The organism is Shinella sp. Sh6, from assembly GCF_055392685.1.
In genome coordinates this window covers 1-375,000 of the sequence record NZ_AP044005.1, presented here as the reverse complement: position 1 = coordinate 375,000, position 375,000 = coordinate 1, and the positions used below count along the sequence as shown (strand labels likewise).

353 protein-coding genes, 7 tRNA genes, 1 other RNA gene and 1 riboswitch are annotated in these 375,000 nt (G+C 66.3%); of the genes, 131 read left to right on the top strand and 230 right to left on the bottom strand.

What is annotated here, in order from left to right; genetic code table 11:
* Nucleotides 1-230 precede the first annotated feature (230 nt).
* From ACZ5TO_RS01805 to ACZ5TO_RS01795, 3 genes are all read right to left on the bottom strand, one after another.
* A complete protein-coding gene (locus ACZ5TO_RS01805) occupies nt 231-395 on the bottom strand; it encodes a DUF1328 domain-containing protein (protein WP_184145096.1) in 165 nt (54 codons plus the stop codon).
* Between the two features lie 149 nt (nt 396-544).
* Entirely contained in the window at nt 545-742 is a 198-nt protein-coding gene (locus tag ACZ5TO_RS01800; protein WP_184145097.1) for a CsbD family protein, read from the bottom strand.
* 78 nt (nt 743-820) lie between these two features.
* Nucleotides 821-1,156: a hypothetical protein gene (locus ACZ5TO_RS01795; protein WP_464799314.1), complete on the bottom strand. Its 336-nt coding sequence runs from the start codon at nt 1,154-1,156 to the stop codon at nt 821-823.
* A 166-nt stretch (nt 1,157-1,322) separates the two neighbouring features.
* Between ACZ5TO_RS01795 and ACZ5TO_RS01790 the strand changes: the two genes are divergently transcribed.
* Nucleotides 1,323-1,478 carry a DUF3309 family protein gene (locus ACZ5TO_RS01790; RefSeq protein WP_184145099.1) on the top strand — a complete coding sequence of 52 codons (156 nt, stop codon included), beginning with the start codon at nt 1,323-1,325 and terminating at the stop codon, nt 1,476-1,478.
* A 29-nt stretch (nt 1,479-1,507) separates the two neighbouring features.
* Nucleotides 1,508-1,771, top strand: coding sequence for a YMGG-like glycine zipper-containing protein (locus tag ACZ5TO_RS01785; RefSeq protein ID WP_464799313.1), 264 nt, complete (start codon nt 1,508-1,510; stop codon nt 1,769-1,771).
* A gap of 78 nt (nt 1,772-1,849) precedes the next feature.
* On the opposite strand, the gene ACZ5TO_RS01780 is transcribed toward ACZ5TO_RS01785, so the two are convergent.
* Nucleotides 1,850-2,044, bottom strand: a complete 195-nt coding sequence (locus tag ACZ5TO_RS01780; protein ID WP_184145101.1) for a NepR family anti-sigma factor — start codon at nt 2,042-2,044, stop codon at nt 1,850-1,852.
* A 149-nt stretch (nt 2,045-2,193) separates the two neighbouring features.
* On the opposite strand from ACZ5TO_RS01780, the gene ACZ5TO_RS01775 reads away from it, so the two are divergent.
* Nucleotides 2,194-2,994, top strand: coding sequence for a response regulator (locus tag ACZ5TO_RS01775; RefSeq protein WP_464799312.1), 801 nt, complete (start codon nt 2,194-2,196; stop codon nt 2,992-2,994).
* A 41-nt stretch (nt 2,995-3,035) separates the two neighbouring features.
* Here ACZ5TO_RS01775 and ACZ5TO_RS01770 read toward each other — a convergent pair whose 3' ends face one another.
* The 6 genes from ACZ5TO_RS01770 to ACZ5TO_RS01745 all read right to left on the bottom strand — a co-directional run bounded on the left by ACZ5TO_RS01770 (nt 3,036) and on the right by ACZ5TO_RS01745 (nt 8,935).
* The gene (locus ACZ5TO_RS01770) at nt 3,036-3,866 is read right to left on the bottom strand and encodes a dipeptide ABC transporter ATP-binding protein (protein WP_184145103.1); all 831 of its coding nucleotides are present in this window, start codon (nt 3,864-3,866) and stop codon (nt 3,036-3,038) included.
* On the bottom strand, nt 3,863-4,717 hold the full coding sequence (locus ACZ5TO_RS01765; RefSeq protein ID WP_464799311.1) for an ABC transporter ATP-binding protein: 855 nt from the start codon (nt 4,715-4,717) through the stop codon (nt 3,863-3,865). Before ACZ5TO_RS01765 ends, ACZ5TO_RS01770 begins: the two co-directional genes overlap by 4 nt.
* Nucleotides 4,717-5,625, bottom strand: coding sequence for an ABC transporter permease subunit (locus ACZ5TO_RS01760; protein WP_464799310.1), 909 nt, complete (start codon nt 5,623-5,625; stop codon nt 4,717-4,719). The genes ACZ5TO_RS01765 and ACZ5TO_RS01760 overlap by 1 nt, the downstream gene beginning before the upstream one ends.
* A gap of 11 nt (nt 5,626-5,636) precedes the next feature.
* Nucleotides 5,637-6,641 carry an ABC transporter permease subunit gene (locus ACZ5TO_RS01755; protein WP_184145106.1) on the bottom strand — a complete coding sequence of 335 codons (1,005 nt, stop codon included), beginning with the start codon at nt 6,639-6,641 and terminating at the stop codon, nt 5,637-5,639.
* Nucleotides 6,642-6,740: 99 nt separating this feature from the next.
* The gene (locus ACZ5TO_RS01750) at nt 6,741-8,336 is read right to left on the bottom strand and encodes an ABC transporter substrate-binding protein (protein ID WP_184145107.1); all 1,596 of its coding nucleotides are present in this window, start codon (nt 8,334-8,336) and stop codon (nt 6,741-6,743) included.
* Between the two features lie 284 nt (nt 8,337-8,620).
* A complete protein-coding gene (locus ACZ5TO_RS01745) occupies nt 8,621-8,935 on the bottom strand; it encodes a hypothetical protein (protein ID WP_464799309.1) in 315 nt (104 codons plus the stop codon).
* Between ACZ5TO_RS01745 and ACZ5TO_RS01740 the strand changes: the two genes are divergently transcribed.
* Nucleotides 8,909-9,532 carry a helix-turn-helix transcriptional regulator gene (locus ACZ5TO_RS01740; RefSeq protein ID WP_184145109.1) on the top strand — a complete coding sequence of 208 codons (624 nt, stop codon included), beginning with the start codon at nt 8,909-8,911 and terminating at the stop codon, nt 9,530-9,532. The genes ACZ5TO_RS01745 and ACZ5TO_RS01740 overlap by 27 nt on opposite strands.
* A 133-nt stretch (nt 9,533-9,665) precedes the next feature.
* Nucleotides 9,666-10,073: a response regulator gene (locus ACZ5TO_RS01735; protein ID WP_184145110.1), complete on the top strand. Its 408-nt coding sequence runs from the start codon at nt 9,666-9,668 to the stop codon at nt 10,071-10,073.
* A gap of 27 nt (nt 10,074-10,100) precedes the next feature.
* Here the strand turns inward: ACZ5TO_RS01735 and rirA are convergent, their stop codons facing one another.
* Both rirA and ACZ5TO_RS01725 read right to left on the bottom strand, forming a co-directional pair.
* On the bottom strand, nt 10,101-10,565 hold the full coding sequence (rirA, locus tag ACZ5TO_RS01730) for an iron-responsive transcriptional regulator RirA (RefSeq protein WP_184145111.1): 465 nt from the start codon (nt 10,563-10,565) through the stop codon (nt 10,101-10,103).
* Between the two features lie 220 nt (nt 10,566-10,785).
* Entirely contained in the window at nt 10,786-12,282 is a 1,497-nt protein-coding gene (locus ACZ5TO_RS01725) for a CoA-acylating methylmalonate-semialdehyde dehydrogenase (RefSeq protein ID WP_464799308.1), read from the bottom strand.
* A gap of 104 nt (nt 12,283-12,386) precedes the next feature.
* On the opposite strand from ACZ5TO_RS01725, the gene ACZ5TO_RS01720 reads away from it, so the two are divergent.
* Nucleotides 12,387-13,268, top strand: a complete 882-nt coding sequence (locus ACZ5TO_RS01720) for a LysR family transcriptional regulator (protein WP_184145113.1) — start codon at nt 12,387-12,389, stop codon at nt 13,266-13,268.
* Here ACZ5TO_RS01720 and ACZ5TO_RS01715 read toward each other — a convergent pair.
* The 4 genes from ACZ5TO_RS01715 to ACZ5TO_RS01700 form a co-directional block, all read right to left on the bottom strand.
* A complete protein-coding gene (locus ACZ5TO_RS01715) occupies nt 13,265-14,197 on the bottom strand; it encodes a DMT family transporter (protein ID WP_464799307.1) in 933 nt (310 codons plus the stop codon). The genes ACZ5TO_RS01720 and ACZ5TO_RS01715 overlap by 4 nt on opposite strands.
* On the bottom strand, nt 14,194-14,769 hold the full coding sequence (locus tag ACZ5TO_RS01710) for a TetR/AcrR family transcriptional regulator (protein ID WP_464799306.1): 576 nt from the start codon (nt 14,767-14,769) through the stop codon (nt 14,194-14,196). The genes ACZ5TO_RS01715 and ACZ5TO_RS01710 overlap by 4 nt, the downstream gene beginning before the upstream one ends.
* 115 nt (nt 14,770-14,884) lie before the next feature.
* A tRNA-His gene (locus ACZ5TO_RS01705) sits at nt 14,885-14,961 on the bottom strand.
* 147 nt (nt 14,962-15,108) lie between these two features.
* Nucleotides 15,109-15,558 (bottom strand): phasin, encoded by a 450-nt coding sequence (locus ACZ5TO_RS01700; protein ID WP_184145116.1) that lies wholly within the window; start codon nt 15,556-15,558, stop codon nt 15,109-15,111.
* Between the two features lie 255 nt (nt 15,559-15,813).
* Here ACZ5TO_RS01700 and ACZ5TO_RS01695 point away from each other — a divergent pair, with 255 nt between their 5' ends.
* Nucleotides 15,814-19,191, top strand: a complete 3,378-nt coding sequence (locus tag ACZ5TO_RS01695) for an ATP-binding protein (protein ID WP_464799305.1) — start codon at nt 15,814-15,816, stop codon at nt 19,189-19,191.
* 257 nt (nt 19,192-19,448) lie between these two features.
* Here ACZ5TO_RS01695 and ACZ5TO_RS01690 read toward each other — a convergent pair whose 3' ends face one another.
* A complete protein-coding gene (locus tag ACZ5TO_RS01690; protein ID WP_464799304.1) occupies nt 19,449-21,401 on the bottom strand; it encodes an acetoacetate--CoA ligase in 1,953 nt (650 codons plus the stop codon).
* Between the two features lie 179 nt (nt 21,402-21,580).
* Between ACZ5TO_RS01690 and ACZ5TO_RS01685 the strand changes: the two genes are divergently transcribed.
* The gene (locus ACZ5TO_RS01685; protein ID WP_464799303.1) at nt 21,581-23,419 is read left to right on the top strand and encodes an AsmA family protein; all 1,839 of its coding nucleotides are present in this window, start codon (nt 21,581-21,583) and stop codon (nt 23,417-23,419) included.
* Here ACZ5TO_RS01685 and ACZ5TO_RS01680 read toward each other — a convergent pair whose 3' ends face one another.
* The 5 genes from ACZ5TO_RS01680 to ACZ5TO_RS01660 all read right to left on the bottom strand — a co-directional run bounded on the left by ACZ5TO_RS01680 (nt 23,420) and on the right by ACZ5TO_RS01660 (nt 29,080).
* Entirely contained in the window at nt 23,420-24,238 is an 819-nt protein-coding gene (locus ACZ5TO_RS01680; protein ID WP_464799302.1) for an ABC transporter permease, read from the bottom strand. It lies immediately after the preceding gene.
* A 4-nt stretch (nt 24,239-24,242) separates the two neighbouring features.
* Nucleotides 24,243-25,154, bottom strand: a complete 912-nt coding sequence (locus ACZ5TO_RS01675; RefSeq protein WP_464799301.1) for an ABC transporter permease subunit — start codon at nt 25,152-25,154, stop codon at nt 24,243-24,245.
* A gap of 4 nt (nt 25,155-25,158) precedes the next feature.
* Nucleotides 25,159-26,301, bottom strand: coding sequence for an ABC transporter ATP-binding protein (locus ACZ5TO_RS01670; protein WP_464799300.1), 1,143 nt, complete (start codon nt 26,299-26,301; stop codon nt 25,159-25,161).
* 86 nt (nt 26,302-26,387) lie between these two features.
* Nucleotides 26,388-27,482, bottom strand: coding sequence for a polyamine ABC transporter substrate-binding protein (locus ACZ5TO_RS01665; RefSeq protein ID WP_184145123.1), 1,095 nt, complete (start codon nt 27,480-27,482; stop codon nt 26,388-26,390).
* 182 nt (nt 27,483-27,664) lie between these two features.
* Entirely contained in the window at nt 27,665-29,080 is a 1,416-nt protein-coding gene (locus tag ACZ5TO_RS01660) for a helix-turn-helix domain-containing protein (protein ID WP_464799299.1), read from the bottom strand.
* Between the two features lie 219 nt (nt 29,081-29,299).
* Here ACZ5TO_RS01660 and aceA point away from each other — a divergent pair, with 219 nt between their 5' ends.
* A complete protein-coding gene (aceA, locus tag ACZ5TO_RS01655; RefSeq protein ID WP_464799298.1) occupies nt 29,300-30,589 on the top strand; it encodes an isocitrate lyase in 1,290 nt (429 codons plus the stop codon).
* A gap of 48 nt (nt 30,590-30,637) precedes the next feature.
* Nucleotides 30,638-30,877, top strand: a complete 240-nt coding sequence (locus tag ACZ5TO_RS01650; protein ID WP_023516665.1) for an SMc00767 family acetate metabolism repressor — start codon at nt 30,638-30,640, stop codon at nt 30,875-30,877.
* Nucleotides 30,878-30,931: 54 nt separating this feature from the next.
* On the opposite strand, the gene ACZ5TO_RS01645 is transcribed toward ACZ5TO_RS01650, so the two are convergent.
* On the bottom strand, nt 30,932-31,804 hold the full coding sequence (locus ACZ5TO_RS01645) for a LysR family transcriptional regulator (RefSeq protein ID WP_464799297.1): 873 nt from the start codon (nt 31,802-31,804) through the stop codon (nt 30,932-30,934).
* 145 nt (nt 31,805-31,949) lie between these two features.
* Here ACZ5TO_RS01645 and ACZ5TO_RS01640 point away from each other — a divergent pair, with 145 nt between their 5' ends.
* Nucleotides 31,950-32,099 (top strand): hypothetical protein, encoded by a 150-nt coding sequence (locus ACZ5TO_RS01640; RefSeq protein ID WP_184145127.1) that lies wholly within the window; start codon nt 31,950-31,952, stop codon nt 32,097-32,099.
* A 48-nt stretch (nt 32,100-32,147) separates the two neighbouring features.
* Here the strand turns inward: ACZ5TO_RS01640 and ACZ5TO_RS01635 are convergent, their stop codons facing one another.
* From ACZ5TO_RS01635 to ACZ5TO_RS01625, 3 genes are all read right to left on the bottom strand, one after another.
* Nucleotides 32,148-34,670, bottom strand: a complete 2,523-nt coding sequence (locus ACZ5TO_RS01635; RefSeq protein WP_184145128.1) for a methyl-accepting chemotaxis protein — start codon at nt 34,668-34,670, stop codon at nt 32,148-32,150.
* A gap of 238 nt (nt 34,671-34,908) precedes the next feature.
* Entirely contained in the window at nt 34,909-35,043 is a 135-nt protein-coding gene (locus ACZ5TO_RS01630) for a hypothetical protein (RefSeq protein WP_464799296.1), read from the bottom strand.
* Between the two features lie 149 nt (nt 35,044-35,192).
* Complete coding sequence (locus tag ACZ5TO_RS01625; RefSeq protein ID WP_464799295.1) at nt 35,193-36,374, bottom strand: BaiN/RdsA family NAD(P)/FAD-dependent oxidoreductase; 1,182 nt, start codon at nt 36,372-36,374, stop codon at nt 35,193-35,195.
* A 167-nt stretch (nt 36,375-36,541) separates the two neighbouring features.
* Between ACZ5TO_RS01625 and ACZ5TO_RS01620 the strand changes: the two genes are divergently transcribed.
* From ACZ5TO_RS01620 to edd, 5 genes are all read left to right on the top strand, one after another.
* On the top strand, nt 36,542-37,981 hold the full coding sequence (locus tag ACZ5TO_RS01620) for a glutamine synthetase family protein (protein WP_464799294.1): 1,440 nt from the start codon (nt 36,542-36,544) through the stop codon (nt 37,979-37,981).
* A 97-nt stretch (nt 37,982-38,078) separates the two neighbouring features.
* Nucleotides 38,079-39,362, top strand: a complete 1,284-nt coding sequence (locus tag ACZ5TO_RS01615) for an NAD(P)/FAD-dependent oxidoreductase (protein ID WP_464799293.1) — start codon at nt 38,079-38,081, stop codon at nt 39,360-39,362.
* 96 nt (nt 39,363-39,458) lie between these two features.
* The gene (zwf, locus tag ACZ5TO_RS01610; RefSeq protein ID WP_184145133.1) at nt 39,459-40,931 is read left to right on the top strand and encodes a glucose-6-phosphate dehydrogenase; all 1,473 of its coding nucleotides are present in this window, start codon (nt 39,459-39,461) and stop codon (nt 40,929-40,931) included.
* A 9-nt stretch (nt 40,932-40,940) separates the two neighbouring features.
* Entirely contained in the window at nt 40,941-41,639 is a 699-nt protein-coding gene (pgl, locus tag ACZ5TO_RS01605) for a 6-phosphogluconolactonase (RefSeq protein ID WP_464799292.1), read from the top strand.
* A 119-nt stretch (nt 41,640-41,758) separates the two neighbouring features.
* Entirely contained in the window at nt 41,759-43,579 is a 1,821-nt protein-coding gene (edd, locus tag ACZ5TO_RS01600; RefSeq protein ID WP_464799291.1) for a phosphogluconate dehydratase, read from the top strand.
* A gap of 226 nt (nt 43,580-43,805) precedes the next feature.
* Here the strand turns inward: edd and ACZ5TO_RS01595 are convergent, their stop codons facing one another.
* From ACZ5TO_RS01595 to ACZ5TO_RS01570, 6 genes are all read right to left on the bottom strand, one after another.
* Complete coding sequence (locus ACZ5TO_RS01595) at nt 43,806-44,219, bottom strand: hypothetical protein (RefSeq protein WP_184145136.1); 414 nt, start codon at nt 44,217-44,219, stop codon at nt 43,806-43,808.
* 98 nt (nt 44,220-44,317) lie between these two features.
* Nucleotides 44,318-45,409, bottom strand: a complete 1,092-nt coding sequence (locus tag ACZ5TO_RS01590) for an ABC transporter ATP-binding protein (RefSeq protein WP_464799290.1) — start codon at nt 45,407-45,409, stop codon at nt 44,318-44,320.
* 27 nt (nt 45,410-45,436) lie between these two features.
* A complete protein-coding gene (gene bglA / locus ACZ5TO_RS01585) occupies nt 45,437-47,089 on the bottom strand; it encodes a beta-galactosidase BglA (RefSeq protein WP_464799289.1) in 1,653 nt (550 codons plus the stop codon).
* A gap of 28 nt (nt 47,090-47,117) precedes the next feature.
* The gene (locus ACZ5TO_RS01580; protein WP_184145139.1) at nt 47,118-48,263 is read right to left on the bottom strand and encodes a carbohydrate ABC transporter permease; all 1,146 of its coding nucleotides are present in this window, start codon (nt 48,261-48,263) and stop codon (nt 47,118-47,120) included.
* Nucleotide 48,264: 1 nt separating this feature from the next.
* Nucleotides 48,265-49,272, bottom strand: coding sequence for a carbohydrate ABC transporter permease (locus tag ACZ5TO_RS01575; protein ID WP_464799288.1), 1,008 nt, complete (start codon nt 49,270-49,272; stop codon nt 48,265-48,267).
* Between the two features lie 143 nt (nt 49,273-49,415).
* Nucleotides 49,416-50,789, bottom strand: coding sequence for an ABC transporter substrate-binding protein (locus ACZ5TO_RS01570; RefSeq protein ID WP_464799287.1), 1,374 nt, complete (start codon nt 50,787-50,789; stop codon nt 49,416-49,418).
* A 292-nt stretch (nt 50,790-51,081) separates the two neighbouring features.
* Between ACZ5TO_RS01570 and ACZ5TO_RS01565 the strand changes: the two genes are divergently transcribed.
* Nucleotides 51,082-52,110 (top strand): substrate-binding domain-containing protein, encoded by a 1,029-nt coding sequence (locus ACZ5TO_RS01565; protein WP_184145142.1) that lies wholly within the window; start codon nt 51,082-51,084, stop codon nt 52,108-52,110.
* A gap of 312 nt (nt 52,111-52,422) precedes the next feature.
* Here the strand turns inward: ACZ5TO_RS01565 and folD are convergent, their stop codons facing one another.
* Nucleotides 52,423-53,322 carry a bifunctional methylenetetrahydrofolate dehydrogenase/methenyltetrahydrofolate cyclohydrolase FolD gene (gene folD, locus ACZ5TO_RS01560; RefSeq protein ID WP_184145143.1) on the bottom strand — a complete coding sequence of 300 codons (900 nt, stop codon included), beginning with the start codon at nt 53,320-53,322 and terminating at the stop codon, nt 52,423-52,425.
* Nucleotides 53,323-53,664: 342 nt separating this feature from the next.
* On the opposite strand from folD, the gene ACZ5TO_RS01555 reads away from it, so the two are divergent.
* Nucleotides 53,665-54,531, top strand: coding sequence for a WecB/TagA/CpsF family glycosyltransferase (locus ACZ5TO_RS01555; RefSeq protein WP_464799286.1), 867 nt, complete (start codon nt 53,665-53,667; stop codon nt 54,529-54,531).
* A 38-nt stretch (nt 54,532-54,569) separates the two neighbouring features.
* Here the strand turns inward: ACZ5TO_RS01555 and ACZ5TO_RS01550 are convergent, their stop codons facing one another.
* The 23 genes from ACZ5TO_RS01550 to ACZ5TO_RS01440 all read right to left on the bottom strand — a co-directional run bounded on the left by ACZ5TO_RS01550 (nt 54,570) and on the right by ACZ5TO_RS01440 (nt 79,425).
* Nucleotides 54,570-55,100 carry a hypothetical protein gene (locus ACZ5TO_RS01550; protein ID WP_184145145.1) on the bottom strand — a complete coding sequence of 177 codons (531 nt, stop codon included), beginning with the start codon at nt 55,098-55,100 and terminating at the stop codon, nt 54,570-54,572.
* Nucleotides 55,097-55,465, bottom strand: a complete 369-nt coding sequence (locus tag ACZ5TO_RS01545; RefSeq protein ID WP_184145146.1) for a hypothetical protein — start codon at nt 55,463-55,465, stop codon at nt 55,097-55,099. The genes ACZ5TO_RS01550 and ACZ5TO_RS01545 overlap by 4 nt, the downstream gene beginning before the upstream one ends.
* A 15-nt stretch (nt 55,466-55,480) precedes the next feature.
* Entirely contained in the window at nt 55,481-56,041 is a 561-nt protein-coding gene (locus tag ACZ5TO_RS01540; protein ID WP_464799285.1) for a rod-binding protein, read from the bottom strand.
* 213 nt (nt 56,042-56,254) lie between these two features.
* The gene (locus ACZ5TO_RS01535; protein ID WP_184145148.1) at nt 56,255-56,653 is read right to left on the bottom strand and encodes a hypothetical protein; all 399 of its coding nucleotides are present in this window, start codon (nt 56,651-56,653) and stop codon (nt 56,255-56,257) included.
* Nucleotide 56,654: 1 nt separating this feature from the next.
* Nucleotides 56,655-57,407 (bottom strand): flagellar biosynthetic protein FliR, encoded by a 753-nt coding sequence (fliR, locus tag ACZ5TO_RS01530; RefSeq protein ID WP_184145149.1) that lies wholly within the window; start codon nt 57,405-57,407, stop codon nt 56,655-56,657.
* Nucleotides 57,404-59,491 (bottom strand): flagellar biosynthesis protein FlhA, encoded by a 2,088-nt coding sequence (gene flhA / locus ACZ5TO_RS01525; RefSeq protein WP_184145150.1) that lies wholly within the window; start codon nt 59,489-59,491, stop codon nt 57,404-57,406. The genes fliR and flhA overlap by 4 nt, the downstream gene beginning before the upstream one ends.
* Nucleotides 59,492-59,589: 98 nt before the next feature.
* On the bottom strand, nt 59,590-59,856 hold the full coding sequence (gene fliQ / locus ACZ5TO_RS01520; RefSeq protein WP_184145151.1) for a flagellar biosynthesis protein FliQ: 267 nt from the start codon (nt 59,854-59,856) through the stop codon (nt 59,590-59,592).
* A gap of 9 nt (nt 59,857-59,865) precedes the next feature.
* A complete protein-coding gene (gene flgD / locus ACZ5TO_RS01515; RefSeq protein WP_184145152.1) occupies nt 59,866-60,282 on the bottom strand; it encodes a flagellar hook assembly protein FlgD in 417 nt (138 codons plus the stop codon).
* Nucleotides 60,276-60,722 (bottom strand): flagellar biosynthesis repressor FlbT, encoded by a 447-nt coding sequence (flbT, locus tag ACZ5TO_RS01510; RefSeq protein ID WP_184145153.1) that lies wholly within the window; start codon nt 60,720-60,722, stop codon nt 60,276-60,278. Before flbT ends, flgD begins: the two co-directional genes overlap by 7 nt.
* Nucleotides 60,719-61,063, bottom strand: coding sequence for a flagellar biosynthesis regulator FlaF (gene flaF / locus ACZ5TO_RS01505; RefSeq protein ID WP_184145154.1), 345 nt, complete (start codon nt 61,061-61,063; stop codon nt 60,719-60,721). The genes flbT and flaF overlap by 4 nt, the downstream gene beginning before the upstream one ends.
* A gap of 38 nt (nt 61,064-61,101) precedes the next feature.
* Nucleotides 61,102-62,157, bottom strand: a complete 1,056-nt coding sequence (locus ACZ5TO_RS01500; RefSeq protein ID WP_464799284.1) for a flagellar hook-associated family protein — start codon at nt 62,155-62,157, stop codon at nt 61,102-61,104.
* A 3-nt stretch (nt 62,158-62,160) separates the two neighbouring features.
* On the bottom strand, nt 62,161-63,594 hold the full coding sequence (gene flgK, locus ACZ5TO_RS01495; protein WP_184145156.1) for a flagellar hook-associated protein FlgK: 1,434 nt from the start codon (nt 63,592-63,594) through the stop codon (nt 62,161-62,163).
* 44 nt (nt 63,595-63,638) lie between these two features.
* Nucleotides 63,639-64,904: a flagellar hook protein FlgE gene (locus ACZ5TO_RS01490; RefSeq protein WP_184145157.1), complete on the bottom strand. Its 1,266-nt coding sequence runs from the start codon at nt 64,902-64,904 to the stop codon at nt 63,639-63,641.
* A 96-nt stretch (nt 64,905-65,000) separates the two neighbouring features.
* Complete coding sequence (gene rem / locus ACZ5TO_RS01485) at nt 65,001-65,675, bottom strand: transcriptional activator Rem (RefSeq protein ID WP_184145158.1); 675 nt, start codon at nt 65,673-65,675, stop codon at nt 65,001-65,003.
* 281 nt (nt 65,676-65,956) lie between these two features.
* The gene (locus tag ACZ5TO_RS01480) at nt 65,957-66,535 is read right to left on the bottom strand and encodes a transglycosylase SLT domain-containing protein (protein WP_184145159.1); all 579 of its coding nucleotides are present in this window, start codon (nt 66,533-66,535) and stop codon (nt 65,957-65,959) included.
* Nucleotides 66,459-67,808 carry a flagellar hook-length control protein FliK gene (gene fliK, locus ACZ5TO_RS01475; protein ID WP_464799283.1) on the bottom strand — a complete coding sequence of 450 codons (1,350 nt, stop codon included), beginning with the start codon at nt 67,806-67,808 and terminating at the stop codon, nt 66,459-66,461. The genes ACZ5TO_RS01480 and fliK overlap by 77 nt, the downstream gene beginning before the upstream one ends.
* On the bottom strand, nt 67,805-69,145 hold the full coding sequence (motC, locus tag ACZ5TO_RS01470) for a chemotaxis protein MotC (RefSeq protein WP_464799282.1): 1,341 nt from the start codon (nt 69,143-69,145) through the stop codon (nt 67,805-67,807). Before motC ends, fliK begins: the two co-directional genes overlap by 4 nt.
* A 4-nt stretch (nt 69,146-69,149) precedes the next feature.
* Nucleotides 69,150-70,412 (bottom strand): MotB family protein, encoded by a 1,263-nt coding sequence (locus ACZ5TO_RS01465; RefSeq protein ID WP_464799281.1) that lies wholly within the window; start codon nt 70,410-70,412, stop codon nt 69,150-69,152.
* The gene (locus ACZ5TO_RS01460; RefSeq protein ID WP_464799280.1) at nt 70,409-71,068 is read right to left on the bottom strand and encodes a hypothetical protein; all 660 of its coding nucleotides are present in this window, start codon (nt 71,066-71,068) and stop codon (nt 70,409-70,411) included. The genes ACZ5TO_RS01465 and ACZ5TO_RS01460 overlap by 4 nt, the downstream gene beginning before the upstream one ends.
* Nucleotides 71,069-71,378: 310 nt before the next feature.
* A complete protein-coding gene (locus ACZ5TO_RS01455; RefSeq protein ID WP_184145164.1) occupies nt 71,379-72,563 on the bottom strand; it encodes a flagellin N-terminal helical domain-containing protein in 1,185 nt (394 codons plus the stop codon).
* A gap of 228 nt (nt 72,564-72,791) precedes the next feature.
* A complete protein-coding gene (locus ACZ5TO_RS01450) occupies nt 72,792-74,828 on the bottom strand; it encodes an O-linked N-acetylglucosamine transferase, SPINDLY family protein (RefSeq protein ID WP_464799279.1) in 2,037 nt (678 codons plus the stop codon).
* A 198-nt stretch (nt 74,829-75,026) separates the two neighbouring features.
* Nucleotides 75,027-76,418 (bottom strand): hypothetical protein, encoded by a 1,392-nt coding sequence (locus ACZ5TO_RS01445; RefSeq protein ID WP_184145166.1) that lies wholly within the window; start codon nt 76,416-76,418, stop codon nt 75,027-75,029.
* 586 nt (nt 76,419-77,004) lie between these two features.
* Nucleotides 77,005-79,425, bottom strand: coding sequence for a hypothetical protein (locus ACZ5TO_RS01440; protein WP_464799278.1), 2,421 nt, complete (start codon nt 79,423-79,425; stop codon nt 77,005-77,007).
* A gap of 467 nt (nt 79,426-79,892) precedes the next feature.
* On the opposite strand from ACZ5TO_RS01440, the gene glf reads away from it, so the two are divergent.
* Complete coding sequence (glf, locus tag ACZ5TO_RS01435) at nt 79,893-81,050, top strand: UDP-galactopyranose mutase (protein WP_464799277.1); 1,158 nt, start codon at nt 79,893-79,895, stop codon at nt 81,048-81,050.
* A 67-nt stretch (nt 81,051-81,117) separates the two neighbouring features.
* Here the strand turns inward: glf and ACZ5TO_RS01430 are convergent, their stop codons facing one another.
* The 17 genes from ACZ5TO_RS01430 to ACZ5TO_RS01350 all read right to left on the bottom strand — a co-directional run bounded on the left by ACZ5TO_RS01430 (nt 81,118) and on the right by ACZ5TO_RS01350 (nt 95,160).
* Nucleotides 81,118-82,287 carry a flagellin N-terminal helical domain-containing protein gene (locus tag ACZ5TO_RS01430; RefSeq protein WP_464799276.1) on the bottom strand — a complete coding sequence of 390 codons (1,170 nt, stop codon included), beginning with the start codon at nt 82,285-82,287 and terminating at the stop codon, nt 81,118-81,120.
* A gap of 270 nt (nt 82,288-82,557) precedes the next feature.
* Entirely contained in the window at nt 82,558-83,727 is a 1,170-nt protein-coding gene (locus tag ACZ5TO_RS01425) for a flagellin N-terminal helical domain-containing protein (RefSeq protein ID WP_464799275.1), read from the bottom strand.
* Between the two features lie 257 nt (nt 83,728-83,984).
* A complete protein-coding gene (locus tag ACZ5TO_RS01420) occupies nt 83,985-85,166 on the bottom strand; it encodes a flagellin N-terminal helical domain-containing protein (protein ID WP_464799274.1) in 1,182 nt (393 codons plus the stop codon).
* Between the two features lie 236 nt (nt 85,167-85,402).
* A complete protein-coding gene (gene fliP / locus ACZ5TO_RS01415) occupies nt 85,403-86,149 on the bottom strand; it encodes a flagellar type III secretion system pore protein FliP (protein WP_184145172.1) in 747 nt (248 codons plus the stop codon).
* Nucleotides 86,146-86,655, bottom strand: coding sequence for a flagellar basal body-associated FliL family protein (locus ACZ5TO_RS01410; protein ID WP_184145173.1), 510 nt, complete (start codon nt 86,653-86,655; stop codon nt 86,146-86,148). Before ACZ5TO_RS01410 ends, fliP begins: the two co-directional genes overlap by 4 nt.
* 20 nt (nt 86,656-86,675) lie before the next feature.
* The gene (gene flgH / locus ACZ5TO_RS01405; protein WP_464799273.1) at nt 86,676-87,386 is read right to left on the bottom strand and encodes a flagellar basal body L-ring protein FlgH; all 711 of its coding nucleotides are present in this window, start codon (nt 87,384-87,386) and stop codon (nt 86,676-86,678) included.
* Complete coding sequence (locus tag ACZ5TO_RS01400) at nt 87,383-87,916, bottom strand: MotE family protein (protein WP_184145175.1); 534 nt, start codon at nt 87,914-87,916, stop codon at nt 87,383-87,385. Before ACZ5TO_RS01400 ends, flgH begins: the two co-directional genes overlap by 4 nt.
* A complete protein-coding gene (locus ACZ5TO_RS01395; RefSeq protein WP_464800317.1) occupies nt 87,913-88,980 on the bottom strand; it encodes a flagellar basal body P-ring protein FlgI in 1,068 nt (355 codons plus the stop codon). Before ACZ5TO_RS01395 ends, ACZ5TO_RS01400 begins: the two co-directional genes overlap by 4 nt.
* Before the next feature lie 44 nt (nt 88,981-89,024).
* Nucleotides 89,025-89,534 (bottom strand): flagellar basal body P-ring formation chaperone FlgA, encoded by a 510-nt coding sequence (gene flgA / locus ACZ5TO_RS01390; RefSeq protein WP_464799272.1) that lies wholly within the window; start codon nt 89,532-89,534, stop codon nt 89,025-89,027.
* Nucleotides 89,535-89,554: 20 nt separating this feature from the next.
* On the bottom strand, nt 89,555-90,337 hold the full coding sequence (gene flgG / locus ACZ5TO_RS01385) for a flagellar basal-body rod protein FlgG (protein ID WP_184145177.1): 783 nt from the start codon (nt 90,335-90,337) through the stop codon (nt 89,555-89,557).
* 9 nt (nt 90,338-90,346) lie between these two features.
* Nucleotides 90,347-90,676 (bottom strand): flagellar hook-basal body complex protein FliE, encoded by a 330-nt coding sequence (locus ACZ5TO_RS01380; protein WP_184145178.1) that lies wholly within the window; start codon nt 90,674-90,676, stop codon nt 90,347-90,349.
* Nucleotides 90,673-91,092: a flagellar basal body rod protein FlgC gene (gene flgC / locus ACZ5TO_RS01375; protein WP_184145179.1), complete on the bottom strand. Its 420-nt coding sequence runs from the start codon at nt 91,090-91,092 to the stop codon at nt 90,673-90,675. The genes ACZ5TO_RS01380 and flgC overlap by 4 nt, the downstream gene beginning before the upstream one ends.
* Before the next feature lie 3 nt (nt 91,093-91,095).
* The gene (gene flgB / locus ACZ5TO_RS01370) at nt 91,096-91,476 is read right to left on the bottom strand and encodes a flagellar basal body rod protein FlgB (RefSeq protein WP_184145234.1); all 381 of its coding nucleotides are present in this window, start codon (nt 91,474-91,476) and stop codon (nt 91,096-91,098) included.
* 198 nt (nt 91,477-91,674) lie between these two features.
* Nucleotides 91,675-92,238 (bottom strand): flagellar protein, encoded by a 564-nt coding sequence (locus tag ACZ5TO_RS01365; protein WP_184145180.1) that lies wholly within the window; start codon nt 92,236-92,238, stop codon nt 91,675-91,677.
* On the bottom strand, nt 92,235-93,590 hold the full coding sequence (fliI, locus tag ACZ5TO_RS01360) for a flagellar protein export ATPase FliI (protein WP_184145235.1): 1,356 nt from the start codon (nt 93,588-93,590) through the stop codon (nt 92,235-92,237). Before fliI ends, ACZ5TO_RS01365 begins: the two co-directional genes overlap by 4 nt.
* A 63-nt stretch (nt 93,591-93,653) precedes the next feature.
* Nucleotides 93,654-94,379, bottom strand: a complete 726-nt coding sequence (flgF, locus tag ACZ5TO_RS01355) for a flagellar basal-body rod protein FlgF (RefSeq protein ID WP_184145181.1) — start codon at nt 94,377-94,379, stop codon at nt 93,654-93,656.
* Between the two features lies 1 nt (nt 94,380).
* Nucleotides 94,381-95,160, bottom strand: coding sequence for a DUF1217 domain-containing protein (locus ACZ5TO_RS01350; protein ID WP_464799271.1), 780 nt, complete (start codon nt 95,158-95,160; stop codon nt 94,381-94,383).
* A 171-nt stretch (nt 95,161-95,331) separates the two neighbouring features.
* Between ACZ5TO_RS01350 and motA the strand changes: the two genes are divergently transcribed.
* The 6 genes from motA to ACZ5TO_RS01320 all read left to right on the top strand — a co-directional run bounded on the left by motA (nt 95,332) and on the right by ACZ5TO_RS01320 (nt 100,532).
* Entirely contained in the window at nt 95,332-96,210 is an 879-nt protein-coding gene (motA, locus tag ACZ5TO_RS01345) for a flagellar motor stator protein MotA (protein WP_184145183.1), read from the top strand.
* 3 nt (nt 96,211-96,213) lie between these two features.
* Nucleotides 96,214-97,158: a FliM/FliN family flagellar motor switch protein gene (locus ACZ5TO_RS01340; RefSeq protein ID WP_184145184.1), complete on the top strand. Its 945-nt coding sequence runs from the start codon at nt 96,214-96,216 to the stop codon at nt 97,156-97,158.
* A gap of 62 nt (nt 97,159-97,220) precedes the next feature.
* Entirely contained in the window at nt 97,221-97,826 is a 606-nt protein-coding gene (gene fliN / locus ACZ5TO_RS01335; protein WP_184145185.1) for a flagellar motor switch protein FliN, read from the top strand.
* Between the two features lie 30 nt (nt 97,827-97,856).
* On the top strand, nt 97,857-98,894 hold the full coding sequence (gene fliG, locus ACZ5TO_RS01330; RefSeq protein ID WP_184145186.1) for a flagellar motor switch protein FliG: 1,038 nt from the start codon (nt 97,857-97,859) through the stop codon (nt 98,892-98,894).
* 112 nt (nt 98,895-99,006) lie between these two features.
* Complete coding sequence (flhB, locus tag ACZ5TO_RS01325; RefSeq protein ID WP_184145187.1) at nt 99,007-100,098, top strand: flagellar biosynthesis protein FlhB; 1,092 nt, start codon at nt 99,007-99,009, stop codon at nt 100,096-100,098.
* Nucleotides 100,095-100,532, top strand: a complete 438-nt coding sequence (locus ACZ5TO_RS01320) for a hypothetical protein (protein ID WP_184145188.1) — start codon at nt 100,095-100,097, stop codon at nt 100,530-100,532. Before flhB ends, ACZ5TO_RS01320 begins: the two co-directional genes overlap by 4 nt.
* Nucleotides 100,533-100,626: 94 nt before the next feature.
* On the opposite strand, the gene visR is transcribed toward ACZ5TO_RS01320, so the two are convergent.
* The 13 genes from visR to ACZ5TO_RS01255 all read right to left on the bottom strand — a co-directional run bounded on the left by visR (nt 100,627) and on the right by ACZ5TO_RS01255 (nt 113,190).
* Nucleotides 100,627-101,370 (bottom strand): transcriptional regulator VisR, encoded by a 744-nt coding sequence (visR, locus tag ACZ5TO_RS01315; protein WP_380779929.1) that lies wholly within the window; start codon nt 101,368-101,370, stop codon nt 100,627-100,629.
* Nucleotides 101,371-101,381: 11 nt separating this feature from the next.
* Nucleotides 101,382-102,125, bottom strand: coding sequence for a transcriptional regulator VisN (gene visN / locus ACZ5TO_RS01310; RefSeq protein WP_464799270.1), 744 nt, complete (start codon nt 102,123-102,125; stop codon nt 101,382-101,384).
* Nucleotides 102,126-102,695: 570 nt separating this feature from the next.
* Entirely contained in the window at nt 102,696-104,390 is a 1,695-nt protein-coding gene (fliF, locus tag ACZ5TO_RS01305; RefSeq protein WP_184145190.1) for a flagellar basal-body MS-ring/collar protein FliF, read from the bottom strand.
* A gap of 267 nt (nt 104,391-104,657) precedes the next feature.
* The gene (cheT, locus tag ACZ5TO_RS01300; protein ID WP_184145191.1) at nt 104,658-105,047 is read right to left on the bottom strand and encodes a chemotaxis protein CheT; all 390 of its coding nucleotides are present in this window, start codon (nt 105,045-105,047) and stop codon (nt 104,658-104,660) included.
* A 96-nt stretch (nt 105,048-105,143) separates the two neighbouring features.
* On the bottom strand, nt 105,144-105,698 hold the full coding sequence (cheD, locus tag ACZ5TO_RS01295; protein ID WP_464799269.1) for a chemoreceptor glutamine deamidase CheD: 555 nt from the start codon (nt 105,696-105,698) through the stop codon (nt 105,144-105,146).
* Entirely contained in the window at nt 105,695-106,084 is a 390-nt protein-coding gene (locus tag ACZ5TO_RS01290) for a response regulator (protein WP_119257659.1), read from the bottom strand. Before ACZ5TO_RS01290 ends, cheD begins: the two co-directional genes overlap by 4 nt.
* The gene (gene cheB / locus ACZ5TO_RS01285; protein ID WP_464799268.1) at nt 106,084-107,139 is read right to left on the bottom strand and encodes a protein-glutamate O-methylesterase CheB; all 1,056 of its coding nucleotides are present in this window, start codon (nt 107,137-107,139) and stop codon (nt 106,084-106,086) included. Before cheB ends, ACZ5TO_RS01290 begins: the two co-directional genes overlap by 1 nt.
* Nucleotides 107,136-108,041, bottom strand: a complete 906-nt coding sequence (cheR, locus tag ACZ5TO_RS01280) for a protein-glutamate O-methyltransferase CheR (protein WP_464799267.1) — start codon at nt 108,039-108,041, stop codon at nt 107,136-107,138. The genes cheB and cheR overlap by 4 nt, the downstream gene beginning before the upstream one ends.
* Nucleotides 108,038-108,502, bottom strand: a complete 465-nt coding sequence (locus ACZ5TO_RS01275; protein ID WP_184145195.1) for a chemotaxis protein CheW — start codon at nt 108,500-108,502, stop codon at nt 108,038-108,040. Before ACZ5TO_RS01275 ends, cheR begins: the two co-directional genes overlap by 4 nt.
* 6 nt (nt 108,503-108,508) lie before the next feature.
* Nucleotides 108,509-110,764 carry a chemotaxis protein CheA gene (locus ACZ5TO_RS01270; RefSeq protein ID WP_464799266.1) on the bottom strand — a complete coding sequence of 752 codons (2,256 nt, stop codon included), beginning with the start codon at nt 110,762-110,764 and terminating at the stop codon, nt 108,509-108,511.
* Between the two features lie 24 nt (nt 110,765-110,788).
* A complete protein-coding gene (cheY1, locus tag ACZ5TO_RS01265; RefSeq protein WP_024270516.1) occupies nt 110,789-111,154 on the bottom strand; it encodes a chemotaxis response regulator CheY1 in 366 nt (121 codons plus the stop codon).
* Nucleotides 111,151-111,453: an STAS domain-containing protein gene (locus ACZ5TO_RS01260; RefSeq protein ID WP_184145197.1), complete on the bottom strand. Its 303-nt coding sequence runs from the start codon at nt 111,451-111,453 to the stop codon at nt 111,151-111,153. Before ACZ5TO_RS01260 ends, cheY1 begins: the two co-directional genes overlap by 4 nt.
* Nucleotides 111,454-111,582: 129 nt before the next feature.
* Nucleotides 111,583-113,190, bottom strand: a complete 1,608-nt coding sequence (locus tag ACZ5TO_RS01255; RefSeq protein WP_464799265.1) for a globin-coupled sensor protein — start codon at nt 113,188-113,190, stop codon at nt 111,583-111,585.
* 583 nt (nt 113,191-113,773) lie between these two features.
* On the opposite strand from ACZ5TO_RS01255, the gene ACZ5TO_RS01250 reads away from it, so the two are divergent.
* Nucleotides 113,774-114,028 (top strand): GlsB/YeaQ/YmgE family stress response membrane protein, encoded by a 255-nt coding sequence (locus ACZ5TO_RS01250; RefSeq protein ID WP_184145198.1) that lies wholly within the window; start codon nt 113,774-113,776, stop codon nt 114,026-114,028.
* 57 nt (nt 114,029-114,085) lie between these two features.
* On the opposite strand, the gene ACZ5TO_RS01245 is transcribed toward ACZ5TO_RS01250, so the two are convergent.
* Entirely contained in the window at nt 114,086-114,349 is a 264-nt protein-coding gene (locus ACZ5TO_RS01245) for a hypothetical protein (protein ID WP_464799264.1), read from the bottom strand.
* Between the two features lie 121 nt (nt 114,350-114,470).
* On the opposite strand from ACZ5TO_RS01245, the gene ACZ5TO_RS01240 reads away from it, so the two are divergent.
* Together ACZ5TO_RS01240 and ACZ5TO_RS01235 are read left to right on the top strand one after the other, a co-directional pair.
* The gene (locus ACZ5TO_RS01240) at nt 114,471-115,097 is read left to right on the top strand and encodes a ribonuclease D (RefSeq protein WP_464799263.1); all 627 of its coding nucleotides are present in this window, start codon (nt 114,471-114,473) and stop codon (nt 115,095-115,097) included.
* 86 nt (nt 115,098-115,183) lie between these two features.
* Complete coding sequence (locus tag ACZ5TO_RS01235; protein WP_464799262.1) at nt 115,184-116,437, top strand: hypothetical protein; 1,254 nt, start codon at nt 115,184-115,186, stop codon at nt 116,435-116,437.
* Here the strand turns inward: ACZ5TO_RS01235 and ACZ5TO_RS01230 are convergent.
* The 3 genes from ACZ5TO_RS01230 to ACZ5TO_RS01220 all read right to left on the bottom strand — a co-directional run bounded on the left by ACZ5TO_RS01230 (nt 116,422) and on the right by ACZ5TO_RS01220 (nt 118,573).
* Nucleotides 116,422-116,775 (bottom strand): DUF6665 family protein, encoded by a 354-nt coding sequence (locus ACZ5TO_RS01230; RefSeq protein WP_464799261.1) that lies wholly within the window; start codon nt 116,773-116,775, stop codon nt 116,422-116,424. The two genes, ACZ5TO_RS01235 and ACZ5TO_RS01230, sit on opposite strands and share 16 nt — an antisense overlap.
* A 126-nt stretch (nt 116,776-116,901) precedes the next feature.
* A complete protein-coding gene (locus ACZ5TO_RS01225) occupies nt 116,902-117,087 on the bottom strand; it encodes a KGG domain-containing protein (RefSeq protein WP_184145203.1) in 186 nt (61 codons plus the stop codon).
* Nucleotides 117,088-117,190: 103 nt separating this feature from the next.
* Nucleotides 117,191-118,573, bottom strand: coding sequence for a nicotinate phosphoribosyltransferase (locus ACZ5TO_RS01220; RefSeq protein WP_464799260.1), 1,383 nt, complete (start codon nt 118,571-118,573; stop codon nt 117,191-117,193).
* A 382-nt stretch (nt 118,574-118,955) separates the two neighbouring features.
* Here ACZ5TO_RS01220 and ACZ5TO_RS01215 point away from each other — a divergent pair, with 382 nt between their 5' ends.
* Nucleotides 118,956-120,491 (top strand): hypothetical protein, encoded by a 1,536-nt coding sequence (locus tag ACZ5TO_RS01215; RefSeq protein WP_464799259.1) that lies wholly within the window; start codon nt 118,956-118,958, stop codon nt 120,489-120,491.
* Between the two features lie 69 nt (nt 120,492-120,560).
* On the opposite strand, the gene rpsA is transcribed toward ACZ5TO_RS01215, so the two are convergent.
* The 3 genes from rpsA to aroA all read right to left on the bottom strand — a co-directional run bounded on the left by rpsA (nt 120,561) and on the right by aroA (nt 124,377).
* Nucleotides 120,561-122,267 carry a 30S ribosomal protein S1 gene (gene rpsA, locus ACZ5TO_RS01210; RefSeq protein ID WP_184145206.1) on the bottom strand — a complete coding sequence of 569 codons (1,707 nt, stop codon included), beginning with the start codon at nt 122,265-122,267 and terminating at the stop codon, nt 120,561-120,563.
* A 113-nt stretch (nt 122,268-122,380) separates the two neighbouring features.
* Entirely contained in the window at nt 122,381-123,013 is a 633-nt protein-coding gene (gene cmk / locus ACZ5TO_RS01205) for a (d)CMP kinase (protein WP_464799258.1), read from the bottom strand.
* Nucleotides 123,010-124,377 carry a 3-phosphoshikimate 1-carboxyvinyltransferase gene (aroA, locus tag ACZ5TO_RS01200; RefSeq protein WP_464799257.1) on the bottom strand — a complete coding sequence of 456 codons (1,368 nt, stop codon included), beginning with the start codon at nt 124,375-124,377 and terminating at the stop codon, nt 123,010-123,012. The genes cmk and aroA overlap by 4 nt, the downstream gene beginning before the upstream one ends.
* Nucleotides 124,378-124,630: 253 nt before the next feature.
* On the opposite strand from aroA, the gene ACZ5TO_RS01195 reads away from it, so the two are divergent.
* From ACZ5TO_RS01195 to ACZ5TO_RS01180, 4 genes are all read left to right on the top strand, one after another.
* Nucleotides 124,631-125,020: a TIGR02300 family protein gene (locus ACZ5TO_RS01195; protein ID WP_184145209.1), complete on the top strand. Its 390-nt coding sequence runs from the start codon at nt 124,631-124,633 to the stop codon at nt 125,018-125,020.
* Nucleotides 125,021-125,165: 145 nt separating this feature from the next.
* A tRNA-Ala gene (locus ACZ5TO_RS01190) sits at nt 125,166-125,241 on the top strand.
* A 152-nt stretch (nt 125,242-125,393) separates the two neighbouring features.
* Complete coding sequence (locus tag ACZ5TO_RS01185; protein WP_464799256.1) at nt 125,394-125,717, top strand: type II toxin-antitoxin system RelE/ParE family toxin; 324 nt, start codon at nt 125,394-125,396, stop codon at nt 125,715-125,717.
* Complete coding sequence (locus tag ACZ5TO_RS01180) at nt 125,714-126,001, top strand: helix-turn-helix domain-containing protein (protein WP_464799255.1); 288 nt, start codon at nt 125,714-125,716, stop codon at nt 125,999-126,001. Before ACZ5TO_RS01185 ends, ACZ5TO_RS01180 begins: the two co-directional genes overlap by 4 nt.
* Here ACZ5TO_RS01180 and ACZ5TO_RS01175 read toward each other — a convergent pair.
* On the bottom strand, nt 125,998-126,537 hold the full coding sequence (locus ACZ5TO_RS01175) for an acyloxyacyl hydrolase (RefSeq protein WP_464799254.1): 540 nt from the start codon (nt 126,535-126,537) through the stop codon (nt 125,998-126,000). The two genes, ACZ5TO_RS01180 and ACZ5TO_RS01175, sit on opposite strands and share 4 nt — an antisense overlap.
* Nucleotides 126,538-126,649: 112 nt before the next feature.
* The gene (locus tag ACZ5TO_RS01170; RefSeq protein WP_464800316.1) at nt 126,650-126,961 is read right to left on the bottom strand and encodes a DUF2934 domain-containing protein; all 312 of its coding nucleotides are present in this window, start codon (nt 126,959-126,961) and stop codon (nt 126,650-126,652) included.
* Nucleotides 126,962-127,083: 122 nt separating this feature from the next.
* On the opposite strand from ACZ5TO_RS01170, the gene ACZ5TO_RS01165 reads away from it, so the two are divergent.
* Nucleotides 127,084-128,253, top strand: coding sequence for a TMEM43 family protein (locus ACZ5TO_RS01165; RefSeq protein WP_464799253.1), 1,170 nt, complete (start codon nt 127,084-127,086; stop codon nt 128,251-128,253).
* 27 nt (nt 128,254-128,280) lie between these two features.
* Nucleotides 128,281-129,072 carry a YdcF family protein gene (locus ACZ5TO_RS01160; protein WP_464799252.1) on the top strand — a complete coding sequence of 264 codons (792 nt, stop codon included), beginning with the start codon at nt 128,281-128,283 and terminating at the stop codon, nt 129,070-129,072.
* A gap of 5 nt (nt 129,073-129,077) precedes the next feature.
* Here ACZ5TO_RS01160 and ACZ5TO_RS01155 read toward each other — a convergent pair whose 3' ends face one another.
* Nucleotides 129,078-129,539, bottom strand: coding sequence for a hypothetical protein (locus ACZ5TO_RS01155; RefSeq protein ID WP_464799251.1), 462 nt, complete (start codon nt 129,537-129,539; stop codon nt 129,078-129,080).
* Nucleotides 129,540-129,682: 143 nt separating this feature from the next.
* Between ACZ5TO_RS01155 and ACZ5TO_RS01150 the strand changes: the two genes are divergently transcribed.
* Nucleotides 129,683-130,318: a TRIC cation channel family protein gene (locus tag ACZ5TO_RS01150; protein WP_184145216.1), complete on the top strand. Its 636-nt coding sequence runs from the start codon at nt 129,683-129,685 to the stop codon at nt 130,316-130,318.
* A 9-nt stretch (nt 130,319-130,327) separates the two neighbouring features.
* Here the strand turns inward: ACZ5TO_RS01150 and irrA are convergent, their stop codons facing one another.
* A complete protein-coding gene (gene irrA, locus ACZ5TO_RS01145) occupies nt 130,328-130,747 on the bottom strand; it encodes an iron response transcriptional regulator IrrA (protein ID WP_184145217.1) in 420 nt (139 codons plus the stop codon).
* A gap of 315 nt (nt 130,748-131,062) precedes the next feature.
* Here irrA and fabA point away from each other — a divergent pair, with 315 nt between their 5' ends.
* The 3 genes from fabA (at nt 131,063) to fabI (ending at nt 133,688) form a co-directional block, all read left to right on the top strand.
* On the top strand, nt 131,063-131,575 hold the full coding sequence (gene fabA, locus ACZ5TO_RS01140) for a 3-hydroxyacyl-[acyl-carrier-protein] dehydratase FabA (protein WP_184145218.1): 513 nt from the start codon (nt 131,063-131,065) through the stop codon (nt 131,573-131,575).
* Nucleotides 131,576-131,652: 77 nt separating this feature from the next.
* A complete protein-coding gene (gene fabB, locus ACZ5TO_RS01135) occupies nt 131,653-132,876 on the top strand; it encodes a beta-ketoacyl-ACP synthase I (protein ID WP_184145219.1) in 1,224 nt (407 codons plus the stop codon).
* A 5-nt stretch (nt 132,877-132,881) separates the two neighbouring features.
* Complete coding sequence (gene fabI / locus ACZ5TO_RS01130; RefSeq protein ID WP_464799250.1) at nt 132,882-133,688, top strand: enoyl-ACP reductase FabI; 807 nt, start codon at nt 132,882-132,884, stop codon at nt 133,686-133,688.
* Nucleotides 133,689-133,748: 60 nt separating this feature from the next.
* Here fabI and ACZ5TO_RS01125 read toward each other — a convergent pair whose 3' ends face one another.
* The 11 genes from ACZ5TO_RS01125 to rimP all read right to left on the bottom strand — a co-directional run bounded on the left by ACZ5TO_RS01125 (nt 133,749) and on the right by rimP (nt 147,159).
* The gene (locus ACZ5TO_RS01125; protein ID WP_464799249.1) at nt 133,749-134,765 is read right to left on the bottom strand and encodes a class I SAM-dependent methyltransferase; all 1,017 of its coding nucleotides are present in this window, start codon (nt 134,763-134,765) and stop codon (nt 133,749-133,751) included.
* Between the two features lie 75 nt (nt 134,766-134,840).
* Entirely contained in the window at nt 134,841-136,982 is a 2,142-nt protein-coding gene (gene pnp / locus ACZ5TO_RS01120) for a polyribonucleotide nucleotidyltransferase (protein WP_464799248.1), read from the bottom strand.
* Between the two features lie 261 nt (nt 136,983-137,243).
* Entirely contained in the window at nt 137,244-137,513 is a 270-nt protein-coding gene (rpsO, locus tag ACZ5TO_RS01115; protein ID WP_184145223.1) for a 30S ribosomal protein S15, read from the bottom strand.
* 137 nt (nt 137,514-137,650) lie between these two features.
* Complete coding sequence (locus tag ACZ5TO_RS01110) at nt 137,651-137,836, bottom strand: SH3 domain-containing protein (protein WP_464799247.1); 186 nt, start codon at nt 137,834-137,836, stop codon at nt 137,651-137,653.
* Between the two features lie 180 nt (nt 137,837-138,016).
* Nucleotides 138,017-139,669 (bottom strand): sensor histidine kinase, encoded by a 1,653-nt coding sequence (locus tag ACZ5TO_RS01105; protein WP_464799246.1) that lies wholly within the window; start codon nt 139,667-139,669, stop codon nt 138,017-138,019.
* A 246-nt stretch (nt 139,670-139,915) separates the two neighbouring features.
* Complete coding sequence (gene truB / locus ACZ5TO_RS01100) at nt 139,916-140,848, bottom strand: tRNA pseudouridine(55) synthase TruB (RefSeq protein WP_464799245.1); 933 nt, start codon at nt 140,846-140,848, stop codon at nt 139,916-139,918.
* A gap of 17 nt (nt 140,849-140,865) precedes the next feature.
* Nucleotides 140,866-141,273: a 30S ribosome-binding factor RbfA gene (gene rbfA / locus ACZ5TO_RS01095; RefSeq protein ID WP_184145227.1), complete on the bottom strand. Its 408-nt coding sequence runs from the start codon at nt 141,271-141,273 to the stop codon at nt 140,866-140,868.
* 72 nt (nt 141,274-141,345) lie between these two features.
* Nucleotides 141,346-144,000 carry a translation initiation factor IF-2 gene (gene infB, locus ACZ5TO_RS01090; protein ID WP_464799244.1) on the bottom strand — a complete coding sequence of 885 codons (2,655 nt, stop codon included), beginning with the start codon at nt 143,998-144,000 and terminating at the stop codon, nt 141,346-141,348.
* A gap of 99 nt (nt 144,001-144,099) precedes the next feature.
* Complete coding sequence (locus ACZ5TO_RS01085) at nt 144,100-144,753, bottom strand: RNA-binding protein (protein WP_184145229.1); 654 nt, start codon at nt 144,751-144,753, stop codon at nt 144,100-144,102.
* A 70-nt stretch (nt 144,754-144,823) separates the two neighbouring features.
* Complete coding sequence (gene nusA, locus ACZ5TO_RS01080; protein WP_184145230.1) at nt 144,824-146,425, bottom strand: transcription termination factor NusA; 1,602 nt, start codon at nt 146,423-146,425, stop codon at nt 144,824-144,826.
* A gap of 113 nt (nt 146,426-146,538) precedes the next feature.
* Nucleotides 146,539-147,159 carry a ribosome maturation factor RimP gene (rimP, locus tag ACZ5TO_RS01075; RefSeq protein WP_464799243.1) on the bottom strand — a complete coding sequence of 207 codons (621 nt, stop codon included), beginning with the start codon at nt 147,157-147,159 and terminating at the stop codon, nt 146,539-146,541.
* 251 nt (nt 147,160-147,410) lie between these two features.
* On the opposite strand from rimP, the gene ACZ5TO_RS01070 reads away from it, so the two are divergent.
* Nucleotides 147,411-149,039 carry an MFS transporter gene (locus ACZ5TO_RS01070; RefSeq protein ID WP_380779894.1) on the top strand — a complete coding sequence of 543 codons (1,629 nt, stop codon included), beginning with the start codon at nt 147,411-147,413 and terminating at the stop codon, nt 149,037-149,039.
* A gap of 63 nt (nt 149,040-149,102) precedes the next feature.
* Here ACZ5TO_RS01070 and ACZ5TO_RS01065 read toward each other — a convergent pair whose 3' ends face one another.
* Nucleotides 149,103-150,317 carry a lytic murein transglycosylase gene (locus ACZ5TO_RS01065; protein WP_464800315.1) on the bottom strand — a complete coding sequence of 405 codons (1,215 nt, stop codon included), beginning with the start codon at nt 150,315-150,317 and terminating at the stop codon, nt 149,103-149,105.
* Nucleotides 150,318-150,493: 176 nt separating this feature from the next.
* Nucleotides 150,494-151,099: a recombination mediator RecR gene (recR, locus tag ACZ5TO_RS01060; protein WP_464799242.1), complete on the bottom strand. Its 606-nt coding sequence runs from the start codon at nt 151,097-151,099 to the stop codon at nt 150,494-150,496.
* Nucleotides 151,100-151,159: 60 nt separating this feature from the next.
* Here recR and ACZ5TO_RS01055 point away from each other — a divergent pair, with 60 nt between their 5' ends.
* On the top strand, nt 151,160-151,771 hold the full coding sequence (locus tag ACZ5TO_RS01055; RefSeq protein ID WP_464800314.1) for an MOSC domain-containing protein: 612 nt from the start codon (nt 151,160-151,162) through the stop codon (nt 151,769-151,771).
* Here the strand turns inward: ACZ5TO_RS01055 and ACZ5TO_RS01050 are convergent, their stop codons facing one another.
* The 4 genes from ACZ5TO_RS01050 to ffs all read right to left on the bottom strand — a co-directional run bounded on the left by ACZ5TO_RS01050 (nt 151,772) and on the right by ffs (nt 154,780).
* The gene (locus ACZ5TO_RS01050; RefSeq protein ID WP_184145479.1) at nt 151,772-152,383 is read right to left on the bottom strand and encodes a LysE family translocator; all 612 of its coding nucleotides are present in this window, start codon (nt 152,381-152,383) and stop codon (nt 151,772-151,774) included.
* Between the two features lie 36 nt (nt 152,384-152,419).
* Nucleotides 152,420-152,743 carry a YbaB/EbfC family nucleoid-associated protein gene (locus ACZ5TO_RS01045; RefSeq protein WP_184145480.1) on the bottom strand — a complete coding sequence of 108 codons (324 nt, stop codon included), beginning with the start codon at nt 152,741-152,743 and terminating at the stop codon, nt 152,420-152,422.
* A gap of 15 nt (nt 152,744-152,758) precedes the next feature.
* Nucleotides 152,759-154,636, bottom strand: a complete 1,878-nt coding sequence (locus tag ACZ5TO_RS01040) for a DNA polymerase III subunit gamma/tau (RefSeq protein WP_464799241.1) — start codon at nt 154,634-154,636, stop codon at nt 152,759-152,761.
* 46 nt (nt 154,637-154,682) lie between these two features.
* Nucleotides 154,683-154,780: signal recognition particle sRNA small type (gene ffs / locus ACZ5TO_RS01035), an RNA gene on the bottom strand.
* A gap of 114 nt (nt 154,781-154,894) precedes the next feature.
* Here ffs and ACZ5TO_RS01030 point away from each other — a divergent pair.
* Both ACZ5TO_RS01030 and nudC read left to right on the top strand, forming a co-directional pair.
* Nucleotides 154,895-155,305: an HIT domain-containing protein gene (locus tag ACZ5TO_RS01030; RefSeq protein ID WP_464799240.1), complete on the top strand. Its 411-nt coding sequence runs from the start codon at nt 154,895-154,897 to the stop codon at nt 155,303-155,305.
* Complete coding sequence (gene nudC, locus ACZ5TO_RS01025; RefSeq protein ID WP_464799239.1) at nt 155,302-156,276, top strand: NAD(+) diphosphatase; 975 nt, start codon at nt 155,302-155,304, stop codon at nt 156,274-156,276. The genes ACZ5TO_RS01030 and nudC overlap by 4 nt, the downstream gene beginning before the upstream one ends.
* Here the strand turns inward: nudC and ACZ5TO_RS01020 are convergent, their stop codons facing one another.
* The 3 genes from ACZ5TO_RS01020 to ACZ5TO_RS01010 form a co-directional block, all read right to left on the bottom strand.
* Entirely contained in the window at nt 156,277-156,513 is a 237-nt protein-coding gene (locus ACZ5TO_RS01020; protein ID WP_464799238.1) for a hypothetical protein, read from the bottom strand. It abuts the gene before it with no gap.
* 83 nt (nt 156,514-156,596) lie between these two features.
* On the bottom strand, nt 156,597-157,448 hold the full coding sequence (locus ACZ5TO_RS01015; protein WP_184145484.1) for a prephenate dehydratase: 852 nt from the start codon (nt 157,446-157,448) through the stop codon (nt 156,597-156,599).
* Between the two features lie 15 nt (nt 157,449-157,463).
* On the bottom strand, nt 157,464-158,219 hold the full coding sequence (locus tag ACZ5TO_RS01010; protein ID WP_464799237.1) for a 3-deoxy-manno-octulosonate cytidylyltransferase: 756 nt from the start codon (nt 158,217-158,219) through the stop codon (nt 157,464-157,466).
* 151 nt (nt 158,220-158,370) lie between these two features.
* Here ACZ5TO_RS01010 and ACZ5TO_RS01005 point away from each other — a divergent pair, with 151 nt between their 5' ends.
* A complete protein-coding gene (locus ACZ5TO_RS01005) occupies nt 158,371-159,084 on the top strand; it encodes a c-type cytochrome (RefSeq protein WP_464799236.1) in 714 nt (237 codons plus the stop codon).
* Between the two features lie 76 nt (nt 159,085-159,160).
* Here the strand turns inward: ACZ5TO_RS01005 and ACZ5TO_RS01000 are convergent, their stop codons facing one another.
* Nucleotides 159,161-160,105, bottom strand: coding sequence for an AEC family transporter (locus ACZ5TO_RS01000; RefSeq protein WP_184145487.1), 945 nt, complete (start codon nt 160,103-160,105; stop codon nt 159,161-159,163).
* A 476-nt stretch (nt 160,106-160,581) separates the two neighbouring features.
* On the opposite strand from ACZ5TO_RS01000, the gene ACZ5TO_RS00995 reads away from it, so the two are divergent.
* Together ACZ5TO_RS00995 and pbpC are read left to right on the top strand one after the other, a co-directional pair.
* On the top strand, nt 160,582-166,038 hold the full coding sequence (locus ACZ5TO_RS00995; protein WP_464799235.1) for an alpha-2-macroglobulin family protein: 5,457 nt from the start codon (nt 160,582-160,584) through the stop codon (nt 166,036-166,038).
* Between the two features lie 10 nt (nt 166,039-166,048).
* Entirely contained in the window at nt 166,049-168,133 is a 2,085-nt protein-coding gene (gene pbpC / locus ACZ5TO_RS00990) for a penicillin-binding protein 1C (RefSeq protein WP_464799234.1), read from the top strand.
* Between the two features lie 152 nt (nt 168,134-168,285).
* Here the strand turns inward: pbpC and ACZ5TO_RS00985 are convergent, their stop codons facing one another.
* The 9 genes from ACZ5TO_RS00985 to ACZ5TO_RS00945 form a co-directional block, all read right to left on the bottom strand.
* Nucleotides 168,286-169,086, bottom strand: coding sequence for a crotonase/enoyl-CoA hydratase family protein (locus tag ACZ5TO_RS00985; RefSeq protein WP_464799233.1), 801 nt, complete (start codon nt 169,084-169,086; stop codon nt 168,286-168,288).
* 24 nt (nt 169,087-169,110) lie between these two features.
* Complete coding sequence (locus tag ACZ5TO_RS00980) at nt 169,111-169,986, bottom strand: hydroxymethylglutaryl-CoA lyase (protein ID WP_464799232.1); 876 nt, start codon at nt 169,984-169,986, stop codon at nt 169,111-169,113.
* Nucleotides 169,983-171,965, bottom strand: a complete 1,983-nt coding sequence (locus ACZ5TO_RS00975) for an acetyl/propionyl/methylcrotonyl-CoA carboxylase subunit alpha (protein WP_464799231.1) — start codon at nt 171,963-171,965, stop codon at nt 169,983-169,985. Before ACZ5TO_RS00975 ends, ACZ5TO_RS00980 begins: the two co-directional genes overlap by 4 nt.
* Before the next feature lie 8 nt (nt 171,966-171,973).
* Nucleotides 171,974-173,581, bottom strand: coding sequence for a carboxyl transferase domain-containing protein (locus ACZ5TO_RS00970; protein WP_464799230.1), 1,608 nt, complete (start codon nt 173,579-173,581; stop codon nt 171,974-171,976).
* Nucleotides 173,581-174,729 carry an isovaleryl-CoA dehydrogenase gene (locus ACZ5TO_RS00965; RefSeq protein ID WP_464800435.1) on the bottom strand — a complete coding sequence of 383 codons (1,149 nt, stop codon included), beginning with the start codon at nt 174,727-174,729 and terminating at the stop codon, nt 173,581-173,583. Before ACZ5TO_RS00965 ends, ACZ5TO_RS00970 begins: the two co-directional genes overlap by 1 nt.
* 36 nt (nt 174,730-174,765) lie before the next feature.
* The gene (locus ACZ5TO_RS00960; RefSeq protein ID WP_464799229.1) at nt 174,766-178,227 is read right to left on the bottom strand and encodes an indolepyruvate ferredoxin oxidoreductase family protein; all 3,462 of its coding nucleotides are present in this window, start codon (nt 178,225-178,227) and stop codon (nt 174,766-174,768) included.
* 162 nt (nt 178,228-178,389) lie between these two features.
* A complete protein-coding gene (locus ACZ5TO_RS00955) occupies nt 178,390-178,857 on the bottom strand; it encodes an Lrp/AsnC family transcriptional regulator (protein WP_184145495.1) in 468 nt (155 codons plus the stop codon).
* Nucleotide 178,858: 1 nt separating this feature from the next.
* A complete protein-coding gene (locus ACZ5TO_RS00950; RefSeq protein ID WP_464800434.1) occupies nt 178,859-180,010 on the bottom strand; it encodes a fumarylacetoacetate hydrolase family protein in 1,152 nt (383 codons plus the stop codon).
* A gap of 119 nt (nt 180,011-180,129) precedes the next feature.
* Nucleotides 180,130-181,320, bottom strand: coding sequence for an MFS transporter (locus ACZ5TO_RS00945; protein ID WP_464799228.1), 1,191 nt, complete (start codon nt 181,318-181,320; stop codon nt 180,130-180,132).
* Between the two features lie 139 nt (nt 181,321-181,459).
* Here ACZ5TO_RS00945 and ACZ5TO_RS00940 point away from each other — a divergent pair, with 139 nt between their 5' ends.
* Nucleotides 181,460-182,422 (top strand): AraC family transcriptional regulator, encoded by a 963-nt coding sequence (locus tag ACZ5TO_RS00940; RefSeq protein WP_464799227.1) that lies wholly within the window; start codon nt 181,460-181,462, stop codon nt 182,420-182,422.
* On the opposite strand, the gene ACZ5TO_RS00935 is transcribed toward ACZ5TO_RS00940, so the two are convergent.
* Nucleotides 182,401-182,475 (bottom strand) — tRNA-Thr (locus ACZ5TO_RS00935). The two genes, ACZ5TO_RS00940 and ACZ5TO_RS00935, sit on opposite strands and share 22 nt — an antisense overlap.
* 138 nt (nt 182,476-182,613) lie before the next feature.
* On the opposite strand from ACZ5TO_RS00935, the gene ACZ5TO_RS00930 reads away from it, so the two are divergent.
* The 10 genes from ACZ5TO_RS00930 to ACZ5TO_RS00885 all read left to right on the top strand — a co-directional run bounded on the left by ACZ5TO_RS00930 (nt 182,614) and on the right by ACZ5TO_RS00885 (nt 188,620).
* Nucleotides 182,614-182,802 carry a hypothetical protein gene (locus ACZ5TO_RS00930; RefSeq protein ID WP_464799226.1) on the top strand — a complete coding sequence of 63 codons (189 nt, stop codon included), beginning with the start codon at nt 182,614-182,616 and terminating at the stop codon, nt 182,800-182,802.
* A gap of 172 nt (nt 182,803-182,974) precedes the next feature.
* Nucleotides 182,975-184,267 (top strand): UDP-N-acetylglucosamine 1-carboxyvinyltransferase, encoded by a 1,293-nt coding sequence (gene murA, locus ACZ5TO_RS00925; protein WP_464799225.1) that lies wholly within the window; start codon nt 182,975-182,977, stop codon nt 184,265-184,267.
* A 102-nt stretch (nt 184,268-184,369) separates the two neighbouring features.
* On the top strand, nt 184,370-184,807 hold the full coding sequence (locus tag ACZ5TO_RS00920) for a DUF2948 family protein (RefSeq protein ID WP_464799224.1): 438 nt from the start codon (nt 184,370-184,372) through the stop codon (nt 184,805-184,807).
* 45 nt (nt 184,808-184,852) lie between these two features.
* Nucleotides 184,853-186,151 (top strand): histidinol dehydrogenase, encoded by a 1,299-nt coding sequence (gene hisD, locus ACZ5TO_RS00915; protein WP_464799223.1) that lies wholly within the window; start codon nt 184,853-184,855, stop codon nt 186,149-186,151.
* 3 nt (nt 186,152-186,154) lie between these two features.
* Nucleotides 186,155-186,631: a UPF0262 family protein gene (locus ACZ5TO_RS00910; RefSeq protein WP_184145502.1), complete on the top strand. Its 477-nt coding sequence runs from the start codon at nt 186,155-186,157 to the stop codon at nt 186,629-186,631.
* 4 nt (nt 186,632-186,635) lie between these two features.
* A complete protein-coding gene (locus ACZ5TO_RS00905; protein WP_184145503.1) occupies nt 186,636-187,097 on the top strand; it encodes an arsenate-mycothiol transferase ArsC in 462 nt (153 codons plus the stop codon).
* A gap of 145 nt (nt 187,098-187,242) precedes the next feature.
* Nucleotides 187,243-187,461, top strand: coding sequence for a translation initiation factor IF-1 (gene infA / locus ACZ5TO_RS00900; protein WP_004435948.1), 219 nt, complete (start codon nt 187,243-187,245; stop codon nt 187,459-187,461).
* Nucleotides 187,462-187,540: 79 nt separating this feature from the next.
* Nucleotides 187,541-188,161 (top strand): Maf-like protein, encoded by a 621-nt coding sequence (locus ACZ5TO_RS00895; protein WP_464799222.1) that lies wholly within the window; start codon nt 187,541-187,543, stop codon nt 188,159-188,161.
* A gap of 1 nt (nt 188,162) precedes the next feature.
* Entirely contained in the window at nt 188,163-188,372 is a 210-nt protein-coding gene (yacG, locus tag ACZ5TO_RS00890) for a DNA gyrase inhibitor YacG (protein ID WP_464799221.1), read from the top strand.
* A 172-nt stretch (nt 188,373-188,544) separates the two neighbouring features.
* A tRNA-Phe gene (locus ACZ5TO_RS00885) sits at nt 188,545-188,620 on the top strand.
* A gap of 213 nt (nt 188,621-188,833) precedes the next feature.
* On the opposite strand, the gene ACZ5TO_RS00880 is transcribed toward ACZ5TO_RS00885, so the two are convergent.
* The 9 genes from ACZ5TO_RS00880 to ACZ5TO_RS00840 all read right to left on the bottom strand — a co-directional run bounded on the left by ACZ5TO_RS00880 (nt 188,834) and on the right by ACZ5TO_RS00840 (nt 197,077).
* Nucleotides 188,834-190,009: an ABC transporter substrate-binding protein gene (locus ACZ5TO_RS00880; RefSeq protein ID WP_464799220.1), complete on the bottom strand. Its 1,176-nt coding sequence runs from the start codon at nt 190,007-190,009 to the stop codon at nt 188,834-188,836.
* A 43-nt stretch (nt 190,010-190,052) separates the two neighbouring features.
* Nucleotides 190,053-190,763: an ABC transporter ATP-binding protein gene (locus tag ACZ5TO_RS00875; RefSeq protein WP_464799219.1), complete on the bottom strand. Its 711-nt coding sequence runs from the start codon at nt 190,761-190,763 to the stop codon at nt 190,053-190,055.
* Complete coding sequence (locus tag ACZ5TO_RS00870; RefSeq protein ID WP_464799218.1) at nt 190,756-191,508, bottom strand: ABC transporter ATP-binding protein; 753 nt, start codon at nt 191,506-191,508, stop codon at nt 190,756-190,758. The genes ACZ5TO_RS00875 and ACZ5TO_RS00870 overlap by 8 nt, the downstream gene beginning before the upstream one ends.
* On the bottom strand, nt 191,505-192,545 hold the full coding sequence (locus ACZ5TO_RS00865; RefSeq protein WP_464799217.1) for a branched-chain amino acid ABC transporter permease: 1,041 nt from the start codon (nt 192,543-192,545) through the stop codon (nt 191,505-191,507). Before ACZ5TO_RS00865 ends, ACZ5TO_RS00870 begins: the two co-directional genes overlap by 4 nt.
* On the bottom strand, nt 192,545-193,399 hold the full coding sequence (locus ACZ5TO_RS00860; RefSeq protein ID WP_464799216.1) for a branched-chain amino acid ABC transporter permease: 855 nt from the start codon (nt 193,397-193,399) through the stop codon (nt 192,545-192,547). The genes ACZ5TO_RS00865 and ACZ5TO_RS00860 overlap by 1 nt, the downstream gene beginning before the upstream one ends.
* Nucleotides 193,400-193,640: 241 nt before the next feature.
* Nucleotides 193,641-194,696, bottom strand: coding sequence for a 4-oxalomesaconate tautomerase (locus tag ACZ5TO_RS00855; RefSeq protein ID WP_464799215.1), 1,056 nt, complete (start codon nt 194,694-194,696; stop codon nt 193,641-193,643).
* On the bottom strand, nt 194,689-195,360 hold the full coding sequence (locus tag ACZ5TO_RS00850) for a 4-carboxy-4-hydroxy-2-oxoadipate aldolase/oxaloacetate decarboxylase (RefSeq protein ID WP_464799214.1): 672 nt from the start codon (nt 195,358-195,360) through the stop codon (nt 194,689-194,691). The genes ACZ5TO_RS00855 and ACZ5TO_RS00850 overlap by 8 nt, the downstream gene beginning before the upstream one ends.
* A 1-nt stretch (nt 195,361) precedes the next feature.
* The gene (locus ACZ5TO_RS00845) at nt 195,362-196,318 is read right to left on the bottom strand and encodes a VOC family protein (protein ID WP_464800433.1); all 957 of its coding nucleotides are present in this window, start codon (nt 196,316-196,318) and stop codon (nt 195,362-195,364) included.
* 24 nt (nt 196,319-196,342) lie between these two features.
* Nucleotides 196,343-197,077, bottom strand: a complete 735-nt coding sequence (locus ACZ5TO_RS00840; protein ID WP_464799213.1) for a PIG-L deacetylase family protein — start codon at nt 197,075-197,077, stop codon at nt 196,343-196,345.
* A gap of 166 nt (nt 197,078-197,243) precedes the next feature.
* Here ACZ5TO_RS00840 and ACZ5TO_RS00835 point away from each other — a divergent pair, with 166 nt between their 5' ends.
* From ACZ5TO_RS00835 to ACZ5TO_RS00820, 4 genes are all read left to right on the top strand, one after another.
* Nucleotides 197,244-198,131 (top strand): NAD(P)-dependent oxidoreductase, encoded by an 888-nt coding sequence (locus ACZ5TO_RS00835; RefSeq protein WP_464799212.1) that lies wholly within the window; start codon nt 197,244-197,246, stop codon nt 198,129-198,131.
* A 20-nt stretch (nt 198,132-198,151) separates the two neighbouring features.
* Nucleotides 198,152-199,324, top strand: coding sequence for a LysR family transcriptional regulator (locus ACZ5TO_RS00830; protein ID WP_464799211.1), 1,173 nt, complete (start codon nt 198,152-198,154; stop codon nt 199,322-199,324).
* 85 nt (nt 199,325-199,409) lie between these two features.
* On the top strand, nt 199,410-200,114 hold the full coding sequence (locus ACZ5TO_RS00825; RefSeq protein ID WP_464799210.1) for a hypothetical protein: 705 nt from the start codon (nt 199,410-199,412) through the stop codon (nt 200,112-200,114).
* A 139-nt stretch (nt 200,115-200,253) separates the two neighbouring features.
* On the top strand, nt 200,254-201,420 hold the full coding sequence (locus ACZ5TO_RS00820; protein WP_464799209.1) for a pyridoxal phosphate-dependent aminotransferase: 1,167 nt from the start codon (nt 200,254-200,256) through the stop codon (nt 201,418-201,420).
* Between the two features lie 6 nt (nt 201,421-201,426).
* On the opposite strand, the gene ACZ5TO_RS00815 is transcribed toward ACZ5TO_RS00820, so the two are convergent.
* On the bottom strand, nt 201,427-201,954 hold the full coding sequence (locus ACZ5TO_RS00815; protein ID WP_464799208.1) for an AAA family ATPase: 528 nt from the start codon (nt 201,952-201,954) through the stop codon (nt 201,427-201,429).
* A 106-nt stretch (nt 201,955-202,060) separates the two neighbouring features.
* On the opposite strand from ACZ5TO_RS00815, the gene galE reads away from it, so the two are divergent.
* Complete coding sequence (galE, locus tag ACZ5TO_RS00810; protein WP_464799207.1) at nt 202,061-203,053, top strand: UDP-glucose 4-epimerase GalE; 993 nt, start codon at nt 202,061-202,063, stop codon at nt 203,051-203,053.
* Here the strand turns inward: galE and ACZ5TO_RS00805 are convergent.
* The 10 genes from ACZ5TO_RS00805 to ACZ5TO_RS00760 all read right to left on the bottom strand — a co-directional run bounded on the left by ACZ5TO_RS00805 (nt 203,050) and on the right by ACZ5TO_RS00760 (nt 209,964).
* Nucleotides 203,050-203,349: a chorismate mutase family protein gene (locus ACZ5TO_RS00805; RefSeq protein ID WP_464799206.1), complete on the bottom strand. Its 300-nt coding sequence runs from the start codon at nt 203,347-203,349 to the stop codon at nt 203,050-203,052. The genes galE and ACZ5TO_RS00805 overlap by 4 nt on opposite strands.
* 325 nt (nt 203,350-203,674) lie before the next feature.
* Entirely contained in the window at nt 203,675-203,923 is a 249-nt protein-coding gene (locus tag ACZ5TO_RS00800; protein WP_464799205.1) for a hypothetical protein, read from the bottom strand.
* Nucleotides 203,924-203,969: 46 nt separating this feature from the next.
* A complete protein-coding gene (locus tag ACZ5TO_RS00795) occupies nt 203,970-204,218 on the bottom strand; it encodes a hypothetical protein (protein ID WP_464799204.1) in 249 nt (82 codons plus the stop codon).
* Nucleotides 204,219-204,284: 66 nt separating this feature from the next.
* On the bottom strand, nt 204,285-204,533 hold the full coding sequence (locus ACZ5TO_RS00790; RefSeq protein ID WP_464799204.1) for a hypothetical protein: 249 nt from the start codon (nt 204,531-204,533) through the stop codon (nt 204,285-204,287).
* Nucleotides 204,534-204,599: 66 nt separating this feature from the next.
* Nucleotides 204,600-204,854, bottom strand: coding sequence for a hypothetical protein (locus ACZ5TO_RS00785; RefSeq protein WP_464799203.1), 255 nt, complete (start codon nt 204,852-204,854; stop codon nt 204,600-204,602).
* Between the two features lie 603 nt (nt 204,855-205,457).
* Nucleotides 205,458-206,627: a M20 aminoacylase family protein gene (locus tag ACZ5TO_RS00780; RefSeq protein ID WP_464799202.1), complete on the bottom strand. Its 1,170-nt coding sequence runs from the start codon at nt 206,625-206,627 to the stop codon at nt 205,458-205,460.
* A gap of 1 nt (nt 206,628) precedes the next feature.
* Nucleotides 206,629-207,447 (bottom strand): ABC transporter permease, encoded by an 819-nt coding sequence (locus ACZ5TO_RS00775; protein WP_464799201.1) that lies wholly within the window; start codon nt 207,445-207,447, stop codon nt 206,629-206,631.
* On the bottom strand, nt 207,447-208,175 hold the full coding sequence (locus tag ACZ5TO_RS00770; RefSeq protein WP_464799200.1) for an ABC transporter permease: 729 nt from the start codon (nt 208,173-208,175) through the stop codon (nt 207,447-207,449). Before ACZ5TO_RS00770 ends, ACZ5TO_RS00775 begins: the two co-directional genes overlap by 1 nt.
* A gap of 206 nt (nt 208,176-208,381) precedes the next feature.
* Nucleotides 208,382-209,164: a transporter substrate-binding domain-containing protein gene (locus ACZ5TO_RS00765; RefSeq protein WP_184145523.1), complete on the bottom strand. Its 783-nt coding sequence runs from the start codon at nt 209,162-209,164 to the stop codon at nt 208,382-208,384.
* Nucleotides 209,165-209,190: 26 nt separating this feature from the next.
* Nucleotides 209,191-209,964, bottom strand: coding sequence for an ABC transporter ATP-binding protein (locus tag ACZ5TO_RS00760; RefSeq protein ID WP_184145524.1), 774 nt, complete (start codon nt 209,962-209,964; stop codon nt 209,191-209,193).
* 212 nt (nt 209,965-210,176) lie between these two features.
* On the opposite strand from ACZ5TO_RS00760, the gene ACZ5TO_RS00755 reads away from it, so the two are divergent.
* From ACZ5TO_RS00755 to ACZ5TO_RS00740, 4 genes are read left to right on the top strand one after another with little or no spacing between them, the layout of a single operon-like run.
* Nucleotides 210,177-211,055 carry a dimethylarginine dimethylaminohydrolase family protein gene (locus tag ACZ5TO_RS00755; RefSeq protein ID WP_464799199.1) on the top strand — a complete coding sequence of 293 codons (879 nt, stop codon included), beginning with the start codon at nt 210,177-210,179 and terminating at the stop codon, nt 211,053-211,055.
* Nucleotides 211,056-211,067: 12 nt separating this feature from the next.
* Nucleotides 211,068-211,697: a TetR family transcriptional regulator C-terminal domain-containing protein gene (locus ACZ5TO_RS00750; RefSeq protein ID WP_464799198.1), complete on the top strand. Its 630-nt coding sequence runs from the start codon at nt 211,068-211,070 to the stop codon at nt 211,695-211,697.
* Nucleotides 211,698-211,725: 28 nt separating this feature from the next.
* On the top strand, nt 211,726-212,916 hold the full coding sequence (locus tag ACZ5TO_RS00745; RefSeq protein ID WP_464799197.1) for a pyridoxal phosphate-dependent aminotransferase: 1,191 nt from the start codon (nt 211,726-211,728) through the stop codon (nt 212,914-212,916).
* Nucleotides 212,913-214,520, top strand: coding sequence for a 5-guanidino-2-oxopentanoate decarboxylase (locus ACZ5TO_RS00740; protein WP_464799196.1), 1,608 nt, complete (start codon nt 212,913-212,915; stop codon nt 214,518-214,520). The genes ACZ5TO_RS00745 and ACZ5TO_RS00740 overlap by 4 nt, the downstream gene beginning before the upstream one ends.
* A 228-nt stretch (nt 214,521-214,748) precedes the next feature.
* On the opposite strand, the gene mscL is transcribed toward ACZ5TO_RS00740, so the two are convergent.
* Nucleotides 214,749-215,189, bottom strand: a complete 441-nt coding sequence (gene mscL / locus ACZ5TO_RS00735; RefSeq protein ID WP_184145529.1) for a large conductance mechanosensitive channel protein MscL — start codon at nt 215,187-215,189, stop codon at nt 214,749-214,751.
* Nucleotides 215,190-215,374: 185 nt separating this feature from the next.
* On the opposite strand from mscL, the gene ACZ5TO_RS00730 reads away from it, so the two are divergent.
* Nucleotides 215,375-218,875, top strand: a complete 3,501-nt coding sequence (locus ACZ5TO_RS00730) for a hybrid sensor histidine kinase/response regulator (RefSeq protein WP_464799195.1) — start codon at nt 215,375-215,377, stop codon at nt 218,873-218,875.
* Between the two features lie 199 nt (nt 218,876-219,074).
* Here the strand turns inward: ACZ5TO_RS00730 and ACZ5TO_RS00725 are convergent, their stop codons facing one another.
* Nucleotides 219,075-219,728, bottom strand: a complete 654-nt coding sequence (locus ACZ5TO_RS00725; protein WP_184145531.1) for a response regulator transcription factor — start codon at nt 219,726-219,728, stop codon at nt 219,075-219,077.
* Nucleotides 219,729-219,809: 81 nt separating this feature from the next.
* Complete coding sequence (locus ACZ5TO_RS00720) at nt 219,810-220,238, bottom strand: hypothetical protein (protein WP_184145532.1); 429 nt, start codon at nt 220,236-220,238, stop codon at nt 219,810-219,812.
* Nucleotides 220,239-220,346: 108 nt separating this feature from the next.
* Between ACZ5TO_RS00720 and ACZ5TO_RS00715 the strand changes: the two genes are divergently transcribed.
* From ACZ5TO_RS00715 to ACZ5TO_RS00705, 3 genes are all read left to right on the top strand, one after another.
* A complete protein-coding gene (locus tag ACZ5TO_RS00715) occupies nt 220,347-220,694 on the top strand; it encodes a DUF952 domain-containing protein (protein ID WP_464799194.1) in 348 nt (115 codons plus the stop codon).
* Nucleotides 220,694-221,779, top strand: a complete 1,086-nt coding sequence (locus tag ACZ5TO_RS00710; RefSeq protein WP_464799193.1) for a quinone-dependent dihydroorotate dehydrogenase — start codon at nt 220,694-220,696, stop codon at nt 221,777-221,779. The genes ACZ5TO_RS00715 and ACZ5TO_RS00710 overlap by 1 nt, the downstream gene beginning before the upstream one ends.
* A gap of 137 nt (nt 221,780-221,916) precedes the next feature.
* Nucleotides 221,917-222,216, top strand: coding sequence for a DUF2934 domain-containing protein (locus ACZ5TO_RS00705; protein WP_184145535.1), 300 nt, complete (start codon nt 221,917-221,919; stop codon nt 222,214-222,216).
* Between the two features lie 17 nt (nt 222,217-222,233).
* Here ACZ5TO_RS00705 and ACZ5TO_RS00700 read toward each other — a convergent pair whose 3' ends face one another.
* Genes ACZ5TO_RS00700 through ACZ5TO_RS00690 form a run of 3 tightly spaced genes read right to left on the bottom strand, consistent with a single transcriptional unit; the run spans nt 222,234 to nt 224,392 of the window.
* Nucleotides 222,234-223,595, bottom strand: a complete 1,362-nt coding sequence (locus ACZ5TO_RS00700; RefSeq protein WP_464799192.1) for an MATE family efflux transporter — start codon at nt 223,593-223,595, stop codon at nt 222,234-222,236.
* Between the two features lie 39 nt (nt 223,596-223,634).
* A complete protein-coding gene (locus ACZ5TO_RS00695; protein WP_464799191.1) occupies nt 223,635-224,123 on the bottom strand; it encodes a CAP domain-containing protein in 489 nt (162 codons plus the stop codon).
* 2 nt (nt 224,124-224,125) lie between these two features.
* A complete protein-coding gene (locus ACZ5TO_RS00690) occupies nt 224,126-224,392 on the bottom strand; it encodes a DUF6460 domain-containing protein (RefSeq protein ID WP_184145538.1) in 267 nt (88 codons plus the stop codon).
* Nucleotides 224,393-224,539: 147 nt separating this feature from the next.
* On the opposite strand from ACZ5TO_RS00690, the gene ACZ5TO_RS00685 reads away from it, so the two are divergent.
* From ACZ5TO_RS00685 to ACZ5TO_RS00665, 5 genes are read left to right on the top strand one after another with little or no spacing between them, the layout of a single operon-like run.
* The gene (locus tag ACZ5TO_RS00685) at nt 224,540-225,481 is read left to right on the top strand and encodes a class I SAM-dependent DNA methyltransferase (RefSeq protein WP_464799190.1); all 942 of its coding nucleotides are present in this window, start codon (nt 224,540-224,542) and stop codon (nt 225,479-225,481) included.
* A 56-nt stretch (nt 225,482-225,537) separates the two neighbouring features.
* Entirely contained in the window at nt 225,538-226,173 is a 636-nt protein-coding gene (locus tag ACZ5TO_RS00680) for a DUF6198 family protein (RefSeq protein WP_464799189.1), read from the top strand.
* A 51-nt stretch (nt 226,174-226,224) separates the two neighbouring features.
* Nucleotides 226,225-228,750 carry a ligase-associated DNA damage response DEXH box helicase gene (locus tag ACZ5TO_RS00675; protein WP_464799188.1) on the top strand — a complete coding sequence of 842 codons (2,526 nt, stop codon included), beginning with the start codon at nt 226,225-226,227 and terminating at the stop codon, nt 228,748-228,750.
* 17 nt (nt 228,751-228,767) lie between these two features.
* Nucleotides 228,768-229,493, top strand: a complete 726-nt coding sequence (gene pdeM / locus ACZ5TO_RS00670) for a ligase-associated DNA damage response endonuclease PdeM (protein ID WP_464799187.1) — start codon at nt 228,768-228,770, stop codon at nt 229,491-229,493.
* A 48-nt stretch (nt 229,494-229,541) separates the two neighbouring features.
* Nucleotides 229,542-230,048, top strand: a complete 507-nt coding sequence (locus tag ACZ5TO_RS00665; protein ID WP_464799186.1) for a winged helix-turn-helix transcriptional regulator — start codon at nt 229,542-229,544, stop codon at nt 230,046-230,048.
* On the opposite strand, the gene ACZ5TO_RS00660 is transcribed toward ACZ5TO_RS00665, so the two are convergent.
* The 3 genes from ACZ5TO_RS00660 to ACZ5TO_RS00650 all read right to left on the bottom strand — a co-directional run bounded on the left by ACZ5TO_RS00660 (nt 230,049) and on the right by ACZ5TO_RS00650 (nt 235,949).
* Entirely contained in the window at nt 230,049-230,843 is a 795-nt protein-coding gene (locus tag ACZ5TO_RS00660; RefSeq protein WP_464799185.1) for a TIGR02186 family protein, read from the bottom strand. It lies immediately after the preceding gene.
* On the bottom strand, nt 230,840-231,766 hold the full coding sequence (locus ACZ5TO_RS00655; protein WP_184145545.1) for a TSUP family transporter: 927 nt from the start codon (nt 231,764-231,766) through the stop codon (nt 230,840-230,842). Before ACZ5TO_RS00655 ends, ACZ5TO_RS00660 begins: the two co-directional genes overlap by 4 nt.
* Nucleotides 231,767-232,121: 355 nt before the next feature.
* Nucleotides 232,122-235,949, bottom strand: a complete 3,828-nt coding sequence (locus ACZ5TO_RS00650) for a peptidoglycan-binding protein (RefSeq protein WP_464799184.1) — start codon at nt 235,947-235,949, stop codon at nt 232,122-232,124.
* 440 nt (nt 235,950-236,389) lie between these two features.
* Between ACZ5TO_RS00650 and ACZ5TO_RS00645 the strand changes: the two genes are divergently transcribed.
* The 5 genes from ACZ5TO_RS00645 (at nt 236,390) to ACZ5TO_RS00625 (ending at nt 242,370) form a co-directional block, all read left to right on the top strand.
* A complete protein-coding gene (locus tag ACZ5TO_RS00645; protein ID WP_464799183.1) occupies nt 236,390-238,186 on the top strand; it encodes an acyl-CoA dehydrogenase C-terminal domain-containing protein in 1,797 nt (598 codons plus the stop codon).
* 177 nt (nt 238,187-238,363) lie between these two features.
* The gene (locus ACZ5TO_RS00640; protein ID WP_464799182.1) at nt 238,364-239,572 is read left to right on the top strand and encodes an acetyl-CoA C-acetyltransferase; all 1,209 of its coding nucleotides are present in this window, start codon (nt 238,364-238,366) and stop codon (nt 239,570-239,572) included.
* A gap of 91 nt (nt 239,573-239,663) precedes the next feature.
* On the top strand, nt 239,664-239,801 hold the full coding sequence (locus ACZ5TO_RS00635; RefSeq protein ID WP_464799181.1) for a hypothetical protein: 138 nt from the start codon (nt 239,664-239,666) through the stop codon (nt 239,799-239,801).
* Between the two features lie 30 nt (nt 239,802-239,831).
* A complete protein-coding gene (locus tag ACZ5TO_RS00630; protein ID WP_464799180.1) occupies nt 239,832-242,042 on the top strand; it encodes an FAD-dependent oxidoreductase in 2,211 nt (736 codons plus the stop codon).
* A gap of 151 nt (nt 242,043-242,193) precedes the next feature.
* Nucleotides 242,194-242,370 carry a hypothetical protein gene (locus ACZ5TO_RS00625; protein WP_464799179.1) on the top strand — a complete coding sequence of 59 codons (177 nt, stop codon included), beginning with the start codon at nt 242,194-242,196 and terminating at the stop codon, nt 242,368-242,370.
* An 80-nt stretch (nt 242,371-242,450) separates the two neighbouring features.
* On the opposite strand, the gene ACZ5TO_RS00620 is transcribed toward ACZ5TO_RS00625, so the two are convergent.
* The 4 genes from ACZ5TO_RS00620 to ACZ5TO_RS00605 all read right to left on the bottom strand — a co-directional run bounded on the left by ACZ5TO_RS00620 (nt 242,451) and on the right by ACZ5TO_RS00605 (nt 246,448).
* The gene (locus tag ACZ5TO_RS00620; protein ID WP_464799178.1) at nt 242,451-243,506 is read right to left on the bottom strand and encodes a sensor histidine kinase; all 1,056 of its coding nucleotides are present in this window, start codon (nt 243,504-243,506) and stop codon (nt 242,451-242,453) included.
* A complete protein-coding gene (locus ACZ5TO_RS00615) occupies nt 243,507-243,953 on the bottom strand; it encodes a response regulator (protein WP_184145551.1) in 447 nt (148 codons plus the stop codon). It lies immediately after the preceding gene.
* Nucleotides 243,950-245,407, bottom strand: coding sequence for a sensor histidine kinase (locus ACZ5TO_RS00610; RefSeq protein WP_343059547.1), 1,458 nt, complete (start codon nt 245,405-245,407; stop codon nt 243,950-243,952). Before ACZ5TO_RS00610 ends, ACZ5TO_RS00615 begins: the two co-directional genes overlap by 4 nt.
* A gap of 159 nt (nt 245,408-245,566) precedes the next feature.
* Nucleotides 245,567-246,448, bottom strand: a complete 882-nt coding sequence (locus tag ACZ5TO_RS00605; protein ID WP_184145553.1) for an EamA family transporter — start codon at nt 246,446-246,448, stop codon at nt 245,567-245,569.
* A 199-nt stretch (nt 246,449-246,647) separates the two neighbouring features.
* Here ACZ5TO_RS00605 and ACZ5TO_RS00600 point away from each other — a divergent pair, with 199 nt between their 5' ends.
* The gene (locus tag ACZ5TO_RS00600) at nt 246,648-247,553 is read left to right on the top strand and encodes a DMT family transporter (protein ID WP_464799177.1); all 906 of its coding nucleotides are present in this window, start codon (nt 246,648-246,650) and stop codon (nt 247,551-247,553) included.
* 94 nt (nt 247,554-247,647) lie between these two features.
* Nucleotides 247,648-248,310, top strand: a complete 663-nt coding sequence (locus ACZ5TO_RS00595; protein ID WP_184145555.1) for a S24 family peptidase — start codon at nt 247,648-247,650, stop codon at nt 248,308-248,310.
* A gap of 17 nt (nt 248,311-248,327) precedes the next feature.
* Here ACZ5TO_RS00595 and ACZ5TO_RS00590 read toward each other — a convergent pair whose 3' ends face one another.
* On the bottom strand, nt 248,328-249,209 hold the full coding sequence (locus ACZ5TO_RS00590) for a transporter substrate-binding domain-containing protein (protein WP_464799176.1): 882 nt from the start codon (nt 249,207-249,209) through the stop codon (nt 248,328-248,330).
* 35 nt (nt 249,210-249,244) lie between these two features.
* On the opposite strand from ACZ5TO_RS00590, the gene ACZ5TO_RS00585 reads away from it, so the two are divergent.
* The gene (locus ACZ5TO_RS00585; RefSeq protein ID WP_464799175.1) at nt 249,245-251,209 is read left to right on the top strand and encodes a glycosyltransferase family 2 protein; all 1,965 of its coding nucleotides are present in this window, start codon (nt 249,245-249,247) and stop codon (nt 251,207-251,209) included.
* A 7-nt stretch (nt 251,210-251,216) separates the two neighbouring features.
* On the opposite strand, the gene ACZ5TO_RS00580 is transcribed toward ACZ5TO_RS00585, so the two are convergent.
* The 8 genes from ACZ5TO_RS00580 to ACZ5TO_RS00545 all read right to left on the bottom strand — a co-directional run bounded on the left by ACZ5TO_RS00580 (nt 251,217) and on the right by ACZ5TO_RS00545 (nt 262,025).
* Nucleotides 251,217-253,238 (bottom strand): beta-galactosidase, encoded by a 2,022-nt coding sequence (locus tag ACZ5TO_RS00580; RefSeq protein WP_464799174.1) that lies wholly within the window; start codon nt 253,236-253,238, stop codon nt 251,217-251,219.
* Nucleotides 253,239-253,291: 53 nt separating this feature from the next.
* Complete coding sequence (locus tag ACZ5TO_RS00575) at nt 253,292-256,318, bottom strand: aminotransferase class III-fold pyridoxal phosphate-dependent enzyme (RefSeq protein ID WP_464799173.1); 3,027 nt, start codon at nt 256,316-256,318, stop codon at nt 253,292-253,294.
* Nucleotides 256,319-256,329: 11 nt separating this feature from the next.
* Nucleotides 256,330-256,971, bottom strand: coding sequence for an SDR family oxidoreductase (locus ACZ5TO_RS00570; protein WP_464800432.1), 642 nt, complete (start codon nt 256,969-256,971; stop codon nt 256,330-256,332).
* Nucleotides 256,972-256,987: 16 nt separating this feature from the next.
* Nucleotides 256,988-258,643 carry an amino acid ABC transporter permease gene (locus ACZ5TO_RS00565; RefSeq protein WP_464799172.1) on the bottom strand — a complete coding sequence of 552 codons (1,656 nt, stop codon included), beginning with the start codon at nt 258,641-258,643 and terminating at the stop codon, nt 256,988-256,990.
* A gap of 69 nt (nt 258,644-258,712) precedes the next feature.
* Nucleotides 258,713-259,459, bottom strand: coding sequence for a transporter substrate-binding domain-containing protein (locus tag ACZ5TO_RS00560; protein ID WP_464799171.1), 747 nt, complete (start codon nt 259,457-259,459; stop codon nt 258,713-258,715).
* A 221-nt stretch (nt 259,460-259,680) separates the two neighbouring features.
* Nucleotides 259,681-259,754, bottom strand: a tRNA-Gly gene (locus tag ACZ5TO_RS00555).
* A gap of 45 nt (nt 259,755-259,799) precedes the next feature.
* Entirely contained in the window at nt 259,800-260,825 is a 1,026-nt protein-coding gene (locus tag ACZ5TO_RS00550) for a LacI family DNA-binding transcriptional regulator (RefSeq protein ID WP_464799170.1), read from the bottom strand.
* Between the two features lie 93 nt (nt 260,826-260,918).
* On the bottom strand, nt 260,919-262,025 hold the full coding sequence (locus ACZ5TO_RS00545; RefSeq protein WP_184145562.1) for a 2'-deoxycytidine 5'-triphosphate deaminase: 1,107 nt from the start codon (nt 262,023-262,025) through the stop codon (nt 260,919-260,921).
* A gap of 83 nt (nt 262,026-262,108) precedes the next feature.
* A riboswitch (SAM riboswitch) is annotated at nt 262,109-262,187 on the top strand.
* Between the two features lie 43 nt (nt 262,188-262,230).
* Here ACZ5TO_RS00545 and ACZ5TO_RS00540 point away from each other — a divergent pair.
* Nucleotides 262,231-263,415 (top strand): O-succinylhomoserine sulfhydrylase, encoded by a 1,185-nt coding sequence (locus tag ACZ5TO_RS00540; RefSeq protein WP_464799169.1) that lies wholly within the window; start codon nt 262,231-262,233, stop codon nt 263,413-263,415.
* Nucleotides 263,416-263,538: 123 nt separating this feature from the next.
* On the top strand, nt 263,539-263,931 hold the full coding sequence (apaG, locus tag ACZ5TO_RS00535; protein WP_184145564.1) for a Co2+/Mg2+ efflux protein ApaG: 393 nt from the start codon (nt 263,539-263,541) through the stop codon (nt 263,929-263,931).
* A gap of 183 nt (nt 263,932-264,114) precedes the next feature.
* On the opposite strand, the gene ACZ5TO_RS00530 is transcribed toward apaG, so the two are convergent.
* The 3 genes from ACZ5TO_RS00530 to ACZ5TO_RS00520 all read right to left on the bottom strand — a co-directional run bounded on the left by ACZ5TO_RS00530 (nt 264,115) and on the right by ACZ5TO_RS00520 (nt 267,433).
* Complete coding sequence (locus ACZ5TO_RS00530) at nt 264,115-265,107, bottom strand: Hsp33 family molecular chaperone (protein WP_464799168.1); 993 nt, start codon at nt 265,105-265,107, stop codon at nt 264,115-264,117.
* A gap of 195 nt (nt 265,108-265,302) precedes the next feature.
* Nucleotides 265,303-266,214 (bottom strand): ornithine carbamoyltransferase, encoded by a 912-nt coding sequence (argF, locus tag ACZ5TO_RS00525; protein ID WP_464799167.1) that lies wholly within the window; start codon nt 266,212-266,214, stop codon nt 265,303-265,305.
* Nucleotides 266,215-266,242: 28 nt separating this feature from the next.
* Nucleotides 266,243-267,433: an acetylornithine transaminase gene (locus ACZ5TO_RS00520; protein ID WP_464799166.1), complete on the bottom strand. Its 1,191-nt coding sequence runs from the start codon at nt 267,431-267,433 to the stop codon at nt 266,243-266,245.
* A 423-nt stretch (nt 267,434-267,856) separates the two neighbouring features.
* Between ACZ5TO_RS00520 and ACZ5TO_RS00515 the strand changes: the two genes are divergently transcribed.
* The gene (locus tag ACZ5TO_RS00515) at nt 267,857-268,396 is read left to right on the top strand and encodes a GcrA family cell cycle regulator (protein ID WP_184145568.1); all 540 of its coding nucleotides are present in this window, start codon (nt 267,857-267,859) and stop codon (nt 268,394-268,396) included.
* Between the two features lie 372 nt (nt 268,397-268,768).
* On the opposite strand, the gene phoB is transcribed toward ACZ5TO_RS00515, so the two are convergent.
* The 7 genes from phoB to phoR all read right to left on the bottom strand — a co-directional run bounded on the left by phoB (nt 268,769) and on the right by phoR (nt 276,454).
* Nucleotides 268,769-269,452 carry a phosphate regulon transcriptional regulator PhoB gene (gene phoB, locus ACZ5TO_RS00510; protein WP_184145680.1) on the bottom strand — a complete coding sequence of 228 codons (684 nt, stop codon included), beginning with the start codon at nt 269,450-269,452 and terminating at the stop codon, nt 268,769-268,771.
* A gap of 11 nt (nt 269,453-269,463) precedes the next feature.
* Complete coding sequence (gene phoU, locus ACZ5TO_RS00505; RefSeq protein WP_464799165.1) at nt 269,464-270,192, bottom strand: phosphate signaling complex protein PhoU; 729 nt, start codon at nt 270,190-270,192, stop codon at nt 269,464-269,466.
* Between the two features lie 42 nt (nt 270,193-270,234).
* Nucleotides 270,235-271,050, bottom strand: a complete 816-nt coding sequence (pstB, locus tag ACZ5TO_RS00500) for a phosphate ABC transporter ATP-binding protein PstB (protein ID WP_184145682.1) — start codon at nt 271,048-271,050, stop codon at nt 270,235-270,237.
* Nucleotides 271,051-271,063: 13 nt separating this feature from the next.
* The gene (pstA, locus tag ACZ5TO_RS00495; RefSeq protein ID WP_464800431.1) at nt 271,064-272,374 is read right to left on the bottom strand and encodes a phosphate ABC transporter permease PstA; all 1,311 of its coding nucleotides are present in this window, start codon (nt 272,372-272,374) and stop codon (nt 271,064-271,066) included.
* Nucleotides 272,375-272,388: 14 nt separating this feature from the next.
* Nucleotides 272,389-273,873: a phosphate ABC transporter permease subunit PstC gene (gene pstC, locus ACZ5TO_RS00490; RefSeq protein WP_464799164.1), complete on the bottom strand. Its 1,485-nt coding sequence runs from the start codon at nt 273,871-273,873 to the stop codon at nt 272,389-272,391.
* Between the two features lie 70 nt (nt 273,874-273,943).
* Complete coding sequence (locus ACZ5TO_RS00485; RefSeq protein WP_464799163.1) at nt 273,944-274,978, bottom strand: PstS family phosphate ABC transporter substrate-binding protein; 1,035 nt, start codon at nt 274,976-274,978, stop codon at nt 273,944-273,946.
* 189 nt (nt 274,979-275,167) lie between these two features.
* On the bottom strand, nt 275,168-276,454 hold the full coding sequence (phoR, locus tag ACZ5TO_RS00480) for a phosphate regulon sensor histidine kinase PhoR (RefSeq protein ID WP_464799162.1): 1,287 nt from the start codon (nt 276,452-276,454) through the stop codon (nt 275,168-275,170).
* A gap of 145 nt (nt 276,455-276,599) precedes the next feature.
* Here phoR and ppk2 point away from each other — a divergent pair, with 145 nt between their 5' ends.
* Nucleotides 276,600-277,481, top strand: coding sequence for a polyphosphate kinase 2 (gene ppk2 / locus ACZ5TO_RS00475; protein ID WP_184145686.1), 882 nt, complete (start codon nt 276,600-276,602; stop codon nt 277,479-277,481).
* A gap of 12 nt (nt 277,482-277,493) precedes the next feature.
* Here the strand turns inward: ppk2 and ACZ5TO_RS00470 are convergent, their stop codons facing one another.
* Nucleotides 277,494-278,633 (bottom strand): biotin transporter BioY, encoded by a 1,140-nt coding sequence (locus ACZ5TO_RS00470; protein WP_464799161.1) that lies wholly within the window; start codon nt 278,631-278,633, stop codon nt 277,494-277,496.
* Between the two features lie 383 nt (nt 278,634-279,016).
* Here ACZ5TO_RS00470 and ACZ5TO_RS00465 point away from each other — a divergent pair, with 383 nt between their 5' ends.
* From ACZ5TO_RS00465 to ACZ5TO_RS00455, 3 genes are all read left to right on the top strand, one after another.
* Nucleotides 279,017-279,979: an NAD(P)H-dependent flavin oxidoreductase gene (locus ACZ5TO_RS00465; RefSeq protein ID WP_464799160.1), complete on the top strand. Its 963-nt coding sequence runs from the start codon at nt 279,017-279,019 to the stop codon at nt 279,977-279,979.
* Between the two features lie 124 nt (nt 279,980-280,103).
* Nucleotides 280,104-280,179, top strand: a tRNA-Thr gene (locus tag ACZ5TO_RS00460).
* A gap of 49 nt (nt 280,180-280,228) precedes the next feature.
* Nucleotides 280,229-280,756: an NADPH-dependent FMN reductase gene (locus tag ACZ5TO_RS00455; RefSeq protein WP_464799159.1), complete on the top strand. Its 528-nt coding sequence runs from the start codon at nt 280,229-280,231 to the stop codon at nt 280,754-280,756.
* Nucleotides 280,757-280,761: 5 nt separating this feature from the next.
* Here the strand turns inward: ACZ5TO_RS00455 and ACZ5TO_RS00450 are convergent, their stop codons facing one another.
* A complete protein-coding gene (locus tag ACZ5TO_RS00450; protein ID WP_380780461.1) occupies nt 280,762-281,910 on the bottom strand; it encodes an AI-2E family transporter in 1,149 nt (382 codons plus the stop codon).
* 320 nt (nt 281,911-282,230) lie between these two features.
* Here ACZ5TO_RS00450 and ACZ5TO_RS00445 point away from each other — a divergent pair, with 320 nt between their 5' ends.
* Nucleotides 282,231-283,931: a long-chain-fatty-acid--CoA ligase gene (locus tag ACZ5TO_RS00445; protein WP_464799158.1), complete on the top strand. Its 1,701-nt coding sequence runs from the start codon at nt 282,231-282,233 to the stop codon at nt 283,929-283,931.
* Nucleotides 283,932-284,047: 116 nt separating this feature from the next.
* Nucleotides 284,048-285,673 carry a glucose-6-phosphate isomerase gene (gene pgi / locus ACZ5TO_RS00440; RefSeq protein WP_464799157.1) on the top strand — a complete coding sequence of 542 codons (1,626 nt, stop codon included), beginning with the start codon at nt 284,048-284,050 and terminating at the stop codon, nt 285,671-285,673.
* A 3-nt stretch (nt 285,674-285,676) separates the two neighbouring features.
* On the opposite strand, the gene ACZ5TO_RS00435 is transcribed toward pgi, so the two are convergent.
* The 4 genes from ACZ5TO_RS00435 to ACZ5TO_RS00420 all read right to left on the bottom strand — a co-directional run bounded on the left by ACZ5TO_RS00435 (nt 285,677) and on the right by ACZ5TO_RS00420 (nt 289,056).
* Nucleotides 285,677-286,762, bottom strand: coding sequence for a glycosyltransferase family 4 protein (locus ACZ5TO_RS00435; protein ID WP_464799156.1), 1,086 nt, complete (start codon nt 286,760-286,762; stop codon nt 285,677-285,679).
* Between the two features lie 45 nt (nt 286,763-286,807).
* The gene (locus ACZ5TO_RS00430; RefSeq protein WP_464800430.1) at nt 286,808-287,737 is read right to left on the bottom strand and encodes a carbohydrate kinase family protein; all 930 of its coding nucleotides are present in this window, start codon (nt 287,735-287,737) and stop codon (nt 286,808-286,810) included.
* 62 nt (nt 287,738-287,799) lie between these two features.
* A complete protein-coding gene (locus ACZ5TO_RS00425; RefSeq protein ID WP_184145694.1) occupies nt 287,800-288,498 on the bottom strand; it encodes an orotate phosphoribosyltransferase in 699 nt (232 codons plus the stop codon).
* Between the two features lie 132 nt (nt 288,499-288,630).
* Nucleotides 288,631-289,056 (bottom strand): DoxX family protein, encoded by a 426-nt coding sequence (locus tag ACZ5TO_RS00420; protein ID WP_464799155.1) that lies wholly within the window; start codon nt 289,054-289,056, stop codon nt 288,631-288,633.
* Between the two features lie 197 nt (nt 289,057-289,253).
* Between ACZ5TO_RS00420 and ACZ5TO_RS00415 the strand changes: the two genes are divergently transcribed.
* Together ACZ5TO_RS00415 and ACZ5TO_RS00410 are read left to right on the top strand one after the other, a co-directional pair.
* A complete protein-coding gene (locus ACZ5TO_RS00415) occupies nt 289,254-289,958 on the top strand; it encodes a Crp/Fnr family transcriptional regulator (RefSeq protein ID WP_464799154.1) in 705 nt (234 codons plus the stop codon).
* Nucleotides 289,959-289,972: 14 nt separating this feature from the next.
* On the top strand, nt 289,973-291,814 hold the full coding sequence (locus tag ACZ5TO_RS00410; protein WP_464800429.1) for a CHASE2 domain-containing protein: 1,842 nt from the start codon (nt 289,973-289,975) through the stop codon (nt 291,812-291,814).
* Here the strand turns inward: ACZ5TO_RS00410 and ACZ5TO_RS00405 are convergent.
* Together ACZ5TO_RS00405 and ACZ5TO_RS00400 are read right to left on the bottom strand one after the other, a co-directional pair.
* Nucleotides 291,811-292,449: a FecR family protein gene (locus tag ACZ5TO_RS00405; RefSeq protein ID WP_464799153.1), complete on the bottom strand. Its 639-nt coding sequence runs from the start codon at nt 292,447-292,449 to the stop codon at nt 291,811-291,813. The two genes, ACZ5TO_RS00410 and ACZ5TO_RS00405, sit on opposite strands and share 4 nt — an antisense overlap.
* Nucleotides 292,450-292,579: 130 nt before the next feature.
* Nucleotides 292,580-293,614, bottom strand: coding sequence for a proline racemase family protein (locus ACZ5TO_RS00400; RefSeq protein WP_464799152.1), 1,035 nt, complete (start codon nt 293,612-293,614; stop codon nt 292,580-292,582).
* 153 nt (nt 293,615-293,767) lie between these two features.
* Between ACZ5TO_RS00400 and spdA the strand changes: the two genes are divergently transcribed.
* Complete coding sequence (spdA, locus tag ACZ5TO_RS00395; RefSeq protein WP_464799151.1) at nt 293,768-294,574, top strand: 2', 3'cyclic nucleotide phosphodiesterase SpdA; 807 nt, start codon at nt 293,768-293,770, stop codon at nt 294,572-294,574.
* Between the two features lie 121 nt (nt 294,575-294,695).
* Nucleotides 294,696-295,331 (top strand): DUF1236 domain-containing protein, encoded by a 636-nt coding sequence (locus tag ACZ5TO_RS00390; protein ID WP_184145700.1) that lies wholly within the window; start codon nt 294,696-294,698, stop codon nt 295,329-295,331.
* Between the two features lie 50 nt (nt 295,332-295,381).
* On the opposite strand, the gene ACZ5TO_RS00385 is transcribed toward ACZ5TO_RS00390, so the two are convergent.
* From ACZ5TO_RS00385 to ytfQ, 6 genes are all read right to left on the bottom strand, one after another.
* Nucleotides 295,382-296,629, bottom strand: a complete 1,248-nt coding sequence (locus tag ACZ5TO_RS00385; protein WP_464799150.1) for an alpha/beta hydrolase — start codon at nt 296,627-296,629, stop codon at nt 295,382-295,384.
* A gap of 100 nt (nt 296,630-296,729) precedes the next feature.
* A complete protein-coding gene (locus tag ACZ5TO_RS00380; RefSeq protein ID WP_184145775.1) occupies nt 296,730-297,437 on the bottom strand; it encodes a FadR/GntR family transcriptional regulator in 708 nt (235 codons plus the stop codon).
* A 55-nt stretch (nt 297,438-297,492) separates the two neighbouring features.
* Nucleotides 297,493-298,461 carry a galactofuranose ABC transporter, permease protein YjfF gene (gene yjfF / locus ACZ5TO_RS00375; RefSeq protein ID WP_184145702.1) on the bottom strand — a complete coding sequence of 323 codons (969 nt, stop codon included), beginning with the start codon at nt 298,459-298,461 and terminating at the stop codon, nt 297,493-297,495.
* The gene (locus ACZ5TO_RS00370; protein ID WP_184145703.1) at nt 298,458-299,486 is read right to left on the bottom strand and encodes an ABC transporter permease; all 1,029 of its coding nucleotides are present in this window, start codon (nt 299,484-299,486) and stop codon (nt 298,458-298,460) included. Before ACZ5TO_RS00370 ends, yjfF begins: the two co-directional genes overlap by 4 nt.
* Nucleotides 299,483-301,009, bottom strand: coding sequence for a galactofuranose ABC transporter, ATP-binding protein YtfR (gene ytfR, locus ACZ5TO_RS00365; protein WP_464799149.1), 1,527 nt, complete (start codon nt 301,007-301,009; stop codon nt 299,483-299,485). The genes ACZ5TO_RS00370 and ytfR overlap by 4 nt, the downstream gene beginning before the upstream one ends.
* Nucleotides 301,010-301,118: 109 nt before the next feature.
* Nucleotides 301,119-302,081, bottom strand: coding sequence for a galactofuranose ABC transporter, galactofuranose-binding protein YtfQ (gene ytfQ, locus ACZ5TO_RS00360; RefSeq protein WP_184145705.1), 963 nt, complete (start codon nt 302,079-302,081; stop codon nt 301,119-301,121).
* Between the two features lie 223 nt (nt 302,082-302,304).
* Here ytfQ and ACZ5TO_RS00355 point away from each other — a divergent pair, with 223 nt between their 5' ends.
* Nucleotides 302,305-303,747, top strand: coding sequence for a serine hydrolase domain-containing protein (locus ACZ5TO_RS00355; RefSeq protein ID WP_464799148.1), 1,443 nt, complete (start codon nt 302,305-302,307; stop codon nt 303,745-303,747).
* A 71-nt stretch (nt 303,748-303,818) separates the two neighbouring features.
* Here ACZ5TO_RS00355 and ACZ5TO_RS00350 read toward each other — a convergent pair.
* The 3 genes from ACZ5TO_RS00350 to ACZ5TO_RS00340 all read right to left on the bottom strand — a co-directional run bounded on the left by ACZ5TO_RS00350 (nt 303,819) and on the right by ACZ5TO_RS00340 (nt 307,665).
* A tRNA-Arg gene (locus ACZ5TO_RS00350) sits at nt 303,819-303,895 on the bottom strand.
* A gap of 124 nt (nt 303,896-304,019) precedes the next feature.
* Complete coding sequence (locus tag ACZ5TO_RS00345) at nt 304,020-305,489, bottom strand: ATP-binding protein (RefSeq protein WP_464799147.1); 1,470 nt, start codon at nt 305,487-305,489, stop codon at nt 304,020-304,022.
* Nucleotides 305,490-305,667: 178 nt separating this feature from the next.
* Nucleotides 305,668-307,665, bottom strand: a complete 1,998-nt coding sequence (locus ACZ5TO_RS00340) for a methyl-accepting chemotaxis protein (RefSeq protein ID WP_464799146.1) — start codon at nt 307,663-307,665, stop codon at nt 305,668-305,670.
* Nucleotides 307,666-308,090: 425 nt separating this feature from the next.
* On the opposite strand from ACZ5TO_RS00340, the gene rpmH reads away from it, so the two are divergent.
* The 5 genes from rpmH (at nt 308,091) to yihA (ending at nt 312,211) form a co-directional block, all read left to right on the top strand.
* Nucleotides 308,091-308,228 (top strand): 50S ribosomal protein L34, encoded by a 138-nt coding sequence (gene rpmH, locus ACZ5TO_RS00335; RefSeq protein WP_184145709.1) that lies wholly within the window; start codon nt 308,091-308,093, stop codon nt 308,226-308,228.
* 32 nt (nt 308,229-308,260) lie between these two features.
* On the top strand, nt 308,261-308,653 hold the full coding sequence (gene rnpA / locus ACZ5TO_RS00330; protein WP_184145710.1) for a ribonuclease P protein component: 393 nt from the start codon (nt 308,261-308,263) through the stop codon (nt 308,651-308,653).
* A complete protein-coding gene (gene yidC, locus ACZ5TO_RS00325; RefSeq protein WP_464799145.1) occupies nt 308,650-310,461 on the top strand; it encodes a membrane protein insertase YidC in 1,812 nt (603 codons plus the stop codon). The genes rnpA and yidC overlap by 4 nt, the downstream gene beginning before the upstream one ends.
* 134 nt (nt 310,462-310,595) lie before the next feature.
* The gene (locus ACZ5TO_RS00320) at nt 310,596-311,507 is read left to right on the top strand and encodes a DMT family transporter (RefSeq protein ID WP_184145712.1); all 912 of its coding nucleotides are present in this window, start codon (nt 310,596-310,598) and stop codon (nt 311,505-311,507) included.
* A 53-nt stretch (nt 311,508-311,560) separates the two neighbouring features.
* On the top strand, nt 311,561-312,211 hold the full coding sequence (yihA, locus tag ACZ5TO_RS00315; RefSeq protein WP_184145713.1) for a ribosome biogenesis GTP-binding protein YihA/YsxC: 651 nt from the start codon (nt 311,561-311,563) through the stop codon (nt 312,209-312,211).
* On the opposite strand, the gene ACZ5TO_RS00310 is transcribed toward yihA, so the two are convergent.
* Complete coding sequence (locus ACZ5TO_RS00310) at nt 312,192-312,920, bottom strand: anti-sigma factor (RefSeq protein WP_464799144.1); 729 nt, start codon at nt 312,918-312,920, stop codon at nt 312,192-312,194. The two genes, yihA and ACZ5TO_RS00310, sit on opposite strands and share 20 nt — an antisense overlap.
* 257 nt (nt 312,921-313,177) lie before the next feature.
* Here ACZ5TO_RS00310 and argB point away from each other — a divergent pair, with 257 nt between their 5' ends.
* On the top strand, nt 313,178-314,065 hold the full coding sequence (argB, locus tag ACZ5TO_RS00305) for an acetylglutamate kinase (RefSeq protein WP_184145715.1): 888 nt from the start codon (nt 313,178-313,180) through the stop codon (nt 314,063-314,065).
* Between the two features lie 6 nt (nt 314,066-314,071).
* Here argB and ACZ5TO_RS00300 read toward each other — a convergent pair whose 3' ends face one another.
* Complete coding sequence (locus ACZ5TO_RS00300) at nt 314,072-314,989, bottom strand: EamA family transporter (RefSeq protein ID WP_464799143.1); 918 nt, start codon at nt 314,987-314,989, stop codon at nt 314,072-314,074.
* A gap of 101 nt (nt 314,990-315,090) precedes the next feature.
* Between ACZ5TO_RS00300 and ACZ5TO_RS00295 the strand changes: the two genes are divergently transcribed.
* Together ACZ5TO_RS00295 and ACZ5TO_RS00290 are read left to right on the top strand one after the other, a co-directional pair.
* Complete coding sequence (locus tag ACZ5TO_RS00295; RefSeq protein WP_184145717.1) at nt 315,091-315,786, top strand: pyrimidine 5'-nucleotidase; 696 nt, start codon at nt 315,091-315,093, stop codon at nt 315,784-315,786.
* 127 nt (nt 315,787-315,913) lie between these two features.
* The gene (locus ACZ5TO_RS00290; RefSeq protein ID WP_464799142.1) at nt 315,914-316,861 is read left to right on the top strand and encodes an EF-hand domain-containing protein; all 948 of its coding nucleotides are present in this window, start codon (nt 315,914-315,916) and stop codon (nt 316,859-316,861) included.
* Nucleotides 316,862-316,908: 47 nt separating this feature from the next.
* Here ACZ5TO_RS00290 and ACZ5TO_RS00285 read toward each other — a convergent pair whose 3' ends face one another.
* Nucleotides 316,909-317,805: an LOG family protein gene (locus ACZ5TO_RS00285; protein WP_464799141.1), complete on the bottom strand. Its 897-nt coding sequence runs from the start codon at nt 317,803-317,805 to the stop codon at nt 316,909-316,911.
* A 186-nt stretch (nt 317,806-317,991) separates the two neighbouring features.
* Between ACZ5TO_RS00285 and dapD the strand changes: the two genes are divergently transcribed.
* From dapD to ACZ5TO_RS00265, 4 genes are all read left to right on the top strand, one after another.
* On the top strand, nt 317,992-318,849 hold the full coding sequence (dapD, locus tag ACZ5TO_RS00280) for a 2,3,4,5-tetrahydropyridine-2,6-dicarboxylate N-succinyltransferase (protein ID WP_464799140.1): 858 nt from the start codon (nt 317,992-317,994) through the stop codon (nt 318,847-318,849).
* Between the two features lies 1 nt (nt 318,850).
* Nucleotides 318,851-319,240 carry a DUF805 domain-containing protein gene (locus ACZ5TO_RS00275; RefSeq protein WP_464799139.1) on the top strand — a complete coding sequence of 130 codons (390 nt, stop codon included), beginning with the start codon at nt 318,851-318,853 and terminating at the stop codon, nt 319,238-319,240.
* A gap of 85 nt (nt 319,241-319,325) precedes the next feature.
* Complete coding sequence (gene dapE, locus ACZ5TO_RS00270; protein WP_464799138.1) at nt 319,326-320,519, top strand: succinyl-diaminopimelate desuccinylase; 1,194 nt, start codon at nt 319,326-319,328, stop codon at nt 320,517-320,519.
* On the top strand, nt 320,506-321,102 hold the full coding sequence (locus ACZ5TO_RS00265; protein ID WP_184145723.1) for a hypothetical protein: 597 nt from the start codon (nt 320,506-320,508) through the stop codon (nt 321,100-321,102). Before dapE ends, ACZ5TO_RS00265 begins: the two co-directional genes overlap by 14 nt.
* A gap of 7 nt (nt 321,103-321,109) precedes the next feature.
* Here ACZ5TO_RS00265 and truA read toward each other — a convergent pair whose 3' ends face one another.
* Genes truA through def form a run of 3 tightly spaced genes read right to left on the bottom strand, consistent with a single transcriptional unit; the run spans nt 321,110 to nt 323,351 of the window.
* Entirely contained in the window at nt 321,110-321,853 is a 744-nt protein-coding gene (gene truA, locus ACZ5TO_RS00260) for a tRNA pseudouridine(38-40) synthase TruA (RefSeq protein WP_464799137.1), read from the bottom strand.
* Nucleotides 321,853-322,788, bottom strand: a complete 936-nt coding sequence (gene fmt / locus ACZ5TO_RS00255) for a methionyl-tRNA formyltransferase (RefSeq protein WP_464799136.1) — start codon at nt 322,786-322,788, stop codon at nt 321,853-321,855. The genes truA and fmt overlap by 1 nt, the downstream gene beginning before the upstream one ends.
* A 38-nt stretch (nt 322,789-322,826) precedes the next feature.
* Nucleotides 322,827-323,351, bottom strand: a complete 525-nt coding sequence (def, locus tag ACZ5TO_RS00250; protein ID WP_464799135.1) for a peptide deformylase — start codon at nt 323,349-323,351, stop codon at nt 322,827-322,829.
* 114 nt (nt 323,352-323,465) lie between these two features.
* On the opposite strand from def, the gene ACZ5TO_RS00245 reads away from it, so the two are divergent.
* The 7 genes from ACZ5TO_RS00245 (at nt 323,466) to trmB (ending at nt 333,014) form a co-directional block, all read left to right on the top strand.
* Nucleotides 323,466-324,656: a DNA recombination protein RmuC gene (locus ACZ5TO_RS00245; RefSeq protein ID WP_464800428.1), complete on the top strand. Its 1,191-nt coding sequence runs from the start codon at nt 323,466-323,468 to the stop codon at nt 324,654-324,656.
* Between the two features lie 42 nt (nt 324,657-324,698).
* Entirely contained in the window at nt 324,699-325,598 is a 900-nt protein-coding gene (locus ACZ5TO_RS00240) for a ribokinase (protein ID WP_464799134.1), read from the top strand.
* A 296-nt stretch (nt 325,599-325,894) separates the two neighbouring features.
* The gene (locus ACZ5TO_RS00235) at nt 325,895-328,234 is read left to right on the top strand and encodes a methyl-accepting chemotaxis protein (RefSeq protein ID WP_464799133.1); all 2,340 of its coding nucleotides are present in this window, start codon (nt 325,895-325,897) and stop codon (nt 328,232-328,234) included.
* A gap of 482 nt (nt 328,235-328,716) precedes the next feature.
* Complete coding sequence (gene lnt, locus ACZ5TO_RS00230) at nt 328,717-330,300, top strand: apolipoprotein N-acyltransferase (RefSeq protein ID WP_464799132.1); 1,584 nt, start codon at nt 328,717-328,719, stop codon at nt 330,298-330,300.
* Nucleotides 330,301-330,445: 145 nt separating this feature from the next.
* A complete protein-coding gene (locus ACZ5TO_RS00225; protein WP_464799131.1) occupies nt 330,446-330,865 on the top strand; it encodes a helix-turn-helix domain-containing protein in 420 nt (139 codons plus the stop codon).
* Nucleotides 330,866-331,066: 201 nt separating this feature from the next.
* Nucleotides 331,067-332,305 (top strand): methionine adenosyltransferase, encoded by a 1,239-nt coding sequence (metK, locus tag ACZ5TO_RS00220; RefSeq protein WP_184145735.1) that lies wholly within the window; start codon nt 331,067-331,069, stop codon nt 332,303-332,305.
* A 7-nt stretch (nt 332,306-332,312) separates the two neighbouring features.
* On the top strand, nt 332,313-333,014 hold the full coding sequence (gene trmB / locus ACZ5TO_RS00215; protein WP_464799130.1) for a tRNA (guanosine(46)-N7)-methyltransferase TrmB: 702 nt from the start codon (nt 332,313-332,315) through the stop codon (nt 333,012-333,014).
* Nucleotides 333,015-333,032: 18 nt separating this feature from the next.
* Here the strand turns inward: trmB and ACZ5TO_RS00210 are convergent, their stop codons facing one another.
* Together ACZ5TO_RS00210 and ACZ5TO_RS00205 are read right to left on the bottom strand one after the other, a co-directional pair.
* Nucleotides 333,033-333,290: a BQ00720 family protein gene (locus ACZ5TO_RS00210; RefSeq protein WP_184145733.1), complete on the bottom strand. Its 258-nt coding sequence runs from the start codon at nt 333,288-333,290 to the stop codon at nt 333,033-333,035.
* 131 nt (nt 333,291-333,421) lie between these two features.
* Nucleotides 333,422-333,853: an Hsp20 family protein gene (locus ACZ5TO_RS00205; protein WP_184145732.1), complete on the bottom strand. Its 432-nt coding sequence runs from the start codon at nt 333,851-333,853 to the stop codon at nt 333,422-333,424.
* Nucleotides 333,854-334,033: 180 nt separating this feature from the next.
* Between ACZ5TO_RS00205 and ACZ5TO_RS00200 the strand changes: the two genes are divergently transcribed.
* Together ACZ5TO_RS00200 and ACZ5TO_RS00195 are read left to right on the top strand one after the other, a co-directional pair.
* Nucleotides 334,034-334,975: a nucleoside hydrolase gene (locus ACZ5TO_RS00200; protein WP_464799129.1), complete on the top strand. Its 942-nt coding sequence runs from the start codon at nt 334,034-334,036 to the stop codon at nt 334,973-334,975.
* On the top strand, nt 334,975-335,334 hold the full coding sequence (locus tag ACZ5TO_RS00195; RefSeq protein WP_464799128.1) for a hypothetical protein: 360 nt from the start codon (nt 334,975-334,977) through the stop codon (nt 335,332-335,334). The genes ACZ5TO_RS00200 and ACZ5TO_RS00195 overlap by 1 nt, the downstream gene beginning before the upstream one ends.
* Nucleotides 335,335-335,467: 133 nt before the next feature.
* Here the strand turns inward: ACZ5TO_RS00195 and ACZ5TO_RS00190 are convergent, their stop codons facing one another.
* The 11 genes from ACZ5TO_RS00190 to trpS all read right to left on the bottom strand — a co-directional run bounded on the left by ACZ5TO_RS00190 (nt 335,468) and on the right by trpS (nt 344,564).
* Nucleotides 335,468-336,616, bottom strand: a complete 1,149-nt coding sequence (locus ACZ5TO_RS00190) for a hemolysin family protein (protein WP_464799127.1) — start codon at nt 336,614-336,616, stop codon at nt 335,468-335,470.
* A gap of 9 nt (nt 336,617-336,625) precedes the next feature.
* Complete coding sequence (gene ybeY / locus ACZ5TO_RS00185; protein WP_464799126.1) at nt 336,626-337,135, bottom strand: rRNA maturation RNase YbeY; 510 nt, start codon at nt 337,133-337,135, stop codon at nt 336,626-336,628.
* 15 nt (nt 337,136-337,150) lie between these two features.
* Entirely contained in the window at nt 337,151-338,203 is a 1,053-nt protein-coding gene (locus ACZ5TO_RS00180) for a PhoH family protein (RefSeq protein WP_464799125.1), read from the bottom strand.
* A gap of 27 nt (nt 338,204-338,230) precedes the next feature.
* Nucleotides 338,231-339,613 carry a tRNA (N6-isopentenyl adenosine(37)-C2)-methylthiotransferase MiaB gene (gene miaB, locus ACZ5TO_RS00175; RefSeq protein WP_464799124.1) on the bottom strand — a complete coding sequence of 461 codons (1,383 nt, stop codon included), beginning with the start codon at nt 339,611-339,613 and terminating at the stop codon, nt 338,231-338,233.
* A 27-nt stretch (nt 339,614-339,640) separates the two neighbouring features.
* On the bottom strand, nt 339,641-340,429 hold the full coding sequence (olsA, locus tag ACZ5TO_RS00170; RefSeq protein WP_464799123.1) for a lyso-ornithine lipid O-acyltransferase: 789 nt from the start codon (nt 340,427-340,429) through the stop codon (nt 339,641-339,643).
* A gap of 238 nt (nt 340,430-340,667) precedes the next feature.
* On the bottom strand, nt 340,668-341,093 hold the full coding sequence (locus tag ACZ5TO_RS00165) for a Fur family transcriptional regulator (RefSeq protein WP_464799122.1): 426 nt from the start codon (nt 341,091-341,093) through the stop codon (nt 340,668-340,670).
* Between the two features lie 36 nt (nt 341,094-341,129).
* Nucleotides 341,130-341,624, bottom strand: a complete 495-nt coding sequence (locus ACZ5TO_RS00160; RefSeq protein WP_184145744.1) for a GNAT family N-acetyltransferase — start codon at nt 341,622-341,624, stop codon at nt 341,130-341,132.
* Nucleotides 341,625-342,272 carry a tRNA (adenosine(37)-N6)-threonylcarbamoyltransferase complex dimerization subunit type 1 TsaB gene (tsaB, locus tag ACZ5TO_RS00155; RefSeq protein WP_184145745.1) on the bottom strand — a complete coding sequence of 216 codons (648 nt, stop codon included), beginning with the start codon at nt 342,270-342,272 and terminating at the stop codon, nt 341,625-341,627.
* Between the two features lie 30 nt (nt 342,273-342,302).
* A complete protein-coding gene (locus tag ACZ5TO_RS00150) occupies nt 342,303-342,869 on the bottom strand; it encodes a NifU family protein (protein WP_184145746.1) in 567 nt (188 codons plus the stop codon).
* Nucleotides 342,870-342,969: 100 nt separating this feature from the next.
* Entirely contained in the window at nt 342,970-343,461 is a 492-nt protein-coding gene (locus ACZ5TO_RS00145) for a universal stress protein (protein WP_184145747.1), read from the bottom strand.
* Between the two features lie 35 nt (nt 343,462-343,496).
* Nucleotides 343,497-344,564 carry a tryptophan--tRNA ligase gene (gene trpS / locus ACZ5TO_RS00140; RefSeq protein WP_464799121.1) on the bottom strand — a complete coding sequence of 356 codons (1,068 nt, stop codon included), beginning with the start codon at nt 344,562-344,564 and terminating at the stop codon, nt 343,497-343,499.
* 278 nt (nt 344,565-344,842) lie between these two features.
* On the opposite strand from trpS, the gene ACZ5TO_RS00135 reads away from it, so the two are divergent.
* Nucleotides 344,843-345,313 carry a YcbK family protein gene (locus ACZ5TO_RS00135; RefSeq protein ID WP_464799120.1) on the top strand — a complete coding sequence of 157 codons (471 nt, stop codon included), beginning with the start codon at nt 344,843-344,845 and terminating at the stop codon, nt 345,311-345,313.
* Between the two features lie 9 nt (nt 345,314-345,322).
* On the opposite strand, the gene murJ is transcribed toward ACZ5TO_RS00135, so the two are convergent.
* The 3 genes from murJ to mutS form a co-directional block, all read right to left on the bottom strand.
* Nucleotides 345,323-346,921 (bottom strand): murein biosynthesis integral membrane protein MurJ, encoded by a 1,599-nt coding sequence (gene murJ / locus ACZ5TO_RS00130; RefSeq protein WP_464799119.1) that lies wholly within the window; start codon nt 346,919-346,921, stop codon nt 345,323-345,325.
* Nucleotides 346,918-349,761 (bottom strand): [protein-PII] uridylyltransferase, encoded by a 2,844-nt coding sequence (locus ACZ5TO_RS00125; RefSeq protein ID WP_464800427.1) that lies wholly within the window; start codon nt 349,759-349,761, stop codon nt 346,918-346,920. The genes murJ and ACZ5TO_RS00125 overlap by 4 nt, the downstream gene beginning before the upstream one ends.
* Before the next feature lie 93 nt (nt 349,762-349,854).
* A complete protein-coding gene (mutS, locus tag ACZ5TO_RS00120) occupies nt 349,855-352,593 on the bottom strand; it encodes a DNA mismatch repair protein MutS (RefSeq protein WP_464799118.1) in 2,739 nt (912 codons plus the stop codon).
* A 138-nt stretch (nt 352,594-352,731) separates the two neighbouring features.
* On the opposite strand from mutS, the gene ACZ5TO_RS00115 reads away from it, so the two are divergent.
* Nucleotides 352,732-355,017, top strand: coding sequence for an NADP-dependent malic enzyme (locus ACZ5TO_RS00115; protein WP_464799117.1), 2,286 nt, complete (start codon nt 352,732-352,734; stop codon nt 355,015-355,017).
* A gap of 68 nt (nt 355,018-355,085) precedes the next feature.
* Here ACZ5TO_RS00115 and olsB read toward each other — a convergent pair whose 3' ends face one another.
* The 5 genes from olsB to ACZ5TO_RS00090 all read right to left on the bottom strand — a co-directional run bounded on the left by olsB (nt 355,086) and on the right by ACZ5TO_RS00090 (nt 360,782).
* Nucleotides 355,086-355,964 carry a l-ornithine N(alpha)-acyltransferase gene (olsB, locus tag ACZ5TO_RS00110; protein WP_184145753.1) on the bottom strand — a complete coding sequence of 293 codons (879 nt, stop codon included), beginning with the start codon at nt 355,962-355,964 and terminating at the stop codon, nt 355,086-355,088.
* 94 nt (nt 355,965-356,058) lie between these two features.
* Nucleotides 356,059-358,311, bottom strand: a complete 2,253-nt coding sequence (locus ACZ5TO_RS00105) for a hybrid sensor histidine kinase/response regulator (protein WP_464799116.1) — start codon at nt 358,309-358,311, stop codon at nt 356,059-356,061.
* A 55-nt stretch (nt 358,312-358,366) separates the two neighbouring features.
* The gene (gene lspA, locus ACZ5TO_RS00100) at nt 358,367-358,858 is read right to left on the bottom strand and encodes a signal peptidase II (protein ID WP_464799115.1); all 492 of its coding nucleotides are present in this window, start codon (nt 358,856-358,858) and stop codon (nt 358,367-358,369) included.
* Nucleotides 358,855-359,709, bottom strand: coding sequence for a TrmH family RNA methyltransferase (locus tag ACZ5TO_RS00095; protein ID WP_464799114.1), 855 nt, complete (start codon nt 359,707-359,709; stop codon nt 358,855-358,857). The genes lspA and ACZ5TO_RS00095 overlap by 4 nt, the downstream gene beginning before the upstream one ends.
* Nucleotides 359,706-360,782 (bottom strand): class I SAM-dependent methyltransferase, encoded by a 1,077-nt coding sequence (locus tag ACZ5TO_RS00090; protein ID WP_464799113.1) that lies wholly within the window; start codon nt 360,780-360,782, stop codon nt 359,706-359,708. The genes ACZ5TO_RS00095 and ACZ5TO_RS00090 overlap by 4 nt, the downstream gene beginning before the upstream one ends.
* A gap of 131 nt (nt 360,783-360,913) precedes the next feature.
* Here ACZ5TO_RS00090 and ACZ5TO_RS00085 point away from each other — a divergent pair, with 131 nt between their 5' ends.
* On the top strand, nt 360,914-361,363 hold the full coding sequence (locus tag ACZ5TO_RS00085) for an SRPBCC family protein (RefSeq protein ID WP_184145757.1): 450 nt from the start codon (nt 360,914-360,916) through the stop codon (nt 361,361-361,363).
* A gap of 1 nt (nt 361,364) precedes the next feature.
* On the opposite strand, the gene ACZ5TO_RS00080 is transcribed toward ACZ5TO_RS00085, so the two are convergent.
* Genes ACZ5TO_RS00080 through sppA form a run of 3 tightly spaced genes read right to left on the bottom strand, consistent with a single transcriptional unit; the run spans nt 361,365 to nt 363,012 of the window.
* Entirely contained in the window at nt 361,365-361,709 is a 345-nt protein-coding gene (locus tag ACZ5TO_RS00080; protein ID WP_184145758.1) for a LapA family protein, read from the bottom strand.
* A gap of 26 nt (nt 361,710-361,735) precedes the next feature.
* A complete protein-coding gene (locus tag ACZ5TO_RS00075; RefSeq protein ID WP_117367685.1) occupies nt 361,736-362,035 on the bottom strand; it encodes an integration host factor subunit beta in 300 nt (99 codons plus the stop codon).
* A 26-nt stretch (nt 362,036-362,061) separates the two neighbouring features.
* On the bottom strand, nt 362,062-363,012 hold the full coding sequence (gene sppA / locus ACZ5TO_RS00070) for a signal peptide peptidase SppA (RefSeq protein ID WP_184145759.1): 951 nt from the start codon (nt 363,010-363,012) through the stop codon (nt 362,062-362,064).
* 214 nt (nt 363,013-363,226) lie between these two features.
* Here sppA and lptC point away from each other — a divergent pair, with 214 nt between their 5' ends.
* The 6 genes from lptC (at nt 363,227) to ptsN (ending at nt 368,316) form a co-directional block, all read left to right on the top strand.
* Nucleotides 363,227-363,895, top strand: a complete 669-nt coding sequence (gene lptC / locus ACZ5TO_RS00065; protein ID WP_184145760.1) for an LPS export ABC transporter periplasmic protein LptC — start codon at nt 363,227-363,229, stop codon at nt 363,893-363,895.
* Between the two features lie 7 nt (nt 363,896-363,902).
* The gene (locus ACZ5TO_RS00060; protein WP_464799112.1) at nt 363,903-364,460 is read left to right on the top strand and encodes an LptA/OstA family protein; all 558 of its coding nucleotides are present in this window, start codon (nt 363,903-363,905) and stop codon (nt 364,458-364,460) included.
* Between the two features lie 38 nt (nt 364,461-364,498).
* A complete protein-coding gene (gene lptB / locus ACZ5TO_RS00055; protein ID WP_464800426.1) occupies nt 364,499-365,284 on the top strand; it encodes an LPS export ABC transporter ATP-binding protein in 786 nt (261 codons plus the stop codon).
* A 134-nt stretch (nt 365,285-365,418) separates the two neighbouring features.
* Nucleotides 365,419-366,951: an RNA polymerase factor sigma-54 gene (rpoN, locus tag ACZ5TO_RS00050; protein ID WP_184145762.1), complete on the top strand. Its 1,533-nt coding sequence runs from the start codon at nt 365,419-365,421 to the stop codon at nt 366,949-366,951.
* A 252-nt stretch (nt 366,952-367,203) separates the two neighbouring features.
* A complete protein-coding gene (gene hpf / locus ACZ5TO_RS00045; RefSeq protein ID WP_184145763.1) occupies nt 367,204-367,779 on the top strand; it encodes a ribosome hibernation-promoting factor, HPF/YfiA family in 576 nt (191 codons plus the stop codon).
* Between the two features lie 72 nt (nt 367,780-367,851).
* Nucleotides 367,852-368,316: a PTS IIA-like nitrogen regulatory protein PtsN gene (gene ptsN, locus ACZ5TO_RS00040; RefSeq protein ID WP_184145764.1), complete on the top strand. Its 465-nt coding sequence runs from the start codon at nt 367,852-367,854 to the stop codon at nt 368,314-368,316.
* A gap of 74 nt (nt 368,317-368,390) precedes the next feature.
* Here ptsN and grpE read toward each other — a convergent pair whose 3' ends face one another.
* Together grpE and hrcA are read right to left on the bottom strand one after the other, a co-directional pair.
* On the bottom strand, nt 368,391-369,011 hold the full coding sequence (gene grpE / locus ACZ5TO_RS00035; protein WP_464799111.1) for a nucleotide exchange factor GrpE: 621 nt from the start codon (nt 369,009-369,011) through the stop codon (nt 368,391-368,393).
* A 90-nt stretch (nt 369,012-369,101) separates the two neighbouring features.
* Complete coding sequence (gene hrcA / locus ACZ5TO_RS00030) at nt 369,102-370,178, bottom strand: heat-inducible transcriptional repressor HrcA (RefSeq protein WP_246434352.1); 1,077 nt, start codon at nt 370,176-370,178, stop codon at nt 369,102-369,104.
* A 158-nt stretch (nt 370,179-370,336) separates the two neighbouring features.
* Here hrcA and rph point away from each other — a divergent pair, with 158 nt between their 5' ends.
* The 4 genes from rph to hemW are packed head-to-tail and all read left to right on the top strand — an operon-like array spanning nt 370,337 to nt 373,337.
* On the top strand, nt 370,337-371,053 hold the full coding sequence (gene rph, locus ACZ5TO_RS00025; RefSeq protein ID WP_184145767.1) for a ribonuclease PH: 717 nt from the start codon (nt 370,337-370,339) through the stop codon (nt 371,051-371,053).
* A gap of 14 nt (nt 371,054-371,067) precedes the next feature.
* Entirely contained in the window at nt 371,068-371,484 is a 417-nt protein-coding gene (locus tag ACZ5TO_RS00020; RefSeq protein WP_184145768.1) for a VOC family protein, read from the top strand.
* An 8-nt stretch (nt 371,485-371,492) separates the two neighbouring features.
* Nucleotides 371,493-372,137, top strand: coding sequence for an RdgB/HAM1 family non-canonical purine NTP pyrophosphatase (gene rdgB, locus ACZ5TO_RS00015; RefSeq protein ID WP_464799110.1), 645 nt, complete (start codon nt 371,493-371,495; stop codon nt 372,135-372,137).
* Between the two features lie 6 nt (nt 372,138-372,143).
* Complete coding sequence (gene hemW, locus ACZ5TO_RS00010; RefSeq protein ID WP_464799109.1) at nt 372,144-373,337, top strand: radical SAM family heme chaperone HemW; 1,194 nt, start codon at nt 372,144-372,146, stop codon at nt 373,335-373,337.
* A 217-nt stretch (nt 373,338-373,554) separates the two neighbouring features.
* Here hemW and dnaA read toward each other — a convergent pair whose 3' ends face one another.
* The gene (dnaA, locus tag ACZ5TO_RS00005; RefSeq protein ID WP_184145770.1) at nt 373,555-375,000 is read right to left on the bottom strand and encodes a chromosomal replication initiator protein DnaA; all 1,446 of its coding nucleotides are present in this window, start codon (nt 374,998-375,000) and stop codon (nt 373,555-373,557) included.

The window sequence follows — 375,000 nt, the reverse complement described above, 5'->3', positions numbered from 1 at the left end:
GCGGCGTTATAAGCCCACCCCCAGCGATACGTCAACAGGGGGAGGAAAGAAAAATCAGAAAAAATTCCAGTTTCCGAATTGTTAAGCATAATCAACGGATTGGCGGTGCATAGACTGAATGTCGGGGATAAGGACCGGCCCGGCGCTTGACTCTTGCCCAATTCGGGAAGTCACCGACACGCAAAAGGGGCGGCATCCGCGGACGCCGCCCCTTCCGTCATATTTCGTCCTCATGCCCTGCGGAACAGGCCCGCGATCAGGGACAGGACCAGAAGGGCGAGGAAGACGAAGAACAGGATTTGCGCGATACCGGCCGACGCGCCGGCAATGCCGCCGAAGCCGAGCAGGCCGGCGACAAGGGCGATGACGAGAAACACGAGAGCGTAATACAGCATTTTCGAACTCCTTCGTTGTATCGCAGGAGAAACGGAGGCGGATTGAAAAGGTTCCGGAATTCCGCCTTCTCCCCTCCCCTTCCCCCCAAAAGAAACCGCCGCACCCTTGCGGGATGCGGCGGCGCATGGGAAGCCGGCAGGCGGAGAGCCTAGTGGCGGCGCGTCCAGTCGTCGATCTGCCGCTCGGCCTCATCCTTCGCAATGCCGTAGCGCTGCTGGATCTTGCCCGAAAGCTCGACGCGACGGCCCTGGATCACGTCGAGGTCGTCATCGGTGAGCTTGCCCCACTGGGCCTGGGCCTTGCCCTTGTATTCGTTCCACTTGCCTTCGATGATGTCCCAGTTCATGTCGCTGTCCTTTCTGTTGCGTTGAGCGGATGGCGTTGACGCGAAAGACAATCTTTCCGGCCGCGAAAAGTTCCGGGCTCAGGGAAGCCGGGCCTCTCCTTTAACGAGCTGCGCCGTCGCGACGATGACATCGCCGGAGGGCGGCGCGACGAGGCGGACATCGACGACCAGGCCGCTTTCCTTCGTCATGCGCCAACTGATCTCGACGTCCTCCTCGGTCCAGGCCGGATCGATGGCGGCGCAGCGGCCGTGCACGATCCTCGCGCCGTCGCCGGCGCTGCCGATGGCGAGCGGCAGGGCGCCGACGCAGTCTTCCATGGTCTCGTAGGCGACCTGCGGCGCGGCCAGTTCCCCGCAGGAGAGGCCGCCCTTGCTGCAGCCGACCAGAAGCATGATTGCGGCGATGTGCTCCATCTCGCTCTTCCTTCCTGTGCGTTCCTGCGGCAGGCAACGGAGCGGAGGCCGGAAGGTTCCCGGGACGGCGCGGTCACGCCGATGTCACTTTTACGGGAACAAAATCCGTTGTTGCCCGTTTTCGGCCCAACGCTGGACAGCGAACAGGACGCGAAAGGAAGCGCAGATGCTCGGTACCATTCTTCTCATCATCCTCATCCTCCTCCTGATCGGCGCCCTGCCGAACTGGGGTTACAGCCGGAGCTGGGGTTACGGCCCGTCCGGCGGGCTCGGCCTCATCGTCGTCATCCTTCTCATCCTCGTCCTCATGGGACGCATCTGACCCCGTCAACCCAACCTGGAGCAGGAACCATGAAGAATACAATCATCGCGATTTGCCTTGCCGCGTCCTCCCTGACCCTGGCCGCCTGCAGCGAGACCGAACGCGGGACCGCGATCGGGGCGGCTTCGGGCGCCATCATCGGCGGTGCGGTGACCGGACGAGCGGGCGGCGCGCTGGTGGGGGCCGCCGTCGGCGGCACCGCAGGCTATCTCATCGCCCGCTCCGACCGGCGCGGCTATTGCCTCTATCGCGACCGCCACGGCCATCGCTACGAAGCCCGTTGCCGCCGCTAACCGGCACAGGCCAGCAAAAAAGGGAAACGGGCCTTGCGGCCCGTTTCCTCATGTCCAGATGCGGGAAGTTGGATGATCCTAAGGACAACTCTTCGCTCGACGTTCAGCTTCGTCGAGCTTTTCCAGAAGATCGAGCAGGCGGTCGGGCACGGGCTCGGTCTCGATCACGTCATAAAAGGATTTCAGCTTGCGGCCGATCGCACCGTTCGGGTCGAAAGCCTTCGCGGGAGCGGCGGCACCGCCCCGTTTTTTGTCTTTGCCGGACTCGATCATGGTCTTGTTTCCATCGCCTGCCGACCGCTATCTTCCTTTTGCCCAATATTCTCAATAGCAAGTCAGACTCAGCATGCTACCAATAGGTTTCCGCATCATGAACTCTAGCGGAAACGGTTCCGATGCGGAACACATTCAGGGAGAACGAAATGTCACTTTCCACCCGTATCGCACCGCATCTCGCCTATCTGAGGCGGTTTTCCCGTGCCGTCACGGGTTCGCAGACCTCCGGTGACGCCTATGTCGCGGCGATGCTGGAAGCGCTCGTGGCCGATATCGGCCTCTTTCCGGAGGGCCGCAGCGACCGGATCGCCCTCTACCGGCTCTATTGCACGCTGTTCGACAACCTCGACGTGACGTTGCCGGACAATTCCTCGCCCTTCGGCTGGGAGCGGCAGGCCGCCGCCAACCTCGCCAACCTGCCGCCGGCCGAGCGAAAGGCCTTCCTGCTCGTCGCCGTCGAGGGCTTCGACATCGCCGAGGGCGCCGACATCATGGACGTTTCGGAAGAGCGCTTCGGCGAACTGCTCGACGAGGCCTCGCGCGACATCTCCCGGCAGGTGGCGACCGAGATCATGATCATCGAGGACGAGCCGCTGATCGCCATGGACATCGAGGACATGGTGCGGGGGCTCGGCCATACCGTGACCGGCATTGCCCGCACCCATTCCGAGGCGGTGGAGCTCTATCACCGCACCTCGCCGCGCATGGTGCTCGCCGACATCCAGCTCGCCGACGGCAGCTCGGGCATCGACGCGGTGAACGACATCCTGAAGAACAGCACGATCCCGGTGATCTTCATCACCGCCTTCCCGGAGCGGCTTCTGACCGGCGAGAAGCCTGAACCGGCCTTCCTCGTCACCAAGCCGTTCAACCCGGACATGGTGAAGGCGCTGATCAGCCAGGCGCTGTTCTTCGACGAACAGGCGCGGCTCGCCAAATCCGCCTGAATGCGAAAGGCCCGGGAAACCGGGCCTTTTCTTTTTTGCCGTCAGGCGACGCGCTTGCGCCGTTCGACGCGGGCGCGGATGGCGTCGATGTCGACGCGGGGCGTCGCGGCGAAGAGAGTCTTCGTGTAGCTGTGCTGCGGATCGTCGAAGACCTGGTCGCGGCTGCCGTACTCCACCGCCTCGCCGAAATACATCACCATCACGTCGTCCGCGATGTGGCGCACGACCGAGAGGTCGTGGCTGATGAAGACGTAGGTGAGACGGAACTCGTCCTGCAGGTCGGCGAGGAGGTTCAGCACCTGCGCCTGCACCGAAAGGTCGAGCGCGGAGACCGGCTCGTCGAGCACCAGGAGGCGCGGATTGAGCATCAGCGCGCGGGCGATCGCCACGCGCTGGCGCTGGCCGCCGGAGAACATGTGCGGGTAGCGCCCGTAATGCTTCTCCTCCAGGCCCACCTTCTTCAGCATGGCCATGGCGCGATCGCGCCGCTCGCCCGCCGGCACCTTCGTGTTGATGACCAGCGGTTCCGTCAGGATGTCGCCGATCTTCTTGCGCGGGTTCAGCGAACCGTAGGGGTTCTGGAAGACGATCTGCACCTTGCTGCGCATCTCGGAGGTCAGCGGCTCGCTGGCGATGTCGACCTTGCGGCCGTCGATCAGCATCTCGCCCTCGGTGATCGGGTCGATCATCGTGACCATGCGGGCAAGGGTGGACTTGCCGCAGCCGCTTTCGCCGACGATCGCGAGCGTCTTGCCCTCCTCGACCGTAAAGCTCACGCCCTTGACGGCGTGAACGGTCTTGGCCGGCTTCATCAGGCTGCCGGGAATGTGGTAGTCGCGCTTGAGGTTCTTGGCTTCGAGCACTGGGGTCATCGCACGGCTCCCGCGAAAATCTCGGCGTCGGTCAGCTTTTCCGTGATCGTCGGCAGGCGGCCGCCCGTGGCGTTCTCCGGCAGGGCCGAAAGAAGGGCCTTGGTGTAGACGCTTTTCGGGGCCGAGAAGAGCGAGAGCACGTCGGCCTGCTCGATCTGCCGCCCCTTGTACTGCACGATGACGCGGTCGGCGGTTTCGGCGACGACGCCCATGTCGTGGGTGATGATGATGAGGCCCATGCCGTGCTCGGCCTGCAGCTTCATCAGAAGGTCGAGGATCTGCTTCTGGATCGTCACGTCGAGCGCGGTGGTCGGCTCGTCGGCGATCAGGAGCTTCGGATTGCAGGCAAGGGCCGTTGCGATCATCACGCGCTGGCACTGGCCGCCCGACATCTGGTGCGGATAGTGGCCGAGGCGCTCTTCCGGGCTCGGGATGCCGACGGACTGGAAGAGTTCGATCGCCCGGTCGCGGCGCGCCTTGCGGGAAAGATCCGTGTGGATGCGCAGCACCTCCTCGATCTGGTAGCCCACCGTGAAGCACGGATTGAGGCTGGCGATCGGCTCCTGGAAGATCATGGCGATCTCCCGGCCGATGATCTTGCGGCGCTCGGCGTCCGACATCGACTGCATGTCGCGGCCGTTGAAGGTCAGCACGTCCGCCGTCACCTTCGCCGTCCAGGGCAGGAGCCCCATGGCGGCGAGCATGGAGACGGACTTGCCCGAGCCGGATTCGCCGACGATGGCGAGCACTTCGCCTTCGTCGACCTTGAGGGAGACACCGTCCACCGCCCGGAAGGGGCCGGAGGCCGTCTGGAATTCGACGGTGAGGTTTTTGATTTCGAGAAGCGACATCACGACCTCTTCAGCTTGGGATCGAGGGCGTCGCGCAGGCCGTCACCCATGAGGTTGATGGCAAGCACGGTGATGAGGATGGCAAGGCCGGGGAAGGTGACAACCCACCAGGCGCGCTGGATGAATTCGCGCGCTTCGGCGAGCATCGTGCCCCATTCCGGCGTCGGCGGCTGGGCGCCCATGCCGAGGAAGCCGAGCGCCGCCGCATCGAGGATCGCCGAGGAGAAGGCGAGCGTCGCCTGCACGATGAGCGGGGCGAGGCAGTTCGGCAGGATCGTCAGGAACATGAGGCGGAGCGTGCCGGCGCCGGCGACCTTGGAGCCGACGACATAATCCTTCGATTTCTCCGCCATCACCGCCGCGCGCGTCAGGCGCACGAAATGCGGCTGGTTGACGAGCGAGATGGCGATCATGGCATTCAGGAGGCCCGGCCCCAGAACCGCCACCAGCACGAGGGCAAGCAGCAGCGAGGGGAACGCCAGGATGATGTCCATGATGCGCATGATGAAGGTATCGACCTTGCCGCGGAAATAGCCGGCGACGAGACCGATCAGCACGCCAGAGACCACCGACAGCGTCACGACGACGAGACCGATGAAGAGCGAGAAGCGCGCGCCGTAGATGAGGCGCGAGAGGATATCGCGGCCGACCGCATCGGTGCCGAGGATGTGGCCCCAGGTGCCGCCCTCCTGGAAGAGCGGCGGCAGGAGCAGCAGTTCGCGGTTCTGGACGCTCGGATTGTGCGGCGCGACGAAGGGCGCGAAGACCGCGACGACCAGGATCACCAGGAAGATGAAGAGGCCGATGACGGCGCCCTTGTTGCGCGAGAAGTAGAACCAGAATTCCGGGAGGCCCGAGGGCGGCGTTCCGCCCGTCTTGGCCTCGGTGGTGTTGGAAACAGCACTCATGGAATTGCCTCCTAGTGCCGGATGCGCGGGTTGACCCAGCCGTAAAGCAGGTCGACCACGAGATTGACGATCATGATGACGGCGGCGATCAGCATCAGCCCGCCCTGCACCACGGCATAGTCGCGCTTGAAGACGCTGTCGACCATCCACTTGCCGATGCCCGGCCAGGAGAAGATCGTCTCCGTGAGGATCGCGCCCGCCAGGAGAACGCCGACCTGCAGACCGATCGTGGTGATGACGGGGATCATCGCGTTGCGCAGCGCATGGATGCCGATGACGCGGAAGGGCGAGAGGCCCTTGGCGCGGGCGGTGCGCACGAAGTCCTCGCCGAGCACTTCGAGCATGGCCGAGCGGGTCTGGCGGGCGATGACCGCGAGCGGGATCGTCGCGAGCACGACCGTCGGCAGGATCAGGTAGGTCAGCGCCGACTTGAACGCCCCCGCCTGCCCCGACAGAAGGCTGTCGATCAGCATGAAGCCGGTGACCTGCGGGAAGAAGTACATCAGCGAGATGCGTCCCGAGACCGGCGTCCAGCCGAGATAGCCGGAGAAGAAGATGATGAGCAGCAGCCCCCACCAGAAGATCGGCATCGAATAGCCGACGAGCGCGACGCCCATGATCGACTGGTCGAGCCAGGTCCCCCGTTTCACCGCCGCGAGCACGCCCGCCGGGATGCCGAGGGCGACGGCGATGATGATGGCGCAGAGCGACAGTTCCAGCGTTGCCGGGAAGAGATTGATGAAATCGTCGAGAACCGGACGCTTGGTGACGATCGACGAGCCGAAGTCGCCCGAGAGCAGGCCCGTGAGATAGTCGAAATACTGGGCGTACATGGGCCGGTCGAGGCCGAGCTGGTGCATGAGCTCGGTATGCCGTTCCGGCGACATGACGCGTTCGCCCGACATCAGCATGACAGGGTCGCCCGGCAGCAGTCGAATGAAGGAGAACGCGATGAGCGATACCCCGAGGAACGTGGGTATCAGGACGGCGAGCCGTCCGAAGATGAAGCGCAACATGGGAGCCAATCCCTTCTTTTTTGAAAAACCGGCGGCCCGAATGTCTTCGGACCGCCGGCCATTGCACGCTCTTTGCGGCGTGCCTTTCTTCTGCCGATCTTACTCGGCGATGTCTACACCGTCAAAGCGGTGAATGCCCAGCGGGTCCATCTTGAAGCCCGAGACCTTCTTGCTCATCGGCACGACGACCAGCGAATGGTCGAGGGTGTTCCAGGGCGCTTCGCGCTTGAAGATGACCTGGGCTTCCTCGTAGAGCTTCGTGCGCTCTGCGACGTCGGCGGTTTCCTTCGCCTTCGTCATCAGGTCGTCGAACTCCTTGTTGCACCACTGGGCGCGGTTGTTGCCGCCGACGGCATCGCAGCCGAGCAGCGTGTCGAGGAAGTTGTCCGGGTCGCCGTTGTCGCCCGTCCAGCCGAGGATGGCCGCGCCGTCACGGTCCTTGGCGGAGGAGAGCTTCAGGTACTCGGCCCATTCGTAGGAGACGATCTCGGCGGTGACGCCGATCTTGGCAAGGTCCGCCTGCATCAGTTCCGCCGCGCGGCGGGCGTTCAGCATGTACGGACGGGCGACGGGCATCGCCCAGATCTTCATCTTGAGATCCTTGACGCCGGCCTCTTCGAGCATCTTCTTGGCCGCTTCCGGATCGTACTTGTCGTCTTCGACGGCGTTGTTGTACGACCACATGGTCGGCGGGATCGGGTTCTTGGCGACGGTCGCCGCACCCTGGAAGACGGCATCGACGATGGCCTGCTTGTTGACGGCCATGTTGAGGGCCTTGCGGACCTCGACCTTGTCGAACGGCGGAACCAGCGTGTTGTAGGCGAGGTAGGCGACGTTCAGGCCTTCCTGCTCGAGAACCTGCAGGTTCGGGTCGGTCTTGAGCTCGGCGACGTCGGCGGCGTTCGGATAGGCCATGATGTGGCACTCGCCGGCCTTCAGCTTCTGCGCGCGCACGGCGGCATCCGTCGTGATGGCGAAGACGAGGTCGTCGATCGGCTGCTTGCCGTTCCAGTAGTCGGGGTTGGCCTTGTAGCGGATCGCCGCATCCGTCTGGTAGGCGACGAAGGTGAAGGGACCCGTGCCGAGCGGCTGCTGGTTCAGCAGCTCCATCTTGCCGTCAGCCTGCAGCTTGTCGGCATATTCCTTGGACATGATGGAGGCGAAGTCCATGCCGAGGTTGGCGAGGAATGGTGCTTCCGGGCGCTTCAGCACGAACTTGACCGTCAGGTCGTCGACCTTCTCGATATGGTCGATGAGATCGGGGAAGCCCATGCCGGCAAAATATTCCCAGGAGGCGCCGGCCACGTACTTGTTCCACGGATTGTCCGTCTTGTACTGGCGCTCGAAGGAGAAGATGACGTCGTCGGCGTTCAGCTCGCGGGTCGGGGTGAAGTAGTCCGTCGTCTGGAACTTCACGCCCTTGCGCAGCTTGAAGGTGTATTCCTTGCCGTCAGCCGATACTTCCCAGCTCTCGGCCAGGCCCGGTTCCAGTTCCGTGCTGCCGTGCTTGAACTCGACGAGGCGGTTGTAGGCGGTGCGCGAAGTAGCATCGAAGGTCTGGCCGCCCGTGTAGAGGCCGGGGTCGAAGCCTTCCGGCGAGGCTTCCGAGCAATAGACCAGCGTCTTCGACCAGGCAGCAGTCGCCATCAGCGAGGCAAGCGCCGTCGCTGCGAGGAGAGTAGTCAGCTTTTTCATATTGAGCTTCCCAGGTTTGCTTTTTTGTTCTCTTGTGCGGGCTCGGGTGCGTTTCCAGCCCCGACCGTGCGCGGATGGAACGACATTTGCCGCAGGATTGCAATAAGTCCGCGGACAAATTTGTCCAAATGGAAAACCTCGCAGAATATTCTTCTCCACAGCATTGGAAGACGGCCGCGAATCAGGCCCGCCGCCCCCGTCAATCCCCACCAGGACGGATGGCGGGGCCGCCGCGGCCGTGCCATATGGGCACAACGAGGCGAAAGGGGCTGCCCTTTGCCGTTTCATTCCGTGGCGGCGGAGCGAGACGACAAGGCGAAGGGCGCCCCGGCTTCGTTTTTCCCCTTTCTTATCAGATAGTTGAGTTGCGGACGGCAAGAAAATGCCGTGCGTGTGCGAAATTGTCCGGTAAAACCCTTTGCTGCCGGAGATTGCGGCGCTAGATTGATCGCGTGGAACCCGGGGGTGGAGGCCACGTGCCCGTACTGGACAGACACTTCAGGCGATACGATTTCGAAGGCGATCTGGAGAAAGCTCTCAATCGCGTCGATTTCTTTCGCATCTTTCATACGATGGCCCTGCGCTACGGCTTCGAGCATTTCGGCGTGCTCCAGCTCGCCAACGAGCACGAGACCAGCCTTCTCGCCAGCCGCCTGCTGCTGCACGACCTGCCCGCGGGGCTGGCCGAGACCTACGACAAGCGCTACCGCTTCAATGATTCCGCCTTCTTCAAGAGCTTCTACAAATCGACGATCCCGACCGTCTGGCGCGCCTCGGACCGCCCGGAAAACGGGCTGCGCGAGGGTTCGGACTTCCTCGACCAGATCGGCTTCGACATGGCGCTGTCCATTCCGGTGCATTCGGTCGCCGGCACGCGCTATGTCGTGCTCTTCCTCGGCGACGGCGAGGATATCGAGCGCGACGCGCATTTCGAGATCTGCTACGAGGCCAATTGCGCCTTCGACTACTATTACCGCCAGGTGCTCGCCAACAAGGCCGGCATGGGCCTCACCCCGCGCGAGACGGAGATCCTGCGCTGGATCTCCTACGGCAAGACGGCGAGCGAGATCGCGCTCATCGTCTCGGTTTCCGAGCATACGGTGAACTCGCACACCGCGACGATCCTGAAGAAGCTCGACGTCGTGAACCGCACGCAGATGGTCGCCAAGGCGATCCGCGAGCAGATCATCCAGTAGCGTCCCGAAACAGGTCAGCAATGTTACGGATAACAGGAGTGAGGGACTTGTTAATATTCGCCGCCTGAACGACAGTAGCCGCGGTTTTCCGGGGCCTGCCGCCCTTTTGACGCAACCAGGTTCATCTACCGCCATGACTGCACAAGTGCATATCCTGCTCGTCGACGACGACCCTGCGGAGAACGTCATCCTCAGCGCGCTGATGCGCAAGGTGGCGAGCTACGCGATCAGCCTGCACTATGTCGAGACGGTGGATGGCGCGCTCGACTTCATCCGCGCGGCGGGCGTTCCCCTCGACATGATCCTGATGGACAACCGGCTCCAGCCGCAGGCGGATTTCCGCGAGACCGTGCCGGAGCTGCGCCGGGCCGGCTATATCGGCCCGGTGGGCGTTATCTCGTCGTCGATCAGCGATGCCTATTTCCAGAAGATCGACGACTACGGCGTCGACTTCCGCATCGACAAGGCCGAGCTGGACCCGACGGCCATCGAATTCATCCTGCAGGAATATGTGAAGCGCGACGCCGGCGCCGGGATCTGATCGCCCGTCCGCGACCGCCGGGCGGCGTCAGGCCGCCGGCTGGCGGGCGGCCTGCGCGTGGTCGAGGCCGAGCAGCATGCCGATCTGCGGGCGCGCCTTGACGAGGTCGTCGATCGTGTACTGCTGGAGCACTTCGAAGAAGGCGTTCAGCGCCTTGCGCAGCGCGGCGTTGAGGCCGCAGCTATCGACGAGCGGGCATTCGATCTCGCCGGCCTCGAAGCATTCGGCCATGGCGAAGGAATCCTCCGTCACGCGCACCACGTCGAACAGCGTGATCTCGGTGGCGGACCTGGGCAGGCGGACCCCGCCGTTGCGGCCGCGCACGGTCTCGATGATGCCGGCGCGCGTGAGCGGCTGGAGGATCTTGAACAGGAACAGCTCGGAAACGCCGTAGGCACGTGCGATTTCGGGAATGCGGCTGAGCTTGTCGCCGTTCGCTGCGCAGTACATCAACATGCGCACGGCATAGTTCGTTTGCTTCGTCAGACGCATGGGAAACTCCGAATCCGGCCTTTGATGCACCACATATAGGACAGAAGCACGTTTAGAACAATTCCAAAAAGCGGAAAAACACATTCATGTTTATATGGGCGCATCATTGCCCGTCCGAGCCCGGTTTGCCGGCGTCGTTCCGGCGATGGAGGATGCCCGAAATCGCGCAATGCAAAAGGGCTCCCGGTCGGGAGCCCTTTCGGCAGTCGGATCGCGAGGATCACTTCATCGTCGGCATGGAGAACTCGGCGCCGTCCTTGATGCCCGACGGCCAGCGGCTGGTGATCGTCTTGGTGTGTGTCCAGAACTTGATCGAGTCCGAGCCGTACTGGTTGAGGTCGCCGAAGGCGGAGGACTTCCAGCCGCCGAAGGAGTGGTAGGCGAGCGGAACCGGGATCGGAACGTTGACGCCGACCATGCCGATGTTGATGCGGCTGGCGAAGTCGCGGGCGGCATCGCCGTCGCGGGTGTAGATGGCGACGCCGTTGCCGTATTCGTGTTTCATCGGCAGGTCGAGGGCTTCCTCGTAGTTCTTGGCGCGCACGACCGACAGGACCGGGCCGAAGATCTCGGTCTTGTAGATTTCCATGTCCGGCGTGACGTTGTCGAAGAGGCAGCCGCCGACGAAATAGCCGTCCTCGTAGCCCTGCAGCTTGAAGCCGCGGCCGTCGACGACGAGCTTGGCGCCTTCCTCCACGCCCCTGTCGATGAGGCCGAGGACGCGGGCCTTGGCTTCCTTGGTGACGAGCGGGCCCATGTCGGCCTTCTCGTCGGTATAGGGGCCGATGCGCAGGCTCTCGATCATCGGCGTCAGCTTCTCGACGAGGCGGTTGGCGGTTTCCTCGCCGACCGGGACGGCGACGGAGATCGCCATGCAGCGCTCGCCGGCCGAGCCGTAGCCGGCGCCCATCAGGGCGTTCGCGGCCTGGTCGAGATCGGCATCGGGCATGATGACCATGTGGTTCTTCGCGCCGCCGAAGCACTGGGCGCGCTTGCCGTTGGAGGCGGCTGCGCCATAGACGTAGCGGGCGATCGGCGTGGAGCCGACGAAGGAGACGGCCGCGATGTCCGGATGGGTGAGGATCGCGTCGACCGCGCCCTTGTCGCCGTTGACGACATTGAGGATGCCGGCGGGCAGGCCCGCTTCCATCATCAGTTCGGCAAGGCGGATCGGCAGGGACGGATCGCGCTCGGAGGGCTTCAGGATGAAGGCGTTGCCGCAGGCGATGGCCGGGGCGAACATCCACATCGGGATCATGCCCGGGAAGTTGAACGGCGTGATGCCGGCGCCGATGCCGAGCGGCTGGCGGATCGAATACATGTCGATGCCCGGGCCGGCGCCCTCGGTGAACTCGCCCTTGGAAAGATGCGGGATGCCGATGACGAATTCGCACACTTCCAGGCCGCGGATGACGTCGCCCTTGGAATCTTCCACCGTCTTGCCGTGCTCCCTGGAGATCAGGACGGCCAGCTCTTCCATGTTCTGGTTGAGGAGCTCGACGAACTTCATGAAGACGCGGGCGCGGCGCTGCGGGTTGGTGGCGGCCCATTTCGGCTGCGCGGCCTTGGCGGCGTCGACGGCGGCCTGGAGCTCGGCGGGGCTCGCCAGCGCGACCTTCGCCTGAACCTCGCCCGTCGCGGGGTTGTAGACGTCCGCGGTGCGGCCGCTCGTGCCGGCAACCGGCTTGCCGTTGATGAAGTGTCCGATCTCACGCATGGGGAGTCCTCCTTTGTTGTGGGCGGATCATCGCACTACAATTTGCACAACTCAATCGCCTCGTCTAAGGAACCGTTGTGCAGAAATTATAGCCGGAGGCGCCCATGAACTGGGATGACGTGCGCATGTTCCTCGCCGTTGCCCGCACGGGGCAGCTGCTCGCCGCCTCCCGCCGGCTCGGCGTCAACCACGCGACCCTCAGCCGCCGCGTCAGCGCGCTGGAGGCGGCGCTGAAGACGCGCCTTCTCATCCGCCGCACGAACGGCTGCGACCTCACCGCGGAAGGCGAGGCCTTCCTCGCCGCGGCCGAGCGCATGGAGACGGAGATGCTGGCGGCGCAGGCGCGCATCGGCCGCATCGACGCGGCGGTCGCCGGCACCGTGCGGGTCGGCGCGCCGGACGGTTTCGGCGTCTCCTTCCTCGCGCCCCGCCTCGGCCGGCTGACGGCGCGCCATCCCGAGCTGAAGATCCAGCTCGTGCCGGTGCCGCGTTCCTTCTCGCTCTCGCAGCGCGAGGCGGATATCGCCATCACGCTGGAGCGGCCCGAGCAGGGCCGCCTCGTCTCCTCCAAGCTCACGGACTACACGCTCGGCCTCTACGCCTCGCGCGGCTACCTTGCTGAGAACGGCACGCCGGAAACCGTGGAGGACCTCAAGGCGCACCGGCGGATCGGCTATGTGGAGGACCTGATCTTCACCGCCTCGCTCAACTTCACCGGAGAGATCATGCGAAGCTGGGATGCCGGCTTCGAGATTTCCAGCGCGACGGGCCAGACGGAGGCCGTGCGCTCCGGCGCGGGCATCGGCATCCTGCACGACTATATCGCCCGGCAATATGGCGAGCTCGTCCGCCTGCTGCCGGCCACCTCCATCCGCCGCGCCTACTGGACGACCTGGCACGAGAGCGCGCGCGACCTCGTGCGCGTGCGCACCGTCGCCGAATTCGTGCAGGAACTCGTGCAGCAGGAGCACGGCATCTTTCTCTAGGCGGCATGCACCGGCATGCGCGCCCTTGCCACGATGACGATGCCGGCAAGCGAGACGAGAAGGCCCATCGCCATCGCCCAGGACAGCGGCTCGCCGAACATCAGCCAGGCCCAGATCATCGTCACCGGCGGGCTGAGATAAAGCACCGCCGTCACCCGCGCCGGCGAGGACTTGCGCAGCGCGAGGTAATAGAGGCTCCAGGCGCCGAAGGTGGCGACGAAGACCAGCCAGAGGATGCCGCCGGCAAAGCGCGCCTCCATGACCGGCAGCACGCCGCCCTCGTGCCAGGCAAGGCCCGCGAAGATTGCGGACGCCGAAAGGCACTGGATGCAGAGGCTCTGGTAGACCGGCATGGCGTTCACGGCGCTGCGCTTCTGCAGGAGGGTCGCAAGCGCCAGCGAGAGCGTGCCGAGGACGGGAAGCCCGTAGGCCCAGAGCGGCACGTCCGCGACCTTCAGCGACCAGCCGGAGGCGATGAACACGCCGGCAAGCCCGATGAAGGAGCCGATCCACTGGCGCCCCGTCAGCGCCTGCCCGAGGATCGGCCAGGAGAGCAGCGCGACGGCGAGCGGCAGCATGTCGGTGATGAGCGCGGTAAGGCCGGTCGGCACGCCCATGCCGATGGCGAGCGCGAAGCCGGAAAGATAGCCGGCCATGGCAAGCGCCCCGAGCAGCATCTGGAAGGCGACGTCCACTATACGCAGGCGCGGCCCCATCGCCAGCGCGAAGGGCAGCAGGACGAGCCCCGAGACGAGGCTGCGCCAGAGGAGGATCAGGAAGATCGGCGCATGGTCACTGGCAAAGCGCACGCCGATGAAACCGGCGCTCCAGCACACCACCAGCGCGGCCTCGACGAGGACGATAAGGACAAGGCCCCGCAAACGGCCGGATAGACGGGGCGGCGGCGAAGCAAGACCGGCGGCGCTCACAGGCTGTCCACGATGGAAACGGCGATCCTGCGCGCCGCCTTCAGCCGGCCGTCGTGCCCGTCGAGGCCGGCCCGCGCCATCGCGCCTTCCAGCACGAAGGAAAGATGCTCGGCCGTCTCCTCGATCCTTGCTCCGGCGCCCGGCTTCATCTCGCGCAGGTAGCCCCGGAAAAGCTCTTCCACCTCTTCCTTCTGGAAGGCCACGGTCGCCCTGCCGGCATCGCCGACGGGCAGTTCCGCCGCGGCGTTGAGAAGGCCGCAGCCGCGAAAGCCCCAGCCATAGGCGAGTTCCGCATGGTCGACATAGGAATCGAAGACGGCGAGCAGCTTGTCGCGCGGCGTTTCGGCCTTCGCCAGCCGCATCTCGAAAAGCCCGTGCCATTCCTCCAGCCGCGCATCGAGATAGGCTTTCACGAGGTCCGCCTTGGAAGCGAAATTGTTGTAGAGGCTCATCTTGGCGACGCCCGCATGGGCGGTGATCGTATCGATCCCCGTCGCCCCCACCCCGTCACGGTAGAACAGTTCCGCCGCCGCCTTCAGCAGCCGCTCGCGCACCGGCACCCGCTCGCCCATTCCGCCCTCCAGATATTATGTAGACCGATCTACCTAATTTGTCGGCGCTGTCAAGGCGCACAGGCGCAACGGGTCCAGGCGCTGAATGGTATAGAGAGAATGGATGGGAGAAGAATGGTACGGTTGGTGGGAATCGAACCTACGACCTCAGGTGCCACAAACCTGCGCTCTAACCAACTGAGCTACAACCGCACAAGGCGCGCATCCGGCGCGCTTGGTGCGTCACATACGGGCAGCCGCACCTTTTATCAAGCCTTTTTTGCGAGGCTTCAAACGAAAATGGCCGGGCGATCGGCCCGGCCATTGTCTCATGCGGCCCTTGCCGGCGCGATGCGCGGCTCAGACGGTCTTGAAGGACTTCATGGCCTTTTCGGCAGCGGACTTGCCGGGGGCGGAGACCTTCTCGGCGACCTTCTTGGAGGTTTCCTGGAGGCCCTTGGCCTGCTCGACGACGACTTCGGCCTGCTTGCGCAGGAAGGCGGTCTGCAGCTCGAAGAGTTCGGCAACGGACTTCACGCCGAGCAGGGCTTCCATGTGCGAAAGCGAGTTCTCGGCATTGGTGCGAAGGGCTTCGATGGCCTTGAGGCCGAGTTCGACGGAGCCGGCCTGCGCGCTTTCGAGCGTCGCTTCAACGGTCTTCGTGGCGTCTTCGGCGGCTTCCTTCATCTTGGCATAGGCTTCCTTGGTCTGCGCGGCGCCCTTTTCGGCGAAGTCGCGGAAGCTCTCGGAGAACTTGGCCGGGTCGATGGATGCGATGGAAAATACGTCGTCGGTCTTCTTGGTAGCCATGTCATGCGCTCCTTTGTTTGGCCCTCTCAGAGGCGCCGGGTTCGGGGATGGCGTCTATATAGGCTCTTTTCTTTCGCATTGCAACAATTTTGTGCGCTGCACAATAATCCTCTCGGGAACCGATGATGCCGTTAACCCTTTCGCCTGAAAGCCCGGGGCTTTGCGGCCCCGCCGCTGGACCCCTCCCCCGGGGGCCGCTATTAATAAAGCGTTAATCGAAGACCGGGACGCCGGAAGCCAGATACAGGCCTGAACATGTCCGCAAAGCAGTATCCCTTTATCGACGTCGCCGTCCACGAGCGGGTGCGCCTGCCCTTCGCAAGGGGCGACGCCGTCGTGCTGTTTTCAAGGGACATGGCGCGCGTGCTCTGGTCGAACGGGCGCGGCGCGGCGCTCTTCGGCGAAGAGAACATCTACGACTTCCTCGATGCCGGCCCGGACCGCACCGACGTCGCCTTCCGCCAGCTTGCCGCCACCGCCGGCCAGGTACGGACGCCCGGCGAGCGGCGGGCCTTCGTCATGCGCATCGGCAACGGCTTCCGCAGCGTGCCGGTGAACGCCGCCGTCGAGGCGGTGACCCTTCGTCCCGGCGAGGACGCGATCCTCTTCAGCGCGCCCGTCGCAGGCGGCGGGGCGGAGGAAGCGGCCGCTGCCATGCTCGCCGGCTTCGACGATCCCGACACGCACATGGCCGTGCTCGACGGCGAGGGCGCCGTCGTGGCCGCCTCGGAGGGTTTCGCGGCGCTTGCCATCAGCCCGGAGACGCGCCGCGCCCTGGCGGAGGCGGCCGGCCGCAGCGCCGAGCGCCTCGTCAAGCGCCCCATCGCCACCGGCCTCGGCCACCTGCCCGCCGCCATCGGCCGCATTTCCGACGATCCGGCGCTGCACCTGCTCTTCGCCGTCGAAACCATTCTCGGCCATCTCGATCCCGACGAGGACGAGGTGCACGCCGAGCCCGAGCCTGTCGTCCCGGCGGAGGCATCGCCGGAAGAAGCGGCCGAGCCGGCTTCCGCCTCCGAGGTCGCCGCCCACGGCGACGAGACGGCGCGCGCCTACGCGCTTGCCGAGGAGGACGAACTGGAGGCCGCAGAGTTCTCCGCCGCAGAAACGGAAGATGTGCCGGACGCGGTCGACGCGGCTCCCGTCTCCGTCGATAAGAGTGTCTCCGAAGACCACAGCCCTGCCGACGAGGCGGACGAAACAGCAGGCCGCTTCACCTTCAATCCGCAGGGCCGGCCGATCCGCTTCGTCTGGAAGATCGACGCCGAAGGCCGCTTCAGCGAGGTTTCCGACGAGTTTTCCGCTGCCGTCGGCCCGCATGCCGCGGCCATTGCCGGCGAGCGTTTCACCGACGTCGCCGCCCGCTTCGACCTCGATCCCGAAGGCAAGATCGGCGACCTGCTGCGCCGGCGCGACACCTGGTCAGGCAAGACGATCCTCTGGCCGGTGGAAGGCACGCGCCTCGTCGTGCCGGTCGACCTCGCCGCCCTGCCGACCTATTCGCGCAACCGCGAATTCGACGGCTTCCGCGGCTTCGGCATCGTGCGCATCGCCGATGCGACCGAGGACGCCCATGCCCGCGGCCTGACGCTCGGTGCGGCCGAGGCCGAGGACGCAGCCCCGGCGGAAGAAGCAGCCACAGAAGAGGAAACGCCGGTCGTGGACGATGCGGCCGGCGACGCCCCGGCGATGGAAACGCAAGAGCAGCCCGCAACGCCGCCCGCCGACGAAGAGGATGCCTTCCGCGGCGAGCGCCCTGCCCTTCGCCTCGTCGAGAACCCGAGCCGCCGGCAGTCGGACAAGGTCGTGCAGCTCGAAACGCGGCGCAACCGCGGCGGCCTCTTCGACGGCCTTTCCACCGGCGAGCAGGCAGCCTTCCGCGAGATCGCCCGCCAGCTCGGCGAGACCTTCGGCAAGCGCAAGCCGGAAGACCGTCCGCCGGGCGACCCGATGGGCGCTGCCGGAGAGACGGAAGAGAAGGCCCCTGAAGAACACGGCGCCACCGAGGAGCCGGCGGAGGAAATGCCCGGCCTCGAAGTCGGCCCCCATGCCGACGACATGCTGGCCGAAGATCACGGCGGCGACCGCGCGGCCATCGCGCCGCCGCGCCGGCAGATGGACTACGGCCTCACGGCCGCCGTCGTCGACGCGCTGCCCGTCGCGCTGCTCGTCCATGTCGGCGACCGGCTGATCCACGCCAATCCGGAATTCTTTCGCCTGACCGGCTACGGCAGCATCGGGGACCTCGAAGCCTCCGGCGGGCTCGACATCCTGCTGGCCGGCCCCGACGAGGACACGGAAGACGGCAGCGGCACGATGAACCTGCGCCATGCGGACGGGGAGATGACGAGCGCGGTGCGCGCCCGCCTCCAGTCGATCCGCTGGGAAGACGGCACGGCCCTCCTCCTGGCGCTGACGCCGGCGCATGAAAAGCCGGTGCTCTCGCTGGTCGAGACCGCGCCCGCCCCGGCGGATGCAGACGAGCGCACGGGCGAGCAGGCGGCCATCTCGGCGCTGCGCATCGAGGTCAGCGAGCTGCGCTCGATCCTGGAGACGGCGACGGACGGCGTCGTGGTGGTGGGCCAGGACGGCGACATTCGCTCGATGAACCGCTCGGCGAGCGCCCTCTTCAACTACGACGAGGACGAGACGCGCGGCCGGCCCTTCGCCATGCTCTTCGCCCATGAGAGCCAGAAGGCTGTGCTCGATTATCTCGCGGGTCTCTCCGGCCACGGCGTTGCGAGCGTCCTCAACGACGGGCGCGAGGTGATCGGCCGGGAAGCGGCCGGCGGCTTCATCCCCCTCTTCATGACGATGGGGCGCCTCTCTTCGTCTTCCGGCTACTGCGCCGTCATCCGCGACATCACGCAGTGGAAACGCACCGAGGAGGAGCTGCGCAACGCCAAGCGCGCCGCCGAGACGGCGAACGCCCACAAGAGCGATTTCCTCGCCCGCGTCAGCCACGAGATCCGCACGCCCCTCAACGCCATCATCGGCTTTTCCGACATGATGGCGACGGAGCGCTTCGGGCCGATCGGCCATCCGCGCTATATCGAATATGCCAACGATATCGGCCGCTCCGGCCGGCACGTCCTCGACATCGTCAACGACCTCCTCGACATTTCCAAGATCGAGGCGGGCGAGATGGAGCTGGAATTCACCGCGGTCGGGCTCAACGAGACGATCTCGGAGGCCGTATCGCTGGTGCAGCCGCAGGCGAACGCCCAGCGGGTCATCATCCGCACCTCGCTGTCTGCCAATGTGCCGCAGATCGTCGCCGACCTGCGCTCGATCAAGCAGATCGCGCTCAACATCCTGTCGAACGCCATCCGCTTCACGCCGGCCGGCGGGCAGATCGTCGTGTCCACCGCCTACGAGGCGAACGGCAGCGTGGTGCTGCGCATCCGCGACACCGGTGTCGGCATGACGCGCAGCGAGCTGGAACAGGCGATGAAGCCTTTCCGGCAGGTGACGACGGGCGCGCGCAAGCGCGGCGACGGTACCGGCCTCGGCCTGCCGCTGACCAAGGCGATGGTCGATGCCAACCGGGCGAGCTTCGCCATCAGCTCCACACCCAACGAGGGCACGCTGGTGGAGGTGGTCTTCCCCTCCCCGCGGGTGCTGGCGGACTGAGGCGGCAGGATCGCGGACAAAAAAGAGGGCGGCATGCGCCGCCCCGATAGTTTGAATGCTGTCCAACAAAAGCGTGGGTGAACGGCTTCATGCCATCGGGGCCGGGAGGACCGGAACGCCCATCATCGGGCGCGCTCAAGTTGGCACGACCTTGCGCCGTCCCGGCTTAACGAATCCTTACCTGGCCCGTTCCGGCACAGCGCCCGCGTTCACAACTTCGCAAACTTGGTTAACGCGGCGTGGCCATCCGTTAACGTTCACGTCCTCAGGACGGCGAGATCGGCAAAGAGCGCCAGCGCCTCGGGATTGGCGAGCGCTTCCTTGTTCTTCACCGGCCGGCCGTGCACGACCTCGCGCACCGCAAGCTCGACGATCTTGCCGGACTTGGTGCGCGGAATGTCGGCGACCGCGACGATCTTCGCCGGCACATGGCGCGGCGAGGCGCCGGTGCGGATCTTCGTCCTGATCTTCTTTTCCAGCGCCTCGTCCAGCGTGACGCCGGGGGCAAGGCGCACGAAGAGCACGACGCGCACGTCGTCGTCGAAGTCCTGGCCGATGCAGAGGGCCTCGGCGACCTCTTCCATCTGCTCGACCTGGTTGTAGATCTCCGCCGTGCCGATGCGCACGCCGCCGGGATTGAGCGTGGCGTCGGAGCGGCCGTGGATGACGATGCCGCCATGGCTCGTCCACTCGGCGAAATCGCCGTGGCACCAGACATTGTCGAAGCGCTCGAAATAGGCGCCGCGATACTTGGCGCCGTCCGGATCGTTCCAGAACATGACCGGCATCGAAGGGAAGGCCTTGGTGCAGACGAGCTCGCCCTTTTCGCCGCGCACCGGCCGGCCGTCCTCGTCCCACACGTCCATGGCAAGGCCGAGGCCGGGGCCCTGGATCTCGCCGCGCCAGACGGGTTTCAGCGGAATGCCGAGCACGAAGCAGGAGACGATGTCCGTGCCGCCGGAGATCGAGGCGAGCTGCACGTCCGGCTTGATGCCCTCGTAGACGAAGGAGAAGCCTTCCGGCGAGAGCGGCGAGCCGGTGGAGGTGAGGAGCCGCAGGCTGGAAAGATCGTGCGTCGTACGCGGCGTGAAACCGCCCTTGCGCACGGCGTCGATATATTTGGCGGAAGTGCCGAAGACGGCGAACTTCTCCGCCTCCGCATAATCGAACAGCACGTTGCCGTCCGGATGGAAGGGCGAGCCGTCGAAGAGGCAGAGCGTCGCGCCCACGGCAAGGCCGGAGACCAGCCAGTTCCACATCATCCAGCCGCAGGTGGTGAAGTAGAAGAGACGGTCGCCTTCGGTGAGGCTGCAATGCAGGTTGTGTTCCTTGAGGTGCTGCAGCAGCGTGCCGCCCGCCGAATGCACGATGCATTTCGGCACCCCCGTCGTGCCGGAGGAAAAGAGGATATAGAGCGGGTGGCGGAAGGGGAGCTGCGCGAAGGTCAGCGGCCTGGCGTCATAGGGCGCCGTCAGCGCTTCCAGCGTGCGCCCGTCCGGCAGGGCGGCGGCAAGCGCTTCGGCATCGCCCGCATAGTGCACGACGAGGACCGGCACGCCGAGCTTGCCGGCAACGGCCTTCACCTTGGCCGAGACGTCCTGGAGCTTGCCGGCATACCAGTAGGCGTCGCAGGCGATGAAGAGCTTCGGCTCGATCTGGCCGAAACGGTCGAGCACGCCCTGCTCGCCGAAATCGGGCGAACAGGAGGACCAGATGGCGCCGAGCGAGGCGGCGGCGAGCATCAGGGCGATGGTCTCCGGCATGTTCGGCATCATGGCCGCCACACGGTCGCCCTCGCCGATGCCCATGGCGGCAAAGGCCTGCTGGAGTTTCGAGACGCGCGCGCGCAGATCGTCCCAGGACCAGCGGTAGGAGACCTTGTCCTCGCCGCGGAAGACGATGGCATCGCCGGGGCCGGCCTTCTTCAGGAGGTTTTCCGCGAAGTTCAGCCGACCCTCGGGGAAGAACCGCGCCTCCAGCATGCGCTCGCCGTTTTCGAGCGCGATGCCGCCCTTCTCGCCCACGGCGCCGCACTCGTCCCAGACGGCGGTCCAGAACGCGGCCCGGTCTTCCACCGACCAGGCGTGCAGGTCGTCATAGGTCCTGAAATCGCGCCCGGCCTTCGCGCCGGCGGCCTTCATGAAGAGCGCCATCGGGCTCTTTGCCAGGATGTCTGCCGAAGGTTCCCACAAGGGCATTTCTGACGTCATGCTGTCCTCCACTCCATGGCCTGATATAGCATGTTGCGCCGCGGTATAAAGCGCCGAACGCCGGATCGCGCCGTCGCCGCGCGCAATTCCGCCACGGCGGCATTTGATTTCTTTCGCCCGAGCGCCTATCCCCGTTCGACCTGAGACATGAATGCGCCCGGCAGAGGAACTGCGCCTGAATGAGCCTTTCCCGTTTCCTACGATCGAAGCGCCTGTGGCGGACGGCCCTTGCCGTGCTTCTCGTTGTCGCCGGCCTGCGCATCGCCTTTCCCTTCCTCGTGCAGACGGAGGCCGTGCAGCGCGGCATCGAGCAGGCGCTGGAGGACTGGACGGGCGCGAACGTACATGTCGGCGAGCCAGCGGAATTCTCCTTCTGGCCCTATCCGCGCGTGACGCTCGGCCGCGTCAGCTTCGTGACCGAAGAGGGCGAGGAGCTGGCGAAGGTCGAGGCCGTTTCGGCGGACTTCGATCTCCTCGGTGCCGTGCGCGGCCAGCCGGCCTTCAGCGATTTCGAGCTGGCGCGGCCGGTGGTGCATATCGGCTGGAAGGCGGACGGCACCCTCAACTGGCGCCACAGCGGCTGGCTGATCGAGGCGATCGACGCCACCGCCAAGACGGCCGAGGGTCAGCCCGCCGTCGCCCTGCCCGACCAGCGCATCGGCACGATCGACCTGCGCGACGGGATCGTCGACATCACGCGCGCAGACGGCAGCCGGCACCGCGTCACCGACATCGACGGCAGCATCACATGGCCGACCCTCGGCCGGCGGCTCGCACTTTCGCTTTCCGGCGTTGTCAACGGCGAGCTGACGCGCGTGACCTTCGCCTGCGACAAACCCCTCCTCCTGCTTGCCGGGCGGAACGCGGACGTGCATGCCGGCCTCACCGCCGATCCCGCGACGATGAATTTCGAGGGGGTCGCCAATCTTTCCGACAACGCCTTCGTTTCCGGCGCGCTGCAGCTTGCGACGCCCTCGCTCGCCCGGCTCCTCGTCTGGCAGGGCAAGGATATTCCCGCGGTCGGCACTGTGGGGCAGGTCGCGCTGGAAGCGAAGGTCGCGACGTCGGGCTATTCCGCCAAGCTGGAGGACGTCCAGCTCACGCTCGACAATGCGCAGGCGACCGGCGTCCTCGACATCGCCATGCCGCCGGAGGGCGTGCCGCAGCTCGGCGGAACGCTCGCCTTCGACCGGATCGACCTGCGCGCCTTCCTGACGGCCTTCTCGCCGCTTCCCGGCACCGATCCGAACGCGCCGACGATCGATACGGCCTTCATCCACCAGTTCGGCATGGATCTCCGGCTTTCCGCCAAGACGGCCGACTTTTCGCCCTTCTCTCTCCAGGACCTTGCCGCCGGCATGCGCATCGAGAAGGGCCGCGCCTCCTTCGACATCGGCGACAGCACCTTTCTTGAGGGGCGCATGACGGGGCGCATCACGCTGGCCGAGCAGGGTTTCCGCGGCGGCGGCCAGTTGCAGATGTCGCTCGGCAATGTGGATATCGGCGCTATCGTCAGCACACTCGGCCTGCCCGGGCCGCTTCCCACCGGCATCGGCTCGGCGGATTTCGAGCTTTCCACCGACCGGCCGCTCTGGGCGACGACGGCCTCCGACATGTCGGGCCGCTTCCAGCTCCATATGGGCCAGGGCACGCTCACCCATTTCAACCGCAAGGCCTTCGAGGAGCGGGCAGCGAAGAACACATTCTTCAATATCTCCGAGGCCGCCGACGGCTCCTTCGACTTCACGCGGGCGGAGGTGGACGCGCGGCTGAACCGCGGGCTTGCCGAACTGGTCAAGGCGGAAATCGAAGGAAGCGGCAGGCTGCTCGCCCTTTCGGGCATGATCCCTTATCGCACGGGCAGCGTGGCGCTGGCCGGCCGCCTTGCCGAACGGACGGCGGACGGGACGACGCCCGCCAATCCTCCCATCAGCTTCTTCGTCGGCGGCTCCTGGCCGGACCCGGTGATCTCGCCGATCTCCATCCTCACCGGCGAGGACCCCCGCCGGCAGGATTGATCATCGTCCGGCGAACGCCGCCTGTTCGTCGCGCTGGCGCTGGAGCTCGCGCCGCTTCGTCATGACCGAGGCGATGACGACGCCGATGGCGACGAGGCCGATGAGGATAGTGCAGGCCGCGTTGATCTCCGGCGTCACGCCGAGGCGCACCTGGCTGTAGATCTTCATCGGCAGCGTGGTGGCGCCGGGGCCGGAGGTGAAGCTGGCGATCACAAGGTCGTCGAGCGAGAGCGTCAGCGCCAGCATCCAGCCGGAAAGCACGGCCGGCGCGATGACCGGCAGCGTCACCTCGAAGAAGGTCCTCACCGGCGTCGCCCCGAGATCCAGCGCGGCCTCCTCGATGGAGCGGTCGAAGGAGAGCAGGCGCGACTGCACCACCACCGTCACGAAGCACATCGAGAAGGTGATATGCGCCAGCGTCACCGTCCAGAAGCCGCGGTCGAAGCCGATGGCGACGAAGAGCAGGAGCAGCGAGAGGCCGGTGATGACCTCCGGCATGACGAGCGGCGCATAGACCATGCCGGAAAAGAGCAGCCGGCCGCGGAAACGCGTGTAGCGCGTCAGCGCGAGCGCCGCCATCGTGCCGAGGACGGTGGCGATGCTCGCGGCGAGCAACCCCACGCGGACCGTCACCCAGGCGGCATCCATCAGGCCCTGGTTATGGAAGAGCGAGACGTACCATTTGAACGAGAAGCCCGCCCAGACCGTGACGAGCTTGGACTCGTTGAAGGAGAAGATCACCAGAAGGACGATCGGCAGGTAGAGGAAGGTGAAGCCGAGGACGACCGAGACGATGTTGAAACGCGACCAGCTGTTCATCGGCTTACCTCCCCTGCTCTTCGGCCTTGGCCTGCGCATTCTGGAAGAACACGATGGGCACGACCAGGATGAGGAGCAGGATGGTGGCGACGGCGGCGGAGACCGGCCAGTCGCGGTTGGCGTTGAATTCAGTCCACAGCGTCTTGCCGATCATCAGCGTCTGCGACCCGCCGAGAAGGTCGGGGATGACGAATTCGCCGACGGCCGGGATGAAGACGAGCATGCAGCCCGCGACGATGCCGGGAATGGAAAGCGGGAACGTCACCTTCCAGAAGGCGGTGATCTGCGGGCAGCCGAGGTCCTGCGCCGCCTCGATCAGCGTGTTGTCCATCTTCTCCAGCGCCGAATAGAGCGGCAGCACCATGAAGGGCAGGTACGAATAGACGATGCCGATATAGATCGCCCAGTTGGTGTTCATGATGATCAGCGGGTCGTGGATGACACCGATGCCGATGAGGAACTGGTTGAGCAGCCCCTCGGGTTTCAGGATGGCGATCCAGGCATAGACGCGGATGAGGAAGCTCGTCCAGAACGGCAGGATGACGAGCATCAGCAGCGTCGGGCGCAGCGAGCGCGGCGCCTGTGCCATGCCGTAGGCGATCGGATAGCCGATCAGGAGCGTGATGAACGTCGAGAGCGCGGCGATCCACACGCTCGATATATAGGCGTTGAAATAGAGCGCATCCTCGGTCAGCCAGACGAAATTGTCGAAATGGAACTGCCCGATCTTCGCCCACAGGCCGGAAAGGCCGTCCGACAGCGCGAAGACCGGCGTATAGGGCGGCTGGGCGATGGCGGTCGTCGAGAGCGAGATGCGGAAGACGATGAAGAAGGGGATGAGGAAGAAGAACAGCAGCCAGGCATAGGGAATGATGATGACAAGGCGGCTGAAGATGGCGGAGCCGAGCTTGTTCATGTGCTCAATCCTTCAACACGACGCCGGCGGTCTCGCCGAAGGAGACCCAGACCCTTTCGTCATAGGCCACCGGATCCTCCACCTCGCGCTGGGCGTTGAGCATGGAGGCCTTGACCACCTTGCCGCTGTCGAGCTTGACGTGGAAGACGGTCATGTCGCCGAGATAGCCGATGTCCCAGATCTCGCCCTGTGCCGCGTTGACGGAGGCGTCCGCCGGGGCGGCGCGCGTCACCTTCAGCTTTTCGGGGCGGATGGCGAAGCCCGCGGCGCTGCCCGTCGCGGGCGCGTTGGCAGCGGCGGTGCGGACGGTGAAGCCCTCGTTCGTGGCAAGCTCGATGCGGCCGTTGCCGCTTGCCGAGACCTTGCCGTCGAGGATGTTGACGTCGCCGATGAAGTCCGCGACGAAGCGGGAATTAGGCGCCTCGTAGATTTCCGCAGGGGTTGCCACCTGGATGACCTTGCCGTGGCTCATGACCGCGATGCGGTCGGCCATCGTCATGGCCTCCTCCTGGTCGTGGGTGACGACGACGAAGGTGAGGCCGAGTTCCTGCTGCAGGTCCATCAGCTCGAACTGGGTCTCCTCGCGCAGCTTCTTGTCGAGCGCGCCGAGGGGTTCGTCGAGCAGTAGCACCTTGGGGCGCTTGGCGAGCGAGCGGGCGAGCGCCACGCGCTGGCGCTGGCCGCCGGAAAGCTGGTGCGGCTTGCGCTTGGCGAACTGCTCCAGCTTGACGAGCTTGAGCATCTGGGCGACGCGTGCGGCGATCTCGCCCTTCGGCATGCCGTCCTGGCGAAGGCCGAAGCCGATATTGCTCTCGACGCTCATATGCGGGAAGAGCGCGTAGGACTGGAACATCATGTTGACCGGCCGCTTGTAGGGCGGGATGCCGGCGATGTCCTGGCCGTCGAGGATGATCTCGCCGGCGGTCGGCCGCTCGAAGCCGGCCAGCATGCGCAGGAGCGTGGACTTGCCGCAGCCCGATGCGCCGAGCAGGGCGAAGAATTCGCGGTGGTAGATGTCGAGGGTGAGGTCGTCGACGGCAGTGAAATCGCCGAACTTCTTGGTGACGTTGCGGAAGCTGATGAACGGTTTGGCATCCGGATCCGTCCACGGCGCAAAGGAACGACGGATATTGCCGAGAGATTTCATGGCCTGTCCCCAAACTTTATGATCTTGGCAGTCGGTCGAAACGAAATTGCCCGGAAATATCTTTCCGGGCAATTCCTCCTGACCGATTACTGGCCGGTCACGACCCTGGTCCAGGTCCGGGTGAACAGACGCTGCGTCTTGGCATCCAGCGTCGTGTTGGTGAAGAGCTTCTTCAGCGTCGCCTCGTCCGGATAGATCGTCGGATCGTTGATGATATCCGGCGGCAGGAGGGCCTGCGAAGCCTTGTTGCCGTTGGCGTAGTGGACGTATTCCGTCGACTTGGCGATGACTTCCGGGCGCATGATGTAGTTGAGGAAGGCATGGGCCTCCTCGACATGCGGCGCATCGGCCGGGATCGCCATCTGGTCGAACCACATCTGCGTGCCTTCCTTGGGGATGGAATAGCCGAGCTCGACGCCGTTATTGGCTTCCTCGGCACGGTCGCGCGCCTGGAAGATATCGCCAGACCAGCCGATGGCGATGCAGATATCGCCGTTGGCAAGGCCGTTGATGAATTCGGACGAGTGGAACTTGCGCACGAAGGGCCGCACCTTCAGGAGCGCTTCCTCGGCCTTGGCGATGTCGTCCGGCTCATGGCTGTCGGGGTTGAGGCCGAGATAGGCGAGCACGACCGGAATGATGTCGGTCGGCGAATCCAGCATGTTGATGCCGCAATCCTTCAGCTTTTCGGCATTGGCCGGATCGAGCAGCACGCTCCAGCTATCGATCTGGTCCGTGCCGAGGGCTTCCTTGACCTTGGCCTTGTTGAAGCCGATGCCGATCGTGCCCCACATGTAGTTGATCGAATATTCGTTGCCCGGGTCGAACGGCTGCATGCGCTCGGCCACCATGTCCCACATGTTCTTGATGTTCGGCAGCTTGGACTTGTCGAGCTTCTGGTAGACGCCCGCGGCGATCTGGCGCTGGAGGAAGGTGTTGGTCGGCACGACGACGTCGTAGCCCGTGCCGCCGGCGAGCAGCTTCGTTTCCAGGATCTCGTTGGAATCGTAGACGTCGTAGACGACCTTGATCCCGGTCTCCTTGGTGAAATCGTCGATGATCGAGCTATCGATATAGTCCGACCAGTTGTAGACGTTCACGACCTTGTCTTCGGCAAAGGCCGCGCCGGCACCCAGAAATGCACAAAAGGCGGCAGTCGCCAAAAGAGTACGTCTTATCATTGATTTATCTCCCAGTTTTTTCGCGGGCCTATACGTTGGCTTGAAGAACAGTCGCCGATTATGGAGTTTTTTCAAGAGGCGACAAGCGGCATTCGACGCAACGTAAGGTGAATTTTGATATCACATTGTTCCCATTCCTATCATATTTGAAACCCTATCCTCGGCGGAAAGCAAGCGGAAATTCACTGGAAGTCGAAAAGGCTGAGGCCGGCGACCATTTCGTCGAGCCCGAGGGGCCGCGTGACGGGCGGCTCGGCCCTTGCAAGACAGCCCTGCCGCTCGCAGAGCCGGCAGGCCGCTCCCACCGCCACGGCCCCTTCGCGGCGCACCGCCTCGCCATAGACCGTCTCCTCGGCATGGGCCGCATCGCAGCCGACGAGCAGCGCCGTGCGGCGCACCCGCTCGGCAAAGGCGCCCTGCGGGCCTTCCAGCGTGCGCGAGACCGTGAGGAAGGCGGCCCCGTCCGGCATCTCCACGCGGTCGACGAGGATCTGGCCGGGCTGGGAGAAGGCAGCATGGACGCCGAGCTTGGGACAGCCGCCGCCGAAACGCGCCTGCGGAAACCCTTGTGCGCCCGCCCGGCGGAAGCGGTTGCCGGCATTGTCCGTCTCCAGCATGAAGAAGGGCACGCCCGCCCTGCCCGGCCGCTGGAGCATGGTGAGCCGGTTCGCCGCCTGCTCGTAAGAGACGCCGAAACGCGCGCGCAGCACGTCGATATCGTAGCGCGCCCGCTGCGCCGCCGCATGGAACGCCTCGTAGGGCATCATCAGCGCATGGGCGGCATAGCGCGCCAGCTCGAAGCGGGCGATGCGCCTGGCCTCCGCCGTCGAGAAGGCGAGGCGGTCGAGCTCGGTGAAAATCTCCTCCTGGAGGGCAAGCTGCACCGTCTCCATGGCGATCTCGCGCAACTGGTCGAAGGGCGACAGCCGCTCCGACAGGAAGAGGCGCATGGAGTGCCGGTCGAAGCGGCGCCGCAGGGTCGGCATCGTGTGGACCGGCAGCAGACGCACGACGACGCCGTGCTCGTTGCGCAGCCACCCCTTCAGGGCGCCGGCAAGCTCGTCGCCGGGCGAGAGCGCGGCGTAAAAACGCTCCGCCGCCTCGTCGATGGCCGCGAAATAGTTGGGGCGGCTTTCCAGCTTGTCGCGCACCTCGTCCATCGGCAGCAGCGTACCCGACAGCGTCGTGGCATGGCCCTCGCGGGCGAGGAGATCGGCAAGGTCGGTGAGGCGCGCGGCCTGCTCGCGATAGGCGCGGTAGAGCTTGACGATGCCGCTCGCGACGTTCGGCGCGGCGTCGGCTATCTCCACCAGTTCGTGATCGCCCGGCAGCTCGCCGGCAAGCAGCGGATCGGCGAAGACCTCGCGGAGCTGGCGCGCATGGCCTGCGCTCTCGCCCTGCAGGTCGTCGAGATCGACCTTGTAGACGGAGGCAAGGCGCAGCAGGAGCTGCACGGTCAGCGGGCGCTGGTTGCGCTCGATGAGGTTGAGATAGGACGGCGAGATCGATAGGCCCTCCGCCATCGCCGTCTGAGTAAGGCCGAGCGTATTGCGGATGCGCCGGACCTTCGGGCCGGCAAAGATCTTGTTCTCCGCCATCTGTCAAATCCTTTACGGCACCGGCAGGGCTGTCAATTTTACAATATTTACTTTTTTACAGAGCCGATCTGTCAAAGGCAAGACATCGTTACCCGATTGTCGCGCTGGTTTTCCGGTTTCCCGTCGCATTATTGTGCGCTGCGATGTAAATACTGTCACATGAAATCGGGCAGCCAAACGAGCCTGTTCCGATCCCAAGACATCGCAGCGGAGGATATCATGACCGATTTTTACAACCTCGTTCCCAGCGCACCGAAAGGCCGTTTCGACGGCATCGAGCGCCCCTACACGGCCGAGACCGTCGAGAAGCTGCGCGGCTCGGTGCAGATCCGCCACACGCTGGCGGAGAACGGCGCGAACCGGCTGTGGAAGCTCATCCACGAGGAGGATTTCGTCAACGCGCTAGGCGCGCTCTCGGGCAACCAGGCCATGCAGATGGTCCGTGCCGGCCTGAAGGCGATCTATCTCTCGGGCTGGCAGGTCGCCGCCGACGCCAACACGGCCTCGGCCATGTATCCCGACCAGTCGCTCTATCCGGCGAACGCCGCGCCGGAGCTTGCCAAGCGCATCAACCGCACGCTCCAGCGCGCCGACCAGATCGAGACGGCGGAAGGCAACGGCCTTTCGGTCGACACCTGGTTCGCGCCGATCGTCGCCGACGCGGAAGCCGGCTTCGGCGGCCCGCTCAACGCCTTCGAGATCATGAAGGCCTTCATCGAGGCGGGTGCGGCCGGCGTCCATTTCGAGGACCAGCTCGCGTCGGAAAAGAAGTGCGGCCATCTCGGCGGCAAGGTCCTCATCCCGACGGCCGCGCATATCCGCAACCTCGACGCCGCGCGCCTTGCCGCCGACGTCATGGGCGTTCCGACGCTGATCGTCGCCCGCACGGATGCCGAGGCCGCAAAGCTCCTCACCTCCGACATCGACGAGCGCGACCAGCCTTTCGTCGACAAGGACAGGGGCCGCACGGTCGAGGGCTTCTATCGGGTCCGGAACGGCATCGAGCCCTGCATTGCCCGCGCCATCTCCTATGCGCCGCACTGCGACCTTATCTGGATGGAGACCGGCAAGCCGGACCTCGAACAGGCGCGCAAATTCGCGGAAGCCGTGCACAAGGCCCATCCCGGCAAGCTGCTCGCCTACAATTGCTCGCCCTCGTTCAACTGGAAGAAGAACCTCGACGACGCGACGATCGCAAAGTTCCAGCGGGAGCTGGGCGCGATGGGCTACAAGTTCCAGTTCATCACGCTCGCCGGCTTCCACCAGTTGAACTACGGCATGTTCGAGCTCGCCCGCGGCTACAAGGACCGCCAGATGGCCGCCTATTCCGAGTTGCAGGAAGCCGAATTCGCCGCCGAGATCAACGGCTACACCGCGACGAAGCACCAGCGCGAGGTCGGCACCGGCTATTTCGACGCCGTCTCCATGGCCATCACCGGCGGCCAGTCCTCGACCACCGCCATGCACGAATCGACCGAGCACGAGCAGTTCCGCCCGGCCGCAGAATAACCCGACCCATCAACGTTCAAGAACCCCGCTCAAAAGAGGAGAAATGCCATGACAGTCCAGACCCGCGTCAAGGAACGGGCGGAGGAACAGGCCTCCGCCATGACCCCCGACCAGCAGGCCATGATCCGCATGGTCGCCAACGACCTGCACCGCCTCAACCAGTCCGTCATGAAGGCGGTGGAGGCCGGCGTCTCGGTCGAGCTCGTCCGCTCCGCCCGCCACCACGGCGGAGAGGGCAACTGGGGCGACCTGCTGATCCCCGTGATCGTGACGCAGGGCCGCGGCTGACGGCGCAATCTCCAGTCAAGTCAGAATCCCCGGCGTCCCCTGCGCCGGGGATTTTCACGTCCGGCTCGGCCGCCTGCCGGCAAAGAGATCGGCATGGCTTTTCAGCAGCCGGAACAGCCTGTCGGAAACCGTACGGATGTCGCGCCGGTGCCGGTCCTCGCCGTTGGCGACGATCCATTGATGGTGGCGCAGGCCGCGGATCTCCTCGCCCGCCCGCTCCAGTCCCGGATCGAGATCGCCGACGAAGCAGGGCAGCACGGCCTGCCCCGCCCCGGCGCGCGCAAGATCGAGCAGCGAGCGCGGGCGGGTGACCGTGACGGCGATCGCACCCGCCGCCTGCTCATGCGGCCAGCGCAGATAGGCCGAGACCGCATCTTCCGACGATACCGCGAGCCATCGGCCGGCAAGCACCTCGCCGGTATTGCGGCGCCGATACGCCGCATAGGCCACCTCGCCGGCATGGCGGCTGATGAGGCCCGGTTCCGTCGGCTCGACGGCGCGCACGCCGATATCCACTTCGCGGTGGGCAAGCGTCGCCCGGCGCTCGGAGACGGAGAGATCGAGCCGGAACGGATCGCGCTCCGTGCAGACGGCCGCGATGTTCTCGCAGACGAGCCAGGTGACCCAGGTGCCGGCCATCAGCCGAACGGTGGTCGTCCCCTGCCCCTCCTGCCGCCAGCTTTCGACGCCGCGCGCGACGGCCTCCATGCCGAGCAGCCGGTCGAACAGCGCCTGCCCCTCCGCCGTCAGCCGGTAGCCCGTCTGGCTGCGCAGGAAGAGCGGCCGGCCAATCGCCTCCTCAAGATGCAGCACGCGCCGCCCGACGGTCGCCGGGCTGAGGCCCGTGGCCTCGGCGGCGCCGGTGAGCCCGCCATGACGGGCGACTTCCAGGAAGATGCGGTAGCTTTCCCAAGACATGTCTTTCATCAATGAAAAACATAGTCCGGATTTTGCCGTTCGTGAACCCGGATTTGAACGATAGCCTTCTCCTGCAAACCCAAACGACCGATGCCGGCTCCAGCCTTTGCGCCATACCGCGCCACGGCTTGCCGCGTCCTTGAAGGAGACAGACATGCAGGACATGTTCGCCCTTGCCATGCTCTTCGAGCTTTCGCAGAAGAACCGCCAACGCCGCCCGCGGGAATTCGACCATCTCTCCCGCAAGCCGTCGCTCGCCGCCCGGCTCCGCCGCCTGTTCGGCGCCTTGCGCGCGCAGAAATGAAAAGGCCCGGCATCGCTGCCGGGCCTCTCTTCGGTTCGAAGACGTCTGTCAGGCCGCGCGGTGCATCGACTGTTCGTCGGCGTCCAGTCGGAACTGCTCGACCAGCATCATCAGCGTATCGGCGTCACCGGCGAGCTTGCGGCTCGCGGCCGTCGTCAGGTCGACCATCGAGGCGTTCTGCTGGGTCATCTGGTCCATCTGGTTGACGGAGCCGTTGACTTCCTGGAGCGCTGCCGCCTGGTCGCGGCTTGCCGTCGCCATCATGTCCACATGCTGGCTGACGGTGACGATCTGCTGGCTGATGGAGGCAAGCACCGCGCCCGTCTCCTGCACCAGATGCGCGCCGGCACTGACCTCGCTCGTCGATTTCTCGATGAGGCCCTTGATCTCGCGGGCGGCGCTTGCCGAACGCTGGGCAAGCTCGCGCACTTCCTGCGCGACGACGGCAAAGCCCTTGCCCGCCTCGCCCGCACGGGCTGCCTCGATGCCGGCATTGAGCGCAAGCAGGTTGGTCTGGAAGGCGATATCGTCGATCACCTCGATGATCTGCTCGATCTGGCGCGAGGCACCCTCGATGCGGCCCATGGCGGCGATCGCGTTGTTGACGACGTCGGCGGAGCTGTCGGCGCTGCGCTTGGTCGTGCCGACGACGAGGTTTGCCTCATGCGCCCGCTCGGCGGAGGAACGGACGGTCGCGGTGATCTCCTCGACCGCGGCAGCCGTCTCCTCGAGCGAGGAGGCCTGCGATTCGGTGCGCTTGGAAAGCGCATCGGCCGATTGCAGCATATCCGCGCCGCTGCGCTGGATCGACAGCGCATTGGTGCGGATCTGGCCCATCGTGTCCTGAAGGCGCACGAGCGAGACGTTGAAGTCCTGGCGGAGCTGTTCGAGGCGGCCGGTGAAGGGAGTCTCGATCTGGCGCGACAGGTCGCCCTGCGCAAGGCGGCCGAGGCCGGCGGCAAGCGCATTGACGGCGAAGTCGATCTGCTGGTCGAGGCTCTGCTTCTCCGCGTCGTTGCGGGCGCGTTCGGCTTCGGCGGCGGCGCGCTGCTGCTCGCTTTCCGCCTCGATGCGGATCTTCGACAGGGCGTTCTCCTTGAAGACGCCGAGCGCCCTTGCCATGTCGCCGATCTCGTCGGCGCGGCCTTCGCCGGAAATGCCGGTGTCGAGGAAGCCGTCGGCCAGGCGGCGCATGGCGCCGGTGATCTGGCCGATCGGGCCCTTCAGCGTCAGCACCAGCGCGATGCCGGCGAGGACGGCGATGGCGGCACCGGCGACGGTGGCGAAGACGGAGACCTGGTTGGCCTTTTCGCGCTCGGTGCCGGCGCTCGTCTTCTGCTCTTCGGCGAACTGGCTGAGAAGGTTCCAGATCGTGTCGATCGACTGGCCGGCGGCCTCGAAATCGGCGGCGCGCTGCGTGCTGATCTCGACCAGCGAGGCGCTGTCGGCGTCGATCCGCTCGAGCATCGGCTTCAGCGTCTCGTCCAGCTTGTCGAAGAACGGCAGGCCGCTGGCGCTGCCGCGCAGGCCGTTCATGTCGATGCCGAGCATGGAGACGTAGCCGAGCAGCTTGGTGCGGTTCTCCGCCGATGTCTGGCCGAGGAAGCGCGCGGCGGCGACCTTGATCTCGTCGATGGAGGACACCAGCTTGCGCGTGGAGCCGAGGATCGCCTCGGACTTGATGATCGGCGCGTCGAGCTCGCTGAAGATGCGGGTGGCGTCGCGCATCTTCTGGGCGGCCGCGCTCTGGAGCTGGATGGCGACCTGGCGGAAGCGGTTCACCCGGCGGGCGATTTCAGGCACGGTGACGGAAGCCGGATCGGTGGAGGACAGGAAGCCGCCCATCTCGTCGATCGTGTTGCGGATGGTAATCGAGATGACCTTCTGGCTCTTCGGCAGGATCGACGAGATGGAGCGCTCGGTCTTCGAGATGAGCGGATAGCGTTCCTTGGCGACCTTGAGCTGGTCGTCCGGCGTCGCGCCGCGGCTGAAATCGGTCAGCAGCTCGGAGAAGAACTTGCTGGCATTGGTCAGGCGTTCGGCCTCGCGCAGCATGCTCTTTGCGGAATTCTCGTTCTGCCGCACCTCGCGCTGGAGCTTGGTCGCCTCATCGAGGACCTTGACCTGCTCGGCGCCGAGGGCCGTCAGGGTCTTGCCCATCGCCGCGTGCAGGCTGGCTTCGTTGACATAGAGCGACCAGAGCCCGTCCATGCGCGCCTCGATGCCCTTGGTCTGGGTCTGGGCGTCCATCAGCTTGGACTTGTCTGCGTCGGGGGCGAGGCCGTCCATGGTGGACTGGAGGACGGCGACCTGCGCCTTCAACTGGCCGTGCACGGCGTCGCGGCTTTCCTCGCTGGTGTTCTGCAGGAAGCGGTTCATGCCCGCATAGACGTCCTTGAAGCCGTTGAGCGACTGGAGGACGCTGTTGGAAATCTCCATTCGGCCCTGCAGAAGGCCGGAGGCATAAAGCCCGGTGAAGCCCACGGCACAGATGCTGAGCACGAAGGGCAGGATGAACACCAGAACCTTGGTCTGGATCTTGAAGCGCGCGAGAATCCTGTCGATGAACATGATGGACTATCCGTTGTCGGCGCTCTCCACCCCTGCCCGTTGCGGGCCTCCCCAGGATGCGGACGCCGGATTACCGACATCATGCGGCCGCAATGCCGCGTATCCGGGGGAGCAATCATTGCCTGCCGCGTCGTCAACCCTCATGGGGACGCGGCATCCGGAACCCTATCGGCGGATCATCGGCGGCAATCTTTAAAATTCCCTCACCGTTTAAACCGATTTATGACAATGGAACGCCTCAGAGCGCCAGAACGGCGAGCAGCGCGAGGAGGCTCGCGGCAAGCGTGCAATTGGCGGCAAGGGCGATAAGGCGGCGGCGGTTTTCCGCGGCGGCAATGGCGATGGCGCGGGCGGGACGACGGCTTGCAGGCATGCGGCGATACTCCTTACACGATCGGGGCAACCCGGTGATCCGGTCAGCCGGCCTACATCATGTTGTCTCCGCCCCGCGGCGGAAATGCCGACATGAGGGGAGCATCCGCCCCGAGGTCTTAAAGGACGGTAAAGAGCGGACCCACGCTTTCAGGCGTCCTCGCCGGCCGCATGGCCGGAGGCCCAGGCCCATTGGAAATTGTAGCCGCCGAGCCAGCCCGTCACATCCACCGCCTCGCCGATGAAATAAAGGCCCGGCACCGCCTTTGCCGCCATGCTGCGGGAATCGAGCGCGGCCGTATCGACGCCGCCGAGCGTGACTTCCGCCGTGCGATAGCCTTCCGAACCCGGCGGGCGGAAGCGCCAGTCGCGCAGCTTCTGCACCAGCGCCTCGATGCGCCGGCCCGGCTGTTCGGCAAGCGGCCCGTCGATGCCGAGCTCGGTGACGAGAAGCTGCGCCAGCTTCTTGGGCATGTGGTCGGCCAGCACCGTCTGCATGGCCTGCCGGCCGTTTTCCTTGCGGGCCGCGGCGATGACGGCGGCGAAGTCGACGTCCGGGCGGATATGCAGCGCGATCTCCTCGCCCTCGCGCCAATAGGAGGAGATCTGCAGAATGGCGGGGCCGCTGAGGCCGCGATGGGTGAAGAGCGCCGCCTCGCGGAATTCCGTCCTGCCGTGCCGGGCGACGACGTCCACCGAAACGCCCGGCAGGCCCTCATGGGCCGCGAGCGTCGCCGGGTCGAGCGTCAGCGGCACGAGGCCGGCACGGGTTTCCGTCACCGGCAGGGCGAACTGCTCGGCGATGCGATAGGCAAAGCCGGTCGCGCCCATCTTCGGGATCGACTTGCCGCCGGTGGCGATGACCAGCGACGCGGCCTCCACCGCGCCATGCTCCGTGACGACGCGGAAGGCGTGGCCGTCGTGCTCGAGGGAGGCGACGGGCGTCGAAAGGCGCAATTCCGCACCTGCCGCCTTCATCTCGGCGAGCAGCATGGCGATGATGTCCTTCGCCGAATTGTCGCAGAAGAGCTGGCCCAGCGTCTTCTCGTGCCAGGGAATGCGGTGGCGCTCGACGAGGTCGAGGAAATCGCGCGGGGTATAGCGGGCGAGCGCGGACTTGGCGAAATGCGGATTGGCCGAGAGGAAGTTCTTCGGCCCGGCATGGATGTTGGTGAAGTTGCAGCGCCCGCCGCCGGAAATGCGGATCTTCTCGCCGGGCGCGCGGGCGTGGTCGAGGACGAGCACGCGGCGCCCGCGCCGGCCCGCCGCGATCGCGCACATCATGCCCGCCGCGCCTGCCCCGATGATGACGACGTCCCGCCGTTCCGCCACGTATCCGATCCCCGTTTGCCGCCTTCCTTTCGGCCATCGGAAAGGAAAGTCAACCGGCGCCCGGCGCACAAATTCCTGAAAAATCGCGTTTTCTACCCCCGGGGGGGAGCTAGCCAAGGGCTCAACTCCGTCTATGATGGTTCATCTTCAACCAAACCCGGTGTGTCATGCCGTCCAAAAAGAAAGTCGTTGCCCCCACCATAGAGAAAGCCGCACGCTCCGCCAAAATCCCTCCCGCCATCAGCGTGCCGCGCGGGGTAAAGACCTGGAAGGACGCCGCAGACTGGCTTCGCGCCCGCGGCATCGAGGATATCGAATGCATCACGCCCGACCTTGCCGGCGTGCCGCGCGGCAAGATGATGCCGTCGTCGAAGTTCACCTCGAACACCTCGCTCGCCCTGCCGTCCGCCCTCTACCGCCACACGATTTCCGGCGACTATCCGGAGGAGACCGGCAATTTCCGCTATGAGCCGCGCGACAGCGACCTGAAGCTCCTGCCGGACCTTTCCACGCTCTCCGTCGTGCCGTGGGAGACCGACCCGACCGCGCAGGTCATCTGCGACATCGTCGGCTCGACCGGCGAGAGCGTGCCCTATACGCCGCGCAACGTTCTCAAGAACGTCGTGCAGCTCTACCGCGACCGCGGCTGGAAGCCGGTCGTGGCGCCCGAGATCGAATTCTACCTCGTCGCCGTGAACGACGACCCGGACTACCCCCTGCATCCGCCGAAGGGCCGCTCCGGCCGCGCCATCCAGGGCGGACAGGGCTATTCCATCGCCGGCATCAACGAGTTCGACGAGCTGATCGACGACATCTACCACTTCTCCGAAAAGCAGGGGCTCGAGATCGACACCCTGATCCACGAGGAGGGACCGGCGCAGCTCGAGATCAACCTTCGCCACGGCGACCCGATCGAGCTGGCCGACCAGGTGTTCCTGTTCAAGCGCACGATCCGCGAGGCGGCGCTGAAGCACGGCATCTACGCCACCTTCATGGCCAAGCCCATGCAGGGACAGGCAGGCTCGGCCATGCACATCCACCAGTCGGTGGTGGAGATCGAGACGGGCAAGAACGTCTTCTCCAATCCGGACGGCTCGGCCTCGAAGGAATTCTTCCATTTCATCGGCGGCATGCAGGCCTATGTGCCGAAGACGCTGGTGATGATGGCGCCTTACGTGAATTCCTACCGGCGCCTGACGCCGGACATGTCGGCGCCCGTGAACAATGCCTGGGGCTACGACAACCGCACGACGGCCTTCCGCGTGCCGGTGTCGGACGCCGCCGCGCGGCGCATCGAGAACCGCCTGCCGGGCTCGGACGCCAATCCGTATCTCGCGCTCGCCGCCTCGCTCGGCTGCGGCCTCCTCGGCATCATGAACGGGATCGAGCCGACGGCGCCGACGGAGGACACCGCCAACGAGGGATCGATCGAGCTGCCGCGCGGCCTTCTGGAAGCCGTGTCGCTGCTCGAATCCGATCCCGCGCTGGCCGAGGTGCTGAGCGCGGAGTTCATCGGCCTTTATGCCGGCGTCAAGCGCGGCGAGTTCGAGACCTTCATGCAGGTGATCAGCCCCTGGGAACGCGAGTTCCTGCTGCTCAACGTTTGAGCGGGCCGGCGGTCCGGGCCGCCCGTCGGGATCGGACCTGAAAGCGGCCGGCGCCCCGGCGCGCCGCCGCATCCTCTCTTGAAGAAGAGTATGTTGAATGGCCTGGCAAAGCCCGATTTCCCCCGGCATCTCCTGGTATGAGGCAAGCGTCGGGGAACGTCCCGAATATGCCCCGCTCGACGGATCCGTCGATGCCGACGTCGCCGTTGTCGGCGGCGGCTTCACCGGCCTGCAGGCCGCCCATAACCTTGCGAAGAAGGGCGTAAACGTCGTCCTCATCGACGCGCATCGCTTCGGCGACGGCGCTTCGGGGCGCAACGGCGGCCAGCTTGGCACCGGCCAGCGCGCCGAGGCAGAAAGCCTCGAGGCCGAGCTCGGCTTCGAGCGCGCCAGGGCGCTGTTCGACCTTGCCGAAAATGCCAAGCGCCATATCCACGACTTCGCGGCGGCGCAGGACCTCGACATCGAATACATGCCGGGCCAGCTCAATGTCAGCCACAAGGCGAGCTACGAGAAGGAATTCCGCGACCACGTCGAGATCGCCGCCACCCGCTTCGGCTATCCGCACATGCACTACATGGACCGGGCGGAGACGGAGGAGCGCGTCGGCTCGAAGCGCTTCTTCTTCGGCATCCGCGACACCGGCACCGGCCATATCCACCCGATGAAGCTCATCGTCGGCATCGCCCGGGCCGCGCAGGCGGCGGGCGCGCACCTGCATGAACAGACCCCGGCGCTCAGGATCGAGCGGGCGGGCGGCAAGGCGGTGATCACCACGGCAAGGGGCACGGTCCGCGCCGACAGGGCGCTGATCGCCTGCAACGCCTATATCGGCGACCTGGAGCCGAAGACGGCCGCCCATGTCATGCCGATCCGCTCCTTCATCGGCGCGACGGTGCCGCTCGACAAATTCCCTTCGATCATTCCCGGCAGCGAATCCATCGCCGACACGCGCTTCGTCGTGCGCTACTTCCGCAAGACGCGCGACGGACGGCTGCTCTTCGGCGGGCGGGAGGCCTATTCGGAAAACCTCGACGACATGACGCCGCCCATCCGCCGGCAGATCGAGGAGGTCTATCCGGAACTCAAGGGCATCGAGCTCACCCATGCCTGGGGCGGCTCCGTCGGCATCACCATGCCGCGCAAGCCCTATGTGCGCGAGGTCATGCCCGGCATCACCTCGATCGGCGGCTATTCCGGCCACGGCGTCATGCTGTCGAACTATTGCGGCAAGCTCTATGCCGAGGACGTGACGGGCGGCAGCGCAGAACTCGACCTGATGAAGGCCCTGAAAATCCCGGCCTTCCCCGGCGGTTCAAGGTTCCGCTCGCCGCTTCTGTTCCTCGCCATGACGTGGTACGCGCTACGCGACAAGCTCTGATCGAGTCGGAAACACCGATTTTGTTGCGTTGCACTCTGGCGTTTTTAAATCGATTAGATTATAACACCCGGCAACAGAACGAGATCGAGATATCCGATGAGCAGCCAGATCATTCCCGTTGAACCCTTCGACTATGTCGTCTTCGGCGGAACCGGCGACCTTGCGGAACGCAAGCTCCTTCCGGCCCTCTACCATCGCCAGCTCGCCGGCCAGCTGACGGACCCGACGCGCATCATCGGCGCCTCGCGCACCGCCTATACGGACGCGGAATACCGCAAGTTCGCCGTCGACGCGCTGAAGGAGCACCTCAAGCCCGGCGAATTCGACGAGGCCGAGGTCAAGACCTTCTGCGACCGGCTGTTCTATGTGGCGGTCGACGCCAAGTCCGAGCAGGGCTGGGACAAGCTGAAGGCCCTGCTCGACGAGGGCAAGGACCGCGTGCGCGCCTTCTACCTCGCCGTCGCGCCCGCCATCTTCGGCGACATCTCGGAAAAGATCCGCGACCACAAGCTGATCACCAAGCAGACCCGCATCGTCGTGGAAAAGCCGATCGGCCGGGACCTTGCCTCAGCCAACGAGCTGAACAACACGATCGGCAAGGTCTTCCACGAAGACCAGATCTTCCGCATCGACCACTATCTCGGCAAGGAGACGGTGCAGAACCTGATGGCGCTGCGCTTTGCCAACGCGCTCTACGAGCCGCTGTGGAACTCCGCCCATATCGACCATGTGCAGATCACGGTCGCCGAATCCGTCGGCCTCGAAAGCCGCGCCGGCTACTATGACAAGGCCGGCGCGCTACGCGACATGGTGCAGAACCACATCCTGCAGCTTCTCTGCCTCGTCGCCATGGAAGTGCCCTCCTCGATGGACGCCGAAGCCGTGCGCGACGAAAAGCTCAAGGTGCTGCGCGCGCTGAAGCCGGTCGACCAGTACAATGTCGAGCGCCTGACGGTGCGCGGCCAGTACCGCGCCGGCGCCTCGTCGGGCGGCCCGGTCAAGGGCTACCTCGAAGAGCTGGAAGGCGGCGTTTCCAACACCGAGACCTTCGTCGCCATCAAGGCCGAGATCGGCAACTGGCGCTGGGCGGGCGTTCCCTTCTACATCCGCACCGGCAAGCGCCTTGCCGCGCGCATGTCGGAGATCGTCATCACCTTCAAGCCGATCCCGCATTCGATCTTCGATCCCTCCGCCGGCCGCATCGAGCAGAACCAGCTCATCATCCGCCTCCAGCCGGACGAAGGCGTCAAGCAGTCGCTGATGATCAAGGATCCGGGCCCCGGCGGCATGCGCCTTCGCAACGTCTCGCTCGACATGAGCTTCGCCGAAGCCTTCGAGGCGCGCAATGCCGATGCCTACGAGCGCCTGCTGCTCGACGTCATCCGCAACAACCAGACGCTCTTCATGCGCCGCGACGAGGTCGAGGCCGCCTGGCGCTGGATCGACCCGATCCTCAAGGCCTGGGAGACCACCGGCCAGCAGGCGCAGGGCTACACCGCCGGCACCTGGGGCCCGAGCCAGGCCATCGCCCTCATCGAGCGCGACGGCCGCACCTGGCACGAAACGTAAGGAGCGGCGATGAGCGCGAGACTGCACGAATTTGCGGATGGGGCGGCGCTTGCCGAAGGGCTGGCGGACGCCGTTTCCGCAGCGCTTGCCGAGGGCGTCGCCGCGCGGGGGCACGCCACCATCGCCGTTTCCGGCGGCTCGACGCCGAAGGCCTTCTTCAAGGCGCTGTCCACCCGCGACATCGACTGGAGCAAGGTGACGATCACGCTCGTCGACGAACGCTTCGTGCCGGCCGACAATCCGCGCTCGAACCACCTGCTCGTTGCCGAGAACCTGCTTCGGGACAAGGCGAAGGCCGCGTCCTTCCTGCCGCTCTACCGCGCGGCGGAAAGCGCTGAGGCGGCCGCGAGGATCGCGACGGCGGATGCCGCCGCGCTCGGGGCTCCCTTCGACGTCGCCATCCTCGGCATGGGGACGGACGGCCATACGGCTTCGTTCTTCCCCGGCGGCAGCCGCCTTGCCGAGGCGATCTCGCCCGAAACGCCGCGCGGCGTCATCACCATGGAGGCGGAGGGCGCGGGCGAAACCCGCCTCACCTTCACCTTCGCCAGCCTCCAGGATGCACGCCTTCTGGTCCTGCATATCGAGGGACAGGGCAAGAAGGACGTCCTTGCCGCGGCCGAAAAGGACGGGCCGGAGACCGACATGCCGATCCGCGCCATGCTGCGGCGGGCGGCAACGCCGGTCGACATCTACTGGGCGCCCTGAGACGCCCGGCCGGCTTCGCCCGGCCCCATCCGGCGTATCACGCCACCACCAGCGGACGGCGCAGCTTTCCCGCGCGCTAGCCCGTGCGAAAATGCAATCGAGAAGTCAGGATCGCTCCCATGTCCGCCGACAAACGCATCGAAGCCATTACCGCCCGCATCGCCGAACGCTCCAGGCCGCTGCGCGAACCCTATCTCGACCGGGTGCGCGCCGCCGCCGCCAAGGGCGTGCACCGCTCGGTACTCTCCTGCGGCAACCTCGCGCACGGCTTCGCCGTCTGTTCTCCCGCCGAGAAGGATGCGCTCGCCGGCGACCGCGTCCCCAACCTCGGCATCATCACCGCCTATAACGACATGCTCTCTGCCCACCAGCCGTTCGAGACCTATCCGGCGCTGATCCGCGAGGCCGCGCGCGAGGCGGGCGGCGTGGCGCAGGTCGCCGGCGGCGTGCCGGCCATGTGCGACGGCGTCACGCAGGGCCAGCCGGGCATGGAACTGTCGCTCTTCTCGCGCGACCTCATCGCCATGGCGGCGGGCGTCGGCCTCTCGCACAACATGTTCGATTCGGTCGTCTACCTCGGCGTCTGCGACAAGATCGTTCCGGGCCTCGTCATCGCCGCGCTGACCTTCGGGCACCTGCCGGCCGTCTTCGTTCCCGCCGGGCCCATGACCTCGGGCCTGCCGAACGACGAGAAGGCCCGCGTGCGCCAGCTCTATGCCGAGGGCAAGGTCGGCCGCGCCGAGCTGCTGGAAGCGGAATCGAAGTCCTATCACGGCCCCGGCACCTGCACCTTCTACGGCACCGCCAATTCCAACCAGATGCTGATGGAGATCATGGGCTTCCACATGCCCGGCGCTTCCTTCATCAATCCCGGCACGCCGCTGCGCGACGCGCTGACGAAGGAAGCGGCAAGGCGCGCGCTCGCCATCACCGCCGAGGGCAACGAGTTCACGCCGGCCGGCGAGATGATCGACGAGCGCTCCATCGTCAACGGCGTCGTCGGCCTGCATGCCACGGGCGGGTCGACCAACCACACGCTGCACCTCGTCGCGATGGCGCGCGCCGCCGGCATCATGCTGACCTGGAAGGACATTTCCGACCTTTCGGACATCGTGCCGCTGCTGGCCCGCGTCTATCCGAACGGGCTTGCCGACGTGAACCATTTCCACGCGGCCGGCGGCATGGGCTTCCTCATCAAGGAACTCCTGCAGGGCGGCCTGCTGCACGACGACGTGCGCACGGTCTACGGCCAGGGCCTGCAAGCCTATACGATCGAGCCGAAGCTCGGGCCCCAGGGCGGCGTCGAGCGCGAGCCGGCGCCGAAATACAGCCACGACCCGAAGATCCTCGCCAATATCGAGGCTCCGTTCCAGGCGAGCGGGGGCCTCAAGATGCTGACGGGCAATATCGGCAAGGCCGTGATCAAGATCTCCGCCGTCAAGCCGGAGCGCCATGTCATCGAAGCCCCGGCAAAGGTCTTCCACGACCAGCTCGACCTCAACGCGGCCTTCAAGGCCGGCGAGCTGACGGGCGATTTCATCGCCGTCGTGCGCTTCCAGGGTCCGAAGGCCAACGGCATGCCGGAGCTGCACAAGCTGACCACCGTGCTCGGCATCCTTCAGGACCGCGGCCAGAAGGTGGCGCTGCTGACCGACGGGCGCATGTCCGGCGCCTCTGGCAAGGTCCCGGCCGCCATCCACGTCACGCCCGAGGCGGTCGACAACGGCCCCATCGGCCGCATCCGCGAGGGCGACATGATCCGCCTCGATGCGGTTGCCGGCACCATCGAGGTGCTGGTGGACGAAGCGGAATTCTCCGCCCGCCCGCAGGCCCCCGCCGATCTTTCCGGCAACGAATTCGGCATGGGCCGCGAGCTCTTCGCCCCCTTCCGCGCCATCGCGGGCCCGGCGGATCACGGGGCGAGCGTGCTGTTTGCGTGATGGAATAGGGGCCGGCCGCTTCTTCGCGCTGCCTCTTCACGGCGCGCCCGCCACACCCACTAGCGTCATCCTCGGGCTTGACCCGAGGATCCACGTCCCACGGCAGGGTATCGCTTGTGGCATGGATGCTCGGGTCAGGCCCGAGCATGACGGAGGAGAGGGACGGCCTTACCAGAGGCCACAGAGTGCGAGGCACCGCTAGTCAGGCGGCAGCCCCCCCCTTTCCTCAGCTATAGATATCCAGCGTCCGGCCCTGATGGTTGCGGTGCGTCGAGTAGACGAAGATGCGCTGCAGGTCCTTGTCGGAGAGCAGGCGCAGGAAGCGGGCTTCGACGACGTCGTTCGGATAGACGCGCTGCGTCAGGCAGCCGATCATCGGGATGCGGGCGCTGACGATGTCGAGGTAGAAATTGCGCGGGAGCTGGAATTTCGTCGTCATGGTGATGACGGCGCCGCTGCGCGAGAGCTTGGTGATGATGCCGCGCCGGGAGACGAGGTTGACGAGGCCGCCGCTCTCGGTGAACTCGATGCGGGCCTCGTTGCAGGTATCCTCCATCGGGAAGCTCTTCTCCCGATCGTACATGAAGGATTCTTCCTTGTTCAGGTAATTGCGGTTCGGCGCTTGATCCTGAAAACGCATCTGACTGGTGCCCCGGCATGTTCACTTCGGGAAAAATCCTAGGGGAACAACGCTTAACATCGGGTTGAGCGGCAGGACGAAATCCTGCCGCCCGGGCCTCAGGCGGCGCGATAGCTCTTTCCGGCGGGGTCGAAAAGATGGAGCTTGGCCCTGTCGGCCGTCAGCCGCACCTTGTCGCCGCGCTTGACCGGAAGGATGCCGGGAATCTTGGCGATGATCGGCTCGCCCGGCACGAGGCCGTCGATATAGAGCAGCGTCACCTCGCCCAGCGCCTCGACGATCGAGACGGTGCCCTCGAAGAGGAAGTCGTCGTCCGTGGTGATCGCAAGGTCCTCCGGGCGAACGCCGAAGCTCGCCGTCTTGCCGGCCTCGGACGCGGCCGTTGCGATCCCGACGTCGCAGACGCGCCCGCCGGTCAGCTCCAGCGCGGTCGTCTCGCCGGCCGCGGTGATCTTCGCCGGAATGACGTTCATGGCCGGCGAGCCGATGAAGCGGGCGACGAAGAGGTTCGCCGGACGTTCGTAGAGCTCCAGCGGTGCGCCGACCTGCTCGATATGGCCGGCCGAGAGCACGACGATGCGGTCGGCGAGCGTCATCGCCTCCACCTGGTCGTGCGTCACGTAGATCATCGTCGTGTCGGCCATCTGCTCGTTGAGCTTGGCGATCTCGATGCGGGTGGCGACGCGCAGCGCCGCGTCGAGGTTCGACAGCGGCTCGTCGAAGAGGAAGACCTTGGGATTGCGGCAGATGGCGCGGCCGATGGCGACGCGCTGGCGCTGGCCGCCCGAAAGCGCCTTGGGCAGGCGGTCAAGATACTGCGTGAGCTGGAGGATATCGGCGGCCGAGCGCACGCGACGGTCGATCTCCTCCTTGCTTTCGCCGGCGATCCGCATGCCAAAGGCCATGTTGTCGTAGACCGTCATGTGCGGATAGAGCGCGTAGGACTGGAACACCATGGCGATGCCGCGCTTGGACGGCGGCACGTCGTTGACGCGCTCGCCGTCGATCGTCATCTCGCCGCCGGTGATCTCCTCGAGGCCCGCGATCATGCGCAGGAGGGTCGACTTGCCGCAGCCGGACGGGCCGACGAAGACGACGAACTCGCCCTGCCTGATATCGAGATCGATGCCGTGGATGACGTCCACCGCGCCGTAGGACTTGCGGATATCCTTGAGCACCAGTCCTGCCATGTCTGTCTCCCCCTGTCGTTTGGCCGGTTACACGAAGCGGGCGAAGAACCCGCTCCAGGCTGGAAGTTCTATGGTCTCTTCATGCATCACGCTGTCGAAGCCGTGGCCTTCCAGCGCTTCCAGCGTGCCGGCCGGCAGGTCGGCAAGGCGCGCGACCGGGCTCATGTTGAAGGCGCAGAAGACTTTCTCGTTGCCGTGCGTGCGCACGAAGGAAAGGATCGCCCCTTCGGCCGAATGGAACTCGATCTCGCCCTTGGCGAGCGCCGCATGCTCCTTGCGGAAGGAAAGGAAGCGGCGGTAGTGGGCGAGCACCGAGGCCTGGTCCTTGTCCTGCACGCTGACGGCGCGCTCCAGATGGGCTTCGGGGACGGGAAGCCAGGGCCTGCCGGCGCTGAAGCCGCCGGATTGCTCGCCGGCATCCCAGACCATTGGCGTGCGGCAGCCGTCGCGGCCCTTGAAGTCCGGCCAGAACTGGATGCCGTAGGGATCCTGCAGGTCCTCATAGGCAAGCTCGGCCTCCGGCAGGGCCAGTTCCTCGCCCTGATAGATGCAGACGGAGCCGCGCAGCGACATCAGGAGGCTGGCGAGCAGCTTGGCATGGGCGTCGTGGTCGGTGACGCCGAAGCCCCAGCGGCTGACATGGCGCATCACGTCGTGGTTCGAGAAGGCCCAGCACACCCAGCCCTCGGGCGCGGCCTTTTCCAGCGCGCGCTGCGTCTCGGCGACGAAGGCCGGCGTCAGCGCATCGGGCGCCAGAAACTCGAAGGCATAGCACATGTGCATCTTGTCGCCGCCGGAGGTGTATTGCCCGGCGATCTCCAGACCGCGCTGGCTGTCGCCCACCTCGCCCACGGCGGCAATGGCCGGAAACTCCTCCATCAGCGCACGGAAGCGTTTCAGGAAGTCGAGGTTCTCCGGCTGGTTCTTGTCGTAGAGATGTTCCTGGTAATTGTAGGGGTTCACGGCGGGCGCCGTCTGCGCGTTGCGGCGCTCGGGCGGCAGCGACGGATTGTCGCGCAGTTCCTTGTCGTGGAAATAGAAGTTGATCGTGTCGAGGCGGAAGCCGTCGACGCCGCGCTCCAGCCAGAAGCGGGCGACCGAGAGCAGCGCGTCCTGGACCTCGGGATTGTGGAGGTTCAGGTCCGGCTGCGAGGTCAGGAAGTTGTGCATGTAATATTGCAGGCGCGTCGGGTCCCACTGCCAGGCCGAGCCGCCGAAGATCGACAGCCAGTTGTTCGGCGGCGTCCCGTCCGGCCTGGAATCGGCCCAGACGTACCAGTCGGCCTTGGGATTCGTGCGGCGCGAGCGGCTTTCGACGAACCAAGGATGCTTGTCGGAGGTATGCGAGAGCACGAGGTCGATCATCACGCGGATATCGAGACGGTGCGCCTCGGCGATCAGCGCGTCGAAATCGGCAAGCTCGCCGAAGATCGGGTCGACGTCGAGATAATCCGCGACGTCGTAGCCGAAGTCCTTCATCGGCGAGGTGAAGAAGGGCGAGACCCAGATCGCATCCGCCCCGAGGGAGGCGACGTGATGGAGGCGCTCGGTGATGCCGCGCAAATCGCCGATCCCGTCGCCGTTGGTGTCCTGGTAGGAGCGCGGATAGATCTGGTAGATCACCGCGCCGCGCCACCAGTCCTTGTCCGGCGTAAGAAGCGTTGAATCCGACGTCGTCATTCTCGTTTTTCCTGTCTGCTTGAAGTCTTCAGCCGCCCTTGACCGATCCCGCCAGCAGGCCGCGCACGAGATAGCGCTGCAGGCTGAAGAAGACGATGAGGGGGACGACGATGGTGATGAAGGCGGAGGCCGTGAGGATTTCCCAGTTGCCGCCGCGCGAGCCGAGGAGGTTCACGAGGCGCCCCGTCAGCACCAGCTCGTCGTTGCCGGTGCCGAGGAAGACCATGGCGACAAGCAGGTCGTTCCACGTCCACAGGAACTGGAAGATGGCGAAGGAGGCAAGCGCCGGGAAAGAGAGCGGCAGGATGATCTTCACGAAGATATCGAAATCGGAGGCACCGTCGACGCGGGCCGATTCCATGATCTCGCGCGGCAGGCCGGCCATGTAGTTGCGCAAAAGATAGATGGCGAGCGGCAGGCCGAAGCCCATATGGGCGAGCCAGATGCCGACATAGGTCTTGGCCGGCACGCCGAGGAAGGCGCCGACGCCGTTGTAGAGCCTGAGCAGCGGGATCAGCGACATCTGCAAGGGCACGACGAGCAGGCCGACGACGACGGCGATCAGGATCGCCCGGCCGGGAAACGGCATCCAGGCGAGCGCATAGGCGCAGAAGGCGGCGACGAGGATCGGGATGATCGTCGCGGGAACCGCCACGGTCAGCGAATTGATGAAGGACGAGCCGATGCCGGCAGCGCTCAGCACTTCACGATAATTATCGAGCGTGAAGCGCGGCGGCACGGTTGCCGTGTAGAAGATGCGCTGGCCGCGCGTGCCTTCCATCTTCGTCGGCGAGACGATCTCGTAATTGCCGTCCTCCGCGACGGTCAGCGTCTGGCCGTCGCCGATATCGGCGGCGGTGCCGGCCTTGAAGGCAGCCGGCTGCATGGGGCGGACGCCGAAGGCCGAGACCCTGGCATTGTCCCTTTCGAGGAGATTGCCGGAAATGACGAACTTGCCGTCGCGCTCGACCTGCGTTTCCGGCGAGGCGGCGCGGCCGGTCATGTTCTGCGCGGAGGTGGATAGCGCCGTCCACCAGCCGGAAACGGCAAGCTGGTCCTTGTCGCGCAGCGAGGAGATGAGAAGGCCCGCGGTCGGCAGCGTCCAGAGCGCGACGATGAGCAGGACCGAGAGATGGACGACGATGATGAGCGGCGAACGGGAGGTGGCGGTCATCTCAGCGCTCCATTTCCTTGGTGGCGTTGCGGATGTTCCAGATCATGATCGGCACGACGAGGATCATGATGACGACGGCGATGGACGCGCCGCGCCCGAAATCGCCGCCGCCGCGGAACATCCAGTCGAACATCAGGTTCGCCAGAACCTGCGTCTGCCACTGGCCGTTCGTCATGGCGAGCACGATGTCGAAGACTTTCAGGACGAGGATGGTGATCGTCGTCCAGACGACCGCGATCGTGCCCCAGATCTGCGGCACCATGATCTTGAAGAAGATCTGCACGCCGTTCGCCCCGTCGATGACCGCCGCCTCGATGGTCTCCTCCGGGATGCCGCGTAGCGCCGCCGAGAGGATCACCATGGCAAAGCCCGTCTGGATCCAGATCAGGATGACCATGAGGAAGAAGTTGTTCCAGAAGGGAATGGTCATCCAGGCTTCCGGCGCACCGCCGAAGGCGACGACGACGGCATTGAGGATGCCGATCTGCTCGGAGCCTTCCGAGCGGTAGTCGTAGACGAATTTCCAGATGACGGCGGCGCCGACGAAGGAGATCGCCATCGGCATGAAGATCAGCGTCTTGGCGATATTGCCCCACCAGATGCGGTCGGTCAGCGCGGCGATGACGAGGCCGAAGAAGGTGGAGAGCGCCGGCACCACGAGGAGCCAGAGGAAATTGTTGAAGATCGACTGGCGGAACTCGCCGTCGCCCAGCATCCAGACATAGTTGCTGAAGCCGACGAACTGGCGGCCGGAACGGTCGAGGAAGGAGAGGCGGACGGATTCGAAGACGGGGTAGACGAGGTAGATGGCGAGCGCGAAGAGAGCGGGCGCCATGAAGAGCCAGGGGCGGATGGCATTGGTAAGCCTGAGGTTACGCGATGCCTCCGCCCCGACCAGCCCCTTGGAGGGGAACAGCTTGTCGAGCAGCCAGTTCGTTCCGAAGAAATAGACGACGCAGGCAAGAACGCCCCCGATCATCGTGAAGATGGCGAATAACAATTGCTGCACGGCAGTCCCTCCCCCAGGAATGCGCCCCAGACGTTCTTGTCACGGCCACGCTTCGCGCTCACGCGGAGCGCCCGCATGGTCCGGCTGCACTTGGCATGCTTTGGGAAAACCGGCCGGCGGGTGCCGGCCGGTTCGCCGCAATGTTACTTGATGGCGTCCCAGGCCTTCTGGACGTCGGCCGCGACGTCGGCCGAGGACTTGCCGCCGACGAAGTCGACCATGCCGGTCCAGAACGCGCCCGCGCCGATCTTGCCCGGCATCAGGTCCGAGCCGTCGAAGCGGAAGGTCGTGGAGTTGAGCAGGATTTCGCCCTGCTTCTTCATCGGCCCGTTGGCATAGGCTTCCTTGTTGGCGCTCTTGAAGGGCGTCAGGAAGCTCGACTGGGCCATCCAGACCTCATGGGCGATCGGCGTCTTGAGGAACTCGATGAAGGCGCGCGCGGCCGGCGTGTCCTTGGTGATCATGGCGAGCGTGCCGGCACCGAGGACCGGATTGCCGAGCTCAGGCTTGCTGGCATAGGGCGGCATGTAGAAGAAGTCCGCATCCTCGCCGACCACCGTGCCTTCCGGGAAGAAGGACGGGATGAACGAGGCCTGGTGGTGCAGGTAGCACTTCGGCGGCGAGGTGAAGAGGCCCTTCGGGCTGTCGCGGAAGTCGGTGGAGGCCACCGCCGCCGCGCCGCCGTCGACGAACTTGTCGTTCTTGGCGAACCAGCCGAACTCGTCGATCGCGCCGATCACGGCCGGATCGGTGAAGGGGATATCGTTCTTGACCCACTTGTCGTAGGTATCGGGCGAGGCCGTGCGCAGCATCAGGTCCTCGACCCAGTCGGTCGCCGGCCAGCCGGTGGCGCCGCCCGAACCAAGACCGATGCACCAGGGCGTGCCGCCGTCGGCGACGATCTTCTCGGTCAGCGCCTTGAGGTCCTCCATGGTCTTCGGCACTTCGTAGCCGGCGTCCTCGAAGTTCTCCGGCACGTACCAGACGAGCGACTTCACGTCGATCTTGTAGGGGAAGGCATAGAGCTCGTCCTTGCCGTCCTTGCCCTTGTAGGTGGAAAGGTCCACCCAGGACTGGCCGGCGGCATAGTTGTCGAGCAGCCACTGCTTGGTCTCGTCGCCGAGCGGCGTCAGGTAGCCCTTGGAGGCGAGGTCGGCGATGAGGCCCGGCTGCGGCAGGATGGCGACGTCCGGCGGGCTGCCGGCCTGCGTGTCGATGACGATCTGCTGCTCGTAGTTCTCGGAAGAGGAGTATTTCAGGTCGACGCCCGTCGCCTCGACGAAATAGGCGTAGACGTTCTTGAAGAGCGCCTCGTCCTCGCCGCGCCAGGGGCCGAAGATGGTGAGCGACTGGCCCTTGAGGTCATGGCCCTTCTTGAAATCCTCGAAACTCTGCCAGTTGAATTTGGCGTCCTCGCCCGGCTTGAACTTCAGATCGGCGGCGGCAGCGCCGCCCACCATCAAAAGCGCGAGCGCGGCCGTCATCAGCAATGTCTTTTTCACCGGATTGCCTCCCATAGCAAACCCGCCTCTTCCGGGCGGGCATCCTCTAAAATAGCCAAAAATTCAAAGCGCTTTGGTTTTCCTTTCATCACACCTCACGCTCGGACTCGTCAAGTACCCCCAAATCATTTGGCCGCAAAAATGCCGCCTTTGACGCAATGCAGCGTAGTTTTGCGGCGCAAAACGGCCAAATCCGCTTTTCCTGCGGAATTCGCTGATGTTAGATGCCCGAAGCGCTTTGAAGGAAATGACGGGACAGGGAACGGAAGATTCAAAGCGCTTCGACTGTTCCTAGAAAGCTAAGCATGTGAATCTCAAGCAGTTATCGCAATTGCTGGGCCTCTCGCAGACGACCGTCAGCAGGGCGCTGAACGGCTATCCGGAGGTCAATGCCGAAACGCGCCAGCGCGTGCTCGAGGCGGTGCGCGAGACGGGATATCGCCCGAACCGCGCAGCGCAGCGCCTCGCGACCGGCCGGGCGGGCTCCATCGGCCTCGTCATGCCGACGGCCGACGGCATCGAATCCGACGTGCATTTCGGCGAGTTCCTTGCCGGGCTCGGCGACGAGGCGGTCAAGCACGACTTTCATTTCGTGATCAATCCGAGCCATCCGGACGAGGAGGTGGCGACCTGCCGGCGGCTGGTGGCGAGCGGCAATGTCGACGCGCTTTTCCTTGCCTACATGCGCGTGAAGGACCCGCGCATCGCCATGCTGAAATCGCTGAAGACGCCCTTCGTGGTGCACGGGCGCTCGATGGGCATGCCGACGGACTATCCCTATCTCGACATCGACAATACGGGCGCGTTCTACGATGCCGCGCGCCTGCTCGCGCAACTCGGCCACCGGCATTTCGCACTCATCAACGGGCCGGACCACCTCACCTTCGCCATCCGCCGCCGCAAGGGCACGGAGCGGGCGCTTGCCGAGCACGGCCTGACGCTGCGCGAGGAGTGCGTGGAGCATTCGCAGATGACGGACGAGCACGGCTACCGGGCGATGGAGCGCTTCCTGCAGCTCGAAACGCCGCCGACGGCCGTCCTCTGTTCCAGCACGGTGCTGGCGCTCGGCGCGGTGCGGGCGATCAGCCAGGCGGGGCTGACGCTCGGCACCGACATCTCCCTCATCGCCCATGACGACGTGCTGCCCATGCTGAAGCCGGAGAATTTCCGCGTGCCGCTGACGACGACCCGCTCGTCGCTGCGCGCCGCCGGCCAGCGCATCGCCCGCCGCCTCATCGCCGATATCCTGCGGCTCGAAGCGCTGCCGCAGCAGGAATTGTGGAAAGCCGACCTCATCGTACGCGCCTCGACCGGACCGGCGCCGGCGGGGAAGTGAGGCGCGTTCCGGAGTGTCTGTTGCGCCGAGCGTTGAGCGCTATTGGACGGGAAGCCCCGTCCTCCTCCTCTCCCTCCGTCATCCTCGGGCTTGACCCGAGGATCCACCGCGGCACCCGCGGCGTGGATGGTCCGGTCAAGCCCGACCATGACGACCGAGAGGTGTCAAGAGGGTGACGACGGAGGGATGGCAAGAGGGCGACGACGGAGAGGCGGCAGAGGCGCATCGCCAGGGAGGTGACAATGGGGGCCGGCGACGTTGGCAGCAGGAGGGCAGCACCGCGAGGCACGGCTGCCCCGCCCCCACAACCGATCAGAACTTCGGCGGCGTCCTGCCGGCCTTGCGATAGGCGGCGATCACCGTGTTGGCCATCAGCATGGCGATGGTCATGGGGCCGACGCCGCCGGGGACCGGTGTGATGACGCCGGCGACCCTGGCGCATTCGTCGAAGGCGACGTCGCCGACGAGACGGGACTTGCCCTCGCCCTTTTCCGGCGCGGGAACACGGTTTATGCCGACGTCGATGACGGTCGCGCCGGGCTTGACCCAGTCCGCCTTGACCATTTCCGGCCGGCCGACGGCGGCGACGAGGATATCGGCGTTGCGGCAGACGGCGGCGAGGTCCTTCGTGCGCGAATGGGCCGTCGTCACCGTCGCGTTGGCGGCGAGCAGCAGGGCCGACATCGGCTTGCCGAAGAGGTTGGAGCGGCCGATCACCACGGCGTTGAGGCCGGAAAGGTCCTCGCCGTGCGTGCGCCGCACGAAGACCATGGCGCCGGCCGGCGTGCAGGAGACGAGACCGCCGTCGAGATCGCCCGTCGCCACCTTGCCGGCATTGACGACATGCAGGCCGTCGACGTCCTTCTCGGGCCGGATCGACTGGATGATCGGCTCGGAATTCAGGTGCCTGGGCAGCGGGAGCTGGACGAGGATGCCGTGGATGGTCTCGTCGGCGTTCAGCGTCTCGACCAGACGGGCAAGCTCTTCCTGCGTCGTTTCCTCCGGCAGCGTGTGCTGGACGGAGTTGAAGCCGCATTCCTTGGCCATGCGGCTCTTGGAGGAGACATAGGCATGGCTTGCCGGATCGTTGCCGACGATGACGACGGCAAGGCCGGGCTTCACGCCGGCGTCCTTCTCCAGCGCGGCGGTGGCGGACTTCACGGCGTCAATCACGGAAGCGGCAACCTGCTTCCCATCGATAATGGTGGTCACGTTTGTCTCCCCGAATGAATTGCGGCCACTCTAGCGGCGGGCGGAATGGCGCAATGGCCTCCCAACGCCCTATGCTGTCCAAAACGGATAAATTCAAGCCTTGCGCGGCGGAAAGAACGCCGCATGCCTTTCCGGCCGGCCGGCGTCCTTTTCTGGAGCAGCCTGCAGATTCCTGCCGGCGCGAAAACCCGGCCAATTGGAAATATTCAAGCTAAATCAATCGATTGCTCCAAAGGTTAGCAAGGGATGAAAACCGGCGCCGGCATTTTCAGGGTTTCCTTAAACGGCCTTTCAAGCCGAGTTGCTACACCGCAGGCAACGCACCAGCTTCCTGGGAAAAGCATGAAGCCCGACCTGTTGTATCCTGCCGGCGTTCCGCGCCGCACCGTGAAGGCCCGCACCGTTCGGCGTGCGCGCAGCGCCCTGCCGAACCTCGTTTCGGGCAGCACGCTCGGCTCGCACCGCGATATCCTCGGACTTGCGGTCTGCGATCTCGGCTGGGCGGATCTCTTCGCCTTCGCCGCGGAAGCGGCCGAACGGCCGTTCGGCCAGAGCGTCATCGCCTTTCTCGATGCGGACAAGGCGAACCGGATGCGGCGCGACGCCGACTACAGGGCCGTGCTCGAACGCCAGATCGTGCTGCCGGACGGCAAGGGCGTCGATGCCGCCTCGCTGCTGCTTCACGGCCGGGGCTTTCCGGCAAAGCTCACCGCCGCGGATTTCGTCCCGGCGCTTCTCACCTATATCGAAAGGCCGATGCGCGTCGCGCTCATCGGCGGGCAGCAGGCCGCGTTGATGCGGGCGACGGAGCGGCTGCGCCGGCATGCGCCCTGGCACACCTTCCTGCCGGTCGCCGACGGCGCCTTCGATCCCGCACAATCCGACCTGGTCATGGACCGGGTGCGCGCGGCGGAGGCGGATATCCTGCTGGTGGCGATGGACGAGCCGGCGCAGGAGAAATGGATCGACCGGCATGTCGGCCCCGGCCATGCGCGGCTCGTGCTCAGCGCCGGCGGCCTGTTCGAGACCCTGCTGGAGGAAGCCGCCGATGCGCCGCACGGCCTCGAAAAGCCGAGTCACGGCCGGCTGCACCGCTTCATGAGCGATCCCGCGCGGCGGCTTCGCCGATACGGCGCCGACACGGTTCTCCTCTATCACGCCTTCTGCCGGAAGCTCTCCTCCAGAACGGCAAAGGCCGGCCTGCACTAGGCAGCCGGCCCATCCCTGTCATCGATGCCTGGCCGGCCTCAATGCCCGCCGCTCTTGCCCTCGGTCTTCTGTGCGGGAACCTCGCCCTTCAGCAGCGTGACGCCGCGCTTGGGGGCCGGGTCCTCCACGGAGGCGGTGGTCAGATAGTCGATCTGCTCGACATAGACCTCGTCGATGACATTCGCGCCGAAGCGGCGGTTCAGCCCCTCCTTGACGACGCCCCGGAAGGCTTCGAGGTCGAAGCTGCCGACATCGGCGATATCGATCATCTTCTTGCCGACGAGAAGCGTGTAGAGCTCGTCGGTGATCAGCTCCGGCAGCGGCACGACCTGCTTGGCCGCCAGTTCCTTGTTGGCCTTGTAGGCGAGCTTGGTGAGGAGGTAGCCGTTGACGCCCCCCTCCCCGATCACCGGCACGGTCGTCGTATAGCCGCTGACGAATTCCATCGCCGCCTCGCGCTCGGCCGCGGCGGTATCGACCTTGGGGGCCGAGGCCATCTTCAGCGAGAAATAGACGGAGGCGAGCGTGATCAGGAGAATCCAGACGCCGGTGCCGACGAGCTTGATCATGTGCCGTAACCCATGCGGAACTGCTCCTGCGAATAGGTGCCGTCCGCCTCAAGGTCCTGCACGGCGTTCTTGAGGATGGTGACGACCTCGCGCACGGCCTCCAGATGCGCCGAGACGCGCTGGGCGTTGGTGGCGAGCTTCTCGCGCACCCGGCCGAGCTGGACGGAGAAGGTCGGCGGCACCTCGTCGGGGCGCACGTCGCGCGTCAGCATGGCAAGCTCGTAGAGGCAGCGGCTCTTGTGGGCATTCGAGGTCGGCAGGTCGAACTGGGGGTCGCGACCGATATTGTCGTTCTCGTTGTCGATGATCGTTTCCAGCCGGCCGAGCACGGTGCGGATCCGCAGTTCGTTGTTCGCCTGTTCCATCTTATCGTTCTCCGCTTATGCTTTTTTCTTGTCGTCTTCCTTGACGGACGGGATGAGGTCCGCGAAGGCCTGCCGCTGCAGCGTCTCGACCATGCCGGCGGCGACGCGGTCGGTATCCCGGTCCCTCGGATTGGTGGTGATGCCGCTCTTGCCGGCGAGGCTTTCGGCGATGCCGATGCCGCCGCCCTTGGCAAGCGCCTCGCCGAGCTGGTCGGCCATCATGCCGCGCCACATCTCGCCGGCCGTGCCCTTGCCGTAGAGCTCCTCGCTCTCGGTCGGCATCATCGACTTCACGAAATTCTGCAGCACCATGGATTCGAATTTGCGCAGGTGCTCCGGAACGGCCTTCGCGCCGACGGCGGTGACGCTGCCGGAACTCGTCGCGGCATGGCTTGCCGCCGTATCGCGGTTGAGAATGCCGACGGCGGCCTGGAAGCCGGCGCCGGCCTCGGCGAGGCTGTTGGCCTCGAAGGCGGCGCGGTTCGATTTCAGCTTGGCTTGCGCTTCCTGAACCTGCGCCGGGTCGGCGGCGCGCACGACATCGAGCACCAGGTCGCTGGGGGGAGAAATTGCCACGTCTCAGAGCCTTTCGGGTGGTTCCGCAAATGCCGCGCCCGTCTTCATGACGGTCTGCCGGCCTCATGACCATTCCGGACCTCGGCTGCTTTCGGCAAACCTCGTCATCGTCCTGATGCGACTATCGCTGCTCAACCTTACGGGAGGCTGGTGGCCGATGACGAAGCCGTGATGGCGGGCCTTCAGCTTTCCATTCCGGCGCAAGCCTCGCGGTCAGTCGTCGTCCTGCTTGTAGGCGATGTGCTGGTCGATGAGATCGTAGATGGAATTGTCCGCGGCCTCGCGGTCCTCGGCGCTGCGGGCTTCCTTCCGGTGCTCTTCCATGCGGTCGCCCTTGGTGCGCTCGCGCACCACGCGCATCTCGTGCATCTGCTGGACGTTGGCCAGCATCTGGTCCTGCTGCTGCAGGCGGCTGTACTGGCCGGAATAGTGGCGCGAGAAGCTGCGGTGCACGGGCTCCAGCGAGGCGATGGCCTCGGCCACCACGTCCATCGTCTCGGCCACCTCCTGGCGCTGGCGCGTCGTGTTGGCAAGGTCGATCTCGGCCATCTTCTCCAGGTGCCGCTGCACGCTCACGAGGCGCTTCAGCTTCTCCGACCGGCTCTGCGCCATGCTATTCTCCCCGGAAGACCGGCAGGAAGCCGGCGGTGAAGATTTCCAGCAGCGAGGAGACGCCGAAATAGAGCAGGATCATGCCGCCGATGATGAGGAAGGGCAGCGAGATGAAGTAGATCGGGATCTGCGGCGCCAGCTTGTTGATGAGGCCGATCGTGACGTTGAAGACGAGGCCGTAGAGGATGAAGGGGCTCGCCAGCCGCAGCATGATCATGAAGGTCTGGCTCAGCGTGTCGGTGAGCGTGATCAGCGCGCTTTGCGGGTTGAAGCCGGCGCCGAGCGGCATGACGGAATAGGAATCGACCAGCGCCCGCATGACGACATGATGGAAATCGAGCAGGAACAGCACCATGAGGGCGCAGAAGGACAGGAGGTTCGTCAGCTGGTTTTCCGCCGTCTCCTCCAGCACGTCCGGCGTCGGCGGCGCGTTGAAGCCCATCATCATGGTCAGCACCGTGCCGGCGAACTGCAGGCCGAGCACGTAGTAGCGGGCGATGAGGCCGATCACCGCGCCGGTCAGCGTCTCGAAGGCGATCATGGAAAGGTAGCCGTCGAGCGAGCCGCTGGCGCGCGGATAGATCGTGTCCCACATGATCGGCAGGATCGCCATGGAAACCGCCACCGACACGAAGAGGCGGATCTGCATGGGAATGCGCGCGGAGGAGAACCCCGGCATCAGCATGAAGCATCCGCCGACACGGCAGAAGGCGGCAAACAGCGCCAGCACCGTGCCTTCGGGATCCGTGATCATGAGATGGAGCCGAGAATCTTGATCTCGATGCCCTTGGCAAGCTCGACATGCGAGAGAACCGGCAATGTGGCGAAGAGGCGCTCGATGATCATGCGCACATAAGAGCGGGATTCGGGCGAGGTGACCAGCACAAACGGCGTGCCGCGGTCGAGAAACTCACGGATAACCCGGGTCGCCTGCTCGGAGAACTCCTCGAGCTGGCGCGGGTCGATGTCGAACTCGACAATCTCGCCCTTGGAGTCGCGCTTGAGCGCCTGGTGGAAGACCATGTCCCACTTGTTGCCGAGGCGCAGAACCGGCAGCACGCCGTTCTCGGCAAGGTCGCCGCAGATCTGCTGCGACATGCGGATGCGCACATGCTCGACGATCTGCTCGGTCTTGCGCACATGCGGGGCGAGCTCGGCGACCGCTTCGAGGATGAGGTGCAGGTTGCGGATGGAGACACGCTCGGCAAGCAGCAGCTTGAGCACGGCCTGCAGGCCCGAATAGGACATGTGCGAGGAGCAGATCTCGTCGGCGAGCTTGCGGTATTCCGGGTCGAGCCGTTCGATCAGCACCTTCACGTCCTTGTAGGAGAGAAGCTGCGGCAGGTTGTTGCGGATGACTTCCGAAAGGTGCGTCAGCACGACCGAGACGTTGTCGATCGGGTGGAAGCCCTCGCGGCGCAGGTCGTCTGCGAAGGTTTCCAGGATCGAGACGGCCGGCATGCCGAAGGCGGGCTCGCGGATATCGTCGCCCGGCACGCTCGGCTTTCGGCCGCCGCCGGTGACGACGAGCACTTCGCCGACGCGCACGATGTTGGACGCGACCGTCGTGCCGTGGATGCGGATCTGGTAGGACTTGTCGGGAATGGAGATGTCGTCGGAGACCTTGATCTCCGGCACGACGAAACCGTACTGCCCGGCGAATTTCTTGCGCATCTTGCCGACGCGGAACGCCAGTTCCTGATGCGCGCCGAGAAGGCGCGTGGAGACCTGCTTGCCGAGCAGGAGCTCGATCTCCGCGGTCTTCAGCACGGATTTTACCGAATCCTTCTCCTGGTCGCGCGAGGCCTGGACCTCGCGGGCCTCCTGCTCGCGCTTGACGCGGCTTTCCTCGGCGATGCGGCGCGGAATGACCCAGCTGCCGAAGGCCATGACGCCGCCGAGCATGGCGAAGGGAATGAGCGGCAGGCCCGGCATGATGGCGAGCAGGAACATGAGGCCGGCGGCCACGAGTAGCGCGCGCGGATAGCCGGAAAGCTGGTTGACAACCGCCTGGTCGGTGGAGCCGGCCGTGCCGCCGCGCGAGACGATGAGGCCGGCGGCGAGCGAGACGATGAGGGCGGGGATCTGCGAGACGAGACCATCGCCGACCGAGAGCTTCACGAAGACGTCGGCGGCTTCCGAAAGCTCCATGCCGTGGCGGAAATAGCCGATGACGATGCCGCCGAAGACGTTGATGGCGGTGATGATGAGGCCGGCGATGGCATCGCCCCGCACGAATTTCGAGGCGCCGTCCATCGAGCCGAAGAACGAGCTTTCCTCTTCCAGCTCGCGGCGGCGCACCTGCGCCTGCTTCTCGTCGATGAGGCCGGCGGAAAGGTCGGCGTCGATCGACATCTGCTTGCCGGGGATGGCGTCGAGGGTGAAGCGGGCGCCCACTTCCGCGATACGCGTCGCGCCCTTGGTGATGACGATGAAGTTCACCACGATCAGGATCATGAAGACGATGAGACCGATGACGAAATCGCCGGACATGACGAGGCTGGCAAAGCCGGCGATGACGCCGCCGGCCGCGTTATGTCCCTCGTTGCCGTGCGACAGGATCACACGCGTCGTCGCGATGTTGAGCGACAGGCGCACCATGGTCGCAATCAGCAGGACCGTCGGAAAGGACGAGAAGTCGAGCGGCCGCTGGATCCACAGCGCGACCATGAGGATGAGCACGGAGAAGGCGATCGAGAAGGCAAGGCCGATATCGATCATGAAGGCCGGGATCGGCAGGAACAGGATCGACAGGATCGTCAGGATGCCTACGGCGAACGCGATATCGCGGAACTTGAGGCCGACCTTCGGAAGGTTGATTGCCGGTACTTGTGCCATCTGAATGCTTCCCGTCTCGTCATGAGAGGCGGCGGCGCGCCACGCATGCCGCCCATTTCACCCGATGACCTACAGGGCGAAGCTTGCGCGAGGGTGGGCTAGAACCCGCTTTGTATTCGCGAGAAGACGAGGTCGGTGAAGATGGAAATCTGGGCGCCGATGAAGGGGGCGGAGATCGCGATGGTGACGAAGATCGCGAGGATCTTCGGGACGAAGGTGAGGGTCATTTCCTGCACCTGCGTCAACGCCTGGATGAAGGCGATGGTGACGCCCACGAGCATGGCGGCGAGCACGGCCGGGCCGGAGGCCACGATGACCGTCCAGATGGCTGCCTGCGCTATATCGAGGGCGTCTGCCTCATTCACGGAATAGGATCACTTCACGGTTACGCCGGGTCCGACGACGATCTTCTCGCCCGAATCAAGCGTCGCAACGATACCGTCATTGTATAGCGCGACTTCCTTGACGACGCCAGAAACCTTGCCGTCGTCGCTGGTGACCGTGCGGCCGATGACGGAATTGGCTTCCTGCAGCGAGGTGCGCTGGAGAAGGCTTTCCAGGTTCTTGTTCGTCTTGATGGTCTGCTCGACCTGCGAGAAGGTCGCAAGCTGCGCCATCTGCTGGCTGGCGTCCATCGGCTCGGTGGGATCCTGGTTCTTCATCTGCGCCACGAGCAGCTTCAGGAAACTCTCGTAGTTCAGCGTCGCCTTGCTGGAATCGGTGCCGGCATCGGCGCCCGTCACGCTCGGGATATAGCCTGAAGAGGTGGTGGAACCGACAGCGTCTACCATGGTGCGATCTCCCTGCGGATCTGTTCGACCGTTGCCGGCGTCAATTCCTGGTTGTTGAGGATGCGATCTTCGATCGGGTAAAGGGCGCGGATGGCCTTCAGGGCCTCGAAGGCGCGGCCCTGCGTGACGAGCGCGTCGACGCGCTTCAGCTCGGCCAGCACCTCCTCGTTCTTGAAGCAGGTGAGCAGCATGATGACCGACTTGCGGAACATGGCGATCGACTGCTCGGCGCCTTCCGGGTTGATCAGCGACATCTGCGCGATGAAATAGAGCTGGCGGAGCGGCGTGGTGGCCTGTTCCGGCTGCAGGACGTGGTTTTCCAGAAGGAAGGTCACATCGTTCAGGAATTCGATCGCGACCTTGCGATCGACCCGAAGGACCGCGCCGTTGACGAAAATGCGCTCACCGGACTTCAGCGATATACGCAGCGTACTTTTCATTTGATGCCATCCTTGATGATGGTGGTGATGTCGATGATGCCCTGGAAATTCGTGGATTCGCGTTTGCGGATCTTTTCGATCTCCTTGAGAATCCAGATGGCAATCGAGATGAGATTGGCCCGAAGCTCGTCTTCGAGTTCGTTTTCGGGATCGCCGAGATCCTCGATGAACCGGATCCAGACCCGGCGGGTGAAATAGACGGCTTCCACCGTGGCCTTGCCGCCGTCGGACTCCATTGCCGCCTTCAGGAGCGCTATCGACCGCTCAAGGACCTGCCGTTCCCGATCCTTCGAGACGGCGACCCCTTCCTCCATGATCTCGGCATATGAAAACTGGTACATTCAGACATCCTTCATGTGTGTCCGTACCCTCTGGTTCATCAGAGGTAGTTCAGCAGGCTCAGGTTCTGGATCCTCGACGTCAGCGTGTAGGCGAGCGACAGCTGCGATTCGAGCGTGGTCACACGCGTGGCCGCCTCGTAGGTGTCGATGCCTTCCATGTCCGTGATGCTCGTGTTCAGGATGGTGACCTGGGCATCGAGCGAGGTATTGGCCTGGGTGACGCGCGATTCGGAGATGCCGAGCTTGGAACGCTCGCTGTCGACGCCGGCAATGGCCCGGCCCACATAGTCGATCGCCGCATCGCTGACCGTCTTGCGCGTCTGCTCGGAAATATCGAGCGCCAGCATCTCGTGGCCGATCACCAGGCCGAGCGCCGTATAGCGGATGCCGTCGGCATTGGTGTTGGTCGAGCTCTGCACGGTCTCGGCCGCGCTGATCCGGCTTTCCATGTTCTCGTTGGAGGCGTTCGACCAGTTCGTCTCCCAGTCGGGGCCCATGAAGCTCGTTTCGAGATCGCCTATGAAGGCCTGCATGTCGGCCGGCGTGATGTTGGCGACGTTGGGGTTCGACTGGTCGAAGCCGAAATGGGCGAGGAAGGCGGCATCGAAGGCAGCCTTGGCGTCCGAAGGCGGCGTTTCCTGCAGGTAGTCGTCGAGCGGCATCACGTCGGAATTGATGCCGGCAAAGAGATATTCGCCGCTGAAGGAGGTATTGGCGGCCGCCGTGAAGGTCGAAAGCGCGTTGCCGAGATTCGTCTTGGCAAGGTCGAGCTGGTCGGCCGAGGTCATGCCGGAAAGCGCGATCAGCACTTCCATTGCGTCGTTCGCCGCCGTCGACATCTGGCCGAGCGCTTCCTGCGAGGCGGCAAGGCGCTGCGTCGTCAGCGCGTTGGTGCTCTTCAGCGATTCCATGCGCTGGAGGTCGCGGTGGAGGTTCAGCGTGCGCGCGGTCTTGGCACCGAGCACGGCCCCGACATCCGCATGACGGCCGGTGACCGTCTCCTCCTGGAGCTGCGTCATCTCCTTCTGCGCCTTGGCCACGGTCAGGCGCATCGTATTCTGGAGAGACAGGTTGGAAACGAAAGAAGCCTTCATGACTTACCCCGCCGCCTGTAGAAGTGATGTGATCATCTCATCGACCGCCGAGACCAGCTTCGCGGAAGCCTTGTAGGACTGCTCCAGGTCGAGCAGCAGCGACAGTTCCTCGTCGAGGCTGACGGAGGTCACGTTCTGGAGCGCTTCCTGCGTGCGGCCGAGCAGCGCGTTCTTGTCGTCGCTCGCCGTCGTCGCCGCGCTGCGGTTCTGTTCCAGCCAGCCGACCGAGCCGGTCGAGAAGGCGAGGATCGTGCCCGTCGTGTCGATCGCCGCTTCCGGCGCGAAGGTCGTCGGGGTCTCGAACGCCGTCGTATAGTTGTTCAGCAGGTCGGAGAAGCTGGCGTCGCCGTTGACGTTGTAGGTGGTGTTGATGCCGTCGCGCAGCAGCATGGCGTTGCCGCCCTGGCTGGTGATGACATCCGGGTTCACCTTGATGACCGTCGAGAGGCCGGGGACGACCGCGGTGACGGTGAGGTCGTCGCCGACGGCAACGCCGTTGCGCACGAAGAGCCCGTCGTCACCGTTCTCGGAGAACATGTTGATGAGGCCGCGCGAGATCTCGTCGAGCTGGGCCTGGAAGGTGGGTGCGGTATGGTCGCGAAGCTGGAGCAGCGCGGGAAGGGAGCCGCGTGCGCTGGTATTGCCGCCCGTGCCCGCCTGTACCGGCACGCCGTCGATGAGGATCTGGTTGCCCTCGACCGTCGCCGTATAGGTGGTCGTCGGCTGGAAGCTGACCGCGCGCGGCACCGTCTCGAACAGCACTGTGCCGTCGCTGGTGTAGAGCGCCAGGTCGTTGTTCGTGCGGGTGACCGTCGTCACGCCGATGATCGAGGAGATGTCGGTCAGCAGCTTGTCGCGCTGGTCGAGCGCGTCGTTGACGTCAGTGCCGGCGGCCGTGCCCTGCCGGACCTTGTCGTTGTAGGTCTGGAATTCGGAGAGGAGACGGTTGAGCTCCGTCACCGAGGTATCGATATCCGCATCCGCTTCCGCGCGCGCCTTCTGGAGGGCGAGCGAGGTGCTGTTCAGCGAGTTCGCGACGTCGACGGCATCCGACACGACGGTCTCGGCCAGCGAGACCTCGTTCGGCTTGTCGGCGAAGGTCTGGAGGTTGTCGCGCAGCTTGGCGAGATAGGTCGACGGCGAGAGCTCGTAGTCCTCCCCGCCGAGCATCATCTTCATCTGCGTGAGGCCGGAGAGCAGCGTGTCCTGGCCGGAGGACTTGGAGATCGAGAGCAGGTTCTGCTTCAGCAGCGCCTCGTTCTGCGCGCGCTGCGTTTCCACCACCGTGGCGCCGGAAGACGCGGTGGCGAGGACCGCCGCGCGGCGGGCGTAGTTCGGGTTGCTCGCATTGGCAATGTTCTTCGACGCGACGGCCGATTGCAGGCCCACGTTGGAGAAGCTGGACTGAGCAGTCTTCATTGCTGCTGTAAGCGACATCGGATCTACCTAACTCTCGAATGCACGCGGTGGCTTCAGGCCGCCTATCTCTTGAGGTTGACGAGGACTTCCATGAGTTCGGAGCCGGTCTGGAAGACCTTGGAATTCGCAGTGTAGTTTCGCTGCGACTCGATCATGCTCGTCAGTTCCTCGGCGATATCCACGTTGGAATCCTCCAGCGCGCCGGACAGGATCGTGCCGTAGCCGCCGTTGCCGGCGTACCCCATGACGACCACGCCCGAATCCGGGCTCTGCGTATAGACGTTGCCGGGCAGCGGCTTGAGGTTGTCCGGGCTCTGCACGTTGGCCATGGCGATACGGTATTTCGGCGCCATGTCGCCGTTCTCGTACTTGAGGTAGACGATGCCGTCGTCGCTGATCTCGTAACCGGCCACGCCGCTCGGGCCGATGCCGTCGATGTCGCCCTTGGCCGCGAAGGCCGAGGCGAGCTGCGTCGAGCCGCCGGTGTCGCCGCCGATGGAGATGTTGAGCGCGTTGAGCTCGCCGCCGCCGATGGTCATGCCGAAGGTGCTGATGTCGGTCGGGTTGGTGAGCTTGCCGGACGTGTCGAAGCTGAGCGCCTCCTGCGTGGCCGCGGCCGGCGAGGCCACGATGGCCGTGTCGGGCGTCGGGCTCAGCATGTCGTGGATGGCGCCGGAATCGTCCGTATAGGTCACGCTCAGGTTCCATTCGCCGGGCGTTGCCGTCGTCGAATAGGTGAAGTCGAGCTTGCGGGTGTTGCCGAGGCTGTCATAGGCGACCAGCGAGGTCGCCTTCGAATAGGGATGCGCCTCGTTCGACGGCAGGTTGACGTGCAGGTAGCCGCTTTCGGACGCCTTCACGTTCAGTTCGCCGGAAGCGAGGTTGATCTTTTCCAGGCCGGCAAAGCCGTTGATGACGATCGTCGGGTCTTCCGTGGAGGAATAGGGATAGCCCATCAGCGTGAAGCCGGCGCTGTTGCGCAGCGTGCCGTCGTCCATCGGGGTGAAGGCGCCGGCGCGCGTCATGTATTCCTGGCCGTCCGCACCCTCGACGATAAAGAAGCCCTTGCCGTTAATGGCAAGGTCCGTCGTCGACGTCGTGTAGGTGAACGTGCCCTGCGAGGAAATGGAATAGCGGATGTCCGTCGTGACGCCGCCCGAATTGTAGGCGCCGCCGGTCGACGGCAGGATCAGCGAGGAGAACTGGGTCGAGGCCTTCTTGTAGCCCGTCGTATTCGCGTTGGCGATGTTGTCGGCAACCGTGCTCAGGCGGTTGGCCTGCGCATTCATGCCGGAAACACCCGTTCTCATCGTACCGTAGAGGCTCATGTCATTTCCCCGTTCGTCTCGTACCAGGACCCTATGGGACGGGCCTTGCGTGAAGCTGGCTGCCGGGTCCGCCTCCCGCCAGCCGGCAATCTTCTTTCAACCCTGCCAGTCGATGCAGTAGCCAAGGAAGCGCTTGGAATCGATCGGGTCGAAACCGAGCTTCTTGCGCAGCTTCTTGCGCAGCTTGGAGATGTGGCTTTCGACGACGTTCTCTTCGACGTCCTCGTCGAAGATGCCGTAGATTGCGTTGAAGATCTGGGTCTTGGAGAGCCGGCGGCCGCGGTTGGCGACCAAATATTCCAGGATGCGGCGCTCGCGGCGCGGCAGGGCGAAGACGTCGCCGGAGATTTCCGGGTCGCGGCCGTCCGAGAAGACGCGGATCGGGCCGATGTCGGTATGGTTGGCAAGCGCCTTGAGGCGGCGCCGGATGGCGGCCGCGCGGGCAAGGATCTCACGGGGATGGACCGGCTTCCTCACGACGTCGTCGACGCCGCTGTCGAAGAAGGCGAGCGTGGTTTCGAGGGAGGGCGTGTCGCTGACCGCGATCACCGGGGCCTGCGAGCGATCCCGGATCGCCCGCGGCAGATCCATGGAGAGCTGGCCCTGGCCGATCAGGAACGCCTCGACCGCGTCGATATCGGAATCGGCAGCGGTGTTCACCCACTCGCCGAATTCACGGGGATCGAACCCCGTCGAGGGCACGCCCTCGCGACCAAAAAGAGAAGTATAGCCGTCTTTAACGAGCTCGCGCTCATCAACCACTACGATCATTCGTCCGCCTCCGAATCAGTGTGGTGCCTCGTTCAGGCAGTGGTACGAATCGGGCGAATCACCGGCAACTAGAGGAAGTGACTGGGTGGAATTAACAGTTGATTAAGAATTGCGTGCCGATTTGATCTACATATAGTATGCTAAATTGGAAATAGCCACAATTTTACGGTGGAAAAGTTAACAAAGGTTAACGCCGTGCCTTGCCACTCCAAAATGAGGCGCATTCTTGCCACAATACGGCACAGGTCGTTTTCGGCGACAGATTTCAACTATCGGATGAATCAGCGGCAGAACTGTTTCGCGTTCGGCGTCCAGCTTCCATAGCCGGTCGCCACCAGGTTCGCGATCACGCGGCAGACATATTGCTTCTGCGCCGGGTCGTTGTTCGGGCCGGCATGATAGCGCGCGACGGCCATGGTCCAGGTCTCGTGGCGCGCATGCAGGCGCGCCAGGAACGAGGCCGCGTAGTCGACGTTCCGGCGCGGGTCGAACATCTCGGCGGGCGAGGCGAAATGCTCGCCGTGGAAGTAGTGGTTGATCTGCATGCAGCCGAGGTCGATCAGCTTCGCGCCGCGCGCGCGGGCCGCCTCGAAGGCCTGCAGCGCCTCCTCCCGGTTCCGGCCGAAATAGGCCTTGCCCTCGATGTTGAGCGCGAAAGGCTGCAGCGATCCCTTCCGGCCGGTCTCGGCGAGACCGACGGAGTAGAGGATGCCGGGCGGGATATCGTACTTGGCCGCCGCCGAGAGGATTTCCCGCTCGCAGGCGCCCGTGGACGCGCTGGCGTCAGAGATAGACGCCGCCAGAGCGCACAGGCTGCCCGCCAGAGCCGGCAGAAGCGTTTTCCGACGTATTGCCTTCATAGGACCTTCCCTCGCGTGCAGACGCACCCTCGCCGCCCTGGCGGCCGTTGCCGCCCTCCTGGGCCTGCGGCTGGCCGGAGAATTGCTGTTGCGGCTGGCCCTGGGCATTGGTCTGGGCGCTGCGATCCGTCGGGGCGAGCTGCACGCTCACCTGGTCGACGGCAAAGCCGTGGCCGCGCAGGGCCCGCACGATGGAATCCTGGTCGTCGCTGAGCTGGCGATAGGCATCGCCCGTCTCCACCTGCAGCGACACGACGAGCTGCTCGCCCTGCAGGTGCAGCGTCGCCGTCACGAGGCCGAGCTCGATGGGATGCATCTGGATCTTCAGCGTGTTGACGACCTTGCCGGTCGCCGCCGCATCCGTGTTTGCAAGGCCCCCGGTCGCGCTCAGCGAGGCCGCCCATTGCGGATCCTGCGTGATGGCCGCGGTCACCGCCGACGCGTTGCCGGTCTGCGCGAGGCCGATATAGCGACGCGCGTCGAGGACGGCCACCGCCTCGCCCTTCGGCCCGGTCGGATTGGCATCGCGTACCGAAGTCCGCTCGCCATTGCCGGAAATGTTCATGTCGAGGCTGCGGCCCTTGCCGTCCGCCCGCATGAGGCGGAACAGCCGGTCGGTGCCGGTTTTCGGAAGGTCCGCGCCCTCCGCCGCATCCTCGGCGCTGCCGGTCTCGGTTCCCGTGTCCGTTTCCGCGGCGACCTTGCCGGACGTCTTGCCGCCGGCCTCGGCCTTCACGTCGGAAACGCCGTGCACGGCAGCCTTGCCGCCGGCGCTGCCGACAGCATGCGGCAGGACGGCAGGCGCCGCGAGCATATCCAGCAGGTTGCCGACCTCGGTGCGCGCCGCGGGCTTGTCCCCCGCATCCCCGGCATCGTCGTCGGCAGCCTCCCCGGCCTTCTTCGCGGACTTGTGCTTTTCGGCGGTTTCCTTGTGGCCGACATGCTCGGCGGCCACCGCCTGCGCCGCTGCCGCCTCACCTTCCGGCTCTTCTCCCGCCTTGCGGAAAGCCTCGGCAAGCGCCGCCATGTCGGCGAGCGCGGATTTTCCGCGCGTGCCGCCCGCCTGCTCGGCCTTCTCGCCGTGGGCCGTCGCGGAAATCGAAATCCGCCCGCCCTTGCGGCCCTCGCCGCCTTCGCGCCCCTGGAGATTGGCGATGGTGGTGGCGAAATCGCCCTTTTCGGACATGCCCTCGCCCTTGCCCTGCCCGGCCTTGCCCTTCGCCGATGCATGCCCCTGGACGATGCCCAGAACCCCGCTGTCGATGGTGCTCAACTGCCTTCTCCTTTCAAGAGCGCGTCGATTTCGTCGAGCTTGGACCGGCCGCCCGATACGAATGTATCGAAGGCCGGGTCGATGCCCGCCGCCGCATTCTGTTCCTGCTTTTTCTTTTCCTTGTCCGGCGCCGCGTCGAGCGCGACGGGCGTATCCGCCGCCCCGGCCTGCGGGTCCATCGCGCGATCCGCCGCCTCCGCCTCGCTCAGCCCCTCGTAGGAGGCGTCCTCGGCCACGGCGGGCGCTACCTCTGCGCTCTTGCGGGCGGTCTCCGCCGGCTTCGCCTCCGCTGGCGCGCGCAGAACCTCTTCCGCGACCGCCTTGGCGGCCGCCTTCAGCGCCCGGTCCTTGGCCGACAGCTTCTCGTCCGGAATGGCGATGATCGATTCCATGGCCGAGGCGACGTCGTTGGACGGCACCGAGGCGAGGCCCGAATAGAGGTCGGCAAGGACCTTCGGCACGCTTTCGCCGTCGCCCGACAGGATCTGGGCGCGCTCGGCGGCAAGCGAGGCGAGCTTGTTCTTGCCCGATATCGCCGCAAGGCGCGCCATGCGCAAATAGACCTCGCGCTGGCGCGGTACATCCATGAAGGAGAGGATCTCGAGGATGTCCTCTTCCTTGATCTCGTCGAAATGGTCGACCGCGAGCTTCACGAAGAGGTCGGCGAACTGGCTGGCATAGGGCGAGCGCAGGTAGCGCCGCGCATAGCGGTTGGCATAGGCCATGCTCTTGTCGATCCAGCCGGCCTCGGTCGCGACATAGATGGAACGGCGCAGCGCCGCCTCCTCGACGATCGTGCCCGGCGCGACGAGCCGCGCCCAGTCGAAATAGTCGAGCGCCAGCTTCGGGTCCTTGCGGATCACCGAATTGGCCGAGACGAGCGCGAGGTATGGCCCGACGCGCGAGCGCTTGTATTCGGGGAAGATCTCCGCCAGCGACTTCACGCTCTGGTTGCCGCGCCCGCTCAAATAGCCGCGCAGCGCATCGGTGAGACGGGAATCGAAATGCCCCGCGACATCTTTGCGGATCAGATATTCCAGCGTCTGGGGATTGCCGCCGCTCATGGCATAGACGAGCGCCGCGTCGACATTGCGCGGGTCGTCGAAGATCGAAGGGTCCGCCGTGCGCAGCCGCTCGTCGATCGTGCCGAGCAGGAAGCGCTGCATCTCCATGGCCGAATGGTCGCCGAGCACCACCGTGTCCTGCACATATTGCAGCGAGCGGATCATCTTGTAGGGCGCAAGGTCGTCCGGCGCCTGGGCGCGTGCGGCCGCGCCGGCGCAGAGCACCGCGCCGAAAACCGTACCCGTCAGGAGGAGGCGACGCAGGAGGCCCATCGCATCAGCCGCCTTCGGCCTGGATGAGGATTTCGATGCGGCGGTTGGCATCGGCCATCGGATCGTCCGGAACCTTCAGGCGGCGGTCGGCGAAGCCCGAGACCTGGCTGACGCGCTTTTCCTCGAGGCCGCCGCGCACGAGCATGTAGTAGGCGCTCTGCGCGCGGTCCATCGAAAGGCGCCAGTTGTCGTTCTTGCCGCCGGCGAAGGGCCGTCCGTCCGTATGGCCGCGAATGGCGACCGCCCCGGGCCGGCCTTCGAGGATCTTGCCGATCTTCTCCATGGCCAGCACCATTTCCTTGCGCGGAACGGCCGAGCCGATGTTGAACATGGGCGTGTCGAGCTGGTCGGTGAGGCTTACCAGAAGCCCGCCCTCGGCGGGCGTGACGGTGAGGCCCTCGGCAAGCTTGCCGAGCGAGCCGATCTCCCTGGCGATCTGCTGCTTCAGGTCGTCGGCCTTCTTTTCTTCCTCGGCCTTGGCGTCTTCCGCCTTGTCCTTGGCGTCGGCGGCCGCGGCCTTGTCGGCTTCGGCCTTGGCTTCTTCGGCCTTCTTCGCCGCTTCCTCGCTGTCGGCCTCCTTCAGCGCGTCCTCGACCGTGCGGTCGGCGTCGACGGCGGCCATCTGCTGTTGCTGCTCGGCGGGCTTGCCGTCCTTCGCCGCCGCCTCGCTGCCGGCATCGGTCGCCTGCGAGATCTCGACCTGCTGCGTCCAGAAATCGGGGTCGAAGGGGTCGCGATAGGCTTCACCGCCATTGGCGCCGGTCGCCGGGCCGGAATTGGCCGCGCCCCCTTCGCCCTTGGCGCTGACATTGGCCTGCTGGCCGACTTCCTGCGCGATCTCGGAGAGGACCGAATAGGGGTTCTCGAAGAAATCGGCCTGCGAATACTGGGTTTCCTCGCCGGCCGTGGTGTTCTCGTCCTTGCCCTTTTCCGCGCCGTTGCCGCTTTCCTGCTGCTGGCCCTGTTCCTTGGACTTATCCTGGGTGGCTTCGCCCTCCGCGCTGTTGGCGGGCTTCTTCACGGATTTTTCCGCCGGCTTGTCGTCGGTGAGCTTGATCGGGTTGAAATAGGAGGCGACGGAGGCCTTGGTCTCCTCGTTGGCGGCGTTGACTAGCCACATCACGAGGAAGAACGCCATCATCGCCGTCATGAAGTCGGCATAGGCGATCTTCCAGGCGGCGGCATGGTGATCGCCGTCGTGGTCGCCGTGGCGCTTGACGATGATGATCTCGTTCTTGCCGTGGTGGTGATTTTCGCCTTCGCTCATCCAAGCACCTTGCGCACGGTGTCAGCCCAGGCCGCCATCCGCGTTACCAGGACGGTGTCGCCGAATTCCACCGTCAGATCGACATCCTGCATTTCGACATGGCGGAAGACCGGCGCGGCCTCTCCGAAATGCGACTTCAACTGCTCGAAGAGGTTTGCCGGCCCCTTCACCGTGATCGTCAGCCCCTCGCCTTCGGGAAGGCCTTCGGCGACCATGCGCGCAAGGTCGGCGACGGCGCCCTTGGTAAGGACCTCGTTCATGACCGGGGCGAGCACATGGGCGACCTGCGCGGCGACGAGCTCGCCGACCTCGAAGGAGAGCGCCGAAAAGCGCTCGGCGAGTGCTGCGGCATAATCCTGCTCGTAGCGCGCCCTCAGCGCCTCGGCCTCGGCGCGCTGCGCCTCCTTGAGGCTGGCGATCTCCGCCTCGTGCCGGGCGACGAGCTCGGCTTGGGCCTCGGCGCGCCCCGCGGCATGGGCTTCCGCGCGCTCGGCCTCGATATCGACGGGCGGCAGCGCGGCGGGCATGGCGAAGGGCTCGCCCATTCCGGCATCCGGCTCATCGAGGCCGAAGGCGGGTGAGGACTGGAAGGCCGGGGCCTTGGCGCGCGCAGGGGCGCCGAAATCCTTGAGGTAGCGGGCGAGTTGGGCGCTCATGCCGCGCCTCCCGGCCGAAACGCGTGCCGGACGAACGCAAACGAGGCCCGGCGGGAAACCCGCGGGCCGCTTCGACGTTCGCTCTTGGTAACACTGGAACCTGACAACACCGCTGACCTGTCTCCCCGGACACCGCGCCTTCATGAAGGAAAACGCGCGCGATCTTCCTGATCGTGCCGTCGAACCTAGGCGTTCAAACTTGTGCGAGGATGAAGATGGAGGGTGTTGGGCCGCGCCAGGGCAATCGCGCGGCCCAACCGCCCGCCCGGCCGTTGACCTTCGGCCGGGGGGATTCGTGAAGCGCCCGCCCTTACTGACGGAAGAGCTGGAGGATGTTCTCGGCGCTGGAATTGGCGATCGAGAGGGACTGGATGCCGAGCTGCTGCTGGGTCTGCAGGGCCTTGAGGCGCGTCGATTCCTCGTTCATGTCGGCATCGACGAGACGGCCGATGCCCTTGTCGATCACGTCGTTGAGCGTGGCGACGAAGCTTTCCTGCATGTCGATGCGGGTGGAGATCGCGCCGAGGTCGGCCGCGGTGCTGGTCATCGTCTCCAGCGCCGTATCCACCATCTTGAGGAGACCGTCGAGCTGTGCGGCCGTCGTGCTGTTGCTGATCGACAGCGACTCGACGGACGATGTCGTGGCCGACACGGTGTTGGTCGTGTCGACGGCCCACAGGTTGTTGCTCGAATCCTCGTAGGCGACTTCCTGGCTGGGAACGGTGGTCTGGTTGACGGCGAGGACCCAGGTGTCGTCGGCGACCTTGACGTAGTTGTTCGAGCCGTCGGTGGCATAGCTGCCGTCGAAGGTGGAGGCGCCGGCACCGGCGGCAATCACTTCGTCGGTCGTGAACGCGGCGACGGTGTGCTCGGTGAAGACGCCGCCCTCGTTGATGTTGAGCGTGACGGCGGGGCCCTCGATCACGGATGTCTTGTCGAGGATGCCGAGATTGCCGCCCTGGTCGAAGAGAACGGTCGAGCCGTCGAGCAGATAGTCCACCGTCTTGACGGAAACGGTGCCCGAGGCGTTGCGGACGAAGGAGGCGACGACGCTCTTCGTCACCGAGCCGCTGGCCGCCGTCAGGTCGGCCTGCAGCCAGTTCTCGCCGGAGAAGGAGGCGCCTTCGGCGATGCTGACGAGCTGCGACTGGAGCTGGGTGATCTCTTCCTGGATCTTCGCCTTGTCGACGCCCTCTTCGGTCGCGGCGACGAGCTTGGCGCGGATTTCCGTGACGACCTCGATGGCGGATTCCAGACCGGCATAGGCGGTGTCGATCTTGGCGGCGCCGAGGCCGAGGGCGTCCTGCACCGTGGAGATGGCGCGGTTGTCGGAGCGCATGGTGGTCGCGATCGACCAGTAGGCGGCGTTGTCGGCCGCGGTCTCGACGCGAAGGCCGGAGGAAACGCGTGCCTGGGTGGTCTCCAGGCCCTTGTCGATGGAACGAAGGGTCTGCAGCGCCGCCATGGCGGCGGAGTTGGTCAATATGCTGGTCATTGGCACTTGCCCTGGAAAGAAGTGTCGGGGACAGGCCGGAGTGAGGCGGGACCGGCAACGACAGGGGCTTCATGCATTCGGCGCGCATTTGCCCTGGCGCCGATCCATCGTTCTTAACAACTGGTTAACGACGAATGGTTAACAAATGGTTAACGCCGTTAACGCTTCATAAACGAAAATGAAGAAAGCGTAAATTTCGCATGGCCAGATCTGGCCATGCGTCGATCCTCAGGCCGGCCAGAGGCGGGTGTCGTGCGGCAGCGGCGAGAACGCGTCCCACTGCGCCAGCTTCTCGAGATAGCGGCGGCGATAGGCCTCCTCGCTCTCGAATGCGGGGTTCTCCTGAACGAGTTCCGCGCCGATCTCGTAATAGACGTCGAGGTTGCGCAGGTCCGGCACGGGCGTCTCGCCGCGCTCGGCTTCGCCCTGCATCTGCCAGAAGAGCTCCTCGAGCCGGCGGGCAAGCCCCGGCATGTCGCGCAGGACGCAGGTGTCGCGGTTCCGCGTGAGCGTCTTACGGACGGCGTCGAGGCGCTTGCGGTCTTTCGCGAGCGTAATGGCGCGCTCGACATACTCCTCCGGCGAGGCGCAGATCAGGTCCGCGATGCCGGCGGCGGCGACGATGCTGGCGCAGAAGCGCGCCGGGAAGGTCTTGCCGGGAACGGTCAGGACCGGCAGGCCCATGCCGATCGCGTCGGCGCCCGTCGAATGCGCGCCGTAGGGGAACGTGTCGAGGAACAGGTCGGCGAGCGCGATGCGGGCAAGGTGCCGCGGATTGGGGATCTTGGGCGCGAAGATGATGCGCTCGGGGGCGACGCCCGCCTGCTCCGCCTTCTGGCGCAGGTTCCGGCTGGCGGTATCGTTCTCGCCGAGCAGCCAGAGCACGCTGCCGGGCGTGGCCGCGAGGATGGCGAGCCAGCGCGTGAAGCACTCCTCGGTGATCTTCTGCATGCCGTTGAAGCAGGCATAGACGAAGGCGTCCTCCGGCAGGCCCGCCTCGGCCCGCGTTGGCCGCGCGGCGATCTCGCGCTTGCGGTCGACGGGCTGGCTGCAGGCGATGCGCAGGACCTTCTCGGTATAGTAGATCTCGTTTTCCGGCGGGATGATATAGCCGTCGGTGATCATGTACTGGTGGTAGGGGCTCGCCATGGAGCCCGGATAGCCGCAGAAATTGACGATGACCGGCGCCGGACGATAGGCGAAGATCGCCGTGCGCGCGTGCTTGGTATAGCCGTTGACGTCGACGAGGACGTCGATCTCGTCGTCGCTGATCAATCTGGCCGCTTCGACATCGCTGATCGCCGCGATGTCGCGCCAGCAATCCACGGCGGCCTTGATGCGCGCCTGCGTCTGATCGTTGGGAGCCGGGTCGCCGCAATAATAGGCGAAGACCTCGACGCTCTTCTTGTCGTGCAGTTCCAGGACCTCGCTGAGGGCGAAGCCGACCGCGTGCTGGCGCAGGTCCGAGGAGACGTAGCCGACGCGAAGGCGCTGGCCGCTGCCCGACTTGCTGCGGGCGGGCTTGCGCGGGACGACGCTGATGTCGGGCCGGCCGACCAGCGTCTTGTTGTAGCGGTAGGCCCTCGCGAGCTGGAAGATCGGATCGTCCGCATAGCAGCCGAGCGTCAGCGGCGACTGCGCGTCGACGAGCTGGCGCGCGGTGACATGGCTCGACGGCGTCATGATCGGCCACTTGCACTGGTGCTGGCGGATCGACAGCCAGTGCTGCGCCGCCTCGGGCTTCATGGGCTGCAGCTCGATCGCCTGCCACAGGATGGCTTCCGCCTCCTCCAGCCGGCCGGCATTCTCCAGCACACGCCCGGTATGCTGGAGGCTCATCAGGCGATGCCCGAGCCTTTCGGGCGTGATCTCCTTCGTCGCCTCGACGAAGGACAGCCACTGGCGCACGGCCTGGTCGATCTGGCCGCCATCCTCGAAGGCGCGGCCGAGATTGATATGGGCGGGGCCAAAGGTCGGATCCATCCTCAGGCAGGCCTGCAGCGCATGGATCGTGCCGACGACATCACCCGCCTGGCGAAGCGCCACGGCATAGTTGAACGCGGCCATGTGGACGAGCGGATTGCTTTCGTTGAAGGCGATCCAGGTCTTGTAGAGGTCGATCGCCTGCGCCAGCAGCCCCGCGCCCGTCAGGGCCTCGGCGGATTGCATGAGCTCGGCCAGGGACAGTTTCTGGCTGCGCGCGCGCTGGAACACATTGACGATGGGCGATGCCGGGTCCGCAGCCACAGTGGTCTTTACGTTCATGTCATCCTCCGACAAACGGCCGCGGAAACGCAATTGCAGGCGCAGTGAAACACCCTGCGCTTATTGCCCGTCTGGCTTGTGCGGGGCTGGCTGTCATGGACCCATGAACGAAAACGGGCGGCGCAAGAGCGCCGCCCGTTTCCCGTATCGCGGTGGAGGATGCGGCGCGGCCGAGGCCGTGCCGACCGTTTCCGTCAATTACTGTGCGTTGGTCGTTTCCGTGTAGGCGGCGATGATCCAGTTGGTCTGGTCCTGCGAGAAGAGCGATTCGCGGGCCGACGTCAGCTCGTCGAGCTGGGCATCGGTCATGTGCATCAGGTCGTCTTCCTCGAGGCCCTTGAGAGCGGCGTCGGAGATGGCAGCGAATTCGCCCGCGCTGAAGAGGGCGAGGTCACCATTGTCGAGAGCCGCGATCTGGGCCGAGGACATGGCGCCAACCTGCGCCGTGCCCATGGCGGTGACCTGGTCGCTCGTCAGGCCGGCGATCTTGTCGGTCGACAGTACCTTGACGAGGTCGGAGCTGAGGCCGCTGAAGACAGCCGCGTCGAGCTTGCCCATCTGGGTCGTGTCGAGAGCGGCGAAGGCCTTCGAGTTGAGGGCGTTGACCTGGGTTGCGTCGAGCGCGGCGACGTTGTCGGTGGACAGGCCTGCAACGCCGGTGGAGCTGATGGCGCCGAGCTGTGCGGTCGTCCAGGCGTCCAGGGCGCCGTCGTCGATGGCGGCGATCTGCGTCGAGTTGAGAGCGCTGATCTGGCCCGCGGTCAGGAAGCCCTGCTGCGTCGAGCTGAGGGCGGCGATGCTCAGGGACTGGATCTGCTTGGAGGCCAGGGCCGCAACCTGATCGGAGGTCCAGCTACCGACTTCGTCGCTGGTCAGCGCAGCAACCTGTGCGGAGCTGAGCGCCTTGATCTGGTCCGTCGTCAGCTTGGCGCCGCCGTCGGCGTCGAGTGCTGCGATATCGGTGCCGTCCAGGCCGGCGAGGGCCTTGGTGGAGAGCGCGGCGATCTTCGACGATGCACCGGCGAAGAGGGCGGTGATGTCAGCGGCTTCAAGGCCGGCGACGCCGTCCGAGCTCATGCCGGCGAGCTGGGTGGCGGTAAGGGCGGCAGCGGCCGCATCGTCGAGGGACGTGATCTGGGCGCCGCTCAGCTTGCCGACCTGTGCAGCGTCGAGGTTGACGATGGAGGTTGCGCTGAGCTGCGATGCGTTGAGCGCGGCGAGCTGCTTGGACGTCAGGGCCTTGACCTGGGACGCATCGAGCGCGTCGAGGTCGGCCGTTACGAGCTGGCTGACCAGGCCGGTCGAAAGGCCGGAGACCTGGGCATCGGTGAGGGAGGCCGTGGCAGACGTGTTGATCTGCTGGAACTGGCCGAGCGTCAGGCCGGCAAGAGCGGCGGTCGACAGGCTGCTCAGCTTCAGCGATTCGATTTCATCGTCGGCGATGACCGCAAGCTGGCTGGAGGAAAGTGCGGCAACGGCTTCGGACTTCAGCGCGCCGACGGCAGCGGTATCGAGTGCCGCGACGTTCGTGGTGGAGAGGCCCTTGACCTGCGTTGCAGACAGGCCGGAAACAAACGAAGTGAGAGACATGGATTTACCCCAAGATTGAAGTTGGCAGACGCAATCACCTGTCGCACGTCCGGTAATCCAGGAGGTTTCACGGCGAGGATGTCGAAATCCTTGCGCATGATACGAGGCCGCCGACGCTGCGCATGCCCTTATCGGCATCGGCAGGCCCGGCACCGCCCTTGGCCGGCGTTTGTGCTAGGTGAAACATGGCTCGCGCGAGCCAGCACAGCGGAATGGCATCATGCACCCAGAGCAACGAATGTCTCTGATCCCCACGCCCTCGAAAGCAATCGTCCCCCACCTGGAGCCGGCTTGCCGGCAGGGGCCCGAATGCATCTTCAGGCCCTGGATTCGCGAGGGAATTTCGCGTTCAACCGGAGATTATCCTCCAGCCTTTAATTTTGGGTTAACGGTGGCTCAAACGTCTGTCCCGAATTGTCCGGAATCAAGCCCGCAGGCCAGCATAGGCAGAAAACCTCAAGCACAGGCGCGCAGATAGACTACATGGGGCGAGTATTAATGATTAACGGGCGCCCGCCGGAGATGACGGACGCCCGTGAAAGGTTCGCATAGGGTTTTCGGCCGGGCCGCGCCCGCCCCTTTCGCGTCAAAGACCCTCGAATTCGGCGTAGGCGGCGACCACCGCGTTCACCTGCGCGACGGTCATCGCCTGCGCCTGCGCCGTCGTGAAGCTGTCGAGCTGTTCCGAGCTCAGGCCGGCGACCTGCTGCGTGGTCAACCCCCTGATGGCCCGGGTGCCGATCGCCGCGATCTCGTCCGTCTTGAAGGTCTGGATATCCTCCAGCAGCATCGCCGCGATCTGCCGGCTGCTCAGCGCGCCGATCTGCGCGGAGTTCAGGATATCGATCTGCTCGGAAGACAGGGCCGCGATCTGCTCGGAAGACAGCGACGCCACCTGGCCCGTCGTCAGGGCCCCGATCTGGCTGCTCGTCAATGCGGCAATGACGCTGGTGGACAGGCGGGCAATCGTCCGCGAACCGATCTGCGCGATCTCGCTCGTCGTGAACGTCTGGATATCCTCGGCCTCGAGGCCGGAGACGCCGGAGACCGAAAGGGCCGCCACCTGCCCGCTCGTCAGGGCAGCCGTCTGATCGGACGAAAGGGCGGCGATCTGGTCGCTCTTCAACGCGGCGATGAAGGCCGTGGAAAGTGCCGCAGTCTGGGCCGTCGACAGCGCGCTCAAATCGAGGCCCGACGCCTGGCGTGCATTCAGCGCGCCGATCTGCGTCGTCGTCAGCGCACCGAACTGGTCGGAGTTGAGGACGGCGAGCTGGGCGGGCTTGAGCACCGCGATCTGATCGGACGTCAGGGCGGCGACCTGCGCGGTGGAAAGCGCCGCGACGGCATCGGTCGCAAGCCAGACGATCGCCCGCGTGGCGATCCGGGCAACCTCGTCGGCCGTGAACGTCTCGATATCCGCGGCCGCAAGGCCCGTAACGCCGGCGGCCGAGAGCGCGGCGACCTGCCCCGTCCCGAGGGCGGAGGCCTGCTCGGTGGAGAATGCGGCAACCTGATCGCCCTTCAACGCGGCGATGAAGGTCGTCGACAGGGCCGCTGTCTGGGCGGTTGAAAGGGCCGTCACGTCGAGGCCCGCGGCCTGGCGTATGGCAAGCGCGCCGACCTGCGCAGTCGTCAGCGCACCGACCTGCTCGGAGGAAAGCGCGGCCAGCTGGCCGGTCGAGAGCGCCGCAACCTGCGCGGTCGTCAGCGCACGGACCTGTGCGGTGGAGAGTGCGGCAACGGCATCGGTGGCGAGCCGCGCGAAGACCTGCGTCTTGATTCCGGCGATCTCGTCGGTCGAGAACGTCTCGACATCCTCGGCTTCCAGGCCGGCAACCGCAACGGCCGAGAGCGCGCCGATCTGGGCGCTCGTAAGAGCCGCCGCCTGGTCGGAGGAAAGCGCCGCGACCTGATTGCTCTTCAACCCGCTGATGAAGGCCGTCGACAACGCGGCGGTCTGCGTGGTCGACAGCGCCGTCACGTCGAGGCCGGCGGCCTGGCGGGCGGTCAGCGCGCCCACCTGCCCCGAATTCAGCGCACCGACCTGTTCGGAGGTCAGGGCGGCCAACTGGGCGATGGAGAGCGCGGCGACCTGCGCCGTGGTCAGGGCGCCGACCTGCTCGGAGGTCAGGGCGGCGATGGCGTCGGTGGTGAGGCGCCCGAGCACCTGCGTCTTGATGCTGGCGATTTCGCCGGTCGAGAACGTTTCGATGTCCTCGGCCTCGAGCCCGACGATGGCCGTGGCCGAGAGCGCCGCGACCTGGCTGCTCGTCAGCGCCTCGGCCTGGTCGGAAGTCAGGGCGGCGACCTGCTGCGTCTTCAGCCCGGCGATAAAGGCGGTCGAGAGGGCGGCGGTCTGTTCGGTCGACAGCGCCGTCATGTCGAGGCCGGCGGCCTGGCGTATGGTCAGCGCCCCCAGCTGGACGGTGCTCAGCGATTCCACCTGCTCGGAGGTGAAGGCGGCCAGTTGCGCGACCGAGAGCGCCGCGACCTGCGCCGTCGTGAACGCGGCGACCTGCTCGGGCGAAAGCACGGCAATGGCATCCGTCGTAAGGCTCGGCAAGGCCTTGGCATTGATCGCCGCGATCTCGCCGGTCGTGAAGGTCGCGATGTCGTCGGACGTGAGGGCGTGGACTTCCTTCGCGGTAAAGGCGGCGATCTGCGTGCTGTCGAAGGCGGCGATCTGGTCGGCGTCGAGGGCGTCGATCTGCTGCGAATAGAACGCGCCGACCTGCGCCGTCGTAAGGGCCTGGATGTGCTGCGAAGACAGGTAGGCCAACTGGTCGACCGTCAGGCCGCTGATGGAGCGCGCCGACACGGCGCGGATCTGCTGCGTGGTGAGCGAGCCGACATAGCCTGCATCGATGCTAGCGACCTGGCGCGCGTTCAGCACGCCGATCTGCGCGGTGCTGAGGGCAGCCACATCCTCCGCAGTCCAAGCCTGGATCGCAGCCGTCGAGAGTGTCCGGATCTGGCTGGTGGAAAGCGTCGGGATGGTCGATGTCATGAGCTACCTTCCAAATATTGACGTCATTTTCGATTCGAGAACGCAACGCGCCGGGGCGGTCCGTTCTCTTCCGCGTGCCGCCTTGGTCGGCAATGCAACGACACACGTCGAAAAGGATTGAAAATACATGGCTCTGACGAGCCTCGCGCTGGAAGGACATCATGCATTCGAAGCCGGAAACAGCTTCGAAATCCTGCGCTGAGGGCGGGAAAATCCCGTATTGAAACCGGGCGTGCCAGCCACCTTTCGGCGAGTGCGATTTTCGGCAAGCTACCCCCAATAAGTAAAGAGTTAACTGTTGATCCTTAAATTTTTATTAACGAGGCCTGATAGCCGCGCCTATATATTTGAAAATCTATGATTTTTGCCAACACGCTCTTCATCTGCCTGCAAGCCCGACACAAGGCAGTTGCGCTAGCCAGAGCCAGGGCCCTCTTACTGCAACCTCTCCACCGGGACAAAAGGCCATGAAGGCAGGCGAACGCATTCTCATTGTCGGCGCGGGGCTTTCCGGCGCCGTCATCGGCCGCGAACTCGCCGAGGCCGGCCACCGGGTCGAGATCATCGACGCGCGCAGCCACATCGGCGGCAATTGCCATACCGAGCGCGACGGGACGACGGGCGTGATGGTGCATGTCTACGGCCCCCACATCTTCCATACGGACGACGAGGAAGTCTGGGGCTACGTGAACGGCTTCTCGGCCTTCATGCCCTACAAGAACCGGGTGAAGGCGACGAGCTGCGGTCAGGTCTACTCGCTGCCGATCAACCTGCACACGATCAACCAGTTCTTCGGCAAGTGCCTCCGGCCGGACGAGGCCCGCGCCTTCATCGAGGACCAGGCGGACAAGACCATCGCCGATCCGCAGACCTTCGAGGAACAGGCATTGCGCTTCGTCGGGCGCGATCTCTACGAGGCGTTCTTCAAGGGCTATACGCAGAAGCAATGGGGCTGCTCGCCGACCGAGCTGCCGGCGTCGATCCTGAAGCGCCTTCCGGTGCGCTTCAACTACGAGGACAACTACTTCTTCCACAAATACCAGGGCATGCCGGAAAACGGCTATACCGCGATGATCGAGCGCATCCTCGACCATCCGAACATGACGGTGACGCTGGAGAGGAATTTCAGGCGCGGCGAGGAGGCCGGCTTCGGCCATGTCTTCTATTCCGGCCCGCTCGACGGCTATTTCGACTACGAGCTCGGCCGGCTCGGCTACCGCACGCTCGATTTCGAGCGCTTCACCCATGACGGCGACTACCAGGGCTGCGCGGTGATGAACTACGGCGACGTCTCGGTGCCCCATACGCGGATCACCGAGCACAAGCATTTCTCGCCCTGGGAGGAGCATCGGGGCTCGGTCTGCTACCGCGAATTCTCGCGCGCCTGCGAGCCGGGCGACATTCCCTACTATCCCATCCGCCTCGTCGAGGAGAAGGCGCAGCTTGCCGACTATGTCGCCCGCGCCGAGCGGGAGGCGGGTGTCACCTTCGTCGGGCGTCTCGGCACCTACCGCTATCTCGACATGGACGTGACGATCCGCGAGGCGCTGGATACCGCACGGCTTTACCTTGCCCGCAAGGCCGAAAACGCGGCCATGCCGACCTTCCTGCATCCGCCGCTTTGAGCGGCACGGCGAAACGAAGAAAGCCCCGGCAGAACCGGGGCCTTCAGGTTCAAACGATGCCTTCCGATTAACGGAAGAGCGTCAGGATGTTCTGCGAAGCGGAGTTGGCGATCGACAGCGACTGGACAGCGAGCTGCTGCTGGGTCTGCAGGGCCTTGAGGCGGGTCGATTCCTCGTTCATGTCCGCATCGACGAGGCGGCCGACGCCCTTGTCGATCGAGTCGGTCAGCTTGGAGACGAACTCTTCCTGCAGGTCGATGCGCATGCCGATCGAGCCGAGGTCGGCGGCAGCGCTCGTCATCAGCGTCAGGGCGTCGTCGACCATGCTGATGAGCTTGTCGAGCTGGCCGCCCGTCGTCGAGTTGTCGATCGTCAGGTCGGAGACCGAAGCCGTGAGCGTGGCGCCGGGCGTGGCGGTCGTGTCGACTGCCCACATCGTGGAGCCGTCGTCGAAGGCGACCTGCTGCGTGGGAACGGAGCTCTGGTCGACGGCTTCGACCCAGACGTCGTCCGAAACCTTGACGTAGCTCTTCGCGCCGCCGGTAGCCGAATCGCCGGTGAAGACGGAGCCCGTGTCGGCGATGACGTCGTCGATCGAGTAGGCCTTGACGGTGACGGCGCTGACGACGCCGCCCGTGTTGATGTTCAGCGTGACGCTGTCGTCTTCGATCGCGGTCTGCGAATCGAGGATGCCGGTGTTGCCGACGGTGTCGAAGAGCACCGAGGAAGCGCTCAGGTCGTAGTCGACCTTCTTGACCGAGACGTTGCCGGAAGCATCACGGACGAAGGAGCCGACAACGCTCTTCGTGACGGTGCCGCTGGACAGGTCCGTCTGCAGCCAGTTCTCGCCGGAGAACGAAGCCGCGTCGGAAATGCTCGTGAGCTGATCCTGGAGCTGCGTGATTTCTTCCTGGATCTTGTCCTTGTCGACGCCGTCTTCGGTTGCGGCAACGAGCTTGGCCTTGATTTCCTTCACGACCTCAATGGCCGAGTCCATGCCGGCATAGGCGGTGTCGACCTTGGCGGCGCCGAGGCCGAGGGCGTCCTGAACGGCCGAAAGGGCCATGTTGTCGGAACGCATCGTGGTCGCGATGGACCAGTAGGCGGCGTTGTCGGAGGCTTCGCCGACGCGAAGGCCGGACGAAACGCGGGCCTGCGTATCTTCCATGCCGGTCTCGATGGACCGGAGGGTGGAGAGCGCAGCCATGGCTGCGACGTTGGTCAGAATACTCGTCATTACTAAGTGCCCCTTGAATGGCTGATTTGAGAAGGGACATTCCGGTCACCACCGGGAACGACAGGCAGCGTCATGCTTGCTAACCTATTAATTTTCAAGGTTAACCTGCCGTTTCTATAAGACCATCTAACCGCAAGATGGTTAATGAATGCCGAAGGGGTGAGCGGAAAAAGCAGGATGGAAAAGAAAAACCGCGCCGGGGCTCCGGCGCGGTTCGCATTCGGGAAGGTGCAGCGGCCGTCAGGGCCGCCGACCTGGCTTTTCTGCCTCTTAACGGAAGAGGGTGAGGATGCTTTCCGAAGCGGAGTTGGCGATCGACAGCGACTGGACAGCGAGCTGCTGCTGGGTCTGCAGGGCCTTGAGGCGGGTCGATTCCTCGTTCATGTCCGCATCGACGAGGCGGCCGATACCGGAGTCGATCGAGTCGGTCAGGGCATTGACGAAGTCTTCCTGCAGGTCGATGCGCATGCCGATCGAGCCGAGGTCGGCGGCGGCGCTGGTCATTGAGGAAAGGGCATCGTCGACCATGCTGATGAGCTTGTCGAGCTGGCCGCCCGTCGTCGAGTTGTCGATCGTCAGGTCCGAGACCGAAGCCGTGAGCGTGGTGCCGGGCGTGGCCGTCGTGTCGACTGCCCACATCGTGGAGCCGTCGTCGAAGGCGACTTCCTGCGTGGGAACCGAGCTCTGGTCGACGGCTTCGACCCAGACGTCGTCCGAAACCTTGACGTAGCTCTTCGAGCCGCCCGTGGCCGAGTTGCCGGTGAAGACGGAACCCGTGTCGGCGATGACGTCGTCGATCGAGTAGGCCTTGACGGTGGCGGCGCTGACGACGCCGCCCGTGTTGATGTTCAGCGTGAAGCTGTCGTCCTCGATACCGACCTGCGTGTCGAGGATGCCGGCGTTGCCGACGGTGTCGAAGAGCACCGTGGCGCTGCTCAGGTCGTAGTCGACCTTCTTGACCGAGACGTTGCCGGCGTCGTCACGGACGAAGGAACCGACGACGCTCTTCGTGACGGTGCCGCTGGACAGGTCCGTCTGCAACCAGTTCTCGCCGGAGAACGAAGCCGCGTCGGAGATGCTGGCAAGCTGGTCCTGAAGCTGGCTGATTTCTTCCTGGATCTTGTCCTTGTCGACGCCGTCTTCGGTTGCGGCAACGAGCTTGGCCTTGATCTCCTTCACGACCTCGATGGCCGAGTCCATGCCGGCATAGGCGGTGTCGACCTTGGCGGCGCCGAGGCCGAGGGCGTCCTGAACGGCGGAGAGGGCCATGTTATCCGAACGCATCGTGGTCGCGATCGACCAGTAGGCGGCGTTGTCGGAGGCTTCGCCGACGCGAAGGCCGGACGAAACGCGAGCCTGCGTATCTTCCATGCTGGAATCGATGGACCGGAGTGTCTGGAGAGCAGCCATGGCTGCGACGTTCGTCAGGATGCTTGTCATAATAAGTGCCCCATAGTTGGCTGACGGGAGAGGGACATTCCGGGTGGCGCCGGGAACGACGAGCAGCGTCATGCCTGCTAACGAGCTTCTTAAAGAGTGTTAACTCGCCGTTTCGTTGTGCCCATATAATCGTGGCATGGTTAACGAACTCTAAATTTGAATTAACGATATGCATCACAAAGCACGAATGCCGCGCCCGTTTCCGGGCGCGGCGTTCGAGAGGCGATGGAGGCTCAGCCAACCTCCATGCGCATCGATTAGCGGAACAGCGACAGCACGCTCTGCGAGTCGGAGTTGGCGATCGACAGAGCCTGGATGGCGAGCTGCTGCTGGGTCTGCAGGGCCTTGAGGCGGGTCGATTCTTCGTTCATGTCGGCATCGACGAGACGGCCGACGCCCTTGTCGATCGAATCGGTCAGCTTGGAGACGAACTCTTCCTGCAGGTCGATGCGCGAGGAGATCGAGCCGAGCGATGCAGCGGCGCTGGTCATCGAGCCGAGGGCATCGTCGACCAGGCTGATGAGCTTGCCGAGCTGCGTTGCCGTGGTGTTCGAATCGATCGTCAGGTTGGAGACCGAAGCGTTCGTCGTGGCGGCGGGTGCCTTGGTCGTGTCGACCGCCCAGGCCGTGGCGCCGTCGTCGAAGGCGACTTCCTGCGTGGGAACGGTGCTCTGGTCGACGGCTTCGACCCAGACCTCGCTCGAGACCTTGACGTAGTTCTTCGCGCCGTCGGTGGCATAGTTGCCATCGAAGGTGGACGTGCCTGCGCCGGCCGTGATGATGTCGTCGATCGAGTAGGACTTGACCGTGACGGGGCTGACGACGCCGCCCGTGTTGATGTTCAGCGTGATGCTGGCATCTTCGATCGAGGACGTCTTGTCGAGGATACCGGTGTCGCCGCCGGTGTCGAAGAGAACCGTCGTGCCGGTAAGCGCGTAGTCGACCTTCTTGACCGACACGTTGCCGGAGGCGTCACGGACGAAGGAACCGACAACGCTCTTGGTTTCAGAACCGCCGGCTGCCGTCAGGTTCGTCTGGAGCCAGTTCTCGCCCGAGAACGATGCGGCTTCGGCGATGCTTCCGAGCTGGTCCTGGAGCTGGGTGATTTCTTCCTGGATCTTGTCCTTGTCGACGCCGTCTTCGGTTGCGGCGACGAGCTTGTTCTTGATCTCCTTCACGACTTCGATGGCCGAGTCCATACCGGCATAGGCGGTATCAACCTTGGCGGCGCCGAGGCCGAGGGCGTCCTGAACGGCCGAAAGGGCAGCGTTGTCGGAGCGCATCGTGGTCGCAATCGACCAGTAGGCGGCGTTGTCGGAAGCCGAACCGACGCGCAGACCCGAAGAAATCCGGTTCTGGGTATCTTCCATGCTGCTGGAGATGGACCGCAGCGTGGAAAGCGCTGCCATTGCGTTGGTGTTGGTGAGAATGCTGGTCATTGCTTGTCCCTTTGAACGAAATACTGAGGGGGACATACCGGGTTGGATTACTTACCGGTCATGACGGTTCGGCCTCATGCCAACTCGGCTCCTCCGGCGTTCCGGAGGGATACCAAACCCGTCATCTGAGGCAAAATTCGCAGCCATTTCTTGCCAACAGCTTAACCGGCACCGGAGGGAGCGAGCCATCCCCGGCGTGTAGTGAACGAAACCTTAATCGGATTGGTTAACGCCGGTCAGTTGAACGAGCGCACGAGACTGCCGACGAGGAGGTTCCAGCCGTCGATGAGCACGAAGAACAGGACCTTGAAGGGCAGCGAGATCGAGGTCGGCGGCAGCATCATCATGCCCATGGCCATGGTGATGGTGGCGACGATCAGGTCGATGACGAGGAAGGGCAGCACGACGAGGAAGCCGATCTCGAAGCCGCGGCGGATCTCCGAGATCATGAAGGCGGGGATGACGACGCGCAGGTCCGCGACATTGCCCTCGACGACCTTCTGCCCGCGCTCCTCGGCGAGCGAGATGAAGAGATCGATGTCCTTGTCGCGGGTATTGGCCACCATGAAGGCGCGGAAGGGCTCGGCGATCCTCTTGGCCGCCTCCGTCTCGTCGATCTGGTTGGCGATGAGCGGCTCGACGCCGTTCTGCCAGGCGCGGTCGAAGGTCGGCGCCATGACGTAGAAGGTCATGAACAGGGCGAGCGAGACGAGGATCATGTTCGACGGCGTGGTGGAAAGCCCCATGCCGGATCTCAGGATCGAGAAGGCGATGACGAAGCGCGGGAAGCTCGTCACCATGATCAGGATGCCGGGCGCCACCGAAAGGACGGTCAGGAGCCCGAAGGTGCGGATGATCCAGGAAGCGACCGAGCCGTTGACCGGCGCATTGAGGAGGTCGCCCGGCAACTGCAATTGCTGCTGGGCGTAGGCCATGCCGGTCATCGCCATCATGGCGAGAAAGGTCAGAAGGACTCGAATCATTCGATCACGAAGGTGCGGAACATGACGTTGGTTACGCGCCCTTCGGACCTGAGGTCAACCCGCTCCTGCAGGTCCTCCCTGAGATATTGGAAACCGCGCGGTCCCTGCACCTGCTGGAGCGAGACCGTGCGCATGTAGGCCATGATGTCCTGGTGGATTTCCTCCGCCAGCTTGACGTCCGGCGCCCCCTTGAACATGAGGGCCACTTCGAGGCGGACCCGGTTGTCGGAAGGATAGGCGAGATTGCTGGTGATGGGGTCGAGCAGGACGATGCCGTTCTCCTGGGTGGAGATATGCGGGATCTCCGCGCCCTCGCCTTCCTTGCCTTCCTTGCCGCCTTCTGCCTTTGCCACTTCCGCGGCCGGCTTTTCGGCCGGCGGCGGGGCGAGCATGTTGCCGACGAACCAGCCGCCGCCGGCGGCAAGCAGCGTCAGCACCGCGACCGCCGCGATGGTGACGACCAGCGAGGGCTTCTTCTTTTCCGTGGCCTGTTCTTCGTCCGCCATAGGCTTCTTCCCGTGTTGCGTCAGAGCGGCGAGAACAGATCGACGGCCTGCTGGCCCCATGGCGGCTGCTGCACCTCGGTCAGGCGGCCGCGGCCGCCGTAGGAGATGCGCGCTTCGGCGATCTTCTCGTAGGAAATCTGGTTGTTGGCGTCGACATCCTGCGGGCGCACGATGCCGGCGACGTTGAGGATGCGCAGCTCGTGGTTCACGCGCACTTCCTGCGAGCCGCTGATCAAGAGGTTGCCGTTCTCGATGACGCCGGTGACGACGGCGGCGACGAGCAGGTTCAGCTTCTCCGAGCGCTCCGTCGTGCCATCGCCCTTGGTGCTGGTCGAGGAGCCGAAGGAAAGGTCGGCCTTGGTATCGACGTCGAAATTGTTGCCGGAACCGCCGAAGCCGATGTTCATGCCGCTCTTGTTGGTACGCGAGCGGTCGGTCTTGTTGTCGAAGCTCGCCTTGTCGTTGACGCGGATGTTGACGGTCAGGATGTCGCCGATCTTGAAGGCGCGCGAATCCTTGAAGAGCGCCGACTGCTGGTCGCGCCAGATGGAATAGCCCGAGACGGCCGTGCGCGGCTGCTTGGGATACATTGCCATCTGCGGCGTCTCGGCATAGTTCAGCCCGCTGCCAATGGGGCTCATCGACGGCGCCTTGCCGATCTCGTTCACGGCCTGGCTGGTGCAGCCCGACAAGGCCAGCGCGACGGCAAGTGCGGAGGCGGTCTTCTTCATGACGGGTCCTTTGACGTGTTCGGATCGCTCGCCGAGGCAATGATGCGGGTGAGCACGGCGGCCTTGTCGGCGGGCATTTCCCCGAGGATCGTGCTCGACTGGCGCGGCGCCAGCTTCATGACGATGGCCGATGCGATTTCCGGATCGAGCGCCGCAAGCTGGGCGGCGGCGGCATCCGGCTTCATCTTCTTGTAGATCTCGACGAGGCCGGCTTCCGCCGACTTCAGGAAATCGTTGCGGCGCTTCAGCCAGTCCTCGTATTCGGCGCGCCGGGCCTCGAGCGTCTTGATGCGTTCGTCGACGTCCTTCTGCAGGTTCTCCAGTTCCTGCTTCTGGAGCAGGTAGCGCTGGTCGCGCGCGGCGTCCGCGATATTGGTGCAGAACTCGCGGATCTCGTCGGCGCTCGCCTTGGTGGTCGTGATGACCGGCCGTTCCTCGGCGAAGGCGCCGGGGATGGCGAGCATCACGAAACCGGCAAGAGGAAGCGCCAGCTTGCGTGCGAGGGCGGGAAGCGTCATGCCTTTGTTCATTGCAGCACCAGTTCCGCCTGGAGAGCGCCGGCCGTCTTGATGCTTTGCAGGATGGAGATGATGCCATCCGGCTTGACGCCGATGCTGTTGAGACCCGAGACGAGCGAGCGCAGGCTGGACCCGTCGAGCATGGCGACGTTGCCGCCGTCCTGCTGGACGAGGATATCCGTGCGCGGCTGGACGGCCGTCACACCCTTGGAGAAGGGTTCGGGCTGCACCACTTCGGGCATTTCGTTGACCTGCACGGTGAGCGAGCCGTAGCTGACGGCGACCGGCGAGATGCGCACGTCCTGGCCGATGACGATGGTGCCGGTGCGCTCGTTGACGACAACGCGCGCGGGCGCGTCCGTCTCGATCACGAGGTTCTCGATATCGGCCATCAGGCGGGAAAGGTCCGCCATCTTCGGCTTTGCGACATAGACGGACTGCGAATCGCGCGATTCGGCGATCGGCGCGCCGTATTGCGCGGCCGCATAGCGGTTGATTGCGTCGGCCATGCCGACCGAGGTCGAGAAGTCGGGGTTGCGGAGCTGCAGCACGAGATCGGCGGCGTCCTTGAAGCGCGAGGGCAACTCGCGCTCGATGATCGCGCCGTTCGGCACGCGACCGGCGGTCGTCACGCCCTGCTGGACGGTCGCCGCATCGCCGTTGGCGCTGACGCCGGTGACGACGATGGAGCCCTGCGCGACGGCGTAGATCTGGCCGTCGGCGCCGGAAAGCGAGGTCATGACGAGTGTGCCGCCGCGCAGCGAGGTGGCGTCGCCAAGCGAGCCGACCGTCACGTCGATGCGGCTGCCGGGGCTTGCGAAGGGCGGCAGGTTGGCCGTGACGAGCACGGCCGCGATGTTCTTGGCGCGGGTCTGCGTGCCGACCATCGAGATGCCGAGGTTCTGCAGCATCGCGCGCATGGACTGTTCGGTGAAGGGCGAGGAGCGCATGCTGTCGCCGGTGCCCTGGAGGCCGACGACGAGGCCGTAGCCGATGAGCTGGTTGTCGCGGCCCGACTGGAGCGAGGCGACATCCTTGATGCGGGCGGCGGGAAGCGCCGGACCTGCTGCCAGCATGAGGCAGGCGATGGCGGCAAGGGCGCGGCGGAAGAAGGATTGAATCATTTCACCACCACATGCACGGTTCCGTCGTCCATGACCGTGCCGGAGACGATCACGCCCGAATCCTTGTTGCGGACCTTGATGAGATCGCCGACCGCGGCATCGGCCAGCGGCGTTCCGGCGGCGCGCAGGACGAGCGAGCCGTTGTCGAAGACGAGCTGGACGGTGGTGCCGCGGGAAACGGCGAAGGGCTCGCGCAGCGCCGAAGTGAGGATGACGCGGCCGGGCAGCAGCGTGCGCTTGGTCACGAGGCCGCTGACGTCGGCGATGGTCTCGGCATAGCCCTTGACGATGTTCGGGTTGGTCACCTCGACCTCTTCGAGCTGGCCGGCATCCAGCTCCTCGCCGGGATAGATGATGCGCTTCGGCACGACGGCGGTGTGCGCGTCGGCAAGCGCCGCCCCGGCCACGCAAAGACCGACGAGCGCGGCGGGCGCGACAAAGGCCGCGCGCCGCAGGGCCGGAAGGATTCTTCCCGTACGAAGAGCTGCTGTCAGGCGAAACATCATGTTCCCCGCGTGTCCGGTTGCTATCTCAGGTTCTTGCTGACCACCGCCGCCATTTCGTCGGCCGCCTGGATGATCTTGGAGTTCATCTCGTAGGCGCGCTGAGCCGAGATCAGGTCGGTGATTTCCTTGACCGGGTCGACGTTGGAGGCTTCGAGATAGTTCTGCTGGATATAGGCGAAGCCCGCCTCGTCCGGCGCGCCGACATTGGCGGGACCCGAGGCCGCCGTCTCGCGGTAGAGGTTCTCGCCGAGCGGCTCGAGGCCTGCCTCGTTGACGAAGTTGGCAAGCGTGATCTGGCCGAGTTCCTGCTGCTCGCCCGCCACGGTGGCGAAGACCTGGCCCGACTTGCTGACGGTCACTTCCGTCGCGTCCTCCGGCACGGTGATGCCGGGCACGACGGTATAGCCGTCGAGGGTGACGAGCTGGCCTTCGGCATTGGTGTTGAAGGCGCCGGCGCGGGTATAGAGCGTGGAGCCGTCCGCCGCCTCGATCTGGAACCAGCCGCGACCGATCAGCGCGAGGTCGAAGGAGTTGCCGGTGGAGACGAGCCCGCCCTGGAGATGCAGGTTGCGCACGGCCGCGGTCTTGACGCCGAGGCCGATGATCGCGCCTTCCGGCACGACAGCCTGGTTGGCGCGGTTGGGAACGCCGGCGGCCCGCTCCGTCTGGTAGAGAAGGTCGGAGAACTCCGCGCGGGCGCGCTTGAAGCCGGTGGTGTTGATGTTCGCGATGTTGTTCGCGATGACTTCAAGGTTGGTCTGCTGGGCGTTCATGCCGGTCGCGGCAATGGCAAGGGCTTTCATGTCCGGTCCTCAGATCTGCATTCTGGCGATTTCGAGATAGGCGGTGACGACCTTGTCGCGGATGGCGATGGCGGTCTGCAGCGTCTGCTCGGCATTCATGACGGCATCGACGACTTCGCGGGTCGACGCCTTGCCCTGGATGGCTTCGAAGGATTTGGTCTCGCCCGCCTTCAGCGTGCCGACCATCTCGCTGGCCATGTCGGTCATCACCTGGGCGAAGCTCGTCTGGGGCGCGCCCTGCGCGGCAGCGGCGGTGACGGAATTGGATACGCCGGTTTCGACGCCCGAAAGAGCGCTGCTCGGAAGAAGGCCGTTGAGGCCCTTTACACTCTCGATCATTGCGAGGCCCTCAGAAGGTCGATGGTCGCGCTGATGAGGTCGCGCGACTGCTTGATGCTCTGCAAGTTTGCTTCATAGGAGCGGTTGGCCTCGCGCATGTCGGCCATCTCGACCAGCATGTTGACGTTAGGGACCTTCACGAAGCCCTTCTCGTCCGCGGCGGGGTTGCCCGGATCGTATTCCGTCTGGAAGTCGGTCTCGTCGACGCCGAGCTTGGACACTTCGACGAGCGAAGCGTTGGTGGCGCGGTCGAGCTCGGCCGAGAAGGTCACGGTCTTGCGGCGGAAGGGGTCCGCGCCGGGCGTGTCGCCGGTGGAGCGGGCATTCGCCAGGTTTTCCGAAACGATGCGAATGCGGGTGGACTGCGCCTCAAGTCCCGAGGCCGCGACTTTCATTGAAGCTACAAGCGGATCCATTTTTTACCTTCTGACTGTCATCAGCATCATGCGATGAAAGGCCTTTACGAGGCCGGCATTCAACTCGAACTCACGCTTGACCTGGCCTTCCTTCATGAGCTCCTCGGCAAGGCCGACAGTATTGCCGGACTCCTGCACGCCGATCTCCTCGGTGGGCTTGGTCTCGATGACGCGGCTTGCCATTTCGGTTTCGGTGAAGTGGCCGGGCTGCGTCGCCGCCATGCGGATGCCCGTGGTTTCGAGCACCGACTGGAAGGGGGTCACGTCCTTCGCCTTGAACCCGGGGGTATTGGCGTTGGCGATGTTGCCTGCAACCACGCTCTGGCGGACTGAGAGCCATTCGGCCTGCTTCGATGCCAGTTCAAACAGTTGTATCGGTTGCATGACAAGCTCCATCCTTGTTCATGGCGAACCTACGGAGCCAATCTTGCGTCAGACTTGCTGTCCGGCCGTTTCCCGGCAACACGCTGAATTTGCGGGGGAATAAAGTGTGCGCCCCTGTGCGCGGCGCGCAAAGGCCCGCCAGTTCGCACATGGCGGGCGGCAGAATCGGCGCGGGGGGGGGGGGATCCCCGCCCGCCGTCAGTTGCGCTTGATGACGTCGCCGTTCGAGGTGACGATGACCCAGGCGCCGTCGCGCTGCTCGAGCGTCGCAAGGCGGCTGTTGTCGGGCAGGATGGAGCCGACGCGCACGATATACATGCCGCGGGCATCCTCGATCAGCGCCCGTCCGTTCGCCACATGCATCAGGCGGAAGCCGTCGCTGACCGGCAGCGGCTGGTCGAGGCCGGTTTCCAGCGGGGCGCCGAGCTTCGATTCCTTGCCGAGGCCGGGCGTGGTGGCGGTCGCGACGGGATCGACGCTTTCGAGCGGCGGGTCCTTGTCGTTGTCGATCATCGCCATCGGCGAAACGCTCATCACCTCGCGCGGCGCCGTCTCCGGCAGGTCGCGGGTCCTGCCCTGCCAGAGCGCGGGCACGGAGAACTTGCCCGGATTGAGGAAGACATACCAGGGGAAGAAGGCCGCGCCCGCGGCGAGCAGCACGCCGGCGCCCACGGTGACCTTGTCGCTGGTGCTGTAGCGCGTGCGCTCCGTCCGCCTGATCGGCTGGATCTTCTCGTCCGCGTCGAAATCCGTCACTGTCAACCCCTCCGGTTTGCCGGTGCGGCGCCCTGCCCGGCCGCATTCTTCAGCGCCATGGCGAGATCCGAGAAGGCGTCGCCTGCCGGGGGCTCGCCCGGCGTCTGCTTGAGGACCTCGTAGATGATCGGCACCTGCTTGATCGCCATGTCGAGGTCGGGATCGCCGCCGGGGCGATAGCCGCCGATGAGCCGCAGGTCCCGCGTTTCCTCGAAGCGGTGGATGAGCGCCTTCAGCCGCGCCACCAGCTTTTCCTGGTCCGGCGTCCAGGCCTTGCGGGCAAGACGCGAGATCGAGGCGAGCGGGTTGATCGGTGGATAGCGTCCCTCCTCGGCCAGCGAGCGCTCCATGACGATATGGCCGTCGAGGATGCCGCGCGTGGAGTCGGCGATCGGGTCGTTGTGGTTGTCGCCGTCGACGAGGATCGAGATGATCGCCGTGATCGTGCCGGTGCCTTCCGCACCCGGGCCGGCGCGCTCGAGAAGGCGCGGCAGCTCGGTGAAGACGGAGGCGGGATAGCCGCGCGCGATCGGCGGCTCGCCGGAGGCCGTCGCCACCTCGCGGATGGCGTGGGCAAAGCGCGTCACGCTGTCGATGATCAGAAGGACGTTGTCGCCCTGGTCGCGGTAATGCTCGGCGATGGTCACCGCCGTCAGCGGCGCCATCTTGCGCAGCATCGGGCTCTCGTCGCTGGTCGCCACGACCGCGACGGACTTGGCGAGGTTGTCGCCGAGCGTGTCCTCGATGAACTCGCGCACTTCACGGCCGCGTTCGCCGACCAGCGCGATCACCACCTTGTCGAAGGCATCCGCCCTTGCCAGCATCGACAGCAGCGTCGACTTGCCGACGCCGGAGCCGGCGAAGATGCCGAGGCGCTGGCCGAGGCACAGCGGGGCGAAGAGGTCGATGGCGCGGACGCCGGTGTTGAAGCCGGTCTCCACGCGCCGGCGCGTCATGGACGGCGGGGCGGAATTGGAGATGGAGCGGCGCACGTCCCCCTGCACGAGCGGGCCGAGCCCGTCGATGGGCTCGCCGAGCGCGTTGATCGTGCGGCCGCACCAGGAGGCGGCCGGCGCGACGCGGAAGGCGCCCTTGCGGATGACCGTGTCGTGGATGCCGATCGGCTCGCCCGGCTCGATGGGGCAGACGACGACCGAATCCGGCTCGACGCGGACGACCTCGCCGAGATGGATGCCCGTGGCGCTCTTGTGCGCGACGAACTCGCCGAGCCGCACATGGCGCGACAGGCCGCTCACCGTGTAGTTGCCCGCCGCGATGGTCTGGACGTGGCCGCCGTGGGCGACCGAGAATTCCGGCGAGGAATAGCGCCGCACCAGCCCGGCCAGCGCATTGAGCATGCGCCCGCCTTCGGGATTGCGCGCCGTGCCGGCCGTCGTGCGTTCTGCCCGCGTCATCGGCGCTTACCGGCTGCCGCCGAGGGTGTTCATGGCGTCCTTCATGGAATCCTCACTGTCGCGGATGAGGGAGGCGACGCTCTCGAAAGCGCGCGTGACCTGGATGAGCTGCGTCATCTCGCCGATGGCGTTGACGTTGGATTCCTCCACATAGCCCTGCACCACGCCGGCATCGACGCGGTCGACGATGGGTTCGGGCGGGATGGTCGTGATGATGCCGCTGTTGCCGGCGCGCACGAAGCCGCCGGAAAGGTCGGCCTGGAAGATGCCGAGCGAGGTCACCGGCCGGCCGGCTTGGTTGAGCTGCCCGTCGGCGCTGAGGGTGATGGGGCCTGCCGTCGCGTCGATCTGGATCGGCCCGCCGCCGGCATCGAGAACGGGATAGCCGTTCAGCGTCACCAGTTCGCCGGCGTCCGTCAGCGTGAAGCGGCCGTCGCGGGTGAGCGTCGGGCCGGAGGGCGTTTCGACCTGGAACCAGGCATCGCCCTTGATCGCGAAGTCGAGCGGGCCGCCCGTCTCGGTGATGCCGCCGCTGCGGCCCGACAGGAATTCCTTGCCCTCGGAGACGAAGGCGACGTCGGCCGTCTTCTGGTCGCTGACGACCTGGTTGAACTTGACCTCGGTGGCGCGGAAGCCGACCGTCGTGGAGTTGGCGACGTTGTCGGCGAGCGTGGCCATGCGGCGCTCGAGCGCAAGCTGGGACGAAAGCGATACGTAAAGCCCGGTCTGCATCTCAGCGGCCTCCAAGTTTCAGGTTGTTGATGGAAATGAGGAGGTCCGTCGAAATGCCGGTGAGGCTGGAAGACTGGAAGGCCGCCAGCGGATCGGTGCCGCCCTCGGGATTGTCGAGTTCCCACATCGCGGTGAAGCGCTCGAGGAACTTGCCGACCTTGGCGGGGTCCTTGAAGTCGTCGAGGTTCAGGACGTCCTCGTAATAGGCCGCCTGCCGGTCGATGTCGGTCGCCGCGAACTCGTCGGGAAGCTGGAAGGCAGTGCGCACGACCTGCGCCAGCGCATCGTCGGCGATGATGGAATAGCCCGAGGTGATGGAGGAAGCCATGCGCTCGAAATAAAGCGCGAGGCGGACGCCGGTATTGTCCTCGCCGGCGCTGACTTCCAGCGTCTGGCGGGTGTATTTGTCGACGATACCCTTCTGGGCCTTGTCGAAGGAGGTGGCCGCCGCGCCGTCGCGGGCGAAGTTCAGCGATTCGGCCAGCTCCTTGTAGCGCGTGTCGGTGAGCTGGTTGGCGAAGGCGTCCTTGTCGTCGACACCCTCGGTCAGCACCTTGCGCATGAAGGCCTTGGCATAGGCCATGTCCTCCAGCCCGTGCGCCTTCATCACATAGTTATAAAGCCGGCTGTCGGCGAAGAAGTCGTCGATCGATTTCACATTGCCGATGTTGGCGAGGTAATATTCCGTCTCGCGCTTGACGTCGGGCTGCTCCGAGACGCGCTTCAGCGACGTCTGCAGGTCGGAGGTAATCAGCTTGTAGCTCGTATAGGTGGTCGTCACGATGGTCCGCCGATCAGGATCGAATGGGCGCGAAGGCCCGTTTTGAACCATGATCTTCAAGGCTTTTGCTTGTGCGAACCTGATCGATAAACCCGCCGTTAGGTACAGCTTCACGCAAGGCTGGAACCGTATCTCCGGAAGGGTCAGAATTGTGTCGGGACACCTGCGCTCATGAACATCATTATCGGCCTCATCGTCACCATCGGCTGCGTCTTGGGCGGCTTCATGGCCATGGGCGGGCATGTCAGCCTGCTGGTCCAGCCATTCGAACTCATGATCATCGGCGGCGCCGGGGTCGGCGGCTATATCGTGGCGAACACGATGAAGGTGATCAAGGACACCGGCAAGGCGCTCGGCGAGGCCTTCAAGCATAAGGTGCCGAAGGAGCGCGACTATCTCGATACGCTCGGCGTGCTCTACAGCCTGATGCGGGACCTGCGCACCAAGTCGCGCAACGAGATCGAGGCGCATATCGACAATCCGGACGAGTCCCCGATCTTCCAGTCCGCCCCGACCGTTCTGGCCAACAAGGACCTCACCGCCTTCATCTGCGACTATGTCCGCCTCATCATCATCGGCAATGCCCGCTCCCACGAGATCGAGGCGCTGATGGACGAGGAGATCCAGACGATCACGCGCGACAAGATGAAGGTCTACCAGTCGATGACGACGATGGGCGACGCCTTCCCGGCCATCGGCATCATCGCGGCCGTCCTCGGCGTCATCAAGGCCATGAGCCATATCAACGATTCGCCGGAAGTGCTCGGCGGCCTCATCGGTTCGGCACTCGTCGGCACCATGCTCGGCATCTTCCTGTCCTATTCGGTGGTCGCGCCGATCACCAGCAACATCAAGATCGTCCGCGAGAAGCAGAACCGCCTCTACGTCATCGTCAAGCAGACGCTGCTGGCCTACATGAACGGCTCGGTGCCGCAGGTGGCGCTGGAATACGGCCGCAAGACCATCTCCTCCTACGAACGCCCGTCGATCGACGCGGTGGAGCAGGAGATGATGAATCCGGGCGGCGGCGGCGATTCGAAGGCGGCCTAAGAGATGAATGCAGCAAGCGTGACCTCCCTTCCCGCCATGGACCCCGAGATCCTCGCCCGCCTCACCGGCAAGCTCGGCGACCAGGCGACCATATCAAGGCTCTGCGCCAGCCTCGGCGAGGTCTTCTCCGAATTCCTGCCCGACATGCTGGAAAGCGAGCTCGGCTTCGAGGTCGCGGTTTCCTATGCCGGCTTCACCACGGGCCGCCACGGCGAACTGACCGAGGGCCTCGGCGGCGCCATGGCCTTCTGCGATGCGTCGCTGCGCGACTGGTGCGATCACTTCACGCTCATCTGCGACAGCCCGATGGTCATCACGCTCGTCGAGAACATGCTGGGCGCGGTCAGCGATTCCATCGAGGACCCCGAGCCGCGCCCGCTCTCCAAGATCGAGCTCGACGTCGCCGCCATGATGTTCGACCGCGTCTCGAGCGTGCTGACGACGGCGGTGGGCGGCGGAAACGGCTTCGAGCCGCTGCTCGGCCCGGCGCACAACGCCGAAACGCGCAAGCCCCCCGAGGATGGCATCGAGGATCCGTTCGCCGCCATGATCAACATGGCCGTCGGCATCGGGCCGGTGCTCTCGACCTTCCACGTCGTCATTCCGCAAGGGGTGCTCCTCAAATCGGCCATCACGGCGCCGAAGCCGGCGAACGCGCCGAAGACCCGCGCGGAATGGAGCGAACAGCTCGGCGAGCAGGTCCGCCGCTCGAAGGTGACGCTGGAAGCGCGCATCCGTCTCGAATCCCAGACGCTCGACACCGTCAGCCGCCTCCAGGCCGGCGACATCATCCCGTTCAACGAGGCCGCGGACGTGCGCGTGGAGGTCAACGCCAACGGGCGCAAGCTCTATGTCTGCGAATTCGGCCGGTCCGGCGCCCGCTACACGGTCCGCGTCAAGGACACCTACGGTTCGGAAGAAGAGCTTCTCCAGCACATCATCGGATAGTTTACGCATGACGCGTACGAGGCGGCGAGCCTCAGGCAAGTTTCGAATGGAATAGTGGTCTTATGGCACCGAAGAAAACACCCATCGCTGACGACATCATGTCTTCCATCAACGCGGGCGACCAGGAACTGGAGCAGGCGATCGACGACCTGCGCGGCGTTCTTCAGAAGGATGCCAGCGGCACGCTCGACGCCGGCGGAACGGAAGCGGCCGAAAACGACCCGCTTGCCGCGTTCGGCGGCGATTTCGGCGGTTCGGACTTCGGCGGAACGGATTTCGGCGGCGCGGCCGCCACCTCCGACTTCGGCGGCGACACCAGCTTCGGCGGCTCGGATTTCGGCGGCGGCGACTTCGGCGCCGGCAACGACTTCTCCGCCGAGCCCGGCGAAGCGCCGCGCCCGGGCAGCGCCATGGAATCCAACATGGACCTCATCATGGACATCCCGATCGATCTGCAGATCGTTCTGGGATCCTCGCAGATGCAGGTCTCCAGCCTTATGAACCTCAGCGAGGGCGCCACCATCGCGCTCGACCGCCGCATCGGCGAGCCGGTCGAGGTCATGGTCAACGGCCGGGTGATCGGCCGCGGCGAGATCACGGTTCTCGAAAACGACGACACCCGTTTCGGTGTCAAGCTCATCGAAGTGAAGAGTACACGCAAGGTCTGACACCCGGTCGAGGGTTCAGGAGGATGATCCATGATGGATTTCGAAAATTTCGGCACCTCGACGGCGGTCGGAACACCGCTTTCGCCGGTTGAGAAGGCAGCAGCCGTCCTTCTCGCCATGGGCAAGGGGGTCGCCGGCAAGCTGCTGAAGTATTTCACGCAGAGCGAGCTCCAGGCGATCATCGCCGCTGCGCAGAACCTGCGCGCCATTCCCCCGCACGAACTGATCGACCTCGTCAACGAGTTCGAGGACCTCTTCACCGAGGGCGCGGGCCTGATGGACAACGCCAAGATGATGGAAGGCATCCTCGAAGAGGGCCTGACGCCGGACGAGGTGGACGGCCTGCTCGGCCGCCGCGCCGCCTTCCAGGCCTTCGAGACGACGATCTGGGACCGCCTGCAGGACGCCGACCCGGTCTTCGTAGCGAAGTTCATGCTCAACGAGCATCCCCAGACCATCGCCTATATCCTGTCCATGATGCCCTCCTCCTTCGGCGCCAAGGTGCTGCTGGAGATTCCGGAGGACCACCGCGCCGACATCATCAACCGTACCGTCAACCTCAAGGATGCGAGCCCGAAGGCCACCGCCATCGTCGAGGCGCGCGTCATCGAGATGATCAACGCGCTGGATGCGGAGCGCAATTCGATGGGCTCCAACAAGGTCGCCGACCTCATGAACGAGCTGGAGAAGTCGCAGGTCGACGAGATGCTGGCCTCGCTCGAAACGGTCTCGACCGAATCGGTCAAGAAGGTCCGCCCGAAGATCTTCCTCTTCGAGGACGTGCTCTACATGCCGCAGAGAAGCCGCGTGTCGCTGTTCAACGACGTCTCCGGCGACATCATCACGGCGGCCCTGCGCGGCGCCTCGATGGAACTGCGCGAAGCGGTCCTCTCCTCGATCGGTGCGCGCCAGCGCCGCATGATCGAATCGGACCTTGCCGCCGGCGACCAGGTCAACCCGCGCGAGGTCGCGATCGCCCGCCGCTCGATCACGCAGGAAGCCATCCGCCTTGCCGCGGCCGGACAAATCCAGTTGAAGGAAAAGGACGAAGCCCAGCAGGCCGCCTGATCCGCCTTGACACGGTGAGGCCGCAGGCGGAGCGTATTTCCGGCCCGAATCTCCTCAAGGGGGTTCGGGCCGCTTGCTTTTGCGGCAGGCACAATTCCAGCCGGAGCGCACCGTGGCGGACGACGACGACAAGGAAAGCAAAACAGAGCTTCCGACCGAGAAGAAGATCCGCGAGGCGATGGAGAAGGGCAACACCCCCTTCTCGCGCGAAGTCACGATCTTCGCCTCGACGCTGGCGATCTACCTCTTCCTCGTCTTCTTCATGCCGGGCGGCATTGCGCGGATGAACGAGACGCTGCGCGATTTCTTCGAGCAGCCGGAGGCCTGGAACCTGAAGACCGGCACCGACGTCATCGCCATCTTCCGCCATCTCGGCTGGGAGGCCGGCGCCATGCTGCTGCCGATCCTCGCCATGATGATGGTCTTCGGCATCGCCTCCTCCGTCTTCCAGAACCTGCCGAGCCCGGTGATGGAGCGCGTGCGCCCGCAGGTCGGCCGGCTCAACCCGATCAAGGGCCTCGGGCGCCTCTTCGGCAAGCAGGGCCTCGTGGAATTCGGCAAGTCGCTGATCAAGATCCTCCTGGTATCGCTGGTCGTGGCGCTCGCCATGCGCGGCAACTACTTCGCCTCGCTCGACACCATGTTCTCCGAGCCTGCGACGCTCATCTACATGATGAGCTCGGACATCAACAAAGTCCTCATCATCATCCTCTTCGCCACCGCCCTCATCGCCGGCATCGACTTCGCCTGGACGCGCCATCACTGGTTCACCGAACTGATGATGACGAAGCAGGAGGTGAAGGAGGAAATGAAGCAGGCCCAGGGCGACCCGATCGTCAAGGCCCGCATGCGCTCCATCCAGCGCGACCGCATCCGCCGCCGCATGATGGCGGACGTGCCGCGCGCAACGCTCGTCATCGCCAACCCGACCCACTTCGCCGTCGCGCTGCGCTATGTGCGCGAGGAAGGCGATGCGCCGATGGTCGTCGCCAAGGGCCAGGACCTCATCGCGCTTCGAATCCGCGAGATCGCGGAGGAAAACGGAATCCCCGTCTTCGAGGATCCGCCGCTTGCCCGCTCAATGTTTGCGCAAGTCTCGGTGGATAGTGTCATTCCGCCGGTGTTCTACAAGGCCGTGGCGGAGCTGATTCACCGGGTTTACGCAGCATCGCCCCAGACCAGACGGGTAAACGAGATCCGATGAGAAAATGCACCTATTCCGCCGAGCGAGAGAAGATTGTCGCCGAAGCAATCTGCCCGGTCGCGACTGAGCTGAGACTGCTCGATGCCGCCGATCTCGTCTCGCTGTTGCGTTTCGAGTGCTACGGTAACCTGGCCGACCTCGTCTCATCGGCCGCCGAACTCTATTTCCTGCCCGGCACCGTCAATTTCGGTGCCGGCGGCGACTATCGCCTCGATTGGGACACGGAACCGGAAGTGACGCTCGACATGGAACTGCGCCCGCAGGGCGTGACGGTCTATGCGAAACTCCTCCTGCAGAAGGACAAGGCCGGCGTGGAAGTGACCCATGTGGCCTTCAGCGACCCGGCCGCCGACCCGGACGACAACACCGCCTTCCTGCGCAAGAGCCTTGCGGAAGCGCGCTACGTGAAGGGCGATCCGGCGTCGATGCATTGAGCGGTCCGTGCACACCCAAAGGTCATCCTCGGCTCAGGGCCGGGGATGACGAAGGAGACGTGAGCGGCCGCGGCTGGTAAGCCGGCCTATCCCGTCAGGTGATATATCCGAGCCGGATGGCCTTCGCGATGGCCTGGATGCGGTTGACCGCGTCGAGCTTGGTCGTCGCCGTGCCGAGATAGGCGTTCACCGTGTGGACGGAGAGCCCCATCTTCTCGGCGATCGCCTCGGAGATGCAGCCGTCGCCGGCCATCTGCAGGCAGGCGATCTCGCGCTCGCTGAGGGCTTCGGCCGGCGTCAGCTTCTTCTCCTCGCCCGCCAGCATGTCGATGAGGAGCTGGCAGCTCTTCATGTGCATGTCGACGATGAGGTCGCTGGACGGCGCGATGAAGGTGCCGAGGAAGACGACATAGCCGTTGCCGTGCGCGCCGAGGCGGACGGGAAAGGCCATGCCCGACCAGGGCAGGAGCCGCGCGGGCAGGCGCGCGGTGAAGGGTTCGGCGCCCGATTCGGCGAACTGGTTCTCGCCCGCCCCTTCCCAGAGGAGCGGCAGCATGGACGCTTCGAGATGGGCGAGCATCGCCGGGCCGTAGGCCTCCATCAGCGCGCGCGCGTTGACGTCGACCTCGTGGGCCCAGTTGTGCAGCGAGAGCGTGAGCTTGCGCGCCGAGGGCAGGCCGTGGCCGCTGAGGCGGAGCACGGCGAAGTGCTCGGCGCCGAGGATCGTCTGCATCACCTGGAGGCGCGAGACGAAATCGGAAGCGCGCGCCGCCTTCTGCGGGCGTGCGAGCCGGATTTCCGTCTCCATGGCACCGGGGGCGGAAAGCTGGATGTCCATGGCTGTCCTCCTCACACCAGGCTGTTGCGGACGGCCCAGGCGATCGCCTCGGACCGCGTCTTGGTCGCGGTCTTGCGCATCACGCTGGTGATGTAGTTGTTGATGGTGTTGCGCGAGATGCCGAGGATGACGGCGATCTCGTCGCTCGTCTTGCCTTCCGCGATCCAGTATAGGCACTCGACCTCGCGATCGGTCAGTTCCATCTCCCGGTCCTGCCGGAGGATGGCGCCCTGGCAGCAGACGCTGGCGAAATAGCCGGTCATGACGCCGACGTCGCGCAGCTTGCTCTGGGAGAGGATGAAATGCTCCGGGAAGAGGAGCAGCAGCGACATGCGGACCCGCCCGACATGGAAGGCGACGACGCAATATTCCCGGCTGATGCCCTTGGGCGCCGTGACCGTCTCGTCGAGATGGCTGAAGCAGGGCTTCAGGAGGGTCAGGCATTTTTCCAGTTCGCTGGTGCGCGACTGGCTGGCGAGAAGCGCGCCGGCAATGCCGCGCACCATGTCGAAGGGCCAGTCGGAGGCGACCACCGCCTCCAGGCCCGCTTCGGGCGCGGCGTCATGCCGCACGAGGAGATAATGGGAGGCGCTGACATAATCGGTCAGCGCCCTCAGACCTGAGGAGAGGCCGGCGTGATCCGCGCAGCGTCCGAGATGTTGAACCAGAAGCTCACGCGCACTCTTACGCTCAACCGCCTCGGCGGAGAATCCATAGGATTCCCAGGCCGCGGTATCCGACCGGATCGTTTCCATGATAGCCCCCTGTTCCGATTTCGAACGGCAATGCCCCGCCTCCCTTCCGACAGGCGTTCGGAACCGTCCGAATGCCCTTTCGGGTCAGGCCGCATCGGCGAGAATCACCAAGCGAATCAGTGACTAAAGTGTACATCGGCCATCGCTAAAAACCACCGCCATCTTCTCGGGATTTACTTTTGCCGGCTTCTGTGAGTCGAGCGAGTGCAAGTGATTTGCTTTGCGGCGTGCTGCCGAACGGGCAAAGAACTCGGCGTTTAAAATATTGTTAACCATACAATATTCGACGCCGCTCACAAAATCGGGCCTCGGCTCGCCGCCCTTTTTACACCTTGACGACAACCCGCCCGAACGACGGCAAGGGCGGCAGGAGGCGCAAACTTTTTTTCGAGAGGGGCGCGTGCATGCCGGTCCGGATTCCGGCCACGCGGAAAATGGCGCTTTGGAGGCACGTAAGCGTTGCCGAAAAGCGACAGCGCGAAATCAAAATGTCGCTTCGAGCACATTGCCGGAACGCGAAGGGCGCGGCCGTTCCCGGCCGCGCCCCTTTCATTTTCCCGTCGGGAGGCCTCAGGCGGCCTCCTGCTCGGCAGACCATTTGCGCAGGATCTTGGCGGCGCGCTCCTCGCTGATCTCGACCATGCGGCCGAGGCGCCGTTCCGGACCTTCCTTGACGCGGCGGTTGAAGTTGCCGTCGCCGTCGTCGCCGGCATTGAGCAGGTCGTCCGTGCTGTCGAAGCCGAAGTCCGCGCCGAAGCCGTCCATGAGCGTGGCGCCCGGGCCGCCGATGCCGCCGGCCGGAGAGAAGTCGGGCAGTTCGAGGCCGGCCGCATCGCTTTCCAGCGCATTGGCCGCAGCACCGGCGCCGGTGACCGAACGGACCGCCGGGCGAAGGCCGAACCAGACCACCAGGAAGGCGACGCCGAGGAAGGCGAGTGCGTTGATGATGCCGCCGAGGTTGCGCTTCAGCACTTCCATCACGCTCGGGCCGGGCACGGCTTCGTCGAGGAGCTGGTGGTCGAGGAATTCCATGGCGGTGATGGTGACCACGTCGCCGCGGTCGGTGTTGAGGCCGGCCGCAGCGGTGACGATCTTCTGCATGTTGGCGATGTAGGCGTCGATCTTCGCCTGGTCCGCCGGCTCGCCCACCATGGCGGCGATGCGGGCGCTGTTGACGACGACGGCGACGGAGAGCTTCTCCACCTCGTAGCCGTTGCGCACCGTCGCGACGGTCTTGCTGTTGATCTCGTAGTTGGTCTGCTCTTCCTTCTTGTCCGCCTCGTCGCTCGACTGCGGGCCGTTGCCGTCGCCCTTCGGGCCGCCCTGCGGGATGTTCTGCTCGACGGTGGTGGCCTTGTTCGTGGCCTGCTGGCTGGACTTCTGGGTTTCCTTCGTCACGCGGACCGAGCGCTCGACGCGCGATTCCGGATCGTAGACGGTTTCCTGGATCTGCTGGGAATCGGTGTTGAGCGCGGCGGTGACGCTGGCGCGGAAATTGTCCATGCCGAGGAAGGGTGCGAGCGCCTTCTCGATATTGTGCTCGATCTCGCCCTGGACCGTCTGGACGGTCGTCAGCGAGCGGTTGAGCGGGCCGTTCTCCGGATCGTCGCCGGAAGCGAGGAGCTGGCCGGCCGAATCGAGGATCGTCACGCCGTCCACTTCGAGGCCCGGGACGGAGGCGGCGACGAGGTGGCGGATGGCGGCGGCCGATTCGCGGCCGGCCTGCGCGCTCGCGCGGATCATGACGGAGGCGGTCGGTACCTGGTCGGCCTTGCGGAAATTGCCGCGCTCCGGCATCACGATATGGACGCGGGCGGCAGCGATGCCGTTGATCTGCTGGATGGTGCGGGCGATCTCGCCTTCGAGGGCCCGAACGCGCGTCACCTCCTGCATGAAGGAGGTGAGACCGAGGGAACCGACCTTGTCGAAGAGTTCGTAGCCGGCATTGGCGCTGCTCGGCAGGCCGCGCTCGGCGAGATAGAGCCGCGCCTTGCCGGTCTGGCCGACGGGAACCGCAAGGCTCGTTCCGTCCGTTCCGGTGTTGAAGTCGATATTGGCTTCGGCGAGCGCCAGGCTGATCTGGTTGAGGTCGGCCTTTTCCAGGCCGACATAGAGGGTCTCGTAGGCGGGCTTGTTCACCATGATCCCGGCAGCAAGCACAAGGCCGATCGAGACGATGGCGGCGCCCGCCAGCATCGCGAGTTTCGCCTGCCCCAGCGAAGCCAGGTTCTTGTAGACTTTCGTCAACTGTTCCAACAGATTCATTCTGTTCCCGCACGGACTAGTCGCCTGGACGACGGCCCAACATGCCGCCGCGATCAGACGCATTTTCAATCTCGTGAGACGGAGCCGGCACATTTCCGCACGCGCCGGCCAGCCCCATGGAATACGCGGATCTGACTGATCCGGCATGGAGACTAGATCGTGAAACTTGCGCGAGCATTTCGTTGCCGCGCGGGAGAAAGGCGCGGCCGAAACGAAAGACGGCGCCCGAAGGCGCCGCCGCAATCGCCTGCCTTGCAGGAAAATCCGTCAGAATTCCTCGAAGTCGCCGGCGGCCCGGGAGATCGGCTGGGAATGGCCGTGGCGCAGGCCGTTGCCGAGCGCCTTCTGCATGTCGGCAAGCTTCACCAGGTTCAACGCCGTGGTGACGTCGACGAGCCAGCTTTCGGGAATGCTGGCGGTGATGGTGTCGATGAACTCGGCAAGCCCCCGCGTCTTCTGGACGGCAAGGTCGATGCCCTGCAGCACCATCATGCGTTCCTGCTGGTCGAGGACGGCCTCGCCTTTGACGCCGGAAAGCTGCGGCTCGATGCGTTCGATAAGGTAGGCGACATCGTGCAGTTCGGACACGATTCGCATCAGGACATCCGGAAGGGCTTCCTCCATGGCGGTCGCTGCGCTCAGATACTCGGCTTGCATGGATTACCCTCTTTGCCCGTACGAGCCGGCCGACCCTCTGTCGCTTCCGGCAACGCAATACACTTCGTACTTCCGCTTCCTTGCGGGGCGAGCCGCTCAGAAGAATTCGATCGAGCTCTCGACCGGCTTGACGACGGGTGCCGGCCGCTGTTCCAGCGCCACCGTCTTCTGCGTCTCCACGCCCGTCAGCGCATATTGCCGGGCCCGGCCGCTCGACGGCCAGTATTCCAGCTTGCGCCCGTGCTCTCCGCCCGTGCTTTCGCCGACGATCTGGATGCCTTCGTCGAGCAGGAACCGGCGGGCGAACATTGCATTCTGCTCGCCGACATTGGAAAAGCGCGCGATCGTGCGGGCACCGCCGAAGATCTTCGCCTCCAGCCGGTCGCGCCGGGCGCCCTGCTTGAGCAGGCCGTTGATCAGGAGCTCCATCAGGTGCACGCCGTAGCGCGTGGCGTCGCCCCCCGAGGCCATGGCCTCCGCGGAGCCCGGCAGCAGGAAGTGGTTCATGCCACCGACGCCAATGACCGGGTCGCGCATGCAGGCGGCCACGCACGAACCGAGGATCGTGGTGAGCACCACGGTCGGGTCGTTGATGACCTTGTATTCGCCCTGAATGACATGGACGCGGCGCGCCCCGGCTTCTGATGTCATTTCAATGCCCCGAACACGGCTTCGATGGCCGCCTTCATCTTCTCGATGGTGAACGGCTTGGCCAGAACGTTGTTCGCGCCGAGCGCCGCGGCCTTCTGCACCAGGGCACGGTCGCCTTGGGCGGTCAGGATGATGAAGGCCGCCTTCTTGGTGTTGGGGTTCGACCGCACCGCCTGCAGGAATTCGATGCCGTCCATCTTCGGCATGTTGAAGTCCGAGATGACGAGGTGGTGCGGCTGCTGGGTCATGATGGCCATGCCCTGCGCGCCGTCGCCGGCCGCCGTGATCTGCTTGAAGCCGAGCTGCTGGAGGGCATCGCCCAGCAGCAGGCGGCTCGTCACCTGATCGTCGACGATAAGAACTTTGATTTTTTCAGCGATAGACATTATTCGCTCCCTTCTCTACGGGCCGCAGTGATCTTCAAGATTTCCTCCCCTATGGAGGAGAGCGGAAACTGGTGCTCGACGGCGCCCAGCTCGAAAGCCACTCTCGGCATTCCATATACGACGCAGGTTTTTTCGTTCTGACCGATGGTCCGCGCCCCTGCGTGACGCATTTTCAAAAGCCCGCTCGCCCCGTCCCGGCCCATGCCGGTGAGGATGACGCCGACGGCGTTGCGGCCGGCAAGCTCGGCCACCGAATCGAACAGCACGTCGACCGAGGGACGGTGGCCGTTGACCGGATCGCGCTCCACCAGGCGGCAGCACGGCGCATGCGGATTGGAGATCTGGAGGTGGCGTTCGCCGCCCGGCGCCAGATAGATCTTGCCGATCTCGAGCCGCGCACCGTCCGTCGCCTCCTGCACCACGGGCGCGCAGAGCCGGTTCAGGCGGTCGGCGAAGCTCTTGGTGAAGGTCGGCGGCATGTGCTGCGTGATGACCGTCGGCGGGCAGTTGATCGGAAACTTCTGCAGCACCGCGATCAGCGCCTCGACGCCGCCCGTGGACGCGCCGATGGCGACGACCTTGCGGCCGGCGCGATAGCTGTCCGCCGGGTTGACGTTCGCGGTCGCCGGCGCAAGCGGCGGCGGCTCGGCATGGAAGCGGCGCTGCGAGCGGGCGGCGGCCTTCACCTTCTCGGCAAGGTCGCCGAAGGGACGGGCATCGCCCGGCTGCGGCTTGCCCACGCAATCGAAGGCACCGATCTCCAGCGCCATCAGCGAGGCTTCCGCGCCGCGATGGGTGAGCGTGGAGACCATGATGACGGGCATCGGCCGCAGCTTCATGATCTTGTCGAGGAATTCGAGCCCGTTCATGTTCGGCATCTCGATATCCAGCGTCACGACGTCCGGATTGAGCTGCTTGATCGCGTTGCGGGCTTCCATGGCATCGCCCGCCTGGCCGATGACGTTCACCTCGGGATCGGCATTGAGCACGGCCGTGATCAGGCCGCGCATGGTCGGCGAATCGTCGACGACGAGTACGCGCGCTGGTGCCATCATGCGTCCCTCCTGTGCTTGCCCGTGTAGCGGTAGGTGGTGATGCCGATATTGTCGAACTGGTTCTTCGCCTCGCCCGAGACGCGCTCGGAATGGCCGATATAGAGGTGGCCGTTGTCGCCGAGCATGCCGGCGAAGCGCGACCAGATCTTCATCTGCGTCGGCTCGTCGAAATAGATGACGACGTTGCGGCAGAAGATGACGTCGAACGGGCCCTTGAACGGCCATTGGGCCATCAGGTTCAGTTCGTTGAAGGTGATGAGGCGCTTCACGCGGTCCTCGACCTGCCATTTCTGGCGGCCGGCGATCTCCGTCTCGCGGAAGAACTGCTTGCGCATGACGGGGTTGACGGTCTCCAGCGCGGTCGCGTCGTAGGCCCCGGCCCGGGCGATGGCGAGGATCTTCGGGTCGATGTCGGTCGCCAGGATGCGGAAGTCGTAATCCGCGACGTTCGGCATCAGCGACAGCACGGTGAGCGCGATGGAATAGGGCTCCTGCCCGTCCGAGCAGGCGGCCGACCAGATGCGAACGCGCCCGCCGCTGCGCGCACGGGCGAGCAGGTCCGGCAGCACCTCGGTGCGCAGATGGTCGAAATGGTGGTTCTCGCGGAAGAAGCGCGTGAAGTTCGTCGTCAGGTGCGACAGCATTTCCTTGCGCGCGGCGGCGCCGGCGGGGGAGGAAACGAGAGCGCAGTATTCGCGGAAGCCCTTGAGGCCGAGCGCACGGATGTGCTTCGACAGGCGCGAATAGACGAGCGAGGCCTTCGTCTCGTTGAGATAGATGCCGGCATCCGCATAGATCATGGCCGCAATCTCGGAGAGGTCGCGGCGCGTCAGCGGGTATTCGCCGCTCGCCAGGCACTCGTCCGGAGACTGTCTCGTATCGATGGCCGGGGAATAGGTCATGCGGCTTCGCTTTCCGTATGCGGGAAGAGGGAGTCGAGTTCGATGAGGCAGATCATGCGCCCCTCGATCGCCAGGATGCCGCGGGCATAGGCCTTCTCCGCCTCATTGGCGATGTCCGGCGTCGGCTGGATGTTCTCGTCGGTCACGGTCAGGATGTCGGAGACCGCATCGACGAGGAGGCCCACCACCTTCGGGCCGACCTGGGCGACGATGATGACGTGGCGCACGGTCGGCTCGGCGGCCTTCATGCCGAGGCGCAGCGACAGGTCGACGATCGGCAGGACCGCGCCGCGCAGGTTGATCACGCCGAGGACATAGGGCGGCGCGTGCGGCATCGCCGTCGCCGGCGTCCAGCCACGGATTTCCCGCACCGACATGATGTTCACGCAGAATTCCTGATCGCCAATCCTGAAGGCGATCAATTCGCGTCCCTGGGTCAGATTCTTCACTGCGTACGTCATTTGCGATCAACCAGTGGCAGCAAGCGAGATGTCTTGCCGGAGGGACTGGCCGCGCGAGGCGGCAACCACCGCATCGACGTCCAGGATGAGGGCCACGCGCCCGTCGCCGAGGATGGTGGCGGCGGCGATGCCCGGAACATGGGTGTAGTTGGCCTCCAGGCTCTTGATGACGACCTGGCGCTGGCCCTGGATCGCATCGACCATCAGGGCGCGCTGGCCGCCGCCTTCCGATTCGACGAGCAGCGCCACGCCGTCGACCGGATTGGCCTGCGTGCCGCGGAAGTTGAGGATCCGGCCGACGTCCACCAGCGGGCAGAAGGAGTTGCGGATCGAGATCAGCCGCTGCGAGGCGCCGAAGGAGTGGATAGCCGAGGCTTCCGGCTGCAGCGTCTCGACGATGGCCGTCAGCGGCACGACGAGCGTCTGGCCGGCGACCGTGACCACCATGCCGTCGAGGACGGCGAGCGTCAGCGGCAGGCTCATGGTGAAGACGGAGCCCTGCCCCGGCTTGGAGGAGATCGAGATGCGCCCGCCGAGCGCCTGGATGGAGCGCTTGACGACGTCCATGCCCACACCGCGGCCGGAAAGGTCGGAGACCTTGTCGGCGGTGGAGAAGCCGGCGTGGAAGATCAGGTTGTCGATTTCCTCGTCCGACAGGTTCGCGTCCGCCGCGATCAGGTCGTTGTCGATGGCCTTCTGGCGCACCTTCTCGCGGTTGATGCCGGCGCCGTCGTCGGCAAGCTCAATGATGATGCGGCCGGAACGGTGCTTTGCCGTCAGGCGCACCGTGCCTTCCGGGTTCTTGCCGAGGGCTTCGCGCTTCTCCGGCATTTCGAGGCCGTGGTCGACCGCATTGCGGATCATGTGCGTCAGCGGCTCGGCGAGCTTGTCGATGACGGTCTTGTCGACTTCGGTGTTCTCGCCTTCCGTGATGAGGCGGACCGACTTGCCGGTGATGTCGGCGATTTCGCGGACGGTGCGGGCCATGCGCTGGAAGACGGGCTTGACCGGCTGCGCGCGGATCGCCATCACCGAATCCTGGATCTCGCGGGTGAGCTGCTGCAGCTCCTCAAGGCCCATGTTGATCGAGGACGTGCCGTTGTTGTCGTTCTCCACGACGCTCTGCGAGAGCATCGCCTGGTTGATCACGAGCTCGCCGACGAGGTTGATCAGGCGGTCGACGCGGTCGAGATCGACGCGGATCGTCTGGCCTGCGGCAGCGGCCTGGCTCGCCTGCGCGGCGCTGGCGGCGGCAGCCTTGGCATTTTCGGCAGCGCGGCTTGCGACCTGCGCGACCTTGCTGGCCGTTTCGGCGGCGGCAACGGCGGCGGCGGCCGGGTTCTCGGCAGCCTGCTCCTCTCCGGCGGCGGAAGACGCACCTTCATCGAGCATGGAAAGGTCGAACGGCACCGGCTGCATCGGCGGCTCTTCCTCGTCCGCCGTCTCGCCGACCACGTCTTCCTCGATCGTGCGGATGTCGAGGTCGCAGTCCCATTCGGCGAATTCGAAGACGGAGCGCACGCCGTCCTCGCCCTTCTCGGTGGTGACGGAGAGCTTCCAGGAGAAATAGGCTTCCTCCGGGTTCATCTTGTCGAGCGGCGGCAGGGCGTCCATGTCGCAGTAGACGCTCATCTCGCCGAGGCGGGAGACGTCGCGCAGCAGGAGGACTGCTTCGTTCCCCTTGGCGTAGAGGTCCTTCTTCGGCTTGAAGTCGATCTGGACGGTCGGCACGTAGTGACCGGCCGGCTCATCGTCGAAATCGCCGAAGGAGAACGGGATGGGCTGGAAGCCCTCGTCGTTGACCGGCGGCTTCTCGACGACCGGCGCGGGCGCTGCAGCCACGGGCTTGGGTGCCGGCGCCTCGGCAGCGGCGGGAGCCTCGCCATGGGCAAGGGCCTCCAGCTCGCGGATGAGGGTGCGGCTGCGGGACTCGTCGACGCTTCCGCCGTCGCGCGCCGCATTGGTCAGGTCCGCCAAGACGTCGGCGGATTTCAGCATGACCTTCAGGACGTCCTGGGTCGGCTCCAGCTTGTTGGATCGAACGCAATCCAGTGTCGTCTCGAACACATGGGCGAAGGAGACGAGATCGTCGAGGCCGAATGCGCCGGCGCCGCCCTTGATCGAATGGACGGCACGGAACACGGCATTGACCGTTTCCGGGTCGCGATCCCCGTCGTTCAGCTTCAAGAGACCGGATTCCAGTTCGGCGAGCTGCTCCTCGCATTCCTGGAAGAAGATCTCTTTGATTTCGTTCATATCCATCGGGAGTGATCCTGGACTTGTGGATTAGGCTGTTACACGCTCGATTGCATCGATCAGCTTGGTCGGGTCGAAGGGCTTGACGATCCAGCCCGTGGCGCCGGCCTGGCGGGCACGGTTCTTCTTCTCCGCGTCGCTTTCCGTCGTCAGGACAAGGATCGGGATCGCGCGGTACTTCTCGTTGCGCCGCACGCCCTCGATGAAGCCGAAGCCGTCGAGGCGCGGCATGTTGATGTCGGTGACGATGACATCCGGGTTGGCGTTCTCCAGGACCTCGAGGCCTTCCACACCGTCTTCGGCCTGGATGGTTTCGAAGCCCGCATTGTTGAGGGTGACCAGCAGCATGTTCCGGATCGTCCTGGAATCATCCACGGTCAGCACTTTCTTCTTCATTGCCCAGCCTCCTGTGCCAGCAAGTGATCGATATTCACGCCGATAAGTTGCATTGTCTTCATGAAAGGGTCGGAAACCTTGCCGAAGGTGAAGGGCTGCCCCTGCTCCTCCCAGCTTTTGGCGCCGGCCATCAGGACCTGGGCACAGAGCGCACCGACCCGCTCGACCGCCGAGGCGTCGATGACGAGCGGATTGCCCTTGAGGCCCATGAGCTGCGTGTGCAGCGCCGAGGCCTCGTTGAGGTCGAGAACGGGGGCAAGGCTTAAACTTTTCTGAGCGGCTGCTTTCTTGCTCGCCATTAGCGCGTTCCTTGTCTGCGTCTGTGCAAAACCGTGATTGCGTCTTTCGGGGTGGCGAGCGGCTGGCCTGCATCCGCAAGCCGGCTGCGCGCCGTCGAAAACCAGTGCCGGGGCCGTGTCGCCGTCATCTCAGCCTCCAAAGCCGGCGGTGCGGGCCGCCAGGAAATCGAGGGAAGAGGACTGCGCCTGCGGCAGGTCGATCTCCGCGCGCGGCATGGCCGGCGCCGGACGGACGGCACGCCCGCCGGGCTGCGCGGAAACGTGGAACTCGCGGATGGTGCGGCCGAGCTCGAGGATGACGGTATGAAGGTCCCCCCCGAGCGTGCCGACGCGGCCGGCGTCCGCGGCATCGCTCTCCAGCGACCGCCCGGTCCGGCCGATCTCGGCCGTCACGCCGTCCAGCCCCTCGGCATCGGCGGCGCTGTCGCGCGCAATGCCGGTGATGGCCTCGTCGATGCCCTCGACCTGGCGCACGATATTGCCGATCGCGTCCTGCGTGCGGTGGACATGCTCCACGCCGGCCTCGACCTGACCCTTGGTGCTGGTGACGAGCTGCTTGATCTCGCGGGCCGCATCGGCCGAACGCTGGGCGAGCGCACGCACTTCCTGCGCGACGACCGCAAAGCCGCGGCCGCTGTCGCCGGCGCGGGCGGCCTCGATGCCGGCATTGAGCGCCAGGAGATTGGTCTGGAAGGCGATCTCGTCGATCACGCCGATGATCTGGCCGATCTTTTCCGCCGATGCCTCGATATCGGCCATGGCCGACATCGCCTCGCCGACGATGCCGCCGCTCAAGGCGACGGATTCGCGCGTGGATGCGGCGGCGGACTGGGCCTTGCGCGTTTCGCCGAGCGTCCGGCGCACGCGCTCGACGATGGCGCCGAGGGCGTTGGCGGTCTCTATGAGGCTTGCCGACTGCTCGGCCGAGCGGGCCGAAAGCGCATGGGCGCCGGAGGCGAGCGTGCCGACGAGGCCGTCGGTCTCGGCCGCGCGGTCGGCGGCGGAGGCAAGGCGCGACTGGATCTCGTCGAGCGCGCCGTTCAGCGTCTCGGCCATCTCGCGCCAGGCCTCCGGCATCTCGCCGGAAACGCGCGCCGAGAAATCGAGCTGCGAGAGGCTGCGGACGGTATCGCCGAAGACGCGGTCGAGCTCGGCGCGGTCCTCGCGCCGCTGGTCGGCGAGCGCGCGGGCATGGGTATGGCGCAATTCGTTGAAGCGCAGGGAGACGCCGATCTCGGCATCGACCATGGCAGTGCGCAGGAAGGCGGAGACGAGGTCCGTCAGCTCCTTGCGGCGGGCCTTGCCGGCGCCGGGCAGGATGGATTTCGGCCAGTATTCCTCGATGAGGCCGGCGACGACCGTCTCGACGACGACCGAATGGCCGGCGATGCGCCAGCGCGGGTCGAGACCCATCTGGCTTTCGCTATCGGAAAGGACCTTCACCCGCTCGGCATAGAGCCCGTCGAACCGCGCGTCGGTCAGCACGCTCCAATGGGAGCTCTGGAGGTCGTGCAGGCGGTCGATCTGGCGCTCGCTCTGGAAATGGCGGGCGGCATCGGGAAAGGTCTGGAAGCGCTGGAAGAGATCGCGAAGCGCCGTTTCGACATGCCGTTCGAGCGTCTGGCGGTGGCGGCGCAGGAGCTCGCCCTGGCTGCCTTCCACCCCGGCAAAGCGCAAACGGTCGCGCAGGCTGGCTGCCTGTCCCGTTCGAGCCTGTTCTGCCGGCATATCCTGCACCAATCTGCTCCCAAACCAATGATGCCCGGCTGCCCGATGGGGCAACCGACGGAATTCTCGCATGGAGGAGAGTGGCCGGTCCGGCCGTACTCACGAGACGGCACGCTGCCCGACGATCCATGATCAAATTCGGTGAAACTCGAATACCGGCTCGGTTCCGGTACGGCGGTTCGGCGTCATGCCTGGGTGAGAAATGGCGAATTTCCCATTCCGACGTGTAGAGCAATGTTTATGGTTAATTCCTTGCCTGAAGGTTAATAGTTCACGGCCTGCTTATGGCATTGCTAAAATTAGCGCGACCTGACGTTGCGTAAGCCACGCGCAAGCCCGCGCGCGTAGGAAAGCCCATGAACTGACGATGTTGTCAGGAGGACAGGCAATGATTGTTCTGGGACTGGGCGCCACCCTGCTTGCAAGCGCGACGCTGGCCGCCATCTACCTTCTTCTCGATATCGAGGCGGGGCGCACGCCGCAGCGCATGCGGGTTTTCTGAAAGCCCCGCGCGTTTCATCGCCTCTTGCTTTCCCCGCTACGGCTGCCACATTCACAATCGGCAGAATTGGACTGTCAAAGGGAGCATAACATGGGCATCGAAAGCATTCTGGTCTTCCTCATCGTCGGCGCCATCGCGGGCTGGCTCGCCGGCCTCATCGTCTCGGGCTTCGGCTTCGGCCTCGTCGGCAACATCGTCGTCGGCATCGTCGGCGCCTTCATCGCCGGCTACCTCTTCCCGGCGCTCGGCGTCAGCCTCGGCAGCGGCATCGTCGCCGCCATCATCCATGCCACCATCGGCGCGGTGATCCTGCTCGTGCTCATCAAGGTCATCAAGCGCGCCTGACGGAAGAAGCGGAAAACGAAAGGGCCGCGGCGCCTGCTCCGCGGCCCTTTTCGCATCCTACCAGTTGAGGCCGCGCATTGCGCGGTCGCGCGAGAGCGGCAGGCGCGTGCTGCGCGAGGTGATGCCGTTCTGCGTGCAGGTATAGACGGTGCGCGGCATCCAGTCGGAATCCGTGGGTTCCCGCTGTTCCAGCGAAGCCTCGCATTTCGGCTTGTCGCGATGCTCGTATTCCTCGGTCGGCACGACGCCCGGCAGGTCCTTGAAGACCTGCGCGCCTGCGCCGGAAGCGGCGAGCAGAGCGGCCATGAGAACGAGGGCCATGCGTGTTTTCATCGGTTTTCCCGGCGGGAGCCGGCCTTTCGCCTGTCATAAAGAGATACCGCCGGCCGGAAACTTGCGCTATAGGCCTGCGGACGATCTGACAGTTTAGATGGGGTTTTCCATGGCAAGTGCAATCCGGTATCACGAAGGCGACATTTCGGCGGCCGATGCGGCCCGCTACACCGGCGCCATCGCCATCGACACCGAGACGCTCGGCCTCATCCCCCGCCGCGACCGGCTCTGCGTCGTGCAGCTCTCACCGGGCGACGGCACCGCCGACGTCATCCGCATCGCCGCCGGCCAGAAGGATGCGCCCAACCTCGTCGCCATGCTGGCCGATCCGGCGCGCCAGAAGATCTTCCATTACGGCCGCTTCGACATCGCGGTCCTGTTCCACACGTTCGGCGTCACCACCACGCCGGTCTTCTGCACCAAGATCGCCTCGCGCCTGACGCGTACCTATACCGACCGGCACGGCCTCAAGGACAATCTCAAGGAGATGCTCGAGGTCGACATCTCCAAGCAGCAGCAGTCCTCCGACTGGGCGGCCGAGACGCTCTCGCCCGCGCAGCTCGAATATGCCGCCTCGGACGTGCTCCATCTCCATGCGCTGCGCGACAAGCTGACCGCCCGTCTCATCCGCGACGGCCGGCTGGAACATGCCGACGCCTGCTTCGCCTTCCTTCCGACCCGCGCGAAACTCGACCTCCTCGGCTGGGAAGAAACCGACATCTTCGCCCATAGCTGAGCGGCGCACGCCTCGAAATCCAGCGGGGGCAGGCTTAACGCCTGGTTAATGCCCTCGCTCTATCCTCCGGGAGACTGGAGGTTGCCATGTTGACACCGCTGCAAAGCGCGCAGTCCACTGCCGCCGTCTCGGCGATGCAGTCGATCGTCGAGACGCTCGAGGAGCGCCGCCGCGAGGACGCGGAGAAGGCGAGCGGGCGCAAGGACGACGACGTCCTCAAGCAACAGCAGGCGCATCTGCGCGCGGACAGTGCCGCGCAGCAGGCCAATGCACGCATCAACGAACACTTCTTCGGCAGCAATGCCCGCGGCGCCGACACGGTCGCCAAGCTGGTCTCGCGCTTCAGCGATCTGCTCGGCGTTTCGCAGCAGGACGGCGAGACGAGCCGGCAGTTCGCCCAGCGCCTTCTCGACCAGCTCACCCTCGTCGACGCCATCAGGCTGCCCGCGCAGGGCAGCGAGCTCAAAGTCACGGTCGCCTCGCTCGGCACGACGATGACCGCCGTCAAGGAGGCGATGAGCGGCCCGTCGGACGATGCCGCCGCCAACCTCGTCGCGCGCCTTGCCCTTGCCGCAGGCGTGACGCAGGGCGAGGAGGAGAGCGACGCCGACTTCGGCCAGCGCCTTTCCAACCTCCTGACGCGCCAGCGCAGCCAGTTGCCGGCGGATATCGACGCGCTGGAGGAAAAGAGCGGCCTTGCCGACCTCGGCCTCAAGGCGAGGGACCTCGTCGCCGCGATCGCCAATCCCTACGGCGAGGAAGCCCAGCGCGTGAAGGACGCGCTTGCCGACAAGGCGAAAGAGGAAAAGGCGCTGACGCCGGAGATGCGCAAGGTGATCGCGCGCCTCGAGGACACGGCGAAACCCAAATCCATCGAGGACCTGAAGCTTGAGCGCACGCAGCGCGACCCGACCCGCGTGGAGGATGCCGAGACCCGCAAGGAGCGCGAGGCGACGATCCAGGCGCTGGAAGCGGGCGAGAAGCTGGAGGACGTGCAGGACCTTCAGGACGCCGTCGGCACGGCCCATGAAAAGGCGGTGAAGGCCGAGGCGAAAGGCGAATCCGACGGAAAGACCGCCGACGCACTCGACACGATCCAGTTGCTCGCCTCCGGCGCGGAGGCGGCCCAACGCACCGGGAAGACCCCGGAAAAGACGAGCGAGAGCACGCTCGGGCACGTCGATGCCCCGGCGGAAACGACCGGCGAGGCGGTCCGCAATCTCGATGCGGCCAGCAGCGCGGCACAGGCCGAGCGGGAAGACGCCAAGAAGGAGATCTTCGCGCTGCGCGTCGACGACAACGGCATCTACGACCTCATCACGCGTCAGCTCGCCGGCTGAGCCTTCGGGCCCTTGCGCACGATGCCGAGCCGCGCGATCACTTCCGGCGGGATCGCGTAGCGGCGGATCGCATCCTTCTGGCTGCGCAGGCCGCACATCTCCCGCTGGATGAAAAAGGCCCAGACCTTGTCGGCCGCGTCGTCGAGGAGATTTTCACGCTCCTCCTGCAGACAGCCGGCGGCAAGACGTTCGGCAAGCAGGGCGAGCGCCTTTTCCACCTTCAGCCCGTGCCGGCCGAGCGCATCGGCCCGCTCCGACATCAGTTCGTATTCAAGGATATTGAGGCCCGTATCCTTCGTGAAGGCGGGGGCGAGCGCCTGCGGCGGGCGAACCGTCATCTGCTTTCTCCGGTCATGGAGCCAATGATGGCGCGGGCCGGCGTTCCGCACAAGGGCGGGACCAATTCCGCGCCCAGCAAAAAGCCCGCCCCTTTCGGGGCGGGCTTCGAGTTCGGCGGATTGGTGTCAGTGCTTGCCGCCCTTGTGGCCCGCTTCGGACGCGCGTTCACGGTCCTCGGCGAAGTTGCCCTTGCCGCCGCGATTCGTGTCGTTGTCCTTGTTGCCCGAAGCCTGGCGCGTGTTGTCGCCGTTCTTGTGGCTCTGCTGGCCCGCCTTGACGTGCTGTTCGTGGGTTCCACCCTGATTGGGCATATCGTTTCTCCTGTTTTTTGCGCAGGGCATTCAGTCGCCTTGCGCAGGGTCAACGGAGACGGCAGGGGGGCGTTCCTCCTGAAACATAACGTGATCGGAATGCTCAGACGGCGCGGCCGCGCACCTCCTCGAAGCTCCAGTCGACAAGCAGCCGGCCGTCGCGCCAGACGGGCTGCAGGAAATTGGCGCGGCCGGCGAGCTGGTCGGCGCGCACGGCCTCAAGGCCGATATAGCTCTCCACCACCGCCTGGCGGCCGGCCTTTGAGGCCTTGAGGTTCATCGTCGCCGGGCGCTTGAAGACGTCGTGCCAGGCGCCGGCCGTATCCTGGCGGGCATTGGCCTTCATGGCGAAGGAATAGGTGTCGCGGTTGACGCGCTGGAGAAGCCCCGCGCCCATGCCGAAAGCGATGTTCTCCGCCGAGAAGCCGAAGGCCTCCAGCCGGCCGAGGATGAGGCCGATATCGGCCGGCGAGATACCATCGCCCTGAATGACGCGCACGCTGTCGTCCAGCACCTTGTAGCCCTTGGCGTTGAGATGCGTGCCGAAGGCATAGGCGAGCTGGCGCACGACCTGCACCGGCGTTTCCACCGGATCGCCGCTGTCGGGCCTGACGACGAGCGTGCCGCCGGCCGCCTGCACGCGGTCCTTGAGCTGCTTGCCCCAGATTTCCGACACGGCGTTGCTGATGTCGTAGCTGTCCGACACCACCGCGTAGAGGCCCTTGCCGCCGAACCTCTCGATCATGTTGGCGTAGGCTTCCGCCTCGCGCTCCTGGCCCCAGGAGGTCATGGTCGAGTGCTCGGAGGCGGGGATGGAAAAGCCCGCCATCTCGGCACCGTAGTAGCGGCGGGCATAGAGCACGCCCGTCACCGTGTCCGTGCCCATGAAGTTGACGAGATGCGCCGCACCGCCGATGCCGGCCTGCTCGAGGCTGGTCGTGCCGCGGGAACCGAAATCATGCAGGCGGAAGGGCAGGACGGCAGCCGGATCGTCGCAGGTCTTTTCCAGGATCGGCTGGATGATCTGCTTCACTTTCCGCGAATTGGAGGCGACGGTGCTCGGATACCAGATCGCGCGCAGCAGCGCCGTCTCGATATAGGAGGTCAGCCAGAAGCAGGCGGGATCGGTGTTGACGACCTGCACGACGGGCACGCCGCGGCGCACCAGTGTTCCCTCCGGCAGCGCCTCGATGAGGAGCGGCAGGAAGCCGCCGTGCTTTTTGACGATATGCGTCCAGCCTTCGCGATTGAACGGCAGGCCGTGCGCCGTGACGATGGCCTCCGCCTCGTCGATATCCGCCATGGTCACCGGCTTCGACAGATATTCCTTCAGGAACATCTGGAGGCCGAAGAACACCACTTCCGCATGATCGGAATGGCCGCGCGCCTCGACATAGGAGGAGATGGCACACGTTTCCGGCGGATATTGCAGGTAGTGGCTGAACTTGTAGCTGTCTGTATTGAGGATGAGGTTCGTCAGGTTCATCGCTAGGTCTCCGCCGCAGCCGCGGCCGGAGACCCGCGGCCGAGAGTGCCGGCAAGATTTACGCGAGGTGAGCATAAGGGGCAAGGCCCGTCCGCCGGCAAATCGGCAGGCCGTTCACGCGGGCCCCCGTTAGCATTTCATTAACCATAAACTGGCATTTGTGAACGCAAGACGCCGCCCGGGAGCCTCATGGTCTCCCGTCCGGCATGGGTCGCGGTCCAGTGTTCGCCGGTCTTTCCGCCGCCGCCCGCATGATCGCCCGGTAAGCCGGGCCGAAAGCTCATGACCTCGCAGCGTCGCGCATGATGCGCCATCCGACAGACGATGGAACATTGGCAGGCCTTGCGACACGGGCATCGGCCGGGACGAACAGGAGGCAGTCATGCTGCCACGCGTGGCACCAACGACCGGGGTATCGGAGCCCTCCCCCGCCCTTGCGGCGGGCACGGCGGTCGATGCCGCCGCCCGGGCGCAGCCCACCGCCGCCGCGCTTGCCAACCTTCGCGCCGAAGTGCTGCTTCGCCTCCTCGAAACCATGCTCAAGCATATGCCGCCCATGGCCGAGGCCAATCCCGGCCGTGACCTCGTCGAGACGCTGCTGGCGATGCTGAAGACAATGCCGGGGCGCGAGGGCGAAGCCGGCCAGAAGCTCTCCGATCTCATCGCCAAGCTGCCGGCGGACCTTCGCCCCGGCGTCGAGAAGCTGGTCGGCACCGTGCTTTCCGCGATGCCGACGCGCAGCCTCGTCGAGATCGTGCGCAATCCCAACGGGCCGGAAGCGCAGAAACTCGCAACGCTGCTTTCCGCAAGCCTCGGCCTCGGCGAAAGCCCCGCGGGCAGCGCCGCAAACCAGGCGAAGCCGCTCGGCCTCACCGCCCAGCAGATCGCCGTCGTCGTCAGCCGCAACGGCCAGCAGCAGCCGGCACAGGCGCTCCCCGTCGTCACCGACGCACGCCTCCTGCAGGTCGCCCTGAAACGCCTCTTCGATACCGACGGCGGCGCAAGGCCGCGCCCCCTTTCCGGCCAGGCGAATGCCGTCACGGCGGATCACGAGACGCCGGCCGCGGCAACGCGGCTGCCTGCCGAAGCGGCGCGGGCCGAAGCCCGGATGCCGCTTCCCGCTGCCGCGACCGACGATCAGCCGGTGGAGGCCTCGGCCGCCGCCCTTCGCCACAACGGCAGCGCCGAGGAACTGGAAACACCCGCCGTAAAACGGGAGGGCATGCCCGGCCGGGCGGACACCGCCAATGGCACCGGGCAGGCACTGGCCCGCAGCGTCATGCAGGCCGTGACGCGCGACCTGCCGCCGGCCCTCCTGATGCAGGCGGTCGCCCATCTCGTCGAGAACCTCTCGCCGGAGGAAGCGACCTTCCTGCGCGCCCTGCTGGAGCGGCCCTTCGATGCGGCAACCGAGCAGGAGATCGCCGCGATCGTCCGCGAGCAGACGGAAGGCGCCGCCGATCCGGACGGCACGCCCGAAGCGGGCAAGGCGAGAGCAGGCCAAGCGCAGCCGGCGGTCGCACAGGCGCCTGCCGAGACGAACGAGCCCCTGCCCGCCGCGCAGGCCCGCGAGGCCGCACAGCCCGTTGCCGTGTCCGACGCCCTGCCCGACCGCATGGTTCCGGCCGCTGCGCTGCGCGAAGGCGTTCCGCTCGCCTTCGTACCCTACCTGCCGGCCGAAGAAGACCTCGAGTGGAAGGATGCGGCAAAGGCGTCTGAGGATGAGGAGGACGGCGAGGACGGCAACGCCGGAGAAAACGGCGAAGCCTCCGGCGAGGAAACGGATCAGGAGGCCGCCGCCGAGGCGGAACCGGAAAGCGCCGACATGGCGCGCCGGCGCGAGAAGACGGCGGAGATGGTCGGCGTCATCGAGCCCGGCCTCGCCTTCTACCAGAAGCTCGGCGACTACTGGACCTGATTTACACCACCAAAGAAAAAGCCCGCGGAGATCGCTCTCCGCGGGCTTCTTCATTTCATAAGCGAAGGCTTACTCGGCGTTGTTGCGGTTCTTCAGAGCCGCGCCGAGGATGTCGCCGAGCGAAGCGCCCGAGTCGGACGAACCGAACTGTGCGACGGCTTCCTTCTCTTCGGCGATTTCCAGCGCCTTGATCGAAAGCTGGATCTTGCGATCCTTCTTCGAGAAGTTCAGGACGCGGGCGTCGACGGTCTGGCCGACCGAGAAACGCTCCGGACGCTGCTCGTCACGGTCACGCGACAGGTCGCCGCGACGGATGAACGCGGTGATGTCCTCGTGGTTGACGAGCTTCACTTCGATGCCGCCATCGTTGACCGCGATGACTTCAGCCGAAACGACGGCGTTCTTGCGCAGGTCACCCGAAGCTGCAGCTTCGCCGACCGCGTCGCGGCCGAGCTGCTTGATGCCGAGCGAGATGCGCTCCTTGTCGACGTCCACATCGAGAACGACAGCCTTGACGACGTCGCCCTTGTTGTATTCCTCGATGACCTGCTCGCCCGGACGGTTCCAGTCGAGGTCGGAGAGGTGCACCATGCCGTCCACGTCGCCTTCGAGGCCGATGAACAGGCCGAACTCGGTCTTGTTCTTGACTTCGCCTTCGACTTCCGTGCCGGCCGGGTGGCTGTGCGCGAAGGCCTGCCACGGGTTCTCGAGGGTCTGCTTGAGACCGAGCGAGATGCGGCGCTTCGTCGGGTCGACTTCGAGAACGACGACGTCGACTTCCTGGCTCGTGGACAGGATCTTGCCGGGGTGTACGTTCTTCTTCGTCCAGGACATTTCGGAGATGTGGATCAGGCCTTCGATGCCCGGTTCCAGCTCGACGAACGCACCGTAGTCGGTGATGTTCGTGACGGTGCCGGAGATCTTCTTGCCGACCGGGTACTTCGTGCCGATGCCATCCCACGGATCCGACTCGAGCTGCTTCATGCCGAGCGAGATACGGTGGGTTTCCTGGTTGATGCGGATGATCTGGACCTTGACCTGCTGGCCGATGGACAGGATTTCCGACGGGTGGTTGACGCGGCGCCAGGCCATGTCGGTGACGTGCAGCAGGCCGTCGATGCCGCCGAGGTCGACGAACGCACCGTAATCGGTGATGTTCTTGACGACGCCGTCGACGACCTGGCCTTCTTCGAGGTTCTGGACGATTTCAGAACGCTGCTCGGCGCGCGATTCTTCGAGAACCGTGCGGCGCGAAACGACGATGTTGCCGCGGCGCTTGTCCATCTTGAGGATTTCGAAGGGCTGCGGGTTGTGCATGAGCGGCGTGACGTCGCGGATCGGACGGATGTCGACCTGCGAACGCGGCAGGAAGGCGACGGCGCCGTCGAGATCGACGGTGAAGCCACCCTTGACCTGGTTGAAGATGACGCCTTCGACGCGCTCGCCGGCTTCGAACTTGACTTCGAGCTTGGCCCAGCTTTCTTCGCGGCGAGCCTTTTCGCGCGACAGAACGGCTTCACCAAGCGCGTTTTCGATGCGCTCGACATAGACTTCGACTTCGTCGCCGACCTTCAGCGTGCCGTCCTTGGACTTGGCGCCGAATTCCTTCAGCGGAACGCGACCTTCAACCTTGAGGCCGACGTCGACGATGGCGACGTCCTTTTCGATCGCGGTAACGATGCCCTTGGCGACATAGCCTTCGGCGAGATCGTTAGCGGCGAAGGATTCCTGCAGAAGGGCTGCGAAATCTTCGCGCGTGGGGTTTGCTTGAGACATTGAAACTCCTGATGTGCCTACGGGCACGGGCGCCGGGGGTTAGCGTTGGTGATGAACGAGGCGATGTCCGCTGCCTCGTGGGCAGCAAATCCGGCGCGGGGACAGGCCTTGTTCTATTGTTTAAGGGCAGCGTCGATGAACGACTTTGCCGCGGAAAACGCCGCCTCTATACTCATTTCCGAGGTATCGAGCAAGTGCGCATCGTCCGCAGGCTTCAACGGACTGTCCGCCCGGCCCATGTCGCGCTCGTCGCGGCGGCGGATATCGTCGAGGATCGTATCGAAATCGGCCATACCGCCGCCGGCGATGATTTCGTCGTGGCGGCGCTTGGCGCGCACCTCGGCCGAGGCCGTGACGTAGAGCTTCACCGGCGCATCCGGGCAGACGACCGTGCCGATGTCGCGCCCATCCAGCACCGTGCCCGGCTCGCGCGCGGCAAAGCCGCGCTGCGCCTCCACCAGCGCCCGGCGCACCGAGGGCATGACCGCGATCTTCGAGGCCGCCTCGCCGATGCCGTGGGCCGACAGCACCGCGCGGTCGAGCCCGGCGAGATCGAGATTGCGGGCGACTTCCGCGGCGACCGCCTCGTCGTCGAGCGGCAGGCCGCGATCGAGAAGCGCCTTGGCCGTCGCCCGGTAGGTCAGGCCCGTATCGAGATGGTGAAAGCCATAGACTTCCGCGATGCGGCGCGAGAGCGTGCCCTTGCCGGCAGCCGCGGGCCCGTCGATGGCGATCGTGAAGGTCATCGGGCGCTTGCCTCATGCAGTTCGATCTTCGCGCCGAGCCCGGCCATGAGGTCCATGAATTCCGGGAAGCTGGTCGCGATCATCGTCGCGTCGTCCACCGTCACCGGGTTTTCCGAGACGAGGCCCATGACGAGGAAGCTCATGGCGATGCGGTGGTCGAGATGGGTGGCCACGGCCGCGCCCGACGCATTGCCAAGGCCCTTGCCGTCCGGGCGGCCGCGCACGACGAGCGAGGCTTCGCCCTCCTCGCAATCGACGCCGTTGAGCTTGAGGCCGGTGGCGACGGCCGCAAGGCGGTCGCTTTCCTTGACGCGCAGCTCCTCGAGGCCGTTCATCACCGTCGTGCCTTCCGCGAAGGCGGCGGCGACGGCGAGAACCGGATACTCGTCGATCATCGACGGTGCGCGGTCTTCCGGCACCGTGACGCCCTTGAGGGACGAGGAGCGCACGCGCAGATCCGCCACGTCCTCGCCGCCGGCAAGGCGCGGGTTCATGACCTCGATATCCGCGCCCATTTCCTGCAGCGTCAGGACAAGGCCGGTACGGGTGGGGTTCATCAGCACGTTGAGGATGGTGACGTCCGAGCCCGGAACGAGGAGCGCGGCGACCAGCGGGAAGGCCGTCGAGGACGGATCGCCCGGCACGTCGATCACCTGGCCGATGAGCTTGCCGCGGCCTTCGAGGCGGATCGTGCGCACGCCGTCCGCATCCGTCTCGACCGTCAGGTTCGCGCCGAAGCCCTGCAGCATCTTTTCGGTATGGTCGCGCGTCATCACCGGCTCGATGACCGTCGTGATGCCCGGCGTGTTGAGGCCGGCGAGGAGGACGGCGGACTTCACCTGCGCGGAGGCCATCGGCACGCGGTAGGTGATCGGCGTCGGGCTCTTCGGCCCGTGCAGCGTCACCGGCAGGCGGTCGCCGTCGGCGGACGTCACCTGCACGCCCATTTCACGCAAAGGATTGAGCACGCGGCCCATCGGGCGCTTGGTCAGCGAGGCATCGCCGATGAAGGTGGAATCGAAATCGTAGACGCCGACGAGGCCCATGGTGAGCCGGCAGCCGGTGCCGGCATTGCCGAAGTCGAGCGGGGCTTCGGGCGCAAGCAGCGCGCCGTTGCCGACGCCGTCGATGATCCAGGTGTCGCCGTCCTTGCGGATCTTCGCGCCCATGGCCTGCATGGCCTTGCCCGTGTTGATGACGTCCTCGCCCTCGAGCAGACCCGTAATCCGCGTCTCACCGCTCGCAAGGCCGCCGAACATGAAGGAGCGATGGGAGATCGACTTGTCGCCGGGAATGCGGACGGTCCCGGAAAGGCCGGAGGATTTGCGGGCGGTTGCGGGCCGGCTGCTTGCGCCGTGCGACATGGGCGTCTTCCTTATATGGCAGCTCTCCGCCGGGCGCTCCGGGGAGATCGCCGGCTTGCTATCACAAACGATTTAAACCGTCATCCTCCCGGCGAAAAACAATCGCCGCGAAGGGACCTGCCGTTGCCGCCTCAAGTTAGGCTTTGACAGGATTGCGCAAGACGATTAAGGGGACCGGCTAATCAATTTCCCCTTCAACGCGCCGGAACCCCCGGCCCCGCCGGAAGAAGACGGCACCTGAGAGGCTTTGACAGTGGCAAAACCGGAACTCGGAACCAAACGCATCGACCCGGAAACGGGCAAGAAGTTCTACGACCTGAACCGCGATCCGATCGTTTCCCCCTATACGGGCAAGTCCTATCCGCTCTCCTTCTTCGAGGAGACCTCCGCGGCGGCCGTTCTCGAGAAGGATGAGGACGAGGACGTCAACGAAGTCGATACGGAGAACACGGAAGTCGAGCTCGTCTCGCTGGAGGATGCCGACGAGGACGCATCCGGCGGCGACGACCTGCCGGACCTCGGCGACGACGATGTGGAGATCGACGGCGACGACGACGATACGTTCCTGGAACAGGACGAAGACGACGACAACGACGACATGAGCGACCTCATCGGCGTCACCGGCGACGAAGACGAAGCCTAAGACCTTGATAATCCGGCCGGTTTCAAAAAAATCGGCCGGATTTCATTTTTCGGCTTGCCATCTTCCAAGACGGCAAGTAATAAGCCGCCACACCGAACGGCAACGCCGCTTCGGTTCCCGGAAACCGGCCTTGCCGGACCCTTATGGGGCTATAGCTCAGCTGGGAGAGCGCTTGCATGGCATGCAAGAGGTCAGCGGTTCGATCCCGCTTAGCTCCACCAAATCTCTCCTGATAATACAGTAAGTTACCGGCCAGCGACTTTTGCTGCATTTTGCTTTCGGACTTCGGGGCACCCCGAGGACGCAAATCAGCGCTCCGCCTCATACCGCCATACCCATTGCATGACTATCGCATATTTGCTATATAGCCTTCATGCGATGGACGGTTGAAACCCTCGAAATTGTCGATTCAGAAATCGAGGCGTTGCCGCCCGGACTTCAGGCCCGGCTTATCCGCCTCATGGAAGCGGTCGAGAACGTTGGCCTGGAGCAATTGCGGGAGCCGCACGTCAAGCATCTGGAAGGCAAGCTTTGGGAACTGCGCGCCAAGGCTTCCGAAGGTATCGCACGCGGCATTTACGTGACCGTCACCGGACGGCGCGTGGTCATCCTGCATGTCTTCGTGAAGAAGTCGCAGAAGACCCCGAAAGCCGCCCTTGAGATTGCGAGAGCGCGGATGAAAGAGGTGAAGCCATGACGAAAATTGCAGACCTCAAGAAGAAGCTGATGGACAACCCGGAATTCCGGCAGGAATACGAGAAGGCCGACGCGGAATTCCGGCTTATCGAAACCCTCGTCCATGCCCGGACGAAGGCGAAGCTCTCCCAGGCCGAGCTTGCAAAGCGCATCGGCACGACGCAATCGGCCATTGCCCGGCTGGAAGGCGGCGGCGTTTCCCCTTCCCTCTCCACCCTGCGCCGATATGCCGAGGCCACCGGCGCCAGACTTGAAATCAATCTGGTAATGCCGGAGCGGGTCTAGAACCGCACGCCGACGGCGAGGCCTGCGTGGGTGATGCCGTCGTTGGGGCCGTTGCAGAGGTTGGCGTTGGAGGAGTGGTCGATCGTCGCCATGACGTTCACCGTTTCCGAGACGCGCACGCCGAGGGCGGCGTGCTCGCGGAAGAGGAAGCGGCAGCCGAGAAGCGGGCCCGTGCCGCTGTCGAGGTTGCCGTTGTGCACCGTGCCGCCGGCGCCGATCTCGGCAAAGAAGGCCTCGGTGATCGGCACATGCCAGTTGAGGCCGAGATAGGCCTGGTCCGTCGCGTCCGCGCCGCCGGACACGCCTACCTGGACGCGCGGCTCGAGAAGCGCCTTGGCAAGGCCGGTCTGCGAGGAATGGAAGGGCGCCAGATAGACCTCGGCGGAGCCGACGAGGCCCTTGTCATGGGACGAATCGCCATTGAGGCTGCCGCCGACGCCCACGCGGACCTCATCGACAAGATCGCCGGCCAGCGCGCAAGAAACAGGAAGGCCGGCAAGAACCGTCGCCAACGCGACCGCAAGACATGATTTCATGACATCCCCTCGAATCACGGCGAGGAGTGTCATCGGCGCCGCGCCGTTTGTACAGGCCAAAAAGCGGTGGGCACCAAAGTGTCCGGCAGCCTTTCGGGCAATCGGGCGGGCTTTACGGCTGCTCGCGCATTCCGGGCGTCGCCTCGCGTTCGTCGGCGTCCTCCAGGTCGGCCTTGACCATGAACACGTCGCTGTGTTCGCGGACCGCCTCGCGCAGGGCCGCAAGGTTCGGCTCGTCGTCGGGGCCGATCTCGCCCTCGCCCTTGTCGATCTCGTGCTCGCCGGCAAGGTCGATCTCGCGCTCCGCCTGAAGCCAGTGATCGTCGGGCTTGCCCTCGGGCGCCCCCTCCTGCTGCCAGAGTTCATAGGCACGCTTGCGGATGCGGTCTTCGCGGTCGTCTGTCATGATCGTACTCCCTTTGATCGATCGTGCGACCGAACGCGGGGGGCGTCAAGATGTTCCCCGCTTGCGCAGTTCAGCGACCGCGAATAAGCATGGCTTTCCGGGCGTCTCACCCGGGACGCCAGCCTTGTCGGGGGGACATCATGAGCTTCACGGAAACGACGACCACGTCCTGGTTTTCCAGGCTGAAGGGAGCGCTGGTCAGGATCCTGGCCGGCTTCATCCTGCTCATCGCCTGCGTCATCCTCCTCTTCTGGAACGAGGGGCGTTCCGTGAAGACCTATCGCGCGCTCGTCGAGGGCGCGGGGCTCGTCGTTTCCGTCGGGAACGACAGCGTCGATCCGGCCAACGAGGGCAAGCTCGTGCACATTTCCGGCCCCGTGAAGCCGGTCGGCGTGCCGCAGGACAACGCGCTCGGCATTTCGGCGGAGGGCGCCGCCGGCCTCGAGCGCATCGTCGAGATGTACCAGTGGGTCGAGACCTCCAGATCGGAGACGCGCAAGCAGCTCGGCGGCAGCGAGGAAACCGTCACCACCTATTCCTACCACAAGGAATGGAAGCGTGACGCGGTCTCTTCGGACAGCTTCCGCCAGCCGGGCCACGACAATCCGCAAAAGCCGGTCGCAGATGCCAGCTTCGCCGTTCCATCCGCGACGATCGGCGCCTTCAGCGTCGACGGGCGGACGGTCGCGCGGCTCGGCGAGGAACGTCCCGTGCCGCTCGCCGCCGCGGACGCAGGCCGGCTCGGCGAGGCGGCGACGCTCGGAAAGCCGGTCGCCATCGTCGGCGGCCAGGCCGTCTTCTCCCTCGATCCGCAGAACCCGCAGGTCGGCGATATCCGCATCCGCTTCGAGCGCTCCGACATTGCCGAGGCAAGCTTCGTCGGCGCGCAGCGCGGCACGGCGCTTGCGCCCTACAGGACGACGAACGGGCGCGACCTCTTCCTCAGCGAAGCGGGCATCGCCGATGCGAACGCCATGTTCGACGCGGCGCAGAGCGAGAACACGATCGTCACATGGCTCGTGCGCGTCGGCGGGCTCGTCGGCCTCTTCGTCGGCTTTGCCTTCATCCTGTCGTTCCTCGGCGTGATCGCCGATGTCGTGCCCTTCGTCGGCTCCATCGTGCGCTTCGGCACGACGGCGATCGCGCTCATCCTCACGCTGCTGCTCGGCCCGGCGGTCATCGCCGTCGCCTGGATCGCCTATCGCCCGCTCATCGCCATCGCCGTCCTTGCCGCCGGCATTGCGCTTGCGGCCGGCATCCTCTATCTGCGACGGGGCAAGGCCGCGGCGGCAGCGCCCGCCGGGGCATGACGGGTTGGCAAGCAGGACGGGCATGGCGTGACCTTCTACGTTTCGAAGATCTTCTGGGTTCTCGCCCAGCCGCTCTCGCTTTGCCTGCTGCTCGTCCTTGCCGGCCTCGCGGCGGGCCTTCTCAAGTGGAACCGGCTGCGTCTTGCGGCGCATCTTGCCGCCGCGCTCCTCCTCTTCGTGACGCTGTTCACCACCACGGGCGCCGTGCTGCTGCAGACGCTGGAGGCGCAGATCGCGCGCGCGACGCTTCCGGAAGGCAGGCCTTCCTGCATCATCACGCTCGGCGGGGCCTTCGAGCCGGACGTGACGACGGCCCGCGGCGGCTTCGAGCTGAACCAGGCCGGAGACCGCTTCGTGGAGACGCTGCGGCTGGCGCAGCAGTTCCCCGCCGCGCGCATCCTGATTTCCGGCGGCGACGGCTCGCTCAGTGGCGCCTATGAAGGGGATGCGGTGATCGGCACCCGGTTCTTCGCGGCCTTCGGCGTGCCGGCGAGCCGGCTGATCCGCGATCCGGATTCGCGCGATACCTACGAGAACGCCGGCAACACGAAGACGCTTCTTGCGCAGAACGGACTGGGGAACTGCCTGCTGGTGACCTCGGCCTTCCACATGCCGCGCTCGGTGGGCCTTTTCCGCAAGCTCGGCATCGACGTGCTGCCCTGGCCGACGGATTACCGCACGACCGGCACGGCAAGCCTCGGGCTGGACCTGACGCAGCCGTCGGTCAACACCCAGCTCCTGACGACGGCGGTGCGCGAGTGGATCGGCCTTGCCTTCTACTATATGGCGGGCCGCACCAGCGCCTTCCTGCCGCAATAGGCCGCCTACTTCTTCGAGATCGTCTCGAAGCGGGCGTTGCGCACGCGGATCGTCATCGTGCAGTATTCGCTGTCGCTGCGCCCGCAGCTTGCCGCGTTCGCCTTCAATTCCAGCACCATGTTGCCGAAGCGCTTCTTCATCGTATAGCCGTAGAGATCGGCGGTCGCGGCGAGGAAATAGCCGCCCTCGGCCACCCGGATGTAGAATTCGTGCGGGCAGCCGACATTGCCGCACAGGCCGCCCGGCACGCCGTCGCAATTGACCGCGCCGAGATTGAAGATCGCGTCGACGAGGCCGTCATTGTTGAAATCGATGCTGTCGGCGAAGTCCGCGCCATAGATGGCGCTCTTGCAGCGGCCGGCGACTTCCGCCTCCACGGCGGCCAGAGCATCGGGCACGATCTCGGCGGCGCGCACCGGCAGGGCGCTTGCGGCGAAGGCGGCGGAGAGAAGCGCGAGGGTTGTCATGCGGATGGCCATCTCTCAAACCTTTCCATGGCGGGCGATTCGGTCATTATGCGAGCCGGTGCCGGGTGATTCTGCGGCGGGCACTCTACTGCGGCAAAGCTGTCGCGAGGCTTGGCCGCAAAGGACCTGCAAGGAGGGAATGCGTGCCGATCCTGGAACTGCTCGATTATACCGGCGTCGCGGTCTTCGCCGCCACCGGCGCGCTGTCGGCCTCGCGCAAGCAGCTCGACATCATCGGCTTCGTGTTCCTGGCCGCCGCGACGGGCATCGGCGGCGGCACGTTCCGCGACGTCATCCTCGGCGCGACCCCGGTCTTCTGGGTGGTGAACCCGACTTATCTTCTCGTCTGCGTAGCGGTGGCGCTCATCGTCTTCGTGCTCTCCCACCGGATCGAATCGCGCTACCGGCTGCTGCTCTGGCTCGATGCGATGGGGCTTTCGGCCTATTGCGTGATGGGCGCGGCAAAGGGCCTCGCCGCAACCGGCTCGCCGACCGTGGCGATCACCACCGGCGTATTGACGGCAAGCTTCGGCGGCATCCTGCGCGATCTTCTCGCCAACGAGCCCTCCGTGCTGCTGCGGCCGGAGGTCTACGTCACCGCCGCGCTTGCGGGTGCCGCCGGCTTCACGGCCGCGATGGCGGCGGGCGCGCCGCTCTGGGCGGCCTCGGCCATCGGCATCGGCACGGCCTTCGTCGTGCGCGGCGGGGCTCTCCGCTTCGGCTGGCGCTTTCCGGTCTACAAGCCCCGGCCGGGGCGGCATCCGGACGATGTCATGTGAGGGGAAGGATCAGGCCTTGCGCGGGCGCAGGCGGATGATCACGTCGACATGCGCGATCTCCATGCCTTCCGGCGGCTCCGGCAGGTTGCCGATCTCGATATTGCTCACCGGAATGTCGAGGACGTGGTTCTCGCCCTCGACGAAGAAATGGTGATGGTCCGACACGTTGGTGTCGAAATAGGTCTTCGCGCTCTCGACGGCCAGCACCCGGATGAGGCCGGCCTCGGTGAACTGGTGCAGCGTGTTGTAGACGGTTGCAAGCGACACCGGAACGCCGGCGGTGACGGCTTCCTCGTGCAATTCCTCGACCGTGAGATGCCGGTCGCCCTTGGCGAAAAGCAGATCGGCGAGAGCGACGCGCTGGCGCGTCGGGCGCAGGCCGCAGTGGCGCAGGCGCTCGTCGATGGGCATCTCGTATGCATGCGTCATGGGCAAGGGATCCGCTCGTGTGGCCTTGAACAACAATCTTGAACTTTCGATATAACTTTAGCACGGCCGGGATTCAATAGGATCGCAGGGGCCAAACCGCGTGCAACCTGCGGAAAACCGGGGCCTTGGTGGCTTTCCGGCCACTTTGCGCTGGCTGTGGCCGCAAGCATCATGTATGCGAACTGCACAATTCATGTCTCGCCCGGACGGGGCGCGGCGATAAAAAGACAGGGAGCAGGGTGCTTCAAATCGTGCCTCGCCTCCTCTAAATCTAACGCTGACCAAGCGTGTTCAAGACCGGGGATGAGACATTCGATGACCAGGCAATCCAGCTACAACTACGAGGAAATTCTGGCCTGCGGCCGCGGCGAGCTGTTCGGCCCCGGCAATGCGCAGCTTCCTCTGCCGCCGATGCTGATGGTTCACCGCATCACCGACATCTCCGAGACGGGCGGTGCCTTCGACAAGGGCTACATCCGCGCCGAATACGACGTGAAGCCGGACGACTGGTATTTTCCCTGCCATTTCCAGGGCAACCCGATCATGCCGGGGTGCCTCGGCCTCGACGGCATGTGGCAGCTCACCGGCTTCTTTCTCGGCTGGCTGGGGGAACCCGGCCGCGGCATGGCGCTTTCCACCGGCGAGGTGAAGTTCAAGGGCATGGTGCGCCCGGAGACGAAGCTCCTCGAATACGGCATCGACTTCAAGCGCGTCATGCGCGGCCGCCTCGTGCTGGGCACCGCCGACGGCTGGCTAAAGGCCGATGGCGAGACCATCTACCAGGCGACCGACCTGCGCGTCGGCCTGTCGAAAGACAAGGAAGCCTGAGGCGGCGACGGCCGCCTTGAGCCCGAGGGCGGCGGCAAGCCGCCTTCGCAACGGACGTTCTAAAAAAGGTCAATATCATGAGACGGGTAGTTGTCACGGGTCTGGGGATCGTATCCTCCATCGGGAACAACGCGGACGAAGTGACGGCATCGCTGCGCGACGCGCGCTCGGGCATCAGTTTCAGCCAGGATTTCGCCGACCACGGCTTCCGCTGCCAGGTCTGGGGCTCGCCGGATATCGATACGACCGACCTCGTCGACCGCCGCGCGGCCCGCTTCCTCTCGCAGGGCGGGGCATGGAACCACGTCGCCATGAAGCAGGCGATCGCCGATTCCGGCCTGGAAGAGGCCGACTACGCGGCCAACCCGCGCACCGGCATCATCATGGGCTCGGGCGGCCCCTCCACCCGCACGCTGATCGAGGCGGCCGAGATCACCATCAAGAACAATTCGCCCAAGCGCATCGGCCCCTTCGCCGTGCCGAAGGCGATGTCGTCCACGGCCTCGGCGACGCTCGCCACCTGGTTCAAGATCCACGGCGTCAACTATTCGATCTCGTCCGCCTGCTCGACCTCGGCGCACTGCATCGGCAATGCCGCGGAGATGATCCAGTGGGGCAAGCAGGACATGATGTTCGCCGGCGGCCACGAGGACCTCGACTGGACCATGTCGAACCTCTTCGACGCCATGGGCGCCATGTCGTCCAAGTACAACGACACGCCCGCGACGGCTTCACGCGCCTATGACGTCAGCCGCGACGGCTTCGTCATCGCCGGCGGCGCCGGCGTCCTCGTGCTCGAGGAACTGGAGCACGCCAAGGCCCGCGGCGCGAAGATCTATGCCGAGATCACCGGCTACGGCGCGACCTCGGACGGCTACGACATGGTGGCTCCGTCGGGCGAAGGCGCGATCCGCTGCATGCGCCAGGCGCTTTCCACCGTGAAGGGCGAGGTCGACTACATCAACACGCACGGCACCTCCACGCCCGTCGGCGACTCCAAGGAGATCGGCGCGATCCGCGAGGTGTTCGGCGACAAGATCCCGCACATCCAGTCGACCAAGTCGCTGACCGGCCATTCGCTGGGCGCTGCCGGCGTGCAGGAATCGATCTACGGCCTCCTGATGATGCAGGCCGGCTTCATCGGCGAGAGCGCGCACATCACCGAGCTCGATCCGGAATTCGAGGGCGTTCCGATCGTGCGCAAGCGCATCGACAACGCCAAGATCGACACGGTTCTTTCCAATTCCTTCGGCTTCGGCGGCACGAACGCCACGCTGGTCTTCCAGCGCTACAACGGATGACACGCATGACGGGGATCATGAACGGCAAGCGCGGCCTGATCATGGGGGTCGCGAACAACCACTCCATCGCCTGGGGTATCGCACAGAAGCTCGCCGGTGCCGGCGCGGAACTCGCCTTCACCTACCAGGGCGAAGCGCTCGGCAAGCGCGTGAAGCCGCTTGCGGCCGAGCTCGGCTCCGACTTCGTGCTGCCCTGCGACGTCGAGGACATCGCCTCGGTGGATGCGACCGTCGCCGCGCTCAAGGAGAAGTGGGGCAAGCTCGACTTCGTCGTGCACGCCATCGGCTTTTCCGACAAGAACGAGCTGAAGGGCCTCTATGCCCACACCACGCGCGAGAACTTCTCCCGCACGATGGTCATCTCCTGCTTCTCCTTCACGGAGATCGCCAAGCGGGCGGCCGACCTCATGGAAGACGGCGGGGCGATGCTGACGCTGACCTATGGCGGCTCCGTCCGGCTAATGCCGAACTACAACGTCATGGGCGTCGCCAAGGCCGCGCTTGAAGCCTCCGTGCGTTATCTCGCGGGCGACTACGGCCCGCGCGGCATCCGCGTCAACGCCATCTCGGCCGGCCCGATCCGCACGCTGGCCGGCGCCGGCATTTCCGATGCCCGCGCCATGCTCTCCTGGCAACAGAAGAACGCGCCGCTGCGCCGCACGGTCACCATCGAGGATGTCGGCAATTCCGCGCTCTACCTGCTCTCGGACCTTTCGAGCGGCGTCACCGGCGAGATCCACTACGTGGACGCCGGCTACAACATCACCTCCATGCCGACGCTGGAGCACCTTCGAAGCGCGGACAGCGAATAACAAAAAAAACGGCGCGAAGTTTAAAACTTCGCGCCGTTTTTGCTTGATGGCGGCCGTCGATCAGCGCCGGCCCCAGAGCACCTTGAAACGGGCGTTGCGGCAGACTTCGCCGCTTTCCTTGAAGGCTTCCGCCAGAACCGGCTCATAGGGCAGGCCCCGGTTGGCGACCATCAGCAGGCGTCCGCCGGCCTTCAGCGACTTCGCGGCCATGCGGATCATGCCGGCGCCGAGCGCGTGATCGGCGGCATGCCCTTCGTGGAAGGGCGGGTTCATGACGATGAGGTCGTAGTGGTCGCGCGGCGTCTCGGCCGTCAGGTCGAACCAGTAGTAACGCGCCGGCACGTTCGGGCAGTTCTCCGCCATGTTCTCCCTGGCCGCCTCCAGCGCCTCGTAATGCGCCTCGAAGAGGTCGATGCCCTTGGCATTCGGCGCGCGGCCGCCGAGCATGACGGAAAGATAGCCCCAGCCCGCGCCGAAATCGGCGGCGTGGCCGCTGAAATCCTCCGGGATGCGGGTGGCGAGCAGTTCCGAGCCCTCGTCGATCCGGTCGTGCGAGAACATGCCCGGCGCGGCCGTGAAGCGGCCGACGATGCGCACCGGCTTCGCGGCCAGCTTGGCGATCGCCTCGGACGGGTCTTCCGGACGGGCGAACCAGATGGCAAGGCCATGGTATTTCGGCATGGAATCGCCCGAGAGCCCGAGCTGGTCGAGGCGCTTGCGCATGGACTGCACGCCGTCTTCCTTGCCGCCCGCGACGACGATGAGGCCGCCCGTGCGCACGCGGCGCAGCGCCTCTGCGATGCGGTTCTCGTTCTCGCCCTTGTGCTTGGTCATCAGGATGAGCGCGCCGTCGTAATCCTCGCCCTCGATGAGTGGCTTGACCGGCGCGCGCACGGCCTCCAGCCCGCGATAGAGCGAGCGCAGCGGCTGCACGGCCTCCAGCGAGGCGGCGAACCCTTCCGGCGGGCGCTGGCCGGCCTCGGCGCCGAGGAAGAGATAGCGCTCGCCTTCGCCGGGCATGGCGAGCGTGCCGGAGGCGAAGGGATGGAACAGGGTTTTCAGGGCGTCGCGGGTCATGACAGGGTTCCGGTGTTCAAAAGAAAGGGGCGCGGAACGTGCCGCTCCGCGCCCCTTCGATACGTAAGGGATGGCTTACTCGGCAGCTTCGCCGTCGCCCTTCTTGTCGGCGGCGATTTCCTTGCCGGTCGCCTGGTCGACGACCTTCATGGAGAGGCGAACCTTGCCGCGCTCGTCGAAGCCCATCAGCTTGACCCAGACCTTGTCGCCTTCCTTGACGACGTCGGACGTCTTGGCGACGCGCTCCTGGGCGAGCTGCGAGATGTGCACGAGGCCGTCGCGCGGGCCGAAGAAGTTGACGAAGGCGCCGAAGTCGGCGGTCTTGACGACCGTGCCTTCGTAGATCTGGCCGACTTCCGGTTCCGCGACGATGGAGTGGATCCACTTGCGGGCCGCCTCGATCTCCTTGCCGGAGGACGATGCGATCTTGATCGTGCCGTCGTCTTCGATGTTGATCTTGGCGCCGGTCTTCTCGACGATCTCGCGGATGACCTTGCCGCCCGTACCGATGACTTCACGGATCTTGTCAACCGGGATGGTCATGACCTCGATGCGCGGGGCGAATTCGCCGAGCTGGCTGCGGCCTTCGGAAATGGCCTTGGCCATTTCGCCGAGGATGTGCTTGCGGCCGCCCTGTGCCTGGCCGAGCGCGACCTTCATGATCTCCTCGGTGATGCCGGCGATCTTGATGTCCATCTGCAGCGAGGTGATGCCGTCGGACGTGCCGGCGACCTTGAAGTCCATGTCGCCGAGGTGGTCTTCGTCGCCGAGGATGTCGGAGAGAACCGCGAAACGGTCGCCTTCGAGGATCAGGCCCATGGCGATGCCGGCAACCGGCTTAGCCAGCGGAACGCCGGCGTCCATGAGGGCGAGCGAGGTGCCGCAGACCGTTGCCATCGAGGACGAACCGTTCGATTCGGTGATCTCGGAGACGACGCGCAGCGTGTAGGGGAACTGTTCCGCCGTCGGCAGCATCGGGCGGATGGCGCGCCAGGCGAGCTTGCCGTGGCCGATCTCGCGGCGGCCCGGGGAGCCCATGCGGCCCGTCTCACCGACCGAGTAGGGCGGGAAGTTGTAGTGCAGCAGGAAGCGTTCCTTGTACATGCCGGTCAGGCTGTCGACATACTGCTCGTCTTCGCCGGTGCCGAGCGTGGCGACGACGATCGCCTGCGTCTCGCCGCGGGTGAAGAGCGCCGAGCCGTGCGTGCGCGGCAGGATGCCGACTTCCGAGACGATCGGACGGACCGTTTCCAGGTCGCGGCCGTCGATGCGGCTCTTGGTGTCGAGGATGTTCCAGCGGACGATCTTGGCCTGCAGGTGCTTGAAGACGGCGCCGATGACTTCGGCGGTGTACTTCGGCTCGACACCTTCGGGGAAGAAGTGCGCCTTGACCTTGGCCTTGACGGCGTCGACGGCGGCGTAGCGGTCGGCCTTCTGGGTGATCTTGTAGGCGTCGCGCAGTTCGGCTTCGGCAAGGCCGAGCATTTCGGTTTCGAGCTCGGAATAGTCTTCCGGCTGGAAGTCGCGCGGTTCCTTGGCGGCGACTTCCGCAAGCTTGATGATCGCGTCGATCACCGGCTGGAAGCCCTTGTGGCCGAACATGACGGCGCCGAGCATGACGTCTTCGGCGAGTTCCTTGGCTTCCGACTCGACCATCAGGACGGCGTCCTGCGTGCCGGCGACGACGAGGTCGAGGCTCGATTCGTCCATCTCGTCGAGATGCGGGTTGAGGACGTATTCACCGTTGATGTAGCCGACGCGGGCGGCGCCGACCGGGCCCATGAAGGGAACGCCGGAAATTGTCAGGGCGGCGGAGGCGGCAACCATCGACAGGACGTCGGGATCGTTCTCGAGGTCATGCTGGACGACCGTGACGACGACCTGCGTGTCGTTCTTGTAGCCTTCCGGGAAGAGCGGGCGGATCGGACGGTCGATCAGGCGGGAAACCAGCGTTTCCTTTTCCGACGGACGGCCTTCACGCTTGAAGTAGCCGCCCGGGATCTTGCCGGCGGCGTAGGTCTTTTCCTGGTAGTTGACGGTGAGCGGGAAGAAGTCCTGGCCGGGCTTCGGCGCCTTGGCGGAAACCACGGTGGCGAGAACGACCGTCTCGCCGTAGGTGGCGAGCACGGCGCCGTCGGCCTGGCGGGCGATCTTGCCGGTTTCCAGCTTGAGCGGACGGCCCGCCCACTCGATTTCGACCGTATGGGTATCGAACATGTCTTGTCCTTCTTTGCAGATACGCGCACCGCCGCCCGGAAAAGGCGCAGGTGGTCTATCCGCGTTCGTGACGCATCATGGGCAAGACAACGGGAGGCTTCGTTTCCCCGGTCGGTCGCGATTCCCGGCGGAATCGCCCCGAAGAAGCATCCTGCAATCCTGCCCCATGACAGGCCATCGGTTGGTTCCGCAGGACCGGCCCATCCGGCCTGCTGGAAAGGCAGCGGGCGCTCCCCGTCAGGAAGCGCCCGCTGAAATGTCTTAGCGGCGAATGCCCAGCGAAGCGATCAGCTTCGTGTAACGGGATTCGTCCTTCTTCTTGAGGTAGTCAAGAAGCGAGCGGCGGCTGGAAACCAGCGTCAGAAGACCACGACGGGAGTGGTTGTCCTTCTTGTGGTCCTTGAAGTGGCCGGTCAGGTTGTTGATGCGCTCGGTCAGGATCGCGACCTGTACTTCCGGCGAACCGGTGTCGCCTTCCTTGGTGGCGTATTCCTTGATCAGCGCAGCCTTGCGCTCGGCAGTGATCGACATCGAGATGTCCTTTCATGAATGGGAACCAAAGTCGCCAAAAGCCGGGATGTCGTCCAGCGATGGCCGTGAAGGCAAGCGGGCGGGCCCGCATTGCTGGCGTGCCTATAAACCATTCGCCGCCGAAAGAAAAGGCCCGTTTAGCGCTGCTCCGCCGGCTGGCCGGGCGCAAGCGCGCGCACGTCGCCCGCCTTCGGGCAGACGACATAGGCGCCGAACACCCAGCCGAGCCGTTCGCCCTGCCGCGCCACGAAAAGCCAGGGCTTCGTGCCGATCTTCCTCTCCTCGATCACCTCCAGCCGCGTGCCGTTGCCAAGCGTCGTCACGATCGTTCCGTTGGGCGCCGAGCGCACGTTGAGCGGCGTGCCGGTCGGATCGTCGACGAGGCATTCGCCGGCGGCGACGGCGGGAACGCTGCGGCGCAGAGGATCGCCGCGGCGGCGGCACCCTTGAGGAGAAGGGTCATGGAACGCACCTTCGGGGTTTTTCGGAAGGAAACGGCGGCATCATTTGGCGCCGTTCCCGTCATGGGCGTGGTCCTCTCGCAGGCGGGCGAGCGGGATCGTCACCCGCCATTCGATGCCGTCGTCATGCACGATAAAATCCAGCTTGGCATCGAGCGCCATGCCGAGCATGCGTTCCAGCACGACGCTGCCGAAGCCCTTGCGGCTTTCGGCGATCGCCGCCTTGTCGATCGTCGCACGGCTTTCCCGCCAGATAAGGTTGAGGTCCTCGCCGGACGTCGCCCAGGTCAGCGAGACGTTGCCGGTCTCGTTGGCGAGCGCGCCGTATTTGGTGGCGTTGGTCGACAGTTCGTGCAGCGCCATGCCGAGCGTCTGGGAGGCCTGCGGGTCGAGCAGCACGGCGGGCCCGCTGATGCGCACCCGCGCCGCGTCGTCCGGCGTGAAGGGCTTCAACTGGTTCTTCGCCAGTTCCATCAGGTTCACGCCCTGCGTCGCGTTGGCGATCATCAGATCGGTCGAGCGCGCAAGGCCGGCGACGCGCTTGCGGAAGGTCTCGGCGAAGTCGAGGGCATTTTCCGCGCCCGCCGCCGACTGGTTCAGCATGGCCTGGATGACGGTGAGCTGGTTCTTGGAGCGGTGCGCCACCTCGCGCATCAGGAAGCGCACCTCGTTCTCCGACTTGACGCGCGCATCGGCCGCTTCGGACAGCGCCCGCGAGACGGTCTCGAGCTCGGAAATGACATAGCGGCGCATCGCGATCCGCTCGCCGTGGCCGAGCCGGCGCGCATCGGTGGCGAGCAGCCGCACGTCGCGGGAAAGGACGCGCGCGATGCCGAACGCGCTCACCGCGGCAAGCGCGGCGAAGACCGCCCCGCCGATCGTCAGCCACAGGAAGGAGGAGACGGCCGGGGCCTGCACGTCGGCGGACTTCGCCCAGGCGATCATGCGCCAGCCGGCGAGCGAGGAGAATTCGGTGACGACCTGGTAGTTGACGCCGTCCTCCCGCATCTTGCTGACGCCGAGGCGGAGCGAGGGAACGACCTTGAGGAAGATGGGCTTGCCCGTCTTCTGCGTCTCGTCCGTCGAGACGATGACGGTGCCCTGCGTGTCCAGCACCGCGGCGTTCCAGCCCGGCGACAATATATCGGGATTGACCGCGCGCCGCAGCGCCTCGGCGTTCTTCGTCAGCGTCAGCAGCACATGGCGGCCGTTGTGAAGGCGCATCGGCAGGTAGACGTTGAACACCCATTGCTGCGCGGTCTTGCCGAAGAAGAGATCGGAGACCATGCGCTCGCCGCGCGCCAGCGCCTGCCCTGCCGAAGAGGGCTCCGATGCCGCACCCAGCGGCGTGCCGTAGGGAACGCGCGTGTTGAGAAGCTGGCGCATCGTCTCGTCGATGACGAGGAAATAGATGTCCGTGCCTTCCAGCGCCTTCGACGCCTGCCGGTAGAGGCCCGCATAGTCGGGCTCGCGCAGGCTCTCGGAGGTCGACAGGAAGTTGAGCGTCGAGAACATGCCGGAGATCTCGCGCTCGACGGCCCGGTTCACGGCGCCCGTGGAGGTGCGCAGCAGCGATTCGAAGATGCGCTCCTGCGCTTCGTTGGTGCGCTTGAGCACCACGATGGAGAAGAGGAAGGCGGGAATAACGACGACGAGGATGAGGCAGACGAGATAGAAGGCGACCGGGTGATGCATGCGCCGGCGGGCCTGGACGGGGCTGTCGCCCCCTTCCGCCCGTCTGGCGGATGCCGTTCTGTCAGTCGGCGCAATCGTCAACGACCAGCCCTTTCACCCTTCGCCGGAGCGGCCACGGCGGCAATGCGCCGCCCCGGCCCGCCGTCAAGCGAACCTCGCCGGCCCATAAAGCCCTCAGCTTGTGGTGAAATCAAGTCGGGAGCCGTTGGTTCCAACCCCCGAATTCTTGCGTATGCGGCAAAGGCCTCAGCTCGTGAAAACGCGCTTCGGGCGGAATTCGCCGCCGCCGATCTCGCCGATGGCGACCAGCTTGCCGCGCGCGGTGGCATAGGCCTCGTCCGCCGACACCGGCGCATCGCGGCCGCGCACGATGATCGGATTGCCCATGCGCAGGCGGTGCGCCTGGTCGTCATTGACGACGATCTGCGGCAGGCTGGAGAGCGCTTCGCCGGTGTCGATCAGGAAGGCGTCGAGGGCCGCAAGCCGCTCGGCCTCGTCCTCGATCCCCTCCAGAGCCGTGAGATCGGCGAGCGGCACCATGTCATCCTCGCCGAAGGGCGCGACGAAGGTGCGGCGCAGCGCCGAGATATGGCCGTAGCAGCCGAGCTCGCGCCCGAAATCGCGGGCGAGCGCGCGCACATAGGTGCCCTTGCCGCACTCGACCTCGAAGCGGGCCGTGTTCTCATCCGAGCCGATCAGCGTCAGGCGGTGGATCTCCACCTCGCGCGAGGGGATCTCGACGGTCTCGCCGTCGCGGGCAAGGTCATAGGCGCGCTCGCCGTCGATCTTGATGGCGGAGAACTGCGGCGGGATCTGCTGGATGACGCCCGTATAGCCGCCGAGGATCGCCTTGATCGCGTCGGCGGTCGGGCGCGTGTGGGAGGTGCGCGTCACCTCGCCTTCCAGGTCGTCCGTCGAGCGCTCCTCGCCCCAGGTCACGGTGAATTCGTAGATTTTCCGGCCGTCCATGACGTAAGGAACGGTCTTGGTGGCGTCGCCCAGCGCAATCGGCAGCATGCCGGAGGCGAGCGGATCGAGCGTGCCGGCATGGCCGGCCTTCTGCGCCTTGAACAGCCACTTGATCTTGGAGACGGCCTCGGTCGAGCCGAAATCGAAAGGCTTGTCGAGGATCAGCCAGCCGGAGACCGGCCGGCCCTTGGGTTTGCGGGGCTTGGACATCGTTATCCTGGAATATCTTACTGTTCGTCGCCGTCTTCGGCGTCAAGATCGCGGGCGACTTCCGGCGAGCGCAGGAGATCGTCGATCTTCTTGTAATTGTCGAAGCTGGTATCGTCGCGGAAGCGCACGTCCGGCATGTATTTCATCTGGCGAAGCTGCGGGCCGAGACGGCCGCGAATGAACTTGGCATTGCGGTTCAGCGCCTCGATCACCGCCTCATGGTCCTTGACGCCGAGCGGCGTCACATAGGCGGTCGCGTGCTTGAGGTCCGGCGACATGCGCACTTCCGAAATGGAGATCACGGTCTTTTCGAGAAGCGGGTCGCGCACCTCGCCGCGCTGGAGGACCTGGGTGATGGCCGCGCGCACCTGCTCGCCCACGCGCAGCATGCGTTGCGACGGCGCCGAGGATGTTGCTCTGGTCATGATGGTCACCTTCAAAAAAATGCGAGCGCCGAAAAGGTCCGGCGCTCGCATGATACGCTTTTCGCGAGGCGCTTACAGCGTACGCGTGACATGCTCCACGCGGAAGCACTCGATCTGGTCGCCTGCACGGATGTCCTCGTAGTTCTCGAAGGCCATGCCGCATTCCTGGCCGACATTGACTTCCGAGACCTCGTCCTTGAAGCGCTTGAGCGTCTTGAGCTTGCCTTCGTGGATGACGACGTTGTCGCGCACGAGGCGGACGCCCGCGCCGCGCTCGACCTTGCCTTCGGTGACGCGGCAACCGGCGACCTTGCCGACCTTCGTGATGTTGAACACCTCGAGGATCTCGGCGTAGCCGAGGAAGGTTTCGCGGCGCTCCGGCGAGAGGAGGCCCGACATCGCCGCCTTCACGTCATCCACCAGGTCGTAGATGATGTTGTAGTAGCGGATCTCGATGCCCTGGCGCTCGGCGAGCGAGCGGGCCTGTGCGTTCGCACGGACGTTGAAGCCGATGATCGCGGCGTTGGACGCCTCGGCAAGCGAGATGTCCGATTCCGTGATGGCGCCGGCGCCCGAATGAACGATGCGCACGCGCACTTCGTCGGTGCCGAGCTTTTCCAGAGCGCCGGCAATGGCTTCGATCGAGCCCTGCACGTCGCCCTTGATGAGCAGCGGGAATTCCTTGAGGCCGGAATTCTGGAGCTGGTTCATCATCTGCTCGAGCGAGCCGCGCGAACCCGACTGGCGGGCCACCTGCTTTTCGCGGGCGAGGCGCTGGCGGTATTCCGAAATCTCGCGGGCACGGCTTTCGTTCTCGACCACGGCGAACTTGTCGCCGGCGGCCGGCGTGCCGGAAAGGCCGAGGACCTCGACCGGCATGGAGGGGCCGGCTTCCTTGACGTGATCGCCCTTGTCGTTGACGAGCGCGCGCACGCGGCCCCACTGGTCGCCGGCCACGATGATCTGGCCGGGCTTCAGCGTGCCCGTCTGCACGAGGACGGTGGCGACGGCGCCACGGCCGCGGTCGAGCTGGGCTTCGACGACGACACCTTCGGCGGTGCGGTTCGGGTTGGCCTTGAGATCGAGGATTTCGGCCTGCAGGAGGATCGCTTCGAGCAGCTTGTCGAGGTTCGTGCCGTTCTTGGCCGAGACTTCGACGTCCAGCGTCTCGCCGCCCATGGATTCGACGAAGACCTCGTGCTGGAGGAGTTCGGTGCGAACCTTCTGGGCATTGGCGGCCGGCTTGTCGATCTTGTTGATCGCCACGATGATCGGAACACCCGCCGCCTTGGCGTGGTTGATGGACTCGATCGTCTGCGGCATCACGCTGTCGTCGGCGGCGACCACGAGGATCGCGATGTCCGTCGCCTGCGCGCCGCGGGCACGCATGGCGGTGAACGCGGCGTGGCCGGGCGTGTCGATGAAGGTGATCTTGTTGCCGTTCTGCTCGACCTGGTAGGCGCCGATATGCTGCGTGATGCCACCGGCTTCGCCGGCGACCACGTTGGCATGGCGGATGGCGTCGAGCAGCGAGGTCTTGCCGTGGTCGACGTGGCCCATGATGGTCACGATCGGCGGACGCGATTCCAGATCGCCTTCCTCGTCGGCAACGTTGAAGATACCTTCCTCGACGTCGGATTCCGAAACGCGCTTGACGGTGTGGCCGAATTCGCCGGCGATGAGTTCGGCCAGGTCGGCGTCGATCAGATCGCCGGGCTTCATCATCTGGCCTTCCTTCATCAGGAACTTGATGACGTCGACGGCGCGTTCGGACATGCGCTGCGACAGTTCCTGGATGGTGATGGTCTCCGGCAGAACGACTTCGCGCATGACCTTCTCGCGCGTCTCCTGCATCATGGAGCGCTTGAACTTCTCCTGGCGGCGGCGCATGGCCGAGAGCGAGCGGCCGCGCTGCGTGCCGTCCTCGTCGGTCGAGGCGGTCGTCAGCGTCAGCTTGCCCTGGCGGCGGCCATCATCGGTCTTCGGGCGGGCCGGCGCCTTGGCCGGTTCCGGACGCTTGACGGCGCCGCGGTTGGCGGGCGCACCGCCACGCGGGCGCTTGTCGTCTTCCTCTTCGGCATCGCGGCGGCCACGGCCGGCGACGGCGGCCGGCGTGGAGACCGGGACGCGGCCCGGCTGCGGACGCGCATCGGCGGCGGTTTCCGCGACGGCGGGCCGTGCCGCCGGCTGCGCGGCAGCGACCTCTTCCACGGCAGGAGCCGGCGCTGCGGCCTCGGCGGCGCGGCGCTCTGCCTCTTCCTTCTCTCGGACGAGACGGGCTTCTTCCTCGGCCTTGCGGCGGGCTTCCTCTTCCACCTTGCGGCGGGCCTCGTCCTCGGCGCGCTGGCGCGCTTCGGCGGCGTCGCGGATCTGCGCTTCGGCAAGCGCGCGGCGACGGGCCTCGACCTCTTCGGCGGAAAGCTGGTTCAGCACGACGCCGACGCGCGGACGGCCCTGGTCGGCCTGCGGGGCCTGACGGGAGGGCTGCTGCGCGGGACGCGACTGCTGCGGCTCGGGCTGGCGCTGCTGCACCGGAGCAACGGGCGTCACGGGGCGCTCGTCTTCCGGGCGATTGATGCGGCGCTTGCGGGTTTCGACCACGACGGCCTTGGTGCGGCCACGACCCATGTCCTGGCGCACGGTCCCCTGCTGAACCCCGGAGGGCTTCAGCGTCAGGGTCTTCTTGCCTGCCACGCTGATCGTCTTGTCGTCTTTGTTGTCGGTCATTCCGTTCCGTTCCTAATCAGGGCCGGATGCGGATCGGACCCTGTCGTTCGATTGTGTTCGTCCAATGCGAATGCGGCCGGCGCCAAGCCGGTGACCGCGTCATTGGTTCGGCTGGCCAGCGCCGCCATGTGCTCCCACCCGGGCGCCGCCCCGGTATTTTTCGAGCATGATTGCGCGCTTCACTACACCCTCACCCGCCTGCCCTGCAAGCGCTGCGGCATGGATAAAAGCATTCTGGCCCAAAAGCTCCTCCAATTCGCCTTCCGAGAAGAGCCTGAAGGAGGGTATTTCCGTTTCGTCGTCGGTCAGGAAGCTCGCTGCCTTCCGCGCCTGGTCTATCTTTCTGACGCCGTCGGCAGCCGCGTCCGCCGCATGGAAGACGGCAAGGGCGGCCAGAGACCGCACCGCCTGATCCACCTTCGTCGAGCCGGTGACGAACTGGCCGGCCTTGCGCGCCATGTTCATCATGCCGCCGAGCTGGGCCGCCAGAAGCCGGTCCACCTCGGCCCCGAGCTCGGGGCCTGCCTTCGCATCGGCCCGAAGGGCGCGGGCGAAGAGCTTGCGGGCCACCGCCTTGTCGACGATCGCCCGTTCGGCCTTCACCCAGCAACCACGTCCGGGGAGTTGACGCTTGAGGTCCGCGACGACGCTGCCGTCGGGGCCGGCGACGAAGCGGATGAGATCATCCGCTTCCCCGCTTTCGCGCGTCACGATGCACATGCGCTCGTTCACGCCGTCGTCCTTCTTGCCCATATAGGTTCCCGTTCCTGCCGACGCAAACCGCAACGGGGCGGGCGGCATGTCAAACCCTCAAGGACGCCGGTCAGGCGTCCTGTTCGGCGCCTTCCACGACCGGCTCTTCCTCGGTGGCGAGATCCTCTTCCGTGATCCAGCCGGCCGCAAGGCGGGCCTGCACGATCATGGCCTCGGCCTCGGCGCGGGAGACCTCGAACTTCGAGAACAGACCCTCGAACTTCTTCGTCTCGCCGTCCTTGCGCTCGGTCCAGCCGACGAGGTCGTCGGCCGCGCAGCCGGCGAAGTCTTCCATCGTCTTGATGCCGTCCTCGCCGAGGGCGACGAGCATCTGGCCCGTCATGCCGTCGATCTGGCGCAGTTCGTCGGCAACGCCGAGCTCCTTGCGCTTGGCGTCCATCTCGGCCTCGATGCGGTCGAGATATTCGCGGGCGCGGGTCTGGATCTCCTGGGCCGTGTCCTCGTCGAAACCGTCGATGGACGAGATTTCGTCGAGGTCGACATAGGCGACTTCCTCGACGGCGGCAAAGCCCTCGGAGGCAAGGACCTGGCCGACCATCTCGTCGACGTCGAGGGCATCCATGAAGAGGTTGGTGCGCTCGTTGAATTCCTTCTGGCGGCGCTCGGATTCCTCGGCTTCCGTCAGGATGTCGATATCCCAGCCGGTGAGCTGCGAGGCGAGGCGCACGTTCTGGCCGCGGCGGCCGATGGCGAGCGAGAGCTGCTCGTCCGGCACGACGACCTCGATGCGCTCGGCGTCTTCATCCAGAACCACCTTGGCGACTTCCGCCGGCTGCAGGGCGTTGACGATGAAGGAGGCCGGATCCTGCGACCACGGGATGATGTCGATCTTCTCGCCCTGAAGCTCGCCGACGACGGCCTGCACGCGCGAGCCGCGCATACCGACGCAGGCGCCGACCGGATCGATGGAACTATCGTTCGAGATGACGGCGATCTTCGCACGCGAGCCCGGGTCGCGGGCCACCGACTTGATCTGGATGATGCCGTCGTAGATTTCCGGCACTTCCATGGTGAAGAGCTTCACCATGAACTGCGGATGGGTGCGCGACAGGAAGATCTGCGGCCCGCGCTGCTCGCGGCGCACGTCGTAGACATAGGCGCGCACGCGGTCGCCGTAGCGCATGTTCTCGCGCGGGATCATCTCGTCGCGGCGGATGATGCCTTCGCCTCGGCCGAGGTCGACGATGACGTTGCCGTATTCGACGCGCTTGACCGTGCCGTTGACGATCTCGCCGATGCGGTCCTTGTATTCGTCGTACTGACGGTCACGCTCGGCCTCGCGCACCTTCTGCACGATGACCTGCTTGGCCGACTGGGCGGCGATGCGGCCAAAGTCCATCGGCGGCAGCGGGTCGGCGATGAAGTCGCCGAGCTTGGCGTCCGGGTTGCGGTCGCGCGCCAGTTCCAGCGGGATCTGGGTGGAATAGTCCTCGGCGTGCTCGACGACTTCCAGCAGGCGCTGGAGGCGGATTTCGCCGGTCTTGGAATTGATGTCGGCGCGGATGTTGGATTCCGTGCCGTAACGCGAGCGGGCTGCCTTCTGGATGGCGTCGGCCATCGCGGCAAGCACGATCTCGCGGTCGATGACCTTTTCACGGGCCACGGCATCCGCGATCTGCAGAAGCTCAAGCCGGTTCGCACTGACTGCCATTGTCTCAGGTCTCCATGGTCGGGCCGGGGCCTAGCCGCCAGCCTGTCGGGAGCGGCGCGCCGCTCCGGTTCCGTCCTCTCCGCTCCGCCGCTTTCGGCGAAGCGCACTCACACTTATTCTTCGTCGTCGCCGTCTTCTTCGTCGTTCTGGTTCGCGGCCTGCGCGGCCTTCGCCTTCTTGTCGGCGGCCAGCGCGTCGCGGATCAGCTCGTCGGTCAGGATCAGCCGGCCTTCGGCAAGCGCCGTGAAGGGGATGACGACCACCGGCTCGTCGCCGGGGGCGGGCTGGTCCCGCTCCAGCGTGAAGCCGTTCTCGTCTGCGGCGACGATCTTGCCGCGGAAGCGCTTGCGCCCGTCGACCAGGATCGACGTCTCGCATTTCAAAAGATGGCCGAGCCAGCGCGTGAAGTCTGACTTGCGGACCATCGGCCGGTCGATGCCGGGCGATGAGACCTCCAGATGATACGCCTTGTCGATCGGATCCTCAACGTCGAGCACCGGCGAGATGGCCATCGAGACCTGCTCGCAGTCCTCCACGGTGATGGTGCCGTCCGGCCGCTCGCACATGATCTGCAGCGTCGCGCCGTTCTGCGCCGAAAGGCGCACGCGCACGAGTTGGTAGCCGATCTGCTCGATGGTCGGCTCGATGATGTCGGCGACGCGCCGGTCGAGGCCGGTCTCGACGATCAGCCGCGGCTCGACGGCGGTGTTTTCTGCCTGGGTCGTGTCGTTCATGACATGCCCTCCCGGGATGTTCGTTATCATGCGCTCGATCGGGGCAATAAAAAAGAGCGGGTCCTTGCGGGCCCACTCTTCATCTGACGATCAAGAATTTGCGGCTGATATAGACCCACTTCGCCGCGAATGCAAGATCGGCGGCAAATCCGCCTGTGGGCGGGCGCATCTACCTGCACGTGGCCGGGTTGCCGCAATTTCCCGATGGACTAGATTGCCCCTTGAAACCGCGTCGAGAAAGAGTGCCCGCCGTGCCGGATCGCAAGTCCCCCCTCGCCCCCTTTCGCAACGAGACCTATCGCCTGATCTGGGCCGCCAGCCTCATTTCCAATTTCGGCGGGCTCGTGCAGTCCGTCGGCGCGGCCTGGATGATGGCCTCGATCTCGCCTTCGGCCAACATGGTGGCGCTGGTGCAGGCCTCCACCTCGCTGCCGATCATGCTGTTCTCCGTCGCCGCCGGGGCGCTCGCCGACAATTTCGACCGGCGCAGGCTGATGCTGTCGGCCCAGTGTTTCATGCTGGTCGTCTCCATCGCCCTGACGCTCTGTGCCTGGCAGGGCCTCATCACGCCCTGGCTGCTGCTGACCTTCACCTTCCTCATCGGCTGCGGCACCGCGCTCAACAACCCGGCCTGGCAGGCCTCCGTCGGCGACATGGTGCCGCGCGAGGACCTGCCGGCGGCCGTCTCGCTCAACAGCATGGGCTTCAACATCACCCGCAGCGTCGGGCCGGCCATCGGTGGCGTCATCGTGGCGGCGGGCGGGGCGGCGGCGGCCTTCGCCGCCAATGCGCTCAGCTATTTCGCCCTCCTCTACGCGCTCTTCCGCTGGAAGCCGAACGTGCCGCGCAGCGCGCTGCCGCGCGAGGATTTCGGCCGCGCCATCTCGGCGGGCCTGCGCTATGTCTCCATGTCGCCGAACATCTGCAAGGTGCTTTTGCGCGGCTTCGCCTTCGGCCTTGCCACCAGCTCCATCCTCTCGCTGCTGCCGCTCATCGCCCGCGACATCGTCTCGGGCGGGCCGCTGACCTACGGCATCCTGCTCGGCTGTTTCGGGCTCGGCGCCATCGGCGGGGCGCTGCTGAACGCGAGCGTGCGCGAGCGCTTCTCCAGCGAGACCATCGCGCGCCTCGCCTTCACCGGCTTTGCCGTCAGCGCATGCGTTTCGGCCCTCAGCACCTCGGCGCTGCTGACCGGTGCGGTGCTGCCCATTGCCGGCGCCTCCTGGGTGCTGGCGCTCTCGCTCTTCAACACGACGGTGCAGCTTTCCACGCCGCGCTGGGTCGTCGCCCGCGCGCTTTCGCTCTACCAGACCACCACCTTCGGCGGCATCGCCGCCGGAAGCTGGATCTGGGGCGCGACGGCCGACACGCACGGCGCGCAGACCGCGCTCATCGCCTCGGCGGTGACGATGATCGCCGGCGCCGCCCTCGGCCTGCGCTTTTCGCTGCCGGAGCTCGAAAGCCTCAATGTCGATCCGCTGGGCCGCTTCAGCGAGCCGGACCTGCCGCTCGACCTCAAGCCGCGCAGCGGCCCCATCGTCATCCTCATCGATTACGAGATCGACGAGAAGGACATTCCCGAATTCCTTGAGACGATGACCGAGCGGCGGCGCATCCGCATCCGCGACGGCGCGGGCCAATGGGCGCTGATGCGGGACCTGGAAAACCCCACCGTCTGGACCGAGACCTACCATGTGCCGACCTGGGTGGAATATGTGCGCCACAATCAGCGCCGCACGCTCGCCGATGCCGCCAACGGCGAGAAGCTACGGCTCCTCCACCGCGGCGCGGACGCCCCGCGCGTCCACCGCATGATCGAGCGCCAGACGATCGTTCCGCATCAATACGAGCGGTTCAAGCAGCAGGTGGTGGTACACTGACCCATCTGTTTGTTTTGCGCATTTCCGGACGCAGAACCGCTGCACACTTTTGCTGGAAATGCCCTAGCGCAGCTTGGCCTTAAGCGAGGCGTCGGGAAAGCAGGTAGGGGCAAGGCCGTTCTTCGCCTGCCAGTCGCCGAGCGAGCGGCGCGTCTTGTAGCCCGGCAGGCCGTCGACCTTGCCGACGTCGTAGCCCTTGGCGACGAGCGCCTTCTGCATGGCAAGCACGTCCGAGCGCAGCATCCTGCCGACATCGCCCCAAGCGCCGCGGAACGGGCCGCTGCCATAGGCGATGCGGTCGGCGAGGTTGCCGAGGAAGAGGGCGTAGAGGTCGGAGTTGTTGTATTCCTTGAGCACGTAGAAATTCGGCGTGACGATGAATTCCGGACCGTGCGTGCCGGCCGGGACCAGCATCATGCCGGAGGCCTTCGCCTCGCCGGCCGGGAACGCCTTGCCGGAGATGCGCGTGATGCCGCTCGAGGCCCATGCCGAGATCGGCTTGGCGAGGTCCGGCCCTTCCTGCGCGCAGGAGACGCCGTCCGGGATCGAGACCTCGTAGCCCCAGCCACGGCCCGGCTGCCAGCCCTTCTTCACGAGGTAGTTGGCGATGGAGGCGAGCGTGTCGGGCACCGAATCCCAGATGTCGCGCACGCCGTCGCCGTCGAAATCGACGGCATATTGCAGGAAGCTCGTCGGCATGAACTGCGGCTGGCCGAGCGCGCCGGCCCAGGAGCCGCGAAGCTGCCCCACCGTGCGGTCGCCGCCGTCGACGATGTGGAGCGCGGCGATCAGCTCCTTGCGGAAGAGGTCCTTGCGCGTCGACATGAAGGCCTTGGTGGCCAGAACCTCGACGGCCGAATAGGGGATCTTCGCGCTGCCGAAACCGGATTCACGGCCCCAGACGGCAAGCACGATCTCGCCCGGCACGCCGAAGCGCTGCTCGACCTTGCGCAACGTCGAGGCATGGGCCCTGGCAAGGCTGCTTCCTCTTGCCGCAAGGCTTTGCAGGCGCTTTTCGGAGAAATAGGCGCCGGGCGCGGAGAACTCCGCCTGGCTCTGCGCCTGTTCCTTTTTCGGCTTTGAGCCGGGCGGCACGAGGTCGGGAAGGTCCCAGTTGAGCGTCACGCCGTCCATCGCCGCGCGGAAGGTCTTCTCGCTGACGCCGGTTTTCCTTGCCGCCGGCCAGAGGTCGTTGTCGATCCAGGCGCGGAACATCGCCTCCACCTCGGCCTTGGAGGCCGCGTGGGCGGGGAAGGAAACGAGCGCGAGCGCAATCATCAGCGCGAGGCGGGCGAGGATACCCCCCTCTGCCCTGCCGGGCATCTCCCCCACACGGGGGGAGATTGAATCGTGGCACCGCCTCGCCCCAAGCCGATCTCCCCCCTTGTGGGGGAGATGCCCGGCAGGGCAGAGGGGGGTGAACCGCAACAGCCATCGCAACATGAACACTCTCCTCAGATCGCCGTACGCGCCCGGAGCGCGGCCGTCAGCGTGCCTTCGTCGAGATAGTCGAGCTCGCCGCCGACGGGAACGCCGTGGGCGAGGCGCGTGATCTTCACGTCGAGGCCGGAAAGCTGGTCGGTGATGTAGTGGGCGGTCGTCTGGCCCTCGACGGTGGCGTTGACGGCGACGATCAATTCGCGCACGCCGCCCTTCGCCACCCGGTCGACGAGGCCGCGGATGTTAAGGTCGTCCGGGCCGATGCCGTCGAGCGGCGAGAGCGTGCCGCCGAGGACGTGGTAGGCGGCGTTCATCGCGCCGGCGCGCTCCAGCGCCCAGAGATCGGAAACGTCCTCGACGACGATGATGACCGACTGGTCGCGCTGCACGTCCGTGCAGACCGTGCAGGGGTCCATCGTATCGACGTTGCCGCAGCACGAGCAGATGCGCACCTTGCGGTGCGCCTCGCCCATCGCGTCGGCAAGGGGACCCAGAAGCTGGTCCTTCTTCTTGACGAGGTGCAGCGCCGCCCGGCGCGCCGAGCGCGGCCCGAGGCCCGGCACCTTCGCCAGAAGCTGGATGAGTTTTTCGATTTCAGGGCCGGTGACTCGTTTTGCCATTGCCGGTATCTAGCCCATATCAAGGGGAAACGGAATCCACCCCGCAGGGAGGCAGCGCTGATCAGGATAGTTGCGGTATGCACGGGCCTTGCCCGTCCGGTTCCCGGCAAAAGCTACAAGACCGGCATTTTCAAGACGCCGACCGATGCGGCCGTCGTCGTCGACCGCGAAGGGCTGCTCGGCGACGCCATCTGCAACCGCAAGCACCATGGCGGCCCGGAACAGGCGGTCTACGCGCTCGGCTCGGTCGATCTCGACTGGTGGACGAAGGAGTTCGGCAGGACCATCGAGCCGGGCACCTTCGGCGAGAACCTCGTCATTTCGGGCATCGACAGCCGCAGCGTCTCGGTCGGCGACCGCTTCGAGACGGAGAGCGTCCTCCTCGAAGTCACCTCGACGCGCATCCCCTGCGCCACGCTCTCGGCGCGCATGGGCGATCCGGGCTTTGCCAAGCGCTTCATGCAGGCGGGGCGGCCGGGCTTCTACTGTCGGGTCCTTCGGGACGGCGTGATCCAGGCGGGCGATACCGTCACCTATACGCCCTTCGACGGCGCGCCCGTCACCATGCCGGAACTCTTGCGCACCTACGGCAGGAATCTTTCCGAAGAGGACCGCAACCGCTATCTCGCCGCGCCCATCAACGACAAGCTGCGCGCGGCCCTGACCGGCTGATCAGCGCGTCGCGATGGCCGCCGCCGCCCCGGCCATGGTGCCGGCGCTGACGCGGTTGGCGATGCGCACGGCGCGCGGGCTCCTGAGGAACCGGCGGGCGCGCGAGGCGAGGAAGACCCAGGCAAGGTCGATCGCCACCAGCACGACGAACATGGTGACGACGAGCTCCGCCCAGCCGGTGAGCGTGACGGCGCCGAGATCGATGATCGCCGGCAGCAGCGCGACGTAAAACATCATGATCTTCGGATTGCCGAGCGTCACCGTCATGCCGGCGAAGAACAGCTTTGCGCCGGAGCGCGCCTCGGGCAGCGCGGCCTCGCCCGTGTCGACCGGCGCGAACCACATCTTCCAGGCGAGGTAGAGAAGGTAGAGGACACCGAGCCACTTGATGGCGACGAAGGCGGCGTAGAAGGTCTCGGCGATGGCCGCAAGGCCGAGCACGGCGCAGGTGAGCCAGATGCCCTCGCCGATCCACATGGCGGCGAGGAAGGGAAGCACGTCCCTCGCCCCGCGCGACAGGACACGCGCGACCAGCGCGGCGATACTCGGGCCGGGCGAGCCGGCCGCCATCATCAGCGCGCCGGCGAAGATTACGAGGGTCGTCAGGCTCATCGGAAATCCTCCTCAGGAGCCGTCGACCCTACAGTATCAGAACGGCAGTTTGAAGCCGGGCGGGATCGGCAGGCCGGCGGTCAGCGCCTTGGTCTTTTCGGCCGCCTGCGCCTCGGCCTTTTCCTTGGCGTCCTTGTGGGCGGCGACGATCAGGTCTTCCAGGATCTCGACGTCGTCTTCCTTGAAGAGCGAGGGATCGATCTTCAGGCCCTTGAGGTTGCCCTTGCCGTCGAGCGTGACGGAGACGAGGCCGCCGCCGGAGGCGCCGGAGACTTCGAGCGCGGCGATCTCCTCCTGCATCTTCTCCATCTTGGCCTGCATTTCCTTGACCTTGCCCATCATGCCCATGATGTCGCGCATCGGCCTCTCCTCTTTCTAGTGTTCGATATCGTCGCCGGGCAGGATGTCGCCCTCGGCGGATTCGGCGGCGGCAGGCGCCGCGACGGTCTCGATCTCGTCTTCCGCTTCCTGCACCTTGATGCGCACGTCGGTGATCTTGGCGCCGGGGAAGCGCTGCAGGATGGCGGCGACGTCCGGGTCCTGCCGGGCGTCGGCGACGCGCGCCTCCTGCGCCATCGTCTCGGCCTCGGACAGCGTCGGCCCGCCGGCCTCGCGCGAGAGGATGACCAGCCAGCGCATGCCGGTCCATTCCTGGAGGCGATTCTGAAGGTCGGTAATCAGCGATTTCGGCGCGTCCTGCGCAAGGCCGATCTCCAGCTTGCCGGCCTCCACGCGCACCGGCTTCACGAAGGCGCGCACGAGCGCGCGCAGGCGGATGTCGCGGTTCTTCGTGCAGAGGTCGGCGATGTCGGAGAGGGAATTGACCGGCACCTTCGGCGCAGCGGCCGGCTGCTCGGCCGGGGCGGTCTCGATGCGGCCGACCGGCTGGGGTGACGGCTCGGCCTGCGGCACGGCGCGCAGCATCGTCGCGCCGCCCGACTGGGCGCGCGCCGGTGCATCCGGCTGGCGGGAGACGGCGGAAACGGCGGCCTGCGCCGTCGGCTGGCCGCCACCGTTGCCGTCCGCTTGCGGCGCGCGGCCGCCACCAGCGCCGCCCTCGCCGCCCGAAAGCTCGGCAAGGCGGCGCGCGGCCTCTTCCGGCGAGGGAAGGTTCGCGGCATGGGCAAGGCGGATGATGACCATCTCCGCCGCGCCCGCCGGGCGGCTGGAGGCTTCCGCCTCAGGAATGCCCTTGAGGAGCATCTGCCACATGCGCGAGAGCGCTGTCACGGCGATGGAATTGGCGAACTCCACGCCGCGCACGCGCTCGATCTCGCTCAGCGACTGGTCGCCGGCCGCATCCGGCACGTATTTCATGCGGGTGACGAGGTGGGTGAAATCGGCAAGGTCCGTCAGGACGACGGAGGGGCTGGCGCCGGCCTCGTACTGTGCGGCGAACTCGGCGAGCGCAGCGGCCGCATCGCCCTTCACGATATGCTCGAAGAGATCGACGATGCGCGCCCGGTCGGCAAGGCCGAGCATGGAGCGCACGGCCTCGACCTCGACGCGGCCCGCCCCATGGGCGATCGCCTGGTCGAGCAGCGAGAGGCCGTCGCGGGCCGAGCCCTCGGCGGCGCGTGCGACCATGGCGAGCGCATCCGGCTCGAAATCGACGCCTTCCTTGCCGAGGATGGTGGAAAAGAGGCCGACAAGGTCGGAGGCGCCGATGCGGCGCAGGTCGAACCGCTGGCAGCGCGACAGGACGGTGATCGGGACCTTGCGGATCTCCGTCGTCGCGAAGATGAACTTCACATGCTCCGGCGGCTCTTCCAGCGTCTTCAACAGGCCGTTGAAGGCCTGCGTCGAGAGCATGTGCACTTCGTCGATGATATAGACCTTGTAGCGCGCCGAAACGGGGCGGTAGCGCACCTGCTCGATGATCTCGCGGATATCGTCGATGCCGGTATGGGAGGCGGCATCCATCTCGATGACGTCGACATGCCGGCCTTCCATGATGGCCTGGCAATGCTCGCCGGGCACGCGAAGGTCGATCGTCGGCCTGTCGATCTCGGGGGTCTTGTAGTTGAGCGCGCGGGCGAGGATGCGGGCGGTCGTCGTCTTGCCGACGCCGCGCACGCCCGTCAGCATGTAGGCCTGGGCGATGCGGCCGGTCTCGAACGCATTCGTCAGCGTGCGGACCATCGGCTCCTGCCCGACCATCAGGTCGGAGAAGTCCTTCGGGCGGTACTTGCGGGCAAGCACCCGGTAGGCGGCCGGTTTTTCGCTGGACGGATTTGTGGTTTCGTCGCTCATCGACCCTGCCGCAAATGAGGCGCTTTAGTCCCGACAGGACGGTAAGGTGGGAGGCTGGCACGATGACCCGTGCCGGGGCTCGTTAGGGCTGCTTCCTTCCGGACCTGACCCGGTTGGCGAGTGGCTCGTCCACCACCAACCTCCCGCCCTCCATATCGGCAATATTCCGGCCGAATGCAAGCCGAGGCGATAAAAAACTGTTGGAGGGAAATCGGCTGCGTGGCATGACTCTTCAAAACAGGCATGCGGAAGAACTTCATGAGCGACTTTCAACCCGACGAACGGCTGGCGCGCGACAGCGATCTCCTGACGAAGATCGGCCTGTGCGAACTGCGCCTGATGAAGGACAAGCGCTGGCCCTGGCTGGTGCTCCTGCCCCAGCGGGCGAATGTCAGCGAGATCTTCGAGCTGACCCCGCTCGACCAGACCATGCTGACCTTCGAGACGGTGCTGGTGGCCGAGGCGCTGAAGAAGGTGACGGGTGCGACGAAGATCAACACCGGCGCGCTCGGCAACATCGTCCGCCAATTGCACGTCCATGTCGTCGCGCGCAGCGAGGGCGATGCCAACTGGCCGGGCCCCGTCTGGGGCCACGGCACCGCCGAGCCGCGCACGGCCGAGGAAACCAAGGCCTTCGCGGCCAAGCTCCTGGATGCCCTGACCCCATGAAGCCTTCCCTTTTCGATTTCTACCGCCCGCATCCGGAACCCAGCACCATGGTGGCCTTTGCGGAAAACACGCTCGACCGCCGCTCGGAGCACCGCGCGCCCGATTGCCTGGAACAGGCCTTCAAGGCCGAGAACGTCCACGCCTTCGCGCTCGCCGGTGGCAAGCTCGTCGTCAAGCACGACGAGAAGATCATCGATCCGCTGTTCGCGCCCTACGAGCTTGCCGAGCTCGGCCCGGTGCCGGAGGATTCCATCCTCCTCGGCTACCTGAAGAACGGTGAGCCGCGGCTTGCCATCCCCGTCAAGGCCGATCCCGATACGCTGCACGAGCCGCTGAAGGCCGCCGACGGGCGCACGCTCTACCGCCAGCAGATGCTCGACGACGACCTGCTCGGCCAGTTCGCCCAGGCCTCCAGCATGATGACCTGGAACGCGAACAACCGCTTCTGCGGCAAGTGCGGCTCGCCGACCCGCTCGGAGATCGGCGGCTACCGGCGCATCTGCGAGGCCTGCGGCCACACGATCTTCCCGCGCACCGATCCCGTCGCGATCATGCTGGTCATCGACATCGAACGCGACCTCTGCCTGCTCGGCCGCTCGCCGCATTTCCCGGAGGGCATGTATTCCTGCCTTGCCGGCTTCCTGGAGCCGGGCGAGACCATCGAGCATACGGTGCGGCGCGAGACCTTCGAGGAATCCGGCATCAAGGTCGGCCGCGTGCGCTACCACGCCTCGCAGCCCTGGCCGATGCCGCATTCGCTGATGATCGGCTGCTACGGCGAGGCGATCTCCTTCGATATCCGCCGCGACGAGGCGGAGCTGGAGGATTGCCGCTGGTTCACCCGCGCCGAGACGGCGGCGATGATCGAGCGCAATGCCCTTTCCGGCCTCGCGCCGGGCGTCACGGCCCCGCCGCCGAAGGGCGCCATCGCGCACCGGCTGATGCGCGACTGGCTGGATTGGGAAGGCTGATCAGCGCAGGCCGAACCGCGGCTCGTCGCCCGGATGGCGGTGCAGCCGGAGGCTCGGCGCGATGAAACGCGCGATGACCGGGCTGACGAGGAAGGTGACGGCGATCCAGGCCGGCAGCAGGTACTTGGCGTGCGCGTTCAGCGCCGGCACGGCGAGGATGGCGATGGTTCCGGCACCGAAGACGACGGCGTTCACCATCATCGACACCAGGATCGTGATATAGGTGATCGTGCGCATGGGCATCTCCTTTCGCTTGGGAAATGCCGGTGCGGCGGCGCGGTTCCGGCCTACCTGACGATCGTCAAGTCCGGTGCGCGCCTTTAAAACGCGCTGCGCATCGGGTGTGCCCGGTAGGTGCCGAGGATGCGGACCTTCTCCGAGAAGAAGCGCAGTTCCTCCAGCGCCTGGCGCACATGCTGGTCGTCCGGATGGCCTTCGATATCGGCATAGAACTGGGTGGCGATGAACTTGCCGCCGATCTGGTAGCTTTCGAGCTTCGTCATGTTGATGCCGTTCGTCGCAAAGCCGCCGAGCGCCTTGTAGAGGGCGGCCGGAATGTTGCGCACGTTGAAGACGAAAGTGGTGACGACGATGCCCTCACCGTCACGCTCGGCCTTCTTCTCCTCCCGCGAGAGGACGACGAAGCGGGTGACGTTGCTTTCCGTATCCTCGACGTTCTCCGCGACGATCGACAGGCCGTAGAGATCGGCCGCAAGGCGCGGGGCGAGCGCAGCCATGGTGCGGTCGCCACTCTCCGAGACGAGCTTGGCAGCACCCGCCGTATCGCCGGCGATCACCGGCTTCCAGCCGTTGCGGCGCACGATCTTGCGGCACTGGCCGAGCGCGTGGATATGGCTGTGGACCGTGCGGATATCCTCGCGCGTCACGCCCGGCAGCACCATGAGCTGGAAGCGGATCGGCATGAAATATTCGCCGACGATGTGCAGGTTCGATTCCGGCAGCAGATTGTGGATGTCGGCGACGCGGCCGGCGATCGTGTTCTCGATGGGGATCATCGCAAGATCCGCATCGCCGTTCTCGACGGCCAGGAACGCATCCTCGAAGGTCTGGCACGGCAGCGGCTCCATGGTCGGGAACATGTCGCGGCTCGCCATGTCGGAATTCGCGCCGAACTCGCCCTGGAAGGCGATCTTGTTGGTCTTCATGATCATGGCCGGGTATCCGTATCAGATGGGGTGGGCCGCGAGCATCGCCCGGGCCTTTTCGAGGTCGGCGGGAGTATCGACACCGAGCGGAACGGTGTCAACGATCTCCGCGTCGATCCGCATGCCGGCCTCCAGCGCCCGGAGCTGCTCCAGCGACTCGCGCCTTTCCAGCGTCGAGGGGGCAAGCGAGACGAAGGCTTCGAGCGCCTTGCGGCGATAGGCATAGAGGCCGATGTGATGGTAGAGCGGCCCCTTGCCGTAGGGCGCCGTCGCGCGGGTGAAGTAGAGCGCGCGAAGGCGGCTCTCGCCGATCGGCGAGCCGACGACCTTCACCACGTTCGGATTGGTCTTCTCCTCCTCCTCGCGGATTTCCGTCGTCAGCGTGGCGATGTCGGTCGCGGCGTTCTCCAGCGGGCGGAGCGCGGCGCGGATCGTTTCCGGATCGATGGTCGGCAGGTCGCCCTGCACGTTGATGACGATCTCGGCGCGCCCTTCCGGGTCGCTCTTCGCCAAGGCCTCGTGGATGCGGTCGGAGCCGGACTGGTGGTCGACGCGCGTCATCACCGCCTCGAAGCCTGCCGCCGTGACCGCATCGAAGATGTCCTGATGGTCGACCGCGACGACGACCCGGCCGACGCCGGCGGCCGCCGCGCGCCGCGCAACCTGCACGATCATCGGCAGGCCTGCGATATCGGCGAGCGGCTTGCCCGGAAGGCGAGTCGAGGCCATGCGCGCCGGAATGAGCACGAGGGTCTTGTCAAAATTGGCGCGATTCATCTCAGGCCCTTCAAAACCCCCGGGAAAAGTGTCAAAAGGTCTCAGTGCGGGGGCTACAATCACTGTTGCAACGAAGCAGCAAAAGACATAGGTTCCGCGCGATTTCAAGACTGGCCGGCGTCTGTCCGCCGGTTGCTAGGGGAGCGTTTGGATGAACTCTTATGTGAACATGGGCGTTGGTGCCCTGCTTGGCACCGTCTTCGTACTGATGTCCGTGTCGATCGCTTCTGAAGGCATTTTCCATTCGGAAGCTCCCGAGAAGGAAGGCTTCACGATCGTCGCCGAGGAAACCGGCGGGGCGGAAGCTGCCGGCGGAGACGAAGCCGCAAAGGCCGTTCCGATCGCGACCCTGCTTGCCAGCGCCGATGCAACCGCCGGCGCAACCGTCTTCAAGAAGTGTGCGAGCTGTCATAACGCCGATAAGGGAGGCCCGAACAAGGTCGGGCCTAACCTTTGGGGAGTCGTGAACCGCCCCATCGCCTCGCATGAGGGCTTCAGCTACTCGGCCGGCATGACGACCTTCTCCGAAGACCACAAGCTCGTCTGGGACTTCGACCACCTGAACTTCTTCCTCGAAGCGCCGAAGAAGCATGTTCCGGGCACCGCCATGGGCTTTGCCGGCCTCAAGAAGGACGACGAGCGCGCCAACCTGATCGCCTACCTGCGCACGCTCTCCGACAACCCGGTTCCGCTGCCGACGGCCGACGCCGGTGCTGCGGCGACCGAAGGCGGCGCTGCCGCCACCGATGGCGCGGCTGCCACGGACGGCGCGGCTCCCGCCGAGGGCGGCGCTGCTGCAACGACCACCGAGGGCTCCACCCCGGCCGAAGGCGGCACGACGACCGAGCAGCCGGCCGCACAGTAAGAAGCGGCCCTACCGACGCAGACACCGAAACCCGGCCTTCGCGCCGGGTTTTTTGTTGCCCTGGGGGAAAAACAGTTCAGCCGAGCAGCCAGGCCCAGAACGACACGGTGAAGACGCCGAAGGCCGTCGTCATGGTGATGGTGGAGGAGGCGAGCGCGTGGCCGACGCCGAAATGGTTGGCGAGCAGCCAGGCATTGACGCCCGTTGGCACAGAGGAGGTCAGCACCATGGCGGCCGTCCACTGGGGGCTGAGGCCGAGCAGCCGGCAGGCGACATAGACGGAGCCCGGCAGGAGCACGAGCTTCAGGGCCGTCATGGCGAGCGCGATGCCGGCATTGCCGCCGACCTTGTACCTGTTGAGCGCCATGCCGATGGAGATGAGGGCCGCCGGCCCCGCCATGGCCGCGACCTGATCGACCATCACCTTCACCGGCCCCTTGAGCGGCACGCCGCCGACATGGAACAGCGCGCCGACGAAGAGGCCGATCACCAGCGGATTGCGCACGAGGTTGCGCACGATGCCGAGGAGGAGGGCCGCAAAGCTCTGCGGCGGGCGCGTGCCGTCCTTGCGCTCGGCACGCTCCATGAGCACCGTGCCGGCGATCATCATGACCGGCAGATGCACCGACAGCAGCACCGAGATCGCCACGAGCCCGTCTTCGCCGACGACGCGCGAGACGAGCGGCAGGCCGATGAAGACGGTGTTGGCGAAGGCGGCGGAGACGCCCGCGAGCACCCCCATCCTCCGGTCGCGCTTGAAGCCGAGCGTCGCCGTCAGATGCGCGACGGTCCAGGTGACGGCGACGCCGGCGAAATAGGCGACCCAGATGCGCAGCGGCGATTCGCCGGCAAAGTCCGCCTCCGCGATGGTGCGGAAGAGCAGCACCGGCACGGCCACCCGGAAGACGAAATCGCCGAGCCCCTCGCCCAGCTCCTCCCTGAGATAGCCGGTGCGCACCAGCGTCCAGCCGAGGAGGATCAAGGCGAAAACGGGCAAGACATTGAGGGCGACGTCCGACATGAAACCGTCCGAGTGAGAAAAAGACGGTCTTCGGTAGGGCAACTGGCCGGAAGCGTCCAGCGGCAAGCGCCGGGCGGGCATGAAAAAAGCGAGGGTCGCCCCCCGCTTCCTCATCCCGGCCTTGCCGGGCCAGTGTTTCGCGCAGTGCCAGTACATCCGTGGTCACCGCGTTGCCGAAACACGACTTTCGTGTCTGACGAAGGGTCTACCCGACCGCTGTTACAGCGGTATGACAGAAGCACATTCGTCGATAATGCCAAGTCTGCGCGCATATGGTTAACAAAAGGTTAACGCGGGCGACCGCGAAATTTTTCGCATTTCCGGCGATGGAACGGCGATCTCGAAACGTCTTCCCCCTGGTTCCATGCGCCGTCTCCCTTTAAGGCCTTCCGGCTCCCTTCCCTTGCGGTTGACAAGCCGGGCCCGGGCCGAAACAGTGACGGCGGCAACGGGACGGGCAGCGGTAGGAGGACATCATGTCTAGGCGCGCAATCTTCGGTTTCTCGGCACTTCTTCTTTCCGCCCTTGCCGCACCGCCCCTTCCCGCCCATGCCGGGGAGACGCGCTCCGTCGTGACGACGGAGAACAGCGACTATTTCGGTTTCGACCTGCGCACCGTTCAGGACGTGACGCTCGACCAGTGCAAGACGGATTGCATCGACGACCTTTCCTGCCGCGCCTTCACCTATAATCCCAAGGTGAAATGGTGCTTCCTGAAGAGCGACTTCAACCAGCTCAACCATTTCCAGGGCGCCGTCGCCGGCAAGATCGTCAAGGCGGACGATGCCGCCGATATCGGCGCGCCGCCGGCGCTCTCCTTCGTCGGCGATTACATGCTGGGCGAGGCCCGCAGCTTCCGCAGCGCCCTTGCGCTCGCGCCGGAGCACCAGGGCCAGGGCGCCGAAAGCCTTGCCTCGCTCGGCCGCATCGAGGCGGCGTCCGGCCATTTCGACCGGGCGCTGACGGCCTTCCGCGGCGCGCTGTCGCTCGCGCCGGAGGATTATTACCTCTGGATCGAGACGGCCGAGACCATGGGCCGGGTGAACGACAACAGCTACCTCGCCGGCCAGGGCGCACTTGCCGCCATCAACGCCTACCAGCTCTCGCGCACGACGGAGACGCGCGCCCGGGCGCTCGCCGTGCTCGGCGACACGCTCGACAAGTCCGCCAGCTACCGCGCCGGCATCAACGCCTACAAGGCGAGCCTTGCGCTGAAAGAGGACGTCGCGGTGCAGTCGGCCTATCTCGGCCTTCGCGCCCGGCAGGGCTTCCGCGTCGTCGGCCACACGATCGATTCGGACAGCGCAAGCCCGCGCGCCTGTGTGGAATTCTCCGAGCCGCTGGTGAAATCCGGCGCCGACTACGCCTCCTTCGTGACGCTCGACGGCGCCGCGCCCAAGGCGGTCGAGGCCAAGGACCGGCAGATCTGCGTCGAGGGCCTCACCCACGGCCAGCGCTACAAGATCGGCTTCCGCGCGGGCCTGCCCTCCTCCGTCGACGAGCCGCTGGCCTCGGCGGTCGACCTTGAAGTCTATGTGCAGGACCGCGCCGCAACGGTGCGGTTCACCGGCGACGGCTTCGTGCTGCCGGGGAGCGTGCGCCGCGGCATCCCGATCGTTTCCGTCAACACCGACAGCGCGGACCTCAAGCTCTACCGCGTCGGCGACCGCGCCATCGCCGCGCTGCTCGCCGACAGCCAGTTCCTGACCCAGCTCGACGGCTATTCCGCCGACCGTATCGAAAGCCAGAGCGGCGAGCTCGTCTGGCAGGGCAAGATCGACATCGCGCCCGACCTCAACAAGGACGTCGTGACCAGCTTCCCGGTCGACGAGGCGCTGCCGGAGCGCAAGCCCGGCGTCTACGTTCTCACCGCCGCCGCCTCCAACGGCCACAGCAACGAATGGGATTCCAAGGCGACGCAATGGTTCGTCGTCTCCGACGTCGGGCTCACCACCTATGCCGGCACGGACGGCCTTTCCGTCTTCGCCCGCTCGCTCGACACGGCCGGGCCGCTCGAAGGCGTCGAATTGCAGCTCATCGCCAGGAACAACGAGGTGCTGGGCACGGCGACGACGGACGCAGACGGTCGCGCGACCTTCACCGCCGGCCTCATCCGCGGCACAGCCGCCAACACGCCCGCCGTCATCCTGGCGAAGAAGGGCGAAGGCGACTTCGTCTTCCTCGACATGACGCGCGCCGGCTTCGACTTGTCCGATCGCGGCGTCACCGGCCGCCCGGCGCCCGGCGCCATCGACGTGCTCGCCTGGACCGAGCGCGGCATCTACCGCGCCGGCGAGACGGTGCATGCGACGGCGCTCGCCCGCGACATCGAGGCGAACGCCGTCGAGAAGCTGCCGCTCACCTTCGTCTTCACCCGCCCGGACGGCGTGGAGGACCGCCGCATGGTGGCGGACGGGGCGGCGCTCGGCGGCTATGCCGTCGATCTGCCCCTGCAGGACAACAGCATGCGCGGCTCCTGGACCATGCAGGTCTTCACCGACCCCAAGGGCACGGCCATCGCCGAGAAGCAGTTCCTCGTCGACGACTTCGTGCCGGACCGCATCGAATTCGACATGACGAGCGAGGCCAAGGCCATCGAGGCCGAGGTGCCGACGCCGGTCTCCGTCGAGGGCCGCTATCTCTACGGCGCGCCGGGCGCGGGGCTGGAGATCGAGGGCGACGTCGCGCTGAAGCCGACGCGGCAGGACCCCGCCTATCCCGGCTACGTCTTCGGCCTTGCCGACGAGGAGGCGATCGAGGAGAACCGCATCCCGCTCGAAGGCCTCGACGTGCTCGACGAGGAGGGCAAGGCGACCTTCGACGTCACCGTCGCCGACCTTCCCTCCACCACCCAGCGCCTCGAGGCGCTGGTGACGCTGCGCATGAACGAGGCGGGCGGACGCGCCGTCGAGCGCAGCCTGACTTTGCCCGTCAAGGCCGAAGGGCCGATGATCGGCGTGAAACCCGACTTTTCCGGCGACCTTTCGGAAAACAGCGTCGCGAATTTCCACGTCGTCGCGGTGAACCCGGACGGCGGGAAGGAGGCGATGCAGGGCATGCCGTGGAAGCTGCTCTCCGTCGAGCGCGACTATCAATGGTATCGCGACGGCAGCTCGTGGCGCTACGAGCCCGTCATGACGACCAAGCAGGTCGCCACCGGCACGCTGGACGTTAACGCCGACGGCGGGCGCATTTCCGTGCCCGTCACCTGGGGCCGCTACCGGCTCGAAGTGGAAAGCCCCGAGGCGGAAGGCCCGGCGACCAGCGTCGAGTTCGACGCCGGCTGGTATGTCGCCGCGACCTCGACGGAAACGCCGGACGCGCTGGAAATCTCGCTCGACAAGGAAAGCTACAAGGTGGGCGACACGGCACGGCTGAAGGTCTCGCCGCGCCATGCCGGCCAGCTTCTCGTCACCATCGGCGCGGAAAGCCTGATCGCGACGCAGACCGCGTCCATCCCCGCCGGGGGCGGCGAGGTGGACATCCTCGTCACCGCGGCATGGGGGCCCGGCTCCTATGTCACCGCCACGCTCTTCCGCCCCGGTGCGGACCAGGAGAGCCGCATGCCGATGCGCGCCATCGGCATTACCTGGCTGAAGGTCGATCCTGCCGAACGCAAGCTCGATGTCGCGCTCGACATGCCGGAGAAGACGCTGCCCCGCCAGCCGCTCGACATCTCGCTGAAGGTCGCAGGGGCCGGCGCGAACGAGGAGGCCTATATCACGGTCGCCGCCGTCGACGTCGGCATCCTCAACCTCACCCGCTACGAGGCGCCAGATCCGGCCGGCTGGTATTTCGGCCAGCGCCGGCTCGGAATGGAAATCCGCGACCTCTACGGCCGGCTGATCGACGGCTCGCTCGGCACGACCGGCCGGCTTCGCACCGGCGGCGACGGCGGCGAAGGCGCGCTCCAAGGCAATCCGCCGACCGAAAAGCTCGTCGCCTTCTTCGCCGGGCCCGTGAAGCTCGATGCGGAAGGCAACGCCAAGGTCAGCTTCGACATTCCGCAGTTCAACGGCACCGCGCGCGTGATGGCCGTCGCCTGGACGAAGACCGGCGTTGGCAGCACGTCGAAGGACGTCGTCATCCGCGACCCGGTCGTCGTGACGGCGAGCCTGCCGAAGTTCCTCGCCCCCGGGGACCGCGCGGACCTGAGGCTCGACATCGCCAATACCGATGCGCCGGCCGGCGACTACACGGTGGAGGTCACGCACAACAGCTCGGTCATGGTCGAGCAGAGCGGCGCCGGTGAGACCGTGACCCTCACGCCCGGCGGCAAGACCGCACTCACCCTGCCGCTGATCGGCGGCGAGGCGGGCGACGGGCTCGTCACGATAAAGCTCTCGAACGCCTCCGGCCTCTCGCTGGAACAGGTGCTCAACGTGCCGGTGCGCCCGGCCGCCATGCCCATCACCACGCGCCGGCCGATCGAGATCGCCGCGAACGGCAGCCTGACGATCGACGACCAGTTGCTCGCCGACAGCCAGCTCGCCGGCGCCTCCGTGAGCCTCAACGTCTCGCGCGCGGCGGCCTTCGACATTCCGGCGCTGCTGATGGCGCTCGACCGCTATCCCTACGGCTGCACCGAGCAGACGACGAGCCGCGCGCTGCCGCTGCTCTATCTCAGCGAGCTCTCGAAGCAGTCCGGCCTGCCGGAGGACACGGAAACGCAGAAGCGGGTGCAGGACGCGATCTACCGCGTGCTCGCCAACCAGTCCTCCTCCGGCAGCTTCGGCCTGTGGGGGCCGGATTCGGGCGACCTGTGGCTCGACGCCTTCGTCACCGACTTCCTGTCGCGGGCCCGCGAGCAGAAGTTCGAGGTGCCCGAGCAGGCGATGCTCCAGGCGCTCTCCAACCTGCAGAACGCCCTTTCCTATGACGTGAACGTCTCCACGCAGGGCAACGAGATCGCCTATGCGCTCTACGTGCTCGCCCGCAACCGCAAGGCCGCGATCAGCGACCTGCGCTACTATGCCGACACGAAGCTTTCGGAGTTCACCTCGCCGCTCGCCCGCGCGCAGATCGCCGGTGCGCTCGGCCTCTACGGCGATGCCCGGCGCTCGCTGGCGATCTTCTCCAACGCGCTCGGCATCGCGCGCGACAGCGTGATCAATGCCAGCCTCTCGCGCAACGACTACGGCTCGTCGCTGCGCGACGGCGCGGCGATCCTGGCGCTTGCTGCGGAAAGCCGGCCGGTTCCGGACGTCATTCCGCAACTGACGAAGCTCGTCGCCAACCAGTGGGAGAACAAGCGCTGGACGAGCACGCAGGAGCAGACCTGGATGCTGCTCGCCGCCCGCGCCGTGAAGGATGCCGACAAGGGCCTGAAGCTGGAGATCAACGGCGCGGAACGTTCCGGCGGCTATGCTGTGCAGATGACGGGCAAGTCGCTCCTCGAAAACCCGCTGACCGTCGCCAACCGCACGGGCGAGCCGGTCTCGGCCGTGGTGACGACGGTGGCCGCCCCCACCGATCCGCTGCCGGCCGGCGGCGACGGCTTTGCCATCGAGCGCAGCTACTACACGCTCGACGGCGAGGAGGCCAACATCACCGAGGCGCAGCAGAACGAGCGCTATGTCGTGGTGCTGAAGGTGACGGAGCAGAACGACTGGCCGTCGCGCATCATCATCACCGACCTCCTGCCCGCCGGCTTCGAGATCGACAATCCGAGCCTCGTCGACAGCGCGAAACTCGCCAATTTCGATTGGCTCGGCGAGACGGAGGCGGCACATACGGAGTTCCGCTACGACCGCTTCGTGGCGGCCTTCAACCGCAGCCAGGGCGACAACCGCGAGGTGACGCTGGCCTATGTCGTGCGCGCCGTCACCCCCGGCACCTACGACCTGCCGGCGGCCCAGGTGGAGGACATGTACCGGCCGCAATATTCCGCCCGCACAGCGACCGGCCGCATGCAGGTCGTCAAGGCGGAATAGGAGGGCTGCCATGGCGCTCCGGCGCAAGCTCCTCATCGGCTCCCTTTGCGGGGCGGCGTCCATCGCCGCCCTCGCCTTCGGGCTCGTCTCTGCGGACCGCGCCTTTCCGCCGCCCGTCCATGTCGCCGATACCGTCTCGAAGGAAGTGGTGGACCGCGACGGCCGGCTTCTGCGCGCCTTCGCGACACCGGACGGCTACTGGCGGCTGAAGACCACGGCCGCCGATGTCGACCCGCAGTTCATCCGCATGCTCGTCGCCTACGAGGACCGGCGCTTCCGCGAGCATTCCGGCATCGATCCGCTGGCGGTGCTGCGCGCGGCCGGCCAGTTCGTCGCAAGCGGCCATATCGTCTCGGGCGCCTCGACGCTCTCCATGCAGGTCGCCCGGCTGATCGAGCCGCGCGACAACCGCTCGATCCTTGCGAAGCTGCGCCAGATGGCGCGCGCCGTGCAACTGGAGCGGCGGCTTTCCAAGGACCAGATCCTCGACCTCTACCTGACGCTCGCCCCCTATGGCGGCAATCTGGAAGGCGTCCGGGCGGCAAGCCTCGCCTGGTTCGGCAAGGAGCCGAAGCGGCTCACCGTCGCCGAAGCCGCCCTCCTCGTCGCCCTGCCGCAGCTTCCCGAAAAGCGCCGGCCCGACCGGCACCGGGCCGCCGCCGAGGAGGCGCGCGGGCGCGTGCTGACCCGTCTGGCCGTTTCGCAAGTCATCGGCGAAGGGGAAGCCGAACGCGCTTCGGCGGAAGCCGTGCCGCAGCGCCGCCGGCAGTTGCCGGCCTATGCCGCGCATCTTTCGGAACTGGCGCTGCGCAAGGACCCCACGGCCGTGGAGCATCGCACGACACTCGACCGCTCGGTGCAGGACGGGCTCGAAGCCGTCGCCCGCGAAGCGGCGCAGCGCCTCGGCCCGAAGGTCTCCATCGCCATGGTGATGGCGGACGCGCGCACCGGCGCGATCCTCGGCGAGGTCGGCTCGGCGGATTATTTCGACGGCAGCCGCGCCGGCTGGATCGACATGACGCGCATCCGCCGCTCGCCGGGCTCGGCGCTGAAGCCCTTCATCTACGGGCTCGCCTTCGAGGAGGGGCTGGTCGCGCAGGAAACCATCGTCGAGGACCGGCCGGCCGATTTCTCCGGCTACCGCCCGCGCAATTTCGACATGACCTACCAGGGCGACGTCAGCGTGCGCAAGGCCTTGCAGATGTCGCTGAACGTGCCGGCCGTGCGCCTGCTCGATGCGGTCGGCCCGACGCGGCTGATGGTGCGCTTCCGCCGCGCCGAGGTGCGCCCCGTGCTGCCGCCGGGCGAAACGCCCGGCCTAGCCATCGGTCTCGGCGGCCTCGGCATCACGCTGCGCGACCTCACGCAGCTCTATGCGGCGCTCGCCAACCGGGGCATGCCCGTCAAGCTCGGCGACGGCATCGGCGAGGCGCCCTCGATCATCGACGGCGATCCGCTGCTCGATCCCGTCGCCGTCTGGCAGGTCTCGGACGTGCTCTCCGGCGTCATCCCGCCTACCGGCAGCCGCCGGCTCGGCATCGCCTACAAGACGGGCACCAGCTACGGCTACCGCGACGCCTGGTCGGTCGGCTACGACGGGCGGCATGTGCTCGGCGTCTGGGTCGGCCGGGCCGACAACGGCGCGGTGCCGGGCCTGACGGGCTACGGCTCGGCCGCGCCCATCCTCTTCGAGGCCTTCGCCCGCTCGGGCCTTGCCATCGTGGCGCTGCCCGGCGCGCCGAGGGGTGCCGTGCGGATCGCGCAATCCGAGCTTCCCGCGAGCCTGCGCCGCTTCTCGGCGACGGCCAACGGCCTCGTCTCCACCTTCGCCCGCGAATCCGCGCCACACATCGTCTATCCGCCGGAAGGCGCCCATGTGGAACTCGGCGCGACGACGGGCGAGGCGATCTCGCCGCTGGTGCTGAAGCTGCAAGGCGGCCGCGCGCCCTTCCGCTGGCTCGCCAACGGCAAGGTCCTGCCCGACGCCGCCCGCCGCCGTACGACGCAATGGCTGCCGGAGGGCGCGGGCTTTTCGACGCTGACGGTGATCGACGCCGCCGGGCGCGCGGCGAGCGTGCGGGTGTTCATCGAGTAGGGCGAGTTTGCCCCTCATCCCGCTGCCGCGACCTTCTCCCCGCAAGCGGGGCGAAGGGGTATGCGGCATCGGCCTCCCCAATCAATATATGTCCGTGGGGCAAGTCCCCTCTCCCCGTTTACGGGGAGAGGGTTAGGGTGAGGGGCAATCCCTTACTTCGCCGTACCCGCCAGCACCCACCCCGCCTTCCGCTTCTCCAGAAACGCCGCGATCCCTTCGGCAGCCTGTGGCGTCTCCCATGTGTCGGCGAGCCGCATTAAGGTCATCTCGATCAGTTTCTCGTCGATCGGCGGGGCGAGCGCGTGGGCGAGCGCCTTGGCGGCCGCGACGGCCTCGGGAGAGGCGGCGAAGTAGGGCCTGATTTCCGCTTCCACGGCCGCATCAATATCCTCGGCCGGCACGACGGCGCTCAAAAGCCCGATGGCGCGGGCGGCCTCGGCGTCTATGAGGCGGGCGGAGGTGGCAAGGCGCAGGAAGGCGGCGGGGCCGATGCGGGCGGCGACATAGGGGCTGATCGTCGCCGGGATGAGGCCGAGGCGGGTTTCCGTCAGCCCGAAGCGCGCGCCCTCGACGGCAATGGCCGCATCGCAGACGCTGATGAGGCCGACCCCGCCGCCATAGGCCTGCCCGTTGACGCGGGCGATCAGCGGCTTGGGCAGGTCGCGCAGCGCCTTCAGCATCATGGCGAGCCGGCGGGCTTCCGCGATGCGCTCCTCGCGCGTGGCGGCGATCTGCTCCTTCATCCAGTTGAGGTCGCCGCCGGCGCAAAAGCTCTCGCCCTCGCCCGCCAGCACGACGAGGCGCACCGCCGCGTCTTCGCCGAGAAGGCCGGCGACCGCCGTGAGCTCGCGGATCATCAGGCCGGAAAGCGCATTGTGCTGGGCGTGGCGGCGGAGCGTCAGCGCGGCGACGCCACGCCGGTCGACGGATACGGAGATCGTCTCGAAATGCATCTTTGAACCTCCCATCTTTTCGCCTCAGGCGCTCCGGCGCGCATCGTCCTTGCCGGCGATGCGCCGCGCGAAGGCGGCGGCAAGGGCCAGCTTGCGCCGGTCGAGCCCGGTTTCATAGCCCTCGGCCGCCAGCATGTCGGCAACGGCGAGCGTATCGACATTGCCGCGCGCGCCCGGCGCATAGGGGCAGCCGCCGAGCCCGCCGACAGAGGCGTCGAAGACGGAAAGCCCGCGATCGAGCGCCACGCGGATATTGTCGAGCGCCAGCCCGTTCGTATCGTGGAAATGGCCGGCGAGGTTTTCCGGGAAGGCGACGGCGAGTACCACGTCCAGCATGGCCGCGACCTCGGCGGGCCGCGCGCGGCCGATCGTGTCGCCAAGGCTCACCTCATGGCAGCCGAGCCGCAGGAGCTGGCCCGTCACCCGCGCAACGGCGCAGGGCTCGACCGGGCCGTCATAGGGGCATTGCACGACGCAGCTCACATAGCCGCGCAGCGGAATACGGTCCGCCTTTGCCGCCTCTGCCACCGGGCGCACGCGCTTGATGCTCTCGGCGATGGAGCAGTTGAGATTGGCCCGCGAAAAGCCCTCGGAAGCGGAGAGGAAGACGGCGACCTCATCGGCGCCGGCCGCCTTCGCCGCCTCGTAGCCCTTCATGTTGGGCACGAGCGCGGCGTAGGAAATACCGGGGCGGCGGCGGATGCCGGCCATGACCTCGGCGCCGTCGGCAAGCTGCGGCACCCATTTCGGGCTGACGAAGCTCGTCGCCTCGATGCGGGCAAAGCCGCAATCCGATAGCATATCGATCAGCGCGATCTTGTCGGCGGCGGGGATGATCGCCTTCTCGTTCTGCAGGCCGTCGCGGGCCGCCATCTCGACGATTTCGATGCGCCGGCTCATGCCGCTTCCTCCGGCTCCAGCGCGACGAGCAGCGTGCCTTCGGACACCTGGTCGCCCGCCGCCACCGGCACCGCGGCCACCACGCCGTCGCGCGGGGCGGCCAGCACCAGCTCCATCTTCATGGCCTCCATGGTGACGAGCGGATCGCCCTTTTCGACGCGCACGCCCGGCTCCGCCGAGACGATGCGCACGAGGCCCGGCATCGGCGCCGAGAGCCGGTCGCCGCCCGCCGTTTCGCCCTGATGGCCCTCCTCCTCGGCAATGACGAAGGCGTGGCGGTGGCCGGCGAAGAAGACGGCGATGGCGCGCCCCTCGCGATGCACGGTGGCCGGAAGCGTATGGCCGTCGAATTGCACGCGGATAGCGCGACCATCGGAAGACGCGATGCGAAGATCCGTAGCCACGCCCTCGTGCTCGACGCGGAAGCGGCCTTCGCCGCGCATCGTCACGCGCAGCGCGTGCTCCGCACCGCCGTGGTCGAGGAACACGGTCTGCACAGCCTCGCCCCACAGGCGGAAGCCGCGGAGATGCTGCCACGGGTCGTCCCCCGATGGCGCGGCGAGGAGGCCGAGCGCCGCGAGGGCGGCGAGGGCGAAGGCCTCTTCGGAGGCTTCGGGCTCCGCCAGCAGGCCCGCGCCGGACCGGCCGATGAGGCCGGTGTCGACATCGCCCGCCGCGAAGGCCGGCAGGCGGCAGAGGCGGGCGAGGAAACCGGCATTGGTCGTCACGCCCGCAACGCGGCACTCCGCGAGCGCGCCTTCCAGCCGGGCGAGCGCTTCGGCGCGGGTGCGGCCGTGGGTGACGACCTTGGCGATCATCGGGTCGTAATAGGGCGTGACGAGGTCGCCCGCGCGCACGCCGGAATCGACCCGCACGCCCTCCGGCAGGTCGAAGACCGAAAGACGGCCGGTCGCGGGCAGGAAGTCGCGCGCCGGGCTCTCCGCGTAAAGCCGCGCCTCGAAGGCCCAGCCGTCGATGGAAAGCTCGTCCTGCCGCTTCGGCAGGGGCTCGCCGGCGGCGACGCGCAGTTGCCACTCGACGAGGTCGAGGCCGGTGATCGCCTCCGTCACGGGATGCTCGACCTGGAGGCGCGTGTTCATCTCCATGAAATGGAAGCGGTCCTGCCGCAACCCTTCGGAAACGTCGGCGATGAACTCGACGGTGCCGGCGCCGCTGTAGCCGATGGCCGCTGCCGCACGCACGGCGGCCGCGCCCATCGCGGCGCGCATCTCCGCCGTCATGCCGGGGGCCGGGGCCTCCTCGATCACCTTCTGGTGCCGGCGCTGGAGCGAGCAGTCGCGCTCGAAGAGGTGCACGACATTGCCGTGGCCGTCGCCGAAGACCTGCACCTCGATATGGCGGGGCTTGGCCATGTATTTTTCGACCAGGACGCGGCCGTCGCCGAAGGCGCTTTCCGCCTCGCGCCGGGCGCTCTCCAGCGCGGCGACGAAGTCTTCCGGCCGCTCCACCTTGCGCATGCCCTTGCCGCCGCCGCCGGCCCGCGCCTTGATCAGCACGGGATAGCCGATGGCCTCCGCCTCGCCGGCGAGGAAGGAAGGCTCCTGCCGCTCGCCGTGATAGCCGGGGACGACGGGAACGCCGGCCTTCTCCATCAGGGCCTTGGCGGCGTCCTTCAGGCCCATGGCGCGGATGGCATTGGCCGAGGGGCCGATGAAGACGAGGCCGGCGGCCTCCACCGCCTCCACGAACTCGGGATTTTCCGAGAGGAAGCCGTAACCCGGATGCACCGCCTCCGCGCCGCTCGCCCTGGCGGCCTCGACGATGGCGGCAATGTTCAGGTAGCTTTTCGCCGCCTCCGCCGGGCCGATGCGGACGGCTTCATCCGCCATGGCGACGTGCAGCGCATCCCGGTCGGCATCGGAATGGACGGCAACGGTCGCAACGCCCATGCGGCGGGCGGTGCGGATGATGCGGCAGGCGATTTCGCCCCGGTTGGCGATGAGGATCTTGCGGAACATGCTGCCTCCTACATCCGGAAGACGCCGAAGCGGGTGGGCTCGACAGGCGCGTTGAGCGCCGCCGAGAGCGAGAGCGCCAGCACGTCACGCGTCCTGCGCGGATCGACGATGCCGTCGTCCCACAGACGCGCCGAGGCATAGAGCGGGTGGCTCTGGCGGGCGAACATGTCGATGGTCGGCTGTTTGAAATCGGCCTCCTCCGCCGCCGTCCATGTGCCGCCCGTCCGCTCGATGCCTTCACGCCGGACGGTGGCGAGAACGCCCGCTGCCTGCTCGCCGCCCATCACGGCGATGCGGCTGTTCGGCCAGGTCCACAGGAAGCGCGGCGAATAGGCCCGGCCGCACATGCCGTAATTGCCCGCACCGTAGGAGCCGCCGATCAGCATGGTGACCTTCGGCACCTTCGCGGTGGCAACAGCGGTGACGAGCTTGGCGCCGTGCTTGGCGATGCCGTCCGCCTCGTACTTCCGGCCGACCATGAAGCCGGTGATGTTCTGCAGGAAGAGAAGCGGAATGCCGCGCTGGGCGCAGAGCTCGATGAAATGCGCGCCCTTCAAGGCCGCTTCGGAGAAGAGCACGCCGTTGTTGGCGAGGATGCCGACGGGCAGGCCGTGCAGGGCCGCAAAGCCGCAGACGAGCGTGGCGCCGAAGCGGGCCTTGAACTCGTCGAAGCGCGAGCCGTCGACCACGCGGGCGATCACCTCGCGCACGTCATAGGGCGTGCGGGTATCGGCCGGCACGATGCCGAGCAGGTCTTCCGGATCGTAGAGCGGGGCTTCGCCCTCGCCGATTTTCGTAAGTTCTTGCTTACGCGTGTTGAGGTTGGCGGCGATCTGCCGGGCGATGGCGAGCGCGTGGCGGTCGTCGCGCGCCAGATGGTCGGCGACGCCGGAAAGGCGGGTGTGGACATCGCCGCCGCCGAGGTCTTCCGCGCTCACCACCTCGCCCGTCGCGGCCTTCACCAGCGGCGGGCCGGCGAGGAAGATCGTGCCCTGGTTCTCGACGATGACGGTCTCGTCGCTCATCGCCGGAACGTAGGCGCCGCCCGCCGTGCAGCTTCCCATGACGACGGCGACCTGCGGGATGCCGGCGGCGGACATCTGCGCCTGGTTGTAGAAGATGCGGCCGAAATGATCGCGGTCAGGGAAGACCTCGTCCTGGTTCGGCAGGTTCGCTCCGCCGGAATCGACGAGGTAGATGCAGGCCAGCCGGTTCTCCGCGGCGATCTCCTGCGCGCGCAGGTGCTTCTTCACGGTGATGGGGTAATAGGTGCCGCCCTTCACCGTCGCGTCGTTGCAGACGATCATGCATTCGCGGCCGGAGACACGGCCGATGCCGGCGATCATACCGCCGGACGGCGCGGCGCCGTCATAAAGGCCGTGGCCGGCGGTAAGGCCGATCTCCAGGAAGGGCGAGCCCGGATCGAGAAGCTGCGCGACGCGCTCGCGCGGCAGCAGCTTGCCTCGGGCGACATGGCGCTCACGCGCCTTCGGCCCGCCGCCGTCCATGGCGACGCTTGCCGCCTCCTCCACCAGCGCCAGCGCATCGAGCATGGCTTTGCGGTTCGCCTCGAAGGTTTCGCTGCGCGTGTTCACGGCCGAGGGGATGACCGGCATCACAGCGTCTCCTGGAATATCTCGCGGCCGATCAGCATGCGGCGGATCTCGGATGTGCCCGCGCCGATCTCGTAGAGCTTGGCATCGCGCAGCAGGCGGCCGGTCGGGTAATCGTTGATATAGCCGTTGCCGCCGAGCGCCTGGATGGCCTCCAGTGCCAGCTTCGTGGCGGTCTCGGCGGAATAGAGGATGCAGCCGGCGGCATCCTTGCGCGTCGTCTCGCCGCGGTCGCAGGCGCTCGCGACGGCATAGACATAGGCGCGCGCCGCATTGAAGGCGACATACATGTCGGCAACCTTGCCCTGCATGAGCTGGAATTCGCCGATCGGCTGGCCGAACTGTTTTCGCTCGTGGATATAGGGCACGACCACGTCGAGGCAGGCGGCCATGATGCCGAGCGGACCGCCGGAGAGCACGACGCGCTCATAGTCGAGGCCGGACATCAGCACGTTGACGCCGCGCCCCACCGTCCCCATCACGTTCTCCTCCGGCACCTCGCAATCGGTGAAGACAAGTTCGCAGGTGTTCGAGCCGCGCATGCCGAGCTTGTCGAGCTTCTGGGCGGTCGAAAAGCCCTTGAACCCCTTCTCGATGAAGAAGGCGGTAATGCCGCGCGCGCCGGCCTCCGGATCGGTCTTGGCGTAGACCACCAGCACGTCCGCATCCGGCCCGTTGGTGATCCACATCTTGTTGCCATTCAGCACATAACGGTCACCGCGCTTTTCCGCGCGCAGCCGCATGGAGACGACGTCGGAGCCTGCCCCCGGTTCGGACATGGCGAGCGCGCCGACATGCTCGCCGGATATCAGCTTCGGCAGGTATCTTTCCCGCTGCTCCTTGCTGGCGTTGCGCACGATCTGGTTGACGCAGAGATTGGAATGGGCGCCGTAGCTGAGGGCGACCGAGGCCGAGGCCCGGCTGATCTCCTCCATCGCCACGCAATGGGCGAGATAACCCATGCCCGATCCGCCGTAGCTTTCCGGCGCGGTGATGCCGAGGAGGCCGAGATCGCCAAGCTCGCGCCAGAGCGGCATCGGAAAAGCGTTCGTGCGGTCGATCTCGGCGGCCTGCGGCGCGATGCGCTCCGATGCGAAGCGCCGCACGCTCTCGCGCAGCGCCTCGATATCCTCCCCAAGCCCGAAGCTCATTCCGGCGTCATACATGTCCGTCCTCCCCATGCGGCCTTATGCGGCCGCCTTTTCCTGTCCTGCCGTGTCGAAGGCCTTGCACATGACGGCCTCGCGCGCCTTCACGCGCTTTGCCGCTTCCTCCTTGACGGGCCCGTAGCCGCGAATCTCGCCGTAAAGCGCAAGCAGCGCAACGGCGGCGTCGAGGTTCTCGCGGCGAAGGTTTTGCAGCACATGGCCCACAAGCGCCTCGTAGTCGGCGATGAGCCGGCGTTCCATGCAGCGCTCGGCGGAGTGGCCGAAGGGGTCGAAAGCCGTGCCGCGCAGGCCCTTCATGCGGGCCAGCACGCCGAAGACCGGCAGCATCCAGCGGCCGAAGTGGCGCTTGCGCGGCCGGCCGCTCGCATCCTCGCCCTTGAGAATGGGCGGCGCGAGGTTGAAGACGATACGGTACCTGCCCTCGAACTGCTCGGCGAGCCCCGCCTTGAAGGCCGGATCGGTAAAGAGCCGGGCGACTTCGTACTCGTCCTTGTAGGCGAGGAGCTGGGCGTAGACATGGGCCACCGTGCGGGTCAGCCTGTCGGCCGGGCCGAGCGCTGTTTCCCCCGTCAGCACCCGCTCCACCAGCGCCTTGTAGCGGTCGGCGAGCGCGGCGTTCTGGTAGGCGGTCAGGTGCTTCACGCGGTGGGCGATCAGCTCTTCCGTCGTCATGGTCTCCAGCGTCGGCACGGGCTTGCCGGGGTGCAGCAAGCGTTCGGCGCGGGCTGGATCGGCGGCAATCAGCCGGCCCCAGCCGAAGGCCGAGAGCGTGGCGTCGACCGCGACGCCGTTCAGCGCGATCGCCTGCTCGATGGACTGGCGGGTGAGCGGGATCAGGCCCTTCTGCCAGGCGTAGCCGGTCATCAGGATGTTCGTCGCCATGGCGTTGCCCGCGACCTTCTCGGCGATGGTCGTGAAGTCGAGGAGGTGGGACGGCTCGCGCAGGCCCTCGCGGACGGTGTTCTCCACGTCGCGGCGGCGGAAGTCGAAATCGCGCTTGCGCACGAAATCGGCAACGGGCGTCAGCCTCGTGTTGACGACGCCCGTGGTGCGGTGCCGGTCGCAGAGCGTGATGGCGTCCTTCGAGGCGCCCACCACATCGTCGGCGGCGATCAGGAGGTCGGCCCCGCCGGTGACGATGCGCGGCGAGGACACGTCTTCGTCGCGAAGGCCGATGCGCAGGTGGCTCATCACCGCGCCGCCCTTCTGCGCGAGGCCCGCCATGTCGAGGATCATCGGCGACCTGCCGTCGAGATGGGCGGCCATGCCGAGGATGGCGCTGATCGTCAGGATGCCCGTGCCGCCGATGCCGGCGATGGCGATGTTGTAGGCGCGCGCGCCGATCCGGACGATCTCCGGCTCGGGAAGGCCCGCCATGTCGGGGTTCGTGCGCGCCGCCTTGCGCAGCCGCCCGCCCTCCACCGTCACGAAGGAAGGGCAGAAGCCCTTGAGGCAGGAATAGTCCTTGTTGCAGGAGGACTGGTTGATCTTGCGCTTTCGGCCGAGCGCGGTGTCCAGCGGCTCGACGGAGACGCAGTTCGACTGGGTGGAACAGTCGCCGCAGCCCTCGCAGACGGCGGGATTGATCATCAGGCGGACCGGCGGATCCTCCATCAGGCCGCGCGAGCGGCGGCGGCGCTTTTCCGCCGCGCAGGTCTGCACGTAGACGATGGCCGAGGAGCCGGGCGCTTCCCGGATATCGCGCATCACCCGGTCCATCTCGTCGCGGTGGCGCACGACGGTGCCGGGCGCGAGCGTCGCGGGCGAATAGGCTTCCGGATGGTCCGAGACGAGGTAGATCGGCGCGACACCCTCGTCGTAGAGCTGGTGCGTGACCGCTTCTGGGCTCAGCGGCCCGTCGACGGGCTGGCCGCCGGTCATCGCCACGGCGTCGTTGTAGAGCAGCTTGTAGGTGATGTTGACGCCGGCGGCGACCGACTGGCGGATGGCGAGGATGCCGGAATGGTAATAGGTGCCGTCGCCGAGATTGACGAAGATGTGCTTCTCGTCGGTGAAGGGCGCGATGCCCGACCACGGCACGCCTTCCGCGCCCATATGGGTGAAGGTCGTGGTGGAGCGGTCCATCCACTGCACCATGTAGTGACAGCCGATGCCCGCCGTCGCGCGGCTTCCCTCCGGCACCTTGGTGGAAGTGTTGTGCGGACAGCCGGAGCAGAAATAGGGCACGCGCTCGACCGGCGCGGCATGGGCCTTGCGCAGCTTCTCGCGCTCCAGCAGGTAGGAGAGCTCGTCGGCGATCACTTTCTTCAGGCCCGCGTCGAACTCGAAATGCAGGAGCCGCGCGGCGATCGCGCGGGCGACCATGCCGACGGAGAGCGCCTGCGAGAGCGGCAGGAACGGATGGTCCTCATGGTCGAACTTGCCGATGATGCGCGGCCGCTCGCCGTGATGCCAGTTGAAGAGCTGCTGCTTGATCTGGTTCTCGATGATCTCGCGCCGCTCCTCGACGACCAGAACCTCTTCCAGCCCCTGCGAGAATTCGCGCACGCCCTCCGGCTCCAGCGGCCAGGGCATGCGGACCTTGTAGACGCGCATGCCGATCTCGGCCATCTCGGTAGGGCCGATGGACAGCTCCTTCAGGGCCTGAAGCACGTCTTCATAGGCCTTGCCCGAGGCGATGATGCCGAAGCGGGCGCGCGGGGCGTCGTGCGTGATCTCGTCCACCCGGTTGGCGCGGGCAAACGCGATGGCGGCATAGCCCTTGTAGGTCTGCAGCCGCTCGTCCTGCGGCAGCGGCGGATCGGGCCAGCGCAGGTTGAGCCCGCCCGGCAGGAGCTCGAAATCCTCCGGGACGACGAACTGCCGGCGCTCGCCGGCAAGGTCGACGGAGGCCGTCGTCTCGACCGTGTCGGCGATGAACTTCATGCCGACCCAGCAGCCGGAATAGCGCGACATCGCCGTGCCGAGCAGGCCGTATTCGACGAATTCGTGGATGGACGAGGGATAGAGCACCGGGATCAGCGCCGACATGAAGGCGTGGTCGGACTGGTGCGGGATGGAGGACGACTTTGCCGAATGGTCGTCACCGGCGAAACAGAGCACGCCGCCATGTTGCGAGGTGCCGGCGGCATTGGCATGCTTCAGCACATCGCCGCAGCGGTCGACGCCCGGCCCCTTGCCGTACCAGTAGCCGGCGACGCCGTCGTAGCGCGCGCCGGGCGAAAGGTGCAGTTGCTGCGTACCCCAGACGGCGGTGGCGGCCAGATCCTCGTTGACGCCCGGCTGGAACACGATGTCGTGCGCCGCCAGATGCCTGCCCGCCTTGGCGAGCTGCTGGTCGTAGCCGCCGAGCGGCGATCCGCGATAACCCGAGATGAATGCGGCGGTGTTCAGCCCCGCGGCACGGTCGCGCCGCATCTGCACGATCGGCAGGCGCACGAGGGCCTGGATGCCGGAAAGGAAGATCCTTCCTTCCTCCGCCGTATACTTGTCCTCGAGAGAAAAGCTCTGCTTCAGCATGACTTCCTCCTCGATGGCTCTCCTCCACGAAAGCCATCCTCCTAATGTAGGAGCTTAGTGAGGGATTGGGAGGAGCGGGTCCTTATTTTCGGCCCGGCACGGCGGGCCGCTAGGACGGCATCCGCAAGGCAGGCCGCTTGGCGCAAAGCCATCCTATTTTGCTCAAAGCGGCACGCGATGCGTGTTCTTCAATTCGTCGAGGGCGAAGCTGGAATTGACGAAGCCGACGCCCGGCAGCTTGAGCAGCGCCTTCTTCAATATCTCCTCGTATTGCCGCACGCTGCTCGTCAGCACCCGCAGCACATAGTCGTGGTCGCCGGTCATGGAATAGCACTGCACGACCTCGGGCATGTCCTTCACCGCCCGCTCGAACTCCAGCAGCGTCTCCTCGTCGTGCTGCTTGAGCCTGACGAAGCAGAAGACCGAGACCTCGAAGCCGACACGCTTGGGATCGACGGCGATGACGCGGCCGCGGATGATGCCCTGCTTCTCCATCTCCTTGATGCGCCGCCAGCAGGGCGTGTGGCTGAGGCCGACGCGCTCGCCGATCTCGGCGACGGTCAGGTCCGGCTCGCTTTGCAGCAACCGCAGGATTTTCCGGCTCGTCTCGTCGAGGACGCCCTCGGCCATGTCAGAGCAGCCCGCGGCTGGAAAGGTTGCGCATCAGCGTGGCGATGCCGAAGGTCCAGGGCGAGCATTCGGTGGAAAGGCGCACGGTGTTGACGAGCGCGCCGAGCTCCGGGTTCGAGATCGTCACCCGGTCGCCCGTCTTGTGGGTGAAGCCCTGTCCGGGCGCGTCGCGGTCTTCCACGGGCGCGAAGAGCGTGCCCATGAACAGCATGAAGCCGTCCGGATACTGGTGATGCCTGCCGACGGTCTGGGAGACGAGGTCGAGCGGGTCGCGGCTGATCTCGCGCATCGTGCTGCGGCCCTTGAGCACGAAGCCGTCCTCGCCCTCGATCAGGAGATCGAGGTCGGCCTTGCGCACGTCCTCGATGGAATAGGTCTCGTCGAAGAGGCGGATGAAGGGACCGATGGCGGAGGAGGCGTTGTTGTCCTTCGCCTTGCCGAGGAGCAGCGCCGAGCGGCCCTCGACGTCGCGCAGGTTCACGTCGTTGCCGAGGGTCGCGCCCTTCGCACGGCCGGCGCTGTCGACGGCGAGCACGATTTCCGGCTCGGGATTGTTCCACTTCGAGACCGGGTGCAGCCCTACCGAGGCGCCCCAGCCGACGGAGGAAAGCACCGGCGCCTTGGTGAAGACCTCCGCATCCGGGCCGATGCCGACCTCCAGATATTGAGACCACACGCCTTCCTCGATCAGCGCCGCCTTGACCCTCGCCGCCGCCTCGGAGCCGGCCTTGAGATCGCGCAGGCTGTCGCCGATGATGGCGGTGACGCGGCCGCGCACCTTTTCCGCCAGCGCCGGATTACCCGCCGCCTTCTCCTCGATCACCCGCTCGATCATCGAGCGGGCGAAGGTGACGCCGCAGGCCTTGACGGCCTGGAGATCGCAGGGGGCGAGGAGGTGAAGCGCGGAAAAATTGCCCGTGCCTTCCACGGAAGTCTCCAGCACGGCATCGAGCGCGCCGAGGTCCTCGCCGGACGCGGTGCGGGCGAAGGCGGCCGGGTCGTCCTTTTCCAGGAGGTCGCGCATCGTGGCGCAGTCGATGGAGGTGACGTCGACGAGCCGGCCGCCGCGCAGCACGACGATTGCCGGCCCCTGCACGTCAGGCCGCCAGACGCGCCCGACGAATGTTCCTTGCGAAAAATCTCCTGCCGTCATCGTCACCGTGCGCTCCTCCCGTCATCTTCGTCCAGCAGCGTTCTAGACCGAAACCGGCTGCGTCGAACAGGGCGAAGGTGGGGGCCGGCGGAATTTCCGCATCCGCCGGCCTGCCTCCATCATGCCGGACGGGTGCGCACCGCCGTCAGGATCGTCAGCGCGGCGAGGAAGAGCGCGACGCCGCTCGCGACGAAGACGCTGGAAACGCCGCTGAGGTCGAAGAGCGCCCCGCCGGCGGCCGCGCCGGTCGCGATGGCGAAGTTGATGGCGGCGACGAAGAGGCCGCCGGCGCTTTCGGCTTCATCCGGCACGGCGCGGGTGATCCAGGTCGACCAGGCGACCGGCACGGCGCCGAAGGCAAGCCCCCAGAGCGCGACCATGGCGGCATCGGCGACGAGGTGGCCGCCGAAGGCCGAGAGCGAGAGGGCCAGCACGCCCATGACCAGCGGCATCGTCGCCAGCGTGAAGCGCATGGACCGCTCCAGCAGCACCGCGCCGAGCGAATTGCCGAAGAAGGTGGCGATGCCGAAGCCGAGCAGGACGGCCGAAATGCCCTCGACGCCGATGCCCGTCACCGTCTCGAGGAAGGGGCGGATATAGGTGAAGAAGGAGAAGTGGCCGGTGAAGACGAGGAGGATCGCCAGCATGGCGAAGCCGACGCCCGGCCGCTTCAGCACCTCGACCAACGTGCCGAAGCGAGAATGGCCGCGCGGCGGCAGCGACGGCAGGGTCGCGACCTGCACGACGAAGGACAGTGCGCCGAGCACCGCCGCGCCGAGGAAGACGTTGCGCCAGCCGACCATGTCGCCGACATAGCTGCCGACCGGCGCGGCGAAGACCGTGGCCGCCGAGACGCCGAGGAACATCACCGAGAGGGCCTTGGCCACATGGGCCTCCGGCACCAGCCGCATCATCGTCGCCGCCGAAAGCGTCCAGAAGCCGCCGAGCGCCATGCCGAGCAGCACGCGCCCGCCGAGCAGCATGGGAAGGCTGTCGGAAAAGGCGACGAGCAGGTTCGACAGGATCAGCAGCACCGAAAGGCCGAGCAGGACGAGCCGCCGGTCGAGCCTGCGCGTCACCACCGTGACGAGAAGGCTGGTGAGGAGCGCGACGGCCGCCGTCGCTGTCACCGCCTGCCCCGCCATGCCTTCCGAAATGCCGAGATCGGCCGCCATCGGCGTGAGGAGGCTTGCGGGCAGGAATTCCGCGCCCACCAGCGCGAACACGCCGAGCGTCATCGACAGGACGCCGCCCCAGGCCGGGCGGGCATCCGCCTCGCTCTCCGGCGTCATGATTGTTGCATCCGTCATCTGCTATCCCTTTCCTGTTGCAGTGCGTGCCCGGAAAGGTGGGTTGAAAACCAAGACGCACAATGCCATTTTATCCGCAATGTTTGATCAATCGTCCGACCTCCCGAAAAATGCCCACGATCCCGTCAGCGAGTTGCTGATGGGCATGCGCCTGCGCGGGGCGAGCTACGGCCGGCTGCAGCTCACGCCGCCCTTCGGCATCCGCTTTCCGCCAGCACCCGAGGCCCGCTTCCACTTCATCGCGCGCGGCAAGGTGCTGCTGCGCGCGCCGGGCGAGAGCGGGCGCGAACTCGTCTGCGGCGATGCCGTGCTCCTGCCGCGCGGCGAGATGCACGAGATCGTCACCGGCCCGAACGTGCAGATGCGCGACTACGAGAGCTACGCGCGAAAGCCGCTCTGCCCGGAGGTGGCGGCAGTGGAGGCCTGCATAAAATCCGCGGACCGGGAGAACGACACGCTGATCTTCACCGGCCGCATGGAATTCGAGCTGGATACGCTCCATCCCCTCGTCGGCCTGATGCCGCAGGTCATGTCCGTCGGCGCGCTGATCGGCCGCCAGCCGGAGCTGATGCCGCTGCTGGGCGCGATGGAGCGGGAAATGTCCGAGGAGCGCGTCGGCTCGGCCGGCATCCTCGCCCGCCTTGCCGACGTTATCGCCGCCTCCATCGTGCGCGGCTGGGTGGAATGCGGCTGCGGCGATGCGACGGGCTGGATCGAGGCGTTGCGCGACCCGCGGCTCGGCCGCGTCATCGCCGCGCTCCACCGCGAGCCCGGCCGCAACTGGACGCTCGCCGACATGGCGCAGGAAATGGGCAGCTCCCGCTCGGTCTTCGCCAAACGCTTCGTCGAGGTGACGGGCATGACGCCGCAGCGCTACGTGCTTGCCTTGCGCATGCGCCTCGCAGAACAATGGTTCCGCCGCGACAAGCTCGCCATCGACACCGCCGCCCGCCGCCTCGGCTTCGGCTCGCAAGCCGCCTTCGCCCGCGCCTTCAAGCGCATCGTCGGCGAACCGCCCGGCAAGACACGCAGCAAGGCGGCATCGGGCACGATCGGAAACGGGCAGAACGGGAGGAGAAATGGTGCTGCTAGAGAGATTTGAACTCTCGGCCTCTCCCTTACCAAGGGAGTGCTCTACCCCTGAGCTATAGCAGCATCCGGCGAAACGATGCTGTTCCGCGTAAGCGAGGGCCTATTGCCACAGGTCATCCGGTAGTGCAAGCGGCCAATGTACGATTATCGCAACAAAACTGACGGGAGCCTCGCTTTGTGCGGGGAGATGGACGGGACGGCATGAGCGGCGAGGACGAGACGAAAAGCGGGAAGATCCGGACGGAGGCGGAGATCCGCGCGGAGCGGCTGGCCAGGACGCTGCGCGACAATCTCCAGCGCCGCAAGCAGCAGGCGCGCGCCCGGCGCGCCGGGGAAGCGGACGAGACGACGGGGCTTCCTGCCGCAAAAAAAGACGAATCGGACGGTTAGTCGAAAAATGTCTTCGAAAACGAAGGCGACGGGGACGGTTTCCGGGGACCGGGCGCGCAGAAAACCACGCGGCCGGCACGGTCTTCATTTTTCGATCGCGATGCTCTAAAGAGGCCGCAATCTCCGAAAGCCGATATTCTTTGAGAAAGGCGGGCCCGGCCCGTAGTCACACATGGATCGTATCCGAATTGTAGGCGGCAACGAGCTGAAGGGCATCATCCCCATCTCCGGCGCCAAGAACGCCGCGCTGCCGCTGATGATCGCCTCGCTTTTGACCGACGACACGCTGACGCTGGAAAACGTGCCGCACCTTGCCGACGTCGAGCAGCTCATCCGCATCCTCGGTAACCACGGCGCCGACATCTCCGTCAACGGCCGCCGCGAGCGCCAGGGCGAGGGCTATTCGCGCACGATCCACTTCACCTCGCGCAACATCGTCGACACGACCGCGCCCTATGAACTGGTCTCCAAGATGCGCGCCTCGTTCTGGGTGATCGGCCCGCTGCTCGCCCGCGAAGGCAAGGCGCGCGTCTCGCTGCCGGGCGGCTGCGCCATCGGCACGCGCCCGGTCGACCTCTTCATCGAGGCGCTCGCCGCGCTCGGCGCGAAGATCGAGATCGACGGCGGCTATGTCGAGGCGACGGCGCCGGAAGGCGGCCTGATCGGCGCGCGCTACACCTTCCCCAAGGTCTCCGTCGGCGCGACGCACGTCATGATGATGGCCGCGACCCTTGCCCGCGGCACGACGGTGATCGGCAATGCCGCCCGCGAGCCGGAAGTGCAGGACCTTGCCAAGTGCCTCAACGCCATGGGCGCGAAGATCTCCGGCGCCGGCACCTCCACCATCACCATCGAGGGCGTCACCCAGCTCTCCGGCGCCCGCCATCGCGTCCTGCCGGACCGCATCGAGACCGGCACCTATGCCATGGCCGTCGCCATGACGGGCGGCGACGTCGTGCTGGAAGGCACGGATGCGGCCCTGCTCGATACGGCCCTTGAAGCCATCCGCCGCTCCGGCGCCGAGATCACCTCCACGGAAAGCGGCATCCGCGTCGTGCGCAACGGCGGCGGCATCAAGCCGGTCGACGTCGTCACCGACCCCTTCCCCGGCTTTCCGACCGACCTCCAGGCGCAGTTCATGGGCCTGATGACCAAGTCGAACGGCATCTCGCACATCACCGAGACGATCTTCGAGAACCGCTTCATGCATGTGCAGGAGCTCGCCCGCCTCGGCGCGAAGATCTCGCTTTCCGGCCAGACGGCCAAGATCGAGGGCGTCGAGCGGTTGCGCGGCGCGCCCGTCATGGCGACGGACCTGCGCGCCTCCGTCTCGCTCGTCATCGCCGGCCTTGCCGCCGAGGGCGAGACCATGGTCTCGCGCGTCTACCATCTGGACCGCGGCTTCGAGCGGCTGGAGGAGAAGCTCACCCGCTGCGGCGCCGTCGTCGAACGCGTCAGCGACTGATCCTTGCCGCGCGGCGGTTGCAGTCCGCCGCGCGCCGTCCTATTTCGTCAGGACATATTCGGGATGGCGCATATCCGCGCCTCCCCGGGAAGGACACGAAACATGGACAGCCTGAAACTGCTCGCCCTCGACACGGAAGACCTTGCGGTGGTCTCCGCCCACCTGCAGGATGCGGTCTTCAAGACCGACGGCCTCTCCTACGACGCCCGGCACCACGTCTTTTCGGTCGTCGTCAACCGCTTCGTCTGGGAAAAGGCCGAGCGCGGCCGCAAGAGCTTCGAGCGCCGCCGCGCGGTCGTCGCCTTCAAGCGCGTTTCCGCCGTGCGCTCGCTCGGCATCGACCGCAAGGACAGGCAGGCCGTCTTCTCCCTGCTCGCCGTCGACTTCACGCCGAAGGGCGAAGGGCCGGACGGCACGCTCGAGCTCATCCTTTCCGGCAACGCCTCCATCGCCCTCGATGTGGAATGCGTCGAAGTTCAGCTTGCAGATACCGGCGGGGCATGGGAAACCAGCTTGAAACCCCGCCACCCGGCGGTTTGAGGCATATCCGGCGCCTGCCGCCGGGAGACGACAGGGACGAGCGACTTGGCGATCAGACTTGACTACCAGAGCAGCGATTTCGAAAGCCGGTTCGCTGCGTTCCTGACCACCAAGCGCGAGGTCTCCGAGGACGTCAATGCCATCGTGCGCACGATCATCGACGACGTGCGCGCCCGCGGCGACAAGGCGCTCGCCGACTATTCCAAGAAGTTCGACGGCCTCGATTTCTCCGTCACCTCCATGCGTGTCTCGCTGGAGGAGATCGACGTCGCTTATGACGCCGTGGACCCGAAGATCGTCGCCGCGCTGGAGCTTGCCGCCCAGCGCATCGAGAAGCACCACGCCCGCCAGAAGCCGAAGGATGACATCTACGAGGACGATATCGGCGTCGGCCTCGGCTCGCGCTGGACGGCGATCGACGCCGTCGGCCTCTATGTGCCGGGCGGCACCGCGAGCTATCCGAGTTCCGTGCTGATGAACGCCGTGCCGGCCAAGGTCGCCGGCGTGCCGCGCATCGTCATGGTCGTGCCGGCGAAGGACGGCGAGATCAACCCGGCGGTGCTTGCCGCCGCGCGCATCGCAGGCGTCGACGAAATCTACCGCATCGGCGGCGCGCAGGCGGTCGCAGCGCTTGCCTACGGCACCGGGACCATCGCCCCCGTCGCCAAGATCACCGGCCCCGGCAATGCTTTCGTCGCCGCAGCCAAGCGGCAGGTCTTCGGCACCGTCGGCATCGACATGATCGCCGGCCCCTCCGAAGTGCTCGTCATCGCCGACGGCGACAACGATCCCGACTGGCTGGCCGCCGACCTCCTCGCCCAGGCCGAACACGATGCCGGCGCCCAGTCGATCCTCGTCACGGACAGCCCCACCCTTGCCGACGCGGTCGAGGCCGCCGTCGAGCGGCAGTTGAAGACGCTGGCGCGTTCCGAGACCGCGAGCGCGAGCTGGCGCGACTTCGGCGCGGTCATCCTCGTGCCGGAGCTTGCGAAAGCCGTGCCGCTCGCCAACCGCATCGCCGCCGAGCACCTGGAGATCGCCACGGCCGATCCCGACGCGCTGCTGCCCAAGATCCGCAATGCGGGCGCCATCTTCGTCGGCCGCCATACGCCGGAGGTCATCGGCGACTATGTCGGCGGCTCGAACCACGTCCTGCCGACCGCCCGCTCCGCCCGCTTCTCCTCCGGCCTTTCGGTGCTCGACTACATGAAGCGCACCTCGATCCTGCGCCTCGGGCCGGACCAGCTCCGCGCGCTCGGCCCGGCCGCCGTCACGCTGGCCGAGGCCGAAGGGCTCGGCGCCCATGCCCGTTCCGTCGCGATCCGCCTCAACATGGGGACGTAAGGCATGGCGACGAAAGGCCGTTTCCGCCTCTGCGACGTGGTGCTGGACGATACGATCGGCCGCGCCACGCCGGATGTGGAGCACGAGCGCGCCGTCGCCATCTTCGACCTCATCGAGGAGAACAGCTTCGAGCCGCTCGGCCATGCCGGCGGCCCCTATCGCCTCAACCTCTCGCTGCTCGACTCCAAGCTCGTCTTCGCCATCCGCACCGAAGGCGGCGAGGATGTCGCCACCCACATCCTCTCGCTGACGCCCTTCCGCCGCATCGTGAAGGATTATTTCCTGATCTGCGAAAGCTACTACCAGGCGATCCGCTCGGCGACGCCCAGCCAGATCGAGGCGATCGACATGGGTCGCCGCGGCATCCACAACGAAGGCTCGCAGACGCTGATGGACCGGCTGTCGGGCAAGATCAAATTCGACTTCGACACGGCCCGGCGCCTGTTCACGCTCGTCTGCGTCCTCTACTGGCGCGGGTGAGCGGATGGAGGGCGTTTCCCCGGCACCCGAGAAAGCCCCGCAGCGAACGCCCCGTTCGGTCCTCTTCATGTGCCGCATGAATGCCGTGCGCTCGCCGATGGCCGAGACCATCGCCCGCAGCCTCTTGCCCGGCACCTATGTCGCCTCCGCCGGCGTGCGGCCCGGCGAGCGCGATCCCTTCGTCGATGCCGTGCTCGGCGAGGTCGGCCTTTCGCTCGGCCGCCACGCGCCCCATTCGCTCGACGAGCTGGAGGACGACTATTTCGACCTCATCGTGACGCTCGCCCCGGAAGCCCACCACGCCGCGCTCGAACTCACCCGCTCCATGGCCGTCGACGTCATGTACTGGCCGACGCCCGATCCGACGGTGGCGACGGGCACGCGCGACCAGATCATGAGCTCGTACCGCGAGGTCCGCGAGTTCCTGAAGATGCTGATCGAGAAGCGTTTGAAGGCGTCCGGCTGAGAAGGAAGCGGTTCTCTTTCCGGCAAATGCAGAAACCCGGCGCTTCGGTGTTCACAAAGCCCTGGCGATTGTGTAGTTTCCGGCAACTTTTTCGAGGCGGGCATCCGGCCTCCCCGAATTCACCCCACAGGAATATCACCGCAAGATGGCAAAAGAAGAAGTCCTCGAATTTCCCGGCGTCGTGACGGAACTGCTCCCGAACGCAACCTTCCGCGTCAAGCTCGAAAACGAGCACGAGATCATCGCCCACACCGCGGGCCGCATGCGCAAGAACCGCATCCGCGTTCTGGCCGGCGACAAGGTGCTGGTCGAGATGACCCCCTACGACCTCACCAAGGGCCGCATCACCTACCGTTTCAAGTAAGCCCAGGGACCGCGCCCTCGCCCCGGCTTCGAGCCGTGGCCTGAACGACGGCGCGTCCCGGACTTTTCCGGAAGACCCCATGGCGCAGACCGAAAAGCTCATCCTCGCCTCCGGCTCGCCGCGCCGCGTCGAACTGCTCGCCCAGGCGGGCATCGCGCCCACGCGCCTGATGCCGATGGATATCGACGAGACGCCGAAGCGCTCCGAGCATCCCCGCTCGCTCGCCCGGCGCCTTTCCACCGGCAAGGCGCAGGCCGCGCTTGCCGCCGTCAAGGGCGATCCCGCCTATGCTGGCAGCTATATCCTGGCGGCCGACACGGTCGTCTCCGTCGGCCGGCGCATCCTGCCGAAGACGGAGATGGTCGACGAGGCCTCCAGCGCGCTGCATCTCCTCTCCGGCCGCAGCCACCGCGTCTTCACCGGCGTCTGCCTCATCACGCCGGACCGTACGGTGCGCCAGAAGGTCATCGACACCAAGGTGCGCTTCAAGCGCCTGTCGAGCCAGGACATCGAGCAGTACCTTGCCTCCGGCCAATGGCGCGGCAAGGCGGGCGGTTATGCCATCCAGGGCATTGCCGGCAGCTTCGTCGTCAAGCTGGTCGGCTCCTATACCAACGTGGTCGGCCTTCCCCTCTACGAGACCCTCGCGCTGCTTTCCGGCGAAGGCTTCGACGTGCATGCGGGCTGGACGGATATCTGACATGGCCGGCGAGACCGAAAAGCCCTCCGCCACCGTGGCGCCGCTGCGCAAGGCCGTGCCCTGCCCGATCTGCAAGCGCCCCTCCGCGCGCGAACACTATCCCTTCTGCTCGCCCCGCTGCCGCGACGTCGACCTCAACCGCTGGCTCTCCGGCTCCTATGCCATCCCCGTCGCCGACGACGAGACGAAGGCGGACGACGACGATATGTGATGCCGCCCCGCACGGCGAAAGCGCAGTCTTTTCCACAGTTTGCAAACCCATCCAATTTTCCCGCAAAAAACCGCCGTTGGGGCTGGACACATTTTCGCAAGATGCTATAACCCCGCTCGCTTCCGGGGCGGAACCAAACGCCCCACGGATTTCAACGAAATCCAAGCCGGATGCCCGGATAGCTCAGTTGGTAGAGCAGCGGATTGAAAATCCGCGTGTCGGTGGTTCAAATCCGCCTCCGGGCACCACTCTTCGAGATTTTCAAAAACTCTTTGAGCTTATCTGCGCTGGAAATATGTGCGCGCACCTGCAAAATCGCTTCTTGCTTTCAGGGTTTCCCGCCGCGTTGAGCCGTGTCGCGGAGCTGACCGCGTAAGTTCGCGGCAAGGTATTCTCCCGCCAAAACGAAAGCGGCGGATGGTTGGGCCATCCGCCGCTCTCCGCTTGTTCTTTACGGTGGCTTACTTGGCCGCGTGGGCCGGGTCCTTGACGGCTTCGATGGTCTCGAATTCGGTGTTGTAGAGTTCGCCGTTCACGCGCTCGACCTTGCGCATGTAGATGTTCTGCACGATGTCGCGCGTCTCGGGGTCGATGGAGATCGGCCCGCGGGGGCTATCGAGCTTCATGCCCTTGGCGGCTTCGAGGAACGCGTCGCCCGTCGCGTCGCCGCCGGTCTTGTCGAGCGTCTTGTAGATGAGGTCCAGCGCATCATAGGCGGCAACGGCCACCATGTTCGGCCGCATGCCGTTGTTCTCCTTCTTGAAGGCTTCGACGAAGGCCTTGTTCTCCGGCGAATCGTGGCTGGCCGAATAGGGCCCGCCGGTGATGACGCCGATGGCCGGGTCGCCCATGTTGTTGACGAGGTCGTCGTCGGTGACGTCGGCAGCGGCGATCACCTTGATGCCCGACTTGTCGAGGCCGCGTTCGACGAACTGCTTCATGAAGGCCGCGCCCGCGCCGGTCGGCACGAAGACGAAGAGCGCTTCCGGCTTCTCGTCCGCCGCGCGCTGCAGGAAGGGCGCGAAGTCCGGGTTGGCGAGCGGCACCTTCAGCTGCACGGTGACCGTGCCGCCGTTCGCTTCCAGCGCCTTCTTGAACCAGACCTCGGCATCGGCGCCGGGGCCGTAGTCGGAGACGATCGAGACAAATTTCTTCGTGCCGTTCTTCGCCGCCCATTCGCCGATGATGTTCGCCATCTGCGGAATGGTCCAGGACGTGCGCAGCATGTAGGGCGAGGCGTCCATGATCGCCGACGTCGCCGCCACCATGACGACCTGCGGAACCCTGGCGCGCTTGGAAAGCTGGGCGACGGAGAGCGCCGTCGGCGTGTTGCCGAAGCCGGCCAGCACGGAGACATGGTCCTTCGTCACCAGTTCCTGCGCGAGGCGCAGCGCATTGTCGGGCGTCGAGGCATCGTCCTTGACGATGAACTCGACCTGCTTGCCGCCCGCCGTCTCGCCGTGGGTGGCGACGAACGTCTTCAGCGCGGCACTGATCTGCCGCCCGTTGGACTGGAAGCCGCCGGTCAGCGGAATGACGACGCCCACCTTGACCGCATCCGCCGCAAGGCCGGCGCCGGTTGCCGCGATGAGCGCGATGGCGGCGATGCCGCCTCTTGCAAAAGCCTTCAAACGCATTCTTCTCCTCCTGTGGTTTGAAATATCCGTCATGGCCGGTCCCTCAGTCCTCTCCTCCGATACCGAGGAAGCGGCCAAGCACGGCCGTGTCCGCCGCCAGCGTCCCGCTGGCGCCCGTATAGGCGACCGTGCCCCTGTCGAGGATCACGGCCCGGTCGGTGATGGCGAGGATCTGGCGGGCATGCTGCTCGACGACGATCGCCGCCATGCCCTCGTCGCGGACGATCCGGCGGATGGCCGCCAGCAGCTCCTCGACGATGATCGGCGCCAGCCCCTCGGTCGGCTCGTCCAGCAGCAGCACCTTCGGATTGAGCACGAGGGCGCGGGCGATCGCGAGCATCTGCTGCTCGCCGCCGGAAAGCTGGTTGCCGAAATTGCGCCGTCGCTCCTCAAGGCGCGGGAAGAGGCCGTAGACGGCCTCCAGCGTCCAGCGCCCCGGCCTTGCGACGGCGGTGATGTTCTCCTCCACCGTCAGCGAGCGGAAGATGCCGCGCTCCTGCGGCACCCAGCCGATGCCTGCCTCCACCCGGCGCTCCGGCGAAAGGCGCGCGATATCCTGCCCGCCGAGAAGGATGCGCCCGCCCTGCTGGCGCGTCAGCCCGATGACGGTGTTGAGCGTCGTCGTCTTGCCGACGCCGTTGCGGCCGAGCAGCGCCATGGCCTCGCCCTCGCAAAGGCCGAGGCTTAACTGTTGCAGCACCGTGGCGCGGCCGTAGCCCGCCGAGACCTGTTCCAGCACGAGAAGTTCAGCCATGCTGCCCGCCTCCGAGATAAACGTCCTTGACGCGGGGATCGTGCGCGATCTCCTCCACCGTGCCTTCGGCGAAGAGCCCGCCGGACACGAGGACCGAGATACGGTTCGCGAAGGTGAAGACGAGGTCCATGTCGTGCTCGATCAGCAGGATCGCGACGTCGGAAGGGAGCGCGGCAAGGCGCGACAGCACCTCCTGCCTGTCCGCCTCCGGCACGCCGGCCGCCGGCTCGTCGAGCAGCAGCACGCGCGGCTTCAGCGCGATGGCGAGCGCGATTTCGAGGAGGCGCTGCTTGCCGTAGGGCAGGTCCGAGCAGGTTTCCTCCGCCACGCTTTCCAGCCCGAAGTCGCGCAGGAGGTCGGCGATTTCCGCGTCGATCCCCCTCACCCGGCCGATCGGCCGGAAGGGGTTCCAGCCCTCGCCGCGCCGCTCGGCGATGACGAGCGCAAGGCTCTCGATGACCGTGAGCCCGCCGAAGAGCTGGTTGATCTGGAAGGTGCGCACGAGGCCGCGCTGGACGCGCGCTTCGCGCTTCATGCCGGTGATCGCCTTGCCGTCCAGCAGGATTTCGCCGGAAGTCGGCGAGAGAACGCCCGTCAGGAGGTTGATGAAGGTCGTCTTGCCGGCGCCGTTCGGGCCGATCAGGGCATGGCGGGCGCCGCGCTCCAGGCGGAAGCTCACGTCGGTCGTCGCCTGCAGGGCGCCGAACATGCGGTTGAGGCGGCGCGTTTCGAGAAGGGCGGTCATGGCTTTTCCTCCGCGACGCGGCGGCTTGCGGCCTTGCCGGCGAAAAGGCGGGCAAGGCGTGTGGAGACGGCCCGGACCAGCGCGCGCGGCCGCTCGCGTCCGATCAGCACGAAGGCGACGAGCAGGAGGCCGATCCAGAACTGCCAGTATTGCGGCGTGAGGTTCGACAGGACGTCCTGGATGAGCTTGTAGACCAGCGCGCCGACCACGCCGCCATAGAGATAGCCCGTGCCGCCGATGGTGAGGATCATCAGCCCGTCTGCCGATTTCTGGAACGACAGGGCGTCCAGCGAGACGAACATCTGCGTCTGCGTGAAAAGTGCGCCGGCGATGCCGGCATAGGCGCCGCCCAGCGTGTAGATGGCGATCAGCCGCGGGTTGACCGGGATGCCGACCGCCGAGGCGCGCAGCGGATTGTCGCGGATCGCCCTGAGCGAATAGCCGAAGGGCGAGGCCAGCACGATGCGGGCGACGACGATGAGCACGAAGAGAACGCCGAGGCTGTAGGCATAGGCGGTGCGGCCGAAGATATCGAATTCGAAGAGCCCGAAGAGCGGCGCGGTCTCCACGCCCTGCAGGCCGTCCGCCCCTCCGGTCAGCCAGTCCGCCTGGTTGGCGATCTCCATGAAGACGGCGGCGACGCCGAGCGTCACCATCAGCCGCGTCAGGTCCGCCCCGCGCAGCAGCAGGAAGCCGGTGAGGAAGGCGACGGCCGCGCCGGCAAGGCCGCCGACGAGGAGGCCGCTCAAGGGCTCGCCGGTGACGTGGGCCGAGAACAGGCCCGCCGCATAGGCTCCGACGCCGTACATGGCCGACTGGCCGAGCGAGACGATGCCCGCATAGCCGAGGATGAGATCGAGCGAGAGGGCGAGGATCGCGAAATTGACGATCTCGGCGAGGATGAGGTGCTGTTCCGGCAGGAAGAACCAGGCGGCGACGGCGAGGATCCAGAGGAGGATTTCAAGCACGCCCCAGCGGTTGGCGCGCCGGAGGGCGCCGGCCACGCGGGCGGGAGCGGAAGACATGCCGGAGACCATCAGTTCGCCCTCGCGAAAAGGCCCTGCGGCTTCAGGACGAGCACGGCGACCAGCACAATATAGATGACGAAGCCGCCGATGGAGGGCACGTAATACTTGCCGAGCACGTCGGCGAGGCCGAGCAGGATGGAGGCGGCAAGCGCGCCATACATGCTGGCCGTGCCGCCGACGGAAACGACGATGAGGAAATAGACCATGAACTTCAGCGGAAAGGTGGGATCGAGGCCGAGGATCTCCGCGCCGAGCGCGCCGCCGAGGCCGGCAAGCCCCGAGCCGACGGCGAAGGTGACGGCGAAAATCATGTTGACGCGGATGCCGACGCCGCGCGCGACCCGGCGATTGTCCACCGCAGCGCGAAGCTGGCTGCCAAAGCGGGTGCGGCTGTTGATGAGCTGGAGGACGATGGCGAGGATGCCGCAGACGACGATGAGGAAGGCGCGGTAGATGCCGATGCCGACCCCGGCGATCTCCACGCGCCCCTTCAGGAAATCGGGAAGCGCGAGGATCTGCTGCTGCGAGCCCATCAGGTAGTCGACGCCGGCGACCGCCATGAAGACGAGGCCGATGGAAAAGAGCACCTGATCGAGCGGGCTCCGGTCATACATCGGCTTGTAGAGCAGCCGTTCCAGCAGCGCGCCGACGAGCGCGGTGGCGATGAAGGCGATCGGCAGCGTTGCGAGGAACGGCACGCCGAACCTGTTCGTCAGGATGACGGTGACATAGCCGCCGGCCATGGCGAAGGCGCCGTGCGCAAGGTTGATGAAGTTCATCAGGCCGAGTGTCACCGCCAGCCCGCAGGACAGCACGAACAGCAGCATGCCGTAGGCCACTCCATCGAATAAAAGGGTCAGCATGCGTCCTCCCGGGGCGGGGCGTTTGCGGAACCGGCCGGTTTCCTCCCGGTCCGTGTGTGGAAGCACCTTGTTCCCAACAGGCCCCCATTTCCATTTAGAAGTCGCCCGTTCCCGATAAGAAATTGCTATAATTGACAGAACGAAAGAACGATGTACCGGCTGGAATAGACCAATAAAAACAATAAGCCGCCGGCGTTGCCAGCGGCTTATAAGGTAAAGAGGTTGTTGGGCGGCCTTCCGCTCAGCGGGGGAAGACGAGCCCGTCGAAGAGTTTTCGCGCGGTACGGATATTGCCCGCGCCGCGGATCGTTCCGTCTTCGGCGATATCGAGGAAGACCTCCATCTCGCCGGTCGGGTGCTCGATGCGGAAGCGGCCGTCCTCAGGCTGCACCGCGACGGCTGCGGCCGGGCCCGCAGCAAGCCGGCTCGCCGTCGCCACGGTGATCGCGGCGAAGACACCGACCGAGGCATGGACCCGGTGCGGAATGAAGCTGCGAGTGGAGAGCACCCCGCCGGCCCGCGGCGGCGAAACGAGCGTCATCTTCGGCACGGAGGCTTCCCTCACGTCGCCGAGATTCATCATCGGCCCGGCCTTGAGGCGGATCGCCTCGATCCGCGCCTTCAGCGCCGCATCCGCCTCCAGTTCCTCGCGTGTCTCCATTCCCGAAAGGCCGAAATCGGCGGCACCGAGGATGACGCAGGGCATGCCGTTGTCGATCAGCGTCGCCTCCGCGCCGTCGATGACGTCGACCGCATTGCCGGTCGGCAGCAGCGCGCCGCACATCGAGCCGGCAATGCCGGAAAAGAGCAGCGGAACGGCGGCATGGGTGCCGGGAACGCCGGCAATGCCGGTCGAGCCGCGATAGCTGACGCGCCCGCCGGGCGTTGCGATCTTCGCCGTCGCCACCTCTCCGGAATTGACCATGTGGATGCGCACCTGCGTCTCCTCGCCGGCCACCGGCACGAGGCCGCGCTCGATGGCGGCGGGCCCGACGGCGGCGAGGATGTTGCCGCAGCCCTGCGCGCCGCTCACCAGCGCCTGGTCGACGAAGACTTGGAGGAAGAGATAGTCGACATCCGCATCCGCCCGGCTCGGCGGCGAGAGGATCGCCACCTTCGAGGTCAAGGGATCGGCCCCGCCGATGCCGTCGATCTGCCGGGGATCGGGCGAGCCCATGATGCGCAGGAGGAGATCGTCGCGCGCGGTCGGATCGGCCGGAAGGTCCCCGGCTAGGAAATAGGCGCCCTTGGACGTGCCGCCGCGCATCCAAAGGCACCGGATGCCGTCCTCAGACATATTTCAGCCCCTTGGCGGCCAGCGTCTCGCGCATCTTGTAGATATCGAGGCCGAGCTCGCCAGCGGCAAGGCGCCTGCGCTTGGCCTCTTCGTTGGCAAGGCGCTCTTCGGCGGCGGCGAGCACCGTCGCCGCTTCCGCGCGGCGCACCACGACGACGCCGTCGTCATCCGCGACGACGATGTCGCCGGCCTCGACAGAGGCGCCCGCGCAGACGATGGGCACGTTCACCGAGCCGAGCGTTTCCTTGACGGTTCCCTGCGCGGACACGGCCTTCGACCAGACGGGAAAGCCCATCTCCGTCAGGTCGCGGATATCGCGCACGCCGGCCTCTATGACGAGGCCGCGGCAGCCGCGCGCCATGGCGGAGGTTGCGAGCAGGTCGCCGAAATAGCCGTTGTCGCAGGGGCTGGTCGGGGCGAGGACGAGGATATCGCCGTCTTTCAGCTGCTCGATGGCGACGTGGATCATCCAGTTGTCGCCGGGCGGCGCGGAGATCGTCACCGCCGAGCCCGCCACCTGCGCACCCGGATAGATCGGCCGCATGTGGCTTTGCAGCATGCCCCTGCGGCCCTGTGCCTCATGGACCGTCGCGACACCCGCGCGGGCGAGGCGGTCGACGATATCGGCATCGGCGCGCTCGATGTTCTGGACGACGACAGGCATGTCAGTGCTCCCCGGATTTGACAGGCGGCGTTCCGTGGGTGTGGAACGTCTCGATGGTCTTCAGCCCCCAGGCCTGCCCTTTCAGGCGCTCCTTCTGCGTCCAGACGACCGGCTCCCAGTCGGGCGCAAGGATGAGGCGCGCGCCGGAATTGGCGAGCTCCACCCGGTTGCCGGCCGGCTCCCAGACATAGAGGAAGAAGGTGCCCTGGACGGCGTGCTTGTGCGGCCCCGTCTCGATATGCACGCCGTTCTGAAGGAATATATCGGCCGCGCGCAGAATATCCTCGCGCTGGTCGGTGGCGTAGGTGACGTGATGCAGGCGGCCGTGGCCGCCGCCGTGCTCCTCGGTGCAGGCAAGGTCGTAGGTCTTGTTGTTGACGGTGAACCAGCACCCGCCGAGCCGGCCGTTGTCGAGGAGGATCATCTCCGTGACGCGCGAGCCGAGGCAGGTTTCCATGAAGCGGCGGAATGCGGCGACGTCGTCGCAGAGCAGGTTCAGGTGATCGATGCGCCGGGGCGCCGCCCCCGTAAAGGCGCTCGCCGTGTTCTTCAGCGCCGGCACGTCGTCGCCGGAGGGTGCGTGGCGGACCGTGTCGTAATAGATCTCGAAGACATGGCCGAACGGGTCCTCGAAGCGGAAGGCGCGGCCGTGGCCGGGATCGCCCTCCAACCAGCCGAGGACCTTGTAGCCGCTTTCCTCGATGGCCTTCACCCGCCGCTCCAGCGCCTGCGGCGAGGCCGCGCGGTAGGCGATATGACCGACGCCCGTCGTGTGGGCGCGGGTGAGCTTCAGCGAGTGGTGCTCGTAGTCGTCCCAGGCGCGCAGATAGGCCGAGGTCTCATCCTGCCCGGACAGTTTCAGCCCGTAGACGCGGGTGAAAAAATCGAGGCTTTCCTCGAAACGGTCGGTCAGCATCTCGACATGGGCGAGGTGGGCGATATCGAAGCAGGGTTCCATCATGTCCTCCCGGATGGGGCCTCCTCAAAGCTCGTCGACGGTGCGCGGGAAGACGGCCTGGAAACCTTCCGCATATTTCGCCTTGCGCCCGCCGGACTGGCCGCCGGAATTGCGCATGAAGTGGTTCGCGCGATTCTCGGCGACGTTCCTGTAATAGGCCCATAGATGTTCCTGGCCTTCCATGCACTGGATGGCCGTCCATTTCTTTTCCCAGACCGGCGTGATGTCGAGGAAGACGTCCGGCTTCCAGCCCATCTGCTCCGTCTGGTGCGGCTCGAAGAGATAGAGCTGCGGCGCGCCGAGCACCTTCTGGCCGGGATTGTGCCCCCAGGCCTGCGCGATCATGCGGGTCTCCAGCGCCACTTCGGTCGCGTACATGTGGTCGGTATTGTACGGGTCGTATTTCGAATGGCTGAGCATGAAGGCCGGCTGGACCTTGCGGATCACCTCGACCAGCCGGAACTTGTCCTCGTCCGTCAGGCGCAGCGGATAGTCGCCGAGGTCTAAGGAGACGAGATCGGCGACGCCGAGCGCTACCGCCGCCTTCTCCGCTTCCGCCCGGCGCGCCGCCTTGACGCGCTCCAGCGTCATGTCCTTCTCCTTCCAGAGCTTGGCGGATTCGCCCCGCTCGCCGAAGGAAAGGCAGACGACCGTGACGTCGTAGCCCTTTTCCGCATGGAGCGCGATCGCCCCGCCGCAGCGCCAGACGAAATCCGCCGCATGCGCGCTGATGACCAGCGCCGTTTTCCTGTCCGCCATGATCGTCTCCCTGGCCGCGTTCCTGCCCCCCCGTTCTGGCGGCAATCGCCCCGCCGGACAATTCGGAAGAGCCGCACGGCCGATAAGAAAAGGCTATAATCGCTGGCAAGTCCTGCAGCCGCACCCTTAGGATGCACGGTGAAACGGCAGGATGCGGAGGAGCGGCATGGATAGGGCAAATCACCGGAAAATCGCGCTGATCGGCTTCGGCGAAGCCGGGCAGGCCTTCGCCTCCGGCTGGGTGCGCGGCGACGGCGAGATCGTCTCCGCCTTCGATATCAAGCTAACCGATCCGTCCGGCGCCGCCGCGATCCGCGCCGCCTGCGCGGAGTTCGGCGTCGATGCCCGCGATACGCCCGCGGAAGCGCTTGCCGGCGCAGACCGCGTGTTCAGTCTCGTGACGGCGGACCGCGCGGCGGAAGCGACAGGTGAGGCTGCGGCGGCCATCGGCAAGGGCGCGCTCTTCTTCGACTGCAACTCCTGCTCGCCCGTCACCAAGATGGCGAATGCCGAAAGGATAGCGGCGGCAGGCGGGCGTTATGTCGACGTCGCCGTGATGGCGCCGGTCCATCCCCAACGCCACCTGACGCCGCTTCTCGTTTCGGGACCGCATGCCGAACCTGCGCTTGCCGCGCTGGCGGCGCTCGGCATGCGGGCCAGGCCGGCCGGAAGCCGCATCGGCGACGCCTCGGCGATCAAGATGCTGCGCTCGGTGATCGTCAAGGGGCTGGAGGCGCTGACGGCCGAGGCGATGCTGGCCGCCCGGCGGGCGGGCGTGGAAGAAGCGGTGCTCGCCTCGCTGCAAGCGTCCGATCCCGGCATCGACTGGACGCGGCGCACGTCCTACAACCTGGAGCGCATGATGCTGCACGGTGCGCGTCGCGCCGCCGAGATGCGGGAAGTGGCAAAGACCCTTAGCGACTACGGCCTTCCTAACCGGCTTGCGGCGGCCACGGCCGAATGGCAGGATGAGATCGTCGGCCTTCACCTTGCTGCCGGCGAAGACGACCTTTCCTCCCGCCTCGACCGGATCCTCGACAAGAAAGGCGCGTGAGCCAGCCCGCGGGAGCCTCCATGCGTTTCAACCTCCGGCACCTCCGGGTCTTCCTCGCCGTCGTCGAAACGCAATCGGTCACGCGCGCCGCAGAGCGGTGCCATGTCTCCCAGCCCGCCGTCACGCAGGCGCTTTCCAAGATCGAGGCGACGGTGGGCGAGCCCCTCTTCACCCGCCGCCCGCACGGGCTCTTCGTCAATCCGCTCGGCGAGGTGCTGGTGACGCGCGTTCGCCGCGCCTTCTCCTATCTCGACCCGGCGATGGACGAGGTCGCCCCGCGCCTCAAGGTGACGGCGACCCTTTCCCAGTTGGAAGCGATGATCGCCGTGCGCGAGCGGGAGAACTATACGCTCGCCGCGCACCGCATGGGCCTTTCCCAGCCGACGGTGCACCGCTCGGTGTCCCAGCTCGAGCGGGAGGCCGGCCGGCCGTTCTTCGAAAAGACCGCCTACGGCATCATGGCGACCCGCACGGCGCAGACGCTGGCGCAGGCCGCGCGCCTTGCCTTCGCCGAGCTGGCGCAGGCCGAGGCCGACCTTGCCGAGGCGCGTTCCACCCAGGCCGGCCGCCTCGTCATCGGCTCGATGCCGCTCTCGCGCTCCTCTATCCTGCCGGCGGCGATCGCGCGCTTCCGCACGAAACGCCCGCACCTGCCGATCCAGGTCTCGGAAGGGCCCTATCCGGAACTGCTTGCCGGCCTGCGGCGCGGCGAGATCGATTTCCTCATCGGGGCGCTGCGCGAGCCCGCCCCCATTGCGGACGTGGAGGAATCCATGCTGTTCCACGATACCGTCGTCATCGTCGCGGGAAAGAACCATCCCCTCGCCGGGCGGCACGACATCACCCGCGAGGAGCTTGCATCCTTTCCCTGGGTGGTTTCCCTCAAGGGCACGCCGATCCGCCAGCATTTCGACGCCCTGTTCGAGGGCTGCGCGGCCGGGCCTTCCAGCATCGTCGAATCCGCCTCGCTCATCCTCATGCGCGAGCTCGTCAGCCAGAGCGACCATCTCGGCTTCATCTCGGGCCGGCAGGCGCGGGCGGAAATCGACCGGGCGCTGGTCGTGGCGCTCGATTTCGATCTTTCCCACACCCGTCGCCCGATCGGGCTGACGAAACGGTCGGGCTGGCTTCCGACCGCCGCGCAGAAGGATTTCATCACCATCCTGCAGGCGCTCGCCTCGTCTTCCGAATGAGAGGCCTATCTTCACGGTTTCGTGATCGCCGTTCCGGCGCGCACTCGCGATAAGCTCGGCATCCTATTCCAGACAGGGGCACAACGTGCTGCGCAATCTCGATTTCAGCTCCTGGCACAGCATCCTCGTGACGGTGATCGGGCTTGCCCTCTTCACGCTGATCAGCATCGGCATCCGCCTCGTCATGATGTTCACGATCCAGCAGCGCCGGGAGCGGGCGAACCGGCAGATCAACGAGCGGCTGCGCACCCTCATCGCCGCCTACAAGACGCTGGGCGGCTCCTTCACCGGGAACCTCACCGTCGACCCGACGCACCTGCGCGACCTGCGCCAGCGGCCGGCATCGGGCGAGCCGGACAGCGCGGAAGCGCTCGAGGGCATCGTCGCCGGCTCCGAGCGCAGGCGCCGCATCCGCGATGACGTGGAGGCGACGCTTTCCGACATCATCCTGCTCGGGACGGAGGAGCAGGTGCGGCTGGCGGAGAAGGCGGCGAGAGACCTCGTCGCGGGCCGCCCGGTGCACACGCATGACCTCGTCGTCTCGCTTCGGGCCTTCATCCGCGAGGCGCTGGACCTTGCGCCCATTCCGGCCGACCTCACGATCCCCACGCAAGGCCCTGCCCGTCCTTCGGGCAGCAGCCGCGGCAAGGGCGAACGCGGCAAGGAAGGCGCACGCGGCGGCGGGGGCGGTGGAGGCGGCGGCATGGGGATGGGCGGCGGCATGGGCGGCGGCGGTGGTGGTATGGGCTCCGCCCTCGACGACGACCACCAGCAGACCGGCAGGAACTAGAGACGCGCGGCCTCTGTCCATCACCGAATTCGATGCATCTGTCAGCGAAACTCGCGTGAACCCTTCCGCAAAACCGGGTAGAGCTTTGGCGCTTCGCCGCGTCGGCGAGGCGGATTGCGGTTTGGTGGAGTGATTTTCCATGAGCATCGTCGAGAGCCTCAGCCCCCGCTCGCTCCGGGCGCCGGAGAGCGGGATCGTCGAAGTCGTGAACTATGCGCGCGGGCGCGAGGGGCTGATCCCGCTATGGGTCGGCGAAGGCGACCTGCCGACGCCGGAGTTCATCGCCCGCGCAGCCTCCGACGCCCTCCTGAAGGGCGAGACCTTCTACACCTGGCAGCGCGGCATCCCGGAGCTTCGGGCAGCGCTGTCGCGCTACTATGCGCGCCGCTTCGGCGCCGCCCTGCCGGCGGAGCATTTCTACGTGGTCGGCTCGGGCATGCAGGCGATCAAGCTTGCCGTCGAGGCGCTCGTCTCGCCGGGCGACGACATGGTGTACCTGACGCCGGCCTGGCCGAATTTCGCGGCGGCGGCCGAGCTTTCCGGCGCCAACCCCATCGCGGTGCAACTCGATTTTTCCGGCGGGCGCTGGCAGATCGACCTCGACCGCGTGGAGGCGGCGATCACGCCGAAGACGCGGGCACTCTTCATCAACACGCCGTCGAACCCGACGGGCTGGACGGCAACGCGCGAGGATCTTGCAAGCCTCCTCGCCATCGCCCGCCGGCATGACCTGTGGATCATGGCCGACGAGATCTACGCGCTCTACCACTATGCCGGCGGGCGGGCGCCCTCCTTCCTCGACGTGATGGAAGACGGCGACCGGGTGATCTTCGTCAACTCCTTCTCGAAGAACTGGTCGATGACCGGCTGGCGCGTCGGCTGGATCGTCGCGCCGCCGGAAATGGGCCAGGTGCTGGAGAACCTCATCCAGTATTCCACCTCCGGCGTGCCGCAGTTCCTGCAGCGCGGCGCGGTCGCGGCGCTCGACGAGGGCGATGCCTTCGTGCAGGCCAACATCGACAAGGCGGCGAAGAACCGCGACGTCTTCTGCGACGCGCTGATCGCCACCAACCGGGTGGAAACGCTGAAGCCCGACGGGGCGCTCTACGCCTTCCTGAAGATCGACGGCGTGACGGATTCGCGCAAGGCCGCGCTCGACATCGTCGACAGCACGGGCGTCGGCCTTGCGCCCGGCACGGCCTTCGGCCCCGGCGGCGAGCTCTTCATGCGCGCCTGCTTCCTGCGCGATCCGAAGGAGGTGGCGGAGGCCGCCGACCGGCTTTCCCGCTACATCGCGGCCCGCTGACGCCGCTCAAAGCTGCGCGATGAGGAAATCCGCCCGCGCGGCCACCGGCACCTTCGGCAGGAGGACCGGCTCGTAGCCCAGCATCGGGTAGACCCTCACAAGGCGCTCGTATTCGCCAAGCGCGGCAGCGAAATCGTGCCGGCGCCCGGCATCGGCCGCGTAGATTTCCGGCCAGGGCGGCGTGAGGAAGACGCGGCTGTTGTAGCGGTGCCCGGAGGCCAGTTCCGCAAGGTCCACCGCGCCGCCCGCCGCCTCCAGCGCCGCGGCGGCATCGATCAGCCCGCGGTCGAAGAAGACGTAGCCCGGATGGCCGCGCATCGCCTCGCGGTCGGCAAGCGCCATCGCGACGGCGCGGCGGGCGAAGGCGGCAAGATCGAGCCAGGGCAAGGCCGTGCCGCCCTTCGCCAATTCCTCCTCGACGATGCGGCGGCCGGGCTCCTCGACCGTTGCGTGGCCGCGCCGCCGCAGTTCTTCGAGGAGCGTCGACTTTCCGCCGCCCGAGCAGCCGGAAAGCAGGATGAAACGATCGGACATTGGAGCTATCCTTCGCGGAGGGAGGGGCAATCGAGGGCGGATTGCGGTTGCGTCTTGCCGGCGGGCAAGGTGATATGCCCGCAATTCGGACGATTCGGAGAGTGAAATGGCGGTTCTTGTCACGGGCGGCGCGGGCTATATCGGCAGCCACATGGTCTGGGCGCTGGTCGATGCCGGCGAGGACGTCGTGGTGCTCGACCGGCTTTCCACGGGCTTCCGCTGGGCGGTGGCGCCGGAAGCGCGTTTCTACGAGGGCGACATCGCCGATGCCGCGCTGCTTTCGACGATCTTCTCGGAAAACCGCATCGATGCGATCATCCATTTCGCCGGGTCGATCGTCGTGCCGGAATCGGTCACCGATCCGCTTTCCTATTACGAGAACAACACGGCGAAGTCACGCGCGCTGATCGCCGCGGCCGTCGCGGCGAAGGTGCCGCATTTCGTCTTCTCCTCCACCGCCGCCGTCTACGGCACGCCGGACGGCACCGAGCCCGTCGGGGAGAGCGCGGCGCTCCGGCCGGAATCGCCCTACGGCTCCTCCAAGCTGATGACGGAGATCATGCTGCGCGATACGGCCGCCGCGCATGACTTCACCTATACGGCGCTGCGCTATTTCAACGTCGCGGGCGCCGACCCGCGGGGCCGCACCGGCCAGTCCACCCGCGGCGCGACGCATCTCATCAAGGTGGCGAGCGAGGCCGCACTCGGCAAGCGCGACGGCATGGACGTCTACGGCACGGACTATCCGACACCGGACGGCACCTGCATCCGCGACTATATCCATGTCTCGGACCTTGCCGATGCGCACCTGAAGGCCCTGCAGCGCATGCGTGCGGGCGGCGGCTCCATCGTCGCCAATTGCGGCTATGGCCGCGGCTTTTCCGTGCTGGAGGTGCTGAAGGAGGTCAAGGCCGTCTCGGGCGCCGATTTTCCGGTGCGCTTCGCCGCCCGGCGACCGGGCGATGCGGTGCTCATCGTCGCCAATCCCGCCGTCGCGATGAGGGAGCTGGACTGGACGCCGAAGCACGACGACCTCGCCTTCATCGTGCGCACCGCGCTCGACTGGGAAGATCATCTCGGCAAGCGCAACCAGCGTTAGGATTCGCCGAGCTTGGCCTTCTCGTAGGCGATGGCGTGGCCGATGAGAGCGGCCCAGATATCCTCGTAGAATTTGCCGTCGAGGCCCTGTGCTTCGGCATTGCGGCGGGCGTTGTCGCGCACCTGCTTCACGCGCTCCGGCACGTCGGCGGGAATGCCGAGGCCCGCCTTGATCTCGGCGGCGCGGCGAATGAAGCTCCAGCGCTCGGAAAAAAGCGCCATCAGCGCCTCGTCCACCCGGTCGATGTTCTCCCGGATTTCCGCCATCGTCGTGCACTCGGCCGCAGTCTTGGTCATTCCGGTCTCCTCTACGGGGAACCGGATAGCAGAGGAACGGTGCGTGGGAAAGGCGTCGCCATGTCGCGGGACAAGGCCACATGCAGGCCCGGGGGTTAGGCTGAAGGAGGGTGCGGTCCTGTCTTCTGCCTGCGGGCCTGCATGCTGGCCGAGGCGGAACCTAGGCATGCAAGCTGGCGCGAGGCTGGATGCAGTGACGTAACGTGAAGCGGCCGCGGGGGAGCCTGTTTCGGCGGTGCGGAAAGACGGGCACGGGGCCGAAACGAGCGAAGCTCCCGGTGTCGCCACCGGGAGCTTCGGAGGGATGCCGGACCGGCGCCGGCGATCAGCGGGCGTGAGGGTCGACGCCCTGGTAATAGTCGCCCGAAGCCGGGCCGACATTCTCGGCAGTCGCGTTGGGGATGACGATGCGATTGTCGATGCTGTTGGTGCGGAACGTATCGATGTTCTGCTTCTGGGCCTGCTCGGACGAAATGCCCTGATAATAGTCACCGCTGGAAGCGAACGCTGCGGAACCGCCGAAAGCGGAAGCTGCGAGGAAGGCAGCGATGGCGGTGTTGATGGTCTTGCTCATTGTCTCAGTCCTTGAATTCACATGCGCGGTGGCGGTTCGCCACCGATTACTGCTGCTTGGAGACGCCCTGGTAGTAGTCGCCGGCGGCCGGGCCGACATCGGCGCTCGACGGGGCAGCCTTGGCGCCATCGAAGGTGGCGTTATGGATGCTCTGCGTGGTCGTGCGGTCGATCCGCTGGTTCTGGGCCGAGTCCGGCGAAACGCCCTGGTAATAGTCGCCACCGGCGAAGGCGGCAGAAGCGCCGAAGAGGGAGGCGGCTGCGAGGGCGGCGGTGAAGGTTGCCTTGATGGTCATGGTCGTAGTCCTTTGAAATATCTGGTCAGTCTTGGGAGGGGGTGGGCGTGGCCGTGGGGCCGCGCCTTACTGCTGCTTGGAGACGCCCTGGTAGTAGTCGCCAGCGGCCGGGCCGACATCGGCGCTCGACGGGGCAGCCTTGGCGCCATCGAAGGTGGCGTTATGGATGCTCTGCGTGGTCGTGCGGTCGATCCGCTGGTTCTGGGCCGAGTCCGGCGAGACGCCCTGGTAATAGTCGCCACCGGCGAAGGCGGCAGAAGCGCCGAAGAGGGAGGCGGCTGCGAGGGCGGCGGTGAAGGTTGCCTTGATGGTCATGGTCGTAGTCCTTTGAAATATCTGGTCAGTCTTGGGAGGGGGTGGGCGTGGCCGTGGGGCCGCGCCTTACTGCTGCTTGGAGACGCCCTGGTAGTAGTCGCCGGCGGCCGGGCCGACATCGGCGCTCGACGGGGCAGCCTTGGCGCCATCGAAGGTGGCGTTGTGGATGCTCTGCGTGGTCGTGCGGTCGATCCGCTGGTTCTGGGCCGAGTCCGGCGAAACGCCCTGGTAATAGTCGCCACCGGCGAAGGCGGCAGAAGCGCCGAAGAGGGAAGCGGCTGCGAGGGCGGCGGTGAAGGTTGCCTTGAAGGTCTTGGTCATGGTGGTCGTCCTTTCCTATATGTGGTGTTGGAAGCGGCGGTGCGGTCTTGCTCGATTGCCGGGGCGGGCCGTTTCGGGGGCGCTCACAGCTCTCTTTGCTTCAACAGTTCCGACATCGTCATTCCCTTGGTTGACTGGCGGAAGCGGGTTCGCCGCTTTCGTGAATTAAAGATGGTCCCTCAATTTGTGGGCCGCAAGGGTCTGCTTTTGGAAACAACTGTCAACGTTTCTTGAACAGTGGAAATCCCTGTTCCCGGCACCATCTTGCTTCGGAGAAATCCGGCAGAACCGTCTGAATGGACGGTTAGATGCGACGACGACGCACCAAATCAAAATATTGTTTTCACGTTAGAATTTCTATTTTCGGCCTTGGGAGGCTCTCGCGCGCACGCCGTCACTGCGCGGAAAATGAACCGCGTTTACAATTGTGGCGGTAAAATCCGGAACGACGATTTCAAGAGTTTCACGAATGTGTGACACGCGAAAATTTCGCCGTGAAACGGTCTGCTGCGCGTCTGGAAATATGTCAAAACCGTGTCAGGCGCGGCCGCCGAACGGCCCCGGCTTGTCCTCCATCGAGGCGATGATTCTTTTTCGTGCCCCTCAGCCGGCGCGCAGGTAGTGCTCGGCCAGCTCGGTCCAGAAGGCGGCGCCGATGGGCAGGAGGTCGTCGTTGAAATTGTAGCCCGGATGGTGGAGCGAGCGGTCGTTCTCGCCGCTTCGCCCGCCGAGGAAGAAATAGGTGCCCGGCCGTTCCTTCAGCATGTAGGCGAAATCCTCGCTGCCCATGAAGGGCCGTTCGAGGTCGACCACCTTGTCGGCGCCGGCAAAGCGGACGGCGAGGTCGCGCACGAGGTCGGTCTCGGCCTTGTGGTTGATGGTGGCGTCGTAGAAGCGCTGGTAGTCCACCGTCGCGCTCATGCCGTAGCTTTCGGCCTGCCGCTCGGCGATGAGGCGGATGCGGCGCTCCAGTTCGTCGCGGACAGTGGGATCGAAGGAGCGGATGCCGACGACGATCTCCGCCCGGCTCGGGATGATGTTGCTCGCCGAACCCGCATGGAACGAGCCGACCGTCACCACCGTGGGATCGAGCGGATGGATGTTGCGCGAGACGATCGTCTGGAGCGCCATGACGATGGAGGCGCCGCAGACGATGGGGTCCAGCGTCTCCTGCGGCTCGGCGCCGTGGCCGCCGACGCCGTTCACCGTGATACGCGCCTCGTCGACCGCCGCCATGATCGGGCCTTCCCGCAGCGCGAACTGGCCGAAGGGCAGGTTCGGCTCGTTGTGCAGCGCGAAGACGGCATCGCACGGGAATTTCTCGAACAGCCCCTCCTCCACCATGATCCTCGCCCCGCCGAAATTCTCCTCGGCCGGCTGGAAGATGAGATGCACCGTGCCGTCGAAATTGCGCCGTTCGGCGATCGCCTTCGCCGCGCCGAGCAGCATGGCGGTGTGCCCGTCATGGCCGCAGGCATGCATCTTGCCGGGCGTCTTGCTGGCATAGGCAAGGCCGGTCTCCTCGAAAATCGGCAGCGCGTCGAAATCGGCACGAATGCCGATCGACCGGCGGCCGGTGCCGTTGGAAAGGGTCGCGACGACGCCGGTCTTCGCAAGGCCGCGCGTGACCGTGTAGCCGTAGCTTTCCAGGTGACGGGCGACGACCTCGGACGTGCGCACCTCCTCCAGGCCGAGTTCGGGATGCTCGTGCAGGTCGCGGCGGATCGCCACCATTTCCGGCATGGAATTGAGAAGGGTGGAATGGATGGTCATGTCAGGCTCCCCGCGTCGGGATCTTGCTTTCGAAATAGCGGAAGCCCACCACCAGCACGGCGGTAAGGCAGAGATAGATGAGCGCCAGCAGCAGCAGCGGCTCGTAGGTGATGTAGGTCTCCTGCCGCACCTTGGAGACGACGGCGTAAACGTCGATCACCGTGATCGTCGCGACGAGCGGCGTCGATTTCAGTTGCAGCACGGTCTCGCCGTTCAGCGTCGGCAGCGCCCGATGCACGGCGCGCGGCAGCCAGATGCGGCGGAACAGGGTGAAGCGGCTCATGCCGTAGGCACGCGCCGCCTCCAGTTCGCCCGCCGGCACGCCGGCGAAGGCCCCACGCATCACCTCACCCTCGTAGGCGGCGAAGGAAATGGTGAGCGCGGCGACACCATAGGGCCAGGCCTCGCGCAGGTAGGGCCAGAGGAAGGAATTGCGGATTCCCGGGAACTGGGGAAACAGCGAGCCGAGGCCGTAATAGAGCAGCCAGAGTTGCAGCAGCAGCGGCGTGCCGCGCACAATGGTGCAGAAGCCGCGCGCGAGCGCCTTCAGCGGCCACGGCCCCGTCACCTGCACGAGGCCGATGGGCACGGCCAGAAGGAAGCCGATGATCGAGGTGCTGGCGAGCATAAGCAGCGTCACGCCGACACCCGAGACGAGACGGCCGGAATATTTCGGCACCCAGTCCCAGCGCATGAACCAGACGATGGAGAAGACGAGGAGCGCGGCGATCCCCATCAGCACGAGGCGGTGCGGCTTGAAGAAGCTCTCCTTGCGGGGAAGCTCGGTCAGCGCGATGGCGGAAACGGTTTCGTCGCTCATTATGCCGGCTCCGCCATGCCGCGCCGGTAACGGCGCTCGATGAGAGCGATCAGCACGTTGGAGACGAGCGTCAGCATCAGGTAGAGCACGCCCGCCGCGCAGAAGAAGAGGAGATAGGCCTTGGTGGCGCCGGCCGCCTGCCGCGTCACCAGCGTCAGTTCGCTGAAGCCGACGACGGCAAGCAGCGCGGTATCCTTGGTGGCGATGAGCCAGAGATTGGAAAGGCCCGGAATGGCGTGCGGCAGCATGGCCGGCAGCGTGATGCGGCGCAGGATCTGGCCGGGCGACATGCCGTAGGCGCGCGCCGCCTCGATCTGCCCGGCCGGCACCGCCTTGATCGCCCCCCGCAATACCTCGGTCGAATAGGCGCCTTGCACGACGCCGATGACGAAGATGCCCGCCGCAAGGCCGCTGACGTCGACCGGCCCCCAGCCGAGCGCGGCGGAGATCTGGTTCAGCACGTCCGTGCCGGCATAGTAGAGGATGAGGATCAGCACCAGTTCGGGCACGGCGCGCACGAGCGTCGTGTAGACCTCCAGGAGGTCCTTCGTGACCGGGCCGCCATAGAGCTTGCCCATGGCCCCGCCGGTGCCGAGGAGAAGTCCGAGCCCGTAGCCGCCGACGGCGATCTGGATGGAGTTCCATAGGCCGGCGAGCAGGACCCCGCCCCAGCCCGGCGGCTCGAGGGCAAGCAGGCCCCAGTTGATCATCGATCCGGCATCGGCCATGGGATTCCCATTCCTTCAGAACAGTCACGCGTCGCCCGACTGGCTCGCCCCTCATCCGGCCTGCCGGCCACCTTCTCCCCGCAAGCGGGGCGAAGGGGATTTGCCGCACCGGCTTCCGCAGGCCGCGACCTTCTTAAAGGGCAGGTCCCCTCTCCCCGCCTGCGGGGAGAGGGTTAGGGTGAGGGGCAAAGCCTCAGGCGAAACCCTCAACCGCCATAGATGTCGAAGTCGAAGTACTTCTTCGAGAATTCGTCATAGGTGCCGTTGGCGCGGATGGCCTTGATGGCGGCGTTGATCTTGTCCTTCAGCGCCGTGTCGCCCTTGCGCAGGCCGACGCCGACGCCGAGGCCGAGGATTTCCGGGTCGTCCTTCACGTTGCCCTTCATTTCGCAGCAGGCAGCGCCCTGCTCGGAATCGAGGAAGGCCTTCAGCGCGATGGAATCGGCCTGCACGGCATCGATGCGGCCGGCGGCAAGGTCGTTGTTCGCCTCGTCCTGCGTCTGGTATTCCTTCACCGTCGCGCCGTTCTCGCCGAAATACTTGTTGGCGTAGACCTGGTGGATGGTCGCGACCTGCACGCCGATGGTCTTGCCCTTCAGCCCCTCGGGCGTGGCGTCGAAATCGACGCCCTTCGGGCCCATCACGGCGGTGGGCGTGTTGTAATACTTGTCGGAGAAATCGATGGTCTGCAGGCGCTCCGGCGTGATCGACATGGAGCCGATGATCATGTCGATCTTGTTGGAGGTGAGCGCCGGAATGATGCCGTCCCAGGCGACGGGCGTGATGACGCAGTCGAGCTTGGCTTCGGCGCAGACCGCCTTCATGAAGTCCACTTCCCAGCCTTCCCAGTTGCCCGAGGCGTCCGGCGAGGTGAAGGGCGGATAGGGCTCGGCGGCGAAGCCGACGCGAACCTGCTCGGCCGCCGCGCCCGAGATGGCGGCAAGGCCGATGGCGGCGGCAAGGGCGATTGTCTTCAAGGCATTCTTCATGATCTTCCCTCTGTCGGTTATGGTTGTCAGTGGATGGAGCTGATGAACTTCTTCAGGCGTTCCGATCTAGGCGATCCGAAGATCTCCTCGGGCGGGCCCTGTTCCTCGATGACGCCCCCCGCAAGGAAGACGACGTGGCTGGCGACGTTGCGCGCGAACTTCATCTCGTGCGTGACGAGGATCATCGTGCGCTTCTCCCTGGCGAGATCGCCGATGACCGAAAGCACCTCGCCCACGAGTTCCGGGTCGAGCGCCGAGGTCGGCTCGTCGAAGAGCATGACATGGGGCTGGATGGCGAGCGCCCGGGCAATGGCCGCGCGCTGCTGCTGGCCGCCGGACAGGAAGGCGGGAAAGGCGTCGCGCTTCTCGTAGAGGCCGACACGGCGCAAGAGCGTTTCCGCCCGCTCCACCGCCTCGTCCTTCTTCACGCCCAGCACATGGACGGGCGCCTCGATGACGTTTTCGAGAATGGTCATGTGCTGCCAGAGATTGAAGCTCTGGAACACCATGCCGAGGCGGGAGCGCATGCGCTGGACCTGCCTGCGGTCGGAGGGCATCTGCCCGCCGTGGCCGTCCGTCTTCATGGCGATGGTCTCGCCGTGGATCGTCACCGAACCGGCGCTCGGCAGTTCCAGCATGTTGATGCAGCGCAGGAAGGTCGACTTGCCGGAACCCGATCCGCCGATGATGGCGATGACATCGCCCTCATGCGCCGTCAGCGATACGCCCTTGAGGACTTCGAGCGGCCCGAAGCGCTTGTGCAGGTCCTTGACCGCGATGGCCTCGGCGCGATCCGTCATCGCGCGCGGACCTGCGGCGCACGGAAAATCGATGCATGAAGCATGCCAAATTCCCCTGTTTTTTCAACGTTCCCGCGGGCATCTTCGGCCCGTCGTTTCTGCTTGTTGATGCCATCGTGGCACTTGTTAAGAAATTGTTCAAGCGTATAATAGCACCTGCGCCGACTTTTCCGCGGCACGCCCGAAGATACAATCCCCGCAAGGAGCATCGAATGACCGCCTACGGTTCGCAGGAAATGTCGGCCCCCCTGTTGCGCGTCCTCATGCGCCGCCCCGGCGCCAGCCTCAAGGCGGCCGATCCGGCGAAATGGCACTACGGCCCGACCTTCGACGGCACTCGCGCGGTCCACCAGTACAAGGCCTTCGCCGACCTCGTCGAGAAATCCGGCACGGAGATCGTCTGGCTTGAGGACGAGGGCGACGGGCTGGCCGACGCCATGTTCACGCACGATCCCTCCTTGATGAGCGACCGCGGCGCGATCATCCTTCGCATGGGCAAGCCGCTGCGCGCGGGCGAACCGGCGCTGCACGAGAAGGCCTATGCCGAGCGGCAGATCCCCATCCTCGGCCGCATCGAGGCGCCGGGCACGGTGGAGGGCGGCGACTGCATCTGGCTCGACGCGAAGACGCTCGTCGTCGGGCGCGGCGTGCGCACCAACCAGTCCGGTATCGACCAGCTCTCGGCGATCCTCGCCCCGCACGGCGTTTCGGTGCTTGCCTACGACCTGCCGCTCTGGCAGGGCGAGGAGGCGTGCCTGCACCTGATGAGCGTGATGAGCCCGCTGGCCGACGATCTCGCCCTCGTCTTCGCCCCGCTGCTGCCGGCCGCCTTCTACCAGCTCCTGAAAGCCCGCGGCATCCGCCTCATCGAGGCGCCGGCCGACGAATTCCACGCCAGCAACGGTCTTTCGCTCAACGTGCTGCCGACCCGCCCGCACGAGGTCATCATGGTGGAAGGCTTCCCGGCCACCAAGGCGGCGATGGAGGCGGCCGGCTGCAAGGTCGAAACCTTCGAGGCCGATGCGCTGTGCATCGCCTGCGAGGGTGGGCCGACCTGCCTGACGCGGCCCGTGCTGCGCCGCGCCGCCTGACGAGGAGGAACGATGGCCCGCCGCACCTTCCACCGCGCCCCCGAGGCCGAGCGCCGCCACGACCTGATCGAGGCGACGCTGGACTGCATCGCCGAATACGGCCTGCAAGGCGCGACGGTGCGGCAGATCGCCATCAAGGCGGGCGTGACGGCGGGCCTCATCCGGCACTATTTCCAGTCCAAGGAGCATATCCTCCAGGAGGCCTACCGCGTCGTCATCGCCCGGCTGACGGAGAAGGCCGAGCGCGTGACGGGCGATCCCGAGCAGCGGCTCGTCGACTTCATCGTCATCAACCTGACGGAGCCGGTCGCCAACAGCCGCAGCCTCTCGCTCTGGGCCTCGTTCATCAGCCGGGTCAGCGTCGATCCCGAGCTCGCCGTCATCCACCGCGAGGGGTATCTCAGCTTCCGCAACGCGCTGGAGGGGCTGCTTGCGGATTTCCTTTCGACGCGCGGCGCCGATGCCTCGCCGGAACGCTGCCGGCGGCTCGCCATCGCCATCAACGGGCTGCTCGACGGGCTGTGGCTCGAAGGCTGCCTTGCCGGCGAGCTCTTCGAGGAAAGCGAGCTCGTCGGGATCGCGCTGGCCTCCATCGAAACGCTTCTCGGCCTTTCCCTGAGGCAAGCCGGCACGGCCCGGTAAACGACACATAGACACGCGGAGAACGGCCATGCGCTACGCTTCCATCACAGACCGGCTCGCCAATCTCGGCTCGGAGAAATGGGCGGTCCATGCCGCCGCCCGCCGCATGGCGGCCGAGGGCCGGCCGATCATCGAGCTGACCATCGGCGAGCCGGACGTGCCGCCGGACGCGACGCTGCTCGCCGAGGCCGTGCGGTCCATGCATGCCGGCCGCTACCGCTACTCCAACGGCCGGGGCGAGCCTTCCGTCGTCGACGCGCTGGTGCGCAAATATGCCGGGCGCCGCGCCGGCGTGACGGCCGAAAACGTCCTGTGCTTTCCCGGCACGCAGACCGCTCTCTTCGCCGTCATGCTCGGCCTCGTGGAGGCGGGCGATGCCGTGCTCGTCGGCGATCCGCTCTACGCCACCTACGAGGGCGTCATCCGCGCTACGGGCGCCGAGCGCGTCGCCGTGCCGCTGCGCCCGGAAAACGGCTTCCATATGCAGGCCGCCGACCTCGAGGCCGCCATCACGCCCCAATGCCGCGTGCTGCTCCTCAACACCCCGCACAATCCGACCGGCGCGGTGCTGACGGCCGAGGAGATCGCCGCGCTCGGCGCCGTCTGCCGCAAGCACGACCTCTGGATCGTCTGCGACGAGGTCTATGAGCAGCTCGTCTTCGGCGGCCCCTTCGCCTCGCCCTTCGACGATCCGGCGCTCGCCGAGCGCACCGTCGTCGTCTCCTCCATCTCGAAATCCCATGCCGCGCCGGGCTTCCGCAGCGGCTGGGCGGTCGGGCCGGCCGAATTCTGCACGCGCCTGCTCTCGGTCTCCGAGACCATGCTGTTCGGCGGCCAGCCCTTCATCGCCGACATGACGGCGCTTGCGCTCGACACGCAGGTCGGCACCGCCGCCGCCATGCGCGCGAGTTACGGCGCGCGCGCCGCGCGCTTCGCCGCCGCTCTCGCGCGCGCGCCCGGCCTTGCGCCGCTGCCGCCGGAGGCCGGCATGTTCATCCTCGTCGACGTCTCGGGCACCGGCATGAGCGGGGAGGATTTCGCCTGGGCGCTTCTCAACGAGGAAGGCGTCGCGGTGATGCCCGGCTCCTCCTTCGGCAGGGAGGCGGAAGGCTTCATCCGCCTCAGCCTCACCGTGCCCGACGCCCATATCGACGAGGCCTGCCGGCGCATCGCCGCGCTCGCCGCAAGGTCCACGCTTCCGAAGGAGCGCCGCGCATGACGACGAAGACCGTAGGCGAAGTTCTCGTCGACCTTCTGGAGGCCAACGGCGTCGAGGTGGTGTTCGGCATTCCGGGCGTCCACACGGTCGAGCTCTACCGCGGCCTTGCCGCCTCGAAGATCCGTCATGTGACGCCGCGCCACGAGCAGGGCGCCGGCTTCATGGCGGACGGCTATGCGCGCGTTTCCGGCAAGCCGGGCGTGGCGCTCGTCATCACCGGACCGGGCCTCACCAACACCATCACGGCGATGGCGCAGGCGCGGCAGGATTCCGTGCCCATGCTCGTCATCTCCGGCGTCAACCGGCGCGATTCGCTCGGCCACGGCCGCGGCCTGCTGCACGAGCTGCCCGACCAGCAGGGCATGATGAAGACGCTCGCGCTCTATTCGCACACGCTGCTGAACCCGGCCGACCTGCCGCTCGTGGTCGAGCGCGCCTTCGCGGTGCTGCTCTCCGGTCGCCCGGGCCCCGTGCATATCGAAATCCCGACCGACGTGATGGCGAAACCCATCGAGACCGGCCGCTTCACGCCCGCCGTGGCGACCCGCCCGCGCGCCGACGCCGAAACGCTGCAGCGCGCCGCGATCCTCTGCACCCATGCCGCCCGTCCCGTCATCCTTGCCGGCGGCGGCGCGGTGACGGCGGAAGAGGAGATCCGGGCGCTCGCCGAGCGCATCGGCGCGCCGGTCGTCACCACCGTGAACGCCCGCGGCATGCTGGCCGGCCATCCGCTGCGCGTGCCGGCGAGCCCCACGTTGAAAGCCGTGCGGCGCCTGCTCGCCGATGCCGACCTCGTCGTCGCCTTCGGCACCGAGTTCGGCCCGACGGACTACGACATCAATGTCGACGGCGGCTTCCCGAAGCTGAAATCGCTGATCCGCGTGGATATCGACGCGGCGCAGCTCGCCCGCACGCCGCAGTCCGGTCTTTCGATCTTCTCCAGCGCCAAGACGGCGGCCGCCGGCATGCTCGGCTTCCTCGAAGGCCACAAGGCGACGGGCGACGGCGCCCGGCGCGCCGAGACCGCGCGCAAGAATGCATGGAACGAGCTGACGGCGAAGATGCAGGCGGAAGTCGGCGTGATCGATACGATCTGGCGCACGCTGCCGAAGGCGATCATCGTCGGCGATTCGACCCAGGCCGTCTATGCCGGCAACTATTATTGCGACGCGCCGCGCGCGCGGAGCTGGTTCAACGCGGCGACCGGCTACGGCGCGCTCGGCTTCGCCCCGCCCGCCGCCGTCGGCGCGGCCATCGCCGAGCCGGACGCGCCCGTCGTCTGCCTCGTCGGCGACGGCGGCCTGCAATTCTCGCTCTCGGAAATCGGCTCGGCGGCGGATGCGAATACCCGCGTGATCTTCCTCGTCTGGAACAACGACGGCTATCAGGAGATCGAGAATTACATGGTCGAGGCCGGCATCACGCCGGAAGGCGTAAAGCCCTCCGCCCCCGACTTCCTCGCCATCGGCACCGCCTACGGCCTCCCCTCCGAACGCCTCGCCGACGTACGGGACCTTCCGGCCGCACTGGAGCGAGCTGCCGGGCGCAGCGGCCCGAGCCTCATCGAGATCCACCAGACGAAGACGGCGGGCGCGACGGCATAGCCAGCGCCCGGCGGATGGATCCTCGGGTCAAGCCCGAGAATGACGAAAGAAGAGAGGGATGGCGGACACAGCAACAGCGCCGAATGCCGCAACGCTCAAGACGCGGTTCGCTTCTCCTTTCCATCGTCATCCTCGGGCTTGACCCGAGGATCCACGCCACACGGCACGCCCTTCCCCAACAAAAAAGGCCCGGCAGAAACCGGGCCTCTTCCACTCCAACCATATCCCTCAAACAGCCGGGCGGCTCTTGAGGAGGTCGCGGATTTCCGTCAGCAGCAGCACGTCTTCCGGCGGCGGGGCGGGCTCGGCGGCGCCCTCGGCCTTTTCCTTCTCCAGCGAGGTGCGCATGCGGTTCACGCCCTTGATCATCAGGAAGATGATCCAGGCGAGGATGAGGAAGTTGATGAGGACGGTGATGAAATTGCCGTAGGCGAAGACGGCGCCCTGCTCGCGGGCGGCGGCCAGCGTCGTCGCCGTCACGTTGCCCGACAGCGCGATGAAGTAATTGGAAAAGTCGAAACCGCCCCCGGTCAAGGCGCCGACGACCGGCATGACGAGGTCGTTGACGACCGATTCGACGATCTTGTTGAAGGCCGCACCGATGATGACACCCACGGCGAGGTCCATGACATTGCCGCGGGCGATGAACGCCTTGAACTCATTGAGCATGAGGGTCTCCTGTTGCTGCGAGGCCGAAGCAAACTAGTGCAGTTTTTCTCGTGAGGAAACTGCGCTCCGTCAAGTTTCAGGAATTTGTACACGGCGCATCTCCAACCCCGACCTTCGGCGCAATTTCCTTCCCGCACGCTTTGGCCTATTCTCCTTGCGAAAGCCGATGGACTGCGGGAGGAAGCATGCCGGGCTCGCTGATATTTGCCCTGGCGCTCGCCTATCTGCTGCTGCTCTTCGCGGTCGCAAGTTACGGCGACCGCAAGGCCAAGCATTCCGGACGCACATCGAAGGGCCGGCCGGTCGTCTACGCCCTCAGCCTTGCCATCTACTGCACCTCCTGGACCTATTTCGGCGGCGTCGGCCTTGCCACGACCAACGGGCTGGAATTCATCGGCATCTATATCGGCCCGATCCTGATGTTCACGCTCGGCATGCCGCTCATCCGCCGCATGGTGACGCTGGCGAAATCCGAGCGCCTCACCTCCAGCGCCGATTTCGTCGCCGCCCGCTACGGCAAGAACCCGGGCGTCGCCGCCATCGTGGCGCTCATCTCGCTGGTCGGCACCATTCCCTATATCGCCCTGCAGCTCAAAGCCGTGTCGAACTCGGTGGCGGCCATGGTCGACACGACCGGCTTCGGCATCGATGCCTCCGGCGGCCTCGTCGACCTGCCGCTCGTCGTGACGCTCTTCCTCGCGTGCTTTGCCACCGTCTTCGGAACGCGCCACACGGACGCGACGGAGCACCAGGACGGCCTCATCCTTGCCATCTCGATGGAATCGCTGGTCAAGCTCGTCGCCATCGCCTCGGTCGGCATCTATGTCGTCTACGTCATGTTCCAGGGGCCGGCGGACCTCTGGCAGCGCGCGGCGGAGAACGAGCGCGTCATGCAGGCGCTCACCTACGAGACGCCGATTGCGCGCTGGATCCTCCTCATCGTGCTGTCCGCCTTCGCCATCATCATGCTGCCGCGCCAGTTCCACGTCACGGTGGTGGAGAACCGCACGGCAGGCGAACTGCGCATGGCGGGCATCCTCTTCCCGCTCTACCTCGTCGCCATCAACCTCTTCGTGCTGCCCGTCGCCATCGGCGGCGTCATGACCTTCGGTGGGGCGGGCGATGCCGACCTCTACGTTCTGGCGCTGCCCTTCGCGCTCGACCAGCCGATACTGACGCTCGTCGCCTTCATCGGCGGCTTTTCCGCCGCCACCGCCATGGTCATCGTCGCCTCGGTGGCGCTTTCCATCATGGTCTCGAACGACATCGTCATCCCGGTGGTGCTGCGGCGCAACCTCATCGGTGGCGTCGAGCAGCAGGACGACCTCTCGCGCATGCTGCTGCGCATCCGCCGCCTTGCGATCTTCTTCGTGCTGCTGCTCGGCTATGCCTATTACCGCGCCGCCACCGGCAAGGCGGGCCTTGCCTCCATGGGCCTCCTCGCCTTCGCCGCGGTGGCGCAGGTCGCCCCGACGCTCATCGGCGGGCTCTTCTGGCGCAATGCGAACGCCCGCGGCGCCATGGCCGGCATGCTGTCCGGCCTCGTCGTCTGGGCCTATCTCCTCTTCCTGCCGAGCATCGGCGTCGCCGACAATGCCTACGTCGCGGAAACCGTGCTCGGCTTCCTCTTCCCCGGCGTCACCATCTTCACCGGCGCGACGGCCGATCCGCTCGTCAACGCGACGCTGCTTTCCATGATGGTCAATATCGGCGCCTACGTGATCGGCTCGCTGACGCGCAACCCGACCTCGCTGGAACGCCTGCAGGCCGGCACGTTCATCCGCCCCAAGCCCCGCCTCGAGCGCGCCTTTCGCGGCCGCCGCACCAAGGTGACCGTCAAGGACCTCAAGACCACCATCGCCAAGTATCTCGGCGAGGAGCGTATGCAGCGCTCGTTCCACACCTACGAGCGGCAGGTCGGCCGGTGGCTGGAGGACAATGTGCCGGCGGACGCGGCCATCGTGCATTTCTCCGAACAGCTCCTCGGCAGCGCCATCGGCTCCTCCTCCGCCCGCCTCGTACTCTCGCTCGTCCTCCAGCGCATCGACGACACGCCGACGGACACGGACTGGCTGCTCGACCAGGCAAGCGAGGCCCTGCAATACAATCAGGACATGCTGCAAACCGCGCTCGGCCAGATGGACCAGGGCATCGCCGTCTTCGACAGCGAAGGCACCCTCACCGTCTGGAACCGCCGCTTCCGCCAGTTGCTCGACCTGCCGGAATATGTCGGCCAGGTCGGCTTTCCGCTTTCCGACATCGTCGACATCCTCATCCAGCGCGGCGACATAAGGGAAGAAGAGCGGCAGGCGGCGCTTGCCCGCACCATGACCTTCGACGAGCCCTTCGCGCTGGTGCTTTCCGGCGGCGAGCGCATCGTGGAGGTGCGCACCAACGCCATGCCGGAAAAGGGGTTCGTGTCCACCTATACGGACATCACCGACCGGGTCGCCGCCGACCGGGCGCTGAAACAGGTCAACGAGACGCTGGAGCAGCGCGTCGCCGAGCGCACCGTCGAGCTCACCCGCGTCAACACCGAGCTTGCCGAAGCGCGCGCCGCCGCCGAGGAAGCGAACATCAGCAAGACGCGCTTCTTCGCCGCCGCCGGCCACGACATCCTCCAGCCCCTCAATGCCGCGCGGCTCTACTCCTCCTCCCTCGTCGAGCGCCTTGGCGAGACGGAGAACCGCGAGATGGTACGCAATATCGATTCCTCGCTGGAATCGGTGGAGGCGATCCTCGGCGCCGTTCTCGACATCTCCCGCCTCGACACGGGCGCGATGAAGGCGCGCGTGCAGACGGTGGCGCTGAAGGACCTGCTGAAGCGCATCGAGACGGATTTCGCGCCCATCGCGCTGGCGAAGAACCTCAAGTTCACGGTGCTCTCCTCCTCGCTCGCCATCCGCACCGATCCGAACCTCCTGCGCCGCGTGGTGCAGAACCTCGTGTCGAATGCCATCAAATACACCAATTCGGGCAAGGTCCTCGTCGGCGTCAGGCGCGCGGGCGACCATGCCTTCATCCAGGTGCTCGATTCCGGCATCGGCATTCCCGCCTCGAAATTCCGCACCGTCTTCAAGGAATTCGCCCGGCTCGACGAGGGCGCGCGCACGGCGCCCGGCCTCGGGCTCGGCCTTTCCATCGTCGACCGCATCTCGCGCGTGCTCTCCCACCCGGTCGAACTGCAATCGACGCCCGGCCACGGCACCAGCTTCAAGGTGCGCGTGCCGGTCGACGTCGCCGCGAGCCGCCATGTCGCGGACAAGCCCGCCGTGGTGCCGGCGAGCGACGAGCCGCTGCGCGGCCTGCGGGTGCTGTGCATCGACAACGAGCCGAAGATCCTCGACGGCATGCGGCTCCTGCTGTCCGGCTGGGGCTGCACGGTGACACTCGCCGAATCGGCGGCGGCCGTCGAGGCGCTGGTCGCTGCCGGCCCGCCGGCCCTCGACGCGGTCATTGCGGACTATCACCTCGACGACGGCACCGGCCTTGCCGCGATCGCCACGCTGCGCGCTGCCCTCGGCCGCGAGGTGCCCGCCCTCCTCGTCACCGCCGACCGCACGCCCGACGTGCGCGCCGAGGCCGAGCGCGGCAACATCGCCGTCCAGACCAAACCCGTCCGCCCCGCCTCCATGCGGGCATGGCTGACACAGTTTTCGGCGCTGGCGCGGGAGGCGGCGGAGTAGGCGAAGGTTACCCCCCTCTGCCCTGCCGGGCATCTCCCCCTCAAGGGGGGAGATCAGCAAGACGCAAGAGCCTTGCTTCACCTACAACGCTGATGATGGGCGGAACGGCGCTCCATCCAATCTCCCCCCTTGAGGGGGAGATGGCCGGCAGGCCAGAGGGGGGTATCACGCCCACTATGCTTGAAGGGCTAGCAAAACCTCAGGCCGCGGCCTGCGCGGCCCCGATCTTGCCGAGCTGGATGACCGCCTGGGTGCGGCTGTCGACGTTGAGCTTCAGAAGGATCGCCGAGACGTGCGCCTTGATGGTGGCCTCGGAGACACCGAGCTCGTAGGCGATCTGCTTGTTGAGCAGGCCTTCTGCGAGCATGGCGAGCACGCGCGACTGCTGCGGGGTGAGCGTGCGCAGCCGGGCGATGAGGTCGGCGACCTCGCTGTCCTGCTCGGCCCCGCGCACATAGCCGCCGGGCGTATAGACATTGCCCTCCAGCACCGAGCCGATCCCCTCGCGGATATCCTCGATGGAGGCCGACTTGGAGATGAAGCCCGAGGCGCCGAGGTCGAGCGCGCGGCGGATGGTGGCCGGATCGTCGCTCGCCGAGACGATGACGACAGGAAGGCTCTGGAACTCGGCGCGCAGCGAGATGAGGCCGGAAAGGCCGCTGACGCCGGGCATGGCGAGGTCGAGCAGCAGGAGGTCGGCATTGGGGTTGGCGGCGGCAGCCTTGCGCGCGGCCTCGAAATCCCCCGCCTCGACGATATCCGGATTGCCCGCCATGCCGGTCAGCGCCTGTTTCAGCGCGCCGCGGAACAGCGGATGGTCATCCGCGATGATGATCGTGAGTGCCGATGCCATTCACTCCCTCCCCGGAGTACGAAGACCTTCGTGGACCTCGTGACGGCCGCGGCGCGGGTCTGGCCGGCGCTGGCTGGTCCGTCAGGTCTTCTGCGGGATCGCGTCCTTCCCGGGGGCGGTTTCCTCCTTGCCGTCCTCCAGGTTCTTCACGATGCCCATGAACCTCTGCATCATTCTTTCCATGATGCTCATGGTCCGGTCAATCTCTTCGTCCGTCGGCAAGGCGGGTTTTGCCGCCGTTCCGCTCGCAACGCCGCCCTTTTCCAAGGCTTCGACGCGTTTCGTGAGCAGATCCAGCTCCTTTTCGAAGGCCGCGCGCTCGTCTGCGGCCATGCGGCAGACGATCTGCCCTTCCTGTTCCCGGCAAAGCGATATCTCGCCGGATACCGTGTCGAGCCGCACGAGGCCCGTATCGGTCTTTTCCATGCGGTAGCGGCCTTCGCCCTCGGCATGGGCCGAGCCTGCGAGCAGCGAGGCGACGAAGATCAGGGGCAGAGAGCGAATTCGCATGCAAAATCCTCCAGGAGCCGTTTTGCGAGCCTGTCGCCGGTGGACATTCGCCGTTCTTTACGGCAAGCGCTACCGTTGAAGACGGCAGGCAAGGGAGAAACGGGCGAGATGGCCAAGACAATCTACAAGATCGTTCCGGCAAGTCTGTGGCAAAATGCGAAGGACGCCGGGATTTTCGAGGGCGCGGCCATCGATCTTGCCGACGGCTATATCCATTTCTCCACCGGACCCCAGGCTAAAGAGACCGCCGCCCGCCACTTCGCCGGCCAGGAGGATCTCCTCCTCGTCGCCGTCGACGGCGATGCGCTCGGCGACAGGCTCGTCTACGAGCCCTCGCGCGGCGGCGATCTCTTCCCGCATCTTTATGCCGCCCTTCAGCTTTCCGCCGTCCTTTGGGAAAAGCCGCTGCCGCTTGGAGACGACGGCGCCCACCAGTTTCCGGAGATGCCCAACTGATGTCGCTCCTCTCGACCCTCGGCCGCAAGGGCCTCTTCCTCTTCGATCCCGAGACCGCGCACGGCCTTTCCATTGCCGCGCTGAAGACCGGCCTGGTGCCGGCCTGCCCGGCCAAGGCCGATCCGCGCCTTGCCCAGACCGTCGCGGGGCTTGCCTTTCCCAATCCGCTCGGCATGGCCGCCGGCTACGACAAAAATGCCGAGGTGCCGGAAGCGCTCCTTCGCCTCGGCTTCGGCTTCACGGAAATCGGCACCGTCACGCCGCGCCCGCAGGCCGGCAATCCGAAACCCCGCATCTTCCGCCTTGCCGCGGACGACGCCGTCATCAACCGCCTCGGCTTCAACAACGAGGGCCATGCCGCCGCGCTCGAACGGCTGAAGGCCTGCCGGCGCGATGCGCTGATCGGCGTCAACATCGGCGCCAACAAGGACAGCGAGGACCGCATCGCCGACTATGTGGCGGGCATCCGCACCTTCTACGACGTGGCGCGCTATTTCACCGCCAACATCTCCTCGCCCAACACGCCGGGCCTGCGCGACCTTCAGGCGAAGGAGAGCCTTCATGCGCTGCTTTCCGCCGTGCTTTCCGCCCGCGCCGGGGAGGAGACGCGCAGCGGGCGCAAGGTGCCCGTCTTCCTCAAGATCGCGCCGGACCTCACCGAAGAGGGCCTCGACGACATCGCCGAGGTCGTCCTTTCCCATCCGCTCGACGGGCTCATCGTCTCCAACACGACGCTGTCGCGCGCGGGGCTTTCCGATGCGCGCCTTGCGGGCGAGGCCGGCGGGCTTTCCGGCAAGCCGCTCTTCGAGAAATCGACGGCGGTGCTCGCCAGGATGCGCAAGCGCGTCGGCGAGAGCCTGCCGATCATCGGCGTCGGCGGTGTCTCCTCCGCCGAGACGGCGGCCGAGAAGATCCGCGCCGGGGCCGACCTCGTGCAGCTCTATTCCTGCATGGTCTATGCCGGCCCGAGCCTCCCCGGCGAGATCGTCGGCGGGCTCTCGCGCATTTGTGATCGCGAGCAGATCGCCTCGATTTCCGCGCTTCGCGGCACCCACACCGCCCATTGGGCGGACCGCCCGCTCTGATCGTCACGAGGGAACCACAGTCCGCTGCCAGCGTTTTCCTTCAAGCGGGTGGAGTGCCGGCAGAAGCCGGTTCGCATCGACGGTAGCCTGCACCGATCCCGCCGAAACGGCCGAAAAGGCCAGGAAGGGACGATACGATGGACGATCACGACGAACGGATCCGCCAAAGGGCCCATGAAATATGGGAGGAAGAAGGCCGTCCGGAAGGTCGCGAATATTCGCACTGGCTGCGCGCCCGGGCGGAAATCCAGGATACGGCCGGCGATGCGCCGGCTGAGGCCGGGCGCGCCAGCAAGGCCGACATTGCCCGCAACGCGCTTCCGCCGGGCACCGTGCCGGAAAATCCGACGGCCGAGAATCCCGACCGCATCGCGCGGTTGAAGCCCGCGCGCCCGAAAAAGCCGCTCGATGCGCGGGATATCGACGCCCAGCTCTGAACGGCCCGGGCCGGGGCCTAGCTCCGGCCCGCCACGGCGAATTGCCGCCCCGCCAGCGCCGGCAGGCGCAGGGCAAGGAAAATCCCCCGGAACGCCAGGAACAGGTTGAGCGCGAGCCAGAGCCCGTGATTGCCGAGGAGCGGCACGAAGAGGCCGATCGCCGCGATATAGCCGACGAAGGCTGCCAGCATCATGTTGCGCATGGCCGCCGACCAGGTCGCGCCGATGAACACCCCGTCCATCTGGAAGGCAAGCGCGCCGGTGATCGCCGTCAGCGCCGCCCAGGGCAGGTATTTCACCGCCTCCGCCCGCACGCTCTCCGTCGTCGTCAGGAAGCCGATGATATTTTCGCCGAAGAGGAGGAAGAGCAGCGTCGTCACGACGCCGAGGCCGAAGGACCAGAGCATGGTGAGCTTGACCGCCCGGTCGAAGGCGGGGCGGAAATTCGCCCCGAAAGCGCGGCCGACCAGCTGCTCGGCGGCATTGGCAATGCCGTCGAGATAATAGCCGGCGACGAGGAAGATGTTCATCAGCACGGCATTGGCCGCCAGCACCAGCGGCCCCATGGACGAGCCGATGCGCGTCATGATGGCGAAGGCGCCGATCAGCACGAAGGTGCGGATCATGATGTCCCGGTTGAGCGAGAACAGCGCCCGCATCCGCTCGCGCGCGAAGATCTCGGCGCGGGAGGGGCGTTCCCTCCGGTCGAAGCGCGAGACGACGAGGAGGAGGCCGGTGAGCATGCCGACCGTCTCGCCGGTGAAGGCGGCCCAGGCGATGCCGGCGACGCCCCAGCCGAGCCCGAGGCCGAGGACGATCGACAGCACGATGTTGACGCCGTTGATGACCGCCTGCAGGAAAAGCCCCGTCATGCCCTGCCCGCGCCCCAGCACGAAGCCGAGCAGCGCATAGTTGGCGAGCGACAGCGGGGCCGATAGGACGCGGATCGAGAAATAGATCGTCGTCACCTCCGCGACGCCGGGCGACGGCGCCATCAGGAAGAGGCCGGCGGCAAGCAGGAACGGCGAGAGCAGCGCGAGCGCGAGGCCCGAACAGAGCGCGATGGCGAGCGAGCGCCAGTAGACCGCCTGCTCCTCGCGCCGGTCGCCGCGGCCGAAGGCCTGCGCCACCAGCCCCGTCGTCGAGGCGCGCAGGAAGTTGAAGCTGCCGAGCAGGAGATCGAAGATCACCGCGCCGACGGCCATGCCGGCCAGCGCATCCGCCGAGCCGAGCCGGCCGGCGACCGCCGTGTCGGTCAGCCCGATCAGCGGCGTCGTCAGGAAGCCGAGCGTCATGGGAATGGCGATGGAAAGCACCAGCCGGTGCGTCACCTCGAAGGGGCCGGCGCCTTCATTTTCCTCTATCGTCGCTGCGCTCATGCTTCCGCCCCCTCGCTGCTTTTGCAGCCCCTCATCCGCTCAGCTCGAGAGCACCATCGACCAGTACGGCCGGTTGCCCGTGGCCGGGTTGCGCACCACCGCGACACCGAGCCCGCGATAACTCGACCCGAGCATGTTTTCCAGATGCTTCGGCGAACGATGCCAGGCCTCGAAGGCGTCCGCGGCGCTATCCTGCCCGGCCGCGATATTCTCGGCCGCCGGCAGTGCCACCTCCATGCCCTTCATGCGCTTCAGGAAATTCGCGCCGAAGCCGATATTGTGCTCCATCTTGCCGGCCGCGGCCATGCGGCTCGCCTGGTCCATCGCCGCCCGCTGCGCGGCCCTGTCGAGGACGAGCGCCGGCAGGCCGTGCTCGGCCCGCAGCCGGTTGATGGCGCCGAGCGTGGCGGCCGACTCGTCGCTGCCGGTGCCGGCGGACGGGGCGAGCACGCCCGTGGTGGAGCAGCCGGCGGCAAGCGCGGCGAGGGAGGCCGCCGAGGCGGCAAGCAGGTTTCGGCGGGACAGCATGGTCAGCGGCGATAGCTCAGGAGGCGGATGACGATGAAGACGGGAATGACGATGACGGCGCCGAGCAGGAGGTAGTCGCCGAGGCGGCCCAGCGTCTTGAAGCCCGTGTTCCACAGGTCGAGCACGAAATTGCGCACGGCGAAGAGAATGTCCTGCGGATAGAGCCCGAAGATCGACATCAGGAAGCCCACGGTCACCGACAGGATCAGGAGCTTGATGATCACGCGGATCGGCGTGTCGCCGAGGAACCCGTTCACGCCATTCGACATCGGCTGATTCTCCAAAAAGTCTCGTTTCTTCCAGATAAGCGGTCACCGCCCCCGCGGCAAGCGAACGGCGGCATACGAGAATTCGCTTGCGTTTTGCCGCGGCCCTGCCATGTAGCTCCGCCCAGTTTTCCCGTTTCAAAGCCGCCCATGACGAGCACGCACTTTTCCTCCGGCGATCTCATCGCCGACCGCCGCGCCGACTATGCCCGCATGTTCGCGCAATCGGGCGAGTTCGCCGAGGCGGCCGAGCTCATGGAGCAGGCGCTGGAACAGGTGCCCGGCTGGGCGGCTGGCTGGTTCCGGCTCGCCGAATATGCCGAGAAATCGGGCCGCAAGGAGGCGGCCGCCGCCGCGCTCGAAAGGGTCATGGCGCTCGATCCCACCGACATCTTCGGCGCCAGCCTGAAGCTCGCCGTGCTCGGCGCGGCCGAAGCCCCCGCCGCCCCGCCGACGCCCTATGTCGAACGGCTCTTCGACGACTATGCCGAGCGCTTCGACACCGCCCTCGTCGAGAAGCTGGACTATACCGTTCCGCAGACGCTCGCCCGCCTCGTGCTGAGCCATGCGGGCAAGGATGCGCATTTCGGCCTCGTCTCGGATATCGGCTGCGGCACCGGCCTCTTCGGCGTCGAGATCCGCGCCCATGCCGGGAGGCTCGAAGGCTTCGACCTTTCCGCCGGCATGCTGGCGAAAGCAGAGGAGAAGCAAGTCTACGACCACCTCGCGCAGGCCGATCTTTCGCTTGTCGCGGAGGCAAGCGGCCTCTTCGCCGGGGAAGCGGAGGCGCGTGCCGACCTCGTCAGCGCCGCCGACGTCCTCATGTATCTCGGCGACCTTGCCGAGGTCTTCCCGAGCGCCGCGCGCCTTGCAAGGCCGGGCGGGCTCTTCGCCTTTTCCGTCGAGGACGGCGGGGCGGGCGACGCACCGGTGCTGCGCCCCTCGCTGCGCTATGCCCATCCCGAGGCCTTCATCCGCCGGAAGATGAAGGAAAACGGCTTCGACCCCGTCGCCATGGAAAAGAGCGTCATCCGGCAGGATGCCGGCCAGCCGGTGCACGGCCTGCTTTTTCTGGCGCGCCGGCAGGGATAGCGCTTGCGCCCGATACGGCGCGCCTTACAACGACACAGGACCTTCGGAGATCAGGCATGGACGGCGAAAAGCGGCGTTTCGGCTTCTGGAACTCAATCCCCACCCGTCATACGCCGCTGGAGGACGTGCAGGGCATCTTCGCCAGCAGCATGATCGCCGCGCTCGGCCTCGCGCTGATGGGCAGCGCCGGGCTGGTGGCGAGCGGCACGGCGGGCGTCGCCTTCGTGCTGCATTACCTCACGGGCGTCAGCTTCGGCCTCTACTACACCGTCGTGAACATCCCGTTCTATATCCTCGCGCTGAAGCGGCTCGGCTGGGCCTTCACGCTGAAGACCATCCTCGCCGTCTCGCTGACCTCGCTCATCACCGAGTTCCAGCCGCATTTCGTGCGCATCGAGAGCATCGACCCGATGTGGACGGCGGTGCTGGCCGGCATCCTGCTCGGCTTCGGCCTGCTCGGCCTTTATCGCCATCGGGCGAGCCTCGGCGGCGTCGGCGTGCTGGCCGTCTACCTGCAGGATCGTTTCGGCATGCGCGCCGGCCTCGTGCAGCTCGCCTTCGACCTCGTGGTGCTGGTGGCGGCCTTTTCCGTCGCTGCGCCCTTCATCGTGCTCTGCTCGGTCATCGGCGCGCTGGTGCTGAACCTCTTCCTCACCATAAACCATCGCGCCGACCGCTATATCGCCATGTGAATTTTCGTGGGGGCCGCTTCACATTCGGCCGGCCGTCACTAGCTTAGGCGGGTGAGCACCATCGATTCCGCCGCCGCCCCCGCCCTCCTGCCCGCCCCCTTCGCCGACTGGTTCGAGAGCAAGGAGTGGCGGCCGCGCGCCCATCAGATGGAGCTGCTTTCCCGCGCAAGCGCCGGCGAAAGCCTGCTCCTCATCGCCCCCACCGGCGCCGGCAAGACGCTCGCCGGCTTCCTGCCGGCCCTCACGGACCTCACGCGGCGCGGAAAGATCCCGCCCGGCTCGGCCTTCACCGGCGTCCACACGCTCTACATCTCGCCGCTGAAGGCGCTTGCCGTCGACATCGAGCGCAACCTGACGAAGCCCGTCTCGGAGATGGGCCTGCCGATCACCATCGAGACGCGCACCGGCGACACGCCGCAGGCCAAGCGCCAGCGCCAGCGCCTCAACCCGCCGGACATCCTCCTGACGACGCCCGAGCAGGTCGCCCTCCTCATCGCCAACGGCGAGGCCGAGCGCTTCTTCAAGGACCTGAAATACGTGATCTTCGACGAGCTGCATTCGCTCGTCACCTCCAAGCGCGGGCATTTGCTCTCGCTCGGCCTTGCGCGCCTGCGCCGCCTTGCGCCCAGCCTCAGGACCATCGGCCTTTCCGCCACCGTCGCCGAGCCGATGGACCTGCGCCGCTGGCTGGTCGCGCAGTCTCCCAACGGGGAGAGCCACGCCGGCCTCGTCACCGCGCCGGGCGGGGCGAAGCCCGTCATCACCATCCTCAGAAGCGAGGAGCGCGTGCCGTGGTCCGGCCATTCGGCCAAATACGCCATGCCCGAGGTCTACGAGGCGATCAAGGCGCACAGGACGGCGCTCCTCTTCGTCAACACGCGCAGCCAGGCGGAAATCCTCTTCCAGGCGCTCTGGGCCATCAACGAGGACACGCTGCCCATCGCGCTGCACCACGGCTCGCTCGACGTCGGCCAGCGCCGCAAGGTGGAGCAGGCCATGGCGGAGAACCGGCTGCGCGCCGTCGTCGCCACCTCGACGCTCGACCTCGGCATCGACTGGGGCGACGTCGACCTCGTCATCCATGTCGGCGCGCCGAAGGGCGCCTCGCGCCTTGCCCAGCGGATCGGCCGTGCCAACCACCGCATGGACGAGCCGAGCCGCGCCATCCTCGTGCCCGCCAACCGCTTCGAGGTGATGGAGTGCCAGGCCGCGCTCGACGCCAACTATCTCGGCGCGCAGGATACGCCGCCGGTCGGGCACGGCACGCTCGACGTCCTCGCCCAGCATGTCCTCGGCATGGCCTGCGCCGCGCCCTTCGATGAGGACGATCTCTTTGCCGAAGTCACCACCGCCTCGCCCTATACCGGGCTGCCGAGGGAGAAATTCGCCCGCATCGTCCAGTTCGTCGCGACCGGCGGCTATGCGCTGAAGACCTACGAGCGCTATGCCCGCATCCGCAAGACCGCGGATGGCCTCTGGCGTGTCTCCAATCCGGGGGTCGCCCAGCAATATCGCCTCAACCTCGGCACCATCGTCGAGATGCCGATGCTGAACGTCCGCATGGTCAAACGCGGCGCGAAGGGCGCGGTCGGGCGCGGCGGGGCCTCGCTCGGCAAGGTCGAGGAATATTTCCTCGAAATGCTCTCGCCGGGCGACACCTTCCTCTTCTCCGGCAAGGTGCTGCGCTTCGAGGGCATCCGCGAGAACGAATGCCTCGTCTCCCAGGCCTTCTCGCTCGATCCGAAGGTGCCTGCTTACGCAGGCGGCAAGTTCCCGCTCTCCACCTATCTCGCCGATCAGGTGCGCTCGATGCTGGACGATCCCGCCCGCTGGGGCGAACTGCCCGAGCAGGTGCGCGACTGGCTCGCCCTCCAGCGCGACGTCTCCAGCCTGCCGAAGCGCGACGAGCTCCTGATCGAGACCTTTCCTCGCGGCAGCCGGCATTACATGGTCGCCTATCCCTTCGAGGGGCGGCTTGCGCACCAGACGCTCGGCATGCTGCTCACCCGCCGGCTGGAGCGCGCCGGCCGCCGGCCGCTCGGCTTCGTCGCGACCGACTATTCGCTCGCCATCTGGGCGCTGGACGATCTCGGCTATTCCTTCGCCGTCGAGCGCCCGTCGCTGGAAAACCTCTTCGACGAGGACATGCTGGGCGACGACCTCGAAGCCTGGCTCGACGAGAGCTTCATGCTCAAGCGCACCTTCCGCAATTGCGCCGTGATTGCCGGCCTTATCGAGCAGCGCCATCCGGGCAAGGAAAAGACCGGGCGGCAGGTCACCGTTTCCGCCGACCTCATCTACGACGTGCTGCGTAGCCACGAGCCGGACCACATCCTGCTCGAAGCCACGCGCGCCGATGCGGCGGCGGGGCTTTTGGATATTCAGCGATTGGGCGATATGCTGGCGCGAATCAAAGGCCATATCACCCATCGGCGGCTCACCCGCATCTCGCCGCTCGCCGTGCCGATCATGCTGGAGATCGGTAGGGAGACGGTGGCGGGCGAGGCGCAGGATTTCCTGCTGGCGGAAGCGGCGGAAGACCTGATCGCCGAGGCGATGGGCGAGGCCGGCATCTAGAAGGAACACGAAGGCGCATGCAGAGACTGGCGCTCGCATCGATGGAGATCGAGGATTTCGGCACCGTATCGGCGCGCACCGTCGTTGCCGGGGTCGAGGCCGTGTGCGATCCGCTCGGCGCGCTTTATCTTCCGGAAACGCGCCTCCTCGTCGTCTCGGACCTTCACCTCGAAAAAGGCGCCGCCTTCGCCCGCCGCGGCATGATGTTGCCGCCCTACGATACGCTCGCCACGCTGAAGGTGCTGGAGGCCGTCATCGCCCGCCACGACCCCGCCATCGTCGTCAGCCTCGGCGACAATTTCCACGACCGCGTCGGCTCCGCCCACCTGCCGGAGATATTCCGCACGAAGATTGCGGACCTGGCGCGCGGGCGCGACTGGATCTGGATCAACGGCAACCACGATCCGGACGGCACCGTGGACCTGCCCGGCCAGTCGGCCGACGAACTGCACTATGCCGGCCTTGCCTTCCGGCACGAGCCGTCGCTTGTCTCCCCCGCCGGCGAGATCGCCGGGCATCTCCACCCCGCCGCCACCGTCATCCGCCGCGAGAAGGCGGTGCGCCGCCCCTGCTTCGCCACCGACGGGCGGCGCCTCCTGATGCCCGCCTTCGGCCTGATGAGCGGTGGCCTCGACCTTCGCCACAAGGCGATGACCGGGCTTTTCGAGCGCCAGAACCTCATCGCCCACATGATGGGCCGCGACCGCATCTATTCGGTGCGCTTTTCCAATCTCAGGGGCTGACGGGCCTCAAGACCGCTTGTATCCTGCAAGCAGTTCTGGAGACCCCGCATGAAAGACACCCACCGTTCCGGCTGCCCGATCAACCTGACGCTCGAAGTGCTCGGGGATCGCTGGAGCCTGATCGTGCTGCGCGACATGATGTTCGGCAACCGCCGCCATTTCCGCGAGCTTCTGACGAAATCGGAGGAGGGCATCGCCTCGAACATCCTCGCCGATCGCCTGCGCCGCCTCGTCGACCGGGGCCTCGTCACGAAGGCGGACGATCCGAGCCACAAGCAGAAGGCGCTCTACAGCCTCACCGAGATGGGCATCGCCCTGGTGCCGGTCTTCGCCGCGATGGGCGCCTGGGGCCGCCGCTTCCTGCCGGTGACGGAGGAGCTGTCGATCCGCGCCGAACTGCTCGAAGAGGGCGGTCCGGCCACGTGGGAAGCCTTCATGGAGGAGCTGCGCGCCATCCATATGGGACGGCCGCAGCCCGCCCGCTCGGTCTTCGGCGAGCTGCGCGCGGCCTATGAGGCCACCGTCGCGCGGCGGCGGGCCGAGGCCGCCGGCTGATCAGTCCTTGCGGAAGACGACGCTGGCGAGCCAGCCCGTCAGCACCGCCAGCATCACCGAGAAGGCGCCGTAGGCGAAGGACTGGTTGTAGGCGGCGTTGGAGATCATCTGCTCGATGCCGGTCTTCATGACGCGCAGCGGCAGGGCCTTTTCCGCGATGAAGACGCCGTCGCGGAAGAGATGCGCGCGCACGACATGGGTGCCGTTCGGCACGTTGGCCGGCAGCTTCACCGTCGCCTTGAAGAGGCTGGCGCTGATGAACTGCACGCCGCCCGGATCGCGCTGGTAGAAGCCGCCGCTTTCCTTGAGGCGCCGGAAGGCGTCGCGGAATTCGGTAAGGTTGCTGCCGTCGCCAAGATAGCCGACGGGCGACAGCCGGATATGCTGGATGCCGACGCCGACGCCGTTGAGGACGGGCGGCGCGGCGATGGTCTCCACATCCCGCGTGCTCGACAGCGAATAGGATTCCGGCACCAGCTCGAAGGTCATCGAGCGCCGGTTGACCCAGATGCCGAAGATGCGCTCCTTCACGCGCACGGTGTTGTTGTCCTTCGGTCCTTCCAGCGCCACGACGATATCGTACTTGCTCTGGGCGAGCAGGGACGGATCGTAGCCTTCGATGGCGCCGAAGATCGTCAGGTCCGCGCCGCGGAAATCCGAGGAAATGGCGATCTCGTCCGTGGAGATGCCGATCTCGAGCTTTTCGGGAAACTCCGCCGGCTTGTCCTCCTGCGCCCGTCCGAGCGCGGGCACGGCAAGGCCGATGACGAGGCAGAGGGCAGCGACCGCTCTCATCGGTAGACCCCCTCGCTGACGATGGAATAGATGTCCTCCGGCGTGACGACGAGGTCGACGGCAAGGCGGGCGCCGACGGCCAGCACGAGCAGCGCCAGCAGCGCGCGCAACTGTTCGCCGCGCAGCTTCTGGCCGACGCGCACGCCGTATTGCGCTCCGATGACGCCCGCCACCATCAGGATGAAGGCGAGGACGATGTCGACGGAATAGTTGGTCGTCGCCTGCACGACGGTCGTATAGGCCGTGACGAAGATGATCTGGAACAGCGAGGTGCCGACCACCACGTTGGTCGGGATGCGCAGGAGATAGATCATCGCCGGCACCATGATGAAGCCGCCGCCGACACCCATGATGGAGGTGAGGATGCCGATGCCGAAGCCGAGGCCCACCACCGGGATCACCGAAAGATAGATCTTCGACTTCTTGAAGCGCATCTTCAGCGGCAGCCGGTGCACCCAGTTGTGCTGGCCGGGCCGGCGCAGCGAGACGGGCTGGTTGGCGGCCGCGCGCCGCAGCGCCCTGATGCTTTCGAGCAGCATCAGCGTGCCGACGGTGCCGAGAAGCACCACGTAGAGCAGCGAGATGACGAGGTCGAGCTGGCCGAGGCTGCGCAGGAGCGAGAAGATCCAAATGCCGACCGTCGCCCCCGCAAGGCCGCCGACCAGCAGCACCGTGCCGAGCTTGACGTCCAGCGTGCCGCGGCGGAAATGCGAGAGCGCGCCGGAGATCGACGAGGCGACGACCTGGTTGGCGCCGGTGGCCACCGCAACGACCGGGGGGATGTTGTAGAAGATGAGGAGCGGCGTGATGAGGAAGCCGCCGCCGACGCCGAACATGCCGGAAAGGAAACCGACGGCCGCACCCATGCCGAGAATGATGAAGATATTCACCGAAAGCTCTGCAATGGGCAGGTAGACAGTCACAACGATACCCCGATCGGCAAAATTTTCCGCCCTGGCGGGCTTATCCGGCAGTCGCTCTCACCCGTTTTTCCCCGCCGCCGCGGCTGCTTTCCTCGGCGGGTCGCAGATACACGAAAGCGCCCGGTCGCAAGAAGGGAGCCCCTCCTCCGGCCGGTCGCGCCTTGCATCATGCAAGGATCGGTCATGTCGGCCCGCCGATCCGGTGTGCCGTCGCCGTCCTCATGGATGATAACGTCTGTCGAACGGATATCATCTTGAGACGACTTGTGGTTTTTCTATGGAGCGTCATGCCCGCCGGCGCCGGGCGAGTCAACCGGAGAAGCCGCTTTGCGGGGCTTCTCCGGCGTTCGAGCGGTCAGCCCGGCTGCTTGTTGCGCTTCAGAAGCTCGTTGACGAGCGCATCGTCGATCTCGCCGGTCTCCTTCTGGCCGACGGACTTCTGGAACGCCTTGATGGCGCCGACCGTCTTCTTGCCCATCTCGCCGTCCGGCGCGCCGGCATCGAAGCCGTTGTTGTTGAGGATGGCCTGGATGTTGCGGATCGCCTTCTTCATGTCGATGCTGGCGGTCTTGGCGGGCTTGCCGACCCATTCGTCGGGCATGTCCGCCGCATTCGCCTTGTCGTCGAGCGGGGCGGCCTTCCACAGCTCCGCCTTGGCCTTGGCGCCCGCAAGCTGCTCGGGCTTCATGGCGTTCGCCACCTCGTCGCGCTTTTCCGCCGCGTCCCGGTCGCCGTCACGGGCGGCGATGGCGAACCACTTGTAGGATTCCTCGAGGTCCTGCTTCACGCCGTTGCCGCGCGCATAGAGGATGGCGAGGTTGAACTGGCTGTCGCGCACGCCGAGCTCGGAGGCCTTCTGGAACCATTTCGCCGCGCCGGCAAAGTCCGGCGTCGCTTCGCCGGTGCCGGTCGCCAGCAGGACGGCGAGGTTGTGCATGGCGCTCGCATTGCCCTTTTCGGCGGCCGTCTCGTAAAGGCGGCGCGCGCGGTCGAGGTCGAGGTCGACGCCCTGGCCCTTCTCGTAGAGGTTGGCGAGGCGGTATTCGGCCGGCGCGAAGCCGCGGTCGGCCGAAAGCGCGTACCAGCGGGCGGCTTCCTTGAGATCGGTGGCAACGCCGCGGCCTTCCGTATAGCGCGCGCCGATCTCGAAGAGCGCCAGCGGATCGCCTTCGCTCGCCGCCTTGGAGAGCGAGGCCGGGGTGATCGCGTCCGGAACGGTGATCGCCGCCACCTGCGCTTCGCTTGCCGGCGCCTTCTCGACGGAGGCGTCCCTGGCCGTGTCCGGCGTTGCCAGCGGCTCGAAGCCGGCGGTCGCGTTGTCCGCGGTCAAGGCCGGCGATGTGACGATACCGGCATCCTTGGCGGAGGCCGTCAGCGCTTCTGCCTTTTCCTGCGTGCCGGAAAGCGCCGGCCCGCCCGCATCTTCGGCGACGACCGGATCGACAACCGTCTTTTCCCCGGCGACCGGGGCGGCGGCGACGTCTGCCGTGACGGCCTTGTCGGCGGCGGTCGCCGTTTCCGCAGGCTTTTCCTCGCTGCCGGCCACGGCGGTCTGCTCGACGAGCACGGGCGCATCCTCGCCGGTCAGCAGCGTGCTCACGAGCGGATAGGACATGATCGCCAGAAGCACGGCGCCGACGGCCAGCAGGATCGGGCGGCGGTGGCGCGCGAAGGCGGAGGGAGAGGCTTCGCCCTTGCCCGGCTTTGCCAGCTTTTCGGATTTCTTCGCCGGCGCGATGCGCGAGACGCTGTCGGCTTCCTCGGCGGCGAGCTTTGCGGCCCTGCGGGCGGCGGCGATGTAGTCCGCCTTGTCGGCGTCGTTGCCGGCACCGGCACGGTTGCCGGAAGCCTGCCCGGCACGCACGCGCTCCAGGATGCGGCGGACGTCCGGCACGCCGGAGCCGGGCTCCAGAAGCTGGTTGGCCTCTTCCGGCGCCAGTTCGTCGACGGGGTCGATCGAGGGCGTGGGGTCGATCTGGCGGCGCTCGGCCTGCGGGGCCGTTTCCTTGCGGGCGGGGGCGAAGCGGCGCTTCAGGCCGGCGAGAAGGCCGCTCTTCGGCTGGGCCTCCTCCTCGTCGTAGCCGGCGAGCGCCATGGCCTCGACGGCCGCGTCGTCGACGGCGTCGAAGCGCTCGGGCGCGGGGATGTGCTCCACCTCGATCTCGGCGAAGCGGCTTTTCTCCTCGGCGGGCACGGCCTCGATGGGACGGCGGGGCGCAACGCCGAAGCCGTCATCCTCGAAAGGGTAGTCGTTGATGCCGAGACCGGTGGACGGCGCGGCATCCCGGCCGACATCCATGGCCGGCATTTCGGCGCGCGGCATGGCGGGCTCGCGCCGGCCGAAGCTTTCGCGCGGGGCGTCGAGCTGTTCGAGGCGGCCGGCGATCTGCACCAGCGTGTCGTGCAGCGCATCGAAGGTGCGGGCCGTGCGTTCCTCGCTGGAACGGGTCATCTCTTCCAGCGCGCGCAGGTCCCCGGCAAGGCCGGCAATGGCTTCCATGTCCGTATGGGCCGCGGCGGTCGGTCCGGCATGACGGTAGGCCTCCATCACGGCTTCGGCCGCCTGACGGGCGGCCTCGACGATGTATTCGTCATTGGTCGCCATGTAGTCTTCGACCGTCGCGAGGCGGTTCTCGAATTCCGAAGGAACGGCGGCAGAGGCGGAGGGCGTGTTGATCAGCGTGGAGAGATGGGCGATCTGCGCCTCGAGCCCGCGCAGCGCCTCATGGTCGCCGGCCGGGGCCGTGCGCGTCGCGTCCAGCCGGTCGGCAATCGCCGAAAGGCGGCCCTCGATGTGCGAGAAGCGGTCTTCCTGGAAGGGGCTGCCGACGGGCGCGTCGAGATTGTCGATGCGGCGGGCGAGCGCGTCGAGCCGTTCGGCAAGCTCGCCGTTGACGCTGCCCTGGTCGAGCGCGTCGATCTTGCGGGAAATGTCGGAGAGGTAGTCGGCAAGCGCGTCGCCGCCCGCCATGGCGGGCGCGGCGTGATGGCTTTGCTCCAGCATCAGGGAGAGCTGCTCGATGCGCTCCTCGAGCCTCAGCGCGGCGCGCTCGTGCGACAGGTCCTCGATACGGTCCGCCAGCGCCTCGATGCGTGCGGAAAGGCCCTGGTCCTGCGCAGGCGCCGGGCGGCGGGCGATGAGGTCGAGCTGGCCGGCAAGGTCGGCGATGCGCGCTTCGAGGCGCTGCATCGTCGAATGGTCGGCCGGGGAGGACTGCTGCATGCGGCCGGCGGCGGCAATGGCGCGGCTGATCTCGTCGAGGCGGGCGTCCAGCCCCTCGAACTGCGAGGCGACGGCCGAGGCGAGGCGCCCGCCGTCCGGCTCGCCATGGCGGCCGAGCATGTCGACCGACTGCGCGACGGCCTCGATCTTGTTCTCCAGCGCGCGGATCGCGGGTGTCGCGCTCATCGTGCCGATCTGGTTCTTCAGCTCGTCGAGCCGGTAGGCGAGCGCCACCAGCTCGTCGTCGCGCGTCTGGTCGAAGGCGGAAAGCTTCTGCTCGACGCCGTTCCAGCGGTCCTCCATGCGGCGCACGGAATCCTCGCGGGCAAGGCCGTCCAGCACGGAGCGCAACTCGTCGAACTCGACGCGCAGGCCTTCGGTCTGGCCGGACTGGCGGCCGAGCTGGCTGATGCCGGCGGAAAGCCGGTGCAGCTCCTCGCGCAGGTCGTCGTTGCTGCCGCGGCCCTCGGCCGTCTGGCGGATGCCGCGGATCTCGGCGCGCAGCGTCTGCATCTCGCGCTCCAGCCCGTCGGCGATATCCTTCTTGAGGTCCTGGCGCAGCGATACGAGCGCCCGTGCGATGTCCTCGACATTCCCCTCAGTGCGGACCGGCGCGCTGCCATAAGCGGCCTGCGCCTGCTGGGCGGCGGCGTGGTGGTCGAAGGAAGAAGGCCGGCGCTCGCGTTCCAGGCGCTGGGCGACGCGCTCGCGGCTGCCGTCGATGGCGCGCTGGCGCTGCATGATCTCGGAGACCGGGTCGTCGCGCAGCGGAACGGCGCGGGCGGGCTCGTGGCGGGTCGGCTCGGCGCGCGGCGCAAAGCGCTCCTCGCTGCGTCCGCGCGTGTCCCGCCCGGTCGCCATCAGCCCCTCGATGCGGGCTTCCAGCCCCTCGATGGTGCGATTGAGCGCGTCGAGCGAAGAGCGTTCGCCGTGACGTTGCGGGTTTCGCGATCCGTTCATCTTCGCCTCGCTTTGGCGGCCATCGGCCTGCCGGGAGATACTTTTGCGGGCGCCGCCCGGCGGCTGCGCCCTTCGTCCATGGGTGGCGGGGAGAAAGTATCGTCCCTGTTCCGGCCGGCGCATCCGCCCCGGCGGCACTAAGGGCGTCGACATGATTCCCGATCCCACGCTCTCAGGCGTCACAATTCACGAAACATGGTAAACAGCGCGTTAACCGCCTCGGAAATTTTTTAACGATTTGCTCATAGACTGAGACCCGGAAGGACAAGCGTCACGCAGCGACCGGCGCCAGCGCCCGCTCAAGGACCGCACGCCTCCGCCCCCTCCCGACGAATTTTTTGCCGCATGCACGTTTTGACGTTTACGCAAACGTCAAAGTTTTATAGTATCCATCCCCAAGGAGCGGACTTTGTCCGCGGCATAGGTGAGGAACGCGAGACATGCCGATCTACAAGGCCCCCGTGAATGACACGCTTTTCATCCTGAACGACGTTCTGGCGCTGGAGCGCTACAACAACCTGCCGGGCTTCGCCGACGCGACGGGGGACATGGTGGAAGCGATTGCCGGCGAGGCGGCCAAGCTCGCCGAGGAGGTGCTGTTCCCGGTCAACCTTTCCGGCGACCAGGAAGGCTGCGTGCGCCACGAGGACGCCACGGTGACGACGCCGAAGGGCTTCAGGGAGGCTTACGACCTCTACCGGCAGGGCGGCTGGATCGGCCTTGCCGTGCCGGAGGAATTCGGCGGCCAGGGCCTTCCCTACGTGCTCCACACCGCCGTCGGCGAATACATGTCGTCGGCCAACATGGCGCTCACCATGTATCCGGGCCTGACGCAGGGCGCGATCGCCGCGATCCTCGTGCATGGCTCGGACGACCAGAAGGCCGCCTACCTGCCGAAGATGGTGGAAGGCACCTGGACAGGCACCATGAACCTGACGGAGCCCCATTGCGGCACCGACCTCGGGCTCCTGCGCACCAAGGCCGTGCCGCAGGCCGACGGCTCCTACAAGATTTCCGGCCAGAAAATCTTCATCTCCGCCGGCGAGCACGACATGTCGGAGAACATCGTGCATCTGGTGCTGGCCCGCATCGAGGGCGCGCCGGAAGGCACCAAGGGCATCTCGCTCTTCATCGTGCCGAAGTTCCTCCTCAAGGACGACGGCACGCCGGGAACGCGCAATTCCGTTTCCTGCGGCGCCATCGAGCACAAGATGGGCATCCACGGCAACGCCACCTGCGTCATGAACTACGACGAGGCGAAGGGCTTCCTCATCGGCGCGGAGAACAAGGGCCTCAACGCCATGTTCGTGATGATGAACGAGGCCCGCCTCGGCGTCGGCCTGCAGGGCCTGTCGATTGCCGAAATCGCCTACCAGAACGCCGCCGACTATGCCCGCGAGCGCCTGCAGGGCCGCTCGCTCTCCGGCGTCAAGAACCCGAACGGCAAGGCCGACCCGCTGATCGTCCATCCCGACATCCGCCGCGCACTGATGACCATCCGCGCCTGGACGGAGGGCGGCCGGGCCTTCACCCTCTGGACGGCGCTCCAGTCCGACATTGCCCACCGCGCCAGCGACGAGAAGGAGCGGCAGGCGGCCGACGACATCCTCGGCCTGATGACGCCGATCCTCAAGGGCGTGCTCACCGACAAGGGCTTCGACCACGCCGTCATGGCCCAGCAGGTCTTCGGCGGCCACGGCTATATCGAAGAGCACGGCATGAGCCAGTATGTGCGCGACGCGCGCATCGCCATGATCTACGAGGGGGCAAACGGCATCCAGGCGCTCGACCTCGTCGGCCGCAAGCTCGGCATGAACGGCGGGCGCGCCGTCATGGCCCTCTTCAAGGAGATCGGCGATTTCTGCGAGGAGAACCGGGGCGACGAGAAGCTCGCCTTCTTCACCAAGAACCTCAAGAAGGGCCTCAACGACCTTCAGGCCGGAACCATGTGGTTCATGCAGAACGCCATGGCCAAGCCCGACAATGCCGGCGCCGGCTCGACCGACTACATGCACCTCTTCGGCCTCGTCGTCGTCGGCTACATGTGGGCGAAGATCGCGAAAGCCGCCGAGGAAGGCCTTGCGGCCGGCGCGGGCGAGCGCGAGGATTTCCTGAAGAACAAGCTGGTGACGGCAAAATTCTTCATGGAGCGACTGATGCCGGAAACCGCGCTGCGCAAGACCCGCATCGAAGCGGGCGCCGACACGACGATGGAATTGGCCGCCGAAGCGTTCTGACGCTTTGCCCCTCACCCCAGCCCTCTCCCCGCAAGCGGGGCGAGGGAGTACAGTCGCAAGCCACGCAGTCCCTTCGCCCCGCCTGCGGGGAGAAGGTGTCGGCAGGCGGATGAGGGGCATCCGTCGCAGGGAATTGCAGGAATTTTAGGCGCCACCCGCGCCGCCAGGGAGAAGAGAATGACCGACGTCTTCATCTACGATCATGTGCGCACCCCGCGCGGGCGCGGCAAGAAGGACGGCTCGCTGCACGAAGTGCCGTCCGTTCGCCTCGCCGCCAAGGTTCTCGAAGCCGTGCGCGACCGCAACGGGCTCGACACGGAGAAGGTCGACGACATCATCATGGGCTGCGTCGACCCCGTCATGGATGCCGGCGCCGTCATCCCCAAGGCCGCCGCCTTCGAGGCGGGCTATTCCACCAGGGCGCCGGGCATGCAGATCTCGCGCTTCTGCGCCTCCGGCCTCGACGCCGTGAATTTCGGCGCGGCGAAGATCGCGCAAGGGGCGGACGACCTCGTCGTCGCCGGCGGCGTGGAGAGCATGTCCCGCGTCGGCCTCGGCATGTCGGGCGGCGCATGGTTCATGGACCCGTCCGTCAATTTCCCGGCCTATTTCATGCCGCAGGGCGTCTCGGCCGACCTTATCGCCACCAAATACGGCTTTTCGCGCGACGACGTCGACGCCTATGCCGTCGAGAGCCAGAAGCGCGCCGCCCATGCCTGGGAAAAGGGCTACTTCAGGAATTCCGTGATCCCGGTGAAGGACATCAACGGCCTTACCATCCTCGACCGTGACGAGCACATGCGCCCCGGCACCGACATGCAGGCGCTCGCGCAGCTCCAGCCCTCCTTCCAGATGCCCGGCGAGATGGGCGGCTTCGAGGCCGTCGCCATCCAGGCCCATCCGGAGATCGAGGGCATCAACTACGTCCACCACGCCGGCAATTCCTCCGGCATCGTCGACGGCGCCGCCGCCGTCCTCCTCGGCTCGAAGGAAGGCGGCGCGATCCTCGGCAAGAAGGCGCGCGGCCGCATCAAGGCCTTCGCCAATATCGGCTCCGATCCTGCGCTGATGCTGACCGGCCCGGTCGACGTCACGGAAAAGCTGCTCGCCCGCACCGGGATGACGCTCTCCGACATCGACCTCTTCGAGCTCAACGAAGCCTTCGCCGCCGTCGTGCTGCGCTATATGCAGGCTTTCGACATCCCGCATGACAGGATCAACGTCAACGGCGGCGCCATCGCCATGGGCCACCCGCTCGGCGCGACCGGCGCGATGATCCTCGGCACGGTGCTCGACGAACTGGAGCGCCGCGACCTCAACACCGCCCTCGTCACGCTCTGCATCGGCGCCGGCATGGGCACGGCGACGATCGTCGAACGGGTCTGAGATGAACGATGGACGACCGGACCGGAATCTGTATGCAGCCGAGCGGAACCCCGTACAACTGGAGTTCGCTCATCACAATCGCAGCAAGGATATGAAGGACGACTATGCGGCCTTCACCAAGGTCAAGACCAAGAAGGAGATGCGCGCACTTCGCACGGAGTTTCGCGTCACGCTGGTCTTCATTGTCGCGGTCATGGCCCTGTCCGGCCTCGCGATCGCCTACTTCTGATAGAGATATTCAAGGGAGAGGAATCCCATCATGAGCGCATACAAGAATTTCACCATCGAGACCGACGCCGACGGCATTGCGCTCGTCACCTGGGACATGCCGGACAAGTCGATGAACGTCTTCACCGTCGAGGTGATGGACGAGCTGGACAGGATCATCGACCAGGTCGTCGCCGACAGCGCCGTCAAGGGCGTCGTCATCACCTCCGGCAAGTCCTCCTTCTCCGGCGGCGCGGACCTTTCCATGATCAAGGGGAGCTTCGATCTCCTGAAGGAAGCCGAAGCCACCGATCCGGCGACCGCCGTCCAGAAACTGTTCGACGCCACCGGCCGCATGACCTGGCTCTTCCGCAAGCTGGAAACCTGCGGCAAACCGTGGGTTTCAGCCATCAACGGCACCTGCATGGGCGGCGCGTTCGAAATGTCGCTCGCCTGCCACGGCCGTGTCGCCTCCAACGCCAAGTCGGTCAAGATCGCGCTTCCCGAGGTCAAGGTCGGCATCTTCCCCGGGGCCGGCGGCACCCAGCGCGTGCCGCGCCTCGCCAATGCGCAGGACGCCCTCCAGATGATGACGACCGGCTCCTCGCTGACCGGTGCGCGCGCCAAGGCGATGAACCTCGTCCATCAGGTGGTCGAGCCCGACCAGCTCATCCCGGCGGCGAAGCAGATGATCAAGGACGGCCTCAAGCCCGTCCAGCCGTGGGACGAAAAGGGCTTCAAGGCCCCCGGCGGCGGCATCTGGACGCCCGCTTCCGCCCAGCTCTGGCCGGCAGCCCCCGCAATCCTGCGCCGCGAGACCGCCGGCAACTATCCGGGTGCGCTCGCCATCCTCAAATGCGTCTATGAGGGCCTTCAGGTGCCCTTCGAGACGGGGCTGAGGATCGAGCAGCGCTACTTCACCCATATCCTCCAGACGACCGAAGCCTTCTCGATGATCCGGTCGCTGTTCATCTCCATGCAGGAACTCGGCAAGGGCGCGCGCCGCCCGGCCGGCGTTCCGAAATCGGAGTTCAAAAAGGTCGCCGTCGTCGGCGCCGGCTTCATGGGCGCCTCCATCGCCTATGTCACCGCCGCCGCCGGCATCCCGGTCGTCCTCGTCGACCGCGACCAGGAGGCCGCCGACAAGGGCAAGGGCGTTTCAGAGGGCCTCGTGACGGGCGCTATCGGCAAGGGCCGCATGTCGAAGGAGGACGGCGAGAAGCTGCTTTCCCTCATCACCCCGACGCCGGACTACGCGGCGCTCGCAGATGCCGACCTCGTCATCGAGGCGGTATTCGAGGACCGCAACGTCAAGAAGGAGGTCACGGAAAAGATCGAGGCCGTGCTGCGCGAGGACGCCATCTTCGCCTCCAACACCTCGACCCTGCCGATCACCGGCCTTGCGAAGAATTCCAAGCGCCCGGAGCAGTTCATCGGCATCCACTTCTTCTCGCCGGTCGACAAGATGATGCTGGTGGAAGTCATCCTCGGCAAGGAGACGGGCGACAAAGCGCTCGCCACCGCGCTCGACTATGTCGCCGCAATCAAGAAGACGCCGATCGTCGTCAACGACACGCGCGGCTTCTACGTCAACCGCTGCGTCTTCCGCTACATGGCCGAGGCCTACGACATGCTGATCGAGGGCGTGCCGGCGGCGATGATCGAGAATGCCGCCAAGATGGCCGGCATGCCGGTCGGCCCGCTCGCGCTCAACGACGAGGTCGCCGTCGACCTTTCCTACACGATCTTCAAGGCCTCCATCGCCGATCTCGGGCCCCAGTCCGTCGACCCGCGCCACATGGAACTCGTGACGAAGCTGGTGGAAGGCGAAGGCCGCCTCGGCCGCAAGGCTGGAAAAGGCTTCTACGACTACCCGCCGAAGCCCGCCAGGAAGAAGCTGTGGCCGGGCCTCAAGGACCTCTATCCGCAGCAGAAGCCCGAGGATGTCGACGTCAAGGTGCTGAAGGAGCGCCTCCTCGCCACCATCGCACTGGAAGCGGCACGCACCATGGAAGAGGGCATCGTCACCGATCCGCGCGAGGCCGATGTCGGCTCGATCCTCGGCTTCGGCTTCGCGCCCTATACCGGCGGCACGCTGTCCTACATCGACGGTATGGGCGTGAAGGCCTTCGTGGCGCTGTGCGAGAAGCTCGCCGCGAAATACGGCGACCACTTCCAGCCGACCCCGCTCCTGAAGGACATGGCCGCCAAGGGCGAGACCTTCTACACCCGCTTCGCACCCGAGGCGAAGAAGGCCGCCTGACCGCCTTCGCCGGATCCCTTCATGCCCCTTCGGCCCTGCCGAGGGGGCATTTTCGTGCCTGTTCCCTGGGAGACAGCGCCGGATGGGGCGATGTGGGACATTCCAATCACCGGATGAGAGAGGCTCATCCCGAAGAGATCAGGAGAGACCCATGCGCAAGATCATCGTTTCCGCCGCCATCGCAGCCATCGCCGCCGTTTCCTTCGCCGCGCCCTCCGAGGCCGGCTACTACAGCTACGGCTACCAGCAGCACTGCTTCGTCAAGAAGGTCGTTTCCTACGACTACTACGGCAACCTCGTCGTCAAGAAGATCCGCATCTGCCGCTAGGCCGGCGCGGCCTACCAGGACCCGGATGTTAGCGCATCCGGGTCTTTCGCATGGCGTGCCGTGGGGCGTTGCGGCGAAACCTATGCCGGCCGGGGCGGCTCCGTCATCCGAACCAGCAGTTCGGCGCGCGTTCCGGCGGGGCGGTCGGCGTAGTCGAGGCGGCTGTCGAGGCTCGTCGCCATGGCGCCGATGATCTTGGAGCCGAGGCCGGTGCCCTGCACGGGGCCCTCGCCGCGCCAGCCGATGCCGTCGTCCTCGACGAAGAGCAGCGCGTTCTCCGCATCGAGCCGCGTGAAGCCGACGCGCACCTCGCCGCCGGCATCGCCATAGGCATATTTGAAGGCATTGGTGACGAGTTCGGTGACGATGACGCCGAGCGAGACGGCGCGGTCCGTCGGAACCTTCAGCGGCTCCAGCGTGCGGCTGAGGCGCACGTTGTGGCCCTGCCCCGCCATGGACGTATCGAGCTCGGAAAGGAGCGTGGCGAGATAGGCGCCCATGTCGACATGGCGCACGTCCTCGGAGGTGTAGAGACGGCGATGGATGCCGGCGATGGCGGTGATGCGCGCCTGCGTTTCGGCGAGCGCCTCGCGGACCGCCGCGTCGAACGCGCTCGACATCTGCAGCCGGATAAGGGCGGCGGCGAGCGCCAGCGAATTGCCGACGCGGTGGTTCACCTCCGCCAGCAGCACCTCGGCGCGCTCCTTGGCCGCGCGGATCTCCTGCTCGGCGCGCAGCTTGGCGCGCTTCAGCGCGGCGTTCTCCAGCGCCTGCCCGAGCGCATTGGCGAGCAGCGGCATGAAGTCGTCGCCGACCGACTTGATGACATAGTCGGCCGCGCCCGCCTTCAGCGCCTCGACGGCGACCTGCGCGTCGTTCGAGCCCGTCACGTAGACGACCGGCACCGCATCCGGCGCGCCGACCAGTTCCTTGAGGAAGCACAGGCCCGTTCCGGCCTTGAGGAAATGATCCAGCACGACCGCGTCGAAGCCGCCCGCCGCGAGCAGTTCGCGGCCGCGCTCCACGTCCTCGGCATGCAGCACCTCGTAGCCGAGACGGCCGAGCGCGCGCTGGGCGAGCCGCGCGAGGATCGGGTCGTCGTCGATATAGAGAATGCGATGAGGGCCTTCCTTCATTTAGTGGGTCTCGGGTATCTGGATCACGGAGAAGAAGAGGCCGAGCTGGCGGATCGCGTGGGCGAAGCTCTCGTATTCGACCGGCTTCGTGATGTAGACATTGGCGCCGAGATCGTAGCAGCGCTGGATCTCGCGCTCGTCGTCCGTCGTCGTGAGGATGACGACCGGCAGGCGCTTGGTATGGGTGTTGGACTTGATCTTCTGCAGGATGTCGATCCCCGACATGTCCGGCAGGTTGAGGTCGAGCAGGATCAGCAGGAACTTGCCGGCGCTCGCAAGGCCCGTGCGGTCCTTGCCAAGCACGAAGTCGAGCGCTTCCGTGCCGTTGGTGAAGGGCACGACCTCGTTGTGCACGCCCGCGCGGCGGATGTTCTTCTCGATGAGGCGCGCGTGGCCCTCGTCGTCCTCGACCATGACGATGGTGACTTCCTTGCCGAGACCGTTCATGCCTGCATACTCCTGACTACCTTGCTGAGGTCGGGCGGCAGACGAAGCACGAAGGTCGTCCCCTGCCCGAGTTCGGATCGAACGACGATATCACCGCCGAGATTGCGCATCAGTGAACGCACATGCGCAAGGCCGATGCCTTCGCCGGGCCTGTCCTGCGCGCCGGAGCGGCGGAAAAGCTCGAAGACGCGCTCGTGGTCCTCCGCCGCGATGCCGCGGCCGTTGTCGGTGAACTCGATGACAAAGCCCGCGCGGCCGGTGTTGCGCGCGCTGATGGAGATGCGCAGCGGCCGATCGGGCATGCGATACTTGATGGCGTTGTCGAAGAGGTTGCCGAAGACCTGCTCCAGCGAGAGCCGGTCGGAGACGACGGTCGGCAGCGTGTCGTCCACGACGACGATGCCGTCGGATTCGCCGACCTGATGGCCGACGGCCGCCGCACCCGCCTCGGCGAGCGCCTTGAGGTCCACCCGCTCGACCTTGAGCTCCCGCCGCCCGTCGCGCGAGATCTTCAGGATGGCGTTGATGAGGCCGTCCATCTTCTTGGTCGAGGAGCGGATGAAGCCGATCGCCTCCGGCAGGTCCTCCGAAGCCGCGCGGCGCGCCTCCAGGATGTCGCTCTCGCTCGGCGCCTTATCGTCGGCGAGCACATAGGCCTGGATGGAAGCGAGCGAGGCCTGCAATTCGCTGGTGAAGCCCATGATGTTGACGAGGGGCGCGCGCAGGTCGTGCGTGACGATATAGGCGAAGCGCTGGACCTCCTGGTTGGCGCGGATCAGCTCCTCCGTCCGCTCGTCCACCCGCTTTTCCAGCGTGGCGTTCAGCATCTCCACCTCGCGCCGCGCGACGATGATGTCGCGGGTATATTGGGCGATGACGACGATCGCCCCGCCGAGCACGGCGATGATGGCGATGGCGCCGATCACCGTCGTCCATTGCAGGGCGCCGGCCGACCGGAGCGTATCGGTAACGCCTTCCTCCATGCGGCGGTCGGCATCGGCCGTGATCTCGCCGAGCCGGGCGCGCAACTGGTCCATGATCACGCGTCCGCGGTCGTTCTTGACCTGCGCGGCCGCATCGGCCGGACGGCCCTGTTCGATGGCCGCGACCGTGTCGGCAAGCTCATCCAGCTTGGCGGCCACCAGCTTCTCGATCTCGGGCATGTGCCTGGCATATTCGGGGAAGCCGGCGACCTTCTCGGCAAGCACGGCCTGGCGTTCCGCCACCGCCTTGAGCGCGGCGTCGTACGGGCCGCGGAAGGCCTGATCGCCGGTGATGACGAAGCCGCGCTGGCCGGTTTCCAGGTCCTTCAGGGTGGAGAGGAGGTCGCTGGCGGCGCTGCGCGCCTCGCGCACCTCGATATAGCTGGTGAAATAATCCTGCACCTTATGGACGAGCCAGAGCGACGTGCCGACGATGCCGAGCAGCGCGATGATGCCCGCAATCAGAAGCACGATCGTTGACCGCACGAACGCGGAGTTCGATATCGGCATTCCAGTCCCCGTCAAAGCCGCTTTACAGAGGGCGACAATATCGCGCTCCGGCCGGTATGCAACCGGCCTGTGCGGCGAACCCCGGACTTCTTTTGGTCGGTCTCGGCCTTCCGCGCGAACTCAGCCATGCACCCGCGCGCGCCTTCCGAACCGCTCCATGGCGACGATGATCATGCCGGCGGAAAAGATCAGCACGGCGCCGACGAAGACGTTGGAGCCCGGCACGTCGCTCCAGATCAGGTAGCCGAGCGCGAAGGCCCAGACGAGCGAGGTATATTCGAACGGCGCGAGCACCGAGACCGGCGCGCGGCGCATGCCCTCGAACATGGCGAACTGGCCGATGCCGGCGATGATGCCGGTTCCCACCATCAGCACGAGGTCGACCGCCGAGACCGGCTGCCAGACGAAAGGCAGGGCGACCGCGGTGAAGAGGATGAAGAAGCCGCTGGAGATCGTCACCTGCACCTGCGTGCGCTCGTGCAGCGCCGTCTTGCGCAGGAGGACGCTCGCCACCGCCCAGAAGACGGCGGCCTGCAAGGCAAGGTAGATCGGCAGCGACAGCGTCAGCCCCCTGACCGCCACCCCGCAGGCGACGACCACGCCGGCAAAGCCGGTGGCGACCGCGAACCAGCGGTAGCCAGGCACCTTCTCCCCGAGGATCGGCCCCGACAGGATCGTCATGACCACGGGCGAGGCGTAGTAGAGCGTCGTCAGCTCGGCAAGGCCGAGGTCGCGCGCCGCGTTGTAGTAGGAGAGCCAGGCGGCCAGCAGCAGGAGATTGCGCAGGAGGAGGGGTTTCAGCACCGGCGAGTGCCGCGCGGCCCGCATGAGCGGCCGGCCGCCAAAGACGGCGCAGAGCGCGAACATCGTCACGCTGCGCATGAAGAGGATCTGCCAGACGGGCAGGCCGACGACGAGCCATTTGACCGACGCGTCCTGCAGGGAAAACATGAAATAGGCGAAGGACGTCAGCAGAATGCCGGAGGAGACTGTCTTGTGCACGGGGGGACCTCGGAGCGCACGGACAAGCCGCGCCACATCTTGATAGCGCGCCGCCGGTCTGCGCGAAAGTGGCAGAATTCGCGGGGGGAAGACATGAAGGAAATTTTTCCTATACCCCTTCGGCAGCTCCCCGAAATATCCGGAAACCCTCAAAAGTTTGGGCGTGCAAGCCGCACCGGACGGGTATATGCGCGGGGCCATGGACCCCAAACGACTCGGCTATGTCTTCACCCTCCTCGCGATCGTGATCTTCAGCGTGCAGGATGCGATCTCGAAGCATCTCGGCAGCGCCTATCCGCCTGTCTTCATCGCCATGCTGCGCTTCTGGGCCTTCGGTGCCTTCGCCATCGCGCTCGGCGCACGCGGGCCGGGCGGGCTGAGGGCGGCGGCGGCCACGCGGCATCCGGTCCTGCAGGTCCTGCGCGGCGCGCTGCTCGCCTTCCAGATCGTCGTGACCATCACGGCCTTCACCACGGTGGGCCTTGCCCATTCCCAGGCGATCCTTTCCTCGGGGCCGATCTTCGTGGCGCTCCTGTCCATGCCTCTCCTCGGCGAGCGGGTCGGCTGGCGGCGGTGGACGGCGATCGGCGTCGGCCTCTGCGGCGTGCTGATCGTCGTCAATCCGGGTGGCAGCGCGTTCGATGCGAGCGTCCTCCTGCCGCTTCTTTCCGCGCTGATGTTCGCGCTCTACGTCATCGCCACCCGCCTCGTCAGCCGCAACGACGCGGCCTCCACGAGCTTCTTCTATCTCGGCGTCGCGGGGGCTGCCGCCATATCGCTGGTCGGCCCGTTCTTCTGGACCAACCTTTCGCCCGTCGACTGGCTCTGGATGGGATTGCTCTGCATCACCGGCATGTCCAGCCACTATTTCCTCATCCGCGCCTACGACCTGCTCGACGCGGCGGCCGTGCAGCCGCTCACCTATCTCCAGATCGTGCTGGCGGCGATCATCGGCGTTTCCGTCTTCGGCGAGACGCTGAGCCCCAACACCGTCGCCGGCTCGGTCATCGTCGTCGGCGCCGGCATCTTCACCATCTGGCGCGAAAGCGTCGTGGCCCGCCGGCGGGCGGCGGAAACCGTCTTGCCGAACGAGACAGGAAAATAATCCTTTTTCCTTTACTCGGCCGGCATCCTTGGATATGCTCCCGATCGATCGGGCCGGCACAGGCCGGCCCCGTGCCTTGGCAGGGTTTCGCAGCATGTTCTCCCACGACCGGATCTGGGCGGCGATCGACGCCCTCGCCGAGCGCAACCGGCTCTCTCCGTCCGGCCTTGCCCGCCGCGCCGGGCTCGACCCGACATCCTTCAACAAGTCCAAGCGGCAGGCGGTCGACGGGCGCCAGCGCTGGCCCTCGACGGAATCGATCGCCAAGGTGCTCGACGCGACGGGCGCCTCCATCGACGAGTTCCTCATGCTGGCCGATCCCGCCCGCTACGGCGGCCTGCCGCAGGGCGCCTTTCCCCCGCAGGCCGGCAGCATTCCCCTGCTCGGCTTCGCCCAGGCGGGCGCCGGCGGCTTCTTCGACGACGGCGGCTTTCCGGCCGGACAGGGCTGGGATGTGGTGGAATTTCCCGCCTCGCCCGACCGCAAGCCCGGCGTCTACGCGCTCGAGGTGCAGGGCGACAGCATGCTGCCGCTCTACCGCGACGGCGACGTGCTGATCGTCGAGCCGGGCGCGCAGGTGCGCCGCGGCGACCGCGTCGTCGTCAAGACCCGCGAAGGCGAGGTGATGGCCAAGGTGCTGCACCGCCAGAGCCCGCGCACCATCGAGCTCGTCTCGCTCAATCCGGAGCACCCGAACCGCAATTTCGAGATGGACGAGATCGACTGGATCGCCCGCATCATCTGGGCAAGCCAGTAAGTCAGTGCTTACCTACATCAGCCGCCGTAGAGATTGACCGGGAAATAACGCAGGTAGATCTCCTGCAGACGTCCGTTGCGCGAGAGCGCCAGCAGCGCATGGTCGATGCCCCCCGCCAGCGCCGCATCCTCCTTGCGGACCATGATCGTCATACCCTCGCCGAGGAACTGCTCGGAAAGATAGGGGCCGTCGAACAGGCGGCAGCAGCCGGCCGAATCCGTGCCGCTCATCCAGAAGGCGAGCTGCATGCCGTCGCCGAAGACGGCCTCCACCTTGCCGTCCTTCAGGGCCGATAGCAGCGCCGCGCGATCCGGAAAGGCTTCCGCCCGGATGCGCGGGAAGAACGCCTTCAGCATCGCCTCGTGCACGCTTGCCGCGACGACCCCGACCTTACGGCCGTCGAGCGCGGCTGCCGTCTCGCCGGCGGGCGGTGTCTTCTTTGCCACGGCAAAGCGCGCGGGCAGGCGCATGAAGGGGCGTGAGAAGGCGAACCGCTGGCGCAGGTCCGCCGTGACGGCCACGCCGGCGGCGACCGCCTCGCCATTGCCGTCGGTAAGCGCCTTCTCCAGCTCGGGGAAGGTCACCGCCTGGATCTGGCACTTTTCCGTCAACTGGAGCTCGCGGCAGATCTCGCGCACCAGATCGACGTGGAAGCCGGCGAGCTTGCCGGTCTGGTCGATGAAGTTGAACGGCGGGAAATCCACCGTCGTCAGGAAGCGCAGGCGCACGATGCCGGAAAGATCCGGCCGCGCGATGCGCTCGCGCGTATCGAAGAGGATCGGCAGGTCGACCGGCGTGCGGTCCTGCGCGGCGCCGGGCATCGGCCTTGCCGCCGCCATCAGCAGGCAAAGCGCAAAAAGCCCGTAGGATTTAAGGGATGAAATTCTGCTCTGCCGCATTAACATCAACTTGGGGTTTAAGAGGGGCGTGGCCGATGACGTGCCGCGATGACGGCATGCGGCTGGCAGAATATCCCGACGACATCGCTTTCGCCACAGCAATCGGCATCCTGCCGGGACCGTTCGCGCCCTCGCCCGATGAGCAGCCCGTGCCGCCGCGCTTCATGGCCGAGGCCCGTCTCTTCCGCCGGCTCGGCCTTTCCAAGACCCTCATCGCGCGGATGCTGGTGCGGGCGAACCGCAACGGCACGACGCTGGAGGCGGAATTGCTGGCGAGCGGCGCGCTGGCGGAGGACATCTACTACGAGGCGCTGGCGGAGATCCTCCACCTGCCCTTCCTCAAGCGGCTCGATCCCGATGAGGTCGAGGATATGGTGGGAGCCGACGTGCAACTGGTGGAGCCGACCGCCGTCCGCATCCGCCATCCCTTCCGCCAGCCGATCATCGCCATCATACCCAGCGCGAAGCGGCTGGACTATCTCAGCGACCGTCTCCGCTCGCCCCTCCTGCGGATGAAGATGGCCGTGACCACGCCGTCGGCCATGCGCGCCGCCCTCTGGCAGGCCGGCCGCGACCGCCGGCTGCGCGAGAGCGTCGACCAGCTCTTCGGCGCCGTGCCGGAGGCGAGCGCCCGCATCACCCTGTGGGGCCGGCAGGGTTTCTACACCGGCACGATGCTGACGCTGGCTCTCGTCTTCGCGGTGCTGAACCCGACGGCCGCGATCCTCCTGCTCCATATCGTGCTGACCGTGTTCTTCTTCGCGACCGTCTTCATACGCTTCATCGCCCTTCTCGCCATGAAGCGGAGGAAAAAGAACACGCGGCCTGCCCTTCCCGCCGCCCGGCGGCCGGTCTATTCCGTTTTCGTCGCCCTCTACCGCGAGGCGGCGGTCGTCCCGCAGCTCATCGAGACGCTGAACCGGCTCGAATGGCCGGCCACGCGCCTCGACATCAAGCTGATCTGCGAGGCCGACGACAGCGAGACGCTCGATGCGCTTTCGGCCATGCGGCTCGGCCGGCAATACGAGATCGTCGAGGTTCCGCCGGGGCATCCGCGCACCAAGCCGAAGGCCCTCACCTATGCGCTCGGCGCGGCGCGCGGCGACTATCTCGTGATCTACGATGCGGAGGACCGGGTCGATCCGATGCAACTGGAGGAGGCCTGGCGCAGCTTCGAGGCCGGGCCGGCGGACATCGCCTGCCTCCAGGCGCCGCTCATCGTCACCAACGGGCAGGAAAGCCGGCTCAGCGCCCTCTTCGCCATGGAATATGCCGGCCTCTTCCGCGTGCTCCTGCCGCGCCTTGCCGCCGCGCGCATGCCGATGCCGCTCGGCGGCACGTCGAATCATTTCCGCACCCGCATCCTGCAGGAGGTGGGCGGCTGGGACCCCTACAACGTCACCGAGGATGCCGATCTCGGCCTGCGCCTCTACCGGCAGGGCTATCGCTGCGGCACGATCAGCCGCCCGACCTACGAGGAAGCGCCGACCGAGGCCCGCACCTGGACGGGCCAGCGCACGCGATGGTTCAAGGGCTGGCTGCAAACCTGGCTCGTGCTGATGCGCCGGCCCGTGCGGCTCGTCCGGGAAATGGGGCTCGGCCCCAGCATCGTCTTCCAGGTCCTGATCGGCGGGCTCATCCTCTCCTCGCTCGCCCACCCGCTGATCCTCGCCTATGTCGGGCTGATCAGCTGGCAGCTCTTCTTCCAGGGGGCATACCATCTGGGCAGGCTCGAATTGACCCTGTTCGTCCTCGACATCGTCAACATCTTCGGCAGCTATGCCGCCTTCGTCGCCCTTGGCCGCGCCGGCATGACACCGCAGGAACGGGCGGCGATCGGCCGGCGCTGGATGTGGACGCCGGTCTACTGGCTGCTCGTCTCCAAGGCGGCATGGCGCGCGGTGATCGAGCTGCGCAGCAACCCCTTTTCCTGGAACAAGACGAGCCACCGTCCCGCGCGGTCGAAGGTGCCGGACGAGCCGGCCGCGGCGGCGGGCTGAGCTGCCGTCAGCCCTCGTCTTCCATCCAGATCGCGACGTCGGCCGGACCGATCGTGCGGCCGCCGACGAGGAATTCCGCCGAGGCGGAGGCGGGCACGGCGGCGGGCGCGCCCGCATAATTGAAGGCGAAGCGCAGGCGGCCGCGGCGGGCAAGGCGGAGGTCCCCGAGGTCGGGAAGGCTCGCGACGCCCGCCCAGCCGAGCGTATCGCCCATCAGCCTCGTCAGGAATTCGCCGCGCGGCAGCGTGGCAACGTAGCGCGCCCTGTCATTGCCGATCACCGCAGGCGAGCCGGGCCGGTGCGCGCCCTCGAAGGTCGCCAGCACCGTTTCCGTCGTGCGGATCAGCTCGCGCCAGCCGGTCACCGGATGGCTCGCATTGCCGTAAAGCACGGGCTCGCTGTGGAACTCCGGCAGGGATTCCACGCGCGTCACGCTAAAGTCGATAAGATCGGCGAGCGGGCCGGGCGGCAGGTCGGCGGGAATGTGCATGTCGCGCGTCTTGCTGCCGCTGCGCGGGCCGAACAGGGCTTTTGCGCCCGACGCCTTCAGCCGGGCAAGGAAATCCATGTCGGGAATGACGAGGTCGGGCGCGACCACCAGCCGGTAGCCAGAAAGATCGGAATGCTGGCCGATGAAATCGACGTCCACGCCGAGGCGGGCGATGGCGCAGTACCAGTCGAGCGCGATGGCGGAGGCGGCATAGCCGCGGCCCTGCGGCAGGGCGCGGGTGGCAAAGCGCGACTCGTAATCGAGGAGGATGGCGACCGGAGCCTTTTCCCGCACCTCGCCGGCCGGAAGGCGCGCCATTTCCGCGGCCACCTGCGCGACCTCAAGATAGCCCTGGTCGGCCTCGCCGTTCGGCAGCAGCAGGCCCGCATGGAACTGCTCCTGCGCGAAAGGCGCCTGCCGCCAGCGGAAATAGGAGACCATGTCGGCGCCGTGGGCATAGGCGAGCCACGTCCACAGCCGCACCATGCCGTCGGCGGGCGACTGGTTGTGGGCGGCCCAGTTGACCGGCCCCGGCTGCTGCTCCATGACCCAGACCCGGCCGCGGCCGACGGCGCGGTAGAGATCGTGGTTGAAGGCGACCTGGTCGGGATCGCCGACGCGCAGATAGCGCGCCTTTTCTTCCTCGCTGAGGCGGCCGTTGATGAGGCCGCCCATCGGGTAGACGTCCCAGGAGGCGATGTCGATGTCCTCGCCGACCTTGTAGTGGTCGAAGTCGGTATTCTGGGACATGAAATTGTGCGTGACCGGCCGGCCGGGCGAATGGCGGCGGATGAGGTCGGCCTGCGCCTTGTTGAAGCTCTTCACCTGATCGGAGGAGAAGCGGTAGTAATCGACGAGATGGGTGGGCGTCGGCTCCTCGACGAGGTTGTTCGGCAGGTCCACCTCCTCGAAGCCGTTGTAGTGCATGCTCCAGAAAGTCGTACCCCAGGCGCGGTTCAGGTTTTCAACCGTGCCGTAGCGGGCGGCGAGCCATTGGCGGAAGGCCAGCTTCGCCTCGTCGGAATAGCTGTGGATCGTGTCGTGGTCGCCGTATTCGTTGTCCGTCTGCCAGGCGTGCACGAAGGGGTTTTCGCCGTAGCGGCGCACCATGGCCTCGGTGATGCGGGCGGCCTCGATGCGGTAGCGGCGGCTGGAGAAGCAATAGTGCCGGCGGGCGCCGAACTTGCGGGTAATGCCGCGCGCATCGACGGGCAGGATATCGGGATAGCGGTCGACCAGCCATTTCGGCGGGGCGGCCGTCGGCGTGCCGAGGATGACCTTGAGGCCGGCGCGGCCGAGCACGTCGATCGCCTCGTCCATCCACTCCCACCGGAAGACGCCGGATTGCGGCTCGATATGCGACCAGGCGAACTCGCCGATGCGCACCCAGGCAAGGCCGAGCTCCGCCATGCGGCGGGCGTCCTCGTCCCATTTATCGCGCGGCCACTGTTCCGGATAATAGCAGACGCCGAGCTCCAGCAGGCCGGTCTCCCTGCGGCCGGCGGCGAAGCGGTTCTGGTGGTCGAGCGGCTTATGCACTTTACTGTCCTTGTCATTCCCGGTGCCCGGATTTCCGAGCGCCGTCATCCTTGTCATCGGCGGGGCAGCGCCGTCAGCGTTTCGTCAAGGGCGGCGAGGAAGCGGTCGCATTCCGCCGCGCCGAAGGCCGCCGGCGGCTTCACCTTCAGCACGTTGTGGTGCGGGCCTTCGCTGGATAGCAGGATGCGGTGCCTGCGCTTCATCTCGGCGATGACGAAATCCAGTTCCTCCGCCGCCGGCTCCAACGTTGCCCGGTCGCGCACCAGCTCGATGCCGTTGAAGAGGCCGTGGCCGCGCACGTCGCCGATGATCTCGTGGCGTGTCGCAAGCGCACGGGCGCCCGCCATCAGCCGCTCGCCGGTCACCTTGCAATGGTGCATCAGCCGCTCGTCGCGGATGACGTCGAGCACGGCAAGGCCGATCTCGGCGGAGACGGGATTGCCGCCGAAGGTGTTGAAATATTCCATGCCGTTGGCAAAGGCCGCGGCGACGGCTTCCGTCGTGACGACCGCGGCCATCGGATGGCCGTTGCCGATGGGCTTGCCGAGGGTGACAATGTCCGGCACGACGCCTTGCAACTCGTGCGCCCACATGTGGCTGCCGACACGGCCGAAGCCGACCTGTACCTCGTCCGCAAGGCAGAGGCCGCCGGCGGCCCGGATATGGGCATAGGCTTGCCTCAGGTAGTTCTCCGGCAGGGTGAGCTGGCCGCCGGTGCCGAGGATGCCTTCGCTGAAGAACAGCGCGGGACGGCGCCCTTCCCCGGCGAGCGCCTCGACCTGAAGGCGCACGTCCTCGGCGTATTTCCGGCCTGCCTCGCTATCGCCGTAGCGGAAGCGGCCGCGATAGAGATCCGGCATCTCGGCGACGCAGACATGCGCCGGGCGTCCTTCGCCGCCCCTGCCGGTAAACTTGTAGGGGCTGACGTCGATAAGGCTCGACAGGTGCCCGTGATAGGCATGGTCGACCGTGACGATATCGCGGTTGCCGGTATAGGCGCGCGCCAACCGGATCGCCAGATCGTTCGCCTCGCTGCCCGAATTGACGAAGAAGCAGACGTTGAGCGGATCGGGAAAGAGCGCTGCAAGCCGGCGGGAATATTCCACCAGCGTATCGTGCAGGTAGCGCGAATTGGTGTTGAGCTTTGCCATCTGCACCTGCGCGGCCTTGACGACGCGCGGATGGCAATGGCCGACATGGCAGACATTGTTGACCATGTCGAGCCAGCGGTTGCCCTCGTCGTCGATGAGATAGGTCCCCTCCCCGCCGACGATCTTCAGCGGCTCGGCCGAATAGGCGATGGAGAGCGAGCGGCCGATGCGGCGCTGGCGCTCGCGCACCAGGAAATCCTTGTCGCGCGCGACGGTGACGGAGGCAGGCATATCAAAGCCGAAGACGACGCTCGGATCCGGGCTCACCGCACGCCAGACCTGCCAGTGATCGCGCACGCCGACGCCGTGCATGCGGCCTTCAAGGCCGAGATGATCGGTGACGACCTGGAAATGCAGGTGCGGCGACCAGTTGCCGTTCTCTTCGGCCGCGCCGAAGGAGGCGAAGGCCTCGCCCTTCGCAACAGGCTGGCCGATGGAGAGCTTCTGGACGCTCCGGCGGGAGAGATGCCCATAGAGCGTCCAGAAGACATCGCCCCCGTCGGTGCGATGTTCGAGAAGGACCGTCGGGCCGAAGCCATAGGCGACCGCGTCGTCATGGATGAAGGCGACCTTGCCGGCGAAGGGCGCATGCACCGGCTCTCCGGCCGGGGCGAAGAGATCGACGCCGAGATGCACGGTGCGGCGCGCGCCTGGCATGTCGAAGGCATCCCCCTTGTAGACGGCACGATCCTCACCGTAGAGGCCGATGGCGAAATCGGCGCCGGCTTCCGCGACGCGCGCCTCGATCAGCCGTTCGGCGCCGTCCGCATCGAGCGAGGCCCAGGCGGCCGCGTCGGGTCCCGATGCGGTAAGATCGAGGGCCAGCACCTTCGGCCTTGCTGTCTGCGGGCGGATGACGGGTGCGAAATCGTGGGCGTTGCGCTCCAGCCAGCGCTCGACGCGGGCGGCCTGCGGCACCGGCGCGAAGCCGCAGGCATCGCGGATGCGGGCGACGGCGAGCGCCGGGTTCTCCGCCTGCAGGCGCTGGAGCTCGCGCCAGACATCCTCCTGGCTGACCAGCAGGTAGGTGTTCTCCGGATTGTCGCGGATCTGCCGCGCCGCCATGCACATGCTGACGGCATAGCGCGTGCGCACGAGATCGAAGACGAGGCCCGCTTCCGCTTCGCTGATGGGGTTGGCCGCGTGATAGGCGGCGGCAAGGCGGGCGATGGTCTCGACCGGATCGGGCGTGCCGATCAGCGCATAGGCGCCGGCGACGGCGATCTCCACCACACGGAAGCTCTCGACCATATCGCCGAAATCGAGCAGGCCGCTGACGCGCCCGCCGGCATCGAGCAACACGTTGTAGTCGTTGGCGTCGTTGTGGATGACCTGGCGCGGGCAGGCTTCGAGGCGCGGCAGCACCTCGGCGGTGAAGCGCTCAAGGATGGCGCGGACGGCCGCCTGCTTCTCCGCATCCTCGATGAAGCGGAGGTTTTCCAGATGCATGCCGGCCCGGCCGATATCCCAGGCATAGAGGCGCCGCGCGCCGGCATGGGCAAAGCCTTCGAGGTTGCGGTCGAGCTGGCCGAGCAGGCGGCCAAGCGTTTCCACGCTCGCCGGCCCACGAACGGAGGAGCGCGACCAGACGTCGCCCGGCAGCCAGGTGAGGAGGCGCGCGGTGCGCGGGCCGCGGATTTCCGCGGGTATGCTCTGGGCGCCGCTCCGGTCCGGCAGCGCGCGGGAGAAGGACAGATCGGGCGCGGCCTTGGCAAGGTGATCGAGCACGGCGACCTGCATGGCAAGCTCGTCCGCATCGCCCGGCGCATGGAGCTTCAACAGGTAGCGCGTGCCGTCCGTTGCCTCGACCCGGTAGTTGAGGTCGTGCTCGCCGGGCAGCGGCGTTATCGTGCCGGCAATGCCGTAGCGCTCGGCGAGCAGCGACCCGATCGCCGCCGTCTCGTCCTGCCGTCCGGATGCTCCGTCCATCGTCCGCTCCCTTACCATGCTATCGTTCGGCCGTCGTAGGAGCGGAAGCTCCCGGTGTCCGCCAGCGTCGCCCTGTCGATCAGAGCCTTGAGGCCCGCCGCGCTCTCCGCGACGTCCACGGCGGCCTCTTTGCCGCCCATATCGGTGCGCACCCAGCCGGGATGCAGCGAGATAACCGCGATGCCGTCGCGGCGAAAATCCTGCGCCAGCTTGACCGTCGCCATGTTCAGCGCCGCCTTGGAGCAGCGATAGGCGTAGTCGCCATCATCGTCGTCCAGCGTGCCTTCCGCCAGCGAGCCGGCGCGGCTGCCGATATTGACCAGCACCCTACGCGCGCCGGCAAGAAGATTTTCCCGCAGCGCCCGCGCGAGGAGCAGCGGGGCGAGCGTATTGACGCGCATTACATCGAGAAAATCGTCCGGCGACAGCGAGGCGAGCCCGCCCGTATCGCCGCGGATCGCCGCATTGTTGACGACGATATCGACCGGCACGCCCTTCAGCCGCTCGCCGAGGGCGGCGATGGAGGCGGCATCCGCGACGTCGAGCGGTTCGCCCGGCCCCTGCCGCGTGCAGGCGATGACGCGAAAGCCGTCCGCCGCATAGAGATCGGCCAGCGCCCGGCCAAGGCCGCGCGACGCACCGGTGACGAGCACCGTGCCCCTTGCCCTGTCAGCGATGCTTGACGTCATATTTCTTCTCGATGAGGCTGATGAGGCTTGCAGCGGCAAGTGTCAGCAGGATGTAGAGGATCGCCGCCGAATTGTAGGGCGCAAACGGCAGGAAGCTCGCCGACTGGAACTCGCGCATGCGCTGGGTGATATCGCGGATCGACAGGATGGAGAGGAGCGAGGTGTCCTTCAGGATCGCGATCAGCTCGTTGCCGAGCGGCGGGATGACGATGCGGAAGGCCTGCGGCAGGATGACGAGCCGCGCCGTCTGCCAGCGGTTGAGCCCGAGGCTGCCGGCCGCCTCGATCTGGCCGGCCGGGATGGCATTGATGCCGGAGCGGAAGATTTCCGCAAGATAGGCCGAATAGGCGAGCGCCATGGCGACGATGCCGCGCATCAGGTTCGGCGGATCGAAGACGCCGGCCGTCGCATCCTTCAGCGCGCCGGAGAGCGGCAGGCCGACATAGAGCACGATGACGAGCATGGGGATGCCGCGGATCGTGTCGACAACGAATTCCGAGCCGACGGAGAGCGGATGGCGGCGATGCAGGAAGCCGCCGAAGGTGAGGAGGCCGACGACGATGGCGATGACGGCGAAGGTGATGCCGCCTGCCCGGTCGCGGTCGTTCAGCGCCTCGACCTGCCAGAGGCGCGGCCAGCCGGCGGGAACGGCGGCGGCCGGCAGAAGCGCGCCGCTGACGTCCTCCTTTTTGCCGATCGCCTCGATGGCGAGATCGGGCGTGACGAAGGTGCGCACCGGCGTCTCGTTCTCCGGCCCGCCCTCGTACTGGCCGAAGCGCACGGCGCTGATCAGGCCGGACGGCGTGCCGGTGACGATGCCGACCTTGCCCTCCAGCGTGCCGGCGAGCACATAGGCATCGCGCGGCTGGAGCAGGAACCAGGCCGAGACGGCCGCAAGCATCACCGTCATGGCCGCGAAGAGAACGAGCGTCTGCCGCGCATAGCGCAGCTTGAGAAGCCCCACCCAGAGGAGGCCGAGCACCGCGGCCAGCAGATAGGCGGCGACCGCCGCGCGGATCGTCGTCGCAAGGCCCGAGGCGAAGGCGAGATGGGCAAAGAGGAAGACGAAGGCGAGGCCTGCGCCATTGACGAGGCCGAGGAGCCAGCGGCCGGCCCTAAGGGCGCGGCTTTCGGCCGGCACGGGCGCACGGCTGCCGGAAAAGAGCAGGCCGAGGCCGGCGAGAAGCAGCACGGCATAGGCCGGCCAGAGCCAGGCTTCGACGCCGCGCACCATGAGGTCGGCGCCCTCGGTCAGCTGGCGCGGCGTGACGCCCTTGACGACGAGCGTGGACTTGAACGGATCGACCCCGTTCGCGACCACCGAGGCGATGAAGGGATGGACGAGATCGCCGGCAAGGATCGCGGCCGTCGCCAGCACGCCGGCAAGGCCGGCGGCCAGCGTCAGGCGCGGGCGCGCCGTCTTGCCGCGCGAGAGCACAAGAACCGCAAAGCCTGCGGAAAAGGCGACGGCGAGCAGCAGGAAGCCCGGAACCAAGGCCCCCGAGCCCGGCTCGATGCCGAGGATGGCGCGCAGCGAGCGCTGGTAATCGCTCGAGGAGGCGAACAGGTAGACGATGAAGGGCAGCGCGGCGAGGATCACCAGGTTGCTGGGCCTCACGCTTCTGACGAACGACATTGCGGCGGCCTCCGGCTGCGCGATCGGGGAAGACGGCCGGGAGCGTCAGGCGCTCCCGGCGGGGGCATCCTACTTGAGGCCCCAGTACTTGGCGACGAGCTGGTCGAGCGTGCCGTCGTCCTTGATCGCCTTCAGGCCCTCGTTGAAGGCGGCGACATTCTCGTCACCCTTGCGGAAGACGAGGCCGATCGGGTCGGATTCGAGGTCCTTGATGGAGGCGACCAGCTCGCCGGCGAATTCGCGCTCGTAGGCGGCGGCGTTCGCGCCGTTGATCACGACGCCGTCGACGTCCTTGTTCTTGAGCGCGATGATGGCGGCGCTGAACGTGTCGTAGGCGACGACGTTCTCCTTGCCGACGACGCCTTCGGCGACCTGCGCGTCCGTCGTGTTGGCCTGGGCGGAGAGCTTGCGGCCTTCGGCCTTGAACGTGTCGAGCGTGATGCCCTGGTCCTCGGCGCGCGTCAGCACGGCCTGGCTGTTGACGATATAGGGATCGGAGAAATCCATCGCCTTCTTGCGCTCGTCGGTGATCGACACGCCCGAAGCCACGAGATCGAAGCTGCCCTGGTCGAGCGCGGCGAAGATGCCGTCCCAGCCGGTCGTCACGAACTCGGCCTGGCAGTTGATCTTGGCGCAGATCGCGTTCACCACGTCGACGTCGAAGCCGACGATCTGGCCGCTTGCCGGATCGACGCTCTCCATCGGCGGCGAGGTCGTGTCGGACCCGACCTTCAGGAGCTTGCCGCCGAGATCGGCGGCGTGGACACCACCGGCCGCGAAGACGGCCAGCGCAAGCGTTGCAACGAATTTCCTCATCTCTTCCTCCTCAACCGTCGGCGCCGCCCCTCCGGCGAACGCCCGACAAATCCTTGGGGCCGCGCAGGCGCCGCCCCATCCTCACGAAAACGGTAACAAGGAATAAAAACGTTTTCAAGAAAAAATATAAACGTTTTTATTTTGCATTGCACCACATAAGCGAAAGGGACGGCGTAGGCGGGCAGCACCGGAAGGAACAGCAAAAAAGGAAAGGCGGCGGCTGGAGCGGGTAGCGGGAATCGAACCCGCGCGTTCAGCTTGGGAAGCTGACAGGCTACCATTACATCATACCCGCAGGGCAGCGCCGAGGCCGCACTCATTCAACAGTTCGCGAGGCGTGTCAAGCGAGGCGGTCGTCGGAGCGTTCGATCAGCTTGGGCATGATCAGCGTCTGGAGCGCTTCGGGGGCCTCGCCCTCCATGCGGCGCAGGATGTAGCGGCCGAGCAGTTCGCTCGGCTCGTGGATCGGCAGGAAATAGGTGGTGATCGGCGGGGCGAAATACTGGCTGACGTTGAGGTCGTCGGTGGCGTTGATCACCGCGTCGCGGCCATGGACGAGGCCGCGGGCGTGGAAGCCGGAGAAGGCGCCGAGCGCGGAGGCTTCGTTGGCGCAGATATAGGCGGTCGGCGGGCTTGGCAGGGCGGACATGGAGAGGACGCACTCGCGCCCGAAGGCCGGCGTCAGGTGGCCGTGCGCGACGAGCGCCGGGTCGAAGGGAAGGCCGGCCGCCTCCAGAGCCGCGCGATAGGCATCGAGGCGGGTGAGCGCATAGCTGAGGTCCGCCATGGGATTGACGAGTGCGATGCGGCGATGGCCGCGCCCGGCAAGGCGGGCAACCGAATGGCGGATCATCTGCTCGTTGTCGGCATCGACATAGGCGTGCGGGGCGTTGCGGATCGTCGTTCCGTAGGTGACGAAGGGAAAATCCGCCTCCTGCATGATGCGCACGCGCGGATCGTCCGCCCTCGTGCCGGAAACGATGATGCCGTCGGCCTTCTTCAGGGAAACGATCTGGCGGATCGTCTCGAGGCTCTCCTCGAAGTTGCGCACGGCATAGAGCGAGACACGGTAGGGGCTCTCCTCCAGCGCCCAGGAGATGCCGCTGAGGAGCTGGGCATATTCCACGCCTTCCCATTCGTTCTGCCTCGGGCCGGGCGCGGTCATGATGGCGGCGACCTGATAGGTCTTGCCGGTGCGAAGCTGCACGCCGTGCATGTTGAGCTGGTAGCCGACGCGCTCGGCGGCGGCGACGACGATGGCGCGCGTTTCCGGCCGCACCTGCGGGCTGTCGTTCAGCGCCTTCGACACGGTGGCGATCGAAAGGCCCGTTTCCTGCGCGATGGTCTTGATCGTCGGTCTTGGCATTGAAAGCTCGTCCTTGCGCCGAAAGCGGCGCAGTTCCTCGTCCGCGCACAATAAAAACGTTTAACTTTAATGTAAAGCGCCGAGCGCCCGGCCTCAGCCGGCGCGGAAGTGCTTGGAGAGCTTGAGGCCCTGCGCCTGGTAGTTGGAACCGAGGCCGGAGCCGTAGAGGCCTTCGGGCGCGCCCAGCATATGCTCGTAGACGAGGCGGCCGACGATCTGGCCGTGCTCGAGGATGAAGGGCACTTCATGGCTGCGCACTTCCAGCACCGCGCGGCTGCCGGAGCCGCCGGCCGGCGCATGGCCGAAGCCGGGGTCGAAGAAGCCGGCGTAATGGACGCGGAACTCGCCGACGAGCGGATCGAAGGGCGTCATCTCGGCCGCATAGAGCGGCGGCACATGCACGGCCTCCCGCGAGACGAGGATGTAGAATTCATCCGGGTCGAGGATCAGTTCGTTGCGGCCGCGGCTGAACAGCGGCTCCCAGAAATCGAAGATATCGTGCTGGTTCTTGCGGTCGACGTCGACGACCGAGGTATGGTGCTTGCCGCGATAGCCGATGAGGCCATCCGGCCCGGTGCCCTTGAGGTCGATGGAGAGCGCGATGCCGCCGCCCGAAACGTTCGGCGTTTCGCTGGCGACGAGCGTGTCGGAGGCATGGAGCGCAACCAGTTCGCTTTCGCCCAGCAGCGCATTGCCCTTGCGGAAGCGGATCTGCGAGAGGCGCGAGCCGCGGCGCACGACGATGGGGAAGGTGCGCGGGGAGATTTCCAGATAGAGCGGGCCGCAATAGCCGGCCGGAATCTTGTCGAATTCCTGTGCGCGGTCGGTGATGACGCGGGTGAAGATATCGAGGCGGCCGGTGGAGCTCTTGGGGTTGGCCGAGGCGGCAAGCTCGGCGGGCAGGTCGAGGCTTTCCATCAGCGGCACGATATAGACGCAACCCGTCTCCAGCACCGCGCCCTCGGCAAGGTCGACGACGTGCAGCTTCAGCCGGTCGAGCTTGTCGGCGACGAGATGGGAGGGGCCCGGCAGGAAGCTGGCGCGCACGCGAAAAGCCTTCGCGCCGAGGCGCAGGTCGAGGCTTGCCGGCTGGATCTGGTCGGCATCGAGCGCGGCCTCGCTTTTCAGCCGGCCGGCCGTAAACAAGCCGCGAATGGCGTGATCCGCCAGAATGCCCGTGCTGCGCGCCGCAGAAGCCATGACCCTACCGTTTCCCGTATGAATGGCCCCGCACAAAACCAAATGCGGGCAATTGACGCAAGCGCGGGCGCGCAGTAAGAGCAAGGTTATCCCGTGGTGATTTGGCCGGCCGGCTTGCAGCCACGTAAAACAAATAGCTAAAAAGGCCGGGTATCGAACCGGCCTGCTTACGCGGCCGGTTTTTTTGTTTGAAGGCGACGATCACATGAGCAAGTCCTGGCGTCCGGCAACCCAACTCGTTCACGGCGGCACCACCCGCTCCCAGCACGGCGAAACCGCCGAGGCGATCTTCCTCACGCAGGGCTTCGTCTATGACAGCTCGGCGGCGGCCGAGGCCCGTTTCAAGGGCGAGACGGACGGCTTCATCTATGCCCGCTACGCCAGCCCGACCAACGACATGTTCGAAAAGCGCATGTGCCTTCTGGAAGGCGCCGAGGATGCGCGCGCCACCGCTTCCGGCATGGCCGCCGTCTCCGCGGCGATCCTCTGCCAGCTGAAGGCCGGCGACCACATCGTCGCCGCCCGCGCGCTCTTCGGCTCCTGCCGCTGGGTGGTCGAGACGCTGGCGCCGAAATACGGCATCGAATGCACGCTGGTGGACGGCCGCGACCTTGCCAACTGGGAAAAGGCGATCCGCAAGAACACCAAGGTCTTCTTCCTGGAAAGCCCGACCAACCCGACGCTGGAAGTGATCGACATCGCGGGCGTCGCCAGGCTCGCCAACCAGGTCGGCGCCAAGCTCGTCGTCGACAACGTCTTCGCGACCCCCCTCTTCCAGAAGCCGCTGGACCTCGGTGCCCATGTCGTCGTCTACTCGGCCACCAAGCATATCGACGGCCAGGGCCGGTGCCTCGGCGGCGTCGTCCTCTCCGACAAGGCGTGGATCGACGAGCACCTGCACGACTATTTCCGCCATACGGGCCCGGCCATGTCGCCCTTCAACGCCTGGACGCTGCTGAAGGGCATCGAGACGCTGCCGCTGCGCGTCAAGCAGCAGACGGAGAATGCGAGCCGCCTCGCCGACTTCCTCGCCGAGCAGAATGAGGTCGCCCAGGTGATCTATCCCGGCCGCAAGGACCATCCGCAGGCCGATATCATCGCCAAGCAGATGACCGGCGGCTCCACGCTCGTCTGCTTCGAGCTGAAGGGCGGCAAGGACGCGGCCTTCGCGCTGCAGGATGCGCTGGAGGTCGTGAAGATCTCCAACAACCTCGGCGACGCCAAGAGCCTCATCACCCACCCGGCCACCACGACGCACAAGAACCTGACGGACGAGGCGCGCGCCGAGCTCGGCCTTTCTTCCGGCACGCTGCGCTTTTCGGCCGGCATCGAGGACAGCGAGGACCTCATCGAGGACTTCGCCCGGGCGCTTTCGAAGATCAAGGCCTGAGCCGGCGCCATTAAGGTAAACGACAAGAAGGCATCGGCCGGGCGGCCGATGCCTTCTTTGCATATTCTTGACGGCGCCACATTCCTGTAGAATAGCGGAATATAATCAGTTCAAGGCTTGCCCATGTATCGTGCGCTGACCCGCGACATCGAAGTAACCGTAGAGCCCTACTACCTGGCCGATCAGTCCGACCCGGACGACAGCCGCTATGTCTGGGGATACCGGGTCGTCATCGCGAACCATTCGGACATCGCCGTGCGGCTGGTGACGCGCTACTGGAACATCACGGACCAGAACGGCCAGGTCGACGAGGTCAACGGGCCGGGCGTCATCGGCGAGCAGCCGGTGCTCCGCCCGGGCGATACCTACGAATATTCCTCCGGCTGCCCGCTCGAAACGCCCTCGGGCATCATGTTCGGGCGCTACCGGATGGAGGCGGAGAACGGCGAAGCCTTCGACGTCGCCATTCCCGCCTTCTCGCTGGATACGCCGGGGCAGGTGCGGGTTCTGAACTGAAACCGGGCAGGATTGCCCCTCATCCGGCCTGCCGGCCACCTTCTCCCCGCAAGCGGGGCGAAGGAACCGAGCCTTGCCGTTTTCCTCAAATCGCTATCGTGACTGAAGGGCAAAGCCTCGCATCCTCCCCTTCTCCCCGCCCGCGGGGAGAAGGTGGCGGCAGCCGGATGAGGGGTGCCCTTTTTACTGCGGCAGCACTTCCGCCGCCTCGAAGCGGTAGGTCGTCGAGCAGAATTCGCAGGTGATCGCGATCTCGCCCTTCTCGTCCGCCGTCTCCATGATCTCCTCGGGGCTGAGGCCGGAGAGGACGCCCTTCAGCTTTTCGCGCGAGCAGGAGCAGCGGTCGAAGACCTGCTGCGGCTGGTAGACGCGCACGCCCCGCTCGTGGAAGAGGCGGAACAGCAGCCGCTCCGTGCCGACATTCGGGTCCGTCAGTTCGTCCATGTCGATCGTCTCGACCATGGCTTTGGCTTCCGCCCAGTTGTCGTCGTCGGCGATCCTGTGGCCGGCCTCATCGCCGTCGCCGCCCGGAAGGTCGGCCTGGCGCATGCGCTCGGGAGACTGCGGCAGGAACTGCGCGACGATGCCGCCCGCCCGCCAGCGATGGCGCGCCTTGCCGGCCTCGTCGCGGTCGTAGAGCTCGGCGGCAGCGAGGCGCACCTTGGTCGGGATCTGCTCCGACTGGCGGAAATAGACGCCGGCGATCTCCTCCAGCGTATGGCCGTCGAGCGGCACGATGCCCTGGTAGCGCTGGGTGTGCGGGCCCTGGTCGATGGTGAAGGCGAGGACGCCGCTGCCGAGAAGCTCGTGCGGCTCGGCCCTGCCGGCGGCGACGGCGGCCTTCAGCGCCTCCTCGTCGAAGCGGGCATAGGCGCGCACATCCTCGGGCGCCGAGAAATCGGCGACCAGCAGGTCGACCGGGCCGTCGCCCTTGGTCTGCACGATCAGCTTGCCCTCGAACTTCAGCGAGGTGCCGAGGAGGACGGTGAGCGTGATGGCTTCCGCAAGCAGCCGCGCGACGGGCGCCGGGTAATCGTGCCGGCCGAGGATGCCGTCGAGCATGGGGCCGAGCTGCACGGCGCGCCCGCGCACGTCGAGGCCTTCCACCTGGAACGGCAGCACATGGTCGTCGCCGGCAAAGCCGGGCTCGCCGAGTTTCAGGGCATTTTCCGCCATCATCATTCTGCTCCTTGCACGCCGCGGCGGCGGCCGGCCCCGGGGCCGGCCGCGCACGACAGCGTCTAACCGTGATTTCGCGCTCCCGACGCCGATCATTTCATACCGGGCGGGCATGCGCCAGAGACGGCGCCTTCCGGCGCCTTGCGATGGCCCCTAGATCGGGTGCGGCTTTCAGCTTTTCAAGATGCCCCGTCAGACGGCGCCGAAGCACCAGGCGAGGATCGACTTCTGCGCGTGCAGGCGGTTTTCCGCCTCGTCGAAGACCACGGACTGCGGGCCGTCGATCACCTCGTCCGTCACCTCCTCGCCGCGATGGGCCGGCAGGCAATGCATGAAGAGCGCATCCTTGTCGGCGCGCGCCATGAGCTGCTTGTTGACCTGGTAGGGCTGGAAGATGTTGTGGCCGCGCGCGCGGTGCTCCTGGTTCATCGAGACCCAGGTGTCGGTGACGACGAGGTCGACGCCGTCGACCACCGCATCGGCATCGTGGCCGAGCAGGATGTTGCCGCCGTTGTCGCGCGCCCAGTTGAGGATCCTGTCGTCGGGCTCCGAGCCCATCGGCACGGCCATCTTCATCGTGTAGCCGAAGCGGGCGGAGCCCTCGACGAAGGAATGCAGCACGTTGTTGCCGTCGCCCGTCCAGGCGAAGGTCTTGCCCTTGGTGGAGCCGCGATGCTCCTCGAAGGTCATGATGTCGGCCATGATCTGGCAGGGATGCGTGAGGTCCGTCAGCGCGTTGATGACCGGCACGGTGGCGTGCTCGGCAAGCTCCAGCAGGCGCGAATGATCGGTCGTGCGGATCATGATGGCATCGACATAGCGCGAGAGGACCTTGGCCGTGTCGCCGATCGTCTCGGCGCGGCCGAGCTGCATTTCCGTGCCCGACAGGAACAGCGTCTCGCCGCCGAGCTGGCGCATGCCGACGTCGAAGGAAACGCGCGTGCGGGTGGAGGGCTTCTCGAAGATCATCGCGAGCATCTTGCCGGCGAGGGGCTTTGCTTCCGTGCCGGCCTTGTTGGCGGCCTTGCGCTTGTGCGCATCGTCCATGATGACGCGGAGATCGCTTTCCGAAACGGCGGAAAGGTCGAGAAAATGCTTTGCCATGATATGTCCTGTCTGTTCCGGTGCCCGGTCAGGCGGCCTTTGCCGCCGTCAGCTTTTCGGCGGCGCGCTCGATGCGTGCGAGGCCTTCGCGCGCTTCCTCCGCCGTCACGGTGAGCGGCGGCAGGAGGCGCAGCACGTTGTCGCCGGCCGGCACGCCGAGCAGCTTTTCCGCGCGCACGGCGGCAAGGAGCTCGGCGACGGGGATCTTCGACTTGATGCCGAGCATCAGGCCCTCGCCGCGCACGTCCTCGATGATCTCGGGGAAGCGGTCCTTCAAGGCCGCAAGGCCCTGGCGGAAGACGAGGGCGACGTCGCGCACATGCTCAAGGAAGCCTTCTTCCAGCACCACGTCCAGCACCGCGTTGCCGACGGCCATGGCGAGCGGGTTGCCGCCATAGGTGGAGCCGTGCGTGCCGGCGACCATGCCGGAGGCCGCCTCGCCCGTGGCAAGGCAGGCGCCCATGGGGAAGCCGCCGCCGATGCCCTTGGCGACCGCCATGATATCCGGCGTGACGCCCGACCATTCATGGGCGAAGAGGCGGCCGGTGCGGCCGACGCCGGACTGCACCTCGTCGAGGATCAGGAGGAGGCCGTATTCGTCGCAGAGGCCGCGCAGCTCCTGCAGGAACTCCTTAGGCACGGGGCGGATGCCGCCCTCGCCCTGCACCGGCTCGATGAGGATGGCCGCCGTCTCCTCGGTGATCGCGTCCTTGACGGCGGCGATGTCGCCGAAGGGGACCTTGAGGAAGCCGGGCGCCTTGGGGCCGAAGCCCTCGATATACTTCTCCTGCCCGCCGGCCGCGATGGTGGCGATGGTGCGGCCGTGGAAGGCGCCGTCGAAGGTGATGATGTGGAACTTGCCGGGATGGCCCTTGGCGAAATGGTAGCGCCGCGCCGTCTTGATCGCGCATTCCAGCGCCTCGGCGCCGGAATTGGTGAAGAACACCTTGTCGGCGAAGGTGGTCTCCGTCAGGCGGCGGCCGAGGCTTTCCTGGCCGGGCACCTCGTAGAGGTTCGACAGGTGCCAGACCTTGTCGGCCTGGTCCTTCAGCGCGGCGACGAGATGGGGATGGGCATGGCCGAGCGAGGTGACGGCGACGCCGGCGGCGAAATCGAGATATCGCTCTCCCTTTTCGTCGAACAGCCAGACGCCCTCCCCGCGCGTGAACCGGAGCGGTGCACGCAGATAGGTTTCATAGAGCGGCGCGGCATCGGCCATGGCGCGGTTCCTTCGAAAAGAGATGCGGAAAACGGGTCCTGGGCTTGACTTTTCCGGATACCGGAAAAATCAAAAGCCGCCTTTCGGCGGCATGCGGGCACTATCCGCATTTCGCCCGGGCCTGTCAACAAAATCGCGGCCTCAAACGGCGCTGAACCTCCCGCAAGGTGAGGATTCGCGGCGCATCGGGAGGTGTCGCTATCGAGTCACACCCGACCAGCAAGTTGGGGAAAACCTCGAAATCGATTCGCGCCGATTCCCGCGACTCTTGTCACGGAGTCCCCCGGTCTCTAGGTTAAAGACCAATTACTAGACTGCATGCGGCGGAACTAGTCACCAAAGAGTTGAAGGCGTTCAGGTCCCGGACCCGTCCGGGACGCGACGAGGGATTCCCGCATCGAACGCCGAGCGGAGACGAAAAGCATGAACTGGACAGACGAGCGGGTCGAGAAACTCAAGAAGCTCTGGAGCGAAGGCCTGAGCGCGAGCCAGATCGCCGCCCAACTCGGCGGCGTCAGCCGCAACGCGGTCATCGGCAAGGTGCACCGGCTGAACCTGCCGGGCCGCGCCAAGGCCGGCGGCACGCCGAGCGCCGCCCGCCCGAAGCGCCCGGCAGCGGCAACGCCCCGCCCCTCGGCCTTCCAGGCCCGTCCGGTCGCCGCCCGCGCCGCCGTCCGGCCCGCCGATACGGGTATCGCCAAGGAAGACGCCGACGCCGGCTTCGAGATCCGCAGCGAGCAGCTTCCCGTTCCGGCCAACGGCAACAACGGCGTGGTCGTGCCGATGTCGCGCCGGCTGGAGCTGACGCAGCTCACCGAGCGCACCTGCAAGTGGCCGATCGGCGATCCGCTCAACGACGACTTCCATTTCTGCGGCAACGAGTCCCCGGACAACTCGCCCTACTGCACCTACCACCAGCGCCTCGCCTACCAGCCCTCCGCCGAACGCCGGCGGATGCGCTGACAGGCACCGACGCGGAATGAGATGCGGGCCCGGAAGGGCCCGTTTTCGTTTGGGGCGTTCGGACGAAGGCAGCAGCGTTTTGCAGTCTTCCTACTTCCTCTCCATATCCCTACCGCCTCCCCTCCGCCCGGTCCGCATCCTGCGCCCTCTTCTCATCCCCGCTCCCTCTCCTCTCATCCCCGCTCCCTCTCGGTCGTCATCCTCGGGCTTGACCCGAGGATCCATGCCACAAACTCCGCTCATGCCGTGACGCGTGGATCCTCGGGTCAAGCCCGAGGATGACGACCGAGAGGGAGCAGCGAGCGGAGGAGCCCCTCAAACGCGAAACGGGCCCCGCAGGGCCCGCTTGCCTCCCCGAAACGAATGGCCCGCTCAGGCTTCCAGCGAATAGCCGGCGCCGCGGACGGTGCGGATGACGTCTTGCATGCCCGCGAAATTGAGGGCCTTGCGGAGGCGGCCGACATGGACGTCGACGGTGCGCTCGTCGACATAGATGTCGTGGCCCCAGACGCCGTCGAGGAGCTGGGAGCGCGAGAAGACGCGGCCGGGGGAGGTCATCAGGAATTCGAGAAGGCGGAATTCCGTAGGGCCGAGGCGCACCTCGCGGGTGCGACGATGGACGCGGTGGGTCTCGCGGTCGAGCTCGATGTCGCCGCAGCGCAGCACCGTCGAGACGACTTCGGGCTTGGCCCGGCGCAGCATGGCGCGCACGCGGGCGACGAGCTCGGGCGTCGAGAAGGGCTTGACCACATAGTCGTCCGCGCCGGTGGCAAGGCCGCGCACGCGCTCGCTCTCCTCGCCGCGCGCCGTCAGCATGATGATCGGCAGGCGCTCGGTCTCCGGCCGCTGGCGCAGGCGCCGGCAGAGTTCGATGCCGGAAACGCCCGGCAGCATCCAGTCGAGGATGAGGAGGTCCGGCATGCGCTCCTGCAGGCGCATCTCGGCCTCGTCGCCGGAAAGGATCGTATCGACCTCGAAGCCCTCGGCTTCGAGGTTGTAGCGCAGGAGGACGCTCAGCGCCTCCTCGTCTTCCACCACCGCGATTCTCGGCACCATGGGCGCGTCCCTTACTCGGAGGCTTCGGAAAGGTCGGCAGCGACCACCGACGTGGAAGTGTCGTCCTTCGGGCGCTCGCCCTCGGGCTGCGAGCCGGTCGCCATGTAGTAGATGGTCTCGGCGATGTTGGTCGCATGGTCGCCGATGCGCTCGATGTTCTTGGCGCAGAACAGGAGGTGCGTGCAGGGCGTGATGTTGCGCGGATCCTCCATCATGTAGGTGAGCAACTCGCGGAACAGCGAGGTGTAGATCGCGTCGATCTCGTCGTCGCGCTCGCGGATCGCCTTCGCCTTGTCGACCGAGCGGGTAGCGTAGACGTCGAGCACTTCCTTGAGCTGCATAAGGGCGAGCTCGGCGAGGTGCTCGAGACCGCGGGCGAGCGTGCGCGGCATGCCCGAGCTCTGCACGGCGATGACGCGCTTTGCGGTGTTCTTGCCGAGGTCGCCGACGCGTTCCAGCTCGGCGGCGATGCGGATGGCGCCCATGATCTCGCGCAGGTCCGCGGCCATCGGCTGGCGTTTGGCGATGGTGACGATCGCCTTCTCGTTGATCTGCCGCTCGGCATTGTCGAGGATGATATCCTCGGAAATGACCTTCTGGGCCAGCGCCGCATCCGTGGTGACGAGGGCGCGGACGGAATCGGCGACCATCTGCTCGGCGGTGCCGCCCATCTCGGAGATACGGCGGGAGAGGTATTTCAGTTCTTCGTCATAGGCGGAGACGATATGGGAGGGGGCCATGGTTCTGTCCTTGATGCGCGCGGGTTCGGGGGAGCTTGGGCGTCAGCCGAAGCGGCCCATGATGTAGTCCTGCGTGCGCTGGTCGTCCGGGTTGGTGAACATCTTGTCGGTGTCGTTCTCCTCGACGAGGTTGCCGAGGTGGAACATGGCGGTGCGCTGCGAGACGCGGGCCGCCTGCTGCATCGAATGCGTCACGATGACGATGGTGAAATTGGCGCGCAGCTCGTGGATCAGTTCCTCCACCTTGGCGGTGGCAATGGGGTCGAGCGCCGAGCAGGGCTCGTCCATCAGGATGACCTCGGGGCTGACGGCGACGGCTCTGGCGATGCACAGGCGCTGCTGCTGGCCACCGGAAAGGCCCGTGCCGCTTTCCTGCAGGCGGTCCTTCACCTCGTTCCACAGGCCCGCCTTCTGCAGGCTCTGCTCGACGATGGCGTCCATGTCGGCCTTGGCTTTCGCAAGGCCGTGGATGCGCGGGCCATAGGCGACGTTCTCGTAGATCGATTTCGGGAACGGGTTCGGCTTCTGGAAGACCATGCCGACGCGGGCGCGCAGCTCGACCACGTCGATTGCCGGGTCGTAGATGTCGTCACCGTCGAGCGTGATGCGGCCGGTGACACGGCAGCCGTCGATCGTGTCGTTCATGCGGTTGAGCGTGCGCAGGAACGTCGACTTGCCGCAGCCGGACGGGCCGATGAGGGCCGTCACGGTGTTTTCGCGTACATCGAGATTGACGTCGTAAAGGGCGCGCTTCTCGCCGTAATAGACCGAAACGTCCCTGCCGATCATCTTGTAGGAAATGTCGTTCATTTTTCCGTCCAGCGCTTTCTCGACTGCGGCTTCTGACATGATGTTCATCTGACGGGTCCTTTTACCAGCGCCGTTCGAAGCGGCGGCGCAGCAGGATCGCGCCGACGTTCATGAGGATGAGGAAGAGAAGGAGCACGATGATGGCGCCCGACGTGCGCTCCACGAAGGCGCGCTCGGCCTCGTTCGCCCACATGTAGATCTGCACCGGAAGGGCCGTCGCCGGATCGAGCGGCGTTGCCGGAACGTCCGCCACGAAGGCGACCATGCCGATGAGGAGGAGCGGCGCGGTTTCACCCAAAGCATGGGCAAGGCCGATGATCGTGCCGGTGAGGATGCCCGGCATGGCAAGCGGCAGGACGTGGTGGAACACGGTCTGCATCTTCGAGGCGCCGAGGCCGAGGGCCGCCGCGCGGATCGACGGCGGCACCGCCTTCAGCGCCGCGCGGGTCGCGATGATGATGGTCGGCAGCGTCATCAGTGTCAGCACCAGGCCGCCGACGAGGGCCGCCGAGCGCGGGAAGCCGGCGAAGTTGACGAAGACGGCAAGGCCGAGCAGGCCGTAGACGATGGAGGGCACGGCCGCGAGGTTGTTGATGTTCACCTCGATCAGGTCGGTGAGGCGGTTCTTCGGCGCGAACTCCTCCAGGTAGATCGAGGCGGCGACGCCGATCGGCAGCGAGAGCGCCAGCACGATCAGCATCATGTAGAGCGAGCCAACGAGCGCGACGCCGACGCCGGCGGCCTCCGGGCGGCTGGAGGCGCCGTTGACGAAGAGGCCGGTGTTGAAGTGCTTGGAGAGCGCGCCGCTTTCGGCGAGCTGGTTCATCCAGCCGACCTGCCTGTCGGAGATTTTTCGGTCCTTCTCCGGCACGTCGAGATTGATCTGGCCCTTGAAGGCGGAATCGAGGTCGCCGGAGGCGAGGAACGTCACGTCGCGCGTCGTGCCGATGATCGACGGATCGGCGACGACGAGGTCGCGGAGCTGGGTGCGCACGCTGTCCGAGATCAGGCCGTTCACCACCTTGAGGCCGGCCCGGTCCTTCTCGTCGACGCCCAGCACCTTCGCGAGCGCATTGCGGGCGACGACCGGATAGTTGGCCGAGACGAGCTTCTGCGGGTTGGCGGCGCGCTCGTTGTCCTTGTCGATGACCTGTTCGGAGAATGCGACCGGAATGGTGATCATCGACTGCTGGAAGGCCGTGTAGCCCTTGGAGACCACGGAGAACAGGAGGAGGAACAGGAACAGGAGGCCGAAGCCGATGGCGGCCATGCCGTAGAAGCGGAAGCGGCGTTCGGCGGCGTAGCGGCGGCCGAGGCCGATATCGCGGCGCCCGGGCCGGGCGGAGGCGCCGATGGAGCTCATGGAAGACATGGGGGAGACCTGGCTCATTCGTACTGCTCCCGGTATTTGCGCACGATGTAGAGGGCGTAGATGTTGAGGCAAAGCGTGATGACGAAGAGCGTGATGCCGAGGGCGAAGGCCACCAGCGTCTGCGGCGAGGTGAATTCGAGGTCGCCCGTCAACTGGTTGACGATCTTCACCGTCACCGTCGTCATCGGCTCGAAGGGATTGAGCTGCATGCGGGCGGCGACACCGGCTGCGAGCACCACGATCATCGTCTCGCCGATGGCGCGCGAGGCCGTCATCAGGAGGGCGCCGACGATGCCCGGCAGGGCGGCCGGCAGGATGACGCGCTTGATCGTCTCCGAGCGCGTGGCGCCGAGGCCGAGCGAGCCGTCGCGCAGGGCCCGCGGCACGGCGGTGATGATGTCGTCGGACAGCGAGGAGACGTAGGGGATCAGCATGATACCCATGACGAAGCCGGCCGTCAGCACGCTCTGCGCCTGGATGAAGCTCGCATAGTTGCCGGTGGCAAGGCCGTTGAGCTGGGCCGAGATATCGCGCAGGAACGGGCCGACCGTGACCATGGCGAAGAAGCCGTAGACGATGGTCGGGATGCCGGCGAGCACTTCCAGCAGCGGCTTTGCCACCGAGCGGAGCGTGCGCGAGGCGTATTCCGACATGTAGACGGCGGCGAAGAGGCCGACGGGCACGGCGACGAGCATGGCGACGAAGCCGATATAGAGCGTGCCGGCAAGGAGCGGGATGAGGCCGAACTGGCCGGCGGAAGCGGCAGCGCCCGCCGCCGCGAAGCGCGGGTCCCAGACGGTGCCGAAGAAGAACTCCCAGGCTGGAACCCGGTTGAAGAAATGGATGGCTTCCGTGAGCATCGAGGCGACGATGCCGATCGTCGTCAGGATGGCAATGGAGGAGGCGGCGAGGAGGCCGCCGAGCATCACGCCCTCCACCCGGTTTCGCGCCCGGAACTTCGGCGCGATCATCCGGTAGGAGAAGAACGCCCCGGCGAGCGCGACGAGGACGACGAGGGCCGAGCGGAGGAGACCGCTCGCCACCGTCATGCGGTTGAGCGTGTCGGCGGAGGTCAGCATGTAGGGCGCCGGGTCGGCGGCGAGCGGCACGCCCTTGGCGGCCAGCACCGTGCGGGCGGCGGAGCCGTCGGCAAACAGCGCCGTTCGCTCTTGCGCCGACAGCAGCGAGAGGCCGCGGGAAATGGCGCCGATCATGTTGTAGTCGAGGTTCTGCGTCGCCTGCGGCTCGGCCTTGACCTCTTCGGGAAAGCCGTCGCGCACGGTCGAGCCGATATAGATCGGGCTCGCGACGATCCAGACCAGCAGCACGAGGACCGCCGGAAGCACGGACCAGACGGCGACGAAGGCACCGTAATAGCCCGGCCGGGAATGCAGGCTGGACGCCTTGCCGCCGGCAAGCGCGCCTGCGCGCCAGCTACCTGCCAGATATCCCATGACGCCGATGCCGGCGACGACGAGCAGAAGAAGGGACACACTCATTTCGGACATTCTCCCGGCGAGAGCGGCCGGCGCGACACCCGTGAAGGATGGCCGCGCCGGCCAGGGCAGATTACATGATCTTGCCGTCGGTGAAGGCCTTGCGGACCTCCTCGCGCTCGGCGTCGGGGGCCGGAACGAGGCCGTATTCGGCAAGCGGGGAGTCGGGACCGATCATGTCGTCGCTGGTGAAGAACTCGACATAGTCCTTCAGGCCCGGGATGACGCCGAGATGCGCCTTCTTGACGTAGAAGAACAGCGGGCGGGAAACTGGATATTCGCCCGAGGCGATGGTCTCGACCGAAGGAACGATGCCGCTGACGGTGGCGACCTTCAGCTTGTCGGCGTTGTTCTCGTAGAAGGAGAGGCCGAAGACGCCGATGCCGGACTTGTTGGCGGCGATGCGGGCCAGCGTTTCCGTGTAGTCGCCGTCGATGTCGACGGCCAGGCCATCCTTGCGCACGGCGACGCACTTGGCATGCTGGGCGTCCTTCTCGGCGACGGCGGCCTTGATCACCTCGGCCGCGCCGGAGGCTTCGCAGCCGGCCGCCAGCACCTTCTCCTCGAAGACTTCGCGCGTGCCGTGCTTCTCACCCGGGATATAGGCGGCGATCTCGGCGTCCGGCAGGTCCTTGTTGACCTCCGACCACTTCCTGTAGGGGTTGGCGACGAGCTTGCCGTCGACGACGACCTCGGCGGCGAGCGCGAGGTAAAGGTCCTTCGGCTCCAGCTTCAGGTCGGCATTGCCGGCGTCCGTGGCGAAGACGATGCCGTCATAGCCGATCTTGACTTCCTGGATCTCGGTCACGCCGGCAGCCTTGCAGGCCTCGACTTCGCTGTCCTTGATCGCGCGCGAGGCGTTGGCGATGTCGATGGTGTCCGGGCCGACGCCCTTGCAGAATTCCTTGAGGCCGCCGCCCGTGCCGCCGGATTCGACGATCGGCGTCTTGAAGTCCGGATAGGTCTCGCCGAACGTCTCGGCGACGATCTTGGCATAGGGAAGAACGGTGGAGGAGCCGGCGATCTGGATCTGGTCGCGGGCGACGGCAACGCCTGCGAAGGCGGCGGAAGCGACAAGCGCCGCGGCAGTGAGCTTAAGAGATTTCATCTGGGGTCTCCCGAAGAGGACGTGTGTTGGAAGCGCTCGTTTCGCGCTCTCTGCCGTTGACCGGCGGCCTCTGTCTAAACCCCGATCGCCATTGCTTTTATGTCAGTTCGACGAAACATTTGTGACAGGCCAACCGACTGGAAATGCTTGCGAATTTCCAGCGCCACGACGAAAGCCGGACGGTATGTGTCAGAACCTGACGGTAAAGACCGTGCCCTTGCCGAGCTCGGACTTCACCACAAGGCGCGCCTTGTGGCGCGTCAGGATGTGCTTGACGATGGCAAGCCCGAGCCCGGTGCCCTTCCTGGACCGGCTCGCTTCCACGTTGACGCGGTAGAAGCGCTCGGTGATGCGCGGCACATGTTCCGGCGGAATGCCGGGGCCGTAGTCGGTGACGGAAAGCTCGACGGGCGCCTCGCCCCCGCCGGTGAGCACGACATCGACCCGCTTGCCCTCCTGCCCGTATTTGCAGGCGTTCTCGATGAGGTTCTCGAAGACCTGGACCAGCTCGTCGCGGTCGCCGTTGACGGTGACCGGGCGGTCCGGCAGGTGCAGCGCCACCTCGACGCCGAGATCGCCGGCGAGCGGCTGGAGGCTGTCGCGCACATGGCCGAGGAGCGGGACGAGGTCCACCGTCTGGTCCGGCGCAAGGTTGGAGCGCAGTTCGAGGCGCGAGAGCGAGAGCAGGTCGTCGACGAGGCGGCTCATGCGCGTCGCCTGCTCGTGCATGATGGCGAGGAAGCGTTCGTGGGCCTTCAGGTCGTTCTTCGCCGGGCCCTGCAGCGTCTCGATGAAGCCGCGCAGCGAGGCGAGCGGCGTGCGCAGCTCGTGGCTGGCATTGGCGACGAAATCCGAGCGCATGCGCTCGATGCGGCGGGCCTGCGAGACGTCGCGGAAGGTGAGCAGCCAGAGCGGCTCGCCCCTGCGGTCGGCAAGCGGGGCGATGCGCACGACATGGACCGTCTCGGAAGGCAGGCGCTCGGCATGCTCCGTCTCGCGCGGCTGGCCGGAGGCGATGGCCTCGCGCACCATGTCGAGGATGCCGGGGGCGCGGATGCGGCCGGCAAGGTCGCCATTGCGCGGGATGGGGCCGAAGACGGCTTCCGCCGCGCGGTTCTGCAAGAGGACGGCCTCGCTTGCGGAAAGGAGCAGCGCGGGGGCGTCGAGCGCGCCGAGAACGGCGGCGATGGCCATGCGCTCCTCCGCAGCCCGGTCCGGCTCGGCAGGCGCTGCGGCAACGGGCACGGCGGCCCGCTGCTCGGCTTCCGCCGCGCGCCGCTCCACGCGTAGCAGGCCCGCGATGACGAGGAGCAGCACCGCGAAGGAGGCCCAGCCGAGATGCATGCCGGAAAGCCACATCATGAAGCCGACGAAGACGGCGGAGGCGATGAGCACCCGCTCCCCCCACAGTTGCGCCGCCAGCCAGCCGAAGACCGTCCGCTGATCCGTCACCGCCGCCCATTCCCTCGCCAGCATCGCACCCTCCGCACCTCCACCGATTCCCGATGGATAGCGCGGCTTCGTGACATGTTTTTCACGGCGCGCTTGAATTCGCAATGCGGTTATGGCCACCTGCGGCCATGCGGCGCTCGCCGCCTCTTGGTGTTTCGAGGAGCAGACGATGGCGGAGAAGGCGGAAAGCCGGGCGGTGGAGCTGGATATCCACGACAAGAAGCGGGTGTTCGACATCGACGATCCGAAGCTGCCGGACTGGATCTCGGAAAAGGCCTTCGGCTCCGACGACTATCCCTACGACAAGAAGCTTGCCAACAAGGAATACGAGAAGACGCTGAAGCTGCTGCAGATCGAGCTGGTCAAGGTGCAGTTCTGGCAGCAGAAGACGGGACAGCGGGTAATCGCCGTGTTCGAGGGGCGGGATGCCGCCGGCAAGGGCGGGGCGATCCACGCCACCTCCTCCTACATGAACCCGCGCTCGGCGCGCGTGGTGGCGCTCACCAAGCCGACGGAGACCGAGCAGGGGCAATGGTACTATCAGCGCTATGTCGCGACCTTCCCGACCGCCGGCGAATTCGTGCTCTTCGACCGCTCCTGGTACAACCGCGCGGGCGTCGAGCCCGTCATGGGCTTCTGCACGAAGGAGCAATACGAGAAATTCCTGGAGGAGACGCCGCGCTTCGAGGAGATGGTCGTTTCCGAGGGCATCCACTTCTTCAAGTTCTGGCTCAATATCGGCCGCGAGATGCAGTTGAAACGCTTCCACGACCGCCGGCACGATCCGCTGAAGATGTGGAAGCTCTCGCCGATGGACATCGCCTCGCTCAGGAAATGGGGCGACTACACGGACAAGCGCGACCGCATGCTGAAGGAAACCCACACGGACCATGCGCCCTGGACCGTGGTGCGCGCCAACGACAAGCGCCGCGCGCGCATCAACGTCATCCGCCACATCCTGACCTCGCTCGACTATGACGGCAAGGACAGGAAGGCGATCGGCGCGGTCGACGACAAGATCCTCGGTTCCGGCCCCGGCTTCGTCAGATAGGACCGGCGCCGGTCATTCGCCCGGCAGGATGCGCACGCCGTAGAGATAGACGCTGGCATTGCCGCCGGCGATATCGCTGTTGAGCAGGAGATGCCCCGGCTCGCTCGGCGAGAGCGAGCGGTCGAACGTCACCTGGAACAGGATGTCCGTGCGCTCCGACACCGTGAAGCGGTGGCGGCCGCAGCCGCCCATGGTGGAGAAGTCGCATTCGACGGTGACCTGCACCGGCTTGCCGTTCGCCGACTGCACGGTGAGCGCGACCGTCGAATTCTTGCCGCCGAGTTCGCCAAGCACCTCGGGCGAGACCTCGATGCGCACCGCCCCGTCCCGGTCGGGATCGGTGGAGGTGATGCGCGCGGCCGGGCCCTCGCCCGTGCCGACCTGCTCGAAGCGGCCCGCCGCGCCGGCCGACAGCTTGTCCATGTCGCCCGGCGAGAAGACCGCGCGCCAGTCGGCGGTGAAGCGGTTCTGCGTGTCGAGCGCCTTCTTGACCGGGTCGTCACCGGAGAAATCCTCGCCGGAAACCCGGGCGGGCGGAATGGAATCGTCCGCATCGCCGCGAAGGTCGGCAAGCAGCCCGCTCGTCTGCACCCACCAGGCAAGCGCGCCGAAGGCGGCGATCAGCGTGGCGACGACCAGCAGGAAGGAGAAGAGGCGGCCGCGGCGCCTGCGCGCCTTCGCCACTCTTTCGGGCCGGATATCCGCCGGCCCGCCCGAGGCCTTGCCGGACGCGGGCCTGGCGGCTGCGGTGCCGCCCGCGGAAAAGCCGTCCGCGCGCTCCGGGCGGATCGCGCCGATATCGCCGGTTCCGCCGGCCGGCCGGCCGGCATCGTCGCGCCGTTCGCCTTCCAGCGTCGGCTCGGACCGTTCGGCGCGCAGCGCGGGTTCCGCCCGGGCCTCGGCGACCGGCTCGGCGCGGACCGCGCTTTCGGCGGCGGCAAGACGGGCGCGCTCCTCCGTCTCGATCTCGCGGATCGTCGCCTCCAGCCGGTGGCGCTGGGCGGCCATCGTCTCGGGATCGTTGATTTCCTGCTTGCGCAAGCCGGCTTCGAGCGCATGGCGCGCCGACTGGTAGATCCGCGCCCGCACCTCGGCATTGGCACGCTCGGAGCGCGCCAGCGCGTTTCTGATTGCCGTCTCCAGTCCGCTCACATCCGACCCTTCTGCGGGAGCCGCCTCATGGCCGCTACGATACTTCTGTGGAAAGAGCCCTGCTTTCCGGCTTTTGTTAGGTTTTGCGTAACGTTTGACGCGAATTTGCGCAAGCCTTCCGGCCGAACCGCCCGGCCTTCTCCGGGGATAAGCACCTGCCCCGAGACGATGAGACCGCCGGCACCTGCCCGGCAGGCCGCCTGCGGGCCCTGCCGAAACCGTCACGGCAAACCGCTTCCCCGCCAATCGGCGCACCATTGCGTTTGCAGGAACGCACCGAAGCTCACCGATCCACGCCCGTATCGCCTCTTTTCAGACCCGTTGCACGCTGCTATGGTTTTGACGTTTTCGTAAACGTCAAAAACAGACAGGATTTCCCCTCCATGGCCCTGCCCGCGATCCTCAAGGACAAGCTGCGCCTGCCCGTCGTCGGTGCGCCGCTCTTCATCGTCTCGCATCCTGCGCTGACGCTGGCGCAATGCAAGGCGGGCATCATCGGCGCCTTCCCGGCGCTGAATGCCCGGCCCGAATCGCAGCTCGACGAATGGCTGGCGGAAATCACGGAGGGCCTTGCCGCGCATGACGCGAAGAACCCGGACCGCCCGGCCGCGCCCTTCGCCGTCAACCAGATCGTCCACCGTTCCAACAGGCGGCTGGAGCACGACCTTGCGATGTGCGTGAAATACAAGGTGCCGGTCGTCATCTCCTCGCTCGGCGCCGTGCCGGAGGTGAATGCGGCGATCCATTCCTATGGCGGCATCGTGCTGCACGACGTCATCAACAACCGCCATGCGAATTCGGCGATCCGCAAGGGCGCGGACGGTCTGATCGCGGTCGCCGCCGGTGCAGGCGGCCATGCCGGCACGCTCTCGCCCTTCGCGCTCGTGCAGGAGATCCGCGAATGGTTCGACGGGCCCCTCCTCCTTTCCGGCGCGATCGCGACCGGCGGGGCGATCCTCGCGGCTGAGGCGATGGGCGCGGACATGGCCTATATCGGCTCGCCCTTCATCGCGACGGAGGAAGCGCGAGCGAGCGATGCCTACAAGCAGACGATCGTCGACAGCGCGGCCGCCGACATCGTCTATTCCAACTATTTCACCGGCATCCACGGCAACTACCTGAAGCCTTCCATCGCCGCCGCCGGCATGGACCCCGACCACCTGCCGGAAGCCGATCCCTCCAAGATGGATTTCGACAAGGCGACGACCGGCGCCAAGGCCTGGAAGGACATCTGGGGCTGCGGCCAGGGCATCGGCGCCGTCAAGGCGATCGGCCCGGTGGAAGGCCTCGTCGCCCGCCTCGAACGCGAATACGACGCCGCGAAGGCCCGCATCACCGCCGGCTGAACCGGCCATTTCGCTGCATCGCACGGGAAAAATGCGGAAGTTCAAACTCCCCGCTTGAAATCTCCCGCCATTGCGGTTATCAGCGCACCCATTCCGGTCCCGACACGCTTCGGGACCGCTGGAAGCCGCTTTAGCTCAGTCGGTAGAGCACATCATTCGTAATGATGGGGTCAGGTGTTCGAGTCACCTAAGCGGCACCACTTCCTCTCCGCCTTGACCGCCCACCGGGACTCGGACATTCCTGCGCGCATGAAATTCTTGGCCATTTCGGGAAGTGCGCGGCGGGCGTCCACCAATACGGCGATGCTGCGCGGCTTGCAGGCTGCCGCGGGGGCGGACCATGTTGTCGTGGTTCATGGGGTCGGGATGCTGCCGGTCTTTTCGCCGGATCTCGAAGGCGAGGCGCTGCCGGCGGCGGTCGCCGAGTTCGCCAGGGCCGTGGCGGAGGCGGACGGGGTAATTATCGCCAGCCCCGAATATGTGCGCTCCATTCCCGGCGGCATGAAGAATGCCATCGACTGGCTGGTCTCGCGCGAGGAGCTGGTCGCCAAGCCCATCGTGCTCGCCCATGCCTCCCATCGCGGCGACGACATGCTGCAGCAGTTGCGCATCGTGCTCGCCACGGTGAGCGCGCGGTTCAACGAGGATATCTTCCTGCGGTTCCGGCTGATGGCGCTGTCGCCGGAGGAGATCGCCGCCCGCCTTGCGGAAGAGGCTGCCGTCGGCGAGATGCGCGCGTTCCTCGACGGCTTTTCCCGTTTCTGCGCGGAAGGCTGAGGGCGTCAGCCGACGTTGCGCTCCGGATCGCGCCGCGCGGGAAGATTCGTCGTTTCGTCGAGGAGGATGGTCGGCTGGTCGCTCGTCTCCAGGTCCCGGATCCATTCACGCCAGATCGCGACCAGAAGGGCCATCAGCACGGGACCGATGAAGAGGCCGACGAAGCCCATGGTCTTCACCCCGCCGATGAGGCCGAAGAAGGTGGGCAGGAACGGCAGCTTGATCGGCCCGCCGACGAGGCGCGGGCGCAGCGTCTTGTCGACGATGAAGAGCTCGACCGAGCCCCAGGCGAGCAAGGCAAGGCCCGCGACGAGCGAGCCGCTGGAGACGAGATAGACCGAGACCAGCGTGAAGGAGAGCGGCGCGCCGCCGGGAAAGAGCGCCATCAGGCCCGTCAGCACGCCGAGCGTGACGGCGGACGGCACGCCGGCGATCCAGTAGGCCGTGCCGAGCACGATGCCCTCGCCGATGGCGATCAGCGTCATGCCCGTGACGGTGGAGCTGATCGTCGCCGGCACGATGCGGGAGAAGCGCTCCCAGCGCATCGGCAGGATGCGCTCGCCGAGCCGATCCACCTGGGCGGCGAAGGCCTGGCCGTCGCGATAGATGAAGAACAGCGCGATCAGCATGAAGAGCATGGCAAGCAGGAGGTTGAAGGCCTTGCCGCTGGCCGCCAGCGCCACGCGGTAGATATTGCCGATATGCGCGCCGCTGACGATCTGCGTCAGTTCGCCGATCGCGCCCGGATGATCGAGGAAACGCGTCCACTGCATGTCGAGCCAGCCGCCGATGACGGGCAGCGCGCGGATCCAGTCGGGCGTCGACGCGCCGGTGCGGTTCGTCTGCACCGCCCAGCCGATCCAGTCGCGGATCTCGTGGAAGGCATAGGTGGAGGCAAAGAGGATGGGCCCGACGATGAAGCCGAGGATGAGGAGGATCGCGATTGAGGCGGCCAGCGTGCGCCGGCCATTCACCCGCGCCAGAAGCCGCGTATAGAGCGGCCAGCTCGCAAAGGCGATGACGAGCGCGGCCAGCACCGGCACGACGAAGCCGTGGAAGAAATAGATGCCGGCGAGCACGACGAGGACGAGCAGCCAGCGCGCAGCCGAAACGGGCGAAACCAGCGCGGCTCCACTGGCGCGCGCGGCGCCCAGAAGCCGAGGCTCGTTTCTACGATGATCCGAATGCAGCAAACGCGTCTACTCCCTTGAGGCCGGCGCCCCGGGCCCGGACCACCAAGATAAGGTGTAACTGAAGAATGTTAAACATATGCGCGCCTTTTTATGCCGAGGCGCGGTGAGACGTCGCAGGGTTGGGTGGGCGCATCGCTTATTGACGTTTACGTCAATGTAATATAGCGATGACGCTTGATGGCGCCCGTCAAAAGCATCATCTTGTCCGGATCGGCGGGTTGGAGGACCTTTCGATACCGCGCGGGACGGACGGGTGCCAGCACCCAACGAGGAGGAGAGACATGTCGGCCACAGTTCAGGACCCTTCCACGCAATCGTCCGGCCGTTTCTGGCTCGCCTCCTACCCGGAAGGCGTGGCCGCCGATCTTGCTCCCCTGCACCATTCGTCGATCGGCACGCTCGTCGAAAGCTGCTGCGAACAATACGCCGACCGCCCCGCCTTTACCAGCATGGGCAAGACGCTGACCTTCCGCGAATTCGGCGCGGCCTCGGCAGGCATCGCCGCCTGGCTGCAGGCCCGGGGCCTTCAAAAGGGCGACCGCGTCGCCGTGATGATGCCGAACGTCCTGCAGAACCCGGTCATCATCTTCGGCATCCTGCGCGCCGGCCTCGTCGTGGTGAACGTCAACCCGCTCTATACGCCGCGCGAACTGGAGCACCAGTTGAAGGATGCGGGCGCCAAGGCGCTGTTCGTGCTGGAGAATTTCGCAAGTACCGTCGCGCAGGTCGTCTCGCGCACCGCCGTGAAGCACGTCGTCGTCGCCACGATGGGCGACATGCTCGGCCTCAAGGGCCTCATCGTCAATCTCGTCGTGCGCAAGGTCAAAAAGCTGGTGCCCGCATGGTCGCTGCCCGGCCACGTCCCCTTCCGGCAGGTGATGGCCGAGGGCGCGCGCGCCGGCGTGAAGGATGCCGGCGTGACGCCGGGCGACACCGCCTTCCTGCAATATACCGGCGGCACGACGGGCGTTTCGAAGGGCGCCGTGCTGACTCACGCCAACCTCCTTTCCAACATGGAGCAGATCAAGCTGTGGATCGAGCCGATCTTCCACGTCAGGAAGCGGCCGGAACAGCTCGTCTTCATCTGCGCGCTGCCGCTCTACCATATCTTCGCGCTGACGGTGAACGGCCTGATGGGCATCGCGCTCGGCGGCCATAACGTGCTGATCGCCAATCCGCGCGACATCCCCGCCTTCGTCAAGGAACTGGGAAAATACCCCGTCCACATCTTCCCGGGCCTCAACACGCTGTTCAACGCGCTGATGAACAATCCGGACTTCGCCAAGCTCGACCTTTCCGGCCTGTTGCTGACGCTCGGCGGCGGCATGGCGGTGCAGCGCCCGGTCGCCGAACGCTGGCAGGCGATGACGGGCTGCGCCATCACCGAGGGCTACGGCCTTTCCGAGACCTCGCCCGTCGCCACCGCCAACCGCTTCGACAGGGCGGAATTCACCGGCACGATCGGCCTGCCGCTGCCCTCCACCGAGATCGACATCCGCGACGATGCCGGCAACGCGCTGCCGCTCGGCGAGGTGGGCGAGATCTGCATCCGCGGGCCCCAGGTCATGGCCGGCTACTGGCAGCGGCCCGACGAGACGGCCAAGGTGATGACCGCGGACGGCTTCTTCCGCTCCGGCGACATCGGCTTCATGACGCCGGAAGGTTTTACCAAGATCGTCGACCGCAAGAAGGACATGATCCTCGTTTCCGGCTTCAACGTCTTCCCCAACGAGGTGGAGGAGGTGGCGATGTCGCATCCGGGCGTCCTCGAATGCGCGGCGATCGGCGTGCCGGACGCCCATTCCGGCGAGGCGGTCAAGCTCTTCGTGGTGAAGAAGGACCCCGCCCTGACGGAAGCGGACGTGAAGGCCCATTGCGCGGAGAACCTGACGAACTACAAGCGGCCGAAATTCGTGGAATTCCGCGACGAACTGCCGAAATCCAACGTCGGCAAGATCCTGCGCAAGGACCTTCGCGGGTGAAGGCGCAGGAATTAAACCGATTTAGTTTTTTGCACCGATCGGCGTTTGCGGGCTTGATTTGCGGGGGGCAAAGCGACTAGCTAACGGCATCCTCCAAAGGCCGAAGGAACACGCCGATGAAAGCGCTTGTCGAAAAGCTGAAAACCATCGTCCGCGACACCGATGCCACGGACATCCGGGCGGCGTTCGCGGCCGATCCCGCCCGCTTCTCCCGCTACAGCACGACATTCGAAGACCTTCTCTTCGACTATTCCAAATGCGCCGTGAACGACGCGGTGCTGGATGCGCTGGAGGAACTGGCGAGGGAAGCCGGCGTCGAGAAGAAGCGCGACGCGATGTTCGCCGGCGAGATCATCAACATCACCGAGGAGCGCGCCGTGCTGCACACGGCGCTGCGCAACCGCGCCAACACGCCGGTGCTCGTCGACGGCCATGACGTCATGCCGGACGTCAACGCCGTGCTCGACGCCATGGGCGCCTTTTCCGACGGCATCCGCTCCGGCGCGCTCAAGGGCGCGACGGGAAAGAAGATCACCGACGTCGTCAATATCGGCATCGGCGGCTCGGACCTCGGCCCGGTCATGGCGACGCTGGCGCTCGCGCCTTATCACGACGGCCCGCGCCTGCATTTCGTCTCCAACATCGACAGCGCGCATATCGCCGACACGCTGAAGCTGCTGGAGGCCGAGACGACGCTCTTCATCGTCGCCTCGAAGACCTTCACCACCATCGAGACGATGACGAATGCCGCAACGGCCCGCCGTTTCATCGCCGATGCGCTCGGCGAAGCGGCCGTCGGCAGCCATTTCTGCGCGGTCTCCACGGCGCTCGACAAGGTTTCCGCCTTCGGCATCGACGGCAGCCGCGTCTTCGGCTTCTGGGACTGGGTCGGCGGGCGCTACTCCATCTGGTCGGCCATCGGCCTGCCGCTGATGATCGCCATCGGCAAGGAGAACTTCGCCGAGTTCCTTGCCGGCGGCCATGCCGTCGACAATCATTTCCGCACCGCGCCGATCCGGCAGAACATCCCGATGCTGCTCGGCCTCATCGGCTTCTACCATCGCAACGTGCTGAACTATCCCTCGCGCGCCATCCTGCCCTACGACCAGCGGCTGTCGCGCTTCCCGGCCTATCTCCAGCAGCTCGACATGGAATCGAACGGCAAGTCGGTGACGGTGGGGTCCGAGCCGGTCGAGTTCAAGACCGGCCCGGTCGTCTGGGGCGAGCCCGGCACCAACGGCCAGCATGCCTTCTACCAGCTCATCCACCAGGGCACGTCGATCATCCCGACCGAGTTCATGATCGCGGCGAACGGCCACGAGAAGACCCTTCGCCACCAGCACGAGCTGCTGATCGCCAATTGCCTGGCGCAGTCGGAAGCGCTGATGAAGGGCCGCACGCTCGAAGAAGCGAAAGCCCAGCTCACCGCCAAGGGCATGGACGCGAAGAAGGCCGACAGGATCGCGCCGCACCGGGTCTTTTCCGGCAACCGCCCGTCGATCACCATGGTCTATGACAGCCTGACGCCCTTTGCACTCGGCCGGCTGATCGCGCTCTACGAGCACCGCGTCTTCGTCGAGGGCGCGCTTTTCAACATCAACTCCTTCGACCAGTGGGGCGTGGAGCTCGGCAAGGAGCTGGCGACCGGCCTCCTGCCGGTGGTGGAAGGCAAGGAAAGCGCCGCCGGCCACGATTCCTCGACGGCCGGCCTCGTCGCCGCGCTGCTGAAGGCGGCGAAATAGGCCTCAGCGCAGGCTGAGGCGGCGTGCCGCGAAGGCATCGCGCGGCACGCGGGCGAGATTGCCCAGGAATTCCCGCGCACAGGCGCGCCAGCTATAAGCCATGGCGCGGCCCCGGGCGACGTCCTTCGGGATATCGAGCGCGGCGAGCGCCGCCTCGCGCAGATCCTCCGACAGCACGCCCGCCTCGCCGAGCACGTCGCGCGGCGCGGCGACGGGAAAGGCGGCGACGGGAACGCCGCTCGCCAGCGCCTCCAGCATGACATTGCCGAAAGTGTCGGTGCGGCTCGGGAAGACGAAGACGTCGGCCGAGGCATAGAGGGCGGCAAGCGCCTCGCCGGTCCTGCGGCCGAGGAAATGCACGTCCGGATAGCGCTCGCGCAGCACGGCAAGGTCCGGCCCGTCGCCGACGACGACCTTGCTGCCGGGCAGGTCGAGGCCGAGGAAGGCAGGCAGGTTCTTCTCCACCGCCACGCGCCCGACATTGAGGAAGACAGGCCTTGGCAGGCCGAGGTCGCGGCGCCTTGCCGGGTCGAACAGCGTCGTATCCACCCCGCGCGACCAGCGCTTGATGCGGCGAAAGCCGCGCGCGGCCATTTCCACGCCGAGCGAGCGCGTCGCCACCGTCATGCCCTCGCCGGCATTGTGAAAGCGCCGCAGCCACCAGTAGCTCCAGCTTTCGGGGATGGGCAGGCGCGCACGGATGAACTCGGGAAAGCGCGTGTGGTAGGCCGTGGTGAAGGGCAGGCGCCGCCGCAGGCAGGCGCGCCGCGCCGCAAGGCCGAGCGGCCCTTCGGTGGCGATGTGGATATAGTCGGGCGCGACCGCGTCGATCTTAGCGAGCACCTGCCGCGCGGAGGCGATTGCGAGGCGGATTTCCGGATAGGACGGCAGCGGCACCGTCGCGAACTTCTCCGGCGTCAGGAAGACGATCTCCACCCCCTCCTCCGCCATCGAGCGCGCCAGCTCCTCCAGCGTGTGCACCACGCCGTTGAGCTGCGGCCGCCACGCATCCGTGACGACGAGAACGACGGGCGCCCGTCCGTCGGGGCGGGCCGGAAGGAGCGAGTCGGGGGCGGTCTGGTCGAGCATGGCCCCTTTGACCATGCGGCGATGACAGGCGGATGAAGGGGCGCCTTACGCCAGCTTGATCTCCTTTGCCCAGGGCGGATTGGCGCCGGCGCGGGAGACGGTGACGGCGGCGGCCCTGGCGCCGAGGGCGAGGGCCTTGGCGATCTGCTCTTCGGAGAGCTTCGCCACCTGCTGCTTGGTGAGGAGGTTCTGCATCTTCAGCGAGGCAAGGACGCCGGCATCGAAGGTGTCGCCGGCCCCGACGGTGTCGACCACCGCCACGCGCTCGCTCGGCACCGTGACCTTGTGGTCCGCCGTATAGCCGACCGCGCCTTCCGCGCCGCGCGTGACGACGACGAGCCTTGCGCCGTGATGCAGCCAGTGGCGGGCAAGCGCATCCTCGTCGCCCTCGAGGCCGAACCAGGCAAGGTCCTCGTCGGAGAACTTCACGATGTCCGCCATCGCGGCCATGCGGCGGATGCGCGCCATATGCGCATCCTTGTCCTTGATGAAGCCGGGGCGGATGTTCGGGTCGAGCGAGATGACGCGCGTTTCGTGCTCGCGCTTCAGGAGCGCCTCGTAGGTGGAGCCGCAGGGCTCCGGGATGAGGCTGATCGCGCCGAAATGGATGGCCTCGCAATCCGCGCCGAGCGCCGGCAGTTCGGCCTCGGTGATCATGCGGCCGGCCGTGCCCTCGTCGTAGAAGGCATAGGTCGCGTGGCCGTCGACCAGCTTGACGAAGGCGACGGTGGTGGGGCGCGAGAGCGTCGCGCAATAGCTGTAGTCGACGCCGCTTTCGCCGAGCGTCTTGCGCAATATGTCGCCCATCATGTCGTCGGAGAGGCCGGTGAAGAAGCCGGTCGGCACGCCGAGGCGGCCGAGCGCGATCGCCGTGTTGAAGATCGCCCCGCCGGCATAGGGCGCATAGGCATCCTCGCCGAGCGTCGTCGTCCGCGGCAGCATGTCGATCAGCGCTTCACCACAACACAGGATCATCTTCATTCCCCCATCGATTTTCAATCGATTTAAACGATGACGGCGAAAAGCGCCAGAGGCTTTTACGACGTCGGCAGCTCGGCAACGCCGCCATGGGCGGCGGACCAGGCGAGCGGCGCATCGAAGAAGGCGCCGACCGAGGCGAGCGTCGCGTCGTCGAAGAGCTTTTCCGCCCGCGCGACGGAGAGCACGTCGCGCCAGGTGCCGACATGGTGCAGCCTGACGCCGCCGTTCGCATAGCGGGCCTCGGCCTCTTGGAAGATGCCGTAATAGAAGAGCGCCATGCCGTGATCGACCACGCCGCCGGCCGCGCGGATCGCGTCGATGAAGGTGAACATCGAGCCGCCGACCGTCACGAGGTCCTCGATGACGAGGACGCGCGCGCCTTCGGCCATCACGCCCTCGATCTGCGCGTTGCGGCCGTGGCCCTTCGGCTTCTTGCGCACATAGACCATCGGCAGGCCGAGCCGGTCGGCCAGCAGCGCGGCGAAGGGAATGCCCGCCGTCTCGCCGCCGGCGATGACGTCGAAGCGCTCGAAGCCGGCCTCGCGGGTAATGGTCGCGGCGGCGAAATCCATGATCGCCGAACGGATGCGCGGATAGGAGAGCAGCTTGCGGCAATCCATATAGACCGGGGAGGCCATGCCGGAGGCGAGCTTGTAGGGCTCCTCGGGGCGGAAATGCACCGCCTTGATCTCCCACAGCATGCGGGCCATCAGCTCCGCCATCACGTCTTTGTCCGGAAAGGAATTGGAAAACATCGGCATCTCCCGCTGGCTGTCTTGTCGAGCGCATAGCAGCAAGAGCGGCGGCTTTCCAGCATCCCGGCAACGAAAAACCCTCCCCGGCGGGCCGGGAAGGGTTTCTGGAGGATCAGACCGGTATCGTCGCTCTCAGGCGGCGCGGCGGGCATCCACGGAGATGAGACCGGGGCCGAAGGCGGCGAGAATGAGGAAACCGCCGGCAATGGTGATGTTCTTCCACATCATCAGGCCGTTGAAGACGGTCAGCAGGCCGTTGGCGCCTTCCGGGAAATCCGGGACGTTGATCGCGCCGCTGTGGAAGACGAGGGCGGTGAAGACGCAGAAGACGGCGAGAAGGTATGCGGTGATCTTCGTCTGGAAGCCGACGAGGATGAAGAGGCCGGTGACGAGCTCGAAGATGCCGGCGAGATAGGCGAGCGCGGTGGCCGCCGGCAGGCCGGCGCCGGCGATCATGCCGGCCGTGCCGGCCGGGTCGACGAGCTTGGGAAAGCCGGACGTGAGGAACATGAGGGCGAGGAGGATGCGGCCGATAAGGATGACGGCGTTCTGGGACATGGATGGCTCCTGGTTGCAGGCGTTTGCGTTGGCCGGAGAAATACCGGGCTTTCCATCGTCAAGATAGACTGGCGTCCGGACGACAGATCGTTCTCTTTTTGTGAACGATGCCGTGCCGCTCTTTTCTGTTGCAAGCGCCGAACAGCTAGGGGAAGATTTCCGCCGGGCGGCCCGCCGGCGGCCGGGGGAAACCGGATATGCACGAGATCAACAAGAGTGCCGCGTTCTGGCGATCCTTTCCGATTTTCGAGGGCTTCGGCAAAGAGACGATCGATGAGGTCGCGTCCATCGCGGCCTACCGCAAATGGCCGGCCGGCACGGTGATCTTCCAGCGCGGCGACGAGGGCGCCTATCTCATCGCGCTCGTCTCCGGCCGTATCAAGCTCTCGCTCCTCACGCCGCAGGGCAAGGAGCTGTCGCTGCGCCAGCTCGAGCCCGGCGCCGTGCTCGGCGAGATGGCGATCCTCGACGGCCAGCCGCGCTCGGCGGACGCGACGGCGGCCGTGGCGACGGAAGGCTATGTCATCGCCAAGCGGGATTTCCTCGATCTTCTGGCGCGCAACCCTTCCGCCGCGCTCGCCACCATCCACTATCTCTGCACCAAGCTGCGAGAGACGACGGAGCAGCTCGAGACCATCGCGCTCTACGACCTCGACGCCCGCGTCGCGCGCTTCTTCCTTTCGACGCTGCGCTCCATCCACGGCGAGGACCTGCCGGAGAGCGCCAATCTCCAGCTTCCGCTGAGCCAGACCGAGATTGCCGGCATCCTCGGCGCCAGCCGGCCGAAGATCAACCGCTCCATCCTCGCGCTGGAGGAGGCCGGCGCCATCCGCCGTAGCGACGGCATCGTCCATTGCCATATCGGCCGGCTCCAGGACATCGCCGAACCGGACGACGGCTAGCCGTGGCGGCCATGATCGCCAAGCGACAAAGACCCCTTGCCGCCGGCCTCGTGGCAAGCCTTGCCGGCGCGGCGGCGCTCTTCCTTCTCGGCGGGGACGCGCTGGAACGGCAGCGGGAAACCTATTTCGACGCCCTCACGCAGGCCATGCCGGCACCGGTGAGCGACCGGATCGCCGTCGTCGATATCGACCGAAAGGCCTTCCAGAGCGCGCCGGAGAAGGAATGGACGCGGGCGCAGACCGCCGACCTGATCGACAGGCTTGCCGCCGCAAAGCCGGCGGCCATCGCCTTCGACTTCATCTTCAGCACCGATTGCAGGCCCGACGAGCCGGCGAACGCTGCGCTCGCCGAAGCCATGGGCAGGGTGCCGACCGTGCTCGGCTTCCTCATCGGCGAGACGCCGGATGCCGCGCCGCGCCCCGTTCCAAGGCTCGCCCTGCAACGGCCGGTCGTCGCGCCGGACCTCTGGTTCATCGACGGCACGGAAAGTTCCTGCGCCTTCCTACAGGAGAAATCCGCGGCCGCTGCCGCCGCCTTCCTCGTCGGCGACGAGGATGCGGTGGTGCGCCGCGTGCAGGCCTATGCCGTCCTCGGCAATGCGGCCTATCCGACGCTCGGCGTCGAAGCCGCACGGCTGGCGGCCGGGGCGCATACGCCGATCCTCGGCGGCAACCCACCGTGGCTCCGGCAGGATTCGCAGGTCATCCGGCTCGACGAGGACGGGAGCCTGCGCTTCGTGGCGAGCGGGGCGGCGGGGATCGGCGCGCGCACCCTTTCGGCCGCCGACGTGGTGGCAGGAAGCGTGCCGGCGGAAAGGATCGCCGGCAAGGTGGTGCTGATCGGCAGCAGCCTGCCCAATCTCGGCGGGCTCAGGACCAGCGCCTCCATGCCGCTCGAACCCTCCGTGCAGATCCACGCCGATGTCGCAACCGCGATCCTATCCGACCGCGTCCCGATGCGCGGTGCCGCCCTGCCGCCGCTCGAAGCGGGCTTCGCCTTCGCCATGGGCGCGCTCGCCGCCCTCGCGGCCTTCCGGCTGCGGCCCATCGGCGCGGCGCTTTCCGGCATCGGTCTCATTTGCCTCGTCTTCGCCGCCTCGGTGCTGCTCTATATCCGCACGGGGCTGCTTGCCGATGCGCCCGGCGTCGCGCTCATCGTCGCGACCGCGGCACTCCTGACCGGGCTCCTGCAGTATGCCCATGTGCGCCGGGCCGAGGCGACGGCGCGCCAGCGCTTTGCGCAATACCTGCCGCAATCGGTGGTCTCGCGCTACATCGACAATCCGGAGATGGAGCGGGTCGCCGGCGAGGAGCGGCAGGTGACGGCGCTCTTCACCGATATCGAGGGCTTCTCCACGCTCGCCCAGAAGATCGGCCCGCACGACCTCGTCAAGCTGCTCGACATCTACTTTTCCGAGGTGAACGCGCTGGTCGCAAGGCACGGCGGCATGGTGGACAAGGTGGTGGGCGATGCCGTCCATGCGCTCTTCAACGCGCCGGACGACCTCGACCGGCATGTCGACAGGGCGATTGCCTGCGCTGGCGAAATCCGTACGCTCACCGAGGAGATGCGCCGCCGCCCCCTTTTCCGCGACAAGGATTTCGGCCGCACGCGCATCGGCGTGGAAACCGGCATGGCCGTGCTGGGGGAAGTCGGCGCCGGCGGCAAGCTCGACTATACGGCGCACGGCGACGCGGTGAACCTTGCCGCCCGGCTTCAGGATGCCAACAAGTTCCTTGGAACGCAGATCTGCATCGGCCCACGTGCCGCAGAAGAGACGGCCCGGGCGCTCCGCGCCATCGGCAGCCACGAAATCCGCGGCTTCGGCACGATGGAGCTTTTCACGCTGGATTAGTGCAGGCCGACGCTGGCATAGGCCTCGCGGATGCGGGCCTTGCCCCATTGCGTGACGACGCCGGGGGCCGCGCCCGGCGTCCTGATCTCCACGCCCTCGCCGCGGCCGACCTCCCTTGTCACGCCGCCGCCGGTGACCGAAACGCGGCCGTGCTCGACGAAGACGGCGAAGACACCGCGATTGGGACCGGCGAAGAATTTCGTGCCGCGCACGCCGATCATGCCGAAGGCCGTACGCATGGAAAGGTCGATCTTGGCAAGGCCTTCCGGCCGGTCGAAGACCATCTGGCCCATGCCGAGCTCGATGATGCCGCCCTGCCCGGCGATGAAGCTGTCGATGAGAAGTTCCGTCTCGCTGCCGAGGAGGAGGCTCGTGTCGTCGCCGAGGGCAAGTTCGGCAAAGCTCTCCCGGCCCGTCGCGACGAAATCGTGGTCCATCAGGTTTGCGCCGGCCTTCAGGCCTTCGCGGCGCTCCGCCTGTCGGCGGGTGACCTCGCCGGTGACCTCGACGGCCTTGCCGATGACGGCATTGGCGCGGGACGCGCCGATGCCGAGGCCCGTCAGGGCGAGCACGCCGCCCGCAACGAACAGCCTGCGGCTGAGGAAGAGCGGCTGGAGAGCATCGAGCGTTCGCATCGTCGCGCCTTTCGCGGAACGGGCCGGAAACGGATTGGACCCCAGGCAGGCCCGCGCGTCAATCGCGTGCCCGTCTTCCGAACATTCTATGCGCCACGCCTCCTCCCGCCGCTGTTCCCCGCGGAACAGGTCAGCGGATCTCACCGGCCTGCGGGCCCCAGGTGTCCGTCATGGCAAAGCCGTTCGCCAGCGGGTCGCTCGGGTCGAGCGCGATCTGGTGCAGGCCGAAGGTCCAGCCGCGGCCGGTGATGGTGGGGATGATCGCCTTGCGGCCGGCGACCGTGGTTTCGCCGGCAAGCCCCACTTCGAACTCCGAGCCGATGATCGAGCGCGAGCGGAACGTGTCGCCGACCTTGGCGAGGCCGCGCGCGTGGAGCGTCGCAAGGTTGGCGGAGTTGCCGGTGCCGCAGGGCGAGCGGTCGACGCGGCCCGGCCACATGGTCGTGGCGGTACGCACGAGGCCGTCCGGGTCGCGGTCGCGGAACATGACATAGGCGACGCCGCTGATTTCCGGGATTTCCGGGTGCACGATCGTCATCGATTTGTTGATGAGGTCCTTCAGCGCCATGCCGGCATCGACCAGCGCGCGGGCATTGGCCTTCTCAATCTTCGTGCCGATCTGGTCGACGTCGACCAGCGCATAGAAGATGCCGCCATAGGAGATGTCGAAGCGCACGCGGCCCCAGTGGGGCGTGTCGATCTCCACGTCCAGCGCCTCGACGAAGGAGGGCACCATGGTGAGCTTGACCTTCTCGCAGCGCCCGTCGCGGCAGGTCGCCGTCGCCTTGACGAGGCCGGCGGCCGTGTCGAGCACGACGACCGTTTCCGGCTCCTTCATCTCGACGATGCCCGATTCGAGGAGCGCCGTGGTGACGCAGATCGAGTTGGAGCCGGAGGAGGCATGGGCCTGGTCGGCCTGGAGGATGATGAAGCCGGCATCCGCCTCGGGCCGCTTGGCCGGCACGAGGAGGTTCACCGAGCCGGTCGCGGCCGCGCGCGGCTCGAGGCACAGGAAGCGGCGCAGGCTGTCGTCCACCGTGTTGATGTGGTTGAGCTGCTCGGCGATGGTGTTGCCGGGGATCTTCGGCACGCCGCCGATCGCCACCTTGCCGATCTCGCCCTCGCAATGAACGTCCAGCAACTGGATCGTGCGCTTCCATCTCATGTCGTATCGCTCCGTTCGCGCCGGCCGTCCGGCTTTCCGTCCTCTGATATATCAGATCGGACACGGTTCCAACAGCTTTTCATGCGGCCCATTGGCGCGCTACGAAAAGGCATCCGCCGGCCGGCGGAGGCATCCCGCCCGAGAGACCCTTCCATGACCAAGCTCATCGTCTTCACCGACCTGCATATGGTGCCCGAGGGCACGACGATCATCGGCCTCGATCCCTGCAAGAGGCTGCTCGCCGGCATAGAGCACGTCAACCGCTATCATGCCGATGCCGACCGGGTGATCATCACCGGGGACCTGACGCACCGCGCCGACACGCTGTCCTACGAGCGCCTGCGCGACCTCCTTTCCCTTCTCGTGCCGCCCGCTGCCATCACCATCGGCAACCACGACTACCGCGAGCGCTTCCTGGAGACCTTTTCCCATGTCGCGCCGGATGAGGACGGCTTCGTGCAGCAGGTCATCGACTTTGCCGATTGCCGCGCGGTGCTGCTCGATACGCTGTTCGCCCCGCCCTACGACTATCCGATGAGCCATGCCGGCTATCTCTGCGAAAAGCGCCTCGCCTGGCTCGAGCGGGCGCTGGCGACGGCGAACGGACTGCCGGTCCTTCTCTTCATGCATCACCCGCCGCACAGGACGGGCTTTACCGGCATGGATGCGATCCGCCTCGGCAACGAGGACGCCTTCTACGATCTCGTGCTGAGGCACGGCAATGTGCGCCATATCTTCGCCGGCCATGTGCACCGCACGATCGGCGGCTCGCATCGCGGCATCCCCTTCTCGATCTTCAAGAGCCCGGTGCACCAGCAGCCGATGCCCTTCGACATGCCCAACGCCTCGCTCTCGGTGGACGAGCCGGGCGCCTACGGCATCGTCGTGGTGACGGAAGAGGGACTTCAGGTGCACAACGAGGACTACGAGATCGCCCGGCGCGACCCGGCCATCGCCTGAGACGGGATTAACGGGCGTCATACATCGTGAAGGTCCGTCCGCGTTCTGCGGGAACCGAGGCCGGCATCTTACGTTCTCTCCGCCGAAGGGGTGGCAAACCCAACGTTCGAAGGAGAAGAACATGCGTAAGATTCTCATCGCCGGCGCGGCCCTTGCCCTTATCGGCGCCACCGCGGCCCATGCCGACGACCGCGACAAGGAAGCCTTCGGCGGCGCAGCCGGCGGGGCTGCGGGCGCGGCGGCCGGTGCCGTCATCGGCGGTCCGGTCGGCGCCATCGTCGGCGGCGTCGCCGGCGCTGCCATCGGCGCGGAAGCCGCCGTTCCCGAGGATGCCCGCGTCTATGTGATGGACAACCCGACGCCGCCCGTGGTGCTGGAAGGCCCCGTGAGCGTCGATACCCGCTTCGACGACACCGTCGCGCTGACGCCGATCCCGGACCATCCGGACCTTGCCTATGTGTATGTCGACAACCGCCCGGTGATCGTGCGGGCCGACAGCCGCCAGGTGATCTACGCGCCCGACATGGGCACGACGGCCAGCGTCTCGTCCGACATTCCGGAAGCGACCATCACCTATGTCGAGCGCCATCCCGTCGAGCCCGTCGTGCTGGAAGGCCCGGTCGAGGCCGGCGTGACGGTTCCCGACACGGTACAGATCGTCGAAGTGCCGGAAAACCCGAACTACGGCTACATCTATGTCGACCAGCGCCCGGTCCTCGTCGACCGCGGCACGCGGCAGGTGCTCTGGGTCCGGTAAGATCGCCGGACCGGCAGGCAACAGCAAGGCGGCCCCTCAGGGCCGCCTTTTTACTGGCCGACGGCGGTGACGGTCGTATCCTCGACGGAATTGCCGAGGCGCCGCCACTGGTCGTCGTAGTTCTTGCGCGTCACCGGATCGAAGACGGCGATGGGCGTGGAGACGACGATGCTTGCGGCGCTGCCGACCGTCTGGGCCGTGCCGAGCGCGACGGCGCCGAGCCGCTCGCCGAGGCCCACCTCGGAATCCGTCACCGTCTGCCCGTCGATCAGGCGGTTGCCGATGAGACGCACCACTTCGGGGCTCTCGGCGAACTTGCCGTGGTTCAGCCGGTCGCCGGATTTGAGCGCCGTCAGGTCGAGCACGGTGATGCCCTGCTTTTCCAGCATGCTGCGATAGGGCTCCTCGGCCGGGTTGATCTGGCCGAGCCGGTCGACATTGCCGGAAATGCGCCGCGAGAGGGTCAGCGCCCGGTCGTCACGCGAGACGAACAGGGTGAAATGCGGCCGCGGCTCGCCGATGGCGCGAAGCTGCTGGCCGAAGACGTCGACATCGAGATCGGGCGAGGCGAGGATGACCTGCTGGATCTTCTTCGGCACGCGCCCGTCGCGGATCGCCATCTGCCGCAAGGTCTCGACCGCAAGCCACGTCCCCATCGAATGGGCCATGACGGTGACCTCGCCCACCTCCGGCTTGGCGACGACCGCCCGCAGCAGTTCCTCCAGCGCATCGCGCGAATAGTTGGTGCTTTCCTTGTCGTAGGAATAATCGAAGATGCTGGCGCGCGAGGGCCAGGTGAAGATCACCGGCGCCGCGTCCGTCTTGGAATCGTGCACGATCTGCGCAAAACGGTAGACCGCGTCCTCGTAGCGGTTGTTGAAGCCGTGGACGAAGACGAGCACGCGCCGGCTCTTCGGCAGGTTGCGGTCGAGCCAGACCCGCCCGGCCCTTGCCGCATCGAGCGGCTCGACGCTGACGGTCGCAAAATCCTTCTCCGGATCGGCCGGCAGCTTGGAGGGCCATTGAACCTGCCCGACCTTGCGCTTGCCGTCCGGCGGAATGGAAACGACGATCTCGCGCAACTCGATGTCCGAGCCGCGCTCGCCGGAGAAGAGGACGCCCGGCACGCGCGAGGGCGCGCGCGTCGTCGCCACGAGCAGGTCGACGGTGGAAACGCCCGGCGCCACCTTGCCGCTCGGCACCAGCACGCCTTCCGGCCGGCCGGCACATCCGGCCAGCGCCAGCAGCCCGGCGAAGATCACGCGACGCAATACGCGCGGCATCCGGCGGTTCGTCATGGCCCGCGTCCTTCCGCTAACCCGTTTCTTCCTGCTTAGCCGAGCGGCGGCGGGTTTTGAAGGCGAGGGAAAAGATTGGCGGGCCCGCGTGGCATATCGGTCACGCCGTATCGGTCATGCGGGCGCGGCCGACGCGGATGACGTTTTCCATGGCGCGGCGGGCACCCTCCTCGTCGCGGCGGCGGATCTCCTCGACGATGCGCATGTGGCTTGCCGCCACGTCGCCGATCTTGCCGCGGTCGGCCGCCGGCGAGCTCAGCTTGAAGACGCCGGCGAGCGCCGCCTCGATCAGGCTGCCGACGGTGCGCATGAAGGGATTGCGCGAGGCCTCCATGACGGCGAGGTGGAAGCGCAGGTCCGCGAGCGCCAGCGTCTCGGCCGTATGGTCCGGATCGCCCATGGCGACGGCGAGCAGCATCATCTGGTTGATATCCGCTTCGCCCGCATGGCGGGCGGCGAGCGCGGCGGCCTGCGGCTCGAAGCCGAGGCGGATTTCGCTCAAATGCAGCAGGAAGCCCTGGTCGACGCCCACGGCGAAATGCCAGGTGAGGATATCGCTGTCGAAGAGGTTCCACTGGTCCTTCGGCGTCACGCGGGTGCCGATGCGGGCGCGCGGCACGACGAGGCCCTTGGCGGCGAGCGTCTTCATCGCTTCGCGCAGGACGGTGCGGGAGACGCCGAAGCGCGCCTCCAGTTCCTGGTCGCCCGGAAGCGTCGCACCGACCGGGAATTCGCCGGAAACGATGGCCTTGCCGAGTTCGTGGACGACCTGCGAATGGCTGGTGCGCGCCCCCGTTCCGCTCATCATCGTTTCGATCAGGCCCTTCCTGCGCACCGGCCGACCTCCCTAGTCCCGGACCGCGTCAGGCATGTCGCCTCCGCCGGTCCGTGAGGTGGATAAGCCCCTTCTGCAGGAGGATGAAGGCGAAGAGCAGGAGGCCGATGAGGATCTTCGTCCACCAGCTCGACAGCGAGCCGTCGAAGGTGATGTAGGTCTGGATGAGCCCCTGGATGAGGATGCCGACCAGCGTGCCTGCAACGAAGCCGGAGCCCCCCGTCAGCAGCGTGCCGCCGATGACCACCGCGGCGATGGCGTCGAGCTCCACGCCCACCGTCGCCAGCGAATAGCCGGCGGAGGTGTAGAGCGAGAAGACGATGCCGGAGAGACCTGCAAGGAAGCCGGAGAGGGCGTAGATGAGGATCGTCGTGCGGCCGATCGGAACGCCCATCAGCCGGGCCGTCGGCGCGCCGCCGCCGAGCGCATAGACATTGGCGCCGAAGCGGGTGCGGTGGGCGATCAGGATCCCGGCCGCGAAGACGACGAGCATCAGCCCGCCGATGAAGGTGATGCGCCCGCCGCCCGGCAGCTTGTAGTAGATGCCCTTCAGCGTGGCGTAGAACGGATGCTTGATCGGGATCGAATCGATCGACAGCACGAAGGCCATGCCGCGCGCCAGGAACATGCCGGCGAGCGTGACGATGAAGGGTGGCATTTCGAGGTGATGGATGATCGCCCCCATCAGCGCGCCGAAGGCCGTGGTGATGGCGAGCGCCAGCGCGAAGGCGACGAGCGGGTGGATGGACGTCTTTTCCAGAAGCACGGCGAGGAAGACGCCGGTGAAGGCGATGACCGCGCCGATGGAAAGGTCGATGCCGCCCGACAGGATCACGAAGGTCATGCCGACCGCCGCGATGCCGAGGAAGGCGTTGTCCGTCAGGAGATTGCCGATGACCCGCGTCGACAGCATGTTGGGATACTGGCCGATGCAGACGGCATAGGCGACGATGAAGATCGCGATGGTGGCGGCGAGCGGAAAATAGCGCGGGTTCATTTCGCTTCCTCTTCCGTCTTGGCCGGCGCTGCCCCTTGCGAGCGGGACAGGAAGACGAAGGCCGACTGCGCGCGCGGCGACTGGATGACAAGGATCAGGACGATGATCGCCGCCTTGATGATGAGGTTGAATTCCGGCGGGAAGCCCGACAGCAGGATGCCCGTGTTGACCGACTGGATGATGAGCGCGCCGAGCAGCGAGGCGGCGATGGAGAAGCGCCCGCCGAGCAGCGAATTGCCGCCGACGACGACCGCCAGGATCGCGTCGAGTTCGAGCCAGAGCCCGGCATTGTTGGCGTCGGCCCCGCGGATGTCGGCGGCCGCGATGATGCCGGCGATGGCCGCGCACAGGCCGCACAGCACATAGGCGGCGATCAGCAGTACCCCGGTCGAAACGCCCGACAGCATGGAGGCGCGCCGGTTGACGCCGAGCGCCTCGATGAGCATGCCGAGCGCCGTGCGGCGCACGACGAGCGAAACGACGAGGCCGAAGACGAGCCAGATGACGACCGGCATGGGAAGGCCCAGCAGGGAGCCGCTGCCGATGAAGATGAGGCCCGGATCGTTGAAGGTGAGGATCGCCCCTTCCGTGATGAGCTGCGCGATGCCGCGGCCGGCGACCATCAGCACGAGCGTGGCGATGATCGGCTGGATATCCAGCACGGCGACGAGGACGCCGTTCCACAGGCCGCACAGGATGCCCGTGCCGAGCGTGACGAGCAGCGTTCCGACCAGCCCGTAGCCGGAGGTGATGCAGGCGGCGGCGACCGCCCCGCAGATCGCCATGACGGCGCCGACCGAAAGGTCGATGCCCTTGGTGGCGATCACCACGGTCATGCCGATGGCGAGCAGCGCCACGGGCGCGCCGCGGTTGAGGATATCGATCAGGCTGCCGTAGAGGCGCCCGTTCTGCATCTCGAGCCGGAAGAAATCGGGAAAGGCGAACGAGACCATCAGGAGGATGACGACGAGCGCGGCGACCTGCGGGAAGAGGCGGACGGCGTAGGCCTTCAGGGTCGATGTCATGCGTCCGCCCTCCCGGCCGAGGCCGAGGCCGCGATCGCCTCGACGATGCCGGCCGTGGTGACCTCTTCGCCGACGAGTTCGGCCACATGCGCCCGGTCGCGCAGCACGATGACGCGGTGCGAATAGGCGACCAGTTCTTCCAGTTCCGAGGAGATGACGATCAGCGACATGCCTTTCTCGCAGAGGGATTCGATGAGGCGGATGATCTCCGCATGCGCGCCGACATCGATGCCGCGCGTCGGCTCGTCGAGGATGAGGAAATCCGGGTTCGTGGCCAGCCAGCGGGCGAGGATCGCCTTCTGCTGGTTGCCGCCGGACAGCAGCTTGATCGGCTTCTCGCGATCCGAGGTGCGGATGTCGAGCGCCTTGATGTACTGGTCGGCGAGCCGGTCCTGCTCGGCACGGCTGATCGGCCGCGCCCAGCCGCGCCGGGCCTGTAGGGCGAGCGCGATGTTCTCGCGCACGGAAAGGTCGCCGACGATGCCGTCGACCTTGCGGTCTTCCGGGCAGAAGCCGAATTTCTCGCGGATCGCCGCGCGCGGCGAGGACAGGTCGAGCCCCCGGCCGGACGTTTCCGCCGTGCCGCTGTCGGCGCGCTCGGCGCCGAAGAGGATTTCCGCCGTCTCGGTGCGCCCCGAGCCGAGCAGGCCGGCAATGCCGACCACCTCGCCGGCGCGCACGTCGAGGTCGAAGGGCTCGATATGGCCCTTGCGGCCGAAGCCGCGGAAGCGGAAGCGCACCTCGCCGTCCGCCGCCTTGGCGGCGTGCTCCGTCGCCACCTCCTCGACCAGCTCGCGGCCGAGCATCATGGCGATCAGGTCGCGGCGCGGCAGGTCCGCCGTCTCGCGCGTGCCGACGAGCTGGCCGTTGCGCAGCACGGTGATGCGGTCGGAGAGGTCGTAGACCTGCTCCAGGAAATGGGTGATGAAGACGATGCCGAGGCTGCGCTCGCGAAGGCGTCGCACGATGCGGAAGAGCATGGCCACTTCATGCGCGTCGAGGCTGGCGGTCGGTTCGTCGAGGATCAGCACCTTGCCGGAAAGATCGACCGCGCGGGCGATGGCGACGACCTGCTGCACGGCCACGGAATAGGCGGCAAGCTCGGCGGTGACGTCGATGTCGAGTTCGTATTCGGCAAGCAGCGCCCGGGCGCGCCGATTCATCTCGCGCGTATCGATAAGGCCGAAGCGCTTCGGCTGGCGGCCGAGGAAGAGGTTTTCGGCGACCGTCAGGTTCGGCAGCAGGTTCACCTCCTGGTAGACCGTGCCGATGCCGAGGTTCTGTGCCTCCAGCGTGCTCTGCGGATCGATATCCGCGCCGTCGAGCAGGATGCGCCCGCCGTCGCGCCGGTAGGCGCCGGTGAGGCATTTGACGAGTGTCGACTTGCCCGCGCCGTTCTCGCCGAGCAGGGCATGCACCTCGCCGCGCCGCAGGGAGAAATCGACGCCGTTCAGCGCCCTGGCGCCCGGGAAGATCTTGTCGATCCCCGTCGCCGAAAGAACATAGGAATTCACCGGCTGCATGATCCCCACCCGTGTGACGATTGCCGCACGCCGCCCTCGCAAGGAGAGCGGCGTGTCAGGTGGATACCTTGCGCCCGATCACGAACCGGCCGCAAGGTCCCGGGAGAGATCAGTAGCCGAGGCCCTTCTTGGCTTCGTAGACCTTCATCGGGTCGTCGGCCTGGGTGTAGAGCTTGGATTCCGTCTGGATCCACTTCGGCGGAACCTTGCCGTCCTTGCGGTAGGCTTCGAGCGCGTCGAAGGCGGGGCCGGCCATGTTCGGCGTCAGTTCGACCGTGGCGTTCGCTTCGCCGGCGGCCATCGCCTGGAAGATATCCGGAACCGAGTCGATGGAGACGACGAGGATATCCTTGCCCGGCTTGAGGCCGGCTTCCTTGATCGCCTGGATGGCGCCGACGGCCATGTCGTCGTTGTGGGCGTAGAGCGCACAGATGTTCTTGCCGCCGTCTTCCGCCTTCAGGAAGCTTTCCATGACTTCCTTGCCCTTGGTGCGGGTGAAGTCGCCGGTCTGGCTGCGGACGATCTTCAGGTTGTCGTGGCCGGCAATGGCTTCCTCGAAGCCCTTCTTGCGGTCGATGGCCGGCGAGGAGCCGGTCGTGCCCTGCAGTTCGACGACGTTGCACGGCTTGCCGGCGACCGTATCGACCAGCCACTGGCCGGCAACCTTGCCTTCGTGAACGGTGTCGGAGGTGACGGCGGTCAGGTAGAGGTCGTCCGACGCATCGACCTTGCGGTCGAGCAGGATGACCGGAATGTCGGCATCCTTGGCTTCCTGAAGCACTTCGTCCCAGCCCGTGGCGACGACCGGCGCCATCAGGATGGCGTCGACGCCCTGCGCGATGAACGAGCGCAGCGCCTTGATCTGGTTTTCCTGCTTCTGCTGTGCATCGGCGAACTTCAGGTCGATGCCGCGCTCTTCGGCCTGCTGCTTGGTCAGCGTGGTCTCGGCGGCGCGCCAGCCGGATTCAGACCCGATCTGCGAAAAGCCGACGGTGAGATCGGCGGCGGATGCGGCGCTGAACATCGAGGCAGCAAGGATCGTTGCACTGGCAAGTGCTAGTTTGAACTTCATGATATCCTCCCAAAGAAAGCTGCTCCTCAGCAGCGCGGCTAAAACATCATATTGTATTACTATTGTAAACCGTCAAAATGAAACCGCGCGCGATTTTTCTGCTCGACGCGGTGAAGGCCCCGGTTTTCAGGCAGGCGCGCCTTACGGAAAGCGATTCCCGTTGCGCCGCGACGCAGCTATATCTGCAAGCCGCCGCACCGTCCCGCCGGCCGAAGGATGCCTCATGAAACGCTTCGACGACCTCCCGCAGCCGGACGCGCTTGCCGCGAATATCGCCGGCATCTTCAAGGACCGCGTCACCGGGAAGGCGGCGCCGGCGACCCGCTTTACCCTCTTCGACGCGACGGGAACGGTACATGAGGGCGGCTTCGGCGATGCCGGCGCAGCGGGCGATCCGCCCGGCTCCGGCGCCCGGTTCCGCATCGCCTCCTGCACCAAGAGCTTCACCGCCGCGGCCATACTCCTGCTGCGCGACCGGGGACGGCTCTCGCTCGACGAGCCGGTGACGCGCTACGTCCCGGCGCTCACCCCCACGCTGCCGGCCGGCAGGCCCGAGGCCCCGACGCTGCGCATGCTCCTTTCCATGTCCGGCGGGCTTCCGACCGACGACCCCTGGGCGGACCGACAGGAATCGCTGAGCGCCGCCGCCTTCGACGCGGTGCTGCGCGCGGGCGTGCGCTTTGCCGCCGTGCCGGGAACGCGCTTCGAATATTCCAATCTCGGCTATGCGCTGCTCGGCCGGGTCATCGAGGAGGTCGGCGGCAAGTCCTATCCCGCCTTCGTCACCGAAAACCTCCTCCAGCCGCTCGGCCTCGAGGAGACGGGCTTCGATCCGGCCGCCGTCCCGGCAGGCAGGATGGCGATGGGCTTCCGCCAGACGGAGGCCGGCTGGCAGCCCCTCCCCTTCACCGGGCCCGGCGCCTTCTCCGCCATCGGCGGCGCCGTCACGACGACGGGAGACCTCGTGCGCTGGGCGAACTGGCTTTCCGAAGCCTTCCGGCCGGACGCTGCGGAAGACGGCCCCCTCTCCGCCGCCAGCCGGCGCGAGATGCAGCATATCCACTGCGTCATGACGCCCGGCCCCGGCGAGGATTTGCGCCTGAGGGGCTACGGCTACGGCCTCAACATCGAGCACGACGCGCGGTTCGGCGCGATCGTCAGCCATTCCGGCGGCTATCCCGGCTTCAGCGCGCACATGCGCTGGCATCCGCAGACCGGCCTCGGCGTGCTCGCTTTCGAGAACGCCACCTATTCGGGCGCCTGGATCCCCGTCACCGCCGCCCTCGAACGCCTGCTCGAAGCCGCCCTCGACAACGAGCCCTCGGCCGTCGAGCCGCCCGCGGCCGTGCGCACGCTCGCCGCCGGCCTCTGCCGCCTCGTCGCGGACGGCTGGGACGACGCCCTCGCCGACACGATCTTCCTGGAAAACGTCGCCCTCGACCGGCCCTATGCGGAACGCGCCGCGGACCTTGCGGCCATCCGCGAAAAAGCCGGCACGCCGGACGTGAGAAACATGAAGATCCTGCCCGCCGACCGGGACGGCGCCGACGGCGGCTTCGGCCGCTTCGAACTCCACCTGCCCGCATCGGCAGGCATAATCGTCGCCAAGGCCCTCTGCGGCCCGCCGCAGCCGATGAAAATCCAGTCCATCACCTGGCAGCTATAGCCGGACGAAACCCGGCTCATCAAGCTAAGATGATTGCGCCTGCAAAACCGATTTGCTTTGGGAAAATGAAATGGCGCACCCGAAGAGATTCGAACTCCTGACCCCCAGATTCGTAGTCTGGTGCTCTATCCAGCTGAGCTACGGGTGCGCTGGCAGTGGCGGGCGTTGTGCCCGGCTGCGAGGCGGTTCTCTAAAGGGTGCGCGGGGTTATTGCAAGCGCCTTTCGGAGAAAAAGTGCACTTTTTTCATCGCGCCGTCATGAAGCCGGACGGTCAGGCGCGGTGGCGGAAGGCGTCGAGCGGGACGGGACGGTCGGGCAGCTCGATGCGGAAGAGCGTGCCGGGCGTCGCCTTCTCCACCAGCGCGATCGTGCCGCCATGGGCAAGCACCAGCTCGCGGGCGATGGCAAGGCCGAGGCCCGTGCCGCCGGAGCGCACCGAGCCGCGGAAGGCGGCGAAGAGGTTTTCCCGCGCCTTTTCCGGCATGCCGGGGCCATTGTCCTCGATGGCGATGGAGACGACGCTGCCGGTGCGAAGCCCGCTCACCAGCACGGTGCGCCGCTCGATGCCGGGATCCTGCGTGAGCGCCTCGACGGCATTGCGGCAGAGATTGTGGATGACGCGGAAGAGCTGCTCGCCGTCGGCGTCGACCTCCAGCCCCGGCTCGATCTGCGCGACGAAGGCGATATCGCCGCGCGCATCGAGCGACAGCACCTCGGAGACCTCCTGCACCAGCGGATGGAGGGCGACGAACCGGCGGCGCGGCTCGGGCTCGCGCATGCGCCCGTAGGACAGCACCTCGTTGGTATAGCCCACCGCCCGGTCGATGCTGCGCAGGAGCTTCGGCGCGACGCGCTTGACCACCGGGTCGTCGACATCCGACAGGCGGTCGGACATCAACTGGGCCGAGGAGAGGATGTTGCGCATGTCGTGGTTGATCTTGGAGACGGCAAGGCCGAGATCGGCGAGGTTCTTCTGTTCCTTCAGCGTGCGCTGCAGCGTCTGCTGCATGGCGGCGAGGTGGACGCCGGCGACGGCGATCTCGTCGCGCCCGCCCGAAGGCTCCAGCACGCGCGCCGGATTGGACGGGTCGGCGGCGAATTGCCGGATATTGGCGGTCATGCCGCGGATGGGGCGGATCAGCAGCCGGTTGAGCGCGAAGAAGATCGGGCTTGCGGTGATCAGCGAGATGACCATGGAGATGATGAAGATGTTGCGCGCATAGCGCAGCATGGCGCGCCGGAGCGGACCTTCGTCGAGCAGCAGTTCGATGCGCGTCGTCGTCTCGCCGACCGGGCCGTAGACGCGGATGACGCGCTCGCCGCCGAAGAGCAGCGTGTCGAAGGCATCGTAGATCGAGGTGGGCAGCGAGACGTCGGAAAGGTCGTATTGCGCATCGACGCTCGGCGGCATGTCGACGGCGGCGACCATGCGCGAGGCGTCGGCCTTCTTCAGCACGATCGCCTTCGTGCCGGTTGCCAGCAGCGTTTCCTCCTGCACCGGGCGCGGCAGCTCCTGGTCGGGAAGGCCCTCGATGACGACGCTGGCGGCGGCGGCCGTGTTCAGCCGGTCGCGCAGCCACATCAGCCGCATGTTCGCGACCGAGGGCACGAAGATCAGCACTTCGGCGATCATCACGAAGACGGCGGTGAGCAGCAGCAGCTTGCCCGAAAGGCCGGACAGGAAACCGACCGCCGGCACCGGCGTCTCGGTCAAGGACGGCGTCGCGTCTCTGTCCATCATCGTTCAACTCCCGGACATGCCGCATCGCGGCGCCCGGCCGCGGGCGCCCTCGGCCACAGCCGACAGCCAATTATAGGAGATTGCGGCAAATTTTCCAACGCGCCCGCAAAAAGCTAGGCAAAACGAGAACGCGGCGGTCCTCCGACCGCCGCGCCAGATCCGGGAATGCCGGCTCTTCTCAGAATTCTTCCCAGTTCTCCTGTGCCGCCGCGGCGGAACCGCCGCCGCCGAAGGCGCGGGCGACATTGCCCATCATGCGGCGGGCGGGCGATTCGACCGGGCGGGTTTCCGCCCGCACGGCCGCGACGCGCTGGACGGCCTCGCCGGTGCGGAAGCGCGCGACGAGATCGGCAAGCCCGTCGGCCTCGCCCTTCAGCTTGTGGGTGGCCGCCGAGGTCTCCTCGACCATCGCCGCGTTGTGCTGGGTCACCTGGTCCATCTGGTTGATGGCGGTGCTGATTTCCTGGAGGCCCGTCGCCTGCTCGCGCGCGGCCGTGGCGATCGCATGGATGCGGTCGTTGATGGTGACGACGCGGCCTTCGATGTCGGAAAGCGCCGCCCCCGTCTCCTGCACGTACTTGACGCCGACCGAGACCTCGCTGCCCGACTTGGTGATGAGGCCCTTGATGTCCTTGGCGGCGCTGGCGGCACGCTGGGCGAGCTCGCGCACTTCCTGGGCGACGACGGCGAAGCCCTTGCCGGCTTCCCCGGCACGCGCCGCTTCCACGCCGGCGTTCAGCGCGAGAAGGTTCGTCTGGAAGGCGATCTCGTCGATCACCGAGATGATTTGGCTGATCTCGCTGGACGCCTGCTCGATGCGGCCCATGGCGTCGATGGCGTTGCGCACGATGGCGCCGGACTGGGTGGCGCTCTGCGTCGCCTCGCCCACCATGACGCTCGCCTCGTTCGCCCGTTCCGTCGAGTTCTTGACGGCGGCGGTGATCTCCTCCAGCGCGGCGGAGGTCTCCTCGAGGGCGGCGGCCTGCTGCTCGGTGCGCTTGGATAGGTCGTCGGAGGCGGTGCGCAGCTCGCCGGAATTGGCGTTGATCGCATCCGTCGAGGCGCGCACCTCGCGCATCGTGCGCTGGAGCGTGGCGAGCGTCGTGTTGACGTTCTGCTGCAATTCGGCGAAGGCGCCGCGGAAGTTGCCGTCCATGGTCTGCGTCAGGTCGCCCTCGGCGAGCGCGCCGATCACGCGGCGGGTTTCGGCAATGCCTTCCTCGACGCCGGCGACGAGCTCGTTGACGGAACGGGCGAAGCGGTTGAGGTCTTCGTTCTGGTAGTCCTTGGCAATGCGCGAGGAGAAATCGCCGGCGGCGGCGGCATGCACGACGGTCGCGATGGAGGACTGCAGGTCCGCGCTCTTCTCGCGCAGGATCTGCTCCTGGGCATTGAGGTCGCGCACGGTGATGGCGTTCTGGCGGAAGACGGCGACGGCCTCGGCCATCTCGCCGATCTCGTCCTTGCGGCCGGCATAGGGCACTTCCGTATCGAGATCGCCGCCGGCAAGCCGCTTCATCGTGTCGGTGACGTTCCGGATCGGGCGGCTGAGTTCGTTGGTGGCGATGTAGAAGGCAATGCCGCCGCCGAGCACGAGGCCGGCGCCGATCGTGCCGAGCACCAGCATCAGCATCGTCGTCTCGAAGGCGGCGACGTCCGCCCGGATCGCCGTCAGGTTCTCGTTGTCCGTCGCCACGACGGCATCGATCTCCTTCTGGAAGGCCTTGCGGTTGGCGCGGTTGCCCTCGTTGTTGCCCTGTTCGTTGGCGGCGGCCGGGGAAACCTCCGTGCCGAGACGCGCGGTCTCCGCACGGAAGGTGCGGAATTCGGCGGCGCGGGCGACGACGGCGTCGAAGGCGGCCTTCTGCGCTTCCGGCACGAGCGGACGCCATTCGTTCAGCGTGCGGTCGATGCCGTCGAGCTCCTTGCCGATGCCTTCGGCGAACTTGGCGGCGCCCTCGGTGTCCTTGGAGGCATAGACCCCGCGCGCTTCCATGACCACGGCCGTGACCTGCCGGTTGAGGTGCTCGCCGAGGAAGGCGCGGTCCGCGGCATTCTCGTAAAGGCGCAGCTTCTCGCTGTATTCCGAGACCACATGGACGGCGATGCCGCCGATGAGGACGGAAATGAGGCCCATGACGCCCACGATGAGGTAAATCTTGCCGCGTATCTTCACGTCGCACTCCAAAGGCAGGAAAGAGGTGGCGAAACGGCCCGGCCATTCGCCTTCGGGTAGAAAGGTAAATGCTAAAAGTTAATTAGATTTTGACAGGTTCGTGACGCGGCCAAGCATATGCTTTTTCTCTAATTTTCCTCGCCCGGCAGAACCCGTAGAAATTCAAGGTCTTGTCCTTACCTTACGTGAAGCAGGTATTGGCCCCGCCCGGCAGCGGCGGGCGCGCGGCGCGCGGGCGCGTTAACGATTGTGACGGCGGCGGGCGCGTGGGGGCGGGTGCGATTGACTTTCGGCCGTCTTTGCCCTTATAAGCCGCGCACGTCCGGAAAGCCCGCCTTCCCCGCGAAGGCAGGGCTATGCCGGACTTTCAACGCTCTTGCTTAAACGCAAACCCAAGAAGGGCCGCACACCGCGGTATTAAATAAATGACGAAGCGTACCTACCAGCCTTCCAAACTCGTCCGCAAGCGCCGCCACGGCTTCCGCGCCCGCATGGCAACGAAGGGCGGCCGCAAGGTTCTTTCCGCACGCCGCGCCCGCGGCCGCGCGCGTCTGTCGGCCTAAGGCCGGCTTGCCCGAACAGAGGCGGCGGGCAAATGACCAAACCTGTTGAAAAACCTGCTGTCGGACGGCTGAAAAGCCGTCCGCAGTTTCTTTTCGTGCGCGAGGGCGAGAGGCGCAAGGGACCGCTGTTCCTTCTCGAAGTGCGCGACCGGCAGATGCCGGAGGAACCGCCCCGCGTCGGCTTCACCGTCACCAAGAAGCACGGCAACGCCGTGGAACGCAATCGCATGCGCCGGCGCCTGAAAGAGGCGGTGCGGCTGTCGGCCGGGTTTGCAATGCAGCCCGGACACGACTATGTGGTTGTCGCCAGACGGGACGTGCTCGGCGCGTCCTTCGACAAGCTGGTAGCCGGTCTCAACGACAGGATCGCGGCAGGTAGCAAACAGAAGCAGCAGCAGCGCCCTGCTGCTCCCGGGAAAGAATGATGGAAAAAAACCGCAATTACTTCGTGGCGATCGCGCTTTCCGTGCTGATCCTCATCGCCTGGCAGTTCCTCTACGTGAACCCCAAGCTGGAGAAGGATCGCGCCGCGCTGGAGGCCCAGCAGGCCGCACAGACGCAGCAGACGACGACCGCCGCCGGCGACACGGCGACCACGACCACCACCACGACGACGGGCACGGCGAGCGGCACGCTGCCGGCCGGCGCCGGCGCGGCGACCGAGACGCGCGAGGCCGCGCTTGCCAAGTCCGCCCGCGTCGAGATCGACACGCCCTCGCTTGCCGGCTCCATCAACCTGACGGGCGCCCGCTTCGACGACCTGAAGCTGAAGGGCTTCCATGAGACCGTCGACAAGACGAGCCCGATCATCACGCTGCTGAGCCCCGCCGAGACCGAGCACGGCTACTTCGCCGAGCTCGGCTATGTCGGCAACGAGGAAGCCGGCCAGGTTCCCGGCCCGCAGACCGTCTGGACGCAGGAAGGCACCGGCAAGCTCACGCAGACGACGCCGGTCAAGCTCACCTACACCAACGACAAGGGCGTCACCTTCACCCGCACGATCTCGGTCGACGAGCACTACATGTTCACGATCGACGACAGCATCGAGAACCGTTCGCAGACGGCGATCGCGCTGTCGCCCTACGGCCGTTCCACACGCTTCTTCAAGTCGACCGATCCCACCACCTACGTGCTGCACGAAGGCTTCATCGGCGTGCTCGGCGACCTCGGCCTGCAGGAAGTCAAGTACAAGGACACCGAGAAGGAAACGACCGTCGCGCCCGGCAAGGCGACCGGCGGCTGGCTCGGCATCACCGACAAGTATTGGGCGACCGCGCTCGTGCCGCCGCAGACGAGCCCCTACGAGACGCGCTTCTCCTACTTCCAGGACGGACGGCCGCGCTACCAGGCGGACTACCGCCAGGACGACATCACGCTCGCCCCGGGCCAGACGACCGACGTCAAGAACCTGTTCTTCGGCGGCGCCAAGGAAGTGCCGATCATCGACCAGTACAAGACCTCCTATTCCATCCCGCATTTCGACCTGATGATCGACTGGGGCTGGTTCTGGTTCTTCACCAAGCCGATGTTCCAGCTTATGGACTTCTTCTTCCGCTATTTCGGCAATTTCGGCATCGCGATCCTCATCACCACGATCGTCGTCAAGGCCCTCTTCTTCCCGCTTGCCAGCAAGCAGTACGCCTCCATGGCGAACATGAAGAAGGTGCAGCCGAAGATGGAGGAGCTGAAGGCCAAGTTCGGCGACGACCGCATGGGGCTGCAGCAGGCGATGATGCAGCTCTACAAGGAGGAGAAGATCAACCCCATCGCGGGCTGCTGGCCGGTCCTTCTCCAGGTCCCCGTGTTCTTCGCGCTCTACAAGGTCATCTACGTCACGATCGAGATGCGCCATGCGCCGTTCTTCGGCTGGATCCGCGACCTTTCCGCGCCCGACCCGACGTCGCTCTTCAACCTCTTTGGCCTCCTGCCCTACGACGTGCCACACTTCCTGATGATCGGCGTCTGGCCGCTCATCATGGGCGTCACCATGTTCCTGCAGATGCGCATGAACCCGACGCCGCCAGACCCGACCCAGGCGATGATCTTCACCTGGATGCCGATCGTCTTCACCTTCATGCTGGCGGCCTTCCCGGCCGGCCTCGTGATCTACTGGGCCTGGAACAACACGCTCTCGATCACCCAGCAGGCGGTCATCATGAAGCGCCACGGCGTGAAGATCGAGCTCTTCAACAACCTGAAGAACCTCTTCGGCAAGAAACCCAAGCCATCCTGACGCTTCGCCGGACAGGATAGAGAACCCCGGCCCTGCGCCGGGGTTTTCTTTTGCGACATCGGCCCGTCGCTGGCGCGGAAGCGGCGGGGACCTGCGGATGGCATGCTGCGCCAACTCCGTTTTCCGAGCGCCCCATGTCCGCTTCCACGCTTCCGGCCACGCCCACCCTTCCGGACAGCCGGGGGCAGGGCTACGGCGCGGCCCTCGTGCTCGGCTCCGCCGTCGTCTGGAGCTTCGGCGGCACGCTGGCGCGCTTCCTTTCCATCGAGGACGGCTGGACGGTCGTCTTCTGGCGCTCGCTCTTCGCCGCCCTCTTCCTGCTCGGCTTCATGCTGCTACGCGACGGGCCGCGCGGCACGGTGCGCCTCTTCGCCGGCATGGGGCTTGCCGGGATCGCCGTCGGCGCCTGCTTCGCCACCGCCTCCACCTCCTTCATCCTGGCGCTCGCCTATACGACCGTCGCCAACGTGGTGCTGATCCAGGCCGGCGTGCCGCTGATCGCCGCGCTGATGGCCTGGCTGCTCTTTCGCGAGAGGATTTCCGGCCAGACCTGGCTCGCCATCGCCGCGGTGATCGGCGGCGTCGCCATCATGGTCTCGGAATCGCTCGGCGGGCGCGTCTCGATGGTCGGCGACGCGCTCGCCATGCTGATCGCCTTCGTCTTCGCCGCCGCGACGATCATCACCCGGCGCTTCGCCCATGTGCGCATGACGCCCGCCGTCTTCCTCGGCACGGTGATCGCAGGCACCGTGGCGGCGATCCAGGCATCCGGCTTTGCCGTCACGGGCCAGGAGCTCTTCGTGCTCGTCATCTTCGGCGCGCTCAATTTCGGCCTCGGCCTTGCGCTCTTCGTCACCGGCGCGCGGCTCGTCCCCTCTGCGCTCGCCGCGCTCCTCGGCACGGCCGAGCCCGTGCTGGCACCGCTCTGGGCGGCGATCTTCCACGGCGAGATCCCCGGCGCGCGCACCGTCCTCGGCGGCGCCATCGTGCTTGCGGCGCTGCTTCTCTACCTCGGCGCCGAGCTCTGGCGGCAGCGGCGCGCTTGACTTTCCCGGCCAAAACCCGGAAGCGAAGGGCCTGACAACGAAGGCAGGACGCAATGACCGAGACGATACCGGGCGACAAGCCGCTGTTCGGCCGGCCGTGGATCTTCATCCGCGGCGTGCCGGCCATGAAATTCCTGCCGCCGGAAGGCCCGCCGGAAATCGCCTTCGCCGGCCGCTCGAATGTGGGGAAGTCGTCGCTGATCAACGCGCTCGTCGGCCACAAGGGCCTTGCCCGCACCTCGAACACGCCGGGCCGCACGCAGGAACTCAACTATTTCGTGCCGGACGGCTTTTCCGGCGCGGAAGGCGACCTTCCGCCGATGGCGCTCGTCGACATGCCCGGATACGGCTATGCCCAGGCGCCGAAGGAACAGGTGGACGCCTGGACGAAGCTCGTCTTCGACTACCTGCGCGGCCGCTCGACGCTGAAGCGCGTCTACGTGCTGATCGACAGCCGCCACGGCATCAAGAAGAACGACGAGGAGGTCTTCGCCCTGCTCGACAAGGCGGCGGTCTCCTACCAGATCGTGCTGACGAAGACGGACAAGATCAAGGATGCCGGCGTGCCGCGGCTCATCGAGGAAACCCGGCTGAAGATCGTCAAGCGCCCCGCCGCCTATCCGGAAGTGCTTGCGACCTCGTCGGAAAAGAGCCGCGGGCTCGAGGAATTGCGCGGCGCGATCCTCACGGCAATCGCGCGCTGATCGTCTCGGCGCGCGCCGCGCCCGAGGCGATGACCGGCCCGCTGACGCTGCCGGCCGGCGCGCCGCCCATGGGCTCGAGGCTGACGGACAGCACCGCGCCCTCGACGAGGCGGTCGCGCAGCGCCGCCGGCACCGCCAGCTCGCCTTCGCCCGTCTGCGGCAGCACGCCGAGCGAGACGGGCGCCTTGCCCTTCTCGTTCAGCCAGACCTCCAGAGACTTCTTCTTGCCGGCGCCGCCGGCGACGGGCGTCACATGCAGCGCACCGCGCGCCTCGTCATAGCGCGCGACAAGGCCGACCGCCGTGCCGGCGCCGGCGAGGTTGGCGACGAGCCGCCCGCTGCCCGAGCGGGGCGCAAGCAGCGTACTGACGGAAAGGGCAAGGCCGGCCGCGACGGCAAGCGAGGCGAGCGCCAAGGCCCGCCAGAGCGCCAGCGAATGCCAGCAGCCGCCCGAGACCCTGCCGGAAAAGACGACGTCGCACGGCGTTGCGCGGGGAAGCGGCCTGTCGAAGAAGGACCGGGCGCCCGGCGGCAGGTGCAGCGCCTCGTCTTCGCCGGATATCGAGAGGTTCTCCGCCCAGCGGCTGACCATGGCGGCGAACGGGCGGTCCTTGGCAAGCCGCGCCTCGACCTTCAGCCGCTCCGCCTCGGAAAGGACGCCCAGCACATATTCGCCGGCGATCACCTCGTCGCAGCAGGGTTGCCTCATCTCTCGGTCGGACGCCGTCATCGGCTCATGCACTTTCCCGGTTGGACAATGCCCATGCGAGGGCTCACGCTACCTATATAAGGATGCCGATGCGGCTTTGCACGGGGTCGATGCGCACGGCGGCCCATCATAGCGCCCATCGGCGCCGCGCGCCACCGATCCGGCGCCCAACCGTTTCTTCGATTGTGGCCGGCGGATCATTCCATCGTCACGAAACATGCGTTAAACAGGCCCGCACGAATTTCCACGAGGCCGCCATGTCCCTAACCGAAAGCGAAACCCAAGCCCGCCTTCTCGCGCAGGCCCTGCCCTACATGCAGCGCTACGAGAACAAGACCATCGTGGTGAAATACGGCGGCCATGCCATGGGCAATCCGGAACTGGGCAAGGCCTTCGCCAGCGACATCGCGCTTCTCAAGCAGTCCGGCGTCAACCCCATCGTCGTGCATGGCGGCGGCCCGCAGATCGGCGCAATGCTGACCAAGATGGGCATCGAATCGAAATTCGAGGGGGGCCTTCGCGTCACCGACCAGAAGACGGTCGAGATCGTCGAGATGGTGCTGGCCGGCTCGATCAACAAGGAGATCGTCGCGCTCATCAACCAGACGGGCGAATGGGCGATCGGCCTGTGCGGCAAGGACGGCAACATGGTCTTCGCCGAAAAGGCCAGGAAGACCGTCGTCGATCCGGACAGCAATATCGAGCGCATCCTCGACCTCGGCTTCGTCGGCGAGGTGGTGGAGGTCGACCGGACCCTCATCGACCTGCTCGCCAAGTCCGAGATGATCCCGGTCATCGCGCCGGTGGCGCCGGGCCGCGACGGCCATACCTACAACATCAACGCCGACACCTTCGCCGGCGCCATCGCCGGGGCGCTGAGCGCCACGCGCCTGCTCTTCCTCACCGACGTTCCGGGCGTCCTCGACAAGAACGGCAAGCTCATCAAGGAGCTTTCGGTCGCCGAGGCCCGCGCGCTCATCAAGGACGGCACGATCTCCGGCGGCATGATCCCCAAGGTCGAGACCTGCATCGACGCCATCAAGGCGGGCGTTCAGGGCGTCGTCATCCTCAACGGCAAGACCGCCCATTCCGTGCTGCTCGAAATCTTCACCGAGCACGGCGCCGGCACGCTGATCGTGCCGTAAGGCACGTCAGCCGTAGGCGATGAGGGCCAGCACGCCGACGACGATGAGCGCGCAGCCGGCGATCTCCAGCCGGTTGATGCGCTCCTTGAAGATGAAGACGGTGGAGGCGAAGGTGAAGAGCATTTCCACCTGCGCCAGCGCCTTCACCACTGCCGCCTGCTGGAGCGTCATGGCCATGAACCAGCCGAAGGAGGCCGTCGCGCCGACGAAGCCGACCACCAGCGCCGGCCGCCAGGCACTTGCTATGCGCGGCAGTTCCACACGCTCGCGCATCAGGATCCAGCCGAGCATGACCAGCGTCTGGAGCACGATCACGAAGGCCAGCGTATAGCTCGCCTGCACCATGTAGTCCGGCGCCGGCAGCGTCGGGGCGAGCGCCAGCGAGGCGGACCGGTAGGCGACGGCCGAAATGCCGAAGAAGGTTCCGGACAGAAGGCCCGTTCCCGCCGTGCGGGTGAGGAGCGAGGTGAAGAGCGTGCGCGGCGACACGACGCTGCGGGCGACCGAGATGATCATGACGCCCGCGACGGAGATGGCGATCGCGACGAGCGTTCCGGGCGAAGCCCTCTCGCCGAGGAAGACCAGCGCGAACAGCGCCGCCTGCGCCGGCTCGGTGCGCGAATAGGCCGTCCCCACCGCGAAGTTGCGGAAGGAGAAGAGGTGGACGAGCAGGAAGGTCGCGGCGATCTGCGAGAGCCCGCCGACGACGGCCCAGAAGAAGAAGGCTGCTCCGGGCACCGGCATCGGCCGGTCCAGCACGAAGGCGAGGATCGCCATGTAGGAAAGCGCGAAGGGCACGCCGAAGCCGAAGCGCACGAAGGTGGCGCCCGTCGTGCCCATGCGGCCCTTCAGGTGTTTCTGCATGGCGGAGCGGACATTCTGCAGGAAGGCCGCGGCGATGGTGATGAGAACCCAGATTTCCATGCCTGCCCGCTAGCACGGGGCCGGTCGCAAATCCATCGCCCGGCGATGCCGGCACGGAAAATTCCGTTTCCCTCGCAGGGCGCCCGTGCCATAAGACGGCCATGACCGAACTTCCGAACAAAGCCGATTTCGCAAGCGTGCGCGACTGGGTCTTCGACCTCGACAATACGCTCTACCCGCACCATGTCGATCTCTTCGCCCAGATCGACAAGAACATGACGGCTTATGTCGCGGCCCTTCTCGGCCTCTCGCGCGAGGACGCGCGCGCGCTGCAGAAGCAATATTACTTCGATCACGGCACCACGCTGAAGGGGCTGATGATCCATCACCACATCGATCCCGTCGACTTCCTCGAAAAGGCCCATGCGATCGACTACGGCGTGCTTTCGCCCGACCTGTCGCTCGGCGAGGCGATCCAGGCGCTGCCCGGCCGCAAGTTCATCTTCACCAACGGCAGCGTCAAGCATGCCGAGATGGCGGCCAAGGCGCTCGGCATCTTCCACCATTTCGACGACGTCTTCGACATCGTGGCGGCCGACTATGTGCCCAAGCCCGCGGGCACGACCTACGACAAGTTCATGGCTCTCCACCGGGTCGACACGCAGCATGCCGTCATGTTCGAGGACCTGCCGCGCAACCTCGTCGTGCCGAAGACGCTCGGCATGAAGACCGTCCTCCTCGTGCCGCAGGACGAGCATCACGAGTTCACCGACGCGTGGGAAAAGCGCGCAGAGAGCGACGAGCATATCGACTATGCCACGTCGAACCTCACCGCCTTCCTCAACGCGCTGCTCTAGCGGACACAATCCCGACACGGAAAAATCCCTTTCCTGTCAAAAGGTTGAATTACCAATTTGTAACTGGTGCCGGCCGGCGTTCCCTCTATCCTGCCCCTCAAAGGGACAATGATGGAAAGGAACGACCATGGCTAAAAAGGAACTTCTTCTCGGCGCCGTCGCCGCCGGCCTCATTTTCTCGGGCGCCGCCGTCCCGGCTTTCGCCGCCAAGGGCGAAGGCAGGCATCATCACCGCCACGGCGCGATGATCGAACGGCTCGATGCCGACAAGAACGGCAAGGTCTCGCTCGACGAGGTCAAGGCCAATGCCTCCGCCGCCTTCAAGGCCTTCGACGCGGACGGCAACGGCGCGGTCTCCAGGGAGGAGATCAAGGCGCGCCACGCCGCCTTCAAGGAGGCCCGCAAGGCCGTTCGCGATGCGGCCGAGGCCGACAAGGACAAGGCCCGCGAGGCGCTGCGCGCCGGCGGTCCCTACTGGCTGCCGGGCGCTGGCAAGATGTTCGACCGCACCGATACGGACAAGAGCGGCACGCTCTCGCAGGCCGAGGTGCTGGCGAACGCCGAGAAGATGTTCGAGCGCCGCGACAGCAACAAGGACGGCGCCATCGACGCGGCCGATGCCGGCAAGGGCAAATGGCATCACGGCAAGCATGGCGAGAAGCGCGCCGAAGGGATGCTGAAGCGCCTCGACACCGACAAGGACGGCAAGATCTCGAAGGACGAGATGCTGGCCCGCGCCACGCAGACCTTCCAGCGGCTCGATGCCGACGGGAACGGCGAGGTGACGAAGGCGGAGGTCGACGCGAAGCGTGAAGCCTTCCGCGATGCCCGCAAGGCGTTCCGTGAAGTGAAGGCCACCGACGGCGAGGCAAGGGACGCCGCCCGCAAGGCGCTGCGGGATGCCCGGATCGACCGCATGGGCGGCCGCATGTTCGAGCGCGCCGACGCCGACAGGAACGGCATCCTGACCAAGGCCGAGATGGAAACCGCAGCGGCGGCCATGTTCCAGAAGCGCGACCGCAACGGCGACGGCTTCATCACTCTCGACGAAATGGGCCGCCACCACAAGAAGTGATGCCGGCAACGCAGACGCCCCGGTCCTGCCGGGGCGTTTTTTGTGCCTTACCCGTGCGCCGCGGCCGCCGCGTGCTCGGCCTCCAGGTTCTCGTAGAACTTCACGATGATGTCCCAGGCCTCGTCCGCCGTTTCGACGAACTGCATCAGCTCCACGTCGCCAGGCGCGATGGTGCCGAAGGCGGCCAGCGCCTCGAAATCGATGATCTTGTGCCAGAATTCCCTGCCGAACAGGATGAGCGGCACCAGCGCCATGCGGCCGGTCTGCATCAGCGTCACCGTCTCGAACAGCTCGTCCAGCGTGCCGAAGCCGCCCGGGAACACCGTCACGGCCTTGGCGCGCAGCAGGAAATGCATCTTGCGGATCGCGAAATAGTGGAAGTTGAAGCTGAGCTCCGGCGTCACATATGAGTTCGGCGCCTGCTCGTGCGGCAGCACGATGTTGAGGCCGATCGACGGCGCGCCGACATCGGCCGCCCCACGATTGCCCGCCTCCATGACGCCCGGCCCGCCGCCGGTGACGACGACATATTCCTTGAAGTCGAGCTCGGCCGACTTTTCCGAGCACATGCGCGCGAACTTGCGCGCCTCCTCGTAGTAGACCGAGGCGGCCTCCAGGTTCATGCGCTGCGTCTCGTTGCGTGCCGCCCAGGCCTCCTGGCCGGGAGCGGGGATGCGCGCGCCGCCGAACATGACGACGGTGGACTTGATGCCGCGCTCGGCCAGCATCATCTCGACCTTCAGCAATTCGAGCTGGAGGCGCACCGGGCGCAGCTCCTCGCGGCAGAGGAAATCGTCGTCGGCATAGGCAAGCCGATAGGCGGGATTTGCCGATTGCGGCGTCTGCGGCACGACGGCGGCGCGGTGCTTGTCCTGCGCGCTGTCGGCGAGCGGATCCCAGACGCCGTCCTTGCGGCGCAGATTCTTCTTCTTCAGTCTTGCCATGTCACTTCCTGCCTTCTGGCCTGCTTTCCTGCCCCGCGGGATTACCATTTCGCCCGTGCGACAGTATCTGCCGGAAAGGGGCTTCATCTTTCCCGGCACTTGCTCTAGAGCATCTTTCCGATTGATGAAATCGACCTTCCGGCATCCCGACAATCGAAAATAAGCCTCGAAGTTTAAGGAATTCCGATGACCACGTCCCAGTTGTCCGCCTTGTCCGCCACCATCGACCGCGCCTTCGAGGAACGCGACAGCGTCAATACCGGAACGCGCGGGGAAGTGCGCGACGCGGTGGAGAGCGCGCTGAACCTGCTCGACAGCGGCAAGGCCCGCGTGGCCGAGCGCGGCGAGGACGGCAACTGGACGGTCAACCAGTGGCTCAAGAAGGCCGTTCTCCTCTCCTTCCGCCTCAACCCGATGGAGATCGCCAAGGGCGGCCCCGGCGAGTCTTCCTGGTGGGACAAGGTGCCCTCCAAGTTCGACGGCTGGAGCGTCAACGAGTTCGAGAAGGCCGGCTTCCGCGCCGTGCCGAACTGCGTGGTGCGCCGCTCGGCCTATATCGCGCCCAACGCCATCCTGATGCCCTCCTTCGTCAATCTCGGCGCCTATGTCGGCGAGGGCACGATGGTCGACACCTGGGCGACGGTCGGCTCCTGCGCGCAGATCGGCAAGCATGTGCACCTTTCCGGCGGCGTCGGCATCGGCGGCGTCTTGGAGCCGATGCAGGCCGGCCCGACGATCATCGAGGACAACTGCTTCATCGGCGCCCGCTCGGAAGTCGTGGAAGGCTGCATCGTGCGCGAGGGCTCCGTGCTCGGCATGGGCGTCTTCATCGGCAAGTCGACCAAGATCGTCGACCGCGCCACCGGCGAAGTGACCTATGGCGAAGTGCCGCCCTATTCCGTCGTCGTCGCCGGCTCCATGCCGTCCGACAAGACCATGCCGAACGGCCTTCCGGCCCCCAGCCTCTACTGCGCGGTCATCGTCAAGCGCGTCGACGCGCAGACCCGTTCGAAGACCGGCATCAACGAACTGCTGCGCGACTGACATGGCGGCAGCCGGCGAAGAGCGCGGGCCGGATATCGCCTGGCTCTTCTTCGGCTGGTCCGGCCGCCTGAGCCGGGCGCCCTTCGCGCTCGGCTGGGCTTTCTGGCTGATGCTGCTGTCGGCCGCGTTCACCCGCATCATGATCGTGCCGAAGGAGGATCCGTCCTTCCTTCTCTGGGCCTTCGTCTTCCTCGGCACCGGCCTCGTCTCGACGGTCTCCTGCCTGATGCTGTCGATCAAGCGGCTGCACGACATGAACCTGCCGACGCTGCTGGTCGCCTGCCTCTTCTTTCCCGTCGTCTCCATCCTCGCGCTTCTCGCCCTGCTGTTCTGGCCGGGAACGGGAGGGCCCAACGACCACGGGCGCCTTGCCGACCGGGCGAAGGACTGACGCCGGCCCCTCCCCGGCGTGACAGGCCATCGGGGATCGGCTACACCTCGATTCTCCCGTCCCTTACGCCGCGATCCCCGTATCCATGACCTCTTCCGATCCCATCGCCAATCTCGCAACGCTCATCCGCTGCCCCTCCGTGACGCCCGCCGAAGGCGGCGCGCTGACGGCGCTTGCCGCCATGCTCGAACCGCTCGGCTTCACGGTGGAGCGCATGGTCGCCAGCGAACCCGGCATGCCCGACATCGAGAACCTCTATGCCCGCATCGGCACGGAAGGCCCGCACCTGATGTTCGCCGGCCATACGGACGTCGTGCCCGTCGGCGACGAGGCGGCCTGGACGCATGCGCCCTTCGGCGCGGAGATCACCGGCGGCGAGATGTTCGGCCGCGGCGCGGTGGACATGAAGGGCGGCATCGCCTGCTTCGTCGCCGCCGTCGCGCGGCATATCGAGCGGCACGGCCCGCCGAAGGGCTCCATTTCCTTCCTCATCACCGGCGACGAGGAAGGCCCGGCCGTCAACGGCACGGTCAAGCTGCTCGAATGGGCGGCCGCGCGCGGGGAGCGCTGGGACGCCTGCCTCGTCGGCGAGCCGACCAACCCGGACCGGCTCGGCGACATGATCAAGATCGGCCGGCGCGGCTCCGTCTCGGGCGCCATCACCGTTCACGGCGTGCAGGGCCACGCCGCCTATCCGCACCTTGCCGACAATGCCGTGCGCGGCGTGATCGCGCTGACGGACGCATTGATGCATCCGCCCTTCGACGCCGGCACGGAGAATTTCCAGCCGTCGAACCTCGAAGTGACGACCATCGACATCGGCAATCCGGCCACCAATGTCGTGCCCGGCAAGGCGAGCGCCAGCTTCAACATCCGCTTCAACGACACCTGGACGGCCGAGACCGTGATGGCCGAGATCGTCCGCCGGCTCGATGCCGCCGCGCGCGACGGGAAGCTGCGGCCCGGCCGCGCACCCGTGCGCTACGACATCAAGTGGGCCGAGCGGCCGAGCCATGTCTTCCTCACGCGCAACAACCAGCTGATCTCCTCGCTTTCGGGCGCCGTCGAGGCCGTCACCGGCCTTGCCCCGAAGCTGTCGACGACCGGCGGCACGTCCGACGCGCGCTTCATTAAGGATTATTGCCCGGTGGTGGAATTCGGCCTTGTCGGCCAGACCATGCACATGGTGGACGAGCGGGTGGCGGTGGCCGACCTCGAGACGCTCACCGTGATCTACGAGACCTTCATCGCGCGCTGGTTCGGCGATGCCGTGGCTTGACGAGGTCCTGCACTATATCAACGGCGTCTACCTGCTCGTGCGCCAGAAGCAGGAGGGCTTCGGCTGGCTGGACCTGACGCCGCGCGGGCTTGCCCGCTCCTTCTGGTCCTTCGTCTGGTGCCTGCCGGCCTTCGCCGTCATCTGGGCCTCCTGGCGGCTCTATTATATCGCCGGCATGCCGGCCGGCACCGCCGCCGGCCCCGTGTTCCTGGTCAAGCTGCTGGTGATCGACGTGCTCGGCTGGCTGTTGCCGCTCGCGCTCGTCACCGCGCTCGCGCCGGTGCTCGGCTACGGCAAGCATCTTCTCGTCCTGCTGACGGCGAGCAACTGGATTTCCGTGCCCTTCACCTATGCCGCGGCGCTCCCCTTCGCGCTCTCGCTGATCCTGCCCGCTACGGCGCCCTTCGCAGGGCTCCTGCTCTATGCCGTCTTCGGCGCGAGCGTGATGCTGCAATTCCGCCTTCTATGGATGTGCCTCGGCAAGCAGACGCTGCTCTCCGCCGCCATCACGGCGCTCTTCGTGCTGCCGCCGATGATCGTCGGGCAGGAATTGCAGCGCCTCCTCGGCACGCTGCCGGGCTGACGTTTTCTCAGTAGTCGACGGCGTGGAAATAAAGGCCGTCCGGCGGGGCGACGGGGCCGCAGGCCTTGCGGTCGCGCGCTTCCAGCGCCGCGCGCACATCGTCCACCGACCACTTGCCCTCGCCCGTCAGCTTCAGCGTGCCGGCGAAGGAGCGGATCTGGTTGTGCAGGAAGCTCTGCGCCGAGACGCGGATCTCGATGAGGTCGCCGCTGCGCGTCACGTCCAGCCGGTCGATGGTGCGCACGGGGCTGTTCGCCTGGCACTGGGCGGCGCGGAACGTGGTGAAATCGTGCCTGCCGACCAGCATCTGCCCTGCCGCATGCATCGCCTCGTGGTCGAGGTCCCGGGCGACGAACCATGCGCGGTTCGCCTCCAGCGCCAGCGGCGCCTTGCGCGAGATGATGCGATAAAGATAGTGCCGCTTCTTCGCGGAGAAGCGCGCGTCGAAATCCTCCGGCACCTCGGCCGCGTCGAGAATGGCGACCCGCTCTCCCGCCATGCCGAGATGCGCGTTGAGGGCGTTGCGGAGCGTGTGTTCCTTCCATTGCCGCGACAGGTCGGCATGGGCGACCTGCCCCATGGCGTGGACGCCGGAATCCGTGCGCCCCGCGCCGCGGATCGAGACGGTCTCGCCCGTCAGCGACAGGATCGCCGCCTCGATGGCGCCCTGCACGGAAGGGCCGTTCTCCTGCCGCTGCCAGCCGACATAGGGCGTGCCGTCATATTCGATCAGCAGGCGATAGCGCGGCATCAGGAAAGGACCGCGCCGGCCGCAACCGGCGTGCCGCGCAGGAAATCGGCCGCATCGAGCGCCTTGCCGCCGGCCTTCTGCAAGCGCAGGAGCCGCACGGCGCCCTCGCCGCAGGCGACCGTCAGGCGGTCGTCGAGCACGGTGCCGGCCGGTGCCGCGCCATCGGCGCGCTCGCTCGCCAGCACCTTCACACGCTCGGCCTTGCCGGCGGCGTGAAGCTCGAACCAGGCGCCCGGCGCGGGCGAGAGGCCGCGGATATGGTTGTGGACGTCCCGTGCGGGCCGGGAGAAATCGATGCGGGTCTCGGCCTTGTCGATCTTGGCGGCATAGACGACGCCCTCTTCAGCCTGCGGCGTCAGCGGCAGGTCGCCCGCCTCCAGCTTGGCCATCGCCTCGGCCATCAGCGTGCCGCCGGCTTCCATCAGCGCGTCGTGCAATTCGCCCGCCGTCATCTCTTCCGGGATCGCCACGCGACGGGTGAGCGCGACGGGGCCGGTGTCGAGGCCCTTGTCCATCTTCATGACCATCATGCCAGTCTCGCTATCACCCGCCATGATCGCCCGCTGGATGGGCGCGGCACCGCGCCAGCGCGGCAGCAGCGAGGCATGGCCGTTATAGCAGCCGAGCCGCGTGCCGGTGAGGATCGCCTCCGGCAGGAGAAGGCCGTAGGCGACGACGACGGCGACGTCGGCCTTCAGTGCACGGAAGGCCTCCCGGTCTTCCCCGGCGCGGAAATTGACGGGCGTGAAGACGGGGATGCCGCGCCGTTCCGCTTCCTGATGGACAGGGGATTTCACCAGTTCGAGGCCGCGGCGGCCGGCCGGGCGCGGCGGCTGCGAATAGACGGCGACGATCTCGTGGCCGGCGTCGGCAAGCGCCGTCAGCGTCGGGACGGAGAAGGCCGGCGTGCCCATGAAGATGATGCGAAGGGCCATCGGTCAGCCTCCGTTATCTGGAAAGCGGCAGCGGCCCCTCAGAGCGCCTTGCTGCCGCGCAGCTTCGCCGCCTTGGTGAACTTGCGGATCACCATTTCGCGCTTCAGCTTGGAAATATGGTCGATGAACAGGATGCCGTTCAGATGGTCGATCTCGTGCTGGAGGCAGGTCGCGAGCAGGCCGTCGGCCTCCGTCACCTGCTCCCGGCCTTCGGCGTCGAGATGCCTGACCTTGATCTTCGCCGGACGCTCGACCTCGGCATAGTAATCCGGGATCGAAAGGCAGCCTTCCTCGTAGACCGAGCGCTCGTCGGAGGACGAGACGATCTCCGGGTTGATGAAGACGAGCGGCGTCTTGTCGTCGCCTTCCTTGGACACGTCGAGCACCAGCATGCGGCGCGGCACGCCGATCTGGATGGCGGCAAGGCCGATGCCCGGCGCGTCGTACATCGTCTCCAGCATGTCGGCGGCAAGCTTCTTGACCTCGCCATCCACGGTCTCGATGGGTTTCGAGGCCTGGCGAAGGATCGGATCGGGAAGGATAATCAGCGGCTTGATGGTCATGCGCCTCCTTAGCGCGCTTTGCCGGCGCTTTCAATCGACTTCCCCCGTTTCGCCGGCGATTTGTTCACGTTATGATCTGGTTTTCGCCGCAATCCGTGCTATGGTCGCCGCATGATCGATCCCGCGTCCGATGCCTTCCTCGCCTCCCTTCCCGACCGGCTCGGCGGCCCGCTGCCGGCCTTCGTATTGCTTGCGGCCGGCATTATCGCCGTCTTCGGCCTCCTCTCGGCCCGGCGCAGCCATGCCCGGCAGCGGCAGGCCGCGGCGATGGCGGAATTGCGCTTTGCCGATCTCCTCAGGGCGCAGACCGAGATGCAGGGCCGCGTCGCCGCCATGGCCGAGGTGTTCGGCGCCAAGCAGTCGGAGACCAACCAGGCGATCAACGCCCGGCTCGACGGGCTGACGCAGCGGCTCGGCCAGTCGATGTCCGAGCAGACCCGCGCGACGCACGAGAACCTCCGCCGCCTGCAGGAGCGCCTCGCCGTGATCGATACGGCGCAGACCAACATCCAGTCGCTGGCAAAGGACGTGGTCGGCCTTCAGGCGATCCTCTCCAACAAGCAGACACGCGGCGCCTTCGGCCAGTCGCGCATGGAGACGATCATCGCCGACGCGCTGCCGGCGGGCGCCTACCAGTTCCAGGCACAGCTTTCCAACGGGGTCAGGCCCGACTGCACGATCCGCATGCCGAACGGCCAGCCGCCGCTCGTCGTCGACGCGAAGTTTCCGCTGGAGGCGTGGAACGCCCTTTCGGACGGCCGCCCGCCCGAGGCGGCGAAGGCCGCCGCCCAGCAGTTCCGCCGCGACATGGAGGTGCATATCCGCGATATCGCGGAAAAATACCTCATCGCCGGCGAGACGCAGGACACCGCCTTCCTCTTCGTGCCGTCGGAATCGATCTTCGCCAGCATCCACGAGAATTTCGAGGGCGTCGTGCAGCGGGCGCACCGCGCGCGCATCGTCATCGTCTCGCCCTCGCTGCTGATGCTCTCCGTGCAGGTGCTCCAGGCGCTCCTCAAGGACCAGCGCATGCGCGAGCAGGCCCATGTCATCCAGGGCGAGGTCGTACGGCTGATGGACGACCTGACGCGGCTCAACGACCGGGTGCGCAAGCTCGCCGGCCACTTTTCCGCCGCGCAAAAGGACGTCGAGCAGATCCTCACCTCGACGGAGAAGCTGGCGCGGCGCGGCGCACGCATCGGCGACATGGAATTCGAGGTCGCCGCACCCCTTTCGCAGCCGGCGGAGAAGGCCGTCGAGAGCCGGACGGGCCAGTTGCGGCTGAGGGTGGTTGACGAAGACTGACCGCCCGGGCATCGTCCGGCGGAAACGACAAGGGACGCTCTCATGATCACCGTCTTCGGCTCCATCAACATGGACCTCATCGCCACGCCCGAACGCCTGCCGAAGCCGGGCGAGACGGTGCTGGGCACCAGCTTCACCACCGCCGCCGGCGGCAAGGGGGCCAACCAGGCGCTCGCCGCCCGCCGCGCCGGGGCCATGGTACGCATGGCGGGGGCCGTCGGCGACGACCAGATGGGAAGCCAGGCGCTCGCCCTCCTCGCCGACGCCGCCGTCGACCTCAACGCCGTGCGCTCGGCCGCCGAGGCGACCGGCACCGCCCATATCCTCGTCGCCGCCGACGGCGAGAACGTCATCGTCGTGGTGCCCGGCGCCAACGGCACGGTGACGGACGAGGACGCCAGGCGCACGGTCGCGGCCATGTCGCGCGGCGACTACCTGATGCTGCAGTTCGAAATCCCCGATGCCGCCATCGAGGCCGCGCTTGCGAGCGCGAAGGCCAAGGGCGTCATCTCGATCATGAACATCGCCCCCTTCAAGGCCGAGGCCGAACGGATCGGCGCAATGGCGGACATCCTCGTCGCCAACGAGACGGAATTCGACCTCTTCGTCGGCAAGGGCGAGCTCTCGGCGGAAGCGCGCGAGGCGACCATGCGGGCGCTGCATTCCGAAAGCGGGCAGACGATCATCGTGACGCTCGGCGCGGACGGCGTCGTCGCCATCCACAAGAACGAAGTGCACCGCGCCGCGGGCCTTGCCATCGAGCCGGTCGACACGGTCGGGGCGGGCGATACGTTCTGCGGCTATCTCGCCGCCTCGCTCGATGCGGGCCTCACCTTCGGCAAAGCGCTGCGCCGGGCGGCCGTCGCCGGCTCGCTCGCCTGCCTCAAGCCGGGCGCGCAGCCCTCCATCCCCTTCGCCCGCGCCGTCGACGCCAAGATCTAGGATGCGCCAGGGGCCGTCCCTCGCGGCCCATCGGCGTCGCATCCGGCAAACGGCCCGTCGCAGACAGCGCAAGGCCTGAAAATTCAGCCGCTTGGGTAACTTCCAATTCCCTAATTTGGCTATTTATTAATATTCTATCGGTTACTGAAGTCCTCAGACTTCCGCATTCCCTTCCGGGGCGCGGCCCGTCTCTGGCGCTGGTCGCGCGCCCCGCCCTCCATGATGGAGACCACCCCGCAAAAGAATGTGCCTCCTCGCGGCCGTCCGCCGCGAGCGTCTTTCATCGTGAGGATTTCATGTTCAAGTTCCAGGCCAAGTCGCTCGCGACGAAGCTCATCGCGGTCACCGGCGGCACGATCGCCCTGGTGATGCTCGCTTCCAACACCGTGCTGATCAGCCAGACCCAGGATCGTGTCGCCGAGCTCGTCTATGCGCAGGCCGATTCCGAGGCCAAGGCGATCGCATCCGACGTCGCGACGGATATCGGCCAGCTTGCGAGCGCGGCGCGCTCCATGGCGGGCGTCATCGAGCAAGGCCAGGCCGGCGGCCATTTCGACCGCAAGGAAGTGGTCGACATCATCAAGGCCAATGCCGAGAAGAACAGCTTCGCGCTCGGAAGCTGGTTCGCCGAGGAGCCGAACGCCTTCGACGGCAAGTCCCGCGAGCTTTCCGAGAACACCGAGACCGGCACCTTCAAGGACGGCTCGTTCAACCCCTACTGGACGAAGCGCAAGGACGGCTCGATCGCGCTGTCGACCTTCGAATCCGACTACAAGGCCGAATGGTATGCGCTGGCCGCCCAGAGCGGCAAGGGCGCGATGAGCCAGCCCTACCAGGAAAGCTCGACCGGCGAAGGCTTCACCATGGCCTCCATCGCCTATCCCGTCGTGGTTGGCGGCAAGCGCATCGGCGTCACCGGCGTCGACGTCTCGCTGAAGACGCTCTACGAGAAGCTCAGCCAGCTGCGGCCGTTCGGCGAGGGCCGCGTCCTCCTCCTGTCGCAGACCGGCAAGTGGATCGTCGCGCCGACCGCCGAACTCCTGATGAAGGAATATGACGGCGCCGGCCTCGACATCGTCAAGCAGGCGATCTCCAGCGGCAAGCCGGAGCGCATCGAGAACCTGAGCTTCGACGAGCTCGCCACCTTCGACCGCGTCGTCTATCCGTTCGCGCTGCCCGACATCAACACGACCTGGGTCGTGCTGGTCGACGTGCCGCATGCGGCGATCAACGCGCCGGTGCGCGACCAGACCTATATCATGATCGCCGGCGGCCTGATCGTCCTTGCCACGGTGCTGGCGGGCCTCTACTTCGCCGTCCGCTTCCTCGTCCAGAAGCCGCTCGCCGGCCTCGTCAGCGGCGTCGACACGCTCAGCAACGGCATCTATACCCAGCCCATCGCCGGCCAGGACCGCTCGGACGAGACAGGCGCGGTCGCCAAGGCGCTGGAAGGCTTCCGCCATCAGCTCGCCGACACCAAGCGCCTGGAGGCCGAGGCCAATAGCCAGCGCCAGATGACCGAGGCCGAGCGCAGCCGCTCGGAAGCCGAGCGGGCCGAATCGGGCGCCCTCCAGCGCGACATCGTCGCCCGCCTTGCCGACGGCCTTGCCCAGCTTTCCTCCGGCAACCTGACCTTCCGTCTTTCCGGCGATTTCCCGGGCGAGTACGGCAAGCTGAAGACCGACTTCAACTCGGCCATCGCCAGCCTCGAGGAGACGATCCAGACGGTCAACGCCTCGGTCGGCAATATCGGCGGCGGCACCGGGGAGATCTCCAAGGGCGCGGCCGACCTGTCGCACCGCACCGAGCAGCAGGCGGCAAGCCTCGAAGAGACTGCGGCGGCACTCGACCAACTCACCTCGCAGGTCAATTCCAGCGCGGAGAACGCCCGCGTCGCCGCAAAATCCGTGGAGACGGCGAACGACGACGCCAGCAAGTCCGGCGAAGTGGTCCAGAAGGCAATCAATGCCATGCGCGGCATCGAGCAGTCCTCGCGGGAGATCTCCAACATCATCGGCGTCATCGACGACATCGCCTTCCAGACGAACCTCCTCGCCCTCAATGCCGGCGTGGAAGCGGCGCGTGCCGGTGAAGCAGGCAAGGGCTTCGCCGTCGTCGCTCAGGAAGTGCGCGAGCTCGCCCAGCGCTCGGCCAATGCCGCCAAGGAGATCAAGACGCTGATCAACACCTCCGAGGGCCAGGTGCGCGAAGGCGTCGACCTCGTCGGCAAGGCCGGTGGCGCGCTGGAGAACATCGCCGAGCAGGTCAACCAGATCAACGGCCTCATCCGCCAGATCTCCTCCTCGGCCTCCGAACAGGCCGTCGGCCTCAAGGAGATCAACGCGGCCGTCAACCAGATGGACCAGGTGACCCAGCAGAACGCCGCGATGGTGGAGGAAACCACCGCCGCCTCCATGGCGCTCAACGACGAGGCCCAGACGCTGAAATCGCTCGTCGCCCGCTTCCGCGCCGGCGTCGCCGCCATGGCCACCGCCCAGCCTGTACAGCGGGCCTCCGTCCGCCGCGACGTCCAGCCCCAGCGCACCGCCTACCAGCCCCCGCGCACGCCCGCCCGCGCCACACCGCAGGTCGCCGGCAACACGGCGCTTGCGCAGGACGACTGGGAAGAGTTCTGAGCCACGGCTCAGGTAGAAAAGGAAAGGCCGGCGGAAACGCCGGCCTTTTTTGTTGGCGGGCTGTCACTTCGCCGATGCAAAAGCGTGCTGGTAGGTGGGTCCTCGGGTCAAGCCCGAGGATGACGGAGGGGAGGAGGATTGCTGCGCTCCCCTTGAACGGTGCGGCATCCGGAACGCTTGCGTGAGTTCCCTTCCTCTCTTCTGTCGTCATCCTCGGGCTTGACCCGAGGATCCAGAACCACGGCACGGCTCTGCTTGTGGCGCGGCTCCTCCGGCCAGGCCGGAAGATGACGAGAGAAAGGGGGTGACGGAAGCAAAAGCGTGCGTGACCGAAAAGAGCCTTCAACCTTTACCTTCCCGTCACTCTCGGCAGAAATCGCAAGGCCTTCCCGCCTCACGCAATCGCCGCACCGTAAGAGGGGGACAACGGGCTGCTTTTTTGGAAGACTGGCGCGGCTGATTCGGGGAGCGAAGGGGACGGGATGGAGCGGCTTGCGGGCAAGGTCATGCTCCTGTCTGGGACGAGACGGGCGCTTGCGGCATTTCTTGCGGGTCTCGCCGGCGTCCTGGCGCTGCCGCCCTTCGGTTTCTTCGCGGCGCTGTTCGTGTCCTTCACCCTGCTCGTCTGGCTGCTGGACGGCGCGACGGGCGCGCCCGAGGCGGGTTTCCTGCGGCGCCTTGCGCCCGCCTTCCGCATCGGCTGGTTCTTCGGCTTCGGCTATTTCGTCGGCGGTCTCTGGTGGCTCGGCAATGCGCTGCTCGTCGAGGCGGACGATTTCGCCTGGGCGCTGCCTTTCGCCGTTTTCGGCCTGCCGGCCTTCCTCGCGCTCTATTACGGGCTTGCCGCCGCGCTCGCCCGGCTCTTCTGGTCCGACGGCATGGGGCGCATTGCCGCACTCGCCTTCGCCTTCGGTATCGGCGAGTGGCTGCGCGCCACGCTCTTCACCGGCTTTCCGTGGAATGCCGTCGGCTATGGCGCGGCGCCTGTGCCGCTCCTCATGCAGTCCGCCGGCATCGTCGGCATTGCCGGCCTCAATGCGCTTGCCGTCTTCGTCTTCGCCGCGCCCGCCCTTCTCGGCACGCGGCGCGGCCGCATCCCGGGCCTCACGCTCGCGGCGCTCCTCTTTGCCGCCCATGTCGGCTACGGCTGGTATGCGCTCCAGATGGTCCCGGAGCCCGAAAGCGGCGGCAAGGTCGTCCGCCTCGTCCAGCCGGTGATCGACCAGGCGATGAAGCTCGACGATTCCGCCCGCGCGGAGATCTTCGAGCGGCACCTGGCGCTGAGCGCCGCCAAGCCCGAGGGAAACGGCAAGCGGCCCGACATCATCGTCTGGCCGGAAACCTCGATCCCCTTCATCCTGACGGACAATCCGGATGCGCTCGCCCGCATCGCCACCGTGCTCGACGACGACCAGGTGCTTCTCGCCGGGGCGGTGCGCACGGAGAGCGCCGGTTCCGGCAAGGCGCCGCGCTACTACAATTCGATCTACGCCATCGACGGCAAGGGCCAGATCATCGGGGCGGCCGACAAGGTGCACCTCGTGCCCTTCGGCGAATACATGCCCTTCGCCGACCTCTTCGAGAGCCTCGGCGTCTCGCCGGTCGCCATGCCCGGCGGCTTTTCCGCCGCCAGCGACCACCAGATCCTGACGGCGACCGGCAAGGCCTTCTACCCGCTGATCTGCTACGAGGCGATCTTCCCGTCCGAGATCGCCGCCACCGTCGACGGGGCATCAAGCCTGCTCAACGTCACCAACGACGCCTGGTTCGGCAACTCGCCCGGCCCCTACCAGCATTTCCTTGAGGCGCGGCTCACCGCCATCGAACGCGGCCTGCCGCTGATTCGCGGCGCCAACAACGGAATCTCGGCCGTGGTGGACGCCAGGGGCAGGGTCGTGTCCGGCCTTGCCTACGACGTCCCCGGTTTCGTCGATGCAACCCTCCCGGGAAGATTGGCCTCCGCGGAGCGGCTGAAATGGCAGGGTCATGCGTTTCCGATTGTTCTCGCCGTTCTCTTCGCCATGGCGGTCATTTCTCGCCTGGGTTTTAGAAATAGGGTGAATTGACCAAAAACCCCTAAAATAGCATAGTGCCCTCCGCCGACCGTTGTCCTGTATTGTGGAGTTCTTCAGGGCTTGCGCATACAACGTGACGTTAGGGTACCGTTAAGGATGGCGGCGGGTAGGCCATTTCCGCGTTAGGACGAAAGTGATGATGGAAAACAAGAAGAAGCCGAATCCGATCGATATTCATGTCGGCAGCCGGATCCGGCTTCGCAGGACCATGCTCGGAATGAGCCAGGAGAAGCTGGGCGAGAGCCTCGGCATCACCTTCCAGCAGATTCAGAAATACGAGAAGGGCACGAACCGCGTCGGCGCCAGCCGCCTGCAGAACATTTCGAGCATTCTCAACGTGCCGGTCTCGTTCTTCTTCGAGGACGCGCCGGGCGAGGCGGCGGATAGCCAGACCGGCTTTGCCGAAGCCTCCAGCTCCAACTACGTGGTCGACTTCCTGTCGTCTTCCGAAGGCCTTCAACTCAACCGCGCCTTCGTCAAGATCGGCGACCCCAAGGTCCGCCGCAAGCTCGTCGATCTCGTCAAGGCGCTCGCCGCCGAGGCCGAGCTGGAGTGACCGCATCCTCCGTGAATGGATGAAAGAACGGCCCTGCGGGGCCGTTTTTCATGTCGGCCGCCTGTAGCGCCCCGGCGACAGCCGCAGCAAATCGCCAACGTTCAGGGACATAAAGATATTCTTATGTCCTTCTGCGCTTGTCATCGCCAAGGGAACTGAATAACAACGTCGAAGTCCATTTTCTTTGAGGGGAATTCCCGCATGCGCAGCAGTTATCTCTTCACCAGCGAGTCCGTCGCCGAAGGCCATCCGGACAAGGTTTGCGACCGCATCTCCGACGAAATCGTCGATCTGGTCTACCGCGAAGCCGTGAAGGCGAAGGTCGATCCGTGGTCGGTCCGCATCGCCTGCGAGACGCTGGCGACGACCAACCGCGTTGTGATCGCCGGTGAAGTGCGCCTGCCGCCGAGCCTGATGAAGAAGGACAAGGACGGTAACGACGTCATCAATCCCGCCAAGTTCAAGGCCGCCGCCCGCAAGGCGATCCGCGACATCGGCTACGAGCAGGACGGCTTCCACTGGAAGACCGCGAAGATCGACGTGCTGCTGCACTCCCAGTCCGCCGATATCGCCCAGGGTGTCGACAATGCCGCCGACAGGCAGGGCGACGAGGGCGCCGGCGACCAGGGCATCATGTTCGGCTATGCCTGCCGCGAGACGGCCGAGCTGATGCCGGCGCCGATCTACTATTCGCACCGCATCCTCCAGCTCCTCGCCGATGCCCGCAAGAAGGGCGTGGGCGATGCCGGCAAGCTCGGCCCCGATGCCAAGAGCCAGGTGACCGTGCGCTATGTCGACGGCAAGCCGGCCGACGTCGCCTCCATCGTGCTCTCCACCCAGCACCTCGATGCGAGCTGGGATTCGAAGAAGGTCCGCGACGTCGTCGAACCCTATATCCGCGAGGCCCTCGGCGACCTCAAGATCGCCGACGATTGCTCCTGGTACATCAACCCGACGGGCAAGTTCGTCATCGGCGGCCCGGACGGCGATGCCGGCCTCACCGGCCGCAAGATCATCGTCGACACCTATGGCGGCGCGGCCCCGCACGGCGGCGGCGCCTTCTCCGGCAAGGACACGACCAAGGTCGACCGCTCGGCCGCCTATGCCGCGCGCTACCTCGCCAAGAACGTCGTGGCCGCCGGCCTTGCCGACCGCTGCACGATCCAGCTTTCCTACGCCATCGGCGTCGCCCAGCCGCTCTCGGTCTATGTCGACCTGCACGGCACGGGCAAGGTGAGCGAGGACGCGGTGGAAGCGGCGATCCGCAAGGTCATGGACCTGTCGCCGTCCGGCATCCGCCGCCACCTCGACCTCAACAAGCCGATCTACGCCAAGACGGCCGCCTACGGCCATTTCGGCCGCAAGGCCGGCCGCGACGGTTCCTTCTCCTGGGAGCGCCTCGACCTCGTCAAGGCCCTCAAGGACGCGATCAAGAACTGAGACCGATATGAGTGATGCAGAGCGCCCCAGCCGCGCGAGCGAAGCCTTCTTCGGCCGGCGCAAGGGAAAGCCCCTCCGCGAGCGGCAGGCGCAGCATCTGGAAACCCTGCTGCCGGCGCTGAAGGTCGACCTGTCGACCCCGGCGCCGGCGGATATCGCCGCGCTCTACGATTTCAAGCCGGCCCGCACCCGGCTTGAGATCGGCTTCGGCGGCGGCGAGCATCTCATCCATCGCGCGCAGGAAACGCCCGACACCGCCTTCATCGGCGTCGAGCCCTTCGTCAACTCCATGGCAAAGCTGATCGGCCGCGTCGAGGAGACGGGCGCGCGGAACATCCGGCTCTACGATGACGATGCGACGGAATTGCTGGATTGGCTGCCGGCGGCTTCGATCGACCAGATCGACCTTCTCTACCCGGACCCGTGGCCGAAGAAGAAGCACTGGAAGCGGCGGCTCGTCTCGAAGGTCAATCTCGACCGCTTTGCCCGGGTGCTGAAGCCGGGCGGGCTCTTCTGCTTTGCGTCCGACATCGACACCTATGTCAACTGGACGCTGATGCATTGCGGGGCGCATCCCGCCTTCGCGTGGACCGCCGAGAACGCGGCCGACTGGCTGACGCCGTTTGCCGGCTGGCCGGGCACGCGCTACGAGGCGAAAGCCAGGCGCGAGGGCCGCAAGTCGGCTTACCTCACCTTCCGCCGTCTCTGACGGAAGGCTTATATCGGATCAGTGCAGGCTGACGGTGCGCAGGTCGTCCTCGGCCGCCTTGTAGAAGGTGCTGGAACGGTTGTCGGTGAGCAGGATCGGCGTGCCGTCCGCGCCGAACAGCGCCCAAAGGTCGAGGCTCGGATCGATCTCCGGGGCTTCCGGGAAGACGCGCGAGACTTCGTCGGCCTTCATCTTGCGGATATAGCCGACTTCGCCGGCGCCGAGATGCGCGAGATCCGCCTTCGAAACGGCGGGGATTACGGTTTTCAGGCCCATTTTTGCCTCCATGGCAATGCCGGCACCTGCCGGCCGCCGGCGCCAACGGCCACCATGGCCCATCGGTCGCTCGGCAATCAGGTTATGCGCGAAACGGTCCGGCGGGTGTTCCCGCAGGAACGGCTCATGCTCTAGTCTGGTACGGAAATGTTAATTTTCTTTACCATGCGCACCGGCTCCGGCCGGACGAGGTCGACCGACAGGAGGCCGTTCTTCAGTTCGGCGCCCGAGACGCGCATGCCGTCGGCAAGCACGAAGGTGCGCTGGAACTGGCGCGCGGCGATGCCGCGGTAAAGATAGTCGCGCTCGCCGCTTTCGCTCTGGCGCCCGCGGATGACGAGCTGGTTCTCCTCCGTCGTCACGTCCAGGTCCTCCTCGGAGAACCCGGCGACGGCGAGCGTGATGCGCAGGCGATCGGGCTCGCCCGTCTCGCCGTCCGGCCGCAGCCGCTCGATATTGTACGGGGGATAGCCGTCGTTGCCCTTGGCGATGCGCTCAAGGGTCTTTTCCATGGCGTCGAAACCCAGCAGCAGCGGGCTCGTGAAGGTGGGTATGCGTGACATCGGTCCAGTCCTTGGCTTCAAGCGACTTTGGCGGGACCCGGTTCGGCATCCCGACGGGCGCAATATGGGGATTGAGCGCCTGCCGCGCAAGACGCTTGCGAAGCGCGATTTCGCAAATATAGTCGCCGCTTCGCCTGCGTCGCGCGGGCCAAGAACGAGACAAGGAAGGAACGGGACGGCATGTCTGAGCCACGGAAAATCATCATCGACACGGATCCCGGCCAGGACGACGCCGCCGCGATCATGCTGGCGCTCGGCAGCCCCGAACTCGATATCCTCGGCATCACCACGGTCGCCGGCAACGTGCCGCTGGAACGCACCTCCACCAATGCCCGCATCATCCTGGAATTCTGCTCCCGGCCGGAGGTGAAGGTCTTCGCTGGCGCCGACCGGCCGATCGCCCGCCCGCTGATCACCGCCGAGCATGTGCACGGCAAGACCGGCCTCGACGGCCCGGAGCTGCACGAACCGCAGATGCCGCTTCAAGCCCAGCACGCCGTCGACTTCATCGTCGAGACGCTGAAGCGCGAGCCGGCCGGCACGGTAACGCTCTGCACGCTCGGCCCGCTCACCAACATCGCTCTCGCCCTGAAAAAGGCCCCGGAGATCGCCGGGCGCGTGCGCGAGCTCGTCATGATGGGCGGCGGCTTCTTCGAGGGCGGCAACATCACGCCGGCCGCCGAATTCAACGTCTACGTCGACCCGGAGGCGGCCGCCGCCGTCTTCAAGGCGGGCATTCCCATCGTCATGATGCCGCTCGACGTCACCCACAAGGTACTGACGCTGAAGAGCCGCGTCGGGAAACTGCGCGCCATCGGCAGCCGTCCGGCCAAGGCCCTCGTCGAAATGCTCGATTTCTTCGAGCGCTTCGACGTGGAGAAATACGGCTCCGACGGCGGCCCGCTGCATGACCCGACGGTCATCGCCTATCTCCTGAAGCCCGAGCTCTTCGCCGGCCGCAACTGCAATGTCGAGGTCGAGACGGCCTCGCCGCTTACGGCCGGCATGACGGTGGTGGACTGGTGGCAGGTCACCGGCCGCAACCACAATGCGCTGGTGATGAAGGACGTCGACGCCGACGGCTTCTTCGCGCTGCTGACCGAGCGGGTTGGGCGCCTTTGATGCGCGGGCCCCGCATCGCCGGAAAGGGCGCCGAAGCGGCCTTCCATGCGGAGATGATGGGCCTCTACGACCGTTTCTCCGCCCTCGGCTTCCGCCCGGTCCTGCTGCGCCGCTTCGTCCTGCTCAACGGCGGCGTGGCGGCGGCAAAAGAGCTCGTCTTCAAGCCCGGCACCACCGGCCTCGAACGCCTGCTCGACGCCGGCAAGCCCGAGCTCTCCATGGAAGCCCTGATGCTGCGCCCCGAGTACCAGCCCCTCTTTTCCGAAGCGGAACTGAAGGAAGCCGCCCAGCGCCTCGCAAACGCCACCCGCACCCGCTCCCGCGGCCGCCTGCAGGCGCAGCCGGCGGAGCGGAAGTAGCGGTCGGAGGATGATAGAGAGAGTGTGTGTGGGTGAAACGAGCGGGAGAATGCGGAGGGGCGAGCCGACGTAAGGCGCGCCAATACCCCTGTGGGGAGCGGTCTTCGGCGGCAGGTGCTGCCCTAAACCGACCCTATTCCGCCCCTGCCCCGTCGTTCTGCTGTTCGGGATGCTTTGCGCGGTCGGCAGGGATGGCCTCCCCTTCCGGGCGGCGTTCGCGGCGGCGGACGGCGGCGGCGCGTTTGCGGGTGACGCGCACGCGCTTGACGCGGCGGGGGTCGGCGTCGAGGACGTGGAACTCGAAGCCGGGCACGGCCTGCACCACCTCGCCGCGCACCGGGATGCGGCCGAGCGAGGCGAAGATGAGGCCGCCGAGCGTATCGGCATCCTCGAGCTGCTCGCGGATGTCGAAATCCGGGCCGATGGCCTCGGCAAGCTCCTCCAGCTCGACGCGGGCATCGGCGATGAACACGTCGTCGCTGACGCGCTGGATCATCGCCTCTTCGTCGTCGTGCTCGTCCTCGATGTCGCCGACGACCATCTCGACGATGTCCTCCAGCGAGGCGAGGCCGTCCGTGCCGCCGTATTCGTCGATGACGAGGGCCATCTGCGTGCGGTCGGCCTGCATGCGCGCCATGAGGTCGGCGGCGAGCATGGAGGGCGGCACGAAGAGCACCTGGCGGATGATGCCGGCCTCGGCGACGGTCTTGGAAAGATCGACGCGGGCAAGGTCGAAATCCGCCTTGGGCGCGCGGGCGGGTTTTTCACCGGAAGGTGCGGCGCTCGCCTTGCTGCCGTTGCGGCGCTTGTTGCGGGCCTGCTTGGTGACATAGGCGAGGAGGTCGCGGATATGCACCATGCCGCGCGGATCGTCGAGGCTTTCGCAATAGACCGGCATGCGCGAGCGGCCGGAATCCTCGAAGATCACCATCAGTTCGGCTATCGTGATGTCCTGGTCGACGGCCTCGATGTCGGCGCGCGGCACCATGACGTCTTCGACGCGAACCTCGCGGAAGCGGAGAATGTTGTGCAGCATCGCCCGCTCTTCGGGCAGGAAGGCCGGCTCACCGCCCGCCTCTTCCGTCATCAGGGCCTCGGCGAGGTCCTTGCGCAGGCTGGAGGCGCCCGTCATGCGCCAAAGCTTGGCGGCGCGGGACCATAAGGACGACCGGCCCCCGCCTTCCTGCCTCGGCGCGCTGCTACTACTGCCCGCCTCGTCCTGGCTGGAGGCATCCGCCTCGTTTCGTTCCGGCGTGGCCGGCTGGTTCTTGAAGTCGCTCATCGGTCCAAACTATTCTTCGGGGCTGTCCCCGTAGGGGTCAGATAGGCCAAGCTCGGCCAGAATGCGAGTCTCCAGCCCCTCCATTTTCTCCGCTTCGTCCTCTTCCATGTGATCATAGCCGAAGAGATGCAGAAATCCATGCACCATCAGGTGTGTGAGGTGATCGTCGAAGGACTTGCCGAGCTCGCCCGCCTCGCGGGTCAGGGTCTCCTCGGCGAAGATGATGTCGCCGAGCATCGGGCCCGGCGTCTTTCCGGGCGTCAGCGGGAAGGCGGGGAAGGAGAGCACGTTGGTCGGCTTGTCCTGATTGCGCCATTCGGCGTTGATGCCGCGGATTTCCGCATCGTTGGTGAAAACCAGCGAGACTTCCGGCGCGCCCGTCTTCGGGAAGGGCTGCTTCTCGTGGCGCTGGAGGAACAACGCCGCCGCGCCGAGCACGCGCCTGCTCATCTCGTGCAGGCGTTCCTCGGAGGGCCATGCGCCCTCTTCGACGGAGATCTGGATATCGAGTTCGCTCATGGTGCCCGGATCGCCTCAGCGGTCGATCTGCTCGCTTTCGTCCTGAACGGCGGTCTGGGCCTCGTAGGCCCGCACGATGCGCGCGACCATCGGGTGGCGCACGACGTCCGCATCCTTGAAGCGCACGACCGAGACACCCTCGACGCCCTTGAGGATCTGCAGGGCCTCGACGAGGCCGGATTTCACGCCTCGCGGCAGGTCGACCTGGCTCGGATCGCCCGTGACGATCATGCGGCCGTTCTCGCCGAGGCGCGTCAGGAACATCTTCATCTGCATCGAGGTGGTGTTCTGCGCCTCGTCGAGGATGACGGCGGCGTTGGCCAGCGTGCGCCCGCGCATGAAGGCGAGCGGCGCGATCTCGATGACGCCGGCGGTAATCGCCCGTTCCACCTTGTCGCCCGGCATCATGTCGTAGAGCGCATCGTAGAGCGGGCGCAGATAGGGGTCCACCTTCTCCTTCATGTCGCCGGGCAGGAAGCCGAGGCGCTCGCCGGCCTCCACGGCCGGGCGCGAGAGGATGATGCGGTCGACAGCGCCGCGCTCCAGCAGTTGCGCCGCATAGGCGACGGCGAGATAGGTCTTGCCCGTGCCGGCGGGGCCGACGCCGAAGACGAGCTCGGAGCGCTCCAGCGCACGGATATAGGTATCCTGCGTCGGCGTGCGGGCGACGATCGTCTTCTTGCGGGTGGAGATCTGCGACATGCTGAGCTTGGCCTTGCGCTCCATGGTGGGCAGCGAGAGCTGGTCGTCCGCGGCGATCGCCATGCGGATCGCCCCCTCCACGTCGGAAAGCTCGATGGAGCCGCCCTTCTGGAGCCGGTCGTAGAGATAGTCGAGCGCCCGGCGGGCCTGATTGGTGGCAAGGACGTCACCGGAAATGGAGACGGAATTGCCCCGCGCCCGCGCATCGATATGGAGGCGCTGCTCCAGCAGCTTCAGGTTCTGGTCGAACTGGCCGAAGAGCTCGCTTGCGTATCGATTGTTCTCGAAGGTCAGCACGAAATGATTGGCGTCGGTCTCGGTCTTCGACTGGCGCGGCGATGACGTCGTCAATTCGTGTCCGTTCAAGCGGTCAGGCTCCTTGCGATCCGTCCGTCAGCCTATCGCTTGCGCGAAGAGGCTGTTGGCGCCGGCATCCGTGATTCGTACCCGGATAATGTCACCGATTTTGGAACCTTTTGCATCAATATTCACAGGCTGCAGCCAGGGCGAGCGGCCGACGAGCTGGCCGGGCAGGCGGCCGGGCTTTTCCAGAAGCAGGTCGATTTCCTTGCCGATGCAGCCGCGCGCGAAGTCGTGCTGCTGGCGGAAGAGCAAAGCCTGCAATCTTTCAAGGCGTTCGGCCTTCACCTCTTCGGCGACATGGCCGTCCATCTCCGCGCCCGGCGTGCCGGGGCGGATGGAATACTTGAACGAAAATGCCTGTGCATAACCGACCGCTTCCACGAGGCGCATCGTCGCCTCGAAGTCCGCGTCGCTCTCGCCGGGGAAGCCGACGATGAAATCGCCGGAAATGGCCAGCTCCGGCTGGACGGCGCGGATGCGCTTGATGAGGGCGATGTATTCGGCGGCCGTATGGCGCCGGTTCATGGCCTTCAGGATGCGGTCGGAGCCGGCCTGCACCGGCAGGTGCAGGTAGGGCATCAGCTTCGGCAGGTCGCGGTGCGCCTCGATCAGCCGGTCGTCCATGTCGCGCGGATGGCTGGTCGTGTAGCGCAGGCGCGCGAGGCCCTCGATTCCGGCGAGGCGGTGGAGGAGGTCGCCGAGGCCCCATTCCGTGCCGTCCGGGCCGAGGCCGTGCCAGGCGTTGACGTTCTGGCCGAGCAGCGTGATCTCGCGCACGCCCCCTTCGACGAGGCGCTCGGCCTCGGCGAGGATCTGCGAAACGGGGCGGGAGACCTCGGAGCCGCGCGTATAGGGCACCACGCAGAAGGTGCAGAACTTGTCGCAACCCTCCTGCACGGTCAGGAAGGCGGTGACGCCGCGCGCACGCGTCCTTGCCCTTTCCGGCGCGGGAAGATGCTCGAACTTGTCCTCGATGGCGTAGTCCGTCTCGACGACCCGCTCGCCGTCCTTGGCGCGACGAAGGGCTTCGGGAAGGCGGTGATAGGTCTGCGGGCCGATCACGAGATCGACGGCGGGCGCACGGCGCAGGATCTCCTTGCCTTCCGCCTGCGCGACGCAGCCGGTGACGCCGATGGTCATCTCGCGGCCGTCCTTGGCCCGCGCCTTCTTCATCTCGCGCAGGCGCCCGAGCTCGGAATAGACCTTCTCGGCCGCCTTCTCGCGAATGTGACAGGTGTTGAGAAGGATGAGGTCGGCCTCTTCCAGCACGTCCGTCGCCTGATAGCCGTCCTTCGACAGCGCATCCGTCATGCGCTCGCTGTCGTAGACGTTCATCTGGCAGCCGTAGGTCTTGACGAAGACCTTGCGGGTGTTTGGCGTGGAAAGCGGTTGCTGGCTCATGGCGCTTTCCATAGTGGAAAAGCCCTCGGAATTGAAGCTCTATCTGCCGCGCAGCCGCGTGCCGAGCATAGCACGGATGCGCGCCTCGACGGTGCGGCTGACGTCCTTGCGGTTGCTCTGGCGCGTATAATCGACACGCTCGCCGAAATCGACATCGACGTCGACCGCGCCCTCGCGGGCGACGCCGAGGAGGTGCGGCAGGAGCTCGATATCGCCCGGCCAAGCGGCAAGCGGCCGGTGGTAGCGGCCCATCGCCATGCCGTGAAGGCCCGTATAGGCGATGGAGACGGGCTGGATGTGCACGACGCCTTCCGGTGCATGCGGAATGGCGGAGGCGGCGGCGCCGAAGAGCGAGGTCTTGATCTCCAGCAGGCGGTTTCCGTCCGAGGTCGTTCCTTCCGGAAAGAGCACGACGATCTCGCCGTCCGTCAGGCGGCGGGCGATCTCGTCCACCTGGTCGCCGGTCTTGCGGCGCTGCTCGCGCTCGACGAAGATCGTCGCCTGCAGCCGGGCGAGGATGCCGAAGACCGGCCAGCCCCGCACCTCGGCTTTCGCGATATAGACGACGTCGGCAATCGAGCCGAGCACCATGATGTCCTTCCAGGAGGCATGGTTGGCGGCGATGAGCAGCGGGCGGCGCGGCTCCGGCGTGCCGTGCACGCGCACCTTCAGCCCCAGCACACGGCAGGCGACGCGGTGCCACAGGCGCGGCAGGCGGCGGCGGATCTTGAGGTCGAAGCGCAGGCCGACAAGCTGGACCGGCAGGAGGACGAGGGTCACCGCGAAGAGGACGGTGAAGCCGAAGGCGATGCGCAGCCAGGCGATCACGCGGGCACCGGGGGGGAGGCTTGGATCCGTGCCGCGGGGCTACCCCCCTCTGGCCTACCGGCCATCTCCCCCTCAAGGGGGGAGATCGGCATGAGGCTAGACCCCTGCTCGAATCGCAACGTCGAAGAGGAGCGAAGCGGCGCTCCATCCGATCTCCCCCCTTGAGGGGGAGATGGCCGGCAGGCCAGAGGGGGGTGCTGCGACGTCGCTACCCCAGCGCCGTTGGCCGAAACCCGCCTCACTCGCCCTCCTTGAGCGGCACGCCATAAAGCTCCAGGCGGTGGTCGACGAGGCGGAAGCCGTGCTCGCGGGCGATGCGCTCCTGCAGGGCCTCGATTTCCGGAGAGTGGAATTCGATGACCTGGCCGTTCTTCAGGTCGATCAGGTGGTCGTGGTGCTCGTCCGGCACGGTCTCGTAGCGCGAGCGGCCGTCGCGGAAATCGTGGCGCTCGATGATGCCGGCATCCTCGAAGAGTTTTACCGTGCGGTAGACGGTGGAGATGGAGATGCGCGCATCGACGGCGGAGGAGCGGCGATAGAGTTCTTCCACGTCCGGATGGTCGGCGGAGGATTCCAGCACGCGGGCGATCACCCGGCGCTGCTCCGTCATGCGCATGCCGCGCTCGACACAAAGCTCTTCCAGCGATTTCTCGACATCCGCCATACGACCGGCCCTCGTTCGTTCAGCCCCCGAAGGGGACTAGCGAAGATCGCGCCGCATGACAAGCGCCGTGGACCGGCTGCCGTCCGCCGCGGCGTAATAGGCCTTGCGCTCGCCGACCTTGGCAAAGCCGAGCTTGGCATAGAGCCCGCGCGCGGCCGCATTGCCCTCGTCGACCTCGAGGAAGATATCCTCCGCCCCGCGCATCTTCGCCTCCTGCAGCGCCGCCAGCATCAACCGCCAGCCGAGGCCGGCGCGCGAAAAGCGCTCGTCGACGCCGATGGTCAGGATCTCCGCCTCGCCGGCCGCCGCGCGCGCCAGCACGAAGCCGCCCGCCGCGCGGCCGGGAATGCCCTGTCGCAGCGCGAGAAAGCCGTAGACCGGCGGCTGGGACAGCAGGGAATGGAACTCGCCGTCGTTCCACGGCCGGGAAAACCGAGCGTGATGCAGCGTCGCGGCGATACCGGCGTCGTCGGTCTGAAGCGGGAAGATATCGAAGACGGGCTTGCGGGCGAAATAGTCGGTCAGCGGCATTCACGCTCTCCGGATCGCGAAACCCGCCTGCGGCTTGGCATCCGGGCCGCGCAGGTAGAGCGGCCGGGGCAGATGGCCCTGCGGATCGAGGCGCGCGCCGAGGCGGGCGACCGTCGCGATGGAAACGCCGTCCGTCTCTTGCGGCGCTTCCGCGCGCAAAAGCGCGGCGGCCGAGCCGGCAAGGGCGCCGTCGTCGGCGGCGGCGATGCCGCGCGCCTCTTCGAGACTGGCAAGCGCGGGCGGTGACAGGGGCTGCCCGTCGGCGGCGAAAGCCTGCCAGTAGACCTCGTCGCGCTTGGCATCCATCGCGACCAGAAGGGGCGTGCCCGCCTGCCGGTCGGCGGCAAGCGCTGCGAGCGAGGAGACGCCGACGGCGGGAACGCCGAGCGCCAGCGCAAGGCCGCGCGCGGCGGCGACGCCGACGCGGATGCCGGTGAAGGAGCCCGGGCCGACGGTGACGGCGACGCGTTCGACGGACGGCAGGTCGAGGCCGGCCGCGGCAAGCGCCCCATCGACGAATTCCATCAGCCGCTCGGCATGGCCGCGGCCGATATCGGCGCCGGCAGAGCCGAGGACGGTATCCGTGTCGGAATCGTAGAGCGCCGCGTAGCAGCCCGTGCCGGCGGTATCGATCGCAAGGACGATCATGCCGGGCACCCGTCCGCCGCGGGGCGGACCTTACATGATGGCTTCAACTTCCTGCACTTCCGGTACGAAATGGCGAAGGAGGTTCTGCACGCCGTGCTTGAGCGTCGCGGTGGAGGACGGGCAGCCCGAGCAGGCGCCCTTCATGTTGAGGTAGACGACGCCGTCGCGGAAGCCCTTGAAGGTGATGTCGCCGCCGTCCTGCGCCACGGCCGGGCGCACGCGCGTGTCCAGCAGTTCCTTGATCGTGGCGACGATGGTCTCGTCGCCCTCGTCGAAGAACTCGCCGTCCGGCTCGTCGCCGCCGAGCGCACCGCTGGCGATGATCGGCTGGCCGGACATGAAGTGTTCCATGATGTTGCCGAGGATGGCCGGCTTCATGTGCTGCCAGTCGGCGCCGTCCTTGGTGACGGTGATGAAATCGTAGCCGAGGAACACGCCCTTGACGCCGGGAATGGAGAAGAGCCGGGCGGCGAGCGGCGAGGCGGCGCGCGCCTCCGTCTCGTCGCGGAATTCGGCCGTGCCGTTCTCCAGCACGACCTTGCCCGGCAGGAACTTCAGGGTCGACGGGTTCGGTGTCGCTTCGGTCTGGATGAACATCTTTCTCTCCGTGCGGCCGGGCGCTCGCCGATCGGCCGGAATATTTAGAACAATTCAAAAGAAGATAAGCCTTTGCCGGCTTCTCTTCAATAGCGCGCCGTCAACTGAGCGCGTCGAGTTCCTCGTCGCTGAGCGAATCGGGAATGACCGTCACGGGAATGGGGAAGGCCTGCGCGCGGCTGGCCAGCGAGGAGACGAGCGGGCCCGGTCCCTCCTTGGCGGAACCGGCGGCCAGCACGAGGATCGCCACGTCCTGGTCGTCCTCGATCAGCCCGTTGATCTCCTCGCTCGCGACGCCTTCGCGGATCACCATTTCCGGCTCGATGCCGATGGCCTCGCGCAGCGCCTGCGAGGCCTTGGCGAGCACCGCCTCGGCCTCCTCGCGCGCCTCGGCCCGCATGATCTCCTCCACGCCCAGCCATTGCTGGAAATCGCGGTTGGCGATCACGTAGAGCAGGACGACGCCGCCGTTGGAATTCTTCGCGCGCATTCCCGCATAGTGGGCGGCACGCTGGCATTCCGGCGTGTCGTCGATCACCGCCAGGAACTTGCGGCGGTGGCCCTCAAGGCGGGAAAGTCGTCGAGAAACCATGCGGCCCCCTCGTGCAAGGTCTGAACGCGGCGACCTTACTGCACAAAACCGATGATGTCGCGAACTTCCTTCATGGTTTTTTCCGCCCGCGCCCGCGCCCTTTCGCCGCCGTCCCGCAGGATCGCGTCGATGTGGCTGGTGTCGTCCATCAGGCGGCGCATCTCGTCGGTGATCGGCGAGAGGACGTTGACGGCAAGCTCGATCAGCGCCGGCTTGAAGACCGAGAACTGCTGGCCGCCGAACTCGGAAAGGACCTCCGCCTTCGTCCTGTCCGACAGGGCCGCATAGATGCCGACGAGGTTTTCCGCCTCGGGGCGGCCCTTGAGGCCTTCGGCTTCGCTCGGCAGGGCGTCCGGGTCGGTCTTGGCCTTGCGGATCTTCTTGGAGATCGTGTCGGCGTCGTCGAGGAGGTTGATGCGCGAAAGGTCGGAGGCGTCCGACTTCGACATCTTCTTCGTGCCGTCGCGGAGCGACATGACGCGCGGTGCCGGGCCGCCGATCAGCGGCTCGACCATCGGGAAATAGGCATGCACCGGCTCTTCGCCGACGACGATGTCGACGCCCGTACCGGCCTTGCGGATATGGTCGCCGAAGTCGATGTTGAACTTCTGCGCGATGTCGCGCGTCAGCTCCAGGTGCTGCTTCTGGTCGTCGCCGACCGGAACGTGGGTCGCGCGGTAGACGAGGATGTCGGCGGCCATCAGGCTCGGATAGGCGAGAAGCCCGAGCGAGACCTGCTCGGCATTCTTGCCGCCGGCCTTGTCCTTGAACTGGGTCATGCGCTCCATCCAGCCGATGCGCGCCACGCAGTTGAAGATCCAGGCGAGCTCGGAATGCTGCGGCACAGCGGACTGGTTGAAGACGATGTGCTTCTTCGGGTCGATGCCGGAGGCGATGAAGGCGGCCGCGATGGAGCGGATCTGGTTCCGCATGTCCTCGTGCACGAGCTGGGCAGTCAGCGCGTGCAGGTCGACGACGCAGTAGATGCAGTCGTTGTCGTCCTGCAGCGCGACGAACTTGCGGATCGCGCCGAGATAGTTGCCGAGGTGGAGATTGCCGGTCGGCTGGACGCCGGAGAAGACGAGAGGCTTGAATGCGCTCATGACGGTGTTTCCTTCAGGCGGGTGGAGGGCCTGGTCCCTGTTGCACGCGCAGTTCCCGGAGATCGGCAAGGCGGCTTTCCGGCCGGAACTGCGTAGAAAAATACGTGGCGCTTATGCACGCCGCCGGGGCCCCGATCAAGAGGGCGCCCGCGCGGCGCACTGCACAAGGCGATCCTTATAAATGACACTTTCCGGTCGTTCCTTCCCGGCGGGGATTGAGGGGAGGCCGATCCCGTCGGCCGTTTTGTGACGAAGGGGCACGGAACGGAGATGACCCCGTGTGCAAGAACGGTTCCATCCTGCTTGCCTGCGTCGTCGCGCTGACATCGCTGCTCGCGACGGAGACGAGCGCAGGCCGCAAACACGCCTCCCGCATAGACAAGGGGGCGGTGGCGAACGTCTACACCATCCAGACGCCGCGCGTGCGGCACCGATGCTTCCCGGGCAGGCTGCGGGCGGTTCTCGCCCATATCGGCCGGCAGGTCGGCCGGCGGCTGCTCGTCACGTCCGGCCATCGCTCGAACGGGCGGCGCGGATCCTATCACCGCAAATGCCTTGCGGCCGATATCCGCGTGCCCGGCGTCCCGGTGAAGCGGGTCGTCGCGGCGGCGCGCTCGGCGCCGGCCATCGGCGGCATCGGCACCTATTGCAACGGCATCGTGCATGTCGACGTGGGGCCGCGGCGCACCTGGCACTATTGCCGGGGGCTTGCGCACCTCACCCGGCGCGCGCGGCTCGCCGCGCGCTGAGGGCCATGCCTATTCGGCGGAGCTTTCCGCGGGCGCGGCCTCGGGCTTCGCCTTGCGCTTCAGGTTGCGCCGGATCATGCCGAGGTCGGCGCCGCCGATGAGGAAGGCGACGGAGAAGTAGACGGCCATGGCGAAGGCGACCAGGAGGCCGAGGGCGAAGACCTGCTCGTAGATCGGCGAGCCGTGCGCGAGGCGGCCGGCGAGGTAGCCGGAGGCATATTCGAGCGAGACCGCCATGACGAGCGTCGCGATCAGCAGGCGCACGATACGCCACAGGAGCGCCTTTTCCAGCGGCCAGTGGCCGCGGCGGGCGAGCGTGACGAAGAGCATCAGCGCCGTCAGCCAGCCCGAAACGGCCTCGGCGGTGGCGATGCCGCGCTCGTAGAAGATCGGAAAGAGCGTGACGGCGAGGATGCAGTTGACGACGACCGAGACGAGCGTGATGCGCATCGGCGTCTTGGTATCCTCGCGGGCGAAGAAGCCGGGGTTGAGCGCCTTGATCATCACGAAGCCGGGAAGGCCGAGGCCGTAGATGGCGAGCGTGCCGGCGACGACGGAGGTGGTCTGAGGGCTGAAGGCGCCGCGCTCGTAGAGGACGCGGACGATCTCGTCCGAGATGACCCAGAGAGCGCCGGCGGCCGGCAGCGTCAGGAACAGCACGAATTCCAGCGAGCGGTTCTGCAGGTTGCCCGCCTCGCGCTCGTGGCCGGATTTCAGCGCGCGGGCAAGCTCGGGCAAGAGCACCACGCCGACGGCGATGCCGACGACGCCGAGCGGCAGCTGGTAGACGCGGTCGGCATATTGCAGGGCGGCGATGGCACCGTCCTTGGTGGAGGCGATCATCTGGCCGATGAGCTGGTTGATCTGGGTGATGCCGCCGGTGACGGCCGCCGGCAGGGCGAGCCAGAGCAGGCGGCGGACATTGTCCGTCATACGCGGGCGGCGGAAGCCGATGCGCATGCCGGCATAGCGCACGCCCGCATAGAGGACAGCCATCTGCAGGAGCCCGGCCGCGAGCACCCCCCAGGAGAGATACCAGGCCGTCTCGAGCGGCGAGGCGCCCTGCCAGAGGCCGTAGCCGAGCGCACCGATCAGCACGAAGTTGAGGAAGACCGGCGCGACGGCGGCGGCAAAATAATGGTGCAGCGAGTTCAGCATGCCCGAGAGCATCGCCGTCAGCGACATGCACATGAGATAGGGGAACATGACGATGGCGAGCTTGACCGTCACGTCGAACTTTTCCGCATCCCCCACGAAGCCCGGCGCGATGATCCAGGAGACGATGAGCGGCATGGCGAATTCCATCGCCACCGTCAGCATGAAGAGCACGGTGAAGAGGACGCCGAAGACCTCCTCGGAGAAGCGCTTGGCCCCGTCGAGCCCGCCGGCCTCGATCTCCTTGGCGAAGAGCGGCACGAAGGCGGCGTTGAACGCGCCCTCGGCGAAGAGGCGACGGAAGAGGTTCGGGAAGCGGAAGGCAGCGTAGAAGGCGTCGGCCATCGGCCCGGTGCCGAGCGCCGCGGCCATCAGCGTCTCGCGCGCGAAGCCGAGCACGCGGCTGCCGAGCGTGGCGCCGCCCACCGTCACGAATTTCTTGACGAGACTCATTGTTCTGCCCTGATCCTTTTCGGCGTGGCGGGAGCGGGCGCGATCATGCCGGGCGGCATGCGGTCGCGCGCCTCGTCCCCCTCGTCCGCCATGACGGCCTTCAGCCGCGCGACGATATTGGCCTGCCGGTTCTCGGCGGTGACCTTCTGGCCGACGAGGTCGGTGACGTAGAACGTGTCGATGACCTTCTCGCCGAAGGTGGTGATATGGGCCGAGGCGATGTCGAGCGAGAGGTCGGAAAGCACGGCGGTCACTTCCGACAAAAGGCCCGGCCGGTCAAGGCACTCGATCTCGATGACGGTGAACTTGTTCGACAGCGTGTTGGAAATGGTCACGGCCGGCGAGACGGTGAAGGCGCGGCTGCGCTTGCGGCCCTTCGTGCGGTTGGCGATCACCTCCGGCAGGCGCTTTCGGCCGGCGAGCACGTCCTCGATCATGCGGCCGATGGTGCCGGCGCGGCGCATCTCGTCCGCATCGTTGGGGAACTCGCGGTTGACGAGGATCGTGTCGAGCGCACGCCCGTCGGAGGTCGTGAAGATCTGCGCGTCGACGATGTTGGCGCCCGCCGCCGCGCAGGCCCCGGCGATCACCGTCAGGAGGCGCGGATGGTCGGGCGAGAGCACCGTGATTTCGGTGATGGCGTGGAAGGAATGGGTGCGCACCATGGTCGCCAGCGTCTGGCGCGCCCGGTCCGCCTCGCGGATGAAGGCGGCATGGCGCACCTGGTCCTCCAGCGAGACCGTAAGGAGGTAGGGATCGTAGTGCAGCTTGGTATAGGTCTTGCGGTCCTTCTGGCTCCAGTCGGCGGGCAGCGCCTCGGAGAGCGTGTCGCGCGCGGCCTGCGCGCGCTCCCTGCGCGACAGCTCGGAAAAGCCGCCGGAAATCAGAAGCTCCGTCTCGTAGTAGAGCGTGCGCAGGAGCTGGCCCTTCCAGCCGTTCCACACGCCGGGACCCACGGCGCGGATGTCGCAGACCGTCAGCACCAGCAGCATCTTCAGCCGCTCCATCGACTGCACCTTCTCGGCGAAGTCGACGATGGTCTTGCGGTCGTTGAGGTCGCGGGTCTGGGCGACCATGGACATGGTCAGGTGCTCCTCGATCAGCCAGACGACCAGCTCCGTCTGCTTCGGCGTGAGCCCGAAGCGCGGGCAGAGCTTTCGCGCGACCCTGGCGCCTGCCACGGAATGATCCTCCGGCCGGCCCTTGGCGATATCGTGCAGCAGCACTGCGACATAGAGCGGGATGCGGTCCTCGATGCCCGGCATCAACTGGTAACTCAGGGGATGGGCCTCCTTCTCGCGGCCCTGGTCGATATCGGAGAGGATGCCGACGGAACGGATCAGGTGCTCGTCGACCGTATAGTGATGATACATGTTGAACTGCATCATCGCGACGATCTTGCCGAAATCGGGAATGAAGCGGCCGAGCACGCCCGACTCGTTCATGCGGCGCAGGATGAGCGCCGGGTCGCGCGGCGAGGTGAGGACGGAGAGGAAGAGCCGGTTTGCCTCCTCGTTCTCGCGCAGCGCCCCGTTGATGAGCTTGAGCGAGCGCGTCACCTGCTTCAGCGCGTCGGGGTGGAATTCCAGATTGTTGATGTCGGCGATGTGGAAGAGGCGGATGAGGTTCACCGGATCGCGCTTGAAGACGTCCGGGTCGGCGATGGTGATGCGGCCGCGGTCTTCGAGGAAATCCAGCGTGCCGGCGATCTTGCGGGTGCGGCGCGTGAAACGGCTGATGACGGCGGTGAGGCCGGGCGCCTCCTTGGCCTGCTGGTCTTCCAGCGTGGCGCAGAAGATGCGCGTGAGATCCCCGACGTCCTTCGCCACGAGGAAATAGTGCTTCATGAAGCGCTCGACGGCGGAAAGGCCCGGATGCGGCTGGTAGCCGAGGCATTCGGCGATCTCGCGCTGGATGTCGAAGGAAAGCCGCTCCTCCGCCTTGCCCGTCAGGAAATGCATGTGGCAGCGCACGGCCCAGAGGAAATCGTCCGCCTTGCGGAAGAGCTTGTATTCCTGCCGCGACAGGACGCCGAGCTTCACCAGCTCGGCCGGGTCGCGGATATGGTAGAAATACTTGGCGATCCAGAACAGCGTGTGCAGGTCGCGAAGCCCGCCCTTGCCTTCCTTGACGTTCGGCTCGACGAGATAGCGCGTGTCGCCCGCCTTGCGGTGGCGCTCGTCGCGCTCGGCAAGCTTGGCGGCGATGAACTGCGGGCCGGTGCCGCGCATGATCTCCCGGTCGAAGCGCAGCCCGAGCTCCTCGAACAGCGCGGCCGAGCCGCTAATATAGCGCGCCTCGAGGATCGCCGTGCGGATCGTCATGTCGCCCTTGGAAAGCTGGATGCATTCCTCGATGGTGCGCGTGGCGTGGCCGACCTTGAAGCCGATATCCCACAGGATATAGAGCATGAACTCGATGGCCGGCTCGCTCCAGGCGGCCGGCTTTTCCGGCAGCAGGAACAGCAGGTCGATGTCCGAGCCCGGCGCCAGCGTGCCGCGGCCGTAGCCGCCGACGGCCGTGACCGTGATGCGCGCGGCGGGCGGGGCCTGGCCGGCGCTGAAGACGTGGTTGAGCGTGAAATCGTGCAGGACCGAAATGAGCTGGTCCTGCAGCCAGGAGATGCGCGCGGCGCATTGCAGGCCGCTGCCGTCCTCGAAAAGCAACTCTCGGGCGCGCTCGCGGCCAGCGGCATTGACCTTCTTGAACTCGGTGAGGAGCTCGCGGCGCATGCGGTCGCGGTAATCGGCATTGGTGCTGGCGATGAACTCGCATCGGGCGCGCAGCGCCGCAACGTCGAGAAGGCCGGATTCGGCCGGCGCCAGGAGCTTCTTTTCCATCGGATGCCGGCCCGCGTCCCGCTTGTCGTCCACCGCCCGTTCGGTTCGCATGCCTATAGACCCTTTCAGCACGCGAGGACAGGACCCTAGCGGCTAGCGGTTGCCAAGTTCTTTCTTCAGCGCATAGAGCGCGTCGAGCGCCTCGCGCGGCGTCATGTCGTCCGGGTTGAGGCCCTTCACCAGCTCTTCCACCTTCGAGGGGCCGGCGCCGCGCTGCGCCTCCTCCCGCCGCACCGCCACCTGGAAGAGCGGCAGGTCGTCGATGAGCTGGCTCGCGGGGTTCTTGCGGTCGGCGTCCTCCAGCTTGGCGAGCACGTCCCGCGCACGCGCCACCACGGAGGGCGGAAGGCCGGCAAGGCGCGCCACCTGAATGCCGTAGGAGCGGTCCGCCGCCCCGGGGCCGACCTCGTGCAGGAAGATCACGTCGCCGTCCCACTCCTTGACGCGCATTGTGGCGTTGGAAAGGCGGGAAAGCTTCTCCGAAAGCACGGTCAATTCGTGGAAATGGGTGGCGAAGAGGCCGCGGCAGCGATTGGCCTCGTGCAGGTGCTCGACGGCGGCCCAGGCGATGGAAAGGCCGTCGAACGTGGCGGTGCCGCGGCCGATCTCGTCGAGGATGACGAGCGAACGGTCGGTCGCCTGGTTGAGGATCGCCGCCGTCTCGACCATCTCGACCATGAAGGTGGAGCGGCCGCGGGCGAGATCGTCCGACGCGCCGACGCGCGAGAAGAGCCGGTCGACGACGCCGATATGGGCGCTTTCGGCCGGAACGTAGGCGCCCATCTGCGCGAGGATGGCGATGAGCGCATTCTGGCGCAGGAACGTCGACTTACCGCCCATGTTGGGGCCGGTGAGCAGCCAGATCGCCCCGTACCCCTTGCCGTCCGCCGGAGAGAGGTCGCAGGAATTGGCGACGAAGGCGGCGGCCTGCTGGCGGCGCAATGCCTGCTCGACGACCGGGTGGCGCCCGCCGACGATGGCAAACATCGTCGAATTGTCGACGACCGGCCGGCAATAGGCCTGCTCCTCGGCAAGCGCCGCAAGACCGACGGAGACGTCGACGACGGCAAGCGCGCGGGCCGCCGCCTTGATCGCCTCTGCCTCCGAGACCACCGCCTCGACGAGCCCGTCGAAGGCAGCAAGCTCGATGGCGAGCGCCCGGTCGGCGGCATTGGCGATCTTGGTCTCCAGCTCGGAAAGCACCGTCGTGGTAAAGCGCATGGCGCCGGCCATGGTCTGGCGGTGGATGAAGCGCGCCTTCGCCTCGTCGCCGTCCGTCAGCGCCGAGGCGTTGCCGGCGGAGACCTCGATGAAGTAGCCGAGCACGTTGTTGTGCTTGATCTTCAACGACTTGACGCCCGTCTCCTCGGCATATTGCAACTGGAGGCCGGCAATGACGCGGCGCGACTGGTCGCGCAACGCCCGCATCTCGTCGAGCTCGCCATCCGCCGCCTCGCGGATGAAGCCGCCGTCACGCTTGAGGAGCGGCAGTTCGTCGGCGAGCATGAAGGAAAGGCGATGTGAAAGGTCGACCGGCAGGGCGGCAATCGCCGTGTGGGCGGCGGCAAGCTCTCCGTCCAGGTCTTCCGCTGCCATCAGCCGCGCGATCTCCGCGGAGGCGGAAAGGCCCTGCAGGATGGCGCCGAGGTCGCGCGGGCCGCCGCGGCCGAGCGCGATACGGGAAAGGGCGCGCGGCATGTCGGATATCTGCTTCAGCGTCCGGCGCAGGTCCTCGCAGAAGGACGGGCGGTCGGCGAGCGTCGCGATGGAATCGAGCCGGGCGTTGATCGCATCGGGGTCGGTGAGCGGCGACATCAGCCGCTCGGCGAGAAGGCGCGCGCCGCCGCTCGTGACCGTGCGGTCGATGGCCTTGAGCAGCGTGCCGCTGCGCTCGCCGGAAAGCGTGCGCACCAGTTCGAGATTGGCGCGCGTCGCCGGGTCGATGAAGAGCGTTGCGGCCGAGCTTTCCCGCTCCGGCCGGCCGAGCGGCGGGCGCTCGGCGATCTGCGTCTTCTCGACATAGGCGACGGCGGCGGAGGCGGCGGCAAGCTCGGCGCGCGAGAAGGTGCCGAAGCCGTCGAGCGTCGAGACGGCGAAATAGCGGGCGATGCGGCCTTCCGCCGTCGCGCTGTCGAAGAGCACGGCCGGCTGCGGGACGGCGACGCGCCCCACGACATCGAGGACGGGGCGGAATTCCGGATCGTGGAACAGCGTGTCCGGCACGATCAGTTCGCGCGGATCGATGCGCAGGATATCGGCGAGAAGCTGGCCCTGCGCCGTCTCCGACAGGCGGAAGATGCCGGTGGAGATGTCGATCCAGGCGAGCGCCATCGACGGCTCGCCCCCGCCGCGGATGCGCGCGACGGCCATCAGGTAGTTGGCGTCGGACGGCGAGAGCAGTTTTTCCTCGGTCAGCGTGCCGGGGGTGACGAGGCGCACGACGTCGCGGCGCACGACGGATTTCGAGCCGCGCTTCCTGGCCTCCGCCGGGTCTTCCACCTGCTCGCAGACGGCGACGCGGAAGCCGACGGCGATCAGCTTCTGGAGATAATCGTCCGCAGCATGGACCGGCACGCCGCACATCGGAATATCGAGGCCCATGTGCTGGCCGCGCTTCGTCAGCGTGATGCCGAGCGCGCGCGAAGCGTCCACGGCGTCCTGAAAGAACAGCTCGTAGAAGTCGCCCATGCGGTAGAACAGCATGCTGTCGGGATTGGCCGCCTTGATCTCGATATACTGCTCCATCATCGGCGTTGCCGATGCGCGGCTTTCGTCGCTGGCGAGGTCCGCCGTCGACAGGATATCGGTCTGGCGCGCACTATGATCGTTCACGGAGATACTGTTTCTTCCAAAACGGAGGGTCTGTTCTTCCCAAAAAAGAGGTGCCACCCTAGCCGCGCGACGATATAGAAAACAACAGGCGTTGAGACGCTACGGGCCTATCGCCCACAGGAGTGTGAAGGGGGGAGCATGCCGGGAACCGACAAATCCGATCGCCAGAGGGCAACCGTCACGGATACGGAGGCGCTGGACTTCCACGCCAACGGCCGTCCCGGCAAACTCGAAATCACACCGACCAAGCCGATGGCGACGCAGCGGGACCTCTCGCTCGCCTATTCGCCGGGCGTCGCCGTGCCGGTGAAGGCCATCGCCGAGGACCCGGCGACCGCCTACGACTATACGACGCGCGGCAACATGGTCGCCGTCATCTCGAACGGCACCGCCATCCTCGGCCTCGGCAATCTCGGGGCGCTCGCTTCCAAGCCCGTGATGGAAGGCAAGTCCGTCCTCTTCAAGCGCTTCGCCGACGTCGATTCCATCGACCTCGAGGTCGACACCGAGAATGTCGACGAGTTCATCAACTGCGTGCGCTACCTCGGCCCCTCCTTCGGCGGCATCAACCTCGAAGACATCAAGGCGCCCGACTGCTTCATCATCGAGCAGCGCCTGCGCGAACTGATGGACATCCCCGTCTTCCACGACGACCAGCACGGCACCGCCATCATCGCCGCCGCCGGCCTCATCAATGCGCTGGCGCTGACGGGCCGCGACTTCAAGACGACGAAGCTCGTGTGCAACGGCGCGGGCGCGGCCGCCATCGCCTGCATCGAGCTCATCAAGGCGATGGGCTTTGCGCCGGACAACGTCATCCTCTGCGACACCAAGGGCGTCATCTACCAGGGCCGCGAAGAGGGCATGAACCAGTGGAAGTCGGCCCATGCGGTCAAGACCGACCGCCGGACGCTCGCCGACGCGCTCGCCGGCGCGGACGTCGTCTTCGGCCTTTCGGCCAAGGGCGCCTTCTCGGAAGAGATGATCCGCTCCATGGCGCCGCGGCCGATCATCTTCGCCATGGCCAATCCCGATCCGGAGATCACGCCGGAAGAGGTCGTCCGCATCCGCGACGACGCCATCGTCGCGACCGGCCGTTCGGACTATCCGAACCAGGTCAACAACGTGCTGGGCTTTCCCTATATCTTCCGCGGCGCGCTCGACGTGCGCGCATCGACGATCAACGACGCGATGAAGATCGCCGCCGCCGAAGCGCTCGCCAAGCTCGCCAAGGAGGACGTGCCGGACGACGTGGCCGCCGCCTACCAGGGCGTGCGCCCGCGCTTCGGGGCGCAGTACATCATCCCCGTGCCGTTCGATCCGCGCCTCATCTCGGCAATCCCCGTCGCCGTCGCCAAGGCCGCGATGGAAACCGGCGTCGCGCGCAAGAACATCCCGGACCTCGACGCCTATGCGCGCGACCTGAAGGCCCGGCGCGACCCCATCGCCTCGACGCTCCAGCAGATCTATGCGCGGGTGCGCCGCCAGCCCAAGCGCGTCGTCTTCGCCGAGGGCGAAGAAGAGCAGATGATGCGCGCCGCCGTCTCCTACGCCAACCAGCAGCTCGGCACGGCGATCCTCGTCGGCCGCGACGACCGGATGCGCGAAGTCGCCGAGCGCGCCGGCATCGATCTCGACCGGCCGGGCATCGAGCTGCTCAACGCGCGCATCTCCACGCGCAACGACGCCTATATCGACTATCTCTATGCCCGCCTGCAGCGCAAGGGCTTCCTCTACCGCGACGCCCAGCGCCTGATCCACAACGACCGCAACCATTTCGCCGCCTGCATGGTGGCGCTCGGCGATGCGGACGCGATGGTGACGGGCCTCACGCGCAACTACTCCACCGCGCTGGAGGACGTGCGCCGCTGCATCGACGCCAAGCCCGGCCACCGGGTGATCGGCGCCTCGCTCGCGCTCTGCCGCGGGCGCGCCGTGCTCGTCGCCGACACCGCCGTGCACGACATGCCAACCTCGGAGGAACTGGCCGATATCGCGGAAGAGGCTGCCGGCCTTGCCCGCCGCCTCGGCTACGAGCCGCGCGTCGCCATGCTCGCCTATTCGACCTTCGGCCATCCCTCGGGCGAGCGTTCGGAGCGGGTGCGGGAAGCGGTGAAGATCCTCGACCGGCGCCGCGTCGATTTCGAGTATGACGGCGAGATGGCCGCCGATGTGGCGCTCAACCCGCGCATCATGGAGCAGTATCCGTTCTGCCGCCTTTCGGCGCCCGGCAACGTGCTCGTCATGCCGGCGTTCCACTCGGCGTCGATCTCGACAAAGATGCTGCAGGAGCTCGGCGGCTCGACCGTCATCGGCCCGCTGCTCGTCGGCCTCGACAAGTCGGTGCAGATCGTCTCGATGGGCGCAAAAGACAGCGACATCGTCAACATGGCGACGCTCGCCGCCTATAATTCCGGCGTCTGAGGCGGACAAAAAAGCCGCCCGTCCCGGAGGTCTCGGGCGGGCGGCAAATCGGACTTCGGCGACCTCGCCTAGCTGGCGAAGCGCCCGGCGTCGGCACCGTAGTAATTCAGGTAACGGCCGGAGATCTTGCCGATCGGCAGGACGATCAGCACGTCCGTCGTGTTGAAGGCATGGTCGACGACGGCGCCCTCGCCGATCATCGCGCCGAGGCGCAGATACCCCTTGACCAGCGGCGGCATGGCGGTGAGCGCCTTGCGCGCATCGACCCCTTCGGCCGGCATCAGGTCCATGGTGCGCAGGAGTTCCGGCCGTGCCGCAACGCTCCACTCGTCCTTCGCCTTCACGTTATGGTGCAGGAAGGAAAGCGCTAGCGCGTGTTCCTCCGGCACCGTGCCGTGGAAGGAGGCGCAGCCGAACATGACGTCGATGCCGTATCGCAGCGAATAGGCCCAGGCGCCCTGCCAGAGCAGCTCCACCGTGCGCTTGGTGCGGTAGGCCGGCAGCACGCAGGAGCGGCCGAGCTCCATGAAACGCTTGTCCGGATGGCGGGCGATCAGCGCGTCCACGTCGAATTCCGACTGGGAATAGAAGCCGCCGGAGGTGGCGGCGACCTCCTGCCGCAAAAGGCGGTAGGTGCCGACGATCTGCTCTTCGGCATCGCCCTCGATGGAGGTGTCCAGCACGAGGAGGTGGTCGCAGACCATGTCCCAGGCATCGACATCGCGCTTACGGCGCACGGCATCCGGCGAAAGCTGCGCCTGCATCTCCTCGGCGAAGACGCGGTAGCGCACGGCCTGCGCGGCGTCGATCTCTGCCGGCGAGCGGGCAAGGCGGGTTTCCAGGTTGCCGATGCGGCCGAGCACGTCGGTCGCCGCCTGGCCCGCCACGGAGCCCGGTTCCTGGGCGATATCCGCCGGAGCGGTGGTCTGGGCGAGGTCGAGGGTCATGGCAATCTACCCGTTGAGAGAAACTGTGCGGTTCTAACCACGATTCTGCAACAGGATAATGACGTAAAGCAGGCTTGGATAGCGAAAACGCGCGTCAGGTTCCGGCGCGCCGGGCAAGCCGGGCGACCTCGGCGGCAAGCCGCGCCGGATCGGCGGGCTTTGCCAGCACCGCGGCGACCCCGGCGCCCGCAAGCGCCTCGGCAAGGCCGGCGCGGCCGTCCGCCGTCAGCACGATGACCGGAAGGCGGGTGCTTTCTGCGATCCGCGCGATCATCTCCGTCCCCTCCCCGCCCGGCATGCCGAGGTCGGTGACGACGAGGTCGACGGCAGGCTCCCCGGAAAGGGCGGCAAGGAGGCCCGCATAATCCGGCACATGCCGCACCGCATGGCCGGCGCGCTCCAGCATGGCGCGTACCAGCATGGCGTTCACCGGATCGTCCTCGGCCAGCAGGATGCGCACGCCCGCCGGAGCGGAAGAGACGGGTTCGGCCACGGGCGCGGGCGGCGGCGGGTCTTTCAGGATCGGCCGGTTGTCGTTGATCGCATCGCGCACCTCGATGCCCTTCATGCGGCCGCGCAGCACCTCGACCAGCGAGCGCTCGCGCAGCGGCCGGATGAGCCAGGAATCGTAGCCCTCGCCGTTGCCGAGGGCCCGGCCGCCGCGCTCCTCGGGGTTGACGAGGTAGATGCGCCGCGCCGCGCTCTTGCGGAAGAAGGCGAGGTCGGCAAGCTCCCGGCGGAAGGCGCCGGCCAGGCGGTTGTCGACGATCATGTCGGTAAGCTCGGTGCCGCTGACGGCAAGGCGGCGGGCGATATCCGCGGCATCGGCGACGGAGGAGGCCGCATGGCAGGCCCCGCCCAGCGCCTCGATCGTGCGCACGAGCGCGGCGGAGGCGGGCCCTTCCGGCGCCAGGAGGAAGACGCGGCTGCCCTTGAGCACGGTCCTGCGCGAAGCCGCCTCGCCCGCGCCCTTGCGGGCATCGACCGGCATGCGGATGGTGAAGGTGCTGCCCTTGCCGGGCGTGCTTTCGAGCGTCAGCGCGCCGCCGGCCTCGGTGAGGATGCGGGCGGAGATGGCGAGGCCGAGGCCGGTGCCGCCGCTGCGCTGGGCCGCGCTTCCCGTCTGCTCGAATTCCTCGAAGATGCGGGCCTGCTCCTCGGCATTCATGCCGGGGCCGGTATCGGTGACGCGGATGACGACGGCGCCGCGCTCCAGCCTGGCCTCCAGGAAGACGCCCCCCGCATGGGTGAACTTCACCGCATTGCCGACGACGTTGTAGAGCACCTGGCGCAGGCGCGGCGCGTCGTAGGTCAGGAGCCCCGGCACCTCGGGCGAGACGAAGGAGCCGATCTCGATGCCCTTTTCATGGGCGCGGCTGGAGAGCATCTCCACCACGCTTTCCAGCATCGGCCGCACCGGCTCCTCGGAGGGACGGAGCTGGAAGCGGCCGGCCTCGATGGTGGAGAAGTCGAGGAGGTCGTCGACGAGCTGGACGAGGGCATGGCCGGACTGGCGGATGCCGGCGAGATAGTTCTTCTGCTCGGCCGAAAGCCGCGTCTGGCCGATGAGATGCGACATGCCGAGAATGCCGGAGAGCGGCGTGCGGATCTCATGGCTGACGGTGGCGAGGAGGCGCGATTTCGCCGCGCTCGCCTCTTCCGCGCGCTGGCGGGCGCGCTCGCGCTCGCCTTCGGCGCGGCGCTCCTCCGTCACGTCGCGGGCGATGGAATGGATGACGAGGTCGCCGGAGGCGGGATCGCGCACCGTGACGTCGTGCCAGGAATAGATGCGCCGGCCCGCCGGGCCGTTCACCTCGACATCGTAGCGGTGTGCGGCGGCCTGTGAGCGGAAGGTAAGGCCCAGCGCCTCGCAGGTCCGGCCCTCGACGAGGGCTGCGCCCGTCAGTTCGCCGAGCACCGCATTGGCGCGGAGGATGCGGCCGTCGAGGGCGCGCATGACGACGATATCGCCGAGCACGTCATGGATGGCCGAAAGGATCTGCGAGGTCTCGCTGCGCTCCCAGGAACGGTCGTCCGACGTTTCGCCGACGGGCGCCTTTCCGGCCCGCCAGAGGAGGAGCCCACCGGCGATGCCCGCAAGGCCGAGGCCGGCGGCAGCGGCATAGAAGCCGGCGACCGCACCGGCCGCGACCACAAGAGCGGAGAAGAAGAGCGCGGCGACCGCCAGCAGGCCGAAAAGCCCCGCATGGCCATGGGCCGGCACGGCGCCGGCCGCTTCGCGGCGCGCGCCGTCCTCCGGCCCTTTTGGCAAGGAACGGGCGGGCCGCGGCGATGCTTCGGCGAATTCGGCTTCGAGCCTGTCCTGTAGCTTGGCGGGTTCGCTCATGAGGTCCGCTTACCACGCGGACCGTTCAAATCGGCTTCAGCAAGTCGTTCGAATTTTAACGACCGCGGCGGCGCAGCAGGACGAGCTCGTCGAAGACGACCAGCACCGCGCCGATGGTGATGAAACTGTCGGCGAGGTTGAAGACGGCGAAGGACCAGGTGGCCGTGTGGAAGAGCACGTAGTCGATCACGTAGCCGAACAGCGCCCGGTCGATGAGGTTGCCGAACGCGCCGGCGATGATGAAGGCATAGCCGGCGTGGGCCAGCCCCCGCGCCTTCGGCGTCTGGTGCCAGAGCCAGATGACGAAGCCGACGACGAAGAGGCGCAGCGTGACGATGAACCAGCCCTCCATGCCCGAAAGCATGGAGAAGGCGACGCCGTAATTGTAGGTGCGGTAGAGCGCCAGCATGGGCATGACCGGCACCGGCTCCTGGAAGGGAAGGAAGGCCTCGACGGCGAATTTCACCGCCTGGTCGAGGAGGAGCGCCAGGAGGATGACGACGATGACCGGCACCGGCCGGGACATGAGGGGGACACGTTCGTTCATGCGCGGTCTTCCAGCGTCAGCAGGTGGCGGCGCGCCTCGAAGAGCATGATGCCGGTGGCGATGGCAAGGTTCAGCGAATCGGCACGGCCGGCCTGCGGGATACGGGCGAGCGCATCGGCCTCGCGGGCAAGCGCCTCCGGCAGGCCGGACTGCTCGTTGCCCATCAGCAGCACGACGGGCTTCTTTTTATAATCGATGGTGCGGTAGTCGACGGCGCCGGCAAGATGGGTGGCGACGACCGAGACGCCCGCCCCCTTCTTCCAGGCGAGGAAATCGGCGGGGCTCGCCTTCACCAGCGGCAGGGCGAAGACCGAGCCCATGGTGGCGCGCACGGTCTCCATCGAATAGGGATCGGTCGTTTCGCCGACGAGGATGACCCCGCTCGCGCCCGCCGCATCGGCCGTGCGGATGATCGTGCCGAGGTTGCCGGGATCGCGCACGCGGTCGAGCGCCACATAGGTTTCGTTTGCCGCCGGCTTCAGGTCCCGGATATTCGTCCAGCGCTGGGTGAAGATGCCGACGACCATCTGCGGGTTGTCGCGCCTCGTGATCGAGGAGAGCACCTTCTCGCTCACCTCCAGCACCAGCCCGCCGCGCGCCACCGTCTTCGTGGCGCATTGCACGACCTGCGGCTTGTCCTTGACGTTCTTGGCATAGACCAGCGTCCTGATCTCGAAGCCGAGCTCCAGCGCGTCGATGACGAGCTTCAGGCCCTCGGCCATGAAGCTCTTCATCTCGTCGCGGTGCTTCTTGTCCGACAGCGCCTTGATGTCCTTGACGATCGGGTTGGAAAGGCTCGTGACCTCCTTCACCTGACCGACGCGGCGGCTCCCATGATGTTCGTGGCTCATGCGCTGATCCATCGGCTGAAGAGGGAGGTGGAAAGCGCGCGGCCGGCATCCCGGCCCTCGCCGCTCTCGCGGATGACGAGTTCGCCCGATTCCACCGTGCCGCCGGCCCCGCGCATCGTCTCGCGCATCAGCTCGTGGATGGAATAGAAGCTCGCGCGGATCGAATAGGCCGTCAGCACGAGGCCGATGGCCTTCGGCGACAGGATCTCCCGGCAGATGTCGAGCATCAGCGGCAGGTGGTCGAAGAGATGCCAGACCTCGCCGTTCGGGCCTCTACCGAATTTCGGCGGATCGGTGAGGATGATGTCGTATTTGCTGCCGCGGCGCTCCTCGCGCTGGATGAACTTCATCGCATCCTCGCAGATCCAGCGGATCGGCAGCTTCTCCATGCGGCCGAGCACCTGGTTCTCGCGCGCCCAGCCGATGGCCTTCTTCGAGGCGTCGACATGGGTGACTTCCGCGCCGGCGGAGGCGGCGACCAGCGAGGCGACGCCGGTATAGCCGAAAAGGTTCAGCACCTTGACGGGGCGGCCCGCCGTCTCGACCTTCTCCTTCATCCAGCGCCAGTGGGCGAGCTGTTCGGGGAAGACGCCGACATGACGGAAGGCGGTGAAGCGGCCGTGGAAATCGACGCCGAGGAGTTGCATCGGCCAGGTCTCGCCGAGCGCCGCCTTCGGGAACTTCCAGCGCCCCATGCCGTCCTCGTCCGTATCGCCGGTGAAGATCGCGTCCGCCTTGTCCCAGAGGCTCGCCGGAAGGCTGCGCTGCCAGAGCGCCTGCGCTTCCGGACGCACAATGCGATAGGGGCCGTACTGCTCCAGCTTCTCGCCGGCGCCGCTGTCGATGAGGCGGTACTCGTCGGAGCCCGCCGTTTCGAGGATCACCGGCACGCGCTCGGCGGGCTTTTCGCCCTCGCGGCGCATCAGCGGGCGGGCGGGCGCCTCCGGCGCCGGGCGCTGTTCCTTCTTCGCAAGCGGGGGCCTTGCGGGCTGGGCCTTGGCTGCCGGCCTTTCGGCGCGCGCCCTTGCGGGCGCGGCGGGGCCGTTCTTCGGCCGGCGATTTCTGTCCTTCACGATCGATCGTCCGTCGTCGGTTGAAACTTGCCGGCAGCGCCGGAAACAAGCGGTCCCCATACCATCCCTCCCCCACTTGGCAAAGCGCTTTCCGATTGCGATAAATCGAAGCCGACAAGGGAGGATCGATCATGGACATGTCCGGCGAAGAACGCATTGCCGCGCCGCGCGAGGCCGTCTGGGCGGCGCTCAACGACCCGGAGGTGCTGAAGGCCTGCATTCCGGGCTGTCAGTCGCTGACCATGAAATCGCCGACCGAGCTGGAGGCGACGGTGAAGATCAAGATCGGCCCCGTCTCGGCCACCTTCAACGGCGAGGTGACGCTTTCCAACCTCAATCCGCCGGAAAGCTATACGATCTCCGGCGAGGGCAAGGGCGGCATCGCCGGCTTTGCCAAGGGCGGGGCGGACGTGCGCCTTGCCGAGGACGGCGACGGCACGATCCTGTCCTACGACGTGAAGGCGCAGATCGGCGGCAAGCTCGCCCAGCTCGGCTCGCGGCTCATCGATTCGACCTCGAAGAAGCTCGCCGCGCAGTTCTTCTCCGATCTCGGAGAGAAGCTGAACGGCGGCGCGGCCTAGATCATTTTCCGGGAGAGGGCAGCACGGCCTGCGAGGCGATGGCCTCGGCGCGGGTGCGGTGCTTTTCGGCTTCGGTGTGCCACTTGACCGCCTCGCTCGCCTCGATGCGGGCGCGCTTGCGGTGCTTGCCCTGGGTGAACCAGGTCGCGAGCGAGCCGACGACGAGGCCGAAGATCACGGCCAGGAAGAGATAGACGAAGAAGGGCGCGGTGACCGAGAGGACGCTGTCCTCCGGCCGGAACGGATTGAGCGCCAGCGTCACGGACTGCCGGTTCGCCACCGACAGCACGATCAGCACGATGCCGATCGGGATGAGGACGAGGACGTTGACGATTTTCTTGATCATGGGGTCACCCTGTCGGCGCGAAGGCCTCAATCGTCCTGGTCGGCCTGGCCGGGATTGAGGCGTTCGCGCAGTTCCTTGCCGGTCTTGAAGAAGGGAACCCACTTCTCCTCGACGAAGACGGCGTCGCCCGTGCGCGGGTTGCGGCCCGAGCGCGAGGGACGGTTCTTGACGGAGAAGGCGCCGAAGCCGCGCAGCTCGACGCGGTTGCCGGCCGCCAGCGCATCGGTGATCTCGTCGAGGACCGCGTTGACGATGTTCTCGACGTCGCGGTGGTAGAGATGGGGATTACGGGCGGCGACGATCTGAACCAATTCCGACTTGATCACGGTATCCCCCTAAAAGTTCTTGTTTTTCAATCGCGATCAACCTGCCAAACCGAGACCAGACCGTCAAGAAACAACTTTTCGCCGGTCAGCTTTTCGATTGTCGGCTGGAGGTCGACGGGAAGGCCCAGCACGGAGCGGGCGAATTCGCGCATGCTGCTGCCGAGGAACGGAAAGCCGGAGCGGCCGGCGGCCTCGTAGTCGACGACGGGAAGGTCCGCCTTCACCTTGCGCCCGTCGAGATAGGCGCGGATCGCCTCCGGCCCGCCGAGCGTATCGACCAGCTTGTTGGCAAGCGCCTGGCGGCCGGTGAAGATGCTGCCGTCGGCAAGGCGCAGCACCTCGGCGCGCGGCAGCTTGCGGCGCTCGGCGACGAGGTCGACGAACCAGTCGTAGCTGTCCATCACCATGGAGCGGATCATCGCCTTGGCGTCCTCGCTCGCCGGGTGGAAGGGCGAGGGCTCGGCCTTCAGCGGCGCGGACTTGATCTCCTCCAGCGAGACGCCGATCTTGTCCATCAGCTCCTTCATCTGCGGGTACTGGAAGAGGACGCCGATGGAGCCGGTGATCGAGCTTTCGCCGGCGATGATCGTGTCGCCGGCCGTCGCGATCATGTAGCCGGCGGAGGCGGCGAGCGTGCGCACGTCGGAAATGACGGGCTTCTTCTCCGCCACCTTGCGCAGCGCCTTGAAGATGACCTCGCCGCCATAGGTGGTGCCGCCGGGCGAGGCGATCGTCACGACGAGGGCTTTCGCCCGGTCGTTGCGGGCGATGCGGTCGAGACGTTCCAGAAGCTCGGCATCGTCCTGGATGATGCCGGTGATCTTCACCCGCGCGATGTGGTCGCCCGCCTCGCCGCCCGGCCAGCGCCAGGCGACGGCGGCGAAGACGGCGGCAAGCGCGACGAGGATGGCCGCGACGCGCCAGAAGGTGAGCTTGCGGCGCAACTGCCGGCGGTCGGCGATGGCGGATTGGTCCATTCCCTGTCGTCCCTTGTCCTTGTTGGCGCCCCTTATGGAGGGGGTGACTTGCCGAAGACCCTATCGATATGGCATTCCCCGTGGGAATGGCAATTCATCGCTGAACTTTCTTGGCCTCCATTGTTTGTTCAGGAATAATCGCCATATGGAGCCCGTTACAGACGCAACCCGTGATTTGCAGGGCGTCGGGCAGCTGGAAATTCAAGCAGGCAGGATGCTGGAAAGCGTGACAGACGCGCCCACGGGCGCACCGGGCATGGGTGTTTCCGCCGAGGCCTACCGCCTCGCACGGCGCCATTCCGCGCGCGTGCGCTTCTTCAAGGTGGCCCTTCCGGCCGCCGCGCTCGTCATCGGGGCGATCTTCGCGGTCGTGTCCTTCGTGCGCACCTACCTTCCCTCCGACCTCCATGTGGAAAGCGCCTCCATCGAGGACGGCAAGATCGTCATGCAGAGCCCGGCGATCGCCGGGCGCAACAAGGACGGCATCAGCTATTCGATGAAGGCCGAGCGGGCGCTGCAGGACATCAAGCAGCCCGACGTCATCACGCTCGAGAACATCACGGCGCAGATGCCCGTCAACGAGAGCACCGTCGCCGAGGTGATCGCCAAGACCGGCATCTACGACCGCGGCGGCAACCTGCTCGACATGGTTGCGCCCTTCACCATCAACCTCAATACCGGCCTGAAGGCCGCCTTCCAGTCCGCCCATCTCGACATCAACGGCGGGACCCTCACCTCCGACCAGCCCGTTTCCATCCATTCGCGCGCCGCATCCATTGTTGCGCAGTCGCTGCGAATGACGGATAAAGGCCATGTCATCGTCTTCGAGGGCAAGGTCGTCGTCGACGTCGATCCTGCCGCCATCCGCAACAAAGAACAGTAAGAGCGCCATGTTCGCCACCCTTTCCGCCCCCGTCCGGGCCGCCAGTCTCCTGGTTCTTGCCGCAGGCTTCGCGCTTTCTGCCGGCGCTGCCGGTGCCCAGACCGAGAGCAAGATGACGGGCATGCAGCTCTCCAACGACCAGCCGATCCAGATCCAGAGCGACAAGCTGGAAATCCACGACCAGGAGCGCCAGGCGGTCTTCACCGGCAACGTCAAGGTGGTGCAGGGCACGACGACGCTGCAGGCCGGCAAGATGGTCGTCTACTACACCTCGGGCGGCGGCTCGGTGGCCAGCGGCGATGCGGATATCGAGAAGATCGACGTCTTCAACAAGGTCTACCTCAAGTCCCAGACGCAGGAGGCGACCGCCGACACCGGCACCTTCAACATGGTCAACCAGACGCTGCAGCTCAAGGGCGACAAGGTCGTGCTTTCGGAAGGCGAGAACGTCTTCGTCGGCTGCCAGCTCAACGTGGCCATGAACACGGGCGAGGCCAAGCTCGACGCCTGCGGCGGCCGCGTCATGATCCAGCTGGATCCCAAGTCCCGCAAGAAAACGAACTGAGTAGCGCTTTCCTCGTGACCTTTCCCCTGCTCAACCGCCTGACGCGCCGCCACCGGAACGCCGCGCACGAGCCGCAGCGCAGCACCGATGTCGCGCGCTATGAAGGAACCCTCATCGCCCGCGGGCTGACGAAGGCCTATCGCGACCGCCGCGTCGTCAACGGCGTCTCGCTGGTCGTGCGCCGGGGCGAGGCCGTCGGCCTGCTCGGCCCGAACGGCGCCGGCAAGACGACCTGTTTCTACATGATCACCGGGCTCGTGCCGGTCGACGAGGGCTCGATCGAGATCAACGGCCATGACGTGACGACCATGCCGATGTACCGCCGCGCGCGGCTCGGCGTCGGCTACCTGCCGCAGGAGGCATCGATCTTCCGCGGCCTGACGGTGGAGGAGAACATCCGCGCCGTCCTCGAGGTGCACGACAAGGACAAGGCGCGCCGCGAGGAAAAGCTCGACAGCCTGCTTGCCGAATTCTCGATCTCGCATCTGCGCAAATCGCCGGCCGTCGCGCTTTCGGGCGGCGAGCGCCGGCGCCTCGAGATCGCCCGCGCGCTTGCCACCGACCCGACCTTCATGCTGCTCGACGAGCCCTTCGCCGGCGTCGACCCGATCTCCGTCGCCGATATCCAGGCGCTGGTGCGGCACCTGACCTCGCGCGGCATCGGCGTGCTCATCACCGACCATAACGTGCGCGAGACGCTCGGCCTCATCGACCGCGCCTATATCATCCATGCCGGCGAGGTGCTGACGCACGGGCGGGCCAACGACATCGTCAACAATGCGGACGTGCGCCGCCTCTATCTCGGCGACAATTTCAGCCTCTGAGGCGTCGGCCGGCCGCGATCTTCACCATGGCTTCGGCTTGCGCTTGACCAAATCCATCAAAAAAGCAATTTTCGGGCCAGTTGGATTTTCTCGCCCCGATGGCCGGGGCGCCTCTTCGGGAGCCGATCGTCCGCATGGCCCTTGCCGCCAGCCTTTTCCTGCGCCAGAGCCAGTCGCTGGTCATGACGCCGCAGCTCATGCAGTCGATCCAGCTCCTGCAGATGACGCATCTGGAGCTGACGCGCTTCATCGAGCAGGAGGTCGAGAAGAACCCTCTCCTGGAGATCGCCGCGAACGATGACGGCCCGCGCGAGGACGGGCGCGCGGCAGCGGACGAGCCGGGCGAGGCCGGCGCCGGCGATGACGCGCCCCAGCCGGACCTCTACGATTCGGCCGTCGGCGGTGCGACGTCCGACACGTTCGACGGCGGCCTCGACAACGTCTTTCCCGACGATGCCGGCCCGCGCGCGGCGGATGCGCCGGAACTTCTCGGCCAGTGGAAATCCATGCCCGGCGGCAGCGAGGACGGCGAGGGCTACGACCTCGACGCCTTCGTCGCCGGCCGCAAGACGCTGCGCGACGTGCTCGGCGAGCAGATCCCCTTCGTGCTGGCCGATCCGGTGGACCGGCTGATCGCCCAGCATCTCGTCGACCAGCTCGACGAGGCCGGCTATCTCCAGGGCAGCACGGCGGAGACGGCGCTGAAGCTCGGCAAGCCCGCCGGCGACATCGAGCGCGTGCTGTCCCGCCTGCAGGAACTGGACCCGCCCGGCGTCTTCGCCCGTTCGCTCGGCGAATGCCTCGCCATCCAGCTCAGGGCCCTCGACCGGCTCGATCCGGCCATGGCCGCGCTGCTCGACAACCTGGAACTGCTCGCCCGGCGCGATTTCGCCACGCTCAAGAAGCTGTGCGGCGTCGGCGAGGACGATCTTCTCGACATGCTTGCGGAAATCCGCAAGCTCGACCCCAAGCCCGGCGCGCGCTACGAGGCGAGCGGCACGGAGGCCGTGGTGCCGGATATCGTCGTGCGCGCCGCGCCGGACGGAAGCTGGCTGGTCGAGCTCAACCCCGACACGCTGCCGCGCGTCCTCGTCAACCGCGACTACTATGCCAGCGTCTCCGCCCGCACGAGCCGCGACAGCGCGGACTACGGCTTCCTCAACGAGTGCCTGCAGACCGCCAACTGGCTGACGCGCAGCCTCGACCAGCGCGCCCGCACCATCATGAAAGTGGCAAGCGAGATCGTGCGCCAGCAGGACGCCTTTCTCCTCCACGGCGTCGATCACCTGCGGCCCCTCAACCTGAAAACGGTCGCCGAGGCGATCGGGATGCATGAATCGACCGTCAGCCGCGTCACCTCGAACAAGTACATGCTGACGCCGCGCGGGCTCTTCGAGCTGAAATATTTCTTCACCGTCTCCATCGGCTCCGCGGAGGGAGGAGACGCCCATTCGGCCGAGGCCGTGCGCCACCGCATCCGTGCCCTGATCGCCGAGGAGCGCCCCGAGGCGGTGCTTTCCGACGACGATATCGTGGAAGCCCTGCGCAGGGGCGGCGTGGAGCTTGCCCGCCGCACGGTGGCCAAGTACCGCGAGGCGATGAACATCCCCTCCTCGGTGCAGCGGCGGCGGGAAAAACGGGCGCTCGCGAAAGCCGCCGGCGCCTGAAACAAAGGGGGGGGAAAGCGGCGTTTCCACCTGTCAGACGTTAACAATGCCTGAATCGGACGATTGACTTCACGGGCTGGACCGGCTAATGCGCGCCCCAATTCCGAAGGGAAGACAGGCCGGAATTCCAGGGATATCCCCGCTTTTCTCTATCGTGCAGCGCACAAGAGGGCGGCTCATGTGAAACGCTTGGAACGCGGATGAGGTTGGCATAGACTGTTGCACGCAAATCACGAAAGAGAGGTAACCTCCATGAGTGTGCGTGTATCCGGTAAACATATGGAAATCGGCGACAGTTTCCGCCAGCGCATTGAAGAGCAGGTGGAAGAGGCCGTAACCAAATATTTCGACGGAGGATATTCGAGCCAGGTCACCGTGGAAAAAGCGGGATCGCGGTACAGCGCGGACTGCAAGATTCATCTCGATACGGGCATGGCCTTGCAGGCGAATGGCGAAGCAAACGATCCGCTGGCATCCTTCCAGGCTGCCGCGGAGCGGATCGAGAAGCGCCTGCGCCGGTACAAGCGCAAACTCAAGGCACACCACAACGGCAACGGCTATGACGGCTTTGCGGAAGTGGCCTACACGGTGATGGATTCGGTCCCCGACGAAGACGAAGAGCTTCCCGAGGACTACGCACCGACCATCGTTGCGGAAAGCACGAAGAAACTTCGGACCATGTCTGTCGCAAGCGCCGTCATGGCGCTCGACATGACGGACGAGCCGGTTCTTCTCTTCCGCAGCAGCGGCTCGGAGCAGCTCAATATCGTCTACCGACGCAACGACGGAAATATTGGCTGGATAGACGCAGCCAGTATCAAAGGCTGAGTGACGGGAGCGTGGTGCCGGGACGGGCACCACGCCTCTTCAAACCCTTCACCCGGCGACGAGGACAAAAGCATGGCATTGGCAGGTTTGCTGCAGCAGAGTGCGATTATTCCGGCGATGAAGGCCAATTCCAAGAAGCAGCTGCTTCAGGAACTGGCAGCGAAAGCGGCAAAGATCACGGGGCTTCCCGAACGAGAGATCTTCGACGTCATCCTTCAGCGTGAACGGCTCGGCTCGACCGGCGTGGGCAATGGCATCGCCATCCCGCACGGCAAGCTGAAGGCGCTCACGCAGATCACCGGCCTTTTCGCAAGACTCGAGACCCCCGTGGACTTCGAGGCACTGGACGACCAGCCGGTCGACCTCGTCTTCCTGCTCCTGGCCCCGGAAGGGGCCGGCGCAGATCATCTGAAGGCCCTTTCGCGCATTGCGCGCGTGCTGCGCGACCCCGCAATGGTCGCAAAGCTGCGCGCTTCCGACAGCGAAAGCGCCATCTACGCCTGCCTCAGCGAAGAGCACGCATCCAACGCCGCCTGAGGCACTTCAAGCCCACATGAAAAAGCCGGCGGCCCCATGGACCGCCGGCTTTTCCTTGCTCTGTTGCCTGGGGGTCAGGCCTGTGCGGCGTTCGGTTCGCCGGCGGGGGTCTTGGGGCCGCCCTTGGCGACGCCGACCATGGCCGGGCGCAGGACCCGGTCGCCGATGACGTAGCCGGCCTGCACGACCTGGACGACCGTGCCGCTGGGAACGTCCGGGTTGGGGACTTCGAATATGGCCTGGTGGAAGTGCGGGTCGAACTTCTCGCCGATCGGGTCGAGCTTGCGCACGCCGTGGCGTTCGAGGGAGGCGAGCATCGAGCGCTCGGTCATCTCCACGCCCTCGGCGAGCGCCTTAAGGCCCGCTTCGCCGGCTTCCAGCGCTTCGGCCGGGATGGCCTCCAGCGCGCGGTTCAGGTTGTCGGACACGGCCAGCATGTCGCGCGCGAAGGAGGCGACGGAGTAGGACTTCGCGTCCTTCACGTCGCGCTCGGTGCGCCGGCGCAGGTTGTCCATCTCCGCGGCAAGCCGCAGGTACTTGTCCCTGAGGTCGGCATTTTCCGCGCGCAGCGCCTCGATCGGGTCCGGCTCGGCCGGGGCCTCGACGTCGGCTGCGTCCTCGGGGGCGGATGCTTCCGCGGCGAAGTCCTTTTCCGCCGCTTCGTCAGGTCCGTGTTTCTTGGTCTCGTCGGTCATGACGTACTCCGAATTGCATTTTCTGGTGTTTGGGCCCGATATCGAGCTTTGGTCCTGAAAAATCAAGGGCCGGCAACCGGATTGCCGGCTTCAGCGCGAAAGCCGGGTCATCAACTGCGCCGTATAGTCCACCATGGGCACGATACGGGAATAGTTGAGCCGCGTCGGCCCGATGACGCCGACCGCACCGACGATCTTCTCGTCGCTGTCCCTGTAGGGCGCGACGATGAGCGAGGAGCCGGAGAGCGAGAAGAGCTTGTTCTCCGAGCCGATGAAGATGCGCACGCCGGGGCCCGTCTCGGCAAGGTTCAGGAGCTCGATCAGGCTGTCCTTGCGCTCGAGGTCGTCGAAGAGCATGCGCAGGCGGTCGATATCCTCCGCACCGGCAAGCCCTTCGAGCAGGTTCGCCCGGCCGCGCACGATGAGGCGCGTCGGCTTGCCCTCGTCGAAGCCGCCGGACCAGACGGCAAGGCCGCGCTCGACGAGATCCTGCGAGAGCCTGTCCAGCTCGTGGCTGATCTCGCCGCGCAGGCGCTCGAGCTGGGAGCGCGCCTCCACGAGCGTATTGCCCGAAAGATGGGCGTTGAGGAAATTGGCGGCCTCCGTGAGCTGCGAGCCCGTGACGCCCGCCGGCAGATCGATGATGCGGTTTTCCACCTGGTCGTGGTCGCCGACCAGCACGACGAGCGCCTTGGTCGGCTCCAGGCGGATGAACTCGACATGCTTGAGGACGGCGTCGTTCTTCGACGTGATGACGAGGCCGGCGCCGCGCGACATGCCGGAAAGGGCCTGGCTCGCCTCGTTCATCATGGTCTCGACGGCCGCGTGCTTCTGGCCGTGCGGGCGCATGTGGCGCTCGATGGAGGCGCGGTCCTCCGCCGAGATGTTGCCGACCTGCATGAAGGCGTCGACGAAGAAGCGCAGGCCGAGCTGCGTCGGCAACCGGCCGGCGCTGACATGGGGCGAATAGATGAGGCCGAGCTCCTCCAGGTCGCTCATCACGTTGCGCACGGAGGCGGGCGAGAGCGACATGGGCAGGATGCGCGACAGATTGCGCGAGCCGAGCGGCTCGCCGCTTTCCAGATAGCTTTCCACGATGCGGCGGAAAATCTCGCCCGACCGCTCGTCGAGCGCCGCAAGACTGTCAGGACCCGGAGATCTCTTCAAAACCATCCTCGAACCGCAACGCTGTTATCCTCAAGGATATATAGTGGCTTCACGGGGGCCGCGCAAAACGGATTTTCCATCCCCCGCCCCCGGGACCATTCCCTCGCCGGGCGAAACGGTCTAAAGCACTCCCCACCTATTTGAACGAGGAGTTCGCGATGCGGCCGTCCGGCAGAAAAACCGATCAGATGCGCAAGGTTTCCTTCGAGCGCAACATTTCCAAGCATGCCGAGGGATCCTGTCTCGTCAAGTTCGGCGACACGCATGTGCTCGTGACCGCCAGCCTTGAGGACAAGACGCCGCCGTGGCTGCGCAACAGCGGCAAGGGCTGGGTGACGGCCGAATACGGCATGCTGCCGCGCGCCACCGGCGACCGCATGAAGCGCGAGGCCGCGAGCGGCAAGCAGGGCGGCCGCACGCAGGAAATCCAGCGCCTCATCGGCCGGTCGCTGCGCGCCGTCGTCGATCTCGAAGCGCTCGGCGAGCGCCAGATCACCGTGGACTGCGACGTCATCCAGGCCGACGGCGGCACGCGCACGGCCTCCATCACCGGCGCCTGGATCGCGCTCCACGACTGCCTGAAGTGGATGGAAGCCCGCTCCATGATCAAGGTGGAGAAGGTGCTGAAGGACCATGTCGCCGCCATTTCCTGCGGCATCTTCGCCGCCCAGTCGGTGATCGACCTCGACTATCTGGAAGATTCCGCCGCCGAGACCGACGCCAACTTCGTCATGACCGGCTCGGGCGGCATCGTCGAAATCCAGGGCACCGCGGAGGGCAAGCCGTTTACGGAGGAGGAATTTACCGGCCTCCTGGCGCTCGCCCGCGCCGGCATCGCCGACCTCGTCGCCCTGCAGAAGCAGGCCGTCGCCTGAGACAAGGCCATCCCATGACCGCCGCGATCGAAGGCATTCTGGAAACCGCGCTCTATGCGGAGGACCTCGACGCGGCGGAAGCCTTCTACGGCGGCATTCTCGGGCTCGAAAGGATCACGCGGCAGAAGGACCGCCACGTCTTCTTCCGCTGCGGGGCGGGCGTTCTCCTGATCTTCAACCCCAGGGAAACGGTCCATCCCCCGCCGCCCGAGGCCTTTCCCGTGCCAGTGCACGGGGCCAGCGGACCGGGTCATGCCTGTTTCCGCGTTGCCGGTCCCGCGCTTGATTTCTGGGTGAAAAAGCTCGAAGAAGCCGGCATCGCCATCGAGGCGGACTTCCGCTGGCCGAACGGCGCCCGCTCCATCTACTTCCGCGATCCCGCCGGCAACAGCCTCGAATGCGCCGAGCCGGGCCTGTGGAACATCGCTTGAGGATACCCATGCGCAAGCTCGATACCAAGACGATCGTCGTCGCCAGCCACAATGCCGGGAAGATCCGCGAGATCGAGGACCTGATCGGCCCCTTCGGCTTTTCCGCGAAATCCGCCGCCGCGCTGAACTTCGAGGAACCGGACGAGACCGGCACGACCTTCGAGGAGAACGCGACGATCAAGGCGCTCGCCTCGGCGAAGGCCTCGGGCCTGCCGGCGCTTTCGGACGATTCCGGCATCGTCATCGATGCGCTGGACGGCGCGCCCGGCGTCTACACCGCCAACTGGGCCGAGACGGCGGACGGCACGCGCGATTTCGCCATGGCCATGGAGAAGGTGGAAAAGGCGCTTGCCGAAAGGGGCGCGACGGAGACCAAGGACCGTACCGCCCGCTTCGTCTCCGTGCTCTGCCTTGCCTGGCCGGACGGCCATACCGAGCTCTTCCGCGGCGAGGTGGAAGGCCATGTCGTCTGGCCGCCGCGCGGGAACAGGGGTTTCGGCTACGACCCGGTCTTCCAGCCGGAAGGCTACGAGACGACCTTCGGCGAGATGAGCGCGGAGGAAAAGCACGGCTGGAAGCCCGGCGATGCGAGTGCGCTCTCGCATCGCGCCCGCGCCTTCAAGCTCTTCGTCGAAACCTGCCTGAAGGCCTGACGCACGATGACGGCGGTGCCCTACGACATGAGGCAGAACCCGGGAACGGATGTGTTCGATCCCGGCTTCGGCATCTATGTGCACTGGCCCTTCTGTGCCGCCAAATGCCCCTATTGCGACTTCAACAGCCATGTGCGCCACCAGCCGGTGGACCAGCCGCGCTTCGTGCAGGCCTTCCTGAAGGAGATGGCGGCGATGCGCCGCCTCACCGGCTCGCGCTCCGTCACCAGCATCTTCATGGGCGGCGGTACGCCCTCGCTGATGGCGCCGGAGACGGTGGATGCGATCCTTAACGGCATCGCCCGCCACTGGCATGTGCCGGACGGCATCGAGATCACCATGGAGGCGAACCCCTCCAGCGTGGAGGCGGAGCGCTTCCGCGGCTACCGCGCGGCCGGCGTCAACCGCGTCTCGCTCGGCGTGCAGGCGCTGAACGACCGGGACCTGAAATTCCTCGGCCGCCTGCACGACGTCGCCGACGCGCTGAAGGCGATCCGGCTTGCCCGCGACATCTTCCCGCGCATGTCCTTCGACCTCATCTATGCCCGGCCGAACCAGACGGTGGAGGAATGGGACCGCGAGCTGAGGGAAGCCATCTCCTACGCCGTCGACCATCTCTCGCTCTACCAGCTCACCATCGAGGAGGGCACGCCCTTCTACGGCCTCCACAAGGCCGGCAAGCTGGTGGTGCCGGACGGCGAGCAGTCCGCCGTGCTCTACGAGGCGACGCAGGAGATCACCGAGCGCGAGGGCATGCCCGCCTACGAGGTTTCCAACCATGCCCGCCCCGGCGCGGAGAGCCGGCACAACCTCACCTACTGGCGCTATGGCGACTATGTCGGCATCGGCCCCGGCGCGCACGGGCGCCTGACGACCGGCGGCGCGAAAATCGCCACCGCCACGGAACGGCGGCCGGAGGGCTGGCTGGAGCTCGTCGAGGCCGGCGGACACGGCATAGTCGACCAGGAGCTCCTGGAGCGCGAGGCGCAGGCCGACGAACTGCTGCTGATGGGCCTTCGCCTCAAGGAGGGCATCGACCTTGCCCGCTGGCAGACCCTTTCCGGCCGCGACCCGGACCCGGAGCGCGAACGCTTCCTCATCGAGCACGGCTTCATCGAGCGCCTCGGCAATTCACGCCTGCGGTGCACGCCCGCGGGGATGCTGATCCTCGATGCGGTGGTGGCGGATCTGGCTTGCTGAGACCTGGCGCCCCGGTTTTGAAGACGAACATCACCCCCATGCACCGCCGTCATCCTCGGGCTTGACCCGAGGATCCACGTCCCATGGCAAGACGTCACTTGCGGCATGGATGCTCGGGTCAAGCCCGAGCATGACGGAGGAGAGGGTAGCGGCGTCGGAGAGGTTGCAGCAATCCATTCGCCCCAGACTGAAAAAGGGGCCTTTCGGCCCCTTTGCTCTATTCGTTGATCAACCGCTTCAGAAGCTCGATCTCGTGGCTGAGCTTGGTGTCGCCCGAAATCAGCTCCTCGATCTTGCGTACGGCGTGCAGCACGGTCGTATGGTCGCGTCCGCCGAAGCGGCGGCCGATCTCCGGGAAGGAGCGCGGCGTCAGGGTCTTCGACAGGTACATGGCGATCTGGCGCGGCTTGACGATGACGCGGGTGCGGCGGTTGGAGACGAGCTCCTGGCGCGAGACGTTGTAGTGCTTGGCGACGACGCGCTGGATGTCCTCGATGCGCACGCGGCGCGGCTCGCCGGCGGCGACCAGATGGCCGAGCAGTTCGTCGACGCGCTCGATCGTCAGGTTCGGCTCGAAGGAGCGGCGGAAGAGGAGCTGGTTGAAGGCGCCCTCCAGCTCGCGGCCGCTGGCCGTGATGTTGCGCGCGACGTGGCTGAGGATCTCGACCGGGATATCGAGCGAGCCGTCTTCCTGCTGGGCGGCCGCAAGGCGGCGCTTGAGGATTTCGAGGCGCATCTCGTAGTCGGGCGCTTCCATCTCGATGGCGACGCCCCCCTGGAGGCGCGAGCGCACGCGCGGATCGAGCGATTCCAGCTCCCAGGGCGCACGGTCGGCGGCAACGACCACCTGCCGGGCGGAATCGAGCAGCATGTTCAGGAGATGGCAGAACTCGTTCTGGATCGAGTTGCCCTGCAGGAACTGCATGTCGTCGATGATCAGGAGGTCGATGTTGCGCAGCGTCTCCTTGAGGGAGAGCGCATCGTTGTCGCGGATGGCGGTGGCGAAGCGCCACATGAAGTATTCGGCCGTCAGGTAGACGACGCGCGGGTTGCGGGCGCTCGAAAGGGCGCCGAGCGCGATCGCCTGCAGGAGATGCGTCTTGCCGAGGCCGACGCTGGAATGGACGAAGAGCGGGTTGAAGCGCACGGCACCGGCGCCGGCTTCCGCGATGGTGCGGGCGGCGGCGAGCGCCACGCGGTTCGACGTGCCCTCGACGAAGGCGTCGAACGTGTAGCGCGGGTCGAGCGGCGAGCCGAAGAGCGGGCCGGACTGGACGCGTGGCTGGGCGGCGGGCGTCACCGAGGCGGCGGCGCTTGCGACGGGCTGCGGGCCGCCTGCCGCGCGGCGCGGCTGGGCCTGCGGGGCCGGCTCGGCGGAGACCGCCTCGTCGGCGGAGCCGATGCGGGTGCCGCGGGTGGCGGTGCGCACCAGGATCTCGACCTTGAGGATTTCCGCGTCTTCCTGCTGGAAGAGGCTGGTGATGAGGTCGAGGTAACGGTTGTTGATCCAGGACTTCAGGAAGGTCGTCGGCACCGAAAGGCGCACGACGCTCTTGGAGACGGAATGAAGCTTCAGCCGGCCGAACCAGCTCGCGAAGACGTCCGGGCCGACCTGCGCCTTCAGGCGCGCACTGACCCGTTCGAAAAGCGCGTCCTGCTTCAT

Coding starts and splice junctions, on each gene's coding strand:
- ACZ5TO_RS01805 (WP_184145096.1), bottom strand. CDS start 395: ATGCTGTATTACGCTCTCGTGTTTCTCGTCATCGCCCTTGTCGCCGGC.
- ACZ5TO_RS01800 (WP_184145097.1), bottom strand. CDS start 742: ATGAACTGGGACATCATCGAAGGCAAGTGGAACGAATACAAGGGCAAG.
- ACZ5TO_RS01795 (WP_464799314.1), bottom strand. CDS start 1,156: ATGGAGCACATCGCCGCAATCATGCTTCTGGTCGGCTGCAGCAAGGGC.
- ACZ5TO_RS01790 (WP_184145099.1), top strand. CDS start 1,323: ATGCTCGGTACCATTCTTCTCATCATCCTCATCCTCCTCCTGATCGGC.
- ACZ5TO_RS01785 (WP_464799313.1), top strand. CDS start 1,508: ATGAAGAATACAATCATCGCGATTTGCCTTGCCGCGTCCTCCCTGACC.
- ACZ5TO_RS01780 (WP_184145101.1), bottom strand. CDS start 2,044: ATGATCGAGTCCGGCAAAGACAAAAAACGGGGCGGTGCCGCCGCTCCC.
- ACZ5TO_RS01775 (WP_464799312.1), top strand. CDS start 2,194: ATGTCACTTTCCACCCGTATCGCACCGCATCTCGCCTATCTGAGGCGG.
- ACZ5TO_RS01770 (WP_184145103.1), bottom strand. CDS start 3,866: ATGACCCCAGTGCTCGAAGCCAAGAACCTCAAGCGCGACTACCACATT.
- ACZ5TO_RS01765 (WP_464799311.1), bottom strand. CDS start 4,717: ATGTCGCTTCTCGAAATCAAAAACCTCACCGTCGAATTCCAGACGGCC.
- ACZ5TO_RS01760 (WP_464799310.1), bottom strand. CDS start 5,625: ATGAGTGCTGTTTCCAACACCACCGAGGCCAAGACGGGCGGAACGCCG.
- ACZ5TO_RS01755 (WP_184145106.1), bottom strand. CDS start 6,641: ATGTTGCGCTTCATCTTCGGACGGCTCGCCGTCCTGATACCCACGTTC.
- ACZ5TO_RS01750 (WP_184145107.1), bottom strand. CDS start 8,336: ATGAAAAAGCTGACTACTCTCCTCGCAGCGACGGCGCTTGCCTCGCTG.
- ACZ5TO_RS01740 (WP_184145109.1), top strand. CDS start 8,909: ATGGCCCTGCGCTACGGCTTCGAGCATTTCGGCGTGCTCCAGCTCGCC.
- ACZ5TO_RS01745 (WP_464799309.1), bottom strand. CDS start 8,935: ATGCTCGAAGCCGTAGCGCAGGGCCATCGTATGAAAGATGCGAAAGAA.
- ACZ5TO_RS01735 (WP_184145110.1), top strand. CDS start 9,666: ATGACTGCACAAGTGCATATCCTGCTCGTCGACGACGACCCTGCGGAG.
- rirA (WP_184145111.1), bottom strand. CDS start 10,565: ATGCGTCTGACGAAGCAAACGAACTATGCCGTGCGCATGTTGATGTAC.
- ACZ5TO_RS01725 (WP_464799308.1), bottom strand. CDS start 12,282: ATGCGTGAGATCGGACACTTCATCAACGGCAAGCCGGTTGCCGGCACG.
- ACZ5TO_RS01720 (WP_184145113.1), top strand. CDS start 12,387: ATGAACTGGGATGACGTGCGCATGTTCCTCGCCGTTGCCCGCACGGGG.
- ACZ5TO_RS01710 (WP_464799306.1), bottom strand. CDS start 14,769: ATGGGCGAGCGGGTGCCGGTGCGCGAGCGGCTGCTGAAGGCGGCGGCG.
- ACZ5TO_RS01700 (WP_184145116.1), bottom strand. CDS start 15,558: ATGGCTACCAAGAAGACCGACGACGTATTTTCCATCGCATCCATCGAC.
- ACZ5TO_RS01695 (WP_464799305.1), top strand. CDS start 15,814: ATGTCCGCAAAGCAGTATCCCTTTATCGACGTCGCCGTCCACGAGCGG.
- ACZ5TO_RS01690 (WP_464799304.1), bottom strand. CDS start 21,401: ATGACGTCAGAAATGCCCTTGTGGGAACCTTCGGCAGACATCCTGGCA.
- ACZ5TO_RS01685 (WP_464799303.1), top strand. CDS start 21,581: ATGAGCCTTTCCCGTTTCCTACGATCGAAGCGCCTGTGGCGGACGGCC.
- ACZ5TO_RS01680 (WP_464799302.1), bottom strand. CDS start 24,238: ATGAACAGCTGGTCGCGTTTCAACATCGTCTCGGTCGTCCTCGGCTTC.
- ACZ5TO_RS01675 (WP_464799301.1), bottom strand. CDS start 25,154: ATGAACAAGCTCGGCTCCGCCATCTTCAGCCGCCTTGTCATCATCATT.
- ACZ5TO_RS01670 (WP_464799300.1), bottom strand. CDS start 26,301: ATGAAATCTCTCGGCAATATCCGTCGTTCCTTTGCGCCGTGGACGGAT.
- ACZ5TO_RS01665 (WP_184145123.1), bottom strand. CDS start 27,482: ATGATAAGACGTACTCTTTTGGCGACTGCCGCCTTTTGTGCATTTCTG.
- ACZ5TO_RS01660 (WP_464799299.1), bottom strand. CDS start 29,080: ATGGCGGAGAACAAGATCTTTGCCGGCCCGAAGGTCCGGCGCATCCGC.
- aceA (WP_464799298.1), top strand. CDS start 29,300: ATGACCGATTTTTACAACCTCGTTCCCAGCGCACCGAAAGGCCGTTTC.
- ACZ5TO_RS01650 (WP_023516665.1), top strand. CDS start 30,638: ATGACAGTCCAGACCCGCGTCAAGGAACGGGCGGAGGAACAGGCCTCC.
- ACZ5TO_RS01645 (WP_464799297.1), bottom strand. CDS start 31,804: ATGAAAGACATGTCTTGGGAAAGCTACCGCATCTTCCTGGAAGTCGCC.
- ACZ5TO_RS01640 (WP_184145127.1), top strand. CDS start 31,950: ATGCAGGACATGTTCGCCCTTGCCATGCTCTTCGAGCTTTCGCAGAAG.
- ACZ5TO_RS01635 (WP_184145128.1), bottom strand. CDS start 34,670: ATGTTCATCGACAGGATTCTCGCGCGCTTCAAGATCCAGACCAAGGTT.
- ACZ5TO_RS01630 (WP_464799296.1), bottom strand. CDS start 35,043: ATGCCTGCAAGCCGTCGTCCCGCCCGCGCCATCGCCATTGCCGCCGCG.
- ACZ5TO_RS01620 (WP_464799294.1), top strand. CDS start 36,542: ATGCCGTCCAAAAAGAAAGTCGTTGCCCCCACCATAGAGAAAGCCGCA.
- ACZ5TO_RS01615 (WP_464799293.1), top strand. CDS start 38,079: ATGGCCTGGCAAAGCCCGATTTCCCCCGGCATCTCCTGGTATGAGGCA.
- zwf (WP_184145133.1), top strand. CDS start 39,459: ATGAGCAGCCAGATCATTCCCGTTGAACCCTTCGACTATGTCGTCTTC.
- pgl (WP_464799292.1), top strand. CDS start 40,941: ATGAGCGCGAGACTGCACGAATTTGCGGATGGGGCGGCGCTTGCCGAA.
- edd (WP_464799291.1), top strand. CDS start 41,759: ATGTCCGCCGACAAACGCATCGAAGCCATTACCGCCCGCATCGCCGAA.
- ACZ5TO_RS01595 (WP_184145136.1), bottom strand. CDS start 44,219: ATGCGTTTTCAGGATCAAGCGCCGAACCGCAATTACCTGAACAAGGAA.
- ACZ5TO_RS01590 (WP_464799290.1), bottom strand. CDS start 45,409: ATGGCAGGACTGGTGCTCAAGGATATCCGCAAGTCCTACGGCGCGGTG.
- bglA (WP_464799289.1), bottom strand. CDS start 47,089: ATGACGACGTCGGATTCAACGCTTCTTACGCCGGACAAGGACTGGTGG.
- ACZ5TO_RS01580 (WP_184145139.1), bottom strand. CDS start 48,263: ATGACCGCCACCTCCCGTTCGCCGCTCATCATCGTCGTCCATCTCTCG.
- ACZ5TO_RS01570 (WP_464799287.1), bottom strand. CDS start 50,789: ATGGGAGGCAATCCGGTGAAAAAGACATTGCTGATGACGGCCGCGCTC.
- ACZ5TO_RS01555 (WP_464799286.1), top strand. CDS start 53,665: ATGAAGCCCGACCTGTTGTATCCTGCCGGCGTTCCGCGCCGCACCGTG.
- ACZ5TO_RS01550 (WP_184145145.1), bottom strand. CDS start 55,100: ATGATCAAGCTCGTCGGCACCGGCGTCTGGATTCTCCTGATCACGCTC.
- ACZ5TO_RS01545 (WP_184145146.1), bottom strand. CDS start 55,465: ATGGAACAGGCGAACAACGAACTGCGGATCCGCACCGTGCTCGGCCGG.
- ACZ5TO_RS01535 (WP_184145148.1), bottom strand. CDS start 56,653: ATGGCGCAGAGCCGGTCGGAGAAGCTGAAGCGCCTCGTGAGCGTGCAG.
- fliR (WP_184145149.1), bottom strand. CDS start 57,407: ATGATCACGGATCCCGAAGGCACGGTGCTGGCGCTGTTTGCCGCCTTC.
- flhA (WP_184145150.1), bottom strand. CDS start 59,491: ATGGCACAAGTACCGGCAATCAACCTTCCGAAGGTCGGCCTCAAGTTC.
- flgD (WP_184145152.1), bottom strand. CDS start 60,282: ATGGTAGACGCTGTCGGTTCCACCACCTCTTCAGGCTATATCCCGAGC.
- flbT (WP_184145153.1), bottom strand. CDS start 60,722: ATGAAAAGTACGCTGCGTATATCGCTGAAGTCCGGTGAGCGCATTTTC.
- flaF (WP_184145154.1), bottom strand. CDS start 61,063: ATGTACCAGTTTTCATATGCCGAGATCATGGAGGAAGGGGTCGCCGTC.
- ACZ5TO_RS01500 (WP_464799284.1), bottom strand. CDS start 62,157: ATGAAGGCTTCTTTCGTTTCCAACCTGTCTCTCCAGAATACGATGCGC.
- flgK (WP_184145156.1), bottom strand. CDS start 63,594: ATGTCGCTTACAGCAGCAATGAAGACTGCTCAGTCCAGCTTCTCCAAC.
- ACZ5TO_RS01490 (WP_184145157.1), bottom strand. CDS start 64,904: ATGAGCCTCTACGGTACGATGAGAACGGGTGTTTCCGGCATGAATGCG.
- rem (WP_184145158.1), bottom strand. CDS start 65,675: ATGATCGTAGTGGTTGATGAGCGCGAGCTCGTTAAAGACGGCTATACT.
- ACZ5TO_RS01480 (WP_184145159.1), bottom strand. CDS start 66,535: ATGAAGGCAATACGTCGGAAAACGCTTCTGCCGGCTCTGGCGGGCAGC.
- motC (WP_464799282.1), bottom strand. CDS start 69,145: ATGGGCCTCCTGCGTCGCCTCCTCCTGACGGGTACGGTTTTCGGCGCG.
- ACZ5TO_RS01465 (WP_464799281.1), bottom strand. CDS start 70,412: ATGAGCGAAGGCGAAAATCACCACCACGGCAAGAACGAGATCATCATC.
- ACZ5TO_RS01460 (WP_464799280.1), bottom strand. CDS start 71,068: ATGAGCGCCCAACTCGCCCGCTACCTCAAGGATTTCGGCGCCCCTGCG.
- ACZ5TO_RS01455 (WP_184145164.1), bottom strand. CDS start 72,563: ATGACCAGCATATTGACCAACTCCGCCGCCATGGCGGCGCTGCAGACC.
- ACZ5TO_RS01450 (WP_464799279.1), bottom strand. CDS start 74,828: ATGAACGTAAAGACCACTGTGGCTGCGGACCCGGCATCGCCCATCGTC.
- ACZ5TO_RS01445 (WP_184145166.1), bottom strand. CDS start 76,418: ATGTCTCTCACTTCGTTTGTTTCCGGCCTGTCTGCAACGCAGGTCAAG.
- ACZ5TO_RS01440 (WP_464799278.1), bottom strand. CDS start 79,425: ATGACATCGACCATCCCGACGCTTTCCACCAGCCAGATCCGGACACTC.
- glf (WP_464799277.1), top strand. CDS start 79,893: ATGAAGGCAGGCGAACGCATTCTCATTGTCGGCGCGGGGCTTTCCGGC.
- ACZ5TO_RS01430 (WP_464799276.1), bottom strand. CDS start 82,287: ATGACGAGTATTCTGACCAACGTCGCAGCCATGGCTGCGCTCTCCACC.
- ACZ5TO_RS01425 (WP_464799275.1), bottom strand. CDS start 83,727: ATGACAAGCATCCTGACGAACGTCGCAGCCATGGCTGCTCTCCAGACA.
- ACZ5TO_RS01420 (WP_464799274.1), bottom strand. CDS start 85,166: ATGACCAGCATTCTCACCAACACCAACGCAATGGCAGCGCTTTCCACG.
- fliP (WP_184145172.1), bottom strand. CDS start 86,149: ATGATTCGAGTCCTTCTGACCTTTCTCGCCATGATGGCGATGACCGGC.
- ACZ5TO_RS01410 (WP_184145173.1), bottom strand. CDS start 86,655: ATGGCGGACGAAGAACAGGCCACGGAAAAGAAGAAGCCCTCGCTGGTC.
- flgH (WP_464799273.1), bottom strand. CDS start 87,386: ATGAAGAAGACCGCCTCCGCACTTGCCGTCGCGCTGGCCTTGTCGGGC.
- ACZ5TO_RS01400 (WP_184145175.1), bottom strand. CDS start 87,916: ATGAACAAAGGCATGACGCTTCCCGCCCTCGCACGCAAGCTGGCGCTT.
- ACZ5TO_RS01395 (WP_464800317.1), bottom strand. CDS start 88,980: ATGCTGGCAGCAGGTCCGGCGCTTCCCGCCGCCCGCATCAAGGATGTC.
- flgA (WP_464799272.1), bottom strand. CDS start 89,534: ATGATGTTTCGCCTGACAGCAGCTCTTCGTACGGGAAGAATCCTTCCG.
- flgG (WP_184145177.1), bottom strand. CDS start 90,337: ATGAAAGCCCTTGCCATTGCCGCGACCGGCATGAACGCCCAGCAGACC.
- ACZ5TO_RS01380 (WP_184145178.1), bottom strand. CDS start 90,676: ATGATCGAGAGTGTAAAGGGCCTCAACGGCCTTCTTCCGAGCAGCGCT.
- flgC (WP_184145179.1), bottom strand. CDS start 91,092: ATGGATCCGCTTGTAGCTTCAATGAAAGTCGCGGCCTCGGGACTTGAG.
- flgB (WP_184145234.1), bottom strand. CDS start 91,476: ATGCAACCGATACAACTGTTTGAACTGGCATCGAAGCAGGCCGAATGG.
- fliI (WP_184145235.1), bottom strand. CDS start 93,590: ATGCTCAATGCGCTGGCCGGGCTGGTGCGGCGCTATTCCTCGCCGGAA.
- flgF (WP_184145181.1), bottom strand. CDS start 94,379: ATGCAGACCGGGCTTTACGTATCGCTTTCGTCCCAGCTTGCGCTCGAG.
- motA (WP_184145183.1), top strand. CDS start 95,332: ATGAACATCATTATCGGCCTCATCGTCACCATCGGCTGCGTCTTGGGC.
- ACZ5TO_RS01340 (WP_184145184.1), top strand. CDS start 96,214: ATGAATGCAGCAAGCGTGACCTCCCTTCCCGCCATGGACCCCGAGATC.
- fliN (WP_184145185.1), top strand. CDS start 97,221: ATGGCACCGAAGAAAACACCCATCGCTGACGACATCATGTCTTCCATC.
- fliG (WP_184145186.1), top strand. CDS start 97,857: ATGATGGATTTCGAAAATTTCGGCACCTCGACGGCGGTCGGAACACCG.
- ACZ5TO_RS01320 (WP_184145188.1), top strand. CDS start 100,095: ATGAGAAAATGCACCTATTCCGCCGAGCGAGAGAAGATTGTCGCCGAA.
- visR (WP_380779929.1), bottom strand. CDS start 101,370: ATGGACATCCAGCTTTCCGCCCCCGGTGCCATGGAGACGGAAATCCGG.
- visN (WP_464799270.1), bottom strand. CDS start 102,125: ATGGAAACGATCCGGTCGGATACCGCGGCCTGGGAATCCTATGGATTC.
- fliF (WP_184145190.1), bottom strand. CDS start 104,390: ATGAATCTGTTGGAACAGTTGACGAAAGTCTACAAGAACCTGGCTTCG.
- cheT (WP_184145191.1), bottom strand. CDS start 105,047: ATGCAAGCCGAGTATCTGAGCGCAGCGACCGCCATGGAGGAAGCCCTT.
- cheD (WP_464799269.1), bottom strand. CDS start 105,698: ATGACATCAGAAGCCGGGGCGCGCCGCGTCCATGTCATTCAGGGCGAA.
- ACZ5TO_RS01290 (WP_119257659.1), bottom strand. CDS start 106,084: ATGTCTATCGCTGAAAAAATCAAAGTTCTTATCGTCGACGATCAGGTG.
- cheB (WP_464799268.1), bottom strand. CDS start 107,139: ATGATGGCACCAGCGCGCGTACTCGTCGTCGACGATTCGCCGACCATG.
- cheR (WP_464799267.1), bottom strand. CDS start 108,041: ATGACCTATTCCCCGGCCATCGATACGAGACAGTCTCCGGACGAGTGC.
- ACZ5TO_RS01275 (WP_184145195.1), bottom strand. CDS start 108,502: ATGACGTACGCAGTGAAGAATCTGACCCAGGGACGCGAATTGATCGCC.
- ACZ5TO_RS01270 (WP_464799266.1), bottom strand. CDS start 110,764: ATGGATATGAACGAAATCAAAGAGATCTTCTTCCAGGAATGCGAGGAG.
- cheY1 (WP_024270516.1), bottom strand. CDS start 111,154: ATGAAGAAGAAAGTGCTGACCGTGGATGATTCCAGGACGATCCGGAAC.
- ACZ5TO_RS01260 (WP_184145197.1), bottom strand. CDS start 111,453: ATGGCGAGCAAGAAAGCAGCCGCTCAGAAAAGTTTAAGCCTTGCCCCC.
- ACZ5TO_RS01250 (WP_184145198.1), top strand. CDS start 113,774: ATGGGCATCGAAAGCATTCTGGTCTTCCTCATCGTCGGCGCCATCGCG.
- ACZ5TO_RS01245 (WP_464799264.1), bottom strand. CDS start 114,349: ATGGCCCTCGTTCTCATGGCCGCTCTGCTCGCCGCTTCCGGCGCAGGC.
- ACZ5TO_RS01240 (WP_464799263.1), top strand. CDS start 114,471: ATGGCAAGTGCAATCCGGTATCACGAAGGCGACATTTCGGCGGCCGAT.
- ACZ5TO_RS01235 (WP_464799262.1), top strand. CDS start 115,184: ATGTTGACACCGCTGCAAAGCGCGCAGTCCACTGCCGCCGTCTCGGCG.
- ACZ5TO_RS01230 (WP_464799261.1), bottom strand. CDS start 116,775: ATGACGGTTCGCCCGCCGCAGGCGCTCGCCCCCGCCTTCACGAAGGAT.
- ACZ5TO_RS01225 (WP_184145203.1), bottom strand. CDS start 117,087: ATGCCCAATCAGGGTGGAACCCACGAACAGCACGTCAAGGCGGGCCAG.
- ACZ5TO_RS01220 (WP_464799260.1), bottom strand. CDS start 118,573: ATGAACCTGACGAACCTCATCCTCAATACAGACAGCTACAAGTTCAGC.
- ACZ5TO_RS01215 (WP_464799259.1), top strand. CDS start 118,956: ATGCTGCCACGCGTGGCACCAACGACCGGGGTATCGGAGCCCTCCCCC.
- rpsA (WP_184145206.1), bottom strand. CDS start 122,267: ATGTCTCAAGCAAACCCCACGCGCGAAGATTTCGCAGCCCTTCTGCAG.
- cmk (WP_464799258.1), bottom strand. CDS start 123,013: ATGACCTTCACGATCGCCATCGACGGGCCCGCGGCTGCCGGCAAGGGC.
- aroA (WP_464799257.1), bottom strand. CDS start 124,377: ATGTCGCACGGCGCAAGCAGCCGGCCCGCAACCGCCCGCAAATCCTCC.
- ACZ5TO_RS01185 (WP_464799256.1), top strand. CDS start 125,394: ATGCGATGGACGGTTGAAACCCTCGAAATTGTCGATTCAGAAATCGAG.
- ACZ5TO_RS01180 (WP_464799255.1), top strand. CDS start 125,714: ATGACGAAAATTGCAGACCTCAAGAAGAAGCTGATGGACAACCCGGAA.
- ACZ5TO_RS01175 (WP_464799254.1), bottom strand. CDS start 126,537: ATGAAATCATGTCTTGCGGTCGCGTTGGCGACGGTTCTTGCCGGCCTT.
- ACZ5TO_RS01165 (WP_464799253.1), top strand. CDS start 127,084: ATGAGCTTCACGGAAACGACGACCACGTCCTGGTTTTCCAGGCTGAAG.
- ACZ5TO_RS01155 (WP_464799251.1), bottom strand. CDS start 129,539: ATGACAACCCTCGCGCTTCTCTCCGCCGCCTTCGCCGCAAGCGCCCTG.
- irrA (WP_184145217.1), bottom strand. CDS start 130,747: ATGACGCATGCATACGAGATGCCCATCGACGAGCGCCTGCGCCACTGC.
- fabA (WP_184145218.1), top strand. CDS start 131,063: ATGACCAGGCAATCCAGCTACAACTACGAGGAAATTCTGGCCTGCGGC.
- fabB (WP_184145219.1), top strand. CDS start 131,653: ATGAGACGGGTAGTTGTCACGGGTCTGGGGATCGTATCCTCCATCGGG.
- fabI (WP_464799250.1), top strand. CDS start 132,882: ATGACGGGGATCATGAACGGCAAGCGCGGCCTGATCATGGGGGTCGCG.
- ACZ5TO_RS01125 (WP_464799249.1), bottom strand. CDS start 134,765: ATGACCCGCGACGCCCTGAAAACCCTGTTCCATCCCTTCGCCTCCGGC.
- pnp (WP_464799248.1), bottom strand. CDS start 136,982: ATGTTCGATACCCATACGGTCGAAATCGAGTGGGCGGGCCGTCCGCTC.
- rpsO (WP_184145223.1), bottom strand. CDS start 137,513: ATGTCGATCACTGCCGAGCGCAAGGCTGCGCTGATCAAGGAATACGCC.
- ACZ5TO_RS01105 (WP_464799246.1), bottom strand. CDS start 139,669: ATGCATCACCCGGTCGCCTTCTATCTCGTCTGCCTCATCCTCGTCGTC.
- truB (WP_464799245.1), bottom strand. CDS start 140,848: ATGTCCAAGCCCCGCAAACCCAAGGGCCGGCCGGTCTCCGGCTGGCTG.
- rbfA (WP_184145227.1), bottom strand. CDS start 141,273: ATGACCAGAGCAACATCCTCGGCGCCGTCGCAACGCATGCTGCGCGTG.
- infB (WP_464799244.1), bottom strand. CDS start 144,000: ATGACCGACAACAAAGACGACAAGACGATCAGCGTGGCAGGCAAGAAG.
- ACZ5TO_RS01085 (WP_184145229.1), bottom strand. CDS start 144,753: ATGGGCAAGAAGGACGACGGCGTGAACGAGCGCATGTGCATCGTGACG.
- nusA (WP_184145230.1), bottom strand. CDS start 146,425: ATGGCAGTCAGTGCGAACCGGCTTGAGCTTCTGCAGATCGCGGATGCC.
- rimP (WP_464799243.1), bottom strand. CDS start 147,159: ATGAACGACACGACCCAGGCAGAAAACACCGCCGTCGAGCCGCGGCTG.
- ACZ5TO_RS01065 (WP_464800315.1), bottom strand. CDS start 150,317: ATGATTGCGCTCGCGCTCGTTTCCTTCCCCGCCCACGCGGCCTCCAAG.
- recR (WP_464799242.1), bottom strand. CDS start 151,099: ATGGCAAAACGAGTCACCGGCCCTGAAATCGAAAAACTCATCCAGCTT.
- ACZ5TO_RS01050 (WP_184145479.1), bottom strand. CDS start 152,383: ATGAGCCTGACGACCCTCGTAATCTTCGCCGGCGCGCTGATGATGGCG.
- ACZ5TO_RS01045 (WP_184145480.1), bottom strand. CDS start 152,743: ATGCGCGACATCATGGGCATGATGGGCAAGGTCAAGGAAATGCAGGCC.
- ACZ5TO_RS01040 (WP_464799241.1), bottom strand. CDS start 154,636: ATGAGCGACGAAACCACAAATCCGTCCAGCGAAAAACCGGCCGCCTAC.
- ACZ5TO_RS01030 (WP_464799240.1), top strand. CDS start 154,895: ATGAGCGACTTTCAACCCGACGAACGGCTGGCGCGCGACAGCGATCTC.
- nudC (WP_464799239.1), top strand. CDS start 155,302: ATGAAGCCTTCCCTTTTCGATTTCTACCGCCCGCATCCGGAACCCAGC.
- ACZ5TO_RS01020 (WP_464799238.1), bottom strand. CDS start 156,513: ATGCGCACGATCACCTATATCACGATCCTGGTGTCGATGATGGTGAAC.
- ACZ5TO_RS01015 (WP_184145484.1), bottom strand. CDS start 157,448: ATGATCATGAAGACCAACAAGATCGCCTTCCAGGGCGAGTTCGGCGCG.
- ACZ5TO_RS01010 (WP_464799237.1), bottom strand. CDS start 158,219: ATGAATCGCGCCAATTTTGACAAGACCCTCGTGCTCATTCCGGCGCGC.
- ACZ5TO_RS01005 (WP_464799236.1), top strand. CDS start 158,371: ATGAACTCTTATGTGAACATGGGCGTTGGTGCCCTGCTTGGCACCGTC.
- ACZ5TO_RS01000 (WP_184145487.1), bottom strand. CDS start 160,105: ATGTCGGACGTCGCCCTCAATGTCTTGCCCGTTTTCGCCTTGATCCTC.
- ACZ5TO_RS00995 (WP_464799235.1), top strand. CDS start 160,582: ATGTCTAGGCGCGCAATCTTCGGTTTCTCGGCACTTCTTCTTTCCGCC.
- pbpC (WP_464799234.1), top strand. CDS start 166,049: ATGGCGCTCCGGCGCAAGCTCCTCATCGGCTCCCTTTGCGGGGCGGCG.
- ACZ5TO_RS00985 (WP_464799233.1), bottom strand. CDS start 169,086: ATGCATTTCGAGACGATCTCCGTATCCGTCGACCGGCGTGGCGTCGCC.
- ACZ5TO_RS00980 (WP_464799232.1), bottom strand. CDS start 169,986: ATGAGCCGGCGCATCGAAATCGTCGAGATGGCGGCCCGCGACGGCCTG.
- ACZ5TO_RS00975 (WP_464799231.1), bottom strand. CDS start 171,965: ATGTTCCGCAAGATCCTCATCGCCAACCGGGGCGAAATCGCCTGCCGC.
- ACZ5TO_RS00970 (WP_464799230.1), bottom strand. CDS start 173,581: ATGCCGGTCATCCCCTCGGCCGTGAACACGCGCAGCGAAACCTTCGAG.
- ACZ5TO_RS00965 (WP_464800435.1), bottom strand. CDS start 174,729: ATGAGCTTCGGGCTTGGGGAGGATATCGAGGCGCTGCGCGAGAGCGTG.
- ACZ5TO_RS00960 (WP_464799229.1), bottom strand. CDS start 178,227: ATGCTGAAGCAGAGCTTTTCTCTCGAGGACAAGTATACGGCGGAGGAA.
- ACZ5TO_RS00955 (WP_184145495.1), bottom strand. CDS start 178,857: ATGGCCGAGGGCGTCCTCGACGAGACGAGCCGGAAAATCCTGCGGTTG.
- ACZ5TO_RS00950 (WP_464800434.1), bottom strand. CDS start 180,010: ATGACGGCAGGAGATTTTTCGCAAGGAACATTCGTCGGGCGCGTCTGG.
- ACZ5TO_RS00945 (WP_464799228.1), bottom strand. CDS start 181,320: ATGACGGATGCAACAATCATGACGCCGGAGAGCGAGGCGGATGCCCGC.
- ACZ5TO_RS00940 (WP_464799227.1), top strand. CDS start 181,460: ATGGGCATGCGCCTGCGCGGGGCGAGCTACGGCCGGCTGCAGCTCACG.
- ACZ5TO_RS00930 (WP_464799226.1), top strand. CDS start 182,614: ATGAGCGGCGAGGACGAGACGAAAAGCGGGAAGATCCGGACGGAGGCG.
- murA (WP_464799225.1), top strand. CDS start 182,975: ATGGATCGTATCCGAATTGTAGGCGGCAACGAGCTGAAGGGCATCATC.
- ACZ5TO_RS00920 (WP_464799224.1), top strand. CDS start 184,370: ATGGACAGCCTGAAACTGCTCGCCCTCGACACGGAAGACCTTGCGGTG.
- ACZ5TO_RS00910 (WP_184145502.1), top strand. CDS start 186,155: ATGGCGACGAAAGGCCGTTTCCGCCTCTGCGACGTGGTGCTGGACGAT.
- ACZ5TO_RS00905 (WP_184145503.1), top strand. CDS start 186,636: ATGGAGGGCGTTTCCCCGGCACCCGAGAAAGCCCCGCAGCGAACGCCC.
- infA (WP_004435948.1), top strand. CDS start 187,243: ATGGCAAAAGAAGAAGTCCTCGAATTTCCCGGCGTCGTGACGGAACTG.
- ACZ5TO_RS00895 (WP_464799222.1), top strand. CDS start 187,541: ATGGCGCAGACCGAAAAGCTCATCCTCGCCTCCGGCTCGCCGCGCCGC.
- yacG (WP_464799221.1), top strand. CDS start 188,163: ATGGCCGGCGAGACCGAAAAGCCCTCCGCCACCGTGGCGCCGCTGCGC.
- ACZ5TO_RS00880 (WP_464799220.1), bottom strand. CDS start 190,009: ATGCGTTTGAAGGCTTTTGCAAGAGGCGGCATCGCCGCCATCGCGCTC.
- ACZ5TO_RS00875 (WP_464799219.1), bottom strand. CDS start 190,763: ATGGCTGAACTTCTCGTGCTGGAACAGGTCTCGGCGGGCTACGGCCGC.
- ACZ5TO_RS00870 (WP_464799218.1), bottom strand. CDS start 191,508: ATGACCGCCCTTCTCGAAACGCGCCGCCTCAACCGCATGTTCGGCGCC.
- ACZ5TO_RS00865 (WP_464799217.1), bottom strand. CDS start 192,545: ATGGTCTCCGGCATGTCTTCCGCTCCCGCCCGCGTGGCCGGCGCCCTC.
- ACZ5TO_RS00860 (WP_464799216.1), bottom strand. CDS start 193,399: ATGCTGACCCTTTTATTCGATGGAGTGGCCTACGGCATGCTGCTGTTC.
- ACZ5TO_RS00855 (WP_464799215.1), bottom strand. CDS start 194,696: ATGTCTGAGGACGGCATCCGGTGCCTTTGGATGCGCGGCGGCACGTCC.
- ACZ5TO_RS00850 (WP_464799214.1), bottom strand. CDS start 195,360: ATGCCTGTCGTCGTCCAGAACATCGAGCGCGCCGATGCCGATATCGTC.
- ACZ5TO_RS00845 (WP_464800433.1), bottom strand. CDS start 196,318: ATGGAACCCTGCTTCGATATCGCCCACCTCGCCCATGTCGAGATGCTG.
- ACZ5TO_RS00840 (WP_464799213.1), bottom strand. CDS start 197,077: ATGGCGGACAGGAAAACGGCGCTGGTCATCAGCGCGCATGCGGCGGAT.
- ACZ5TO_RS00835 (WP_464799212.1), top strand. CDS start 197,244: ATGGATAGGGCAAATCACCGGAAAATCGCGCTGATCGGCTTCGGCGAA.
- ACZ5TO_RS00830 (WP_464799211.1), top strand. CDS start 198,152: ATGCGTTTCAACCTCCGGCACCTCCGGGTCTTCCTCGCCGTCGTCGAA.
- ACZ5TO_RS00820 (WP_464799209.1), top strand. CDS start 200,254: ATGAGCATCGTCGAGAGCCTCAGCCCCCGCTCGCTCCGGGCGCCGGAG.
- ACZ5TO_RS00815 (WP_464799208.1), bottom strand. CDS start 201,954: ATGTCCGATCGTTTCATCCTGCTTTCCGGCTGCTCGGGCGGCGGAAAG.
- galE (WP_464799207.1), top strand. CDS start 202,061: ATGGCGGTTCTTGTCACGGGCGGCGCGGGCTATATCGGCAGCCACATG.
- ACZ5TO_RS00805 (WP_464799206.1), bottom strand. CDS start 203,349: ATGACCAAGACTGCGGCCGAGTGCACGACGATGGCGGAAATCCGGGAG.
- ACZ5TO_RS00800 (WP_464799205.1), bottom strand. CDS start 203,923: ATGAGCAAGACCATCAACACCGCCATCGCTGCCTTCCTCGCAGCTTCC.
- ACZ5TO_RS00795 (WP_464799204.1), bottom strand. CDS start 204,218: ATGACCATCAAGGCAACCTTCACCGCCGCCCTCGCAGCCGCCTCCCTC.
- ACZ5TO_RS00790 (WP_464799204.1), bottom strand. CDS start 204,533: ATGACCATCAAGGCAACCTTCACCGCCGCCCTCGCAGCCGCCTCCCTC.
- ACZ5TO_RS00785 (WP_464799203.1), bottom strand. CDS start 204,854: ATGACCAAGACCTTCAAGGCAACCTTCACCGCCGCCCTCGCAGCCGCT.
- ACZ5TO_RS00780 (WP_464799202.1), bottom strand. CDS start 206,627: ATGACCATCCATTCCACCCTTCTCAATTCCATGCCGGAAATGGTGGCG.
- ACZ5TO_RS00775 (WP_464799201.1), bottom strand. CDS start 207,447: ATGAGCGACGAAACCGTTTCCGCCATCGCGCTGACCGAGCTTCCCCGC.
- ACZ5TO_RS00770 (WP_464799200.1), bottom strand. CDS start 208,175: ATGGCCGATGCCGGATCGATGATCAACTGGGGCCTGCTTGCCCTCGAG.
- ACZ5TO_RS00765 (WP_184145523.1), bottom strand. CDS start 209,164: ATGAAGAATGCCTTGAAGACAATCGCCCTTGCCGCCGCCATCGGCCTT.
- ACZ5TO_RS00760 (WP_184145524.1), bottom strand. CDS start 209,964: ATGACGGATCGCGCCGAGGCCATCGCGGTCAAGGACCTGCACAAGCGC.
- ACZ5TO_RS00755 (WP_464799199.1), top strand. CDS start 210,177: ATGACCGCCTACGGTTCGCAGGAAATGTCGGCCCCCCTGTTGCGCGTC.
- ACZ5TO_RS00750 (WP_464799198.1), top strand. CDS start 211,068: ATGGCCCGCCGCACCTTCCACCGCGCCCCCGAGGCCGAGCGCCGCCAC.
- ACZ5TO_RS00745 (WP_464799197.1), top strand. CDS start 211,726: ATGCGCTACGCTTCCATCACAGACCGGCTCGCCAATCTCGGCTCGGAG.
- ACZ5TO_RS00740 (WP_464799196.1), top strand. CDS start 212,913: ATGACGACGAAGACCGTAGGCGAAGTTCTCGTCGACCTTCTGGAGGCC.
- mscL (WP_184145529.1), bottom strand. CDS start 215,189: ATGCTCAATGAGTTCAAGGCGTTCATCGCCCGCGGCAATGTCATGGAC.
- ACZ5TO_RS00730 (WP_464799195.1), top strand. CDS start 215,375: ATGCCGGGCTCGCTGATATTTGCCCTGGCGCTCGCCTATCTGCTGCTG.
- ACZ5TO_RS00725 (WP_184145531.1), bottom strand. CDS start 219,728: ATGGCATCGGCACTCACGATCATCATCGCGGATGACCATCCGCTGTTC.
- ACZ5TO_RS00720 (WP_184145532.1), bottom strand. CDS start 220,238: ATGCGAATTCGCTCTCTGCCCCTGATCTTCGTCGCCTCGCTGCTCGCA.
- ACZ5TO_RS00715 (WP_464799194.1), top strand. CDS start 220,347: ATGGCCAAGACAATCTACAAGATCGTTCCGGCAAGTCTGTGGCAAAAT.
- ACZ5TO_RS00710 (WP_464799193.1), top strand. CDS start 220,694: ATGTCGCTCCTCTCGACCCTCGGCCGCAAGGGCCTCTTCCTCTTCGAT.
- ACZ5TO_RS00705 (WP_184145535.1), top strand. CDS start 221,917: ATGGACGATCACGACGAACGGATCCGCCAAAGGGCCCATGAAATATGG.
- ACZ5TO_RS00700 (WP_464799192.1), bottom strand. CDS start 223,595: ATGAGCGCAGCGACGATAGAGGAAAATGAAGGCGCCGGCCCCTTCGAG.
- ACZ5TO_RS00695 (WP_464799191.1), bottom strand. CDS start 224,123: ATGCTGTCCCGCCGAAACCTGCTTGCCGCCTCGGCGGCCTCCCTCGCC.
- ACZ5TO_RS00690 (WP_184145538.1), bottom strand. CDS start 224,392: ATGTCGAATGGCGTGAACGGGTTCCTCGGCGACACGCCGATCCGCGTG.
- ACZ5TO_RS00685 (WP_464799190.1), top strand. CDS start 224,540: ATGACGAGCACGCACTTTTCCTCCGGCGATCTCATCGCCGACCGCCGC.
- ACZ5TO_RS00680 (WP_464799189.1), top strand. CDS start 225,538: ATGGACGGCGAAAAGCGGCGTTTCGGCTTCTGGAACTCAATCCCCACC.
- pdeM (WP_464799187.1), top strand. CDS start 228,768: ATGCAGAGACTGGCGCTCGCATCGATGGAGATCGAGGATTTCGGCACC.
- ACZ5TO_RS00665 (WP_464799186.1), top strand. CDS start 229,542: ATGAAAGACACCCACCGTTCCGGCTGCCCGATCAACCTGACGCTCGAA.
- ACZ5TO_RS00660 (WP_464799185.1), bottom strand. CDS start 230,843: ATGAGAGCGGTCGCTGCCCTCTGCCTCGTCATCGGCCTTGCCGTGCCC.
- ACZ5TO_RS00650 (WP_464799184.1), bottom strand. CDS start 235,949: ATGAACGGATCGCGAAACCCGCAACGTCACGGCGAACGCTCTTCGCTC.
- ACZ5TO_RS00645 (WP_464799183.1), top strand. CDS start 236,390: ATGCCGATCTACAAGGCCCCCGTGAATGACACGCTTTTCATCCTGAAC.
- ACZ5TO_RS00640 (WP_464799182.1), top strand. CDS start 238,364: ATGACCGACGTCTTCATCTACGATCATGTGCGCACCCCGCGCGGGCGC.
- ACZ5TO_RS00635 (WP_464799181.1), top strand. CDS start 239,664: ATGAAGGACGACTATGCGGCCTTCACCAAGGTCAAGACCAAGAAGGAG.
- ACZ5TO_RS00630 (WP_464799180.1), top strand. CDS start 239,832: ATGAGCGCATACAAGAATTTCACCATCGAGACCGACGCCGACGGCATT.
- ACZ5TO_RS00625 (WP_464799179.1), top strand. CDS start 242,194: ATGCGCAAGATCATCGTTTCCGCCGCCATCGCAGCCATCGCCGCCGTT.
- ACZ5TO_RS00620 (WP_464799178.1), bottom strand. CDS start 243,506: ATGAAGGAAGGCCCTCATCGCATTCTCTATATCGACGACGACCCGATC.
- ACZ5TO_RS00615 (WP_184145551.1), bottom strand. CDS start 243,953: ATGAACGGTCTCGGCAAGGAAGTCACCATCGTCATGGTCGAGGACGAC.
- ACZ5TO_RS00600 (WP_464799177.1), top strand. CDS start 246,648: ATGGACCCCAAACGACTCGGCTATGTCTTCACCCTCCTCGCGATCGTG.
- ACZ5TO_RS00595 (WP_184145555.1), top strand. CDS start 247,648: ATGTTCTCCCACGACCGGATCTGGGCGGCGATCGACGCCCTCGCCGAG.
- ACZ5TO_RS00590 (WP_464799176.1), bottom strand. CDS start 249,209: ATGCGGCAGAGCAGAATTTCATCCCTTAAATCCTACGGGCTTTTTGCG.
- ACZ5TO_RS00585 (WP_464799175.1), top strand. CDS start 249,245: ATGACGTGCCGCGATGACGGCATGCGGCTGGCAGAATATCCCGACGAC.
- ACZ5TO_RS00575 (WP_464799173.1), bottom strand. CDS start 256,318: ATGGACGGAGCATCCGGACGGCAGGACGAGACGGCGGCGATCGGGTCG.
- ACZ5TO_RS00565 (WP_464799172.1), bottom strand. CDS start 258,643: ATGTCGTTCGTCAGAAGCGTGAGGCCCAGCAACCTGGTGATCCTCGCC.
- ACZ5TO_RS00560 (WP_464799171.1), bottom strand. CDS start 259,459: ATGAGGAAATTCGTTGCAACGCTTGCGCTGGCCGTCTTCGCGGCCGGT.
- ACZ5TO_RS00550 (WP_464799170.1), bottom strand. CDS start 260,825: ATGCCAAGACCGACGATCAAGACCATCGCGCAGGAAACGGGCCTTTCG.
- ACZ5TO_RS00545 (WP_184145562.1), bottom strand. CDS start 262,025: ATGGCTTCTGCGGCGCGCAGCACGGGCATTCTGGCGGATCACGCCATT.
- ACZ5TO_RS00540 (WP_464799169.1), top strand. CDS start 262,231: ATGAGCAAGTCCTGGCGTCCGGCAACCCAACTCGTTCACGGCGGCACC.
- apaG (WP_184145564.1), top strand. CDS start 263,539: ATGTATCGTGCGCTGACCCGCGACATCGAAGTAACCGTAGAGCCCTAC.
- ACZ5TO_RS00530 (WP_464799168.1), bottom strand. CDS start 265,107: ATGGCGGAAAATGCCCTGAAACTCGGCGAGCCCGGCTTTGCCGGCGAC.
- argF (WP_464799167.1), bottom strand. CDS start 266,214: ATGGCAAAGCATTTTCTCGACCTTTCCGCCGTTTCGGAAAGCGATCTC.
- ACZ5TO_RS00520 (WP_464799166.1), bottom strand. CDS start 267,433: ATGGCCGATGCCGCGCCGCTCTATGAAACCTATCTGCGTGCACCGCTC.
- ACZ5TO_RS00515 (WP_184145568.1), top strand. CDS start 267,857: ATGAACTGGACAGACGAGCGGGTCGAGAAACTCAAGAAGCTCTGGAGC.
- phoB (WP_184145680.1), bottom strand. CDS start 269,452: ATGGTGCCGAGAATCGCGGTGGTGGAAGACGAGGAGGCGCTGAGCGTC.
- phoU (WP_464799165.1), bottom strand. CDS start 270,192: ATGGCCCCCTCCCATATCGTCTCCGCCTATGACGAAGAACTGAAATAC.
- pstB (WP_184145682.1), bottom strand. CDS start 271,050: ATGAACATCATGTCAGAAGCCGCAGTCGAGAAAGCGCTGGACGGAAAA.
- pstA (WP_464800431.1), bottom strand. CDS start 272,374: ATGTCTTCCATGAGCTCCATCGGCGCCTCCGCCCGGCCCGGGCGCCGC.
- pstC (WP_464799164.1), bottom strand. CDS start 273,873: ATGAGTGTGTCCCTTCTTCTGCTCGTCGTCGCCGGCATCGGCGTCATG.
- ACZ5TO_RS00485 (WP_464799163.1), bottom strand. CDS start 274,978: ATGAAATCTCTTAAGCTCACTGCCGCGGCGCTTGTCGCTTCCGCCGCC.
- phoR (WP_464799162.1), bottom strand. CDS start 276,454: ATGCTGGCGAGGGAATGGGCGGCGGTGACGGATCAGCGGACGGTCTTC.
- ppk2 (WP_184145686.1), top strand. CDS start 276,600: ATGGCGGAGAAGGCGGAAAGCCGGGCGGTGGAGCTGGATATCCACGAC.
- ACZ5TO_RS00465 (WP_464799160.1), top strand. CDS start 279,017: ATGGCCCTGCCCGCGATCCTCAAGGACAAGCTGCGCCTGCCCGTCGTC.
- ACZ5TO_RS00455 (WP_464799159.1), top strand. CDS start 280,229: ATGAAATTCTTGGCCATTTCGGGAAGTGCGCGGCGGGCGTCCACCAAT.
- ACZ5TO_RS00445 (WP_464799158.1), top strand. CDS start 282,231: ATGTCGGCCACAGTTCAGGACCCTTCCACGCAATCGTCCGGCCGTTTC.
- pgi (WP_464799157.1), top strand. CDS start 284,048: ATGAAAGCGCTTGTCGAAAAGCTGAAAACCATCGTCCGCGACACCGAT.
- ACZ5TO_RS00435 (WP_464799156.1), bottom strand. CDS start 286,762: ATGCTCGACCAGACCGCCCCCGACTCGCTCCTTCCGGCCCGCCCCGAC.
- ACZ5TO_RS00430 (WP_464800430.1), bottom strand. CDS start 287,737: ATGATCCTGTGTTGTGGTGAAGCGCTGATCGACATGCTGCCGCGGACG.
- ACZ5TO_RS00425 (WP_184145694.1), bottom strand. CDS start 288,498: ATGTTTTCCAATTCCTTTCCGGACAAAGACGTGATGGCGGAGCTGATG.
- ACZ5TO_RS00420 (WP_464799155.1), bottom strand. CDS start 289,056: ATGTCCCAGAACGCCGTCATCCTTATCGGCCGCATCCTCCTCGCCCTC.
- ACZ5TO_RS00415 (WP_464799154.1), top strand. CDS start 289,254: ATGCACGAGATCAACAAGAGTGCCGCGTTCTGGCGATCCTTTCCGATT.
- ACZ5TO_RS00405 (WP_464799153.1), bottom strand. CDS start 292,449: ATGCGAACGCTCGATGCTCTCCAGCCGCTCTTCCTCAGCCGCAGGCTG.
- ACZ5TO_RS00400 (WP_464799152.1), bottom strand. CDS start 293,614: ATGAGATGGAAGCGCACGATCCAGTTGCTGGACGTTCATTGCGAGGGC.
- spdA (WP_464799151.1), top strand. CDS start 293,768: ATGACCAAGCTCATCGTCTTCACCGACCTGCATATGGTGCCCGAGGGC.
- ACZ5TO_RS00390 (WP_184145700.1), top strand. CDS start 294,696: ATGCGTAAGATTCTCATCGCCGGCGCGGCCCTTGCCCTTATCGGCGCC.
- ACZ5TO_RS00385 (WP_464799150.1), bottom strand. CDS start 296,629: ATGACGAACCGCCGGATGCCGCGCGTATTGCGTCGCGTGATCTTCGCC.
- ACZ5TO_RS00380 (WP_184145775.1), bottom strand. CDS start 297,437: ATGATGAGCGGAACGGGGGCGCGCACCAGCCATTCGCAGGTCGTCCAC.
- yjfF (WP_184145702.1), bottom strand. CDS start 298,461: ATGAACCCGCGCTATTTTCCGCTCGCCGCCACCATCGCGATCTTCATC.
- ACZ5TO_RS00370 (WP_184145703.1), bottom strand. CDS start 299,486: ATGACATCGACCCTGAAGGCCTACGCCGTCCGCCTCTTCCCGCAGGTC.
- ytfR (WP_464799149.1), bottom strand. CDS start 301,009: ATGCAGCCGGTGAATTCCTATGTTCTTTCGGCGACGGGGATCGACAAG.
- ytfQ (WP_184145705.1), bottom strand. CDS start 302,081: ATGAAGTTCAAACTAGCACTTGCCAGTGCAACGATCCTTGCTGCCTCG.
- ACZ5TO_RS00355 (WP_464799148.1), top strand. CDS start 302,305: ATGAAACGCTTCGACGACCTCCCGCAGCCGGACGCGCTTGCCGCGAAT.
- ACZ5TO_RS00345 (WP_464799147.1), bottom strand. CDS start 305,489: ATGATGGACAGAGACGCGACGCCGTCCTTGACCGAGACGCCGGTGCCG.
- rpmH (WP_184145709.1), top strand. CDS start 308,091: ATGACGAAGCGTACCTACCAGCCTTCCAAACTCGTCCGCAAGCGCCGC.
- rnpA (WP_184145710.1), top strand. CDS start 308,261: ATGACCAAACCTGTTGAAAAACCTGCTGTCGGACGGCTGAAAAGCCGT.
- yidC (WP_464799145.1), top strand. CDS start 308,650: ATGATGGAAAAAAACCGCAATTACTTCGTGGCGATCGCGCTTTCCGTG.
- ACZ5TO_RS00320 (WP_184145712.1), top strand. CDS start 310,596: ATGTCCGCTTCCACGCTTCCGGCCACGCCCACCCTTCCGGACAGCCGG.
- yihA (WP_184145713.1), top strand. CDS start 311,561: ATGACCGAGACGATACCGGGCGACAAGCCGCTGTTCGGCCGGCCGTGG.
- ACZ5TO_RS00310 (WP_464799144.1), bottom strand. CDS start 312,920: ATGAGGCAACCCTGCTGCGACGAGGTGATCGCCGGCGAATATGTGCTG.
- argB (WP_184145715.1), top strand. CDS start 313,178: ATGTCCCTAACCGAAAGCGAAACCCAAGCCCGCCTTCTCGCGCAGGCC.
- ACZ5TO_RS00300 (WP_464799143.1), bottom strand. CDS start 314,989: ATGGAAATCTGGGTTCTCATCACCATCGCCGCGGCCTTCCTGCAGAAT.
- ACZ5TO_RS00295 (WP_184145717.1), top strand. CDS start 315,091: ATGACCGAACTTCCGAACAAAGCCGATTTCGCAAGCGTGCGCGACTGG.
- ACZ5TO_RS00290 (WP_464799142.1), top strand. CDS start 315,914: ATGGCTAAAAAGGAACTTCTTCTCGGCGCCGTCGCCGCCGGCCTCATT.
- ACZ5TO_RS00285 (WP_464799141.1), bottom strand. CDS start 317,805: ATGGCAAGACTGAAGAAGAAGAATCTGCGCCGCAAGGACGGCGTCTGG.
- dapD (WP_464799140.1), top strand. CDS start 317,992: ATGACCACGTCCCAGTTGTCCGCCTTGTCCGCCACCATCGACCGCGCC.
- ACZ5TO_RS00275 (WP_464799139.1), top strand. CDS start 318,851: ATGGCGGCAGCCGGCGAAGAGCGCGGGCCGGATATCGCCTGGCTCTTC.
- dapE (WP_464799138.1), top strand. CDS start 319,326: ATGACCTCTTCCGATCCCATCGCCAATCTCGCAACGCTCATCCGCTGC.
- ACZ5TO_RS00265 (WP_184145723.1), top strand. CDS start 320,506: ATGCCGTGGCTTGACGAGGTCCTGCACTATATCAACGGCGTCTACCTG.
- truA (WP_464799137.1), bottom strand. CDS start 321,853: ATGCCGCGCTATCGCCTGCTGATCGAATATGACGGCACGCCCTATGTC.
- fmt (WP_464799136.1), bottom strand. CDS start 322,788: ATGGCCCTTCGCATCATCTTCATGGGCACGCCGGCCTTCTCCGTCCCG.
- def (WP_464799135.1), bottom strand. CDS start 323,351: ATGACCATCAAGCCGCTGATTATCCTTCCCGATCCGATCCTTCGCCAG.
- ACZ5TO_RS00240 (WP_464799134.1), top strand. CDS start 324,699: ATGATCACCGTCTTCGGCTCCATCAACATGGACCTCATCGCCACGCCC.
- ACZ5TO_RS00235 (WP_464799133.1), top strand. CDS start 325,895: ATGTTCAAGTTCCAGGCCAAGTCGCTCGCGACGAAGCTCATCGCGGTC.
- lnt (WP_464799132.1), top strand. CDS start 328,717: ATGGAGCGGCTTGCGGGCAAGGTCATGCTCCTGTCTGGGACGAGACGG.
- ACZ5TO_RS00225 (WP_464799131.1), top strand. CDS start 330,446: ATGATGGAAAACAAGAAGAAGCCGAATCCGATCGATATTCATGTCGGC.
- metK (WP_184145735.1), top strand. CDS start 331,067: ATGCGCAGCAGTTATCTCTTCACCAGCGAGTCCGTCGCCGAAGGCCAT.
- trmB (WP_464799130.1), top strand. CDS start 332,313: ATGAGTGATGCAGAGCGCCCCAGCCGCGCGAGCGAAGCCTTCTTCGGC.
- ACZ5TO_RS00210 (WP_184145733.1), bottom strand. CDS start 333,290: ATGGGCCTGAAAACCGTAATCCCCGCCGTTTCGAAGGCGGATCTCGCG.
- ACZ5TO_RS00205 (WP_184145732.1), bottom strand. CDS start 333,853: ATGTCACGCATACCCACCTTCACGAGCCCGCTGCTGCTGGGTTTCGAC.
- ACZ5TO_RS00200 (WP_464799129.1), top strand. CDS start 334,034: ATGTCTGAGCCACGGAAAATCATCATCGACACGGATCCCGGCCAGGAC.
- ACZ5TO_RS00195 (WP_464799128.1), top strand. CDS start 334,975: ATGCGCGGGCCCCGCATCGCCGGAAAGGGCGCCGAAGCGGCCTTCCAT.
- ACZ5TO_RS00190 (WP_464799127.1), bottom strand. CDS start 336,616: ATGAGCGACTTCAAGAACCAGCCGGCCACGCCGGAACGAAACGAGGCG.
- ybeY (WP_464799126.1), bottom strand. CDS start 337,135: ATGAGCGAACTCGATATCCAGATCTCCGTCGAAGAGGGCGCATGGCCC.
- miaB (WP_464799124.1), bottom strand. CDS start 339,613: ATGGAAAGCGCCATGAGCCAGCAACCGCTTTCCACGCCAAACACCCGC.
- ACZ5TO_RS00165 (WP_464799122.1), bottom strand. CDS start 341,093: ATGGCGGATGTCGAGAAATCGCTGGAAGAGCTTTGTGTCGAGCGCGGC.
- ACZ5TO_RS00160 (WP_184145744.1), bottom strand. CDS start 341,624: ATGCCGCTGACCGACTATTTCGCCCGCAAGCCCGTCTTCGATATCTTC.
- tsaB (WP_184145745.1), bottom strand. CDS start 342,272: ATGATCGTCCTTGCGATCGATACCGCCGGCACGGGCTGCTACGCGGCG.
- ACZ5TO_RS00150 (WP_184145746.1), bottom strand. CDS start 342,869: ATGTTCATCCAGACCGAAGCGACACCGAACCCGTCGACCCTGAAGTTC.
- ACZ5TO_RS00145 (WP_184145747.1), bottom strand. CDS start 343,461: ATGGTTTCTCGACGACTTTCCCGCCTTGAGGGCCACCGCCGCAAGTTC.
- trpS (WP_464799121.1), bottom strand. CDS start 344,564: ATGAGCGCATTCAAGCCTCTCGTCTTCTCCGGCGTCCAGCCGACCGGC.
- murJ (WP_464799119.1), bottom strand. CDS start 346,921: ATGAGTCTCGTCAAGAAATTCGTGACGGTGGGCGGCGCCACGCTCGGC.
- ACZ5TO_RS00125 (WP_464800427.1), bottom strand. CDS start 349,761: ATGGAAAAGAAGCTCCTGGCGCCGGCCGAATCCGGCCTTCTCGACGTT.
- ACZ5TO_RS00115 (WP_464799117.1), top strand. CDS start 352,732: ATGCCGGGAACCGACAAATCCGATCGCCAGAGGGCAACCGTCACGGAT.
- olsB (WP_184145753.1), bottom strand. CDS start 355,964: ATGACCCTCGACCTCGCCCAGACCACCGCTCCGGCGGATATCGCCCAG.
- ACZ5TO_RS00105 (WP_464799116.1), bottom strand. CDS start 358,311: ATGAGCGAACCCGCCAAGCTACAGGACAGGCTCGAAGCCGAATTCGCC.
- lspA (WP_464799115.1), bottom strand. CDS start 358,858: ATGAACGAACGTGTCCCCCTCATGTCCCGGCCGGTGCCGGTCATCGTC.
- ACZ5TO_RS00095 (WP_464799114.1), bottom strand. CDS start 359,709: ATGAGCCACGAACATCATGGGAGCCGCCGCGTCGGTCAGGTGAAGGAG.
- ACZ5TO_RS00085 (WP_184145757.1), top strand. CDS start 360,914: ATGGACATGTCCGGCGAAGAACGCATTGCCGCGCCGCGCGAGGCCGTC.
- ACZ5TO_RS00080 (WP_184145758.1), bottom strand. CDS start 361,709: ATGATCAAGAAAATCGTCAACGTCCTCGTCCTCATCCCGATCGGCATC.
- sppA (WP_184145759.1), bottom strand. CDS start 363,012: ATGGACCAATCCGCCATCGCCGACCGCCGGCAGTTGCGCCGCAAGCTC.
- lptC (WP_184145760.1), top strand. CDS start 363,227: ATGCTGGAAAGCGTGACAGACGCGCCCACGGGCGCACCGGGCATGGGT.
- ACZ5TO_RS00060 (WP_464799112.1), top strand. CDS start 363,903: ATGTTCGCCACCCTTTCCGCCCCCGTCCGGGCCGCCAGTCTCCTGGTT.
- rpoN (WP_184145762.1), top strand. CDS start 365,419: ATGGCCCTTGCCGCCAGCCTTTTCCTGCGCCAGAGCCAGTCGCTGGTC.
- hpf (WP_184145763.1), top strand. CDS start 367,204: ATGAGTGTGCGTGTATCCGGTAAACATATGGAAATCGGCGACAGTTTC.
- ptsN (WP_184145764.1), top strand. CDS start 367,852: ATGGCATTGGCAGGTTTGCTGCAGCAGAGTGCGATTATTCCGGCGATG.
- grpE (WP_464799111.1), bottom strand. CDS start 369,011: ATGACCGACGAGACCAAGAAACACGGACCTGACGAAGCGGCGGAAAAG.
- rph (WP_184145767.1), top strand. CDS start 370,337: ATGCGGCCGTCCGGCAGAAAAACCGATCAGATGCGCAAGGTTTCCTTC.
- ACZ5TO_RS00020 (WP_184145768.1), top strand. CDS start 371,068: ATGACCGCCGCGATCGAAGGCATTCTGGAAACCGCGCTCTATGCGGAG.
- rdgB (WP_464799110.1), top strand. CDS start 371,493: ATGCGCAAGCTCGATACCAAGACGATCGTCGTCGCCAGCCACAATGCC.
- hemW (WP_464799109.1), top strand. CDS start 372,144: ATGACGGCGGTGCCCTACGACATGAGGCAGAACCCGGGAACGGATGTG.
- dnaA (WP_184145770.1), bottom strand. CDS start 375,000: ATGAAGCAGGACGCGCTTTTCGAACGGGTCAGTGCGCGCCTGAAGGCG.